This is a genomic window from Hymenobacter jeongseonensis (assembly GCF_015694725.1).
Taxonomy (GTDB): Bacteria; Bacteroidota; Bacteroidia; order Cytophagales; family Hymenobacteraceae; genus Hymenobacter; species Hymenobacter jeongseonensis.
This window is the reverse complement of sequence record NZ_JADQDQ010000005.1, coordinates 1-390,179: the sequence shown is the minus strand read 5'-3', so window position 1 is coordinate 390,179 and position 390,179 is coordinate 1. Positions and strand designations below refer to the sequence as shown.

Below are 390,179 nucleotides of genomic sequence, written 5' to 3'. Positions count from 1 at the left end.
GGGTGGGCCAAGCCGGCGCGAAGTAGAAACCAAAAGTAGTCGGTTGCTGCAGCGTAAGTAGGCTAAGCAAACGGTCGGAAAAGTAAAAGGAACCTTTCACCAAACCTCTAATAACGTCTACGGCAAGAACAATATATTCACCCGCGTTATATTTGGTCTACAACCCTTTCCGCGCCATGAAGAAACGCCTCCCACCCGTTGTCCGCGGCATTGCCCTGGGGATTGCCCTGCTGGGCGGTTCCTGCACCAAGAACACCCAGGAGGCTCCGACGCCTGCCGCGCCAACCCCGGTCGGCCCTTCCATCACCGGGCGAATTCAGCCGGTGGGGGCCCTCAGCGACGTCGCACTGGTCGATACCGCCACCCACCAGACCGTTGTCGGTGCGGCCCCCGACGGCCAAGGCGCGTACCAGTTCACGGCCGTGCGCGCCGGCACCTACGATTTGTATTTCAATGCATGGCCCGGGTACGTGCGGCCGCGCCAGCAGCGGGTGACGGTCACGGCCGGCAAAACGACGGTGGTGCCCCCGGTCACGGTGGTGCAATCCACGGGCTCGGTGACGGCCGATGGGGCGGTGCTCCCGGCCCCGCTCGTCTCGCGGATCATTGGCCACCCAACTCTTTTTACCCTCGTCCTGAGCGACGACGTGCCCGGCGGGGCGCGCGGCACCTACCGCCTGGAGCTGAGCCTGCCCTATGCCGTGCGGGTCGGCACCTACGCCCTGGACGGCGCGGCGGCGTATGCGGTTTTTTACGCTGGCAACGCCGGCGGGTTCGACTCCCGGCTTCCGGCGTCTCCCGTGCCCTCGGGGGGCACGCTCACCGTTACGGCGGTGGACAACCCCGCTCCGCATCCGCGCTCCGTTTCCGGTACGTTTCGCTTCACCGGCACGGCCCCGGCACAGGGCACCCAAAAAACCGTCAGCGGCACCTTCCAAAACGCGTCCTTCTAGTCCAGCGGGTGCGTTCCACCAGACCCGCAGGCCCGGCTCCGGCAAGGTGCGCCTAACGGGAGGCTGCGCGTCAGGTGCGGGGCATTCAGCGAAACGGTGGTAATGTAAACGCGCTCCGTTCTATTGAAGGAGCGAATTAATTACTTCCATGGTCCGCTCAATACATTTGAGGAGCTACCTACGCTGAACCGAATGGAAAACACAAATGCGAATTTCTACACCGGGTATGAGGGAGAGCCCGAAGTGGTATTTGCGCTGCAAGATTTTCCTAGCGGGAAGTTACATGCCTGGGAAGGGCATGTAGACGCCGTGTTGCAGGCCATTCCACCGGGTACAGGGGGAAGTTGGGATGGTTTGCTTTTGCCTTACCATCTCGCCACAGGCTGCTGGGACAACGGAGAGGAAACGGTGGTGGAGGACTTACCCTTGTTTGCCTCGCAGTTGGCGGCCGTCGATGCTTCCTGCTTCGAGCCAGAGACCGACCAGTTCTTTCAGGCACTGCAAGTATTAGTTCAACGGGCTATGGCCGAAAGAAGGACTCTCCTGATTTCACGCTCATAGGAGTCCAGCCAAACGGTCCGAAGGTAAACGCGCTGCGTTGAATTGAAGGAGCATAATTTTACATTGCTACTTTTCAGCGGCGGAACGACGCCGCCACTACCTTCGGCGCATGAAACACGTGAGGACGCCCGTGCTCGGGACCGTGTTGCTGTTCACGGCCTGCTCCGGCCCGCAAGAAGCAAAAACGCCCCCCCAGGCGCCGACCCCGCCAGCGGTTCGCCCCAGCGGGTCGCCCGCGGCGACCGTGCGGGCCTTTTTGACCTGGTACCTGCAGCACCAAGACACGCTTAACTCCCTGCCGGTGGTGCCGGGTCTGTTGGACGAGGACACGACGCAGGTGTATGCGGTCGACTTTCAGGCGGTCGAAGACTACGTGCGCTTGTTGCAGCGCAGCGGTACGGTGTCGCCCCTTTACTTGCAGGCGCACCGGCGCTATTTCCAGCAATGCGCAGATTCGTTGCGCGCCCACCCGCAGACGGATGGCTTCATTGAAGGCTTGAATTACGACCACATCCTCTACACCCAAGCCGGAGACATTCAAACCCAGTTCGTACTCCGCAGCCAGCCCACCCGTGTCACTGTAGGCGCCGACACGGCCCAGGTGGTGTACCGCTTCACCGAAACGCAGACGAGCGAGGGGCCGCCTTTGGCCTTTAGCTTAGCCGTGGAACAAGGACGGTGGATGATTACCGCCGTGCGTCCCCAGCAGTAAGCACAAGTGAGTTCAGCAAAACGGTGGTGTCGTAAACGCCCACTATTCAGTTGAAGAGGGTATTCCCCCTCATGGTTTAGCCGGCACGTAAGCATGTAGCGCGGCAAGGAAGGCATCGAGCGGCATGGTAAACGGCTCCTGTTCCTCGTCCGGGCCCATCATCATCGTGTCCCAGAGTTCGACTTGCTGGTCCTGGTAGTGGATAAGCAACTGATAGACGTTGTATTCCACGTCCATCGTCGAACGGTGGCCGGCTTGGTCCACGGCAATGCCGTGCAGCAACTCCTGTTTGATGGACCCACTGCTTACTTCGGCCTCAAAGAACGAAGTCAAGTCGACGTATACCATGTGTACCGCAAAAAATGGAAATGTCGTTCATTCAAACGGTGATTTATCTGCCTCCAACTTTCGGATGGGGTTTGTAAAGGGTCCGTCAAAACAGGCCGTCGTGGGCGCGCTCGGCGTCACCGGCGTGTTGCCAGCGGTGCGTAACGTCAGGGTCGGTGAAAATTGAACGGCAGCAGGACAAAGCGCCGAACGTACGCCAGCGGAACCACTCCCAAGCGGCCGCTGCCGCACCAGGCCACTTCCCCTAAGAATCTCGCCGGGCCGACGCGCCCCAGCCCCTGTGGAGGGGCTCCGCCAAAGGGAACGAACAGGATTTGCCGGGCACGTTACCCAGTCGGCGGGTGTGGTGATGCCACCCGATTGACCGCCGGCTACAAAAACGGCTACAAAAGACGCTAACATCGGACTCCTGTCGGCGGAAATAGCAAAGTCGCACGCCAGAACGCCCCCTGCTTTTGCTGGCTACGCCCCCCCGATGATGCTAATTAGCGAAACGACCCGCAAAGCACGCTGATAATAGGGCCTGGAAGGCAGGAAAGGCCGTTTTGTAGCCGAGCGATGGCTGGCGACGCCACGAGGAGCGCGCGGCGCAGAAGCCGCCACCGGACCGGGCAATCTCGGGGCTCTTTCCACGGTTAGGGGACGTCTTCCCAAGCCCGGCAAGCCGGGCAGGAAACCCACGGGCGAAATCCACCCGGAGGGGTCACGGGCGCTGTTGTGCCGGTCACGCTATTTGCTGCTTTCCAGCCGAGGGAAATAGCCCCGTCGCACCCCAGCCCGCCCGTTGCTTGTGCCCCTGTGGTCAACCCGATCCTGCTCCTGTTGCCTTGGCGACCTCAGTAGCTGTTCAGCGGCCAAATGAATGCGGATTTCGGGCGTATTCGACGCGTTAAGTTCGAGCATCCGTCCTTACGTGCCGAAAGGAACAAATAAGGGGGCTCGCATAAAGATAATCATATGTTAATCAGTACCTTGCGCTGCCATCAACCCCTTAGGTAAACGCTTATGTCACAACCGCTTCCTTCCCTCGAATCCCAGCTGCGCTCGGCCCTGCTCGGCCTGGCCGTGGGCGACGCCCTGGGCGTGCCCGTTGAATTCCAAAGCCGGGCCGTCCGCCGCCGCGACCCGGTCACGGGCATGCGGGCCTACGGCACGCACCACCAGCCCGCCGGCACGTGGTCCGACGACGCCTCGCTCACCTTCTGCCTGGCCGAGGCCCTGGCCGACGGCTACAGCGTGCGCCGGCTGGCCGACCACTGCGCCCGCTGGTACCAGGACGCGTTCTGGACGCCCCACGGCCGGGTCTTCGACATCGGCATCACCACGCGGGAGGCGCTGCAGCGGCTCCAAAACCTGCCACAGGAGGCGTCCCCGCTCGTCGGCGGCCGGGATGAAATGAGCAACGGCAACGGGGCCCTGATGCGCGTCCTGCCGCTGGCCTTTTACCAGGCCCAGGCCCCGCTGGCGGTGCGGTTCCGGCGCATTGCCGACGCCGCGGCCGTCACCCACGGCCACCTGCGCTCCGCGCTGGCGTGTTTTCTCTACCTGGAACTGGCCGCCCACCTGCGGGCTGGGCTCACGCCGGCGGTGGCCTACGCCCGGCTGTGCGAGGACGCGCCGGCGCAATTCGAAGAACTGCAGTTGCCCGCCGGCGAGGCTGCGCTGTTTGCACGCTTCTTGGGCGGCCAGCTGGCCTCGGTGCCCGAGGCCGCCATTGCCAGCAGCGGCTACGTGCTGCACACGCTGGAGGCGGCAGTGTGGTGTTTGCTGCGCCACGCTACCTACGCCGAGACCGTGTTGGCCGCTGTCAACCTGGGCGACGACACGGACACCACCGGGGCGGTAGCGGGGGGGCTGGCCGGGCTCTGTTACGGAGAGGGTGGCATTCCGGTGGAATGGCACGGGGCGCTGGCTCGTCGGGCCGACATTGAAGACCTTGCTCATCGTGCGGCTGTTGGGTGTGTGGCCGTGCAGGTTGCCCCACCTAGACCTATTCCGAATAGCTACTGGGCCACGCCGTCTGTGCTTGGCTGCGAGTACCCGGGGGACCGGACCGCGGCGCTGGCGCAGGCCAAACTCAAGGCGTTGCTGGACGTCGGCATCACCGACTTCTTTGACTTAACAGAAGCGCACGAACTCACGCCTTACGAGCCCTGGCTGCAAGAACTAGCGGACCAGCAGGGGATAGTTGTCCGGTACCAGCGCTACCCGATTCGGGACGTCGACGTGCCCACTCCGGCCGTGTTAGAGGAGGCGCTGGCCGCGTTGGCTGACAGCGTGGCAGCGGGCCGTAAGGCAGCAGTACATTGCTGGGGAGGGGTAGGGCGCACCGGTACGGTGCTGGGGTGCTACCTCGTGCGGGCCCACCAAGTCAGCGGGGCTGAGGCCCTGGCTAGCATTGCGCGGGAATGGCAGGGCGTGGAAAAAAGCCACCGGGTGCCACAGTCTCCAGAAACGGCAGCGCAGTGCCGTTTAGTGGAGTGCTTTGAATAGTCTATGAGCTTGCTTCTGCCTGTGAAGCAAAAAGTAAGTGGTAACCGAAGTCAGCAGCTTCCATACAGGCACTAATTGGCGAAATACATAGTGATTACATGAAGTGGAAAACGCTAACATATTAGCTTACTCCACCACGCAGGGTGAGAGCTTATGCAGGCTTTCGGTGAAGAGGGCATCAAAAATGTTAGGCCCTGCTTGCACCTGAAAGTGCTTCCACAGTCTGTCGCATTTGCGACGGTAGTAGCTGAAGGTGCTAGGCGGCGTGGTGGGCTTTGTATCCGCCCAAACCTCTGGTACATGGACTGCATGGAGCAGAATGGCCTCTTGAAGTGTTCGGCCAACAAAACGCGCGGGCATCTTGCGATGCACTAACCCCCATTGCTCACTTAGATAATTAGAAAACAATCGCAACAAATCTGGACTCGCTAAATCAGCCAGGGTTAGATAAGGTCGTTTTACGATTCCTAACAAACGCCGGCGGCTGGATAATACCAATTCAAAGCGCATCAAGGGTTGGTAGGTTTTGGGCAGGTAGCCTTTGCTTCGGTCGTAGGCCGCTTTGTCGTAAAACTTGATTCTATACTCACGATAGGTTGCCTCAAATTGGAAGGGCCTGTTGGCATTTCGAGGCGGTGAGATGGGCCAAAACGGTTTCCTTTTGTGGTGAAGTAAAGAATTTAAAAAAGGCTCGGGGGAAGTGGGAGTCTCGATATTCACTCCAATTTCCAGTTTGTAAACGCGTAACCAACCAGCGGGTATCCCTAACTCCTGCGCAAGTTTTGTACAAGCGTATTCGACCATGTCGGCAGTGAAGGAGCCTCGATTATTGCCGAGGGCGAACGTGTGGAGTGAGCCCCGGACCCGGCCACTTCTTTCATATGGCTTGTAATCGATTCGCAGGTCTCCGTGTGAAAATTTTATACAGTTGTGTTTGTTCATTTGGCCTGTGCAGTTGGAGAACGCTGGTGAGGCGGCCATGCGGGCCAATGCCTCGTGGTCGTGGGGGGGAATGTCAAAGTGCAGGTGTAGGTTATCGTACATGGGCTATGGTGGTGACGCATGGCGTCTGTTTAATGACTTCCGCGCTGTTGATTTGAGGCGACAATAGAGTAGCCTTTCCCTTTGCAGGTAGCGAAATTTGAACTCAGAAGAGAGGGGTTCAGGATGGGCTAAAGCCCCGAAGGACTCGCCGTGCTGGCGTCGATTAGGGGAGGAACCGAGGCCTATGGCCGGCATTGTCGTATGCCAGGCAAGTTATCGTAAAAGTTGGCGCGCCACCATGAAGGTCGTCCAATGGGTCTCTGAAATGAGGAGTGAGAAGCCTAGGGCGAATACTGGATTGTAGTCGGCGGACGCTTATTTCCGATGCTGATAGCGAGTATGGCTACGACCGGCCTCTAACATTTTGCTGCGTTCGAAGTAAATCCTACGTCCTAAGCGCACGAAGGGAACGATTCCGTTCTTCTGCCATTCCGTGAGGGTAGTTAAGGAAATGCCGAACTCACGGCATGCCTCCGTTTTAGTGAGCAGTGAGTCGGGGCCGTCAACTTTCGGTGCGCCTGGGGCCATAATCTCGGCGAAGGTGTCACGGAGAAATTCTCGGAAAGCTTCTGGGCTATCAGCCAGGATGATAAGGTTTGACATTGTAGGACCAGGTAGGTGAATTGGTGGGACAAACCTAGTCTTTCATGAAAGGTAGGAACAAGCTAAATACTACCTATCAAAAAATTAGTACTGATAAAAAAAGCTTTATAGGTAGTTAAAGTGCTATGTTTTTTCTGCCGTCTTAGGGTCAATAAACTCTTTAGAAACACGTTTTCTTCCCAAGGCATTAAGCACTGCAACTTCGGGTTCCCCTATTCCAAGTCGTTCAGATGGGATCTTCGACAACGCAAGTTGAAGGGCTAACGCGGGGTTTTTACTTGAAGTAGTATGAAGTATAAATACCCGACAAAGGGTCCGGCATAATGCTGCCATGTTGCCCTCGGTCTTTCGATAATCCAGTAGGCTGATATGACCTTTTCTTTCGAGCCGATACAAAGCCTCAGCTAAAGCGGAAACAGTGCCCTTAAATGGAATTGTTGCTTCGATTGGGTTCTCACGCACATGTTCTTCTTTCGTCAATCTCAAGCGCTGTTTTTTTATCCACTTATCGACCTTGGCTGCATTGGCAACAAAGAGTTTTCCACTTCCTGGTGTCTTTATGTACCTAGGCCTGTCTTTGGCCCAAATTTTCTGGAGTCGAATTTCTACTAAAACTTCCTCCAAATACTCGCAATCCACATTATCGCAATCGGGAAAGAGCACGTTAAGGTGCCCTTCCACTTCATTATAGGGCCACGCCCGGAGAAGATTAGCCAAATAGGTTGGGAATTCTCCGCCATAAGGCTGGGGTAGTTCTTGCCGCTTACGTAGTTTTAAAACAGGAAAGTCGCTGCTCCCGAGCTCTTTGAGTGGACGGTAAGAATCAGCTTTCTTCTTTCTCTCTATCTCAGTGTTGGCGATTACTAGATTCCTTCGCTCTAGGATTGTGGGCGGGCGCTCAGTCATTCACGAAAATAAGGGAGTTCCCAAATAAACGCTTAGGAAGGTACAATAGGGAGAAGGTTCAATAACTAGAACTAGACTACGTTCGGGCTGCATAAGGTAATCTGCCGTTCGCCTCCGATATTTTATCCTCCTATTTGTGTTTGGTACCATATATCTGGCAGCCAGCTTTGCCTGGGTTCAGGTAGCATTCACCGAGCATTGTCCCGTGAAAAGCAAGAGGCCCAACAACTCGCTGATTAACAGCATGTTGTTGGGCCTCTAAGTGGTCGTGTAAGGAGTCGAACCTTAAACCTTCTGATTCGTAGTCAGATGCTCTATCCAATTGAGCTACACAACCGTTTCCCGTGATGGGACCGCAAAGGTAAGAGGGAAAAATGCGGCTGCACAAGCTAGGAGCGTATTTTTCCTGAATATTTTTTCAATAAAAGCGCAAGCTCCTCTAAATCAGGCTTCGTTTGTGCTGGCGGCAGCGCCTTTGCTGAGTGCCCGCTTCAGGGCTTGGTTGAAAAGATAGTAGAGTCCGAAGAAGGAGGCCGCTACCAGTGCAATCAGCAGGAGCTTGCCGGTGGTGCCGGTGCCGGGGTCTTTCAGCAGCGTGAAAACGTCTTGTGCCTTCGTGCCGAGCCAGTAAAAGAACAGGCTGCGGGGCAGCATGCCGGCAATGGAGGCCAGCAGGAACGGCCACCGGCGCACTTTCATGATGGCCAGCACGAACGTCATGAGCGCAAACGGCGTGACGGGCGACACCCGGGTGAGGAAAATCAGCTGCCAGCTGTCGGTTTTCAGCTCCTTCATCACCGCATCCACTTTGGGGAAATGGCTGAGGAAGCTGAGCATCTTGCCGTGGTCGAGCAGGGTGGCTATCTGGTAGCCGGTGAGGGCCGCTAGGGCGTAGGCCACCACCATGCCCGGAAAGCCGCTCCAGCCCAGGTAAAAGCCCGTGACCAACACCACGGCGGTGGTGTTGACCAGCGAAAACGCCATGGCCACGCCCACAATCACGAAGTACAGCAGGCTCTGGCCGGTGGTCAGGTTTTCGAGAAACTGCTGGTTCTGGTAGAGCACAAACGTGAGCGACGAACTGCCCACGATGGGCACCGCCACCAGCAGCAGCATGGAGAGCAGGGTGGAAAAGTTCTTTCGGAAAAGCTCACGCAAAAATTTCATAGGCGGACGAAGGTAGGGGCGGGGCCACCCGCGCGGAGCACCACGGCCCCGCACGAGCGGCCCCGCCGATACCATGCCAATACGCCTTCGCCCGGCCTTTGGCTGGCTGTAGGCCTACGCTTCTTTCGAGCCGAAGCCAAAAAACCGCTTCAGGCCCGCCCAGGCGCCGGCTAGGGCCAGCAACCCGATTTTCCAAAACTTAAGCACCACGGCAAACAGTCCTACTTTGGCCAGCACCTTGCCGGCCACCAGGCCGCCGATGGAGTAGGCGGCAACTTCGTCGATGTCGGCATCGAAATCCAGGTACTGCTGGCCGCGGGCAAACGTGACGCTGGACAGCAGCCCCGGAATGCTGGCCTTGATTTCGGGCAGCTGGCTGTTGTCGCCGATGGCGTTGAGCACGAGCACGCCCTTGCGGCCGAGCAGGCGCACGTTGTAGTTGAGGGTGGTGTCGGGGTTGGTGCCGAAGCGCAGCGACTTGGCCCAGTGCAGGGCGTGGGTGGTTTTGTCGTAGTAGGGGTTGGCGGCCCAGCCCAGCACGTAGAACGGCTCAAAGCCGGCGCTTTCGCGCTCCTTGTTGTTTTCCTCGGTATCGTCCTGCATTTCCGTCAGCAGCTCGCTGTAGTCTATGTCGTCGGCATCGTCGTCCTTCACGTAGCCCATGGCGTCGTAGCTGATGGAATAGGCCCAGGATTTTTCATCGAGCGGGCCGCGGTTGGCGGGAAACAGCATGCCCAGCGTCTCGCTTTTGGGGTTGCCCCAGAGCTGGGTGAGCACCTGGCGGCTTTGGGCCGAGTCGAGGTAGCGGAAGCCGTTGGGCACGGTGATTTCGCCGATGCCGCCGGGCAGCACAATGCGGCCCTGCTGAAAATGCAGGCTGCCGGTTACGGAGTCGGAATAGGCTTGGTAGGCGGCCAAGCGCATGGCCACGGAGTCGGCGGCGGTGGGCACGGGCTTGGGCCGGGCAATAGCGCCACAGTGCACAAGCAGAAGGAACACGAGGGGTAGAATTTTTTTCATGAAGACTTGAAATGGGTAAAAAAGTATGGGGGTGTGAAAAAGCCAAAAGGCGAATATAGCCCTGGGCTTGCACTTCGGCTTTGCCTTGGCTGGCGTCCGTAACTTGCCGGCCCAAAGCGGTTGGCCCCGGGCTGCCGTTCGGCTCATTTCCGTCAAATTCCCGCTTCTTCTCTTTATGAAATTCGCCACCAAAGCCATTCACGCCGGCGTGCATCCGGACCCCCACACCGGGGCCATCATGACGCCCATTTACCAGACATCGACCTACGTGCAGACCTCGCCCGGCAAAAACCAGGGCTTCGAGTACTCGCGCACCCACAACCCCACCCGCTCGCAGTTGCAGGACGCGGTGGCGGCGCTCGACAACGGCAAGCACGGCATCGCTTTCGCCTCCGGCATGGCCGCCATCGACTGCCTGATGAAGCTGCTGCAACCCGGCGACGAGGTGATTTCGACCAACGACCTCTACGGCGGCAGCTACCGGCTTTTCACGAAAGTGTACGAGGGCTACGGCATCAAATTCCACTTCGTGCCCATGCACGACATGGAAGCCGTGCGCGCCGTGGCCGGCCCCAAAACCAAGCTGATTTGGGTGGAGACCCCCACCAACCCGCTGCTGAACGTCATCGACATTGCCGCCGCTTCGGCCGTGGCCAAGGAGTGCGGTGCCCTGCTGGCCGTAGACAACACCTTCAGCACGCCCTACCTGCAAACGCCCATGGATTTGGGGGCTGACATCGTGATGTATTCGCTGACCAAGTACATGGCCGGCCACTCCGATACCGTGATGGGCGCCCTGGTGGTGAACGACGACAGCCTGCACGAGCGGCTGAGCTTCTACCAGAATGCCTGCGGCGGCACTCCCGGCCCGCAGGACTGCTTCCTGGTGCTGCGGGGCCTCAAAACCCTGCACATCCGCATGCAGCGGCACTGCGAAAACGGCCGCGCCGTGGCCGAGTACCTGCGCCAGCACCCCAAAGTGGAGAAGGTGTACTGGCCCGGCTTCGAGAACCATCCCAACCACGCCATCGCGGCCAAGCAGATGCGCGACTTCGGCGGCATGATTTCCTTCGTGCTGAAAGGGGATAAGCAGGAAGACGCCATTGCCGTGCTCGAGAAGTTCAAGTATTTCACCCTGGCCGAAAGCCTGGGCGGCGTGGAAAGCCTCAGTGGCCACCCCGCCACCATGACGCACGCCAGCATTCCGGCCGAGCAGCGCCGCAAATCGGGCCTGAGCGACTCGCTCATTCGCCTGAGCGTGGGCATTGAGGACGCCGAGGACTTGATTGAGGACTTGGCGCAGGCAATTGGGTAGAAATGAAGCGTTAGGTCAAGCGAATGCCTCGGAGCTGTGCTTCGGGGTATTCGTGTTTAAAGCGTATCCGAATAGGCCGTCATGCAGAGCGCAGCGCAGCATCTCGCCAGAGTTAGTACTCGCCAGAATTAGTAAATAATTAGTGGTAGCACGCGAGATGCTGCGCTGCGCTCTGCATGACGGCAAACTTATTACGGATGGGCGCTAACCGGGCTTGCGGTCCAGCAGGGTTTAAGCCCGTTCGCGGGGCGAAATAACCGTTGGCGGAAATTGCCTTTTGGTGGGGGAGGGACAAGAGTAGGTTTGAGTCATCAATCAGCCCTTAAAACAAATCTGACCATGAACTACACTGTTCTCCGCCGCCCCTTTGCTGCCCTGCTGCTGGGCCTTGCGCTTGCTCAACCGGCTTTCGCGAACACGCCGCCCGCCGCTGGTGCTGCCACCATTGTGGCCGACAACCCCGCCGCCCATCCCAGCTTCACGGTGCGCGTGGTGGGCAAAGGCCGGCCGGTGATTTTGATTCCGGGCCTGACCTGCCCCGGCGCCGTGTGGGACGAAACGGTGGCCCGCTACCAAAGCCGCTACCAGTGCCACGTGGTCAGCTTGGCGGGCTTTGGGGGCGTGCCGGCCGCTACGGGCAATGCCACTAGCTTTCTGCCCGCTGTGCGCGACCAGCTCTTGGCCTACATCAAGACCCAAAAACTGGACCGGCCCGCCATCGTCGGCCACAGCCTGGGCGGCTTCATGGGGCTGTGGCTGAGCGTGGCCCAACCCGAGGCCATCGGCCCGCTCGTTATTCTCGATTCGCTGCCGTTTCTGGCCGCCATTCAAAACCCGAACATGACCGCCGAAGCCGCCCGGCCCATGGCTGAAGGCATGCGCAAGCAAGCGAGTGCCGGCAAAATGCCGATGGCCCAGCAGCGCCAAATGGTAACCAGCATGGTGACCGACACCGCCCGCCAGCGCCTAGTGGCCGTCTGGGGCCAGGCCTCGGACCCCGCCAGCGTGGCCCAGGCCATGTACGAAATGTACACCACCGACCTGCGCGCCGACCTGGGCGCCGTGCGGCAGCCCGCGCTGGTGCTCGGCACGTGGGCTGCTTACCAGCCCTACGGCGCCACCCTGGCCTCGACGCGCGCCATCTTCGCGGCGCAGTACGCCAAGCTGCCGCAGCACAAGATTGAAATGTCGCAAGCCGGCAAGCACTTCATCATGTACGACGACGCGGCCTGGTTCTTTGAGCAGACCGACGCATTTTTGCAGGCCAACTACGCGGGCAAAGCCAGCTACGCGGGTAAGAAATAGGGCAGTTGAGGCGCCGGCCCGGCGGCTTTCCATTCATTACCACCTGCTGCCATGTCCCTGCTTACTGCTCCGAAACCCAGCCGCTACTACTGGCGCACGCAGGTGCTGGCCTGGGCGGTGTACGGCGTGTTCAATATTGTTATGTTTCGGGCGTTTGTGCCCAAAGCCGCCGGTACGCCGCTGTGGGTGTTCGACGTGATGAGCTTCACCATTGCGGCCACGGCGCTGGGTGCCTCGCACGTGCTGCGCCAACTGATATGGCGCGGGAGGTGGCTGTCGCTGTCTCCGCTGGCCTTGCTGGGCCGGCTGCTGCTGGCCAACGCGGTTTTGGCGGTGGGCTGCGTGGTGGTCATTGGGCTGATGTCGGTGCTGTTTTTGCCGCTCCAGGGCGCAAGCCGGGGGCCTCAGGGCTGGGCCGCGCAGCTGGGCTATTCCCTCAACCTGGCCATTCTCCTCTCGATGTGGGCAGCGGCCTACGTGGGCTGGCAGTACTTGCAACGCTTCCGCCGGGCCGAAATTGAGAAGTGGCGGCTGACTGCAGCGGTGCGCGAGGCCGAGCTAAACACGTTACGGGCCCAGCTTAACCCGCATTTTCTCTTCAATGGCCTCAACAATATCCGGGGGCTGGTGAGCGAGGACCCCGAGCGCGCCCGGCAAGCCCTGGCGCACCTGGCCGAGCTGCTACGCTACGTGATGCAGCACAGCGCCACGCCGCTCGTGCCACTGGGCCAGGAACTGGAAATCGTGGCCGATTACCTGGCCCTCGAAGCCCTGCAGCTGGAAGACCGATTGCAGTATTCTCTCGACGTGGACCCTGCCGCCCGGGCCGTGCAGCTGCCCCCGCTCACGGTGCAGCTGCTGGTCGAAAACGCCATCAAACACGGCGTGGCTCCGCGGCCGGCGGGCGGCATCGTGTCCCTCACGGCGCAGCTCGATGCGGCCGGCTGGCTGTGCCTGACCGTGCGTAGCCCCGGGGAGTACCATCCCGCCGCGGCGGCCGCGAGCAGCGGCTTGGGCTTGCGGGGCCTGCGCGAGCGGCTGGCCCAGGCGTTTGGGCCGGCTGCTCAGTTTGAATTAGCCAACGACCCGCTCGCGGCCGATACCGTGCAAGCCTCCTTGCGCCTTCCCGTACTTAGCGCCGACTCAGCAGCTGGAGCGTCCGCCACTGCTACTCCGGCATTCGCTCATTCATCCACTCGCCCATTTGCTCATTAATGAAAGTACTGCTCGTTGATGATTCGCGCCTGGCCCGTGCCGAGCTGCGCCGTCTGCTGGAGGCATTCCCCGACGTGGTGGTAGGCGGCGAAGCCCGCAACGCGGACGAGGCCCGCGCCCAGCTGGCCGCCCAGCGCTTCGATTTGCTGCTGCTCGACATCCACATGCCCGGCGAAACCGGGTTTGAGCTGCTAGCTTCACTAGAAGCGGCCCCGCCGGTGGTGTTCACCACTGCTTACGACGCCCACGCGCTGCGGGCTTTTGAGGTCAACGCCCTTGATTATCTGCTCAAGCCCGTGCAGGAGGCGCGCCTGGCCGCCGCGCTGGAGAAGGTGCGCGCGCAGATGCAGGCGGAAGGCTCCGGAACCGTCCTCAAACCAGAACCCGCCGCGGCCATTCCGGCTTTGCTGACCGGGCAAGACCAAGTGTTTGTGAAAGACGGCGAGCGGTGCTGGTTTGTGCGTTTGGCCGACGTGCGACTCTTCGAAATCAACGGCAGCTACACCCAAATCTACTTCGACCAGCACCGGCCGCTGATTCCGCGGACGCTGGCCCAACTAGAAGCTCGCCTCGACCCCAAACAGTTTTTCCGGGCCAACCGCCAGCAGATTATCAACTTGGATTTCGTGGCCGGCGTCGAGCCCTGGTTCAGCCACAGCCTGCGCCTGACCCTGCGCGGCGGCGCCGAGGTGGTGGAAGTATCGCGCCAGCAGTCGGTGCGTTTTCGGGAGTTGCTGAGCCTGTAAGAAAGATGTAACAGGATTTGCCAATTTTCCTGCTGGCCGATATATATGAAAAGCGCCGAACTACCGTTGTAGGTGGCCCGGTGCTTTTGTTGTGGAACACCGGATTTGCCTTTAATCCAGCTCGATGCGCCACTTATTTGTTCTGTTGATATTGCCGCTCGCCCATCTTTCGGCCGCCCAGACGGTGGCGCCGGTCCCACCCCGCACTATTCTGGTGCGGGGCACCGCGGAACAGGAAATTGAGCCGGAGAAGCTGGATTTGTTGCTTACCTGCCGCTTTTCGGATAACGTTAAGGAAAGCGGGCGCACCCAAGAGCAGGAGCAGGGCCTGCAGCAGGTGCTGAAGCAAGCCGGCATTGCGCCCGAAAAACTGGTGCTGGAGGACCTCAGCGCCAGTGGCTACGGTGGCTTCTCGAAAACCGGCAACGCCAACGTGGCCCTCACCAAAGTGTACCGCCTCACGCTGAACAATCCCAAAATCCTCAACACCCTGATTCCTCAGCTTGTACAGACCGGTGCTGATAATCTCAGAATTGTAAATCTGGAAAGCAGTCTGCTGGCCGCTACCCAACTGGAAGTAGCGGGACGCGCAGCCGCCAATGCTCGGCAGAAGGCCCTGGCTGTGACGAAACAGGCCGGCGGTCAGCTCGGCAATGTAGTAGCAGCGGTAGAAGTGCTGCCGGGGGCATCATTGTCTGAAGTGCTGGTGGAAGGCTACCAGAAAATGGGCGCTGGCAAATACAAAGCCTCTGAAGACCGTGGAGAAATAGCGACTCCTAACTTGCGCAAAATCGTAGTTGAAGCCGTATACGACGTAGTTTTTGAAGTGAAGTAAGCTGCATTCTTGCCCTATGGAGGAGTCGCCCAGTCGCCCAACCGTGCCCATTGAAGTGCTGCCGCTGTTCCCGGTGCTGGACCAGCGGCTGACGGAGCTCCTGCGCTCGCTGTCGGCGCCGGACTGGCAGCGGCCCACCCTGGCCCGGCAGTGGACTGTGAAGGACGTGGCCGCCCACCTGCTCGATGGCAACCTGCGCACGCTTTCCATGCTGCGCGACGGATATTTTGGCGAAGCCCCGGACGACCCGACGTCCTACACCGGCATCGTCAGCTACCTGAACCGCCTCAATGCCGACTGGGTGGGTGCCGCGCGGCGCCTCAGCCCCGCGGTGCTGATTGAGCTGCTGGCCCAGTCCGGCGCCGAATACACCGCCTACCTGACCACCCTCGATCCGTGGGCCCCGGCTGCTTTCTCGGTGGGCTGGGCCGGCGAAACGGAGTCGCAAAACTGGTTTCACATTGCCCGCGACTACACCGAGAAATGGCACCACCAGCAGCAAATTCACGCGGCCGTGGGCGGGCCGGGCCTGCTGACCAGGGAGCTGTTTGAACCCTTTGCCGCGACCTGCCTGCGCGGGCTGCCGCATGCTTACCGCAACGTAGCGGCGCCGGTTGGCACCGTGGTGCAGGTGCACATCACCACGGTGATTGGCGGAACCTGGCAAGTGGCCAAGTCCGCCGCAGGCTGGCAACTGCAGGCCCCAGAACCCACGGCCGCGGTGGCCGCAGAGGTTGCACTCAGTCCCGAAATAGCCTGGCCGCTCTTCACCAAAGGCCTGAGCCCCGCCGAAGCTCGGCCGCAAGTGCGCATTGTGGGAAACCAGACGCTGGGGGAAGCCGCGCTGCACTTGCTGGCGGTAATGGCCTAGCCATAGCAACGGTTCAGGTTAGACGGGGCCTACGGGCGGCATCAGCTTCATCATCAAAGCGGTGGCGAAGCTGGTGAAGTAATTTATGACGAGTGGCGATGTTAACATTAGATTAACACTGGCCAAAAAGGACTGCCGCCGCCAACCAGATGGCTCAATTAGGAGTTTAAGGTTTTTTTGTTAGCATTGGCCAGGTGCCATTTTTATTTATGTCATCATTATTTACGCTGCGGCGCTGGACCCGTATTGCCCCGGCTGCCGCCTTGTTGGTGGCCGGCTGTGATATGTTGGAGTTCAGCCCCAACGATTACCGCTTACCGGAGGAATTCACCAATCTCACCCAGAAAAACATCGCCAAGCTGCAAGCCAAGCCTCTAGCAGCGACCGACACCCTGCGTTTTGTGTTCACCGGCGACTCGCAGCAGTTCTACGACGAAGCCGAGGACTTGGTAACCAGTGTAAATCAGCAGCCCGGCATCTCGTTTATGCTGGTGGCCGGCGACATTTCCGATTTTGGCCTGGCCCGCGAGATGCGCTGGGTGGATGAGAAACTGCGCAAACTGACCGTGCCGTACCTCACCGTTATTGGCAACCACGACCTGGTGGGCAACGGCCGCGAGGCCTACCAGCACATCTTTGGCGCGCTCGACTACTCGTTTGTGTACGGCGACACCAAGTTTACCTTGCTCGATACCAACGGCCGCGAGTACAACTTCAACGGTCAGATTCCCAACCTCAATTGGCTGCGGCCCCAACTCGCCAACCTCGACGGCGCCCGGCGGCAGGTGGTTATCTCGCACGTGCCCCCCACCAACGACGATTTTGACCCGGCCTTGCGCATGCCCTACGTGCAGGCCCTGCGCGAGGCCCCGGGCTTGGTGTTCGAAATGAACGGCCACAACCACCAGTCCACCATCGGCCAGCCCTTCAACGACGGCGTGACCTACGTTAATTCCGATGCTTTTTCGGAGCGCCGCTACATGGTGGTTACCGTGTGGGGCGACCGGGAATTCCGCATTAAACAGGTCACTTTCTAATGAAAACGCTTCTACTCGCTGGCCTGCTGTTCGCCACATTCGCGGCCCACGCAGCCGCCCCGCCCGATACCATCGCAACGACGCCCGCCGGTGCGCGCCAGTGGTTCCGCCCCCAACACCTCGTGCTGCAAACCGGCGGCGGCCTGGGCATGGTAGCCGGCGGGGCGGGCTATTCCTTCCTCAAAGACCGCCTCGAAACCGATATTCTCATCGGCTACGTGCCCGAGCGCTACGCAGGTTCCACCTTGACGCTGGCCTCCCTGAAGGTGATGTACTCGCCCTTCCATCTGCGCGTAGCTGAACAAGTACAGGTAGTGCCGTTCACCATAGGCGGCTATTTCAGCTATACCCACGGCACCCTCAACGACGAACTGAAGGGCCAATACTCGAAGGATTACTACTGGTTTTCAACCGACACCCGCTACGGCGCGCTCGTGGGTGGCCGGGTCACCTACCTGGCCGCCCCGGTGGCCGCCACCGGGCTGCCCCGCAAGCTGTCGCTCTATTACGAGCTGGGCAGCAACGACCTATACATCGCCACCTACCTCAACAACCGCAACGGTGGCATCGGCGTGGGCCAGTTGCTGACTTTAGCTTTGGGTGTGAAGGCCGATTTATAACTCTCCAAGACGAACCATTTGTTCGGCCGTTGCCTCTATGGCATGGCCAAGAAAAAGCCCCATCGGTAAACTCCGTTGAGGCTTTTTCTTGATAAACCAAACCTGGTTAGTGGGCAGGTACTGTATCAATTCTAAACAACAGCCTTACAGATTAGTGCATGTATGATGATTTGCCTGGAAGCTCTTTATCGTCCGCTATAGGCCAACCTGGCCACTTGCGTGCCGGCTAGGTTGCGGGCGAGGTAGATGCCAGCGGGCACGTTGGGCGCGGGCTGCCATACCACGCGGCCATCCGGCGCGGTGGTGAGTTGCTGCACCGTCCGGCCGAGCCCATCGACGATAAGCACCGCCTGGCTGCCGGCGCCCGTGAGTTGGAAGTAAACTTCCTCGCGAAACGGCGTTGGGAACGGAAGCTGGGCCAGCGGCTGGCGCGTGCGGGTTGCCAATGCCGTCCGCAAAGGCGTCACCAGAAACCGCATGGTTTGGGTAGTGACGCCCTTGCCAGGGCAAGTATCGTCAACGGCGGTGGCCGTGAGGGTGTAGCGGCCGGGCGCTTGCAACACCGGTACCTGCCAAGTAAGCTGGCCTTGCCCGTTGCCCTGAGCTTGGAACGTGACGCCCGGTACTTTTCCGGCCGCCTCGCTCATCAGCTGCACGGTTTGGCCGGCGTCAGGGTCGGTAGCGGTGAGGTCGAGCGACACCGTTTGGCCCTGCGTCACGGAAATGGTTTGGCCCAGCAGCTGGCCGGTGGGGTTGTTGCTAAACGCCACCCGGGTGAACGCCGGCGCCTGATTGCTGCCGTTAGCGGCGAGGTACAGCATGTTGCGGTTGATTTGCCCTATTTGCTGCCAGGTTCCATTTATCCGCCGGTACTCATTCACAGCTACTGCGAGGATAAAAGCGCCTTGTTGCACTGGCATTGCGCGCGTTGTCAATTCGCCGGTGGTGGCGTCTATCTCAAAGTGCGGCGCTACGGTGCTGCCGACTGCCAATTCCGCACAGCTAGAGTTAGGGTAGGGGTCACGGATTGACATCGGGCGCACCAATTCGTAAGTTAGCGAGTCGCCTTCGCTGTCGAAGGTGCTCAAGCTATGGCGTGGCACCTGGTTGCCGACCACCTGAATCAGGTAGTGCGAAGTGAAGGTTGGCGAGGAATTTACCAAACCCGTGGAGTTATCGAGTGTGGCCGTAACGTGGATGGATTGTAAATGCGACTCCGGAAGGTTAGCAACATCGAATCGTCGATTATCGCCGTTAACACTCAGTGTCCATCGTGCCGGCGGCAAATCCACTTCACCTTCAATTACATGAATCCGGTAGTCATAAGAAAAGGGTGGCCCGGCACAGAGGGCAACGGGCGCCGGCACTGTACGAGTCATCCTGAGTTCGGTGGTGAAGCTGCCCGGTAGCGTATTGCCGCATTCGTTTTTGCCGCAGGTTAAAGTGTACTCTCTGCTCTGGACTGGCGATTGGATGTCTTGAAACATCCAAACGGAGACGCGGTACCGGTTGGGGGCTGCGGCCGTCCCAATGTATTCGTAAACGAGCTCTGTGCCCAAAGCATGCGAGGCATTGGCCCGCGTGATACTTCCAACCCAACTTAAAATAATAAGCAGGCTGCTGAGTAGTAAAGATGGACGCATGGCGAGGGTAGAAATGATTGAGAATGGAACTACAAGTTGGCGCTTTTATAATGGTTAATTAACGTAAATGTGCTTTAAAATAATATATAAGTTTCATTGATAGCCGAAAAATTGCCTTGCGGAATAATTGCGTGAAAAAAACAAGCCCCAACCTGGTCCATGCAGGTTGGGGCTCATCGGCAGCTCGCGGCAGCAACTACTTGGCTGCCGGCGCTGCTGGTGCGCTGCTGGAGTTGGTGTCCAGAATCTGAAACAGGTCGTCGAGTTTGGGGGTGAGAATGATTTCGGTGCGGCGGTTCAGAGCCTTGTTGGCGGGCGTGTCGTTGCTCGCCACGGGCACGTATTGGCCCCGGCCCGAAGCAGTCACCCGTTCCGCTGGCACGCCGCTGGTGGTGAGGAGGCGGGCAATTTCGGTGGCGCGCAGGGCGCTCAGGTCCCAGTTGTCGGTGAGGCCGGCCGTGCCGCGCGCAATGGGAACCGAGTCGGTGTGGCCTTCCACTACCACGTTCACGTCTTTCTGCTCTTGCAGCACGGTGGCGAGCTTTTTCAGGGCTTCCTGGCCCTTGGCGTCCACTTTGGTCGAGCCCGATTTGAAAAGTAGTTGCTCGGACAGCGACACGTACACCTTGCCGTCTTTCAGCTTCACCTGCAAGTCGCTGGAGTTGAAGCTGAGCAGGGCTTTGCTCACGCGGGCCTTCAGGTCGTTCACGGCCTTGTCCTTCTCGGCCAGCGCCTTGGTGAGTTCCGTCAGGCGGGCTTCGCGCCCTTTGAGGTCGGCGGCGAGGCGGTCGTTTTCGGCTTTGCTTTTTTGCAGGTTGGTGTCCAGCACCCCAAGCTCGGCCTCGCGGCGGGCCAGGTCTTGGGCCACTTTGTTGTAGTCGGACGATTTGTTGGCCAGTTCCCGGTCGCTGTTTTTGAGCAGCTTGTCGTAGCTGTTGCTGAGCTCGTTGTAGAGGCCGCGGGTTTTGCGGTAGGCGGCACCGGTTTCGGCCGAGTCGTTCACAAGGCGCTTTTGGGTGAGGCGCAGTTGGGCTAGCTCGTCGGTGGCTTTTTGCAGTTCGGCGGTAGCGCCGCGGTACTGGCGCTCGGCCGCGGCTTTGCCGTCGGCATCGGCCTTCTGGCGGGCGCTCAGGTCGTCGTATTTTTTGGCAGTAACGCAGCTGTTGAGCAGGGGAGTGGCCAGCAGCGAAAGGGCCAATAGGGCGGGGGATATATTCTTCACGAGCGAAAGGCGAAACAGGCAAGTCCATTGGCGGCCGGACTACCCGGCCGCATTGGAATACCAAGGTAGCGCTTAGCGCGCAGCCAGCGCCCATTATGCCCAATTTAGCCCGCGTATTTCGGCCTATATTTGTTCGCCTTCCAGCCGCCATTTTACCCGCCGAAATTCACTCAAACTGCTCTTTCCGAATGGTCTCCACCCTCACCTTGAGTTCTGAAAACGAAGCCCTGCTGGCCCACCAATGCGTGGTGAGCAAAGAGCAGCTCCACGCCCCCGGCCCTGATTTTCTGGACCGCTGCTTTTTGTCGGGCAGCCGTCCGCCACAAGTGCTGCGCAGCCTCGGTGCCCTCTACAACCATGGCCGCTTGGGCGGTACTGGCTACCTAAGCATCCTGCCCGTCGACCAAGGCATTGAGCACACGGCCGGGGCCTCGTTTGGCCCCAATCCGATGTATTTTGACCCGGAAAATATTCTCCGGCTGGCCATTGAAGGGGGCTGCAATGCCGTGGCCACCACCTTCGGCACTTTTGGCACCGTGGCCCGCAAATACGCGCACAAAATCCCGTTTCTGGTGAAAATAAACCACAACGAGATGCTGAGCTACCCCAATAAATTCGACCAAATCATGTTCGGGTCGGTGCGGCAGGCCTGGGACATGGGCGCGACTGCCGTGGGTGCCACCGTGTACTTCGGCTCAGAAGACAGCAACCGCGAAATGGTGGAGGTGGCGCGGGCTTTCGAGGAGGCCCACGCGCTGGGCATGGCCACGGTGTTGTGGTGCTACACCCGCAACAACGCGTTCAAAACCGCGCAGAAAGATTTTCACGTGGCGGCCGACCTCACGGGCCAGGCCAACCACCTAGGCGTGACCATGGGGGCCGACATCATCAAGCAAAAGCTACCCGAAAACAACGGCGGCTTCAGCGCCTTGAAATTCGGCAAGTCCATCCCCGCGATGTACGACACGCTCAGCGGCGACCACCCCATCGACATGACGCGCTACCAGGTGCTGAACTGCTACGCCGGCCGCATCGGCCTCATCAACTCGGGCGGCGAAAGCCTCGGCGCCGGCGACCTCGAAGCCGCGGTGCGCACGGCCATCATCAACAAGCGCGCTGGCGGCCAAGGTCTGATTTCGGGCCGGAAAGCTTTTCAGCGACCTTTTGCCGAGGGCGTGGCCTTGCTGAATGCCATTCAGGACGTGTATCTCGACCCCGAAATCACCCTCGCGTAGGGCCTTCCGGAACCGGGCACGAGCGAGGGTGGCTGGTTGTGGGGCAAGTTTTCGCTACACAACCCTGATAATCCCTTACTTTTGACCCTACAGTTTTATTCTAACTACTAGCTTCCAGCTACAAACACCCATTTATATATGTCCTGGTTTAAGCGCGTAGAAAAGGGCATCGTCACCCCCACCGACCAGAAAAAGGAAACGCCGGATGGCCTCTGGCACAAGTGCCAGGAGTGTAAGTCGGTGGTTACCATGGCCGAACACAAGCGTTTGCTGTACGTGTGCGGGCCTTGCGGCCACCACGACCGCATCGACGCCGCCGACTACTTTGACTTCCTCTTCGACGGCGGCCGATTTACGGAGCTTGATGCCGAGCTCACCTCGGGCGACCCGCTCCGCTTTGTTGACACCAAAGAATACCCCAAACGCTTGGTGGCTACCGAGCGCAACACCGGCCTGAAAGATGCCGTGCGCACGGCCCACGGCTTGTCGGCCGGGCAGCCGCTGGTGGTGGCGGCCATGGATTTCAAATTCATTGGCGGCTCGATGGGGTCGGTGGTGGGCGAGAAAATTGCCCGGGCCATTGACTACGCCCGCCAAACCCGCACGCCGTTTCTGATGATTTCGCGCTCCGGCGGCGCCCGCATGATGGAAGCCGGCTACTCGCTGATGCAGATGGCCAAAACCTCGGCCAAGCTGGCCCTGCTGTCGGAAGCCGGCGTGCCCTACGTGAGCTTGCTCACCGACCCGACCACGGGCGGCGTCACGGCCTCGTTTGCCATGCTGGGCGACTTCAATATTGCCGAGCCCGGCGCCCTGATTGGTTTCGCGGGACCCCGCGTTATCAAGGAAACCATTGGCAAGGACTTGCCCAAGGGCTTCCAGAGCGCCGAATTTGTACTAGAGCACGGCTTTCTCGATTTCATTGTGGACCGCCGCGAGCTAAAGCAGCGCTTGGCCGACTTGCTGGGCATGTTGCAGCCCGTTTCAGCGGCCAATCCGGAACCCCGCGAAGCTCGCCGAACTCCTTCCAAAGCGCATTAATGGCCTTTTTTGAGCCCTTTTTACTTTCGGCACACTTTTTGAAAAACCCGTTTCCGTTACCGGAACGGGTTTTTCCCGTATAAGCCCGAAATTATACTCACCCAATTTCCTTTTTTCACATGAACACCTCCAAATCCCTTCTTTCCGTACTGATGTCCTTCGTGCTGTTGTTCAGCTCCTGCGCCACGTCGCAGCAAGCCAGTACGCAGCCCGACCTCTCCACCAACAACGGTACCGGCGCCCGCAAAACCGGCATGAGCAAGACGGCCAAAGGCGGCCTGATTGGCGCGGGCAGCGGCGCAGCCGCTGGCGCTATTCTGGGCCGCGTAATCGGCGGTGGTGCCCGTGGCACGGCCATTGGCGCTATTGTAGGTGCTGCCGCGGGCGGTGCCACCGGTGCCATCATCGGTCGCAAAATGGACAAAGCTGCTGAAGACCTTCAGCGCGACATGCAAAACGCCAAAGTAGAGCGCGTGGGCGAGGGCATCAAAATCACCTTCGATTCGGGCATTCTGTTCGACACGAACTCGGCTAACCTGCGCGCTGCGTCGGAATCGGACATCACCAAAATGGCGGCCATTCTCCAGAAATACCCCGACACCAACGTGCTGATTGAAGGCCACACCGACAACAGCGGTTCGGACGCCATCAACCAGCCCCTGTCGGAGCGCCGGGCCCAGGCCGTGGCCAGCTCTACGATTGCCAAAGGCGTTTCTTCGAGCCGCATCACCACCCAGGGCTACGGTTCGAGCCAGCCCGTGGGCGACAACGCCACGGCTGAAGGCAAGCAGGCCAACCGCCGCGTAGAAATTGCCATCTATGCCAACGAAAAGATGAAGAAAGCTGCCGAAGACGGCCGTTTGTAAGCACCAACTCGTTGCCGGGCCAGCGCGCTGCTTTGCAGCGCAGCTTCCCTACAACAAAAAAAGGGCCGCCTATTTGGGCGGCCTTTTTTTGTGCAGTGCCAGCTGGCTTTGGCTGGCAAATACCGCATTCAAATAGAACCTCCGGCGAGATGCCCGCGTTTAATCTGCGTCGTTTTCTCAACCTTAATCTGGAGTCGTTATGAAAACCATCAAATTATTTTTCCTGCTGTTCTGCTCCTTCATGCTCCTGGCCGGCTCGGCCGCGCAGGCCCAAACACCCAAAAAAGGCTGGAGTAATAAAGCAAAAGGCGCTACCGTAGGCGCGGGCGCGGGGGCCGTGACCGGGGCCATTGTTGGCGGGGGCAAAGGCGCGGTAATCGGTGGCGCGGCCGGGGCCGTAGGCGGTGGCCTGCTGGGCCGCAAAAAAGACAAGAAGAAAGACCCTGCCCGCTACAATGAATACCGCAAGAAGCGGAAGTAGCCAGGGAAGGATGTTTTAATTATCTGGCTCAAAAAAAGGCCCTGTCTGCGCGACAGGGCCTTTTTTTGAGCTATCGAGTAACGGTTTACGCTTCAGTTTGCGAGTGGTAGTGTCGAGCCTGAATAGTTTGGCAAGGTGGTTGCAAATGGCGTACTTGCCGGCCCGTTGCACCTGCAGCGGAAGACTGCTGGCCAATCACCTTTTACAAACACTTTCTCGCTTATGAAATTCTTTCGTTCGTCCCTCACCTTCTTGTTGGCGCTGTTGCTGCTGGTAAACACCTTCGCCCAAGCCCAAACTTCCACCGTAGGCACTGCCCGCCCCAAGGGCACCATGAGCAAAACCCTCAAAGGCGGCCTGATTGGCGGCTTGGGTGGCGCGGTAGCCGGTGGGGTAGCAGGCCGTCTGATTGGCGGCAAGTCGGGCACGGCCAAAGGCGCCATCATCGGAGCAGCCGTGGGCGGTGCCGGTGGCGCGCTGATTGGCCGCCGCATGGACAAGCAGGCTGCTGAGCTGCGCCGCGACCTAGAAGGCGCTACCGTGGAGCGCGTGGGCGAAGGCATTAAAATCACCTTCGCTTCGGGCATCCTGTTCGCCACCAACTCGTCGAGCCTGACCGGCGCGGCAGCTGCCAACATCGACCAGTTGGCCGCCACCCTGAAAAAATACGCTGACACCAACGTCGTGATTGAAGGCCACACCGACAGCTCGGGCTCGAACGCCATCAACCAGCCGTTGTCGGAGCGCCGGGCCCAGGCCGTGGCCAACGAAATCACGGCCCAGGGTGTTGACAACGCCCGCATCACTTCCACCGGCTACGGTTCGACGATGCCCGTGGCCGATAACACCTCGGTATCCGGCAAAGCCGCTAACCGTCGCGTAGAAGTAGCCATTTTCGCCAACGAGAAAATGCAGAAAGCGGCCAAGCGCGGCCAATTGTAAGAATCTAACCGCGGTGCTTGTCACCGTGGCAATAGCAAAACCGGCGGTCCAGCTTTGGGCCGCCGGTTTTTTTGTGGGCTGCGCCGAGCCGTGGTCCGCGCAACCAAGAGTAGATTTGGGCATGAAACTACTCCTCATCATTAGGTATGCGCTGGCGGCCGTGCTTGTGCCCGGCACCCTGCTGGCCCAGCCCCGCAAAGCAGCCCCGGCCCGGCCCAAACCCGTGGTAGCAGCGTCGGCACTGCTACGGTCGGGGCCGATGGTGGGCTACTCGGAAATGCGGGAAGTGGCGCTGTGGGTGCAAACCATGGCCCCCGCTACCGCGCAGATTGAGTATTGGGACAAAGAAAAACCGGAGGTGAAGTGGCGCACGGCCCCCGTGGCCACCAAGGCCGCCCGCGCCCACACGGCCCATCTGCTGGCCGACCAGGTGCTGCCCGGCCGGCGCTATGCCTACGCCCTGTACCTGAACGGCCAGCGCGTGGCCCGGCCCTACCCGTTGGAATTTCAAAGCCAGACCCAGTGGCAGTGGCAGCAAGACCCGCCTGACTTCAGCTTTGCCATGGGCTCGTGCGTGTATGTGAACGAAGCACCCTACGACCGGTCGGGCCCCGAGTACGGCGGCGATTACGGCATCTTCACCAGCATCAATGCCCAAAAGCCAGACTTTATGCTTTGGATGGGCGACAATACCTACCTGCGCCCCGCCGACTGGAACACCCGCACCGGCATCTACCACCGCTACTCGCACACTCGGGCGGTGCCCGAAATGCAGCCCCTGCTGGCCCGCACGCACAATTACGCCATCTGGGATGACCACGATTTCGGACCCAACGACTCGGACCGCAGCTACGTGACCAAGTCTACTACGCTGGAGGCGTTCAAAGATTTCTGGGCCAACCCGAATTATGGCCAGGGGGCAGGCCAGGGCATCAGCGGCACGTTTGAATGGAACGACGTGCAGGTATTTCTACTGGATGACCGGTGGTTTCGGGCGCCCAACCGCTACAATCAAAAGGAAAGCGCCTACCTAGGGCAGGCCCAGCTGACTTGGCTGCTCGATGCTCTAACTACCAGCCAGGCCACTTTCAAGCTCATCGCCGTGGGCGGGCAGGTGCTCAATCCGGCCAAAGTATTTGAGAATTATAGCAACTACGAGCAGGAGCGTGCTGCCTTGCTGCAAGGCATTGCCGCTCGCAACATCAGCGGCGTGGTGTTCCTCGACGGCGACCGCCACCACACCGAACTCACCAAGCTGGAGCGCCCCGGCACCTACCCGCTTTACGATTTCACTTGTTCGCCCCTCACCAGTGGCGCGGCCACTGGCGCCCGCAACGAAGCCAATACCGGCCGCGTGGACGGCACCCTGGTGATGGAACGCAACTTTGCCGTGGTGAAAGTGAGCGGCCCGCTGGCTACCCGCCAGCTGCGCATTTCGGTGATGAACAAGGCCGGCCAGCAGCTTTGGGAGCGCACCATCAAAGCGGCCGAGCTGAAGTGACAACCCCAGCGCGGATTGGGCGGTACAACGGTTATGCTTGCTACCTACGCCTCATCTGCCGCCGAAAAAGCCCGGGCCGACCACGAAATCCTTAATGAATTCTACGGGCCCGTGCCCAAGGCGCCCCGCCGCACGCCCATGCGGGAGCTGATTTCCACCGTTCTCTCGCACCGCACCACCCACGCCGACGAGGAGCTGGCCTACGACCGCATGCTGGAAGCCTTCGGCGATTGGCCCGGCGTGCTGGCCGCCCCCACGGCGGACTTAGCCCACGCCATTCGCACCACGCGCTGGCCCGATACCCAGGCACCGCGCATCCAGGAAATTCTGCGGCGAATCCAGACCGAAACCGGCGGGTCGTTCGATTTGAATTTCTTGGCCGACTGGCCACTGGACCGCGCCATGGCGTGGCTGACCGATATGCCCGGCATTGGCCTGAAAACGGCGTCGCTGCTGTTGCTTTTTAATTATCGTAAGCCCGTGCTGCCCGTCGATACGCATGTGCACCGCGTGGCCCAGCGGGTGGGCTTTCTGGGACCGAAAGTGTCAGTCGAAAAGGCCCACGCCGTGCTGCTGGCCTTGCTGCCCGCCGACGCCGAGGCACTGTTTAACTTCCACAAGCACAACTACTGGCACGGGCAGCAAATTTGCTTTTTCCTGCGGCCCAACTGCCCGCGCTGCCCGCTCAAAGGCTTCTGCAATTATTACCAGGAGCACTACGGCGCCGCCACGGCCGAGGCCCTCGCCGCCACGCCTACGCAGTGGGACCCCGCCGCCTGGGGCAAGCTGCCGCACTAGCTTTGTAGCGCGGACTCTGCGAGTCCGCGTGTTGCCCGCCCTTTATGCGCGAACTCCCAGAGTCCGCGCTACCGCTCATGCGCCTCGTTAAGCACCCCGTCCTCTGCAATTACTACGTCACGTACCGCTGCAATGCGAAGTGCGCGTTTTGCGACATCTGGGAGAAACCTTCGCCCTACATCACGCTGGAAGACGTGACGCAAAACCTGCGCGACCTCAAGCGTCTGGGCGTGTCGGTGATTGACTTCACGGGCGGCGAGCCACTGCTACACCGCCAGCTGCCCGATTTTCTGGCACTGGCCCGCGAAATGGGGTTCATCACCACCGTCACCACCAACGGCCTGCTCTACCCCAAAAACGCAGAAAAGCTGCGCGGCTTGGTGGACATGCTGCATTTTTCGCTCGACTCGGCCGACCGCGATACCCACGACCTGGGCCGCGGCGTGGCCTGCTACGATTTCGTGCTCGAAAGCATTCGGGTGGCCAAGGAGCTAGGCGAAAGGCCGGATATCCTGTTTACCGTCTTCCGTAAAAACCTGGCGGACTTGGAAGCCGTTTACCGCGACATTGCCCAGCCCAACGGCTTGGTACTGATTCTCAATCCTGCTTTCGAATACGGCGACGTAGAAACCGGCGAGCAGCTGAGTACCGAGGAGCTGGATTACCTCTCCGCCTTCGGCAAGCGCAAGGGCGTGTATTTGAACGAAGCCTTTATCCAGCTGCGGCGCGACGGCGGCAACCACGTGGCCGCGCCGGTGTGCCGAGCCGCCAGCACCACGCTGGTCATCTCACCCAGCAACGAGTTGGTGCTGCCCTGCTACCACCTGGGCGAACAGAAATTTACCATCGAAGGCAAGCTGTTTGATTTATACAATGCGCCCGAAACTCAGCGCCTCGCCGCGCTGGAAGGCCGTTTGCCCGCGTGCGAGGGCTGCACCATCAACTGCTACATGCAGCCCAGCTTCGCGGTAGAAACCAGCAAATACTTCTGGCAGGCGCTGCCCAGCACGCTGAAGTATAACTGGGAAAAAGGAACGTGGAAGCGGCTGATTGGGGTGTAAAAAGCCCGTCATGCAGCGCGCCGCGAAGTATCTTGCGAGTAGTGACTCAATCAGCTGGATTAGTGGTAGCACGCGAGGTGTTTCGCGGCGCGCTGCATGACGGATTTTTGCTCACTACTCACTGAAATTATGCCCGCTCTCATCCTGCCCGTTCACGGCATCTATCCCGAAATTCCGGCTGATTGCTTCATTGCCGATAATGCCACCATTGTGGGTGACGTGGTGCTGGGCCGGGGCTGCACCGTCTGGTTCACGGCCGTGATTCGCGGCGATGTCCACCGCATCCGCATCGGAGAGGAGACCAATATCCAGGACGGGGCGGTACTGCATTGCACCTACCAGAAAGCGCCGCTCACCATCGGAAGCAGCGTGAGCATCGGGCACCGGGCCCTTGTGCACGGCTGCACCGTGGAAGATGACGTGCTCATCGGCATGGGCGCCATTGTGATGGACCACGCCGTGGTGGGCACGGGCTGCATCATTGCGGCCGGGGCCGTGGTGCTGGAAAATTTCGTGTGCGAGCCTGGATTTTTGTACGCCGGCGTGCCCGCCCGCAAAATCAAACCCGTGACCGCAGAGCAGCGCGAAGGGCTGAAGCGCACCGCCGCCAACTACCAGACCTACGCCAGCTGGTTTAAGTAAAAACTGAAATGCGGCGGGGTTTTATAGTTCGTCGCCCAGCGTACCGCGCGGCTCGGCGCGCTCTTCCACGGTGGTGATGCGCAGCTGCACCAGCTCCACGGCGCGGCGCGAGCGTTGCAGCACGCGGAACTCATAAGGGTCGAGCACGGCGACGTCGCCTACTTCCGGGATGCTGCCGTAGATGACGTTCAGCAGGCCGCCCACTGTTTCATAGTCTTCGCCCTCGGGCAGCGGGAAGGGGAGGTATTCGTTGGCATCGGAAATGGGCGTGGCGGGGTTCACGCGGTACTCGTCCTCGGTCACTTTCTCCACCACGGGCACTTCGTTATCGTACTCGTCCTGGATTTCGCCCACCAGTTCCTCCATGATGTCCTCGATGGTGACGATGCCCGAAACGCCGCCAAACTCGTCGCTCACAATGGCCATCACGATGTGCTTGCGCTGAAACTGACGCAGCAGGCGGTTGATTTTCTTGGTTTCGGGCACGAAGTAGGGCGGCCGCATGATGCGGGCCAGCTCTACCGGCTCTTGGCGCCGGATGATGGGCAGCAGGTCTTTCACGTTGAGCACGCCCACAATGTTGTCGATGTTGCCTTCGTACACCGGCATGCGCGAGTAGCCCTCGTTAAAAACAACGTCGAGAATCTGGTCGGCGGGGGCGTTCACGTCCAACGCCGAGAGCTTGGTGCGGGGCACCATAATCTGCTTCACCATCCGGTCGTTGAACTGGAACACGTTCTCAATCAGTTCGTGCTCCGAGTCCTGGATTTCGCCGCTTTCCTTGCTTTGGTCCAGCAGCATGCGCAGCTCGTCGGAGGTATGGGCTTCACTGCCGTGCCCCGACGCCACCCCGAACAACCGCAGGGTAAGACCCGACAGCTTGTTCAGAATCCAGATGGCAGGGAAGCTGATGATGTAGAACAGCCGCAGCGGCAGGGCAATGGCAATGCTCAGAGCTTCGGGCCGCTGAATGGCCAGCATTTTAGGAGCCTGCTCACCAATTACGATGTGCAATACCGTGATGGTGGCAAACGAAACGGGCAGGGCAATCTGGTGCGCTAACTCAGGCGTCACATTCAGGTCCAGGGCGTGCACGGCAGCCAAAATGATGGAGGCCACCACGCTTTCGCCTATCCAACCCAGGCCCAGAGAGGCCAGCGTAATGCCCAATTGCGAAGCCGAAAGGTAAGCCTCCAGGTCCTGCAACATGCTGAGCGTAAGCTTAGCCAGGCGGTTTCCTTCTTTGGCGCGCAACTCTATCTGCGAAATGCGCACCTTGACCAGCGCGAATTCGGCGGCCACGAAAAATCCGTTTACCAAGACTAGTAAAACGGTAAATAATATTTTTAAACCCATGTGAATGGCTCCCGCGACACGGTCGGTCTGGGGGCCTTAGTTATTCAAAAGTACGGAGATTAGCGCGTCTTGTTGGACTGCTGAACTTTTCGACCGCCAGTTTGTGGTAGGCGCAGCCTTAATTTTGTCGAGGAAAGTGCGCGGAAGCAGTGGCAAAAGGCCGCAACTTGCCTGAACAGACGGTGGGAACGGATTCTGCCGTCAGCGCCTTATTTCAGAACAAAAGCGCAACACAGGACAATAGGCTTCTGGTTTGAAATTATGAAGATTTTTTTGATGGTTAAGTTATTGTTAATCTGGCTGTGCGTAGCTGTTCCGGCTGCGGCCCAGATTCTCACGCCCACGCACCTGAGCACGGCGCTGAGCCAGCCCAGTGCCAAAGTAGGAGAGGAACTGGAGTTGGTGGTGAACGCGCGCATCGACGATAAATGGCACCTGTATGCGTCGGATTTTAGCGACGAAGTCGGGCCGGTAGTTTTTACGCTCGCCTTCAAACCCAGCCCAGCTTACGCCTTGGTGGGCAAGCTGCAATCCGTTAAGTCGCACCACGAGCAGGACGAAGTTTTTAAAGGCGAGGTCGCTTTCTGGGAAAAAACCGGCCAGTTGCGCCAGCGCATCCGGGTGTTGAAGCCGGGCTCGCTCACCATCACCGCCGCGGCCGACTACCAGAGCTGCACCACCGTGGATGGCCGTTGCGTGCCCGGCAACGAAACGCTCAGTTTCGGCCCGATAACGGTGGCTGGCGCGGTGCCGAACCCCGCCACTTCCTCCGCGACCAAGCCCGGTTCCACTGCTTCCACAACTTCTCCCACTACTGCGGCACCCGCTGCTTCAGTGCCCGCGCCGCCGACGGCCAATTCGGTTGCACCCGGTATCGATTCGGCCGCGCAGCCTGCCGTGGCCTCCGCCCCGGCCCTGCCGGGTGATGACGTGCCAAGCGCGGCCAGCGCCGCTCCCGTGGCAACTGTGGCGCCCGCGGCGGCCGAAGACCCCGTGGGCAAGGCCGGTGGCCTGTGGAGCTTTGCTTTTCTGGCGTTCACGTTTGGCTTAGCGGCGTTGGTGACGCCCTGCGTTTTTCCGATGGTGCCGATGACGGTTTCGCTCTTCACCAGCGGTTCCGATAGCCGCCAGCGCGGCATCTTCAAAGCGTTGGTGTACGGCGCCAGCATCATTGGCATTTACGTGTTGGTGGGGGTGCTGGTCTCGGCCCTCTTGGGGGAAGACGGGCCCAACCTCATCAGCACCCACTGGTTGCCCAACGTGATTTTCTTCGCCGTTTTCGTAGTATTTGGCCTCTCGTTTTTGGGGTTGTTCGAAATCACGCTGCCGCATCAGCTCGTGAATACCGTGGACACGCAGGCCGATAAAGGCGGCTGGGCGGGCATTTTCTTCATGGCGCTGACGCTGGTGGTGGTGTCGTTTTCGTGCACCGCGCCCATTGTGGGCAGTATCCTGAGTCTGGCGGCCCGGGGCGAGCGGATTACGCCCATTGTGGGCATGCTAGGTTTCTCGCTGGCGTTTGCTTTGCCGTTTACGCTGTTTGCCATCTTTCCCTCGTGGCTAAAAAGCCTGCCCCGCTCCGGCGGCTGGCTCAATACCGTGAAGGTGACCCTGGGCTTTATTGAACTCATGCTGGCGCTCAAGTTCCTGAGCACCGCCGACCTGGCTTACCACTGGCATTTGCTCGACCGCGACGTGTACATCGTGCTGTGGATTGTGCTGTCGGCGCTGTTGGGGTTTTACCTGCTGGGCAAATTTCGCCTTTCGCACGACTCGCCCCTCGACCACCTCAGCGTTGCGCGCCTGATGATGGCCGTCATGGCCTTTGCTTTCACCGTGTATTTGGTGCCGGGCCTATTTGGGGCCCCGCTGCCGCTGCTGGCTGGCTATTTGCCGCCCCAGAGCAAGAACGATTTTTCGTTGGCTACGGCTGCTCAGGCAAGTAATTCGCCCTCACGCCAAGTAGCCAGTGCCCTGTGCGAAACGCCCCGCTTTGGCGAGTTTCTGGAACTACCGCATAATCTGGACGGCTATTTCGATTTGGAGCAGGCCAAACGTTGCGCCCGCGAGCAGAACAAGCCCATTTTTATTGACTTCACGGGGCACGCTTGCGTTAACTGCCGGAAGATGGAAGCCACGGTTTGGAGCGACCCGCAGGTGCTGGCGCGCCTGCGCAACGACTATGTGGTGGTAGCTTTGTACGTGGACGACAAAACCGAACTACCCGAAAAGGAGTGGTACACGTCGCCCCGGGACAAGCAGCTCAAAACCACGCTGGGTAAGCAAAATGCCGATTTGCAGGTGACTCGTTTTGGCTTCAATGCCCAACCCTATTATGTAATTCTCGACCCCGACGACGCAACCAGCAAGCCCTTGGTTGCTCCCATTGCCTACGAACCCGACGTGGCGCAGTTCCGGGCGTTTCTGGACGCCGGGCTGAAGCAGTTCCAGGGCCAGCGGGCTCCGGTGGCCGCACGGTAGACAACCGCTTGACAATCCAGTCGTAACACCGCATAGTTATTTCCGCAATCGATTTAAAGCACGAAGAGGCGACCCCCACCCAGAGGTCGCCTCCTACAAATGTGAGGCAGACATCCACCCAGATGCGCTACCCCGTTTTCCCCTCTTCTCCTCTGTATCCAACCGCGGCCGTAGTGAAAAGAACCAACTCTTCGGAAAGAAGTTGACTTGCAATAATGCCAAATAATCGGCGTTGATTGCGACTTTGCTTTTCAGTCTACTAAGTGCCTCGGCCATCTGCCTTGGATTACGACAAATGTAACAGTATAAGCTAGATAATGCAAATATCAAGCTTCCTGTTGAAAGAATTTACAATAAATTTAATTTGTTGCCGTTAATTTTGCGTTTACTATAATTCTTTTCTGCAAAATATGCCTAGAAATTACGAACTTGATGATACTGACCGCAGTATCCTTAACCTGCTCATTCAGGATGCGAAAATGCCTTACACGGAAATTGCCCGCAAGGTCAACGTGTCGGGTGGTACCGTGCACGTGCGCATGGCCCGGCTCGAAGAGCTAGGCATCGTGCAGGGAGCCACGCTTCGCATTGATTACCAAAAGCTTGGATACGGGGTTAATGCTTTTCTCGGCATTTACTTGCTGAAAAGTTCGGTGTATACCAGCGTTGTGCAGCAACTGCGCGAGATTCCGGAGGTGGTGAGCATTCATTTTACTACCGGGGCCTACGGGGTATTTGCCCGGCTGGTGTGCCGCGATACGCAGCACCTGCGCGACGTGCTGCACGACCGGATTCAGCCCATTGATGGAATCGAGCGCACCGAAACCCTGATTTCTTTGGAAGAAGTAATCAACCGCCCGGCGCAGCTCACGCACTAGCTCACTGGCCCGGATTGTATGTCTTAACAGGCCGCAGAAGCGTAATTTATACGCTTCTGCGGCCTGATTTGCTAAGGGGCCTGCTACGGGGCTGAACGAGTTGGCTGCTCGGCTTTCTTTGGCAATGCCCACCACGCAAGAATTCGCGGAACGTGGCGCCACGGCTTACTTTCGTACTCGAATTATGCCTATTTCCTCGCCCGCCACGCTGCTCATTCAAACTGCTTTCATCGGCGATGTCATCCTGATGACGGCGCTGCTGGAATACCTGCACCGCGCCGAGCCCGCAACGCCGGTGGATGTGCTGGTGCGGCGCGGCAACGAAGGCCTGCTGGCTGGTCACCCGCACGTGCGGAACGTCCTCATTTGGGATAAAAAGCACCGGAAGTATGCTGCCTTGTGGGAATTGCTGCTGCAGATTCGGGCCACCCGATATGGGCGGGTCGTCACGCTGCAGCGCTTTGCCAGCACCGGCTTTCTCACGGCTTTTTCACGGGCGCCGGAGCGGATTGGGTTCGCCAAGAATCCATTGAGTCGGTTTTTCACGCGCCGCGAGCCGCACACCATCGGCGATGGCACCCACGAGGTAACCCGCAACCTGCGCCTGTTAGCGCCAGCGCTAACAGGCAGCAAGGCTGAGCCTACGGAACTGCCGCGGCTTTATCCTTCGGCTGCCGACGAGGCGGCGGCTGCGCCGTTTGTCGCTGCGGGCCATTACATGTGCCTCGCGCCCACATCGGTGTGGTTTACCAAGCAGTATCCAGAAGAAAAGTGGCTGGAGTTGCTTGCCGTGCTGCCCGCCCACTTGCGCATTTACCTGCTGGGCGGCCCACCCGATGTAGCGGCCTGCGAGCGGCTGGCGGCCGCCAGTAGCCGCGAGGGAGTGACCAACTTGGCTGGGAAGCTGAGTTTGCTGGCCTCGGCGGCCCTGATGCGCGGGGCGGTGATGAACTACGTGAACGACTCGGCGCCCATGCACTTATGCTCGGCGGTGGGAGCGCCGGTCACGGCCATATTTTGCAGCACGGTCCCCGAATTTGGCTTTGGCCCGCTGGCGCCGGTGTCGTTTGTGGTGCAAACCAAAGAAGCGCTGCCGTGCAAGCCCTGTGGGCTGCACGGGCACGGCGCGTGCCCGCTGGGGCACTTTCGCTGCGCCCACACCATTGAGGTTACGCAACTCCTTGCCACCGTGGGCGGATAATATCCGGCAGCATAGAGGCTTTGCGGCGACAATTGCCCCCGGATAACTGTTCATTGTTTGCTGCGCACTCCTCACCGACGCAAGTACCTTTGTACTTCCTATGCCTGACTACGAAATTCACGAATACCCCAACGGTATCCGCCTGCTGCACAAGCAGGTGTTGCATACCAAAATTGCGCATTGCGGCTTCCTGCTCGATATTGGCTCGCGCGATGAGGCCCCCCACCAGCAGGGGCTGGCCCACTTCTGGGAGCACATGGCCTTCAAAGGCACTGAAAAGCGCAAGTCGTTTCACATCCTCAACCGCCTCGAAACCGTGGGCGGCGAGCTGAACGCCTACACAACCAAAGAAAAAATCTGCTTTTACGCCGCGCTGCTCAGCACGCACTTCGAGCGCGCGTTTGAACTGCTCACCGACCTGACGTTTCATTCCGTTTTTCCGGGCCGCGAGGTGGAGAAGGAGCGGGGCGTGATTCTGGAAGAAATGAGCATGTACCAGGACGCCCCGGAAGATGCCATCATCGACGACTTTGATACGGTGGTGTTCGGCGACCATCCGCTGGGTGTCAATATTCTGGGCACCCGCGAAAGCGTGAGTCGATTCCAGAGTGCCGATTTTCATGCGTTTTTGCAGGAGCAGATGCGCACCGACCGGCTGGTGTTCAGTTCGGTGAGCAACCTGCCTTTTAAGGAAGTGAAGCGGCTGGCCGATAAATTCTTGGCGCCGCTGCCTGCCAAGCTCGGGCCGCGGGTGCGCCGCCCGGTGGGCAGCTACCAGCGCAAGTCGCAGGTCGAAACCCGGCCCATTACCCAGGCCCACTGCCTGGTGGGCGGCCCGGCCTATTCGCTGAACGACCCGCGCCGCATTCCCTTTTTCATGCTGAACAACATCCTCGGCGGGCCCGGCATGAACTCACGGCTCAACCTGGCGGTGCGGGAGAAATACGGCCTCGTATACACCATCGACAGCACGTATTCGCCTTACACCGACACGGGCCTGTTCGGCATCTACTTCGGCACCGAGGGCAAGCAGGTGAAGCGCACGCTGGGCCTGGTGCAAAAGGAACTGAAGCTGCTGCGCGAAAAAACCTTAACCACCAACCAGCTGCACGTGGCCAAGCACCAGCTTATGGGTCAGCTCGCCATGAGCGAGGAAAGCAACGGCGGCATGATGCAGCTCCTCGGTAAGAGCACCCTCGACCTGGGCCGCGTGGAGCCGCTGAGCGAAATTTTCGAAAAAATCGAGCGGATTTCAGCCGCCGAACTGCGCGAGATGGCCAACGAAGTGCTAACCGATGACCACCTGAGCGTGCTGCAGTACGTGCCGGAGGCCAAATGAGTCAGCCGGTGTTCGGGCACGTAGGCAGCTACCGCCCCGGCGACACGTTTCGTAATCGAATTGCGCTTGCATTCAGCGGCTTGCACCGCCCGCGCCGGGCAGGTGTCTGCGGCACCCAGCAGATGGGAGCGGAAAGCATCGTGCTGGCCGGCCAGTACGAAGATGATGAGTTCGGGGAGGAGGAAATTTGCTACGCTGGAAATGGAGGCCGCGATGCCAAGTCGGGCCACCAGATTACCGACCAAGTGGCGAGCGGCACCAACTTGGCCCTGCTGAAAAGTCAGGAAACGGGCCTGCCCATTCGTGTGCTACGCAAAGTGCCCGCTGAGGACGATGGTCCTGATGTGTACCGATACGAGGGGCTTTATCAAATCGTGGACTCCAGCTTCGGGCCGGGCAAGTCGGGCTTTCAGGTGTTTGTCTTTCGGTTGCGGCCCATAATTTGAAGCCTGTCAGCCCCAATCGCCTGTCCTCACTTCGTTAGCACGACAGCAGTGAGGACAGGCAATTGGGGAGACTAGCCAATCATAGCTTTTTTAATGACCAATCAAGACTCCATCCAAGCCTACGCCGAACTGCACACCGCACCCGAGCCGCCACTGCTGGCCCAACTTACCCGCGAAACGCACTTGCAAACCATGACGGCGCGCATGAGCAGCGGGCACGTGCAGGGCCGTTTCCTGAGCATGCTGAGCCACCTCATGCGGCCGCGCCGGGTGCTGGAAATAGGCACATTTTGCGGCTATGCCACGCTCTGCCTCGCCGAGGGCTTGGCCCCGGACGGGCGCTTGCACACCATTGAAATTGACCCGGAGAAGGAGGCGCGCATCCGGCGCTACGTGGCAGCGGCCGGCGTGGCAGACCAAGTGCGCCTGCACATTGGCGCGGCCCTCGACGTTTTGCCGGAATTGGTCGATGAAGACTGGGACTTGGTCTTTATTGACGCAGACAAGCGAAGCAATGACGCTTATTTTGAGGCAGTCATCGGGCAGGTGCGCCCGGGCGGGTTGCTCATCGTCGACAATGTGCTGTGGAGCGGCAAGGTGCTGCCCACGCACGAATTGAAAAGCGGCGACAAGGACACGCCTTTCGTGCGCGCTTTCAACGACAAAATGGCTCAGGATGCGCGGGTGGAGCCGGTTTTTCTGCCCCTGCGAGATGGGCTGCTGCTATTGCGCAAAAAGTAGCACGTGGCACCCGCCCAACTGTTGAGTAAACCCTGGCAGGTGTTCTGCCGTCAGACGAGTTTCCGTTGCTTTTTCCAGTTCTATGCGGCTCTTATCCTTCCTGTTTTTCTTGTTTCTTGGGGTGACTGCTGCCCGTGCCCAAGCCCCCACTTCGGTGAGCGGGCGCGTGGCCGATGGCAAAGACCAGTCGCCGCTTATCGGGGCCAATGTGCTGCTTATCCGCTTGCCGGATTCAGTGAAAACCGGCACCGCAGTCGACACGGAAGGCAAGTTTCAATTCGATAACGTGGCCGCGGGGCGCTACGTGCTCGATGCCTCGTTTGTGGGCTACCAAAAGCAGCGCCAGACCCTGACCGTGAGCGGCTCGCCGGTGCAAGTGGGCCTCATTGCGCTGCAAACCGGCGGCATTCAGCTCAAGGGCGTGGTGGTGACGGGGCAGGCCGCGCAGTCGGTGCAGAAAGGCGATACCACCCAGTTCAACGCCAAGGCCTTCAAAACCAACCCCGACGCCAACGCCCAGGACCTGATTACGAAGATGCCGGGCGTGACCGTGGGCACCGACGGCAAGGTGCAGGCCCAGGGCGAAAACGTGCAGCGCGTGCTGGTCGATGGCAAGGAGTTTTTCGGCAACGACCCCGACGCCGTGCTCCGCAACCTGCCCGCCGAAATGGTGGATAAGGTGGAGGTTTTTGACCAACGTAGCGAGCAGAGCCGCTTTTCGGGCTTCGACGACGGCAACACCACCAAGACCATTAACATCGTGACCAAGGTAGAATTCCGCAACGGCACCTTTGGGCGGGTGGTGGCCGGCGCGGGCACGGAGCGCTACAAGGTGAGCGGCAACGTGAACACGTTTAAGGGTGACCGGCGCGTGTCGCTGCTGGCGCAGTCAAACAATGTAAACGAGCAGAATTTCGGCACCGAAGACTTGCTGGGCGTGGTGGGTAATTCCAACCAAGGCGGCGGGGGCCGCGGTGGCAGGGGCGGCGGCAATGGGGGCAACGCCGGCGACTTCCTGGTGAACCAGAATGGCGGCATCACGAGGACTAACGCGGTGGGCCTGAACTATTCGAACTCTTGGAACAAGAAAACCGACCTGTCGGCCAGCTATTTCTTCAACCGGGCCAATAATGCGCTGCTCAGCAACACGCAACGCCAATACGCCGACGCTGGCCGCACCAACTACACCCAAAGCGCCAATAGCAGCAGCCTCAACACCAACCAGCGCTTCAACCTGCGCCTGGAGCACAAGATTGACTCGGCCACGTCCCTGCTGTTTCGGCCGCGCATCAGCTACCAGATGAACGATGCCGCCAGCGTGCTGGCCGGCCGCACCAGTCGCGCCGATACCACGCTGGGCAACCTCAACACCAACTACAACGCCGACAACAACGGCCTGAATGCCGGGGGCGACCTGCTGCTGCGCCACCGCTTTGCCAAGGCCGGCCGCACCGCCAGCCTGACTTTGGGCGGCACCTACACCCAGCGCGAGGGCAATACCGTTCTGCGCACCGAGGACACGGGCTCGGCCCTCAACAACCTCAACCAAACCAGCACGCTGACGCAAAACGGCGGCAGCATGAACGCCAACCTGGCCCTGACCGAAGCATTGACCAAAACCGACGTGCTGCAAGGCAACTACACCATCAGCTACGCGCCCAATAGCTCCAACAAATACACCTACGACCGGCTGACCGGCGACACACGGCAGCTGAACGAAGGCCTGAGCAACGTGTTCGATAACTACTACCTGAACCAGTCGGGGGGCCTTACCTACCGGCACATTGCCCCAAAATATCAGGCCAGCGTGGGGCTCTCGGGGCAGTATTCGGAACTCTACAGCGATGCTCAGTACCCGCGGCCCAGCATCGGGCGGTACTACTTCGTGAACGTGCTGCCCAACGCCAACGTGAACTACCGCTTCACGAAGCAGAAAACCCTGCGCTTCAACTACCGCACCAACACCAGCGCCCCCAGTGTGACGCAGCTGCAGGCCGTGGTGAACAATGCCAACCCGCAGCAGCTCACCATCGGCAACCCCGCGCTACGGCAGGAATTCCAGCACTCCGTCAATTTCCGCTACACGGCCTCGAGCCCCGAGGTGGCCAGCAACTTTTTCGCGCTGCTCTCGGGCTCCTACACCCAGAACCCCATTTCCAATCGCACCCTGGTGGCGGCCCGCGACACGGCGGTAGTGCCCGAGGGCGCGCCCGCCGTGACCCTGCCAGCCGGCAGCCAGCTCACCCAGCCCACCAACCTGAACCAGCAGTACACCCTGCGGTCCCTCGTGAGTTACGGCCGGCCGATTAAGGCCATCAAAACCAACGTAAACCTGAGTTTGAACGCCAACTACACGCAGACGCCGGGCATCGTGAACGGCGGACTGAACTTCGCCCGGGTGCCGTCGTTCGGCGCGGGCCTCACGCTCAGCTCCAACATCAGCCCCAATCTGGACTTCACGGCTTCGACCACTGCGAACCAGAATTTTGTGCGCAACACCCTGCAGGCGCGGCTCAATAGCAATTATTTCTCGCAGGTGACGCGCTTTCGGCTGGGCTGGATTCTGGGGCCGGGCATCAATATTCAAACCGACCTCGTGCACCAGGCTTATTCCGGCCTGTCGGCCGGCTACAACCAGCAGTACCTGCTTTGGAACGCCAGCGTGGGTAAGAAAATATTTCCCGGCCAGCGCGGCGAAATCCGGCTCTACGCCTTCGACTTGCTGGGCCAGAACCAATCCATCCAGCGCAACGTGACCGATGCCTACGTGGAAGACGTGCAAACCACCATTCTGCAGCGCTACCTGATGCTGATGTTCACCTACAACATCCGCAGCGGCAACGTGGTGGCCCCGGCCGAGGCCACCGACGGCCCGCGTGAAGGCCGCGGCGACGGGGGCGGCCGGCGCGACGGCGGGGGCGGAGCCCCAACCGGCGGCCCTCGGTAAGGCATCCTTGGGCTTTTTGGCCAAAATTCAGGTTCTTTGCAACTTCCGGGCGGGGGGGTGGCCACGGTGGCTGCCTCCCGCCCGCCTTGTTTATGCGAAATCCAGTTACTTTTTTCCTGTTGTTGATGCTGGCCTTGGGAGGGCCGTTGGCGGCTTATGCAGCCCCTTTTCAGCCGGCTCCGCCCGTGCCGGCTTCGTTCGATGTGCTGGGCCTGCGCCTGGTGCTGAACGAAGAAGCCCAGCGCCTAGTGCAGCAAAAAGCCGATGGCCTGATGCGCCACCAGCCCTCTTTTCAGGCCCGGGTAGACTTGGCCGATGCCGCGTTTCCCATTATCGACCGCGTGCTGCGAGAAGAGGGCGTGCCGCTGGATTTTCGGTACCTCGCCCTGCAGGAAAGCGCATTGCTCGGCGATGCCCAAAGCGTGCACGAAGCCGTGGGCTACTGGCAGTTCAAGCGTGAAACCGCCACCGGGCTCGGGCTGGTAATAAACGACGAAGTAGACGAGCGCAAGCACCTCACGGCCAGCACCCGGGCCGCGGCCCGCTACCTGGCGCGCAACAATGCCTCGCTGCGCAACTGGCTGAATGCCCTGCTCAGCTACAACACCGGCCTGACCGGCGTGAAACCTTACACGCTGCCCACCGATGCCGGGGCCACCGAAATGGCCATTACCGGCGCTACTTCGCCCTATGTATTGGCTTTTTTGGCGCACAAGCTGGCGTTTGAGCCCAATTGCGGTCTGAATCCGCACCCGCCGTTGCGCCTGCAGGAGTTCCCCGCCGTGGCCGGCCAAACGCTCGAAGCCCAGGCCCTGACCTTGCACACGGAGGTCGCCAACCTGGCCGTGCACAACCGCTGGCTGCTGGCCGCTGCCGTGCCCGCTGGCCGGCCTTATTCTCTGATTGTGCCTATCGGCGACGTGTCGCAGGCCGCCGGAATAATTGCTAACCAGCGCCTGCAGAGCCGTCAGGAACTTCTGGCAGTGCCGGCCGTCAGCTCGACGAATGCGGCCGAGGTGCACCTCAATAATCTGCGCGCCATTATCGCATTGCCGGGCGAAACCATCGCCGACTTGGCCCGCCGCGGCAACAAGCGCATGGGCGAGTTTCTGCGTGAAAATGAATTAACGGCCTTCGACGTTGCCGTGACCGGCCGGCCCTATTACCTGGAAAGCAAGCGCGATGCCGGTGCCGTGGAGTACCACGTATTGCAGCCCAGCGAAACTGTGTTCGACGTGGCGCAGAAATACGGCATGCGTAAAAAGGCCGTTTTGGCTAAAAACCGAATGGCTCGTAATGAAGAACTGCGGCCCGGCCGGCTGCTCTGGCTTCAGCACACGCGGCCCCGCGAGGTAGCCGTGGAATACCGCAGCCTGCCAGAGGGCGCCGGCCTGGAACGCTCGCGCCCCGTGGCCCGGCCCGCCGCCGCGCCAGTGGAGTTTGACCAGCCCGTTGCCATTGCCGCAAAGCCCAAAAGAAGCTCCGCCAGGAACCAGCGCCAGGAAGCAGAAGCGCAGGAGGGTTGGGGCGAAGCATTGCCCAGCCGTAATGGGCAGGTGATTGCTGCCCCAGCGCCCGCGCCTGTGCCCGCCCCGGCTAGCCCGCCTGCCGCACCGGTTATGTCCCCGGTTCCCGTGCCGGTGAGTCCGGCGGTTTCCATTCCAACCGTTGCTCAGTTGCCGCCTGCGGCTTCGGCCCCGGCCCCGGCGCCGCTGGCCGATGAGCCCCGCGAAGCTGAGCCCGCTGAGAGCAGCCCAGTTGTGGCTGCACCCACAGCGGAAGCTGCGCCCATACCAGCTCCGGCCAAGCCGGTGGTGGTTGTGCCAGCGCCCCGTCCAGCGGTTTCAGTGCCAGTTCCGGCTGCCGCCCCAATGGCAATACCTGCTGCAGCAGCGGAAGCATCGCACCGGGTTGAAGCCGGCGAAACCGTGTATTCCATCAGCCGCCGCTACCAGATTGCCCCCAAGGCCCTGATGGCCATGAATCGCCTTACGCTGCCCGCCACCTTGGCCGTGGGGCAGGTGTTGGTGCTAAACGCGCCCGAGCCCTTGACGGCCGCCCCGGCGCCCCAACAAAATGGACGCACTAATCCGGCCGCTATCTACTCGCCCCAAACGCCGACTGCACCGGCTCCGGCTGCCATGGGTGGCCCGGTTGCGCAGCAACACACCGTAGTAAAGGGCGAAACTTTGTACAGCATATCCCGCCGCTACGGCGTGCCGGTAGCCGACCTGCAGGCCTGGAACAATAAGCCCGACGGCACTGTCCGGATAGGAGAGGTACTCACCGTGAAAGGCAAATAGCGTCGTTGCTAAGCCAATTGCGTGGCGTAGGTAGTACGGGGAATGCGCTGGGTGCGGGCGCGCAGCAGGGCCACCACTTCCTGCATACTCCGGTTCCGGTCGCCGAGGTTTACGAAATGATGCGCCAAACGGTCGTAGCGCTTGGTCATCAGGTACAGGAACACGTGGAGGAAGTGAATTCCATCGAACACGACGGCATCTTGCCGGGTGTACTCGGCCAGATTTTGGCGGAAGTGGTGCGGGTGCTCGGTCCAGTGCAGGGCCGGTTTGAGATGGTGGCTGATGTGGTAGCCGTCGTTCCAGCACTTGTGGTTGTAGGCCGTGTTGATGCACGTAATGCTGTTGGTGTAGCAGTTGTCGGGGGCCGTGGCGTCGATGAAGGCATGCTGCGACCAGTTGCCCAGCATCATCACCACGCGCGAAAGGATGACCGGCAGCACCAGCACGGCCAGCGTGGCCGGCAGGTTTACAAAAGCTAGCCCGATGGTGGCGACAATGTACACCAGCTCGCCGCGCAGCAGGCGGTGGCGTAGCTTGGGTTTGTTGCGCCGGGTGAAATACTGCACCAGGCGCGGGATGCCGAGCAGGAAAAAGCTGCTTAGGTAATGCAGAAACCCCCGCAGCGAGTCGCGCTGGTAAAACATGGTGGAGCTGTCGTCGTCGGGCAGGTTATTCTCCGGGTGGTGCATGCCTAGGTGGTGCGTGAAGTAGGTCTCCGGCGTTTGCCCAAACAGTGGCCCTATCACCCACGGAATGTAACTGTTGAGAAACCCGTACTTCTTTTTGAACAGCACCCGGTGGCTGGTGCAGTGCAGCATCAGTCCAAAAGGTCCTTTGAAGCGCAGGTTGCCCAAAAACAGGTACACCGCCAGCACCGCCCACCACAACCCGCCCGTGAGCGCGGGCACAAACAGCAAAACTGCCAAGGGCAACAGCGTGGCCGAGATTTTCAGAATGAGGTAGATAAACGGCAAGTCGCGCACGTCCTGCACGTAGCGACCAAAGAACTGGTCGGGGCCGGAGGGCTGCGTGGGGGCGAGGTACACCGGGTCGGTGCTGGCAACAAAGCTTTTCATATCGGGGATAGGGAATTTTTGCTATCCGGGGCTAGGAAGCAGACTTTGCGGTGCTCGCTACCGGGGCGGCGGAGCACGAAAAACAGCCAAAGGCCAACAAAGCCGAGCGTTGTTTGGTGTAGAACGCGGTTGAGCTTAACAAGTTCAGCCTCGACCGTAGGACGGTGGCGGGCGGCCCTGCCGAAGCCATGAAAAATACAGGCCTCAGGGAATCAGGCAGCAGGGAATTGGGGTTTGGGAATGCCCGCCGGCTGGGGGTATCTTTACGATTAGCCCGTTTCCAACGCCTGTCTTATGCCCGTTTTCTCGCACCTCCACAGCCACACCCAATACTCGCTGCTCGACGGCCAGGCCAGCATTGCGGCCCTGATGAAGAAGGCGCAGAAGGACGAGATGCCCGCCGTGGCCCTCACCGACCACGGCAACATGTTCGGGGCGTTCAACTTCGTGGCCGAGGCCAATAAGTACAACGTGAAGCCCATCGTGGGCTGCGAGTTCTACATGGTGCAGGACCGCCACAAGAAGGCGTTCAGCCGGGAAAAGGGCGAGCGCGACGTCCGCCACCACCAGCTGCTGCTGGCCAAGGACCAAGCCGGCTACCACAACCTGAGCAAGCTCTGTTCGATGAGCTTCATTGAGGGCTTGTATTCCAAGTTCCCGCGCATTGATAAGGAACTGCTGCTGCAGTACCACGAGGGCCTGATTGCCACCAGCTGCTGCATCGGAGCTGAGATTCCGCAGACCATTTTGTTTGGGACCGAAGCCGAGGCCGAGGAAAAGCTGAAGTGGTGGCTCGACGTGTTCGGCGGGGATTTCTACATCGAAATTCAGCGCCACGGCCTGATGAATTTCGACGGCACCGGCAAAAGCCAGGAAGACGTGAACCAGGTGCTGCTGGGCTTCGCGAAGAAGTACAACGTCAAGGTCATTTGCACCAACGACTCGCACTACGTCGACCAGAACGACTTCGCCGCTCACGACCTGCTGCTGTGCGTGAATACGGGCGAGGAACACAGCATCCCGGTCGGTGACATTCGCACGAATTACTACACGCTGCTCACCACCAAGGGCGAGGTGAAATACGACCTGCTCGACAACCTGCGCCGCGACTACCCACGCGACGAACGCGCCCAGCGCCAGTTGCGCCGCATCGACGAGGAGCTGCAGAAGCCCAAGCCGCACACCCGCTTCGGCTTCGCCAACGACCAGTTCTTCTTCAAGAGCCAGGCACAGATGAACGAGCTGTTCATCGACCGGCCCGACAGCGTGGACAATACCAATGAGATTGTCGACAAAATCACGCCGCCGAAGCTGGCCCGCGACATTTTGTTGCCCAACTTTCCCATTCCAGCGCCCTTTGGCAACGCCGACGAATTCCTGCGCGAGCTTACCTACGTGGGGGCTTTCGGGCCCGGCGCGGGCAACGGCACGGTAACGATGAGCAAGCCGCCGCGCTACTCCGAACGCACTCCCGAAATCGAGGAGCGGTTGGACTACGAGTTGCGCATCATCCAAACCATGGGCTTTGCGGGCTACTTCCTCATCACCCAGGACTTCATCAATCACGGCCGCAACATCGGCGTGGCCGTGGGCCCGGGCAGAGGCTCGGCGGCGGGCTCGGCCGTGGCGTACTGCGTGGGCATCACCAACATCGACCCAATTAAGTACTCGCTGCTGTTCGAGCGTTTCCTGAACCCGGAGCGCGTGTCCATGCCCGATATCGACATCGACTTCGACGACGTGAACCGTCAGAAAGTCATCGACTACGTGGTGGAAAAGTACGGCAAAACCCAGGTGGCCCAGATTATCACCTTCGGTACCATGGCCGCCAAATCGTCCATCAAGGACGTGGCCCGCGCCATGGAGCTGCCCTTGCCGCAAACCAACGACCTCACCAAGATGGTGCCCGAGAAGCCCGGCACCACGCTGGCCGGCGCCTTTGCCGAGAACCAGGAACTGGACATGATTCGGCGCGACGAGTCGCCGGACAACCTCAAGGGGCACATTCTGCGCTTGGCCACGCAGCTGGAAGGCTCGGTGCGCAACACGGGCATTCACGCGGCGGGCGTCATCATCGCGCCCGACGATATCACGAAGTACATCCCGGTTTCAACCTCCAAGGACTCGGACCTGCTCATCACGCAGTTCGATGGCAAGGTGATTGAGAGTGCCGGCATGCTGAAGATGGACTTTTTGGGCCTCAAAACCCTGACCGTCATCGTGGATGCCATGAACCTGATTGAGCGCAACCACGGCGTCAAAATCGACATTGATGACATCCCGCTCGACGACGAAAAGACCTACGCCCTCTACCAGCGCGGCGATACCATTGGCACCTTCCAGTTTGAATCGGAAGGCATGCGGCAGTACCTCAAGGACTTGAAGCCCACCAATATCGAGGACTTGATTGCCATGAACGCCCTGTACCGCCCGGGCCCGATGCAGTTCATCCCGAACTTCATCAACCGCAAGCACGGCCGCGAAGTGGTGGAATACCCGCACGAGCTATTGAAGCCCATTTTGGAGTACAGCCAGGGCATCATGGTGTACCAGGAGCAGATTATGCAGACGGCCCAGATTCTGGCCGGCTACTCGCTTGGGGGCGCCGACTTGCTGCGCCGCGCCATGGGTAAGAAGGATATGAAAAAGATGGCCTTGGAGCGCGAGAAGTTCATCGAAGGCGCCAAGAAGCTGCACGACATTCCCGCGAAAAAGGCCAACGACGTCTTCGACGTGATGGAGAAATTCGCCGAATACGGCTTCAACCGCTCGCACTCTGCTGCTTACTCCGTGGTGGCGTACCAGACTGGTTATCTGAAGGCTAACTACCCCGCCGAGTATATGGCCGCTGTGCTTACCAACAACATGGGCGACATCAAGAAGGTGACCTTTTTCATTGAGGAAGCCCGCAAGCAGGGCGTGCCCGTGCTCGGGCCCGACGTGAACGAAAGCCTCTTGAAATTCAACGTGAACCAAGAAGGCGCTATCCGTTTCGGCATGGGCGCCGTGAAAGGCGCGGGCGAACTCGCGGTGGAGAGCATGGTGCAGGAGCGGGAGGCCGCCGGCAACTACTCCGATATTTTCGACTTTGCCAAGCGCGTGAACCTGCGTACCGTGAACAAGAAAACCTTCGAAAGCCTGGCCCAGGCCGGTGCGTTTGATGGCTTCGACAAGCACCGCCGCCTGTACCTGGACGCGCCCGCCGGCGACCAAAGCCTGATTGAAAAGGCCATGAAAATGGGCCAGCAGCACCAGGCCGCCAAGGAATCGGCGCAGCACAGCCTGTTCGGCGCCGGCGCCTTCGGGGCCGTGGCCGCGCCGCTGCCTAAGATGCACGAGATGGAGCCCTGGAGCAAAACCGAGCAGCTCCGCCGCGAAAAGGAAGTGGTGGGCTTCTACCTCTCCGGCCACCCGCTGGACAGCTATAAGCTGGAGCTAGACGCCTATTGCACCTGCGGCCTCGACAAGGTGGATGAAATCAAGAACAAGGAAATTGCGGTAGCGGGCCTGATTAATAACGTGTTGTTTAAGACCACGAAAACCGGCCAGCCGTTCTGCACCTTCACCTTGGAGGACTACGAGACCAGCATCAACCCGGCGCTGTTCCGCGATGACTACACCAAGTTTGCCCCGCTTATCAACCCGCGCAACTACCCCAACGAGCAGGTGCCGCCCATGTACGTGAAGCTCAAGCAGGAATTGCGCCGCCACACCCAGGACCAGTGGGACCTGCGCATCCTCACCATGGAGCCCTTGGCCGACGTGGCCGAGAAACGCAGCAAAGGCGTGCGCGTGAAGCTGGACCTGCGCACCGTAACCGGCCCCATGCTCGACCGCCTGCAGGACGCCATCGACCACGCACCGGGCAGCAAGCGCCTCGAAATCCAATTCGTGGAGCCCCACGAGCACCTGGCCGTGGACATGTTCTCGCGCCGCTTCCAGATTGAGCCCAAAACCTTCATCCAGAAGATGCACGAAATGGAAATGGAAGTCTGCACGCTGATTTAAGGCGTTCGTGCTCTAAATCGTCTGTCGGGCTGAGCGCCGCGAAGCATCTTTTCACCGCAGAATGAATCGTTCTAACATTAGAAAATGCTTCGCGGCGCTCAGCCTGACAGATTATGTTTAGCGGTTTCACTCATCCTGCTATTTAGTGCTTTCAGATAGCCAGAAGGACCATTTGCCGGCGGCTACCCGCAGCCAGACCACCCTTCTGAACTTTCCCCCGTACACTCTGTTTAACCATCCAATCTGCTACCTTGCGACCCCGTTGGCCGTACACGCCAGAATAATCTTAACCCAACCCAAACCGTAATGGGACACAAAGCAATTGAAATAACCGACGCCAACTTTGACGAAATCATCAGCGGCGACAAGCCCGTATTGGTCGATTTTTGGGCCGAATGGTGCGGCCCCTGCCGCATGGTAGGCCCCGTAGTAGAGGAACTTGCCGGCGAATACGAAGGCAAAGTCATCGTGGGCAAAGTTGACGTTGACGCCAACCCCCAAACGTCGATGAAGTTCGGCATCCGCAGCATCCCGACGCTGCTGGTGTTCAAGAACGGCCAAATCGTTGACAAGCAAGTGGGCGCCGTGCCCAAGCACGTATTGGCTCAAAAACTCGAAGCTCAGGTAACGGCTTAATTCCGTTTCCCTTTTTACTAAAAAGCCCCTTGCCGGTTTGGCAAGGGGCTTTTTGTGTTGCTACTGGGAAGCGTAGTCGCTCTGAAAGTAGGGTTAGCCGCGTTGGCAGCGCTTCCATTTGCTTTGCGATTCGCGCCAGGCTTTGGCTTTAAGCTCGACTTGGCGCTGGTGCAGCTGTTTGTTAAGTCTGGCCGGCGCAGAAGAAGCGCGCTTCTTTTTGGGCCGACCCAGCAAGGCGGAAAGCGTTTTAGGTGCGCTGGTATTACTGGCCGCCGTGTTTTGAATCAAAACGGTTTTGGGAGTGCTGGCAGCCTCAGCTGGGGTCATTGTGACGGCCGACAGGGCTCCCAATGCGCACAGGACGTAAAAAGTTGTTTTCATTTTAATAGATTGGAGTGGAGCAGTAACTTCAGCACCTTATTACAGGTTGCGTGGCAAAGTAATATAACATAAAGATATAATACAACATATTAATTATAATTAATATTAATTTATAAAAATGTATAATATAAATGGGCGTTCATAAAATCGATTATTTTTACATTTATCGAGTTGAACCACAATGTCTTTTCCAATGCAGTGACGTGTTTTTTATATAAGACTAGTCAGATTTATTTTATTGAAAAAATCTAGGTGACGAAGACGTGCTTTGGCAGGGTGTACTTAAGCTGTCCGCTATTTTTCTGCATGGCTGGGTGAAAAGCACAACGGCGGCTGCGCAAACTCCTTGCTGGTGAGATGCGGAGCCGGTTTGTGGCCTACGCCACAACAATTCCGCCACCTCAGGTCAATCCCCTGATTCTGCGCTTTTCTGGCCCCAACAGCCGCCTGCCTAACTTGCGCCTCCATTCCCAACCAACTAACCGCATGCGCTACACGCCCCTCGCTTCCGAGCATTACGTTGAGAACCGCCGCCGCTTCCGCGAGCAGCTGCCGCCGGCCTCGCTGGCCATTTTTCAATCCAACGACATCATGCCGACCAACGCCGATGGCACGTTGGCTTTTCGGCAAAACAACGACCTGTTGTACCTCGCCGGCGTTGACCAAGAGGAAAGCATTCTCGTCATCTTCCCCGATGCGCGGCTGCCCCAGCACCGCGAAATCCTGTTCTTGAAGGAAACCTCCGAGCACATCCTCATCTGGGAAGGCTACAAACTCACCAAGGACGAAGCCAAAGCCAACTCCGGCATCCGCACCATCATGTGGCTCGATAGCTTCAAGACGGTGTTGCCCGCGCTGATGAACGAGGCCGAAAACGTGTACCTGAACTCCAACGAGCATATTCGGGCCGTGGTAGAGGTGGAAACGCGCGATGCGCGCTTCATCAAAGCCATCCAAAGCCAATACCCGCTGCATACTTACCGCCGCGCCGCGCCGCTGCTGCACCGCCAGCGCGCCATCAAAAGCCCCGAGGAAATCAAGGCCATGCGCGAGGCTTGCCGCATCACCGAAAAGGGTTTTCGGCGCCTGCTGGGCTTTGTGAAACCCGGCGTGTGGGAGTTTGAGATTGAGGCGGAAATCGTGCACGAGTTCATGCGTAACCGCAGCCGCGGCCCGGCCTACGGCAGCATTGTGGCCAGCGGCAAGAACGCCTGTGTGCTGCACTATACCACCAACGACAACCAGTGCCAAGACGGCGACGTAATTCTGCTTGATTTTGGTGCCGAATACGCCAACTACGCGGCCGACCTCTCGCGCAGCATCCCCGTCAACGGCAAGTTCACCCCACGCCAGCGCCAGGTCTACGACTCCGTGCTCACCGTGATGGACTTCGCCAAAACCCGCCTCGTGCCCGGCGGCGAAATTGAAGCCTACCACCAGGCCGTGGGCGAGTGCATGGAGCAAGAACTCATCAAACTCGACCTGCTCAACGCGGCCGATGTCAAAAACCAAGACCCGGCTTCGCCGCTTTACAAAAAGTACTTCATGCACGGCACCAGCCATTATTTGGGCCTCGACGTGCACGACGTGGGCTACAAATACCGCACCTTCGAAGCCGGCATGGTGTACACCGTCGAGCCCGGCATCTACATTCCAGAAGAAGGCCTAGGCATTCGGTTAGAGAACGATATTCTGCTCACTGCCAATGGCAATGAGGATTTGATGGCCAATATTCCCTTGCAAGCCGCCGACATTGAGGCCCTGATGAGCCAGAAATAACGCGTGCGAATTGCGCATAAGAAAGCCCTTCAGACAGTGCCTGAAGGGCTTTTTTGTGTTGTTCTGGTTGAAAGATTAGCGGGCCGTGGCCTGGACCAGCTGCGGCAGGTACTTGCTCAGGGCCTGCACCTGCGAACGAGTGAAATTGCCCTCAACCGCAACCAGCACAAACGAATCGGCCACATCGGGCAGCTTGCCGGTGGCGGCAAACTCCGAAACCCGGTCGCCGTTGGCCCGCACCGCTACCTGGTAGTCGCTACCCAGCGTGGTACCGGTTGAGAGGGGCTCGTATTTATTGCCTTGCAGAATGCCGGTGGCTTCCTGCAACAGGCCCTGCTGCGCCAGGTTCTCGGCCGAGCCCGTGACGGGGGCAAAGCTGATAACGCGCGCCTCGCGAATGCCCGTGATGGCGTTGGTGAGTTCCGAACCGCCGAGCAGCTTGGCTGCTTTCACCAACGCCAGGCGTTCGAGCAAATCCGCCGACCAATCCATGGTTTTGAAGCCGGAGCGGCCCTGGTACTTCGAGAAAAACGACGCTACGGTGGTAGCCGGTGTGCCGGGGCCGGCCGTGCGACAGCCCACCATTAGCAAAATCAGAAAGAGAACGGGTAAACGAAATTTTTGAATCATGAAGCAAAGGTGGCGAGAAGATAAGTGCGTTGTACGCACGCGGCCCCGGCCACGGTTGCGCCTACTCTCCACCAAGGGAAGGGGAAATTGGCCCTGGCCTGAATGCGCCGCCCCCGCGCTTCGCTAAAAAACCACCGAGTTGAGAAAGAATACCTCCCGGTCGGGGCCACGTTCGGAGCGCACACGCTGATAGCCTGTGGCAATAAACCGGCTGCCAAACCACGGCATAAGGTCGGACTGGGAGGTGTCGCGGGCGTTTTCCTTGCCGCCATCGGTGCCGGTGCCGGTGAGAATGGGTACCGCGTGGTCGTTGGGTGACGTTTCGGCCCGGTTTATCAGCTTGTAGCGGATTTTATCGTCGTCGAGGTACGCCAGCACGAGGCGGCCATCGGGCAGGTTTTGCAGCCGCACGGCTTCTTCGAGGCTGTAGCGGCGCAGGTTGTTGACCACAAACGTATTGTCCCAAAGCAGCGTGCCGGAGCGGTCGAAGCCGCAAACCAGCGCGTGAGTAGTCTGGTAACCGTCGAAAACCCGAGAGTTGGCATAGCCGGACCCGTAGGGGCTGTAGCCGGTGTTGAAATTGCCCGGTACATTGCCGTAGCTGTTGTAGCGGTAATGCGGGTAATACACCTCGGCCACCAGCACGTAGCCGCCATCGGGCTGGGGCCGGAGTTCGTGCAGCAGCACGCGGTAGCGCCACCGCAGCGGCGGTACTGAACGGGCCATGCGGCGCTCGGTGCGCTCGCGCAAGCGGGCCTGGCGGGAGGGTTTTAGGTAATCAAAAAAGTGCTTGAGACGCAGGAAATCATAAAATCGCAACGGGGGCTTCGTGCCCGAATTTGCCGATGCCCGCAGGTCGGTGGCAAATAAGCCTTGGGCGTAGTTGGGGTCGCGGAGCGAATAGGTGCCCATCAGCAGACGAGCGGTGGTATCCTGCGGCGGCGTAATCTGAGCGGTGATGAGGCTGCGCTCGCTCTCGGTCTGCACAAACTCGGAGCTGACAAGTTGGCCCTGCTCGGTGAGCTGCTTGAGCAGGAGCCGGGATTTACGGCCATTGGTTTGCGTCAGCACGTATTCGGCGCGCCGGCTGGCCGCATCGGCCACGGAGGTAAGCTGCGTGGGCATGGGCTCGTAGATGGAAGATAGGTACTGCATCTGGCCGTTGGCCACGTCCAGAAGCAGCACCGTGACGTGCTGCTGGTCGTTGAGCAGCACCGTGGCCAGCAGTCGGCCATCGAGGGCTTTAAGCTCCACAATTTCGCGGCTCAGGCGGGTTTCGTACTGCTGGGTACGCGTTTGGCCCAACTGGCCGTTGTAGGCGGCCACCCACAGCCGGCCGGTTTTGCTGCGCGACGAAAACAGCGCGTACACCGTGTTGCCTTCCGCGCACATGCGGTTGAATTCAAACTCATCGGGCACTTCCAGGGGCGTTTCCTGGCGCAGGTGCAGGGCGTGGTCGTATTGCTGAAAGGAAAACGAGGACTCGTTGGAGAGCGAACGGATGCGGCCCACCAGCAGCACCACCGTGCTATCGGCGGGCAGGGCTTGCACGTGGACTTCGCTCTCCGTGGCGGTCAGTGGCAGTTCGGTGCGGGCGGTTTGGGCCGGGGCGTTGGGCGGGGGCAGCAGGGGGCGCTTTTGGGCGCGCAACGAGAACGTGCCTGTGAGCACGCACAATAAGAGCAGCAGGGAGAAGTAGCGGATTTTCATGTCCTTGCGCCGTTAAAAAAGAATTTAAAAATAAGCGCCTCCGCAAGCGGGGCTACTTTAAAGATACGAGCAAACCCAGGGTTTCTGTCCTGCGAAAGTGCGCTTTATTTCGTGCCCAGCGCCAGCACCGCATCAAATTCTTCGGGCCGCACGGGCAGCACCGAGAGCCGCGACTGGCGCAGCAGGGCCAATTCGCTGAGACGGGCATCGGCCTTGATCTGGGCCAGGCTCACGGGCAAGGGCAGGGGCTGCACCGGCCGCAAGGCCACGGCTACCCACGGCGAGCCGGTTTCGGCGGTGGCATCGGGTGCGGCCAGGGCGGCTACTTCGGCAATACCCACCACGGCTTTTTCGCTGACGCTGTGGTAAAACAGAACCAAGTCGCCGGGCTGCATCAAATTTAAGTTGTTGCGAGCCTGATAGTTGCGCACCCCAGTCCAGGCGGTGCCGTCTTCTTGCACAAACGTGGTCCAGGAATATGCTTCGGGTTCCGATTTAACAAGCCAATGCTTCATAGAGTAAATAACGGGGGCGTAATGTGAGGATGCCGGTTCAGTGCGGAATGCACAAACGGACGGGGGCACGCCGCAAATTTATCTGCTCTTTCCCAGCCACCGGCCTACAGCGCAAAGCCCAGGTCGAAACTGAGGATATCGGCGGTGAGGTCGGTGCTGCGTTGGTAGTGTGCGTAGCGCAAGTCCACCGCCCGAAACCGCATAACGCGCGGCCGACCCGCCCGGTCGTGGCCCGGCACGTGGAACCGGCCAATGCCGTACACCGGCGAGTAGCGCAGGCCCAGGCCCGTTTTATGGGCCGTAAAGTCCGACAAATCGTAGTCGGAGGTGTAATACGCCTCGGCAATGGAATGAGCCAGGTAGGGGGCAAAATACTTGGAAGCCGTTTGCTGATGAAAGCGGTAGAACGGGTACAACACGAAAAACGGAGTCACCTTCACCGGCAGCTCCAGCTCAAACGTGTGGGCCTGGATGCCAAAATTGTCGTTGTAAAAACGGTAGTAGGAACGGATTTGGACCAAATCCGACGCGTAGTAGTTCAGCCGCAGCCCCACCGGATATTTGAAGCGGGAATCGGGCAGCTTTTCGGACCGCGGGGCCGACGGCGCCAAGGGCGCGTAGTGGTTGTCGGCCGCAGGAACGGGGTTTTTGTCGGGATTATCGAAAAAATATACCCGGTGAAACGGCGTGCTCAGCAACCCGTTTTGCTGCACCAGCTCCGTGCTAACGGCCACTTGCAGGCGCTTGGTGAGCACTTGTGAAAACGAGGCCGACACGTTGTAGCTCTGGCGGGCACCCTGGCCCGAGGGCTGGCCATCGCGCAGCTCAATGGGCCGAATCAGGGTGGCTTGGTCGATGAAAACCTGGCCGGTGAGGCCCAACTGGCGGTTGCCATCGGCCGAGGTCTTGGCAAAAGAGCCCACCCCGTTGAACGATAAATAGTCGTATTCTTGCGAGAAGCCCGCGCCCGCGCCCCACTGGGTGCCCCGGGCTTTCTGCTCGCGGGTGTAGCCGAAGTCGGCGTGAATGCGGACGTCGCGGCTGGAAGGCGAGGAAAGGGCAAAATCAATCCGGTCGGTGGACGCGGAAGCGTAAAAGTCTGCCCCGATGTTGACGGAAAGCCGGCTCACCGTATCCAATGGGATATTAACGATGATGGTGGGCGTCACGTCGGTCAGTTGCTCGGTGCCGCGGCCACCTTCTACCGCCCCGTGGGTGCCGTCTTGCTGGTAGTAGCTGCCCAAGATGTCAATGGTGGTTTCATCCGGGGCCCGGTTCACGGGCACGGCGGCCGCTGCCGGCGCGCCGAAGCCGTCCACTCGGTTCGGGAGCAAGGGGGTGCCGCCCGGCTGGGTTTGGGCCAGCGCGGGCATTACCAGCACAAGGACGGCCAGCAATTGAAATAAAAATTTGTTCACGATTCCTTGCTTTCTGTATTGATAATGCCAGGCCACTGGAGGTCGGCCCTACTCTTGCCAAGTCTCCGCGCTTTCGGGTTGGAGTTTATGTTTTGGCTGGCGCGGCCGGCTCAATTGCAGCCGCAGCCGCCACCTACTTTGCCGCCGTTGGCGCCGCCGGCGCCCTCGCGGTAGCTTTCGAAGTTGGTTTCTGGGGTTTCCACTACCTTGCTGCTCAGCTTCATGTCCTCGTCGTTGAGGTAGGCTTTCTGGTAAGCCGCCACGGATACGCAGCCAGGCAGCGCTGCTCCCAACACGAATGCCAGCAGCCCCAGCAGCCAGCGGGCACGGAAAAGAAACTGGTTTTTGCGCAGGGCCATGGGTCGGTGAGGTTAAGGCTTGGCGCTGGAAGTGCCGTGGTAATAATTCAGTTTCATGCCGTGCGACACCAACGTGCGGTTGTCGTCCGTAATCAATGTACAATCTACTCCTTTTAGGCTGTTGATAAAAGCCAGACCGTCGGTGGGGCCTTTCACAAACACCACTTCGTCCAGGCCGTCGGCCAGTTCCACATCAGCGCACACAATGGTCACCGAGCGCAGCCCCACCGACGGGTAGCCGGTGTGCGGGTTGATGATGTGCCCGTACACCTGCCCGCCCACCGTGAAATACTGCTCGTAGTTGCCGGCCGTTACCACGGCCACATCGGTCACGTCGACCCAGGCCGCCACGCTGTGCGGGTGGTCGGGGTCGCCGATGGCCACGCGCCACAGCGAGCCGTCGGCTTGGCGGCCCCAGCAGTAAATGTCGCCCGAGCCATTCAGCAGCCCGCCCCGGATTCCTAGTTGCGTCAGCACCTGTTTGGCCCGACGGATGCCATAGCCCTGCAAAATACCCGCTAAGTTGATGCGCATGCCTTTTTCGGGCAAATACACGGTGTGCTGGGCAGCATTGAGCTTGATTTTCTGCCAGCCGATGCGCCGCACCGACGCCCGCACCTGCGCCGAGTCCGGCAGGCTGGAATGAGCCTGGCGGTCGAATTTGTAGAGCTTATCGGCACTGGCAAAGGAGATATCAAACGCGCCGCCGCTGAGTTGCGAGAGCCGCAACGTCCGGTTTATCAGGTCAAACGTTTCGGCCGAAACCGCCACCGGCTGTATTCCGGCCATGCGGTTGATGTGCACCACCTCGGAGGTAGAATCCCAAAACGACATGAGGTGGTCGATGCGCTTCACTTCGCCCAAGCCCGCGCGCAGGGCCCGTTGCCCGGCCGAGTCGTTTTCGGCAACCACCGTGAACGTGAACCGCGACCCCATCACGTGCGCGCTCCGGGTAAACGTGTGGCGCGCCACAAGGCTTTGAGCCCCGCCCGGCTGCCCCAGCAGCAACAAGCCCAGCAAGGCTCCAACCCACAGCCCAGGTCTCAATTTTGCTTTCATCAACAGTATAAGGCCCGGAGCCGGCAGGGCTCGATGGATAGTAGATTCGTGCAGGCAAGTGCTACAGCGTGGGCACTATCTTTTTCAAGTAGGCCTCAAACGCGGCGGGGCCGCCGGCAATGTAGCCAGTCTTGGCCAGCACCGTGCCTTCGGGCGAGAGGAGGACGGCCAGCGGGAAATCGCCCGCCCGGTTGAGCTGCGCGGCAGCGGCTTCGTTTAGCTTCAACTGGGCCGCGGTGGGCTGGTTGCGCTTCTGGCGCGGAAAATCGAAATGGGCCAGCACCAACCGGTCTTTGGCGTAGGCGGCAAAAGCCGGCTGGGAAAAAACTTCCTGCTCGTACATGATGCACGGCTTGCACCAGTCGGAGCCCGAAAAAACGGCCAAAACAGGCCGGTTGGTGGCTTTGGCCTGCGCTTGGGCAGCGCCCAGGTCGCTCAGCCAGGCGGCGGTGGTTGCAGCAGGGCCATCTGCCAGCACCTGCGGCGGCGATACGAGGGGCGACGTCGGCTGGGGCGCTGTTGTCACCGCTTTGCTTTTGCTTTTGCCATCGGGCACTCCCGTTTCCCCCTGCGTTTTGGTTTTCACTTTAACGACGGTTTGCTGCCCGAAGGCGGGCGCAATGCCCACCAGCACAAACCCCAGAGCAATGGCCAACAGTGGGCGTTTCACAATTAACAGCGTCATAAGAGAAGAAGGAAAAACCTAAGTTGTCACGACAACGCCGCAGCAGGGCGGCCGGTTCTGATTAAAGTGCGAAACCCCCGTTGCTTCTGACCGGCGACCAGCCCCGCGGGGTTATTCGTTCTCGGGCAATCGGCGCACTTTCAATATCTGATTCACGGAATCAAGCTCGAGTATTTGCAGCGTGTAGCTCGGGTCCTGGCCCTGGGTGAGGCGAATGTGCAAGTAAATTTTGCGGTCCAGGGTCCAGGCACCGGGGCGGCCGATGAGGCCGTCGGTGGGCGCAATATCGAACTGCTCGAAACGGCCATACGATTTAATCGCAAAGCCCGTGCGGCCACGGGCGGGCGGAAACGGATACGTTTGGGGCCGGTAAACCAGCGTGTCGCCCTTGTTTTCCTCGTGCGAGATGAGCCAGATTCCTTCGAGTTTCGCGATGGTGAGGTCGGCGGTGGTACGGGTTTTCTTGCAGGCAGTAGCCAGCGCCAGCACGGTCAACAGCAGCCAGGTGTAAGAATGCAACGCACGCATGGATTTTCGACGAAAAGAATGAGCTGAAAGGTAGGCCTAATCAGCCAGCTACGGGTTTTGAAGCTGTCCAGCCGACTTCGGCCTTCCCCCGTAATCCCTGGTGTACGCTACATTCGTTCCCCCAAACCCCCCTTCCCCGTGGATAATCGCGCCCTGACCCGCGCCTTCAAGCTGGCCGCCCAGCTCATGGAGCTGCACGACGAAAACCCTTTTAAAATCCGGGCCATTGAAGGCACGGCCAATGCCCTCGATGCCCTGAGCTTTCCGGTCTCGGAAATTGAGCGCTCCGGCCTGCCCGACCGCACCGGCCTGAGCAAAACCGCTGCCGCTAAAGTGGCCGAGCTGCTCGACACGGGTACTTTTTCCGAACTGCAGCGCCTGCTGGAAGCCACCCCACCCGGGGTGGTCGAGATGCTCGGCATTAAAGGCATCGGCCCCAAGAAAATCCGCAGCCTGTGGCGCGAGCTGGGCATCGAAAGCACCGAGCAACTGCGCGAAGCCGCCGAAAGCGACCAGGTAAGCAAGCTGAAAGGCTTCGGCAAAAAGACCCAGGAATCCATTCTTGAGGCCTTGGAGTTTGCTGGCCAGAGCAAGGGCAAACTGCTGTACCCGCAAGCCGAAGCCTTGGCCGAAGAGTTGACCCAGCAACTGCGCGACGGCCTGAAGATTGAGAAAGTGGCGGTTGCCGGCGAAATCCGCCGCCGCCTCGAAACCGTGGAAGTAGTGCGCGTGATAGCGGCCACCGACAAACCCGCAAAGGCGCACGAACTGCTCAATAAAATGGAGGGCCTCACCGCCGACCCGCGCCGCTCGGGGCCCTTTGCGTGGCGCGGCACGGCCACGGCCTCCAGCGTGCAAGTGGAAGTGCTGCTCACTTCGGCTGAGAATTTTGTAACGGAGCTGTTCCTGAATTCCGCCGCCGAAGAACACCTGACCGAAGACTTGCCCGGCGCCGACAGCCACGGCCCCACCACCAGCCTGCGCCAGTGGGCGCGCCGCGAGAAATTCCAGCAGGAAGAAGCCCTCTACGAGAAGGCCGGTCTGCAATTTATTGTGCCCGAGCTTCGCGAAGGCCTGGGCGAAATTGCCCTCGCTGCCGAGAAAAAGCTGCCCCGCCTGCTCGAAGACGGCGACCTGCGCGGCTCGCTGCACAACCACAGCACCTACTCCGACGGCAACCACAGCCTGCGCGAAATGGCCACGTGGCTGCGCGACCATAAGTATGAGTACCTGGGCATCTGCGACCATAGCCAAGCCGCGCACTACGCCAACGGCCTCGGCGTGGAGCGGGTGCGCCAGCAGCACCAGGAAATCGACCAGCTCAACGCCGAACTGGCCCCCTTCCGCATCTTTAAAGGCATCGAGAGTGATATCCTCAGCGATGGCTCGCTTGATTATCCTTCGGATGTGCTGGCTAGCTTCGATTTTATTGTGGCCTCCGTGCATTCCAACCTGAAAATGGACGAGCGCAAAGCCACCGAACGCCTGCTGCGCGCCATCGAGAACCCCTACACCACCATGCTGGGCCACCCCACCGGCCGCCTGTTGCTGCGCCGCCAAGGCTACCCCATCGATTATAAAGCCGTCATCGACGCCTGCGCCAAAAACCAGGTCATCATCGAAATCAACGCCAACCCTTGGCGCCTGGACCTCGATTGGCGCTGGGTGCGCTACGCCCTCGACCAAGGCGTGATGCTCAGCATCAACCCCGACGCCCACCACACCGACGGCTACGCCGACATGCGCTATGGCGTGCTGATGGGCCGCAAAGGCTTGCTCACAAAGGAGATGACCTTCAACACCAAATCGGTGGAGGAAGCCGCCGCCTATTTCGAGAAGCGCAAAGCCGGCATCATCCCACCGCTGGAGTTCAAAAAGTCCCTCTTCGAGTAAAGAACAAAATTCCCCTCCTCAGATGAGGAGGGGACGCTGACGCAAAGCGTAAGCTGGGGTGGTTGAACTCGTTGAACGACACCTGAACGAAGCAGTCGCAAGTCGTTCAACGATTCAACCACCCCCGTCCGAACCTGCGGTTCGAACATCCCCTCCTTGGTAAGGAGGGGAGTTGGCCGTTCCATTAATCCATGAAAATCCTAGTTCTCCGCTTTTCCTCCATCGGCGACATCGTCCTGGCCACGCCCGTGCTGCGGGCGCTGGCGCAGCAGGTGCTGGGCGCGGAAGTTCATGTTGCCACCAAGCCCAGCTATCGCAGTTTGCTGGAACCCAACCCCTACGTCACCAAAGTCCACTGCCTCACCGGCAGCTTAGGCGAACTGGTGCAGGAGCTAAAAGCCGAGCAATTCGATTGCATCATCGACCTGCACAACAACCTGCGCACCCGTCTCATTAAGCTGCGCCTGGGCGTGAAAGCCTACAGCTTTGATAAGCTGAACTGGCAGAAATGGCTGCTGGTCAACTTTAAGGTCGACAAATTGCCGCGCGTCCACATCGTGCAGCGCTACCTTGAAACCGCCGCGCCTTTGGGTGTTAAAGATGATGGCAAGGGCTTGGATTACTTCATTCCCGAAGACCAGGAAATTGACCTCAAGACCTTGCCGGCCGCATTCCAGCAGGGCTACGTGGCGGTGGCCATTGGCGCCCAGCACGCCACCAAGCGGCTGCCCCTCGAAAAGCTCATTGAGTTGTGCGCCAAACTGGCCCAACCGATTATCCTGCTAGGCGGGCCCGAAGACCAGGAAATGGGCCAATCCATCATCGCCGCCTTCAATTCCGAAACCGAATTCTTCATCCACAACGGCTGCGGGCGCTATTCCCTCCACCAATCGGCCTCGCTACTGCGGCAGGCCCAGCTGGTGGTGAGCCACGACACCGGCCTGATGCACATTGCCGCCGCCTTCCAAAAAGAAATTATCAGCATCTGGGGCAACACCGTGCCGGAGTTTGGCATGTATCCCTACCGCACCGAATTCTGGGCTTTGGAGGTGAAGGGCCTAAGCTGTCGGCCCTGCTCCAAAATCGGCTACGCTAAGTGTCCCCAAGGCCATTTCAAGTGCATGCGTGACCAAGTGCTGGATTTAGAGTTTCCTCTAATCAAAGATACATATTGAAAGATGCGCCATTGATGACCATATGAGAGTAGGTATTGCACAAATTAAAATATGCTGTATTTGGGCTTTACTGCTTGTAATGTCATGTACTGATGAATCCAATAGTTTTACTTCGGTTCAAATAATTGAAAAGTCTGTAGCACTAAAAATTCCTCATGATTGGACTGAGCGGAGCATCGTATTCAGTAGTTGCGACAATATTGGAGAAGCGTATTTCGGTGCGGGAAATGATACTGAAATCGGAATAGCAGGAGTGTTTATCAATGGTTTCTCTGTGGTCATGAGAAGAAAACCACCGGAATTAATAGAAAACATTTTTGCCAAAAAACTAGAAGAAATAAAGGTAAAAAGTCGAGGCCCTAAAATTATTTCCACTATTCTCAATAAGGGTGAGAACAGTTTGACTGTTGATTTTACTGGCAAATTCTACGATAACAAACCACCGTTTTTCTTTAGATACAAACTAATAATCCAAGGAGATGAATGGGTTGAATTTCATTTTCGGGGAGTGGACACTCCATTGTTAAGAAAACGAATAAATCAGGTTACACAAACAATTAAGGTGTATCAAACACCGGTTAAGAAGAGGCGCAAGCCTTGTCGCGAGATTCAGATTTAATACCAGACGGCCCCGCCATTATAAATGGCGGGGCCGTCTGGTATTAAGGTCCTAAAAGCGGGCGATTACCCAATCCGCTCGAATCCGCAGTAGCTGTGCAGCACCAGCGGCAATTCAATTCCCGTGCTAGTCTGGTTGTTTTCCAGCAGCGCGGCTACGATGCGGGGCAGGGCCAGGGCCGACCCGTTCAGCGTGTGCAGGAGCTGGGTTTTGCCTCCATCGGCGCGGTAGCGGCACTTGAGGCGGTTGGCCTGGTAAGTTTCGAAGTTCGACACCGAGCTTACTTCCAGCCAGCGGCCCTGGGCAGCGCTCCACACCTCCAGGTCGTAGGTGAGGGCCGAGGTGAAGCCCATGTCGCCGCCGCAGAGGCGCAGCACGCGGTAGGGGAGGTTGAGCTGTTGCAACAGGCCTTCCACATGGGCGAGCATGGCTTCCAAGGCATCGTAGCTCTGGTCGGGTTCTGTGATTTGCACGATTTCAACCTTGTCGAACTGGTGCAGGCGGTTGAGGCCGCGCACATCGGCGCCCCACGAGCCGGCTTCGCGGCGGAAGCAGGGCGTGTGGCCAGCCATGCGCACGGGCAGCTTGTCCAAGGGAATGATTTCGTCGCGGTAAATATTGGTCAGGGGCACCTCCGCCGTGGGAATGAGGTAGAGGTCGTCCTTGGCGTCGTGGTACATCTGGCCTTCCTTATCGGGCAGCTGGCCAGTGCCGTAGCCGCTGGCCTCGTTCACTAGAATCGGCGGCTGCATTTCGCTGTAGCCGGCATCGCGCGCCTCGTCCAAAAAGAAGTTGATAAGCGCCCGCTGAAGCCGTGCGCCCTGGTTTTTGTACACCGGAAAGCCCGCGCCCGTGATTTTGTTGCCCAGCTCGAAATCAATGATGTCGTACTTTTTAATCAGCTCCCAGTGCGGCTGGGCGTCGGCGCCGAGCGTGGGCTTGGAGCCGTGCTCGCGCACCACCTCGTTGTCTTGGGCGGCGCGGCCTTCGGGCACGCTCACGTGGGGCAGGTTGGGCAGCTTATATAAGAACTGTTGCTGCTCTTTCTCCACCTGCGCCAGCTCGGTGGCGGCGGCTTGGGTGTGCAGCTTGAGCTCGGCGGTGCGGGCTTTGAGGGTTTCGGCGCCGGCTTTGTCGCCGGATTTCATCAGGCCACCGATTTGGCGTGCCAGCTCGTTGGCTTCGGCCTGGGCAGCGTCGTGGCTGGTTTGGAGGGAGCGGCGGCGCTGGTCCAGGTCGAGGATGGCGGCGACGTCGGCGGGGCCGGTGGCGTAATGTTTTTTGGCGAGGCCAGCAAGGACAAGTTCGGTCTGGTCGCGGAGAACGGAAATCTGCAGCATAAGGGTCGAAGTGGAATAGGAGCAAATGTCGGAAGTAAAACCGGGTGGAACCACAACGCTGCTGCTGTGGGCCTTGCCGCGGGCGCGCAACTTATTTTGCGGCCGTGCATGTTAAACCCTCGCCGGCCGGCATCCGATTTGGCGGTTTGCCCGTAATGCCCTAACATTGCGCTAGCAACCGGCCGCTGTGGCTGAGAAACCAGGCCTTCGCGTCTGCTTCCGGCCCGTCTTTTGCTGAACTCCCTCGCGGCCCCTTTCGCACCTAATTTTCTTGCTTATTCCATTGCGCGTCGCGCGCTGCTATTCTCGCAATAGCCCGCGTTTCCTGCCAATGCTTTATCGCGGCTTGGCCGCTTTCGTGCCGTAGCTGGCTTGTTGAGCCTCCCGCGGGCCTATTGGGTCGCCAGCCCCTCGATTCACGCCGATGTTTCTCCCCTTATTCCCTTTATGCACACCATTAACGAGTTGAAGGACCGGCTGCTGTCCGACCTCAAAGAAATTGCCGAACAAATGAACGTCGGCAACTTCAAACGGCTCAGCAAGCAGGATTTGATTTACAAAATCCTCGACCAGCAAGCCCTGATTCCGGGTCCCGCCGACCAAGCCGCTCCCGCAGCAGCCCCCGCTGCCGTGGCTGAAGCCCCCGTGGCCCTCGCCGCCGCGCCGCGCGTGGCTAAAGCCCGCCGCCCGGCCCCCAGCACCGCCGAGCAGCCGTTTTCGGACGTTGCGCCGCCGGCGGCCAAGGCCGCCGGCCGAGCCCCGCGTGAGCCCCGCCGCGAAGCCCAACCAGCCCCGGCGGCCACTGTCGAAATCCTCGACCCCATCGAAGGCCTGGCCCTGGTGCCCGCTTCGGAAGCCACCGGCGCTTCGCTGGCCAACGAGCCCGTGCCCGTGGTAGCCCCGCAACTCAACGGAGAAGCCGGCCCCAGCGCCGACCAACAGATTAACGGCGTGGAGCAAGTTGAGCAAAACAACAACGCCAACAACGGCCGCCCCGAGCGCCGTGAGCGCCGCGAGCGGGTAGACCGCGCCGGCCGCCCCATCACGGAGCAGCGCGCCGCCGAGATTGCCGCCGAAAAAGCCGCTGCCGAAGCCGCCGCGGCCGCCGAAGCTGCTAATCCTACCGCCGAAATTGGCACCGACACCCGCGAAAACCGCCGCGAATTTGGGGGCAACGGCTTTGCCGACCGTCGCGAAAACCGCGCCGACCGCTTCGAGCGCGATAACCGCGAACCCCGGGACAGCCGCGAGCAGCGCTTCCCCCGCAATGACCAACCCCGGGAAAACCGCGAGCCCCGCGAACCTAGGAACGACCAGCCACGGGAGCAGCGCGAGCCGCGCAACGACCAGCCGCGTGAAAACCGGGAAGGCCAGCCGCGCGAACCACGCAATGACCAACCCCGCGAGCCCCGCAACGACCAGCCCCGCAACGGCCAGGAGCGTCAGGACCGTGGCGACAACCGCAACCTGACCCGCGAAGAGCGTTACGCTCAGCGCGACCTGCAGCGCCAACAGCGCGCCCTCAACCCCGACGGCACGCCCCGCACCGACCAGCCCCAGCGCGAACCTCGCGAACCCCAACAGCAGCGTGAGCCCCAGCGCCCCGCCCGCCAGGACCTCGACCTGGTGGTGCCCGGCGGTGGCACGTTTGAGCTGATGCCCGACGGCGGCTACGGCTTCCTGCGCTCGCCCTACTACAACTACCTGTCCTCGCCCGACGACATTTACGTGTCGCCGCAGCAGGTGAAGCAGTTCGCCATGAAGCCCGGCGACACGGTGATTTGCACCATCCGGCCGCCGCGCGAAGGCGAGAAATATTTCGCCTTGGTAGGGGTGGACAGCATGAACGGCCGCACCGTGGAAGAAGTCCGCGACCGGGTGCCATTCAGCCACCTTACCCCGCTGTTTGCCGACCAGCGCATGAAGCTGAGCACGAAGTCCAGCCAAATCAGTACCCGCGTACTCGACCTGTTCGCCCCCATCGGCAAGGGCCAGCGCGGCCTGATTGTGGCCCAGCCCAAAACCGGTAAAACCGTACTGTTGCAGGAAGTGGCCAACGCCATTTCGGAAAATCACCCCGAGGTGTACCTGATGATTTTGCTCATCGACGAACGCCCCGAGGAAGTAACCGACATGGCCCGCACCGTTAAGGCCGAAGTGCTTAGCTCGACCTTTGACGAAACGGCCGACCGCCACGTGAAAATCGCCGAAATGGCGCTCGATAAGGCCCGCCGCCTCGTAGAGTGCGGCCACGACGTGGTGATTCTGCTCGACTCCATCACCCGCCTGGCGCGGGCCTACAACACGGTGCAGCCCAGCTCGTCGCGCATCCTTTCGGGTGGTATCGACGCGGGCGCTTTGCAAAAGCCCAAGCGCTTCTTCGGCGCGGCCCGCAACGTGGAAGGCGGCGGTTCACTCACCATCATTGCCACCGCCCTCATCGAAACCGGCTCCAAAATGGATGAGGTTATTTTCGAGGAATTCAAAGGCACCGGCAACATGGAACTGCAGCTGGACCGCAAGCTGGCCAACAAGCGCGTGTTCCCGGCCATCGACATCCCGGCTTCCGGCACCCGCCGCGAAGACCTGCTCATGAGCAAGGACGAGCTGAGCCGCGTGTGGGTGCTCCGCAAGTTCATGTCGGACATGACCGCCACCGAGGCCATGGAATTCCTGAAGGACCGCATCAAAGGCACCAAGGACAACGAGGAATTCCTCATTTCCATGAACGGCTAAACCCAAGCCAGCTTCACACAAAAAAGCCCGCTGCAGCAATGCAGCGGGCTTTTTTTGATAAATAATAATCGGGGCCTATCGATTCAATAATATAGCACTGGTAAAACCCACGGCCCCGGATTTAAATTCAATAATTCACATATGATTGCCGAAAAGACCATTTTCAATTTCAGGAGTTGCCTTGTTCGCTGGGTTGGGCGGTATTTTTGCCCCTTCAATCATTAGATTCAATGGCTACTGCTGCACCCGTTTCGCTGCCCGAGTTACTCTACATCCACGACCCGCTGTGCGGCTGGTGCTACGGCATGAGCCCGGTTATCAGCCGCGTGCAGGCCGAATTTGCCGGCCGGCTCGACGTGTCGGTGTTGTGCGGCGGCATGTTGACCGGCGAGGGAGCTGCTCCCATCGCAGAAACGTGGAGCGACCTTCAAAAAGAGCTTGCCAATGTAGCAATGGCGACGGGCGTGGAAACAAGCATCGCATTCAGAGCTTTGGCCCAAGAAGGCACGTACGTGTACGACTCTGAGCCGCCAAGCCGAGCCATTGTGGCCTTCCGCCAAATTACGCAGGACCCCGCCCGGGCCGTGGCTTTTGCTCACGCCGTGCAGCTGGCGCTGTTCCGGGACGGGCTGGATTTGAACGACCCCACCACTTACAACGCCCTGCTAGCGCCTTTCGGTGTGGAGGTGACGGAGTTCCACCGGCGGTTTGCGGCGCCCGAAACAGTACGGGCTACCCAGCAGGAATTTGCTGCCGTGGCCCGCATCGGGGTGCAGGGCTTCCCGACGAGCGTGGTGCGGCTGGCAGAGCAGGGCTACGTGCTGGCCCGCGGCTATCAGCCCTACGAGCAAGTGCGGCAGGAGCTAGAACAGCTGTTGCGGGAAAACGGCGCGCTGTAGCGAGCCACGTTACTGAACCCGGATAACCTGTTTCTTTAACGGCGACCACGCAATTTGCTGCCGGTCTTCCTTGCCCTTCAGATACTCGAACCGAATAGCGTCGGGCCGCTGCTTCAGGTCGTTCCAAGCCGCGCGGTCCAGGTTTTCGATTCCGGTTGGGAACGCGGAATTGGCGGCGACAGCGGGTGCACGGAACTGCGAAGGCAGGAAAAAGCGGTCGATACGCCGCCGCACAAAGGCTTCGCGCTCGGCAGGAGTGGCGGTAGGCGTCTTCATTTCGTACACCAGCGCGGCTTCGAGGTCGGGCTCGGTGAGCATTTCCCGGAAAATGACCTGGCCGTCGGCGTTGGTGATGGTGAACTCGCCCGTGCCTTCGAGCATTGATGGTCCTCGGAATACCAACTGGAATTTGTCGGGCGAGCCCTGGGGGTTGCTGAAATTGCGCCGTTCCCGCACCACGCGCAGGGTGTCGCTCAGGGCCGATACGGCTTTGGTGCGGGATGTATCGGGTGGGGGCAGGGCCGTGGAATCCTGTGCGGGTTTGTCGGCGACGCGTGAAATGGTGCCTTCGTTCACGGCCGAAGGAGTGGAGTTGCAGGCCGCCAGCAGCGGCAACAGGGCGAACCAGGCGAAACGCATAGAACCAGATAAGTGGAAGTGGAGCAACTGCTTCTACGCAGTCGTGACGGGTGCTAGTTTCCCTTTTTTGCGCCGTGCGCGCCTAGCGCCAGAAGAGCATGGCCACAAAAGCCGCACTCAGGCACAACGACGATACCTGGTTCATGCGCATGGTGTGCTCAAAATTGGCAGCTTTCTCGTCGTGCCACACCAACCAAGCCCACCGGCCAAACAGGAACACCACAGGCCCGGTAGCCACCAAAAACAGCAATAGAGGACGGATTTCCTGACGCAACCAATAAGCCAGCCCCAAGGTGGCCGCCCCCGCCAGTAGCCCCACCGCCGCAAACACAAACGTGCCCCGAATGCCCAGACGCAAGCTCAGGGTGCGGTCGCCGCGCCGGGCGTCTTCCTCGTGCTGGTACACCTGCGTGAGTGGATATGAACCGCACAAAAACAGCGTGCTGACCAATGCCAATAGCAGATTGGTTTTCTCAAAAATGTGCGCAGCACCGCCGCCCACGCCTACCTGTGTCATCAAAAAAGTGAAGGCTCCCTGAAAGACCACCACCACCAGCGTGCTCAGCAGCGGGTATTTTTTCAAGCGAATGCCCTCGTAGCTGTAGGCTTTCGATACCAGCAGATACACCACCACCAGCGCCGCAAAAGGCAGCGAAAGCAGCGCTGCTCCCGCTACGGCTAGCGCATCGAAGAGCCACACGAGGTGCAGCAGCTCGGCCGTGACCTTGGGAGGCGCTTTGAGGCCGCCAATGCTGCCCTCGTCCCGGTCGTAATAGGAATTGTAGCCGTTGGAAGCGGGGTAAGCCAGCAGGTGCAGCACCACGAATACGCCCACGCCCCGCCACCCGCTCCAGGGCCCCTGCAGGGCACTCAGCCCAAACCAAAACACCGGCATCAGGTAAATAGAAAACGGGATGCGCAGCAGAGGCAGCGCCCGTTGATAAGCAGCAAGGGACATGCACGAATGTAGCGCGGACTTTTAGTCCGCGTCTCCGAAGGATACCTGAACAACGACCACACGGCGCGTGAACTCAGACTACACAGTCTCTGCCGGGCATGGCCGCGCTACTTCGGCCAGCCGATGAGGTACGTGACTTCGGGTCCCCAGGAGTGCTGCTTCTTGCCCGCCTGCCACTCAAACCGCCCCGCTGGGTCGGCGGAATGGGCCAGGGCCAGCAGTTCGTCGGTGGAGTACATGCGGAGCAGCGACACCGACCCATCCCAAATGGTGCAAAGCGGGATAATAGGAATGAGGTAGGTAAACACCAGCCGGCTGAGCCGGAACGGCCGGAAAAACGGCGTGAGCAGCAGCTGCGCGACGGGCAGCACCGTCCAGGCCAGCAGCAATTCTACCCAATGCTTGCCCGCACCTTCAAAAACCCCAATGCCCGTACCGGCGCGCACGGCGTCCTGCAGCATAGCTTTTGCCGCATCAGGCGGGAAATGGTGAAAGGCTGAAAAAAGCGTTCGAAACCCTAGCAAATGCGCGGGCACGGCCAAGGCATTCACAGCAGCGGCTTCGTGGCTTATGCGGCCTTGGGTGCGCTGGGCGATGTCGGCCCAAGCCGCAGGCTGGGGGTAGAGGTCGGTGAGGACGATGCGAACGTCGTTCAGGCCCTGCGCTTCCAGGGCGCGCAAGACGGTTTCGGTGCCGCCACCAGCCCCAGCGCCCAGTTCTAGCACGGTGGTTTGGTTGGTATGCCGCAAGCCTTCGGCCAGTAGCGGCGCAATGGGCCGGTAGGTGCCCAGCGTGGAAATCATGAACCGCAAGTAGTCCATCATCCCCGCCCGGATAACGGCCGGAAACCAGGGAAGGTCTTCAAATTCGAACAAGCGTAGGCGTAAGCGCATGGCCTAAGGATACGCAAAATGGTCGCAATCCGCTGGGTTATCAAAATTCTTAAACCGCGGCCGTAACTACTCCTACAGTCAGCACTACTCGATGAATTGCCTGGTTCCTTGGTGAGCGGTATAAAATTCGCTGCTGAGTAGAAAAGAGAGCAGGCTCTGATTACTCAGCGAAAACGCGAGCCTAAGTTGAGCCACGTAGAGTACGGGTTGTAATAGAATCGCCACGGAAAAGCGGGCGTTTGTAGACAAGTGCCGTTGCTAAGAGTAGCGCCAACAAATAAGTCCAGCCGTTAAGATATAGGCGGGTTTCGTCGATTACAGCCCATATAAAAGGCCGTGGCCTATCTAATGCAAAAAATACGATAAGCCCTGCACAAATGGCTAAATAAGAAAGGATTAATGCGGTACCGGTGAGTAGAAGACGGCGGAATCGGCTGTCAAATATGAAGCAACTCGTGCATCAAAAGCAGCATCATCGGCACCAATAGTAACGAGGCGAAGGAAATGTATGTGCTCAGCAAACCACTCATAATACTGTCAGAAGAGAATGAATCTTCAGGATTTCTCTGCTGCCCGGCCACCAGATTACACTGCCAATAACGTTGGTGAGCAACCAATGGAAGCCGGCCCTGCCGAGAGTACTATAATTCGAAATTCCGGCTGGAAGCATGAAAGAAAAGGGGAATGACGTAGCAAATCTATCAATTCTTTGCTGCAACTTTGCAGCACAAAGCACTTCGATGAATATGAAGCCCGCCAACGCCGACCCACTCGCCCAACTTACCGAAATCCGCGCCATCATGGAGCGCAGTTCGCGCTTTTTGTCGTTGTCCGGCCTGAGCGGGGTAGGAGCGGGCGTGGTGGCGCTGGCGGGGGCGGCAGTGGGACATTTCTATTTGCAAAGCCACTATTCGGGCGGCTTTCCAGAGCTTATCCAGGGCCCGATTGAGGGACGGCGGGCGGCGCTGCCGTTTCTTTTGCTGCTCACAGGTGTGATGATAGGCGTGGCTCTGCTGGTGGCGTTTTTCTTCACGCAGCGGCGCACCAAGCACGATGGGCAGCAACTGTGGGGCGGGCCCGCCCGGCGCCTGGCGCTGGCGCTGGCCGTGCCGCTGGTTACGGGCGGACTGTTTTGCCTTGGGCTGTACCTGGGCCGCGATGCCGGCATGGTGATGCCGGGGCTGCTGGTGTTTTACGGCCTGGCGCTGCTCAATGCCAGCAAGTTCACCCTGGACGAAATTCGTTGGCTGGGCTACACCCAAATTGGGCTGGGGCTGGTAAACATGCTGATTCCGGGCTTAGGGCTGGTGTTTTTTGCGCTGGGTTTTGGACTGGGCCACATTGGCTACGGGCTGGTGATGTACAACCGCTACGAGCGGCCGGGTGCGGCCGGCGCGGCGTCTAAATCCGTAGTGGCCCGGTGAAGCACCTCATCCATACCCTCAACAAGGCCTTTGACCACCGCGTGCGGCTGGGGGTAATGGCCGTGCTGATGGCCAACGAATCGGTGAGTTTCAACGACCTCAAGGAAGTGCTCGACCTCACCGATGGCAACCTCGCCAGCCACGTGGCCGCCCTCGAAAAGGCCGAATACGTGCTGGTGAGCAAGCAGTTCGTTGGCAAAAAGCCGAACACAACTTACTCGGCCACCGTGGCCGGCAAAACCGCTTTTCAGGAGCATTTGGCCGCTTTGGAGAAGCTGTTGCGCCCCTGAAATAAAGACAGAAGCAACTCCAGTGCTTTTTTTTTGACCTTTTACTTTGTAATACAAAGTTCTTTTTAAATAAAATACCTCATGATTGATTCCGCTCAAGCGTCCGCTTCGTGGCCGGCTGGCCAGGGTCCCCGCCCGGTGTCACCGGCGGCCATTGCGGCTTCGGTGCCCGCCGCTGTTCCGCTCACTTTCGTCCAGAAATTGCTGTTGCCGCTGGGGGCTGTGCTGTTCGACTGGCTGTTTTGCCTGCAGGAGGGCGGGCCAAACATGTTCGTGTTCACCGTTTTTGTGGTGGCGGCGCAGCTGGTGCTCCTGCCCAAAGTGGCCGCGGTGCGGCGCTCGGGCTATTTCTGGCTCATGGTAGGCGGCAGCCTATTCAGCGGGGCCATGATGGCCGTGTACGGCTCGGCGGTGGCGGCGCTGGCTTGCGTGGCCTCGGTGCTCATGCTGCTGGGCTACGTCAATCAGCCTCACCTCAAATTGGTGCAGTATGCCTTGCTTACGGCCGTGGGCAGCGTGGTGCAAGCCGGGCTGCGGGTGCTGCTGGGGCTGAGAGCGCCGCGCTATGGCGGTGAGGGCGTGCGCCGCAGCTGGTACTATGCCCGCATGCTGCTGATGCCGCTGGGGGTGCTGGCTGCTTTCCATATCCTGTTTGCCATCGCCAATCCGCGGTACCTGGCCTTGTTTGGGCGGGTGATGGATGCGCTGGGCGAGTGGCTGGTGTGGCTGCTGCCGGAGCTGTCGGTGGTGCACGTGGTATTCCTCATGCTGGGCTTGCTTGTGACCGCCGGGGTAGTGGTAGTGGTACCAGTGTATCTGTATGCCGACCACGAATCCCGCTTCGGGGAGTTCATTCGGCGGCAGCGCGACCGGGTGGCGTCGTTTGCCGTGCGCCGGCCCAATTTTCAGCTCAACACCCACCGAGTGCTCGATTTGCGCAAGGAGTTTGTGGCAGCAGTGGCCCTCTTTGCCCTCGTGAACGTGCTGCTCCTGGTTGTGAACGCCATCGACATCAACTGGCTGTGGTTTGGCTTCGTGCCCAAGCCGGGGTTCGACCTCACGCAGTTTGTGCATGAAGGCACTTATGTGCTCATTTTCAGTATTCTGCTTGCCATGGGTATCGTGCTGTGGTTTTTCCGGCGCAACCTTAACTTCTATGCGCCGGGCCTGCCGTGGCTGCGCTGGGGCGCCACGGTGTGGGTGCTGCAAAACGCGGTGCTTGCCGTGTCGGTAGGGCTACGCAATTACTACTACATCCAGAACTGCGGCTTGGCTTACAAGCGCATTGGGGTGTGCTTCTTTCTGATACTGGTGTTTTTTGGGCTGGGCACAGTGCTGCTCAAAATATGGCAGCGGCGCTCGGCCTACAGCCTGATTCGCCTGAATTCGGTAGCGGTATATGCCGTGCTGCTGCTGTTAGCTGCCGGCAACTGGGAGGTCTGGATTGCCAATTACAACCTGCAAAGCCGGTTCCGCAGCATCGACATCGGCTTTTTGCTCAACATGCCCGGCCGCGTGCTGCCCACGCTGGTCGCCCGCCGCGAAGTCATAAGTAGGACCCCCAAACTAACGGCCGCAACTGAATACGGGGGCGCCGAAGTCATCACGGCCGCCGAAGCCCAGCGCCGCCTCGATGCCGCCGTGGCCAACTGGAAAAGCCGCTTCCAAACCCATCCTGACTGGCAGGGCCGCACTTACGCCGACTGGCGCACCGCCCAATTCCTACAAGTGCAATAAATCCCCTTTCCTGATTTTTAATTTCACTTCCCTTGTCATGACTGGACTTCCTCAACTCTTCCTGACGTTTCTAGGCCTGCTTTTCTGTGCGGGCGATGTGGCCATCCTCGGTGTTCTGCTTACGTGGCAGGAACGCGCACCTACGCCCAGTTCTCGTCGCCACCGCTTTCTGCGCTTTGTGCTGCCGGCCGCAGTGGTGCTGGTGGCCTTGCTGCTGTTGGCTTTCGTGCAAATTATGCTTCTGTGGTCGGCTCAATAGCCTTGCCGTTTTGCGTCATGTATAGCAGCCCAAAATTTTTATGGCCGGGGTGGCCGGTGGCGCCGCTCCGGTTATGGCTCATGGTTGGCCTTGGGGCCTTTGCCGTAGCCAATTTGATTTTCCTGGGGGAAATATGGCCCAATACGCCGGTAGCAGAATCCGTTATGCTACTGGTGTTGTTGGGCACGGTGATAGATGCCTGCGTGCAACTGGTGTGGGTGTTGCACGGCTGGGTTAGCAATTACGCCGGGCCTACGTGGGCCAGACTATTATTGCATCTGGTTACCATTCCAATGATAGCTGGGTGCGTTGGATTGGCACTTCTCTTCTGCGTGGCTCTCGTCATCATTGGCCTTACTTCGCTATGAGCAGCGACGGCTAAAGTTGGGTGACGCTGGCATGGGTAGATTTTCCGCTGCAGCGCCTTTTTACTGGCGCAGTTCAGTGTGAAATAAGAACCACAAGTCATTTTTGGGCCTACATATTAAGCGTATTGTTGCTGTTGGTATCATTGGCCATGGCAGGATATCAGGCCAAGTGAGTCCGCGCCGGCCCAGCTACGCCGATTGATGCCACCTATTTAGCGCTACCAAGCCACGCGAACGATGACGCGCCGTTACTAGCGGTTAATCAGTATCTTGTCGGCAGAATGGTTTAATCGTTGGCCCGCGCTATGCCCACTTCTCACGTACACCCGTTGCCTCCCGTTCCCACCCTCTCGCGCCTCGGTCGGGTGCTGGCCGGTGCCCAAGTGCTAAAGGAGACGCTCAGCATGGTGTTTTTGGGACTGCCGCTGGTGAAAGCAGCACCGCTGGTGTTGCTCTCGGCGCTGCCCGGGGTGGTGCTCTACTTGTTGCATTGGCATTTGGCGCTGGGGCGGGTCGGACGCGCTTTTGCCGCTGTGGTATGGGGCTTTACCTTACTCGATGAACTGTGGGGGCTGTTGCTGTTCCAGGAATTGGATTCGCCCACCCGCGCCCAAATCCGCATGTTGCACTGGAGCTACTTCCTGGGGCTGGGATTCATTTTGCTGGCTTTGGGGGAGTTGGGCTGGCGCTGGCAGCGCCGCAGGGCAAAGTCGCGTCGCAACGTTTACCACCAAGCCATTTTGTCGGCTCGGTCGCGGCAATAGCTCTTGCGGCAGCTTTGGGCCAGATAGTAGCGGCGAAGACAGGGGACTAAAAATGCTTGGCTGGGGCGTGGGGCAATTTGCTGGCGTAAGATGTGTCAGTTAGCCGTTCCACCAGGGGCATCATGAACATGCGCGTTGCCAGCGGAAGAAGCGGCGCTTGCGAGGCCTTCCATGTTTCTCCCATCCAACATTTTCAGGGTATGGCTAGCGGTGCGGCCGGCCATGTCGCGGGCGCCCGCACCACCAAGCGGTACATCGACAACAAACTGGTCAGCGCATAAAGCCCGCAACTATTCCCGGCGATGCACCGGCTTTGGCGAAACCTAGGCGCCTAAAGGCCGACTGCTGACGTATTGGTGCCACTGCCTGGTATATTTGTTCTTCCTCGCCGCGGGGGCGTGCCCGGTAGGGGCCGGGCCCCGTTTTTCAACTAGTTGCCTCGCATGGCTGACCTCAAACCGCCACTTTCTTCCCGACCCACCGGTTCCAAATCCAAAGCAGCGCGTCGGCGTTGGCCCCTGCGTGTCACCCATTTTGCCTGGATACTGTTTGGCTTGGTCGTGATTCTGTTTTTGGTGTATCCGGTACTGGTGAGCACCAATTTCATGTTCCTGTTCGGGAAGTCGCCCAGCCTTGCTGATTTGGAAAACCCCAAGGTAGAACGCGCCTCCGAGCTTTACACATCCGATGGGGTGCTGATTGGCAAGTACTTCCGCGAAAATCGCTCGCCTATACCGCTGAGCAAAATGTCGCCTCTTTTGGTGAAGGCCTTGGTTGCCACCGAAGACGTGCGCTACTACGAGCATTCGGGCATCGACCTCACGGCGGTAATCGGCGGTTTCTACTCGTCGTTGCGCGGCGAGAAGCGGGGCGGCTCCACCATCACCCAGCAGCTGGCCAAAAACCTCTACAAAATCCGCCGCCAGCAAAGCCGGGGCGCCCTGGGCTACATTCCGGTGGTGAGCACCATTGTGGCCAAAACCAAGGAATGGCTCACCGCCGTGGACCTGGAGCAGCGCTACACCAAGCGCGAAATCCTGCGCATGTACCTCAACACCGTGGAGTACGGCTCCAGCGCCTTCGGCATCAAAGTGGCGGCCAAAACCTTCTTCAATACCTCGCCCGACAGCCTCAAGCCCGAAGAAGCAGCCATGCTAGTGGGCGTGCTCAACAATCCCACGGCCTATAATCCCCGGTTTCATCCCGTGGCCGCCTTGCGCCGCCGCAACGTGGTGCTCGACCGCATGGGCCAATCCGGCGTGTTGCCCGCCGCCGAAATTGCCGCCCTCAAAGCCAAGCCCATTGTGCTGGATTACCACGTGGAGCGGCACATCGACGGGCCCGATACGTACTTCCGCAGTGCCATCAGCCAGTTTGTGGGCCAGTGGTGCGACAGCACCGGCTACGACATGTACCGCGACGGCCTGAAAATCTACACCACCATCGATTCGCGCATGCAGGCCCACGCCGAGGAAGCCCTGCACGAGCGCATGAAATCCCTGCAGCGCAACTTCGATAACTTCTGGCGCAACCGCGACAAAAACCCCTGGGTTGACGACAAGGGCAACGAAATCCCTGACTTTATTCTGACCCAGATGAAGCGCACGGAAGGTTACAAAACCCTCGCCAACCGCTACAAAAACCAGCCCGCCCGCCTGGATTCGGCCCTGAATGCCAAGCGCCCCATGAAGGTGTTTACCTGGAAGAAGGACGACGGCGATACCACGCTGGTGATGTCGCCGCTCGATTCGCTGGCCTATTACAAGCGCTTCCTGCGGGCCGGCATGATGAGCATGGACCCTTTCACCGGCCACATCAAGGCGTGGGTGGGCGGGCTCGACTACCGCTTTTTCCAGTACGACCACGTGAAGCAAGGCCGCCGCCAGGCCGGCTCTACCTTCAAACCGTTTGTGTACCTCACGGCCCTCGACAACGGCTACTCGCCCTGCGACCGGATTCGGGACGAGCGGGTGACCATCAACTACGTGGAAAACGGCCAGCCTATGGAGTGGAAGCCCGACAACGTGACCCGCGAGTACACCGGCATCAACATGACGCTGCGGCACGCCATGGCCCGCTCCGTCAACTCCATCACGGCCCAGCTAACCGAGAAAGTAGGCTGGGACAACGTGGCCAAATACGCCCACAAAGTGGGTATTACCAGCCCACTGCTGCCGGTGCCCAGCATCGGCCTCGGCTCGGGGGGCGACGTGAGCGTGTATGAGATGGTGAATGCCTACAGCACGTTCATGAACAACGGTTTCCGCAGCGAGCCGCGCCTAGTTACGCGCATCGAAGACCGCAACGGCAACGTCATAAAGCAGTTCGACCCCGTGCAGAAACGCGCCATCTCGGCCGAAACCGCGTGGCTGATGACTTACATGCTGCGCGGTGGGATGGAGGAGCCCGGCGGTACTTCCCAGGGCCTGTGGGACTTCGAACTGTGGCGCAACAACAACCAAATCGGTGGCAAGACCGGTACCACTTCCAACTATTCCGACGGTTGGTACATGGGCATGACCAAAGACCTGATGACCGGCGTGTGGGTGGGTGGCGAAGACCGCAGCATTCACTTCACTGGCTCGCAGCAGGGCGAAGGTGGCCGCACAGCCCTGCCCATCTTCGGCAAGTTCATGGAGAAGATTTACGAGGACAAGGAACTCGGCTACACCCCCGGTGAATTTCCCAAACCCTCGGTTAAAATCAGCAAGAAATACAACTGTGTATCGCCCAGCGAGCCCCGCCGCCGCGCCGAAGCTGTGGATACCATTGCCGCCGACAACCTGCTAGAGCAAATGAACGCCGTGGGAGGAGTGCCGGATAGCTTGCCGCGGCGCTAGCGGAAAACAGAAGCAGCGGCTTCTGTCAAGACCAACTGCTTATTAACAATTCCCATTGCCTTTTTGAGCCTTCCCAATAGGGTAGTGGGGTGTTCGGTGAGTAAATCCCACATTTCCTGGCCTTCTACATTTTTGGGCCAAATAATGTTGGTTTTCCAACTAGTAGACCAAGCCAGTGAGCCGATAATATCGGCTTCTAAATGAGAACCAAGCGCCAGCAATACCTCTGCCATTCCTGGTGTATATTCGGAAATCTGCTTCCAGTCTTTTGCAGAGGTCATGAAAACGATGAACCAATCATCAACAAAAGGCCCATTTGCGGTGGTGTATTCGCCTATTAGCTTTAAGTCCTTAATTGGGATTTGAGCAACTATTTGACCAGCGTTGGTCAAAACAATAAACCCGTCCTCAATACTAATCTGGGACGTTGGGGCTTCCTCCACATTTGACATTCTCTTGTGCGAGTTGATGCGCTATAAATGAGGATTGACTCCTGTGGTTAATGGCCGTGCTGAAGAGGAAACACCGACGGGACCACAACTTTGGAAAAAGAGGATTAGGAACTACTCCCCATCATACAGCGCTTCCAGCGCGCCGCGTAAATCCGGGTATTCATACGTGAAGCCTTGGGCCAGCACTTTTTGCGCGCTCACGCGCTGCGAGGCGAGCACAATGTCGCTCATTTCCCCAAGGGCTAGTTTCAGGCCGAACGCAGGAACTTTGGGCAGCACTAGGCGGCGGTGGAGCACATGCGCCAGGGTTTCGGTGAACTGTTGGTTTGTGACCGGCGTCGGTGCCACGGCGTTGTAGGTGCCGCGCCACGAGTCGTCGTCTATCATGGCCATGATGAGGCGGCAGAGGTCGTCGAGATGAATCCACGACATGTACTGCTTGCCGCTGCCCAGCGCGGCGCCGGCGCCCAGCTTCATAGGGCGGGCCATTTGTGGCAGGGCGCCGCCTTCGGTACTCAATACGATGCCAATGCGGGGGATAACCGTGCGGATTCCCAGCGCCGCCACGGGTTCCGCCGCCAGCTCCCACTGGTGGGCAACGTCGGCCAGGAAATCGTGGGTAGGCAGGCCGGGAGGCGTTTCTTCGGTGAGCACCGTTTCGGCGGTGTCGCCATACACGCCAATGGCCGAAGCCGAGACAAAGGCCTTTACGTGGTGCTTCCGATTGGCAAGCTCGCGGTGGAGCAGGGCTAGGCCGCCCAGCCGGCTGGTCATGATGTCGCGCTTGCGCTCATCGGTCCATTTTCCGTCCGAGACGCTGGCACCGGCCAGGTTCACGATGTAGTCGGCGTAGGGAATGGCCGCGTCGTCAATGGTTCCGCTGCGTGGGTCCCAGCGAAAGCTGCGGTAGTGGCTGCTCTTGGTGGGCTCGCGGGTGAGAAGCGCCACTTCGTAGCCGCTGTCAATCAGCATTTCAGCAAGGCGGGTGCCAACGAGGCCGGTGCCGCCGGTGATGAGGACTTTGCGGGGAGAATTCTCGGTCATGATGGGTAATGCAAACAAAAGCTAGCAAAGGTAGAACGCGCAGCGGGCCCTGCTGTTTTGTTGGCCCGTAGCGCTACGCAGTCATCCCGAAAAGTAACCACTGCAACGGAACTGCCTATTTCCCAATCTGGCGCAAAAACTCCCGCCGCAGGGCTTCATCCGTGGCAAACCGGCCGCCGTACTCGCTGGTGAGGGTCGAACTGCTGGTGTCGTTCACGCCGCGGCTCATCACACAGAGGTGGTCCGCTTCGATGAGCACGGCCACATCATCAGTGCCGAGGCTTTGCTTGAGCTCTTCGGCAATTTGCCGGGTAAGGCGCTCCTGCACTTGCGGGCGGCGGGCATAGTACTGCACCACGCGGTTGAGTTTGCTCAGGCCCACCACATTGGCACCGGGCAGGTAGGCCACGTGAGCCTTGCCAATGATGGGCACAAAATGGTGCTCGCAGCAGGAAAACAACGTGATGTCGCGCTCCACCAGCAACTGGTGATAATTGTACCGATTGTGGAACATGCGCACTTCAGGGCGGTTTTTGGGGTCCAGCCCTTTGAACCATTCCTGCACGTACATCTTGGCTACTCGGCGGGGCGTGCCCGCCAGGCTGTCGTCGGTCAGGTCGAGGCCCAGTTCGCGCATAATAGCCTCGAAATGGCCGCTGATGGCCGTGATTTTCGCTTCGTCGTCTTGGTCAAACGCGTCGTCGCGGAGAGGGGTGCGCAGGCCCGTGGGCAAGTGCGCGTCGGTTGCCGGGGCCAGTCCCGAAGGGTTATCCATGGTATTCTACAAAGTTGCGGTCCGTCTCATAAAGCGTGACCGAAAGGGCAAGGCCAGCATCCAAATGGGGGCGCAGGCGCTGCCAAATTACTACGGCGATGTTTTCGGCCGTGGGGTTTAAGGTACGGAATTCTTCCGTGTCCAAATTCAGGTTTTTGTGGTCGTACCGCTCCAGCACTTCGCGCTTGATGAGGGTACTCAGGCGCTTGGTGTCGTATACGTAGCCGGTCTCGGGCTCGACCGGGCCCGTCAGGCGCACAATGAGGTTGTAGTTGTGGCCGTGGTAGTTGGGGTTGTTGCATTTCCCAAATACCTGTTGGTTGCGCTCGGCATCCCAGGCGGCGTTGTGCAGGCGGTGGGCGGCGTTAAAATGCTCGGCCCGGCAAATGGTAACTTGCATAGGAGCCTACAACCCAGGTCAGCCGAGCTTTGTTGCGCCAGGTAGCAGAAGGAAATAGATGAATGCGGGCCTCTCTTGGTATTATTGTAAATTAAAAAAGCAATAATATGATTAAAGAAATAAAAAGCGGATTATTCCCAAAAAAGTCAGGCAGGAAAGAATTTGCATCGAAGAAAGACCTTAAATTTGAAATGCCAGACAACGGCACCATTGCCAAAAGTCTTTTCCCTCGCCCAATTTTAAAGCCCTCATAAGTTATTATCTCCATGAAAAAAAGCCTACTCATCTTGTTCGTACTATGCTTGGCTACGCTGAGCGGCTATGCTCAGAAATCCGTTGTGGACGAGTACGATATGTCAATTAACAACGTGCCACGGACGGGCCAGCGCGTCAGCATTCAGCTGGACAACAAGCGCGTGGAAGCTGCCTGGCTGAAGCAGCTCAGCGAGAAGTTTGGCAGCAAGTTGAAGAACAACAAAGGCGTGCTGACCATGGACGGCGTCATTGTAGAAGAAATTGCACCCACGCCCATCCGTGTTATCAGTAAGGTGGACGCTACGCCTACCGGTACCACCGTGTGGTGGAGCATTGACTTGGGCAACGCCTACTTGGCAAAAGACAAAACCCCCGTGCAGTGGAAGTCGGCCGAGAAGTATCTGAAAGACTTCGCCCGCATGATGTACCGCGAAGACTTGGTGTCGCAGATTGCCGAGGCCGAGCGTGCGCTGGTGGCCTCGCAAAACAACCACATGGCCGTGATTGAGAAGTCCAACACAATCAAGAAGGACATTGACAAGAACAAGGCCCGCAAAATCGAAATCCAGCAGATGCTGGCCGCTAATGCCGCAGAACTGCAGCAGTTCAACAACCTCATCGACGCCAACCTGAAAGAGCAAGAATCTGCTCGCGGCGACATTGTCAACATGCGCGTAGCGCTGGAGGCCGTAAAAGACCGTATGACCAAGATTGAGTAGCCCATTCTGCTGCTTTGAGGCTTCAAACAAAAAGCCCCGCCGGTACCGGCGGGGCTTTTTGTTTGGGGTACTGCGCCAACCCAAGGGGGCCGAACTACGTTGGCAACAAAGACCACAACTTTATCGGTCACACACCACAAGTACCCACCCATGGAAAAGAAAGAAGTTCAGCACCAAGTGCACCTCGACGGCGCTATCAAATTGCTCACCGGTGACCTCAACGAAGAAACCGAGCGGTCCGGACTTGACAACCAGTTCCAGCGTTGGATTGAGGACCTGAAAGAGGCCAATAACCCGGCTTTCCATCAGCTAATCGTTGACATGCAGGCCCTGAAAGCGCACTTCGGCAGCGGTACGCTTGATGTGAACGTTATAGCCCCGCTGTTGGCCCGCCTCGGCACCAACACCACCCAGGCCGCCAACTTCGCAGAAGGCAACACCGCACCCCGCGTAACCAAGCTGGGCGAGGTGCTCTCCGCCGTTGCTCAGCAATTGCAAGGTGGTTCGGCAGAAGTAGACGGCAGCTTGCCCCAGGACTTCTCTTCGCACAGCTAAATCAGCACATCAGGTAGTTCCCACTGCTTGGCATAGCTAAACCCAAAAAAGCCGGCTCCATTTGTGGAGCCGGCTTTTTTACTATCAATGGCAACCCAAGGGTTGCGGCAGTGCTTAGGCAGTCGCCTTGGCAACCTGGTTGAGGCGACGCTCCTTGATACGGGAAGCTTTGCCGGACAGGCCACGCAGGTAGAATAGACGGGCACGACGTACTTTACCGCGACGGATAACCTCGATTTTATCGATGTTAGGCGACAGCAGGGGGAAAATACGCTCGGTGCCGATTTGGTTCGAAATCTTGCGAACGGTGAAGGTTTCGCCGTTGGAGCTAGGGTTACGGCGCTGAAGAACAACGCCTTGGAACTGCTGAATGCGCTCCTTGTTGCCCTCGCGGATTTTTACGTGCACGTTAATCGTGTCGCCAGCGGCGAAGAGGGGGAAGCTGGCGCGGCGCTCCTGCGATTCGGCCTGGATAAAGTCAAGTAGTACGCTCATGGCTGGGAAATTGCAAAAGACGGCGCTGCCGTCGGGAATTAGTATTTTACGAAACGGAGCGCAAAGATAGCGCTTTCGGTTGAGGATAGCAAGTGTTTATTATGCAAAGAGGTACCGACTGCTACTGACCCAGCAAATCGGGCCGGCGGGCTTGCGTACGGGCCAAGGCCTGTTCGTGCCGCCACTCTTCAATTTTGGGCGTATTGCCCGATAACAGGATTTCCGGCACGGCCAGCCCGCGCCACTCTGCCGGACGCGTGTACACGGGCGGCGCCAGCAAGTCGTCCTGAAAAGAATCCGACAACGCCGATTCTTCGTTGCCCAGCACCCCCGGCAGCAGCCGCACCACGGCATCGACCAGAATGGCTGCGCCCAGCTCACCACCACTCAGCACATAGTCGCCCACGCTGATTTCGTGGGTGATGTAAGTGCTGCGAATCCGCTCGTCGATGCCTTTGTAATGGCCGCAGAGCATGATGATGTTCTGGAACAAGGACAGCCGATTGGCCAGCGGCTGGCGCAGGGTTTCGCCGTCGGGCGTGAGGTAGATGATGGCGTCGTAAGGCCGCTCGGCCTGCAAGGCATCCATCCAAGCCGCAATGGGCTCTACGCGCAGCACCATGCCGGCGCCGCCGCCAAACACGTAGTCGTCAATCTGGCCGTGCTTGTTGATGGCGTGCTGGCGCAGGTCGTGCACGTGAATTTCGGCCAAGCCCTTGTCTTGCGCCCGCTTCACGATGGAATGGGCAAAGGGGCTGACCAGCAACTCTGGCAGGCAGGTAAGGATATCGATGCGCATGGTGGGCAGTAGCGCGGACTTTTAGTCCGCGAGTTAGTCAGCTACTTCGGTTTTGTGCACTCGCGGACTAAAAGTCCGCGCTACTTGACTACGCTTCGTCGAATTCGTCGGGCTCGTCCTTGTCGCGGGACGAAGGCTTGAGGTACACGTCGAGCAAGCCGTCGGGCAGGTTTACATAAATCTGCTTTTTGGTATGGTCAGCGTGGCTCACCAATTCGTCTACCACCGGAATCAGGACTTCCTGGCCCTGGTAGCGCATGGCCAGCATGTCTTGCTGGGGCAGCTCGTAGAAGTTCTCCACGGTGCCCAGCTCGCCCAGGTTTTCGTCGACCACGGTGAAGCCGATGACGTCGTGAAAGTAGAACTGGTCGTCCTCCAGTTCGGGGAGCTGGGTAAGGGGCAAGTGCAACTGGGAGCCGCGCAGGGGCTCGGCTTCCTCGATGCGCTCGATGCCGCGGAGCTTCAGCAGGACCTTGGAGCCGGGCTGGGGCTGCACTTTTTCTACCTGGTGCTCCACCAGTTTGGTGGGCGCGCCGGCCAGGGTGAGGTAAACGGTTTTGAGCTTTTGATAAGCCTTGACATCGTCCACATCGAAATGCGCCACCACGTGGCCGCGCAGGCCGTGGGTTTTGATGATGTAGCCGAGCTGATAGGTTTCGTCGAGAGTCATAAGCAGGGGAGGAACGAAAAAAGTTTGGGGGTTGCCAGCCGGTCCGGCTCACAACCCCCAAACTTTTTCGGTTTAGAAACCTAAAAACTACTCGGCAGCTTCGGTAGCCGCTTCTTCGGCCGGAGCCTCGGTAGCTTCTTCAGCAGCGGGAGCGGGTGCGTTGGCAGCCAGCAAAGCAGCAGCTTTCTGACGCTGCGCTTCCGAACGAGCTTCTTTAACCTTGGTTTCGGCGGCGAAAGCAGCCTGCTTGGCAGTTGCTTTGGCGTCAACCAGGCCAGTGCGCTTGCCTTCGATTTTGGCGTCTTTCTCTTCTTTCCAAGCGGTGAAACGCTCGTCGGCTACCGCTTGCGTGATAGCGCCTTTGTCAACACCCAATTGCAGGTGACGACGGTACAGTACACCGCGGTAGCTGAGCATGGCCCGAACGGTGTCGGTGGGCTGAGCACCGGTCATCATCCAGTAGAACGCGCGGTCGGCGTCGTAGTTGATGGTGGCGGGGTTGGTTTGGGGGTTGTAGGTGCCGAGCTTCTCGATGAAACGGCCGTCGCGGGGAGCGCGGGCGTCAGCTACTACGATGTCGTAAGTCGCGGCCTTCTTGCGGCCACGACGGGCGAGGCGGATTTTAACTGCCATAAACCGTTGGGGTTTTGTGCGACGGAACTCGTCCGTCTAGTGATATTTTCCCGAAATTGGGAGTGCAAAGGTAACGTTTGTTCAGGGGATTAGCTAGTAAGGAAAACAAAAAAGCCCTGACGACTAGGCCAAGGCTTTTTGTTTATTCAGTAACCTAACTAGGCCGCCACCGCTTCGCGCTTGGGCTTGGCCAGCTTGGAAATCGTGTTCAGGTTCATGTTTTTGCGCTTCACCTTGATGATGCCTACTTTGTCGAGGCTCCAGATGGCGACGTAAGTCGGGTCAAATTCCCACCACTTCACGCCGAAATTCACGCGCATGGGCAGCTTGTGGTGGTTGTTCTGGAACAACTCGCCAAACGCCAGAAAGTCGAGCGCCAGTGTGTTCTTGGATTTGTCGCGGTTGTCGAAGTTCTGGTAGCCGTATTTGTGGCCGCCCCAGTTCACAATGGCGCCGTGGATGGGCCCCATCAGGAAGTGAATGGGGAGCAGCAAGTATTGCCACCAAGCCGTGGCGAAGTTGATGTAGAACAGCACGTACGCCGTGCCCCAGCCCAAGCGCGAGTACACCGTGCCTCCGAACTTATCGAGCCATTTCCACTCCGGAATGTCGCCTTCAAAACGCTTGGCGCCTTCGTGCACGTCCTTCACCACGTCGTTGTAAATAACCTTGGTCTTCCACATCATGTCGAACGCGTTGTTAGAGAAATGGGGCGAGTGCGGGTCCAGCGCGGTGTCGGAGTAGGCGTGGTGCATGCGGTGCAGCAGCGCGTAAGCCCGCGGCGAGAGGAAGCTGCTGCCCTGGCAGATGTACGTGAAGGCGAAGAAGAACTTCTCCCAAAATTTATTCATCGTAAACATTTTATGTGCCGCGTAGCGGTGCAGGTAAAACGTCTGCGTGAACAGGGATAAGTAATAATGTGCGACGAAGAAGATGAGAATAGCCATAGGGATGGATAGCAAGCGGAACTGCCCGCACAAGCAAAAAGCCCGGGGGAAGGTTCAGAAGAGGTAATGCAAAATTACGGCCGGGGTGCGCCCTGAGGATATTTCGGGCCAGGAAGGCCAAAATGTTGCACGAAATTGGCGGTGGCGCGAAGCAGTATTTTGCGCTGTTCCCTACTTGTAAAATTCTCGGGCGGCGTCCCAGTGCGGCGCATCGGGCAGGGGCGCGACAAAGGTCATCATCTCCTTGGTCACGGGGTGTTGCAGCTGCAACTGGCGGGCGTGCAGGGCAATGCTCACATCGGGCAAGGGCGCGATGAAGCCGTACTTGACATCGCCCACGATGGGCGTGTTGAGGCCCGTGGCCAGCTGTGTGCGAATCTGGTGCGGGCGGCCCGTCACCGGGTTCACCTGCAGCAGGTAGCGGTTGCCGGCTTGGCCCAGCAGCTCGTAATGCAGCTCGGAGCGCAGGCCCTGCGAGTGCTTTTCCGAATAGGCTTTGGTCACGTTGCGCACCGTGTCCTTCACCAGCCAGTGCACCAAATTGCCGTTTTCGGGAATGGGCGGCTTGCCGGTGAGGGCCCAGTAGGTTTTGGTCATCAGCGAGTCGCGAAACATCTCGTTGAGGCGACTTAGCGCTTTGCTGGTTTTGGCCAGCACCACGATGCCGCTCACCGGCCGGTCAATGCGGTGGCACACGCCCACAAACGCCTCGCCGGGCTTCTTGTATTTGAAGCGGAGGTACTCGGCGGCTTTCTTGGACAGGGGCTCGTCGCCGGTGGCGTCGCCCTGCACGAGCAGGCCGGCGGGCTTGTTGATGACGAGGAGATGGTTGTCTTCAAACAGAATTTCTCTGCCTTCGGACCAGATATTGGGACGATTCACGCGGCGGGTGCGGGCGGGATATGAAGTTCAGCAGGAGGGGGCCAGGGCCCACTACGGGGCTACTGCACAACATCAGACCACACTCACCGGGCGCTCCGCTCTTGCTATTAGTAAGGCGAAGATACGAAGCTGAGCCGGAGTGAAACGGAACGCGGTTAAGCCGAAGCCGGGCCAGGTGCAGGCTCGGTGGCAGGGTTGTACCAATCCACGTTGCGCGAGAGGAACATAACGGCACCCAGCACCACCACAAGGCCCAAGCTGCCTACCAAAAGGGCGTAATCCTGCAACTGCAGCACCACAAACAAGAAGTTGTAGACCAATGTCAGAACTCCCGCTGTGACCAGCGTCAGGCGGCGGTGGTGGAAGCTAGCGGCGGCGTAGGCCGTCACCAATCCCACAATCACCACGGCCGACAGTACATACGCCGCATCGAACGGTATTTGCTCCGATAAGGCCAGCAGCAGCACGTAAAAAATCACGAGGGCCAGCCCCACCATTATGTACTGGAACGGGTGGAAGCGCCGCCGGTTCAGCACCTCAACAAAGAAGAAAATGAGGAAGGTGAGCGTGAGCGGCAACAGCGCGTATTTGGCGGCGCGCATGGTTTTCTGGTACTCGTTCACGGGCACCAGCAGGCGCACGCCGAAGGTGGATTCGTCTACTTCGGGCCGGTCGCCGTCGCTGCGCCAGTGCTGGGCAAAGTTGCGGTTGAGGTGCAGCACCTGCCAATCGGCGGTGAACTGCTTGGCCTCAACGGTGCGACGAATCGGCAAAAACGCCCCGATAAAGCTGGGGTCGGCCCACGGAGCGCTCAGGTGCAGCGTGGTTTGCCGGCCCAGGGGCGCCATTAGCAGGCCGGTGCTGCCGTTCAGGTCCAGGTCGAAGGAAAAGGTGTGGCGGCGGGTGAGGGCGGCCTCGTCGGCCAGCGGAATGGCGGCGCTCAGGCCGTTGGCCGACTGCCCGCGCCCGCTTTCATCCTGCTGCATTTTCAGGTAGCGGCGCTGCTCGTTGTTCACCGCGCTGACTTGGGTGGTGATGGTGGGCGCCGTGCCGTAGGGCAATACTTCGGCACTGGGTACGCCCGGCTCGAAGCCGTGAGGCTGGCCGTCCCAGCGCAGCGAAATGCCTTTGCGGATGCCTTTCATGTCGGATATGCCCACCGCCACGAAGGCTTCGGCCCAGCGCACCGCCCCGGCCGGCACGCCCAACTCGGCCAGCGGCGGCGCCTGGAAAGCGCCCTGTACGTGCAAACCAGCCCGATACACCACCGCCTCGTAGATGCCACGGTGGCGGCGCTCCGGCGCCAGCGTGCCAGTCGTGGCCAGGGTATCGGGGAGTAGGCTGAGGTAGCGCGTGACTTCGCTCACTACACCCTGCTCGCTGGTGGTGCGGGCGGTGTAGGGCAGCACCAGCACGGGGCCCAGCACCAACTGGGCGCCGCCCCACTGGCTGCTGATTTCGGCGGTGGCCGCGTCGCGGTTTGCCGCCCGCTCTGTGACGAGGTCCTGCACCATGCTCGACGGAATGAGCAGCAACAGCAACAGTACTCCAATACTAAACAGCTTGAGCGTGACCGAGCCGCTCATCCAACTGTTGAGGCGGTCAAAGAAAGTGGGCGAGGCATCCATAGCTTTCGTTCTTTGAAGTACTTTGAATTGCAAAGCTAATAAAAGAAACCCTAATTGATAGACAGCTGGCAAAATAAAAAAGCCTGTTCGACAACAAGGTTAGTTGCTGTCGAACAGGCTTTTTTTGGCAATTTTTTATAAGGTCAAAAAAAATGTCATCCTGAGCGGAGCGAAGGACCTAATCCAGCCAGAACGACTTGTTCAGTAGTGATAAGGTCCTTCGCTCCGCTCAGGATGACAGATGCCATTTAATGAGGGTCATTGAGCTCAACTGAGCCTAGAGCTTAGTAGCCTTCTTCCTTGCTGGGAAATTCGCGGCTTTTCACATCGGCCACGTAGTGCTGCACGGCTTCGGTCATGATGTCGTGCAGTTCGGCGTAGCGACGGAGGAAGCGTGGCTTGAACTCCTTGGTGATGCCGAGCAAGTCGTGAACTACCAGCACCTGGCCGTCCACGTCTGGGCCGGCGCCGATGCCGATGACGGGGATGGTCAATTCTTCGGCGACTTGTTTGGCCAGGGAAGCCGGGATTTTCTCCAGTACCAAGCCAAAGCAGCCGATTTCCTGGAGCAAGCGGGCGTCTTCGAGGAGCTTCTGGGCTTCGGCTTCTTCCTTGGCGCGCACGCTGTAAGTGCCGAATTTGTAGATGCTCTGGGGCGTGAGGCCCAAGTGGCCCATCACGGGAATGCCGGCCGTGAGAATGCGGATGATGCTGTCTTTCACCTCGGCGCCGCCTTCGAGCTTTACGCCGTGGCCGCCGCTCTCCTTCATGATGCGAATGGCCGACTGCAACGCCACCGACGAGTTGCCTTGGTAGGAGCCAAACGGCATGTCCACCACCACAAAGGCGCGCTTCACGGCGCGCACCACGCTTTGGGCGTGGTATATCATCTGGTCGAGGGTGATGGGTAGGGTGGTTTCGTGGCCCGCCATGACGTTGGAGGCCGAGTCGCCAACGAGCAGCACGTCGATGCCAGCGCCATCGAGGATGTGGGCCATCGAGAAGTCGTAGGCCGTGAGCATGGATATTTTTTCCCCCCGCTGCTTCATGGCCAGCATTTGGTGGGTGGTGATGAGTTTGACTTCCTTGTGCTGGGACATGATGGTCGAGGGAGGACGATTTTCGGGGTAAAAGCCGTTCGGCGGGGCAAAGCTGAGAACAAATATTTTGATTTACTGCCAAGCGAACAGGAGCCTAAAAGCTGAACCCGAAAAAACGGATGCAAAAAGCCCAGTCAATGCCCCAAAAGGGGGCCGACTGGGCTTTTTGCGGTGCGTTGAGCGAACGGCTTACTGGTACTGGGCGAAGCGGTTGCGGTTCAGCTTAAGGTCCTGCAGGAGGCTGCTTTTGGCGGCAATGGTGAAATTGTAGCCCCGGGTGATGCCAAACGGAATCCACTGGCCGGTGATTTGCCAGCAGTGCAAGTCCCGGAAGAAAGTGACGTTGGGGTAGGTAATGGTGTTGGAAACAAAGTCGTAGCCCAAGTTATAGCTCAGGCGCAGGTTCTCGGTGAGCTTAACCGAGCCGGTGGCGCCGATGGTGTTCAGGGCCAGGATGGGCGGCCGGACCTCGCCTTTTTTTACGGGTACGCGGTTGGTGGTGTACCCGGCCGCGTAGGTCAGCGCCAGTTCCCAGGGAATCTCGAAGTCCACGTAGTCAGCGTAGTAGTTGGGCGGCCCCACGGTGCCCAAGGTGGGGTCGTTGGTGGGCGCCAGGGTGCGCGGTACTGCGCTTTTGCGGTTGCCGCTGGCGGGGTTGAAGCTATACGTAGCGCCAAAGCTGGCCGTAGCCAAGCGCAGCAGCCGCCGCGGGTTGGATTCGAAAAGATACTTATTAATGGTGCGGCCCTGGCTGTCGCGCTGGTAGGGCTCGAAGCTGGCGTTGCTGTTCAAATTCAGCTTCTTGGCTACCTGGGTGCGAAAATTGACGCCCAAGGGCGATAATCCCAGGGAATCGGCGGCGAAATTGTAGCCAATGTTGAAATCAAGGCCTTCAATCAGGCTCGATTTGGTGAACGGGTTGAGGCCGGTGGTGTCGTTGGGGTCGCGCACCTTCATTTCCACCGCATTCTGCATCGTAAACGACAGCTGGCTCTGTCGGGCGCCACCGGGCGTGCCGTAGAGGAAGTTGTTGTAGTTGTTGAAAGAGTACCGATTCAGCACATCGCCGGCCGTGACGGGCCGGTTGAACTGGTCGAGGAGTAAGGGCCGGCCCTGCTCGTCGGTCAGGATGCTGGTGCCGGTGGGGTTCACGTTGGCGCGGTTGGTGAAATCCGGCGAGAAATTGTATGTCAGGCTGGGCGTGACTTTGTGGCGCAGGGCCTGAATTTTGCGAGTGCCCTTCCGCACGATGGTGCCGTAGAACGTGGTGTTCAGGCTGGCCGAAGAGGAGTAGCTGTAAATGCGGTTGAAGCCGTAAGTCGTATCAATGCGCACGGCCTGGGCCACGGGACTAAAGCGGTAGTCCAAGCGCTGGGCGTACCACACCTCGCCGTAGTTGAACGACGGCGTGAGCTTAAAATTCTTGGCCACAGTGTACGAGCCCAAACCGATGTTGAACGCGTGCTGCATGCCGTTGCGGCCATTGAGCAAGAGTTTGCCCAGGTTCTTGGCATTCAAGGGAATAGTGGTTTGGACCGTGGTGCCACCCAGCAGCGGCAGGCCATTGGCCAGCGAGCGAGGTGCCACAATGTTGCTTATTTCATTGCGCGCCGTCAGGTTGTAGCCAATGGTAAACTGCTCATACAAAGGCGCCAACTTACCGCCCGGCTCAATGCCAAACCACTGGTAAGGGTACTGCCGGGCCACTCCCAGGCTCACGTCGGGCAGCGTAAACGTCATCGACCCGTCGGTGCCCTGGCTCTGGCTCAGCTTGATGTCGTAGTTGACGGGCGAGTTACGAATCTGCTTGGAGTAGCTGATGCTGGAGTTGAACTGCGTGGACAGGAAGCGCCGCGCGTCGAGGCTGTTGATGCGGTTGAAGCTGCTCGTGCCGGCGTTCACGCTGGCCGTGAAGCGGCCACCGCCTGGCTTGGGCACGGGCGAGTGGTTCCAGGTTACCCAGAACGAATTGGCGTCCGGTGGCTTGAGGTAAACCGGGCTGGTCGTCAGCGCGTCAGTGGCCAGAATCTGCTGGCCGGGCCGGTTCGAAAAGCGCAGGTTGAAATTGCCCTGGAACGTGTAGCGCTTCAGGTACGACACGTCGGCCGTGGCCCCAAAACCGCCCCAGCTCTGGGCGTTGCCGGCGTAGATGTCGCCGGTCAGGCGCACGCCGATGTAGTCGTTCGGCGCGAAGTAGTAGCCGCCGTTGGTGAGGAAGTAGCCGCGGTCGGCCGCCTGGCCAAACGTTGGAATGATGACGCCCGAGCCCCGGCTTTTGGTCGGCGTCGGGAAAAAGCCAAACAGGAAACCCAGCGGCGTGGGCACGTCGCCAATCACCAGGTTGAAGGGCCCGGTCACCACCTTGTCGCCCGGAATCACCTTCATATTCTTGGCCTGAATATAAAAGTGGGGGTGCTCCAGGTTGCAGGTGGTGTAGCGGCCTATCAGGCCGTTGATGTCGCCGTTGGGCAGGCGCTTGATGACGGACGCACTCACGAAGCCTTCGCCCTGGGTGGTCACGGCATCGCTCACGCGGGCCTTTTTGCTTTTGAAATTGTAGGCAATGTTGCTGGCCGTGTACAGGCCGGCCTTGTCCTTAAGCACGGGCCGGTCCAGCAGCCGGTTGGTGAGCGTGTCGCGCTTGCCGTCGGCCGTCATGGTGTTGTTGCCATAATCCACCGTGATAAAGGCGGCCTTCAGGTCGGTGTCGCCGTAGTTCACGCTGGCCTTGTTGTAGAGCCGGGCCACCTTGTTGGTCACGTCGAACTGAATGGAGTCCTTGGCCGTGTAGTCAATGGTGGTTTCAATTTGGCCCCGGCGCCGGGCCGCAAGCTGCACCGAGTCGCCGCTCACGGCCACGCCGTTCACGAGGCCGGTCGTGTCGGTGGGTGAAGTTCCGGGCCGCCGCACGGTACCGGCCGGGGCCAGCGTGTCGGGCACGGGCTTGCGCGAAGCGCCGGGCACGCGGGACTGGCCGGTGTTTTGCACGCCAGGCGGGGGCGGGCCCACGGGGTCGCGCGGGTCGGGCGAGATGTACCGAACCGGCGGGGTAGGGGCGCTGCCGGGGCGTTGCGTGGGCTTGGCCGGCGCGGCTTTGGGCTTGGTTGGGGTCACGGTTTGGCTCTGGGCCGCATGGGCCAGGCTCAAACACAATAAAAAAATGAGCCCCAGCAGCTTGGCGCTCTTCCCCGTTGGGGCTATAAGGCGCGGCCACGGCCGAAACCTGGCTTCGAAAGGAAGGCCAAACCAAACAGGCAAAATATAGTAGCGGTTAATTTCGTTTACTTTTGGGGCTTCTACAAAGGTAGCAGGTCGCTACCGCCCCTTCAACGAACATCGTGCGGATTATTGTCATCTTGGCTAGTGCCGCCCTGCTGCTGCTCGGCGCGGCCAGTGGGGAGTGGAAAGCGGAGGCCCAGACCACGGCCGACTCAACCCGGATTGCCCCTGATTCGGTGCTGCCGGCGCCGGCTCCTGAGTTATCGAATTCCCCGTACCGCTACCGCCTGCGTACCGTGGTGCTCGATGCCGGCCACGGCGGCAAAGACCGAGGCTGTGCCGGCGCGTCGGCCCGCGAGGCCGACGTGGCCCTGAGCCTCGTGCTGGCCCTTGGCAAGCAGATTCAGGACAACATGCCCGACGTGAAGGTTATTTACACCCGCAAAACCAACGTCTTTATCGAACTCGACGAGCGCGCCGCCATTGCCAACCGCAACCACGCCGACCTCTTTATTTCCATTCATTGCAACGCCGGCCCCAGCCAGGGCCACGGCACTGAGGTGTGGACCATGGGCCTGCATAAAACCAACGCCAACTTGGGCGTAGCTCAGCGCGAAAACTCGGTGATTTTGCAGGAGGAGGATTACCAGAAGCGCTACGACGGGTTCGACCCCAGCTCGCCCAAGGGGCATATTTTGTTTTCGCTGTTCCAATCGGCCTACATCACCAACAGCCTACGATTTGCCCAGCGTGTAGAGCGGCAATTGCGCACCACGGTTAATCGCCCGAGCCGCGGTGTAAAGCAAGCCGGTTTTATTGTGCTATGGAAGTCGACCATGCCCTCCGTCCTTATCGAATTGGGCTTCCTCACCAACCCCGCCGAGGAGCGCTACCTCAACAACAAAGCCAATCAGTCGTATATGGCGGCGGGAATCTATCGCGCCTTCCGCGAGTACAAGCGCGAGCTAGAGGGCGGCTCCTAACGAAAAGCCCTGATTACGTGCAACAACTACGGCAAAATCTGCCTGAGTAGTTCTTTCGTATCAAGCTTCGATTTATTGCCGCCGCCTTCCCCATCCACCCACTTACTCATTTGCTTCCCGTGTCCAAAGAAATAAAAGTGGCGCTGCTTGCCATTGTGGCCATTGCCGCGCTCGTTCTCGGCTTCAATTTTTTGCGCGGCAGCAACTTGCTGTCCAACGACCGCACCTTCTACGCTACCTATCCCAACGTGGAAGGGCTGAACGCAGGCGCCCCCGTTATCCTCAACGGCATCAAAGTAGGCCAGGTGAAAAACCTGGAGCTGCAGCCAGACAAAGGCAACGTGGTGCGCGTGGCCCTGGAAATGCAGGAAGGCATCGTGCTCGGCGATTCTACCCTGGCCAGCCTCGGCGGCACGCTGCTGGGCTCCAAAACCATTTCCCTGACCCTGGGCCGCAACACCAAGACCTTCAAGGGCGGCGAGGAGTTGCGGACGCAGTCGGATGCGGGCATTGCCGGACTGGCCACTGCCTTGCAGGCGCGCGCCCTGCCCGTGCTTTCGAGTCTCGATTCTACCCTGCGCCACGTAAACGGCATCATCAACAAAGACGCCGAAACCAACATTCAGGGCACGTTGCTCAGCGCCCGCAACAGCACCGAGGCGCTGCAGCGGCTCATCGAATCGAACCAGCGCAACATCAACCAGATTACCACCAATCTGGCCCAGATGAGCTCGGCACTGAACAAAACGACGACCAAGCTCGATAGAATTGCCGTGAATTTCTCGGAGCTGACCGATTCGCTCAAGTCGGCGCCCGTGGGTCCGGCGCTGCGCCGCCTCAATGCCACCATGGGCGAAGCCCAAGCTACCGTGACCAGCCTCAACCGCGCCCTGAACGACCAGAAGGGTTCCATGGGCAAGCTGATGAACGACACCTTGCTCTACAACAACTTAAACGCCACCGCGGCCAGCTCCAACGCCCTTATCACTGACTTCAAAGCCAACCCCAAGCGCTACGTGCACTTCTCGGTATTTGGCGGCGGAGCCAAGGAAAAGAAAGTGAAAACCGAGTTGGAAACTACCACGACGAATCCCAACGGCACTAAAACAGATGCCGAAGTAAAGACCACAATCAAGTAGCACGAAGCAGCGCGGACTTTGTAGTCCGAGCTGCTTCGTGCTACGGTTCGCACTGCAAACTCCCCGTACCTTTGAAATCCGCTCTCGGGCGGATTTTTTTGTGCTTATACTTCCAAAATCCCACCCCTGCTTTTTTTATGAACGTCGAGTTCAACCGCAACGAAGACCAACTCAAGCAACTCAGCTTTAAGCTCAGCCAGAAATTCCAGAAAGTGTCCCTCGGCGGGGGCGAAAAGCGCATCGCCGCCCACAAGGCCAAAGGCAAGCTCACCGCCCGCGAGCGGATTGAATTCCTGCTGGATAAGGGCGCGGCGCAGGTCGAAATCGGCGCTTTTGCGGGCGAAGGGATGTATCAGGAGGAGGGCGGCTGCCCCGGCGGCGGCGTGGTCGTCATTATCGGCTACGTGCAGGGCCGCCAGTGCGTGGTAGTGGCCAACGACGCCACGGTGAAGGCCGGCGCGTGGTTTCCCATCACGGCCAAAAAGAACCTGCGGGCCCAGGAAATCAGCATCGAAAACAAGCTGCCGATTATCTACCTCGTCGATTCGGCAGGCGTGTACCTGCCCATGCAGGATGAGATTTTTCCGGATAAGGAGCATTTCGGCCGCATTTTCCGCAACAATGCGGTGATGAGCAGCATGGGAATCGTGCAGATTTCGGCCATTATGGGGCCCTGCGTAGCCGGTGGCGCTTACCTGCCCATCATGTCCGATGAGGCCATGATTGTGAACGGCACGGGCTCGGTGTTCTTGGCCGGCTCTTACCTAGTAAAATCGGCCATCGGCGAAACCATTGATAACGAGGCGCTTGGCGGCGCGAGCATGCACTCCGAAGTCTCGGGCGTGACGGACTACAAGTTTGATACGGATGAAGAGTGCCTGACCCACATCCGCAACATCTTCGACAAGATGGGCGGGCAGGCTACGGCCGGTTTCAGCCGCGCCACCCCGGCCAAACCCGCGCAGGACGAGCAGGAAATCTACGGCCTGCTGCCCTCTGACCGGGTGAAGCCCTACGACATGATGGACATCATCAACCGCTTGGTCGATAACTCTGAATTTGAGCCCTACAAGGACCTGTATGGCCAGACGCTCATCTGCGGGCTGGCGCGCATCGATGGCTGGGCGGTGGGCATCGTGGCCAACCAGCGCAAAATCGTGAAGAGCAAGAAAACCGGCATGCAGATGGGCGGCGTCATCTACTCCGACTCGGCCGACAAGGCGGCGCGCTTCATCATGAACTGCAACCAGAAGCGCATCCCGCTGGTGTTTCTGCACGACGTGTCGGGCTTCATGGTGGGTTCGGCTTCCGAGCAGGGCGGCATCATCAAAGACGGCGCCAAGATGGTGAATGCCATGGCCAACTCGGTGGTGCCCAAGTTCACGGTTATTGTGGGCAACAGCTACGGGGCCGGCAACTACGCCATGTGCGGCAAGGCCTACGACCCGCGCCTCATCGTAGCCTGGCCCACCGCCCAACTGGCCGTGATGAGCGGCGCAGCCGCCGCTAACACTCTGCTGCAAATCCAGGTGGCCAGCCTCAAAGCCAAAGGCGAAGTCATCACCCCCGAAGCCGAAAAGGAGCTCCTCGACCGCATCAAGGCCCGCTACGAAGAGCAATTATCGCCCTACTACGCCGCGGCCCGCCTCTGGGTCGATGCCGTGATTGACCCGCTCGAAACCCGCAAGGTGATTTCGGAAGGCATTGCGGCGGCCAACCACGCGCCGATTGAGAAGGCGTATAACGTGGGAGTTATTCAGGTGTGAGACGAGTGCTTTGGTGGAAGTATTAGCAACACGAGTAGATAATATAATATAAGGGGATGGCAGAATTCTTCGACTTTATTAAGTACCCCCTCATTATTGCCATAACTACTTGGGCAATGAACTACTTGCGCAAGCAGTCCAAGAAAGATGTACGACCGGACGCTCAGGGTAATATTACGTTGGTAGTACCCCTATTCATCGGATTATTGGGCGCTGTCTGTAGCGCAATAGGTTTATCCGTATTGGTATTTGGGCTGCTGAACTTCGATGGAGATGATATCGGTGCTCAACTTTTCTTTTTCATTTTATTTGTGGGGTTGGGCTTGCCTATGGTCTTGCTGCGTTATGTGTATCAGATTGTCCTGATGCCTGATGGAATTGCGCAGCGGAGTATGTTTGGAAAAAAGCAATGGATGGCCTGGGCCAATATCCAAACGGTGGAGCACAGCGCCGGCATGGGGGAGTTGAGGCTATTCGACGGCGTAAAAAAGATAAAGTGCCATGTTCAAGTAGTGGGATTTGATTTATTGGTTGAAGAACTATCGAAGCGACTGGGCAAGACTCGAGCAGAAATGGGGATTTCATTATCCTAAATGAGCCTACAGGCTATGCCTTAGGCCCAACTGGGAGGGGAAACCACCACCGCCTTCACGATGCTGCCTTACTTTAATGCAGTGCCGTGAGTTCGGAAATCCTTCGAAATCAACTAAGTCAACACCACGCTTAATGAAAAGGCCATATACTGCTTTCGGCTTTCTAATTATTTCATTCTCAGCCTTCGGGCAGAGTAAAACTGATAAGCTCACGCAGCCCATCGTTGCACAAGGCAAGAGGTTGTACCAGTCAGAAATGGCTTCTTGGTATGGCACAGATATCTTTCTGGAGCACCACAAAAACAGAGCAGATATCGGAGGTTATTTCTCGTATCCAACCAAGAGTGGTGCTACCTGCATTTTCTTCTCGAAAGCGACAGCGCCTGTAGTCATTGGCACCATAGCTTTTGACAGCACCTACAATGTCAAAACAGCGCAGGTTTGGCTTAAAGAAAGGGTATTCACCACCGAAGAAGCCAACCTGTTCGCCATCAGAGACAACGCTTTGAAAACGATTGAAGGGGACACGCTTTTCAAAACGTATAAAAACACCAACCTGAACATCATTCCCTTGATAACGGGCCGTGAAAAGACAGTGTATGTCTTAACGGGCCCCAAACAAAACGGGGTCGTCATTTTTGGGAATGACTATCTACTGACCTTCGACGACAGCAACAGATTGGTCAGCAAGCGGGCATTGCATAAAAACATCATTTCCATTGAATTTGGCCCAAAAGCGGCAGAAGGCAAGGAAGTAGAAGGCGCCATGCACAGCCATTTGCCAGAAACAGGCGACTTTATTACCGCCACTGACATCTGCACACTGATGCTATATGAAAAAATGACGCAGTGGAAACAACACACGGTTGTGTCATCGGCTTACGTTTCAATCTGGAATTGCCAAAAAGACGAACTGGTTGTCTTAACCAGAAAGGCCATTGAACGAATCAACAAAGACCAAGAGAAAAGACATCCGAAGCAATAAGTCCTAGCACTTAATCGCCGGTTATTGCGCCCGTAACGCAACGCCGCTACTGTTCCGCTCGTTTCCACTGGCAGCACTATCCACGTTCTGCCTGATGTCTACAAAATCCAACTCCACTGATTCGCGCCGCCAGTTTATGCGGAAAGCGGGCCTGACGGCCGCTGTTGCTACCATTGCCGGCCCCGCCGCTGCGCTGCCCTTTGCCGATACTGATTCTCCCCTGCAAAACGACGACCAGCGCAAGGTGGGGTTTGCCATCGTGGGCCTTGGCAAATATGCCCAGGAGCAGATGATGCCCGCTTTCAAGGAAAGCAAGCATGCCAAAATCACGGCGCTGGTAAGTGGCTCGCCCGAGAAGATGCAGCAACTGGCCAAGCAGTACAGCGTGGATGCCAAAAGCTGCTACAGCTACCAGAATTTCGACAGCATCAAGGACAATCCGGCGGTAGACGTGGTATACATCGTGCTGCCCCCGGGTCTGCACGCCGAGTACGTGGTGCGGGCCGCCCAGGCCGGCAAGCACGTGCTGACGGAGAAGCCCATGGCCACCTCCGTGGCCGACTGCCAGCGCATGATTGACGCCTGCCGCAAGGCCGGCAAGCAGCTTATGGTGGCTTACCGCGCGCAATATGAGCCGTTCAACCTCGACGCCATTGCCCGCATAAAAAATGGCGAATTGGGCAAACTGCGCTACGTCACCTCCGACCACGGCCGCCAAGTGGAACCCTCCAAAGACAAGGCCGACGAATGGCGCGTGGTGAAGAAACTGGCCGGGGGCGGCTCGCTGATGGACATCGGCATTTATTCCCTCAATGCCGCCCGGTACCTCACCGGCGAAGAGCCTGTGGAGGTGATGGCCATGGAATCCACGGACCGCACCGACCCGCGCTTCAAGGAAGTGGAAGACCAGATTCACTTCACGTTGCGCTTCCCCAGCGGCGTGCTGGCCACCTGCACCAGCGCCTACAGCATCGAAACCGTGAAGCGGCTCCGCGCCTTCGGCGAGAAAGCCTATTTGGACCTCGACCCCGCTACCGACTATTACAAGCACAACATGACCATCGGCACGGCCGAAGGCGAAATGAAGCCCGCCGTGAAAGAAGGCAACCAGTTTGCCGCCGAACTCGACCACATGGCTGAGTGCGTGCTTCAGAACAAAACCCCCAAAACCCCCGGTGAAGAAGGCCTGCGCGACATCAAGCTGATTATGGCCCTCTACGAATCGGCCAAAAAGGGCAAGCCCGTGAAGGTGTAGCCGCAGTGGTGCCTGCTGGAACTTGTGCGCCCGGCGGCCCACCGTTTCCGCGTCAGCCCGCTATAGTTTGCCGGGCTACCCGCTCAAAAAAGGGCATCCGATGAAGCGCCGCAAATTCCTGGATTTGGGCTAGCAGCGGCGGTACCGCAAGCACGTTGGTTGCGGCCGCAAAATGCAACTCTACGAGCCGAATGTGCACTTGGTAATAGTCGAGCAGCCAGCTGTGGCTTTCTAGCTGGAAGAGCGTGTGCAGTCCTTCGACGCGGGCGATGCCGTGCTGGGTACGGAGCTGCGCCACAGCCTGAAATGCCCGCAGCAGTTCGTTGAATACGTTGTGCTCGAGCGTGGCCAGCTCTGGAAATTGGGCGTTGGTAAAAGTCAACCAGTCCAGCAGCGGAGCAAACTGACCGGTGAGGAACAGGGCCTCGGCCACGTGAAAGTGGTAGCCGGCAGGGAAGAAGTTGTAGAACGCGGGCAGGGCGGGCGCCGGGGCGGCCGAGGGTTGCGCTTCCTGTCGCAAGCGGGCTAGCAGCGCCTCTGGCACGGGCAGCGCGGGCGCATCAAACCAGCAGGAAACGATTTCCGCAAAGGCGCGCCGCCCGCGGGGAAAAGCGTGGACTTCGGCCGGCACGGGCAGGGCGAGCAAGTGGGCCAAACGTTGGCGCCAGGCGGGTTCGTTTTCGGCCAGAAATTCACCCAAAAACAGCATGCAATGGCCAAAGAGTTGCGCTTCGGCCGTGTGCTTGTGGTGGAGGTAAGCAGCTATTACCTCGCCATAGGCCCCGTTGAGGTGGGTTAAATCGACGAATGACTCCACAAAATACTCCTGGCCGGCGGGGTGCGCTGCTAGCCGAAGGGCCAGGGGCACGGCAGAGCCGTGGGGCGTTGTCGGGCGCGTAACCCGCCCCAGAAAGTAGCCCAGCAGCAGCCGCTCCGGGCAGGCCAGCTGCTCCATGGCCAGCAGTTCCGGAATGTCAGTGGGCGCCTGGGCCGCGCCGGAATCGGTGTTTGCCCAGGCAGCAACTGCCCGGCCAAAATCCTCGAAATTGGCGTGGCCGGCGTAGCGGGCCAGGGTATCGAGCGTGTGCAGGTGGTAGCCACCTTCTTTGCCCACCAATCCAAAAAAACGGCGCAGGGTGCTTGGACTCAGGCGCCGGGTGCCAGTGCCAGCACCTTTTTGAAGTTCGGCCTCCAGCGCATCGCAGTGGCTGGGATAAAGGAGCGGCTGCCCGAAGCGCGCCGCAACGGCATTGCGGAGGGCCAAATGCAGGCAGGGGGAAATGTTAGGCAAACGGGTAGAGCCATGGGTGAAAGGCCAAATAAAAAGAAATTTTTGGCCTTTGGGCCGGTGGCACTCGTCCGGTCACCTTTGTGCTACTTGCTATAAATCCGATGATTAGCCAGTGGATTGCTCGGCCGTGCAGCTGCTATCCTCCTCACAGCCTGCTGTTGCATCCGCTGCCCGCGCTCCAGCACAACTGGGCTGGCCAGCGCCAAAAAAAGAGTAAAAATTTTGTAGCCGCTACCACGCATGAGCACCGAAAGAGGGAAAAATAGACCATCCTCAACGATACCATTTTCTTTGGATTTCGTATTTATTATAATGGCACCGTTTGTTAAACTTTTAACCGAAGGCCAAGACCGCGACGCAGTTGAGAAGCTGTTGGGGAAGACCACTGGTCTGCTCGAAGCCGGCGAGACAATTGAGCACGTCGCGGTGCAATGCAAGCCGTTGTTCAATGCCTTCCCCGATGGCATTGCCGTCACTTCCAAGCGCATTATTTTTTGCAAGCTCAAAAATTTTGGCTTGACTGTGGAGTTTAAAACCTATCCGTGGCACGAGGTAGTGGGAATGTACCTGAAGGATGGCCTGCAGGGAGCCGACTTCACGGTGAAAACGGCCAACATGTCCGAAACCATGGGGTATCTGCCCCTGGCGCAAGCCCAGAAGCTGCACCAGTTCGGCTTGGCCCGGCAGCAGGAAGCCCACGAACAGCGCCCCCGTAATCTGGGAAATTCGCGCCTGGGTGGGGGAGGAAGTGCCAGCAGTACCCCGGCTTCGGGCCGGCCAGAGGCCAACTCCAACGAGCACGACACGGCGCTGAAAATGAGCCAGCTCGCGATGATGCTCAAGTATCGAATCATTAACCAAGCCGAGTACAACGAGCGGCGATTGGCGCTGTTTTCGGCGTAGCAGCCGATGCGTTGCTTTTTTACCGCAATAGTGCCTTGTTCTGTCAGGACAAGGCTTTTTTATTGCCCAGTCCTTGCGTTTTGAGCCGTTTAATTGATTTGGTGCGGGGCGGGGCAAACAGCGGCTGAACGGCTAAGCCGCTGGCCGTGAACAAATCGAACTTGTTGCGGCAATGTGCGCGTTGAAAAAATGCTCGAATGGCCCAAAAACCGCTTAAGGGCGTAAATTTGCCTTGCCGTTCTACCTGCGCAATGACGAACAAAGAAATCAAAGCTCTTATTTCCCTGCTCGACGACCCGGAAGTGGCGCAGCAAATCCAGGATAAAATCCAGAACCTGGGCGAAAGCATCATTCCCTTTCTGGAAGAATCGTGGGAGGAAACCCTGGATTCGCAGCAGCAGCAGCGCCTGGAGGACTTGATTCACCATCTGCAATTTGAAGGCCTGCAGCAGCGCCTGCGCGTGTGGCGCGAGGCCGGCGCCACCGATTTGCTCGAGGGCATGTGGCTGCTGAACACCTACCAGTATCCCGATGCCGACTACCAAGCCCTGAACCGTGCCATCGAGCAGCTGCGTTTTGAAGCCTGGACCGCCATGCGTCCCGAAATGCACCCCGCCGACCAAGTGCAGGCCCTGAACTACGTCATGTTCCGGGTCCACAAGTTTGCGGCCAACACCCAGCATTTTCACTCGCCGGCCAATTCCATGCTGCAGCGCGTGATTGAAACCAAGCGCGGCAACCCGCTCACGCTGTGCGTGATTTACCTGCTGGTAGCCCAACGCCTGCACCTGCCGGTTTTTGGGGTGAATTTGCCCAATTTGTTCGTGCTCACGTTCCGGCCCGAACTGCCCGGCGCTGAGCCGTTCTACATCAACTGCTATAACCGCGGCCTGGTGCTCTCGCGCACCGATATTGAGCATTACGTCAGCCAACTCAATATTTCCTCGAACCCGATGTTCTTTGAGCCCTGTACCAATTTGGACATCGTGCGCCGCGCATTGCGCAACCTGCAAATGAGCTTCGAGAAGTTGCAGGAACCCGTGAAAGCCGCTGAAGTGGCGGTGCTGTTGAGTATTCTGGAATAGCAAAAGCTTCTTCAATAGTCGTCCCAACTCTCCGCTCCAATTCAAGAAGCCTCACTCACCAAAAAAGCCCCGACTCTAGGCAGAGGCGGGGCTTTTTATTGCGAAAAAGGAAAATAACTGCCGTCGTCCGGCTCGCAATCAAGCAGCGAATTGTTACCGCTTAATCAAGCAGCCGGCGGCGCGTTTGTCGGCGATGCCAGCGGGGCGGCCGGCCAGCACGTTATCTAGCACTTGCTTGAGGTAAGCTTGCTGCACGCTGCCCGCCATTTGGGGGTTGTCGTCGATGGCACCGCGGTAGCGAATGGCGAAGCCGCCGGCGGTGGGCTGCAGCACCACGGCTTCGGCAGTTTTGCTCACGCCCAACAGGGCGCTCACTTGCTGGCTGGCGTCGGTGAGGGTGGGCAGCTCTACTTCGCCGGGGGCGGCGGTGCCGGGCGCGTCAAGGTTGATGGGGACGTTGATAAAGAGAAACTCCACGCCCTTGCTGCGGTAATTGTTGCTAAGCGAGGCCAGCCGCTCCTGGTAGAGGCGGGAGAAGGCGCAGGCGGGATTGAGGAACACGACGACCACGGCTTTGTTGCCGGCGTAGTTTTTCAGGGAAACGTTGGCGTTGGCGGCGGTTTTTAGGGTGAAGTCGGCAATGGTAGTGCCGCTTTGGGCGCGGGCCACGCCCACTGCCAGCGTGCCGGCCAGCAGGGCCATGGCGGCGATGATAGAAATTCGGCGAAAGGACATGGCGGGAAGGTAAAGCATGATGAAAAAAAAGCGCCGTCGGTTACGGGTTGGGTTCGTGGCAAAAGGTGAGCACATAGCCAGGCGCGGGTTGGTAATAGCAAATGCAGTGCCGCGTCTCGGCGCCGTCTAATACCAACGTGCCGGGGATTTCACCGGATTCTTCCGGAACGAAAGAACTCAGCAAGAGTTGTTTCTTGAAAATAATGCCGCGCTGCGCAGCCAGCTTGTAAAGCGTCTCTTTGGCGCTCCAGAGGCGGGTGTAGTGCATATGGGCGGTATCGGGCGCGGCTTGGGTGGCCGCCCGGGCATCGTCGTACTCTGCCGCACTCAGAAACTTACTGGCCAGCCGTTGGGCTTTGTCGCGAATTACTTCGACATCAACGCCTGCCCGGCTTCCTTGGGCCACCACCGCCGCCACCCACTCGCCCGAGTGGGAAAGGGACAAGGTGAGGGGCTGGGCCTCCACACCCGACAACCACGGGCGGCCGGTTGCATCGTTTTGCACCACTAGGCCGTCCTGTGCCGCGCCCACAAGCTTCCAAAGCAGCGCGTGCGCCAACACCCGCCCGGCCAGCCACTGCGCCTGCCGCACCGCATCGGCGGTAGTAGGCATCAGGGTTTGGTACGTGGTGGCCTGGGGCAATTGGGCCCACAGTTCGGCCGGGGGCTCGGTGAGCTGCCACAGGCCCAGCACGGCGGTAGAGGAGAGGTGCTGAAGGGAGTGAAGCGGCATTGCGAAATGGGCAGAATGGGTACCGGTTGCTGGGATGGGCAAAGGGCTGCCACTGTATTGGCAGGAGCTACTTAAACCAACAACTGCCCGCGAAGCTACCTTTGCGGCACCCGTATGTCCGAGATTTTCCGCCCGCCCGTTACTAAAATCGCCACATTGGCTGGCCACCGCGACGCGGTGTATGCCCTGACGGGCGGCTCGGCGGGCACCGTTTACTCCGGCAGTGCCGATGGCATGGTGGTGGGCTGGGACGCCACTGACCCCGCCCGCGACGGCGAGCTGCTGGCGCGGGTTGAAAACTCGGTGTATGCCTTGCGGCACCTGCCGACGTTGAATTTGTTGGTTCTGGGGCACAATTTCCAAGGTGTTCAGGCCATCGACCTGGCCCAGCGGCAACTGGCGCATGCCACGGCGCTACCGCCGGTAGCCATCTTCGAAATGGTGTTTTCCGAAAGCCGCCAGCGCCTGTATGTGGGGCTGGGCGACGGCACCCTGGCGGTTTTGAGCGCGCCGGCTTTCAAATTAGAAAAACTCCTCCGCCTCACCAACAAAAGCCTGCGCAGCCTAGCCCTGCACGAGGGGCGCGGCGAATTAGCCGTGGGCAGCTCCGACACGCTCACCCGAATTCTGGACCTGGATTCGCTGGAAACCAGATTCACGCTGGGCGAAAGCACCAATTCGGTTTTTTCGGTGGCCTATTCTCCCGACGGGACGCAGCTTTTTACGGCCGGGCGCGATGCGCAAATTCGCAGCTGGGATGTGGCCACGGGCTACGCGCTGGCCAGCACTGTGCCGGCCCACATGTACACCATCAACCACCTGGCTTTTAGTCCGGACGGGCGTTACCTGGCCTCGTGCAGCCTCGATAAGAGCATTAAGCTTTGGGATGCAGCCACCATGACCTTGCTGCGCGTGCTCGACCGTGCGCGCTCGGCCGGGCACGGTACTTCCGTGAACCGGGTGGTTTGGCCGGGCACCGAAAACCGGCTAGTTTCGTGTAGCGACGACCGCAGCCTGGCCGTATGGCAATTATCCGGGAGCGGTGAGGCCTGAGTAAGCAGCGTGGACCGTTATATTGTTTAATACCCTGAATTCGCGGCTGCCTGCGAACCGAAAACTGTTAATTAAAATGAAAATCACCGCCCTCGATATCCGCCAGAAAACGTTTGAAAAATCCTTCCGCGGGGTTGATAAAGACGAGGTGCAGGCGTTTCTGAATACGATTTCGCAGCAGTGGGAGCGGCTGGGCGACGAAAACCGCGAGCTGCGCCTCAAGCTCGAGCACGCCCAGCAAGATGTGCAGAAGATGCGCGAAGTAGAAAGCAGCCTCTACCGCACCCTCAAAACCGCCGAAGACACCGGTAACAACATCACCGAGCAGGCCCAGCGCGAGGCCGATTTGCGCATTCGCGAAGCCCAGTTTCAGGCCGAACAGCTCCTGAACGAGGCCCGCCTGCGCGCCCGCACCGTGGTGGACGAAGCCTACCAGCAGGCCGAAAAAACGGTGTCAGAAATGCAGCGCGAAGTAACCGGCCTGGGCCAGGAGTGCCAGCGCTTGGAGCAACAGCTCGACAGCCTGGCCCGCGACCTGCACCACCTCGCTTCCGACGCCCTGGACAAGGTGGAGAAAGCCCGCAACCGGCCCAAAGGCAGCACGGCGGCCATCCTTTCGCGGGCCGCGCGCGTACAGGTAGAGCGCCCGAAAGAACCGGTCGCTGAACCCATTCCTGAGCCCATTCCCGCCATGCAGGTTACTTCTTCCTCCGCCATTTCTTCGGCTGCTGCCGTAGCCGCGGCGGCCCCCGCCACGTTTGCTGCCGAGCGGCCCGTTTCGGAGCCAGCCGCCCGCGCGGCCCAGTCCGAAATCAAAGCTGAAATCAGCCAGCCGCTGGCTTACAACCCCAAGCCCGGCCAACAGCCCGACCCCCACACGGCCCCGCATCCGGATATTGAGCGCCCCGGCGCACCCGCCGAAAACCCCGGCATTTCGCCCGCGCCGCACATCGACCCGCCCGCGCCCGCGCAGGTGCCGCACCCCGGCGCTCCCCAAGTAGACCCCACCGAGCCCGAAATTCGCCCCATCGGGCCGGACCGGCCCGAAATCAATCCGCCGGCTCCCATGCACCCCGGCATGGAACACGCGGCAGTTGCCGAAAAGCCCGTAACCAAGGAAACGGCGGTGCCCATCGAGGCGGCAGTAGCCGAGAGGTCATTTTTTGACGAAATCTAGCCGCGGCTGTAGCCGGTTAGCCGGAGTTTGTCGCTGAAAAGCCCGAAAGCCTGCCCTTGTGGTGGGCTTTCTTTTTTATGCGCCGACCTTTGTCCTTGCGGAAGCACAGGAAGTGGCACTCGCGCTGCTCCCAACCCACCCGCACCTCAATTCAGAACACCAACAGCATGGGCCAAATCGCACTCGAAGGACTGGAATTTTTTGCCTTCCACGGCTACTACGACGAGGAGCAGAAAATCGGCAACAAGTACGGCGTGGACCTCTACATCACCACCAACCTGCTGGCTGCCGGCGAGTCGGACAAGCTGCACCAAACGGTAAACTACGAGGTGCTGTACCGAATGGTGGCCGAAGAAATGCGGGCCCCCGCTCGGCTGTTGGAACACGTTGCTCACCGCGTGCTCGACCGCATCATAGCCGAACTGCCCCACGTGCGCAAGGTGCGGGTCAGCGTGAGCAAGTTCAACCCGCCGCTGGGCGGCATCTGCCACCGGGCCCGGGTCACCTTGGTGCGGAAGCGCAAACAAGAGCCGGCTGCTTAAAGCCGCAGCGCCAACCCACCGAGGTTAAATTTTATTGAGGGGATAATTGATTGTTTGTCAATTTATTACTCCTGTAGCGGGTATTGCTACGAATTATTTCGTACGTGAGTGTTGCAACTACGAACTGTTTCGTAACATCTTTGCTTTATCCTACGAAATAATTCGTAGCAACCTCACGTTTTACCAGCATGAGCAAAGCACCTCCCAAACCTACGGATGCTGAATTGGAAATCCTAAACGTGCTCTGGCAGCACGGACCGGCCACCGTTCGGGCCATCAACGACAACCTGAGCCACCGGCGGCAAGCCGAGGTAGGCTACACCACCACCCTCAAAATGCTGCAGCTGATGCTGGAGAAGGGCTTGGTGCGGCGCGACGATGCCGACCGCAGTCACGTGTACCGGGCCGCCGTGCGCGAGCAAGAAACTCAGGGCTTGCTGCTCGATAAGTTCGTGGACGCCACCTTCGGCGGCTCGGCCATGAAGCTGGTGATGCAGGCCCTAGGCAGCCGCCAGACCTCCGCCGATGAGCTGGCGCAAATCCGCCGCTTGCTCAACGACATTGAAATTCAAAACTCCACCTCTAATCCCGACGACGATGAACGCGCTTGAGAATTTCGTTTCGCCCGCGCTGATGCGGGCTTTGGGTTGGACATTGCTGCACTCGCTGTGGCAAGGCGCCTTGGTGGCGGGCGTGCTGGCGGGCGGGATGCTCCTGCTGCGCCGGCAGCGCGCCGAGGTGCGCTACATTGCGTCGGCTGGGGCGCTGGGCGCGGTGGTGGCGCTGGCAGGCATCACGTTTGGGATTTATTTTAATTCGGGCGCGCAGAAGAATGTATTGCTGAGCGCCCCGGCGGTGAAATCCAATATGGTTTCTCCACCGAAACAGAAGAACCGGCCCGCTGCCAAAGCCCGCCCGATTCGCTTGGCTGCGGCGGAAGTGGAAACTCCGTTCTCTACCAGCGCCAACGGTGCGGCTTCAGCAACTAGCCTGCCGGAAGCACTGGCGTCTCCGGCTGTTGCCGCAACGTCGGCTTCAAGCAGCCCCGCGCGTCCTAGAGCGGCGTGGCTAACCGCGAGCCTACGCTATTTCGACAACCACCTGCCGCTGTTTGTGGTGGCGTGGCTGCTGGGCCTGCTGGCCATGAGCCTGCGCATGGTGGGCGGCCTGCTCTACGTGCAGCGGCTGCGGCACCACCGCGTGCGTCCCCTGGGGGCGGTGTGGCAGGCCCGGCTCACGGCTTTGGCCGAACGCAGCGGCGTGCGCCGGCCGGTGGCCCTGCTGGAATCGGCACTGGTGCAGGTGCCGCTGGTGGTGGGGCATTTGCGGCCCGTGATTTTGCTGCCCTTAGGCGTAGTGGCGGGCTTGCCGCCAGCCAGTCTGGAGGCCATCCTAGCCCACGAAATCGCTCACGTGATGCGCCGCGATTACTTGGTGAATTTGCTGCAAACCGCAGCCGAAGTCCTTTTCTTTTACCACCCAGCCGTCTGGTTTTTGGCCAACTGCGTGCGCACCGAGCGCGAAAATTGCTGCGATGACGCTGCCACAGCCCTGTGTGGCGGCGACTCGCTGCGGCTGGCCCGCGCCCTCACGGCCCTGGCCGAGTGGAGCCAAAGCGCCGTGGTGCCTGCCAACCCGCGCTTGGCCTTGGCGGCCATGGGCGGCCGTGGCGCCTTGCTAAGCCGCGTGCGCCGCCTGGTGCAGCGCCGCCCGGCCGCGCCCACCCTCGCCGAAGGCCTGATGGCCGGTGCTCTGGTGCTCGGCGGCTTGGGCTTGCTCGGTAGCAGTGTGGCCTTCGCCGGCCCTTTGACCGAGCCCGCCAAGCCGGCAGCTTTCGATTGGCAGGCCGGTTCAGCTCAGACGGCGCCAAAGGCCGTTGGAGCAGGCGATACCCTCAAATTTGTGAAGGTGTTGCCGGGCAGTAGCAATGCGGGGAGTTTACAGTCCAACGCCTTCGCATGGGAAGAAGACGGCCACCACTTGGTGGTGGTAAAAGATGAGTTTGGAGCCAACCGGCTGGTACTGGAGCAAGACACCTCCTTGCGCAACCGCACCATTCGCCGCCGGCCAGGCCGCGTGCGCGATAACCGCCGGGTTATTATCCGGAATGCCCCGGGCGTGGCGCCGCTTCGGAGCAATTCTTTTGAGCGCAACCCCGGCACCGTGGTCATTACCAAGGACAAAAAGGGGCGCCTGACCGACTTGGTGGTGAACGGCCAGCGCGTCGAAACCGAAACGGGCTCTGGCAAGCGCAAGCTGAAAATAAAGGACAAAGGCGGCAAAAAAGAGAAGAACCAACAATTCGAAGTAATTCGACTGGCCCCGCAAGGCTCGCCAGAGGTGGGCAGCTATATTTTCCGCGGAAATGGCGGCGCGGCGCAGTTTGAGCGCCGGGCACCGGGCACTGTCGAGTACCGGACACTGGAGCCAGGCCAGGGGCAGGGCGCCATCATTTACCGGGATGTGTTGCCGAAGGTTGAGCGGCTGAATGTTGAGCAGCTGAACCGATTGAATGGCAACTTCCGGGTGCTTACACCCCGCCTCAACCAGAACTTGAATGGCAACCTCGGCGCCCAGCGCGAAGCCCTGCGCACGGCCGAAAGCGCCCTGCGCGAAGCCAGTGCCGTGAAAAACCTGAGCACTGAGCAGCGCACGCGCCTCACCAAGCGCCTAGCCGAAGTGCGGGCCCAACTGAAAGCCACGGAGCGCAATGCCTCTTCGCCTCGCTTGCTGCGCCTCAATGGCAGTGAATTTGAGAACTTGAACGTGGACCTGGGCAATCAAGAAGAATTGCTGGAAGCGCTGCGCATGCGGCAGGAAGGCGGCCAGCAGGACCGCCAGGAAGTGGTGGTGCGCGAGCAGCGCCGCGAGGAATTGCAGGAGCGAATTCGGGAATCGCAGCGCGAACTGCGGGACCTGGACCGCGCCCGCAGCGAGCGCAGCCGCAGCAACGAAGAGGCCATGATTGCAGAACTGCAAAAAGACGGCTTGATTAAAGACCGGAATAATTTCCAGTTCAAGCTCACGGCCAAAAGCTTGGTGGTGAACGGCAAGGAGCAGCCCAAAAAAGTGCTGGAGAAATACCTGAAGCTGTACGAAACCACTTCCGGCCGCAAAATGGGCCCCAACAGCACGATGACGCTGAGCCGCAACGGCGACGCAAACGATGGAACGGCGCCCACGCCTCCGGCGCCGCCGCGCGCCCCTCGGGCCCCACGTTCCGGCGCCGGTTTTAATGGCCCGGCCGCTCCTATGGCGCCCCCGGCCCCGGCTGCTTTCCAGGCGCCGGCGCCCCCCCGGCCTCCCAAGGCTCCTAGCGTGGATACCAAGCAGCTGAGCGACGAATTGCGCAAAGACGGCCTGATTGGCCAAACCGACAGGAGCTTTCAGATGCAGCTCAATGACGCCGGACTGACCGTAAACGGCAAGCGCCAGTCGGATGAATTGGCCGCGAAGTACCGCAAGCTGGTGGGCCACGACCGGTCCGGCCAGGTACACAACCTATCGGTTTCCTTCGACGATTAATACCCCGAAGCCCTGCAAAGGCCGGCATTCCCAAAGAATGCCGGCCTTTCTGTTTTCAGCCCATCGAAATTAACCCGAAGCATTAGGCTGTAGCAAGCAACTTTCGGACCTTTGCCTCATCTATGGGCTTACCCAATATTTAGTGTTCTGAAGTAGGTATATGCGTTGTTTTTTACTGGTTTGTTGGTTAGGGATTTTTGCGAACATGGCCCACGGCCAACAGGTGCCGGCGCCCATTTCGGCTGCCACCGACGCCGCCAAGCCGGCTCCCAAGCGCCAGCTCCAGGCCGTGCGCATCAACACGCCTCTCAAGCTCGATGGCATGCTCGACGAAGCCGTATGGCAGACTGCGCCCATTGCCTCGCAGTTTTACGAGCTGGAACCCACGCCGGGCCGCCCCGAAAAATACCCCACCGAGGTGCGCATTCTCTACGATGACGCCGCGATTTACGTGGGCGCCATCATGCACGATGTGTCGCAGGATTCCATCCTGCGCGAGCTCAGCGCCCGCGACAACATTGGTAATTCCGACTGGTTTGGCGTGTTCATCGATACCTACAACGACCACCTAAACGGCTACGAATTCCTCTTGACGCCGGGCGGGGTGCAAGTAGACCTGCGCAACTCGCCCGCCACCGGCGAAGACGGCAACTGGAACGCCGTGTGGGACTCGCGCACCACCTTGCAGGGCACCGATTGGGTGGCCGAAATGCGCATTCCCTTCTCGGCCATTCGCTTCAGTAAAGCCGATGAGCAAGTGTGGGGGCTGAATTTTGGCCGGCAGCGGCGCAGCACCCGCCAGAAGTTTTTCTGGAACGAGGTGAAGCCCCAGGTGTCGGGTTTTGTGAACCAGTGGGGCGAGCTCACGGGCCTGCGCGACCTCAAGCCGCCGTTGCGCCTTTCGCTCACGCCCTACGTGTCGAGCTACGTCAACCACTTTCCCTTCAACGAGCAGGGCAAGAAAAACACGAGCACGAGCTTCAACGGCGGGGCCGACGTGAAGTGGGGCATCAACGAAAGCTTCACGCTCGACGCCACGCTCGTGCCCGACTTCGGCCAGGTGCAGAGCGACAACCAGGTGCTCAACCTCTCGCCCTTCGAGGTCCAGTTCACCGAAAACCGGCAGTTCTTCACCGAAGGCACGGAGCTGTTCAACAAGGGCGGGCTGTTCTACTCGCGCCGGGTCGGGGCCACGCCCATCGGCTTCGGGCAAGTGACCGGGCAGCTGCGCCGGGGCGAGCGCCAGGCCGACGGCAGCCGGCGCGGGGGCGAGTTCGTGGTGGAGAACCCGGGCGTGACGCGCCTGCTCAACGCCACCAAGGTCTCGGGGCGCACGAGCAAGGGCCTGGGCGTGGGCGTGTTCAACGCGCTGAGCAACGACGTCTACGCCACGGTGCAGGACAGCACCAGCGGCGTGCGCCGCGACGTGCTCACCCAGCCCTTTGCCAACTACAGCATCGTGGTGCTCGACCAGAGTTTGAAGAATAACTCCTTCGTGAGCCTCATCAACACCAACGTCACGCGGGCCGGCAGCACCTACGACGCCAACGTCACCGGCGGCCTGTTCCGCTTCGCCAACAAAGCCAACGCGTATGCCATCAACGGCCAGGTGGTCTATTCGAACCGCCGCGGCACAAACTTCAATTCGGACCAGAAAATTACCGACCAGGACGGCTATAAGTACTACCTGAATTTTGGTAAAATCAGCGGCAACTTCACGTGGAGCGTCGACCACGGTATCGAGTCGAATACTTACAACCCCAACGACTTGGGCATTCTGTTCAGCAACAACAACGTGACGCAGTCGCTCAATGCGAACTATAACATCTACAAGCCTTTCTGGAAGGTAAACAACCTGCGGACCTACGGCAGCGTGGAGTATTCGCGGCTGCAAAAGCCCTTTTCCTACCAGAGTACCGTCTTGTATTTGGGCGGAAATACCACCTTCACCAAAAACTTCCTCACCACCGGCCTCGACCTGGATGCCGCGCCGGTGACCCGCGACTATTTCGACCCGCGCCGCTCGCCCATCGGCCGTTATTTCGTGCGCAAACCCACCAATTTTGCCCTGAACGGCTTTTTGTCCTCTGATTACCGCAAGAAATTTGCGTACGATGTCCGGTACGGCGCGCGCTTTTTTGCCGCCGACGGCGACCGCACCGACCGCAAAACCTTAGCCCTGAGCCTGAGCCCGCGCTACCGGGCCAGCAACCACCTCAGCTTCATCTACCGGGTTGACTACGAGTGGCGCCGAAACCAGATTGGGTACGCGGGCGGCCTCAACGAACGCATTGCCGAAGACGCCGCCCTCCAAACCAGCTTTGGAGGCCGCAACGGCGACGTGCTGCTGGGCCGCCGCCACGTCACCACCGTCACCAACACGGCCACGGCCACTTACACGTTCACCAACCGCATGTCGTTCAATATCCGTGCGCGGCACTACGTGAGCAATGTGCATTACCGCGACTTCTCTCGCCTGCGCCCCGATGGCGTGGAAACGGCCGTGGACTACGGACGCAACCGCGACAACACGTACAACGCCTTCAACGTGGACGCGGTGTACTCGTGGTGGTTTGCGCCCGGCTCGCAGGTGAGCGTGGTGTGGAAGAACGCCAGCGCCGACGAGTTATTCGCCGAGCGGGCCACACCGCAGTACTTCGATAACTTCAACAGCACCATCAACACGCCGCACAACAACTCCGTGTCGGTGAAGGTGCTTTACTACCTCGACTACCTTACCCTGCGCCCTCGCCGCAGCTAGCGAACAGGGACTATAGGAGTTTTCGTGACCGATATTTTGGATGCCCGTGGCCTTTTTGGTCGCGGGCTTCTTTGCTTTCGAGCGGTTTGCAGTGTCACTTTTGGTGAAGTGTCTTGCCGGCATTGTGGAGGGCCCGCGCCAGCAGGTGTTCATAATCGAACAAGTGCCCGGCCGCGAACACATTTATAAAGAAAAGTTATACCAAGTTATCGGGTAATGATTTGAAATGCAATTGGTTGTAAAATTGGCATAACGTTGGAATTTACCCTGATGCCCCTGGGTGGCAGATGCTCGAAACCGGACACGAGCATTTGCCTTGCGCCGGCCTAGCCAGGGGTATGTTTCCCATCCTTCACCATCCCTTTTTTCTGATTGTCATGAAAACTTCCTTCATCCGTCCCGTTGCCCAGTCCTTTGCTAACGTAAAATCTACCACACACCGCGCTTTAGGCGCTGCCAAGGCCGGCCGGCCGGTGCTCTTCGGCCTGTTGGGGCTGGTTGCCCTCGGCATGGCCAGTTCTGCCCACGCCGAGAGCAACCAGCCGGTGCAAGTGACGCAGCCCGACGCCCAAAGTCTGCGGGTCCGCATCAACAATGCGACCAACAAGGCGGCCACGCTGCGGGTAATTAAGCTGGACAACGGCAGCTGGATACTCAACGAAATCCACAAGGAACCGGCTTACGGCACCTTGCTCAAATTCAATGACCTGCCCGTTGGGCGCTACGCCGTTGTGCTGCACGTGGGCCCCAACCGCTACCGCTACGAAGTGCAGGTAGCGGCCCCAACGCCCGGCGCCACCACCATTGCCGTGCGCGAAACCATGACGCGCCGCGTGGAAAGCGGGCTGGCTACTGCGGCCTTGTAGCGCCGGCGGGCAAGCCCAGCAATTCCGTGGCCGCTGCGAAGGGTGTCAGCCTTCCGGCGGCCACGGCTTGTTGCACGGCAGGTAGGCGGAGGCGCACGGCCGCATCGGCATAAAACCGGGTTTCCAGCTCTTGCACGATGCTCTGGTGCAGCCATTGCAACTGCTGCTGCTGCCGCCGCTGCTGGAAATAACCGCTTGCCTGCGTAGCCGCGGCATAGTGTTCAATTACCTCCCACACTTCTGTTAAGCCGGTTCCGCTCACTGCCGACGTGAGCAGCACCGGCTGCACCTGGCCCGACGGCGACGGCGGAAACAGGTGCAGTGCGCTCTGGTAGTCGACGCGGGCGCGGCGGGCGGCCTGCTCGTTGCCGTGGTCGGCCTTGGTGATGCACAGGGCATCGGCCATTTCCATGATGCCGCGTTTGAGGCCCTGGAGCTCGTCGCCGGCCCCGGCCAGCAGCAGCAGCAGGAAAAAATCGACCATGCCGTGCACCGTGGTTTCGGACTGGCCCACGCCCACGGTTTCCACAAAAATGACGTCGTGGCCGGCTGCTTCGCACAAGAGCAGAGCTTCGCGCGTGGCCCGCGCCACGCCGCCCAGGCTGCCGCCGGCGGGGGAGGGGCGGATGAACGCCGCCGGGTGGGCCGAGAGCCAGGGCATCCGCGTTTTATCGCCCAGAATGCTGCCGCCGCCGCGCTGGCTGCTGGGGTCCACGGCCAGCACGGCCAGTTTCTTGCCCAACGTTTCAACTAAATACCGGCCCAGCGCCTCAATGAACGTGCTTTTGCCCACGCCCGGCACGCCCGTGATGCCCACCCGCAGGCTGCGGCCCGTGTGGGGCAGCGCGGCCTGTAGCACTCCCTGCGCCAGGGCTTGGTCGGCGGGCAGGGTGCTTTCGACCAGTGTGATGGCGCGGCCCAGCACCGTGCGGTTGCCGGCCAGAAGGCCGGCGGTGTACTCGGCGGCAGAAAGTCGTTTGGGAGGCATAGATTAGAACGGGCGGCATCGGCCCGCTGGCAAAGCAACACGCTAAGCGCCGAATTGCACGGCGGCGGCTTATTTTACGCATTCAATACGGCAAGCTAACCGGTAGGAAGGCCTCGCCAAAGCGTATGCCGACTTCCCGCGCCCTATGAACCCACTTCGCCTCTTGCCCCTGGCCGCTTTGCTGGCCCTGCCCGCTGCCGTGTGGGCCCAAATCGAGCCTAGTAATTTTTCGGCTACTGGCCGGGGCGGCGTCATCAACACCTTTGCGCCCGGCTATCAGGCCATCGGCGTTAACCCCGCCAATCTGGGCCGCGAGGGCGAGTCCACCGTTTCCTTCACCATCGGCGAGCTGGGCCTGGGCGTGGGGTCGCGCTCACTGAGCAAGACCTTGTTTGAGCGCATCATTTTCGAGCGTACCCAATCGGTGGGCCCGGCCGAAAGGGCGGAACTGGTGGACGGCTTTTCGGGGGATAATGCCTTTAATTTTAACCTCGACGCCACCAGCCTCGGCGTTTCCGTGGCGTTGCCCTATGGCCTGGGCGGGCTGGCCTTCAGCAACCGCCAGCGCATGAGTGCCCACCTGGCCATGAACCGCAACGCGGCCGATGTGATTGTGAACGGCAAGAATGCCGCCAGCATCCAGCCGTATTACCCCACCACGGGCACGGCCGCGCTACCGCCCCCGCTCTTGTCCGAGTTTCTGGACGGCACGGCTATTCAATTGGCTTGGACCAGCGAGTACAACATTTCCTACGGCATGCTGGTGGTGGACAAGCCCGGCGTTAAGCTCACGGCCGGCGCGGGCTACCGCTACATTCAGGGCATCGGTATTGCCGATATCCGGGCGGAAGACGGGAAATTGGATGCTTACTCGGCCCTCTCGCCCATCTTCGGCATCAATTACGGCTCCTTAACCAGCAGCCCCAACTTCAACTACGAAACCGGTTCGGGGCTGAACCCGGTGGGCCGCGGCCACGGCTACGACCTGGGCCTGGCGGCCGAAGTGGGCAAGTTCATGCGCTTCGGTGTTTCCGTCACCGACCTCGGCTCCATGACCTGGAAGGGCAACGTGGTGACGGCGGCCGACCAAGAACTGAAGGCTACTACTGCTACGGGCATCGACAGCTACGACGTACTGAAAGAAGTAGTCGACCAGTTTGACACCAACGAAACCAACCTGTTCGACTACGACGCCCAGCAGAAGCGCAAAGCCGATTTGCCAGGCAAGCTGCGCGTGGGCGTGGGCGTGCGCATCAGCAGCCTGTTCGAGGCCGGGATTGACTTCACCGCGCCCCTTAATAAGGTTTCCGGTAACTTGACTTCGCCTTTTATGGGGCTGGGGGTTGATTACAAGCCCGTGCGCTGGCTGCGTTTGAGCAGCGGCGTGAGCGGCGGCGCGGGCTACGGGGCCAACTTCCCGCTGGGTGTCACGCTAGTCACGCCCATTTGGGAGGCGGGGGTAAGCTCGCGCGATGTTCTCGGGTACTTAAGCGAAAAGTCTCCTCACTACTCGTTGGCGCTGGGCTTTCTGCGCTTCAATATTGGCCGGAAGGAATAACGTAAGGGGCTACTTACGGCACCACCACAAAGGCTGGCAGGCCCAGTTTGCTGCGCCGGCCGGCTAGTTTCAACCCTTCGTCCACGTATTGGCATTCCTTGCCCAGCGCGTTGGGGTTCTGAATAACGCCCAGGTTCGGGTTGTCTTCGCGGGCCACGTAGATGCGGCCATCTGGCCCGCGCTGCAGGGCGCCGATTTTGCGGTTGGCCGATTTCCCAACCAGCGTTTTGTCTTTGGTTTTGAGGTCGAACTGCCAGATTTCGGTTTGGCCGCCGCCCACGCCATTGCAGGTGCCGTAGAGCTTGCTGCCATCGGGTGAGAACTCCACGCCATACGCTTCGGCGTAGGGCCCGAAGCTGCTCGGGTTGCTCACCTTGCCGGTGTTGCGGTCAAAATCATAGACTTCAAACTTGTTGGTTTCGCGCCAGAGCGCCGCGGCCAAGCAGCGGCCGTCGGGCGAGAACTTCAGGGCGCCGATGGCGTTGCGGCCGGGCCCGGCGTTCATGCTGCCCACGTTGCTCATGATGGGTTTGCCGCTCACGCCATCGGGCGTGACGAGGTAGGACACGAAGGCGTTGGAATTCCAGCGGTGGGCCACCACCCAGGTATCGCGGCCGTTGGTGTGGCGCACGGCGGCCAGCTTCTCAGCCACGGGCTGAATGAGCAGCAGGTTCACGCGGGGCAAGTCGCCGAAGCCGTCGTCGCGGGTCATGTCCACGATGGAATAGCGCAGGCCGTTGGGCGTGCCCTGCGGCGCCACCGTGAAGATGTAGAACACATTGCCCGCGCCCGGGTCGGGCACGATGAGGGCCGATTGGGTGCTGCTGCCGCTGCCCATGAGCTTGCGGCCGTTGGGCATGGGCTGGTGCTTGCGGTTCCACACGGTTTCGCCGTTGGTGTAGAACAGCAGCTCGCCTTTGGCCGTGGTGGCCACGGCGCAGCCCTCGTAGGTGGTCATTTTGCCGTTGTTGAGCGGCTTGGGCGCGTTGCCTTCCGCGAAGGTCAGGCCGGCTTGCTGGCCGAAATACCAGATGTCGGTGGGCCGCTGGGCGCGGGCCGTGAAGGCCAACAGTAAAGGAAGAAAAGCGAGAAAGAGGCGTTTCATAAGAGAAAGAAGCAGCGTATAATCGGGCTAAACGAAAAAACCGTGCCGAGTCGTGTTTGCGCTTTGCCGGAACTCATCAGCCCGGGACCGGCCGCGTTGGGCTTACTTATTCGGGAAGGTCCGCACCGGCCTTGTCAGCAACAATACCAAAACCCCCAGCAGCCCCAACGGCACCAGGAAATACACAAAATGCAGCGCCACTGGGTTGCCCAGTGCCAAAGCTAGGCCGTTAAGAGGCAGCAGCAGGGGCAGCACCAGTACCAGCAGCAGCCATCGCAGCGGCTTGGAAAGCGTAGGGGCAAATGCCAGCAGCGCCAGCAACAGCACGGCATCGTAGTACAGGTGATACGTGGTGAGCAAAGTGAGCGTGCTGAGTACCAGAAACAGATACCAATCGGCTAGTGGGGCACTGCGCTGCCGCAGCCAGAGTAGCCGCAGCCCGGCGGCCAGCCACAGCGCCCCGTGCAGCACCGGATGCCAGGCACTGCTGCCCGGCCGCAGCCATTCCAGCACATTGCCCAACTCCACCCGCAGCGTCATGCCTTGGGTAAGGGGATAGTCGGGGTCAGCGGGGTCGAATGATTGGGCGCGCACCTGCCCCACCAAGTGCTGGTAAGTGGGCAACAATTCGGCCGGCGTACCGGCCCAATGCCACGCCACGACGCTCAGCAGCGCTACTATGCCGGCTGCTACAACCAGTGGCAACCACTGCTTTTTCCACATAAACCACGCGGCAAAAGGCAAGAGCAGTGTCACCTTGAAAGCGGCGAATCCCAGCAATACACCGGCCAGGACAGCCGGCCACGCCGATGGGTTGATAGATGGATTTTGGAAAACTATACCAGTAGAATCATGCGTCTCCGTGGCGCTGCTCAGCCGTGGCAAGTACCGGCAGGCCGTCCTGTGGCCCACGGCCAGCGCACCCACGCCTAGCGCCAGCGCCGCAAAAGTGGGTTGCCCCGTGAGCAACGCCGGAACAGTGCCTTTCAGGGCCAGGGCAGCCAGCAGGAAGTGCCACCACTGCATCTGTTTCCCCGATTCGGATTGCAAAATTTTCGGCCACAGCCAGCCCAGCAACATTAGGCTCAGGAGTGCCAGCGCGCCCCACAGCGGCCACGCCAAGGCATACGGCAGTTGCCCCACGGTACCACCAAACAAGGCCGCTGCCCACGGCGGGTACAGAAACGGCAGGTTGGGCAGGCCGGGCTGGGTGCGGCTGGTTAGGTTTTCCTGCTGCACGATGCGCTGCCAGCCGCGTTTCAGCGTAGCGTCGTCGTAGGGGTTTTGGCCGGCCCGCAGCACGGCCTGGCCCACGTAGCAGGTTCGGAAATCCATGGCTCGGTCGGCATCGGGGCGGGGTTCGCGCAGCACCCGGCTCAGGTTGAACAAGGCAATCAGGACCAGGAAAAGCAGGAGGAAACGCGGCACGGCGGCAAGTTAACCACGGGCGGGCCGGGTACTACGGCTCATCATGCGCTATTCGCTTGCCACAAGCCGCGCGGGCGCCGCCTGCACGTCGTGGTGTTTTTCAAAGTGCGCGTAGCCCGACATCAACCCCCGCCAAAAGGCGACATGTGGGCTATTTGGGCGTTTGGATAGCTCTTTTTCGGTGATGGGAAACGGGAAGATGTGCACCGGAATAGCCGCCTGCCCCGCCGCCCGCGCCGCCACCGCCAGCAGGTATACTTCCTCGATGCCGGCGTCGGTGATGGGCAGGCAGCCAATGGTGACCTCCCCGCCGTGGATGAAAATGTCGCCGCCGGGCTGGGGTTCGCCCAGCGCCCGGTCGGCGGCGTTGGGGTAGTTCAGGCCCAGCGAAAGGTGGTAGTCGCTCTTTGGATTAAAGCGGTCGATTTCGTAGAAGCCTTCCGGCACTTGGCGGTCGCCGGCGCGGCGTTTGGGCCCCAGCTTGCCGGAGGTCGCCGCCAGCGGATAAGTCTGTAGTAGCTCGAACGGCCCTCTGTTCTGGTTGCGGGCCCACACCTCCAGCTCCCGGTTGGTTTTGATGACGCGCACCATGATTTCCAGGCGCCGGGCGTCGAGGTAATGGGTGCGCAGCAGGTTGGCCACACCTGGCCCGACGGCCTCGTACGCCACCCGCACCCGTGGAAACCGCAGCTGCTGCCGCCAAAAATCCGCCTGAGCCGTGCCCGCCAGATTGCCGGTGCCCGCGGCCTCTTCGGTGGGCGTGGTGCAGGACTGCGCCAGCAGCTGCGTAATGGACAAGAGCACCAACAGGCAGCACGACAACCGACGCAACATAACCACAACCAAGAAAAGGTGAATGGCCCTACAACGGCATTCAGGTGTTTCTATTTTGTGCGCTACTGGTTTTGCTATTCATCTATTCAGCGGGGTGGTTTATGAAGCAGGACCTTCTGCGCCAGCTGCTGAACAATAAACAGCTCCGGCTATTTAGAAAATAGTTCGGTGTTTTGCAGCAGCGAGTGATGGGTCCATTATTCAGCACTTGCAACCTTCCAATTACCCGTGCCCGAGCCTTTGGTTCGACCGTCCCCTTCCTGATTAGGACGGCGGATGTGCCCTTCCTGAAATCACCCCATGCAGCTCAAACCCCTCTTCACTTTCCTCACGGGCCTGGCCAAGCACAACGACCGGCCCTGGTTCCAGGAGCGCAAACCTACCTACGACCAGTTGCGAAAGCAATTTGAAGAGGACGCCGAATTCTGGTTTCAGGAATTGGGGAAGCTCGACCCGGCCATCGCTGGTCCGCAAGGCCGCAAAAGCATCTTCCGCATCTACCGCGACGTGCGCTTCAGCAACAACAAGGACCCGTACAAGACGCATTTTTCGGCCTACTTCACCGCCAGCGGCAAGGATATTGAAACGCCGGGCTATTACGTCCAGGTGGGCCCCAACGGCAGCACGCTCATCGGCGGCGGGCTCTACGTGCCCGATAAAACGCAGCTAGCCGCCATCCGTCAGGAAATCGATTACAACGCCGACGAACTCAAAGCCCTGCTGGCCGCGCCCGATTTCCAGCGCTACTTCGGCGGCATGAGCGGCGATAAGCTGAAGAAATCACCCGCCGCCTACTCTGTCGACCACCCCGAAATCGAACTGCTCAAGCACAAATCCTTCACCGCAGCCCACCAAATGCCGGATGAAGAGGTGCTGAACCACGCCGATTTTCGGGCGCTTGTGCCGGAGGTGTTCCGGGCCATGGTGCCGTTTTGCCAGTTTCTGCGTCGGGCCGTGGCGCCGTAGAAGCGGCTCGGCGTAATCATTAAACCCAAAAACGCCTGAAGCTGCTCTTGCTTCAGGCGTTTCTTGGTTCTGTCTTAATACCTCTCTGGTGCGCGCAGTAGCGCGGAGCGCCTCCGGCGTTACCAGGTCAGCAACTCTTGTTCGTGGCCGGCGCGGAACAGCACACTCTGCTTTTTATCGCCGGCCTCGACGTTTACAATGTTCATCTGGTCGCCAAATACGTCGAGCAGCATGGCTTGGCGCAATTGCACGCCGCCTACCGGACCCGGTAGCATCACTTTGCAATAGAGCCAGTAGCCATCCTTTTCCTGCTGCAATCCCAGCACCTGGAGTGGGAGCAGAGCGCCCGCGGCGGTGCTAAATTTGAGGGTGCGCTGCAGGTAGGCAGTAGTGAGGGCCAGGGGGCGCGGGCCCGGTTCGCTCAGGTTCACCGGGGCGGGTTGGCCCTGTGAAAGTGCCTTCTCAAAGTCGTCGGTAAACACCTTGACCGCTACCTCCAACTGCTTTTTGCCGGCGTTGTAGCGCAGCTCCATCAAACTGGAATGGTAGGCGTGCAACGCCCACGCCGAGGTGGCCAACAGGGTGAGAGCGGCCAGGGCCGTGAGGAAGCGCATCGGGAACCGCACGTTCATAGAGAGGAGCTGTGAGAAGCGGCAAGAAGCTGCTTAAAACAACTTCATTACCTGCTTAAATATCATGACGTAAGCCATCAGGGCCAGAATAAGAACCGTGCCAACGCGTTGGGCGCCTTCCATGATTCTATCCGAAGGCTTGCGGCGCGCAATCATTTCATAGAGCAGGAACACCACGTGGCCGCCGTCGAGGGCCGGAATGGGCAGCAGGTTCATGAAGGCCAGCACCATGCTCAGGCCGGCGGCCAAACCCCAGAAGTGCTGCCAGTCCCAGGTACCGCCGAATTGCTGGGCTATTTCCACGGGGCCGCCCAGGCTCTCCGAGGCCGAGATTTCGCCCCGGCCCATTTTGGCAAAAGCGCGGGCCTGCAGGCCAATCACGCCAAAAGCCTTGCTCACGCCCTGCGGGATAGATTCGGCAACGGAATAGCTGCGGGTGCCCAGTTTCAGGGTTGATTTGCGCTCGAAGCCGATGCGGCCCGACTCGCTCACCTCAATGGCAAGGGGGATGGGTTGGCCGTTGCGCTCCACAAGTACCGGGGTTTTCTTGCCCTTGTTGGCCAGCAGGGCGGCTTGCAGCTCGTCGAAGAACTGCACGGGCTGCCCGCCCACGGTGGTAATCTTGTCGCCGGCCTTGAGGCCCGCTTTAGCGGCGGCCCCACCGGCTACCACGCGCTCCACGGCGAAGGTTTCGCGGGGGCGCACCAGCAGGCTGTCGGCGCTTTGCTTGGCGAATTTGTCGAGGAAGTCCTTTGGGATGTTGATGTCGACCAACTGCCCGCCGCGCTCCACGGTGTAGAACGAGTTGGAGCCCATGATGACGTCGGGCTTGTACACGTCGTCGAATTCGGTGAAGGGCCGGCCGTTGATTTTTACAATCTTGTCGCCGGTCTGAAAGCCGATTTCGCGGCCGAGCCCGTTGGGCAAAATGCCGTAGCGTGCCTCCGTAGCCGGCAAAAAGACGTCGCCGTAGTGGAAGGTCATGGCCGCGAAAATTACAATGCCGGTGATGACGTTCATGATGATGCCGCCGAGCATCACCAGCAGGCGCTGCCAGGCGGGCTTGCCGCGGAACTCGTCGGGTTGGGGCTCGCCGGCCAGCATCGAGGCGTCCTGCGTCTCGTCAATCATGCCGTGAATTTGGACGTAACCGCCGAGCGGGAACCAGCCAATGCCGTATTCCGTCTCGCCAATCTTTTTCTTGACGAGCGCGAAGTTGGCCACGTTCGGCATCGGAAACAGGAAGTCGAAGAAGATGTAAAACTTATCGACCCGAATTTTAAAGAGCTTGGCGAAGGCAAAATGGCCGAATTCGTGCAAGCCAACAAGCAGCGAGAGCGCCAGCAGCAGCTGGCCAATCATGGTGAGAATTTCCAAGGGAAGGGTATTAATTATCGGTCATCCTGAGCGTAGCGAAGAACCTTATCACGCTAGCGCCTCAATGATTAGTAGTTCTGACAAAAGCCGCCGTGATAAGATGCGTCTTTCGTCAGCATGACAAAAGTTTTTACAGTAGCGTTTCCGCCACGCGGCGCGTTTCCGCATCGGTGGCCACTAAGTCAGCCAGCAACGGCTCTGCAAGGTACGAAACCCGTGCCAGGCACCCGGCCACCAAATCCGACATCTGCCGGAAGCCCACTTCATCGCGCAGAAACGCGGCCACGGCCACTTCGTTGGCGGCGTTGAGCACGCAGGGCGCGTTGCCGCCCCGCCGCATGGCCCCGAAGGCCAGCTCGAGGTTGGGGAAAGCGGCCCGGTCGGGGGCCTCGAAGGTGAGCGTGGGGTAGTCGAGAAAAGAAAAGCGCGGGAAGGTATTGGCCAGCCGCTGCGGGTAGCCCAGGGCGTATTGAATGGGCAGCTTCATGTCGGGCAGGCCCAGTTGGGCTTTCAGCGAGCCGTCCTGAAACTGCACCAGCGAGTGCACGATGCTTTGCGGGTGCACCACCACGTCCACCTGCTCATTGCCGAGGCCAAACAGCCACTTGGCCTCGATTACCTCCAGGCCCTTGTTCATGAGGGAGGCGGAGTCGATGGTGATTTTGGCGCCCATGTCCCAGTTGGGATGTTTCAGGGCCTGGGCCTTGGTCACTAGCTCCATTTGCTGGGCCGAGCGGCCGCGAAATGGACCTCCCGACGCCGTAAGAATGATTTTCTCGATGGGATTCGCCTCTTCTCCCACCAGGCACTGGAAGATGGCCGAGTGCTCGGAATCGACGGGTAGCAGGCGCACGCCGTGTTTTTTTACCAAACCCGTAACCAGTTCGCCGGCCACTACCAGGGTTTCCTTGTTGGCCAGGGCAATGTCTTTGCCGGCCCGGATGGCCGCCACCGTGGGCAGCAGCCCGGCGTAGCCCACCAGGGCCGTGAGTACAATGTCGATTTCGGGACGCGTCACCACGTCGGCCAAGGCAGCGGCGCCGGCCAGGACTTTGGTTTCGGGCTGGTTCGCCAGCGCCGCTTTGAGAAGTTGGTACCCACTGTCGTCGCCAATGACGACCACGGCGGGCCGAAACTCCTGGGCCTGGCGGGCCAGCAATTCCCACTGGCGATGCGCGCTAAGCACCGCCACCCGAAACCGGCCCGGCTGCTGCCGCACCACCTCCAGCGCCTGCGTGCCAATGGAACCCGTAGACCCCAGCAGGGCCAGCGTTTTCACCTTGTTGTTGTCAACCATAATGCTACGAACACAGAAACGCCGCAAAAGTAAGCCACCTCTGGCGGCCCGGAATTAAGTGCGGCGCAAGGTAGCGGCTACAAACTGGTCGATGGTGCCGACAATGTCGCCGGCCTCTTTGGCCACAGCGGGCGTCAGGGGCCCGTGCGTTGCCGGGGTCGCGCGGTTGGCCAGGGCCGTAAGCCGCGCCAACTGTTCGCCAATGGCCTTGTACACAATGTCCCAGAGCATGGCGGTGGCCCCGGCGTGCGCACCCAGCGTGCGGCGCAACTCCAGCAGGCGCATGACCAAGCCCGCCAACGTCTTCAGCAGCGTGCGTTCGGCGGGAGAAAACTGCCGGGGCGGGCCGTCGAACAGGCAAAGCGTGCCAATGTTGTGGCCATCGGGGGCGCGCAGGTTGTGCCCGGCATAAAAATTCAGGCCCAACTGCTGCACCAGAGAAATGTCGACCCCAGGAGCACTGGCTTTGTTCAGGTCCTCGAACACCGCCGTCTCTTCCTGCAAAATAGTAGCCGAGCACAGGCTTTGCTGGCGCGGAATCCGTTCAATGGCCACCGGCAGGTTGTAGGGCGCTTTAATTAGCACGGTGTCTTCCTCCACAATGGACAGCATGGCGTTGGAAACCCCAAACAACTGCGCGGCGGCGGCAGTCACGGCGTCCAACACCTTTTCGCTGCGGGCATCCAATAGTTGATAGCGCTCAAGCACCCGCAGGCGGGCAGCGTCATCAGCCGGAATCAAGGGAGTTATAGTTGTGCTCAATGCAAAGGACCAGTAAGAAGTGCATCGAAGCAGCACAGCGGTTGTGAGCTTGTACCCCCGAACAAGCCCGCGGGTTGCGCCACTTGGCGTTAATGTCAAACGAAATGTCCCAACCTTCCGTCAACAATACTCTAAAAAATGTACCATGGCTAGTGGAGCATTTTTGGGCAGGAGAGGTGGCCACTAGCCACCGCGGGCCACAATTTTCCGAAAGGGGCCGGGCCCGGCCCGCTACCTTTGAAGCCGTGCCTCCTACTTCTCTCTTCGACTACGACGTTGCCATCATCGGCGCGGGCCCGGCCGGGGCCGCGTGTGCCCTGGGCCTGCGCCAGAGCGGCCTGCGCGTGGCACTGCTCGACAAAGCCCAGTTTCCCCGCGACAAAGTGTGCGGCGATGCCATTCCTGGCCACGCCCTCAAGGCCCTGCGCCAGCTCGACCCGGCCTTTGCCGATAGCCTCTGGCAGCTCCAGCCGCTCGACGCCGTGCGGCAGTCCCGCCTTGTAGCCCCCAACGGCGGCCGCCTCGACCTGCAATGGAAGCTCCCCAGTTTCAACTGCCCCCGCGAAACTTTCGATGCGGCCCTGCTGGCTCTGGTGCGTACCCACGCCCCAGCCACCGTCATCCTCGAAAACACCGCCCTGAAAAGCCTTGCGATGGAAGTCGACCACGTGCGGCTGCAACCCACGCTAGGCCCAGAAATCACTTGCCAACTGGTCATCGGCTGCGACGGTGCCAATTCTGCCGTGGGCCGCAAATTGCTGCCCGAGCCCCGGCTGGCCCGCGCCCACCACTGCGTGGGCGTGCGGGCCTATTTCGAGAGTATTGCGGGAGCCGAAAGTGGGACCACCGAGTTTTTTCTGACCCGCGACTATTTGGCGGGCTACATCTGGCTGTTTCCGGTGGGCGGGGGGCGCTACAACGTGGGCCTGGGCATGCTGGCCGAAGTAGTGGCTCAGCACAAAGTCGACCTGAAGGAAACCATGACGCGCCTGCTGGCTACGCACCCTGCCCTGGCCGGCCGCTTTGCCGGGGCCCGGCAGTTGGGCCCCATCGTGGGTTTTGGGCTGCCACTGGGTGGCGGCCGTGTGCGGCCCATCAGCGGCGAGCGGTTTATCCTTTGTGGAGATGCTGCCTCGCTGATTGACCCGCTACAGGGCCACGGCATCGATACAGCCATTCAAAGCGGCATTCTAGCCGCTGGCCAAGCCGAGGCATGTTTCAAAAAGCAAGAGTACGGGGCCGAATTCATACAGCAGTACGATGCGCAGGTGGCCGAAAAAATTGGCCGTAAGTTGGCTAAAAGCTACCGCCTCATGCGTTTTCTGAGCAACAAGGCGTGGCTGGTGAACGCCGCAGTGAGCCTAGCCAAAGTACCCGGGCTGAAGCCGTGGGTGCAGAAGGCAATAGGGTAGGATATTAGAGGGCGAGTGTGGGGTGAGTCCAGTAACTCGCACCAAAATTGGCCAATGAGATTGCCAAACTGACTGCCGGAGCCTTCAGCTCTATCTTTGGCACAGTACTAACCAATCCGTCTGCCGGTTAAGCGGAGTCCATGAAAGTAATTCGGTTACTATTCATTGCCATGCTAGTGCTGTATTGCTTGCCGATGCAGGCGCAAGGGTGGGACGTGCTACCCGAATACACCTTTCGGCTTGGTGGCCGGGCCCAAGTCCGGCGCATTATTCTTCGGGAGGATTATGACAAGCCGTCTCCTGGCTTTGTGAAGCTGCGCGACAGTACCTCAGTAGAGCAACTAGTAAAACTGACTCGTCGCCACAATCCCGCCATGCAGCTTTATGCCGCTATGGCGCTCGCCGACCGGCATTATGCGCGTCTGCATGAGATTTTTGCCTGGTTGATTCGGAAAGACCGTCCCATTAGTTACCAATACCATGCGTGGGGGGCCGACCGAGTCAATTACCTGCATGCCTCTGAACAACTGTACCACCGCATACGCAATGCCGAGGCTGCGGCGCGGTCACATCGGCAGCCAGGGTTTCCTTCTCAAGCGGATAGTCTGCTTTATCATTCGATACTGCATCGAATGGATAGCACTGCGCTGCGATTGGCCAACGAAGGCGAACATGTCCATTATACGCTGCTGGAAAATTGCCTGGAGGACAACAATGCTTATCCAGGCTCTTATGAGGATGTAAGGAAATTATGCAGCTCAGTGGACCCACAACAGGAACAGAATCGGGGCTACGCAGCGGCGCTGGCAGCCTATCGGCGGGAGCCGGACTTAAACCTGCTGCTTCGGTTCGACCATAATGCGTTTCCGGCCGTGGCACGATTCCCGCATCCTGCGTTCTGGCCACTGATTGCAAAATATCGGCTTACTGATAAAGGAAACAGTCGATATGAATATTATGAGGCAGTAGCGGCGTTCAACAATGTGCGGGCCGTGCAGCTGCTCGATAGCCTCGTTCGATTCGAAGTGCACGATGAGAACTCTGCCATAAACATGGCGAACAGTTTAGAGAAAGCCCCTATCTCGGCTTTCCAGGCAGTTGTCGAACAATTGTGGGTGCAGCATCACACAAGTCGTCTGCACTTGGTTTCTCAATTAATTCAGCGAAATCCTCGACAAGCAGCCAAGACGTTTGCGGAAGGCTTTCTGAACTACAAACCGGATGACCAGGGCCGCTACGGCCCCTCCTATGAACGAGGGACCGACTCGGTAGCCAGCACAATGCTGCGAACCATCTGGCAGCAAGACAGTGCCGCTTTCCGCCGGGTAGCCCAGCATGGAGTACAAGTATTTCGCTGGAGTGAACTTACAGCCCTTTGTCAGCTTGATAAACGGTACAACTTCCCGTGGCTCCGGCCGCTCCTGGTTGCCGAGTTGCGAACGACTCGCAGGCCATTTGACCAATATGTGGTGGCCAGCGCGCTGCTTAATTACTCTGATGCTGCTACGAACACCTTGGTAAAACAAGCCCTAACGGAAAATGCGGTTTGCCAGACTGCCGATGATACATGGTGCAAATCACTACGTGCGCAACTGGAGCGGCTGAACGCATCGGGACTTTCCAAATAATAAAGAGTATTAAGTTAATCAGCGTTAAAACAATAAGCCCCGACATTGTAGAATGCCGGGGCTTGTTGCATTATCTGGCTGGTCGCATTTGCAGGATGGACTGCCGCGTTGCGTCTCTGCTTTTATGCGCAGAATGCTCCACTCGCAATGATAGCCGTTACGCAAACATCCCCACCGCATTTTTGCTTGATAGCGCGGTCTTGCCCGTCAGCAGCAAATCCACTTGCCGGGCGGCTTCGCGGCCTTCCGAGATGGCCCAGACGACCAGTGACTGGCCGCGGCGCATGTCGCCGGCCACGAAAACGTTGGGCTGGTTTGTGACGAAAGTTTTGTCGTCGGCCAGCACGTTGCCGCGCGGGTCGAGGTCGATTTCAAGCTCGTTCAGGAGGCCATCCACGCGGGGGCCGGTGAAGCCCAAGGCCAGCAGCACGCGCTGGCAGGGGATTTCGCGGTCGGAATCGGGCACCTCCTCGAAGCGGATGCGGCGGCCCATGACGTCGGTTTCCCAGGTCACATCGCTCACGCGCAGGGCCCGGAGGCGACCGTGCTCATCGGCAAGAAATTCTTTGGTGTTGATACCCCAGTAGCGCTGGCAGCCTTCTTCGTGCGAGGTGCTGCTGCGGAAAATGTGCGGCTCCAGCGGCCAGGGCGTGTGGGCGGGGCGCTCGGCACCGGGCTGGTGCATGAGGGCGAACTGCGTGACCGAGCGCGCCCGCTGGCGGTTGGCCGTGCCCACGCAGTCGGAGCCCGTGTCGCCGCTGCCGATAACCACCACGTCCTCGCCCTCCACCCAGATGGGCGCATCCGTCAATTCCAGCTCGCTCACCCGGCGGTTGTGCTGGGTGAGGTAGTCCATGGCAAAGTGGATGCCGGGCAGCTCCCGGCCGGGAATGTCGAGGTCGCGCGGCACGTTGGCCCCGCCGGCCAACACCACGGCGTGGAAGTCGCGGGTAAGCTGGGCAAAGGGCAAGTCGCGGCCGATTTCGGTGTTGCAGCGGAAGCTGATGCCGTCTTCCTTCAGCAGGTCGATGCGGCGGTCGATGACCCACTTATCCAGCTTAAAATCGGGGATGCCGTAGCGGAGCAGGCCGCCGGGCCGGTCGTCGCGCTCGAACACCGTAACGGTGTGGCCGGCCTTGGCCAGCTGCGCCGCCGCCGCCAGTCCCGCCGGACCCGAGCCCACCACGGCCACTGTCTTGCCCGATTTCAGGACCGGGGCCGTGGGCTGTACGTAACCCTTCGCGAAGGCAATTTCGATGATGTGTTTCTCGATTTCCTCAATGGCCACGGGGCTGCTGTGAATGCTGAGCACGCACGCCGCCTCGCACGGCGCGGGGCAGATGCGGCCGGTGAACTCCGGGAAGTTGTTGGTGGCACTAAGAATCTGGTAAGCATCTTCCCACTTCTCCTCGCGCACGGCGTCGTTGAATTCGGGGATGATGTTGCCCAGCGGGCAGCCCGAATGGCAGAACGGAATGCCGCAGTCCATGCAGCGGGCCGCCTGCTGGGTGAGCTGTCCTTCGGAGTAAGTGCCCACAAATTCGTGGTTGTGAGCCACGCGCTCCCGCGGCGCGGCCTTGGGCGGCAACTCGCGGGCGAATTCTTTGAAACCGGTGGGGTTAGGCATGGAATGTCAGGTGGTATTAGAACGTCATGCAGAGCGGAGCGAAGCATCTCGCGTGCGGAAGTAATTCTTTTCTTGCGATTGGATTAGTGGTTGCACGCGAGATGCTTCGCTCCGCTCTGCATGATGGCTTATGGTTGTTTATAAATTATTGGCTGGGCCCGTCCAAGTATCCAAATCAATGGCTTCCCATTTGGGATTGAATCCGATAATGAGCTTTTCTTTCTTGGCGCGGCTCCAGCCCTTCAGCTCTTTTTCGCGGGCAATAGCCTGCGTAGGGTCGGGAAGAAGTTCGAAGTAGACAAGTAGATTGGCTTGGTAGCGGCCGGTGAATTTCCCGTGGTTACCGAGGTTATTACTGTGCTCTTCAAGCCGGCGTGGCAGGTTACTGGTGACACCGATGTAAAGCACTGTGCGGTTTGGATTAGTGAGGAGGTAGACGTACATAAATAGGCATTTTGGAGCAGCGCAAGAACGTCATGCAGAGCGCAGCGAAGCATCTCGCTCGGAGCAATTAATTAGTTGAAGCACGCGAGATGCTTCGCTGCGCTCTGCATGACGTTCTTTCACCCCACCTCCGCATACCGAGCCTTTTGCAGCACCTTCTTATAGTCGCTCGGGAACACCTTCACGAACTTCCCGGCCTCCTCATTCCAGTTTCCTAACAGAAACGCTGCCACTTGACTTCCCGTCAGTTCCACGTGCTTCCGCAGCAGCTCCCGAATCTGGTCTTCGTCGTCGTCGTCGAGTGGGTCAAGCTCGACCATTTCGGGGTTGCAGTTTTGGGGAAATAGCCCTTCGGGGTCGTAGACCCAGGCGATGCCACCGCTCATGCCGGCCGCGAAGTTGCGGCCCGTCTGGCCCAGGATGAGGGCGCGGCCTCCCGTCATGTATTCGCAGCCGTGGTCGCCTACGCCTTCGACTACGGCGGTAGCACCAGAGTTTCGCACGGCAAACCGCTCGCCGGCCTGGCCGCGCACGAACAGCGTGCCGGAGGTGGCCCCATACAGCGCCACGTTGCCGATGATGATGTTCTGCTCGGGCACGAAATGCGCGGAAGGGGAGGGGAAGATGGCCAACTGCGCGCCGCTCAGGCCCTTGCCCACGTAGTCGTTGGCCTCTCCTTCGAGCGCGAAGGACAAGCCCCGCACGCTGAACGCGCCAAAGCTCTGGCCCGCCGAGCCGCGGAACCGGAAGTTGATGGTGTTGTCGGGCAGGCCGGCGGCGTGGTAGCGCTTGGCAATCTCATTCGAGAGCAGCGTGCCAATGGTGCGGTCGATGTTCTGCACCTCGAACTCGGCGAAAACCGGCGTCTGCTCATCGAGGGCCGGTTGGGCGTGGTCGAGCAGCTGCCAGTCCAGGATGCCGCTGATGCCATGGTCCTGCGCCTCGCTGTGGTAAAGGGTGCCGCCGGAGATGTTCACGGCCGGGTGCAGCATGTCGGCCAGGTCGAGGTGGCGGGCTTTCCAGTGGGTGATGCCCTCGCGCACTTTCAGGAATTCGGGGCGGCCCACCATCTCGTTGATGGTGCGGAAACCCAACTCGGCCATGATTTCGCGCAGTTCCTCGGCCAGGAAACGGAACAGGTTCACGATGTGCTCGGGCTGGCCGGTGAAAAGCTTGCGCAGCTCCGGGTCTTGGGTGGCCACGCCCACGGGGCAGGTGTTGAGGTGGCACTTGCGCATCATCACGCAGCCTCCTGCTACCAGTGCGGCCGTGGCCACGCCCCATTCTTCGGCCCCCAGAAGGGCGGCCACGGCCAGGTCGCGGCCGGTTTTTAGCTGGCCGTCGGCTTGCAGCACCACGCGGCTGCGGAGCTGGTTGCGCACTAGGGTTTGGTGGGCTTCGGCCAGGCCCAGCTCCCAGGGCAGGCCAGCGTGCTTGATGGAGCTGATGGGCGAGGCGCCCGTGCCGCCGTCGTAGCCGGCAATCAGGATGACGTCGGCGTGGGCCTTGGCGACGCCGGCCGCGATGGTGCCCACTCCTGCCTTCGAAACCAGCTTCACGTTGATGCGGGCGGCGCGGTTGGCGTTTTTCAGGTCAAAGATGAGCTGGGCCAGGTCTTCGATGGAGTAGATGTCGTGGTGCGGCGGGGGCGAAATCAGGCCGACGCCGGGCGTGGCGTGGCGCACCTTGGCAATCCACTCGTCTACTTTGTGGCCGGGGAGCTGGCCGCCCTCGCCGGGCTTGGCGCCCTGCGCCATCTTGATTTGCAGCTCGTCGGCGTTGGTGAGGTAGTGGGCCGTGACGCCGAAGCGCGCCGACGCCACCTGCTTGATGGCCGAGCGCATGGAATCACCGTTTTCCATGACCTCGTAGCGCAGCGGGTCCTCGCCGCCCTCGCCGGTGTTGCTTTTGCCGCCGATGCGGTTCATGGCAATGGCCAGTGTGCTGTGCGCCTCGTGCGAAATCGAGCCAAACGACATCGCACCCGTCGCAAACCGCTTCATGATGCCCTCGGCCGGCTCTACTTCCTCCAGCGCAATCGGGTCGCGGTGGTGGGCGAAATCCAGCAGGCCGCGCAGGGTGAACATGCGCTCCGGCTGCTCATTAATCAGCTTCGCATAGCGCTGGTAGGTGGCGTAGTTGTTGGTGCGCGTCGCCAGTTGCAGCAGGTGCACGGTTTCGGGGTTGAACATGTGCGCCTCGCCTCGCCGCCGCCAGTGGTAGAGGCCGCCGTCGGGCAGCAAAGTCTGCTCCTCAGGCGTGGTGCTTTTGAAACCCTGAAAGTGCTTGTAGAGCGTTTCGCGGGCTATTTCATCCAGCCCCAGCCCGCTAATGCGCGTGACCGCGCCGCAGAAATAAGCATCTACCACGGCCTGGTTCAGGCCCAGAATCTCGAACACCTGCGCGCCGTGGTAGCTCTGCAAGGTCGAAATCCCCATCTTCGAGAAAATCTTCAGCAGGCCGTCGCACACGGCTTTGATGTAGTTGTAATTCAACTGCGCGTGGTCCAACGCGGTGTTGAACTGCCCGGCCTCGTGCATGGTCCGGATGGTGGCCAGCGCCAGGTAGGGGTTGATGGCCGTGGCCCCAAACGACAGCAGGCAGGCGAAATGGTGCACTTCCCACACGTCGCCGGCCTCCACCACCAAGCCCACCGAACCCCGGAAACCGAGTTTAATCAGGTGGTGATGCACGGCCGACACGGCCAGCAGCGAAGGAATGGGCGCGTGCAGCGAATCCACGGCGCGGTCCGACAAAATCAGCACTTCAAACCCGTCGTTCACCGCATCCTCGGCGTAGCGGCAGAGGCGGGCGAGGCCGTTTTCGAGCGCGCCGGGCTTGCCATCGGCCCGGAAATAGGTTTGCAAAGTCTTGGCGTTGAACATGCCGGTGTCGATGCTGCGCAGCTTCTCCAGCTCTAGGTTGGAGAGGATGGGCTGGCGCAACGCCACGCAGTGGCAGTGGTGCTTGTCCTCGTCCAGAATGTTGCCGTTGTTGCCCAGAAAAGTGGCCAGGCTCATCACCAGCCGCTCCCGGATGGGGTCGATGGGTGGATTGGTGACCTGCGCGAAAAACTGCTTGAAGTAGCTGCTCAGGTGCTGCGGTTGGTCGGAAAGCACGGCCAGCGGCACATCCACGCCCATCGAGCCGATGGGTTCCTTGGCCTCCAGCGCCATCGGGGTGATGAGCACGTCGATGTCCTCGCGGGTGTAGCCGAACACTTGGTGGTACTTGAAAACGGAGTCGGCGGCCAGCTCCGTGAACATCTGGCGCGGTTCGGGCAGCTCGTCGAGCTGAATCTGGTACTCGTTCAGCCACGCGCCGTAGGGCTGGCGGCCGGCGGCCTGGGCCTTCAATTCTTCATCGGTGATGATGCGGCCGGCCACGGTATCCACCAGCAGCATTTTGCCGGGCTGGAGCCGGCCTTTCTGCACCACGGTGGCGGGGTCGATGCCCAGCACGCCGGCCTCGGAGGCCACCAGCACGCGGCCGTCGGTGGTTTCGAGGTAGCGCAGGGGGCGAAGGCCGTTGCGGTCCAGCATGGCCCCAATGAGCTTGCCATCGGTGAAAAGCAGGGCCGCCGGGCCGTCCCAAGGCTCCATAAACGTGGCGTGGAACTCGTAGAAGGCCTTTTTGAGCGGGTCCATCTGGGTGTTGCCGTCCCAGGCTTCGGGCACCAGCATCATCATCACGTGCGGCAGCGGGCGGCCCGAATGCAGCAGGATTTCCACCACGTTATCGAGGCAGGCCGAGTCCGACTGCCCGGCATCGACCACCGGCAGCAGCATGTCCATTTCCTCGGCCGAGAAGTACGGCGACACGTAGCTGCGCAAGCCCGCATAAAACCAGTTCAGATTGCCCCGCAGCGTATTAATCTCCCCATTGTGCGCCAAAAACCGGAACGGCTGGGCCAGCTTCCAACTCGGAAACGTGTTGGTGGAAAACCGCGAATGCACCAGCCCAAACGCCGACGTCACCCGCTCGTCGCTCAGGTCAGGGAAGTAGCCGCGCACCTGGTAAGTGGTCAGCTGGCCCTTGTAAACAATGGTTTTGCACGAGAGCGAGGCAAAGTAAAACACGTCCATCGCAGCGGTCACCGTCTCGCGCACCGTCTTGAAAATCAGGCGGCGCAGCACGTACAGCTTGCGCTCAAAATCATCGGGATTCGTGATGCCCGCTGGCCGGCCGAAGAATACCTGCTCCATCACAGGCTCAGCCGCCAGCGCCGTGGGGCCGATGCCGGTCGGGTTCACCGGCACGGGCCGGTAGCCCAGCAGCGGAAACCCCAGCCGCGCCGCCGCGCCGTTAATGACTTCCCGGCAGGCTTCGCGCAGCTTTTCGTCCTTCGGCAAATAGGCGAAGCCCACGCCGTAGCTGCCCGGCTCGGGCAGGCGGATATTCAGCGCCACGCACTCTTCCAGCAGGAACCAGTGCGGAATCTGGATGAGCAGGCCAGCCCCGTCGCCGGAGTCGGCATCGCAGCCGCAGGCGCCGCGGTGCTCCATGTTTTCCAGCATGGTCAGCGCGTCGGTGATGGTCTGGTGGGTTTTGCGGCCGTTGAGGTAGGTGATGAAACCGGTCCCGCAGGCATCGTGCTCAAATTCGGGGCGGTACAGGCCCTGCGGAGCGTCGGTGGATGGTATCGGGGCGTGGAAAGTCATATGCGGAGCGGGGACGTGCGCGAGCAGCGGGGTGAAACCGGCCAACTGCACACAGTTATTTAAAGAACCGGCCAGCATTCGGCCAGTGAATAAATATTTCCCGCTGCTTTACTATTTCTAGCCTTCTGTAATTATCTGTAATGCCTTAAACATTAGGTTTTTGTAAAGGTCAAGCGTACAACGTCAAACCACGGATTCCTCACTCGTCATGCCGAGCGCAGTATCTCGCGTGCTTCAACTAATTACTGCCGGCAAGCGAGATGCTTCACTACGCTCTGCATGACGGTTTCACAACCCGAGCCCTCTCAAACAGTCTCAACCACCTACTTCAATAGCGCGAACTTGCGCTGCATGATTTCCTCAACCGACCGATTCTCAATCTTGCTTTCGAGCCAGGAAATGATGTCGAGGTACATAAATGGCCGCCGTTCAAAGGGATTGGCGGCAATGATTGTGAGTTGGGTTTTGAGGTCTACAAAAGCATTTTTCAATTCCTGGGGATTCATGTTGCCTAGCGAGCGCAGAAATTGAAAAATGGCGACTTGCATCTGCTGCTGGTCGTTCATCTTGCCCAGGAAACGGTATACCGATTTCACCTGGTACTCCAAGCTCTCGTCACGCCCGGCCTCGTAGTGCGCAATCAGGTTCAGGATGCGCGCAAAACACTGGATGTCCTCGCGCAAGGCACTTTCCTTGAACTGAATAATCTTGGTGAGGTACTCGATGGCCTTGTTGAAATCGCCGCTGCCGAAGTACAGGCTGGCAATTTTGTAGTAGAACACCATGAGGCGGTGCGGGTCGAGCTGCTGCTGAAACTGCGCCAGGTGGGCCAGCAGCGGCGGCACAATGGCCAGGCCCTCGGTGAATTGCCCGCGCATAAAAGAGGCGTTTATCCGGTTGGTGTAGCTGTAGAGAAACAGCAGCACGTCGATGTTGGGATTAGAGCGGCGGTCCGGGTCAGCCGCGAAGGCTTCGAGGGTATCCAGGACCTTTATAAATTTGCTATAATACAGCAAATTATAGCTGGCTATCAAGAGGTTGTGCAGGCCCTTGAGGTAGAGCATGGTTTGCTGCTCGCGCATGGCCGGGTGGCGCTCAAACAAATCGACCCACTTCTGGGCGTAGCGGTAGCAGGCCACAAAATTCTGGGTGATGGTGTGGTACCACACGTGGGCCTGGTAGTAGTACAGCTCCTCAAAAAAGTCGGGATTTGACATGTCCACGTTTTCCAGAGCGCCTCGAAAAAACGTGGTCAGCCGGTCGTAATCGGCTTGGTTGCGGGCGTGGCCAATTTGCAGGTAAAAGCCGTACATGCGCAGCGCCAGGCTCGATAATTTGTGTTGCTGGCTGACGTGCTCCACCAGCGTCAGGGCTTCGGCAGAGAGTTGCTCGGCCCGGCCCCGCAGGCTGCGCGTGATGTATTGGGCCTCGATGAGCTTCTCAAAGTCGAGGGCCTGCAGGGCAATATGGGCCATGCCGGCCTGCTGGGCAGTTAGTTTCACCCGCTCCAGCATGCGCAGGCTTTGCTGATAGAGGCCGCGGTTGTACAGCACACGGGCGTAGTCGAGCTGCTCGTGCAGCTGAATATCGAGGTTTTGGCCGGCGTGGTACATGCGCAGGCTCGAAAGCAGTTGCCGGTAAAGGTTGGCCTTGAGGTTGGCCAGCTGCACTTTTTTGATGGCAGGCACCTGGGCCAGCACCCGTTCCTCGTCGTACTGTCCGGCCGTGTCGAAGGCATCGAAGAGCTGCAGGAACTTCAGGCCCTCCGTCGAACCCTGGCGGTTGGCAAACAGGCGGAAGTGTCGCTTTTCGGAGCGTGTTAGTGACTTTATCAACTGAAATACGGAGTCGCTGCTTTCGTTTGGCATCGTAATTAGTTGTTGCCTTACTGGCTTTTTATGAATGAGTTACAGCGGCAATTATTGCGCTTAGAAATAGTAGGCATCCTTAGAGGTGCGTTTTTTGCCCCGCGCCCTTCGCCTAAAATTGCGCTCAGGAGCCGACCGAAACCCGGGCCCTCAGAACCGTCAACCCCGTTTTGGGACAGGCTCTGCCACTAGCGCGGCGCAAGCTAAGTACGAACACCCCGGCTGGTTCCGGCCCGCCCGGCCTTTAAATTACCACGCAGCCTGCTTCACCACCCCGTTGCCCTGGCGCGGTAAAGTTGCCTTGGGGCGGCCGTGTGTGTTTGCCCGCCAGGAACCGGCCTTTCTTAGCCCCGTGCTCAGAAAGGCTTTTTCGTGCCCTTTATACTCGTAATCAACGTTTTTTTTTATGTATTTCGATAACAACACCCTCGTTTATCTAGATGGGGAATTTGTGCCGGCCGAACAGGCCACCTGCGGGGCATATGCCCAGTCCCTGCACTACGGCTATGCCGTGTTTGAGGGCCTGCGCGCGTACAACACCCCGGCGGGAACCCGCATTTTCAAGGCCCGCGAGCACTTCGAGCGCCTGCACTATTCCTGCCAGGCCATTGGCTTGCCCCTGAACTACTCGGTAGAGGAACTCACAGCCATCAGCTACGAGCTGCTGGCCAAAAATAACCTGTCCGATGCCTACATCCGGCCGTTGGCCTTCGCTGCGGCACCCCACATGATGCTCACCACGCCCGCCGCTGGCAACCTGCTGCTGGCCGTGTGGCATTGGGGCAAATACCTAGGGAGCCAAAGCCTGCGCCTCACCATTTCGCCCTACGAGCGGCCCAACCCCCGGGCCGTGCCCATCGAAGCCAAAGTGTCGGGCCATTACGCCAACTCTATCATTGCCAGCTCCGAGGCCAAAAGCCGCGGCTTCGACGAAGCGTTGCTGCTGGACATGAACGGCTTCGTGGCCGAGGGCCCCGGCGCCAATTTCTTCATGGAGAAGCACGGCGAGCTGTTTACGGCGCCGGCGGGCAGCATTTTGCGCGGCATCACCCGCAATACCATCATCGACCTGGCCCGCGAAGCAGGCATCACTGTCACCGAAATGTTCTTCACGCCCTCGGCCCTGCAAGGCGCTACCGGCGCTTTCATGACGGGCACCGCGGCCGAAGTCATCGGCGTGGCTTCGGTGGACGACCTGGTTTTCAGCACCCCGTTTGAGCAAACCCTTGGGGCCCAATTGGCGGCGCGCTACAGTGCGCTGGTTAGCGGCCGGGAGCCGGAAGCCGCGCCGCAGCCCGGGACCGAAGCCGTCGAAGCCTTGGTATCGCAGTAATCGTTTGGCTGCTCGCCGCATGCGGAGGCGTGGTTATACTGGCGAAAGGACAGGTTAGCGACTGTATCTGACAATCTGATAATGCTTTGAAAAACATCTAATTAAATGTGATGTGCGTGCCGTTGGAAATAGTAAGGAGTTGAAAAAAGTGCTTTCCCGCGGCGCGAGGAAACGTGTACTTGTATAGAGTTTTTGGCGCCCCTCGCGGCGTGTCGCTTGCGCCAAAACCCTTTTATTATCTGAAAAATATAATTTATGATACAGCTCTCCATTCTGCCTTACTCTGCAGCCAAATCCAGTGACTGGATTAGCTACGCCACCGTCAAGCTGCGCCAAAACGAAGCCGATACTGGTGTCGAAACGTCAGCCAAAGCCGCCCTGCATCCTAACGCCCCCAATTCCCATGGCCCCCATCCCGACCCTGCGCTCTACGGCGGTTCCGCTGCCCATCGAGAACATTGACAACGAGCAGATTCTTCCGCCTCGTTTTTTGACGTCGGATGGTCGGGAAGGCTTTGGGGCCCACCTGTTCGCCGATTGGCGCTACGCAACCACCGGCCAACCCAAGCACGGCTTCGTACTGAACGACACCCGCTACCACGGCCAGATTTTGCTCGCGGGCGAAAATTTTGGTTGTGGCGCGAGTTGCGAACAAGCCGCCCGCGCACTGCACGACGCCGGGTTCAAGGTGATTATCGCCACCAGTTTTCCGGAAACTTTTCGGCACAATGCCTTGAAAAATGGCCTACTGCCTTTGGTGGTAAGCCCCGGGGTGTACCAACGCCTGCTCGCTCGCGTCACGCATTACCCCAACACGCAGCTGGTGGTAGAGGCGTCTGCCCAAACGCTCGGTGTGCCGGTATGGGAGGAGATTATTGCCTTTGCCCTCAATGCTGACGCTGACCAGCAAGCGGCGCTGCTACAAAGCTTTGCCGAAGCCGATTACCTACCCAGCCGGCAGCCGGCTGCTATCCATCCGCATCAATAATATCAGATATGTATCCGCTAGATAAGGTTGTAAGCAAACGAATTGTTGTGTTGCCCGGCGATGGCACCGGCCCGGAAGTATGTGGCGAGGCGGTGCGCGTGCTCAAGGCCGTAGCCGAGCGGTTTGGCCACCACTTCGTTTTCGAATACCACTTGCTGGGCGCCGAAGCCCTTGAGGCAACCGGCCGCTCGCTGCCCGCCGCAACCCTCGATGCCTGCCATCAGGCCGACGCCGTGCTGCTCGGCCCCATCGGCGACGCCCGGCACGACCATAATGCCGCCGACACGCACCCCGAACAAGCCCTGCGCGCCTTGCACCAAAGCCTGGGCTCCTACGGCAGCATGCGCCCCGTGACGGCGCATGCGCAGTTGCTGGCGCATTCGCCGCTGCGGCCCGACCACGTGGCCGGTACCGATATCCTCATTGTGCAGGAGCGCAGCAGGGGCGAGGACGCCAGCGACCCTGCCGTGATGGAACGCATGGCCCGTCGCGCATTTCGGGCCGCACGGGCCCGCCGCCGCCAGCTCACCCTCGTGGATAACCCCAACGGCTTGGAGGCCTCGTCCCGCTGGCGCGAAGTGGTGCAGGAACTGGCGGGCGGCTATCCGGATGTGGCTGTGAGCTACCTGCTGGCCCAAGATGCGGCGATGCAGCTTCTGCGCAATCCGCGGCAGTTCGATGTTATCCTGGCCGATAGCCTTGTGGGCGATATGCTGACGGGCGAGGCCGCCGTGATGACCGGCACGCAAGGCCTGTTGCCTTCCGCCTCGGTGGGCGATGGCGTTGCGCTGTTTGAGCCCTTGCACGGCCCCAACCCGCAAGCCAGGGGCAGAGGCACGGCCGACCCTTTGGCCGCCGTTTTGGCCGCCGCCCTCATGCTCGATTACTTCGCCCTGCCCGACGAAGCCCGCGCCGTGCGCGCCGCCGTGGCCCACGCGCTGCACGAGGAAGTGCTCACGCCCGACCTCAACGCCACAACTCCCTACACCACCGAGCAGGTCGGCGGATTTATTGCCTACGGGGTGCTGGATTTGATGGACTGCTACCTGCACCGCAGCAACGTGGCCTATGGCAAAAGCACCATCATTTGAGAACGTAGAAAGCAGTTTATTAACCAGCTGTAGTTCCGACTTTATGCAGCATTGTGGTTGACCTAAAACGAATATTTACAATCAGGCCGAATGCTTTGCGAGTGCGATATTTTTGATATTGTTAAATTTCGCTTTTAACTAATTAGCCCGATTTAATTCATCGGCAAAACAATTAATTCTTGCGCTTTCCAGTAATTATAGCTAGCTTGCTTCAGCTAAGACAAAAAGCCCCTGTAATGTCCTTTTTCAGCAACAATTTCTTCTTGAATAACTCGAATAATAATAATTTATTCCGAGACAGGAAGGCTATTGTTCAGAAGTAAAAAATCTAAGAACATATTTTCATTTTGAAAAGCCTTTCGTAATTCGGAAGGCTTTTTTTTTGGCCTTCCCAGCCCTTGAGGCGCTATTCCGGAATTTAAAAAAAACTCCCCGCGTGGGAGGTGGCCGCTTATTGCCCAAACTCCCGCTTTTGAAACTTTAATAATTCAACATTTCCAAACTTCACCCCTACGTTTTGCCCCATGAAAACCAATGCTCTCCCCACCGCCTGGCCCACCGCGGCCGACCTGCTCGAAACCGAAGAAGCCATTACGTTCGTGAAAGAAACTTTTGCCAAGGAGCTGGCGCGGCAGCTGCACTTAGTGAAAGTATCGGCCCCGCTGGTGGTGCTCGACGGCACTGGCATCAACGACGACTTGAACGGCATTGAGCGCCCCGTGGCATTCCCCATCAAGGCCCTGGCCGAGCAGCGCGCCGTGGTGGTGCACTCGCTGGCCAAGTGGAAGCGCCTGCGCTTGCGCGAGCTGGGCATTCCCGCTGGCAAGGGCTTGCTGACCGACATGCGCGCCCTGCGCCCCGACGAAGACTATAGCCCCATCCACTCCATCTACGTGGACCAGTGGGACTGGGAAAAACATATTCTGCCCGAACAGCGCACCATTCCGTTTCTGAAAGCCACGGTGGAAACCATATACGAGGCCCTGAAAACCACTGAGCAGCTGGTGCACGAGCAGTTTGGCATTGAGCCTACTTTGCCGGCCCGCATCACTTTCGTGCACGCCGAAGACCTGCTGCTGCGCTACCCAGACCTCACGCCCAAACAGCGCGAGCACGAGGCCGCCCGCGAATACGGTGCCGTCTTCCTGATGGGCATCGGCGGGGAGCTGAGCCACGGCGAAATTCACGACGGTCGCGCCCCCGACTACGACGACTGGAGCACTCCCAACGAAGACGGCCACCAGGGCCTCAACGGCGATATCCTGCTCTGGAACCCCATGCTGGAAACCTCCTTTGAAATTTCCTCCATGGGCATCCGGGTGGATAAAGCGGCCCTGGCCCGCCAGTTGGAACTGCGCGGCTGCCCCGAGCGCCAGGAACTCCATTTTCATAGCCTGCTGCTGGCCGACCAACTCCCGCAGAGCATCGGTGGCGGCATTGGGCAGTCGCGGGTGAGCATGTTTTTGCTGCGAAAGGCCCACATCGGGGAGGTGCAGGTCAGCATCTGGCCCGAGGCGGTGCGCCAGGAAATGGCCGAAAGCGGTGTAGGGTTGCTGTAACCATTAAGTGGAATAACCACTCGTGTCAGCAAGAACAAAAAGGGGTTAGACGGCGGCTAGCTTGTCTAACCCCTTTTTGTGCGTTTGTGTGGACGCTGTTAGCAAAGTAGCGGTACGCTAAGATGGGGTCTAAATCATACTTGATTGTTAGAGGTAGCTTTTGTAGATTTTCGATTTATCTATAAATTGGCATGAAAAATTTAGGGCCAATAGCGGTTATTAGCTTATATTTCGACAATAACCCCTGTCGATGCAAGGTCTGTTACCCATTTTATTTGCTTCCGTAGCCGGAATGGGCCACGCATTCGAACCCGACCACTTACTGGCCGTGGGCAACCTCATTTCCCGCCGCGACACCCTCGCCGAAGCCCTGCGCGACGGCATCTACTGGGGCCTGGGCCATACCACTACGCTGGTGGTCGTGGGCAGTATTATCCTGCTGGGCCGCGTCACGCTCCTAACTTCCGGCTACTTCGAAGCCGCCGTGGGCCTTATGCTAGTCGTCATGGGCATCAGCCGCCTGCTCGACCAGCGTCGCGCAGCCGCCAAGGTGCGCCCCGGCGTGGCCCCATCCCGCGCGGCCTACGCCGTGGGCCTGCTCCACGGCCTGGCCGGCAGCGGCGCGCTGGTACTGCTGGTCATGAGCGAAATCCGCGACCCGTGGCTGAGCGTGCTCTATTTTGCGGTATTCGGCGTGGGCTCCATTCTGGGTATGTTCATCGTGGCCGGGCTGTGCAGCGTGCCGTTCACCAAGCGCATGAAAATCAGCCGGACGTTGAAGTTTAGTGCCGTTACCTTGTCGTCGCTGCTGTGCATTGGGTACGGCGGGTGGATGATTTATGGGAATGTGCGATGGTAGAACGACAACGAAAAGAACGTCATGCAGAGCGCAGCGAAGCATCTCGCGTGCATTACTAAATCAATCGTCTGTCATGCTGAGCGCAGTCGAAGCATCTCGCTCGCATCGTTGAACGATTGAGTTACTACCACATGCGAGATGCTTCGCTGCGCTCTGCATGACGTTCTTTATTGCTCCCTGCTTATGCACCTCTCCCCCAAAGACCTCGACAAGCTCGTTCTCCACCAAGCCGGTTTCGTGGCGCAGAAGCGCTACGCCCGCGGCCTGCTCCTGAACTACCCCGAAGCCCTGGCCCTCATCGCCACGCAGCTGCTGGAGTTCATCCGCGACGGCGAGCGGGTGGCCGTGCTCATGGACAAGGGCAAGCAGCTGCTGGGCCTGGCCGACGTGCTGCCCGGCGTGGCCGACATGCTCCACGAAGTCCAAATCGAAGGCACCTTCCCCGACGGCACCAAGCTCGTGACCGTGCACCACCCCATCTGCCGCGAAACCGGCGATGCCGCCCTGGCCCTCTACGGCTCCGGCCTGAGCAAAGCCCCGGCCCCCGGCACCGCGCCCGCCAACGCCAGCCACCCCCAGCCCGGCGAATACCAGCTGCACCCGGCCGACATCATCCTCAACGAAAGCCGCGCCACGGTGGACGTCGACGTCGTGAACATGGGCGACCGGCCCGTGCAGGTCGGCTCGCACTATCCCTTCTTCGAAACCAACGCGGCGCTGCACTTCGACCGCGCCGCCGCCTACGGTTTCCGCCTCAACATCCCGGCCGGCACGGCGGTGCGCTTCGAGCCCGGCGAGCGCAAGCGCGTGCGCCTGGTGGCCCTGGCCGGCGAGCGCATCGTGTACGGCGGCAATGGGCTCATTGATGGGAAGCTGGATGATGCTGGAAAGAAGCAGCAGGCGCTGGAGAAATTTGGTAACTAAGGGTTCTCAGTCTTTAATAAGCTTGGTGATGACGGATGAAACGCGCAAAACAGTTGAAGAGATTGATGCTTTAATCAGGAAAAATGCTTGGTTCGATTTTCATGTTTCATCCTACAATGGAAGTGATTTGGTTATTACTGGAAGCACTGATTTTTCTTATTATCACGAATTAGAAATTACGTTTCACAACGTGTTTTTTGCCACCTGCTATTTCAAGTATTGGAAGTCAGATACAACGTCTCCTGTTTTCTTTATTCCTGAACAGGAAGAAGCCTATCAAATGAACTTTCAGCTTGAGATAGAGGTGGGATTTGACCTTTTTATTTTCAAAGTTGAAGATTCTAAAACAAATGTTACAATAGCAGCTAAAAGTGTCTCTTATAACACCGATACAGTGCTTTATTACTACCGAGAAAATCTTCCACCAGGAATGAGATTAGCGGCTGCTTATATCAAGCCTAAGGAGTAATAATTCTACAATACCTAAAGGTTAAAATATGTCCCTCCCCATCTCCCGTCGCGCGTATGCCGACATGTACGGCCCCACCACCGGCGACCGGGTGCGCCTCGGCGACACCGGCCTGCTGATTGAAGTTGAACGCGACTACTGCGTGTACGGCGAGGAATGCAAGTTCGGCGGCGGCAAGGTGCTGCGCGACGGCATGGGCCAGGCGGCAGGAATCGGCCCGGCCGATGCGCTGGATTTGGTCATCACCAACGCGCTGGTGGTCGATTACACCGGCATTTTCAAGGCCGATATCGGCATCAAGGGCGGGCGCATTGTGGGCATCGGCAAGGCCGGCAACCCGCACATCATGCCCGGCGTGACGCCCGGCATGGTGGTGGGCGTCACCACCGAAGTCATTGCCGGCGAAGGCCAGCTGCTCACCGCCGGCGGCATCGACTGCCACATCCATTTCATCAGCCCCCAGCAGATACCGGAGGCGCTGGCCTCCGGCGTGACCACCATGATTGGGGGCGGCACCGGGCCGGCGGCCGGCACCAACGCCACCACCTGCACGCCCGGCGCGTTCTACCTCGAAACCATGCTGAAGGCCACCGAGGCCTACCCGCTCAACTTCGGCTTCCTGGGCAAGGGCAACGCCTCCAAGCCCGAGGGGCTGCGCGAGCAGGCCGAGGCCGGGGCGCTGGGCTTCAAGCTGCACGAAGACTGGGGCACCACGCCGGCGGCCATCGACATGTGCCTGAGCATTGCCGAGGAATACGACGTGCAGGTCTGCATCCACACCGATACGCTGAACGAGAGCGGCTTCGTGGAAACCAGCACGGCCGCGTTTAAGGGCCGCACCATCCATTCCTACCACACCGAAGGCGCCGGCGGCGGCCACGCGCCCGACATCATCAAAATCTGCGGCGAGCCGAACGTCATCCCCTCCAGCACCAACCCCACGCGGCCTTTCACGGTGAACACCATCGACGAGCACCTCGACATGCTCATGGTCTGCCACCACCTCGACCGCAACATTCCCGAAGACGTGGCCTTCGCCGAAAGCCGCATCCGGGGCGAAACCATTGCCGCCGAAGACATCCTGCACGACCTGGGCGCGCTCAGCATCATCAGCTCCGACTCGCAGGCCATGGGCCGGGTGGGCGAGGTTATCACCCGCACCTGGCAAACGGCCCACAAGATGAAGCAGCAGCGCGGCCCCCTGCCCGAAGACGCCGCCACCGGCCAGGCCGACAACTTCCGCGTGCGCCGCTACGTGGCCAAGTACACCATCAACCCGGCCCGCGCCCACGGCATCGCGCACGAAGTTGGCTCCATTGAAATCGGCAAGCTGGCCGATTTGGTGCTCTGGAAACCTGCCTTTTTCGGCGCCCGCCCGGAAATGATTCTCAAAGGCGGCATCATCGCCCAATCCCAGATGGGCGACGCCAACGCCTCCATTCCCACGCCGCAACCCTCGTTCTCGCGCCCCATGTTCGGCGCGCTGGGCGGCGCCATTGGGAAGAGTTCGATGGTGTTCGTATCGGGGGCTTCGGTTGAAAGAGTGCGGGCTGATTATGGGTTAACGAAGCAAGTAGTAGCTGTGAAAAATTGCCGGAATATTGGGAAGAAGGATATGGCGCTGAACGACTATTTGCCCAATATTTCGGTGGACCCCGAGACGTACCGCGTGATGGTGGATGGGGTGCATTTGACGTGCGAGCCGGCCGAGGTGCTGCCGCTGGCGCAGCTGTATAATCTGTTTTAATGTAGCGCGGACTTTTAGTCCGCGAGTCAGTCAGTCAGTCAGTCCCACTCGCGGACTAAAAGTCCGCGCTACATCTCATGCAATTCGCCCGCCTCCTGCACCTCGTCGACTCGGCCATTCCCACCGGCTCTTTTGCCTATTCTTATGGGTTGGAAAGCAGCATCACGTTTGGGCTGGTGAACACACCGTTTGCGTTGCGGAATTACCTGTATTCCTACCTGCAGCAAGCCGGCAGCGCCGAATTACCCTTCATCTATTCAGCCTTCCACCTCACCGAAAAGAGTCCCAAGTTTCAAGCCGTAGCCGAAGAATACGATGCCCAATTGCTGGTGCCCGCCCTCTACAAAGCCAGCGCCGTGCAGGGCCGCAACTGGCTGAAACTGCTGGCCACTTTCTATCCGGAAGCTGCTTTGGAAACCATTACCCAATGGTTCACAGCGCAAAATATCCCGCCGCATTTCACACTGGTTTTCACGCTGGCCTTGCAGCGTGTGGGTTTTGGGTTGGAGGAGCTAAAAGCCATGTACCTGCACATGCTGCTGCGCGACCAGCTCAGCGCCGCCATTCGACTCGGATTTCTGGGGCCGCTGGAAGGGCATCAGCTGCAACACGATTTCTACGCGGTGTTCGAGCACATTCTGGCGGCGCAGGTGGGAAAGGAGTATGGCGAGGCCACCCGCTCGGCGTTTTTGCTCGATGCCGCGCAGGTGCTGCACGAAGACATTTACTCCAAGCTTTTCCAGAACTAAGTAGCGCGGACTTTTAGTCCGCGAGTCCATATTATTCCAAATTATTCGTGGACTAAAAGTCCGCGCTACTGCCCATGGCTTTTGTCGAAAAACTCGCCTTGCTCCTCCACGGCCATCAGCACGAAGCGTACGAATCGCCCGGCGACTTCAACGAACGCGAAACGCGCCGGCTGCCTAGCTACCGCAACTTTCGCAAAAGAGCCTTCACAGTGGGCATCGGCGGGCCGGTGGGCACCGGCAAAACGGCGCTGCTAAAAGCCCTGTGCGAACGGCTGCGCTACGAGTTCGAGCTGGGCGTGGTGACCAACGACATTTTCACCCGCGAAGACGCCGAATTCCTCATCCGTCACAGCGCGCTGGATGAAAACCGGATTGTGGGTGTGGAAACCGGCGGCTGCCCGCACGCCGCCATTCGGGAGGATATTTCGCTGAACATGGATGCACTCGAAGGTCTCATGCAGCGCTTCGATTACGGGCTCGATTACCTCTTCGTGGAGAGCGGCGGCGACAACCTAGCCGCCCATTTCAGCCGCGAGCTGGTGGACTATTCCATCTACGTCATCGACGTGTCGGGCGGGGATAAAATCCCGCGCAAGGGCGGCCCCGGCATCACGCAGTCAGACTTGCTCATAATCAACAAAATCGACCTCAAGGACTTAATCAAGGCTGATTTGGGCGTGATGGAGCGCGATTCGAAAAAGATGCGCGGCGAAGGACCGTTTCTCTTCGCACGCGCCATTGATGGGCATGGGTTGGATGAGATTATCAGCCACATCAAAGCGGCTAAGGCGCGGGCGCTGGCCGCCGTAAGGGAAGACCGACGGTAATATGTAGCGTGGACTCTGCGAGTCCGCGCCTTAACTGCGCCGCCACACGCGGACTCGCAGAGTCCACGCTACATCAGTACTTCCGCGCCAGCGGGTTATACCCCAGCAGTTCCTCACTGGCCAGCGCGGCCAGAATCTGCTCGCACAACGGCTGCAGCGCCATGCGGCTGTGCGCGGCGGCCCGCAACACCCACACATTGTCCCGCGCTTGGGTCACCGATACCACGCACTCCTGGCTGTTGATGTTGAAGTGCGGCCCGAGGCTGCCGGGCATCTTTTGCCGCGCCAGCATTGCCGTCAAAATCTGAAAGCGCGCATCTTCGGGGCTGCCCACCAGAAAGAGGGAGAAGAAGGTTTGATACCCCGCGAAGTTGGCCGGTGAAGTAGCAATGTTTTCCCCGGGGGTGAAGGCGAATTTATCCAGCACCACCAGCCGGCCGCCCACCCGCACGCGCAGCTCTGAGTGTAGCGACGTGAAGGCAAACCGTTCGCCTTGGTCCATGCGGCCGGAGTGAAACCAGTCGACGAGCAGCAGCACCGATGTGGGCTGCAAGTTCCATTCCTGCACTTGCCGGTAGCGGCTTTCGGCCTGTAGCACCACGGGGTCGGGAAAAACCACAGCCAGGGCCCCTTCGTCCAGGTCACCAGTGGTGTGCTGCTCAGCGACGGCGCCGTCTATCGAGCGGAAAATCTTGGTGCTGGCCTGTGTGCTCACCACCAGCTGGGTGTGGGGCTGCGCGGCAATGTGCAGCCGGATGGCATCGCCGGCCACCATGCCGCCGCCGTAGCTCGAGAGCACCACGTGGCTGGCCGGGCTGGCGGCAGCGGGGTTGAAAACCTTCAGCGGCTGAATGCTTTTGCAGGCGATGAGCCGCGAGCGGCCGCGCACTTGCGCCACTTCCAGCGTGCTCCATTCCGTTGATGCGTTCATGCGGGCCGAGGAGTGAGCCAAGGACAAAAGTGAAGAAAAGGTAGGCTGGACCAGAAAACAGCCCTGCTAAGTAAGGTGCTGGGCGCTGGAAACCAATTACTGGGGTCCCCAAGCAGTTGGGCTGCGGGCCGGCCGGAAGCGCCGCTCCCAGTACCGATGTGCAATAGTGTCAGCTTGGCCACGTTTTTTAGTTCGCGACCAAGACCTTATTTTAGGGAAACTCCCGCGCTTGGCTTATGCAGAACTACTACCGCGTTTTGGGCATAGGCCCCACGGCCACGGCTGTTCAAATTGAGCAGGCGTATGCGCGGCAGCGGGCCCGTTTCAAGCGCTTGGCGGCCACCGACCGGGCCATGAAACCCCGACTGGCCGAGGTGGAAACCGGATTCGACATCCTCGGCAACCCCCACCGGCGCCTTGCCTACGACCTGCTGCTGGCCCAGGAGCCCGAAGACCCCACGCCGTATGCCCGCACCGACGACCGGCTGTTTCGCTACGCCCGGGTGGGCCGCAGCCTCAACGCGGCCCTATTGTTCTGCTGCCTGGTGCTAGCCCTTGATTGGGCCTTGCCCCAACGCGAATTTGCCAACGAAACCGTGCGCTCGCGCATGCCAGTAGCCGTGTCCTCGGCGCTTTCCGACCCGCAGATTGCCTACCGGGTGCACACCGAGCACACTTCGTTTCGGCTACCCAGCAGCATCGGGCACCGGGTGCGCGAAAACCAGCGCATCACGGTCTGGAAAACGCCGTTGCTGGGCGTGGTCCGGTACGTGAGTTCGCCGGGCTCACCCGATGGCCCCGCGCCCTTCCGGCCGCACGGCGGCACCATCTACGGCACGTTTGCGCTGCTGCCGCTGCTGCTCGGCTTGGTGGCGGCCGTGGGCGTGTGGCCCGGCCGCTCGCCCGAAACCGTCGTCAACACCGCTTCCGTAAGCGGGTTATTAACGGTGCTGGTGCTGGTGGTGCTGCTCTGGTTTTAGCGACCAGAGGCAAACTTAGTGGCACGTTTTGAGTACTACTTGCCATTGGCATTCGGCGCCGGCAGTTCAGGCTGGCTGCTGTTGTCGACGGCCCCATTTTCACATTTACTTATGGATTTTACTTCCTCCCGCCCCGAAGACTTGCTGTTTGATGCCGCCCGCCGCGGCGATGTGGCAGCCTTGCAGGAACTGCTCGCCACTGGCCTCGACGTGAACGTGACCAACGGCAAAGGCTTTTCGGCCCTGATTCTTGCCGCTTACGACGACCACCTCGACGCCACCAAATTCCTGCTCGAATCCGGCGCCGACCCCAACGTGCAGGACGTGAGCGGCAACACGGCCCTGATGGGCGTCAGCTTCAAAGGCTACCCCGAAATTGCCCAACTCCTCATCCGGCACGGCGCCAACCTCGACCTACAGAACGGCAACGGGGGCACGGCCCTCATGTTTGCCACCCTCTTTGGCCGCAACAACCTCGTGAAAATTCTATTGGAAGCCGGCGCCGACCAGTCCATTCCCGATGCGCGCGGCTTCACTGCCGGCGGCCTGGCCCTGCAGCAAGGCAACGACGAAGCCCTCGCCCTGCTTTCGTAACTAAATGGGCCACCTCGCCCGCTGCTGCGGCAGGAGCGGGGTGGCCCGTGTGGAGGGTTTAGCCTTGGCGTCCGCTGCACTGCCGGCGCACGGCGTCGAGCTTTTTCACAAGGGATGCAACCTCCTTTTCATTGTCCGTGTGCAAGGCCAGCGAAATGGTGTCGGCAATGCCCGAGGCTTCTTCGCCGTTGGTTTTGGCCCGCCGCCGGATGGTTACGTCGTAGTAACGGCCGCCGCCTTTTTCATTGGTTTTGGGGGCGTACGACACCGAGCCGACCTCGCTCCATTCCAGGGCGAGGTTGAGCTCAAACTGCACCTTGTCGTCGGTTTTGAGGCCCCAACTGCTGCCTTTTTTGCTGCTGCTCACCGAGATGTTGCCCGAGTTGCGGTCGTCGGGGGTGCGGTATTTCCGCACGGTTTGCTTCAGGCCGCAATTGGCCAGCGACACAAAGGCCATGCCGTTGTTCTCAGCACCGGAGTTGCGCATGAGCTGGTTGAGGCGCGTGGTGAGGGCCTGCACCTCGGCGGCCGGGGCTTGAGCGCGGGCCGCGCTGCCCACCAGCAAGGCGCTGGCCAGGAGGGGAAACATTGCTTTGAACATTGCAGAAAGGGTGAACCGTGCAGAGAAAAGCGCTGCGGCCCGGGCCTCGCACGAGTAAGGCCGGTACCACCGCGCCAGATGCACACCCGCGAGCGGGGGTTGCCTCCACCCAAAATAATTTGTCAGCGGCATCGCGAGCAGTTGCCAACCCACCGGTTCAGCCCCAGGGCCGGCTACTTCCGCAGCCAGGAATCGGCTTCGGTGTCGGTCGCGAAAAACTCGTAGCTCAACTGCCCTTTCAGGCCGATGCCCACCGCGCGGGCGGCCAGCCGGCTAAGGGGCATGGTTGCTTCCACAATGGCGCAGCGGCCATAGCCCACCTCGGCCACGGCGCGGGGAATCCAGGTTTGGGTGAGCCACTCCTGCACGTCGGCGGGCATGGGCGGGCGCTGGTTGTGCACCGACATCAGGGCCGTGCTTCGGTGGTGTTGCATGGCCCGCAGCACGTGCTCGTAGATGGAGCGCAACTCGGAGGCGGAGGCGGGCACCGGCTGCCAATCGAGCCGAACGTAGCCGGCCGGGGCGTAGGAGATGACCGCGGCCACGTTGCTGAAGTAATGTACGGTTGGAATCACGAGTTAAAAATAAGTCAATTACCTCCAAAGAGTCTGCCGCCAGCTTGGTGGCAAAGGACCGGTAACAGGCGCAAACGCAGCGGTTGCACGAAAAGAGGAGTGGGCCGATTGGAAACGATGCTAAGTTACTTCGAGAACCAGCAGAAAAATGCCGGCCAACCTTCCCGAATGTAACTGACTACTAGCTACTGTTAAGCTGGCCGATAGCGCCGGGTTATGTCCTTGTCTGTCGAAGAAAAATAGTTCGAAATCAATACAAAGTGTAAAAATAGTTGGGTAATGATTGGCGAAGTTTCTAACTTGGAATACGCTGCCGCTGCCACGGGGTAGCGGAAATTTAATATTCAATCTTTCCAAATATCCTATGTTTACCGGTATCTCTACGCGCATTACCCTTTCCATTTTCAGCCTCGGGCTTCTCGGTACTTTCGGGTGCAACAAAGAGCATGTAAGCCCGCGCGCGCCGCTGGCTGCTACCGCATCCCAAGCTGCTACCCAGGCCCAGCCAACGGTAAAGTTTCGCTCCAACCATTACATCATCATTGCGTCGGGCGACCGGTTGCCGGCCAATTTTACCGCCGATGCCAAGCGCGCCAACGGCACCGTGACGTCCTTGCTCGGGGAAGCCGGGCTGGCCGTGGCCACTTCCGACGACCCCCGCTTTGCCGACAAAGCAGGCCGGATTGCAGGTGTGCGCTCGGTGATAAACGACGTTTCGTTTCAGGCGTTTGACGGGCAGCACGAGCGGGCCGTGGCGCTACCGGCTTCGCACGGCGGCTACTACTCCGAAAATGCTTATTCCAATCCCTTCTTGCCTTTTCAGTGGGGGCTGACGGCCGTTCAGGCGCCTGCTGCCTGGAACGCCGGCGCCCAGGGCCAGGGCGTGGTGGTGGCCGACCTCGACACAGGCTTCGACCTGACGCACCCCGATTTGCAGCCCAACGTTATCGGGAGCGTTTCCTTTGTGACGCTGCCCGGCGAAGACCAGGATGCCCAGCACCGCAGCCCTTCTTATAGCCACGGCACGCACACGGCCGGTACCATTGCCGCCGCCAACAACAACCTGGGCGTGATTGGCGTGGCCCCCAAGGCCAAGCTGTTGCTGGTGAAAGTGCTCAGCGATGCCGGCCAGGGAAGTTTTTCCTGGCTGATGAACGGCATCGTTTACGCCGCCGACCACGGGGCCGACGTCATCAACATGAGCCTAATGGCCGCGCTGCCGCGCAATGGCAAGTACCTGGACGAGCAAGGCCGCGTCATCAACAACACCAAGGCCACGCAGGAACTGGTGGTGGCCCTGAACAAAGCCACCGGCTACGCCCGCAAACGCGGCGTTACCCTCGTTGCCTCGGTGGGCAACGACGGCAACGACGGGAACAAGGACCAGTCCTGGATACGCATTCCGGCCGATGCCACGGGCGTGATTGCCATTGCGGCCACCGGGCCCGTGGGCTGGGGCAAGGCGACGCAAACCACCAACCTCGACCGCTTTGCTTCCTATTCCAACTTCGGTACGCCCGCCGTGATGTTTGCCGCGCCGGGCGGCGATTTCAGCTACCCCGATTTCAGTGAGACGACCACCATGTTCGGCTACTACATGCCCACCTACGCCATGGACATGGTGCTGAGCACCGACAAGGACGGCAGCTACTCCTGGCTGGCCGGCACGAGCATGGCCGCGCCCCACGCCAGCGGCATTGCCGCCCTGGTCATCGGCCAGCACGGCGGCCAGCTGGACCCCGCCCGCGTCGAAGCCATCCTGCGCGCCTCGGCCGACGACCTGGGCAAGCCCGGCCGCGACCCTTACTATGGCTACGGGCGCCTGAACGCCTACCGGGCCGTGTCGCAAGCGCGCTACGCAACCCGATAGGCGCTGTTAGCCGGGCGGCGCCGTTAGCCGATGCTGCGGATTACGCCGCCGTCTACGCGCACCGAGGCGCCGTTGGTGGCCGCCGCCAGCGGGCTGCACAGGTAGGCCACCATGTTGGCCACTTCGTCGGTGGTGATGAAGCGCTGGAGCAGCGAGCTGGGCCGGTCGTGCTGAAAAAAGTCGTGCTCGGCTTCCTCTTTGCTTTTGCCTTCGGCGGCCAGCTGCCGGATGAACTCATCGACGCCCTCCGACGCCGTGGGGCCGGGCAGCACCGAATTGACGGTGACGCCGGTGCCCTTGGTGAGCTCGGCCAGCCCGCGTGCCACGCCGAGCTGGGCCGTTTTGGTGGTGCCGTAGTGTATCATTTCCTGCGGAATCTGGAGGGCCGATTCGCTCGAAATAAACAGGATGCGGCCCCAGTTCCGGGCCAGCATCAGCGGGAAATACTGGCGCGAGAGGCGCACGCCGCTCAGCACGTTCACCTCGAAAAACCGCACCCAATCTTCGTCCGGGATTTCGGCGAAGGGCTTGGGCTCGAAGATGCCCACGTTGTTCACCAGCATATCCACGGTGGGCACTTCGCGCAGCAAGTGCGCTACTTCCTCGGCCTTGCCGAAATCGACGGCCACGCCGCGCACCTGGGCCTGCGGGGTTTCGGCCAAAATGGTGGCGCGGGCTTCGGCCAGGCGGGCTTCGGTGCGGCCGGTGATGATGACGGCGGCACCCTCGGCGGCGAGGCGGCGCGCAATGGCCAGTCCAATGCCGGCAGTGGAACCCGTGACGAGGGCTGTTTTATCGGTGAGTTGTAAATCCATGGTCGTTGAAATGAGGGGTGGCAGGAAGATGAACTGCCTAAACCCGCCAGCGCCAATTTTGTAAGCCGCCGGGGTACATGTATCGGCCGGGCGCGGCCTCAGGCCAGCCACACGGCACCCAGCGCCAGCAGCGCCGGCACCGTTTGCACCAGCAGGATGCGCTTGCCGGCCGTGGCCGCGCCGTAGAGGCCCGCTACCGCCACGCAGCCCAGAAAGAAGCTGGCCACGTTGCGGTGCCAGGTCGGGTCCGAAATCAGCAGCGCCCAGAGCAGGCCGGCGGCCAGAAACCCGTTGTAGAGCCCTTGGTTGGCCGCCAGCACCTTGGTGGGCTCAAACAGCTCGGGCCGCAGCGAGCGGAACGTTTTGGGGCCGCGCGTGGTCCAGGCAAACATCTCCAGCCACAGAATGTAGAGGTGAATGAGGGCCACCAGGCCGATGAGAAATTGGCTGAGAACGTGCATGGGCGAGGGGGCTACGGGCGGGTAAAGAAGCCGAAAAAACGTCCTGCCAAGCACCTTGCTCGGCAGGACGGGGACTTTTGGGGGGACTCCGGAAGTTGGGGCTACCCCAGCACTTCCAGCTCGACGCGCACCGGGTAGTTGCCGCCACTTTGCACGATTAGCACCTGGCCGGGTGCCCCGAGGAGGTCGGCCAGCACGTCCATCTCGCTGATTTCATCCGAGAGCGTGACCGTGAGCGTGGGGGCGTCGCCGGCGGCCAGCACCCGGCCCACCGTGGCCGACTGCCCCGCCTTGGGCACCGCCAGGCGCAGGTGCAGCCGGGTGGTGGCCACCAGCGGCGTGGTGAAGGCCACGGCGGCCACCCCGTTGGGCGCGGCGGTCAGCTCGTGGGTTTCGCGGCCGCTGGCGGCCCGGCCACTCAGCCGAAACAGGTCGCGGGTGGCTTTGTCGTCGGCAAAAAGCACCTTGGCGGCCCCGCTGGCCTCCTGGCCGAAGCCGTAGGCCAGGTTTTGCACGGTGAGGTAGTGCTCGTGCTCCTCGGTGTTGGTGCCTTTTTTTACTTCCTGCGTGGTGTTGGTGTCGGCGAGTTGGGTCACGAGCGTGCCCAGGGCCGCGAGCTGCGCGGCGCCGTAGCCCTTGGCGGCCAGCTCGGTGTGGTCGCGGGTGGCCGAGGTGAAGGCGGTTTGGAGCAGGGTGCGCATTTTGTCGTGGTTGTCGCGGGCGGCTTCGTAGGTGGTGCGGCCGTAGGTGGCCAGGCGGCCGGCGTTCTTGGGGAAGGCCCGGCCCACAAAATAAAACAGGCTTTGCAAGGCGCTTTGGGCCTGGGCCATCACGGTCTGCACCTCGGCGGTGTCTTCCATCAGCTCGCCCACGCGCACGGTGTGGTCGGGGGTGGTGTCGGCCAAGTCGATGGCGGCCAGCCAATCTGGCCCGAACGCGGCATCAAATTCCGGGTTGAAGGCCTGAAACGTGGCTTGGTGGGCGGTGAATTGTTCGTGCATGGTGCGCATGCTCTGGCGCATGGTCGCATCGGGTTCGGAGTAGTGCCGGAGCACTGCGGTAGCTTTTTTCATGTGACTGAAAATGATGGATGGATAGTGAGTCGGAAATATACCTATTCCGACGCGTCTACCCGCCCCTCCGATGTCCTTTCCCGCTGGCGGGAATCCGCATCGGAACCCCGGGAAGAAGCGTCAGAAGCCTGGGAACTCCCATAGGAGCGGCGGGAACCCGCATCGGAGCCCCGAGAACCTGCTTCGGAGCGGCGGGAAACCCCATCGGAAGCCCGAGAAGCCGCTTCTGAAGGGCTGGGACGGGCTTCGGACCAAAAAGAAGGCCCGCCGAGTGGGGCGGGCCTGGGGTTAGCTAGGGGAGGAGTCGGCTTCGGCTACTTTGGTTTCGATTAAATCGAGGACTTTACTAGCGAGTTGCTGATTGATTCCATGGATGCGTATCGCATCAGTTGAACTCCTATACTTAGCTTGATACAGTTGCTCTGGCTTGCAGCCAAATCCATTGTCTATGTATTCGTAAACAGCAGCTGTGGCATTGTAATCATATTGGTCAAACTTCAATTCTAGGTATGAACCTTGACTAAATGGTATAGCCGAACTCAAAAACCTTCTCCACTCAAAGCTCAGTTTGACACTGCTAATTAACCGTTCGGTATTAGTGAAGGCATCGGTGGCAAATTCCAATGCTTTTGACAAAGTGGGCCCCGAGGCCCCCTCAAAATAACGGTGGGATGTATCCTGTACTTCAAGACGGATTTTAACTTCATCAAACAAACTATCAATTCGGGCAAATTCATGCCCTAAATCCTCTAGCCAATATCTGATAGTTGTATCGTAGAGCCGAGTTTGCGTTAGAAGATTCCAACTTGCTTTACCAAATTCTTCCTTGTTCTGAATTTGCTTTTTCAGCAGCGCTATCCTTTTATCCATGTCATCGGGCTCTTCAATAGATTCACCTTTGGCAGCGCGAATCATCAGCCGTAACGACGCTTCCACGTTTTCGATGATGAAGCGGAGGAAGGGTTCGGGGTCGCCGGCATCGGCGGATGAAAGGGCAGCGAGGTAGCGGTTGCGGGTGGGCTCGTCGGCTTTAATGACGGTAATGGGGTAACCGTGCCGCATGAGAATGAGGTTCATCAGCAGGCGCGACATGCGTCCGTTGCCATCGTCGAAAGGGTGGATGCTGACGAAGCGGTGATGGAACTCGGCGGCCAGGGCCACGGGGTGCAGGGTGGGCGTTTCCGTTTCCTGGCGGTACCAGGTGAGAAGGTCGTGCATCTTGGCCGGCGTCTCCTCAGGGGTAGCGAAAAAGAAGGTTTCGCCGGTGGCGGTTTGCACGTTGTTGGTACTGCTCTTGTACTGGCCGGGCACGATGCGCTGGCGAGTAGGCTGCCCGCTGGGCGTGTGGGCGGGCTTGTAGTGCTCCTCGCCCAGCAGCACCTTGTGCATTTCGCGGATGAACTGCTCGGTGAGGGGCCGGGTGTCGTGCACCACTTCTTCGAGGCCGAGAATGGCCTCGTTGTGGCCTTTGATGTCGAGGTGGTCGCGCAGGGGCTTGCCCTCGGCTGTCAGGCCATGTAAAAGCAAGGAACGGGTCTCGCCCAACGTGAGGGAGTTGCCCTCAATGGCATTGGAGTGGTAGTTCCAGTCGAGCCGAAACTTTTGCATCACCCGCTGCTCCTGTTCGGGAGCTAGGGGGCGAAGAATGTCAAGGTCGGCTTTGAGGCGGTCGAGGGCGGCGAAGAGGGGCATGGCTGCGTTCATCATTTGAGTAGCAAAAATGGGTACAAAAAAGCCCGCCGGAGAGGGCGGGCTTTTTTGAAGTTGGAGCTACTTTGTAATTCGGGAATATTACCCAGTCCGTCATGCTGAGCGCAGCCGAAGCATCTCTACCGCAAGAGCGAAACCAATTGAATGAATTAGTTAAAGCACGCGAGATGCTTCGGCTGCGCTCAGCATGACGGGTTAGCGAGTTAGTCAATAAACCGCTTCAGTTTTCGATAAGCCTGAGGGACAATTACTCCGCCAGCTTCGCCAGAATCTCCTGCGCGGCTGTGGCGATGACCGTGCCCGGACCGTACACGCCGGCCACACCGGCCGCGTACAGAAACGCGTAGTCCTGGGCCGGAATCACGCCGCCGGCGATGACCAGAATGTCCTCGCGGCCGAGGGACTTGAGCTCCGTGAGCAGCTGGGGGAGCAGGGTTTTGTGGCCGGCGGCGAGGCTGCTCACGCCCACCACGTGCACGTCGTTGTCGGCGGCCTGGCGGGCTACTTCGGCGGGCGTTTGGAAGAGGGGGGCAATGTCGACATCGAAGCCCACATCGGCGAAGCTGGTGGCGATGATTTTGGCGCCGCGGTCGTGGCCATCCTGGCCCATTTTGGCCACCAGCATGCGGGGGCGGCGGCCTTCGCGGGCCGCAAATTCCTCGGCGGCGGCGCGGGCTTTTTCGAAGGCTTCGTTGTGGTGCATTTCCTGAGAATACACGCCCGATACGGTGCGCGTGGTGGCTTGGTGCCGGCCAAACTGCGCTTCGAGGGCATCGGAGATTTCGCCCAGGGTGGCGCGGGCGCGGGCGGCGGTCACGGCCAGGGCGAGGAGGTTGTGGGCGTCTTTGTCGGTGTCGGCGGCCAGGTCATTCAGGCGAACTCCGGCAGCTTCGGTTAGGGCGGCTAGGGCTACTTTCACCGCCACATTATCGCGGCTAGCGCGAATGTCCTTCAGGCGGGCAATCTGGCTTTCGCGCACGGCGTCGTTGTCAATGTCCAGCACTTCCACCTCGGTTTTCTCTAAGGTCTGGTACTTGTTCACGCCCACGATGATTTCCTTGCCGGAGTCGATGCGCGCCTGCTTGCGGGCCGCGGCTTCCTCGATGCGCAGCTTCGGTAGGCCGGTTTCAATGGCCTTGGCCATGCCGCCCAATTCCTCCACTTCTTGGATAAGGGCCCAGGCTTTGTTGGCCAACTCGTGTGTCAGCGACTCGACGTAGTAAGAGCCGCCCCAGGGGTCCACCACTTTGGTCACCTCGGTTTCGTGCTGGAGGTAAAGCTGGGTGTTGCGGGCAATGCGCGCCGAGAAATCGGTGGGCAAGGCAATGGCCTCATCGAGGGCATTGGTGTGCAGGCTTTGAGTGCCGCCTAGCACAGCCGCGAGGGCTTCGATGGCCGTGCGGGCCACGTTGTTGTAAGGGTCCTGCTCGGTGAGGGAGTAGCCCGAGGTCTGACAGTGCGTACGCAGGGCCAAACTTTTGGGGTTGGTTGGGTTGAATTGCTTCATCAGCTTGGCCCACAGCAGGCGGCCAGCGCGCAACTTGGCAATCTCCATGAAGTGGTTCATGCCAATGGCCCAGAAGAAGGAAAGGCGCGGGGCAAATTCGTCAATCTTCATGCCCGCCGCCAGGCCGGCCCGCACGTATTCCAGGCCATCGGCCAGGGTGTAGGCCAGCTCCAAATCGGCGGTGGCGCCAGCCTCCTGCATGTGGTAGCCCGAGATGGAAATGGAGTTGAATTTGGGCATGTGCGCCGCCGTGTAGCTGAAAATATCGGCGATGATGCGCATGCTCGGCGCGGGCGGGTAGATGTAGGTATTGCGCACCATGAACTCCTTCAGAATGTCGTTCTGAATGGTGCCGGCCAACTTCTCCGGCGTTACGCCCTGCTCCTCGGCTGCCACAATGTAGAAGGCCAGCACCGGCAGCACGGCCCCGTTCATGGTCATCGACACCGACATCTGGTCGAGCGGAATTTGGTCGAAGAGGATTTTCATGTCCTCCACCGAGTCGATGGCCACGCCGGCCTTGCCCACGTCGCCCTGCACCCGCGGGTGGTCGGAGTCGTAGCCGCGGTGCGTGGCCAGGTCGAAGGCCACGGACAAGCCCTTCTGCCCGCCCGCCAGGTTGCGGCGGTAGAAGGCATTCGACGCTTCGGCCGTGCTAAAACCCGCGTACTGCCGAATGGTCCACGGATTCTGCACGTACATGCTGGCGTAGGGGCCACGCAGGTAGGGCGCCTGGCCTGCCCCAAACCCGAGGTGGTCGAGTCCCGCCACGTCATCGGGCGTGTACACGGGCTTAATGGCAATGCCTTCCGGAGTGAGCGTAGCGGCTTCCGAAGCTGCGGACGTAGCGCTGGGCGCGGCGGCTGCGTTGTAGGAAATCGTGGAGAAGTCAGGTTTCATGGGTGGGATTTCAGCGTGCAATTAAGAACGTCAGGCAGAAAATGGTCATGCAGAGCGCAGCGAAGCATCTCGCGTGCTTCCACTAATCACTGCCTGCGAGCGAGATGCTTCGCTGCGCTCTGCATGACGTTCAAGCTCTGCATGACGTTCAATTAGTGTTACCGGCCTTGAATGCGGTCCAGCACTTGTTCGGTGGTGTAGCCCTGCACTTTCATTTCCTGAAAGCCGAACACCCGCACCGCTTCCTGTAGCGTGGGCATGTCGGAACTGAGCAGGGTGGGCGGGATGAACACCTGCTTCTCCGTCGGTATCTGGTAGATGAAGCGGGCGAAGCGCTGGAACTGCTCGGGCGTCGCGTACATGAGCGTGGCTTCTTCGGGCGACGAATACAGCAGCGACAACGTGCCTTCCGGATGACTAGCTGCCATTTCGGGCCGTTCGTGGGGCAGCAGCATGTTGAGGAAGGTGTCCAAAATCACTTGGTTGGTGTTGGAGCCTAGCAGCACCACGGCCGCGCGTTTGCTCTTTTTCTCGCGGCGCTCAAAGTGCAACGCCGTGGCCAGCCGCAGCACCTCGGTGGGATAAGCGGCGCGCGTCACGTCGAAGTTGGCCGAGCGCAGCAGTTTCTTGGGGTGGAAGCTGAACTGCTCGCCGCGGTTCTGGAAGCGGTTGGTGCCCACAATGACTTGCTGGCCGCTGGCAATGCGCCGGAACGTTTCGGTGGCCATTTCCTTGATTTCTTCCAAGGCCTGCGCCCGAACCTTGGGCATGCCCCCGGCTTCTTCCATGCGCTGAAACAGCACCCAGGCTTCCTGGGCCAGCAGGTCGGTCAGGGTTTCGAGGTAATAGGACCCCGCCGCGGGGTCCTGCACCCGGCCCAGGCCCGACTCTTCGCGCAGCAGCACCGAGAGGTTGCGCGCCAGCCGGCCCGAAAAGTCGTTGGCTTCAGCAAACAAGCTGTCGAACGGCGCTACCGATAAAGAATCGGCGCCGCCGAGCACGGCGCTCATGGCTTCGGTGGTGTGGCGCAGCAGGTTGGTGTGTGGGTCCAGGGTTGTTTGCGTCCAGGAAGCCGTAGCGGCGTGAATACGCAGGCGCTGGTTGAGCTTCGCAGGCAGGCCAAAGGCATGCAGCAAGGTGGCCCACAGCCGCCGCAGGGCGCGCAGCTTGGCCATTTCGGGAAAGTAGCTGGGCGTGATGACCATGTGCACATGCATGGCCGCCGCCACCTGCGCCGCGCTGATTTCGTCGTTGGGCAGCTCCGCCAGCAAGGTCGCCGCGGTATTGAGGCTGAAGGCAATTTGCTGCGTGGCCGTTGCCCCGCGATTGCCGAAAAAAGCGCCATTGACGGCCAATGCCTGGAAATTGGGCATGCCAGTGGTCAGGCTCACGCAGCGGCGCAGCGCCGTGCGGTAGTCGGCCAGCTCCGCGCCCTCGGGCACGGGGCCGGGCGCGAAACGCAAAAAGCCGCGGAGGGCCGTGCCGGGCGCCGCGTCCAGCAGCTGGGCCAGCAGAACGTCCGGGTCTGCCACCAGGGTGTAGCCGATGTAGGTGTCGGCCAGCGGCAGTTGCTCGGCCAGGTGATGCACAGCAAAAGTGCTGGCGTCGGTCAGGATAAAATGGACGCCATCGGCACCGGTGGCAAGGGCAGCAGCGGCTTGGTCAATGGCAGCTCGGCCGTCGCCGGCCGGTACCGAGAACGTGGGCATGTTCAGCCACGGCGCCTGCGGGTGGGGCAGGGGCGCTGGCGGGCCGCCCAGTGCCGCCAACGCCTCGCGGTGGTAAAAGGGCTCCACGCTAAAGCCATCGGACAAGGGCCAGCGCAGCGTGGCCGGGTCCTGGCCTTTCAGGTCGCGGGTCAGGCGGGCTTGCCATTCGGCAGTGGTCACGGCCGGGAACTCAGCAAAGGAAACGGGCGTGGCAACCGGGGTATCGGACATAGTGGAGATGGACTGTTTCTTGGCAGAATTTACAAAGGCTACGCTTGGGGCCGGCGCCACTGAAAATAGGCCGAAAGATACCGCGTGCGTATCGAAGCTGGCTCCGGGCCGGCACCTGAAGACCCGGCACGCCCGCTACACGGCGTAGCTTTGTAAAAAATTAAACCAAGCGCTTCCTGCTTTCATGTTGCAAAAATCCTTTCGCACTACTTTAGCCTCGGTGCTGGTTGTAGTGGCCGTTGCCACGAGTTGCCAGCGAGCGGCCTACGCTCCCACGGCGCGTTTTGCGCCCGCCACCAGCCAGCCTATTGGCAAAACCCAGGCCGAGGACCCCGCCGTGGCGGCCATCATCGCGCCCTACCACGACAAGGTTACTTCCCAAATGCAGGAGGTGCTGGGCACGGCGCCCGTGGCGTTAGTGAAAACCCCGGGCGAGTCGCCATTGGCCAATTTCGTGGCCGACTTGCAGCGTGTCCGCGCCAGCCAGGTGCTGGGCGAAACCGTGCCGCTGGGCGTGATGACCAACGGCGGCCTGCGCGCCGGCCTCGCCGCCGGCCCGGTCACGCTGGGCTCCGTGTTTGAGTTGATGCCGTTTGAAAATGAATTGGTGGTGCTCGACGCACCCGGCCCGGTGGTGCAGCAGCTGTTCGAGTTTGCGGCCCGCATTAAAATGGCCGTTTCCGGCGCTACTTACGCGGTGACTTTCGACGGTTTGCCCAAGGATATCCGCATCGGCAACCAGCCCTTCGACCCCAACCAGAACCGAACCTGGCCCATTGCCATTTCCGATTACCTGGCCTCGGGCGGCGACAACATGACGTTTTTCAAGGCCATCGAGCCCCGCCACACCAACGTGCTGCTCCGCAACGCCATTGCCGACCATGTCCGCAGCCTCACCAAGGCCGGCCAGCCCGTGACCGCCAAGGTCGAAGGCCGGGTGAAACAATAACGCGCAGGACCCTCCTTTCAATTATCTCGATGACTACTCGCCGCGATTTTCTCCGTCAATCCTTGCTCGGCACCGCCGGCCTCACCGTGCTGGGTGGCCTGGCCAACTCCGCCGAGGCTGCCGCCAGCGCCAAAGCGCCCATCAAGCTCACCATCCTGCACACCAACGACATGCACTCCCGCATCGAGCCCTTCCCCGACAACGGCGGGCAGTGGGCCGGGCTGGGCGGCATGGCGCGGCGCGCGGCCCTCATCAAAGACATCCGCAGCAAGGAGGCCAACGTCCTGCTGCTTGATTCGGGCGACATTTTCCAAGGCACGCCGTACTTCAACTTCTTCGGCGGCGAGCTGGAATACAAGCTCATGAGCGAAATGAAATACGATGCCAGCACGCTCGGCAACCACGATTTTGACAATGGTTTGGACGGCCTGCTGCGCCAGCTGCCCAACGCAAGCTTCCCTTTTCTCGTCGCCAATTATGACTTCTCGAAAACGCCGTTAGCGGGCCGTTTTGCGCCTTATAAAGTGTTCGAAAAGCAGGGCATCCGCATCGGGGTGTTTGGCCTGGGCATTCAACTCGCCGGGCTGGTGGGCGACAAGAATTTTGGCGCGACCCAATACCTCGACCCCGTGGCTAAAGCCAAGGAAACTGCTGCTCAGCTCCGCGGTGCCGAGAAATGTGACCTGGTTATTTGCCTCTCGCACCTCGGCTACAAGTACGAAAGCGCGAAAATTGATGACCGTAAGCTGGCGGCCCAGGTTTCGGGCATCGACCTGATACTAGGCGGACATACCCACACGTTCATGGACGCGCCCGAACCCATTGCCAGTCCCGATGGCCGCCCCACCCTGATAAACCAAGTGGGCTGGTCCGGCATAAACCTGGGACGGCTGGATTATGAATTTTCGCCGAAAACGAAGCGGGCCGGTTTGGCAAGTGCCTCAGTAGTGCCGGTTCGTGCAGCCTGTTAAAAGCACGACAAAAACAAGCTGATTTCGGCTTTTTTAAGTGCAGAGTTTTCCACAATTTTGTCCCCCTCTAATAAAAACCGGCGGCCGCGTGCCCGCTGGTTTTATCACTCTTTTTGCCCCGGACTCGAGTCCGGTTACCGTTCAAATAACTCATGCTCAAAGATTTTCGCACGGTTTGGGCTGGCTGTTTACGCAGCATCTCGGCGGAAATCGGGGAGCAGAGTTTCAGGACGTGGTTTCAGCCGATTGTTCCGGTTGAGCTGAAGGGCAACGTGCTGACCATTCAGGTACCCAGCGCCTATTTCTACGACTGGCTGGAGGAACACTACGTGGACGAGCTGCGCCGCGCCCTGTTCCAGGAGCTGGGGCCCGATGGCCGCCTCGAATACAGCGTGGTAGTGGACCAAGGCAACGAGCAGACGCCGCCGCGCGCCCTGCACCTGCCCCCGCCCCGCAAAGCCGCCGCGCCCGACCCGCGCGATGCGCCGCAAGCGCCGCTGCAGCCCATGGGCAACCCGCTGGCGGGCAGTGCGCGGGCGGCTTCGGCCCGCTACGTGAATTCGGGCGCGGTGCGCACCACGCCCCGCGGCAACTTTGGCATCAATAACCAAGGGGCCGATACGATGGTGCCGCCGCGCAACCCGTTCGACACGGCCCGGCCGATGGACGGTAACCTCGTGCCGTCGCAGCTGAACGGCTCGTACACCTTCGACAATTACATCGAAGGCGATTGCAACCGCCTGGCCCGCTCGGCCGGCTTGGCCGTGGCCAACAAGCCCGGCACCACCAGCTTCAACCCGCTGATGGTGTACGGTGGCGTGGGCCTGGGCAAAACGCACCTCGTGCAGGCCATCGGCAACCACATCAAGGCCACGGCGCCGGAGCGCTTTGTGTTGTATGTGTCGGCTGAGAAGTTTACGAACCAGTTTATCGACAGCGTGCAGCGCGCGCAGGTGCAGGACTTCGCTAACTTCTATCTGCAAGTCGACGCTCTGATTCTGGACGATGTGCAGTTTCTGGCTAACAAGGGCAAGACCCAGGAGATGTTCTTTCACATCTTCAACCACTTGCACCAGTCCGGCAAGCAGATAGTGATGACCTCCGACCGGCCGCCCAAGGACCTGCAGGGCTTGGAGGACCGATTGCTAAACCGCTTTAAGTGGGGCCTGACGGCCGACGTGCAAAGCCCCGATTTTGAGACGCGGGTGGCCATCATCCGCAATAAAATGGAGCAGGACGGCATCGACATTCCGCCAGACCATGTGGTGGACTACCTCGCCAACTCGGTGCACACCAACGTGCGCGAACTGGAGGGCGTCATTGCCTCGCTGGTAGCCCAAAGCAGCTTGAGCCGCCGCGACATCGACTTGGAAATGGTGAAGCAGGCTCTGCGCCACATCATTGAAGAAGTGGAGGCTGAGGTAAATCTGGACTTCATTCAGAAGACCGTGGCCGCGTATTTCAACATCTCGGTGGAACTACTGAAAGACAAGACCCGCAAAAAAGAGGTAGTAACAGCCCGCCAGGTGGCCATGTACTTTGCCAAGCACCACACCGCGCACACGCTGAAAACCATCGGTTTTCATTTCGGTGGCCGTGACCATACCACCGTTATGCACTCGGTGCAAACAGTGTCGGATTTGGTGGATTCGGACAAGAAATTCCGCGAGCAGGTGGACGAGCTGCGGAAGAAGTTCGCGAAGTAAACTTGCAGCTAGGGTCGACGGTGTTGAGAACGAGTTAGAAACGCAATATTTTGCGTCTCGACATCTGTACCGTTAGCTTAGTACTGCTAGGTCACCGTTCAACGACGGGACGCAAAATATTGCGTCTTTATTACCCCGTTCTGTTGATGCAGGCTAGGCGGTAGCTGCGGGGGCGCTGGTTTCAACCAACTGCACGCTGTGCTGGCTGGCAAATTGCCGCACCTGCTCCCGGAAGCGCGTTTTGCGCATTCGGCCTTTCACTTCCCGAAGGTTCAGGGCATAGACTTCACCGTCTTTTTGCTGCACGCGCAGCATGGTGGGGCGTAGTTCCAGCGCGGCTATTTTTTCAGCGGCAAATACTTGCTTGGGACGGAACAGGCCGGCTTTGTGCACGATGTAGCCGGGCGTGAACTCGAGGTAGCTCTGGGTGCCAAAAATGGGCGCGTTGTGCACCAGCACGTACCCGATATACACGAAGGTGAACACCAGAAATACCCAGTGCAGGAAGTGATAGTCGCTGGCGTTGTTATCGCCCCACATCGAGAACAAAACATAGGCAAGCCAGAAGCCGCCGATGGCTAATTGGCCCCAAAAAGGGATGCGGGAAGTATTAGCGGGGCGCAGGCGAATGCGAGTGGTACCAGTGGGCATGGGGCAAATTTAGTGCGGAAAGCAGAAACGGCGTTGCATCAGCCAATAATGCCGAGTTGGAATACTAAAAACGTCATGCGAAGCGGAGTCGAGGCAACGCCACCGCGGTACTAAAATTAATTAGTTGCCCGGTAGAGATGCTTCGGCAAGCTCAGCATGACGTTCTATATAAATGCGTTCGTAGCAAAAACTACCCAACAAACTTCGCTTCCAGCGTCATTTTGGGCACGGCGCCCAGGGCTTTCGAAACCGGGCAGTTGGCCTTGGCGTCTTCGGCGTGCTGCTGGAAATCTTCGGCCGTAATGTTGCCGCCGCTCACGTGCCCTTCGGTGCTCACGTGGATGTGCTCGATAACGGGATGGCCGTTGTTGGGATTCATCGTGACGGTGGAGGTGGTGGTGATGCTCTCGACCTGGTGGCCGTGCTTGGTGAGCACGCTGGTCAGGTACATGGTGTAGCAACCGGCGTGGGCCGCGCCAATGAGTTCTTCGGGGTTGGTGCCGGCTTTGCCTTCAAAGCGGCTGCCAACGGAATAGGGGGCGTTCAGCGCGCCGCTTTCGGTGCTGAGCGTGCCGCTGCCTTTGATATCGCCGGTCCAGGCGGCGGTTCCTTTGTGGTCTGCCATGATGATGTGGTGATTGGTGAGTTCGTGTTGAGGATGTGAAATGGTGCTAACGGCGGCAAGGTAGCTGGGTTGTGAAAGCGCTGTTGCACTGAGCGGGTCCAACGTACCTTCGCAGCCGCCAGAATGGCTTTTTTCCTCGGATTATGGGACTGAAATCTGCGCTCAGCCGGCCGCTGGCCCGGTACATCGCCCGGCGTTACCAGCGCTGGCAGCTGCGCCCCGAAACCACGCAATTGGAGCTGCTCCGGCAACTCACGGCGGCGGCGGCCAGTACCGCGTTTGGCCGTGCCCACGATTTGGGCCGCGTGCGCACGCCCGCCGACCTGGCCCGCCAGGTGCCGGTGCGCGACTACGAAGCCCTCAAGCCCTACTTCGACCGCACCCAAGCCGGCGAGGCCAACGTGCTCTGGCCCGGTCACCCGCTGTACTTGGCCAAAACCAGCGGCACTACTTCCGGGACCAAATACATCCCCATCACGCGGGCCAGCATCCCCAACCACATCGACGGTGCGCGCGATGCGTTGCTTTACTACATCTATCGCACCGGCCGCAGTCAGTTTCTCGATGGCAAGCTGATATTCCTGTCCGGCTCGCCCGAGCTGGAAATCTACCACGGCATCCGCACCGGACGCCTCTCGGGCATTGCCAACCATCACGTGCCCGCCTACCTGCGCCGCAACCAGCTGCCCAGCTACGCCACCAACGTCATCGAAGACTGGGAAACCAAGCTCGAACGCATCGTGGACGAAACGCTGGGCGAAAAGATGACGCTCATTTCGGGTATTCCGCCCTGGGTGCAGATGTATTTCGACCGCCTTACGGCCCGCACCGGCCGGCCCATCAAGGACATTTTTCCCGATTTTAATCTGTTCGTGTACGGCGGCGTCAACTTCGAGCCCTATCGCGCCAAGCTATTCGAAAGCATCGGCCGGCCCGTGCACAGCATCGAGCTATTTCCGGCTTCCGAAGGCTTTTTGGCTTTCCAGGACGAGCCCGGCAATCCCGGCCTGCTGCTGCTGCTTAACAGCGGCATCTTCTTCGAATTCGTGCCTGCCGAGCGGTTCTTTGAGCCCAACGCGCCCCGCCTCACCATCGCTGATGTGGAACTGGACCAGCAGTACGCCGTGGTCCTAACTTCCAATGCGGGCTTGTGGGGGTATTCCCTTGGCGACACCGTGCGCTTCGTGAGCCTGGCGCCGCATCGTGTGGTGGTCACGGGCCGCATCAAGCACTTCCTCTCGGCTTTCGGTGAGCACGTCATCGGCGAGGAGGTGGAGCAGGCGCTACGCGAAACAATGGGCCAATTTCCGGAAGTCGAAGTCACCGAATTTACCGTGGCCCCGCTGGTGAGCGACGACCCCGCCACGCCCTCGTGCCACGAGTGGCTAGTGGAGTTTGCCCGCTCGCCGCAGGATTCCGCCGCTTTTACTGCCGCGCTGGATACCGCTTTGCGCCGCCGCAACAGCTACTACGATGACCTCCGCAAGGGCAATATCCTCGTGCCGCTACACCTCACGCCACTGCCAGTCGGCGCTTTCCAGCGCTACATGAAAAGCCTGGGCAAGCTGGGCGGGCAGAACAAGGTGCCGCGGCTGGGCAATGACCGGAAGGTGGCAGATGGCCTCATTGAAAGGTAAAAGCGCCGACTCTAGCACTGGATAACTAGGAATAGATTCTTTTGATAGCTGCTGCCTGGTTTCTAACTGACAAATAAAAAATGACCAAACCCGTTCTTCACGCCGCCTGCCTAGCATTCATCCAAGAGCGCATCGAAGCCGCCCGCACCGCCATGCAGGCCGCGCAGGAATCCTCTAGCTCCGAAACCAAGAGCAGCGCCGGCGATAAGTATGAAACCGGCCGCGAAATGGCCAACGCCGAGCGCGACCGCAACGCCGCTCACATGCAGCAGGCCCAGCAATTGCAAGCTGAGCTGGCCCGCATCAACCCCGAGGCTGCTTGCGACACCGTGCGGCCCGGCGCGCTGGTGCACACCAGCATGGGGCAGTTCTACATCAGCATCAGCGCCGGCAAACTGGCAGTGAATGGCGCAGACGTTTTTGCCGTATCGGCCGCGGCGCCGGTGGCGGTGGCGCTGAAAGGAATGCGAGCCGGCGAGGAAGCGGTATTCAACGGCAAGCCGGTGCGGGTGACGGCCGTGGAGTAGGAGCGAAGCGGCGCCCTACTTCCAGTCGCCGCCGTCGGCGGGCTTCTCGTCGTCGGGCTTGATGAGACGAAACTCGACCCGGCGGTTCACCTTGGCGTCGGCGTCGGTTAGCTCATCTTTCAGGGGACGGGAGGAGCCGTAGCCGAGGCTCTCGATGCGGTTGGGCTTGAGCTTGCCCTTGCGCTCGATGTACTTGCGGATTTCCTCGGCGCGGTCCTGCGAGAGCCGCTCGTTCACGTCGGGGTCGCCGCTGGTGTCGGTATGGCCGCCAATGTTGAGGCGGAACGTGGGGTGGTCGACCAGAAAAATGGCAATGCGGTCGAGCGTGGTGTGCATGGTTGGCAGGATGGTGTACTTGCCTTGCTCAAACTCGATGTTCTTAAAAATCAGCGGCAGCTTGTAGTCGATGCTGTTCGTGAGCAAGGTCATCACCGTGTCACCCTTTAGCTCAAACTGCTTTTCGACGCTGAAAAAATCGGTGCTCTGGATGAGCATGGCGTAGCGGGAGCCTTCCATCAACTCAAAATCGAACGTGCCATCGGGCCGGATAAACTTGCTGGCCACTTCGATGCCATTATCCAAATCCATGATGCTGACAATGCCCTTAAGCGGCTTGCTGGACACCGAATCGAGTAGCGTGCCCTCGACGTGGGTCGTGGCCAGGGGCTGCGCCTCCATGGGCAGCGGGAAGGAGTAGAGGTCGAGGTTGTTCAAATCCGCCGCCTCGGACCGCGCATAGTAGAGGTTTTTACTTTGGGCGTCAATCGTGAAGTAGTATTCCGAGCCCTTGCCGTTCACCAGCGGCCCGATGTTGCGCGGTTCCTGCCAGCGGCCGCTCACCTTGTACGTCTTATAAATATCGAAATCGCCAAAGTTCAGCAGTTGCCCGCGCGAGCTGAAGTACAGCACGTGGTACAGCGGATGGTAGAACGGGCTGACCTCGCTTTCCCGGGTGTTCACCACCGGGCCCGCGTTTTCGGCGGGGCTCCACTGCCCATTTTTCAGCTTGTGGGTGAAGTAGATGTCGGACAAACCGAACCCGCCCAGCCGGTCGGAGGCAAAGTACAGTGTGTCCTCGTTCTGCGACAGCGTGGGCTGCGAATCCCAGGCCGGCGAATTCACGGCATTGCCCAGGCTTTTGGGGGTGCCCCACTTGCCGTCTTTGCCCTTGGTGGCCGTAAACAAGTCGCAGTTGCCGTGGCAGGTAGCGCACTCGCAGCGGGCAAAAAAAATGGTGCGGCCGTCCTTGCTCAGGCAGGCCGAACCTTCGTTGTTGGGCGAGTTGATGGGCTTGGGCATGGGCTCGGCATCGCTCCAGCTCACGCCTTCGCGGCGGGAGAAATACAAGTCCTCGTCGCGCACGCCGGTCAGGCCGCGGCGCTTGCGCTTGCTGCTGAATAGGATGAGCGAATCGTTGCCACTTATGGCCGGGCCGTAGTCGGGCGAGGTGGTATTCACGGCGTCGCCCATGGTGGTGTACACGCCGCGAGGCGGGTGAAAGGTGTTGAGATTTTTGCGGTACTCCACCAGGTCGTAGTACGTTTTGAGGGGCACGTATAGGTCCTGGTTTTTCTGTTCCAGCGAGTCATAGTACAACTGCACCTTTTTGATATCGGTGCGGTGATGCTTGAGCGCAAGGCGGTAATAGGCTTTGGCTTTCACCTGCTGACTGTCGCGCTCCAGCAGCTGTCCCAGGCGCCAGAGCATGTCGGTGTTGCGGGCAAAGTTGACGGGGCCAAAGTGCGCCACGTAGTCTTCCAGCAGAAGCCGGGCCTGGTGGAACTGGCGGCGGCGCTCGGCCCGGGAAATTTCCCGAAGAGCTTTCTTATTCTCGTAAAAAGAATAGCGGTTGATGTTGACAAAATCGGGCGTTCCGTCGGGTCTGAGGCGCAATTTGCGGCTCAGGCGGCTGTTGAGGGCCCGCACGCGGTACGTCCCTGGAGCAATGGTCGGCGGCGTGGAGTTCTTGGCCGCGGGGGTGGGGTTGCTAGCTTTTCGGGCGGGCGCGGCCGAGGCGCCACCGCTGGTGGTATCGGCCGAGGGAGAGGCGGCGGCGGGGATGCTTTTCGCCGGCCGGCGTTGGGCGTGCGCGCGCGGCGCGGCGGCCATTCCCAGCAGAACCAGGAAAATAAATTGGCACCAGCGCAATAAAAGGGACATTAGTAGAGTACTAAAAATAGAAAGATGCGCAAGTTGCCAAAAAATTAGGGATTTATGAACCAACGGTGATTCGGCCCGGGCTCGCTAGTGCGCCGCTTTGGCGGACTGGCTCCGCTGGCACGGCCCTTGAAGCGAAAACGCGTCGGGAAGCTGTACCTTGTACTTGTCCTTTCCCGGAGCTGTGGGCTGCCAATGTGGCACTTGCCCGCCTTGTTTTTGGCTTTATCCTCGTCCATGCGTTTGGCAACACTTAAATCCTCCGTTTCAACTCCCATGCGGGTGTTCAGCGACTCCAACTCTCAACCCGAAGCCATCGCCATTATGGCCGCCGACCCCGACCATCTGCTCCGCAGCGACGACGCGCCGCCCACGCTGCTGCTACTGCCCGTACGCAATACCGTCCTATTTCCGGGCGTGGTGCTGCCGGTCACCGTCACCCGCAAAAAGAGCATCAAGCTGGTGCGCAAGGCCTATGCTGCCGACAAGCTGCTGGGCGTGGTGGCCCAGCGCAGCCCCGATGCCGACGAACCCACCACCGAGGAACTGCACCCCGTGGGCACCCTGGCCCGCATTCTGAAACTGCTGGAACAGCCCGATGGCCAGGTAACCATCATTCTGCAAGGGCAGGTGCGCTTCACCATTGAAGAGCAGCTGAGCTTTACGCCCCTGCTCACCGCCCGGGTGAGTTACTTCGCCGAAGTGGCCCTGAACCCCGACATTCCCGGCGAATTCGGTTTGCTGCAGGCCCTGCGCGAAGCCGCCACCAAGGTGCTGGAGCTGACCCCCGAAATTCCCATGGAAGCCCGGGCCATGCTCGATGGTATCCAGTCGCCGGCCTTTCTTACCCATTTTCTGTCCTCAAACGTGCAGCTCGACCTGCCCGCCAAGCAGAAGCTGCTGGAACTGGCCGACCCCGAGCAGCAGGCCCGCCAGCTCCTTGAAGCGCTGCTGAGCCAGGCCGAGCTGCTGGAAATCAAGCAGGACATCCGCTCCAAAACGCACACCGGTATCGATGCCCAGCAGCGCGAGTACTTTCTGCGCCAGCAACTCAAAACCCTGCAGGACGAGTTGGGCCAGGAAGGTCCTGACGAGGACGTGCATCGCCTGCGTGCCCGCGCCGAAACCAAAAAATGGCCCGAAAGCGTGGCGCTCCACTTCAAAAAGGAGATGGAGAAGCTGGCCCGCACCAACCCCATGGCCCCCGATTATTCGGTGAGCATGAACTACGTGGAGTTTTTGCTGGACCTGCCCTGGGGCGAGTACACGAAAGACAAATTCAACCTCAAGCAAACCAAGAAAATCCTCGACGCCGACCATTTCGGTCTGGAGAAAGTGAAGGAGCGGATTTTGGAGTACATCGCCGTGCTCAAGCTGAAGCAGGATTTGAAGGCGCCGATTTTGTGCCTGTACGGCCCTCCCGGCGTAGGCAAAACCAGCCTCGGCCGCAGCATTGCGGCGGCCATGGGCCGCAAGTACATCCGCATGAGCCTGGGCGGCGTGCGCGACGAAGCCGAAATTCGCGGACACCGCAAAACCTACGTGGGTGCCATGCCCGGCCGCATCATTGCCCAGATTAAGAAGTCGGGCAGTTCTAACCCGGTCATTATTCTTGATGAGATTGACAAGGTGAGCAGTGACTTCCGCGGCGACCCCAGTTCGGCCTTGCTGGAAGTGCTGGACCCGGAGCAAAACGCCACCTTCACCGACAACTACCTGGAGGTGGAATACGACCTGAGCAAGGTCTTATTCATTGCCACGGCCAACTCGCTGGACACCATTCAGCCCGCCCTGCGCGACCGGATGGAAATCATCGACCTCACCGGCTACACCCAGGAAGAGAAGGTGCAGATTGCCCGCAAGCACCTCTGGCCCAAGCAGCTGAAAGACCACGGCCTGGGCGAAGCCGAGGTGAAAATAACCGACGCTGCCCTGCACCGCGTGGCCGACGACTACACCCGGGAGTCGGGCGTGCGTGGCCTGGAACGCAAGCTCGCGGCCGTGACGCGCAACCTGGCCCGCCGCAAGGCCGGCAAGGAGCCTCTTCCCGCCGTGATGGAGCCGGCCGAAATCCGCAAAATTCTCGGCGCGGCCATCTTCGACCGCGACCAGTACCAGGACAACGATACGGCCGGTGTGGTAACGGGCCTGGCCTGGACCAGCGTGGGCGGCGACATTCTCTTTGTAGAAAGCCTGCTGAGCCGTGGGCGCGGCAAGCTCACGCTCTCCGGCCAATTGGGCGATGTGATGAAGGAATCGGCCATTACGGCCTTGTCCTACTTGCGCTCGCGGGCCGATGAAATTGGCATCGACTACCGCTTGTTTGAGCAATACGACTTGCACATTCACTTTCCCGAGGGCGCCGTGCCTAAGGACGGGCCCAGCGCAGGCATCGCCATTTTCACCAGCATGGCCTCGGCCTTCACGCAGCGCCGCATTCGCCCGCGGCTGGCTATGACCGGCGAAATCACCTTACGCGGCAAGGTGCTGCCCGTGGGCGGCATTAAGGAGAAGCTGCTGGCCGCCCGCCGCGCCGGCATGAAGGACATCATTCTGTGCCCCAAAAACCGCAAGGACATTGAGGAAATTCAGGAAGACTACCTCAAGGGCCTTACCATCCATTACGCCGACCGCGTGGACGACGTGCTGCGCGTGGCGCTGCTCGACGAGCTGGTGCCCCACCCGCAGAAGCTGCCCGTGCGCGATGAACCCGTGCCCGCTGTGGGCCCCAGCGTAGAGGTGCAATAGTGCTACTGAAATGCCGTGCAGAGCTACTCTGTTTCTTGCTCTGTACGGCATTTCAGCAGCATCATGGGGTTGAATCTAGCTCGGAGCTAAAGAATGCTGCTCCGAACGGCAAATTTGTTGTTCGGAGGGGCAGTGTTCCTGTTCCGAACGGCAATAATGCTGCTCTAAGGAGCAAATTTGCCGTTTGGAGCAGCATTTTTCCCGCTCGCGGGTACTTTCGGCTGCTTGGCCGCCGTTTAGCGCCTTCACAAGGCTTGGTTGCCGCTTATCTTAGCTACATGAAGCACGTTTCCGCATACCGGCTGGCCGGTTTTTGCCTCCTGGTGGGTGCTCTCGGGCTGCGGCCCGCCTCGGCGCAGCAACTAGGTGGCCGCACGGTGTTTCCGTTTCTGGACCTGCCAGTGGGCGCGCAACAAGCGGCCCTGGGTGGCACCAACGTGTCGAATCGCAACGAGGACCCGAGCATGCTGTTTGCCAACCCGGCCTTGCTTAACTCGGAGATGGACGGGCGCCTGGCCCTGAGCTATGTGGCCTACGTGGCCGATATCAAGCAAAGCACCGGCGCTTATGTGTTCAACACGGAGAAGTACGGCCGTTTTGGCATCGGCATCACCTACCTCAACTACGGCAGCCTGGAGAGCTACGACGCGGCCGGCAACAGCCTTGGCACCTTCGGGGTGAACGAGTACACCGTGGGCGTGTCGGACTCGTATACCAAGGGCAAGTTTACGTTTGGGGCCACCACCAAGCTGGCAGTTTCCAGCATTGCCGGCAACCGCTCGATGGCGGGTGTGGGCGATGTGGGCGTCGTTTTCAAGCACGCCACGCAGGACTTTACGGTGGGCTTGGCGGCCAAAAACCTGGGGTTCCAGTTTGCGCCCTATCCCGGCACCGACCGCGGGCCCCTGCCGCTCGATGTGCAACTGGGTGCCACCATCAAGCCCGAGCACATGCCCCTGCGCCTCTCCCTCACCGCGCACCACCTCCAGCAGTGGGACATTCAGTACCTCGACCCCAACCAGCGCGGCCAATTGGACGGCAACAACGTAGAGCAAAAGCCCAAGAAAAGCTTTGGTGATAACCTGGCCCGTCACTTCACGGCCAGCGCCGCCTTGGTGCTGAGCAAAAACCTACAGCTGCGCGTGGGCTACAACCACCTCCAGCGCCGCGAGCTGCGCCTCGAAAACACCAGCGGCAGCGCCGGCCTCAGCTTTGGAGGCATGCTGCGCATCAGCAGCTTTCAGCTAGATTACACGCACGCCGTGCTGCAAGCCGCTGGCTCCAGCGAGTACTTCACGCTGTCGCGCAACCTGGATTCGCTGTTCAAGAAGAAGGAATAACTACTGCTTGGTTGACAAATAAAACGTCATGCTGAGCTTGCCAAAGCATCTCTACCGCAACAAGTAATCCAGCCGAACGGGTTTGGTGGCGTGGTAGAGATGCTTTGGCAAGCTCAGCATGACGTTCCTTTTATTCCGAAAATCCGTACTCATCCCATGCTCAACGACACCTTCCTCACCCCGGCCCAAATTGTGGCCGAGCTTGATAAGTACATCATCGGCCAGCACGATGCCAAGCGCCACGTGGCCATTGCCCTGCGCAACCGCTGGCGCCGCCTGCACGCCCCGGCCGAGATGCAGGCCGAAATAGTGCCCAACAACATCCTCATGATTGGGGCCACTGGCGTAGGCAAAACCGAAATTGCCCGCCGCCTTGCCCACCTCGCCGACGCCCCATTTGTGAAAGTGGAGGCCAGCAAATTCACGGAAGTGGGCTACGTGGGCCGCGACGTGGAAAGCATGGTGCGCGACCTGGCCGAACAAAGCGTGAACCGTGTGAAAGCCCGCCGCCAGGAAGCCGTGAAGGCCCAAGCGGCCGATGCCGTGGAAGAGTTAATTCTGGATGCCCTGATTCCTGCCGTGCCCCGCCCCGCCGGGGCCAAAACCGGACTCGGCTTCGGCAATGGGGGGGGAGCCGACGACGTGCCGCAGTCCGACGCCGAGCTCAACGAGCGCACCCGCGAGCGGTTCCGCCAGAAAATCAAGAACGGCGAACTCGAAGACCGCAAGATTGAAATTCAGGTGGCGCAGTCCGGCCCCAGCATTGGCGTGATGGGCGCGCCTCCCGGCATGGACGAAGGCACGCTATCGGGCCTGCAGGACATGCTGGGCAACATGCTGCCCAAGAAAACCCGCAAGCGCAAAGTGACCGTGGCCGAAGCCCGCAAGCTCCTGCTCGACGAAGAAGCCGCCAAGCTCATCGACATGGACGAGGTGAAGGACGAAGCCATCCGCCAGTGCGAAAACGCCGGCATCATCTTCATCGATGAAATCGACAAAGTGGCCAGCAGTGGCGGCCGCAACGGCGGTGGCCCCGACGTGAGCCGCCAGGGCGTGCAGCGCGACCTTCTGCCCATTGTGGAAGGCTCGGCCGTGAATACCAAATACGGCATCGTCAATACCGACCACATCCTGTTCATTGCCGCCGGGGCTTTTCACGTCAGCAAGCCCAGCGACCTGATTCCCGAGCTGCAGGGCCGCTTCCCCATCCGCGTCGAGCTGCAGAGCCTGACCAAAGAGGACTTTTTTCGCATCCTCAAAGACCCGAAAAACGCCCTCACGAAACAATACGAAGCGCTGCTGAAGGCCGAAGATGTGGAGCTAACCTTCGACGACGCGGCGCTTGAACGCATCGCCGAAATCGCCTCGCAGGTAAACGCCGAAGTGGAGAACATCGGCGCCCGCCGCCTGCATACTGTCATGAGCCGCCTGCTAAACGATATTCTTTACGACGTGCCCGACAAGATTGGGCCTAATGCCCGCATCCTCATCACGGCCGATTTGGTGAACGAGCGGCTGAACGAAATGGTGAAGAACCGGGACCTCAGCCAGTACATCCTTTAATTTTTTCGATTTAGCAGCTACATAAAAAAAGCCCCAGCCAATTGGCCGGGGCTTTTTTTATGCTCAGGAGCAACTACTAGTAACCTTCGTTTTGAGCAATCAGGTTATTGGTCAGCTGCACTTCGCGGAGCGGAATCGGGAACAGGTTCCGGAAGGGCTGCGTGTAAGTGGGCAGAGCCGTCTGTACCATGTTGGTACGACGCAGGTCAAACCAATACATGCCTTCGTACGCAAACTCCAAGCGGCGCTGCAACAAGATGTCAGCAACGAGTTCGTCGGGAGTAACCGCTGTGGTAGGCGCGAGGCCAGCCCGGGTCCGGATGATGTTGAGGTTGTTGGTGGCAGTAGCCAAATCACCCGTTTGAGCAGCTGCTTCGGCAATGGTCAACACCACTTCGGCGTAACGAACCACGTTGAAACGGTCGTCACGTGAGCTGGTGCGGTAGTACTTCTGCGTGGTACCGGCCGACAACGCAAACGGAGCGCCGGCAACAGTTATCGTAGTAGGAGCCGAAACCACGTTGATGGGCAGACGCAGGTCACCAGCGGGGTGGGCTGCGGCGATGCTGGTGCCTGGGTCAAACTCGTTACGTCCACCGGGGGCTGGATACCAGTAGAAAGCGTACTGGCTTTGGTCGGTGTTGGAATAAAACAACTGCCAGAGCGCGTCGGGAGCAGTGGCGCCCGTTGGAGCGGACGTTGCAAAGTTGGCGAGCGGGGTTACTTGGTTAGCAAAGGAAAGAGCCTCGGCATAGTTGCGCATCCGCAATTCAAACCGCGCACGCAAAGCCAACGCGGAGCTTTTGGTAACACGGTTGCCGGCGCCAGGAGTCAGGTTGGCAATGGCAAAGTCCAGGTCAGCCCGGATAGCCGTGGCTACCTCGGCTTCCGACGAACGTGGTATGGCGGCGGTTTCAGGGCCAATCGCAGTAGTTGGGCTCAGGCGTAATGGCACACCAAGGCCGCCGTTGTAGCCGTAGCCCTCGGGCTTACCGCCCCACAAGGCCAACAGATTCATGTAGCTTAACGCACGCAGGGCCCGGGCCTGAGCCTGGGTGGCCAACTTTGGAAATGCAGGGTCGGAAATCTTCTCGCTTTCCTGCAACAAGTAGTTGGCCCGGCTGATGGCGCTGTATATTGCGTTCCATGTATTGCCCACCTGAATGTTATCGGGCAGCGTCTGATTCAGGCCGATTACGCCGTAGGTGGTCACGAATGTGCCCAAGTGGCGGATATCACCCGATATCAAATCAGCCATGGTTGGGAAGGCCAACCCGAGGTATTCGGCCGATTGGATGGCGTCGTACGCACCCAGCAAGCCAGCAGCGGCATCTTCTTTGGTGGTGAAACCGGTGTCGGAGCTTACGCTGTTCGACGGCTCCACGTTGATAGCGTCATCACAAGCTCCTACTGTCAGGCCCAGGCACAAAAGCAGAGCCGAACGAGTAGCAAGCTGACGAAAATTCATTATTTGCATGGTTATAGAAAATCAAAAAGATTAGAAGCCTAACGTAATGCCACCAGTGATGGTGCGGGCTTGTGGGTAGGTGAAGAAGTCTGTGCCCAGCGAGGTGTTGGTGCCGCTGAAGGTGTTCACTTCTGGGTCAAGGCCCGAGTAATCGGTCAATGTCACCAAGTTCTGCGCCTGGGCATACACACGAATCGTGCGGATGTGAGCGCGGGTGGCCAGCGTGGTTGGCAGGGTGTAACCCAGCGTCAAGCTTTTCAGGCGGGCATACGAGCCATCTTCCAGGAAGCGGTCGGAAGTACGAGCATTCGTGTTGGGGTCGGCGTACACGGCACGGGGAATGTTGGTGTTCGTGTTGGTCGGGGTCCAGCGGTTCAACACGTCAACGTCCTGGCTGTAGGTGGTGCTCATGCCTTGGGTAAAGGCTTTCGAGTGGTTGTAGATTTTGTTGCCAACGTTGTACTGCACGAAAGCACTCAGGTCAAAGCCCATGTAGCGGAACGTGTTGGTGATGCCACCAAAGAACTTGGGCTGGGCGTTGCCCATGATTTCCTGGTCAGCAGCCGTGATGCGGCCGTCGCCGTTCAGGTCCTTGAACTTAATGTCGCCGGGGCGAGTCAGGCTCGTCTGGTAGAGGGCAGTAGGCGAATTGGACTTCACTTTTGCTTCAGCATCCAGCAGGTTGATTTCTTCCTGCGTCTGGAACAAACGGTCAACACGGTAGCCGTAGAAAGCGCCGAGGGGCTGGCCCACGATGAGGCGGCTGGCGAAACCGGCAGCCGAACCCGTGATGGCAGGGTCCGAGAGCTTGGTTACTTTGTTACGGTTGAAGCTGATGTTGAAGTTGGTTTCCCAGTTGAAGCCGGTGCCTTCGTTGCGGAAGTTGACGGTCGTCAAAGCGAGTTCAACGCCTTTATTCTCAATATTGCCGACGTTGGCTGAGTAACTTGGGAAACCTGTATCTGTGGGTAAACGCTGGGGCAACAACAAGTCGTCCGTCTTACGCTGGTAAACGTCGGCCGAAATGTAGAAACGGTTCTCCAAGAAGCCGAGGTCAATGCCGACGTTGGTTTGCTTTGTGCGCTCCCACTTCAGGCTGGGGTTAGCCAATTGAGTGAATGCCAAACCGCCTTGGTCGAGGTAGTTGGCGCCCGGGCCAATCAGACCACGCGAAGTGAAATTGCCGTTGGGCTGGTTGCCGGTTTCGCCGTAGCTACCACGCAGCTTCATTTCGCTCACAACCGTTTGGTCCTTGAAGAAAGCTTCGTCTATTACACGCCATCCTGCCGATACGGCTGGGAAGTAACCTACTTGGTTGTCCTTACCGAAACGCGACGACTGGTCACGACGAACCGAGGCACCCAACAGGTAACGGCCTCTGAACGAGTAATCAACTTTGGCCAGGGCACCGAACAGGGCGTTGCCGGTTGAGCTGGAAGTAGCAATGGTCTTGTTGGCACCGGCCGATAACTCACGGATGGAGTTGCTGGGGAAGCCCGTAGCCTGCAGGAACGAGTCGCTATAGGAATCGCGCTGGTATTCACCCACGAGCAAGGCGCTCACGTTGTGGTCTTCGGCAAACGTCTTGGCGTAGTTGAAAGCGCTGATGTGGTTATAGTTCAGGTCCTGGAGCGTGCCCAAGCTGGCTTCGCCACGTACGGCAGCACCGGCGTTGGTCAGGGTCGAGTAAAACCGGTCATCACGGGCGTAAGTGTAGTCCAGGCCAAACGTAGCGCGGTACTTCAGGTTCTTGATGAATTCAAATTCAGCGTACTGGCTGCCAATCAGGCGGTTGTTAACGCTCTTGATGATAGGCTCTTTGGCAGCAGCTACCGGGTTCTCGAGCGAGCCATCCTTGTAGTACGTGCCATCTGGGCGGTAGATGGGCAGGTCGCGGGAGTAAAGACGAGCAGTCGTCAGTACCCCGTAAATGCTGTTGTCGTTGTTGATACGGTTGTTAACGCTCTGGGTCAAGCCCACCGACGTTCCCATGCGCACCTTGTCTGAAACCTTGTTGTCGAGGGTCAAGCGGGCGCTGCCGCGGGTAAAGCCCGAGCCAACAATGGTGCCTTCCTGGTCGAAGTAGTTCAAGCCTACGCGGTAGCGGTTAGCATCTGTGCCGCCCGAGAAAGTCAGGCCGTAATTGCTGATGGGAGCCGACTGCAATACCTCGTTCACGAAGTCCGTATTAGTAGCCGTGCTGGGGTTTTGGAACTGGGTAAGGGGCCGGATGGGGTTGCCAGTGGGGGTAATGTAGTCGCGGAGGCCGTTAGCATCTTTCGCACCAACGTCGCCCGGGCCGTAGATGTAAGCCGCTAAGTCAGCATTGGTACGGAACACGTAGCGGTCGTTAGCAGGACCAAAAGTGGTAGGGTAATTACCGTTGGCGTTGGCGGGGAAGCGGTTGGCGGCAGCGTCCAAGAACAGTTGGGTTTGCTGCGAGCCGGTGATTACTTCGGGGCGCTTCCAGACCGATTGCGAACCGGTGTAGTAATCAACGTCGACACGGGCTTTGCCGGCTTTGCCACGCTTGGTGGTAATGAGCACGACGCCGTTCGAAGCCCGCGAACCGTAGATGGCGGCCGAAGCAGCATCTTTCAGGACCTCAATGGATTCGATGTCGTTCGGGTTGATGTCGTTCAAACCGTTCGTGCCCTGGTTGCCCGCGCCGAGCTGCGAGGTATTGCCAGTGATAACAGGCAAACCGTCAACTACATACAGCGGCTCGTTGCTGGCTCCGATAGAAGCCGCGCCACGAACCCGCACGCTGATGCCCGAACCGGGCGTACCCGAGGCCTGGGTTACCTGCACACCTGCGGCGCGGCCCTGCAACGCTTGGTCAACACCGATGATGGGTTGGTCTTTAAAGTCAGAAGATTTTACCGAAGCAATAGAGCCGATAACGTCCCGGCGCTCTTGCTGAGCACCGTAGCCGGTTACGATTACTTCCGTCAACTGCTTGGTGTCAGTCACCAAAGCAATATCGAACTGCGAGTCGGTGCCAATGTTACGCTCCTGCGTCGTCATGCCAACTGAACTGAATACGAGCGTCCCACCCGATTCAGGTACACTGAGGCTGAAAGCGCCGTCAGCATTCGAAGAAACGCCATTTGTTGTGCCTTTCAGCAATACAGTAACGCCAGGCAGGCCGCTGCCCGTGGCTTGGTCTGTCACCCGACCAGACACGGTGCGGGTTTGTGCCATCGCCCCGTGAAGGAGAGTAAACATGAGCACAAAACTCATGAGTATGATTTTTTTCATGGACAAAAAAGTGATGTTAAAAAAATGTTTATGGGAACTTTGTATTATCAAAAATAAGGCACAACCGTTAAATCAGCATGAAAAAAATGCAGATAGCCTCTAAAAAGCAGTTATTTTTTTTAAAAACCGAATATTTTTTGCATTTACATTAAAAAAATGAGGCTGAATTGTTCAGTTTCAAGATTGTCTAAAAGAGAGACGCCTATTTTTAATCAATTTTTAATCCGATATTATTTTTTGGGGACCCAAAATCGAGAGTTTACGGACTGGCAGCAGCAAAAAAAAGCCCCAGCCTGGGATGGCTGGGGCTTTTGTATCCAAATATAGCTTCTTAGTAACCGGGATTTTGCTGCGCCGCTAATGTCGGATTATTGGCGGTTTCCAAAGAAGGAATGGGCCACAGAAATAGAGGGGTGGAGTAAGCAATGTCCACCTGGCCCGGCGCTACGGTGGGCGCCTTGCAGCCGTAGGCCGTGGTGGTAATCTGAGCGGTGGCGTACTTGGCCGGAATGCCGCCACCCGGCCGCGGGCTGAACGTCATTTCGCCGGACAGGCGGTGGATGTCGTCCCAGCGGAAGCCTTCGGCCACGAACTCGATGCGCCGTTCGTTGAGGATGGCTTGCACCAATGCCGTGCCGGCAAGCGAGCCGGGCGCGTATTGTTCGGCCGCAGCGGTTACGGCGCGGTTGCGCACGGCGTTTAGCAAGGCCAGGGCCAGGGTATTGTTGGTGCCCAATCGGGCCAAGGCCTCGGCTTGGTTGAGCAGCACTTCAGCGTACCGAATAATGGGCGCGAAGTCGGTGCTAGTAGCGGGGTCGCGGTATTTGCGGGTGACGATGCGAGGCTGCGAACCGGCATCCAACTGCATAAGCTGCGTCCGGCGCAAGTCGTCGCACGTAAAGAAAGAAGCATTGTAGAGCAACGGACTGATGGCGACCAAGGCCCGGCCTGTACCAGTTGTGTTGGCCGGCGGGCCAGAGCGTGAGCCAAACACGTTAGGCAGTCCCCCATTCACGCCCGGGTTATCGTCGGAGCTGTTCTCAATCGAGAAAATATTCTCGGCCGTAACTGTCGCCCCGCCGGGGAACGCTGCCTGCGGGGTTGCGGCCAAGGCATAGCCGCCAATGGGGCTGGTAAATGATGTGGTGCCTTGAATGAGCTTTTGGCCTTCGGTGACCACGGCGGCCCAGTTGCCCTGGTGTTGACGCAGGCGTTGCTTCAGGGCGATGGCGGCGCCTTTGGTTGCTCGGGTCACGCGCGCGTTGCCGGAGCGGGTGTCCGGCAGTTTGGATTCGGCTGAGTCCAAGTCGGTCAGCATTTTTGTGTACACCTCGGCCACGGTCCCGCGCTCTGCGGTGCGGGCCTGGGCTACGGCCGCTTCGGTGTTGATGGGGTCGGTGCGGTAGGGTACTCCGGGACTGCTACCGTTGTTCTCAGTAAAGGGCCGAGAGAAGTGAATAACCAACTGATGGTGAGCCAGGGCGCGCAGGAAAAGCAATTCGCCCTCGTACACATCCAATTGTTGCGGGGTAATTACGCCGTTGGCTGCCGCCTGACGGATGCCGGCCAGCGTCACGTTGGCTTGGTTGATAACCGCATAGCAGCCGCTCCACATATTGACGATGTTGGGGCTGGCCGGGGTAATGGCGTTGGTGTACACGATGCCAAAGAAACCGGCCATGTCCACCACATCTTCGCCCCGCACATCGTCGAGCTCAGTGGCAGCCCCCCCAAACGGATAGCCGCGGGTTTGCAGGACGCCGCCAGTCAGCGGGTCGTAGTAGCCGGATTGGGCGGCACTGTACACCCCGGTAACGGCCAGTGCCACCCGGGCTGGGTCGCTGTACACCACATTTTCTGCGAGGGCATTTTGGGGCTGGAGGTCGGTGACGTCGCAAGAACCCAAGGCCATTACCAGGCCGCTTGCCAGCGCCAAGGGCCGAAAAGGGGCTTGGCTAACTTTAAATATGCTGTTCATAATAAAGGAAGGCTAGGAAGGTTAAAACGCCACGTTGAGGCCGCCAGTAATCACGCGCTGTTGCGGGTTGCTGTTGAAGTCGATGCCCGATTGGTTGTTGGACGTGTTGCCCTGCGTGGCCGTGATGTTGGCATTCACCTCGGGGTCAACACCCTTGTATTTGGTGAACGTGTGCAGGTTTTGTACCTGGGCATACACCCGCACCCGGCTCAGGGTGGTGACGCCCAGCACCGATTTGGGCAGTGTGTAGCCCAGCGTCAGGTTTTGCACCCGCACAAAGTCGCCGTCCTCTACAAAACGGGTCGAGGCCGCGTTGTTGAGGTTGGTGAAGTCCGAACGGCCCAAAATAGCCTTGGGCACGTTGGTTTGCTGGCCCGGCGTGGTCCACCGCTCCAATATTTCGGTGCTGTTGTTCACGAAGTCCATGCGCAGCAGCTGCTGGCGGGTGACGTTCATGATTTTGTTGCCCCCGGAATACCGAATGAACAGCTCAAAATCGAAGCCCCCGTACGTAACGGTATTGGTGATACCGCCGAAGTAGGTGGGATTGGAAGGGCCCAGAATGAAACGGTCGTTGGCGGCGCTCAGGGTTGAGGCTTGCGACACGTCGTTGGGGCTGGCGGGGTCGTAAACGGCGTACGTGCCCGTGTTCAGGTTGCCTTGTATCAGCGAGCCGTCGCGCTTCCGGTACAAGGGGTTGCCGTTGGCCGGGTTCACGCCCTGATAATCGTAGCCGTAGATTTCGCCGATGCCATTGCCGAGGCGGGTGACGTTGTAAGGATTCAGCAGGTCCTCGTTGTTGTTGGCCAGCCGAGTGATTTCGGTGTGGTTGGTGGAGAAGTTGAAGTTGGTGGTCCAGCTCAGGTTCTCGTTCCGGATGTTCACCGTGTTCAGGCCCAACTCTACGCCCCGGCTCACCATAGCGCCCACGTTGGCACTGTAGCCATTGAGCGGAATGCCCAGCGAAATGGGCGTACGCACAAAGAGAATCAGGTCGTCGTTGTTGTTGCGGTAGTAGTCGGCCGTCAGGGTGATGCGCGAATCGAACAAGCCCAGGTCAAACCCGAAATCCGTCTTCTTGGAGTTTTCCCATTTCAGGTTGGCGTTGCCAAACTGGCCGCTAGTGCCGCTGGTGGTGTTGTAGCCGATTCCGGGCTGCGAGCCGTATTTGCCCGCACTATATAAGCCGGCGAAGGGAAAATCCCCGATTTCCGTATTGCCCACCACGCCGTACGATGCACGCAGCTTGAAGTCGCTGAGCCATGTCAGGTCCAAGCCCTGCAGGAAAGGCTCCTGCGATACCCGCCAGCCCAGTGAGGCGCCGGGAAAGTAGCCCAGCCGGTTGCCCGGTGCGAGCGACGAAATCTTGTCTGCCCGCAGCGTGGCTGATACCAGATAGCGGTCCAGCAACGAATAGTTCAGCCGGCCGAAGTACGACTGGTAGCCACGCTCCACAAAGTCCCCAAATATGGTGGGCGTGTTCACGGTACCCGTCACGATGCTGTTCGGGCCAAAGTAAACGTCGGAAAGGCCTTGGCCCTGCGCCGCGAAGTATTGCTGCCGCGACTTCTGCCATTCGCCGCCCACCACCGCGTTAATCTTCTGGTTTTCGCCTAAAGGCCGCTGGTAGGTGAGGGTGAGCTGCGAGTTCCACCGCACGTTGGGCGCTTGGCTTTGCAGCACCACGCCACCCGAACTGCGCCCGTCGCCCTGGCGCGGGTCCAAGAACTGGAAGTCCTCGTTCAGGTTGGTATCGGTGCCCAACTGGCCGCGCAGCCGTAGGCCCGTCACCGGCTCAATCTCCCCGTACACGTTGCCCAGCAGGCGGTAGCTGGTATTGCGGTAAATGTTGTTCTCCAGCTGAAAAATGATGTTCGGGTATGCAAATGCAATGGCTTGGGCGTTGTTGCCCTGGCCCAGCGCCCCTGATGTCGGGTCCACGTAAGGGGTGCCGTCGGGGTTGCGGGCGGGCACGTTGGGGAAGGCCGACAAGGCATTGGTCACGTTGCCCGACAAGCCGTTGGTCGACGTATTCAAGCCCAGGGTTTGGGTTCGGGTAGCCCCCAGGTTCAGGCCCACGCGCAACCACTCCCGTACTTCCTGGTCCACGTTGGCCCGGAAAGAGAAGCGTTTCAACGAATTGGCCCGCACCACCCCCGTCTGGTCCGTGTAGCCGCCCGAGAAGTAATAATTGGTGCGCTCCGTGGCACCCGAAACCCCCAGCACGTGGTTCTGCTGAAAGCCCGTCCGGAAAATCTCATCCTGCCAATCCGTGCTCACGGGCGCTCCGTTCAACTCAAACGGCGCCGCAATGGGCTGTGTAATCGGCGTTGCCGAAGCGTTGGCTTGCTTTTCGTTGCTGATTTCGATGAACTGGTCGGCATTCAGCACCTTGTAGCGCTTTAGCGTACGGGCCACGCCGAGGTAGTTGTCGTACGTCACCTGCGCCCGGCCCTGTCGCCCCTTTTTCGTGGTGATGAGGATAACGCCATTGGCGCCGCGCGACCCGTAAATGGCCGTTGACGACGCGTCTTTCAGCACCTCGTAGCTTTCGATGTCGTTGGGGTTGATGTCCGCCAGCGGGTTAGTGGTGAAACCGGAGCCCAACTGGCTTTGGCTGCCCGTAAAAATGGGCACCCCGTCCACCACCACCAGCGGCGTCGTCCCCGACGAAATAGAGTTGACACCCCGAATGAGGATTCGCGGCTGCTGCCCCAGCAAGCCCGAAGGCGTGGTAATGCTCACGCCCGCTGCTCGCCCCGCCAGTTGCTGGGCAAAGCTGGGCGTGGCCAAGTTGGCAATGGCTTCGCCCTGCACCGACGAAATAGACCCCGTCACATCGCGCCGTTCTTGGGTGCCAAAACCCGTCACCACCACTTCGCTCAGCTGTTTCACATCCGGTACCAACGCAATGTTGAACGTTGACTCGGTCCCAATTTCACGTTCCTGGGTCACGTAGCTGAGCGAGCTGATAACCAAGGTACCCCCTGTTTCCGGCACTGAGAGGGTAAACCCTCCGTCGGCATTCGTCGACACGCCGTTGGCCGTGCCTCGCAGCAGTATCGTGACGCCTGGCAGCCCCTCGCCACTGCGCTGGTCCGTCACTCGACCCGAAATGGTCCGGGTTTGCCCCATAGCCTGCTGAAACAAGCTGAGCACAAATATCAGATTCAACAATAGTATTATTTTCATGGACATAAAGTGTTAAGTAATAAATCATCCCAGTGTATCAAAAATAACTTAATTTCTACGCAATATAAAACAATTAAATCATCTAAAAAGACTGTTAATAGCCGGCAGCTAGTTTGTAATTGCTTCGTTAAAAATTGGTTGTATGATGCAGACAAGGCACTTTAGTGACCTTTATTGTAAATGGCCCTCTTTCAATTATAAAACAGATTGAGATGCTACAGGCAAGGTCCGGGCACGTTGAAGTAGTATTGTATTATATTTATATGTAATATGAAATCGCCAAAAAATCGCAAATGGCCCATTTTCTACGAGCCCACCAATATCAGTGAAACTCAAAATGCATGCACTCATAACTGCGATAGAAGGGAATATGTAAAGGCCTTCACCTAGTTACGTTACCAGAAATACCATTCAGTATTTACATAATTTAATACTATTGTATATTGAAATAATGATTTGTAGTTAATATGTATTGTCTCCCCTTTATAAATAACATAACTTGATTTATATTTCTATATATTGTATTGAAATTTTAATACTATTATAATATGATGCTGCACTGTCACTAAAAAGGGCTGCCAGTTTTGGAAGCCCTTTTTGATAGCAGAAAGCTGAACGCTATGTTACCGGACACAGCTCAACCCTCTTTACTATAGATAGAAAAGCTGTACATTTAGTGTAAACGCACATGCTATAATTTGAAAATTCAGGTTTTAAGCAAAGCAAATTCTGAGTGTAGCGTTGTTTTTAGAATGAAAACAAGAAATCTGTCTGCTATAGAGAAGAGCAGTGCAGGCGAAAATTTTGAAGGCGAGCTACGCGGGTTATCACGAGTGTGTGCCTGCTTAATGTGTAAATAACTTCTTTGTTATCAGTTATATGGCAAATAAAAAAATAGGAATAAATCCTCGCATCACATGTTCAGCCGGTCTTTAAAGTGTTAGGCCCTGGAAGTTGCGAATAGCAGTGTGACCTAATTTTCGTGTATTATTGCTCTCTCGCTTACCCAAAATCTTTTTTTACTCTTTTCACTCCTAACCAAATTCACTCACCAACTCAAAAACAAATGAAAAAACTCTTATGTATGGTCATGCTTCTCATGACCGGCCTGTTGCAGCAGGTCTATGCTCAAGAACGCTCGCTGACGGGGCGAGTAACTGACCGGACATCCGGACAGGGCCTTCCCGGAGCGACGGTGCTTGTTAAAGGCACCACGATAGGAGCATCAACGAATGCCGACGGTAGCTTTACCCTAAGTGTACCAGCTTCGGCTACTACGATTACCATTAGCTCAATTGGCTTTACCTCAGTTGAGCAGCCAATTGGAAATGATTCCAACTTCACTATCTCATTGGCTTCTGATGTGAAGCAGTTAGGTGAAGTAGTGGTAACCGGTGCTCTCGGCATTCAGCGTCAGCAGCAGCAAGTGGGTTATGCTACGGCTACCATCGATACCAAGGAGTTGACCCAGGCTCGCGTAACCAACGTAGCCAACGGTCTTGCCGGTAAAGTATCGGGTCTGCAGATTTCGACCCTGAATAACAGTGTAACTGCTGCTCCTCGCATTACCCTGCGCGGCAGCCGTTCGTTGACCGGTAACAACGAAGCTCTTGTTGTAATTGACGGTGTTATTTCGACCAACGAAGTTTTGGGTGCCTTAAATCCCGATGACGTTGCTTCTATCGACGTACTGAAAGGTGCCAACGCTGCCGCTCTGTACGGTTCGCAGGCTTCGAACGGTGCCTTGATTATCACCACCAAAAAAGGCGGCAGCAATTCACAGGTTACCTTCTCGCACACCTCGCAGTTTGAATCTATTTCGTTTCTGCCAAAGTTCCAGACCGAATTCGGACCTGGTTCGCCTGACTGGTTTACGAATTCGGGCGGCGAGCCTTTCGAGCCAGACAATAAAGTAGACGATGAGTACCACCACCAATACCAAGGTTTCGAAAACCAGCAGTACGGCCCTCGTTTTGATGGGTCGATGCGTCCTTTCGGGCAGACCTTGGCCGATGGTAGTGTTCAGATGCTCAGCTACGAAGCCCGTCCAGATGAAAAGCGTGATTTCTTTAACACTGGCTACCAAGTGCAGAACGGTGTTACGTTCTCGGGCGGTGACGAGAAAACGAAGTTCTTTACCTCGTACCAGAATTTGCAGAATCAGGGCATTGTTCCCGGTGATAAATTTGGCCGCAACAGCTTCCGATTCAACGCTTCGCGCGAGATTGGCCGTTTAAACATCGGTTTCAACTTGTCGTATTCGCTGCAGAAAGCCAATTACACTTCTAACTTAGACCGTAACACATCGGTGTACTGGAACGTGTTTAATACTTCGGTTATGGCTCCCCTCACGTCGTATAAGGACTACCGTAACGACAAGTTCTCCGAGCCGAACTACGGTTACTACAACGCTTATTACTACAACCCCTACTTCATCATCGACGCCAACCGCACTACAGACCGTCGCAACACCTTGCAGGGCAACATCGACGTGACCTATAAGCTCACCGACTGGCTGCGTGCTAACTACCGCATCGGCACTACCAACATCAACCAGGCGAACATTGACACCCAGAACAAATTTACGCTGGATGCAAACTCGCCTAAGCAGATTGGTAGCTACCCTGGCTTCGTTCGGGACCTGACCAGCGCTCAGAATCGGACCAACTCGGATTTGTTTTTGAGCATGGATAAGACCTTTGGCGATATCAGTGTGCAAGCCATCTTGGGTAACAACGTTCAAGTCAATACCAGCCGGTTTAACTACGTTGCTTCTACGGCCCTCGCCGTACCAGTAGTTGGAGATGCTTTCAACCTTTCGAACCGTGTTGGTAACCTAGACGGTGCCAATGCTCGTGCTGAGAGCCGTTTGATTGCTTTCTATGGTGACCTCACTTTGGGCTACAAGGATTTCTTCTACCTGCACGGCTCGGGCCGTCAGGATAACATTTCTATCCTTGATTCAGACAACCAAAGCTTTTTCTACCCTGGCGTAGATGCATCGTTCATCTTCACTAATGCTGTACCGGTCCTGAAAGAACTTTCTTTCTTGGACTATGGTAAGATTCGTGGCGGTATCACCAAGGTTAGCCAAGTGAACTTGGGCGGCGCAACCGCCAATGGTGTATACAACTCGTTTGGTGCTTATCGTTTGAACTCCACTTTCTCAAACGGTACCGGTTTCCCCTTTGGCAACTTGGCTTCCTTCACCGCAAACGGTGGTTTGGTACAGCCAGGTCTCAAGCCTGAAGACACCCGCTCGATTGAAACTGGTATCGAACTCAGCTTCCTACAGCGTCGTGTATCCACGGCTGTTACCTACTATGCTCAGAAGAGTACTAACCAAACTGTAACAACTAGCATCTCAGGTACGTCAGGTTACCAGTCGCTTCTGCTCAACGCCGGCGAAGTGCAGAACCGCGGTGTTGAAATTGACTTGAACATTACGCCTATCCGCGTGCAGGATGGTTTGACTGTGACCGTTGGTGGTAACTACAACTTCAACGAAAACGAGGTTGTTTCGCTGCCAAATGGCCTGTCCCAATTGAACTTGACCGGAAGCGGCCGCCAGAGCACCAATGCCGACCTATTCGCTATCCCTGGGCAGGCTTTCCCCGTTTTGCAGGGAACCTACTACCAGCGCACCGAAGATGGCCGTGTGAAAATGGTTAAAGTAAGCGACCCCAATGATGCAACCTTGGAGCGTTACGCGCCCCTCATTGCCTCCGACCAGAAAATCTTCGGCAACACCCAGCCTAAGCACCGCTATGGCATGAACACCAGCATCTCCTACAAAGGATTGACATTGGCTGGCCAGGGCGAACTCCGCACCGGCTACGTAGTATACAACACCATTGGTGAAAACCTTGACTTTACTGGTGGCGGTCAACGCAGTGCTCAGTACGGTCGCCAGGACTTCGTATACCCCAATTCGGCTGTTCCTGTAACTGATGCTGGCGGCAATGTTACCTATGTATCCAATACCTCGAAGTTGACCCCTGGTGGCTCGGAGTTCTGGGCCAACAACCCAACATGGAACACCGGCGTAGCCGAGAACTATGTTACCACTGGTAAGTTCTTCAAGATTCGTGAACTATCGTTGGGTTACTCGTTGCCAACCGCTTTGGTATCGAAACTTGGTCTGGTAAAAGGTGCAAGTTTTAATGTTTTTGGCCGAAACATCTTTACGTGGGTGCCTAAGGAGAATATCTACACCGACCCTGAGTTCAGCGGTACAGCTATCGGTAGCAACGCCGTTGGTATCAACAGTGTATTGCAGACTCCTCCTACCAAATTTTACGGGGCTACTCTCAACGTAACCCTTTAATCTAATCTATTCATGAAATCAATTTTTAGAGTTCTGATTGCAGCAGCCCTTGCGACTGGTGCAACAGGTTGCGAGAAAGCTCTCGACATCAACGATAACCCAAACCAACCCATTGCGGTAGAGCCCAATGCTATTTTGGCTTCAGCTTTGGCTGTTACGGCCAATAACTACAATGGTGGGGCTACCAACTACAACAGCTATTCAAGCTTTGCAGCTGGTTTCTGGGGTAAGTCGGGCACAGTAAGCGGATTCTCGGAGGAGCGGACGTATAGCTACTCCACGAACTACTACCAAGGACTGTTTAACAGCACCTACGACAACCTGAACGACTACAACCTCATCGAACAAAAAGCGGCTACATTTCCGAATCACGCTGCCATTGCTCGTATCATGAAGGTTTATAACTTTCAGTTATTGGTAGACCAGTACGGGGATATTCCTTATACGCAAGCGCTATTGGGAATTGCCTCCACCAATCCCAAATACGACAAGGCTGAGGATATCTACAAAGACTTTGTCGTGCAGTTGAAGAAGGCCGTTGTGGATATCGACGCAGCAAAAGACGCAACTGCTGTAGGTACTGAAGACATCGTTTTTCGTGGTAATATGACCGACTGGAAGCGTTTCGCCAACAGCCTCCGTCTGCGCGTGTTGCTTCGTCAGGCCGAGGTTCCTTCCTTGCAGGCTTATGTCCGTACGGAAATGACTGCCCTGCAGGCTGAAGTGGATGGATTCCTTAGGACCGACGCAGTAGCTCAGCCAGGCTATGGTCCAAACTCTAACCAGCAAAATCCTTTCTATAACCGCTACGGTTTCGCAGTTGGCCTTACGCGCACTACCAGTGAGTATAGCTTCGTAATGCCCACCAACTATATCATTCAGCAGTACGAAGCCAACAGTGACCCCCGCATCACGCAGCTTTATGCTCTGGGCAAAAGAACTGTTGGAGGCACTGCTACGCCTGCTTACGTTGGTACCACGTTAGGCGAAGCCAACCCCCCTACGTTCACTGCTGCTAATGAAGTAGTTGGCTCGCGTTTTCTGATTAACGGTACTTTCCTCCGCGGTGCTAACCAGGGAACTGTGTTGATGCTGCTGTCAGAAGTGCTTTTCTCGAAAGCAGAAGCTGAGACTCGGCAATTGTTTGTGGCTACCGATGCTGCTGCTAAACAGGATTTCCTCGACGGTATCAAAGCTTCTTTCATGCACACCTTCCGTTCTGCTACAGCAGCTCCGGTTTCGATAGCTAATGCTACGGCTACCACTCCTGGTATTCCGCAGTATGAAGCCTACATCGCAGCTAACACCAACAACGGTTTGGTAAACTGGGAAGCTTCTACCACGACGGTACGGTTGGGAACGGAAACTACTAACACTAATCTCAATCCAACTACGCCGCTTACTACTCCCCGTACTGTAACGCAGCAGGAAAAAATCATTTACCAGAAGTATTTGGCTTCGAATACGGTGGCAAGCACCGAGGCATGGGCTGATTACCGCCGCACGGCACTGCCTAAGTTCCCACCGTCGCTTCAGTCGGCTTCGACCCGCGCTGACAAGCTACCAACTCGTCTGTTCTATCCTCAGACTGAGGTGAGCACCAACCAAAGCAACATCCCGGCTGGTCAGACGCAGTACACGAAGGTTTTCTGGGACGTATTGGACTAGACTAGTCCAGCACCACAACAGAGTATGAAAAAGGGCTACCCAACTGGGTAGCCCTTTTTTGTTGAGTAATATTGGTATAACCGAAAGCCGAGCGTCTAAAATTAGCTTTAACTCTGCATCAGAAAACCCTTGATGTACTCGTCAAGGTCGCCGTCCAGGACGTTTTGCACGTCGGTGCGCTCGATGCCGGTGCGCAGGTCCTTGATGAGTTTATAAGGATGCAGGACATAATTGCGGATTTGGGAGCCGAAGTCGATGCGCTTTTTGGTGGCTTCTACCTTGTCGCGTTCCGCGTGGCGCTTGTCCATCTCAATTTGGTAGAGGCGCGACTTGAGCATGCGCAAGGCATGCTCTTTGTTCATGAGCTGACTGCGCTCAATCTGGACCGCGATGATGATGCCGGAAGGCGCGTGCGTGAGACGCACCGCGGTTTCCACCTTGTTCACATTCTGGCCACCCGCGCCACCGGCCCGGAAGGTATCCCAGGAGATATCGGCCGGATTGATTTCGATGTTGATGGTGTCGTCAATCACCGGGTAGGCAAAAACGGACGCAAAAGAGGTGTGGCGCCGGCCACTGCTGTCGAATGGCGACATGCGCACCAAACGGTGAACCCCAATCTCGCTTTTGAGGTAGCCGTAGGCAAAGTCGCCGTCGATTTCCAGCGATGCTGACTTGATGCCCGCGCCTTCGCCGGGCTGGTAACTGACCTGGCGCACCCCAAACCCGTGGCTTTCGGCCCACATGATGTACATGCGCATGAGCATTTCGGCCCAATCCTGGCTTTCAGTGCCGCCGGCGCCGGGGTTGATGTCGATAATGGCCGACAGCTGGTCCTCCTCGTCGGAGAGCATGCGCTTGAACTCCAGCTGCTCTACTTTCTTGAGGGTGGCCTCATAGTCGGCCAGCATTTCGGCTTCGGGTACGTCGCCTTCTTTGTGGAAATCGAAGAGCACCTCGGTGTCAGCCAGCGCGTGTTGCACGGCTTCGAAGTCGTCGGTCCAAGTCTTGATGGCCTTGATTTCGCGAAGTGTGACCTCGGCCGCTTTAGAATCGTCCCAGAAGCCGGGAGCGGTGGTTTGCGCCTCAGCGGCGGCTATTTGTTCTTTGCGGGCATCGTAGTCAAAGATACCTCCTCAGGGCCTCAACGCGGCCCTTCAAGTCCTTAATCTGGTCTTGAGTCATGGTGGGGGAAAGTAATGGGATGGCGCGACTGCCACAAAACGCGGCCGGGCCGCTCCCAATGGGTGTGAGTGAACACGAAAGTACCGAATTCTACCGCACCATGCTGTTGCCCGTGCCACCAGCCGCCCGTTTTTCAGAGATGATGAGGAATGGTTGACTTTGATTAGCCAGCCAGCGGATGCCTCAGCTGATAAAATCGCAACTCTGCTGCGAACCATGGAAGCCCAACTACGTAGGCAGGCCTGAACACTGCCTCTCAGTGCGATTGCATGAAAATTACGCTTACTACAAAGCTGTTTGCCGGATTTGTGATGTTGCTGGCCCTGTTTACGGTGGTGGTACTGTTTTATTACCAACTGGCCGGGCAGGTGCTCCAGAACACGCGCAAAGTAGAAGAATCGCAGCGGGTTACCAATCACGCGTCGAACTTGTTGCGCAACGTGATTGACATGGAAACCGGATTTCGTGGCTACCTGCTCATCGGCAACGAGGAAACGCTTAGTCCCTACTACGATGGCCAACGGCAGCTCATTGGCCGATTTGCCCAGTTGCGAACGCTGGTAAGCGAATCACCGGAGCAGACAAAGCTAATTGACGACGCCCAGCGGCTGTTTCAGCAATGGTCGGGTTATAGCCACTTGTTGATATCGGAGAAGCGGGACGTGCACCGCCGCAACCCCCGTCAAAGCAGCCTCGAAGGCATGCCACACCGCCGTTTGGCCGAAGGCCTGTCCGGGAAGCAGGTGATGGACAACATCCGGAATCGGTTGGCCACCTTCGAACTGCACGAAGCGAAAAACCGCGAACAGCTGCGCAATGAATTGAACAACAGTATTGAGCGAGCAGAATGGCTGTCCGCTGGGTTGGCCGTGACGGCGCTGGTCTCTGGCTTTGCCTGGGCCATTTACATTGTGCGCATCTTCTCGAGGCGCCTGCGCAGCATGCTGGACCTAGCGCGCCGAATGGCTGATGGTGACTACAGCAGCCAGATTGTTGACACCGAGCAAGACGAAGTGAGCGAGCTTACCACCGCCCTCAACGTGATGGCGCGGACGGTGGGGGCCAACATCAGCCAGCTCGAAAGCCGCAACCAAGAGCTGGACCAATTTGCCTACGTCGTGTCGCACGACCTGAAAGCCCCCTTGCGCGGCATCGAAAGTGCCTCGCGCTGGATAGAAGAGGACATGGGGCAGGAGGAATTGCCGGTGGCCATCCGCGAGTTTCTGAAGATGATGCGGCAGCGCGTGCACCGCATGGAAAAACTCATCACCGGCATTTTGGACTTGGCCCGTGTCGGCCGCACCACCCAGGCCGACGAGACCGTATTTGTGCGCACGCTGCTCCGCGAAGTCATCGATAGCCTTAACCCGCCGCCCGGTTTCCAAATTGAGCTGCCGTTCTTTCTGCCAACGCTCACCACGAATGCGGTGCAGTTGCAGCAGGTCTTCACCAACCTCATCAGCAACGCGCTCAAGTACCACGACCATCCGGAAACCGGTACCGTCAAGATTGCCTGCGATGACGCCGGCGAGTTTTATCTCTTTTCGGTCGCCGATGATGGACCGGGCATCGACCCGGAATACCACGACCGTATTTTTGTTATCTTCCAGACCCTGACCGAACGCGATACCCTGGAAAGCACCGGGGTGGGGCTGGCCATCGTGAAAAAAATTGTGGAACGGCAAGGTGGCCGTATCGGGGTGAAATCGGCGGAGGGACAGGGCGCTAAGTTCAGCTTTACCTGGCCCAAACAGCCGCCCAAAGCCAAAATTTCGGCCACCATTGTGGCCGCACTACCCCATTCTGCCGTATCTGCTGCTACTTGATACCAGCCTTGTGCTGCCTTTGCGGGCATATTCCCGCGGTTGCCACTTACTTAGCCTATGTCCGCCGACCACCCCACGCCCAGCATTCTGCTCGTGGAAGACGACCAGATGGACGTCATGAACGTGCAGCGCGAGCTGCGCCGTCAGAACATTGACGTGCCGCTGGTGCACGCCCGCAACGGCCGTGATGCCCTCCGGATGCTGCGTGGCGAGGGCGATGAGCCCAAGATTGCCAAGCCCAGTTTGGTAATGCTTGATATCAACATGCCCCGCATGAATGGCTTGGAACTGCTCGAAACGCTCCGGTCCGACCCCGAATTTGTGGGACTAAATGTTTTTATCATGACTACTTCCGACCTCGAATCGGACCGGTTAAAAGCCCAGGAGCTAGCTGTAAGCGGCTATATTATCAAGCCACTGAGCTTTGATACCTTCGGGGAGGGCGGAACGAGTGTGGATGGATTCAGCTTGTTCTTGGATTTGCTGAAGCTGAAAGACTAAGCATCTGCTTGCCTGACACTTTAGGGGCTGCTAGAGTAACCGGAATCCCATGCGGTGGTGCGGACTGGGCCCGTGTGTGCGAATAGCTGCCCGGTGGCTTTGCGTGGGGTAGCCCGCGTTTTGGCCCCAGCCATACTCTGGATATTCGGCGGCCAAAGCTTGCATATGTTCATCGCGGAACGTTTTGGCTAGTATGGAGGCTGCCGCAATGTTGCGGTAAAGGCCATCGCCCCCAATAATGCAAGTATGGGCAAATCCTGCCAAGGGCCGGAACCGGTTGCCATCGACCAACAAATGCGCCGGGGCAATGGCCAGCGCTTGTACCGCCCGGTGCATGGCCAGATAGCTGGCCTGCGCAATATTGAGATGGCCAATTTCTTCTACAGAAGCTGTGCCAACGGCCCAGGCCGTGGCTTCGGCGCAGATTTCGGGCCGTAAAGCGTCCCGCCGCTTGGCGGTTAGCTGTTTGGAGTCGTTGAGGAAGCGGGGGCTAAAATCAGGGGGCAGAATGACGGCAGCCGCGAAAACGGGGCCCGCCAAACACCCGCGCCCGGCTTCGTCGAGGCCCGCTTCAAGCGCGTGGCCAGTGTAACAAGATAAAAGAGGCATAGGCACGCAAAAATAGCTGGTCTACGCCTCAAAGCGAGCTAAAAGCAACGCCCGTGCGTCCGCAACAGGGGCGGGCGCACGGGCGTCGGAGGGTAAGGAATCTGGGGCTATTTGTGGTCGCCGGCACTGCTGCCAAGGACGTTGTCTTCGTTTTCGCCGCGGCGAAAGCCTTGGCTATCCCGCGGGCCTTCGTCGATTTCGCTGTCCTCGTCGGTACTCACATACTCGTTGGTAACGGGACCGAGGCCGTTGTTTTTGGCCGCGAGGTCGGCCTCGGCTTGGGCGTGCTTGAGGTTGAAAAGAGGGTCGTGTTCTTCCTGCTTGGAATCCTGCGTGGGTTTTGACTTGGATTGCGCCATGGGTAGGGGGCCGGCCGGAATGTGGGCGGTCGGTGTAGCGTGGTACGGCTGGCCGGGCGCCAGGGTTAAATGGCGTTTCCTTCTGCGCACGGCACCAAGCAACTATGTTGCACAGCCTGAATTACATAATAAAAAAGGCCACCGCACAAGTGCGGTGGCCTTAAAGTGGCGGGTCTGGCTTGAAGGTGTCTACCCCACCTTTTCAGCCAGAACGCCGCCGCACGAGAGGTCCTTCCTTTCCACATTTCCAGCCCGTGCGGGGGTACTTATGATTCAAAGGTACGCCATAGGCCGGGGGCAGCGCAATGAATTTCGGACCAACTGCCAACTTTAGGCGGCCAACGGCGGCATTGGCACGGCAGGCGGCGGGGTTTCGGCGGAAGCTCTGAGGCGCTCTGTTGTCAAGGACAACGTAATTTTGCTTGCGCTTCCTCTTACTGATTTCTCATGCTACTTGCCGACGCCGCACCCGATTTTGATGAAACCCACAATCCTTGGCAAACCCTGGGCACGGAGGTGAAATATCAGAACCCCTGGATTTCGGTGCGCGAAGACCAAGTGCTCAACCCCGGCGGGGGGCGGGGCATCTACGGCGTGGTGAGCATGAAAAACAAAGCCTTGGGCATTATTCCCGTCGATGCGGAGGGCAATACTTGGCTGGTGGGCCAGTACCGCTACCCGCTAAACGAGTACTCCTGGGAAATCCCGATGGGAGGGGGCTTGGTAGAGCGCGACATACTGGAGTCGGCACAGCGCGAGCTGAAGGAGGAGACCGGGCTACTGGCGGCCCGCTGGACGCGCATTGCCCGGCTGCATACTTCCAATTCCGTCACCGATGAAGAAGGGTTCGTGTACTTGGCCGAAGACCTGACGCAAGGGGAGTTGGAGCCCGAAGAAACCGAAGACCTGCGCCTCTGGAAGCTACCGCTGGCCGAAGCCATCCGCATGGTCATGAACGACCAAATAACCGATGGCATCAGCGTGGCGGGCTTGCTAAAGGCCGAAAAGGTGCTGGCAGAGCGAGCGGTGAAGCCGTAAGTGACAGCGTATAGTAGCGGGAGAACGTTACTAATACCCGAATACTACCGCTTCCCATCAGCTACTAGCTCCATGCCTTAACTTTGCCGATATGCGCCACCTGCTTCGTTACCTCGGCCAGCGCCTCTACACCACGTGGGCCACGTTCTGGTTCATCGTGCCGTTTGTCCTTACATTCCCGTTGCAGTGGTTTTTTAGCCGGCGGCCGAACGGCGGCGGCGTGGTGCATGCCTTGAACCGGTTTTGGTCGTGGTTTTCGATTACCATGTGGGCCGTGCCGGTAGAAGTGGTGCGCGAAAGCTCCGGTCCAAACCCACAGCCGTGCGTGTACGTGGCCAACCACGGCTCCTACATTGACATCATGATGCTGTTCAAGTACATTCCAGGATTCCTGAACATGATGGGCAAGGCTTCGCTGGCGAAAGTACCGGTGTGGGGGCCTATTTTCGAGCGCGTCTACATCACCGTGGACCGCAGCAGTGCCGTGAGCCGGGGCCGCGCCGTGGTATTGGCCCGCCGCACCTTGGCCGAGGGCAAAAGCATTGCTATTTTCGCTGAGGGCCGCATTTCGCCCAATCCGGGCAAGGAACTGTTGCCGCTGCTGGATGGCGCTTTCCTGCTGGCCATTGAAATGGGCGTTCCGCTCGTCCCGGTGGGAATGCCCCTGAACCACATGTTCATGCCCGATGTCACGAAGGACCTGCGGGTGCGGCATCACCGGCTCAAAATCGTTTTTCATCCGCCCATTTCCACGGCTGGGCTCACGCTCGCCGATATTCCAGCCTTAAAACAACAGGTCGCCGCCCAGCTAACGGCCGATTTCCTGCCCGCCGGGGCCCACAAGCCGGGCCCGAGCACGTGGCGCGCACCGGGCAACGCTACACCCCAGGAACAGCGGCGTTCCGTCAATTCCTGATTCGACCTTTAAATTTTCCTGATTCCCTTGAGCACTGACCTTGGTACCCTGCGGGGCCTGGCCCATTTGGCCCGCCTCGAATTTGACGCAACCCGCGAGCAGCAGATGCTCGGCGACCTCAACAACATCCTCGATTTCGTGGCCCAACTCGAAGGCCTCGACACGACCGGGGTGGAGCCGCTGGTGCACCTCTCGCAGGAGGTGAACGTGCTGCGTGACGACGAAGCCTGCAACACCGTGAGCCACCAGGATGGCCTGCGCAACGCCCCGCGCAAGGACTCGGATTATTTCCGTGTGCCCAAAGTGCTGGAATAAGGGTGGCGCACCCAATTTCCAAACGGCTTGGGCTGCCCGGCTGGCTGGCCATCCTCGCTGCGCTGGCCGTAGGAGTGGCCGTGTTTTATTACTTCACGGGCGATGCGGCTACGCTGCCGGTGCAGGTGGTGCCGCACTTGCAAGCGGTGCCCGTGGTGGTGGAACAGGTGGTGGTGGGGGCCGTGCGCCTGCCCGTGCAAGCCAGCGGCTTCGTGGTGAGCCTGACGCACGATGTGGCGGGGCCGTTCACGCAGCCGGTAGCAGCCGGGCTGTTTTTGGTGCTGCTGGCCTTTGCGCTGGCGGGCTGGGTGGCAGTGGCGAGTACGTTGCCCCGGGCGGCGTTTTTGGCGGGCATGGTCCCCGTCATCTTTTTGCTGATGGCGCTCAACCTGGATGTGGTGGGCGTATTCGAGCCCGGCAAGCGCTACTTCTTGTACATGACGCTGGGGCTGCTGGTAGGCGGCGCCTACGGGCTCCACGCCTTTGCCCAAGGGCTGCGCCTGGGGTGGCGCTGGCTGATTTTCGGCACGCTGGTAGCTGGGCTAAGCGCGTTATTATACCTGAAGAGCGACTTGTCGCCGGCCGAAACCACCTTGCAATTGGCAGCTTATGCCACCACCAGCGGGGCCGTAATGGTGGCTTTGGTGGTGCTGTGGGTGGGCATTGAGAATATCCGGGCCTTGCTGTGGTTCAATACCCAGGCCGAGCAGCCGAGCAGCCGGTTTGGCTTAGCTCCGTTTGTGCTGGCCAGCAGCTTGTATTTAGGTGCACTGTGGTGGCTAGTCTGGAACAACGGCAAGCTGCAGCTTTTCCCTGGAGTACAGCTCGACCCGTTGGTGCTGTTGCTGCCGGCGCTGCTTGCGAGCGGCCTCGGCCTGCGCCTGCGGGCGCCCTCTTACGCCGAATGGGTGCCGTATTCCCGGGCCGCGCAGCTTTATGCCCTGCTGCTGCTGCCGGCGGCGGGTGCGTTGGGCTATGCATTTGCCACAGCCAATACCCCCTTGCTGCGCGCCGCCCGCGACTTCACCTCGTTTGCGCTGCTTTTCTTGGGCGGCGCTTTTCTGGCGTATGTGCTCATGAACTTTGCGCCCCTGATTCGCCAACGGCTACGGGTGTACAGGGTAGTGTTTGAGCCGCGCCGCTTGCCGTTTTATCCGGTGTATATTTTGGCGGTGGGGGCGCTGATTATGGTGCAGGTGCGGAACAACCGCCCGCTGCCCGACCAAGTGGCTGCCGGTGAATACAACAACCTCGGCGACCTCACCCGACAGCAAAGCGAGGCGAACCCCAACGACGTTGGGCTGGCACTGCTGGCCGAACGGTATTATGCCGAAGCTGGCGATGTTTTGTATCGTGGCGATTTGCATGCGCAAATGGGCCGGGCTGCACTGTATCGTTTCCGGCAACAGCGTCAAAACGAAATCAATGCCCTGCGCCGCGCCTTGCTGCGCGAGCCCAGCGAAAAGGTTTCCCTGCGGCTGGCGGCGCTTTTTACCGAGCCAACGGATTTATTTGAAGGCCTGGAAGTGCTGCGGCGCGGCTTGGTGGCCCAGCCGCGTAGCGCCGCCATGGCTGGTGACTTGGCGCAGCTTTTTACCCAAACTTCCCTCACCGATTCGGTCGCTTATTACCTGGATAAAACCGAGCAGCTGGCGCCCGGCAGCTACCCCAGCCAAACCAACCAGCTGGGCTTTTTGCTGAGCCAGAACCTGCTGGATGAAGCCCGTAAGCTGAGCAGTCAGTTGCAGGTGAAAGCCGACGAGCCGGGATTGGCCAGCAACTACTTACTGCTGCAGTTGCTGACCGCAAAACCGATTCAGGCGCCTGCCGTGCCTTCGACCGACGTCCTAGTATTGGACGCGGCCAGTTTTGCCCAATTGTACCATCAGGTGCTGGTGAATGTGGCGCAACGCAAAGACCAACTCACCCCAGCGTTGCTCCAGCGCCTCTCAACGTTGGCCAATCATCCCGCCAATGAGAATTTTTACGAGCAGCTTCTTTTCTTGCAGGCGCTGGCCCGCCACGGGCGAGGGGAGGAGCAAACGGCCCGGCAGCTGCTGGCGCCACTAGCTACCGGCACCAACGCCAGCGCCGCTTACTACCAACAGCTGTTGGGGTTGTGGCAGCTGCAACAAGGTCAATACGCGCGGGCAGCCACCCAATTTGCATTCGCTGCGAAGAATGGGGCCGCTACCGCCCTCGAAACCCGCGTGCTGGCGCTGGCCTGGAGCGGCCAGGCTGATTCGGCGCAGGCGGCGGTGGCGCGGCTGGTGGCTTCGCCCGATTCGGCCGAGCGGCAGGCTGGCCGGCAAGCGCAAAAACTACTTGCCGCTGGCAATATGATACCGGCCACTGATAATTCGGCGCGCATTGGCAGTAAGTGGTTGGCTGATGCCCTGCAAGCCGAGCAACAAAAAAACACAGCCGAAGCCACCCGGAATTATCGCCGCATCGTGCGCGAAGCGCCCTTTAACGAGGCTGCCATGCTGGCGGCTGCCACCTTTTATACGCGCCGCCGCGACCCGGTTGCGGCATACGAAGCCTTGCGGGCCGGGCTCGACGAAAACCCTCGCTCGTTGCCACTGTTGAGGAACTACGTGCTGGCCGCCGCCGACGCCGGCCTCACCGACTACGCCGCCGATGCTTTGGTTGAACTACGGCAGCAGCTCTCCCCGGCTGCTTATGCTACTTTAGCGGCCGAATACACTGCCCGCCAAGCAGCCCGCGCGGCTGCCGCGGCATCTTTTTCGGGCGCCCCTGCCACCTCTCCTCTGCAATAAACCCCCAGTGCCATGAATTCAAACGTTATTGAAACCACGGAAATCGCCAAAAACTACGTCATGGGTGCCGAGGTGATTCACGCCTTGCGCTCGGTCAGCATTAAGATTCCGCGGGGCGAGTACGTAGCGTTCATGGGGCCGTCGGGCTCGGGCAAATCGACGCTGATGAACATTGTGGGCTGCCTCGATACGCCGTCGAAAGGACAGTACATTCTGAACGGGCAAGACGTGAGCCGCATGAGCGACAACCAACTGGCCGAGGTGCGGAACAAGGAAATCGGCTTTGTCTTTCAGAGCTTCAACCTGCTGCCCCGCGCCAGCGCCCTGGACAATGTGGCCCTGCCGCTCATTTACGCGGGCCTGAACAAGCGCGAACGCAACGAGCGCGCCATGGAGTCGTTGCGCTCGGTGGGCTTGGCCGACCGGGCTTTGCACCGTCCCAACGAGCTGAGCGGCGGCCAGCGCCAGCGCGTGGCCATTGCCCGGGCCCTCGTCAACAATCCCAGCGTGCTGCTGGCCGACGAACCCACCGGCGCCCTCGATTCGAAAACCAGCCACGAAATCATGGACCTGTTTGAAGCACTATATTCCAAAGGCAACACCATTATTATGGTGACGCACGAAGAAGACATTGCGCGCTACGCCCACCGAATAGTGCGCTTGCGCGACGGCTTGGTGGAATCGGACGAGGAAAACAAGGAAATTACCACGCACGCCCTCGCGAGCCATTAACCCGCAAACTCCCCGGCTGGTCCAGTTGGGGAGTTTTTCGTTTGATTCCTCTTGCTATGAAAATCTACACCAAAACCGGCGACAAAGGCCTCACTTCCCTGATTGGCGGCACCCGCGTGCCCAAAAGCAGCCTGCGCATTGACTGCTACGGCACGGTGGACGAACTGAATTCCCACATCGGCCTCGTGCGCGACCAAGACGTGAACGCCGCCCGCCGGCCCTTGCTCAAGGAAATCCAGGACCGGTTGTTCACCATGGGTTCGGCCCTGGCCGCCGACCCGGAGAAATCGAAAATGAAGCTGCCCGACCTGCACGAAGCCGACGTGACGCTGCTGGAAGACGAAATGGACCGCATGAACGCCGACCTACCGGAACTGCGGGCCTTTATTCTACCGGGTGGGCATCCCGCCGTGAGCTACGCCCACGTGGCCCGCTGCGTGTGCCGCCGCGCCGAGCGCATGGTGATTCATCTGAGCGAGGAATCATTTGTGGCCGAACTGGTGGTGGTCTATCTGAACCGTTTGTCGGACTACCTGTTCGTGCTGAGTCGCTATATGGCCCACGAGTTGGGCGTAGAAGAAGTGACTTGGAAGGCACGACTTTAAGCCAACATTAGTTAGTGCTTCTGTAGGCGCCTGACCAGCTTGATTTTACTTTCTATATTACAAAGTCACCTTTGCTTTTTTCTGCGGCTGCGCAATTACAGCCGTTTCATCACCATCCTGCGTACCTCCCAAATCCCACCCACCTGCACCCTGAAATAGCCCTATTATGATTGATATTCTCCCCATTCACACGCAACGCACGGCCGCCTCGCGGCTGGAATCCGTCGATTTCGCTCACATCGAGTTCGGTAAAGTATTTTCCGACCACATGTTTGCAGTTGATTTCATAAACGGGGAGTGGCAGGAGCCGCAAATTGTGCCGTATGGCGACATGGTGGTGAGCCCGGCCAATTCGGCCTTGCACTACGGGCAAGCCATTTTTGAGGGCATGAAAGCCTACCACCAAGCCGATGGTGGCGTGGCCTTGTTTCGGCCGCTCGATAACTGGTCGCGGCTCAATGCCTCGGCCGAGCGCATGTGCATGCCCGAAATTCCGGAAGAGCTGTTTATGCAAGGCCTGAAAGAGTTGATTCGCCTCGATACGAAGTGGGTGCCCACGGCGGCGGGCAGCTCCCTCTACATCCGGCCGTTCATGTTTGCCACCGATGGCTTTATTGGCGTCCGGCCGTCGTTCAACTACCGGTTCATGATTTTCACTTGCCCGGTTAACACTTACTACAACAAGCCGTTGCGGGTACGGTTCGAGCAGAAATACGTGCGCTCGGCCGAAGGCGGCGCGGGCTACGCCAAAGCCGCTGGCAACTACGGCGGCGCCATGTACCCCAGCAAACTGGCCCACGACCAGGGCTACCACAACCTCATCTGGACCGATGCCACGGAGCACCAGTACGTGGAGGAGTCGGGCACAATGAACATCATCTTCGTGATGGACGGCAAAGTAATAACTCCGGCCCTCAGTACTTCGATACTGGACGGCATCACGCGTCGCAGCGTGCTGGCCCTGGCCCACGACATGGGCCTAACCGTGGAGGAGCGCAAGGTGAGCAGCCGCGAAGTAATGGAGGCCCTGGCCGCCGGCAAGCTTGAAGAAGCCTTTGGCGTGGGCACGGCCGCTACCATTGCGCCCATTGCCACCATCGGCTACCAGGACCAGGACTACGACCTGCCCGTTGCAGCTTCTAATGCTTTCTCACACCGCGTACGCGCGGCTTTGGATGCTATTCGCGCTGGCGAAGGCGCCGACGTCCACAACTGGATGGTGCGCGTGTGAAGAATCGTGGACTCCGTGAGTCCGCGCTATCAAAAAAGCCGCTTCAAAACGAAGCGGCTTTTCTTTTTTGCCGCACCTTTGCACCGCTAAGTACATTCCCACTCCGTTATTCCGTCACTCAGTCAATCTTATGACCGTTTCTCTGAAAACCGTTACCCTCAACGACACGCACCGCAAGTTGGGCGCTAAAATGGTGCCTTTTGCGGGCTACGACATGCCGGTGCGCTATTCTTCCGACCTGGACGAGCACCACACGGTGCGCCGCGCCGTGGGCATTTTCGACGTGTCGCACATGGGCGAATTCCGCGTTCGCGGCCCCCAGGCCCTCGACCTGATTCAGCGCGTGACCAGCAACGATGCCAGCAAGCTCACCGACGGCAAAGCCCAGTACTCCTGCCTGCCCAACAACGACGGCGGCATTGTGGACGACCTGCTGGTGTACAAGCTCGCCGACGAGGACTACCTGCTGGTGGTGAATGCGTCCAACATCGAGAAAGACTGGAATTGGATTCAGCAGCACAACACGCAGGGCGTGGAGATGGAAGACATCTCCGACCGCACCAGCCTGTTTGCCGTGCAGGGGCCTAAGGCTATTGCCGCCCTGCAACCGCTGACCGATGTGGACCTGGCCAGCATTCCCTACTATTCGTTTGTGCAGGGCACTTTTGCTGGAGCACCTGATGTCATCATTTCCGCCACGGGCTACACCGGCGCCGGCGGGTTTGAACTGTACATTCCCAACGAGTACGCGGCGGCCGTGTGGGATAAAATCATGATTGCCGGTCAGGCACACGGCATCAAGCCCATCGGCCTCGGGGCCCGCGACACGCTGCGCCTTGAAATGGGTTTTGCCCTCTACGGTAACGACATCGACGACACCACATCGCCGCTGGAAGCAGGTTTGGGTTGGATTACGAAATTCACCAAAGACTTCACCAACGCCGAAAACCTGAAAAAACAGAAGGAGGCCGGGGTCAATAAAAAGCTGGTGGCCTTCGTCATGGACGGCCAGGGCATCCCGCGTGGCCACTACGAATTGGTGGATGCCGAAGGACAGAAAATTGGCGATGTTACCAGCGGCACGCAGTCGCCGTCGTTGAGCAAAGGCATTGGCATGGGCTACGTGAAAACGGAGTTCGCGGCGCCCGGTACCCAGATTTTTGTGCAGATTCGGGGCAAAAACCTACCCGCCACGGTGAATAAATTGCCCCTAACCAAGGGCGCTGAAGTTTAGTCTCTAATTATATAAATGGTCAGCCAGTAGGCTGAGCGCAGCCGCTGGCAACCCCAGTGCCTTCGCTCAGCCTACTGGCTGACCATTTCTCTTGAAAACGTGCCCAAACTAGATATTTGTTTCTCTCCTGAATTGCTGCCGCTGTACGACCTGCGCGGCAAAGTTGCCGTCATCGTGGACATCCTGCGGGCCTCCAGCACCATCGTTACGGCGCTGGGAGAGGGCGTCAGCCATGTTTTTCCCGTGGCCTCCCTGGAAGAATGCACTGCGTACGGCCAACAGCACGACTGCCTGACAGCTGCCGAGCGCGACGGCCTGCCAGCCGCCGGCTTCGACCTGGGAAATTCCCCGTTTGGTTTTCTGGATGCAAATCGGGTGGTGCGGGGTCGAGCCCTCACCATCAGCACCACCAACGGCACGGCTGCGCTGCGCCGGTCGCTGGCGGCCGAAGCAGTGGTGGTTGGGGCATTCCTAAATCTGGCGGCCGTAGCAGAATTTGCCCGCGCGCAGGGCCGTGATGTGCTGGTGGTGTGCGCTGGCTGGAAAGGCCAGTTTTGCCTGGAAGACACGGTATTTGGCGGGGCGCTGGCGGAGCGGCTGTCGGTTGCCTTCGATGTGCGTAGCTCCGATGCGACACTGGCGGCGCTGCATCTGTGGCAGCAGGGCAAAACCGATTTAGCTGGTTACCTGCTGCAATCGGCGCACGTGCGCCGGCTCAATTCGCTGGAAGCCAGCCAGGATTTCGAGTTTTGCCTGCGCATAGATTCTTATGCCGAGGTATTGCCCCGCTGGCAGGACGACCGATTGGTGCGCGCGTAAGCACGCTTGCTCTGCCGGCGCTTATTTCAGCTTCTCGTTGTCTTGGTGCCGTTGGCTGTCGCGCTGGGTTTTTTTGGCCAGGTTGCGGGTCAGGGCTTCGGTGAGGTCCACACCGGTTTGGTTGGCCAGGCAAATGACTACGAACAGCACATCGGCCAGCTCGTCGCCCAACTCGCGCCCTTTGTCCGATTCCTTAAACGACTGCTCGCCGTACTGCCGGGAAATAAGGCGCGCTACTTCACCCACTTCTTCGGTGAGGATGGCCATGTTGGTCAGTTCATTGAAGTAGCGGACGCCGGTGGTGGTTATCCAGCTGTCAACGGTTTTTTGGGCTTCTTCGAGCGTCATAGGGGCAGTGGGTTAAGCCGGCGTGTCTAGTACAATCGTAACCGGGCCGTCATTGAGAAGGCTTACTTTCATGTCGGCCCCAAACACGCCAGTGGGCACGGGCTTGCCCAAGTCGGCCGCTACCATGGCTACAAATTGCCGGTATAGCGGCTCGGCAATGGCCGGGGGCGCCGCGCCAATGTAGCTGGGACGGTTGCCTTTGCGGGCGTCGGCCAGCAGCGTAAACTGGCTTACGACCAGAACTTCTCCATCTGTATCCACCACGCTGCGGTTCATCTGCCCGTTCTCGTCGCCGAAAATGCGCAGCTGCACCAACTTGCGGCACATCCAGGTAAGGCTGGCGGTGGTATCGGTGGGCGCGAACCCCGCCAGAACCAGCAGGCCGGGACCGATGCGCCCGATAATTTGGCCGTCGACGGCAACCTGGGCTTCGCTGACACGCTGAATAACGAGACGCATGAAGGAGTAAAATGGAGATAGGGTCGTCGGACTGGAGATTTTCAAAAAGCAGGCCGGCACAACAACCCTCAAAAGTAAAGCAACCGGCCGATGTTGGACGAGCTTTTCCGACCTTCGCGGCCCGTGCTACGTCCGTTTATGCCCCCATTGCTCGCCCGCATACTTAGCAACCGTCCTTCTACGCCCCGCGTGTGGTGGCTGCTGGGGGCCCTACTGGTCGTTACGGTCCTGCGGCTGTGGCGTTTGCCCGAGGCGGGCCCTGCCGACTACGACTCGGTGCGCAACTGGCAGGTTATTCTGGAACTGGCGCAGGGCAATTTTGCCAATCTGTTCCATCACGGCAGTCCGGGCTTCTTGCTGATGTACGTGCCAGTAGCAGCGCTGACGCGGGATTTTGTGATTTTCCAAACACTCAACGCGCTCCTGGCAGTCCTTGGGTTGGGCTTTTTTGCTGCCTGGGTAACCGGGCAGGCCCGCCTTACCGGTCCCGAAGCCGCCGCCCTGACGCTGCTGGGCGGCACGTCGCTGCTGCTGACCTTTTCAGGCCGTGACTTCACGATGAGTTCGACCAGCCTTGTGCTTTATGCCGGATTGTTGCGGAGCTATTTTGCGCGGTTGCAGCACCCCAGCCCAGCAGCAGCATTGCGCGTGGCGGGATGGCTGGCGGTGGGGCTTTGCTTCAACTACAAGTTCCTGTTTACGCTGCCCATTATCGGCGTGCTGGAACTGTGGCGGGCCGATGGGCTGTGGCGGCAGCGGGGCTTATGGTGGCGGACATTATTGCTCCTGGCGCTGCCTTACCTGGTTTTTGGCGCATTTGGCGCGTGGGTGGGTCTGCCGTGGTACCGTTGGCTGGGATTCTACATCCGCACGGTAGTGCCGGCCGCGGCCAACGTAGCTGGCCGGCAGGCCACGCTGCACCTCGACTTGCTGTACTACCCCTGTTATCTGGCTGAGTACGAATCCCCGTTGTTGCTGACTGGGTTGCTAGTTTCGGCAGGGCTGGCGTGGCGAGATTGGCGCAGGGCCGAACCGATGCCGCTGCAGCTTTACTTACTGGTGTGGGCCGGTTGCCTGCTGGCGGGCATGTCCTTGCTCATCAAAGCCCCCCGGGGGCTTTTGTTTGCGTACTTGCCGCTGGCGGCGCTGGCAATACTTAGTGGGCGGCGGGTGCTGCCCAGAGTGGCCTTACTCAGCGTTGTGCTGGTGGCGGTGGCCTTAAACGTATTTCGGATTCACCAGGAATTTTATGTACCACTGCCCACCCAATACCCCCAGGTAGCGGCTTGGCTCCAGCGCCACGGCGCCACCAGCGTAGTAAGTACCGTGGGGGTTGGCGTCGCACCTTACCTAGTGCCAAACCAAACGTTGGCCGTGGTTACCGACGAGCGCCAGTTAGCCACCTTGCGCCAGCAAGGCTACCAATACGTGCTGCTGGACGGCTATTGGCGCGTGGCCGGGGTAGCGCGTTTCGACTCGCTGCGTCGCCAACACCCGGTTGCGGCTTGGCCCGCGCCTCAGCTGCACCGGTCGTTGCTGTTCTTGGAGCACTCCGAATTCACGGGGTTGGGCTACGAGGAAACGCTGGCTGCCCGGCAAACAGCGGCGGCTGATTCGCTGCCGTTGCGGCTTTATCGATTGCAATAAAGCCCCTGGCCTCCGGCATTATTGCGCCGAAGTCGGGAGGCTGTTCGCGTCAATTGCGGGTATGTTCGCCCGGTAGGCCTTGTTAAATGCCGAAATGAAGGCGTTAGCCAGCAATGCATTGCCCCGGGGGGTAAGGGAGTAATAATCCAACGAAAAGAAGTTGCCCCGCACGGGTTCAGCCGTGTAAACCACCCCGGCCAACGAAACGGAGCCCGCTACGGGGTTAAACAGCAGAACGTCCAAATCCAGGGTGCTTTGCTTCTTAGCGGGCGTGATAACCGGCATTTTATACACATCCGTTGCGAGGCGGTCCAGTTCATTGTTGTAGCTGTTCAGCACCACCGAAACGCGGCTTAGCTCATCCTTATCAAGCACATCGGCATCGCGCAGCGGGTTGCGGATATCGCGGCCATACGGCAGCATGAGGGTAGTTGCGCCAACGAGCACAGCAGTGGGCTGGCCAATGCGCGGGAGGGCCGTCGCCAGTACATAGTCGTCGTCCGTAATGGGTTGGGTGTTACCCAAGCCTATCGGGTCTTCGATGTAAACCAAGGCGTCATCACTGAATTTGCTCTGCAACCGGGCCTGCAACCCTAGGCCTTTGCCCGAGCGCAAAATGGGCAAGGTGGCAAACGAAGGGAGCCGGGCGATGATGCCCGGCCGCCCGCCCGCCGTCAGCTGGTCCAGGATTTTCTTGGCGTTCTGGCGCATCTGGCTGCTCAGCGTCGAATTGGGAACGGGACCGCATTGGCCGCCACTGCGCACGTAGGGCAACAAATCGTCGAGGCCGAGGAAGAACGTGAAGAACGTAGACGCGGCGGCGGCTGTGGTAACTGCTTGCAGGTAGGTCTGGTCGCTGCCGGCAGGCAGCAGCCGCTCGAAGTAAGGGTTGAACGTGGCGCCTGGCGCGGCCATGGTTTCATTACCTAGGCCAGAGACTTCAATCTGACTCAGCACCAGGCCCGGCACACCCAGGTTTTGGGGTAGGGTGCCGGCCGTGGCGCTGCGTGCCAACAGGCGCACCGTATCGGCTCCGCTGCAGGCCATGGGGTTGATAACGGTACTGCGTACTTCGCGGCCTTCAACCCGGCGGGTGCGGAAAAAGCCATCGGCCGGAAAATCAACCAAATTGAAATACCCGGCTCCGGTTCCGGCCTCTAACAGGGGCTGGCTGAAAGCGGCGCCGTTCGAAGCGCCTTGCAGCTGCCGTGCTATCAAATTCGGGTACGAATATTCCTGGCTGACACGCGTGAGGCCGCCCGCGCTAAAGCCGGCGGTATAGGTGTCGCCCACAGCCAGATAGCGGCTTACGTCCACGCGGGTGGTGGGCGTGGGGGTGTCCTGGTTGGGGGCGCAGGCGTTCAGGAGCAGGGCAGCGGCCACGAAACCGGCGCGGTGCCACGGAGTAAGGCAAAAATTTTTCATCGAGAAAACGAAATACAGACAGTCAACACCAGGTTGAAAGAAGGCCCAGCAGCACGGTGGAAGCGGCCGGCGACTAATTAAAATGCGAGCGCCACGCCTACTGAAGCCGTGTGGGTAACGGTGCGGTAGGAGCCGCTTACGTTCGCGACTTGCTCAATTTGCTGGTTGGCCCGGGCGGTGCGCAACTGGCCGTAATCGAAAGCGTAGGCCGCCTCCAGAGCCAAGCGTGGGCTGACCTGGTAGCTAAAGCCGGTCGATACCCCGAGGCGGTTGGCATCAATAAACTCGGGGTTGATGTACTCGTCGCGAATGGGCGTTTCGTCGTAGCGCAGGCCGGCCAAAGCGGTGAGCTTGGCGCCAATCTGGTATTCGGCCCCCACCCGGAAGGCTAGGGCGTCTTCGTAGCGGCGCGCGGTGGTGATGCGCCGGTCGGGGGCGCCGCCGCTGGCTGCCACATTCAGCTTAAGCGAATCTTGGGTGCTCCAGCCGGTGAGCGTGAAATCGAAGGTGACCAGCAGGTTCTTGGTGATGCGGTCAGCAATCCCCACCGAGAGGGTGCTGGGCAGGCTGAAGTCGGTGGTGAAATCGCCGGTTCGGGGATAAAGGGCGCCGTCCCGGTCCGGAATGCCGGTGGTGGTGGCTTTGCCGTTGTTCATCTTCAGTTTCACGCCGCTGCGGTAGCTGATGCCGAACGCCAGGTTATCGCCGGTGCGGCCGTACAGGCCCACGTTCAGGCCCAGGCCCGAACCGCTGCTGGTGAATTTTGCCTGCGCCGTCGGGTCGTCGTATTGGCCCAGGGCCCGGCGCTGGCTGTATTTGCCAAAGGCGTATACCACGCCCACGCCGGCGTTGAAATTGTCGTTCAGCTTAATGCCTACAGTGGGCTGCACGAAGAACGTGTTGAGCTGGCTCTCCTGAATAACAGAGCGGCCTTCCCAGGTTTCGGGCCATTTGGTGTGGTAGCCGTAGGGCGTGGTGAGGGACAGGCCCACGGCCACGCGCTTGCTCACGGCGCGGGTGGCGTAGAAATAGCCGCCAGGCTGAATGGTTAGCTCCTGGTCGGTGCGCTGGTAAGTGTCTTGGCCAATAAAGGACGAGCGCCGTACTTGGCCAATTCCGCCCATGCTCACCCGGAGGAGCGAATCGCCCAACTGCCCCAGCAGGCCCGGATTGACACTAATGCCGGCAATGCTGCCAATGTAGGCGGTGCTGGCGCCGCCCAGGCCCAGCACCCGCGCCCCTTGGGGGCCAGTATCGAAGCCACCAGCCGTAGCCGTTAATCCAGAGAAGAGCGGAAGTAAAAAGAGGAAACGTAGGCGCATACGGACGGTTTTGCGGGAAATTGGGAAACAAAAGTACGCACCCCGTTGCTAGCACAACACTAGGGCATTCGCGAAACCCGGCGCTCCTTGCATTCTGAACCGTAGAAGCCAAAAAGTTTCTTCCATCAACCCTTTTAGCCGGGAAATCCAAGCACGGTTTGGCCCCCGGGCTAGCGTTTCACGCCCAGGCTATCGAGCCGGTGCTGGTAGCGGCGGGCGTTTCGCTTATGCTCCGCATAGGTCTCGGCAAAATCCGAAAAGCCACTGCCATCGGGCCGGGCGCAGAAAAACAGGTTTTTGTTGTGCGCCGGGCGCAGCACTGCATTCAGCGAGCTGGGCAGTGGCGTGGTGATGGGGCCCGGCGGCAAGCCTTTATGGCGGTAGGTGTTATAAGGCGAATCCACTTTTTTGTCCACGTTCAGCACCCGTTTGCGGGTGCCCAGGCCGTGCAGGGGCCACAGCAAGGTGGGGTCGGCTTGCAGGGGCTGGCCGTTGCGGAGGCGGTTGAGGTACACGGCAGCAATGAGCGGCTTGTCGGTGGCTTGGGCGGTTTCGCGTTGCACAATGCTGGCCAGCACGCTCACCTGCACGGGCGTCATCTTGAGCGAGTCGGCCCGGCCGCGCCGCTCACTGGACCAGAAGCGGCGATGGGTGGCGGCCACGGTGTCTAGAAAAGCCTCGGCGCCCGTGTTCCACAGCAGCCGGTAGCGGCCCGGAATAAACATCGTGCGAATGGTGCAGGTGTCAAGTTGGTACCGGGCCCGCAGGTCGGTGTTGTTGCCCAGCAGCAATTGCAGCTTGAACGAATCCGTTTCCAACTGCCGGCTTACTTGGCGCGGCAGACGGTCGAGGTAATGAAATGGCTTCAATTCGAACTCTACGGTGTCCTGCCGGCCCTCGGCCAGCATTTTCACCAAGTCTAGATTTCCCAGGTTAGGGTCGAGTCTATAGCGTCCACCTTTCACGTGGGCCGGATATTCTTGTTGCTCTGCTACCCAGGCAAAGCTGGCCGGCTCCTGCAACAGCTGGTGCTTCTTGAGTGAGTCAAGCACGGCCGCGAAGCCCGTGCCGCTGCGGATGTAGAGGTAGGCAGGGCCCTCGGCAAAGGCCGTCACATTGGAGCGGTACAGCAGGCGCCAAGCGGCGTAGCCAGCCGCTGCCAGCAGCACGAGTAGCAGTAGCCCACCACCTAAAAAAGCACGACGTATTCTCAATTTCCTTGTACTAATTCAGCCACGGCCGCTTCGAAAGCTTCCCGCTCGGCTTGCCTAACGATTTCGACCGGCGCAGCCGCGCGCGATTCGCAGTCAACAATGGGGCAACGCTCGCAGGTTTCGTTTACGATGCGAAAAGGCAGGGCTGGGTCGGCCAGAAAGCGGACTTGAGTGTGCAGGGCCTCGTCGCAGCGCAAGCCTACCGTCACGCTTAGAGCGGGTTGGGTGGGCGTGCCGGCCCGCGCCAGCGTGAAGCACAAATATTCGTCTTCGGTACCGAAATAGCGCGATTTCTGGGCGCCGGCCACGGTTACGGGCGCGGCGGCAGTGTCGGGCAAGGGCAGGGCTCGGGCTTCGGCCAGCAGGCGCAACGACACCCAGCGGCGGCAGTAATGCTCGTGCAGTTCGTTGCCGTGGGGGTTGTGCAGGCGCGCCAGGTGCAGCTCTTTGGTTAGCTCATACGGCGCATCCGCTTGGGTTTGGTCGAAACGCAGGAAGAACATGCTCTGCAACCCAAAATGGCGAGGCAGCAGTGTGGTCAGGCGCTGCATAAACATCTCCGGGCTCACGTCATACTGCGTCATCAAGTTCAGCAGCAGGTCGGGGTGCCACTTTTTGGCGCTGAACACCTTGCGCAAATCCCGCAGTAGGCTTTCCTCTTCCATCAGTAAGGCTCCCGCGAAGTACGACGCCTTGAAGTTGTTCAGCACTTCGTCAAAGGAGCGCACCTGTGTGCTGCTGCTCACGTAGGGCCGCTCGGTCAGCTTCAGGTAGTTAAAAGCAACTTCCCGGCCCAGCACAAAGGCTTGCTGCCCCCGGCTCAGGCCCGGCCGCATGAGCAACCGCCGGATTTTGGGCTGAAACACAGAACGGAGCCGCGCCTGCGTGGCCACCGCGTGCTGGCCCAGCATTTCACGGTCCAGGGTGTAGCCGTACTCCTGCGTCAGCACCCGCTCCAGCTGGCTGAGGTCGAAAGGCGCGGCGGTGCTGAGTTGGTGGCTGCCCACAAAAGCTTGCACGTCCTGCTCCAAATCCTCAAAATAGTTGTCGTGCATCTCCTGGTAGGAGCGGAGCGCCGCCAAAAACAGGTGTTCCTGACGCATTTCGTAGTTGCGAGCAATTTCGAAAATGGTGCTCACAAAGGCATTCATCTTGGCCGGCGCATTGGCAATCAATTCCACAATGCGGGCCGGCTCCAACCCGTACATGTCGAGCGGAAATTCCTTCAGCAGCTTAGAGTTGAGTAGTTCGGCAATGGGTTCCAGCCGGCGCGGCAACTCCAGTGATGTCAACTGGTCGTAGCGGACCCCCAAGGCTTGGCTCAGGCTCAAAATCTTGTCGGCCTTGGGGTACTTCTTCCCCTTCTCAATCTCATTCAGATAACTCACGGACACATCGCAGGTGCGCGCCAAATCGGCGGGGCTAAGGCCGCGCTCCTGGCGCAACTCGCGCAGCTTCAGGCCAAAAATGAGTCGAACAACTTGTCCGTGATTAAGCATGCGATGCAAGAGAAAAATTTTCGGTAGTCATTCTGGCTGAGCTTATCAGCAATAAAAATGAGCCTGAGATAAAACCAAGGCACATTTTATAAATGCAGTCAGGAAGTTCAAAGATAAGGCCCGTTGCAAATTTTGTGTTTTTAGCGAATATTCGCTAAAAAATTAAATTCGCTTGCGTATGTTTGTGTAGGTCGCATGGTTACAGCCGGCCTTGCCCAACAGCTCTTTATCAAATCCCACCCCTTATTCCTTCTCAATCATGCCGTTCACCGAGACCGCCCCCGCGCCCCAGCCTACGTACCTCACCCCGGAGCGGGTGAAAGTCATCGGCCCATTCAAGCCGGAATACGCCGAAATCCTCACGCCCTCCGCGTTGGCTTTCGTAGCCGAACTGCACCGGAGGTTTAACAAGACGCGCCAAGCTTTGCTGGCTCGCCGGGTAGAGCGTCAAGCCGATTTTGCCGCTGGAATTCTGCCCGACTTCCTGCCCGAAACCAAGCGCATTCGCGAGCAGGACTGGACCGTAGCGCCCGTGCCGCAAGACCTGCAGGACCGCCGCGTGGAAATCACCGGCCCGGTAGAACGCAAGATGATTATCAATGCCCTAAACTCCGGTGCCAGCGTGTTCATGGCTGATTTGGAAGATTCCAACGCGCCCACTTGGGACAACGTGGTGCAAGGCCAAATCAACCTGCGCGATGCCGTTCGGCGCACCATCTCCCTGAGCACGCCCACGAAAGAATACCGGCTGAACGAGAAAACCGCCGTGCTCATGGTGCGTCCCCGCGGCTGGCATTTGGAGGAGAAGCATATTCTGGTCGATGGCGAACACATCAGCGCCTCATTGCTTGATTTCGGGCTTTATTATTTCCACAATGCCCACGAGCTGTGCGCCCGTGGCACGGCACCCTACTTCTACTTGCCCAAGCTGGAAAGCCACCTCGAAGCGCGGCTGTGGAACGACGTGTTTGGCTTTGCCCAATGGTCATTGAAGCTGCCCAAGTGCCTCATCAAAGCCACGGTCCTAATTGAAACGCTGCCCGCCGCCTTTGAACTCAACGAAATCTTGTATGAACTACGCGAGCACAGCGCGGGCCTCAACTGCGGGCGCTGGGACTACATTTTTAGCTACATCAAACGGCTGGGTCTGAACCCGGCGTTTCGCCTGCCAAACCGGGCCGAGGTGACGATGACAGTGCCGTTTATGGCCGCGTATTCGCAACTGGTTATCCAAACGTGCCACCGGCGTGGGGTGCACGCCGTTGGCGGCATGGCCGCTCAAATTCCCATCAAAAACGACCCGGCAGCCAATGAGGCTGCTTTGGAAAAAGTACGTCAGGACAAAATCCGCGAAGCTACCAACGGCCACGACGGCACCTGGGTGGCCCATCCCGGCCTGGTGCCCGTGGCGCTGGAAGTATTCAACCTCCTCATGCCCGGCGCTAACCAAATCGAGAACAAGCGCCTCGATGTGCAAGTGTCCGCCGCCGATTTGGTACGTGCCCCCGAAGGCAGCATCACCGAAGACGGCCTGAAGCTGAACATCGACGTGGCCATTCAGTACCTGGCTTCCTGGCTAGGCGGCAATGGCTGCGTACCAATTTATAACCTCATGGAGGACGCCGCGACGGCCGAAATCAGCCGGGCGCAAGTGTGGCAGTGGCTGCACACCCCCGGTACCACGCTAGCCGATGGACGTCCCGTAACCACAGAACTGTACCGTTCGCTGGTGCCCGGCCAATTGGAGAAAATCAAAGCCCAGGTAGGAGAGGAGGCGTACGAAAGCGGCCATTACCTACAAGCCGCTCGGCTTTTTGACCGGCTGGTGATGAGCGAGGAATTCGTCGAATTCCTGACTGTGCCGGCCTACGAGCAACTGGCGTAGCAAGCCGTAGCGTGGACTCTGCGAGTCCGCGCCCTACCGTGCAATAATCAACCCTGCCATGCGCGGACTCGCAGAGTCCACGCTACAATACAATCTACTTCCGAACCAAAAAAACTGCCAGCCGGGCAGGCTGGCACCTCTTTGCCCAAAAAAACTTCCACCAACCAACCCAATCCCATGAAAACGCAAACCCAACGCGCCGCCGAAATTACCCTGGACTGGTCCCACAACCCCCGCTGGATTGGCATTCAGCGCCCGTATTCGGCCGAGGACGTGGTGAAGCTGCAAGGCTCTATCCACATTGAATATTCATTGGCCCGCCAAGGCGCCGAACGGCTTTGGGAACTGCTGCACTCGCAGGAGTACGTAGCGGGGCTGGGGGCCCTCACCGGCAACCAAGCGGTGCAGGAAGTGCAGGCGGGCTTGCAGGCCATCTATCTCAGTGGCTGGCAAGTAGCGGCCGACGCCAACGGTGCCGGCCACATGTACCCCGACCAAAGCCTGTACCCCGTAGACAGCGTACCGGCCGTGGTACGGCGCATCAACAACGCCCTGCTGCGCGCCGACCAGATTCAGCACCTCAGCGGCGAGGGCAAGGTGCACTGGCTGGCGCCCATCGTGGCCGATGCCGAAGCCGGATTTGGCGGCAACCTCAACGCCTTTGAACTGATGAAGATGATGATTGAGGCCGGCGCCGCCGGGGTGCATTTCGAAGACCAATTGTCATCGGCGAAAAAGTGCGGTCATTTGGGTGGAAAGGTGCTGGTTCCCACGCAAGAAGCCATCAACAAGTTGGTAGCAGCCAGATTAGCTGCTGATGTACTGGGCGTGCCCACGCTCATCGTGGCGCGCACCGATGCCGATGCCGCCGACCTGCTCACCGCCGACGTGGACCCTCGCGACCAACCCTTCATTCTGCAAGAAGCGGAGCGCACCAACGAAGGCTTCTACCGCATCCGGTGCGGCGTGGAAGCCGGCATTGCGCGCGGCCTGGCGTATGCGCCCTACGCCGACTTAATCTGGATGGAAACCTCACACCCAGACCTGGCAGACGCTAGGAAATTTGCCGAGGCCATTCATGCCAAATATCCGGGCAAGCTCTTGGCATATAACTGCTCGCCGTCGTTCAACTGGGCCTCCAAGCTCAGCGTGGAGCAGATGGAAACCTTCCGCGAAGAATTGGCGGCGTTGGGCTACAAGTTCCAGTTCATCACCCTGGCGGGTTTCCACGCCCTCAACACCAGCATGTTTGAACTCGCCCAGGCTTACCGGCAGCGCGGCATGGCCGGCTATTCCGAGTTGCAAGAGCGGGAGTTTGCGCTTGCCAAAGACGGCTATCAGGCCGTGAAGCACCAATCTTTCGTTGGCACAGGCTACTTCGACGCGGTGCAGAACGTGGTTACCAGCAACCAAACCAGTACCTCCGCACTGATAGGTAGCACCGAGGAAGCCCAGTTTTAGGAAGGCAATGTCAGAATTGTCATTCTGAGTTGAAAACAAGAACGACCGGCTGCAAGAAGCCGGTCGTTCTTGTTTTCAACTCATAAGTGGTCTAAAATGGCTCAGCAATTTGCCCGAAGTCCTCGCCGTGCCGTTCGGCCGATTCGCGAAGCAACTGTTGCTGCCAGGGGCGCAAAGCCGTTGTAGCACCTTGCTCAATAATCTCGGCGATGAGCCGGTTGCTGAGTACCATATTAGCCAGGGTCGCCCCATGGTCGGTGATGAGCAGGGTTTTTAATGTGTTAAGTAAGGTTTCGCGGGCTTCGGCACGGCTGGCGGCCGCTCCATTGAGCCGGCGACGGAACGGAAATTTGCGCTGCTCGGGCAGGAGCGGTGCTTCGGGTGCCAAATCGGTAGTGCCAATGGCCAGCAACTGCTCGGCGTAGGGCGAGCGTTTCAGCTCGGGGTGCAGGCCGTTGGCGGTGCGCAACTGGAGCGGCGTTTCGATGGGCTGGCGGGCCAGCTCAGCCAGCCGGTCGTTGCTGAGCACGTGGTACGGCGGGCGGTCGAGCTGCCGGGCCACGGCGTCGCGCAGCATGTACAGTTCCCGGAAAATGGGCATTTCTTGGGCCGAAATCTTGTATTTGGCGGCGTTGCGTGACCACGGGCGCGGGTCGTCGCGGCCGTAGCGCACGGCTTCCAGGGCAATGTTTTCCTGGGCGGCCCACTCGCTGCGCCCCAGCTCGGCGAGGCGGATGCTGAGGCGGTCGGTGAGCTCAAAGAGGTAAAGGACGTCGTTGGCGGCGTACTCCATTTGCGCGTCGGTTAGCGGGCGCTTAAGCCAGTTGGATTTCTGTTCGCCTTTGTCCACCTCAAACCCCAGTTCGGCCTGAATGAGGCGGCCCAGCGAGATGTTGTTGTCCTCGGCGGCCAGCAGCGTGAACTGCACACTGGTATCGACGATGTTGCGGCAATTCACCCCAAAAACCTCATCCAGCAGCAGAATATCGGACTTGCAGGAGTGAAATACTTTGGCCACGGCCGGGTCGCGTAGCACCGCAAAAAGCGGTTCAAGGCCCGCAGCCATATCGGCCAGCGGCAGGGGGTCAATAATGTAGGCTTCCTGCCCATCAAATACCTGAATCAACGCCAAATGACGCCCGTAGCGGTGGCGCATGTCGTCGAATTCTAAATCGATGCCGATGCGGGGCAGGGCAGCGAAGTGGGCAGCGGCCACGCCAATTGCATCGGCGGTGGTCAGGTAATGAATGGTTGGCATTGAGGCGGAAAGGCGAAACGACGAGGTAAATCCTGCGCGTAGCGAGGGTTAGCGGCGGTAAAGGTAGGCATTGCCAGCAAGCCAGCCGATGAGCTATGGTGTGACAATAAAATTAGCCGAATGCATAAAAATGGACTTATGGGTATTGTTTACTAATAAAGTAAGCTCGTTATTATTATTATTACAGGAGGATACCATATTTTTATTTAGAAAATGCTTAAGTTGCCCGCCACTTTCATCAACCTATAACCCTGGTATGCCATGAAATACAAAATACTTACCCATCTCCACCTCTTTTTGTTGCTGGCGGGCTGGATGCTGGCTACTCCCGCGTGGGCCCAGACGCAGGCCATCAGCGGCCGGGTGCTCGGCTCCGACGGCGGTCCGGTGCCCGGCGCCACGGTGCTGGAACGCGGCACCACCAACGGCGTCAGCACCGCCGCCGATGGCACCTTTGGCCTGACGGTGCAGCCCAACGCTACGCTGGTCATCAGCTCGGTGGGCTACACCACCCAAACGGTGGCGGTGGGCACCCAAACCAACATCAACGTCACGCTGGAGGCTTCGGCTACGGAACTCAGCGAAGCCGTAGTCGTAGGCTACGGCACGCAGTCGAAAGCGGACGTGACGGGGGCAGTGACGCAATTGTCTTCGCGCGATGTCGAGAATCAACCGGTTACCAGCTTCGAGCAAGCCATTCAGGGCCGGGCGCCGGGGGTGGTGGTGAACCAAGGAAGCGGCAAGTTGGGGCAAGGCATCAACATCCAAGTGCGCGGCACGTCGTCGGTGACGGCCTCCAGCCGGCCGCTTTATGTGATTGATGGGGTGCCGATTACCTCGCAGGACCAGTCGCAGGCCGGCGCCGAACAGCTGAACCCGCTGGCCGACCTCAACCCCAACGACATCGAGAGCATCAGCATTCTCAAGGACGCTTCGGCTGCGGCCATCTACGGCTCCCGGGCGTCAAACGGCGTGGTGCTTATCACCACCAAAAAGGGGCGCCAAGGCCAGACCAAAGTCAATGTGGGCTATTACTACGGCACCAGCGCCCCCACCCGGCTACGTAAATTCCTGAACGCGGAGCAGTACAAGACGCTACTAAGCGAATCGTTCACCAACGCGGGGTTTATCGGTCCGGATGTGGAAACGCAGTACCAATCGTTGGAAGATGCTTTTCTTTTTGAGGGCGGTATCGACTACAATTCCACCGATAACACGCCCTGGGACCGGCTGGGCTTCCGGAACAACGGCAAGTATAAGCTCTTCGGTCGCGATGCGTCCAATGTGGCGCAGTACGATTTCAGTGCCGCGGGCGGCGATGCCAAAACCCGGTTTTACTTCAGCGGCACCTTCAACGACCAGAAAGGCATTGTCATCGGCAACCGGTTCCGGCGGGGCAGCCTGCGCCTGAATCTAGACCACAGCATTGTGGAAAACTTCCGGGTGGGGGTCAATATCTCGCTGGCCCGCACCGTCAACGACCGGGTGTCGGGCGATAACGAATTTTCTAACCCGTTGCAACTGAATGCCCTGACGCCCATGCAGCCAGTGATTGACCCGGAAACCGGAAGGTTGAATGCGGGTACTATCTATTACAACAACTTGATTGACCAAGAGTTGGGTTCGAATCGCGCAGGCACGTTCCGTTCGTTTAGCACGGCCTACGCGAACTGGACACCCATCAAAGGCCTGACCTTGCGCTCCGAAATTGGGGGGGACTTTCTTAACCTCAACGAGGACCTGGTGCGCGGGGCGGGCACGCAGGACGGCGGCGCTACGGGCTACGCGTTCAACTCGCAAACACAGTCGGTCAACTACACCAACAACAACACGATTACCTATGGCTTCACCGTGGCCGATGACCACAACATCGAATTGTTGCTGGGAGAATCTTACCAGCAATCCGACCAGAAGGTGACCGCCGCCGAAGGGCGCGGCTTCCCCACAAACGAGTTTACGCGCATTGCCAGCGCGGCCATCAAAACCGGCGGCAATACGTCGTTCGGTACGGGCTTTTCGTTCCTGTCCTACTTCGCCCGCGCCAACTACAACTTCCGCGGCAAATACCTGCTGTCGGGTAGCGTGCGGCGCGACGGCTCGTCGCGCTTCGGGGCCAACAACCGCTACGGCACTTTCGGGGCCGGTTCGGTGGGCTACCTTATTTCCGAGGAAAGCTTTCTGAAAGACAACTCCGTTCTCAACTACCTGAAGGTGCGTGCCAGCTATGGTCTGACGGGTAATGCCGAAATTGGCAACTTCAACTCCCGTCGTTTCGTGTCGGCTGCCCCTTATGCCGACCAGTCGGGCATTGCGCCCGATGCCAACATCGGCAACCCCGACTTGAGCTGGGAAAATACTAAGCAGCTAGACTTGGGCGTGGAGTTTGCATTTTTGGGCGACCGCATCTCTGGCGAAGTAGACGTGTACGAGAAAAAAACAACCGGTCTGCTCCTCAATCGCCAGCTGCAACTGACCAGCGGCTATACCACCATCACCGAAAACGTTGGCGCGCTGCGCAACCGCGGCTTGGAAATCGCCCTGAACGGCCGCATCCTGACTGGCGATTTTAAGTGGAGCGTGGGCGGCAACGTCGCCTTCAACCGCAACCGCATTACCGAACTGCCCACGCCCATCATTCCCACCGGCAACACCATCAGCCGTGTGCAGGAGGGCGAGCCGCTGGGTGTGTTCTACGCCAAGCGCTACGCTGGCGTTGACCCCGCCAATGGCGATGCCCTGTACGACGCTGGAGATGGCACCACCACCAACGACTACGGGGCCGCGCCGGTGGTGCGGGTGGGTAATCCAAATCCCGACTTCACCGGCGGCGTCACCACCAACCTGAGTTATCTTGGCTTCGACTTGTCGGCCTTGGGCCAGTTCACCTATGGCAACGACATCTATAACGCGGCCGGCATCTATCAATCGGCCAATGCCGACTACCTCGACAACCAGACCACCGACCAACTCGACCGCTGGCAAAACGAAGGCGACCAGACCGATGTTCCGCAGGCGCGCTACGTGTCCAGCAACGGAACAAATACGTCTTCGCGCTGGGTGCAGGACGGTTCTTTCTTTAGGATAAAAAACGTGACGCTGGGCTACAACCTGCCCGCCAGCCTCGTGAAGCGGGGCGCCTTGCAAACCGTGCGCGTGTATCTCACCGCTCAAAACCTGGCCACGTTCACCGATTACGAAGGCTATGACCCGGAAGTGAATACCTACGGCCTGGGCACGGCCAACTACTTGCTGGGGCACGATTTCTATACCCCGCCGCTGGCCAAGACCTTTCTGCTAGGCGTAAACTTTGGCTTTTAAATCTTTGCTATCCAATCGACATGAAAAATAAATTTATCTGGCCAGCTTACGCGCTGGCACTGGCACTGAGCCTGGCAAGCTGCAAAGACCCGCTGGAAATCGAACCGCAGCAAAGCATCGACGCCGACACGGCGTACGATACCCCCCAGAAAATAGCCGCCGCCGTGGTGGGCGCCTACGCTCGCCTCGACAATCCGCGCCTGTACGGCACCGACCTGATTCTGGTGCCCGAGCTGCTGGCCGGCAATGGCTACGTTAACTGGGAAGGCTCTTTTGCGAATTACCGCCAAATCCGCAACCACACGCAGATTTCCAACCTCTCGAATGCCGAAGGCATCTGGACGCAGGCCTACGCCGCCATCAACCAAGCCAACCTGATTTTGGCCAACCTCGCGGTGGTGACCGACGCCGGCCAACGGAGCCAATTTGAGGGCGAGGCCCTGTTCATCCGCGCCACCATGCACTTTGAGCTGGTGCGCCTCTACGCCAATCAGTACCAGCCCGGCAGTGCCAACACCCAACCGGGTGTGCCCATCAACCTGACCGCCGTGACCTCGGTGGAGCAGGCCGATGTTCAGCTTGCCCGCAGCACTGTGCAGGAGGTTTACACTCAGGTTATCAAAGACCTGCAGGATGCCATTGCCAAGCTTCCGGACCAGAACATCACCCGAGCTTCCAAGTATTCGGCCCAAGCCATGCTGGCCCGCGTGTACTTGCAGCAGGGGAATTATCCGGCCGCCCGCGCTGCCGCCGACGACGTCATCAACAACAGTGGCGCTAGCTTGCAAGGCTCGGTAGCGGCCATTTTTGCAAACCGCAACAGTGGCGAAAGCCTGTTTGAAATTCAGCAAAACGACCAGAACAACGCCGGCACCGCCAACGACGGACTGGCTACTTACTTCGCCGGCTACAGCCCCACCGGCGCCCAAGACGTGCTCTATGGCCGCGGTGACGTGGCCATTTCAAGCGGTTTCGTCAACCAGTACGAACCCAACGACGTGCGCGGCACCGATGATTTGCCGGCCCTCACCACGCAAAAGCTCATTTACGTGAGCGACGGCAACAACAAAGTGGGCCGGTACCGCACCATCAAATGGCGCACGTACGGCCAGAATATTCCCGTCATTCGCCTGGCCGAAATGTACCTTATCCGGGCCGAGGCCGATGTGCGGGCGGGCAATGCCGCACAGGCTCGGAACGATATCAACCTCATTCGCACCCGTTCGGGCGCCTCGCCGAAAGCCAGCGTCACGCTGGCCGATGTGCTGCGGGAGCGACAACTGGAACTGGCATTCGAGGGCTTCCGCATTCACGACTTGCGGCGTACCAACGGCATTGTGATACAAGCCGTCCCGGCCACGCCCGATTCGCCGGCCCAACCCGCCGTGCCGGCCAGCGACCCGCGCTTTGTGCTACCCATTCCGCAGCGCGAAATCAACAACAACCCCAACTTGGTCCAGAACGAGTTTTATCTCTAGCCCGATTAGAAATTCAACGAGACCAGAAAAAGGGCCGCAACAATCGTTGCGGTCCTTTTTCTGGTCTCATACTGGAGTTGCTGCAAATTTTCGCAGCAGGGAAACGCTAGTCTTCCTCTTCCTCGCTAAAATCGAGGGTTCGGGCTAAGTCAACCGCTTCCTGGGCCACTTCTTCGAGCAGTTGCGGAGCGTCGGCATCGAGCGTGCGGCCGAAAAGGTTGAGCAACTCTTCGCCCTGCTCGTTCACGTACAGGTTTTCGTAGAGCCGGTCGAATAGTTTGGCTTCGCGGCCCACAATGCGGTCGATGTCTTCGGGGGAGCGGGCTTCGCTCAGCGCGCGGTGCAGCACGTCCAATACCTGGCGGCTTTCATCGTGCTCGCCGAGCTCCGATACCAGCTTAAGCAAACTCATGGCCACGCCCAGGCGCACCTGCTCGAAGCGGAAGGGTCGTTCGGCGGGCGGGGCGGTTTGCAGGTGGTCGTAAGCCCGCAGGGTGGTGGGGGTGAGGTAATACTTCACGTCGTTGGGCGCGGTGAAGGCGAGGTGCAGGAGTTGTTCGTAAGGAGTCATGGCAAAGGCGCTGGCCCGCAGCCGTAACATGGCCGGGTGTGGTGCGTAAGCAGAAAGCCGAAAGGTACGCGTCGAACGGAAGCCCATCTTTATGGACCGCGTCATTCTGCGTTTCAATTCTCCATTCTTAGCTGCTTTATCCGATGACTCACAAAAACAAATGGCTGCTATTTTCCCCACTGGGCTTGGCCTCTATTGGGGCGGGTGCCTGCATGGTGCACTGGGCCGGTAGTCTTAAAGAGCAGGAAGTGCCCACCACGCAATGGGTTGCTGCCGGTACGGCCGCGCTTGTCGTTCTCAACGCCGGAATGAGCTTATTTGGCCGAGGCGTATTGGAACGGGTACGCCACGAAATGCACGAAAAAGCGTCAGCGCAACGCCCATAACCAACCGGCTTTAGCAAACCAACTGCATGGCAATCCGTCAGCATAAAACCTCGCCACGCATTCCAAGCAGCACACAGACAATTCCGCTACAAAAAAGCCCCAGCGTGTTAGCTGGGGCTTTTTTGTAGCGGAATTGTCTGTGTGCTAGAAACCAGTGCTTGACGGGCTTAAAACCTATTCGGTTTTCTCTTCGAGCTTTTGGCTGCCTTCTTTCGCAGCGTTGCTGGTTTTGCGAGCACCTTTTTTCACCGCATGGGTCGTTTTCTTGGCACCACGTTTCACAACGCTGCCGGTTTTGCGGGCGCCGCGCTTCACGGCGCTGCCGGTCTTAACGGCTACGTTGCCAGCGGCATCCTTTGTGTTGTCGAGGGTTGCGCCAACATCGGTTTTTCCGGTTTTGGTGGTGGTTTTCACCGTGCCATTGTCGCGTACTTCTACTTCCGTTTTAGGGTTGGCCGGGGTAACATCTTGGGCGTTGGCAGCAGTGGTGGCGAGGGCCAGGCCAGCGAGCAACAAAAGTGACTTTTTCATGGGAGGATATATTAAAAAAAGATAGGTGCAGCCTTGTACGCAAGAGTGGAATGGAGGTTTTTTTAACTTTGCTCGGCCTCTTTTTTCTACTTTGCCTCGCCCAACCCGGGAAGTAGTAGCGAGCTGTCGCCGTAGCTCAAAAATCGATAGCCATATGCCAGCGCGTGGTCGTACACGTCGCGCCACTGCGGCCCTAGCAGCGCCGCTACCAGCAGCAGCAGCGTGCTTTCCGGTTGGTGAAAATTGGTGATGAGCCCATCTACCAACCGAAAGCTATAGCCCGGAGCAATGAGCAAGCGGGTGCTGGCCTGCAGGGTCTCAGTGCCCGTTGCTTCGAGGTAGTCGAGCAGTGCCGTTAGCGCGGTTTCGGGGCTAATGGTGGCGGCGGTTTCCGCCATTTCATAGGGCTGCCACTGCGTAACACGCAATTCCGCCGATTCGGTGTTAGCCGCTGCTGAGGAAGGTGACTGCAACAGGCCAACGCCCAGCCAATACAGCGTTTCCAGCGTGCGCAGGCTGGTGGTACCCACCGCCAGCACGGGCCGGGGACGGTGGGCCAGCAATTGCCGCAGCAATGCCGCCGAAACCAATATTGGCTCGGTATGCATAGGGTGGTCGGCCATGTGGTCGGCCTTCACCGGCTGAAAGGTGCCCGCCCCCACGTGCAGCGTGACATGGCCCGTAGAAAACCCTCGCTCAGCTAGCTCTGCCAGCAGTTCGGGGGTGAAGTGCAGCCCGGCCGTGGGCGCGGCCACGGCACCTTCGGTGGCTGCGTACACGGTTTGGTAGCGCACGGCATCGGTTGGCGTATCGAGGCGGCCAAGGTAGGGGGGGAGGGGCAAGTGGCCCCCGGCCCGAAGTACTTCCGCGAACGGCAGTTCGGCTGGCGTCCAGCGGAAGGCAATGAGAGCGGTGCCGGCTTCCTGCACTTGGCGCTCGGCCCATAAGGTGGCCGACTGCCCATCGGCGGTGGTGAAGTCCAATGTGACCGGGCCGTCTTTCCAGCGTCGTCCGTTGCCTACCAGGCAGCGCCACGTGCATTGGCCCGTCTGTTGTAGCGCTAGTTCCAGGCTGCGGTGCGGGGCTACGGGCTCCAGGCAGAACAACTCAACCTGCCCGCCCGTGGGCCGCCGGGCCAGCAGCCGGGCCCGCACCACGCGGGTGTCATTGAACACCAACAGGGCCCCCGCTGGCAACTCCTGGGGTAAATCGCGAAAGCTTTTGTCGGATATTTCCCCGTTTCTGCTCACCAGCAGTTTGCTGGCGGCGCGGTCCGGCAAAGGTTCGGGCGCAATGCGCTCGGCCGGCAGCGGGTACGTAAAATCGTGGATGGAAAGGTGGCGCGGGTGAGGGGCATTCATGCTGCAAAGGTCGGGCGCCCCGGCCATAGCAGCCTAGTTTGGCCGCCGAAAGAACAGCAAATGCTGTTGCGGAAGCGTTTCCACTGTTTCCACAAACTCCAAGCCCACGGCGGCCATTTCCTTGCGGGCCTGCTCCACGCTCATCTTGTGAATGCGCTTGATTGGCACGTTGGGGTCCTCGGCCCGGTATTCTACTAAAGCCAAGCGGCCCGTGCCCGGCCGCAACGCGCGCCGGATGGCCCGGCCCATTTCCCGGGGGCGGTCAAATTCGTGGTAGGCGTCCACAATCAGAATCAGGTCCACGCTGTCGGCTGGGAGCGCTGGGCTGGTGGTGCTGCCCAGCACGGGCCGCACATTTGGCGCGTTGAATTTGCGCCGGTTGGCATACAGCGAGGCAATCATTTCGGGCTGAATATCAACGGCCAGTACTTGTCCCTTTGGTACTTTTTTGGCTAGCTGGAACGAGAAAAAGCCCGTGCCGGCCCCAATATCGGCCACTACATCCGTTGGCTTCAGCTTGAGCGCATTGATGAGGATATCGGTTCCTTCTTCCTGGCGACGGCCGCTACGCTCGAGCCAGCCGGCACCTTCGTGGCCCATGACGTGGGCAATCTGGCGGCCCATGTAGTAGGTGCCGATGCCGTTGAGGTCGCGCGGCGGCGCAGTTTCGTAGCCGCTGGTGTCGTTTCTCACCACGGCCTGCAGGCGGCCTTCAGCGCTTGCTGAGGGCCGCGTTTCGGCGGGCAGCTGGGTGCAGCCCAAGACTACGAGCCCCGCGCCGCCACCGATTACCACAACACGTAATGCCCGCTGCCATGTCAAAAAAGAATACCTCATACGATTCGCAAGTAAGCATATTTAAGTTCTTCCAACAGCAACTAGAAGGAGAGCGTTCAGCCGCGAACTTGTCTGGCTCAGTTCCAGTCGAATACGTTGTAAAAACCCAATAGAGAAATTATTGTGTGAGAAAAAGGGCAAACAACTTCGCCTCAGAGTACATTTGACCGTAGAACGACTATTTCCGTTTTCTCTTATCCCCGTTTCTCATGCAAAACACTTTTTCTCCCTTCGCAAAGCTTATTGCCATCGCCGCTTGCGCCCTCACCCTGGGTAGCTGCAGCCGTGCCGACTACGCTATGCTGCCCAAAGGCGGTTCGTACCACGGGGTAACCCGGGTGGCTACGCCAGTACCCACGAAGTCTGAAAGCGCAGCCGTAGTGGCGTCGCCTGAAGCATTGGTAACGCAGGAGGTTGCCGTTGCGCCAGCTCCAGCAGCTGTAGCCGCCACCGAGGCCAAGCCCAAAGCTGTAACCGAGACCGCCATGGCTGCTGCTCCTGCTGTAGCCAGCACCGTGGGTAGCGCTTCGACTGTTGCCACTCCCGCCCCCAAATCGACGCTCGCTCAGCGCATTGCGCTGAACAAAGTGACCCGAAAAGTCGACAAGCTTATTCAAAAATCGGGTTCAATGCGTAAGTATGAGAACACCGCGTCTACCTCGGAAGCGGCAGCCATTAGCGGCAACCTCCGCACTGGCTTGATTTTCCTCTTGGTGGGCTTGCTGGTTTCGTTGTTCAGCGGCATTAGCGGCATTTTTGGCATCATCGGCGCCATTTTTGCCATCATTGGCTTGGTGTTCATCATCCTCTGGTTGCTCGACCAAGCGTAATAGCTGAGTCATTCCAGCCATAAAAAAGCCCCCGGCCAACTGGCTGGGGGCTTTTTTATGGTCAATGCGCTAGCCTACATGGGGTCCACATCGGCCACTATGCGGGCTTGCTTGAACTCCTTTTGGTCCTTTACTACGTCCATCGCCGCGCAAATCTGCTCCTTGGCCCATTTCAGGGCCGTGTGGGCGCGGTCGAGCTTGATGGTGATTTCCTGCAGGTAGAAGTTGCGAATGCGGAAGATGTATGGGGCCTCTGGGCCCAGTACGGCCGCGCGGCCCAGGCGGTCAACCAATTCCTGGGTGAGCAAAATGGCGGCTTGCTCGCCCAAGCCCTGCTCCATGTGCTTCACGGTCATTTTGATGATGCGCATAAACGGGGGGTAGCCGTGCTCGTGCCGCTGCACAATTTCGTAGTTGTAGAACTCCACATAATCGTTGCGGATAACCTTGTCGAAAATCACCTGCGTCGGGTCCGACGTCTGGATGATGACCTTGCCTTTCTTGCCCTTGCGCCCGGCCCGGCCGCTCACTTGCACAAACATCTGGTAGGCGCGCTCGTGAGCCCGGAAATCGGGGTAGTGGATGATGCTATCGGCGTTGATAATGCCTACTAAGCTCACGTTGGCGAAGTCGAGGCCTTTGGTCACCATTTGAGTGCCCACCAGCACGTTGGTGTTCTGCTTTTCGAAATCGCCGATTATTTGCTGATAGCTGTTTTTGGCGCGGGTCGTGTCCAGGTCCATACGTTGGATGTTGGCCTGGGGCAGCATGATTTTCAGGTCGTCCTCAATCTTCTCGGTGCCAAAACCCTGGGTTTTTACGGCGCGAGAGCCGCAGGCGGGGCATTTGCTCACCATGGAATCGTGGTAGCCGCAATAGTGGCAGCGCAGCTCGTGGCTGTGCTTGTGGTAGCTCAGGCTCACGGCGCAGTTGGTGCACTTGGGTATCCAGCCGCAGTCCTGGCAGGCCACCACGGGCGCGTAGCCGCGCCGGTTTTGGAACAGGATGACTTGCTCTTGGGCGCCCAGCTTGCGTTCGATTTCTCCTAGCAAATCGGCCGTGAAGTGGTTGTGCATGGTCTTCTGCTCCCGGGCCTTGCGGGTGTCCACCAGTTCAATGTCCGGCATGCCGGCTTCGCCAAAGCGTTTGGTGAGCGACACCAGCCCGTAGCGCCCCTGCTTGGCTTGGTAGTAAGTTTCCACAGCCGGTGTGGCCGAGCCCAGCAGCGTTTTGGCTCCCTGGAAGTTGGCCATCATCAGGGCTACTTCGCGGGCGTTGTAGCGCGGGGCGGGCTCGTATTGCTTGTAACTCGACTCGTGCTCTTCGTCCACGATAATCAGCGAAAGGTTATCGAAGGGCAGGAACACCGCCGAACGCACGCCCACCACCACTTGGAACCGGCCCGAGAGCACGCCATTCCACACTTCCACTCGCTCATTATCCGAAAACTTGGAGTGGTACACGCCCAGCCGCGAGCCGAATACGCGCAGCAGCCGCGTCACAATCTGGGCGGTGAGGGCAATTTCGGGCAGCAGGTACAGCACTTGGTCGCCGCCATCGAGCGCCTTGCGGATGAGGTCGATGTAAATCTCGGTTTTGCCGGCGCCGGTTACACCGTGGAGCAGCGCAATGTCTTTTTCGGCAAAATGGGTCATGATTTCATCGCGCGCCGTGGTCTGGGCTTCGGTGAGCGAGAAATTCATCTGGATAGCGCCTTCGTTTTCGAGGGGAAAACGACTCACAATGACGTCGAACTGCTCCAGTACGCCGTTTTTGATGAGCGTATTCACGGCCGAAGCCGACAGGTGCGGGCTGCTGGTGAGAGCGGCTTTCTCGATGCCGTTTTGGTTGGAATACTCGTTTTGGTACACCGGCACGCGCTGCAGGTACTTCATCAGCACATCCAGCTGCTTGGGCTTGCTGGAGAGTTGGCTGAAAAGCTGCTCGATGGAAGCCTCCGACACGAAATGATGGGCCAAGCGCACCTTTTTCACCACTTTGGGCGAGTACTTATCGGCCGTGTGCTCGAAGAGGAAGATGACGTCCTTGTGCATCAGGGACTTTATCACCTTGTGGAAGGAGGTGATGCCCAGCAGGTCGCCAACTTCTGTAAAAGTCAGGGCTTTGCCTTCTTCTGTAGTCCCTAGCGCGTTGACAATGACTTCTTCCTGCGCCGTGAGCGGGTACTCGTTTTCCTCGCGCGAAAAGCCGGGGTGCAATTGAATACGCGACTCCGAGCTGAGCTTGAGCGCCGAGGGCAGGGCCGCATTTATCACTTCGCCGATGGTGCACATGTAGTAGTCAGCCATCCAACGAAACAGCTTGAGCTGGGGCTGGGTCACCACGGGCGCATCGTCGATAAATTCGAGGATGTACTTGGCCTGGTATTCTTTTGGCGCATTTTCGTGCACAGCGGCCACAATGCAACTGAGCGTCTTTTTGGCCCCAAACTGCACGATGACGCGTCCCCCAATTACCACGTTGTCGTTGAGCTCATACGGCACCCGGTACGTGTAGAGGCGGGGCAGCGGCAAGGGCAGAATAACGTCGGCAAACAGCGTAACCCGGTCGGCTGCCGGGGCAGCTGCGGGGGAAATAAAATCGAGAGCGAGACTCAAAACAACAGCGGGGTAGGGGGCGGATAGTAAAGATAACAGGACGGTAGCGCCAACCTACGCCGCGTTGCTACAAAGCCGCCTGCGCTGCCGCTACGCTATATACCGGCGCCAAGCAGGCCTGATTGCGGCATACGTGCACGGCCGTTTGGCCTTCCGGGCCGGGTTTCAGGAGCTCAAGCAAGGGCAGGTCCGAACGACGTTCGGTGCCGGCCACGATGGTATCAAACAAAAACGGTCGGTTAAGTTCCTCCCGGAAGCTCTCAGCATCTGGCCCGATGATGGCAACTTCGGCACCCGGCCGCAGCAACGCGGCATACAGCGCCGCCCAGTTGCTCAGATGCTGGGGCTCCTTCACCACCAGGTGCCGCACTTGGGCCAGCATGGCCGCGGCAAGGTCCACATAGCGGGCGTTTTCAAGGTGGCGACCCAGCCGGCGCAGGTTGTGCGCCATCACGGAGTTCGAGGCCGGAATGACGTTGTCGAACAGTTCTTTTTTTCGCGCAATGAGTGGCTCAGCGCTGCTGTCGGTATAGAAAAACTGCGTTTCGGTGGGGTCAAAAAAGTTGTTTAACACGTATTCCGTGAGCGTTTCGGCCTCGCGGAGCCACGTTTCTGCAAAGCTGACTTCATAAAGGCTGATATAAGCCTGAATAACCAATGCATAATCTTCCAGGAAGCCGTTGATGCTGTGCTGGCCGTTTTTGCTGGTTCGATAGAGGCGCTGTTCGTCGCGCAGGTTGGCTTCGATGAAGCGGGCGTTGCGTTCGGCTACCACCAGAAACTCAGGCTCGGCAAAGGCCCGGTAGGCATCGGTTAGCCCTTGAAGCATGAGGGCATTCCAGCCGGTGAGCACCTTGTTGTCGAGGCCGGGGCGGACTCTGGTAGCCCGCACGGCCATAATTTTCTGCTTCCATTCGGCCACCAATTCGGGCACTACGCCCGGTGCCAGTTGATGCGCGGCGGCAAATGCCTCATCGGTTTGGCGCCGGTGCAGAATGTTGCGGCCATGCTCCCAATTGCCCGCTGCTGTGCACTGATAGTAAGCCGAGAATAACGGTTCCTCATCGCCGATAATCTCGCGTAGCTCCTCCTTGGTGAATGTGTAAAACAAGCCTTCCTGTCCTTCGCTATCGGCATCCAGCGACGAATAAAATCCGCCGTCCGGATTGGTTAGCTCCAAGCGGATGAATTCAATGGTATCATAAACGACTTCCCGGAACAGCTCGTCCTGCGTCACCTGAAAGGCTTCGCTGTAAAGACTCACCAGCTGCCCGTTGTCGTACAGCATTTTTTCGAAATGGGGAGCTAGCCACTCCTCATCTACCGAATAGCGAGCGAAACCGCCGTGCACTTGGTCGTAGATGCCGCCCAAGGCCATTTCACGCAACGTCAGCACGGTCTGGTTCAGCAACACCGTGCTGCCACTTACAGCATGGGCGCGCAGCAGAAAGCGCCAGATGCTGGGCATCGGGAATTTGGGGGCGTGGTTAAGGCCGCCATGCTCCCGGTCAAATTTCACCCCCAGGTTATGAACCAATAATTTAAACTCTTCCTCCGAAACCTCGGCTGGAGTAGTTGGCGGTACCAAGCCCACTGCTCGCATGCCCGTTGTGTCATCGTTGACTGAGGCCTGGGCTTGGTTCTGGCGTTTGTATTTCTGCAGGTCGCTGGTGCCAATCACCTCCATAAACCGCTCCGCCGACTGCTCCAACTCATCCCGATGCTCGCCGGCATAAGCTTGGCCGATATTCTCCAGTAACTTCACCCAATTACCCTTGGTAAAATAAGTGCCCCCGTAAAACGGTTTGGCATCCGCCGTTAGGAAAACGTTGAGGGGCCAGCCGCCCTGCAGGCCCATGGCGTGCAACGCATCCATGTAAATCTGGTCCACATCGGGCCGCTCCTCCCGGTCTACTTTAATGCAGACGAAATGGGCGTTCATTACCGCTGCCACTGCCTTGTTCTCAAATGATTCCCGCTCCATCACGTGGCACCAATGGCAGGCTGCGTACCCGATGCTTACCAAAATAGGTTTTTGCTCGGCTTGCGCCCGGCTCAACGCTTCGGTTCCCCACGGGTACCAGTCCACCGGGTTGTGAGCGTGCTGTTGCAGGTACGGACTTGTTTCTTGAGCAAGACGGTTGGTCGGTTGTGCAGCGTTGGCCATAGCAGAAGGAATAAGGAAGGTCTTAAAACGCCAAACCCAGCCACAAAGGCTGGGTTTGGAAGTTAGTAAAGCAATTATTCTTACGCTGGCTTTGCCGGCTTACGAGGAGCTTTGGGTTTCGCAGCAGCCGGTTTTGCAGCAGGGACTTTTGCAGCAGTTGTTGGCTTGGCCTTCGGCTTGGCCGCAGTTTTCGGTTTCGCTTCAGCCACGGCCTTTTTCACCACTGGAGCTTTTTTTACGGGTTTTGCCTCAACCACTGCGGGTATTGGAGCGGCCTCAGGCGCCGGAACTGGCGTTGCAGTTTTCTTGACGGCCGGTTTTTTAGAAGCCGGGACTTTTACAGCAGGAACCGCTTTCTTAGCTGGAGTGCGTTTTGCAGGTACTGGCGTTTGCGCTGCAGGTTCTATCAAAGATGCCGCGGAACCCGTCATGCGACCCGCCGCCACTTGCGTACGCAGTTGAAGCTCGTCGGTAACCGGAATAACTGGAGTATCCATTGCGGGCTTTTCTGCCCTAGCGCCGCTAACTGCCCGCTTTGCCCTATTGGGACGACGAGCAGGGGTTGGAACTGGTGTCGTGTCAGGGGCTGCAGTAGTAGCCTCTGCTGCCGTGTCTGTCAAAACTGGCGTCTCGCCAGAAGCGGCCGGTTGCCTGCCACGCGGGTTGCGATTACGGGTTGGATCAATGGCCGTTTCCGCAGTACCGGAAAGCTCTTCAGCACTGCCAATTACCGCAGTGGCTGTCTCATTAATGGGGCTAGCAACGCCAGGATTGGTAGTTTCCAATTCGTTGAGTAGTCCTGCTCCTTTTCTGCCTCGGTTGCGGCTGTTGCGAGACTTGCGAGGCGCTGCTGCAGGTTCAGTAATAACTGCGGGTGTTTCAACCAGCGGCAAAGTCGTAGCCAAAACCGGAGATTCCGCATCAGCCGACGTTTCCGATTCGGGAAGGGGAGCAGTTACAAATAGCTCCTTGCGCTGCATACGTCCGCCCTCATTGCGTCGCCCGCCTCGTTTCACCGACTCAGGGCCGGTGGTGGCTGAAGACGTCTGGTTTACTTGCTGGGTGCCATTGATTGAGTCAGTTGCAACTGTGTTTGATGCATCTGCCTCGTCCGTCACCTCAGTCCCAAGCTCATTTTCCGGAATGAGCTCGCCTGCGGCAAGGCGCAGCGCATTTTTGCGAGCCGTTCTTTTAGCGCCACCTCGCGAGCGGCGCTTTTTCTTTTTCGCCGGCTCCTGCTCTCCAGCCATCGCGCCGCTGGCCACAGTTGCAGCAGCTTGTTCCAATAGTTCTTCAGCCTTACCCAGCTCGGCAGGAATAAATACCAAGGGCGAACCAACTGAACTGCTTTCCACTTGGTCATTGTCCGAAGAGCTTGTCACCTGAAACTGTTCATTTTCAGAAGGTACCTGCAATTGGCCTTTGCCACGGCCATCGCGGCGTCCGCGTTCAGGCCGGCCCGAACGAGCCGCGCGTTGCGCCCGAAACTCATCCGGCGACAAGCGTGGAGGCCGTCCATCGGCCGGCACTGCCGGGGGCGTGGGCTGAGCCACTGGGGTGCTCACGTCCTCGGAAGCTGTGCCTTCGCCGATGTCAATCCGCTCTTCGTCGTCCTCGGGAATTGCTTCCGGCTCCGGCTGCTGAGGTACGGGCAACGCCATGATTTTGGCGCGCACATCATTCAGCTCGGCCGCTACACTGATTTTGCGCAAGTTTAGCTGCTCCAGCTTTTCCATGGTGTTCACCAGGAACTGCCGGTGCTCGGGCGTGCCTTCGTGCAAGGGACGGTGCCCAAGCGACTGCCGAACCGCCGCCCATTCTTTGCGGAACCGCCCAAAATCCGCATCAAAATACGTCCGGGCAAACTTGTCCCAGATGTATTCCTCCGCCACTTCCGACGGGTGCAACATATCGGACGCGTAAAAGCGGTAATCCCGCAAATCATCCACCAGCAACTCGTAAGCCGGGAAGTAGGCCACGCCGGGCAGCAAGTCGCTCACAATATGCGTAGCAACCCGCAGCACCGACTTACTCACCGAATTCAGCGGCAAAGTGTCTTTGAGGTGCCGCACCGGGCTCACCGTGAGCACAAAGCGCAGCTTTGGGTTGATGCGCCGCAGATAAGCGTGGGTTTCTGCCAAGCCATTGATGATTTCATCCGGCGTAAGCAGTTCCTTTACGAATAAATCGGCGGCTTGCTTGTGGCAGTTGTTTACCAATTCGCCGGTCTCGCGCAGGCGATAAGCCCAAGCCGTGCCCAGCGTCAGGAGCACCACATCGGCTTGCCGCACAAAATCACCGGTACGCCGCACCAACTCCTGAATGTGCTGGAGCAAATCCACTGGCGAGTCGGCGCCGATGCTGCCGTGCAAATCGTAGCTCTGCCAGCGCCCGCGGGCGTGCACCAAATGCTGCTGCCAGTCCACTTCTTCGCCCGCCGCTGCTCGCAGCAGCCGCGCCAGCGCCAGCGGCTGAAACACGGTGCCAAAGGGGTTTACCAGCGTTTCAACTTTGTTGGCCGCAAGCCGCGAGCCCATGCTATCGGCAAAACAGGAGCCCATGGTAAGCACCCGCGCGGTGCGCGGTAGCTGGTCAATAGCCGGGGCAATTGGTATTTCAGTTCTAAACATCGAAGCAAAAATAGCCCCTAACCTGTATTTCAGGCCGAGGGGTAATAAAAAAGCCCCACCAGAAGGCAGGGCTCTTTCACTAGTTGTTGAGCACTAACTACTCAGCTACAACGCGGAAGTTAATCGTGTGTTTAACTTCTTTGTGGAAGTTGGCAGTAGCGGTGAATTCACCGGCAGCCGAAGGCTCCTGGTCGAACGACAAACGCTTGCGGTCAACCTCGATACCTTTTGCTTTCAGCGCTTCGGCCAATTGCAAAGTAGTAACGCGTCCGAAGATTTTGCCGCTTTCGCCCACTTTGGCGCGAATTTCCAGGAATGCATCACCGATTTGGTCAGCAATAGCCTGAGCGTCGCCTTTGATTTTGTCAGCCTTGTGAGCCGCTTGGCGCACGTTCTCGGCCGTGATTTTCTTGTTGGTCTTGTCGGCCAGCATGGCCAAACCCTGCGGCAACAAGAAGTTGCGACCGTAGCCCGATTTCACGGTTACGATGTCGTTCTTGTAGCCGAGGCCCTTAACGTCGTCTTTGAGGATGATTTCCATGTCTTGTAGAAATTCTGAATCCTGAACCTGAATGTGGAGGAGGCCGAAGCCTTTCAACAATTAAAATTCAGCACTCAACATTCAAAATTTATTTCAGAGCGTCGGCTACGTAAGGCATCAAAGCCAAGTGGCGGGCCTTCGCGATGGCCTGAGTCACTTTGCGCTGAAACTTCAGGCTGGTGCCGGTGAGGCGCCGGGGCAGCACACGGCCCTGCTCGTTCACGAACTTCAGCAAGAAGTTCGGGTCTTTGTAGTCCACGTACTTAATGCCGTTCTTCTTGAAGCGGCAGTATTTCTTGCGGGTGTCCTGCGGCTTGTTCATAGCCGACCGGTCGTTGTTCCGGTTGTATGCGGGAGTTGCCATGTTACTACTGGGTTATTGGGCTACAGCTTCGGTTTCTTTTGCAGCCTTTTGCAGGTTCATCTCGCCATTGCGGCGACGGGTGTTGTATTCCACCGCGTGCTTATCAAGCACAGTGGTCAAAAACCGGATGATGCGCTCGTCGCGGCGGAAAGCCAACTCAAGCACGTCAACAATGTTACCTTGTCCAGTGTACGACAGGCAGTAGTAGTAGCCTGTGGTTTTCTTCTGAATCGGATAAGCCAGCTTACGCAGGCCCCAGGCTTCAGTGGACAAAATGGCGGCGCTATTTTCCTTAAGCACCTGGGTGAACTTCTCGACCGTCTCTTGCACCTGGCTCTCGTTCAACACGGGAGTTACGATGAAGACCGTCTCGTAATTTCTTACTTCCATTACGACGGGGTGAAAATTTGGGGGTGAAAAAAATTGATTGGGGCGCAAAGGTACTGACTTTCCGCTAGATTGCCAAAGGCCGTCAGTACTTCCTTAGTACAATGGGTCAGTTACTGGTTGAATAAGAGAGAGGCCTAAGCTCAACAGTACACTGTATTCGGCCTAACCATATTAATAAGGTACGGAAAACCCCTTGTAAATAAAAGCAGCTCCCTGAAAAGCTCGATTTTACCTAAAAACCTAACAAAATGACCCAAAGAGGGGTTGTCATTCAGGGATTTATCCGCTAGCTACTGCTTGCTTTCTGCTGGATATGGAAGTTGCTAAATGTATTCTGGTTGCCAAGGCAATAATTACCAGCAAGCAGGGGAGGAGAGGGCTTAAACGGTCTGAGAGGACCGGGCAGCGCTGCCTAGAAATTGCATTCCACGCTTTGCCGCCTACGATTCCTGACCTACATTTGTGGCCTTGAAATGCCCTAGCGTTTCGTTTTACCGTCTATTTTCTTATGAATAGCATTCGACTTCGTACGTTACCTCAACTGTTGCTGGCACTGTTCCTCACGTTTGCCGGCACCCAACAGGCTGCCGCTCAACAAGCAGATGCTGCCGATGTGAAAAAAACGGGAGTAGTTCCCGGCGCAACTGATGGCGCTACGGCTGCTACTGCGACTGCCCCAGCAGCGGCTGGCGGCGGTGGAAACGGCGGTGGCGGTGCCGATGCGGGGGCCATTGCGGCCGGCGATGCGCTATTCAAAAACAATTGCGCGCAGTGCCACGCGGTGAATGAGCAAGTGGTAGGCCCGGCACTGGCCGGTATCACCAAGCGTCGTCCCGTTTCGTGGTTGCTGCCCTGGATTAAGAACTCGAGCAAAGTAGTAGCCAGCGGCGATGAATACGCCGTAGCCATATTCAACAAGTATAATAAGCAGCAGATGCCCTCGTTCGCTCTGTCGGACCAGGAGGTAAATTCGATTCTGGCTTGGGTTACTTCTCAGGAAGGTGCTCCCGCTGCGGTGACTGGTGGTGGCGTTACTGATGCAAATAAGGCGGCGGTAGATGGTCAGGCTGCTGGCGGTGCTGAAGCCGGTGCTGGTAAGTATGTTGACATCCTGCTCATCGTCCTCGTAGTCGTGCTGATTGTGCTAGTGGTAACCCTGGTTATTATTGGTAACTTGATGAAGGACGTGCTGCGTGGTCGTAAAGACCTCGACGGCCGCGATGTTGAAATTCTGGAGCAACGCTTCGATTGGAGCAAAATGTACCGTTCGCCGGTACTGCGCGGCATCGTAGGGGCTGTTTTCGCCATTGTGCTCCTGTATGCCGGTGTGCAAAGCGTGATGGCGGTAGGCTTGGCCCAGGGCTACCAGCCCACCCAGCCCATTGCATTCTCGCACAAACTGCACGCCGGTGAGCACCAGATTAACTGCGCTTACTGCCATACCTCGGTGTATAAGAGCAAGTCGGCTAACATTCCTTCGGCCAACATCTGTATGAACTGCCACTCGCAGATTAAGACGGAATCGCCCGAAATCAAGAAAATCTACCGTGCCATCGAGCGGAAGCAGCCCATTCAGTGGGTACGCATTCACAACCTCCCGGATTTGGCCTACTTCAACCACTCGCAGCACACGCAAGTAGCGGGCCTGCAGTGCCAGACCTGCCACGGTCCCATCCAGAACATGGAGGTTGTGTATCAGTATTCGGCCCTCACCATGGGCTGGTGCATCAACTGCCACCGCGAAATGCCGGTTAACGCCAAAGACAACAAGTACTACGACAACCTTGTGAAGTTGCACAACACCAAAAATGCTGGTGCTCCCTTCACCGTGTCGTCGAATGGCGGCACCGAGTGCTCGAAGTGCCACTACTAATAATTTGATTCTTATGTAGTCAGTACTGGGTAGTCAGTATGTAGACTACTTGTTGCAGACTGACTACCCAATACTGACTACTGATTACCCTCCCAAATGAAGTACTGGAAAGGAATTGAGGAACTAGAAAACGCCCCGGAGTTCATGCAATCGGCTTTTGCTGAATTCATGCCGGTCAAGGAGAGCTACGAGAGCAAAGATGCGACCTCAGCTCCTCGCCGTGACTTCCTCAAGCTAATGGGTTTTGGTGTGGCTGCGGCCACGTTGGCCTCCTGCGAAACCCCGGTTCGCAAGGCAATTCCATACCTCAACAAACCCGAGGAGATTGACCCGTCCATCTCCAACTTCTACGCTTCCACCTACTTCACGGGCGCCGACTACAACGCCGTGCTGGTGAAGACCCGCGAAGGCCGTCCAATCAAGTTGGAAGGCAACCCGGAGTCGCCCATCACCAATGGTGGTTTGTCGGCCCGAGCCCAGGCTGCAGTGCTGAGCCTGTACGATGGTGGACGCTTGCAGAACTTCGCCATCAAAGCTGGCAACGGCCACGAGAAGGTAGAACAAGCTGCGCTCGACCAAGCAGTACGTACCAAGCTGGCGGCTACCACGGGCCGCATTGCCATTGTTTCGCCTACCATCATTAGCCCCACTACCAAGAAGGCCATTGCTGAGTTTGCGGCGCGTTACCCCAACACCACGCACGTCATGTATGACTCGCAGTCGGTGACGGGCTTGCTGCAAGCCAACAACGGCATTGTGCCCGGCTACAATTTCAGCCGGGCCAACATCATTGTAAGCCTTGGTGCTGACTTCCTGGGTACTTGGATTTCGCCTGTTGAGTACAGCCGCCAGTACGCCATGACCCGCAAGATTAGCCGCGACAAGCGCTCCATGTCGCGCCATTACCAGTTTGAGACGGCCATGTCGCTCACTGGCTCGAACGCGGACATTCGCGTGCCAGTTAAGCCTTCAGAAATGGGTGCAGTAGCTGTTGCACTGTACAACGCCGTTACCGGCGCTGGTGGAGCCTCCGCTTACAAAAACGATAAGCTGACCCAAGCTGCCAAGGACCTGACTGCCAACCGCGGCGCCAGCCTAGTGGTATCGGGCTCGAACGACCCTGCCGTGCAAGCACTCGTTGCGGCCATCAACCAAGCCCTCGGCAACTTGGGTACGACGGTTGACCTGACTGCTCCGAGCAACGTGCGCCAAGGCGACGATGCGCGGATGGCTGCGCTGGTAAATGACATGAACAACGGCAGCGTCGGCGCGGTCATCTTCTACAACGCTAACCCTGTTTATAACCACCCATTAGGTCAAAAAGTGAAGTCAGGCATTGCCAAAGTGCCCCTGACTATTTCGCTCAATGACCGACTGGATGAAACCGGCATGCTTTGCCAGTACGCCGCTCCCGATAGCCACTGGCTGGAATCGTGGAATGACTACGAGCCCAAGCGCGGTTTCCTGAGCTTGGCTCAGCCCGTTATCACGCCGCTTTTCTCCACCCGTCAGGCACAGGAAAGCTTGCTGCGCTGGGCTGGCAACAACACCAACTACTACAAATACCTCCGCGCCAGCTGGCGCGCAATTACTCCAAGTGATTCAGCGTGGGATAAGGTTGTGCACGACGGCGTGGCTACTGGCACTGCTTTAGCTGCAGCGCCAGCTATGACGGCAGCGGCATTGAGCCCCGCGGCAGCAGTTGCCCAAATTGCTCGTGCCTCCAAGCCCGCTGCAAACGCAGTTGAGCTAGCTCTGTACGAAAAAGTAGGTTTGGGTGCCGCTGGTTGCGAATCCAACAACCCATTCCTGCAGGAGTTGCCCGACCCGGTTTCGAAAGCTACTTGGGGTAACTATGTTGCTGTGCCCCGCAAAATGGCCATCGACAACAAGTGGGAGCAAGGTGATGTCATCAAGGTGACGGCCAACGGCTACACCATCGAACTGCCCGTGCTGATTCAGCCAGGCCAGACGAACGGTACTGTCAGCATTGCGCTGGGCTACGGCCGTACGCTGGCTGGTAAAGCGGGCGACAAGGTGGGCGCTAATGCTGCTCCGCTGGCAATGGCCACGGCCAATGGCTTGCAATTCAGCAATGTGGTGACCTTGGAAAAGACCGACGCCACATCGCCCATTGCCCAGACCCAGACGCACCACACCATCATGGACCGCAAGCCGGTGGTGCAGGAAAACACGCTGGTTCAGTATATCAAAAACCCGAAAGAGGTAACCGAGTACGAAAAAGTGGCCACGCCCGATGGCTTGGAGAAACCCAACAAGGTTTCGCTGTGGCAGGACTATCAGTATAACAACCACCACTGGGGCATGGCCGTGGACCTCAACTCGTGCATTGGCTGTGGCTCGTGCGTGATTGGATGCCAGACCGAGAACAACACGGCCGTAGTGGGTAAGCAGGAGGTTATCAACCGCCGCGAAATGCACTGGATGCGCATTGACCGCTACTACAGCTCCGACCACCACAAGGATGAGTTCGAAACGGTTGGCAAAGTGGGTACCTACGCGGCTATGGAAGACCCTTCGGACAACCCGCAGGTGATTTTCCAGCCGATGATGTGCCAGCAGTGCAACCACGCTCCCTGCGAGACGGTGTGCCCCGTACTAGCTACCACGCATAGCTCGGAAGGCCTGAACCAGATGACGTACAACCGTTGCATTGGTACTCGCTACTGCGCCAACAACTGCCCGTACAAAGTGCGTCGCTTCAACTGGTTCTCTTATTACTCCAACGAGAAATTCGAAACTGTAAACGGCCACATGTTCACCGACCTGGGCCGTATGGTGTTGAACCCCGACGTAACTGTTCGGGCCCGTGGTGTGATGGAAAAGTGCTCGTTCTGCGTGCAGCGCATCCAGCTGGGCAAGCTGGAGGCCAAGAAGCAAAAGCGTCGCCCCATGGACGGTGAGATTGTTTCGGCCTGCGCTCAGTCGTGCCCCACCGAAGCCATCGTTTTCGGTGATATGCGCGACCCCAACAGCCGCATCAGCCAGCTGTTGCGCCGCGAGGATGGCGAGCGTGCTTTCCACGCTTTGGAGTCTATCAACGTGCAGCCGAACGTAACGTATCTGACCAAGATTCGGAACGCAGAATCGGAGTTCTTCGCTAAAGAAAACGCTTAATAATCACTAATCTATAAGATTATGCAGCACGTATCAGCCGTACGCGAGCCGCTCGTAACTGGGGGTAAAACGCTACACGACGTAACGCAAGACATCTGCTATCAGGTAGAAGCCAAGCCCAACATTCGTTGGATGGCCGCCCTGAGTGTGGCGCTGTTCTTCCTGGGCGTATTCTTCTATTCCGTATACCGCACGGTGTGGTACGGCATCGGAGAATGGGGCCTCAACAAAACCGTAAACTGGGCCTGGGACATCACCAACTTCGTGTGGTGGGTAGGTATCGGCCACGCCGGCACGCTGATTTCGGCCGTTCTGCTGCTGTTCCGCCAGAAGTGGCGGTCGTCCATTAACCGGGCAGCAGAGGCCATGACCATTTTTGCCGTAATCTGTGCGGCTATGTTCCCGGTGTTGCACATGGGCCGTCCGTGGCTGGCTTTCTGGGTATTCCCACTGCAAAACACTTACGGCTCGTTGTGGGCTAACTTCAATTCGCCGCTGCTCTGGGACGTATTCGCCATTTCGACTTATTTCACGGTGTCGTTGGTATTCTGGTACATAGGCTTGATTCCTGACTTTGCCACCATCCGTGACCGTGCTAAGGGTACTATCGCCAAATTTAGCTATTCCATGCTGAGCTTCGGCTGGAAGGGTTCGGCGAAGGCTTGGTCGCGTTACGAAACGGTTTCGCTGATTCTGGCCGGTGTTTCGACTCCGCTGGTTCTCTCGGTACACACCATCGTATCGATGGACTTTGCAACTTCGATTGTACCGGGTTGGCACACCACCATTTTCCCTCCCTACTTCGTGGCCGGTGCTATCTTCTCCGGCTTCGCCATGGTGCTCACGCTCATGTTGATTACCCGTGTGGTATTCCGCCTCGAAGATTACATCACCTTGGAGCACATCGCCCTCATGAACAAAATCATGATGGTAACCGGCTCGATTGTAGGTGTGGCTTACATAACGGAGTTCTTCATTGCCTGGTACTCGCAGGTTGAATTTGAGCAATACGCATTCATCAACCGTGCCACTGGTCCTTACTGGTGGGCATATGCAGCTATGATGACCTGCAACGTAATTACGCCGCAGCTGGTGTGGATTCGTCGCGTTCGCTACAGCATTCCGCTCACCTTCGTGCTTTCGATTATTGTTAACATCGGCATGTGGTTCGAGCGTTTCGTAATCATTGTTACCTCGCTGCACCGCGACTACCTGCCGTCGAGCTGGGCCATGTTCTCGCCCTCTATCATCGACATCGGCCTGTATTTGGGTACGCTGGGCTTGTTCTTCACGCTGTTCCTCCTCTTCGCCAAGTTCTTCCCCGTGATTAACATGGCCGAAGTGAAGACCATCCTGAAGTACACGGTGGATAATGGTCCAACGTACAACCCGAAGAAAGCTGCGCACGCAGCCCCTGCTCCTCAACCTGCCATTCACGGGGCCCCTGCTTCAGCACCCGTAAACTACAACAAGCATGACTAAGCGCTATGCCCTCGGCATCTTCGAAGACGAAGACGTGCTGCTGCACGCCGTAGAAAATGTTCGCGCCGCCGGTGTGAAGATTCACGACGTGTTCTCGCCCTATCCCGTTCACGGAATCGACGATGCGCTTGGCATCGAACGTTCGCGCCTCCCGATTGCTGCCTTCTTCTTCGGTATGACGGGCTTGGCCTTCGCGCTGTGGATGCAGATTTACATGCTGGGTTTCGATTGGCCGATGAACATCGGTGGCAAGCCGCACATCGCGCTGCCCGCCTTTATCCCGGTTGCCTTCGAATTGACGGTATTCTTTACCTGCCACGGCATGGCCCTCACGTTCTTTACCATCACCGGACTTTATCCCCGTCCTAAAGTGCCGGTAATGGATGTGCGTGCAACTGACGACAAATTCGTAATGGCCATCGAACTGGATGAAACCAGCTCGCAATTTTCTCGGCTGACCCAGCTGCTGCGCGACAACGGCGCTTCGGAAGTCAACCAAAAAGAAATGACCACCAAATAATGAAGCATCCGCTGAACCTGAGCTTGCGCGTTTCGGCGCTGCTGTTATCCGTAGGGCTGGCCTCTTCCTGTACCCCTCGGCCCGATGACCCGGGCCTTGAGTACGCACCGGAGATGTACGACCCCATTCCGTACGAGCCGCTAAAGCAAACGAACTTCAACAAAGTCAATGCTTTTGGTATCAATGAGCGTACCCCGCCAATTGCTACCGTGCCGGTTGGTAAACTGGACTACTATAATCACATTCCCAAAGACAGTGTTGGGATTGCAGAACGCACTTTGCGTAATCCTTTTCCTTACACCAAAGCCAATTTGGAGGAAGGCAAGGTGCTTTACACGCGCATTTGCTCGCACTGCCACGGTGAAGCTGGCGCCGGTGACGGCCCAGTAGGCGCCAAGTTCAAAGGTGTGCCCAACTACACGACGGGTGCTTACAAAACCATGAACGACGGGCACATCTACCATGTCATTCAGTGGGGTCGTAACCGCATGATGCCTCACGGTTCCATCGTGAACCCGGAAGAACGTTGGAAAATCGCCATGTATGTGCGCGTTCTGCAGCGCGGAGAAGGACCCGATGGTTTGAGCAAGCTCATTGCCAAAGGTCCAATCTCCACCGCAAATGATTCAACGGAAATGACTGACCGAGCCACTCAGGCTCCAGTAGGCCAAGCTCAGGCTGGTAAAGCTTCTGCAACTCCCGGCCAGGGTGGAGACATCGCTCCAAACGGTTCCGGCGTCACTTATTTCCCCGGCAACAAATAACTATGGCAACTCTGACGCATCAAGAAAGCGCCACGGCTGAACAGCTCGTTGTTACGGATGGCGCCCGTAAAACTTTTATCACCATCATCGTTGCCGGCGTGGTGGTGCTCATTATTGGTTTGCTGGCAGCCATCTTCCACATAGGCGAGGGCGAACATGCCGCGGCAGGCGAAGCAGCCGGTCATCTCAGTGCCGCTGCTGGCCACGAAGCCGGAGCCGCAGCACACCACGAAGGCAGCCCGATTTGGTTGAAGCGTTTGCTGGTCAGCTTGTGGCACAGCAACGTGTTTTTCCTGGGCGTATCAACTATCGGTACGGTATTCATGGCCATTAACTATGTGGCCTATGCTGGGTGGTCGGTGCTGATTAAACGAATTGCCGAAGCTCTGAGCGCTTGGGTGATTCCAGGAGCAGCGATTATGCTGGTGGTTTTCCTATTGGGCCGCCACGATATTTTCCATTGGACTCACGAGGGTATCATGGACAAGGGTAGCGCGAATTACGACGCTATCATCGCTGGCAAAAGCGGTTTTTTGAACCTGCCTTTCTACCTCATTCGTACCATCGTTTATCTCGGTATATGGGCTTATTTCAGCTGGAAGCTGCGTCAGCTTTCGCTAGCCGAAGACCAATTGGGCGGTACCGTATGGTTCCACAAGAGCATCAATGCCTCGGCCTTGTTTCTGGTTTTGTATGCTGTAACTTCTTCGATGTCAGCTTGGGACTGGGTAATGTCGGTTGATACTCACTGGTTTAGCACCATGTTTGGCTGGTATGTATTCGCCTCCTGGTGGGTATCGGGTATCGCTGCTATTGCCCTCACTGCCATTTTTCTGAAACAAGCCGGCTACTTGAAGGCTTTAACAGTAAATCACATGCATGACTTGGGTAAGCTCATGTTCGGGTTTAGCATTTTCTGGACCTACGTGTGGTTTTCGCAGTTCATGCTGATTTGGTACGCCAACCTGCCCGAAGAAGCAGTGTACTTCAACCAGCGCCTCGGGGGCTTTGAAGGCCGTTACACTGGTATGTTCTTCTTCAACTTGGTTATCAACTTTGTGTTTCCTTTCCTTGGTCTCATGACCCGTGATGCGAAACGCCAGATGATTATCATGAAAATCGTCTGCATTGCCATCCTTATTGGGCACTGGTCCGACTTTTATTTGATGCTGATGCCGGGCACTATGAAGGGCGAAAATGGGTTCCTAATTGAGATTGGTGTGGCCGCTATTTTCCTTGGTGCTTTCCTGATTCTGTTCACGCGCCGCCTGGCTGCTGCTTCCCTCGTTCCAGTTCACCATCCTTTCCTGGACGAGAGTGTCCACCACACTACTTAAGATTTTAGTATGAAGTATTGAGTAAAAGGGCGTGAAATCCCTTTCTCAATACTCAATGCTTAGTACTTAATACTTAAAAATTCAATGACGGCTCTTACTATTTTGCTGGTGTTGGCGTTGCTGCTGGTCGTTTTCGCCCTGCTGTTTCGCTTACAAATTCTAACTTCTATTTTTTCGGGCACATTTACCCGGGATATTGGCATGAGCAATAGCGTGAATGCTATTCTGATGTTGGTCTTTCTGGTGTTCGGAGGTGCGTGGTTCGCCTATTCCTTTGTTGAAAACTTCAACAAAATGAATCCTCCCATTGCTTCTATCCACGGGCATGAGATGGAGCGGATGTTCTGGATTACTATGTCTGTAATCGGTGTTGCGTTCGCTATTACACAAGCGCTGCTATTTGTTTACTCCTATAAGTACCAGTACAAAGAAGGCCGTCGTGCTTACTTTTTCGCGCACAATAACAAGATTGAAGTAATCTGGACTGTGATTCCGGCTATCGTAATGGCCGCCCTGATTTTTGCTGGTTGGAAAGCTTGGACCCGCATTACTGGTCCCGCTCCCAAGGATTCGGTAGTTGTTGAGGTAATGGGCAAGCAGTTCAACTGGCTGGTGCGTTACCCCGGCCGTGATCTGAAGCTGGGTGTGGTGAATTACCGGATGATTGACGCGGTGAACGAATTCGGATTTGACCTGAGCGACAAATCGGCACTTGACGATTTCACCACGAACGAAATACACGTTCCCAAAGGCGTTCCGGTTCTGATTAAAATTCGTTCGCGCGATGTGTTGCACGCGGTATATATGCCTCATTTCAGGGTGCAGATGTACGCTGTACCGGGTATGCCTACCCGTTTTTGGTTCACGCCAACTATGACGACCGACGAAATGCGCGCCAAATTGGGTAACCCCAATTTTAACTACGAGCTGGCTTGTAACCAGGTGTGCGGAGGCAGCCACTTCGCCATGAAAGCTACGGTTATCGTGGACGAGCCCGACGACTACCAGAACTGGTATGCTGCTCAGGAGTCGTTCTCGAAGAAAAACCCTGAAGTGCTGGCTGCTCTCAAACAGAAGCCCAATGCAACGGTTTCACAAGCAGCCAAGCCCGCTGAAACCGCAGAAGCAGCTCCGTCTCCCTTGGCCGCTTCCTACTAATCACAATTAACGGTATCCCTATATGTCAGACATGGCAGCCAAACCCAATCTTTCGCCCGGTGTGCAGACGCAAGGCGGTGTTGGTTCCGCACCGGTGCCCGCCACTGAGCACGGCGACCACCTGCATCACGACGACCACGAACACCACGACCAGCATTGGCTGTGGAAGTATGTCTTCAGCCAAGACCACAAGCAGATTGCGAAGCAATTCCTGATTACGGGTATGCTGTGGGCCATTTTGGGGGGCACTTTGTCGAGTTTGTTCCGCTTGCAGCTGGGCTGGCCTGAGGGGTCGATGGAATGGCTCAAGCCTTTCTTGGGCAAGTGGATTGAAGCTGGTAAGCTTAACCCGGAATTCTACTTGGCACTGGTTACGATGCACGGCACCATCATGGTGTTCTTCGTATTGACCGCCGGTTTGAGCGGCACGTTTTCCAACTTCCTGATTCCGCTGCAAGTTGGTGCCCGTGACATGGCTTCGGGCTTTATGAACATGCTCTCGTACTGGTTCTTCTTCCTGTCGAGCGTTGTAATGTTCTCCTCCCTGTTTATCGAAACGGGTCCTGCTTCGGCTGGTTGGACAATTTACCCGCCGCTCAGTGCTTTGCCTCAGGCAATTCCTGGTTCCGGTTCGGGCATGACGCTTTGGTTGGTGAGCATGGCCCTGTTTATTGTGTCCCAGCTTTTGGGTGGCGTGAACTACGTGACGACGGTAATCAACATGCGTACCCGCGGTATGAGCATGAGCAAGTTGCCGCTTACCATATGGGCGTTCTTCCTCACTGCCATTCTGGGTATTCTTTCGTTCCCGGTTCTGTTTTCGGCGGCGTTGCTCCTCATTTTTGACCGATCCTTCGGCACGTCGTTCTTCCTGTCGGATATTTACATTGCTGGCCAGGCGCTTAGCAACCAAGGCGGTTCGCCGGTTCTGTTCCAGCATTTGTTTTGGTTCTTGGGTCACCCCGAAGTGTACATTGTAATTATGCCTGCCATGGGCATGGTATCAGAAATTCTGTCGACCAATGCCCGTAAGCCCATCTTTGGCTACCGTGCCATGATTGGCTCGCTGATTGGTATCTCGTTGCTGTCGTTCGTGGTGTGGGCTCACCACATGTTCGTGACTGGCATGAACCCATTCCTGGGTTCGGTTTTCATGTTCCTGACGCTGATTATTGCTGTTCCTTCGGGTGTGAAAGTGTTCAACTGGTTGGCCACTTTGTGGCGGGGTAATATCCGCTTCACGGCCGCAATGTTGTTCTCCATCGGCTTCGTATCGTTGTTCATCTCGGGTGGCCTGACGGGTATCATCCTTGGCAACGCCACGCTCGATATTCAGATGCACAATACCTATTTCGTGGTAGCTCACTTCCACCTGGTAATGGGTAGCTCGGCTTTCTTCGGTTTGTTTGCCGGCGTTTATCACTGGTTCCCGAAAATGTTCGGTCGCATGATGGACGAGAAGTTGGGCTACATCCACTTCTGGTTGACTTTCGCTGGGGTCTACTTGGTATTTATGCCAATGCACTATGTAGGCATCGCCGGTTTCCCCCGTCGCTATTATGCTTGGACTGGTTTTGATGCGTTCTCGCAGTTTGCTGACATGAACAAGTTCATCTCAATTGCGGCTATCATTGCCTTCCTGGGCCAGTTCATCTTCATCTTCAACTTCTTCTACAGCATCTATCGCGGCCGTCGCGCCACCCAGAATCCGTGGAATTCGACCACGCTGGAGTGGACGACGCCCATCAACCCTGGGCACGGCAACTGGCCCGGCGAGATTCCAGCCGTTTACCGCTGGCCTTACGACTACAGCAAGCCCGGTTCCGATGTGGATTTCATCCCCCAGGATGTGCCTTATTCAAAAACCCAGTCTTCGAACTTGCCTTATGAGCAGGAACTAGCCGAATAGGTTGTTGATTTGGAAAAGTCCCAAAACGGGCCGCCTGACCGGCGGCCCGTTTTATTTTGAGTTTCTCGGGGGATTTCTGCTGCAACGAAAGACCATTAGCCAGGGAAGGTTGTTGTTAAAAAGGATGAATAGTTTACAGATTAGCCCTGCCGTTAAACGGTTTCGATTCGTAGGGATTTTAACCGTGGTGGCAGTATACCTGCTTATTCTCGTTGGGGGCATTGTGCGGAGCACCGGGAGCGGAATGGGCTGTCCGGACTGGCCGAAATGCTTTGGTCAATGGATTCCTCCAACCGAAGCCAGCCAACTGCCAGCTGACTACAAGGAAGTGTACACGGCGCAACGAGTGGCCAAGAATCAGAAGCTTGCCCGGACGCTCGAGAAGCTCGGATTTGCTCAGGTAGCAGGAAGTATTTTTGCGCACCCAACCCAATACATCGAAACGGATTTCAATCCTGTTAAAACGTGGATTGAATACCTGAACCGCTTGTTGGGGGCACTAATAGGAGTACTGGTATTTTTGACGGTCGTTTTTGCCTTGCCCTACTGGCACCGTGACCGCAGCATCTTTTGGTTAGCATTTGGTTCTTTTCTGCTGACTGGGGTGCAAGGCTACCTGGGCTCTTTGGTCGTTTCAACCAATCTGTTGCCCGTGATGGTGACCATACACATGGCTCTGGCCTTGGTTATTGTGGCTATGCTGCTCTACGCGGTTGACAGGGCGCAGTGGCGGGTTGAGCAGCTGAATCTTGCTGCGACGCAAGGCTCGCCTGCTACAAGCCGACTGGCGAATGGGAAGAACCCCAGCGCTGGCTTACAATGGAGCCTTTGGGGCGCACTTTTGCTCACCTTTTTGCAAATCATACTCGGCACCCAGGTAAGGGAGCAGGTTGATATAGTCTCAAACGCGGCAGCGGGCCTTGGCCGAGAAACCTGGGTAGCCAAATTGGGAACTGCTTTCAGCGTGCACCGCACGGTTTCAGCTGTGGTGCTCCTTTTAAATGTATACGTTTGCTATGAATTGCGGCAGCTTGCTCGGCCACGCCTGAGCCGGTTGGCTACCCTGACGTTGAGTATTGTCGGATTGGAAATCTTGGCTGGTATCATCCTGGCCTATTTTGCGCTGCCTGCCGCGGTGCAGCCCGTTCACCTCACGCTGGCTACTGTTCTATTCGGGGTGCAGTTTATTGCGTTGCTGGCCGTAGCACGCGCTCGAAAAACCCCGGAAACAATTGCGTCCACAAATGCCCCCGGCCGGGTTGTTGCGTAACTTTGCGGCCCCGTTTGGGCAAGGCTCAAAAACTTGAGTTCTAAGACGACACTTTTAGACGTATTAATGGTTAAGGCCCGCGCCTATTTTCAGCTGCTCAAATTCCGGCTTTCGCTCACGGTGGCGTTTTCGAGCGCCATCGGGTACATGCTGGGGGCGCGTGACTTTAGCTGGGGCCAAACCTTGCTGGTCATGTTGGGCGGCCTACTCGTAACGGGCTCTGCAAACATCATCAACCAGATTCACGAGCGGGAACTCGACAAGCTGATGACACGCACTGCCCAGCGGCCCTTGCCGCTCGGTATTATTTCGCCGGCCGAAGGCTGGGTGTTTTGCGTGCTTCTGGGGACAAGCGGCTTGGCTTTGCTGGCATATTGCTTCAATCCCCTCACGGCGGCCCTCTCCTTGCTGTCCCTGATTCTGTACGGATTCATTTATACCCCGCTCAAGACCATCTCACCCGTTTGTGTGGCCGTAGGTGCCATTCCGGGCGGTTTGCCTCCACTTATTGGGTGGGTTGCGGCAACCGGACACATGGGTGTGGAAGCGTGGGTTCTCTTCGGCATTCAGTTCATGTGGCAGTTTCCGCACTTTTGGGCCATTGCCTGGGTGGCCGATGACGATTATAAGCGGGCAGGATTTAAGATGTTGCCTTCTCCTGGCAACCGCGATATGCGGACGGCTTTTCAAATAATGACCTACACGCTGCTCCTTATTCCGCTGAGCTTGCTGCCGATGGTTTTTAATATTTCGGGGCGGGTTTCGGCTCTTGTAGCCGTGGTGTGCGGAGTCATGTTTCTATTGCTCACCGTGCAGCTGATGCGCACCCAGTCCCGTAAGGCTGCCCTTCGCATCATGTTTGCCTCATTTCTCTATTTGCCCATCGTTCAAATTGCGTTGGTGCTGGACAAAATGTAGCCCTTTGTTGTTATGAATGAGTCCACTGAATGCAGTGTGCTCTCTCATTTTTATCAATAATCAACGTCGGCGAAGGCAGGCGTTTTACTGCTTATGAATCCTTCTGAAACATTATCCGATAAGGAAATAGGCCTCGGCTGGCACCCTAAACGCGTGCTGCTTATCCTGCTAATTTTTAGCATTGTCATGATGTTTGCCGCGTTTACCAGCGGCTACATTGTGCGGCGCGACGAAGGCAACTGGCGCGAGTTTGACCTGCCGGCTTCCTTGCTTATCAACTCCATCCTGATTGCCCTGAGCAGCGCCAGCATGCAATGGGCTTATGCCTCAGCTCGTAAGGACGAAATTGGACGAGTTAAAACCGGAATGGCCATCACGTTGGTGCTGGGCTTGGCATTCTTAGTGGGCCAGTACTACAGCTTTGGCGATTTGGTCGCGGGCAATACCTACTTCGGCGGCGCCGACGCCAATCCCTCCGGTTCGTTCGTATACGTACTGATGGGTGTTCACGCTTTTCACCTGGTTACCGGCCTTGTTTTTTTGGCCGTCGTTCTGAAGCGGGTCCTTAATTATCAGGTGCATTCGCGTGCTCTGCTCTCCATTGGGAATGCCACCTTATACTGGCACTTCTTGGGCGGGCTTTGGCTGTACCTGTATTTGTTCTTACTTTTGAACCACTAAAACGACGTTACGCTGTCCGCTATGGCCCAACCCACCACTTTGCAGCCACCCGCTGCATCCGCTACCCAAGACGCTCCACGCACTGGCAACTGGGACGGCGGCAATGAACCTTTCAAGGCGAGCTACGGCAAGCTAATGATGTGGTTCTTCCTGCTTTCTGACGCTTTCACCTTTGCCGCATTTCTAACCACTTACGGCCTTATCCGTCACAAGCACGAGGTGTTTACGGGGGCTGCTGAGAAGTTCGTCTTCAACACGCGTTGGTGGCCCGTTCCGGATAGGGTGTTTAATGCCTTCCCAGGCTTGCACGGTGTCGACGTGCCGCTGGGCTTCGTGGCCTTGATGACCATGATTCTGATTCTGAGCTCTGTGACGATGGTACTGGCCGTAGAAGCGGGCCACCGCATGGATAAAAACGATGTGCAAAAGTGGCTGTTGTGGACCATCCTGTTTGGTAGCACCTTCTTGCTCAGCCAAGCATGGGAGTGGAGCCACTTTATCCACGGCAGTGACAACGGCATGGTGATGGCCGATGGCAGCGTATTCCACGGGGCCAATTTGCAGATGAACGAATACGGTCCGGTGCTTTTCGCTGACCTGTTTTTCTTCATCACCGGTTTCCACGGTACGCACGTTCTATCGGGGGTTTGTTTGCTGGTTTGGTGCTTCATTGCCACCACCAACGGCACCTTCCACAAGCGCGGGCACTACGAAATGATTGAGAAAATTGGCCTCTACTGGCACTTTGTAGACTTGGTGTGGGTGTTCGTCTTCACTTTCTTCTACCTCGTATAATTTTCTTTGCCAAGAAGCGGGGTGCTTAATACGGTTCTGCTTCGTCCATTCATTAATTTCTGCTGGCGCTGGCTACTCAGGTCCAAGGACCTTTCTCTACTAGCGACATTAAGATAACCAACATACGATTATGGCTGCTCACGCAACTGATGAAACGCTCCCGCAAGGGGAAATTGCCAAACCAAATACCGCTTGGATTTGGAAGACCTTCTTCATTCTGGTCGGTATTACGGCGGTAGAATTTGTGTTTGTGTTTTTGATGGAACCAAGCACCTTCCGGAACAGCATCTTTATTGTGCTCACCATCATGAAGGCCTTCTTCATCGTGGCCGAGTTCATGCACTTGAAGCACGAAACCAAAGGCCTTATTTGGACCATTCTGGTGCCCATGGCACTACTGGTGTGGTTGCTGGTGGCATTGGTTACCGAAGGCTCCTACGTCGGCGAAGTACTGCAAAACATGTTCAAATAGCGGATGCGACCCCGCCAAACCTTGTTGTTGGGGTTGCTGCTATTGGTGCCGGTCCTGGCCTTTCTGTTCCTGTTTAGCTTCGGCACCAACCGTTACGCGCTGCCCACTTACCTGCCCGACCGCGTGGATTCCATGCAAGTTGGCAGGGAGTGGCGGCGCGATACTGTTTTCCACCAGATTGCCCCTTTCCAGTTGCCTGCCTCTACCGGGCGGGCGGTAAGCAGCCAGGAACTCGGGAAAGGACTGTACATCGCGCAGTTTTATGGCAACGATGCCGCAAGCACCCAAGTAGCCCGCCAGCTACTTCGTGTGCAAGAGAAGTTTCGCCGCGAGCCCCGTGTGCGTCTGGTCACATTTGTTCTAAATGGCGACTCGATGCAAGTAGCGTCGCTCACCCGCTTGGCCGAACAGTACGGGACCATTGCTGGCAAATGGTTTTTTCTTACTGGGCCGCGGGATACGCTCAAGCGCCTTACGCTGGACGAATTTCGCCTTACCGCAGACCCCAAGCGGTTGCCCGGTGCGGTTTATACAGCCAACATCCCCGCCGGCCGGCTGTTATTGGTCGACAATCAACGCCGGGTTCGAGGTATTTACAACGGAACCGACGGTCGTGAAATCGACCGATTACTCACGGAAGTGACCGTGCAGCTTTACGACTATGAACACCCCCACTGAAAAATTGCACCCGCCCGTGATGGCGCCGGGCGACTATACCCGCTATAAAATCATTCTGGGTACGCTGGGAGTCGTGGTACCTCTGCTGGTGGCGGTGCTGTTTTCTTTCCCCCAGTTATTCCGCATTCCCGGCGTTGACGTATCGTTTCTTCCGGCTGTGAATGCGGTGTTGAACTCGCTGACCGCCGTTTGCTTGGTGGCCGGTTACTACTTCATTCGCCAAAAGCAGGTGCTGCGCCACCGCGCCATGATGGGAACAGCCTTTGCGCTGGGCGGGCTCTTCCTGTTGTCCTACGTAGCCTACCATTCGCAGGCTGAGAGTGTAAAATTCGGCGGCGAGGGAGCCATTCGCTACGCTTATTTCTTTCTGCTTCTCACGCACATTGCGCTAGCTGTGGTGACGGTGGGCCTGGTTCTCTTTACCTTATATTTTGCTTTGACGGGCCAATACACCAAGCATAAAGCCATTGCGCGGTGGACGTTTCCAATTTGGCTGTACGTATCCGTGACTGGTGTTATCGTATATCTGTTGATTTCGCCTTACTATTCCTAACTGCAATTGGCTTCAATAGCCGCTTAACTGCGGAAAACTTTGCGGCAATCCTCGTGTTCTAATCCCATGAAAAAGACCCTTTTTGCTTCTGCTTTTGCCCTGCTGCTGGGTGTGTTGCTGAACTTGGCTCCCCTGGCTGCCAGCGCGCAGTGCGTCATGTGTAAAACGCAGGTGGAGTCGGCGCGGCAGGAACGCGACGATTACGATGTGGCGGGTCTCAACAAGGGCATCGTGTACATGATGACCGTGCCCTACATTTTGATGGGAGCGGTTGGCTATTTCTGGTATCGTCGCACGCACCCGAAGGCGGCCAAGAAATAGTGTCCGGCTCGCCCTCGTCGCTGACGGCATTGTTGGCGTTGCGGTGTCCTCGGTGCCGCCAAGGCAACTTATTTTCTTACTCGGCGCTGGACTTGCGCAAATTTGATGAGATGCCCGCGGCGTGTCCGGTGTGCGCGCAGGCTTTCGAGCCGGAAGTGGGTTTCTACTGGGGAGCGATGTACATCAGCTACGGGTTTTCCACGCTCATCGTGGCCATTGTGGGCGTGTTGGTGTATTTTCTTGGCAATGACCCCGATGTGTGGGTGTATGTGTTGGTAGTAGCATTGGCCGTACTAGGCTTCACCCCGCTTCTGTTCCGGTATGCCCGAGCAGTGATGCTGTACGCTTTTGGCGGCACCAATTTCGATTCTCGGTACGCAAAAACAGTTTAGAAATACCGTTGGTAACGAGGAATGAATGCCGCCATTGGGCGGCATTTTTGTTAGGCCTGGATTTTGCGGGAAGCCCTTTCCGACCAGCCGCTCGTGTACTTCCCCGCTGATTATGGACTGGGGAAGTGAATCGCGGGGGTTTAGGCTTTTACTTTGCTGCCTACACGGGTACTAATGCATCCATTGGCTGAAGACTGGGCCAATGCGGCTATATTTTCGGCATTTCCCTAAAAAACCAAGCATAACTGTGGTTCAACTTCCCGCGTGGCGTCGCTTGCCTTGGCTGTTGCTGTTGGTGGCGGGATTGTGTTTTTTGGGAGGGTACCTGGCCAGCCGGTATGCGCAAGAGCCGGGTGTGGTGCAACGCACGGATGTGAAACGCTTGCAGCAGCTGGTGCACGATGCCGAAACCGCTGCCCGCCGCGAAGCTGATTCCGTGGCCGTGCAACTGGCGCAAGGTCCATACAGCTTCAAAAAACTGCTGGACCAAACCACCTACCCAACCTGTGTGCTGGAAGATGGAGAATTGCGCTATTGGTCCGACGCCACGCTACGGCCCGAAGTTGCTGTCGCCAATTTGGATGGGCAACGGGTAGTGGAAAACGACGTGGGGGCTTTCCTGCTGTTGCAACGTCCAGCGGGGAGATTTCAAATAATCACCTATCTGCCCCTGGAGCGGCATTACGGCATCAACAACCGCTACCTGCTGGAAGGAGGGGAGCAGGCACTTTTCCGGGGAATGCAGCTGCAGGTGGTCGTCGACAGTACGTTGACTGACCTCGCGCGCATAGATTCGGAAAATGGCCGCTACTTGTTTTCTATTAAAAGGCTACAGCCCAACTTACTGACGGGCCAATACCTGCCGTTGGTATTGCTGTCCTTGGGCAGCGTCATGTTTGCAGCGGGGTGGCTCCTGCTGGCCAGGCGCTGGTGGAGAAAAGGCCGTGCCGAGGCAGCCATTGCGGCTTTGGTGGTGCCACTGGTCCTGTTGCGGGCCGCTTTGCTGTACCTGGGGCTCCCGTATTCTTTCATTGAACTTCAGCTGTTTGACCCGCGGGTGTACGCGGCTTCGTGGTGGGCCCCGTCGTTGGGCGACTTGCTGCTGAATGCGCTGCTGGCGTTGCTGGTTGCCGCTGGGGCACTGGCGCTTTGGCGGACTCTACGCGTGCTGGAGCGGGTGCGGGTGCCCAGAACGTCGGGTGGGTTGGCACTGGCTCTGGCAGGGCTCGGGTTCGCGTTTTGTGCGTGGTTGGGTCTTCTTTTTTACTACTACATCACCGCGTTTGGGAGTTCGCAACTGAGCCTCGACGTTACCCGAAACCTGCAGATAACGGGCAATTGGCTGCTGCTGGCCTTGGCCGTTTTGCTCCACACGGCGGCCTGGCTGGTTGGGTTCTTCGGCCTAACCCAACTGGCAGGCGCGCTGCTGCGGCAAGTGCCGCGGCGCGTGTTGCTGTGGGGGCCAGCGTTGGTGGCGCTACCCGTGCTGGGCGTGGGGCTGGCTTGGGGGCAGGCGTGGGTGTTGCTGGCGGGCGTGTTGCTGTTGTTCGCGTCCATGGTGCGAGCCGTAAACTTGCGCGCCACGCCCATCGCGGGCAGCTACCAGGCTTCGGTGTTGATTGTGCTGCTGCTGGCCTTGGCATCGGCTACGGGCGCACTGGCTTTGTACGAGCGGTTTGAGAAGCAATTACTGGTTGATAAGCAGCGAATAGCTGGTAATTTACTGATTGACAATGATTTCTACGGAGAATTTGAGCTGGGCGAACGGATGCGCGAAATTGCCCGCGACCCTTTTGTGCGGCGTTCCTTGTCAGCGGCTTTTGGGCAGCCGGAGGCCGTGCGGCAGCGCATTGCCCGGCAATATCTAGGCGACTATTTCGACAAATACGAAAGCAGCATCACCCTCTATGACGAGGCCGGCGACCCTTTGGACGCCCCGCCGGGCACGCCCAGCTTGGTAGAAGCGCGGGCCGAACTCGAGCGCATTGCCAGTCCCACCGACCAGCGCGGCGTGTACCTGCTGCATTCGGTCAACCCCTTTAGCTCGCGACGCTACGTGGCCCAAATCACGGTGCCCGGCACGCGGGTTAGTGGGTTTGGCTTGCCGCTGGGGGCGGTGCGCGTGGAATTGACGCTAAAAAAACTCACGACTTACAGCGTATTGCCAGAATTGCTGGTCGACCAAAAGTTCTTCCAGCCCGGGCTGGCCACCGAGCTTAGTTATGCGGGCTACACGCAGGACCGGCTGGTATACAGCGAAGGCGATTTTGACTATGCCAACCGCCTGCCGGCCAATTTGCTGGCTGATAAACGGCTGTTTGAGGGCGGGGTGAGCCGCGCTGGCTACCACCACTACGCCGTGCGCGGGTCTTCGGCTAGGACCGTAGTGGTGACAACGGCCACGTACTCTCCAGGGGATTGGCTGGCGAATTTCTCGTTCCAATTTCTGCTGTCCTCCTTTTTCTGGTTGCTCGTGATTGGGTTGCTGCTGCTGCTCCGTGGCCGGCCCGTTGCCCGGCTGCGGCTCAATTTTAGTACCCGCATTCAATTGCTGCTGAACGTGGGCATTGTGGTGCCGCTGGTGGTGGTGAGCGTAGCCACGGCCAGCCAGCTTATTGCGTCGTACCAGCGCGACCTTTCCCGCACTTACGAGCGCCGCGGCCAGTTGGCGCTGGAGAGCCTGCGCCGGCAGCGCCACTTGCTTTCGGATAGTTCTGCCCGGCCTACGCTGGCGGCACTGGCCAAAAACGTGGCCGGCCTCACCGAAACGGACCTCAACCTCTACGACGTGCACGGCGAATTATTGGCCAGCAGCCAGCCTTTGATTTTTGAGGCAGGCCTGCTGGGGCCTTTGCTGAACCCGCAGGCCGTGGTGGAACTCCGCGAGCAGAACCGCCAGCGGGCCTTGCTCACGGAGCGGGCCGGTTCGCTGTCGTTTAATGCCCTGTACCTGCCGGTGCGGGCCGGGGCAGGGGAAGTAGTGATGGAGGATTTGGGCGGCCATGCCCTTGGCGATAACGGCCCCCGAAAAGCCAAGGACGCCGGGCGCCGACGTACGGCTGCATCCCCGGCACCCTTGGCCAACAGCTTCGACGAGGATTCAGCCGACGACACGGCCCTGCCCACTGGCCCCATTTTAGGCTACGTGGGAATACCGTTTTTTGACTCGGAGAAAGAGCTGAATACCAAACTGACGGAGCTGTTTACAACCATTCTCAATATTTTTACCCTGATGTTTTTGCTGTTTCTGGGGCTGGCGTTTGTGGCGGCGCGGCAACTGACCGCTCCGCTTAAGCTCATCACCGAAAAGCTCACCAAAACCACGCTCACCGGCGAAAACGAATTGCTGGACTATCGCAGCTCCGACGACGAAATCGGCCTGCTGGTGCGCGAGTACAACACCATGCTCACCAAGCTAGAAGCCAGCAAGCGCGAACTGGCGGCCCAGGAAAAAGAAGCCGCTTGGCGCGAAATGGCCCGCCAAGTGGCCCACGAAATCAAAAACCCGCTCACGCCGATGAAGCTGAGCCTGCAATTCCTGCAAAAAGCCATCACTGAGCGTCGCGCCAACGCCGATGAGCTTATCGGTCGGATTTCCCAGACGCTGATAACCCAAATTGACGTGCTGAGTGACATTGCCACTTCCTTCAGCAACTTCACCAACCTGCCGGCCATGCGCCCCGAGCGGCTCGATGTGGCCAGCATTTTGCGCCGGTGCACGGCCCTGCACCAGCCCGATGCCGACGATGGCGCCCTGGAGTTACACCTGCCGCCCGATGCCGAGACCGGCCGCTATCTGGTGTTTGCCGATGAAAACTTGCTGGTGCGCACCTTCAACAACCTGCTAATAAATGCCCGCCAGGCCGTGCCGGAAGGTCGTGAGCCGCACATTGATGTATCACTTGAATCCGTGAATTCGGGGCGCGTTCGGGTCACTATTAGCGACAACGGGGCAGGCATTCCGGACGACGTGCGCGACAAAGTGTTCGTGCCGAATTTCACCACCAAGGAAACGGGGTCGGGCATCGGCTTGGCGGTGGCAAAGCGTGGCATCGAGAGCGCCGGCGGGCAGGTTTGGTTTGAAACGAAAGTGGGAGTGGGGACCCATTTCTTTATCGAGTTGCCGCTGGCCGGGTAGTTCAGTTAAGAAAACCGCGCTTGTAGAAAGTGCGGCTTGATTGAGTGAGGGCCGCCGCGATTTTTCCGCTCCGCTGTGCGCCGGGGGGCTTACGGCAACCTTTACCAGCGGCCTGGTTTATTTGTTTCGCTCGATGGGCGGCGCCCAAAAAATCGGGCACGAAACCGCCCCGCGCCCGCGTTGTGCCCTCGCTACTCCCGACCTTTACTGCATGATTCGCCGCTTACGCCTGTGCTTCCCCTTTGTGGGCCTGCTCGTTGCGGCGTTGTGGTTGATGGCAGGCGAGGTAGCCGCCCAGATAAAGCCGGCTGCCCCGGGCGAAGCGCCCCCGCCCAGTACCCGGCGCTGCCGCTACGTGCAACTCACGCCCGGCCGCGACACCACTAACTTTACATTGGCTGATACGCTGACGGTGGTGCCGTCGTCGGTAGTGGCCGGCGGACGGGCAGTGGCCTATGATGCGCGCACCGACCAATACCGCTGGATTCGGCCCGCGCCCCGCGACACCAGCGGCGCGCCCTTGCCCGATTCCTTGCTGCTGTGCTACCGGGTACTGCCGCTGCGCTTGTCGGCCGCGCGGTTTCGCCGGCCCCAGAGCCTGATGGACAGCCTGCGCTTCCGGAGCGGGCCCATGCGGTTCGAGGACTTCTCGGTGAAAGAACAAATCCTGAGCACGCCGGGCATCAACAAAACGGGCAATTTGGCGCGGGGCATCAGCTTCGGCAACACCCAGAATGTGTTTGTGAATTCAGCTCTGAACCTGCAGCTAGAGGGCAAACTGGCTGAAAATATTAACCTCACGGCCGCCATCAGCGACCAGAGCGTGCCGTTTCAGCCGGAAGGAAACACGCAGCAGCTGCAGCAGTTCGATAAAATCTACATCACCCTCACCAACCCTAACTGGAACCTTACGGCGGGCGACGTGGTGCTGCGCAACAAGCCGGATTATTTCCTGCGCTACTACAAAAACATCCAGGGCGCGGCCGCCGAGGCCAACTTTGGGCCGCCCATTGCGGGGCTGGCCGGGCTGGGCGCCGCGCCGGGCGTGTCGAACGCCGTGTTTTTGAACGGGCCGGCTGGCCAAATGCCGAGTGGCCAGCCCAGTCAATTCCCCACCGGCCCGTCGCCCGCCACGCTCAACCCGCCTGCCATCAGCCAGCCCCAGCTCACCGACCCCAACCGCCAGGTGCCCAGCATGGCCGGTGCGCCGCTGCCCAACGGTGATGCGGCGCCCGTGACCGGCGCCACCATTACCCGCTCGGGCGTGCGCAAAGGGCTGGTGTGGCAGTCCTCGACCTCGGCGGCCGGCGGCGTTGCCAAAGGAAAGTTTGCCAGCACCGACGTGGCGCCCATTGAAAACGTGCAAGGCCCGTACCGCCTCAGCGGCCCTAATGGCGAGCAGTTTATCATCGTGCTGGCCAATTCGGAGCGGGTGTACCTTGATGGACGCCTGCAAACCCGGGGCTTCGATGCCGATTACACCATCGACTACAACCTGGCCGAGGTCACGTTCACGCCGCGCCACCTCATCACCCGCAACTCGCGGATTAAGATTGATTTTGAGTACTCGGACCTGAACTACGCCCGCTCGCTGCTCACGGCCAGCCACTACCAGCAGGTGGGCCGGCTCAGCGTGCGCGGCAACATTTATCAGGAATCCGACAACCCCAACAACGCGCCCAACCTCAACCTGAACGATACGTTGCGGGCGCGCTTGCAGCAGGCCGGCAACGTGGCCTTTGCGGTGGCCCCAGGGGCCGATTCGGTGGTTTATACCCGCACGCAGGTGCTTTACAAGCGCGACCCGGCCACCGGCCGGTTCAGCCGCGCCGTGGGGGCCGATACGCTCGGCGGCGTGTATTCCGTCCGGTTCACCGATGCGGGACAGGGGAACGGCGACTACCAGCTCACCACCACCGACGTGAGCAGCAACGGCCGGGTGTACGAGTACGTGGGGCCGGGGCTGGGCCGCTACCAGCCGGTGCGCCGCATTCCCACGCCGCTGCTGAAGCAAATGATTTCGGGCGGTGTGAGCTACCAAGTGGATAGCAGCACGACGGTATTTTTCGATGCGGCCCGCTCGCGGCTCGACCGCAACCGCTTTTCGACCGCAAGCGACCAAGACGGGGCCATGCGCATGGGCTACGTGGTGCAGGACCGCCGGCTTCCGGCCGCGCTGGCTGGCGGCGTGCTCCACAACTACCGCCTGCGCTCCACCCTCGACTACGAGTACACGGGCAAGCGCTTCTCGCCGATTGACCGCTACCGCGACATCGAGTTTGACCGCAATTGGAGCGCCACCAACACCCTGCAAAGCAATGCCAATGGCCAGTCGGCTCGCTCCGACAATATTTTTAATTTCAGCCTGGGCGTGGTGAAGGACATTAATAACAACGTCAACTACCGGGTGAGCCGGCGCTTTCGGTCGGGCGAGGTGAATGGCCTGCAGCATTGGCTGGATGCGGCCCAGAAAGTGGGCAACCTGGAGATGCGCGGCTCGCTGTTCCTGCTCAATTCCCAGGCCGGGCGCTTCCAGTCCGACTGGGCGCGGGGCGAGGCCACGGGCCGGTTTGTGGGCGGCAAAATCGTGCCCGGCTATACCTACCGCTTCGATAAAAACCGCGTGAGCTCGGCCAGCACGGACACCATCCGTTCGGCCAATTACTTCGACGAGCACAACGTCTTCCTGCAAAGCCGCGACTCGGCCCGCACCCAGTACCGCCTCGACTACAGCTACCGCCGCGACCAAACCCCCAATGCCGAACAAAACGCCCTGCAACGGCGCGGCACGGCCCAAACCTGGCAGGGCACGCTGGCCTCGCGCTTGGGCAAAAGCCAGGACATTCGGGTGCTGGCCACCTACCGCGACCTGGATTCACTGGGCCTAGCGCGCAACCGCACGGTGCTGGGGCAGGTGTTTTACAACGCCAGCCTGCTGCAAAACCAAATCCGCTCCGAGCTGAGCTACAGCGTGGCCACGGGCCGGGAATTGAAGCGCGACTTCTCGTTCATTGCGGTGCCGCCTGGCTTGGGCACGCACTATTTTGTGGATACTAACAATGACGGCCAGCAGCAGAAGGACGAGTTTTTTGAGGCCCAGACGCAAGACGCGCAGTACCGCACTTTTATTAAAGTGTATTTGCCTACGGCCGACTATATCACGGCCTTTACCAACCGCCTGAGCTACCGCCTGACCACGGCGGCCCCGCGCGGCTGGCGCGAAGCCGGCGGCTGGCGGGCGGCGGCTTCGCGCTTTGCCACGCTCACCAGCGTCACCGTCGACCGCCGCACCACCGACCCCTCGCTGCTCTCGCGCCTCAGCCCGCTGAGCTACGACAAGGAGGACGACCAATTGCTGGCCTTCAACCAGCTGGTGCGCAATACGCTGTACTTCAATCGGTCAAATCCGATTTTTGGTTCGGAACTCACCGTGCAGCAAACCCAGCAAAAAACGCTGCTCGCCCAGGGCGTCGACTTGCGCAACCTCAGCACCCAGAGCCTGCTGGTGCGCCGCACGCTGGCCACGTCGTTTACGGCCCGCCTCACCGGCTCGCGCGACATCCGAGAGTCGAACAGCAGCTACCTGCCCACCCGCAACTACCGCCTGCTGATTTATACGGTGCAGCCCGAAATCAGCTACCAGCCCACGCCGTCTTTGCGCCTCACCGGCACCTACCTGCACACCCGCAAGCGCAACACGCTCGACCTCCCAGAGGCGGAGCTGAACCCCGGCATTTTTGACGAGCTGGGCCTGGAAACCCGGCTCAGCCAGGTAAACAAGCGCACCATCACGGCCGCTACCCGCTACACCCGCGTGAAATTTGACGGCACCAATCCCAACTCGGTGGTCGCCATCGAAATTCTGAACGCCCTGCGTCCCGGCAGCAACTTCACCTGGAACCTGAACGTGGAGCAGCGCCTCAGCAACGGCCTGAACATCACGCTGGCCTACGACGGCCGCAAAGCCAGCGGGCTCAATACCGTGCACACCGGCCGCATGCAAGTGGCGGTGCTGTTCTAGCGCAGGTTGTTTGCAAGGGGAGCCACCGGCTTGTGGTGGCTTACTGCTTGGGCGCGGGCGTAATGGTGGGCAGTTGCAGCAGGAATTGGCTGCCGCCGCCCCCGCTGGTGTAGGCCGGTACGGAGCTGCCGCCTTTTTCCCAGGCTTCAATCCAGCGCATTTGCACCAGCAGCGGGGTTAGGGACTGTTGCTGCTTTTCGTTGGCGTAGGCCTGGGCATCGGCGGCAATGCGAATGGCCTTGGCTTGGCCTTCGGCCTCGGCTACGTTGATGCGAGCCTGCGCTTCGGCCTGCCGAATGCGGTTTTCGGTCTGCAGGCCGGTTTGCACGGCGGTGTTTTTGGCGTCGATGGCTGCTTTTAAGCTCGCGGGGGGCTCTAGCTTGGTTGTAATTTGCTGCACCGTGAAGCCCATGGCCTGGAGCTGGCCGATGAGGTTTTTCTTCACCAACGCCTCATAGCTGCCGCGGTTGCTGATAAGGCTATCGGCCGTGTAGCGGTTGGTGGCCACGCGGTAGGCTTCATAAACAGCCGTTTTCAGAAACCCGTTTTCGATGTCGGCCAAGGGCCGGCGGTATTGCCGGAAAATATCGTCGACTTTATCGGACTGAATAAAGTAGTTGAGGCTGGGCGCTACGCCGAACCCCGAACCGTCCTTGCTCTGCACTTCAAACTCCTCGTATTCTTTGTGTTGCGTGTACACCGGAAACTCGTATACGGCCGTACTCAGCGGGCTGTAAAACACCCAGCCGGTGGTGTAAGTGATGTCGTCGACGCCTCTTGAGGTCCCGGCCAGATTAACTTTAATGCCGACGTTGCCCGCATCGATGCGCTCCACTTTTACCAAGCTGCAGCCCCCGACGAGGGCAATCAAAAGCAGGCCCACGAAAATGAGGGGCTTCAGCCAACGACGGTTGTTTAGTAAAATTTCAGCCATAACACATTGTAAACGAAGGGTTTAGGGTAGAAAACGACGAGTTAAAGCGCGTCCGGCTTGGTATAGGGAAAAGCCGATGCCCAACGCCAGCACGCTCGTGCCCACCAAGCCCCAGCCCAGCCACCAATTGGAAGGGCGGCTCAGCCAGTCGAGGCATACGGGCACGGCAATGGGCAGCACCCCCGCATAGAAGAAAAGCCAGAAAGCCAGCCTTAGGTAAAAAGTGCGTGTAGGGAGCATGACGAGAATCCAAAAATAAGGCCTGCCGCACCCAAAAGCTGCTCCACAGCACCAAGGAATAGGAGTATTGGTTTATTGTAGCCTACTATATATTCCCAACCTCTTGTTCTCAACCAGAAATAACAGGGGCCATAGCCTTTACTGTCTAAGCCTTGGCCATTCTAGCAGCACGGGCTGCCAGCCCCGCCGTAAGTTCCCGCTGCTTGAAACACAGAGGTAAGGGGATGCCCGAACGAAAGGCCTGAACCGTGATTTCGGCGCAGGCGCGGGCGTCGGAAAGGGCGTCGTGGTGGTTGAGGGGAATACCGAAATGAGCGGCTACATAGTTGAGCTTGTGGCGCTCCAGCTGCGGCCAAGCCACTTTGCTCATTTTCACCGAGCACAGGCAGTGGAAAGCGGGAACGGGCAAGTCGAAATCGCGCAACGTGTGTTCGAGCACGCTCACATCGAAGGCCGAATTGTGGGCCACTACCGGCTGGTGGTGCAAGTAGGGCAGCAACTCGTGCCATACCTCGGCCAGGGTGGGGGCGTGGTGCAAGTCGGCTTCGGCAATGCCGTGCACCTCGAAATTGCGCCAGTCTACGCGGAGCACCAGGGGCCGCAGCAGGGTTTGGTAGGTCTCCACAATCTGGCCGCCGCGCACCCGCACCACGCCCACGGCACAGGCACTGGACCGCCGTTCGTTGGCGGTTTCAAAGTCGATGGCCGTGAAGTTGAGGCCCGCCAGGGCTTGGGTAATTTCTGCTTGCATACAGCCAAGATAATTCCCCAGGCTGGAAATGGCCCTGAAGCAGCGCCTTTACTGGGGCGCTGGAAGGGCGGTGGCCGTCGGCTCGCAACACACATCGGCAACCTGGAAATAGCGCTCCATCACGCCGTTAATGTTGCCTTCGCAGCCGGCCGTGAGGTCAATGTCAAACTCAATAAAAGTACTGAACTGGCGCAGTGGAATGAGCACGTGCCCGTACGGCAGGCGCAGGGGAGGCAACACCACAACGGGCGTTTGCGCCAGCTGGGCCGTGCGCAACACCGTGAAGCGCGCCTGCATTTGGGTATCGAAGGAAGGCGCGCTGGTCAGCAGTTCCCGCCAGGCCTCCGGCACGTGCCCGGACGCAAACAAGCCCGCTGCTAGCAGTGCCAGTAGCCCTTCGTGACGCAGCCAAAGGGGCACCTGGTACCCCAGCGCTGAAAAATGCTGAGCCGCCACCCAGGCCAGCGCCGCCACCGCCACCAGCATGACGAGCAGAATTTCATTCTGGGCGCGCATCAACGGTGCGCCAACGATGAGGTAGCGAAACAACAGGAATCCAATGCCATTCAACACCACAAAAGCGGCCAGCACCGCCCACCAAGCGCGGCGGGACAAGCGCACCGGCGTGCCACTCGTGCCCCGGTGCCGCAAGCCCAGCCACCAACCCGCCGCCGCCGCCGCCAGCACACTCAAAAGAGTGACGGGCCGGGCCAGAAAAAGCAGAGCGGAGTAGGCCGTGCGCGGCAGCAAAACCAGCCAGCGGTATGCCTGCAGCGCATCTTCGGGCGCCATGGCGCGAGCGCGCAGCCAGTTGCCGGGCGCTACCACGGCCACGGCGGTGGCCAGGCCGCCGATGGCCAGCCACAGCCACCACTTGGGGCGGGCTGCCACCGGCAACGCGTAGCCCAGCAATGCCAGCACGGGCACGGCCTGCACCAGCGTCAGCTCATTGCCGACCAAGGCCAGCACCAGCGGAAGGCAGGCGAGCCCGGCGCAGCGCCAGCGGGTTGGCTCCGGCCCCCAGCCGGCCCGCAGGGCCAGGGCGGTGAAGTTCAGTAGGCCAATCAAGGGGATTTGATACGCCACCGCGCCACAAAACCAATACAAATAGGAAAACGGGGCCGGCGCGCCGTTACAAAACAGGGCCAGCAGCAAACCGGCGGCCCAAAAAGCCGCACCCCAGGAAAACGAAACGCGCAGCGCCGTGTGCAGCAGCGCCCGAAAGAAATGGGCAATGCTGGCCCACTGCACCACGAATAGCCCCGCGGCCACCACCTTCACGCCCCCCAGCCAGCCGTAGGTGACGGGGTTGAGCACGGTCATGAAAAACGTGGAGGTGAAGCGGCCGGTCCAAGTATTAAACAAGTATTGCTGCACGCCCCACATGCCTTGCGCCCGCGTCCAATAAGCGTTGCGAAAATCATCAAAGAAAGGCTGGTTGAAAGCCGTCAGGAGCAGAAACGGGGCAATTGCCAGCAGCAGCCCAAGGCGGAGAAGCAGGATGCGCAGTGTGGGGGAAATAATCAAAACAGGAGCCGGAAGAAAAGGGGCGGAAGTTAAATGCCCACCAACCGGCGCGCCGCGGGAATAATGGCCAGTTCGGCTTGCCCGGCCGGCGCCTGCGCCGCCGTGAGCGTAGCCCGCGCAGCCGCCAGCCACGCGGCCGAGGGCATTTGATTGGTTTGTAGCTGATTGATGCGCTCCAGCAACACGCCGGATACCGCCGCAAGCTGGGTGGATAGCGGCGCATATTCCCGCAGGGCAGGGTTGAGTACTAGCAGCAGCTGGAACTGCTGGTCGTTGGCTTGCCACTGCAGCAGTTGGGCCCGCAGCTGCAGCAGTTGCCGCAGCGATACCGTGGACTGGGGCGGTTTCCGGGCTCCGGTCATGAGCACACTGTCCGCGAGCACGCCGAACCGCCGGGCAACTTCCGATTCGGCCGGAGCGGCATCAACCAAGCGGTTCAATGGGGTTTGGGGCGTGTAGAACATGCCCTGAAAATGGCGCTTGTATTCCTTCACCGGCTCCACTACCTCGGCCAGGGTGCGCAGCGGGGCCACATTGCTGGTACCCGCCATTTGGGCCAGCAGAAGCCTGGGCGCGCTGAGGTGGCGCAGGCCCAGGGTTTCCAGAAAAGTGGAAACGCCGCCCAGGCGGCGGTACATATCGGCCACATCCTGCGTGCTGGCCTGCGGCGACCACAGCCGCTCGGCCACAACGGCGGCCCGGGGCCAAATGCGCGATTCCACAATCACCGAATCGGCAAATTCGGCCCACATGGTTGCTTCGCCGCCCAGCACCAGCTTTTGCTGCGCGGGCGTGAGCGTCGTGGTCGCGGGTACCGGGTCGGGCAGGTAGTGGGAAGCGGCGGTGTAGTTCAGGTCGAGGTAATAGCCTTCCGACAGGATGGCGGGGTGGCCTTGCTTCACGGCGTCGTCCAACCATTTTTTGCCGCGCCAGCTCTGAATAACGATTTCCTTGGGCAGGTCGGGGCCCAGAATTTCGTCCCAACCCACCATGATTTTGCCGTGCTTTTGCAGCATGGCCAGTACCCGGCGGTTGAAATAAGTCGTCAGCTTGTGTTTGTCCACGGTTTTGCCATCGGCTTTCACCATGCCGCGCTCGCGCATGAAGGCCGAAATGCGCGGACTGCGCCGCCACTGCCGCCCGTCGTTCTCATCGCCGCCGATGTGAAAGTAGGGGTCCGGAAACAGCGCCGTCATCTCCGTAAACAGTGAATCGAGCAGCGTGTAGGTGGTTTTCCGTGTGGGGTCGATGGCAATGTTGGAGGTGCGGAAGCTGCGGTACACGCCGTAAATCGAGTCGTTGGAGGCTAGCCGGGGGTAAGCCGCAATCCAGCTGGTGGCGTGGCTGGGCACGTCAAACTCGGGCAGCACCCGAATGCCCCGCGCCGCCGCGTAGGCTAGTACCTCCTTCACGTCGGCCTGGGTGTAGTAGCCGTCGGCGCCGCCCACTTGGTGCAGGCGCGGCAGGACTTTGCTTTCTACCCGAAAGCCTTGGTCGTCGGTGAGGTGCCAGTGCAGCACGTTCAGCTTCACCGCCGCCATGCCGTCAAGGGTGCGTTTGATGACCGATACCGGCATGAAATGCCGCGCCGCATCCATCAGCAGCCCGCGCCACGCAAACCGGGGCTGGTCCTGAATATCCACCTCGGGCAGGTAGCGCTGGCGTTTTTCGGTCACGGCCAGCTGCTCCAGCGTGGCCAGCGCCCGCAGCACGCCCAGGCTGGTGGGCGCGTCAATGGTCACGCCCATCGGCGTCACGCGCAGGCTGTAGCGCTCCTCCTCAAACTTCTCGGGGCTGCCCATGCGGCCGTAGCGAATCTGGAGCAGGGCGCCCGTGGCCGGTTCGGCTGGGCCTTGCAGGCGAGTCAACGAGCGGCGAGCAGCCGCGGCCACGGCGGGGTCCGCAGAGGACTCCAGCTGTAGCTTGAGCGGCGTTTTTAGGTTCAGCCGGCCCTTGCCCCAGCGCATTTCGGCGGGCACGGGCATGAGGTTGTGCGGCAGTTGGGCCAGCGCCTGGCCCGGCCTAAGCAGGGCCAGCGCAAGTATCCAAAACAACCCCACTGCCGGTGTCAATCTCCTCATATCAGTCCTCTGGCTTTGAATTCTAAGTATTTATTGATGGTGTTTACGGTCAAATCCTTGGGTGCGGTGAGCAGCGAATAAATGCCGTAACGCTGTAATTCAAGCACAATCTGCCGTTTTTCCTGGGCGAATTTCTCGGCAATGGTCTGATTGTACACGTCTTCGGTGCTGGCCGCCGGGGCATCCAGGTACTCCCGCAGCTCGGTGTTTTCGAAGAAAATAACCAGCAGCAAATGGTCTTTGGCCAGGCGGCGCAGGTAGGGGAGCTGCCGCTGCATGCCGTGCAGCGTTTCAAAATTGGTGAACAGCACCAGCAGGCTGCGCTGCTTGATGCGGGCCCGCACCGTGGCGTAGAGCAGCTCAAAATCGGTTTCGAGGTACTTGGTTTTTTGCCGGTACAGGATTTCGAGCAGCTTGAGCAGGTGGCCGGGGCGGCGGTCGGCCGCCAGGGTAGCGCCGGGGCGGTTGGAGAAGGTGATGAGGCCGGCCTTGTCGTGCTTGAGCAGGGCAATGTTGCTCACCACCAGCGTGGCATTGATGGCGTAGTCGAGCAAACTCAAGCCATCGAAGGGCATGCGCATCACCCGGCCCTTGTCGATGAGGCAGTACACTTGCTGGGCGCGCTCGTCCTGGAAATGGTTCACCACCAGTTCGTCGGTGGCGCCGGTACCGGCGCGGCGGGCCGTGGCCTTCCAGTTGATGCTGCGCGGGTCGTCGCCCGGCACGTACGGGCGTATTTGCTCGAATTCGAGGCTGTGGCCCACGCGGCGAATGCGCTTCACGCCCACTTCCGTCAGCCGGTTATGAATGGCCAGCAACTCGTACTGCCGCATCTGCAAAAACGACGGGTACACGGGCACCACCTTGTTCTGGTCGTAGCGGAAGCGGCGGCGCACCAATCCCAGCGGCGAGGCCGCGTAGATGTTCACCGCCCCAAACCCGTACTCGCCGCGCTTGGTGGGCCGCAGCTGGTAGTTAATAATCTGCGTTTCACCCGGTTTAATGGCCGCATTAAACAGCACATCGCGCCGCTGAAACTGATGCGGAATCTCATCAATCGTCTCCGTTTGGATGAGAAACCGGTAATGGTTCTCGATGTAAATCTGAATGTCGTTTTCCGAGCCATTGGCCAGTTTGTCGCCCATCACGCGCCGCGCAAAAACGGGCACGGATTTGTTCTTGGCCGGCGCATAAAGCAGTAGTGCATCCATGAACGTGAGCACGACAAGCAAGCAGAGTACAATCCGCATCGGCCCCAGCAGCCACGGCAGAAATAGCGCCGTGACGAAGCCTGCGACAAGAGCCACAAGCGCCAGAAAAAAGCGTGGGGTAAGAAAAAAGGTCATGAATTGCGCAATTGGTCTCTAACCTCCATCAATGCAAAGCCTAATAAATTCGGCCCTAGCCAACGCTCCGGGTCTTCTGCTTCGGGCGCATCGGCAGCTAAGCCAATGCCCCAAATTGCATCCACCGGACTGGCCTCCACCAACACTCGGTCTTTGGTGCCGAGGAGGAAATTCGCTAAGGATTTATGTTGACTGAATTTGTGCCAGTTGCCGGTTATAACGATTTGATACCTCTGCTTCTCCCAAACCTCGGGCACAAAGCCAACGATTTCACGGCCCAGTTTCTTGGCTTCTGCGGGGCTACGGGCCGCTAGGATTTGGGCCACGCTTTCATGGGCAGCAAATAGGCGAGCTTTTTCAGCCATCATCCAATGTTCAGTGGACCGATAGGTGATGCCCGCTACCACAAAATCCATCAGCCACCATTGACTTAGGCAAGACTTGGTTATTTCGCCGGTTTTACTGGGTTGGTTGCCCCAGAAAAGCAGGTATTTGGCCCGGTGCCCTTGAGCTAATTGGTCGAGCAGCCACGCAGTGGAATAGCTCATTTACCGCGGTACTTCGACGCTCTGCATAATCTGCTTCACCACGTCGTCGGGCGTACTGCCCTCCATCTCGCGCTCTGGCGTGAGCATGATGCGGTGGCGCAGCACGCTGGGCGCCAGGAACTGCACGTCCTCGGGCGTCACAAAATCGCGGCCGCGCAGAGCGGCCAGGGCCTTGGCTCCGTTGAGCAAAGCCAGGGAAGCGCGCGGCGAAGCCCCCAAATACAGGGATTTGTGCGCCCGCGTCTGGCCCACCAGCTTGGCGATGTACTCCAAAATGTTGGCCTCCACCCGCTGCTCGCGCACTTGTTGGCGCAGGGCCTGCAAATCGGCGGCCGAGAGAATGGGCTGCACGGCCTCCAAGTTGGTGCTGCCCTGGCCGGCGTGGTGGCCGCTCAAAATCTGCACTTCTTCGGCCAACGTCGGGTAGCCCACGTGCAGCTTGAACAGGAAACGGTCGAGCTGGGCTTCGGGCAGGCGGTAGGTGCCTTCTTGCTCGATGGGGTTTTGGGTGGCCAGCACCAGGAAGGGCTCCGCCATGGCATAGGCGGTGCCGTCCTGGGTCACGGTGCGCTCCTCCATCACCTCAAACAGCGCGGATTGCGTTTTGGCCGGTGCGCGGTTGATTTCGTCAATCAGCACGATGCTGGCGAAAATGGGGCCGGGCCGGAACTCGAAATCCGATTTGTTCTGCCGAAATACCGACGTGCCCAGCACGTCCGACGGCATCAAATCGGGCGTGAACTGAATGCGGCTGAACGGCACCTCCAGGGTGCGCGCCAGCAGCTTGGCCATGAGGGTTTTGGCCACGCCGGGCACGCCTTCCAGCAGCACGTGGCCATCGGCCAGCACGGCAGTGAGCAGCAACTCCAGCAAATCGGACTGGCCGATGATGATTTTACCGATTTCGGCGCGAATGGCTTCCGTCTGGGCCGTGAGGCGGGCGAAGTCGGTGCGCGGCGTGAAAGAAGCCTCGGCAGTGGCCACTACTGATTCGGGGTTGCCGGAGGTCTGAAAGGTATTTTCGTTTTCCATTTATAGCGTGCTGGCGTAGCCAATGAAAGTCTGAGCGGTGTCTTCATCAGCGCAAACTGCGAGCAAATTTGCGTGAATCTGTTGGGCGTAACCCGTTGAAACGAGGTGGTGGTGGTAGCGCTTTAGGTCTTGTAATATTTCGCTTAAATCATCCCAATCAATGTCCGCCATTAAGGCTTTTTCCGGCACCGTGGCTTGCTTTTCGAACTGGCGAAAATTCCAGTGGTACTTGATGAGGATGGCAAGTTTTTCGACGGTTAACATTCCAGAAATGAATCAACTGGCTTCCTTCTTAAAATCACTCAACGCCTTGCTGAGCAGCAGCAATTGCTGGTCACTCATCTGCGGCGCGGTGCGGGCAAAGTTCACAATGCGCAGCAACTCATCGACGCGGGTCCGGGGCACACCGGCCTTCTGGCTGAGCCGCTCGCGGAATTCCGCATCGCCGAAATCGGGGCTGGTTTCCTGAAAACGGGTGCGCAGGTAATCCATGAATAAACCAACTTTTTTCTCGGCAATAAGGGCATGGCTGCTGCCCTGGCGGTAGAGGCTGGCCACGGTACGCGTAAACTGCAGCGTGGTATTGGGCAACGGATTGATGGTGGGAATGATGCGCTGGCGGCGGCGAGCCGCCATCAGCACAAACAGCAGCGTGCCGGCCAGCGTGAGGTAGTAGGCTTGGCGCAAGGCCTCGTGCGCAAACACCACGCGCAGCAGCGACTGCTCGCCCGCGGGGCCTTGCTTCTGGTACTCGTCCCACCAGGTGCGGCGGGCGGGCAGGTAGGCCAGAGCGGCCGTGGCAAAGCCAGCGGTGCGGGGCCGCAGCAAATAGTAGTTGGTGAAGGCAATGGGCATGCTGCAGAGGTAGATATGCCCCTGGCCGTAATCGAGCCGAATGAATACGGCGCGCCCCTTGGCATCGGTGGCCAAGGTGCGGCCCACCCGGCCGGAGTCCACCACGAAGCGCTGCTCCGTGCGTGCGCCGGGCAGCCAAGTGCGCACGCCGGCCAGGGCCGGGTTTGTGAAGCGCAATTCCACCGAATCGGGTACGGGCAAGCCTTTGGCGCTTTTGTGAGTAGTCAGTTCCACGTCATCTACCCCGAATCCGAGACGCTTGCGCAGCAAGTTGCTCGCGCCGCTGAAGTTTTGGGCGGCCACAAAAACATCATTGCCCCGGGCCACGAACTCAAGCAAAGCCTGGGAATCGGGCCGGCTTAGTTCAAAGCTTTGGTTGACGAAGAGGTAGTTGGCCTGCCCGGCGCGCAGCGGAATTTCGGAAATAAGAGTGTCTGTATCACCTACTCCCTGCTGCTCATCGGACTCATCTTCAGCTTGTTCTTCAGAACCGATTTGGCTCGTCGACACGAGTACTGTATCGGCAACTTCCTCGTTGGTTTCTTCCTCTTCGGCAACGCCGGCGTCGCCTTCATCCACAGTTAAGGTGGAGTCGAGGGTCATTACAGGAGCATCGGTGCTTGTTTCATCGTCCGGGCGCAGGCCCGTGAGCTGGCTGTACACGGGCAGGCGCACGGCCGCAATGGAATCGGTGCCGAGCAGGCGCGGCAGTTGGTCGTAGAGCACGTAGGTGCCGTAGGGAATCTTGTCCTTGTTGGCGTAGGTTGGGGCCCAATCCAGGGGTTTAGGCCGGTTGTATTCCAGCACCACGTAGCCCACAAACAGCAGCGTTATCCCCAGCAGGTACAAACGGAAGGTTGTCAGCTGAGGCATCACGCGGGCAAGGAATTAGAGAAAGCAACGGTGCCGGGCACGGTGTTGCGGGCGCCGGTCAGTTGGGCAGTCACGGCCCGTTGGCCGGCCCGGGCCTGTTCGTATAGGGCGGCATTCAGCCGAAGCTCGCCGTACCACACGTATTCAAACTGCCGAGTGATGCTTCGAAAGGCGTCGCGCAGCGGACCCGTGGTGATTTCCGCAAGGTAGGCGTGGTTGGTTTTGTCGGGTTGCCACTGGATGAAGCCGCGGTCGGTGAGGTGTTTGAGAACTTCGAGGTAGCCCAGGCGGATGGCCAGGCGGAAGTTGCCGGCCTCTTCGGCTTCGGCAATTCGGGCGGCATAATCCACGGCATGAATGTTTTCCGACGCGATGTCATACGCCAATAGCCCGCGCCGCGCCGAACGCCCGAATGCGCCCGTTATATCGACTTGCAGAAGCTTCAGCACGGCATAAACCAGGGTGCCAAGCACGGCTGCGTAGAAGCCGTATTTCAAGAGGTTCTGCCAGATGGTGGTGCTTTCAGAGGAATAACCGGTGCCGAACAAGCGGCCCAGCCAGCGCCACAGCCGCGCCCAAAAGGCATCCCAGGCGTCCGTGTCGGCGTCGGGCTCCACGTAACGAAACTCACGCTGGGCAGCCAGCTCACGCAAGCGGGCAGCATCCACTCGGCGCACGGGCAAAGCCGTGGTCCGGTCGGGCGGCAAAGGCTGGGCACGGTGCTTTGCCTGGGACGCAGAAACGGTGGTGTCGGGTTGGGTTGCGGCTTGCCCAGCCGTACCGGCCGCTGTCAGCACCAGCGCCAGCAGCGCCCGCTTCGTCCACCTGCGAAATGCCGCCTGCTGCTTAGTATTCACCCTCTTCGTCGGGTTGGTAAGAGCGGTTGTGTACTTGCGGGGCGGCCGTTTGGCCCAGCGAATTCACCAGCAGGCTTAGGCCCACGCCATCTTTGCGCTCCACCAGGTTGAAGTATTGAAAGAGCATGGCCACCAGCGGCAGCACCGCCGTGAAAATCCAGCCCAATGCGTAAATGCTCATGGCTCCAACGCTCAGAATCTCCGAGTCGAAGCCCGGTATCTTGAGCATCATGCGCACTACCATCAAGCCATAAAAGGGGATGATAAACACGTAGTTCAGGATGCCGGTGATGAACGACATCACCAAATACAGGCCCACGGTAGACCACCATTTGCCCTTTATGAGGTAAAACGAACGCCGCAGCGAGGCCATGACGCCGTCGTCTTCCATCCAGATAATGGGGTAAAAAAGTGTGAGGCAGACACCGGCCCATACCAACGGAAAGAATCCCAACACCACCAAACCGGGCCATAAGGCCGCCAAAAACGCCATCAGCAGGAGGGAGCCGCCCCCCACCACCAGGCCGAGAACCAGCCCGGCCCGAACTACGCGCCCCAGCCGGCGCCACACAAAAGCCCAGACCTGGGCCGGCTGTACAACTTCGGTGGATGGGATACTGATGCGCACCCGCACAAAGGCATAAACGGTGCAAGAGAGCAGCACAAACGCCGCCAGAAAGCCCAGCGTGGCCACTCCTAGGCCCATAAAAGACGTGGTAGTGAACATGTTGCCAGGGTAGCCGGAAGCCAAGCGCCCCCCGCCGTTTTGGCTGCTGAGCTGGGGCATTATTTTCAGAAAGTTGCTCATAAACAACCCCAGCCCAATGCCGGCCAGCAGCGCCCCGGGCAACACGAAGTAAAGCAGACACTTCATGAGCGGCCGGAACTGCGCCACCACAAACTCGAACGTGGCCCCAACCTTGGCCCCAAAATCCCGCTCCCGCCGAAAATCGGCTTCTTGGTTGAACTTAACCTTTGCTTGCATACTGGGAGAAATGAGAGCGATAGAAAAAGAAGGAAAAAGAAATCAGGCGGCCTGCCTACCTAGCCAGCCGCCGAGCCAGCCGAATGGGATACACAATGAAATACCAGCCGATGAACGCCGCCGAACCGCCGATGATGGCCAGGCTGACACCCAAGGGCATTTCGGTGTGCCGCGTGACGAATCCTTCCAGAAAGCCCGCCACAATGAAAATGGGCACCAGGCCAACGGCCATTTTTAAGCCGTCGCGCGCCGACTGCCGGAAGGCCTCGCCCCGGCCGTAAGTGCCCGGAAACAGCAGGCCCCGCGCCATCACGAGCCCGGCCGCACCGGCCACAATAACCGCCGAAATCTCCAGGGTGCCGTGAATCCAGATGGTGAGCAGCGAGGCCCGCAGCACGTGGTACTGGTGAAAGAAATACTGAAAGGAACCCAGCATCAGTCCCGTGCGAAACAATTGCACGATGGTGCCCACGCCCAGGGTCACGCCCTGCACAAAAATGTTGAGCGCCACGTAAATGTTGTTGGCCGTGATGCCCAGAAACATCAACGTCTCGCCCTCCTGCTTGTAAACGGCCATGGGGTCGCCCTTGCGAATGTTCTCAATGGTTTGGTTGACGTAGCTATCACCCAGTATCACCCGAACGAAGGAGTCGTCGTAGGCTGCCGACAAGGCGCCCAGAAACGTGAACACCGCGAAAAGCAGGGCCGTGATGGCCAGGGTGCGGTGGTGGCGGGCCACCACCAGCGGCAGCTCCCGGGCCCAAAACTGAACAAAGCGCCCGCGGCTGACGGGCTTGTTGGCGTAGAGGCGCTGGTGCAGCTTGCCGGTGAGGGAGTTGAGGTAGGCGGTAGTGGGGGAGTTGGGATAGAACGTCTGAGCGAAGGCCAGGTCGTCGGTGAGGGCCACGAAGCGGGCCGCTAACTCGTCGGCCCCGGCGGGGGGCTGCCGCTCGTACTGCTGCCAGCGCTCCTGGTTCTGGCGCAAAAAAACGGCTTCTCGCATTTCTTAAAATAGAAGGCCTTAAAGATAGGGAGCCATTGCCAGCAGGCCGCTACGCCAAACCGTGAATTTGGCCACTGTTGCACAATGCCTCGGATAGAGTTCGTGTCCATCCGTGATGCTAAGTTGATAATACCAGCGGCCGCAGCTGGTATTATCTATCGCCGGGCTCGTATTTTTCAGGGCTTAAATTTTCTACCCTTCGTTACATGAGTACCATTCGCGTCCACACGGCCCAAAACGTTACGCTTGAGTATGAAGTCGCCAGCTTGGGCGACCGCATCGCTGCTGCCATCATCGACAACGTAGTGCTCGTGGCCTGGGGCATGGCCTGGGCCCTGCTTTTTGCCGCGCTGGGTGACGACAGCAGCTCCACCAGCACCCCCATCGATTACCGTGACCCCGCCGGAATAATTGCTATTGTCCTTCTGGTCATCATCTTTCTGCCCTATGTGTGCTATAACCTGATTTGTGAAGTATACTTCAACGGCCAGAGCATCGGCAAGAAGGCGCGGAACATTAAGGTGATGCGCCTCGACGGCACGGCTCCCCGCCTCGGCGACTACCTGCTGCGCTGGCTACTGCGCATTATCGACACGGGTATTTTCGGCGGGCTGGTGGCCATCATTGCCATTGCGGCTAGTGGCCGCGGGCAGCGTCTCGGCGACATGGCCGCCGGCACCACGGTGCTCAAGCTGCGCCCCGTTCAGCCGCACGCCCTGCCAAACCCGACCAGCGAAGCCAGCACGTTGCCGGGCTATCAGGCGGTATTCCCGCAGGCCGCTATTCTCGCCGACCATGATGTAGCCCTCGTGCGCCAATTGTTGCACCAGGCCACCACTCGTCAGAACTACCAGCTGATAAACGAGCTGGCGAATAAAGTAAAAGGCATTACCGGTATCCAGACTGACCTGCCAGACGAGGCATTTCTGCATACCGTGCTCCGCGACCACGCGCATCTTGCAGTTGCAGGCCGCTAGCCCCATTCACCATGAGTACCAAAAAAAGGCCTTCTTGAATGTTCAGGAAGGTCTTTTTAGCACTTGAGGATTAGACTGGGATTTGTTAAGTCATACAACGACGGGCCTGGGTTCGGCCTGCGTTCAAGCAGAAGCCGACAATTTCATCCGTGTAGGGCGCATTTGAAATTTTGCAAACCTCTTCCAGAACGTCTTACTGGGCAAAGTCGAAGCGTCTCTGCCGCTTCGTTGAACGCGTCCCGTACGAAGCGCTAGAGACGCATCGACAACCGGCCGCTTGATAAAGCAGGACCCAAAATCAGAATCCCCAATAGTTAATTAGTCAGTTGAATATTTTCGGACAAAAAAAGCGGCTTGCCCCAATTGGGGCAAGCCGCTTTTTTTGTCCGAAACTGCGTCGATTAGTTGCGGGTCATCAGGCTGTTGGCAGCCAACTCCGTGTTGGGAATCGGCCAGATGTAGAGCGCGTCGGTAGGGTTAACGGCGCCCACCGATGCTTTGCCGGGAATGGGCTGAAGCAGGCGCAGCAGGTCGGTGTTGCGCAGGCCCTCGCCCAGGAACTCGATGCGCCGCTCCAGCAGGATGGCGTCGGCCATGGCACCGCTTGAGGCAAAGTCGGCGGCCGTGTAGGTGCCGCCGTTCGAGCGGCCGCGCACGGCGTTGAGCAATTCCAGGGCCTGCGGGTCCACGGTGTTGGTCGAGCGCACCCGCGCCTCGGCCAGGTTCAGCAGCACCTCGGCGTAGCGGATGACGGGGGCCGGGTCAGTGTAGGGGGTACCGGTGGGGTACTTGCGCAAATACGACTCGGTGCCGACCACCTGCACGAAGTTGGTGCGGCGGGTGTCGGTGGCGGTCCAGCGGGTGTCATTCAGGATGCCGCCGGCACCGGGGTTGAGGCTGTACTCGCCGTTGCCCAGCGGCGGGGGCAGGAAGTAGAACGCCAACTGGTTCTGAACGCCGGGGGCGTCCTGCGCTGTGAAAGGAAAGGAGAGAATGTTCTCCGTTGTTCCGGCTGCGGCGAATACGGCCGGTAGCGACGGGTTCAGCGCGTGAGCAACGCCGGTGGGGGCTACGAACGGCGCCGCGGCCGGCACGAGCTTGTTGGCCTCGGTAATCACGTCGGCGTAGCGGCCCATGGTCAGGTACACCCGCGTTTTCAGCGCGATGGCCGTATTGCGGTGCGCCCGCGTAGTGGCCGTGCTGGCAGTGGGAGTCAGGGGCAGGTTTTGCTCGGCAAAGTTCAGGTCCGTGATAATTTGCTCGTACACCTGAGCCACGGTGCTGCGGGCCAAGGCGTTGTTGTCGTTGTTAACTTCACCCTTCAAGCGCAGCGGCAGGCCAGGCTTGCTGCCGTTACCGTCGGCGAAGGGCCTGGCGTAGAACTGCAGCAGGTGGTAATAGGCCAGCGCGCGCAGGAATCGGGCTTCGCCCTGGTAGTTGAGCGCCGTCGCGGCGAAGGTGGCCGGGAAGGCGGGCGCCACGAACTTGCCCGTGTTGGCGGTGAGGCCGTCCAGGAACACGTTTATCTGATTGATGGCAGAGTAGCCAAAGCCCCAGGTATTGATAACGTCGTTCTGCGACTGCTCCGTGACCGTGTGGTTCCAGACCAGCAGGCCCGTTACGCCATTGTTGGTACGGTTGATGAAGTCGTTGGCGCGGATGTCGCTGTGCACCTGCACTCGGCCGCCCATAAAGCCGCCGACCTTCACGTAGTCGTACAGGTTATTGACTTGCAGCAGGACACGGGTCGGCGTATCGAAGGCCACCGTGTTCGATAGCTGAGCTTTTGGTGCGGGGTTTAGCCGCTCCTCGCTGCAACTGAGGGTGCCCAGCGTGAGCAGGCCCGTTGTCAGGGCCAAGGTAATGCGTTTTGCGATGATAGTCATGAGGAGATAATACGATTAAAAGCCCAGGGAAAGACCGGCCGTGAACGTGCGGGCCTGCCCGATGGAGTTACGGTCGACCCCGGCGCCGCTGTTGCTGGCGCCATTGGTCGAAACCTCGGGGTCGACGCCCGAATAGTTGGTCAGCAAAACCAAGTTCTGGGCCTGCACGTACACGCGGGCCGAGTTCATCTTGGCCTTGCTCAGCAGGCCCGACGTGAAGGTGTAGCCCAGCGACAGGTTACGCAGGCGGGCAAAGTCGCCTTTCTCCACATTCGACGACAATACCAGGGCCGAGCCGTTCGAGACGTTGTCGGTGTACACCACGCGCGGGTATTTCGCGTTGCCGGAGCTTTCGGACGTCCAGCGCTCCAAAATGTCGGTGGCGTTGTTCCAGAACCGCTGGTCATGCAGGCCAGACTTGGTACCGTTGTAGATGTAATTGCCACCCGAGAACTGCACAAATACGCCTAGGTCGAAGCCCCGGTAGGTGAACGTGTTGTCGAAGCCGCCATACCAGGTGGGTAGCACCGGTCCGAAGTACACGCCGTCGGCGAGCTGGCTCGGGGCCGGCACGTTGGCACCGGTCGAAACCAGGGTCCAGCCCGTCGAGCCGGCGCCGGACGTGCCCTGGTGGTTATACTGAATAAGGCTGCCATCGGCCCGCTGCACGAGGCGCTGGCCGTTAACCGGGTTCACACCGGGCGTGGGCACGGCCAGAATCGAGCCAATCGACCGGCCTACGGTCGTGAAGTTCACCGTTTCCAGGCCCGAGGTGGCGGTAGCGATACGCTGGTCGGCGGTGGCCAGTTCCAGCACCTCATTCTTGAGCGTGCTAAAGTTGCCGCTCACCGTCCAGGTGAAGTTAGTTTTCTGGATGGCGTTGAAGCGCAGGTTCAACTCAATGCCTTTGTTCACCATGGAGCCCACGTTGGCCGGGATGGACAACTGCAGGTTACCCGGCCCCAGCGGGTTCGGAAGTCCGATGGAAGGCGCGGCGGGCGCGTTCACAATCAGGTCATCAATCAGGTTGCGGTAGTAGGTTACGTCACCCGTCAGGCGGCTGCCAAACAAGCCAAACGCCAGGCCCACGTCGCTCTTGCGGGCAACTTCCCACTTCAGGTCGGGGTTGCCGGCCAGCGAGTAATACAGCGTGGGGTTGGACCCGTAAAGACCCGAGGAATACAACTGCTTCGTAGCGAAGTCGTCGATGCCCTGAAAGTTGCCGACTTCACCATAGCTGCCTACCAGTTTCAAAAAGTCCACTTTGCTGGCCAGGGCGCTGTTTTTCCAGAAGTCTTCTTCCGAGATGACGTAGCCGGCCGACGCTCCGTAGAAATTTTCAAACCGATTGTCGGGGGTAAAAGCCGAGTAGCCGTCGCGGCGGGCCGTCAGGGTAAGCAGGTACTTGCGGGCGTAATTGTAGTTTACCCGGCTGAAGAACGACACCAGGTAGTTGGCGCCCTGAAGTTCACCGGTCGGAACGATGTTGGTGAAGTTGCCCTGGATGCTGGTGAAGAACGGGTCGGCTATCTGGGAGCGGTTGTAGCCGGAGCGTAGCACGTCGGTTTGCTGCTGCTCCTGGCCCAGCAGCACCGAGAGGTTGTGCTTCTCGGCAAACGTGTGGTCGTACTGCAGCGTGTTCTGCCAGTTCCATCGCTTGTTGGTGCGCAGGAAGTTGCTGGCTGAGCCCTGCGGCGCGAAGCCGTCGCCGCCAAGCGGGGACAGGAACGAACGGTCTTCAAAGGTGATGTTGTCGATGCCGTACTGCGTGCGCAGGTTCAGGCCCTTCAGCAATTCCACGTTGGCAAATACGCTGCCCTGAATCTGGTTGCTTTCCGACGTGTAGTAGTTGTTGGCCAGTTCCACTACCGGGTTGTAGAAGTTGCCGACGAGCGGGGCATTCGTGGTGGGGTTGAGGTTGGGGCCCGCGCCCAGGCCGGCGCCGGAGGTGTTGGGGGTACCGTCGGGGTTGAACGGCGACACATTAGGCTGCAATACCAGCGGCAGGCGCCCCAGACCGCCGGTGCCAAACGCGCCATCGCCCACCGAGCCGGAGTTAGGCGAGTCGTTGCGGTTGTTGGAGTAGCTGACGTTGGTGCCCACTGTGACGCGGTCAAACAGCTTGTGGTCCACGTTGAGGCGGGCACCGTAACGCTGAAACTCGTTGTTTTTCAGCATGCCGCGTTGCTTGGTGTAGTTTACCGACGTGAAGTAGGTCGTGCGGTCGGTGCCGCCCGAGAAATTCAGGTTGTGGTTCGACGAGACGCCGGTCCGGTACACGTAGTCGTACCAGTCCGTGTCAATGTTGTTGCCGTTGCCATCCTGCCCGATTTTGAAGCCTTCCACGTTGGTGCCGGGCGTGCCATTGGGGTTGGTAGGCGTGATGGTAGCCAGCCGGCGGTTCTCATTGAGGTTGCGCACGGCTTCGTTTTTGATGGTTACGTAGTCCTGCGCGTTCAGCACCTCAATCAGCCGCACAGGCTGCGTTACGCCCACCCAGTTGTCGACCGAAAGCCGCGGGGCCTGCCCCTTGCGGCCGCGCTTGGTCGTAATCAGGATAACACCGCCAATGGCCCGCGAGCCGTAGATGGCCGCCGCCGAGGCATCCTTGAGCACTTCGATGCTTTCGATGTCTTCGGGGTTGATGTTGGCCAGCGGGTTGTTCGGCACGTTAGCCACCGCCGAGTTGTTGCCGCTGTAGGTGGGGATTCCATCCACCACAAACAGGGGCGCTCCGCTGAGCGAAATCGAGTTCACGCCCCGAATACGGATAACCGGCGGGGCGTTGAGCACCCCGTTGGGCGTCGTGATGTTGACGCCTGAGGCTCGGCCCTGCAGGGCTTGGTCGAAGCTTTGCACAGGCAACGATTTAATTTCCTTGCCGCTAACGGTAGCTACGTTGCCCGTCAGGTCGCGGCGCGACTGGGTTCCGTAGCCCACCACTACTACCTCATCGAGGCCCGTAGCGTCGGCCTTAAGCGTCACGTTGATGTTCGAGCCGCTGCCGATGGCCGCTTCCTGACTGGCGTAGCCAACGAAGGAAAACACCAGGGTCTTGGCTTCTTGCGGCACCGACAGGGAGTACTTGCCATCGACATCGGTCGAAGTGCCCTGCGTGCCCCCTTTTACAATAACCGTAACGCCCGGGATGGAAGCCCCATCAGAGCCGGTTACCGCTCCCGAAACCGTTCGGTTCTGCGCCCGTAAGTCTTGCGCAAAAAAGGCCAAGACTATGAAAAAAAATAGTAGAACTGTTCTTCTCATTTGAATGGTTTTTAGGTGAAAAAAGAAAGTCAATCGGCGAATATAGTCGCGCCTATTCAATAAGCTCGTCCTTTTATTGTAAAAATAATAATTTACAGAAAAAGCAATATTTTCAAATACGCTTATAATTAACTTGCTAAAACCTCAGCGTTTCGCGATGGGGATGAATAGATTGTTAGCTTGTTAGAATAAAAATGATATTAATTTTTACTATATAATTTGCATAAATATTTGTACAAAAGGCTCTTGGCGAATCTTTTGGGTGTTGGCCTAGCTATGCAGTGGAAGATTATCGCAATCAAAAAGCCAAGCCGTTTAATTGATTATTCAATTAAACGGCTTGGCTGATTAAATCGGGGCTAGTGTTCTAATAATCAATCTAATTACCAGGGCACAGGCTGGCCCTGCCAGGTTACAAAGCTGCCGTTCTCTTCGGCGTGCAATTGGTCGGCGAGGCGAATGATGCCGCGGGCGGAGTCGGCTGGTTCCTGCGTGGCGTGGTCGCCGCCCATGTCGGTGCGCATCCAGCCCGGGTCGACTAGCACCGAAATGAGCCCCATGTGGCCAATTTCGGCAGCCAAACTGCGCATATACATGTTCAGGGCCGATTTGCTGGCACTGTAGTGGTAAGGGTCGCCGGTGGCTTTCCAGGTGAGGGAGCCCTGCCCGGACGAAATGCTCAGGATGCGGCCTTTGCGCCCGGCGCGCAGCAGCGGCAGCAGCGCCTGCGACACCAGCAGCGGCCCAATAGCGTTGACCTGCATGGTCTCAATGGCGTCGTCGTGGGTGAGTTGGCCCAGGCGCTGGTGGGCATCGCCGGAGCCCGCGTGCGGGTACACGCCCGCATTGTTTATCAGCACATCGAGGGCGTCGGTGTTGTTGCGCACGGTTTGCACGGCTGCTTCAATGGAAGCGGCATTGGTTACGTCGAGCGGTAGCAGCACCAGCCGGTCGGAGTACTGTTGGTGCAACTGTTGCAGTTCGGCGGCATCGGTTGGATTGCGACTGGCGGCAAACACGTGGTCGCCGCGCTCGAGGTACTGGCGGGTGAGCTCCAGGCCCAGGCCGCGATTGGCTCCGGTGATGAAAACACGCATACGATGTAGTAAGAAAAAATGAAGTGAGGGGGGAATTGGGGCCGCAGTTTACGTAGAAATGCGCACTGCCAGTGCACAACTGCTCAGGTTCCGTTTTGCAGCATTGGCTGCTGGGGCAGTGCTTTGCAATTCCACTGACTTGCTGTTGACACTCATGAACGTTACCATTTCAAACCTGTCCCCAGAAGAAATTCAGCGTTTGCTGCCGCAATTAGTCGCCCTGCTACAGGATGCGGTAGCGGCCGGGGCGTCCATTGGGTTTCTGCCACCGTTAGCTGCCGCCGATGCCACAGACTATTGGGTTGGGGTAGCCGACGCCGTGCAGGCCGGACACCGCGTATTGCTGGTAGCTCAGCCTGAGAATGACCCCGTCGTGCAAGCCACCGTGCAGCTCGATTTAGCTACCAAGCCCAATGCCTTGCATCGGGCCGAAGTGGCCAAACTGCTGGTGCACAGCAGTGCCCGCCGTCAGGGCCTGGGCCGGCAGCTCATAGCTGCCATTGAGGAACAGGCCCGGCAGTTGGGCCGCACGACGCTGGTGCTGGACACCCGGCACGGCGACGTGGCCGAGCAATTGTATCAGCAAGCAGGCTTTGAGTTGGTAGGCCTAATCCCGGAGTACTTTCTTAATAATGATGGGCAACTCCATGCCACGGCCGTGTATTACAAGATACTGGCGGCAGTAAAGCCTTAAGTAGACGTGTTTGGCTGAGGCACTCAGCGGATGAATACGACCGGTATTTTCTTGGGCTTAGGCAGAGCTGCCCGCGTAGGCCAATGTCAAAACATACGGTTACTGCGCGTTTATAAAGAAAAAGCCCTTGGTTGCAGATGCTACCAAGGGCTTAATTTCATCGTGCAACGGGGGCTTAGCCTGCGGCGATGGCCTTGCGGCGGCTGACGCGCGGCAGTCGCTCCACGCCTTGTTCCAGTAACTCGTCGTCGCGGTCAGTCTTCTTTATCGTCCAGCTCAACGAGTAAAGGTCGTGGCGACGGTCGCGGAGGTTGCGCACGGCACCGCTGGTGTTCAAGTCCTTAAGCAGGTCCAGGTCGAGGTCGGCGATGAGAGTCATCTCCGTGTTGGGCGTGGCCTCGGCCACAATGGCGTCGTGCGGGAAAGCGAAGTCAGAAGGGCTGAACACGGCGCTCTGCGAGTACTGAATGTCCATGTTCTCGACCCGCGGCAGGTTGCCCACTGAGCCAGTGATGGCCACGTAGCACTCGTTTTCGATGGCCCGAGCCTGGGCGCAGATGCGAACGCGCTGGTAAGCGTTTTTGGTGTCGGTCCAGAACGGCACAAACAGGATTTTCACGCCTTCCTCGCTCAGCATGCGGGCCAGCTCGGGGAACTCGACGTCATAGCACACCAGAATGCCGATTTTGCCGAAGTCGGTATCGAAGCACTTGAGCTTATCGCCGCCGCGCATACCCCAGTAGCTGGCCTCGTCGGGCGTTACGTGCAGCTTGTACTGCTCGTCCACGGTGCCATCGCGGCGGCAGAGATAGGCCACGTTGTGCAGTTTTTCGTTCTCATACACCGGCATCGAGCCGGCCACGATGTTGATGTTGTAGCTCACGGCCAGCTCCATCATCTTGGCTTTGATGGGCTCGGTGAACGCTGCCATAGCCCGAATGGCTACCGCTGGTGAGTCCTCGTTGGTGAGGGCCATGAGCGGGGCATTGAAAAACTCGGGGAACATCACGCAGTCGGACTTGTAGCCGCTCACCGTGTCCACGAAGAACTCAATCTGCTGCAGCAAGTCTTCCAGGCTGCGGGTAGCGCGCATCTGCCACTGCACAATGCCGATGCGGACGTTGGATTTGGTGTTGCCGATGAGCTTTTCCTCTTCCTCGTAGTACACGTTAATCCACTCAAGCAGCGTGGCGAAGGCCTTGCTTTCGGAGTCGTAAGGCAGGTAGCCGCGGATGATTTTGCGCACGTGAAACTCGTTCGAGAGCTGGAAAGTGAGGATGGGGTCCACCACTTCCTTATTACGCACCATCTCCACGTACTTGGCCGGGGTCATCTCGTTGGCATAAGCGGCGTAGCCGGGAATACGGCCACCGGCCACCATGGCGCGCAAGTTCAGGTTCTCGCACAGCTCCTTACGGGCGTCGTAAAGGCGGCGGCCCAGGCGCAGCGAGCGGTACTCGGGGTCCACGAATACGTCGACGCCGTAGAGTGTGTCGCCGTCGGGGTTGTGGGTGTTGAACTTGCCGTGACCCGTGATTTTGGCGTAGGTGTGGCGGTCGCCAAAGTCGCTGTACTGCACAATGATGGCTAGGGCCGCGGCTACCAACGTGCCGTTATCTTCGATGCCAATCTGGCCTTCGGGAAACTTGCGGAGCAGGGCCGCAAATTCATCGGCCGCCCAGGCACCTTCCATGTTGGAGTACACCTTGTCCATGATTTCCTTCACGGCCTTGAAATCGGAACGGCGCAGCGTGCGCAGCACCAGCTTGTGGGCCGGCACGGCAGTGGGGGTGAGGCGCTCTACCGTAGGGCTGGGCTTACCCACCTTCTTGGCGTGGGCGCCACTGGGAGAGGTTTTATCGTTGGAAGTGGCAGAAGCGGAAGCTTTGCCGTTTGAAGAAGTGGCCATGTTGGAAATCAGTTGTTGGTAAGTGGTAAGCAGTGGTCGGCGTTCTGCACGCATGCACCACATCGGCCACCTGACGAATACCAGTTCGTCAAATTTACCTGTGTAAAAGTCCTACGGCAGAGTTTGCCAATGGGTAGCTAAACGAAAATCCAGGCAGAACGGTGCAGATGTAAGGAAAATACTCCGGCGTCACGCGCCCGAGAGCTTTTTGCGAGCCGATGCTGAGGTAACATAGCAAGCAAAAGCGGCTGCAGTTAATCAATAACTGCAGCCGCTTTTTAGTTGAGCAGGGTTAATAAGTCCGTCCTGCTTAACGCAGTCGAAGCACCTCTATGCGTCTGTGCTTAGGTTGACCGTTCCGTCGCGTGATTGGTTTATCAACCTAACGGTTCTTCAAGCCCATCTACACGCCCTGCATTTCGGGCACTTCGCCCTCGGGCACCACAAGCTTGCCGGCTGTGGCAGCTTTAATCTGCTCCACGCACACGCCGGGAGCCCGCTCGCGCAGCACAAAGCCGTCAGGCGTCACGTCGAGCACGGCTAGTTCGGTCACGATTTTCTTTACGCACTGCAGGCCCGTGATGGGTAGGCTGCACTTGGGCAGCAGCTTGCTGGAGCCGTCTTTGGCCACGTGCTGCATGGCTACGATGATGTTTTTGGCGGAGGCCACCAAGTCCATGGCGCCGCCCATGCCTTTCACCATTTTGCCGGGAATTTTCCAGTTGGCGATGTCGCCGTTCTCCGACACTTCCATGGCGCCGAGGATGGTCAGGTCCACGTGCTCGCCGCGAATCATGCCGAACGAGTCGGCCGAGGAGAAGAGGCTGGAGCCGGGCAGGGTGGTCACGGTCTGCTTGCCGGCGTTGATGAGGTCGGGGTCAACCTGGTCTTCGGTAGGGAAGGGGCCCATGCCCAGCAAGCCGTTTTCGGACTGCAGCTCCACATTGATGCCGGCCGGAATGTAGTTGGCCACCAGCGTGGGAATACCAATGCCGAGGTTGACGTAGGAGCCGTCTTTCACTTCCTGGGCTATTCTTTTGGCGATGCCGTGTTTGTCGAGCATAAAAGTCAGAACCACGAATTCAGCCGGATTCACCGGATTGCGCGGATTTTGTGGGTGGGAGTTGGGAGAAATTGAAACTTACTTCGCGGCGGGAGCCGCCGCTGCACCCGTAGGCACGGCCGGCGGCAGAACGGCTTGGTACACGGCGGCCTTGAACTTGTCGGCCAGCTCACCGCCGGTGCTGTTGGGGAATTTCTGGGTATAGAGCAAGCCCACCAGCTTCTGCCTGGGGTCGACCCAGTACATGGTGCCGAAGATTCCGCCCCATTCGTACGTGCCTTCCGAGGGGCCGGGCTGGTGCGCCGCCGCGCTTTGGGCCGTGGTGATGCCGAAGCCCAGCCCAAACTTGTTGGCCCCCTGGTTCACTTCCCCAATTTGGTTTTGAGTAATCAGGGCCACGGTAGAAGCCTTCAGCAGGCGGCGCCCGTTGTAGGTGCCGTTGTTTAGCATCATTTGCAGGAAAGCCGCGTAGTCATCGATGGTCGACGACAGGCCCGCGCCACCGGAGAAGTACGTGCCCGCCGACGCCTTTGGGTAGTCCGGGCTCATTCCATCCTGGGACAGCATGGGGGCGGTTTGCTTGGCGTCGTTCTCGGTATACAGCCGGGCCAGGCGCGCCTGTTTGGCGGCGGGTAAATAGAAATACGTGTCGCGCATGTTCAGCGGCTCAAACAGCCGGGCGCGCAGAAACTGGTCCAGCGACTGGCCCGAAAGCACCTCAATCAAGCGGCCCAGCACGTCCACGCTCAGTCCGTAGGTGAACTTCTCCCCCGGCTGGTGCATCAGCGGCAGTGCCCCCAATGCATCCATGGACGTGGCCAAGCTGCCCGCAGGCGTGCCAATGCCGCTCGGAATGCGGGCTTTGGCGTAGATGGCCGTCGCTTCTTTGGTGCCAATTATCGGGTAGCTGATGCCTGATGTGTGGGTAAAGAGTTGGCGAATGGTGATTTCGCTCTTGACCGGAACCGTGGTATAGGTCGAGTCTTTCGCATCGAAAGTAGCCAGCACCTTGGCGTTGCCAAAAGCCGGCAAATACTTCGAAACAGGGTCGTCGAGCTGAAATTTTCCCTCGTCGTAGAGCAGCATCAGGCCCACGCTGGTCACGGCTTTGGTTTGGGAGGCGATGCGCACAATGGCATCGGTCCGCAGGGGCGTTTGGTCTTTCACTTCATCCACTCCGAAGGCCTTCCGGTAGATTACTTTGCCGTCGCGCATCACCAGGGCAATGGCGCCGGGCACGCGGCGGTCGGCGGTGTATTCCCGCAAAAGCTGGTCGATGCGCGGCAAACCCGCCGGGCTCGTCGCCGTGGCAGCGGCCTTGGCAGCGCGCTTTGCTATCGGAGCTGCTACCTGGGCAAAAGCAAAGGAGCTGCTGAGCACCAGCAGCAGGGCAAGGGAAGGCTTTTTCATTGCTTGTTTTTGAAATAGCACGTCGTTTCTTTTGACACTCTTCTAGCCTTGGCGCACCGTGCGTTGCTCGATGCGCTTCTCGTAGTGCTCGCCTTGGTAAATGCGCTGCACGAAGATGCCCGGCGTGTGAATCTGGTTGGGGTCGAGCTCGCCCGCGGGCACCAGCTCTTCCACCTCCGCCACCGTGATTTTGCCGGCCGTGGCCATCATGGGGTTGAAGTTGCGGGCCGTGCCTTTGTAGATGAGGTTGCCGGCGGTGTCGCCCTTCCAGGCTTTTACGAAGGCGAAATCGGCGATGAGGCCGGTTTCCATAAGGTACATTTTGCCGTTGAACTCGCGGCTTTCCTTGCCTTCGCCCACTTCGGTGCCGTAGCCGGCCGGGGTGAAAAACGCCGGAATGCCCGCCCCGCCGGCCCGGCAGCGCTCGGCCAACGTGCCTTGCGGAATCAGTTCCACCTCCAGCTCGCCGCTCAGCAGCTGCCGTTCAAACTCCGCGTTTTCGCCCACGTAGCTAGAAATCATTTTCTTCACTTGCTTGGTTTGCAGCAGCAAGCCGATGCCGAAATCGTCCACGCCCGCATTGTTGCTGATGCAAGTGAGGTTTTTTACGCCGAGGCGCAGCAGCTCCTGAATCGAGTTTTCGGGAATGCCGCAGAGGCCGAAGCCGCCGAGCATGAGCGTCATGCCATCGGTGAGGCCCTGGAGGGCTTCCTGGGCGTTGGAAACGGTTTTGTCTATCATGGGTGGGAGTTTAGGGAGCGGGCACAGCGGCCGGCGGCAGGTAATTCTGGGGTAAAAATTCACCCATTTTTTCGAACCCCCAGTATTCGTCGGTAAATACGGCCAGCGGATTCACCAAGTGGCCGTTGGGTTGAATCTCTGTGTTGCGGGTCAGCAGAATGAGCTGCGACACCTGCCGGTCTATCGGGGCTGGTGCTTTGTTGGTACCGTAAGGCAGGGACTGAGTACGGAATAGCGGGTCAGGCGACTCGCGCAAGTAGCTGACTCGCAGTCGGTCGGTATAATTCAGGAATACTTTCGCCCCATCGGCCGACACTCGGCGCAGGCTGTCGATGGGCCGGGGAGCGGTGTAAAGCATTGAAAAAGCCGGCGGCACGCTGCCCCAACGGTTCAACGAATCGTTTTCGGCCGCCGTGAGAACCTCATTGAGCCGGCCGCGCAAGAGCGCGCGGCGTAAGCTGTCGGCGCGCGGAAACTGCCAATTGGGCACGATGCGCAGCTTCTGGGCCAGAAAACCCTCCGCCGCAACCCGGTTGTCGTGCACGCTTTTGAGGAAATGGGTGAGCGAGCCACGATACGCTTGGGCCCGATTTGCGACCCACAGGCGTTGCTGGCGCGGGTTCCGGGCCGTCATTTCCTCAAACACGGGCTCGCCGTAGAAACTGACAATGCTTTCCTTGAAATCGCACGTGAAGCGCAGCCCGAAATATTTGATGCGGTAGCCCAACGCCTGGTTGTCGACCTGAACAAACTTGTAGGAAGCCGCGGTGAGGACGTTTTTGGTGGGGTCAAAATCCACCAATACATCATCGGGGTTGCGGATGCGGCACTGACGCGAAAACGTGGTGCGGCCCACGAATAGCTCCACAAACTTCTGGTAGTCGGCCGCCCGATTAGGGTTGGGGCGCACCACTACTTCGCCCAGCTGGCTGGCGGCCGGCGCCAGTAGCAAGGTGATTTGCTGCGGGGTGGTCCCCATCAGACCAGCTTTTTTGCCCAAGCGGTAGCCGACGTAGGAGCCAACGACGTCGTAGGTGCCGGCGGGCACTTTGGGAAACTCGAACTGGCCCTGTTCGGTGGTGGTCACGCCCAGCGTGGTATTGGCCAGAAACACGCTGGCGAAGGCCAGCGGCTGCCGCGTCACCGAATCCAGCACCACACCCCTTAGGCTGCTCTGGGCACGCGCAGAACCACCTGTCATCATCCAACTGCTAAGCAGCAAGCAGAGACGTAAGAGCAGTTTGGGCGACGACAATATTCTGGACATTAGCCAGCACGGCTTGCTGGAAGTTGGCAACCACCACCATCTGGTTTACTTGGTCAATGCCGAAGCGGCAGGCGGCACGTAGTCCACCGGCAGGAATTCGCCAATTCGCTCAAAGCCCCAGTACTCGCCGTTGTAGGCGTCCAGCGGGTTCATCAGCGACCCATTGGATTGAATTTCGGCCTGCCGGCCGCGCAGTTTTAGCCGCGATACCTGGCGCTTGGTCGGGTAAGGCGTGCGCAGGTTGCCCAGTGGCGACATCCGACGCTTGTAGCGCGGGTCGGGTGCCTCGCCGAAGTAAGCCACTTGCAGCTCGCCGGTAAAGCGCAGGTAGGTGCGGCGCCCGTCGGCCGATACCCGGCGCACGCTGTCGATGGGCTGCGGCACGGGGTTGAGCGTGGCCGTGGCCGGCACCATGCGGTCCCACTTCGTGAGCGAGTCTTCCTCGGCCGCCGTGAAGGGCCCTTCGGGCTTGCTTTCCAGCAAGGTGCGGCGCTGGCTTTCGGCTAGTTCAAACCGGGGGTTGGCTACTACCTGCACCTGCTGGGTCAGGAATCCCTCGGTTTTGAGGCGGTTGGCATACACGCTGCGCAGGAAGTGCATGAACGAGCCTTTGTAGGCAATGGCGCGATTGGCCAGCCACAGCCGCCGCTGCTTCTCGTCGCGGGGCTTCATTTCCTCAAATACTGGCTGCCCGTAATAGGAGATGGCCCCCGACTCCTCGTCAAAAGAAAAGTCAAGACCGTAGTACTTCAGACGGTAGCCCAGGGCTTCGTTGTCAATCTGCACAAACTCTTTGGCCCGCACGCTCAGCTCCTTGGTGGAGTCGTCGTAGAGCACCTGCACTTGGTCGGGATTGCTGATGCGGCACTGCGCCGAAAACGTGGTGCCCCCAAGAAACATCTCGGCGAACTTCTGATACTCTTCGGGTTTGTTAGGCGCTGGTTTCACCACTACTTCGCCCAGCTGATTGCCGGTTGGGCCCAACTGCAGCGTCACTTCTTGCGGCGTGGGGCCGATGGTGATGGACTGCTTGCCCAAGCGGTAGCCGACGTAGGAGCCGACGACGTCGTAGGTGCCGGCGGGCACTTTGGGAAACTCGAACTGGCCCTGTTCGGTGGTGGTCACGCCCAGCGTGGTATTGGCCAGAAACACGCTGGCGAAGGCCAGCGGCTGCCGCGTCACCGAATCCAGCACCACGCCTTTCAACTTGCCTTGGGCCTGCGCCGCGCCGCAAGCACCCAGCCAGCAGTATAGCGCCATTAAGAATATCCTCTTCATTAACAATAGTTTAAGATAAATGGAGACAGGGCTTAGGCCAACGCCGCCCGCGTGGCCTCCGCATCCAACGCCAATTGGGCTATTAACGCGTCCAGACCGTCGTATTTTTCTTCGGCCCGCAGCCACGCCACAAACTCGAGCGTCAGCAGCTGGTCGTACAAATCGCCGCTAAAGTCAAGCAGATTGACCTCAATGGTCTGCGCCAAGTCGTGGCCGATGGTGGGCCGCACACCAATGCTGAGCATGGCCTGGTGCCGCGTGCCCGCCGCCGTGATGGCCCACACCGCGTAGATGCCCCGCGCCGGTACCAGTTTCAGGAGTTCAGTAATCGTTAGGTTGGCGGTGGGGTAGCCGATGGTGCGGCCCAGCTTCTGGCCGTGCACTACCGTGCCCGTGAGGGGATACTGGTAGCCGAGGTAGCGGTTGGCCGTGGCGATGTCGCCCTGCCGCAGCGCCTGGCGGATGCGGGTGCTGCTCACGCCCACGGCGTCCACGTCTTTGCGCGGAATCTCTTCCACGGTCAGGCCGTAGCGGTCGGCGTTCTGGCTAAGGTAGTCGAAGCCGCCCTCGCGGTTTTTACCAAAGCGGTGGTCGTAGCCGATAACCAGCTGCTTGGCGCCCACCGTCTTCAGCAGCAACTTCTGAATGTATTCTTCCGACGTCCACTGTGCGAACTCCTTGGTAAAAGGTACGATGAGCAAATAGTCAACGCCTAGGGTCGCCAGCTTGTCGATGCGCTCCTCTAACGTATTGAGCAGCTGCAATTCCAGTAGTTCGGGATGGGACGGGGGCGGCCCGAGCACCAGCCGGGGATGCGGCCAGTAGGTGATGACTACCGACGGCCCGCCGCTGGCTTGCGCTACCTCGCGCAGCCGCGCCAGAATGCGCTGGTGCCCCACGTGCACGCCGTCAAAAGTGCCGCTCGTGACGACGGCATTGGCAAGAAATGGAAACTGGGCCGGGTCGCGGATGACGTGCATTGGGGCGCCGGGGAAGCGAATGAAGGAAAATGAAGCGCCACGAAGGTAACGGGCCCTTCGCTGAACTGCGCCGCGCCGGCGCCGGGGCGCTGTTTACTCCGCGGCGGCTGCCGGTGGCGTGCCCGCACCCTCGGCGGCTTGGTGCTCTTGGTTCTCTTTGGCAGCCAGGGCATCGGCCTGTAGCGCGGCAAAGTATTGCAGGCCGGCCCGGTTCGGGGCCGTACTAGGCCGCTCGGTGCGCGGGCGGGTTTCGCCCTCGGCCCGCGGCGGGCGCAGGGCCTGAATGTCTTCAAGCGAAAAGGCATCTTCCACCCGATACTCGCCAATGCGGCTGCGAACCAAACGGGTGAGGTGCGCGCCACACCCCAGCGCCACGCCCAAGTCGCGCGCCAGGCTGCGGATGTACGTGCCCTTGGAGCACACCACCCGAAAATCTATTTCGGGCAGCTCAATGCGCGTCAGCTCAAATACTTTGATGTCAACGGTCTTGGACTTGATTTCTGCCTCCTGGCCATTGCGGGCAATTTCGTAAGCGCGCTTGCCGTCAATCTTCACGGCCGAAAACAGCGGCGGGGTCTGCTGAATAGTGCCGACGAAGGGCAGCGTGGCGGCCGTTATTTCCGCATCGGTCAGGTGGGAGTAGGGGCGGGCCATGTCCACGGCCGTTTCCAGGTCGAAGCTAGGGGTGGTTTCGCCTAGGCGAAATGTGCCCGTGTATTCCTTTTCCTGCGCCTGAATGAGGTCGATTTCCTTGGTTTTCTTGCCCGTGCACAGAATGAGCAGGCCCGTAGCCAGCGGGTCGAGGGTGCCGGCGTGGCCGATTTTCTTGATGCGCAGGGTGTTTTTTACCTTGCGCACCACGTCGAACGAAGTCCACGTCAGCGGTTTGTCGAGCAGCAGGACCTCGCCCGTCTCAAAGTCGAAATCAGCTAATGTTTTGGTGCTCATACCAGTTGCAGGTTTATACCCAGGGCTAACATAATCAATAAGATGCCGCCCACAATGATGCGGTAAATACCAAAGGCCTGAAAGCCGTACTTGGTAACAAAGCCCACGAACACCCGAATGGCCAGCAGCGCCACCACAAACGCCACCACATTCCCAAAAAGCAGCAGTTTCACCTCGCCCATCGATAGCCCAGTTTGGCTGTCTTTGTAGAAGTCGTACAGGTCTTTGGCGGCGGCGGCGGCCATGGTGGGCATGGCCAGAAAGAAAGCAAACTCGGCGGCCGCGCGGCGGGTGAGCTTCTGGGTGAGGCCGCCGATGATGGTGGCCGCCGACCGGCTCACGCCCGGCACCACGGCCAGACACTGAAACACGCCAATGGTAAACGCCTGCCGCCAGCCCGGATTTGTGACCGGATGGCCGCCTTCGTTCGGGTCCTCCTGTGGAAACCAGCGGTCGATAAACATCAATACCACGCCCCCGAAGAGCAGCATGAACGCCACCACGGCCACGGACTCGAGCAGCGCGTCGATGTACTTCTTCAACAACAGCCCCACCACCACTACGGGCAAAAAGGCAACCAGGAGCTTGAGGTAGAAATCAATGCTCTGAAAAAAACGCTTCCAGTACACCGCCAACACCGATAAAATGGCCCCAAGCTGAATCACCACCAGATAAAGCTTGGTGAAGGGAGTAGCCGGAATGCCCAGCAGTGCCGACGCAATAATCATGTGCCCTGTGCTCGAAACGGGCAAAAACTCGGTGATGCCCTCTACAATCGCGAGGAGCAAGGCTTCCCAATAGGTCATACAGGCAGAATTAGAGGCGCTTGTAAGCCGGAGCGGCTGGAGCGGCGGGGGCTACTTGGGTCACTGGCTCGGTAGTGGTACCAAGGGAAGTAGCCGGCGCGATGGGCGCAGGATTCAGTGTTTTGTCGCGCACCATAATGGCTGCAAATTCTATCCCAAACCCGGCGATGAGCAGCAGCGGCCCCAGTGTGATGCCCACGAAGTCTTCGCCGTAGTTTTCCTTATCGCCAAACATCATGGTGATGAAGCCAGCGGCCAGCACCGCTAGGCCCAGCCACATCAGGCGGTAGTTGCGGGGACCAAAGGCGAAGCGCGGAGCAGGGTTGGTAGGGGTCATAATTTAATACAGGTCGTCGAGCGACATTTTTAGGTACTTGTGAACGGCGCGGGCCGAACTGAAAAAGCCAATGACCACGCCCAGGCCCACCACGCCCAGCAGGAGCAGCGCCAGGCGAAAGTCATCGCGCAGCAAGCGCAGCGGCTCCACTTCGAGGTAAGCGTATTGAAGCAACGCCACCAGCAACAACGCCGCCAAAACGCCGCTGGCCAGGCCCTGCCACGTAGCCCGCCGCAAAAAAGGCTGCTGAATAAAGAGCGGTGTCGCTCCCACAAGTTGCATGGAGCGAATCAGGAAGCGTTGCGAAAACAGCGCCAGCTTGATGGTATTGTTAATCAAAATGACCACCACCAGAACCAGTACGGCCGCAAAGCCCAGCAGCACCAGGCTCACCCGCGTTAGGTTGTTGTTGATGCTGGTGAACAGGTCCTGCGGATACTGCACCTCAAACACGCCGCGCTGGGCCGCCACGCTGCGCTCAAGTTGGCGCAAGTGCATGGTGTCGGTGTATTCGGGCTTGATTTTGAGCACGTAAGCATCGCGCAAAGGGTTGTCGCCGAGGAACTGGCGGAAATCTTCGCCGGTGCTTTGCAGCAGCTGGCGGGCGCCTTCTTCCTTGCTCACAAACCGGATTTGGCGCTTGCCCTCGCGCTCCGCAACGTAAGGCAACTGGCCCAGGTCTTGCTGCAGGCGTAGCAACTCCGTTTCGGGCAGTTCGCGGTCGAGGTAGACCTGCACCTCCAGGTTTTCGCGCACCACTTCCGAGAGTTTTTGGGCGTGAACCAGCAGCAAACCGAACAAGCCAATCACCACCAGGGCCAGCGTAATGCTGAATACCACGAGCAAAGTAGGGTAGGAGCCGAGCTTTTTCTTGCGGGTGGTGGGAGTGGTGGGGGCAGCCATATTATCGGCAAAGGTACTCGGAGCAGTTTTCAGTTGGCAGGTATCGGCGAACAATTACCCGTTCGGGGGCTGCGAAGTTGCAGCAGCGCCCCTGATAAACGGGTACTGGATTCAAAGATTTGTGCGCGGGTCTTCGTCCACGGTCAGCACTTCCCGGCCCTCCCGGGCTTTCTGGGTGTTGCGCTCCTTGCGCTTCAGGTTTTTGCGGCTGAACAATTCCGCAAAGGTGTTGAACTGCTCGGTGTGCAGCAACGACAGGCCCGCGCGGGGTTGGTTGATGGTTTCCAGGTCGCGCGGAGTGGTTTCGTAGCGCAGCTTGGTGCGGAACTTGCCGTCGGGCCGCAGGTAGTATTCCAAACTCAAGTCGCCGAGCAATGAGGCTTGGCCGGCAATGTTGCCGGGCGCGCCGGGAACGGTGCCTGGGCTGTTCACTAAGTTGGCGTTGCTGGTAAATCCTCCCTCGCGGGTCACGCGCAAGCGGCCATTGAGCAACGAGTAGCTCAGGCGCACCTGCAGGGCCTGCAACTGCTCCGAAGTAAGGCCGTTGATGTTGAAATCAATTTCCAGATTCTGGTCGATTTGCGAAGTGAGCAAGCCCAACTGGGTGCTCAGTATCTGGCCCAGGCTGTTTTGCACCGTGTTGTCTTGTCCCCGCAGCGAAATGGTGTTGCCAAAAGAACCCAACGGAGAAAGCTGCTTAAATACCAGAAGGCTGAACACCTGGCGGTTAAGCTCCTGCTCGTCATTTCGCAACGAAGAGGTGAAAGCGGCCAGGTCGCCTTGGAGCGTGCCCGGTGCGTCGTTGAATTCCAAGTTTAGCTTAATGGCCGGCAGCAGCAACGGCCCGGTCAAGTTCATCACGGCCGTGACGGGCACTACGGCCGCGCTGCCATTGCTGGCTGTGCCCAGCACCGGCGCCAGCGACGTGCGCTGGGTATAGATGGCGGTCACGTTCATTTCGCCGGCCAACGGGTCGCCGTTCCAGGAAATGATGCCGCCCGGGCGCACCACAAATTCCTTGTTGATGAGGCCCTGCAAGGTGAAATTATAGGCGCCGCGCACAATCTCGACCTGGCCGTACATATTGAACTCGCCCCGCGTATCAATAGCCATGCGCAACTGCCCGGCCGCCGAGCCGCGAATCACGTCGCCGGTGCTTTCATCGAGCAGGATTTCCAGGTAGGCGTCGGGGGTAATGGTCAGGTTCATGTCGAGCCGGAGGCCCGAAAGGTCGATTTTTTCCTGTACGGCCACCGGTTTGGGCTTTTTCAACAGCACGGTATCGCCCACGGGGTTGTTGTTGACGAACTTGATGTAGCCCGCTTTCTGGGCACGGGCAGCGTTATCAAGCGGAAGCGAAATGCGCGTGCCCGACTCGCTGGTGGCCCGTACGTTGATGTCGAGGTCGTTGGTAGGCCCCGTGACACGGGCTGTGCCAGTGGCGTAGGCCGTGCCGAAATACAGTTCGTTGTCCTTGCGGGTGGTGTTGAGTACCTGCATCTTGCGGAAACTGGCCGCAATATCCAGGCTCATGTCTTTAAAGCCGTGGTGGCTCACAATGCCGTCCACTGTGCCGGTATTGCCCAGCACGTCGCGCAGGCGAATTCTCCGGAACTCAATCGTGCTGTTGGTGAAGGAAATACGGTCGGAAAATGTGTAGGTGGTGCCCAAGTAGCCGAAGGTGAGCCGTCCGTTGCTCACGTCGACCTGGCCCAGGAGGTTAGGCGCGTCAAACCGGCCCGTGAGCCGGAGCTGGCCGCGGCCGGTGCCGCCCAAGTTCCGAAAGAGAGTGCCCAGAAAAGGCTGCGCCAGCACCACCGGGGCATCGTTGAGGGTGCCCGTTAGGTTGAATTGGTTGGTCGCATCCTTGGGGGCAAGGTCGCCCAGCACGGTGAGCACCGATTGTCCGTCGCGGGCCACGTCCATGTTCAGGCGAAGCTTGCTGGTATTGTTGTCCCAGTCGCCGCGCCCCGCTACCTGGCCGATTAAGGTGCCTTGGTACGTCAGCGAATCCACGCCCAACGTGGTGTTGATGGTGAGGGGACCGTAGACGCCGCTCACCGTGCCCTGGGCATTCACGCGGCCGCCCAGTTGCTGGCCGGTCAGGCTGTTCAGGGTCGCCAGCTCAAAGTCCTTTACCTGCAATTCCAGGGGCGGCTTGCTGGCATCGGCCGAGATAAAGCCCTGCGCGCCCACAAACTGCACGCCGTTGCTAAAAGTCAGGTTACTAATGTCAAACTCGCGGCCATAGTCCGAAATGCGCACCGAGTTGTCGGCCGCGATGGTCCAGTCTTTGTCCAGCAGGTGTAGGCCCGACTGACGAAAAACCACCTCCACCGCCCGCGGCAAAAATGCCAATGACCCGTTGATGGTGGCCTTGTTCGTGGTGCCCGTTTGGGCCAGGGAAGTCGAGAAATTAATGCGCTCCTGGTCCCACACGCCCTCCACAATGAATTTCTCGGTGCGGCCCACCGTGGGGAGGACCTGCTGTGCACTGGTGATGCTGGCCTGCGCCAGCACCTCGGGCTTGTAAGGCAATTTCGACGTCAGAAAGTCAAAATCGTTATTTACGGTGCTCACCGGGCCGTAGCGCAGGCTGTCGAGGTGGCCGCCTAGCTGGAAGATGGAGGTTTCCCCACTCCGGAACGAGCCGTCGATGCGGCTGCCATCGGCTACCCGCAGTTCCGGCACAAACAGGGACAGGACCGGGTTGGGCCGCTTCAGGTTAAGCAATAAGTCAATCTGATACACCGGCAGCACCCGCTGGCGCTTGCGCCGGTAGTAGGCCTCGGTGGCGGCGTCGTTGCTTTCAAAGTTGAGCCGGTACTCGGTGAGCAGCGTTTGCACGTCGCGCACCACATCCGACGTGTTGAAGGTGCCGGCCACGCTGGCGTCGGCCGCCTCGGAGCGCACGGTCACGCGGCGCTGGTTGCGGCTGTTGCGGGTGCTCACCACATCAAGGGTATCGAGTTTGAGCTTGCGGTTATCGAGGGTGAACGTGGAGTTGCGTAGGTAGGCGTGGCCGATGAGAGAGTCGAGCTGCACGCCCCGGAATTTCACCTGGGCCGTGGTGGCCACCACAAGGCGCTGCCGCATGAGGCCCAGCGTGCGCAAGTCGGCCCGCTCGATGCGGGTTTTGATGTCCACGTCCTGGTGCGCGCGGTCTAGGTCAATGCGGCCGTTGGCCACGAGGCGCACGGCCGGGTCGTTGATGCTCATGCGCCCCTCAAACGCCTGCTGATGGAAGTCGCCGTTCAGCGCAATGTTGTGGTACCGGTAGCCTTTCAGCCAGATGCTTGGCACCAGCACAGTGGCCGTACCCCGCGCAAACGGCGGCAGGAAGCCAACGCCCGCCACGCGACCGTTCATGGTTACGTCGCGCACCACGCTTTCGTCTCCCAAAAACTTGCCCAGCTGAAACGAGTTGGTGCGCACCGTGCCTTGGTAGGCGGCGCGGGTGAGGTCGGTTTTGGTTTTGAGGTTGACGTCCGTTGCCACAAAGCCCAGGGCTGTATCGAAGGAGGCATTGGCTACGAAGTCGTTGTAGAACCCCAGTATTTGGCCCTGCAGCTTCACGGTGCCGAGGCGCTGGACTATTTTGTTGGCCGAGGCCGGCAGCCAGCGCTTCAGGTCGCTGGTCACCACCACCGAAGGCATCAGGCGCAGGTCGATGAAGCTTTCGCGGTAGTTGGGCAGGTTGTCGGCGTGGGCACGCTTGGCCACAATGTGCGTGCCCTGGCCGTAGCGCACGTCCAAATCGTTCACTTTGAAGTCGCGCACATAGCCGGAGGCGTCGCCCGAAATCGTGATGGCGTCGTGCAGCGTCGCCAGTTGCGGGGCAAACTTGGCGATGTCGTCCGTATACACCCGCGCGTTGCGCAAGCGGGTAATGGTCTTCATCGAGTCGTTAAAATCGGTGAAGTTGCTGAACACCCGAAATTCAAAACGCAGGTAATCTTTGATTTGGCTGCGTCCCACGCGCAGGCTCAGGTTTTTGAACTCCCAGAAATGCGGGCCATACAGCATGTCGGCCGTGATTTCGCGCAGCTGCGACTGCGACGGCGTTTCCACGGCGTGCAGGTTGCTGATGCGCAGGCCCAGCGTGTCGCCGAGGCGGATGTTGGACACATCGGCGTAGATGCTATCTACCACCATGTGGGCGTAGTCGATGCTTTTGCCGTAAGTAGCCGCCCGGGGCACGTCGGCTTTTTCGATGGCGAAATGGCCGTTGCGCAAGGCCACGTCCGCAATTTTAAAGTCAAAAGGGGCCGATTGGGTGGTGTCCGATGGCCCCATCAACCGTTTCACCGCCGCCATAAATTGGTTGAAGGTGGTGGTATCGGGCTGGCCCGCCAGGTTTTTCAGTACAAAGCGGGGCTCATTCAGCGTCAGCTTCGCAATGTGGAGGTGCCGCGGGTCAAAGACCGAAAACAAAGAAATATCCGCATCAGCCCGCCCAATGCTGAACAGTTCGCCCCCGGTCCGGTCCTGAACCCGCACGCCTTGGAGCAGCACGCTGGAAAAGGGCCGAATGTCCACGCGGCCTATCGTTACGCGTTGTCCTAGCTTCCGGGTCAGCACATCGGCGGCCTTGTGCGCCAGCTGCGTTTGCACGCTGGGCACCCGCAGCGCCACCATTGCCCCCACCACGGCCACTGCCACCACCAGCCCAATAACCAGCAGTACTTTAAGCAGAATAGTGAAGAAACGACGCACCGAGTGAAGAGATATTAAGCGGAAAACGCGAGGTAATCCGCAAAGTTGCGGTTTTTTAGCCGTTTGCGGCAACAGCCAACAACATGGCCAACTATCAAGCCAAAGGAACGGCCCATTTAGCAGCCGGGTTCAACGCTTTTGACTCCTTCTATTCCGCCCTGGCCACTGCGTGTCCTCCGTAATAAGGCGCCCTTACCTTTGCCCACTCGCCTCGCAGCCGGGCACATACCATCGGGCCGGTTTGCCCTGCTTGGGCAGCTCGCCGTGCTGCTTTGCTCACCCACGGATTAGAAGAGAGACTTAATTGATAGAAAACACGGATTTACTATGCTCGCTCATCCCATCATCCTCGCCATCGAATCATCCTGCGACGACACCGGGGCCGCCGTATTGGCCGGTGGCCAGCTGCTGAGCAACGTGGTGGCCACCCAAAAAGTACACGAGCAGTACGGCGGCGTGGTGCCCGAACTGGCTTCGCGCGCCCACCAGCAGCACCTGCTGCCCGTGGTGACGGCCGCGCTCCGAGAAGCCGGCATCACCAAAGGCCAACTCGACGCTGTGGCCGTTACCCAGGGCCCGGGCTTGCTGGGTTCCTTGTTGGTAGGAGGGATGTTTGCCAAAACCCTGGCCCTGGCTCTGGATAAGCCGCTGCTGGCCGTGAACCACATGCGGGCCCACATCCTGGCTCACTTTCTGCGCGACCCCAAGCCCGTTTTCCCGTTCCTCTGCCTCACGGTGAGCGGCGGCCACACCCAGCTGGTCGTGGTGAAGTCGGCGCTGGAGATGGAAATTCTGGGCCAAACCATTGACGACGCCGCCGGCGAGGCATTCGACAAAACCGCCAAGCTGCTCGGCCTGCCTTACCCCGGCGGCCCGCACCTCGACAAACTGGCCCGCGCCGGCAACCCCACCCGCTTTCCCTTTCCCGTGGGCGCCATGCCGGGCTACGACTTCTCTTTCAGCGGCCTGAAAACATCGGTGCTGTATTTCATAAAGAAAGAAACCGCCGCCAACCCCGACTTCGTGGCCGAAAACCTGCCCGACCTGTGCGCCAGCATTCAGCACACCATCATGGCCACGCTACTCCGCCAGCTCCGCCGCGCCGCCGCCGATACGGGCCTGACGCAAGTTGCTTTGGCCGGTGGGGTAGCGGCCAACTCCGGCTTGCGCACCGCGCTGGAAGCCGAAGCCGTGACCCAAGGGTGGGAAGTCTTCATTCCGGATTTTGCCTTCTGTACCGATAACGCTGCGATGGTGGCCATGACAGCCCATTTTCAATACGAAGCCGGCGAATTCGCCACCCAGCTCACCAGCCCCGACCCGCGCCTCAAACTGACGTAGCGGATTATAGCGCGGACTTTGTAGTCCGCGTCCTCGCGCTGTTCGGGTGTCGTTCGGTGACGCGGACTAAAAAGTCCGCGCTACTGCTTTACTACTTATGACCAACCCTTTCCGCTCCGGCGCTACCAAGACGCATTCCTACGTCGTGCAGCCCCAGGACTTTGCCGATTTTGGCCCGGATACCGGCGGGCTCGTTCATCGGGTTCTCAGCACCTTCGCCCTGGGCCGCGAAATGGAGTGGGCCGCCCGCCTTTTTGTATTGGAAATGAAAGCCGCCGACGAAGAAGGCATCGGCACCGAGTTAGCCATCCGGCACCACGCGCCCGCCTTTGCTGGCGAAACCGTGACACTTACGGCTACCTTTGACGTCCTCGACGGCGCAAATTTGCGTTGTGCCGTAGAAGCCCGAGTGGGCCCCCGCCTTGTCGCCACCGGCCACACCGGCCAACGCATCGTGTCGCGGGCCCGCCTGGCCGCCCACTTTGCGGCGCTGCAAGCCGAAGCCGCGGCCCCCGCACCTCCTGAACCGAACCAGTAACATGGCCAAAGACGATAAACCTGTCATCATCAACATCAAAAACCGCCGCGCCAGCCACGAATACACCTTTCTGGCCAAGTACGACGCGGGCGTGATGCTGCAAGGCACCGAAATCAAAAGCATCCGCGAAGGCAACGTGAACCTGACCGACGGCTACTGCCTGTTCCACACCGACGGCAGCCTCTGGATTCATTCCATTCGCATCGCGCCTTATTCCTTAGGCACTTACAACAACCACGACGCCATGCGCGAGCGCAAGCTCCTGCTCAACAAGCGCGAGCTCAAGCAACTGGCCGGTAAAAGCGTGGACCAAGGCTTGACCATCATCCCGCTGCGCCTGTTTGTGACGGACCGCGGCTTTGCCAAAATCGAAATTGCTTTGGCCCAAGGCAAAAAGCTGTTCGACAAGCGCAACGACCTCAAGGAAAAAGCCCAGAAGCGCGACATGGAGCGTATGTAACAAGAAGGGAGTGATTTCGCCCTTTTGCCTTCCTATCCCTCACGCTCATCGGATTGCTGCCGTTCTTTGCATTCACTCATTCACCCATTTGCCCATTCACCTTTGAATCCCGGTATCTGCGCCCTGAGCGCTGTCCCCGTCCGTGCCGAGCCCAATGACCGGGCCGAGCTGGTTACCCAGCTGCTGTTTGGCGAGTGCTACCAGATTTTGGTGACGCAGGAAAGCTGGCTCCAGGTGCAGCTCGCCGCCGACGACTACGTGGGCTGGATTGACACCAAGCAGCACACGCCCGTTTCGTCGGATTACTACGCGCAGTGGTGCGCCCAGGACCACCCCCGCGCCCTCGACGTGGTACAGGCCGTGAGCGACGCCACCACCAAAATTCCCCTCACGCTGGGCTGCCGCCTACCATTTTTCGACGGCATGAACGTGCGCGTGGGCGACCGCAGCTATTTCTTCAACGGCACGGCCACCAACCCCACCGCCGCCCCCGACTTTGCCCGCCAAGCCGCTCTGCTACGCAAAATCGCCCTCATGTACCTGAAGGCGCCCTACGTGTGGGGCGGCAAAAGCATCTTCGGCCTCGACTGCTCCGGCCTGTGCCAGCAGCTCTACGGCTTGGTAGGCATCCAGCTCCCGCGCGATGCCCGCCAGCAGATTGACCACGGCCGCCCCGTCCATTTCGTGGCCCAAGCCAAGCCCGGCGACCTCGCCTTTTTCGACAACGCCGAGGGCCGCATCGTGCACGTGGGCATGGTGATGGATGAAGGCCTCATCCTGCACGCCCACGGCGAAGTCCGCCTCGACCCGCTCGACCACAACGGCATTTACAACCGCGACCGGCAGCGCTACTCGCACAAGCTGCGCCTCCTCAAGCGCCTGCTGCCAGAGTAGGAGCGGAGCAAACAGCACATAAGGCCACGTCCTGCTGAGCGCCGCCGAAGCATCTCGACTTGCACCGCTTTTCCTGCTAACGAAGGAAGCATCTTTTGCTGGCCGAACGATTCGTGCAAACCTGAGAAGGTCCTTCGCTTCAGGCAGGATGACAAACCAGGAAACGAAGCGTCAGTGATGCTTCGGCGGCGCTCAACCGAACCGTTCGGTTTTACGGCTGATTGCTGGATGAACTTAACCCCATACCGCTTGTTTATCCGCTTGGAAACCGCTAGCTTTCGGCGGGTTATCCGAGCCCCAAGCGTGTATGGACCAAAAAGTGTTAGTGCTGAATGGCGACTATACCGCCATCACCCTGTGCAGCGTGCAAAAGGCGTTTGTGCTCTTGTTTCTTGACAAAGCGGAAATGGTGGCCAAGTCAGAGCAAGGCGTTTTGCGCACCATTTCGCATGCCTATCCCAAGCCGAGCATCATTCGCTTGCAGCGCTATGTGCGTGTGCCCTACAAGGGCATTGCTCTGAGCCGCCATAATATTTTCAAGCGCGACCATTTTGAGTGCCAGTACTGCGGCTCGACCAAAAACCTGACCCTCGACCACGTGGTGCCACGCTCCCGCGGCGGCGAGTCGTCCTGGACTAACCTGCTGACTGCCTGTGCTCGCTGCAACCACGCCAAGGGCCACCACACGCCCAACGAGGCCGGTCTCACCATTCGGCAGCAGCCGAAAAAGCCCACGTTGGCAGGCTTTCTGAAGCTCTCGGCGGGCACCATTGACCAGAACTGGCACGCCTATCTAAACTAAGTTGGGCAGTAAGGCGTTGGAGAAGGGTACCTTTGTGCCCCGCATCCAAAAATCCCGCCCATGGCCTTACCCAAATTCGCAGCAACTCGCTCCTTTCACACCGAGCTAAAAACTCGCATCAACCAATACTTTGAGGAGTCGGGCCGGCGAATGACGGGTGATACCAGCCTTATTGTCAAAGCCGTACTGCTCGTGGGCGCGTTGATTGCCTTGTACGTTCACCTCGTATTCTTTACGCCGGCCACCGGCTGGGCTTTGCTCGAATGCGCGCTTGCCGGCTGCGTTATCGCCGCCATCGGTTTCAACGTGATGCACGACGGCGCCCACGGCAGCTTCTCGCGCTTCTCTTGGGTGAACAAGCTGGCGGCCTACACGCTGGGGGTGCTCGGCGGCAGCCCATACATGTGGAACTCCAAGCACAACCTCATCCACCACACCTACACCAACATAGCGGGCCACGACGACGACATCGATATCCGCCCGTGGATGCGCATGACGCCCGACCAGCCCAAGCACGCGCTGCACCGCTACCAGCACTTCTATTTCTGGGTGCTCTACTGCATGCTTTACCTGTCTTGGGTATTTGCGATGGACTACCAGAAATACTTCACCCGTCAAATCGGCGCCATTGGCCTCAAGCCCATGAACACCGGCGAACACGTGAGCTTCTGGGGCTTCAAAGCCCTGAATTTGGTGCTGTATATCGCCTTGCCCATCTACATGGTTGGTTTCCTGCCCTGGTTAGCCGGCTTCATGCTGAGCACGTCCATTGCTGGCTTGGTGCTAAGCATGGTGTTTCAGTTGGCGCATACCGTTGAGGATGCCGCTTTCCCCATTCCTCACGAAACAACAGGCAAATTGGAAGATGAGTGGGCCATCCACCAAGTGCGCACCACGGCCAACTTCGCCACCGACAACAAAGTAGTTAGCTGGTTAGTAGGTGGCCTCAACTTCCAGATTGAGCATCACTTGTTCCCCAAGATTTCACACGTGCATTATCCTGCTATCAGCAAGATTGTGCAGCAGGTGTGTGATGAGTTTGATGTGAAATACAACAACTACAGCCGCACCCGTTCGGCCATCGCCTCCCACGTCGGTTTCCTCCGCCAGATGGGCCGCGCCGCATAAAGCACCAGATATTGCAAACAAAAAGCCCCGACGCAACTGCGTCGGGGCTTTTTGTTTATAAGAAAAAACTGTCATGCTGAGCGCAGCCGAAGTATCTCGCGTGCCACAGCAAAATCAGTCGTTTGAATTACTGGTGGCACGCGAGATGCTTCGACTGCGCTCAGCATGGCCGGTGATTTAACGAAGTGGGAGAGATTCTTCGACTGCGCGGACGCCAGATGAGCATGACGGGCCTGATTGATTCTGCTTATTACCGGCCTGCAAACGCCAGCAAATCTGCCGTCAACTGGTCTTTGTCAGTGAAGAACAGGCCGTGCGGCGCGCCCTTATACACCTTCAACTCCGAGCCAGGAATCATCTTGGCCGTGCGCTCGCCACTTTTCTCAAAAGGAACTGTAGCGTCGTTGTCGCCGTGAATAACCAGCGTAGGCACTTTCACGCTCTGTAAATCGGCCCGGAAATCGGTGGCGCTGAAGGCCGTCACGCAGTCGCGCGTAGCGTTGGGAGCGGCTAAGGACGTCACCGTAAAATTCCAGTCCAGCACGGCTTGGCTCACGGGGTGGCTAATCATGCCCACGCCATAAAAGCCTTTGGCGAAGGTTTGCAGGAAGTCAAACCGGTCCTTTTTAATGCCGTCCTGCATGCCATCAAATACGGATTGGGGCACGCCTTCGGGGTTGTTGTCTGTTTTGAGCATGAACGGCGGCACGGCACTCACAAAAGCCACGCGGGCAATGCGGGCATCGCCGTAGGTGTTCAGGTAACGGGCTATTTCGCCGCCACCCATCGAGAAGCCCACCAGCGTTACGCCGTTAAGGTCCAACTCTTCGAGCAAGGCGTTGAGGTCAGCTGCCAGCGTATCGTAGTCATAGCCCGTCCAAGGCCGGGAGGAACGTCCGAAACCGCGGCGGTCATACGCAATGACGCGCAAGCCGCCTTTGGCCAGCCCAATGGCTTGGTGCTCCCACATGGTGTGGTCGAGTGGCCAGCCGTGGATGAGGACTACCGGAGCGCCCTGCCCCCAGTCTTCGTAGAAAATATTTACCGGGTGTCCGGCCGTGTCGTCGCCTGCTTTGATATAGGCCATGTGAAAGAGAAGTTTTTGGTGAATTGACTTCTGTGCTTTACTCTATGGTACTGGGCGAAGTTGCGCGGCGTATGGTTAAGATTGTGGGTTGCGCCAAGAAGCAAGTAGATTGCGGCGACTATAACTGTGAAAAACGAGACTCGATAGCATAATGAGGCGAACGGCAGTATTGACAATTTTTAGCCTGGTATTTCTTCTCGCTTGCTCGCATGATGAGTTGGGATTGACAGGGTCAAAAGGAAAACGTGTGTTCATCGCGAAAGGCAACATTTCCTTCTTGCTGCCCGATAGTTCGCTAAAATATAGTAAGCAACAGGGCTGGGGTCCATGTTGCTCCTCCTGCAGCTATAGTGAAGCTAACGGCCTGTTCTACAACCATGACACTACCATAATGGTGTCTGTTTATATAACAGCCTATCCAGATTTGGCGCAGAGAGCAGTGCATTGGCACAGCATAGCTGACGAAAAGCAACAGCGTGATGTGGTGTCAGCCATGAATCGAAACTTAGCAGTTATTGAGAGGTATGCTGAGGATAGTGTCACTCGTACCGTAGAAATAGATTACCACTTGCCGACACGTGCGGAGTCGGGCAGACGGGGTCAAGCCAGCTATGCGAGAAATGTGACCTTCTACGGGCCCCAAAGGACTGTTAGATTCCACTTTTTTGGGCCAGATAAAGAAACCGTTCGCCAAGCAATTGCTCGCACAAGAACTAGCCTACGCGTAAATCCTGGCTATTTGCAAGAGGCCATTAAACCTTACCCCCAAAGCGTGGACATCGACTAGCAAAACCGCCTGAAATCCCGTACCTTTGCGGCCCCGCCAGGGTGGCGGGCTTTGCTGCACAACGGCAAGGTGTTCAACAAGAACCGCGTAAGGGCCCGGGCATCGGCCGCTACGTTTATCCAAGAGGTGCCCAACAGCTATTTATGGCAGATTTGATTGACGATTTCGACTGGGATAATGTCGGAGCCACCGGTTTTGGTGGAAACTACTCGGCTGACCAGCGTGCCGAGATGGAGAAAATGTACGGCGACACGCTCACGACCGTACAGGAAGAAGAAGTAGTGAAGGGCACCGTGGTTGGCATCACCGACCGCGACGTAATCCTGAACATCGGCTTCAAATCCGATGGCTTGGTGTCGATTACTGAATTCCGCGACTTGCCCGACTTGAAAATCGGCGACGAGGTAGAGGTGTTCATCGAAGACCAGGAAGATGCCAACGGCCAGCTCATCCTGAGCCGTAAGAAAGCTAAAATTAAGCAGGCCTGGAAGGCCATTTACGATGCCCTCGAGCTGGATACCATCCTCGAAGGCGTAGTGAAGCGTCGCACCAAAGGCGGCCTCATCATGGAGCTCGACGGCGTAGAAGCCTTCTTGCCCGGCTCGCAAATCGACGTGAAGCCCATCCGCGACTTCGATATTTATGTGGGCCGTCGCATGGAAGTGAAAGTTGTGAAAATCAACTCCGCTTTCGACAACGTGGTTGTTTCGCACAAAGTACTCATCGAGAAAGACCTCGAGAAGCAGCGTGAGGCTATCCTGAACAACCTTGAGAAAGGTCAGATTCTGGAAGGCAACATCAAGAACATGACCAACTTCGGCGTGTTCATCGACCTCGGCGGTGTCGACGGTCTGCTGCACATCACGGACATCTCGTGGGGCCGCATCGCTCACCCGAGCGAAGTACTGACCCTGGACCAGAAGTTGAACATCGTAGTATTGGACTTCGACGAAGCCAAGAAGCGTATCAGCCTCGGCTTGAAGCAGCTGACTCCTCACCCATGGGATTCGCTGCCCGCCGACCTGCAGCCAGGTTCGAAGGTATCGGGCCGCATCGTGAACGTGGCTGACTACGGCGCTTTCATGGAAGTGGTACCGGGCGTAGAAGGCCTCATCCACGTTTCGGAAATGAGCTGGAGCCAGCACCTGCGCAACCCGCAGGACTTCATCAAGCAGGGCGACACGGTAGAAGCGCAGATTCTGACGCTCGACCGCGAAGACCGCAAGATGAGCCTCGGCATCAAGCAATTGACCGAAGACCCCTGGACGCGTGGCGACTTCGGCGACAAGTACGCCGTGGGCACCAAGCACAGCGGCCTCGTGCGCAACCTGACCAACTTCGGCCTGTTCGTTGAGCTGGAAGAAGGTGTGGACGGCCTCGTGCACGTTTCCGACCTGTCGTGGACCAAGAAAATCAAGCACCCATCGGAAATGGTGAAGGTGGGCGACAAGCTGGACGTAGTAGTGTTGGAGCTGGACCTGGGCGCCCGTCGCTTGGCTCTGGGCCACAAGCAACTGGAGGAAAACCCTTGGGATACGTTCCAGTCGGTGTTCACCCCCGGCTCGGTACACCGTGCTACCATCACCGAGAAGTCGGAGCGTGGCGCTGTTCTCGAATTGCCGTACGGCATCGAGGGCTTCGCTTACCCCAAATCGTTGGTGAAAGAGGACGGCAGCACCGCCGAAAACGGCGAAGCGCTGGACTTCCGCGTGACTGAGTTCTCGAAGGACGACCGTCGCATTGTACTCTCGCACACGGCCATCTTCAATAAAGAAGCCGCTGCCGAGGACGACAGCCGCAACGCCAAGTTTAAGAAGAAGACCAACACCAAGGCTGGCGACACCCAAGGCGAAGGCAAAATCAGCGACTTGAAGAAAACCGAAGAGAAGTCCACGTTGGGCGACCTCGACGCGCTGAGCGCCCTGCGCGACCAGATGATGGGCAACGAGCGCAAAGCCGGTGAGCAGAAGCTCGCCGCTGCCGCCAAGCCTGCCGCTGCTCCCGCTGCCGAAGAGGCTACCGAAGAAGCTCCTGCTGCCAAGGCTCCCAAGGCCAAAGCTGCTAAAGCCGACGCTCCGGCCGCTGAAGCTGCTCCTGCTGCCGAAGAAGGTGGTTTGCTCGCTGGCATCGCCGGTGCTGCTGCCGCTGCCCTCGACAAAGTGAAAGAAGTGGCCGCTGACGCTGCCGAAGCCGTTTCGCACAACGAAACCTTCGACAAAGTGAAGCACGCCGCCTCCGACGCTGTGGACGCCGTAACCGGTTCGGAAGCTTTCGCTAAAGCTTCGGAAGTAGCTGGTGACCTGGTTGAGAAAGCCAAAGGCCTGGTTGCCGGCGACGACGCCGACAAAAAGGACGAGGAAACCAAAGCCTAGTGCTTGGTTTTGAGTAAGAAAAAGCCCCGGCCGCAACGCCGGGGCTTTTTTTGTGCTTTTGCCTTGCCTACGCCGAACGTGCTGCTTACCTTTGCGCTCCCAAAAGACCACTACTGGTGACGTGACCGAGTGGCTAGGTAGAGGTCTGCAAAACCTCCTACGGCGGTTCGAATCCGCCCGTCACCTCTGATTTCTAGTGAGAAAGCCCCGTTTGCCAATTGGCAGGCGGGGCTTTTTCTTGGTTCGAAATACGATTTCCGGATTTTGGCCGGCGTTATGCCTAAATTTAGCAGCCAAGCCACATTCTCTTACGTAGGGGAATCGAAACGCCCTTTTTCTTTCCAAATATGAAAATTATTGACCTGCGCACCATGCGCGGACCCAGCTATTGGTCTGTAAAGCACACCAAGCTCATTGTGGCCAAAGTTGATTTGGAGGATTTTGCGGGGAAGTGGTCGAATACGGTGCCCGGACTAGGAGAGCGGCTTATGAAACTGTTTCCGCACATCGGCCAGCCCCAGCCCAATGGCATGAGCGGCGGGAAGCAGTCCGCGAAGCGTCCGCCGTTGGATTTGGACCAGCTGAACGACGGCGAGCCATTGGGCCACGTCATCTACCACATTGCCCTGGAGTTGCAGCGCCTCGCCGGCATGCCGGTGTATTGGGGCAAGTCGTACCCCGCGCGTGAAGATGGCGTGGAGTACGTGGTGTTTACGTACCAGGAAGAGCGGGCCGGCCGACGCGCCATCGAGGCTGCAGTCGAGATTGTGGAGGCTTCGTGTAAGAAGGAGAAAGTCGACCTAAAGGCAATTATCGACGAACTCCACGAAATCCGCGAGGAGGAATTCATTGGGCCCAGTACCTACAGCATCGTGGCGGAAGCGGCTTCGCGCAACATTCCCTACATCGCGCTCAAAAACAGCAACATTATTCAACTGGGCTACGGCGTCAACCAAAAGCGCATTTGGGCCACTACGACCAGCTACACTTCGCACGCTGGTGTGGAAGTGGCTGGCAATAAGAACCGCACCAAGGCCATGCTCAAGGACGCGGGCGTGCTGGTGCCCCGCGGCACCACAGTGTACTCGGAGGATGGCCTGCGCGACGCCATTGAAGAATTGGGCTTCCCCATCGTGACCAAGCCGCTCGACGGCAACCACGGCAAAGGCGCCACCATCCGCATTATGAACTGGAAGGATGCGGCCGAGGGCCTGAAAGCCGCCCAGGCATATTCGCGGTCCGTGATTGTGGAGCAGTTCATTGAAGGATTTGACTTCCGCCTGTTGGTGGTGAACGGCAAGCTCATTGCCGCTGCGAAGCGCACGCCTGCTGCCGTGACGGGTGATGGCACGAGCACCATTCAGCAACTGATTGATGAGGTGAACAAAGACCCCCGTCGCGGGGTGGGCCACGAAAAAGTGCTGACGGCTATCAAAGCCGACAAGCACACGCTGGATATTCTGAAAAGCAAGGATTTGACCTTGAAGTCAGTGCTGCCAGCCGGCGAGACGCTGTACCTGAAGAGCACGGCCAATATCAGCACCGGCGGCACAGCCAGCGACGTAACCGACCAGATGCACCCCTACAACGTGCTGCTCGCCGAGCGGGTAGCAGGCATTGTGGGCCTCGATATTTGCGGCATCGATTTGATGGCGACGGACATTGCCGTGCCGCTCAACGAGAGCCGCGGCGCCGTGATTGAGGTAAACGCCGCTCCGGGCTTCCGCATGCACATTTCACCGGCCGAAGGTTTGCCGCGCAACGTGGCCGCGCCGGTGGTGGACATGCTGTTCCCGCCCGGCTCCACTGCCCGTATTCCCATCATTGCCATCACGGGCACCAACGGCAAAACCACCACCACCCGCCTGATTGCGCATTTGGTGGCCAGCAAAGGATACAAAGTAGGTTTTACCACTACCGACGGCATCTACATTCAAGGGGTACAATTGCAAAAAGGGGACTGCACCGGCGGCCAAAGCGCCGAGTTCGTGCTCAAAGACCCTACGGTGAACTACGCTGTGCTCGAAACCGCGCGCGGGGGCATGCTCCGCTCGGGCCTGGGCTTTCATACCTGCGATATTGCGGTGGTGACCAACGTTGCGGCCGACCACTTGGGCATGCGCGACATCTACACCGTCGAAGAAATGGCGGCCGTGAAAGGTGTGTTGCCGCGCACGGTGCGCAAAAATGGCTGGGCCGTGCTCAATGCCGATGATGACCTGGTGTATGCCATGGCCCGCACCGTGGACTGCCGCGTGGCGCTGTTCAGCATGGACGAGAACAACCCGCGCATCATCGAACACGTGGAGGCTGGCGGCGTGGCCGCCGTATACGAGGAAGGATACATCACCATTTACAAAAACAGCTACAAGCTGCGCATCGACCGGGCCGCGGAGTTTCCGGTCACGTTCGGGGGGCGCGCCGGCTTCAATATTGAGAACAGTCTAGCGGCTGCGCTGGCGGGCTATTTAGCTGGCTTCGACCGTGACGAAATCAAGACGGCGTTGCGAACCTTTGTGCCTTCGGCAGCGAAGACGCCGGGCCGTATGAACGTTTACAAATTCCCGAAGTACGAAGTCATTGTGGACTATGCCCACAACACGGCCGGAATTCTAAAATTTGCGGAGTTCATGGATGCCACTCCGGCCACCCGCAAGATTGGGGTGGTTTCGGGCTTGGGCGACCGCCGCGACGAGGACACGCTGGGCTTTTCCCGCGTAGCGGGGCGCATTTTCGACGAAGTGGTGCTGCGCCAGGACCGCGACCTGCGCGGCAAAACCGCCGAGGAAATCAAGGCACTCATGGAGCGCGGCCTGCGCCTTGATAAGCCGGACTTGCCCATCACCTACATTGAAAAGGAGATGGATGCCATCGACCACGTGCTGGCCACGGCGCCTGAAGGCGCCGTCATCACACTGTTTACCGAAAATATTTCGGCCGTCTTAGCCAAGCTGGATAAGTACGAGGCCTTAGTGGCGGCTGAATAAGCAAAGGCAAGTAGTAGCTAAACAAAAGAGCCCGCTTCGATTGAAGCGGGCTCTTTTGCTTTGGGGTTGCATTAAGCGGCGGCCGTGTTGTGCGGACCGCTACGTATTTGCTTGGACCCGACGTTATTTCAGCGTGAAAGTGGTTTTGCCCATCAACTGGCCGCTTTCATACAGCTCCACGGTGTGCTGGCCTTTCTTGTACTCAGCGCCTTTGGCATAAACGAAATCCAGCTTCTGCTTGGAGTTATCGTACACCACGTCCTGCTTCTGGGTATAAAATGCCTCCTGGCCATCCACGGTGAAGGTGCCGCCGCCGGTGCTCAGGTTATACAGCGCGGCGCCATCGGGCTCCAAAATGCGCATGTAAATGGCTTTGGTTTCCTTCGGCGACACGTCGTTGCGGGCCAGGTTAAAGGTCACTTTCACCTTCTCCACGCGCTTGGCTTTGAACTCGTCTTTGTCGTCGTCTTTCTCCTTGTTCTTGGATGTGATAACAGCTACTTGGATGTTCTCGGACTGCAGGCGCGAGGCGACGCCCACTTTATCCGTGAGCTCTTGATTGGTGCGGGCAATGGTGCTGATGGTGTCGGTTAGCTTGTTTTGCCGCTCTTTAAGCGTGGTGGTTTCGGTGTAGAGCGTCTCGTTGTCCTTCTTGAGTTGGGCAATGTCGTCGTCCTTTTTACGCAGCTGGGTTTCTAGGTTCTGAGCACGCTGCTTGAACAAGTTTTGCTGGGCGATGGAGAAGCTGCCGGCCCGGAAGGAGCGGAGCTTCAACAGGTCGGCGTTGACGCTGGCAATTTTGGATTCCAGCGAGTCATTGCTCAAGCCCAGGGCCTGCAATTCCTGGCTTTGACGCTCAAAATCAGTCTTCAGCGCTTCGTATTGCTTGATTTGTTCTTGTAGCTTGCCGTCCTTGGCTTGCACTTCGGTGGTCAGTTCCTCGTTTTTCTGACCTTTCTGCTGGTTGAGGTAAAACAGAACGCCGTTGATGCCAAGTAGCACCAAAACCAGGGCTACCCAGAGGAGAACGCGGCTATTGTTGGAACGGGGTTCGGGGGTTTCGTTTGGGTCCATGCGGGAATAGTTAATTCAGGAAAAGCGAATGGTTTTTTAGGGTGCCCGCCGCAATGCGACGCTTACCTTTGGGTGTAAAAATAGGGGACTTCCGTGCCCTGGCAAGTTTTCGACATACTTTGACGCAATGGAAACGGTTTTGCCTGCTTTCGATGCCGCCTATTGGCAAGCGCGTTACGTAGCCGGACGCGACGGTTGGGACACCCGCGAAGTAACCCCGCCGCTCCGCGCCTACTTCGACCAACTTACGGGGCACCAGCAACCGCGCATTCTCATCCCCGGCGCCGGCCGGGCCTACGAAGCCGAGTACTTGCACCAGCTCGGTTTCCGGGAAGTATTCGTGGTTGACCTAGCGCCCGAAGCCTTGGCAGCCTTGGCTACCCGGGTGCCGGATTTTCCGGCAGAACACCTTTTGGAAGCCGACTTTTTTGCCCTGTCCAACGCCCAGCCCTACGATTTAATTGTGGAGCAAACGTTCTTCTGCGCCCTCAATCCGGCGTTGCGACCCGCTTACGCGCAGCAATGCGCTCAACTACTAGTCCCCGGCGGCACGCTGATGGGCGTGCTTTTCGACACTGATTTCGGGCCGGGACAGGAGCCGCCCTTTGGCGGCAGCAAGGAAGAATACCGCAACTACTTCGCGCCATATTTCGATTTCCGGCACTTCGATACAGCGACCAATTCGCTCCGGCCCCGGCAGGGGCGGGAGCTGTTTATCTGTTTGAAAAGGAGGCCTGGACCAGATGCTTAAAATTTCAGATGATGTCGCCAGACTCTTATCTAAAATGGTAATGGTGGCTCAGGTGCTTGCAGCGATATTTTTTGGCTACTTATGGGCTACGAGACGAAATTTTGCTCAACCTGCCGGCAGACAGCTGATTGATTTCGAGCAGCAGTACTTCCAAGCTACGATAACCGCTTATGCTGCACTTGCAATTACCTGTGCCCTGCTGGCAGTGGTTATGTTTTTCATCCGTAAGTCCACGCGGCTGATGCGTTTGTTTACCGAATGCGGAGAAAGATGCTAAACCATTAACTGATTTGTAGACCACCCTCCCTCTTTTTAATAGAAATTATTTCAATCATGCTCACTGCCCTCGCCAATACGCTTCCCCATTTCCGCCACACCGATTCCGGGCAGTTTTTCCTCATGGCCGGCCCCTGCGTCATCGAAGGCGAGGACATGGCGTTGCGCATTGCCGAGCGCATCAAGCACATGACGGATAAGCTGCAGATTCCCTTTATTTTCAAGGGGTCTTACCGCAAAGCCAACCGCTCCCGCTTGGATTCGTTCACGGGCATTGGCGATGAAACGGCGCTGCGCATTTTGCAAAAAGTAGGGCGCGAAATCGGCGTGCCGACCGTGACGGACATCCACGAATCGAGCGAGGCAGCGCTGGCAGCTGAATACGTCGATGTGCTGCAAATTCCGGCTTTCTTGTGCCGCCAGACCGACTTGCTCATCGCCGCGGCCCAAACGGGCAAGGTGGTAAACGTGAAAAAAGGCCAGTTTTTGAGCGGTGAGGCCATGAAATGGGCCGTTGATAAGATTCGCCAGTCGGGCAATGAGCACGTCATCCTCACCGAGCGCGGCAACTCCTTCGGCTACTCCGATTTGGTGGTTGATTTCCGTAACCTGCCCGCCATGCGCGAGTTCCAGGTACCCGTGGTGATGGACGTCACGCACTCCCTGCAGCGCCCCAACCAAAGCAGCGGCGTGACTGGCGGCCAGCCTGCCCTCATCGAAACCATTGCCAAAGCCGCCATTGCCGTGGGCGCCGACGGCTTGTTCATCGAAACCCACCCAACCCCCGCCACCGCCCTTTCCGACGGCGCCAACATGCTGCCCCTCGACCAACTCGAAGCCCTGCTGGAGAAGTTGACGCGGGTGCGGGAGGCAGTGAAATAGCCGCTGCCAGTTCCTGCTGTTTAGAAATCCCCATTCACTGTTTTTTTCGCTAGAGAAAGTAACGGCTCATGAACGAGTTCAGGCTTTATAAATCTCCCTGGAAATCGATTAAACTGATGCTGATGTGCTCAGTTTTTGTTGCGCTTGGCTATTTCATGTTGGGCCGGCCCGATGTTCCACAGGCAGTTGCCTGGTTGGGAATTGGGTTTTTCGGCCTCGGATATCCGGTGGGGATTTACCAATTGCTGGACCGCCGCCCCCAAATAATTGTCAGCGAAGTGGGGATATTCGACCGCATGGCCCACCACGAGTTTATCAACTGGGAAATCATTCAAGACGTTTACTTGGCCGAAATTCACAAGCAGCACATCATCTGCTTGGTGGTCGATGAGGCCTTTGAGCCATCCCGCAGGAAAGGCAAATTCCAGCAAACGGTAGCCAGCTTAAATAAAGAGCTGGGTTTTCAGGAGTTGAACATCTCCCTGGCATACGTCGATGTGGATGCCGACCGCCTAGCAGCCTTTATCTACGCCATGCGCGGCGCCCAAGCTCCCGAAAGGGCCGCCCTGCTGGAAAAGGCAGCCGCCAGCCTCTGATTTTGCCTCAGGTGCGCAGCCAGAAGTGTTGCTTGGGCTGGCCCTTTCGAAAGAACACCAGCCCGATATGGAACAGGTCGACCGTTACGGTCACGTCGGGGTGGGCTTTGATGACCTCCCAGGCCCGTTCCATTTCCTCCGACCAATGGATGTCATCGAAGACAAAAACCGACTCATCGGTCCGGTACGCTAGGCAGTGCTCGAAGTAGCTCAGCGTAGGCTCGTAGCGGTGGTTGCCATCGAAAAAAGCAAAATCGACGGGCGTGCCCAGGGCTGCCAGGGCAGGAGCCAGCGTGTTGTCCATGTTGCCTTCCACAATGCGGATGTTCTCCAGTTGCAGCGCGGCGAAGGTTTCGCGGGCTACGTTGGCCACATTGGCGCATCCTTCTAGGGTGACGACCTTGCTCCGCGAGTCGGCCGCGGCCAAGTAGGCGGTGGTAAGGCCCAGCGAGGTGCCAAGTTCCAAAATGGTAGCCGGACGGAAATAATTGGCCAGCCGAAACAGCAGTTGCGCAAGGTGCGGGGGCTTAGCCGCCGTGCGGGCAATGTCGGCGATGCGGCGCTGCTGGCCGGCCCCGGTATGCGAGCCCGCGCCAAAGTCCGTAACCGTGATGCTGGTGGAGCTATTGAGCAACTCCTGCCGCCGCGATTCGATGGGAGCGTAGGCGTCGAAAATGCCCGTATGACGCACCACGGAGGTATAAACGCCAAATACAAACGGGGAATGCAAGCCGTGGGCGTTGCCCGAACGAAGCCAAAAACGAAGGTAAGCGAGGAGTTGAAACAAGAAGTTGTCGGTTGCGAGTGGGCCGTTGGCAGGTCGGCAGTACGACAACCACGGTGCAAACTAACAACGGACAACGGCCAATTGACAACCCAACGTTAATTCAGGCGATACGGCACCATGAGCGTGAACTCGGGGATTTCCACCGAAAACTTTTGGCCGTTGGCGAGGCGTTCCATCAGGTAGGTGCCGCACATCTTGCCCACGCCCGATTTTAAGTTGCAGCCGCTCACGTACTGATGGGCTTCGCCGGGCTCCAGCACCGGCTGGCGACCTACCACGCCTTCGCCTTCTACTTCGCGCACCACGCCGTTGGCATCATGAATGTGCCAGTGGCGCCGCAATAGCTTCACGGTGAATTCGCTGTTGTTGCGAATGTCAATCTTATAGGCAAAAACGAAGTGCTCCTGGCCAGGACTGGAATAATCGGGCAGGTAGTTGGTCGTAACCGAAACGGTGACGCCCTGCGTAGTGGTGGTGGGCATAGGTATCGGAGCTTATAAGTAGCTGCGGGCTTAACAGTGGCCCGCCCAAATTGGTTTTACGCAAAAGTTACGGGGAAACGCCGCAAAAGCCCCATTATTTTCTTAAAAAAAACTTCAATGGTAAAGATAGCCGAAAGCTGGCGGCCCGTAATAGCCGATGAGTTTGAAAAGCCTTATTTCCAACGCTTAATCGCCTTTGTGAAAGGTGAGTACGCCACGGCTACCGTTTACCCGCCGGGCCCCCAGATATTCCACGCTTTCGATGCCACGCCCTTCGAGAAAGTGAAGGTGGTGATACTTGGCCAGGACCCTTATCATGGCCGCAGTCAGGCGCACGGCCTTTCGTTTTCGGTGCAGGACGGGCAGCGCACGCCGCCCTCGCTCCAGAATATTTTCAAGGAGTTGCGCGACGATATTCCCGGCACCCCGCCCGCCTCCAACGGCAACCTCGACCGCTGGGCCGAGCAAGGCGTGCTGCTACTCAACGCCACCCTCACCGTGCGCGCCAGCGAGCCCGCCTCGCACCAAAAGAAGGGCTGGGAGGAGTTTACCGATGCCGTTATCCGCAAAGTCTCGCAGCAGAAGGAACACGTGGTGTTTATTCTCTGGGGAGCATACGCAGGTAAAAAATCAGAACTGATAGACGAGAAAAAGCATCTTATATTGAAATCGGTGCATCCTTCGCCGTTTGCGGCCGACAAAGGGTTTTTCGGCAGCAAGCCCTTTAGCAAGGCCAATGCTTGGCTGCAGAGCAAGGGCTTGGAGCCCATCATGTGGTAAACCGTCCGCCGCGCCGCGCTACGCTAACGGGTCGAAAATCCGTTCATAACCAATAGAAAAAGCCCCGACTCAAACTAGAGCCGGGGCTTTTTCTATTGACGGAATGCGCGGCGAAAGTGCAGTTTCTTCGTGCGCCGGGAAAGTTAATGAATGATATTGAACAAGCGGTTCCACCGGATTTTGTGCCAGAAATCACCGAAGGGGTCAACCGATAGCCAGATGAGGACGGCCTTGCCCACGACGTGGTCTTCTGGCACAAAACCCCAGAAGCGCGAGTCCTCGGAGTTGTGGCGGTTGTCGCCCATCATCATATAGTAATTCTGCTTTAGGGTGTAGCTGGTAAGCATTTTGCCGTTCTGGAAAATCATGCCGTCCTTCCAGGTAATCCCTTCGTTGTGCTCGTAGCGGGCTATTATCTTGAAGTAAATGGCTGCATTGCCGGGCGAGAGGGCAATGGTCTGGCCCTTCTTGGGGATGGGCAGCGGGCCGTAGCTGTCCAGGGACCAGCCGCGCGGGGTAGCGCTCATGGCCGGGGAGTTGCGGAAATCCGCTACGTCGGGGAAGAGGGCCACCTGCGGTTGAATTACGGTCATGTTCTTCACGTAGGGCTGCTTGCGAAAGAAGTTTGCCGCCGCCACTGTGCAGCTGATGGCGTAGCCCACTTTGCCGTCGGGGGCAGTCACGGCCTGGGGGCTGCCCCCGGGCTGCTCGTACTCCACCACGCCTTGGGCGCGCAGGTCGGCCAACACTTCGTCGTTGGGGTTATCGACCTGCATGAAATAGGTCGTTTCCAGACCGGGAGGCGTTACGCCGGGTTTCCCGTTCAGATATACCTGGCCTTCCCGAATTTCGAGCGTATCGCCGGCCACGGCCACGCAACGCTTGATGTAGTTGGTGCGCAGGTCGGCCGGGTATTGCGACTCGTGGGGCACGTGGAACACCACCACGTCGTTGCGCTTGATTTCCGAGAAGCCCGGCAGCCGGTACGTGGGCAGCTGAATGAGCTCGGAGAAGCTTTTAATGCCCGTTCCCCACACCGTTTGGTGGGTGAGGGGCACTTGCAGCGGCGTTTGGGGCGTGATGGGGCCGTAGTGCAGCTTGCTCACAAACAGGTAGTCGCCCACCAGCAGGGAGTTTTCCATGCTGGGTGAGGGAATGGTATAGGCTTCAAATGTGGCCCAACGGATGAGCGTAGCCGCCACAATGGCAAAAATCAGCGAATCGGCCCACTCGCGGGTTTTTGTTTTCGGCGCTTTCGGAGCGGTGGTGCGGTCGGTTTTGAGCAAAGACATGGGGGAGCAAGCTTGGGCTTGGCAATGAAATTCAGGTAAAGAAACGCAGCAGAATGCCAGGAGGCCGTGCCGCCGCCCGCGCAGGTAGGGGAAGTTACAAATCCAGCAACTCTTTCATTCCAAATACGCCCACCCGGCCGGGCAGCCACTCGGCTGCGAGCAGGGCGCCCACCGCAAATCCTTCGCGGCTGTGAGCCTCATGCTTTAGCTCCAGAATGTCCACGGCCGAGGAATACGTAACGATGTGCGTGCCCACGGCCTCGCCAGCGCGCTCGCTGATGATGGCTAGCTCGCCGGGTGTTTCGGCGGGCTCGTTGCGCCAAGTGGTTTTGCTGGGGAAATGACGAATAATGGCTTCGGCCGTGGTGAGGGCCGTGCCGCTGGGCTGGTCGATTTTTTGGGTGTGGTGGATTTCCCGAACGGCCACGTCATAGCCGCCAAACTGGTGCATCTTGGCGGCCATATATTCATTGAAATGAAAGAACAGGTTGACGCCTACACTGTAGTTGGAGGCATAGAAGAGGCTACCGCCTAGTTCGTTGGTTAACTGCTTGGCTTCCTCAAAATGGTGTAGCCAGCCCGTCGAGCCGCACACCACGGGAATACCCTGGCGCAGGCAAGCCGTCACGTTCGCAAACGCAGAGTCGGGGTGCGTAAATTCGATGGCGACGTCCACTTTCTCCGGCGTGAAGTCGCTAATGCTCAACTGCGTGGCGTGCAAGTCGACAATGCCCGCGATTTCGTGGCCGCGGTCGGCTGCCAGCGTGGCAATGGTTTGGCCCATTTTACCGTAGCCAATGAGTAGAATTTTCATGAAATAGAAAATTTGTCAGGAGTTGATTGTTCGCCGCCGGTGCGGCAAAATCGGGAGAGTGATGGGGTGAAAACTGGTCCTCAAAAGGCTCTATTTAACCACCATTGCTTACTTCACACGCAGCGCAAAGGTCACGCCGGGATTGGTAGGCAGGGCCAGCGGCCGGCCCGGAACAGGCAGCAGTGTGGGCTGCCAGTGCAGGCTCAAGTCGGGGCTCACGTCAAAGTCCTTGAGGTGAGCGTCCACCAGCGCATCCACCACTTGCAAGCCATAAGCTATGCCGATATACAGTAGGAAAATGTCACGGTTGCCACGGTATAACTGCACGCCGTTATCAATGCCTGCAATGTTGTCCACAAGTCGAACAGGGTAGCGTAGGGACGGGTCTCGGGGGCGAAGACCGTTAGGTTTGGATGCTTCGTCCTTCAGCAGGTTGCTGGCATCGGCAAATTGCCGGTATCGGCTTTGGTAAAAAACTTCGCCGTAAATGACCCCACCCAGCGCCCCATATACCAACGGCAATTTCCACCAGCGCCGGTTGTAAATCTGCCCCGCGCCGGGCAGGATGGCAGATAACAGCGCCGCTTTGCCGGGCCGGGTCAGCCGGATGCCTTCGTAGCCAAAGGCCCGAAACATGCGTTCGGTGCGTTTGGCCGAGTCGGCCGCGGCTTTGCTGCGTTTTTCTTCGGCCGAAACCACCACATCGCGGCGCTCGGCGGTATCGGCTTGAATCACCGTGGGCGGGGGCGGTGCAAAAACCTGCGCCCGTGCGTTGGAACCGGCAAGGAAAACGCCAGCCAAAAACAATAAAGCCCGGAAATGGTGAATCGATTTTTTCATAGCAAACCTGCTAACGGGAAACGTTCGAGGTTTAGCGTGTTATTATCCTGATGCTTGGTAAGCGCGTGTTGGCTGCAATGCTTTTACGAGGGGTGCAGAATGTGCAGAATGCGCTGCATGTCCTCTACCGAATCGAAGGCGATTTTGATTTCGCCGCTGCCTTTGGGACCGGGCCGTACCTGCACGCGCGAGCCAAACCGGTCGGTGAGGTGGCGCTCGGTGCGCCGCAACTCGGCGGCGGGCACTGCCTGGTGGGCAGGAGCAGCCGCGGCACCATTGTCTGGAGTTCCGTTGGAAGCGGCTGGACGGCCGAAACCGCCGCGTACCAATTCCTCAACCCGGCGCACGGACAGTTCCTCGGCCACAATCTTACGGAAGAGCTCCACTTGGGCCTTGGGGTCTTCGATGCCGATGAGGGCGCGGGCGTGGCCCATGCTGATTTCGGCATCGCGCAGGCCAATCTGCACATCGGGCGGCAGTTTGAGCAGGCGCAGGTAGTTGGTCACCGTCGAGCGATTTTTGCCCACCCGGTCGCCCAATTCTTCCTGGCGCAGGTTGCATTCGCTCAGCAGGCGCTGGTAGCTGAGGGCGATTTCGATGGCATTCAGGTTTTCGCGCTGAATGTTCTCAATTAAGGCCATTTCCAGCATTTGCTGGTCATCGGCCTTGCGGATGTAGGCCGGAATGGTCTCCAGGCCCGCCAGTTTAGAAGCTTGCAGGCGGCGCTCGCCCGAAATCAACTGGTAGGCGTTGGTGCCGAGCTGGCGCAGGGTCACGGGCTGAATAATGCCCTGGATTTTGATGCTGTTGGCCAGTTCCTGCAGGGCTTCCTGGTCGAAGTGGGTGCGGGGCTGGTACGGATTGGCTTCGATGTGCTCCACCGAAATGAAGCCCACGGAGTTGACAGGGTGCGACACCAGCCGGTCGCTGGAGCCGGGCCGCTCGCCTTTCTTGTCGTAACTGCCCTCAATCAGGGCGTTCAGGCCGCGACCCAGGCCGCCTTTGCGTTTTACTGAAGCGGCCGCAGCCAAAGCAGCTTGCAATTTCTCTTCGTTCTTCTCTGGAGTCATCTCGGCAAGGTCCTGTTGGCCGAAAGTGCGGCGCATACGGAACTTCAAAATTACGGATTGTTGGGCGAAGGGCAAGCCGGGAAAATTACCTCGGCAATTAAAACGCTTTGCAGTTCCTGCAATGTGTCTAGGAAACGTGGTCCACACTTCATTTTTAACAAAAAGCCCCAACCGAGCGCCACGTAAATCGAGGCTGCTCAGTCAGGGCCAAATATTCCTGGTGTTTTTGGGTAATCGAACCTAAATCCGCTCGTCCTCAGCGGTTTCCTCCGTGGCTTCCACGCTGTTTTTCTCTACAATTTCGCGGGCCAGGTTCAGGTAGCTGATGGAGCCTTTGCTTTCGGCGTCGTGCAGGATGACGGGAATGCCGAAGCTAGGCGACTCGCTCAGCTTCACGTTGCGAGGGATGATGGTATCGAAAGCCAACTGCTGGAAGTGCATGCGGACTTCCTCCACCACTTGGTTGGAGAGGCGCAGGCGCACGTCGTACATCGTGAGCAGGATGCCTTCGATTTCGAGTTCCGTGTTGAGGCGGCTCTGAATGATTTTGATGGTGTTCAGGAGCTTGCCCAAGCCTTCGAGGGCAAAATACTCGCACTGCACCGGAATGATGACCGAGTGCGCCGCCGTTAGGGCATTGACCGTTATGAGGCCGAGCGAGGGCGAGCAGTCGATGATAATGAAGTCGTACTGCTCGGCGAGGGGGCGCAGGGCCTCCTTCATTTTTTCTTCGCGGTTGGGCAAATTTATCATTTCCACCTCGGCGCCCACCAGGTCGATGTGGGAGGGCATAAGGTCGAGGTGGGGCAGAATGTTGGTGGGCAAGATGATATCCTGGGCATTGATGCCGTCCACCATGCATTCGTAGATGCTGTTCTGGATGTCCTTGGGGTCGTAGCCCACGCCCGAAGTGGCGTTGGCCTGGGGGTCGGCGTCGACGAGCAGGGTCCGGTAGTCCAGGGCGGCCAGGGACGCCGCTAGGTTGATGGAAGTAGTGGTTTTGCCCACCCCGCCTTTTTGATTGGCTACCGCGATGATTTTTCCCATGAGTCTCTAAATGTCAGTTGGTCGTTATCGGTTGCCAGTTGGTAGGAGTTCGGTGTTTTTGTTGGTTTCTGAGCGGCTTAACGCCCAAGGGCTAACAAGTAGCAGCGAATGACTGACAACTAAGAACTAATAACTTTTGCCGTAGCATTGCACAAAGATACATTCTTTCCCTGTTCGCATGCCCCCTTTTTTGGCACGTTTGGCGGGCCTGCTGCCTAAACCGCTGAGGCCCTTGGTGGCCCTGCTGGCGTTGGCCGGTTGCCAGGATGCCGCGCGCCCGGCCGCCGACGAGCGCCGCGTGTTTCGCTACAACCAGCCCGAAGCCCTCACCTCGCTCGACCCCGCCTTCGCTCGCAACCAAGCCAATAGCTGGGCCGTATCGCAGCTCTACAACGGGCTGCTGGAGTTGGATTCGACCCTGCAGCCGGTTCCAGCGCTGGCCCGGCGGTACTCAATTTCGTCCGATGGCCGCACCTACACCTTTGTGCTGCAGAGTGGTGTGTCGTTTCATGACGACCCCAATGTGTTTGGCAAGCCCGCGAAAGACGACTTGCTGTCGATGAAAGTGAGCCGACTCGTAACCGCTCGCGACTTTGTTTATTCCTTCAAGCGCATTCTGGACCCGGCTACGGCCAGCTCTGGCGGCTGGATATTCCGGGGCAAGGTGCTGGAAAATCCGGATGGCAGCATTAGCGACACGTGTTTTGTGGCGGCCAATGATTCCACACTGCGCATTCACCTCAAGGAGCCATTTATACCGTTTCTGGGCATTCTCACCATGCCGTATGCCTACGTGGTACCGCGCGAGGCGGTGGAGAAGTATGGCAAAGACTTCCGGGAGCACCCCGTGGGCACGGGCCCGTTTCAGTTCAAACTATGGGACGAAGGCAATGTGCTGCTCTACCACCGCAACCCAACCTACTGGCGGCGCGATGCCAAAGGCCGGGCGCTGCCCTACCTCGATGCCGTGGCCATCAGCTTCTTGCCGGACCGTAAAACCGAATTCTTAACCTTTCAGCAGGGCAAATTGGATTTCCTATCCGGCATCCGGGCCGGTTCGCGCGACTTGATTATGTACCCGGACGGCACCATTCGGGAGGATTTCAAGGGCAAGTTTCGGGTGGAGAAAGTGCCGTATCTGAACACGGAGTATTTAGGTTTTCAGCTGGACTCAACTGGACTCACGGGCGAACAGGCGGCCCAAGGCCGGGCGCTGCGCGACAAGCGGGTGCGCCAGGCCCTGAATTATGCCCTCAACAAGCCGGAAATGCTCACCTACATCCTGAACCGGGTGGGGCAGGCGGGCACCTCGGGCTTTGTGCCGGCCGCGCTGCCTTCGTTCTCGCAGGAGAAAGTGCCCGGCTACACGTTCCAGCCCCAGAAGGCCCGGCAGCTGCTGCGGGCGGCGGGCTACGGCCCGCAGCGGCCCTTGCGCCTGCGCCTGAGCACGGTGCTGGAGCGCAAGGAAATCAGCGAGTATTTGCAGAAGCAGTGGGCCAACGTGGGCGTGCAGGTGCAGATTGATATCAACCAATCGGCGGCGCAGCAGGACTTGGTAGACAATGGCAAGGTGGCCTTCTTCTCCAAAAGCTGGCTGGGCGACTACCCCGATGCGGAAAACTACCTGGCGCTATTCTACAGCCCCAATTTCAGCCCCGCCGGCCCCGACAAAACCCACTTCAAAAGTGCGGCCTACGACAAGCTGTACGACGAAGCCCGGCGCACGCAGGACCTAGCCAAACGCACGGCTCTCTACCAAGCGATGGACCGCATTGTGGTGGAAGAATGCCCGGTAATCAGTCTCTATTACGACGAAGTGGTGCGGCTGACGCAGAATAACGTGCGCGGCCTCACGCCCAACCCCATGAACCAGCTGCTACTGGAGCGGGTGTATAAGCAGTAGCGGCGAAATCTGCGGTGTAAGGAGGCTGAAGTTTTGGTGCCAATTTGCTTGTCGGTTTAAGCCTAATCACATGCGTTTTTTTCAAGCTGCCGCTCTTGTCTTTTTAATTGCGTTGTGTCCTCTTCTTGGGGTGCAAGCACAATCGTTGGGGGCGGCGGCTAAATCGGACCCGCTGGTCATCGGCCAGACGTTCACGCTACAGTCCAAAGTGTTGGGCGAGAACCGCCGGGTCAATGTGTACCTGCCGCAAGCTTACACCGATTCGGCCACGTTACGGCTGCCCGTGCTCTACATGCCGGATGGCGGCGTGAAAGAGGATTTTTTGCATGTTGCGGGCTTAGTGCAGGTGTTGGTGGGCAACGGCACTATGCGCCCGTTTGTGCTGGTTGGCATTGAGAATACCCAGCGGCGGCGCGATTTAACGGGGCCGACCACCAACGAGAAAGACCAGAAAATAGCGCCCCGCGTGGGCGGCTCGGCGGCCTACCGGCAGTTCATCCGCGAAGAGTTGATGCCCGAGGTGAAGCGCCGCTACCGCACCACCGCCGAAACCGCCATTGTGGGCGAGTCATTGGCTGGGTTGTTTGTCGTTGAAACGCTGCTGGTGGAACCCACTTTATTTGATAGCTACCTGGCCTTTGACCCCAGCCTGTGGTGGAACAACGGGCAGCTGGTAGCCAATGCCAGTGCCCTGCTTAGGGCCCAAGCCGGACAACCCAAGCAAGTGTATCTGGCCACCAGTAGCCAAGGCGACCTTGCTGCCACCCGCCAACTCACAAAAGTTCTGGAAGGTAAAACGCCACGCACCATAACCTGCCACTACGAGCCCATGCCGCAGGAAACCCACGCCACCATTTATCATCCCGCCGCCCTGAAAGCCTTCCGGGCGGTTTTCAAGCTTAAGTAGGAGAGCCGGCGGGCAATCAGCTTTGGCGTGCGGGAAGGCCAATGCGCTGGCCTTCGACCTATCTGTCTACGCCGTGTAATTGGGCCAACTGGTCGAACTGGTGGCCGAGGTAGGTGAAGAACCTGTTCACAGTTTCGGGCGCGCCTTCTTCCACTACCACCGTTTTGAGTTGGCCATTGGGCTGGCGAATGCCGACGATGGTGCTGGGCAAGTCGCTGGTGTTTTCAGAATACCGGTCTTTGAACTGGTCAAAGTTGGCTTCCTGGGCGTTGCGCAGCATCTCCGCCACGGTGGCGGCGGGGAGTCGCAGCTCCTTTTTGCCCATCAGGGGCACGGCGCGGCGGCCTTCGTAGGCCACGCGGCCATCGGCATACACGTGCATAACGTAGCCCGGGCAGGTACCGAAACAAGGCGTGCGCTCGAACGTGAGGACCGGGCCGGCCTCCTGACTTGCTTGGAACTCATCCCGACGGCCTGCTTCGGATGGCTTTGGACTCAGATTGTTGGCCGTGCCTTGCTGAGTGGCCTTTGGGGCACAGGCGGGCAGCAAAAGGCCGAAGGCAAGCCAGAGGAGCAGAGCAGGGTAATAGCGCATGGCACGGAAGCGGTAAAGGTCAACTTACTAAACGGACGGCCCGCAAATAGACCAACAAAAAACCGGCAGAACGAAAACCGTGCTAAGGTTTCGTTCTGCCGGTACACTCAGGCGGGCTGAGTTGAAGCTTAGGACTGCTTTTTCTTGGCCTGAGCCTCGCGCTCCTGCGCGGCTTTCATGGCTTCGGCAATGCGGCCCTGAATGCCGCTGGGCTTCTTGTCCTTGTTTTTGATTTTGTTGGCGTCGAGCTGCGCGCGGATTTTGGTGTCGTCCACAAAGGCCTTAGTCAGGGCCTGCTGGCCGAAGGTGATGACGTTCGACACGAAGTAGTACCATGTGAGGCCGGCCGCAAAACTGTTCAGCACGAACAGGAAGATAATGGGCATCAGGTAGCTGTACGTTTTCATCGGGCCCTGCATGGCCGTGTTGGTCTGGTTGCTCTGCCAGGTCATGAGCAGGGTAGAAGCAGTCATCAGCAGCGTGAACATCGACACGTGGTCGCCGTACCATTTCACGTAGAAGGGCAGCTTCAGAAATACGTCGTAGCTGCTCAAGTCCTTGGCCCACAGGAAGCTTTCCTGCCGCAGCTCAATGGCGTTGGGGAAGAACTGGAACATGGCAAACAAAATGGGCAGCGTGAGCAACGTAGGCACGCAGCCGCTCAGGGGCGAAACGCCGAAGGTCTGGTAGAGCTTCATGGTTTCCTGCTGCACCTTGGTTGCATCGTCGCCGTACTTGGCTTTCAGCTCGTCGATTTCCGGCTTCAGCACTTTCATGCGGGCCTGGCTCTCGTAGGTTTTGTAAGTGAGGGGCCAGGTGACGAGCTTAATCAACAACACCAACAGTGCGATAATCAGACCGTAGGACGTAATATACTGCTCCAGGAAGTGAAACACGGGCAGCACCACAAAGCGGTTTACCCAGCGGAATAAGCCCCAGCCCAGGTACACGTTGCGGTCAAATTCCGGCGCTACTTCCTTCAGCAAGTTGAAAGAGTTCGGCCCAAAGAAGAAGCGGTACTGGCCGCGGCCCTGCACCACTTCATTCACCGGCAGGGTGAGGGTCGTGCTCAAGGTTTTGATGGTCGAAGAATCCGCCAGGTTCACCGTCGAGTTGAACGCACCACCGGCGAAGGGCTGCTGGTCGGCGATGAGGCCGGCTACGAAGAAGTCGTGCTTGTGCGCAGCCCATTTCACCGGCCCGTTGGCTTTGAACTCCTCCGGGTTTTCACTGGCTTCGGCCAAGGAGCCCTGGTCGCCGGTGGCCAGGTAGTGGTTGATGGTGGTGTGGTTGCGGTTTTGCTGCAAGTCCTGCTCGGTCTGGCGCACTTTATCCACGAAGGTGAACACCAGCGGCTCCTGCGCCACGGAGCGCTCCAGGCCGTTCAGGCGCAGGTTGTAGCTCAACTCGTAGCTGTCTTGAGGCAGGGTGTAGGTTTGCACCACGCTGCCGCCGGCCACGGGCGCCGTGAACGTGATAACCGAAGCGCCGTTGGCGCCTTGCGATGTGGCAGACTGGAACACCAAATCTGAGAACTTAATGGTCTTGCCATCGAGAGTGCGGAAACGAGTGTCCATGCGGGCACTTTTTGCATCGAACAAGTCGAGCGGCTGGCCACCAAAAGTCTTGTATTTCTTCAGGCGTACGGCGGCCACGCGGCCGCCACGGGTCGAAAAAGTGACGGTGATGTTTTCGTTGGCAATGGCCACGTCCTTAGCCACCGCAGCAGTGGTGTCGAGCGCGGCCTCGGGGGCAAAGGCCGGCGCGGCAGCGGGAGTAGTTGCCGGCGCGGTGGCAGCGGTGGGCGGTGGCGTTTTACCGGGGGCCTTCACATCTTCCTTTTTCGGGCTGAAAAAGAAGAGGTACACGAGAAGCAAGGCCGAAATAAGGAAAAGGCCGGTTGCTGAATTTTTGTCCATTAGAAAATTACTGATGCTTTAAGACGCAAAGGTACGGTGTAGGGAGTAGCACGAAGCGGGGCTTCGCGCTACGGGCTTATCTAGCCCTTGCGGTACTGAATAGCCGCCCGCACAAACCGCGTAAACAGGGGGTGCGGCTGCTCCACCGTGCTTTTCAGCTCGGGGTGAAACTGGCCGGCCACAAACCACGGATGATTTGGGAGTTCAATGACTTCCACCAAGCCCGTATCGGGGTTGGTGCCGGTCATCTGCATGCCTGCTTCCTCAAATTGGGCCAAGAACTGGTTGTTGAACTCGTAGCGGTGGCGGTGGCGCTCGCTGATGTGGTTGCGGCCGTAAGCTTTGGCCGCTTTCGAGCCGCGGCGCAGGTCGCAGGCGTAGGCGCCGAGGCGCATGGTGCCGCCTTTCATGGTGATGTTTTTCTGCTCCTCCATCATGGCAATCACGGGGTTGGGCGTGAGGGCGTCCATTTCCGTGGAGTTGGCATTGGGCAGCGCCAGCACGTGCCGGGCAAATTCCACCACGGCCACTTGCATGCCCAGGCAGATGCCGAAGAACGGAATGTTGTTTTCCCGCACGTAGCGCACGGCGTTGATTTTGCCTTCAAAGCCGCGCTCGCCGAAGCCGGGCGCTACCAGCACGCCGTCGCAGCCGTGCAGCAGGCTGGCCACGTTTTCGGCCGTGATGTGCTCCGATTGAATGCTGCGCAGCGTGACCTTGCACTCGTTTTGGGCGCCGGCGTGCACGAAGGATTCGTTGATGGATTTGTAAGCGTCTGGCAGCTCCACGTACTTGCCTACCAAGGCAATGGTCACTTCCTCGGTGGGGTTTTTTAGCTTGCCGAGGAAGTCTTTCCAGGCCTCCAAGTCGGGCTGCGGGGTGCCGCCGGTTAGTTTCAGGCGCTTGATAACCCGCTCGTCGAGGCCTTCCTTGCGCATGAGCAGCGGCACCGAATAGATACTGTCGGCGTCGAGCGACTCGATAACGGAGTTGATTTTGACGTTGCAGAACAGCGCGATTTTGCGGCGCATCTCGGCCGGAATCGGGTGCTCGGAGCGGCACACCAGAATGTCGGGCTGCAGGCCGGCTTCGCGCAGGTCGCGCACCGAGTGCTGGGTGGGCTTGGTCTTCAATTCGCCGGCGGCCTTCAAATAAGGCAGCAGCGTGAGGTGTATTACCAGCGAATCGGAATCGGCCAGCTCCCAGCGGAGCTGGCGCACGGCCTCCACAAAGGGCAGGCTCTCGATGTCGCCGATGCAGCCGCCGATTTCGGTGATAACCACGTCGAACTGGCCGTTTTGGCCTAGCAACAACATGCGCCGCTTGATTTCGTCGGTGATGTGGGGCACTACCTGCACCGTTTTGCCGAGGAAAGCGCCTTCGCGCTCGCGCCGAATCACGGTGTCGTAGATGCGGCCCGTGGTCACGTTGTTGGCCTGCGAGGTCGGCGTATTGAGGAACCGCTCGTAGTGGCCGAGGTCGAGGTCGGTTTCGGCGCCGTCGTCGGTCACGTAGCACTCGCCGTGTTCGTACGGGTTGAGCGTACCGGGGTCGATGTTGATGTAGGGGTCGAACTTCTGGATGGTGACTCGGAACCCGCGGGCTTGCAGAAGCTTGGCCAGCGAGGCGGAAATAATTCCTTTGCCGAGTGAAGAAGTGACGCCGCCGGTAACGAAAATGTATTTCGCTGCCGACGCGGAGGGGGGATTGGAGCGTTCGGGCATGACGGGAGTCAAAAGTACGGCAACGGAAATTGGGATGCGGGAAAAGTTGCAGGTGGGGTAGGGCGGCCAGGCAACTTTTGAGCTTCAGAAGCCGCAACGGGAGTAGGTTAAGAACGTCATGCTGAGCGAAGCCGAAGCATCTCTACTGCTTCGTTGTGCCGGCTTTAATTACTTCACCGGTAGAGATGCTTCGGCTTCGCTCAGCATGACGTTCTTACTTTGCATGCTTAATTGGTTGGCTCATGCTGCACGAAAACTTGCTTCTCATCCTCGGGCTGCTCTTTGCTGTCTTTTTGCTGGTCATGCTTGGGCAGAAGCTGCGGATATCGTACCCCATTTTCCTGGTGCTGGGCGGGTTGGTGCTGGGTTTCGTGCCCGGATTGCCGCGCATCGCCATCGAGCCGGACCTTATATTTTTGATATTCTTGCCGCCTTTGCTCTACGAAGCGGCGTGGTATACCTCGTGGCGCGACTTCTGGCGCTGGAAGCGGCCCATCGGACTGCTGGCCTTTGGGCTGGTGCTGTTTACTTCCGTAATCGTGGCCTACGTGGCGCAGGCCATGATTCCGGGGTTCACGCTGGCGTTGGGGTTCTTGCTGGGCGGCATCATCTCGCCACCCGATGCCGTGGCCGCCACTTCCGTCCTGAAGGGAATCAAAGTGCCAAAACGGGTGCTGGCCATCCTGGGCGGCGAAAGCCTGCTCAACGACGCGTCCAGTTTGATTGTGTTTCGATTTGCGCTGGCCGCGGTGCTCTCGGGCACGTTTGTGTGGCAGCAGGCCGCCACCAGTTTCCTGCTGACGAGCAGCATGGGCATCGTAGTGGGCGTGGGCACGGCGTATGTCTTCTACTCGATTCACAAATACCTGCCCACCACGCCCAGCATCAACACGGCGCTTACCTTGATGGCACCCTACGTGATGTACCTCGTGGCCGAGGAGTTCCACTTTTCGGGCGTGCTGGCGGTGGTGAGTGGCGGCCTGCTGCTGTCGTTTTTCTCCCATTCCGTGTTCGATGCCAGTACCCGGCTGCAAGCCACCGGCGTGTGGGCCAGCGTCAGCTTCGTACTGAACGGTTTGGTTTTCATTCTCATTGGCTTGCAGCTGCCCATTGCGGTCGAAGGACTGGGGGATTATTCGTTGCAGCAGGCCATTTCCTACGGTCTTATTATCAGCGTCATTGTCATTCTGATTCGGCTGCTTTGGATATACCCGGCGGCCTTTTTGCCGCGCTTGTGGAGTGCGCGCATTCGCAACAACGAGACGAGCCCGGGCTGGCAGGGGCCGCTGGTGCTGGGCTGGGCCGGCATGCGGGGCGTGGTGTCGCTGGCTGCGGCCTTGTCCATTCCGCTCCTGGCCAACGGGCAGCCGTTTCCGCAGCGCAACCTGATACTTTTCATCACCTTCGTCGTCATTCTGGTCACGCTGGTTTTCCAGGGGCTCACGCTGCCGGCGCTAATCCGCTTCACCAAGCTCAGCCAACTAGACGAAGCCGTGCCGCCCGAAGAGCAGGAAGCCGGCGTGCGGCTCCGGCTGCGCAAAGCGGCCATTGCGCACCTGAAACAGCAATACGCTACCGAAATGGGCGGCAACAAGCTCGTGGCCCGCTTGCACCAGCGCATGGAAAGCGAGGTGCAGCTCACCGCCCAAACCCTGGCGTCGATAGAATGCGACGAATCGCAGCGCGAGGCCCTGCACCAATACCACCGCGTGCTGCTGGACGTGCTGCGCGTGCAGCGCGACGAGCTGTTTCAAATGCGCCGCCACAACGTGTTTGAGGACGAAGTGCTGCGCCAACAGGAGGCCCAGCTCGATTTGGACGAGGCCAAAGTACTCCACATCGAACATCCCGAATAGACGCCGCCCGGCCGCTTGGTTTGGAGAGCCGAATGCGGCCGGCCACCCTTTTTTATTTCGTGAAATGTCCCCGGATGGGCTTATAAGCTGCGTAATTTCGTCTCGTGCTACGTCCCATTTACTTTCTGTTGTTGCTGGCGCTGGGCGCCACCCAGTTGCCAGCCTGCGCCCAATCCACGGATACACCGCTGGCCGTGGTGATTCCGGCGGGGAAATTGCCGTGGCTCCAAAACCTGGTGGACAGCTCCGCCGTGCTCCGCCAGCACCAAGTAGGCATTAGCCTGGCCGACGCTGCCACCGGCGAAACCCTGTTTGGCTACAACGACAGCCGGTATTTCACCCCGGCCAGCACCATGAAGCTGTTCAGCTTCTACGCGGGGCTGAAACTGCTGCCCGACTCGCTGCCCAGCCTGCGCTATTTCTCCCGGGGCGACACCCTGTTTTTCCAGGGCACCGGCGACCCCACTTTCCTGCACGGCGACGTACCCAGCCGCCGGGCCTACACGTTCCTGGCCACCCGGCCCGAGAAGATGCTGGCCTACTGCGACATTGCCAGCGTACCCGCCTACGGCCCCAGCTGGAGCTGGGACGACTACACCTTCTATTTCCAGCCCGAGCGCACCGCTTTCCCGATTTATGGCAACACCGTGCGGTTCTACGCCGCCGCGCCATTGCGCCCGGTCCAGCGCGCCGGCGGGGCCTCTGCGAAACTGGGACTGCCCTTGCCGCAGCGCGTCCGAGTGCTGCCCCGCTCGTTTGCGCCGCTCACAGAGCTTGCGCCGGCCAACTTCCTGTCGCCAGACATCGACCCCGACACCCACGTGCGCCGCGACCCGCTCACCAACCGCTTCTACACCCTGCCCTCAACTAAGAAATGGATTGACGAAGTGCCATTTAGCACCAGCCGCACGCTGCTGCTGCGCATGATGGGCGACACGCTGCGCCGGGCCATCGTAGGGGCGCAATGGCGGCCCAGAAAAACGGATGAAGTGCGCACCTTGCGCGGCCTGCCCGTCGATTCGCTTTACCGCCGCATGCTGCGCGTGAGCGACAATTTCCTGGCCGAGCAGCTGCTGCTGATGTGCAGCACCACGCTCGGGCACGACTCGCTGAGCACCAGCCGCGCCATCCGCGTCGCGCTCCGCAAACACCTCAACACCCTGCCGGACAAGCCCGTGTGGGTGGATGGCTCGGGCCTTTCGCGCCTCAACCTCGTCACGCCGCGCACGTTTACGGCCCTGTTGCTCAAGCTGCACCAGGAAGTAGAGGAGCCGCGCCTGCTGAACGTGCTAGCGGCCGGCGGCGGCCAGGGCACCCTGCGCAAGCGCTACCGCGATGCCACCGGTACCTGGTTTTGGGGCAAAACCGGCACGCTCACCAATACCGTGAACCTCTGCGGCTACGTGCGCACCAAAACCGGCCGTCTGGTGGCCGTCACGTTCTTCAACAACGGCTACCCGGCCGACGACCAGCCCGTGCGCAACGAAATGGAACGCCTGCTGCGCCAGGTACGCGACCGGCTGTAGGCGCCCGCGCATCCAGAGCTTAAGGGAAAACTGCCCTCAGAACGTGTTTAGATTCTAATTTCGCGTCATGCTGAGCGGAATCGAAGCATCTCTACCGCTTCGTTGAACGGTCCCGTACGAAGCGGTAGAGATGCTTCGACTCCGCTCAGCATGACGTTCTGAAAGGGGAGGTATTTTTCTAAATCCCAACACATTCTTAATACAGCACCCGGAACTTGATGGTGTGCTCTACCTCACGCAACGCCTTGATTACTTCCTGGTCGTACTCGCGGTTGATGTCCGTTATCACGTAGCCGATTAGCTCGTTGGTTTTCAGGTACTGACCCAGGATGTTGACGTGATGGGCGGCCAGCACGTTGTTGATTTTGGCGAGCACGCCGGGCACGTTGGCGTGGATGTGGATGAGGCGGTGGGCCTGCTGCACCGGCAGCTGGATGTTGGGGAAGTTGACCGACTGCTGGGTGTTGCCGGTGTTGATGTAGGCCATGATGCGCTCGGGCACAAACTCGGCGATGTTGCGCTGGGCCTCGGCCGTGCTGCCGCCGATGTGGGGTGTGAGCAGCACGTTGGGCAGGCCGCGAAGCTCGTTTTCAAAGCTTTCGTGGTTGGTTTTGGGTTCGTAGGGGAATACATCCACGGCTGCGCCGCCGAGGTGACCGGAGCGCAGGGCGGCGGCTAGGGCCGGCACGTCCACGACGTGGCCGCGGGCGTTGTTGAGGAACAGCGCGCCGGGCTTCATCTGGGCAAATTCCGGGGCGCCGATGAAGTTCTCATTGGCGGGGCGCCCGTCGATGTGCAGCGTTACTACATCTGCTACGGCCAGCAGTTCTTCCAGCGTGCGGCATTTCACGGCGTTGCCAAGCTGGAGCTTTTCAGCGATGTCGAAATAAACCACTTTCATCCCCACGGCCTCAGCTACCACCGACAGCTGCGAGCCGATGTTGCCGTAGCCCACAATGCCCAGCGTTTTGCCGCGAATCTCGAACGAGCCGTTGGCCGACTTGTCCCACTCGCCAGCGTGCATTTTGGGGTTCTTTTCGGGGATGCGGCGGGCCAGCACAATGATTTCGCCCAGGGCCAGCTCCACTACCGAGCGGGTGTTGCTAAATGGGGCGTTGAACACGGCCACACCGCGCTTCATGGCCTCGGCCAGCTCAATTTGGTTGGTGCCGATGCAAAACGCGCCGATGGCAATCAGCCGGTTGGCTGCTTCGAGTACCCGCTCCGTCACCTGCGTTTTGCTGCGGATGCCGAGGATGCTCACGCCCTCAATTCGCTGAATCAGCTCATCTTCGTCCAAGCCGCCGGGCACGGTTTCTACTTGGTAGCCTTCGGCGCTGAATAACTCTTTGGCGCGGGCATCGGGGTTTTCAAGCAGGAGGACCTTAATGCGGTTTTTGGGGTACGAAAGAGTCATGGGAAGTTTTAGTTGGTACAAAAACTCGTCGAAGGTTGGGAGAACTTCGTCGGCTTGGGCCACCACTGTGGGGCGGCTAACATTCTCGGTGTAAGCGTAAAAGCGGTGGGCCAGTCCGGCCTCGCGGATTTGGTAGTCGGTATACCCGTCGCCGAGTACATAGACGGGTCCGTCCAAATCGAGCAGCACGAGCTGGCGGATTTTTCCGCCGTCGCGGCTCAGCACGTTGGCCGGGTCGCAGCCGGTGATGTTGCCCGCCTCGTCAAAGGTGAAGGTGTTGGCCAGCACGTGGCCGGGCGCGATGCCGAACTCGGCCACCACGGGCTCGATAAACTCCCGGAATCCGCTGCTCACCACATAAATCCGGTCGGCGAAGCGGCGGAAGAAGTCGCCGTTGCGGCGGATGCTCTCGCTCACCTTGGTTTGCAGGCGGGCCACCAGCGGCGCCAGGTGCTTTTCGTTGGCGCCCAGCAGCGCCAGCCGCTTACTCAAGGACTCCTGAAAGCCAATTTCGCCGGCCATGCCTTGGTCCGTGAGGGCCCGAATTTGAGCGACCACCGTGGCCTGGTCGGGGTGGCCTTGCAGGGCAATGTCGGCCAGCTCATCGAGGCCTTCCACTTGCGTGAAGGTCGAATCAAAGTCGAAGACGAGGTAGGGCAGGGGGGCAGCAGGAGCAGACATATGTACAAAGATGCCGCCGCGTTCAGGCAAAAGCGACGTTCACGGGAATTTTTGTGACCGATGGGAAGGACGCGCCTATCTTGCCCCGGCTTTTTCATCGCCATTACGGCGCAAGCGAAGTACGCGCAAGGTGGTCGCGCTTCACCACCAACAAGAGCCCAATTCATGCCCCAACGCCTGCTTTTTGTGTACAACGCCGATGGCGGCCTGTTGCCGGGACTAAAAGACGCATTCCACAAAATCCTCTCGCCGGCCACGTATCCGTGCTCGCTGTGCGCTGTCACGTATGGCGCTACTTCCATGCGGCCGGAGTGGAAAGCCTTTGTGCAGCAGCTGCCCGTGCCAGTTGAATTCCTGCACCGCGACGAATTTGTGCGCGACCATTCGCAATGGCAGCAACACCGGCTGCCGGCCGCTTTTGCCGTACTGGAATCGGGCGAGCTGCAGCCGTTTATTCGGGCCGAGGAAATGGATTCAGCGGACCTCAACGGGCTGATGGAAATGGTGCGGGCGCGGCTGGGGTAGCGGGCCGGTGCCGCTATTACCTTTGGCCGAAGAAATAGGCTTTTTGCTATTTCTGTGTTTTTGTTTCACTTATTGTTTTTCATGAAAATACCTTTCCTCCCCGGCTTGCTGCTGGGCGCGGCCCTGCTCTCTACGGCCGGCGCGGCTTGGGCGCAGCAAGTGCCCACCGGCCCAGCCTACGATGCCCGCACGCTGTTCAACCCGTCGTTCATCGAGCAGCTGGCCACGCCTACGCGCACGGCTGGCGGCCAGCCCGGCGCCGCCTACTGGCAAAATGCGGCTGACTATAAAATCAACGCCAGCCTCGACGACAAAACGGCCCGTGTGACGGCCACCGTCGACATCACCTACACCAACAACAGCCCCGACCGCCTGCCGTTCGTGTGGCTGCAGCTCGACCAAAACCTGTTCCGCAACGACTCGCGCGGGGCGGCGGCCACGCCGGTGGCTGGTGGGCGCTTTGGCAATGCCGCACGCGGGTTTCGGGGTGGCGACTCGCTGCAAACCGTAACCATTGACTTCCACGGTAAAAAGCTGAAAGCCAACTACCGCGTGTACGACACGCGCATGCAAATCCTGTTGCCCGAAGACTTGCGGCCCAAAGGCGACAAGCTTGGTATCCGCATCAGCTACGGCTTCAACATTCCCGAGTACGGCGCCGACCGCCTGGGCCGCCTCAAAACCAAAAACGGCGAAATCTTTGAAGTAGCGCAGTGGTACCCGCGCATGGCGGTGTACGACGACGTGGAAGGCTGGAACACGCTGCCCTACCTGTCGGCCGAGTTTTACCTCGAGTACGGCAACTACGACTACACCATCAACGTGCCCGCCAACTTCATCGTGGGCGGCTCGGGCGAGCTGGTGAACCCGGCCGAAGTGCTAACCGCTACCCAGCAGAAGCGACTGGTCCAGGCCGCGGGCTCCGACAAAACCGTGCTGGTGCGCTCGGCCGACGAGGTGACGCAAGCCAACTCCCGCCCGGCCGGCAAAAACGGCCGCCTGACCTGGCACTTCCGCTGCCAGCAGGCCCGCGACGTGGCCTGGGCTGCCTCGGCCGCCTTTATCTGGGATGCCGCTAAAATGAACCTGCCCAGCGGCCGAAAGTCCATCGCCATGTCGCTGTACCCGACGGAATCGGCGCAGGATACAGCCTGGAACCGTTCGACGGAATACGTGAAAAAGAGCATCGAATACAACTCGAAGCAGTGGTACGAATACACCTACCCCGCGGCCACCAACGTGGCCGGCGTGGTGGGCGGCATGGAGTACCCCGGCATCGTATTCTGCGGCGCCAAAGCCCGCAAAGAAGACCTGTGGGGCGTGACGGACCATGAGTTTGGCCACAACTGGTTTCCAATGATTGTGGGCTCGAACGAGCGCAAGTATCCGTGGATGGACGAAGGCTTTAATACTTTCATCAACATTCTCTCGACCAATGCCTTCAATAACGGCGAGTACAAGTCCTTGAACGACACCGTGCGGCTGGCGCAGGGCCTGGCCCAGGCCATTGCCAACCCCGCCGTGGACCCGCCCTACACCGTGCCCGACGTGACGCAGGCCCGCAACCTGGGCTTTGCGGCCTACAGCAAAATGGGCTACGGCTTGTTTTTGCTGCGCGAAGAGGTGCTGGGCCCCGAGCGGTTCGACTACGCTTTCCGGACCTACATTAAGCGCTGGGCCTTCAAGCACCCGCAGCCCAAAGACTTTTTCCGGACCATGCACGAAGCCAGCGGCGAAGACCTGACTTGGTTCTGGCGCGAGTGGGTGTACAACAACTGGACCCTAGACCAGGCCGTGACCACTGTGGCATATGTGAACCAAGACCCCGCACAAGGCGCGCTCATCACCATCGAAAACCGGGGCCAGGCCGCCATGCCCGTCACGGCCCAAGTGACCGAAACCAACGGCAAAACCAGCCGCGTAAAGCTGCCCGTGGAAATCTGGCAGCGCGGCGGCACCTGGACGTTCCGCTACAACTCCACCACGCCGCTCACGCTCGTGCGCCTGAACGCCAGCAAGCTCTTGCCCGACGCTAACCCTAACAACAACGTGTGGCGGGCGCAGGTGCTGCGCTAAGTCTGCGTTAACTCAAAACGAAAAAGCCCCGGCTGCAATTTGAGCAGCCGGGGCTTTTTTGTTTTCGTCCTTAAAAATCGTTACTGCCAGTGGTGGCGTGGCGGTGTTTGTGCCAGTCGGCATCGTAGCGCGCCCCGCCGAAAAGATAGAGCATGATGGCGCGGGAATACCGAAGGATGAGCGGCGTGAGGAGCAGCGCTACCACGGTCACCGTCACCACGTAGACCCAGGTGTCGGGGTCGCCGAAGAGGAAGTACAGCGGGATGCCCACGGCAAACATGGTGGCCACGTTGAAGGCGAAGGTGATGTACATCGAGCCGAAATAAAAGCCTGGTTCGGGCTCAAACGACTGCCCGCACACGGGGCACTGCGCCGGCATGCGCGCAAACTTGCTGATGTTGAGCGCGGAGTGGCTGAAGAGCTTGCCTTGGTGGCAGCGCGGGCAGCGCAACGCCAACAAAGCCAGGGAAGAAGATTCGAGGGGAGCTTCCATGAGGAAAGGGACGGGAGAAGTGATAACAGCCTATACGGACAAATGGCTGGTAGTATACCAGCGTGGGGCGCAGCTGTTTTCTGATACAAAATTACCGACCTCCTTGCCCGCCCGCGCAGCCTCCTTTCAGGCACTTACAGCACAAATCAACGCTGCTGCCGAAACGCTTCGGGCGTGGTGCCGGCGTACTTGCGGAAGTAGCGCACGAAGTACGAAGCGTCTTCAAAACCAAGCTCGTAGGCTACTTGCGCCACGCCCAGCGCCGAGTGGCTGAGCAGGCGTTGCGCTTCCACAATCACCCGTTCGTGAATGAGGGCGCTGGCTGTTTTATTAAGCACGCGGCGGCACAGCGCATTGAGGTGGTTGGCGCTGAGATGCAGCAAGTCGGCGTAGTCGCGCACGCTGCGTTTGGTGCGGTAGTGCTGGTTGAGCAGGGCGCCCAACTGGCGGATTTGCTGCTGGGCGGGGTTGGATTCGGCAGCGGGCAGGGCGGGGTAGTGGCGGGTGGCCAGTTCCAGGCACAGGTGCAGATAGGTGCAGAATACTTCGGCTTGGTTGGCCTGCGGCTCGGCGTATTCTTGGAACAACTGCTCGAATAAGGGCCGGAACTCGCATTCGTTGGGCGCCAGTTGTAGAGCCGGCGAGTGGGAACTGTTGAAAAACGGGTAGCCGTAGAGGCCGTTCCCCGGATAGCGAAACAGGTAGAAATCGGTATCAAAAAAAACCACGAATCCGCGCACATCGGCCCCCAATTGCCAGTGGTGCACCTGGCCCGGTGCCAGGAAAAACAGGCTGCCTGGCCGCAATTCGTAAGTTACCAAGTCCACGGTGTGCGTGCCCGTGCCTTCGCTGATGTAGAGCAGCAAATAAAAATCATGGGCATGGGGCACGTTCACGTGCGGAAACCGGACCACGTGGGTTTCCAGCCGCTCGCAGTAATAGGGCTGCGCCGCCTGCGCTTGCGGAAACGAGGCGAGGGCAAGAACTGGAGGACCAGTAGTTTTCATGGACAGGACGAGTATAGGCGGCGAAAATAGCCACCGCGCGGCAGGTCGTACCTTTGGGTACTGCTGGGGTCTGGTTGGCCCTGACTGGCGGGCGCCCTTGCGGCGTCGCGTCAACGAGCGGGGCCCCGCGCCTTGGTCGTTGATTTGGAGCACTACTTAAGCTCCAAACCAGCATTGCCGACGCCCGCCAGCAGCGTTTTAGTGTCCGTTGTTGTGAATACGTCTTTATTGAACCGCTCGGCCGTTTGGGCTGGGCTGCTGGGTGCTTGTGGACTACTTGCCAGCTTTAGTGCTTCCGAACACAAGCCGGTTGCCCCGGCCAAGCGCAGCCGCACCTTTGTGCTCACCAGCACCGCTACCGTGCCCGTAGCGCCTACCGGCACCAAAGCCGTGGATTTTTGGCTGCCCGTGCCCCATCCCGACGCCAACCAGGAGGTGCGTGACCTCAAAATTGAGTCGCCCGTGCCCTACAAGATTGAAAAAGGCACATACGGCAACCAAATGCTGCATTTCCGGCTAGCGGCCGCGCCCACGGCTCCGCTGGTGGTGAAGCTGACGGCCACCATCACCCGCCGCGAACACCTGAACCTGAGTGCTAACGGCACCTCCCCAACCAAGCCTAGCAAAAAAGAAAAGGCCGACCCAAACATGGCCCGCTGGCTCGCGCCCGACCGCCTCGTGCCGCTCGACGCCAAAATCAAGCAGCAGGCCCAAGAAGTAGTAACCAAGGCCAACGCCAAAACCGACCTCGACAAGGCCCGCGCTATCTACGAACACGTAGTGAGCACCGTGACCTACGATAAAACCGGCCAGGGCTGGGGCCGCGGCGACATTTATTACGCCTGCGACGCCCGCCGCGGCAATTGCACCGATTTTCACGCCATCGTCATCGGGTATTGCCGGTCGGTGGGTATTCCGGCGCGGTTCAGCATCGGGCTGCCGCTGCCCACCGAGCGCGGCAAGGGCGAAATCAAAGGCTACCACTGCTGGGCCGAATTCTACACCACGGAAACCGGTTGGGTGCCGGTGGATGCTTCCGAAGCAGCGAAGAACCCGGACAAGCGCAACTACTTCTTCGGTGCCCACGACGAAAACCGCGTGGAATTCACTCGCGGCCGTGACTTGGAACTTGCCCCCAAGCAAACCGCGGCGCCGCTCAACTACTTCGTGTATCCCTACGCCGAAGCCGATGGCAAGCCTTTGGAAGTAACTCGGACTTATGAGTTTGCGGACGTGACCAAGAAGTAAGGCACGGTTTGTTCAGTAGAAGCAGAAATGCTGTCCTGCAGAGCGCAGGCAAAGCTCATCTTCCATTCCTTTTATCATACTGACGGAGGAAGCATCTTAGCACGTTTGGACGATTTGTTCTGCCGCGATAAAATGCTTCCTCCGTCAGCATGACAGGAGCTTGGGTTTGCAGCCGGCCGCGGTAGAAATGCTTCGGCAAGCGTAGCAGGACGGACTGGTTGCTTGAAGGAGGGCTTTTAATTCGCGCTTATCGGCTGCGCTTTCTCCAGCGTTGCCAAGTCCTCGGCGCTGAGGCGCAATTCCGTGGCTTCGAGCAGCTCCGTGACCTGGCCCACGCTGGTGGCGCTGGCGATGGGCGCCGTCACGCTGGGCGCCTGCATCAGCCACGCCAATGCGACTTGGGCGGGCGTGGCCTGCTGGCGGTCGGCCACAGCGTCGATGGCGGTGAGCAGGGCAAGGCCTTTTTCGTTGAGGTATTTCTGGCCGACGCCGCCGCCGCGCGGGCTTTTTTGCAGGTCGGCCTCGGTGCGGTACTTGCCGGTGAGGAAGCCGGCCGCCAGCCCGTAATACGGAATGGCACCGATGTTTTCCTGCAGCAGGAGCGGGGCCAGGTTCTGTTCAAAATCTTCCCGGTCGTACAGGTTGTAGAGGTTTTGCAGGGTTTCGTAGCGCGGGAAACCGTGCTGCTTGCTGGCGGCCAAAGACTCGCTCAGGCGCTCCTTTGTGAAGTTGGATGCGCCGATGACGCGCACTTTTCCTGCTTTCACGAGTTGCGCGTAGGCTTCCAGCGTTTCCTCTACGGGCGTGGTGGGGTCGTCTTTGTGCGATTGGTAGAGGTCGATGTAATCGGTCTGCAGGCGCTTGAGCGAGCCTTCCACGGCGCGCAGGATGTAGTCCTTTTTCAGGCCTTTGTTATCGGGGTTCACTTCCCAGCCCACTTTGGTGGCGATGACGACATCGTCGCGCCGGCCGCGCCGCTGCAGCCACTTGCCGATGATGGTTTCGGATTCGCCGCCCACGTGGCCGGGCACCCACACCGAGTAGCCATCGGCGGTATCAATGGCATTGCCGCCGCCGGCCACAAAGGCATCGAGCACAGCAAAAGAAGTGGCTTCGTCGATGGTCCAGCCGAAGACGTTGCCGCCCAGCATGAGGGGCGAAATGGAAAGGCCGGAGCGGCCGAGTGGTCGGGTTTGCATGGAATGGCGGAAAAGGAAGTAGGAGTTGAGGGCCGCGACAAGGCGGCGCGGGTTGTTTAACCGACCAGCCGGCCTTGTGGTTGCGGGTGGGGTGCGGTACTGCGGCATCCCCGAGTGAGTTCTGTCAAAGCTTGGCCGCCTAAAAAAGGCCGCGCCGCTGGGGCGCGTAAGTTTGCCGCTATGAATTATTCCTGGCTTCTTATCGGCGCGGGCGGAGGCTTGGGTGCTATCGCGCGCTACTTGATGCAGCAATACGTGCAGGGCCGCTGGCCGCTGGCCTGGCCCGTGGGCACGGGCGCCGTGAACGCGCTGGGCTGCCTGCTGGCGGGCCTGTTTCTGGGCCTGCTAGAACGACATGAATTAGGCCAGGCGTGGCGGCTGCTGCTCATCACGGGCGTGTGCGGGGGCTTTACTACGTTCTCAGCGTTTGCGCTGGAAAATGTGGGTTTGCTGCGCGCGGGCCATGTGGGCTTGGCCGCGCTGTACGCGGGCGGCAGCGTGGCGGTAGGGGTGCTGGTGGCCGGCGCCGGCTACTGGCTAGCGCGGGGCTGAGGCCGGCGGCTACGTGATGCGCCGCGCCGTGCTGGCCGGCAGCCAGCACTTTTGGCGGCAGATGGGGCAGGCGAAGGCGGGCATGGGCTGCAAGTCCTGCACATGGCCGCAGGTGGTGCAGGCATGGGCACCGGCCGAGGCAATGCTTTCGGAGGCGCGGGCCAGTTCTTCGGGGATGATGGACAGGCCGGGACACACGTCGGCATCTTCGTAAAAAAACAGGCTCAGGTCGCCGGTGGCTTCGCTGTACACGGCTTTTAGCTGGCCCAGGTGCTCAACCTGCTGCTGGCGCAGCTCGCCAAACAGCTCCTTTTGGGTGAGGTTTTGCTGGTTGAAATTGTCCCAGTGCAGTTGGCCTTTTTGGAGGAGCAGCACGTCTTTGCCCTCCATCCAGTCGCTGAATTTGGGCGATACCTCGGTGAAGTAGTTGAACAACCAGTACAGGCCCATCACCACGCCAAACACGATAACGGCATGGCTGAGTGGTACTTCGGGGTAAAACATGGTGTCGCCCGCAATCGAGCCCAACCCGATAACGATGCTGAGCTCAAACAACGACAGCTGCTTCACGCTGCGCCGCCCGGTGATGCGCAGAGCGGCCAGCAGCATGAGGTACGTGGCAATGCACCGCGCCACCACCTCCAGGGCATACAGCGGCGTTTGTTCGCCGGTCCACAGCAGGCGCTGCCAATCAAACGGGGTAACGGGTTCGGCCAGAAACAGGGGCATAGCTTCTCATTAATAAGCTCCGGCTTACGCAGTGGCCGCCCATCCTGTTCAAATCATTCGTTGGCGCTGAGCAAGTCGGCCAGTTGCAGGCTGGTTGTCCGCCCGCCGCAAGCAGGCTCAGACGGCGTAAAACTCCAGCGGCAGCCCGTCGGGGTCAGAAAAAAAGGTGAACTGCCGGCCCGTCAGCTCATCGGTGCGGATGGGCTCGCAGGCCACATCGTGCTGCGTCAGCCAGGCTACAGCGGCCGGCAAATCGGCCACGGCGAAGGCGAGGTGGCGCAGGCCGGCGGCCTCGGGCCAGCTGGGGCGCGGGGGCGGGTTGGGAAAGGAAAACAGCTCCAGCACGTACTGCCCGTTCACGGCTAGGTCCAGCTTGTAGGAATCCCGCTCGGCGCGGTAGGTTTCGCTCAGCACCTGCAGCCCCAGCACTTCGGTGTAGAACCGTTTCGAAACCGTGTAATCGGAACAAATAAGGGCAACGTGGTGCAGGCCCAAGAGGGAAAGCATAGAGCAAGCGGCTTGGTGAAGCGTAGAAATTCCTCCAAAAGTGGCCTGAAATTCGGGCATGAGCGCAGGTTTTGGCCCGGTTGGCGCGCTTGGGAAAGGCCTGAACTCCTCAAATCCGAATGACAGCAGTATCCACCGGCCCGCGAACAGTTACCGGCAGTAAAAAGCCGCCAACCCGCGCCGCTTCGCTTTCGGAGCAACGGGATTGGCAGCGTAAATACCGAGTCTGAAACCGCGTTAGTTAACCTTGTTCAGGAGCTTGTCGAGGGTGCTTTGCAGGTCTTCGCCCCGCAGGTTGGCGGCCACAATTTTGCCACTGGGGTCGATGAGGAAGTTTTGCGGAATGGCCTGCACGCCGTATTCCTGCGCCACGGCGTTGTTCCAGAATTTCAGGTCCGAAACGTGCGTCCAGGTCAGGCCGTCTTTCTCAATGGCGCGGAGCCACGCCTCCCGGGCGCCTTCCTTGTCCAGCGACACGCCGAGGACCGTGAAACCCTTGTCCCTGTACGTGTTGTAGGCTTTCACCACGTTCGGGTTTTCCTGGCGGCAGGGGCCGCACCAGCTGGCCCAGAAATCAACCAGCACGTACTTGCCGCGCAGGCTCGATAGTTTCACGGGCACGTTGTCGGGGGTATTCTGGGTGAAATCCGGCGCCACGGCGCCGATGGCCACCTTTTGCAGGCGCTTGATTTGCTCGTCGATGCGCTGGCCCCGCGGCGTGCTCCGCAGGTTGGCGCTCAGGCCTTGAAACAGCGCGGCGTAGGGCCCCACTTCCGGCACAGAACCGCCCACGTCCTGCAAAACGAACAAGCTAAAACGCGTATCGGGGTGCGTCTTCACGTATTCGGACCGAATTTTTTGCTGCTCCGCTTCGATGGGTTCGAGCTTGGCTTCGAGCTGCTTGAGGTACGCCGCGTCTTTGCGGGTGGCCTCGGGCTGGGCCCGGTATTCTTTGATAATGGCCTCGTACCGGTCACTCTGCGGCTTTAGCGCGGCCTTCAGCTTGGCGTTTTCGTCGTTGAGCGGCGTGCCGCGCACGGTAATTTTGGCAGCCGAATCGGGCGTGGCCACCGTTACCGTTCCCTTTTCCAGGTAGAAGAATTGCTTGCTAGCGTCCTTCGATTTCTTCAAGGGAGTGCCCTTGTGGCTGAAGGTGAGGGAAGCCCGCCCCGGCTCGGGCACAGTACCCTTGAACTCGAAACGGCCATTTTTCACCACCGCCGAGTCCGTCGTCCAGACTTTGTTAACGGGGTAGCCCAGGTAGGCTTTTGTGACGCCGGCTTTGGCGCCCACGGTGCCTTTCACCACGAAGTTTTCGGTTTGAGCCTGGGCCAAGCCGGGCAACAGGAGCAATGCGCTGTACAGGATTTTTTTCATGGAGTTCAGATTAAAGCAGTAGTAGGACACCGTTTGCTCGGCGGTGGTTGCGTCGGGTACCGCGTGGGCATGGCCCGGTTACGCCCTTAAAATACAGGGGTTAGCCAACATACCGCACAGCTGAGCCCGTTATTCGCTCACCCAGCGCGTTTTGTCGGCCACCGGACCGCGCTTGCCGGGGGCGGAGGGCACTTCAATGTAGCCGAGTTGAAAAAAGCCCAGCAGCCGGTCGTCGGCCTCGAGGCCGAAAAAAGCCTTGGCTTCGTCGGTGTACGTGATGCCGCCGCTGCTCCAGTAGCCGCCCAGGCCGTAGGCGTGGGCCGAGAGGTGCAGGTTTTGCACGGCGCAGGCCACGGCTTCAATTTCCTCTACCTCGGGCAGGCGGCGCTCGGTGCGCTTCATGGCAATGGCGATGACGTGCGAGCACCGCGGCGGGTTGGCGCGCAGGTTGGCGTGCTTGGCGGCTTTGAAGGCCGGTCCCGCCGTTTGCTCGTACAAATCGGCCTGGAATTCGGCCAGCCGAACCAAGCCCGCGCCCGTGAATACCGTGAAGTGCCACGGCTCCGACTGCTTGTGGCTGGGGGCCCAGTTGGCATTTTCCAGCAGCTGCCAGATGGTGGAATCGGGGATGACCCGGCCGGGCACGAACTGCGGGATGAACGTGCTGCGCCGGGTGCGGATGAGCTGGTTGATTTGCTCGGTGTCGAAGAGGGGAGAAGTCATGGGGGAGAGCTGGAAATGAGCCAGCCGGCTACTAAAGCTGACGCCAGGCGCCGCTCAATGGTTGGTATTCAAAAACCGCCGCGCAGGTTTTTTGATTGGTTCCGTCCCGCTCAGTCGATGCTGCGCACCGCCCAGCCATGCGCCGCCACCCGCACAGAATCGGACGTGGGAGCCTTCAAATAAACTGTTGAAATGACGTCTTTCCAGGGCTGCGCCGGGCCGGTGGGCAGCGCCACATTCTCGGGCTTGTTGCCAAGATTGATGGCCACAAACACTTTTGCTGCTCCTTTTTGCCGCACGAAGGCAACGCACTGCGCCGGCGCCGGCAGCAATTGAAAAGCGGCTTCGGCGTCAAAATTCCGCAGCGCCGGGTGCTGCTTCTTCAGCTGCAACAGCGTTCCATAAAAATCTTGCAGCGGGTAGTTACTCCACGGAATGGTGTCTTTGTCGAAGAAGCGCAGCCGCTTTTTCATGGCCGACTCCTGGCCGTTGTACAGCATCGGAATGCCCGGCCAGAGCGTGGTGAGCACGGCCATGGCCTGGGCGTTGGCCCCGAGGCGCTCGTACTCGCTGCCGTCCCAGGCGTTGATGTCGTGGGTGCTGGTGAAGGACATCAGATTCACGCCGGGCGGGTAGAACCGGCGCTCGGCGGCCACGTAGCGGGCCAGCTCGGCGGTGGGCTTTTGGTTGCGGCCCAGGCTATCGAGCAGGCCGTGCAGGCGCAGGGCGTAGGTCGCATCGAAGGCTTTTTCCAAGAGGCGGGTATTGGGGTCGAATTCCTGGCGCGAAATGAACGTGGGCGGAAACAGCTCGTCCCATTCGGCCAGCATGAACACGGGCTTGATTTTCTCCAGCTCCTGCCGCGTGTCATTCCAGAAATCGGTGGGCACCAGCCCGGCTACGTCGGCCCGGTAGCCATCGATATCGGCGTTCTTCACCCAATACACCATGCTTTCGGTCATGTATTGGCGCAGGGCGGGCTTGCTGTAATCGAGGTCGATGACGTCCTGCCAGTCGGCCACCGGCGGCCGAAAACCGCCCACGCTGTCGCGGGTGTACCAGTCCGGATGCTGGGTGGTGAGGGCATTGTCCCAGCTGGTGTGGTTGGCCACCCAGTCCAGAATGACGTGCATGCCCAGCCGGTGCGCCTCCTTCACCAGGTGCTGTAAATCGGCCATGGTGCCCAGGTCGGGGTTCACGGCGCGGTAGTCGCGCACGGAGTAGGCGCTGCCCAGCGTGCCCTTGCGGTGGCTCACGCCGATGGGGTTGATGGGCATTAGCCACAAGATGCCGACGCCCATTTTCTGCAGCCGCGGCAGGTGCGGCTCCACCGCCCGAAACGTGCCTTCGGGGCTAAATTGCCGCACATTAACCTGGTAAATGGTGGCCGATGCCGCCCAAGCCGGATGCTTAACAGTGAAGGCGCTAGCGTCCGGTGCCGCCGGTTTTTGGGCGGCTGACTTTTCGGTCGAAGAATTGCTGCCCGACTGGCAGGCGCCGAGTAAAAGCAGCGGCAGCAGGGCCCACCACAGGCCAGCAAGAGGGGCGTGAGTCATGCCGCAAAGTAGGCGTTTCTTGGCAAAGGCGTTGGTGGGGGAAAATAGCGCGAACGTCCCGTTCTTGCGGCGCGCATTATGCCGAGCAGTTTATTTTCCTCTCTGGCCTCCAGGCCCATGCACGTCGACGTTTCCTTCATGGCGATGGCTCTGTTTGCTGTCATCGCGCAGGCCCTGTTCGCGGCCGGGCTTCTGGCCGCCGCGCCCGTCAACCGGGTGTCGAACCGCTTTTTGGCCCTGCTCATGGGCGCCATTGCGCTGTGGGTGCTCGACGGTTTTTTTCGGGTATCGGGGCTGTATGGGCAGAATGCCGGGCTGTATTTCTCGCCCATCTACTATTCGCTGGCGTTTGGGCCGCTGCTGTATTTCTACGTGCGCAGTCTGGTGAACAGCGGGTTTCGGTGGCGGGCCCGGTACTGGTGGCACTTCGGGCCGGTGCTGGCGCAGGCGGGGCTGTATTGGTGGCTGCGCTTTCAGCCCTACGCGGTGCGCTTTGCTTTCTGGGAGCAGGTGCACCAGCCGCTGACCTACCGCCTGGAATTTATCGGCACGTGGGTGTCGCTCATGGCTTACTTATTCCTGAGCCTGCGTTTGCTGCGGGGCTATGGCCGCTGGCTCGAAGACAATTTCTCCGAAGTATCGCGCCTGCGGCTGCGCTGGTTGCGCTGGCTGCTGGTGTTGCTGGCCGTGGTGAGCGGGCAGTGGCTGGTGGAGCTGGTGCTGCGCGAGTTTTTTGGGGTGTACTACCGCTACGATTTTTCCACCGAGCTGCTGGGCGTCGTGGTGTTTGTCATTGGCATTGTGGGCCTGCGGCAGGCCGATATGCGGGCGGTGCATTTCGCGCCAGAGGCCGAACAACTGGAGGCTGAAAGCTCGGAGTCCGTGCCAGCACTCAGCAACGCAGTGCCCAACCCTACGTGGGTTGCTGCTCCGGCCGCTACTGAATCCAGCGCAACGCCAGCCACCTTAGAAACGCCACTGCAACAACACGCCGCAACTGCCGAGCTGCCCATCGCCGTACTTACTCCGCCCGACCCGCTCGTCATGGAGCGCATCCGGCGGGCCTTGGTTGACGACGGCCTGTACCAGAACCCCACGCTGACCCTAGCCCAGCTTTCGGCCCACACCGGCCTGGCCCCACGCCTCATTTCCTTCACCGTGAACGCCGGCTTCGGCCGCTCCTTCAACGACCTGGTGAACGGCTACCGCGTGGCCGAAGTGCAGCGTCGCCTTGCCGCGCCCGATGCCCGGCGCTACACCCTGCTGGGCATCGCCTTCGAGAGCGGCTTCAACTCCAAAACCACCTTCAACCGCATTTTCAAGCAGGTAACCGGCGTGGCCCCGCGGGAGTACCACGCCTGAAGCTGCGGCGGTAGTGGCTCCGAGCAGCTCTAGGCGTTGGGAGGGACCAATATGCGGGAGGTGTTTCCTTACGGCATCCCCTCGCCGGCCGGAGCGGTTTTGATAGTGCCGCTGTGCAAGGCTAGTCCGATGCCAAGGCGTAAAGCGGAAGAAACGTCACTCTTATTATTGATGAGGTTGGCAAGAAGCAGTCGGCCTAACTGAGCGCGAGAACCCTAGTTAGCCGACACCCGAAAGGCGGCCGGCGTCACGCCCGTTTTGCTTTTGAACAGGCGTGTGAAATACTGCGGGTACTCAAAGCCCAGCCGAAACGCCGTTTCGTTGATGGACAGGTTGGTGGTGAGCAGGAGCTGCTTGGCCTTCTCAATCAGGCGCTGGTGGATGTGCTGCTGGGTGTTTTGGCCCGTGAGGGTGCGCAACATGTCGCTGAGGTAGGCGGGCGAGACGTGCAGCGCATCGGCAAAAAACTGCACGGTGGGCAGCGACGGGCCCTCGTCTTGGGTGAAGTAGGCGGCCAGTAGGGTTTCAAAGCGACTCAGCAGGTCGTGCTCGGCCGTGCGCCGGGTCAGAAACTGGCGGTGGTAGAAGCGGTTGGCGTAGTTGAGCAGCACTTCGAGCTGCGAAATCAGCACGTCCTGGCTGAAGGCGTCGATGGGCTGCTCGTATTCGCCTTTCATGCTGAGCAGCAGGCTGTCGAGCACGCTTTCTTCTTTGGCGGAGAGGTGCAGGGACTCGTGCAGCTCGTAGGAGAAAAAGCCGTAGCTGGCAATTTTCTTGCCTAGCGGGTACTTCAGCAGCAGGTCGGGGTGGAAGACCAGCATCCAGCCGCTGACGTTGGACGTGTCGAGGCTCTCGCTGACCGCGAAAACCTGTCCCGGCCCCACAAAAACCAGCAAGCCTTCGCTGAAGTCGTAGGACTGGTGGCCGTAGTGCATCAGCCCCTTCAGGTCCCGCTTGAGCGAAACGGTGTAGAGCTGCTGCACCACCGGCGTGAGCACCCGCGGCAGGTGGCGGCACAACGACAGGTCGATGAGCGTGAGCAGCGGATGCGCCGGCGCGGGCAAGCCGAAGAACCGCGTGTAATCGGTGACGGTGGCCAACACCCGAATTTCCTTGTTGGGCTGTTTCATGAAATGCTTATTGAAACGTCATGCCGAGCGCAGCGAAGCATCTTGCGTGCTGTCACTAATCAATACGATTGGTTTACTACCACACGCAAGATGCTTCGCTGCGCTCGGCATGACGTTTTTTGGAATCTAATCTTAAACGACTACGTGGTTCTTATTAAAAACCAGCCGGATAAGCGGCACCGGCCGCACTGCCCACCGGCATAATGGCATCCAGCTCGGCCAAATCACTGGGGCTGAGGATGATGCTGGCGGCGGCTACATTGGCTTCCAGGTACTTGCGGCGCTTGGTGCCGGGAATGACCACCACGTCCTGCGCCAGCACCCAGGCCAGCGCCAGTTGTGCGGCCGTGATGTGCTTGGTGTCGGCCATGGTTTTAAGCTTCTCCACCAGGGTAATGTTTTTGTAGAAGTTTTCGCCCTGGTAGCGGGGGAAGAAGCGGCGCGAATCGTTGGCTTCGAAATCGTCGGGGGTTTTGATGTCGCCCGATAAAAAGCCCCGGCCCAGGGGCGAATAGGCCACAAAGCCGATGCCTAAGTCCCGCGTTGCCTGCAGGATGCCTTCTTCCTCCACCTTGCGGTCAAACAGGGAATATTCGGTTTCGAGCGCGGTGATGGGGTGCACCTGGTGGGCGCGCCGCAGCACGTCGGCCGATACTTCGCTCAGGCCCAGGTAGCGCACTTTGCCTTCTTCCACGAGGCGGCTCATGGCCCCCACCGAGTCTTCGACCGGCGTGTTCGGGTCGACGCGGTGCAGGTAGTAGAGGTCGATGTAGTCGGTGCCCAGGTTGCGCAGGGAGCGTTCCACGGACTTGCGCACGTACTCGGGGCGGCCGTTGTAGCCGCCGGTCCACTGCTCCTGGTCGTCTACTTCGAAGCCAAACTTGGTGGCCACAATAAACTGGTCGCGCTTGCCGGCAATGGCTTTGCCCACGAGGCGCTCGTTGTACATGGGTCCGTAGAGGTCGGCCGTGTCCAGCATGGTCACGCCCAGCTCCAGTGCCCGGTGCAGGGTGGCGAGGCTTTCGGCCTCATCGGCCTCGCCGTATACGCTCATGCCGTTTACGCCGCTGGTCATGCCCATGCAGCCCAATCCTTCGACGGGCACTTCCAGGCCCTGGCTGCCTAATGCTACTTTTTTGAGGGTGCTCATTGCGATAATGGGGTAAAAATGAAGTGCTTTGGTACGCCACAAAGGTCCTGGCCAAGCCGGAGCGAAGGCCTATACAAAGCGCGGTTTCTGCAACACAAAACGGAGCGTTAGCTGCCCACCCAGCCGGCGGAAATGGCCCATATCCGGTTCTGGTACGTCCCACATCCGGTATTGGGGCGCTTGCGGGCAGGGGAGGAGGCCACCTTTGGGCCGTACTTCAAACGCCCTCTTTTATGCTTCGTTTTCTGCTGCTCTCCCTCGGCGCGCTGGCCTTGAGCGCACCCTTCGCCTCGGCCCAAACCACTTCCGCACCAGCCCCGGCCTGGACGGACCGCACCCGCGTGCTGCCCGACGAGCTGCGCCGCCTGCCCGTGGGCCTCACGCTCTGGCACACGCCCAACCCCAACCACCTCGAGCCCAACCCGGCCGTGCCCGGCGGCTACGTCTGGAAACACAGCACCGCCATCCGCGCCGAAATCGGCGACCTGCAAATGGTGAGCTGCGGCAGCTACATCTGGCACGATGCCACGGGCTGGAAAACCAACCTGCACGAAACACCCGCCGAATTTGCCGAACTCTTCAACTGCCCCGGCGGCCAGCTGAAGCAGGGCGTTACCTACACGTTTGCCCGCAATTACCGGTACGCCGCCAGCGCCAAAAGCCTGTATGGCGGCGATGCCCTGTGGTTCATCATCGCCAAAGACGCGCAAGGCCGCCTCTACAAAGGCTACGGGCTGATTGAAACCGAAGCCGAGCCCCAATCCCCGAAATAAACCGGCCAAACCCCGCACCACTTCTAATTCTTGACCTCATGAAAATCCTGTCGTTGCTTTCGCTTCTGCTGGCACTGCTCGCGGCCCAGCCCGCCGCCACCACCTACCGCCTCGACCCCGCCGCCAGCACCCTCACCTGGACCGGCCACGCCGAAGTCGGCTCCTGGGCGCCCCAGGGCATCATCCGGCTGCGCGAAGGCCAACTGGTGGCCGATGGCCAAACCGTGCGCCGAGCCCGCGTGGTGTTCGACATGACCAGTATTGCCCACGACCAAGCCCAACTGGCTGAGCACCTGCGCGGCCCCGATTTTTTTGACGCCACCAAATACCCCGCCGCTGTCTTCGAGCTCACAGATTTCAAGGCCGGGCAGGCACGGGGCATGCTCACGCTCAAGGGCCAAACGAAACCCATCGCCTTCCCGGCCACGGTGACAGCCGTGCCCGGCGGTGGCCTGCGGCTCAGCGGTACGGCCACCATCGACCGCACCCTTTTTGGCATCAATTTCAACTCCACCTCTTTCTTCCAGAATCTGGGCAGCTACGCCGTCCGGAATGATTTCCAACTGACTTTTGACGTGGTGGCCCGGTAGCGCCCGGGCCGGTGGTGGCAAACGCTCCGCGGTGGCGCCCGTACAGCAGGGGCTGGTTGGCCTGCCAGTGTCGAGCCTTTACCCATTTGCTATGTCGATTGCCAGGTCTTGGAAAAAAACATGGGGTGGCCCGAAGCAGCAGGCCATGTTGCTGGCGGTGCTGCTGCTGGGGTTCGTGCTGCCCTGGGTTGGATTTGTGCTGCTGGCCCAAAAAGTGTGGACCGGCGGCTTTGCCAGCGACAACGCCATCCTGAAGTTGCTCTACCGCAATGCCTCACCAACCCTGGATGCACTGGCCGTGGCCTTGGCCAACATCGGCGATTCCGAGCCCATGATTGCGCTGGGCGTGGTGGTGGCAGCCGTGCTGGCCCGCCTGCGCTACTGGCGCCAGGCGGGAGTGTTTGTGTTGGCTGTGGGCGGGAGTATGCTCCTCACGCAGGTGCTCAAGGCCCACTTTGCCCGCCCGCGCCCCGACCTCTGGGTGAGCATCAAGCCGGCCCTCACCTTCAGCTTTCCCAGCGGGCACGCCATGGATACCGCGGCGCTGGCCACGGCCGTTACGTTCCTGCTGTGGCAGCACCGGGTGCACTGGCTGGCCTGGCCGTGGCTGCCGCTGTTTGCCCTGGCCGTGGGTTGGTCGCGCATGTACCTGGGCGTGCATTTTCCTTCCGATGTGCTGGCCGGTTGGCTGAGCGCCATAGGGTGGGTTACGGGCGTATTTCTGCTGTTTGCGCCGGCTTTTCGCTTTTATGGGGCTGAACAGGGCCCGGAGCAGGTATCACCCTTGAAGTAAGCGCTAAGCCTGCTGTGGGTTGCTGGCTTCGTACCACACGCAGCGAGTGCCGGCTTCTTCAAATAAATTCCCAGGCCGCAACCCCACTTTCTCCAGAATGCGGCGGGAAGCGGCGTTTTCCACGTCGGCGTAGGCGCAGATGCGCGGCAGCTTCATGGTTTCAAAGCCGTAGCTGAGCCAGGCCTGGGCGGCCTCGTATCCGTAGCCCTGGCCCCAGAAGCCCGGCCGGAAACGGTAGCCGAGGTCGTAGAAGTTTTGCAGCCCGTTTACTGGCCCGGCCACCAGCTTCAACCCCGCCCAGCCCATAAACTCGCCGGTGGCGCGCAGCAGCACCGCCCAGCGCCCAATGCCCACGGCCGCATACTGCGCCTGGATGAAGCGAATCATGTCTAGGCTCTGCGCCGGCTCGGTCAGAATATGGCCCCCAATGCCACCCAGGTAGCGGTGCACGGCCGGGTCAGAATCCAGGGCAAACATGCCGGCCGTGTCGGCATCCGTTAAGGGGCGAAAGTGCAGGTGGGCGGTATCAAAAGACTGCATTGCGGAAGTGGATATACGGTTTAGGGCGTCACAATCAGGCGCTGGTGCTGCTCGCTGGCTTCGGCCACGTACACGCCGGGCGCCACCGGGCGGTTTTGGTCGTCACGGCCGTTCCAGGCCAGGGAATGAGGGCCGGGAGAGGTATCGAGGCTGAACACGCGCACCACGTCGCCCTGCGCGTTGCGAATGAGCAGGAGCACCGGCGCGTCGGCCGTGCCTGCGGCATGCCGGGTGTAGCGCAACGTGGTACCGCGAGGGCCGAAAGTGCGGCTACCGGGTGCTTCTAAGGTCAGGGTTTCGGGGTCGGCGGCGGTGGGTTCGGCAATGAGTTTCAGTCCGCGCAGGCTCACCGTCGCGCCGGCTTTTATCCGAAAACGAACCTCCAGTTCGTGGCGGACCGGGTCGTAGCTCGAAATGTCGGCAGCGGCCTGTTCCTTATCGAGGTAGATGGCCGTGGGTGGAGCCGCCACGCGCTGCACCAGCAGCCGCACCAGTCGGGATGCGGGCTGCCCGGCATAGCTGCCCTGGCAACTCAGTACCACGTCGGTTTGGCCGGCGGTGTGGGTGCCGCGCATAGTCAGGGTTTCGAACTGCTTTTGTGCCAATGCGCGGGCCGAATGACCGTCATCGTCGTACATCGTAAACTCCGACTGCGGTGTGCTGGGGTCGGGGTAGTAGCGCAGCAGGAGGGTATCGGGCCGGTATTGGGCGGTGCTGGGGCGGTAGGGAGTTGTGGGCAGGAAAGCGCCGGCCCGCACCAGCAGCGGTGCGTGGGCCAGCGGCGCCGCCACGCCCACCGTGCGCCCGCCGGGGTAGGTGAGGTTGGAATGGTAGTCTATCCAGTTGCCGCCGGGCAGTACCACGTTGCGGCGGCGCTGGCTGGGGTTGAGCACGGGCGCCACCAGCAGGTTGGGGCCGAGCAGGTATTGGTCGTTGAGCGTGGCCAATTGGGTAATGTCCGCCTCGTCTGATGGCGCGGCGGACGGTTGTATTCTTCCATCAGGAGCAGTTGTGGCTGCCGTGGCGTCGGCCGCTGTCTGCCCAATGGTAGCGGCTTGCTGTTGAAAGGAAATGTCGGCGCCAAAATCCATCGTTCGCGCCAATGGTGCTCCCGAAAGGGTATTCTGCCAAGCCAACGTGTACAAATACGGCAGCAACTGGTAGCGCAATTGCACGGCGTTGCGCACGCTGCTTTTATAGGGGTTGGGATAGTAGTACGGCTCCGGCGGCACGCCCTCGCCGTGGGGCCGCAGAATGGGGCAGAGACTGGCCATTTGCAGCCAGCGAGTGTACAATTCGCTGTCGATGCCGCCCACGCAGAAGCCGCCCGCATCGGAGTGCATGTAGCCCACGCCGCCCTGGCCCATGCCGAGCATCACGGGAATCTGGGCCTGGTAGCCGCTCCAGGAACGCTGGATGTCGCCCGACCACGGAAACACTGAGTTGCGCTGCATGCCCGCCCAGCCCGAGCGCGCCAGGTTGAACACCCGCTCATCGGGGAATTCCTGGGAGTAATTGTCTTGGATAATCCGGGCCCATTCCTGGCCGTAGGCGTTGTGCACGGCCCGGGCGGGTCCGGTTGCGTGGCGCATGGCTTCGGGGTGGTTTTCGGGCTCGCCGAGGTCCGACCACCAGCCGGCGGCGCCCTGGTCGTGCAGGCGCCGGTACTGGGCCCACATCCAACTTCGGGTTTTGGGCTTGAACACGTCGAGGATGCTGGCCGGCCCGGCCCAGAACGAGCCCACCGTGAACGGCCGGCCCATGGACGTGGTGCCCACCAGGCCCTGGGTGCGTACGAGGCTGTCGTTGCGCGAGGTGCGCATCACGTAGGGCTCCGAAATCAGGATGGTTTTGATGCCCTGCTGCTTCAGGCGGCTCATCATGCCGGCCGGGTTGGAGAATTTTGCGCCGTCCCAATCAAAATCGCCCTGCCGCTTGGTGCCGCCAAACCAATAAAGGTCCAGCACCAGCGCATCGAGCGGGAAGTTTTCGCGGCGCATGCGGGTGGCCACCTGCTGCATTTCCGCATCGGTTTTGTAGCCGAAACGGCTTTGGATGAGGCCCAGCGCCCAGCGCGGCGGCAGCGGCTGGCGCCCGGTGAGGGCGGTGTAGCGCTCCAGAATTTCGGCCTGGTCGCGGCCCGTTATCACGAAGTAGCTGAGCGACGTCAGGTTCTCGGCGCCGTATTCCAGTACGTTTTTGTCGGTTTTGCCCAGGTCGAGGTAGCCGGGCGCGTGGTGGTCAAAAAACAGCATGTAGCCCCGGCTGCTGAGCACCGTGGGCAGCGTGATATTGAGGTTAGGCTCGCCGTTGCCGAAACCGTAGTGTGCCTGATTATACAGCTCGAGGCGGTAGCCGCGCCGGTTCACGGGCAGGGCGCGGGAGCCGGTGCCGTAGAGCCGCTCGCCCGGCGCGAGGCGGAAGCGCACGGCCGTGCCGCCGGGGGCGAAGGTGGCAGCCGCAGCCGAGGTACCAGCCACAGCAGGCGTTTGGGCTACTTGGCGAAAAGCTCCAGCCGCTTCAGATACCAGCGTGTCAGTGCCTCTGAGGATGCTGATACGCAGAGGTTGCTTTTTGACGACAATGTTTAAATCATCGGGAAGTGATAACTTCAGAAAATTGGCCGTATTTCTTTCTTGATATTGCTCAGCTCCAGCCGACTGTGGAAATTGAATCACGCTCACTGAGCTGTCGGAATCAAAGCTGCGGCCTGGGGTGAAATAGTTAATTTTAATAACGCCAGCAGCCAAAGGCCTTATTTGTAAGGTGCTTCCGTCAGAAGATTTAATTCGTAAACTATAAATGATAGATGCGTAATCGGCATCTTGGCCGTGTCCAGGTGCTACCGGCTCCTGTGTTTCTATGGTTGTAGAATGCGACTGATACCGCCCGCCCGCCACTGCCCGCGCCGGCACCACGCGCCGCCCAAACGGGTCGTTGCTCGGGCGGCCTTGGCCTACGCGTTGGGCCTGCACGCCAAGCGCCGGGCACAAGACAAGCAGCCCCGAGAGGAGTAGAAAAATGCTTTGGAAACGGGGATTTGGGCTCATCCAATGCAGAGAAGGAGGGAAGGCGGCAAGTTACGGTTGGGGGCACACATACCGAATAGCCGGTTAGCTGCGTAAACCATCGGCAACGAAAGCTGCTTTCTGGGCTTTCCTGCATTTCAACCTAGCTATTATTATGGCATCCAAATCCGCTGCCTCTCCCTACGCCGCTATTTTCATTGATTTTGAAAACATCTATTACTTCCTCAAAAACCACTTTCAGGACCCGCCCGAGCTCAACGACTACGTGCTCGACATTGTCCGCACGCTGCGCGAACAGCTGCACGCCAAAGGCTTGGATTCCTTAATCAGCTACGCCTACGCCGATTTTGAGCGCCTGGCCACCGCGCCCCAGGGCGCCCTCTACCTCATGGGGGTGAGCACCCGCAACGTGCTGGGCACCGACCACAAAAACGCCGCCGACATGCAGCTGTGCATCGACGCGCTGGAGGTGATGTACACCCGGCCCGACATCGGCACCTTCGTGCTCGTGGCCGGCGACCGGGACTACATTCCCCTGCTGCAGCACCTGCGCCGGCAGGCCCGGCAGGTGCTGGTGGCGGGCTTCCGCGAGTCCGTTTCCGGCGATTTGCTCCAGAACATCGGGGCCGAAAACTTCCTCGACGCCCGCGACCTGCTGGCGCCCGAGAGCGTGGCGCAACTGGAAAAACGCCGCGCCGACCGCCAGCGCAAACCCGACGACAGCCGCCGCCCGCGGGAGCAAGGCCCCGCCCTGGCCCCCGATGCGGACCGCACCAAGGGCGCCACGCCCGAGGCCGGGCCCGGCGCCCCGCGCCCCGCTGGGCCAGCTTCGGCCCGGCCCGGAACCACCCGCCTGCTCGATGAAGTGCCCGAATTTGCGCCCAGCCAGCTGCTGAGCATCGACAGTGAGCTCCGCACGCTGGCTTTCATGCTCAAAGAGTTCCAGAAGCTCGCGGCCAAGCAGCAGCGGCCGGTGCGCGAGCTTTGGCTGGGCCCGTTTATGCGGCTGCTGGCCGATGAGCTGCCTGAACTGCCCGACTACGAGCGCCGCGACCTGCTCAACAAGCTGCGCGAAGCCGGCGCCATCCGCATCGAAAAGCGGGAGGGCGAGCCCCACCCGTTCTCGGTAATTGTGCTGAATTACAGCCATCCCAACGTGCAGCAACTCCAGCCGAGCGAGGCACCCGGGAACTAAGTGCCGGTTTCGAACTGCTTTCAGGAGTGCCGGTTTTTGCAAGATGCGCTTGCTTAGGGCCTCGTTTTTAACGGCCTTGCTTCCTCAGCAAACCCGGTAAACCTTTGTGTGATATAGACCTTCCCACCCATCCCAACGCCTCGTTCCTGCGCATGTTACACTCACCTTTTTTAGGCAAACAGCAGCTGGCCAATGCGCTGCTCGCCCTTAGTCTTGCTGCCTTTATGACCCCAACGCCCAGCTCTGCCCAAACCGCGGCGGTGGCCACCGCCGCTTCCGCCACTGCCACCAATCCGCTGCTGGCTCCCTGGGCCGGCCCCTACGGTGGCGTGCCAGGCTTCGATAAGGTAAAAGTGGAGCATTTCAAGCCGGCTTTGGAAGCGGCAATGGCCGAAAACCTGCGCGAAATCGATGCCATTGCCACCAACAAGCAGGCCACTACTTTCGAAAATACCATCGCCGCGCTCGAGCGGGCCGGCCAGCGGCTGGACGAAGTGCAGACCGTATACGGCATCTGGTCGGGCACACTGAGCAGCCCCGAAGTGCAGGCCATTCAGCGTGAAATGGCGCCCCGGCTGGCGGCTTTCTCCGACCAAATCAACCAGAACGAAGCGCTGTTTAAGCGCGTGGAAGCGGTGTACAACTCGCCCGAAAAAGCCAAGCTTACGCCCGAGCAGCAGCGCCTTTCCTGGCTGTACTACAATAACTTGGTGCGGGCCGGCGCCAAGCTCGATGCCAAAGCCAAAACGCGCTTATCGGAAATCAACCAGCAGTTGGCGGGCCTGTTCACCAAGTTCAGCCAGAACGTGCTGGCCGATGAAACGGACTCCGTACTGGTGCTGAAAACCACCGCCGATTTGGTGGGCCTGCCAGTTTCGTTGCGCGACGACGCGGCCGCGGCGGCCACGTCCCGCAAGCTGACCGCGGCGGGCGTCATCACCAACACCCGCTCGTCCATCGAGCCGTTTCTCACTTATTCGGACCAGCGCAAGCTGCGCGAAAAAGCCTGGCGCATGTTCTACAACCGCGGCGACAACGGCGGCGTGCACGACAACAACGCTATTATCAGTCAAATCCTGCAGCTCCGGGCCGAGCGCGCCAAGCTGCTGGGCTACAAAACCCACGCCCACTGGCGCCTCGACAACACCATGGCCAAAACGCCGGAAGCGGCCATGGCCCTGATGGAGCAGGTGTGGACGCCCGCCGTGGCCCGGGTGAAGCAGGAAGTGGCCGACATGCAGGCCCTGGCCCGCAAAGAAGGGGCGGGCGCTAATTTCAAAATTGAGCCCTGGGACTACCGCTACTACGCCGAGAAAGTGCGCAAAGCCCGCTACGACCTCGACCAGAACGAGGTGAAACAGTACCTGCAACTCGACAAGATGCGCGAAGGCATGTTCTGGGTAGCCGGCGAGCTGTTCAATTTCAATTTCAGCCCCATCACCAACGTGCCCGTGTACCACCCCGACGTGAAGGTGTGGGAGGTGAAAGACAAAACCACCGGTCAGCATGTGGGCCTGTGGTATTTCGACCCCTACGCCCGCACCGGCAAGCGCTCCGGCGCCTGGATGAATGCCTACCGCAACCAGCAGCGCCTGGACGGCCAGCCCGTGACCACCATCGTTTCCAACAACTCCAACTTCGTGAAAGGCAAGGAAGGCGAGCCCACGCTCATTTCCTGGACCGATGCCACCACGCTGTTTCACGAGTTCGGCCACGCCCTGCACGGCTTGTCTTCTAACGTGACGTACCCGTCGCTCTCGGGCACCAGCGTGGTGCGCGATTACGTGGAATTCCCCTCGCAGGTGCTCGAAAACTGGCTGCCCACGCCGCAGGTGCTCCAGCGTTTCGCGGTGCATTACCAGACCGGCAAGCCCATCCCGCAGGCGCTGGTCGACCGCATCGAGAAAGCGTCGACCTTCAACCAGGGCTTCGAAACCACCGAATTCCTGGCCAGCGCCCTCATCGATATGAAGCTGCACCTGGCCGGCGACCAGAAAATCGACGCCGATAAGTTTGAGCGCGAAACCCTGGCCCACCTCGGCATGCCCCGCGAGATTGTGATGCGCCACCGCACGCCGCAGTTTTCGCACGTTTTCTCCTCCGATGGCTACTCGGCGGGCTACTACAGCTACCTGTGGTCGGTGGTGCTGGCGGCCGATGCCTACAGCGCCTTCACCGAGGCCGGCGGCCCCTACGACAAGGCCGTGGGCCAGCGCCTGACCAAGAATATATTCTCCATCGGCAACACCGTGGACCCGGCCCAGGCCTACCGCAACTTCCGGGGCCGCGACCCCAAAATTGATGCCCTGATGCGTGAGCGAGGCTTCCCCATGGCGGCCGCCAAAAAAGCCAGCGCGGCCCCGGCCAAATCGGTGAAAAAAGCGGCTGGGAAGAAGAGCTAGCTTGGCCAGACCAGCAGGTCAATTCTCATACACGCCCTTAATTTGAAAGGGTTTGGTGGGTTTTTCGTTGGAGTGAAAGACCAAAATGTTGTTCGTTCGTAATTTAACAAGTGCGGGCGGCGCGTGTTGGTACCCCATAATTCCACCTTTTAGGCTCAACTACTATGGACAATTCGCAATCACAAAGCCGCCAGGGCACCAGCCAGCTCGATGCTACCCTCAACGCCTTGCAAGGCGGCTTGGCCAGCGCGGCCGGGGTGGCCGGCCCCACCATTTCGGGCTGGATTAAAACCCTGCAAGGCACGCCCCAGCTAGCGGGCATCACGGCGGAGCTGCAAAGCCTGCACGACACGCTGCGCAGCGGCGCTTCCGATACCGGCGCGCTGGCCCAAAGCCTGAGTACCCTGGGCGAACACACCACCAAAGCCGCCGAAACGGCCACGCCCGACGCCCAAGCCAAACTGCGCGAGCTGGGCCAGGCGCTGAGTTCGGCAGCCGGCCAACTGCGCGCCTAGCACCACCTTGCAGCCCCGCAAAAGCTGAAAAGGCGCTTCGTTGCTAGTGAGCGCGGCGTTTTTTGCGCGGCAAGTTGCTTGGTAAATAGAGGCCCATTCCTGAAGCCCGGCCCAAAGCCGCAGGCTGTAAAATTGGCTTTTTGCCTGTGCTCCTGCGTACCTTCGCGGCTGCAAGCCCTGGCTTAGCGGCCCTGCTTGGTGGGGGCGCAGCGCGGTTGGGCCGAACTTTCAACTCCCTCCATTCCTCCCATGAGCTTTATTTCCGAAGTAGAATCCAGCATTCAAGCCATTTTCGCTGCTATCGGCAGCGGTTTTCAGAATGACCCGGCTGCGGGATACAACCAGATTGATAACTGGATTCAACACCTGCGCTCGACCAACGAGCCCACGATGCGCCCCATCGTGCAGGAACTGGAAGCACTGCGTGGCTTTATTGACAACAACAACGCCGCCGGCATGGCCGAAGCCTTCCAGAACCTGGGCGAGATGACGGCTCAGGCTGCCCTGTCGGTGCACAGCTTCAGCGGCGAGGGCGACAAAGCCCGCGAAATCAGCCAGAAGCTGACCGCCGCCGCCGGCAACCTCCGCCTGGTAGCCCGGATGCCCGCTGCTCATTAATTTTAGCCGGATTTATTACGAAAAAGGGACCGGCAGCGGGCCGCGATTAGCGGCCCGCTGCCGGTCCCTTTTTGTTGCCTGAATTCCTGCTGGGGCTAGTTGCTTGTGCGCAAGGAGATGCCGTGTTCCACCAATGACCGCAGCGCTGCTTCCGAAAAGCCTTCCAGGGCCAGTAACTCAGCATACGGGTCTGGGCCATTCAATCCCAGGGCTATAGCAAAAGCCGGTTCGGTTTTGATACCAACGGCTCGCTGGGCTTGCACCCGCGCCCGAAATTCAGCCCCGCCAGCCTGTAGCAGCCGGTGCTCGATGCACAAATGCCGGTAGCCGTGCTGCCGCTCGCTGGGCAGCGGCTGGCCGAATACTTCCACCAGCAAGCCGTGCGCCGAGAAGGCCGTGACGCTGCTGGCCAGCCCCTGGCGCACCGTGCGCCACTGCGCAAACTGCGCCTGCTCGCCGTAATGCGCCGCCAGCAAGGCTTCGAAGGGCGCGAAATCGTGCACCTCACACACCAGGTCCAGGTCGCTGCCGGGCTGTTGCAGGTCCAGCGGAAACGTGCCGACCAGCCGCGGGGTGTAAGCCCCCAGCACTGCCATTAGGTCCAGCGCACCCAGCACTTGGTAGGCTTGGCGCTGCGCGGCGGTGCCGTGCTGCAGGTACGCGAGATTTTGGAAGGGAAGCATTAGTGCCAAACGGCTTATTTATTAACCCAATTAACCCAATTAACGCAACAACGGCCCCAAACGCATGAGTTTGGGGCCGTTGTCATTTAGGTCAGGTCGCGCGCTAGTCGAAGATGTAGCGCAGGCCGAGCTGAGCGCGCCAGCGGCTGTTCAAGTCGGTGTTGTTGATGAAGGTCTGGTTGCCGCCGCGGAACTGGTAGGTTGGGGTGTTGGACGTTGCCGTTGGGTAAGCAGTTTCGATGAAGCGGTTGTTGGCAAACACGCGGCGCACGCCCCAGTCCGAGTTTATCAGGTTACCGAGGTTCTGCACGTCGAGGCTGAGCTGCAGGGTGTGCTTGCGCTCCCCGGCCGTGACGGTGAAGTCCTGAAGCAGCTTGGCGTCGAGCTGGGTGTACCAGGGGCTAATGGCGCCGTTGCGCTCGGCGTACTGGCCGCGGCGCGAGTTCAGGTAGTCGTCTTGCCGAATGTAGGCGTCGAGTTGCTGGTACTGCTGGTCGGCCGAAACGAGCACCACCGGGTTGGGGCCGGTCGAAACGATATCCACCAGGTTAATCTGGCTGCGCGCGTTGGGCACAAACAGCAGGTCGTTGCCCACGATGTTGTCGCGGTTCAGGTCGCCGGCGTAAGTGTAGGAAAAGCGGTTGCCCTGGGCGGCTTCAAAGAAGAAGCTCAGCGTGGTGGCCAGCTTGTTGTCGGCGTAGGCAAAGCGCTTGCCGGCCGCCCCAATAATGCGGTGCTGCAGGCCAAAGTCGCTGTAGGCCAGCTCGGGCTGGTTGGCGTTGCCCACCACCGGGTTGCGCTGGAAGGCGTCGGCGGCAATCTCGCCGGGGTTCGAGGTCACGTCCTTGGCCTTCGAGTAAGTGTAAGCAGCGGAGAGAAACAGGCCGTTGGTGAAGTCCTTTTTCAGCTGGCCGGTCACGCTGTACTGGTAGCCTTTCTTGGTGTTTTCGAGCACGATAACGCCCGCGTCGAGGAAGCTGAACTGGCCGTCGGGGCCGGAGAAGCCGGGCGTGATGCGCGGGCCGGCGGCCGGGTAAATCAGGCGGTTGTCGGCGCCTTGCAGGCGCTCGGTGGGCGTCACGAGGTTGTAGTTGCGGTGAATAGCCGCGTTCAAATCCTTGGTGTAAATGCCTTCCAGCGTGGCCACCACGCCGCCGGGCAGCTGCTGGTCGATGGCCAGGTTGGAGCGCCACACCTGCGGAAACTTGAAGTCGCGGGCCGTGCCGTTTATCTGGAAAGTGTAGCCGGCGTCAAACTGCGCGTTCGAGGCTTGGTTGGAAATCCACACAAAGGGAATGCGGCCCGTGAAAATGCCCGTGCCGCCGCGCAGCTGCGTGGTGAGGGCGCTTTTGTTCAGGGCGTAGTTGAAGCCCACGCGGGGCGAGAACAGGGGCTTTGCCTTCGGAAACTCGGTGACGTCCACCCGGGCTGGCTGGCCGTTGGAGTCCAGCAGCGGCGCGTTGAGCACCTGCTCGTTCTGGGCCACGTCGGTGCTGTAGATGGGCATGTCGGCGCGCAGGCCGATGGTCAGCTTGAAATCTGGCGTCACGTTCCACTCGTCCTGGGCATAGAGGCCGAGCTGGGCCACGTCCACGTCCACGCCCTTCAGCGGGCGCTGGCCGCCGGCGGTGGCAATGGCGTTGAGGTCCACGAAGTCGGGATTGGTGCGGTCCGTTACCTGGAAGAAGCGGTTGATGTCGAGGCCGCCGAAGAAGGGGTAGCCGTAGCGCTGCAGGTTGAAGGCGTTGAAGAAGCTGAACCGCTCGTAGGTGAGGCCGCCCGTGAGCACGTGGGCGCCGGCAAAGTAGCTCAGGTTGTCCGTGAACTGCGTGATATTCTGGTTCAGCACGTTGTTGGCCGAAAACTGCTCGGTGCCCACGCTCACGTAGGTCGTGCCGTTGCGGGTGATGTCAATTTGGGGAAACAGCTTGGCGTCGGGCAGCTCGCGGAAGTCGCGGAACGCCGAATAGCTCAGCTGGGCCTTGTTGCTGAACTTCTCGCCGAAGCGCGAATTCAGTTCGCCCACCACCGAGTTCAGGTTGTTATTAATGGTGTAGCCCGAGTTCGAATACTGCAGGGTGTTCACGCCCTGCACCCGCGACGATGGCGCGATAGCAATGGGGTGGGGGCCCTGCTCCCGGAAGCTCTTCAGGTAGTTGTAGCGCAGCGAGAAAGTGTTTTTGTCGTTGATGTTCCAGTCCAGCTTGGCCAGAAACTTGTCGCTCGACGTGCGGTAGGTAAAGTCCTGAAAGGTGCCCGGGTCGTAACCGTACACGTCCACTAGGCGCTGCCGGATGGCGATTAAGTCGCTGGCCAGCACCCGGCTCACGCCGCTGGCCTGGCCGTTGAGGGCCGCCTGGGCTTCGGCGTCGCTGCTGGCCGGCCGGAAGGTGAGGCCCGGGTCGTCGCGTCGCGTGATTTCGGCGTTAGTGAAAAAGAACAGCTTGTTCTGCAGAATGGGGCCACCCAGCGAGAACCCGGTCTGGTTGAATTTGAGGTCGGGGTTGCGCACGGTTTCGCCGCTCACCTTCTCACCAATAAGGTTTTCATTGCGGAAAAACGTATAGGCCGTGCCCCGGAAGGCGTTGGTGCCGCTCTTGGTCACGGCGTTCACGCCGGCCCCCGTGAAGCCGCCCTGGCGCACATCGTAGGGCGCGAGGCTCACCTCCAGCTGCTCGATGGCGTCGATGGACACCGGCTGCGAGTTGGTTTGGCCGCCGGGCGTGGGCGCGTCCAGGCCGAAGGAGTTGTTGAAGATGGAGCCGTCGAGTGAGAAGTTGTTGTACAGCGTGTTGCGGCCCCCAAAGCTCAGGCCGCTGCTCTGCGGCGTGAGGCGCGTGAAGTCCTCCTGCGAGCGGCTGATGGTGGGCAGCGTGCGGATGGCCGCGTTGTTGATGTTAGTAGAAGCGCCGGTTCGGTCCTTGTTGATGATGCCGTCGCGGTTGCCGCGCACCACCACCTCGTCGAGGGCACGGCCTTCTTCGGCCAGCGTCACGTTCACCTCAAACGTCTTGCCCAGTGCCAGCTGGATATCGCCCTGCACATAAGTGGCGAAGCCCACGAAAGACACCTTGATTTCGTAGGGCCCGCCGATGCGCATGTTCAGCAGGTCAAACTGGCCGTTGTCGCGCGTGGCCGTGCCGTAGGGCGTGCCGGTGGGCAAGTGGGTGGCCAGCACCGTAGCGCCGGGCAGCGGCTGCCCTTTGCTGTCCAGAATCACGCCCTTCATGGCGGCGGTGGTTACGCCTTGAGCGGCGGCAACGTGGCCATTAGCCAGCAACACCCAGCCCAGCAGCAGAAAAAAGTAATGTTTCGGTTTCATAGAAGTACGTTTTTTGGTTACCAGAAAAGACCCTCCCTGAATTCGGCCGCAAAAGCAAATGCATCAGTTAATGAGGCAAGTATCATCTATTTAACAGCAGCAAATGATAACGCAAAGGTGAATTGAGCTTGATATGAGCCGGGTATATGCAGCAGTTGTCGGGGCTACTTTTCCCGCGCCATTGCGCGGCAGCTTCAGCCCCGGCAAGGGCGGGCCCGGGTTCGCCTCGAATATAATCGCCGGCCTCCGTGATACATAGCTCATGTATGTAATATACAGATAATTACAGAAAAAGGGCGGCTCCACCGGAGCCGCCCTTTTTCTGTAAACCTATTCTGACTGCTACTTAGTAGCCCAGGGCCGTGTCGTCGCCGCGGGGGTCGGCGCCGCCTTCCAGTTTGCCGTCGGGCCGCACGTGGATGATGTCGAGGCGGCCCCAGGGCAGGCGCGGGTTGATGCGGTAGCCACGAGCGCGCAGCGTATCCTGCGCCGCGGGAAGCAAGGCGCCGGATTCTACGTCGAGCACATCGGGCTGCCACTGGTGGTGGAGGCGGGGCGCCGTCACGGCTTGCTGGGCGTTGAACCCGTAGTCGACCACTCCCAAAATGGTTTGCAACACGCTGGTGATAATGGTGCTGCCACCGGGCGAGCCCACTACCAGGGCCAGCTTGCCGTTGCGGGTGAGGATGGTGGGCGTCATGCTGCTGAGCATGCGCTTGCCGGGGGCAATGGCATTGGCCGAACCGCCCACCAGTCCGTAGGCATTCGGCGTGCCGGGCTTGGCGCTGAAGTCGTCCATCTCGTTGTTCAGCAAAAAGCCCGCCCCGGGAACCACTACTTTGCTCCCGAAGGCACCGTTGAGCGTGGTGGTGCAGCTCACGGCATTGCCAAAGGCATCCACAATGCTATAGTGAGTCGTTTCGGCGCTTTCGTAGCTGGGCAGGCTGGGGCCGGCCGTCAGTTCGCTGCTGGGCGTGGCCCGCCCGCGCGAGCGCCGGGAGCCAGCGCGCTGGCGGTTGTAGTCCACATCCAAGAGCTTTTGCACCGGCACATTGCCAAAGTCGGGGTCGCCGAGGTAGGTGGCGCGGTCGGCGTACACGCGGCGTTCGGCCTCGGTCATGAAATGCACGGCCAGGGGCGTGTGGTAGCCGGCCTGGGCCAGGTCCACGGGCTCCAGCATTTGCAGCATTTGCAGCAGGGCCACGCCGCCGCTGCTGGGCGGCGGCATCGTGATGACGTCGTAGTCGCGGTAGCGGCCGCGCAGGGGCTCGCGCCACTTGGCCTGGTAGGCGTCGAGGTCTTTCTGGCTGATGAGGCCGCCGCTGCGCTTCATTTCGGCCAGGAGCAGGCGGGCGGTTTCGCCGCGGTAGAAACCGGCGCGGCCCTGGTCGCGCACGCGCCCCAAAGTGCGGCCCAGCTCGGGCAGACGCAGCGTATCGCCGGCTTGCCAGTCGCCGCCCCCAGGCCGCAGGTATGATGGCGCGCTACCAGGGTTAAACTTCATGAAGTCGGCGCGGGCCCGATTCAATCCTTCGGCTTCTTTGAGCGTAAGGGGGAAGCCCTTGGTGGCCAATGCTATGGCGGGTTGAACTAGCGAAGGCCACGACAGCTTGCCCAGCTGCTTGTGCAGCGTGGCCATGCCGGCCACGGTGCCGGGCGTGCCCACGGCCAGCGGGCCGGCAGCGCTCAGGCCGGCCACCACGTTGCCTTGGGCGTTGAGGTACATATCGCGGCTGGCCGTGGACGGCGCGGTTTCCCGGAAATCGAGGCTTCCGGCCGAGCCGTTGCGGTCGCGGTAGAGCAGAAAACCGCCGCCCCCAATATTACCGGCGGCCGGCAGCACCACCGCCAGGGCAAACTGCACGGCCACGGCGGCATCGTAGGCATTGCCGCCGCGTTGCAGCACCAGGGTGCCAATTTTGGAAGCTTCGGGGTGGGCCGATACCACCATGGCGTAGTTGGCCAGGCGGGGCGCCGCTGCGGCGGGCACCGGCGTGGCCAGCGAGCCCTCAAACGCCCGCGAGGTGGAAGTAACCGGACGCTCGGCGGAGCAAGCGAACACAAATGCCAGCGGAAGGGCCAAATATCGGGTTTTCATCATAAGACAAAATAACGCTATGTTTCTTTGGTTTGCTACCCCCGGATTATAAATAGCCGCTGACCTACAAGATTTTGCAGGTGAGCTGCTGACTATGCAGGACCGACGGCTTCAACGCCTTACTTTTGGCGTAAACCTTCTGCACCATGGCTAAGTCAAAACCTACCGCTTCCACCGCGCCCAAAGCCCGCCGCCCGGCCCCGCTGGCCTTGGTGAAAAACGACCCCTGGCTGGCGCCCTACGAGCCCGTGCTGCGCCGGCGTCAGGCACGGCTGCAAGCCCGCATCGAAGAAATTGAGAAGTACCACGGCTCGCTGGCCCAGTACGCCACCGCCCACCAGCAGCTTGGACTCTACCACGACGCCACCCGCGGCGGCTACGTGTACCGGGAGTGGGCGCCCGGCGCGGAGGCCCTGTTTCTGATTGGCGATTTCAACCAATGGGACCGGCAGGCCCACCCGCTCCGGCGCCTGGAGTTTGGCGTGTGGGAAGTGTTTTTGCCCGATGCCGAATATAAAAACCGCCTTACGCACGGCAGCCTATATAAAGTGCACGTCGTGACGGCGGGCGGCGGCAAAGACCGGCTGCCGGCCACCCTGCGCCGCGCCGTGCAAAACGAGCAAACCAAGGATTTTGCCGGCCAGGTGTGGCAGCCCGAAACGCCATTTGCCTGGACCGACCAGAAGTTTAAAATTGCGGCTGCGGTCATGGAGCCGCTCATTTACGAAGCGCACGTGGGCATGGCCACCGAGGAAGGCCGCGTGGGCACTTACCGCGAATTTGCCGAAAACATCCTGCCCCGCATCGAGGCCGGCGGCTACAACGTGGTGCAGCTCATGGCCGTGATGGAGCACCCGTACTATGGCTCTTTTGGCTACCACGTGGCCAATTTGTTCGCCGCCAGCTCGCGCTTCGGCACGCCCGAAGACCTGAAGTTTCTCATCAACGAAGCGCACCGCCGCGGCATTGCCGTGCTGCTCGATATTGTGCACTCGCACGCTGTGAAAAACGAGGCCGAAGGGCTGGCTAATTTTGATGGCTCGGGCAACTTGTACTTCCACCGCGGCGACCGCGGCAACCACCCCGGCTGGGACAGCAAGCTGTTCGACTACGGCCGCGACGAAGTGCAGCGCTTCCTGCTCAGCAACCTGCGCTTCTGGCTCGAAGAGTACCATTTCGACGGCTTCCGTTTCGATGGCGTGACGAGCATGCTCTACCACCACCACGGCGAGGGCGTGGCTTTTGTGGGCTACGACAATTACTTCGGCCCCGGCGCCGACGAGGACGCCATTTTGTACTTGCAGCTGGCCACCACGCTGGCCCACGAACTCAAGAAAGGCAGCCTCCTGATAGCCGAAGACATGAGTGGCCTGCCCGGCCTATGCCGCCCCATCAAGGAAGGCGGCGTGGGCTTTGACTACCGCCTGGCCATGGGCATTCCTGATTTCTGGATTAAGCTGCTCAAGCACACGCCCGACGAGCATTGGCCGCTCGGCGAGCTGTGGCACACGCTCAGCAACCGCCGCGCCGGCGAGAAGACGGTGGCTTACGCCGAAAGCCACGACCAAGCCCTGGTGGGTGATAAAACGCTGGCCCATTGGCTGTTTGATGCGGGCATTTACACGCACATGCAGGCCGGCGACCCCGACCCCGGCGCGGCGCGGGCCTTGGCGTTGCACAAACTCATCCGGCTGCTCACGCTCTCGGTCGGTGGCGAGGCCTACCTCACGTTTATTGGCAACGAATTCGGCCACCCCGAGTGGGTCGATTTTCCGCGTGAAGGCAACGGCTGGAGCTACCAGTTTGCCCGCCGCCAGTGGAGTCTCAGCGAAAACCCCGACCTGAAATTTCACCAACTGGGTGCCTTCGATAAAGCCCTGGTGCAGATGGCGCGCGGGCAGCACCTGCTGGCCGCCGGCCCCGCCACCCTGCTCAAGCACGACGAGGAAAACAAGGTGCTGGTGTACGAGCGCGGCGGCCTGGTTTTCGTCGTGAACCTGCACATCGAAAAAAGCCTCACCGACTACCGCTTCTGGGTGACTCAGGAAGGCCAATATCGCGTAGTCCTCTCCTCGGACAACAGCCGCTTCGGCGGCTTCGACCGGACGGATGAGGGCTTTGTGTATGAAACCTTTGAGCACCAGTTGAGCCTGTACGTGCCCAGCCGGGTGGCGCTGGTGCTGGCACGGGCTTAGCGAGATAAAGCAGGGACGTGGATAATCTTGATTAAGTCATTTTTATATAAGAACAAAACGAGAAGAGCGGACCCGATGGTCCGCTCTTCTCGTTTAGGTGAACTTTTGGCCGGAAATGAGCAGGGGTAATTACGCGGCTTGGCGAAATGCCTGGGACATGGTACCGATGCGCTGCTGGAAGTAGGAGTGGCTTAATAGAGGCTAAAGTGGCTGGCGATGGCGGCCACGCGCCAGCCGGTAGCTGCAAGCGCAATGTGGCTTCGCTGGCAAGGTGCTCGGCAATGGGGGCCGGCCTGCCAGTTTTTCTTCATGTTGTCAAAGCGGCAATTGAACGGCCAAATCCGGCAGCTCAACGAAAAACAGTGAAATACGCCTGTAGGGGGCAAGTAAATTTGACATTCTAGCGGTTGAGCTATTCACACCGGTCCGGCCGGAACGCGCCACCGGTCCATCGATTTATTCAAATTTCCCTTCATACTTTTTTATCTAATGTCAAATAAATACGCTTCCCTGCTTCTTGCTTCGTTTGGTCTATTCACGGCTTGCAGCGACAAGGAAGAGGCAACCCCAATGTCGACGATGACGGAGCTCACGGCCACCGTCAACGGCGCGCAGCAGGTGCCCGCCAATGCGTCCACGGCCAACGGGACTTTTGCTGGCATCTACACCAGCTCAAATAAGCAGCTCGTGTACACCGTTACCTACCAGGGCATGACTCCCACCATTGCCCACATTCACACCGGGGCCCCCGGCACGAGCGGCTCGGTGGCCATTCCCTTCCAGAACCTGACCTCGCCCATCACCGGCACGGTGACGCTGACGGCCGAACAAGCCGATAACCTGCTCAGCAACCGCATGTATGTCAACCTGCACTCGGCGGCGTTCCCAAGCGGCGAAATTCGCGGCGATATCAAGAAAAAGTAACGGCTAGGAGGCCGCCAGCGGCCCCTTGCGCTACTGTTCGGGCAACCACAGCGGCCCTGTTACTTCGGTAGCGGGGCCGTTGTAGTTGCTCCGTGCCAAACCAATTTATTGCGGGATGCTCGACTCCGTACCAAGGAGGCACCGCGGTGCCTCCCTACGGCCCACGCTCGTTCCCGAGCCTGACCGCGAGCAGCGTTCCGCCCCCATTTCCTGCCTTCTTTATATGATGCATTTTACGCAATACGCTCGGGTGCTCTGCACTTGCCTGGGCACCGGATTGGTTACCCTAACGGTTGGCGCCCAAACGCCGGCGCCTGCCCCGGTTTCAGCCCCGGCCCCCGGGCCCGGGAGTTTGAGCGGCAAAGTCACCGCCCGCAACGGCGAAATCCAGGGCGCCCCGCTGCCGTTTGCCTCCGTCACCCTGGTGTCGCTGGCCACGGGCACACGCCGCACGACCAGCGCCGACTTAACGGGCCGGTTCTCCTTTAATGGCGTGCCGGCCGGCGGCCCCTACATTCTGCAGGTGCAGCAGCCGGGCTTTCAAGCCCAGACGATTACCAACATGTTCCTGAAGGCCGACGGCACAACGGCTCTGGACGTCAACCTGAACCCGGCAACCGTGGCCGTGGGTACGCGCCGCGACGACCGCACCGCCCTGGAATCGGCCGTGCCGGTGGACGTGGTGGACGTGGCCACGCTGCTGCGCACGGTGCCCCAAACCGACCTTAGCCAACTGCTGCACTACTCTGTGGCCTCGTTTAACTCGACGCGGCAAACGGCCGCCGGCGGGTCCGACCACGTGGACCCCTCCAACCTGCGCGGCCTAGGTACCGACCAGATGCTGGTACTCGTCAACGGCAAGCGCCGCCACACCACGGCCCTGGTTAACCTGCTTAGCAACCGCGGCTTGGGCAGCGTAGGCACCGACCTCAACACCCTGCCCGGGCTTGGTGTTGAGCGCGTGGAAGTGCTGCGCGACGGCGCCGCGGCGCAGTACGGCTCCGACGCCATTGCGGGTGTGATGAACATCAGCTTGAAAAACAGCGACCGCGAAGGCAGTGTGCTGCTCAACACGGGCCTGACCACCGAAGGTGACGGCTTGGCCACGCTTCTGGGAATCAACCAAGGCTTCCGGCTGGGGGCCAAAGGCTTTTTGAACCTCACGGCCGACGCCGACTACCGCGACCGCACCGCTCGGGGCTACGCCCGCGATGCCCGGGTTAGTCCGGTGTTTGTGGTGAACGACCCGGCCCGGGAGCAGGCGGCCTTGGCGGCTTCGGGCCGCAGCTACGAGGATTTTGCCCAGCGCAACGGCGACGCCCGGGTGAGCAACGTTCGCGGCCTGCTCAACGCCCGGGTGGAGGCTTCCGACCGGCTGGCCTTTTACGGGTTTGGGGGCTACAACTTCCGCCGCGGGCAGGCGTCCACGCTCTGGGTGCTGCCGGCCACGCAAAGCCCCGACATTGTGGAGAGCCTCTTTCCCTTCGGCTACCAGCCCCAGGTGAACACCCGCCTGCACGACGGCGCGGGCACCCTGGGCGTGGTGCTGGGCCAGCCCGGACCCAACCGCTGGACCCTGGACGTGAGCAACACCACCGGCTACAACCGCATGACCTACGACCTGGAAAACACGCTGAACGCGACGCTAGGGGCATCGTCGCCCACGGTGTTCGACAACGCCGGAGGCTTCCAGTTTTTCCAGAACGTGACCAACGCCACCGCCAACCGCTTTTTTGACCAGGTGCTGGCGGGCACCAACGTCGCTTTCGGCGCCGAATTCCGGGCTGACCGCTACCAAATTCTGCGCGGCGACGAGCGCACCGAGGCCGAGTACGACCTGGGCAAGCCCGCCTCCCAGCAGGGGGCGCAGGGCTTCAGCGGCTTTGGCGAAGCCTCGGCCGTGGTGGGCAGCCGCACCAACGTGGGTGCCTTCCTCGACGTGGAAGCCGACGTCACCAAGCGCTGGTCGGTGAGCGGGGCGCTGCGCTACGAGAATTACTCCACCTTCGGCTCGGCCTTTATCTACAAGGCCACCACCCGGGTGCAAGCCACCAAGTTCCTTGCCCTGCGCGGTGCCTTCAACACGGGCTTCCGGGCCCCGTCGCTGCAGCAGGTGCTCTACCGCCAGATTACCCAGCGGCCGGGCGTGACCGGGGTCGTGTACGCGGGCATCTTCAACAACCAGGACGAGCTGCGGGTGCAGGCCGGCGTGCCCGACCTGACGCCCGAACGCTCGCGCAGCGTCAGCGGCGGCCTGGTGCTGACCCCTGGCTCGGCCTTCTCGTTCACCGCCGATGCCTACCTTATCGACATCGACGACCGCATCACGCTCTCGGGCCTGCTGCGGCCGGGCTTTGGCATCAGCCCCGACCTGACCCAAACGCTGGCCAACAGCCGCGTGAGCCAGGCGCAGTTTTTCACCAACGACCTCGACACCCGGACCCAAGGCGTGGACCTGGTGGCCAGCTACCGGCACGCGTTCGGCGCGGGGCAGTTCAGCGCCTCCGCGGCCGGCAATTTCACCCGCACCCGCACCCGCCGGCTCAACGTGCCGGCCACATTTCGCAGCTTGCAGGAAGACGACAACTCCACCACCAACTACGTCGACCCGCGCCAGCTCTCGCTCATCGAAACCGGCAACCCTGCCAGTAAAATCCTGCTCAGTCTCAATTACACCCGCGGCAAGCTGGGCCTGGGCCTGCGCAACACCTACTTTGGCGAGGTGCGCTACTACGACGTCGCCCCTGACCCAGCCGTGTATGACTTTGGCGGCTACCTGCTCGTCTTCCGGCCCCGCACCGTCACCGACCTGCTGGTGAGCCTGCAAGCTACCAAAGGCCTGAGCGTGACCCTGGGTGCCCAGAACCTGTTCAACGTGAAGCCCAACACGCTGGACCAGGCCGCTTCCAACGGACAGGCCCCCGGCGGCTTTGCCACCCGCGGGCAGTTCGAGCAGTACTTTCAAAACCGCTACGGTGCACCCTCGCCTTTCCCCACCAACCGCGACGTGTACCCCTACGCGCCCGTGCAAATGGGCTTTAACGGGGCGTTATTGTACTTGAAAGCCGTGTACAGCCTGGGATTATAAGAGTGTTTTTGGGATTCTGATTTTTAGGTCATGCTGAGCTGGCCGAAGCATCTTTACCGCAGTAATAACTGATTACTCAAATGGTAAAGATGCTTCGACTTCACTCAGAATGTCATTTTAGAAGAGGTTTTACAAAGCTACACCCCGCTATAAGCCATAAATAAATGGCTTATAGCGGGGTGTTTTTTGAACGGCTCATTGGCTGTTTGAGGCCGGCCGCCGAGTCAGGGTTTTACTCGGCCTCTTCTTCGGCAGCCGAAATGGCGGCGGGTCCTTCGGGCAGGTTCAGCAGCGGGCCCAGTAGCAGGGCGTTGGTGAACAGGCGGGAAGTGCCGTGCCAGTAGTGGCGGAAGTTGGGGTCGTCGGCGAAGAGCACCACGCGGCCCGCGCCTACTTTGCTCACCACCACGGCCGCCGAATTGCTGATTTGCTTGAGGTTGCCCTGCGAAACGTAGCCGCTCACCAGAGGCTTGCCGGTGTACTGGGCCACGGTGGCGTAAGGGTTGCGGCTGGGCCGCAGGAAAGTGGTGCCGTTGCGGAATACGTACAAGCGCCGGCTCGTGAGCCCAAACCCAATGGGATTGGTGATGTCGACATCAGCCGAGTAGATAGAACCCGCAATGGCGCGGGTGCCTTCCTGCTCTTGTTGCACAAAATCGGAACGGCGCGGTGCAGTGGGCTTGCCTTTGGCGGTGGCCGTGGTATCGGCCCAGCCGCCGTTGGCCGGAATCAGCAGCTTTTCGCGCACGATGCCCTGCTTGATGGCCCACTCCGAGGCGTTTTTCAGGGTAATGAGCGTACCGCCTTCCTGCACCCAGCGGCGTAGCTTTTCCACGGCGGCTTTATCCAGGCCGGCGTACGTGCCGCCCACCACCACAATGCTGGTGTAGCGGCCCAGCGGCGCCCGCCCAAAATTGCTCACTTCAATGCGGCTCAGCGGCACGCCCAGTTGCTGGCTGGCCACAAACCAGGCTTCGCCTACTTCCGAGGCATTGGTACCGGTGCCTACTAGCAAAGCGGCCTTGGCTTCGGGTACCGTCCGCACGTTGTTCGACCCCAAGTCGATACCACCCGCGCTGAAGCCGGTGCTCACGCTGGTAAAGGCCACCTGATTTTGCCGGCTCACGCGACTCACAATCTGGAAGACGGAATCGGCGGGCTGCTTCTGGGCAGCCACCGGAATCACCAGCGTGCCGTAGCCGAAGTCCGTGGGCCGGTCGGCCGGACCCGCGCGGAAGGGCTTGAAGCTAGCCTTCGCCACGATACCGGCGCGGTGCAGGGCCGTGAGGGCACGAGGGGCATTGTAGTCCGACCACGGCAGCAGGTAAGCGTAGCTGCTCTGGCCGCCGCGCACCTCTCCGGTCAAGGTTTTCGGCGCTTGCACCGCGACGCCCTGCACCAAGTTGGCGTTTTTCTGCTTGGATACGGCCAGCCCGTAGGCGTGGGCCTGGCTCCAGCCCGTCACGTCGTAGAACACGCTGTCGTGAAAGGTGGTGAGCTCCTCAAACAGGGAGTTGATAATGCGGTACTGGGGTTGGGCCGTGGGCACTACGTAGGCCTTGCCCTTCTCGAAATTCTGCTGGTCAAGCGTCACGTTTTTGCCCAACTCGTGCACTTCAATCTTGTGCTGGAGCAGCACCGCCAGGAATTTATTCGTCAGCGTCGCGTCCTGGGCATTGCCAAACACATAGGCTTTGGTGGGAAACTTCTTGGCCTCGCTCAGGGCCGAGGTAAAAAACTCGCGCTGGTGGCGCAGGTACAGCTCCTTTTCCTCCACGGCGCCGCGCACCGTGGCCAGGCCCGTGGCCACGTGGTTCCGGATGGTGAACGGGAACGTAACTACGCCGTTGGTGCCTTCCTGAGCCAGCCCGCGCGAGCTGCCCACCTCAAACGTGATGCCCACGCCGCCCTGAAAATCCGGGTACGTCGAGCCGTAAATGGGCGAGAGGTTATCGAACTGCTCCTTGGTCCAGTACAGCGAGCCCAGATTGTCCAACGACTTGGCGAAGTACTTGGCCAGATGCACGTTCAGCACTTCGTAAGTAGCCCGCGGAATGAGGTCGTTTTCGGTGCTGTGCGGTTTCGAAGGCTCGAAATAATACGTGCCGTTGGTGCCCATTTCGTGGAAATCAATCATCACGTTGGGGTACCACTCGTGGAAGAAGGCCATGCGGGCCCGGCTCTCGGGCTGGGTCAGGGAAAGCCAGTCGCGGTTCAGGTCGGTGTAGAAGTGGTTGGTGCGGCCGCCGGGCCAGGCCTCGGTGTGCTCGCGGTCGAGCGGGTCGGTGGGGTTGGGCCACGACTTATTCTGGTCGAACCAGTGCGAGGCGCGGTCCCGGCCATCCGGGTTTTCCAGCGGGTCGACGGTAACGACGGACTGCTGCAGCCACTGCTGCGTTTCGGGGCTGGTGGAGGCCGTGAGGTAGTAGGCCAGCAGCAGCGCCGCTTCCGACGAACTGCTTTCGTTGCCGTGCACCCCAAAGTTCAAACTCACCACCACCGGCAGTTTGCCGTAGTTGGGCGCGGGCAGCTTGGGGTCGACTAAGGCGCGGCGGTCCTGTTGCAGCCGGGCCAGATTTTGCTGGTTTTCGGGCGTGGTGATGGTGGCCACCACCTGCGGCCGCTCCTCAAACGTGGTGCCCAGCACCCGCAAACTCACCCGGTCCGACACACGGTCCAGCTCGCGCAGGTAAGCCACAATTTGGTCGGTGCGCGTGTAGTGCGAGCCGATAGGGTAGCCCAGAAACTGCTCCGGCGTGGGCACTTTGGGGTCGAAGCTACTGGGTTGGGCACCCGGGAAAAAGTAGCTGGTCTGCGCCGATGCCGGCACCGTCTGGGCCAAGCCTAAAGTCAGCAGCGCGGCGGATAAATATGCTTTAAGCATCAGAAGTTGTAGTTAGAAAACGTGGATTAGGCCCTGCGGCACGCATTGCCGATTAATACCCCGGGTTTTGCTCAAGGTCAGGGTCGGCCACCAGGTCATTGAACGGAATGGGGAACAGCCAGCGGCGCTGGTCCGTGACGCCGAGCACGTCATCGGCCCGGCCGGTGCGCACGAGGTCAAACCAGCGGTGGGCTTCGAAAGCAAACTCCACACGGCGCTCGTTTTCAATGGCTAGCAGCAACTCGTCGGCAGTGGTGGCGCTGGTGGCGGCCACACCCGCGCGGGCCCGCACGGCATCCAAGTCGGCAATAGCCTCGGGAAGTTTGCCTTGTTGGGCGCGGGCTTCGGCCCGGATGAGGTACTGCTCGGCCAGGCGCAACACGTAGCTGGGGTCGTCGCGCTGGGCCGAGCGGCTGTAGAGGTTGCCATAGGTGACGGGTGCGCCGGCAATGACCGTGCTGGCAAGCAACGCCGAGCGGCTGCCGCCCACGGCGGGGTCGTTCAGCAGCGCAATGGCGGCCGGCACGGGCTGGAAGTTGAACTGCCCGCCCAAGGCGCTCGGAAACCAGTTGTTCCACATGCTGTTCGCATCGGAGTTGCTGAATGTCAGCTCAAACACCGATTCCTGGCTGAGAAAGGGAGCCGTTGAAAAGGCCCGATAGGGCGTTACCAAGCGGTAGTTGGTGCTGCCGATTACCTGCGTGGCGTAGGTTTCGGCCTCGGCCCACTGTTGCCGATAGAGGTGCAGGCGGGCGCGCAGGGCCCGGGCGGCGGCTTTCACGGCACGGTTGCGGGTGGCGGCTTCAGGCAGCAGGGTTTCGGCTTGGGTCAAGTCGGCCAGCGCATGGTCGTAAGTGGCGGCCAAGGTGGCCCGGCGCACGCCTAGGCCGTTTTCCTTGCTGCGGGTGGGCGTGAGCACCAGCGGCACGCCGCCCCAGCCGCGGCCCAGATCAAAATACACCAGGGCCCGCAGGAAATGGGCTTCGCCGAGCAGCTGGTTTTTCTCGGCCGCGGGCAGCAGCGGGTCGTTGATGCCGGGCAGGGCTGCAATCAGGTTGTTGGCCCCGTTCACGGCTTGGTACATCTGCGTCCAGGCTTCGGTAATCAGCACGTTGTCGGCGCTGAGCTGGTTCTGGTCGATTTGCAGGAACTGGTTGAGCGTGCCGTTGAAGCGCACGTTTTCGCCGGGCAAAAAGCCCAGCACGGGCCAGTTGAGCTGGTTATAGGCCTGCACCCGGTCATACACGCCGATGGTGGCAGCCCGGGCGCTGCCGGCGTCGGTGATGGCCTGGTCGTCGGGCAATTGCTGCACCGGTGTGGGCTCCAGCAGGTCGGAGCAGGCGCTGAGGCTGAGCGCAACTGTGGCGACTTGCCCAGCCAAAAGGAGGCGAAATAAGGTCTTTTTCATCGGTAATAAAGGCTTAGAGTCCGACCGTGACGCCCACTTGGAACGTGCGGGGCTGGGGCACCGTGGCCCAGTCGAAGTTTTTGGTGTTGCTCACGCCGCTCTGCGAGTTCACTTCCGGGTCGAGGCCGGAGTAGGGCGTGATGGTGAAGAGGTTGGCAGCCTGCACGTACACACGCAGCGAGTTCAGGTGCGCTTTGGCAATGGCGGCGGCCGGCACGGTGTAGCCCAGCGTGAGGGTGCGCAGGCGCACAAAAGAGCCGTCTTCGAGGTATCGGTCGCTCAAGTTTTGCACCACGCCGCCGTAGTTGTTGCTGGCGGCGTTGGTGGTCAGGCGCGGGATGTCGGTGGCATCGCCCGGCCGCTGCCAGCGCTCCAGCTGCTCGCTCAGGTAGCCAATGTTGCTTTGGGTACCGCCGTGCACGAGGAAGAAGCGGTTCATGTTCATGATTTTCGCGCCCTGCTCGAAGTTCAGCGTGAAGCCAAAATCAATGCCTTTGTAGGCGACCGAGTTGGTGACGCCGCCGAAGTAGTCGGGCCAGGCATTGCCCACCAGCTTGCGGTCGGCCACGGTCAGCTGGCCGTCGCCGTTCACGTCCTCGTACTCGGCGTCGCCACTTTCCGGGTTCACGCGGGTCTGGTGGTACAGCCAAAACGAGTAGAGCGAGGCGCCTTCTTCGAGCCGGAAAATGTCGCGCGAGCCCGTGGTGATGGGCGCGGCCAGCTTCTCAATCTTGTTCACGTTGCGGGCCAAGTTCACCGTAGTGCTCCATTGCACCGCGCCCTTGGGCAGCCAGTTGGCCGTGGCTTGTATTTCGAAGCCTTTGTTGCTCACGGCGCCGTAGTTTTCTACCAGCGACGTGAAGCCGGTTTTGCGCGGCACGGGCACGTTCAGCAGCAGGCCCGAGGTGTATTTGTCGTAGTAATTGAGCTCCAGTATCAAGTGGTTTTGCAGCACGGCGGCGTCCAAGCCCACGTTCCACTGCCGGGTCGATTCCCAGCTCAGGTTGGGGTTGGCGAGCTGCAGTGGGCTGGTGCCCGGCAGGTCGAGGTAGTTGGCCCCGCCCTGCACCAGGCCCAGCGCCGCAAAGTCGCTGATGCCGGCCTGGTTGCCGGTTTTGCCCAAGCTGGCCCGCAATTTCAGCTCCTGGAAAATGTTGAGGTCCTGAATGAAGCTCTCATCCCCCAAACGCCAGCCCAGGCCTACGGCCGGGAAGTAGCCCCAGCGGTTTTCGCTGCCAAAGCGCGACGACGCGTCGGCCCGCACGCTCACGTCGGCCGTGTAGCGCTCCTTGAAGCTATAAGTAGCCTTGCCGAAAAACGACACCAATCCGGCCTGCGAGCGCGACGAGCTGCCCGTTTGGGTAGCCGCCGAGGCAATGGTGGTCAGGTCGTTGCCCGGAAACTGCTGGCCCGCCAGGCTGGTGCGCTGAAAGGTGTTCCGCTGCAACGTATTGCCCACCAGCGCTTGCAAGGAATGGTTTTCGCCGAAATTGACGCTGTAGTTCAGGGTCTGCTCGTTGAGCAAGGTGATGTCGCGCGATAGAAACGACGACGCGGTACCGCGCGGCTGCCCGGCCAGAATCAGCGTGTTGTTGAAGTTGTTCTCGTACATGTCGTTGAAGTCGATGCTCCAACTGCTGCGGAAGGTCAGGTTTTTGGCAAACTGGTACGTGCCGTACACGTTCGAGATGACGCGGGTGCCCACGGCATCGTTGTTCAGGTTGTTGATGAGCGCCAGCGCGTTATCAAAGGAACCATACTTGGCGTAGGAGCCGTCCGGGTTATAAATCGGCAGGTTGGCGCGCGTAAACAGGGCCGAGTTGATGACGCCCACCGGGTTGTTGTCGTTGCTGCTTACGTTGCGGTGCGTGCGGCTCAGAGCCGTGCTTGTGCCGATGCGCAGCTTGTCCGTCACCGAGTTGTCGAGGTTCACGCGCAGCGAAAACCGGTCGAATTCACTGGGCTTGGCCACCGATTGCTGCGTGAAGTAGCCCGCCCCAATGTAAAATTGGGTTTTGGCCGAGCCCCCGGCCGCCGACAACTCGTAGCTGTGCGTCTGGGCCGTGCGAAACACGTCGGAAAGCCGGTCATATGTGGCCTGCTCTTCCGGCAGGCCGCGCCCGCCCGAAGCCACCGAACGGTAGGGCACCAGCGCCGGATTGCCGCCATCGTTGATAAACCGCTCGTTTTCCAGCGTCGCCAGCTCCGGCCCACTGGCCAGTTGGTACTGCTTGGGGGCTTTAGAAAGGGCGTGATAGGTGTTGAAGGTGATGCGCGTCTTGTCGCCGGCTTTGCCCCGCTTGGTGGTGATGAGCACCACGCCGTTGGCGCCGCGCGAGCCGTAAATGGCCGTGGCGTTGGCATCCTTCAGGATTTCCATGCTCTCGATGTCCGAGGGATTCAGGTCGGCCAGCGGGTTGCTCGACACTTGGTTGCCCAGGCCCGTTGCAATCAGGTTGGTGTTGTTGATAAACACGCCGTCTACCACGTAGAGCGGGTCGTTGCTGGCGTTCACCGAGTTGCTGCCCCGGATGCGGATGAATACGCCCCCGCCCGGCACGCCCGAGTTGGCCGAAACCTGCACACCGGGCGCTTTGCCCTGCAAGAGTTGGTCGGGGCTAGCTGCCGGAATATTCTTCAAGTCATCCCCTTTCACCGAGCTGATGGCGCTGGTCAGGGTTTTGCGGTTCTGCTCGCTGTAGCCCGTCACCACCACTTCCGAAAGCTCCTGCAAATCGGGAGCGAGGTCAACGGTGAGCGCGCCAGCTGTGGCAGAAAGCTCCTTAGGTGCGTAGCCTACAAAACTGAATACCAACGCGCTGCCCGGGGCAGCCGGGAGCGAGAATTTGCCATTGGCATCGGTGGTGGTGCCGGTGGTGGTGCCTTTGGCTAGCACGGTCACGCCCGGTAAGGGCGTGTGGCTGGTGGCATCGGTGACGGTGCCGCTCACGAGTGGGGCGGGGTCCGATTGGGCATAACTAGTAGCGGTAGCTCCTCCCCACAGCAGCAGGAAGAGCGTCCGCCGGAGCGTACGGGTGTTCATCAGAAATTTATGTTGAGGTGGTGGGCCCGGCGTCGGCCGCTACCAAGCGGCCAAGGGGTGGGAGGGGAAGGCCCGAAGAGGGGGGGAAGTCTGGGCCAATGGGCCGCAGTCGCAGGGTCCCTCCGGTGCACCAGGAGAGTTGCGGTTGCGGCGTTCCGCGGTTGAGCCAGGGCTTCGTTAGTGCACAACGACGCCCGGCTTCAAAGCCGCAGTATTGCCCGGAAAAAGAAGGTTGGCCAGCGCCTACCGCTCGGGCAGGACGCCTAAAGGCTGGCGAAAAGCCGCCGCGGGGCACGAAGGCCCCCGCAACTCCCCGGCTATGGCTTAGCCGCGGTAGCCCTTACGGCCGGCAGGAAAATGAAACAGCTGATTCAGCTCAACAACTCCGGCCGGCCTACCGCATACAGGCGGCAGCACTCGACATGCAACAACACCCATGCTGTACAGCAAAAGAGGTGGTCGAAAGAGCGGGGAGGGGACGCGAAAAGTCCATGGCTTTTGTTTTTATATGGTCAGGACTTGGCACCGTTTCAAGGGGTTAACCTCGTTGGTTGCCGGCGTTTCGTCGAGCCTGTCTCTCCACGCCTCTGTATAAAAACAATTCTTTGTTCTGAAGGAATTGTAAGGGCAAATGTAAAGCAGCAATTTTTTAAAAGCCTAATCCAAAGCCCGAATTTTATTTCCCGACCATTCCCAAAACGCTTCCTGGGCTTCTCCCGACATAGAGATTCATGGCAGTTGTGTCTGCCAAAACCCCAACTTAGAGATGTGGCCGGAATACCTTCCAAAAGCTAAAAAAAGCACATCAAAGCGGTATTTTGCTTCATATGAGGAGTACGCTGCCAGGTCCGAAGAGGACGAACGCAACGTGTCGCAGCGTAGTGAGGCACCCCGTCGGTCATGACCGTTTCGGGGGGCACGCAGAAAATTCAATTTGCTCAACAGGCGCGCCGTCTCCGCCCGGAATTGCTCCAGGAAACGGCATCTACAAGGGTGCGATTGGGCAACGGCGGCTATTTCTGCAGCTCTAGCACCACAGCAGTTTTGGCGGGCAATTGCAGTGTGGTTAGGCTGCTCAAGCTCTCTCCCGTCAGCACGTTGCGAGCCTTGGCGAAGCCTCGCGTCCGCTCCGAAAAACGAGCGGTGGGCAGCGCTACAACCTTATCGGTGGTATTGGTGGCCACCATTACGGTGCCGGTGGCATCGTACCGGAAGTAGACGTAAACCCCATCCTGCGGGAGGTACTGCATCAGTTTGCCCGAATGCAAGGCCGGGTGCGTGCGCCGATACGTCGCCAGTTTCTTCAAAAATTCGAAGGCTTCGTTCTCGCGGGCGGTGCGGCCGGCAGCGGTGAACTTGTCCTCCTTGTCGCCGGGCCAGCCGCCGGGGAAGTCCTTGCGCACCTCGGCATCGGTGGGATTTTTGAAATTCTTCATCAGGATTTCGGTGCCGTAGTACATGCTCGGGATGCCGCGGGTGGTGAGCAGCCACGTGAGGCCCATCTTGTACTTGTCGAAATCCTCGCCAATGACCGAGAGAAACCGGTCGTGGTCGTGGTTGTCGAGGAAAGTGACGAATTTGGTGGGGTCTTGGTACACGGCATCCTGGGCCAGGGCTTCGTACATGCGCTGGGCGCTGCCGTCGTGCTTCAGGCCGTCCACCATGGCGCCTTCCAGCACGAAATCCAGGCCACCCGGCTGGTTCGACTTAAAGGGGAAATTGATGTTGTTTTTGACGTAGTAAGCTTGGTCTACCACGTTGCTCACCGACGACTCTCCGAAGATATGAATGCGGGGATATTCCGTGAGCAACGCCGCGTTGCAGTGGTTCATAAACGGTTGGTCGTTATACATGTAGGTGTCGATGCGCCAGGCATCCACGCCAAAATTCTCAACCGACCAGATGGCGTGCTGAATCAGGAAATTCGCTACGTAGGGGTTGCGCTGGTTCAGGTCGGGCAGGAAGGGTACAAACCAGCCATCGAGGGTGATTTTTCGGTCGATTTGGGAGGCGTGCGGGTCCGTTATGGGCTGCTGCCGGTACGACGTATTGGTGTAGGTGGGCCACTGGTTCAGCCAGTTTTTCATCGGCAAATCCTGGATAAACCAATGGGTGTTGCCCACGTGGTTGTACACGGCATCCTGCACCACTTTGAGGCCGGCGGCGTGGGCCTGCTGCACGTAGGCTTTGTAGGCGGCATTGCCGCCCAGGCGGCGGTCCACGTTGTAGTGGTCGGTGAAGCCGTAGCCGTGGTAGGAGGCGCGCTGGGTACCGCCTTCGTTGGTCAGCGGCTGGTTGTTCTCAATAATCGGCGTGAACCACACGGCCGTGATGCCCAGGTCCTTGAGGTAGCCAATGCGCTGAGCGGCGCCGGCCAAATCGCCGCCGTGGCGGAAAAAGGGGTTGGCGCGGTCGTGGTTGGGGTCGCGCATGTCGGCGAACTTGTCGTTGGCGGGGTTCCCGTTTGCAAACCGGTCGGGCATAGCCAGGTAAATGAAATCGGCCTGCGTCACGCCCTGGGCTTTGGGGGCGTTGTCGCGGGCGCGTAATTCCCAGGCTTGGGTCAGGGTCTGACTGCCTTTTTTGCCCACAATCTGCACCTTGCCGGGCTTGGCCGTGGGCGCAATAGTGAGGTCCAGAAAAGCATAATTGGGATTTTCGACGGTGTTGGTTTTCACCAGTTTCACCCCCGGGTAGGTGATGCTATAGGCCAGTGTGCCCGCCCCCGGCCCGTACGCGAGCACCTGCACGTTGGGCCGCTTCATGCCCACCCACCAGTTGGTTGGGTTCACGCGCTGAATGGTAACCGTTTGGGCGCCAGCAACTACCGGCAGCAAGGCCAAAAGCAGTTGCAGAAACAAGTAAGTTTTCTTCATTGGAAAGCGGGTGGGAATTGGACAGGAAGAACGGTTACGGAAAAATAGCCCCGATGTAAAAACGCCGTCATGTATAGCGGAGCGAAGCATCTCGCGTGCGACTACTAATTACTACCCCACGCGAGATGCTTCGCTGCGCTCTGCATGACCGTTTAGGGTTGCTCCTTGCGTTACGTGTCGCATTCTACATTAGGCGCGTTTGCGGCCCTGTGTCAGCATTTCCACCGTTTCGGTGAGGCGGCGGGTGCGGGTTTCGGGCTTTTTGGCACCTTCGAGCCAGCGCACGTACTCGCGCTGGTTGGTGTAAGAAAGCTTGGCGAAGTAAGCGGCGGCTTTGGGGTTTTCAGCTAGCTTTTCGGCCAGGTCGGCCGGGGCTTCCATTTTGCGCTCGGTTGCGTCTCGCGAAAAGGTGACGCGCACTGTATCGCCAATCGTTTTGTCGATGGCGCGGCGGATTTGCTTGAGCAGGAGCAAGGCGTGGTGGCCGTCGCCGATGGGCACGATGCTGCCTTGGTAGGGATAGCCGTCGAAGGTGGCCTGCACGGGCACCCGGCCCCGCGTGCCATACACCTCGGCCACGCTAAAGGGAATCACGACAAAAACGCCGCCGTCGCCTTCGCCGGCTTCCAGAATGGCTTCAAATTCGTGTTCAGGCTGCATAGGGGCGGTGGGGTTGTGTGGGTTGGTTAAGAATTGCCGAAGCAAAGTAACGCCACACAAAGCGCTTCGCGATGCTGAAAGCAGGACCCCAAGCGGTAGTTGGGTTAGCCCTGAGCCACTTCGCTCAACACGCGTTGCACGGTTGCCTCATCCGCGGCCGCCACCACCCGCACTTCGCCAATGGCCCCGCCGTACTCGGCGTCGAGGCGCTGCCGCAGGTCCTCGTTCGGCACCAGAATAACGTGGGCCCGGCGCAGGGTCATGCGTTCCATTTCGAGGAGCCAGCCGCGCTCGGCCGGCCCGGCAATGTCGGTGGCCATGCTGGCGATGTACAGCACCAGGGGCTGGCCCGTGCTGTTGCGGATTTCGAGCGCTGCCAGCCAAGCGGGCCAGTTGGGCGCGTAGATGACGCCAAAATCAGAGCGTCCGCGCACCAGTTGCGCGGCCCGGCGGGCATACTGAATAATGCGGAAATTCAATCCATCCAGCACGGGCATCAGGAGGAGGGGAACGGGGGCGGGACTTGCCGATGCGGCCGGTAGTTTCTCCTCAGGCGGTGCGCTGGGGGCCGAATCCTGCGGCGCGGCTAGCGTAATATCATCCTCCGGAGCCAAAAGGGCAGCGGCCTCGCTGGTGCCGGGCTCCGTCATTCCCTCACCGAAAGGAGCCAGATGCATTACCGTGGGCAGCTCGGGGTCGGGGTCAAAGCTCAAATCGCCGGCTTGGGCAGTGGCTCGGGAGCGCAATGCGGTGCCGGCAGCCGAGGTGGCAGCAGCCGGTGTGATTCCGGCTCCGGACAACAAGTCGGCGGCTTCGCGCACCGTTTGGAAAGTGCCTGGCGTGGGGTTTTGTGGCATGTGGGGCAGCAGGGCCGCCTCGGTGCTGGCCCCGATGTAGGGAGCGGCGGGGGCCGCCCACTGCGGGAGTTCGCGGGCGCCCAGGCCGGTGGGCCATTGGTTGTGGGCCAGCGCGCGGGCCTGGGCCTTGGCATCCTCGGGGGCATCGGCCAATGGCATCGGCAAGGCGGCCGCGCTATTCGAAGCCAAGTCGTTTAGGCCGATGATGCGCGACCCAAACGCTGGCTCGGTGGCTGCCGCCGTGGAGGCAAAACCGGGCCCGGGCAGCCGCCGCAGGCCGGGAGTTGCCTCGGTGGTAGTTAATACATCCAGGGGCTCGGTTGGGCGGGCTTCACTTTCTGCTACTGCGGCGGAGGTGGGTGCTGCCGTATCTGGTTGTTTCTCGGGTGCTTGTCCGGCCGCTGCTTCGCTCGCGGGCAGGGTGGGGTACACGGCCAGCACGGGGTGCTGGGTGGCCAGTTGGTACACGAGCGGCAGGGTAGGAGGCAGGGCCGAGCCGCCCAGCACAGCCACGCTGGGGTCGGCGTCGTCCCAGGCCAGCAGCAGTACAGAAAAGTTGGGCGCGGTCATGGGGTGCATTTGGAGGGCAAAAGCTGGACGCTGGGCACACCCGCGGCGGCGGCGGCGGCGTTCAGTCCTCAATGCTACGCCAGCCGGCCCACATATTGGCTAAAAAGTTGGGAACAGCCGGCCGGGAAAAAGTAACTTGCGTACTTATCGCTCGCTTAACCGGCTCAGCCGGTCTTTTTTTGCCCGGTTTTACTGCCGACTTTGCCTTTTGCTTAGAATAACTTTATGGATACCACGATTCAGGAAAATAACTACATGGTGAACGACCTGGCGGCGCAAAGCCACCAGGAACATTATCCGGGCGAAATTATTCGGGCCGACCAACTCGATGGCAACCGCTTCCTATTTAATTGCCAGAATGGCGTGCGCTTGGTGGTGTACGTGCTCAGCGATAAAATCCTGCGCTTCCGCTACCTCACCGACGGCCCGCTCTCGCCCGACTTTTCCTACGCCGTGCCCGCCGACGGCCGGCCCCGGCCCGAGCCCGAATTCCTGGAGTTCAAGGAGAAATCCGACCATTACCGCATCACCACCGAGCGGCTCATCTGCATTATTCAGAAGGAAAACCTGAAAACGCGCGTGCTCGACCGCTCTGGCTCCATCCTGAGCGACGACGAAAAGGGCTTCCACTGGGAATACGACTACGACACCGGCAACGACATCGTGAAAATGAGCAAGCACGTGCCCGCCGGCGTGCACTACTACGGCCTCGGCGACAAGCCCGACAACATGAACCTGCGCGGCAAGCGCTTCACCAACTGGGGCTCCGACACCTACGGCTACACCAAGGGCTCCGACCCGCTGTACAAGAACATCCCGTTCTACCACGTGCTGCACCAGAAAATTGCCCACGGCATTTTCTTCGATAACACCTTCAAAGCCAGCTTCGACTTTGCGGCCGAGCGTGCCGACGTGACCAGCTTTTGGAGCCAGGGCGGCGAGATGAACTACTACTTCATCTACGGCCCCACCCTAATGGAGGTGACCGAGGAGTACACCCTGCTCACGTGTCCGCCCGAGCTGCCCCCGCTCTGGACACTGGGCTACCACCAGTGCAAGTGGAGCTACTTCCCGGAGAGCAACGTGAAGGAAATCACGAGCGGCCTGCGCGACCGCAAGATTCCCTGCGATGCCATTTACCTCGACATCGACTACATGGAGGGCTACCGCTGCTTCACCTGGAGCAAGGAGCATTTCCCGGAGCCCAAGCGCATGGTGGAGGAGCTGGCCGAGGACGGCTTTAAGCTCGTGGTTATCATCGACCCCGGCATTAAGGTCGACCCCGACTACTCGGTGTACCAGGAGGGCATTGCCAACGACTACTTCTGCCGCCGCGCCGATGGCCCGCTGATGAAGGGTTCGGTGTGGCCCGGCCTCTGCAATTTCCCCGATTTCACCAATCCCGACGTGCGCGAGTGGTGGGCCGGCCTGTTCAAAGAACTGGTGCAGGACATCGGCGTGAAGGGCGTGTGGAACGATATGAACGAGCCCGCGGTGTTCGAAAAAGGTACCTTCCCGCCCGATGTGCGCTTCAACTACGACGGCCACCACGCCTCGCACCAGAAAGCCCACAACATCTACGGCATGCAGATGGCCCGCGCCACGGCCCAGGGCATGAAGCAGTTCTGCTACCCCAACCGGCCGTTCACCATCACGCGCAGTACATACAGCGGCGGCCAGCGCTATTCTTCGGGCTGGACCGGCGACAACATTGCCTCTTGGGAGCACCTCTGGCTGGCCAACATCCAGTGCCAGCGCCTGAGCATTTCGGGCTTCAGCTTCATTGGCAGCGATATCGGTGGCTTCGTCGACACGCCCACCGGCGAGCTCTATGCCCGCTGGATTGCCCTTGGCGCCTTCCACCCGTTCTTCCGCACGCACTCTTCCGGCGACCACGGCGACCAGGAGCCCTGGAGCTTCGGCGAGCCGTACACGAGCCTGGCGCGGCACTTTATTGAGTTGCGCTACCGCCTGCTGCCTTACATGTACACCACGTTCTGGCAGTACGCCACGGCAGGCACGCCCATGCTGCGCCCGCTCACGTTCCTCGACCAGAACGACACCGAAACCTACCTGCGCATGGCCGAATTTGGCCTCGGCGACAACCTGCTCATCTGCCCCATCACCCAGCCTGGCGCCGAAGGCCGCTGGATGTACCTGCCCCGCGGCGACTGGTTCTACTACTGGACCGACGCCCCCACCGCCGGCGGCAGCGAAGTCTGGGCCAATGCCGACCTCACCCGCATTCCCTTGTTTGTGAAAGCCGGCGCCGTGCTGCCCATGCAGCCCGTGCTGCAATACGTGGGCGAACACGCCATTGAGGAGCTCACCCTGCACGTCTACTACAAAAACGGCACCTTGGAAAGCATCCTCTACGACGACGGCGGCGAAGGCTACGCCTACGAGGACGGCCACAAAACCCTGCGCCGTTTCACCGTCACCGGCACCGAAACCGGCCTGACCATCACCCAGGCCATCGAAGGTGACTTCCTGCCAAGCTACGCCACCTACCGCGTGGTGCTGCACGGCGTGGCTGGCCCCCTCACCGCCACCACCGACGGCCAAGCCGCCAAAGTAGCGGAAGCTACCTTGGAAACCGGCCTGAAGTTGCCCAGCCTCGTGGTTCCCGTTGGCTTCGGCGAGGTACGGGTGAGCGTGGTGCCGCCGGTAGTGGTGAAAGAAATTGTCCCTGTTGCTCCCGCTATTCCTGCTGCTTAAGTTTCTAAGTCGTTAAACAGAAAAGGCGTTCTATAGAACGCCTTTTCTGTTTAAGTAAATAAAATCCACCGTTTTCGTAAACTCTAAGCCTCATCTTTTTTATGTCAAAAAGCATCCCCTAACGGCTCTGATGCAGGCAGGAGGGGCTTCCTTCATTCAGAAAAAAGAAAGCGCCAGCGTCAGGAGACGCCGGCGCTTTCGCTAGTCAAAGCCAAGGCCTTATTCCACGGCCAGGCGCACAGCCCGGGCGCCGCTACGCACCACGTACACGCCCGCTGGCAAGTGGGCTGGCAGCACCAGCGCCGTCGTGCCCGCCGTGTCGGCCGTGGCGGTGAGTACCACGCGTCCCAGCGCATCAACCACCTGCACCGCGGCACCGGCTACCGCGCCGGTCAGCGTGGTTGCCCGGGCCGGGTTGGGCACCAGGGCCAGGCCACGGGCCGCCGGGCCCGACAGCGCGATGGCCCGCACCGGCGAGTAGGCTGCTGTACCGTCCGCATCCACCTGCCGCAGGCGGTAGTAGAGCAGCCCGGCACTAGCCGGCAGTTGCGCATCGAGCCAGCCGTACGTGCGCGGGGCGCTGCTGCTGCCCGCCGCGGCTACTGTGCCCACCCGCTCGAACGTGCGCCCGTCCAGGCTGCGCTCCACCTCAAACGACTGGCTGTTGGTTTCCGAGGCCGTGGCCCAGACCAGGCGCACGGTGCGGTTGCCTTCGGCCGTGGCCGTGAAGGCCGCCAGCTCCACGGGCAGCGGGGCGGCGCTGCCGGTCAGGTAGAACTCGCTGAAGTGGTCGGCCACGGTCAGCTCGGCCACGAAATAGGCCGTGCCGGCCGGCGCCGTGGCCGGGGCGGCCAGCGTGCGCCGCTCGCCGACGGCGCTGTTGTTGCCCAGTTGGCAGTCCTCGTTGGGGCCGCTGTACTGCGTGGCGTTCAGCGTGGCCAGCGTCACGGCCGGGTCGGCGGCTTGCAGGCGGGTGAGCTCGGCGGCCAGGCCGTAGAGGCGCAGGTCCACCGTGCGGCCGTCGAAGCGCCCGGCGCTGGCCGTCAGGTGCCAGTTGCGGTCGAGGTACTGGCGGCTACGTGCGTCCTGGCGCACGGGCTGGGCGGGGTCGGCGCGCAGCACCTGCAAGGAGAGGTCGCCGAGCGAGGCGCCGGTGTAGCGGTAGGCGGCCACCACCTGCCCGCCGGGGCTGAGCAGGTAGCGCCAGGTGCCGTCGCCCACGCTGGCCGTGGCCGGCACGGCGGCGGCGCAGGCGTCCAGGGGGCCGCCGTCGTACACGGCCAGCGCGGCAAAGGGCTGCGTGGCCGTGGTGCTGCCGGCCGCAGTCACGCTCACCGGGGCGCTGCCGGCGGCTAGGCCGGCGGGCACGGTGGCCGTCAGGCTCGTGGCCGAGACGAAAGTCATGATGGCCGCCGTGCCGCCGAAGCGCACGGTGCTGCCGCTGGTGAAGTTCGTGCCCGTGAGCATGACCACCTGCCCCGGTAATTCAGCCGCCGGGCTCAGGCCCGTGAGCGTGGGCGCGGGAGCGGGCAAGGCCAGCCGGGCCACAAAAAAGGTCGTGCCGCTCACCGGCGTAGCCACCGAGGTGCTGCCAAACACCGCCGGCAGCGCCACCTGGCCCGTCGCGTACACGTTGCCGCTGCCGTCCACGGCCACCCCGTAGCCGATGTCGCTGTCGGTGCCGCCGCCGGCCGCGGCCCAGCGGTAGGCACCGGCGGCCGTGTAGCTGGCCACGAACACGTCCTGGTTGACGCTGGTAGTGGGTCTGGCGCTGGCCAGGCCCGCCCCGCCGAACTGCACCCGTTGGGCCGGGTTCGAGGTAAGGTCGGTGGCGCTGGTGGCCGCGTTGTTCACATAACCCGTCGCGTACGCGTTGCCGCTGCCGTCCACGGCCACGCCGTGGCCGAAGTCGAAGCCGGTGCCGCCGCCGGCCGCGGCCCAGCGGTAGGTGCCGGTGGCCGTGTAGCTGGCCACGAACACGTCGGGGTTGATGACGGTATTGGTGCTGGCGCTGGCCAGGCCCACGTTGCCGAACTGCACCCGTTGGGCCGGGTTCGAGGCGAGGTCGGTGGCGCTGGTGGCCGCGTTGGTCACATAACCCGTCGCGTACGCGTTGCCGCTGCCGTCCACGGCCACGCCGTAGCTGACGTCGTTCCCGGTGCCGCCGCCGGCCGCGGCCCAGCGGTAGGTGCCGGCCGCCGTGTAGCTGGCCACGAACACGTCGTTGTTGGCGCCGGTGCTGTTGGTGGCGCTGACCAGGCCCGCGCTGCCGAACTGCACCCGTTGGGCCGGGTTGGAGGTAAGGTCGGTGGCGCTGGTGGCCGCATTGACCACCTGGCCCGTCGCGTACGCGTTGCCGCTGCCGTCCACGGCCACGCCGTAGCTGACGTCGTTCCCGGTGCCGCCGCCGGCCGC

Annotated in this window: 308 protein-coding genes, 2 tRNA genes, 1 pseudogene and 1 riboswitch; of the genes and pseudogenes, 161 read left to right on the top strand and 150 right to left on the bottom strand. The window is 59.4% G+C overall.

Features of this window, described 5'->3' with window-relative positions; all coding sequences use genetic code 11:
* The first annotated feature begins 176 nt into the window (after positions 1–176).
* The 3 genes from I2I05_RS13400 to I2I05_RS13390 all read left to right on the top strand — a co-directional run bounded on the left by I2I05_RS13400 (position 177) and on the right by I2I05_RS13390 (position 2,226).
* Positions 177–953, top strand: a complete 777-nt coding sequence (locus tag I2I05_RS13400; RefSeq protein WP_196282755.1) for a carboxypeptidase-like regulatory domain-containing protein — start codon at positions 177–179, stop codon at positions 951–953.
* A 192-nt stretch (positions 954–1,145) separates the two neighbouring features.
* Entirely contained in the window at positions 1,146–1,514 is a 369-nt protein-coding gene (locus I2I05_RS13395; RefSeq protein ID WP_196282754.1) for a hypothetical protein, read from the top strand.
* Positions 1,515–1,623: 109 nt separating this feature from the next.
* Positions 1,624–2,226 (top strand): hypothetical protein, encoded by a 603-nt coding sequence (locus tag I2I05_RS13390; protein WP_196282753.1) that lies wholly within the window; start codon positions 1,624–1,626, stop codon positions 2,224–2,226.
* A 69-nt stretch (positions 2,227–2,295) separates the two neighbouring features.
* Here the strand turns inward: I2I05_RS13390 and I2I05_RS13385 are convergent, their stop codons facing one another.
* Positions 2,296–2,574, bottom strand: coding sequence for a hypothetical protein (locus I2I05_RS13385; protein ID WP_196282752.1), 279 nt, complete (start codon positions 2,572–2,574; stop codon positions 2,296–2,298).
* A 1,005-nt stretch (positions 2,575–3,579) separates the two neighbouring features.
* On the opposite strand from I2I05_RS13385, the gene I2I05_RS13380 reads away from it, so the two are divergent.
* Positions 3,580–5,067 (top strand): ADP-ribosylglycohydrolase family protein, encoded by a 1,488-nt coding sequence (locus tag I2I05_RS13380; protein ID WP_196282751.1) that lies wholly within the window; start codon positions 3,580–3,582, stop codon positions 5,065–5,067.
* A gap of 126 nt (positions 5,068–5,193) precedes the next feature.
* Here the strand turns inward: I2I05_RS13380 and I2I05_RS13375 are convergent, their stop codons facing one another.
* The 6 genes from I2I05_RS13375 to I2I05_RS13350 form a co-directional block, all read right to left on the bottom strand.
* A complete protein-coding gene (locus I2I05_RS13375; protein ID WP_196282750.1) occupies positions 5,194–5,871 on the bottom strand; it encodes a hypothetical protein in 678 nt (225 codons plus the stop codon).
* 555 nt (positions 5,872–6,426) lie between these two features.
* Positions 6,427–6,714, bottom strand: coding sequence for a helix-turn-helix domain-containing protein (locus I2I05_RS13370; protein WP_196282749.1), 288 nt, complete (start codon positions 6,712–6,714; stop codon positions 6,427–6,429).
* A 123-nt stretch (positions 6,715–6,837) separates the two neighbouring features.
* The gene (locus I2I05_RS13365) at positions 6,838–7,620 is read right to left on the bottom strand and encodes a hypothetical protein (RefSeq protein ID WP_196282748.1); all 783 of its coding nucleotides are present in this window, start codon (positions 7,618–7,620) and stop codon (positions 6,838–6,840) included.
* A 263-nt stretch (positions 7,621–7,883) separates the two neighbouring features.
* Positions 7,884–7,957, bottom strand: a tRNA-Arg gene (locus I2I05_RS13360).
* Positions 7,958–8,064: 107 nt separating this feature from the next.
* Positions 8,065–8,787, bottom strand: coding sequence for a TVP38/TMEM64 family protein (locus I2I05_RS13355; RefSeq protein ID WP_196282747.1), 723 nt, complete (start codon positions 8,785–8,787; stop codon positions 8,065–8,067).
* Positions 8,788–8,901: 114 nt separating this feature from the next.
* A complete protein-coding gene (locus I2I05_RS13350; protein WP_196282746.1) occupies positions 8,902–9,807 on the bottom strand; it encodes a DUF2167 domain-containing protein in 906 nt (301 codons plus the stop codon).
* Positions 9,808–9,982: 175 nt separating this feature from the next.
* On the opposite strand from I2I05_RS13350, the gene I2I05_RS13345 reads away from it, so the two are divergent.
* The 8 genes from I2I05_RS13345 (at position 9,983) to I2I05_RS13310 (ending at position 17,751) form a co-directional block, all read left to right on the top strand.
* Positions 9,983–11,122: a cystathionine gamma-synthase gene (locus I2I05_RS13345; protein WP_196282745.1), complete on the top strand. Its 1,140-nt coding sequence runs from the start codon at positions 9,983–9,985 to the stop codon at positions 11,120–11,122.
* A 339-nt stretch (positions 11,123–11,461) separates the two neighbouring features.
* Positions 11,462–12,427, top strand: coding sequence for an alpha/beta fold hydrolase (locus I2I05_RS13340; protein WP_196282744.1), 966 nt, complete (start codon positions 11,462–11,464; stop codon positions 12,425–12,427).
* A gap of 51 nt (positions 12,428–12,478) precedes the next feature.
* Complete coding sequence (locus I2I05_RS13335) at positions 12,479–13,642, top strand: sensor histidine kinase (protein WP_196282743.1); 1,164 nt, start codon at positions 12,479–12,481, stop codon at positions 13,640–13,642.
* Positions 13,642–14,388 carry a LytR/AlgR family response regulator transcription factor gene (locus I2I05_RS13330; protein ID WP_196282742.1) on the top strand — a complete coding sequence of 249 codons (747 nt, stop codon included), beginning with the start codon at positions 13,642–13,644 and terminating at the stop codon, positions 14,386–14,388. Before I2I05_RS13335 ends, I2I05_RS13330 begins: the two co-directional genes overlap by 1 nt.
* 124 nt (positions 14,389–14,512) lie before the next feature.
* Complete coding sequence (locus I2I05_RS13325; protein ID WP_196282741.1) at positions 14,513–15,223, top strand: SIMPL domain-containing protein; 711 nt, start codon at positions 14,513–14,515, stop codon at positions 15,221–15,223.
* Between the two features lie 16 nt (positions 15,224–15,239).
* The gene (locus tag I2I05_RS13320; RefSeq protein ID WP_196282740.1) at positions 15,240–16,094 is read left to right on the top strand and encodes a maleylpyruvate isomerase N-terminal domain-containing protein; all 855 of its coding nucleotides are present in this window, start codon (positions 15,240–15,242) and stop codon (positions 16,092–16,094) included.
* A 209-nt stretch (positions 16,095–16,303) separates the two neighbouring features.
* A complete protein-coding gene (locus tag I2I05_RS13315; RefSeq protein WP_196282739.1) occupies positions 16,304–17,131 on the top strand; it encodes a metallophosphoesterase family protein in 828 nt (275 codons plus the stop codon).
* A complete protein-coding gene (locus tag I2I05_RS13310) occupies positions 17,131–17,751 on the top strand; it encodes a hypothetical protein (protein WP_196282738.1) in 621 nt (206 codons plus the stop codon). Before I2I05_RS13315 ends, I2I05_RS13310 begins: the two co-directional genes overlap by 1 nt.
* A 185-nt stretch (positions 17,752–17,936) precedes the next feature.
* Here the strand turns inward: I2I05_RS13310 and I2I05_RS13305 are convergent, their stop codons facing one another.
* Together I2I05_RS13305 and I2I05_RS13300 are read right to left on the bottom strand one after the other, a co-directional pair.
* Positions 17,937–18,914, bottom strand: coding sequence for a hypothetical protein (locus I2I05_RS13305; RefSeq protein WP_196282737.1), 978 nt, complete (start codon positions 18,912–18,914; stop codon positions 17,937–17,939).
* A 676-nt stretch (positions 18,915–19,590) separates the two neighbouring features.
* Positions 19,591–20,616, bottom strand: coding sequence for an OmpA family protein (locus I2I05_RS13300; protein WP_317192352.1), 1,026 nt, complete (start codon positions 20,614–20,616; stop codon positions 19,591–19,593).
* Between the two features lie 188 nt (positions 20,617–20,804).
* Here I2I05_RS13300 and I2I05_RS13295 point away from each other — a divergent pair, with 188 nt between their 5' ends.
* The 9 genes from I2I05_RS13295 (at position 20,805) to I2I05_RS13255 (ending at position 29,183) form a co-directional block, all read left to right on the top strand.
* Positions 20,805–21,851, top strand: a complete 1,047-nt coding sequence (locus tag I2I05_RS13295) for a class I fructose-bisphosphate aldolase (RefSeq protein WP_196282736.1) — start codon at positions 20,805–20,807, stop codon at positions 21,849–21,851.
* A 138-nt stretch (positions 21,852–21,989) separates the two neighbouring features.
* A complete protein-coding gene (accD, locus tag I2I05_RS13290) occupies positions 21,990–22,892 on the top strand; it encodes an acetyl-CoA carboxylase, carboxyltransferase subunit beta (protein ID WP_196282735.1) in 903 nt (300 codons plus the stop codon).
* Between the two features lie 119 nt (positions 22,893–23,011).
* Positions 23,012–23,758, top strand: coding sequence for an OmpA family protein (locus I2I05_RS13285; RefSeq protein WP_230688320.1), 747 nt, complete (start codon positions 23,012–23,014; stop codon positions 23,756–23,758).
* 199 nt (positions 23,759–23,957) lie between these two features.
* Positions 23,958–24,239 (top strand): YMGG-like glycine zipper-containing protein, encoded by a 282-nt coding sequence (locus tag I2I05_RS13280; protein WP_196282734.1) that lies wholly within the window; start codon positions 23,958–23,960, stop codon positions 24,237–24,239.
* A gap of 222 nt (positions 24,240–24,461) precedes the next feature.
* Entirely contained in the window at positions 24,462–25,181 is a 720-nt protein-coding gene (locus tag I2I05_RS13275) for an OmpA family protein (protein WP_196282733.1), read from the top strand.
* 121 nt (positions 25,182–25,302) lie between these two features.
* A complete protein-coding gene (locus I2I05_RS13270) occupies positions 25,303–26,682 on the top strand; it encodes an alkaline phosphatase D family protein (protein WP_196282732.1) in 1,380 nt (459 codons plus the stop codon).
* Between the two features lie 33 nt (positions 26,683–26,715).
* Positions 26,716–27,480 (top strand): endonuclease III domain-containing protein, encoded by a 765-nt coding sequence (locus tag I2I05_RS13265; protein ID WP_196282731.1) that lies wholly within the window; start codon positions 26,716–26,718, stop codon positions 27,478–27,480.
* A 77-nt stretch (positions 27,481–27,557) separates the two neighbouring features.
* Positions 27,558–28,541 carry a radical SAM protein gene (locus I2I05_RS13260; RefSeq protein WP_196282776.1) on the top strand — a complete coding sequence of 328 codons (984 nt, stop codon included), beginning with the start codon at positions 27,558–27,560 and terminating at the stop codon, positions 28,539–28,541.
* A gap of 129 nt (positions 28,542–28,670) precedes the next feature.
* Complete coding sequence (locus I2I05_RS13255) at positions 28,671–29,183, top strand: gamma carbonic anhydrase family protein (protein WP_196282730.1); 513 nt, start codon at positions 28,671–28,673, stop codon at positions 29,181–29,183.
* A gap of 21 nt (positions 29,184–29,204) precedes the next feature.
* Here I2I05_RS13255 and I2I05_RS13250 read toward each other — a convergent pair whose 3' ends face one another.
* Positions 29,205–30,539, bottom strand: coding sequence for a hemolysin family protein (locus I2I05_RS13250; protein ID WP_196282729.1), 1,335 nt, complete (start codon positions 30,537–30,539; stop codon positions 29,205–29,207).
* A 276-nt stretch (positions 30,540–30,815) separates the two neighbouring features.
* Here I2I05_RS13250 and I2I05_RS13245 point away from each other — a divergent pair, with 276 nt between their 5' ends.
* From I2I05_RS13245 to I2I05_RS13210, 8 genes are all read left to right on the top strand, one after another.
* Positions 30,816–33,020, top strand: a complete 2,205-nt coding sequence (locus tag I2I05_RS13245; RefSeq protein ID WP_230688319.1) for a protein-disulfide reductase DsbD family protein — start codon at positions 30,816–30,818, stop codon at positions 33,018–33,020.
* 410 nt (positions 33,021–33,430) lie between these two features.
* The gene (locus I2I05_RS13240) at positions 33,431–33,898 is read left to right on the top strand and encodes an Lrp/AsnC ligand binding domain-containing protein (RefSeq protein WP_196282727.1); all 468 of its coding nucleotides are present in this window, start codon (positions 33,431–33,433) and stop codon (positions 33,896–33,898) included.
* 184 nt (positions 33,899–34,082) lie between these two features.
* Positions 34,083–35,099 carry a glycosyltransferase family 9 protein gene (locus I2I05_RS13235; RefSeq protein ID WP_196282726.1) on the top strand — a complete coding sequence of 339 codons (1,017 nt, stop codon included), beginning with the start codon at positions 34,083–34,085 and terminating at the stop codon, positions 35,097–35,099.
* Positions 35,100–35,199: 100 nt separating this feature from the next.
* Complete coding sequence (locus tag I2I05_RS13230; RefSeq protein WP_196282725.1) at positions 35,200–36,438, top strand: M16 family metallopeptidase; 1,239 nt, start codon at positions 35,200–35,202, stop codon at positions 36,436–36,438.
* Positions 36,435–36,884 (top strand): YDG/SRA domain-containing protein, encoded by a 450-nt coding sequence (locus I2I05_RS13225; RefSeq protein WP_196282724.1) that lies wholly within the window; start codon positions 36,435–36,437, stop codon positions 36,882–36,884. The genes I2I05_RS13230 and I2I05_RS13225 overlap by 4 nt, the downstream gene beginning before the upstream one ends.
* A 93-nt stretch (positions 36,885–36,977) precedes the next feature.
* Positions 36,978–37,625: an O-methyltransferase gene (locus I2I05_RS13220; RefSeq protein WP_196282723.1), complete on the top strand. Its 648-nt coding sequence runs from the start codon at positions 36,978–36,980 to the stop codon at positions 37,623–37,625.
* 82 nt (positions 37,626–37,707) lie between these two features.
* Entirely contained in the window at positions 37,708–40,572 is a 2,865-nt protein-coding gene (locus I2I05_RS13215; protein ID WP_196282722.1) for a TonB-dependent receptor, read from the top strand.
* A gap of 92 nt (positions 40,573–40,664) precedes the next feature.
* Positions 40,665–42,875: a LysM peptidoglycan-binding domain-containing protein gene (locus tag I2I05_RS13210; RefSeq protein ID WP_196282721.1), complete on the top strand. Its 2,211-nt coding sequence runs from the start codon at positions 40,665–40,667 to the stop codon at positions 42,873–42,875.
* Positions 42,876–42,883: 8 nt separating this feature from the next.
* Here the strand turns inward: I2I05_RS13210 and I2I05_RS13205 are convergent, their stop codons facing one another.
* Positions 42,884–43,951: a fatty acid desaturase family protein gene (locus I2I05_RS13205; protein ID WP_196282720.1), complete on the bottom strand. Its 1,068-nt coding sequence runs from the start codon at positions 43,949–43,951 to the stop codon at positions 42,884–42,886.
* A gap of 294 nt (positions 43,952–44,245) precedes the next feature.
* Between I2I05_RS13205 and dnaE the strand changes: the two genes are divergently transcribed.
* The 3 genes from dnaE (at position 44,246) to I2I05_RS13190 (ending at position 50,755) form a co-directional block, all read left to right on the top strand.
* Complete coding sequence (gene dnaE / locus I2I05_RS13200) at positions 44,246–47,959, top strand: DNA polymerase III subunit alpha (RefSeq protein WP_196282719.1); 3,714 nt, start codon at positions 44,246–44,248, stop codon at positions 47,957–47,959.
* 306 nt (positions 47,960–48,265) lie between these two features.
* Complete coding sequence (gene trxA / locus I2I05_RS13195; protein ID WP_092677057.1) at positions 48,266–48,595, top strand: thioredoxin; 330 nt, start codon at positions 48,266–48,268, stop codon at positions 48,593–48,595.
* A gap of 867 nt (positions 48,596–49,462) precedes the next feature.
* The gene (locus I2I05_RS13190; RefSeq protein ID WP_196282718.1) at positions 49,463–50,755 is read left to right on the top strand and encodes an aminopeptidase P N-terminal domain-containing protein; all 1,293 of its coding nucleotides are present in this window, start codon (positions 49,463–49,465) and stop codon (positions 50,753–50,755) included.
* Between the two features lie 75 nt (positions 50,756–50,830).
* Here the strand turns inward: I2I05_RS13190 and I2I05_RS13185 are convergent, their stop codons facing one another.
* The 8 genes from I2I05_RS13185 to I2I05_RS13150 all read right to left on the bottom strand — a co-directional run bounded on the left by I2I05_RS13185 (position 50,831) and on the right by I2I05_RS13150 (position 57,659).
* Entirely contained in the window at positions 50,831–51,385 is a 555-nt protein-coding gene (locus I2I05_RS13185; RefSeq protein WP_196282717.1) for a DUF4252 domain-containing protein, read from the bottom strand.
* A gap of 123 nt (positions 51,386–51,508) precedes the next feature.
* The gene (locus I2I05_RS13180; protein ID WP_196282716.1) at positions 51,509–53,095 is read right to left on the bottom strand and encodes a hypothetical protein; all 1,587 of its coding nucleotides are present in this window, start codon (positions 53,093–53,095) and stop codon (positions 51,509–51,511) included.
* Positions 53,096–53,199: 104 nt separating this feature from the next.
* Complete coding sequence (locus I2I05_RS13175; protein ID WP_196282715.1) at positions 53,200–53,610, bottom strand: EVE domain-containing protein; 411 nt, start codon at positions 53,608–53,610, stop codon at positions 53,200–53,202.
* 104 nt (positions 53,611–53,714) lie between these two features.
* Positions 53,715–55,028, bottom strand: coding sequence for a DUF3570 domain-containing protein (locus tag I2I05_RS13170; RefSeq protein WP_196282714.1), 1,314 nt, complete (start codon positions 55,026–55,028; stop codon positions 53,715–53,717).
* A 110-nt stretch (positions 55,029–55,138) separates the two neighbouring features.
* Complete coding sequence (locus tag I2I05_RS13165) at positions 55,139–55,387, bottom strand: DUF4266 domain-containing protein (RefSeq protein ID WP_196282713.1); 249 nt, start codon at positions 55,385–55,387, stop codon at positions 55,139–55,141.
* 12 nt (positions 55,388–55,399) lie between these two features.
* A complete protein-coding gene (locus tag I2I05_RS13160) occupies positions 55,400–56,446 on the bottom strand; it encodes an FAD:protein FMN transferase (protein WP_196282712.1) in 1,047 nt (348 codons plus the stop codon).
* A 61-nt stretch (positions 56,447–56,507) separates the two neighbouring features.
* Positions 56,508–57,131: a thioredoxin family protein gene (locus I2I05_RS13155; RefSeq protein WP_196282711.1), complete on the bottom strand. Its 624-nt coding sequence runs from the start codon at positions 57,129–57,131 to the stop codon at positions 56,508–56,510.
* A 111-nt stretch (positions 57,132–57,242) separates the two neighbouring features.
* Positions 57,243–57,659, bottom strand: coding sequence for a hypothetical protein (locus I2I05_RS13150; protein WP_230688318.1), 417 nt, complete (start codon positions 57,657–57,659; stop codon positions 57,243–57,245).
* Between the two features lie 138 nt (positions 57,660–57,797).
* Here I2I05_RS13150 and polX point away from each other — a divergent pair, with 138 nt between their 5' ends.
* From polX to I2I05_RS13135, 3 genes are all read left to right on the top strand, one after another.
* Positions 57,798–59,552 (top strand): DNA polymerase/3'-5' exonuclease PolX, encoded by a 1,755-nt coding sequence (gene polX / locus I2I05_RS13145; RefSeq protein WP_196282710.1) that lies wholly within the window; start codon positions 57,798–57,800, stop codon positions 59,550–59,552.
* Positions 59,553–59,743: 191 nt separating this feature from the next.
* Positions 59,744–60,727, top strand: coding sequence for a glycosyltransferase family 9 protein (locus I2I05_RS13140; RefSeq protein ID WP_196282709.1), 984 nt, complete (start codon positions 59,744–59,746; stop codon positions 60,725–60,727).
* Between the two features lie 22 nt (positions 60,728–60,749).
* Positions 60,750–61,346, top strand: a complete 597-nt coding sequence (locus tag I2I05_RS13135) for a hypothetical protein (RefSeq protein WP_196282708.1) — start codon at positions 60,750–60,752, stop codon at positions 61,344–61,346.
* A 65-nt stretch (positions 61,347–61,411) separates the two neighbouring features.
* Here the strand turns inward: I2I05_RS13135 and serS are convergent, their stop codons facing one another.
* The gene (gene serS / locus I2I05_RS13130) at positions 61,412–62,686 is read right to left on the bottom strand and encodes a serine--tRNA ligase (protein WP_196282707.1); all 1,275 of its coding nucleotides are present in this window, start codon (positions 62,684–62,686) and stop codon (positions 61,412–61,414) included.
* Between the two features lie 447 nt (positions 62,687–63,133).
* On the opposite strand from serS, the gene rho reads away from it, so the two are divergent.
* A complete protein-coding gene (gene rho / locus I2I05_RS13125; RefSeq protein ID WP_196282706.1) occupies positions 63,134–65,422 on the top strand; it encodes a transcription termination factor Rho in 2,289 nt (762 codons plus the stop codon).
* A gap of 230 nt (positions 65,423–65,652) precedes the next feature.
* Entirely contained in the window at positions 65,653–66,321 is a 669-nt protein-coding gene (locus I2I05_RS13120) for a DsbA family protein (protein WP_196282705.1), read from the top strand.
* A gap of 9 nt (positions 66,322–66,330) precedes the next feature.
* Here the strand turns inward: I2I05_RS13120 and I2I05_RS13115 are convergent, their stop codons facing one another.
* The 3 genes from I2I05_RS13115 to I2I05_RS13105 form a co-directional block, all read right to left on the bottom strand.
* Complete coding sequence (locus tag I2I05_RS13115) at positions 66,331–66,960, bottom strand: hypothetical protein (RefSeq protein ID WP_196282704.1); 630 nt, start codon at positions 66,958–66,960, stop codon at positions 66,331–66,333.
* A gap of 82 nt (positions 66,961–67,042) precedes the next feature.
* Positions 67,043–67,918 (bottom strand): UbiA family prenyltransferase, encoded by an 876-nt coding sequence (locus I2I05_RS13110; protein ID WP_196282703.1) that lies wholly within the window; start codon positions 67,916–67,918, stop codon positions 67,043–67,045.
* 107 nt (positions 67,919–68,025) lie between these two features.
* A complete protein-coding gene (locus tag I2I05_RS13105; protein WP_196282702.1) occupies positions 68,026–68,811 on the bottom strand; it encodes a class I SAM-dependent methyltransferase in 786 nt (261 codons plus the stop codon).
* A gap of 746 nt (positions 68,812–69,557) precedes the next feature.
* Here I2I05_RS13105 and I2I05_RS13100 point away from each other — a divergent pair.
* From I2I05_RS13100 to I2I05_RS13075, 6 genes are all read left to right on the top strand, one after another.
* Positions 69,558–70,235, top strand: a complete 678-nt coding sequence (locus I2I05_RS13100; RefSeq protein ID WP_196282701.1) for a hypothetical protein — start codon at positions 69,558–69,560, stop codon at positions 70,233–70,235.
* Complete coding sequence (locus I2I05_RS13095) at positions 70,232–70,525, top strand: winged helix-turn-helix domain-containing protein (RefSeq protein ID WP_196282700.1); 294 nt, start codon at positions 70,232–70,234, stop codon at positions 70,523–70,525. Before I2I05_RS13100 ends, I2I05_RS13095 begins: the two co-directional genes overlap by 4 nt.
* Positions 70,526–70,606: 81 nt before the next feature.
* A complete protein-coding gene (locus I2I05_RS13090; protein WP_196282699.1) occupies positions 70,607–72,262 on the top strand; it encodes a DUF4153 domain-containing protein in 1,656 nt (551 codons plus the stop codon).
* 37 nt (positions 72,263–72,299) lie between these two features.
* The gene (locus I2I05_RS13085; RefSeq protein ID WP_196282698.1) at positions 72,300–72,521 is read left to right on the top strand and encodes a hypothetical protein; all 222 of its coding nucleotides are present in this window, start codon (positions 72,300–72,302) and stop codon (positions 72,519–72,521) included.
* Between the two features lie 673 nt (positions 72,522–73,194).
* Positions 73,195–73,653 (top strand): hypothetical protein, encoded by a 459-nt coding sequence (locus I2I05_RS13080; RefSeq protein ID WP_196282697.1) that lies wholly within the window; start codon positions 73,195–73,197, stop codon positions 73,651–73,653.
* Positions 73,654–74,096: 443 nt separating this feature from the next.
* On the top strand, positions 74,097–76,493 hold the full coding sequence (locus I2I05_RS13075; RefSeq protein ID WP_230688317.1) for a penicillin-binding protein 1A: 2,397 nt from the start codon (positions 74,097–74,099) through the stop codon (positions 76,491–76,493).
* Here I2I05_RS13075 and I2I05_RS13070 read toward each other — a convergent pair.
* From I2I05_RS13070 to I2I05_RS13055, 4 genes are all read right to left on the bottom strand, one after another.
* Positions 76,490–76,885, bottom strand: coding sequence for a hypothetical protein (locus I2I05_RS13070; protein ID WP_196282696.1), 396 nt, complete (start codon positions 76,883–76,885; stop codon positions 76,490–76,492). The genes I2I05_RS13075 and I2I05_RS13070 overlap by 4 nt on opposite strands.
* Positions 76,886–77,056: 171 nt before the next feature.
* Positions 77,057–77,989 (bottom strand): TIGR01777 family oxidoreductase, encoded by a 933-nt coding sequence (locus I2I05_RS13065; RefSeq protein ID WP_196282695.1) that lies wholly within the window; start codon positions 77,987–77,989, stop codon positions 77,057–77,059.
* 115 nt (positions 77,990–78,104) lie between these two features.
* Positions 78,105–78,764 carry a GTP cyclohydrolase I FolE gene (folE, locus tag I2I05_RS13060; RefSeq protein ID WP_196282694.1) on the bottom strand — a complete coding sequence of 220 codons (660 nt, stop codon included), beginning with the start codon at positions 78,762–78,764 and terminating at the stop codon, positions 78,105–78,107.
* Positions 78,757–79,164, bottom strand: coding sequence for a 6-pyruvoyl trahydropterin synthase family protein (locus I2I05_RS13055; protein WP_196282693.1), 408 nt, complete (start codon positions 79,162–79,164; stop codon positions 78,757–78,759). The genes folE and I2I05_RS13055 overlap by 8 nt, the downstream gene beginning before the upstream one ends.
* 266 nt (positions 79,165–79,430) lie before the next feature.
* Here I2I05_RS13055 and I2I05_RS13050 point away from each other — a divergent pair, with 266 nt between their 5' ends.
* Positions 79,431–80,138: a hypothetical protein gene (locus I2I05_RS13050; protein WP_196282692.1), complete on the top strand. Its 708-nt coding sequence runs from the start codon at positions 79,431–79,433 to the stop codon at positions 80,136–80,138.
* A 150-nt stretch (positions 80,139–80,288) separates the two neighbouring features.
* A complete protein-coding gene (locus I2I05_RS13045; protein ID WP_196282691.1) occupies positions 80,289–80,693 on the top strand; it encodes a hypothetical protein in 405 nt (134 codons plus the stop codon).
* Positions 80,694–80,807: 114 nt separating this feature from the next.
* Here I2I05_RS13045 and rplS read toward each other — a convergent pair whose 3' ends face one another.
* The 9 genes from rplS to I2I05_RS13000 form a co-directional block, all read right to left on the bottom strand.
* Positions 80,808–81,188 carry a 50S ribosomal protein L19 gene (gene rplS, locus I2I05_RS13040; RefSeq protein WP_196282690.1) on the bottom strand — a complete coding sequence of 127 codons (381 nt, stop codon included), beginning with the start codon at positions 81,186–81,188 and terminating at the stop codon, positions 80,808–80,810.
* 121 nt (positions 81,189–81,309) lie between these two features.
* Positions 81,310–81,987, bottom strand: a complete 678-nt coding sequence (trmD, locus tag I2I05_RS13035) for a tRNA (guanosine(37)-N1)-methyltransferase TrmD (protein ID WP_196282689.1) — start codon at positions 81,985–81,987, stop codon at positions 81,310–81,312.
* Between the two features lie 88 nt (positions 81,988–82,075).
* Positions 82,076–82,657 carry a ribosome maturation factor RimM gene (rimM, locus tag I2I05_RS13030; protein ID WP_196282688.1) on the bottom strand — a complete coding sequence of 194 codons (582 nt, stop codon included), beginning with the start codon at positions 82,655–82,657 and terminating at the stop codon, positions 82,076–82,078.
* Between the two features lie 87 nt (positions 82,658–82,744).
* A complete protein-coding gene (locus I2I05_RS13025; RefSeq protein WP_196282687.1) occupies positions 82,745–83,290 on the bottom strand; it encodes a 30S ribosomal protein S16 in 546 nt (181 codons plus the stop codon).
* A 158-nt stretch (positions 83,291–83,448) separates the two neighbouring features.
* Positions 83,449–84,237, bottom strand: coding sequence for an acyl-CoA desaturase (locus I2I05_RS13020; protein WP_196282686.1), 789 nt, complete (start codon positions 84,235–84,237; stop codon positions 83,449–83,451).
* Between the two features lie 171 nt (positions 84,238–84,408).
* Positions 84,409–85,119, bottom strand: coding sequence for an RluA family pseudouridine synthase (locus I2I05_RS13015; RefSeq protein ID WP_196282685.1), 711 nt, complete (start codon positions 85,117–85,119; stop codon positions 84,409–84,411).
* A gap of 155 nt (positions 85,120–85,274) precedes the next feature.
* A complete protein-coding gene (gene creD, locus I2I05_RS13010; RefSeq protein ID WP_196282684.1) occupies positions 85,275–86,747 on the bottom strand; it encodes a cell envelope integrity protein CreD in 1,473 nt (490 codons plus the stop codon).
* A gap of 284 nt (positions 86,748–87,031) precedes the next feature.
* Positions 87,032–87,847, bottom strand: coding sequence for a 3-methyl-2-oxobutanoate hydroxymethyltransferase (gene panB, locus I2I05_RS13005; protein ID WP_196282683.1), 816 nt, complete (start codon positions 87,845–87,847; stop codon positions 87,032–87,034).
* Positions 87,848–88,036: 189 nt separating this feature from the next.
* Positions 88,037–90,994 (bottom strand): putative LPS assembly protein LptD, encoded by a 2,958-nt coding sequence (locus tag I2I05_RS13000; protein WP_196282682.1) that lies wholly within the window; start codon positions 90,992–90,994, stop codon positions 88,037–88,039.
* A gap of 191 nt (positions 90,995–91,185) precedes the next feature.
* Here I2I05_RS13000 and I2I05_RS12995 point away from each other — a divergent pair, with 191 nt between their 5' ends.
* The 6 genes from I2I05_RS12995 to I2I05_RS12970 all read left to right on the top strand — a co-directional run bounded on the left by I2I05_RS12995 (position 91,186) and on the right by I2I05_RS12970 (position 97,787).
* Positions 91,186–92,049 carry an N-acetylmuramoyl-L-alanine amidase family protein gene (locus tag I2I05_RS12995; RefSeq protein ID WP_317192351.1) on the top strand — a complete coding sequence of 288 codons (864 nt, stop codon included), beginning with the start codon at positions 91,186–91,188 and terminating at the stop codon, positions 92,047–92,049.
* Positions 92,050–92,168: 119 nt separating this feature from the next.
* Positions 92,169–93,188, top strand: a complete 1,020-nt coding sequence (locus I2I05_RS12990) for an MlaD family protein (protein ID WP_196282681.1) — start codon at positions 92,169–92,171, stop codon at positions 93,186–93,188.
* Positions 93,189–93,325: 137 nt separating this feature from the next.
* Positions 93,326–94,954 (top strand): acyl-CoA carboxylase subunit beta, encoded by a 1,629-nt coding sequence (locus tag I2I05_RS12985; RefSeq protein ID WP_196282680.1) that lies wholly within the window; start codon positions 93,326–93,328, stop codon positions 94,952–94,954.
* A gap of 56 nt (positions 94,955–95,010) precedes the next feature.
* Entirely contained in the window at positions 95,011–95,547 is a 537-nt protein-coding gene (locus I2I05_RS12980) for a hypothetical protein (RefSeq protein ID WP_196282679.1), read from the top strand.
* A gap of 133 nt (positions 95,548–95,680) precedes the next feature.
* Complete coding sequence (locus I2I05_RS12975; protein WP_196282678.1) at positions 95,681–96,532, top strand: hypothetical protein; 852 nt, start codon at positions 95,681–95,683, stop codon at positions 96,530–96,532.
* A 94-nt stretch (positions 96,533–96,626) separates the two neighbouring features.
* Positions 96,627–97,787 (top strand): Gfo/Idh/MocA family oxidoreductase, encoded by a 1,161-nt coding sequence (locus I2I05_RS12970; RefSeq protein ID WP_196282677.1) that lies wholly within the window; start codon positions 96,627–96,629, stop codon positions 97,785–97,787.
* Positions 97,788–97,839: 52 nt separating this feature from the next.
* Here the strand turns inward: I2I05_RS12970 and I2I05_RS12965 are convergent, their stop codons facing one another.
* A complete protein-coding gene (locus I2I05_RS12965; protein ID WP_196282676.1) occupies positions 97,840–99,078 on the bottom strand; it encodes a hypothetical protein in 1,239 nt (412 codons plus the stop codon).
* A 312-nt stretch (positions 99,079–99,390) separates the two neighbouring features.
* On the opposite strand from I2I05_RS12965, the gene I2I05_RS12960 reads away from it, so the two are divergent.
* Both I2I05_RS12960 and I2I05_RS12955 read left to right on the top strand, forming a co-directional pair.
* Positions 99,391–99,981, top strand: a complete 591-nt coding sequence (locus I2I05_RS12960) for a PH domain-containing protein (protein ID WP_196282675.1) — start codon at positions 99,391–99,393, stop codon at positions 99,979–99,981.
* A 251-nt stretch (positions 99,982–100,232) separates the two neighbouring features.
* A complete protein-coding gene (locus tag I2I05_RS12955) occupies positions 100,233–101,066 on the top strand; it encodes a transglutaminase-like domain-containing protein (protein WP_196282674.1) in 834 nt (277 codons plus the stop codon).
* Positions 101,067–101,219: 153 nt separating this feature from the next.
* On the opposite strand, the gene I2I05_RS12950 is transcribed toward I2I05_RS12955, so the two are convergent.
* Together I2I05_RS12950 and I2I05_RS12945 are read right to left on the bottom strand one after the other, a co-directional pair.
* The gene (locus I2I05_RS12950) at positions 101,220–101,801 is read right to left on the bottom strand and encodes a redoxin domain-containing protein (protein WP_196282673.1); all 582 of its coding nucleotides are present in this window, start codon (positions 101,799–101,801) and stop codon (positions 101,220–101,222) included.
* A gap of 40 nt (positions 101,802–101,841) precedes the next feature.
* The gene (locus I2I05_RS12945) at positions 101,842–102,534 is read right to left on the bottom strand and encodes a 4'-phosphopantetheinyl transferase family protein (protein WP_196282672.1); all 693 of its coding nucleotides are present in this window, start codon (positions 102,532–102,534) and stop codon (positions 101,842–101,844) included.
* A gap of 114 nt (positions 102,535–102,648) precedes the next feature.
* On the opposite strand from I2I05_RS12945, the gene I2I05_RS12940 reads away from it, so the two are divergent.
* From I2I05_RS12940 to I2I05_RS12910, 7 genes are all read left to right on the top strand, one after another.
* Positions 102,649–103,587, top strand: a complete 939-nt coding sequence (locus tag I2I05_RS12940) for a WD40 repeat domain-containing protein (protein ID WP_196282671.1) — start codon at positions 102,649–102,651, stop codon at positions 103,585–103,587.
* A gap of 76 nt (positions 103,588–103,663) precedes the next feature.
* Positions 103,664–104,764, top strand: a complete 1,101-nt coding sequence (locus I2I05_RS12935; protein ID WP_196282670.1) for a DivIVA domain-containing protein — start codon at positions 103,664–103,666, stop codon at positions 104,762–104,764.
* A 167-nt stretch (positions 104,765–104,931) separates the two neighbouring features.
* Positions 104,932–105,306, top strand: coding sequence for a dihydroneopterin aldolase (folB, locus tag I2I05_RS12930; protein WP_196282669.1), 375 nt, complete (start codon positions 104,932–104,934; stop codon positions 105,304–105,306).
* A 188-nt stretch (positions 105,307–105,494) separates the two neighbouring features.
* Complete coding sequence (locus tag I2I05_RS12925; protein ID WP_196282668.1) at positions 105,495–105,917, top strand: BlaI/MecI/CopY family transcriptional regulator; 423 nt, start codon at positions 105,495–105,497, stop codon at positions 105,915–105,917.
* Positions 105,904–108,831, top strand: a complete 2,928-nt coding sequence (locus I2I05_RS22150; protein ID WP_196282667.1) for a M56 family metallopeptidase — start codon at positions 105,904–105,906, stop codon at positions 108,829–108,831. The genes I2I05_RS12925 and I2I05_RS22150 overlap by 14 nt, the downstream gene beginning before the upstream one ends.
* Before the next feature lie 205 nt (positions 108,832–109,036).
* The gene (locus I2I05_RS12915) at positions 109,037–111,592 is read left to right on the top strand and encodes a DUF5916 domain-containing protein (RefSeq protein ID WP_196282666.1); all 2,556 of its coding nucleotides are present in this window, start codon (positions 109,037–109,039) and stop codon (positions 111,590–111,592) included.
* Positions 111,593–111,969: 377 nt separating this feature from the next.
* Positions 111,970–112,458 carry a hypothetical protein gene (locus I2I05_RS12910; protein WP_196282665.1) on the top strand — a complete coding sequence of 163 codons (489 nt, stop codon included), beginning with the start codon at positions 111,970–111,972 and terminating at the stop codon, positions 112,456–112,458.
* Here the strand turns inward: I2I05_RS12910 and meaB are convergent.
* Entirely contained in the window at positions 112,442–113,446 is a 1,005-nt protein-coding gene (meaB, locus tag I2I05_RS12905) for a methylmalonyl Co-A mutase-associated GTPase MeaB (RefSeq protein WP_196282664.1), read from the bottom strand. The two genes, I2I05_RS12910 and meaB, sit on opposite strands and share 17 nt — an antisense overlap.
* Positions 113,447–113,591: 145 nt before the next feature.
* On the opposite strand from meaB, the gene I2I05_RS12900 reads away from it, so the two are divergent.
* The gene (locus I2I05_RS12900) at positions 113,592–115,004 is read left to right on the top strand and encodes a DUF5723 family protein (RefSeq protein ID WP_196282663.1); all 1,413 of its coding nucleotides are present in this window, start codon (positions 113,592–113,594) and stop codon (positions 115,002–115,004) included.
* Between the two features lie 13 nt (positions 115,005–115,017).
* On the opposite strand, the gene I2I05_RS12895 is transcribed toward I2I05_RS12900, so the two are convergent.
* The 3 genes from I2I05_RS12895 to I2I05_RS12885 form a co-directional block, all read right to left on the bottom strand.
* On the bottom strand, positions 115,018–116,109 hold the full coding sequence (locus tag I2I05_RS12895; protein ID WP_196282662.1) for a WD40 repeat domain-containing protein: 1,092 nt from the start codon (positions 116,107–116,109) through the stop codon (positions 115,018–115,020).
* 102 nt (positions 116,110–116,211) lie between these two features.
* The gene (locus I2I05_RS12890) at positions 116,212–117,537 is read right to left on the bottom strand and encodes a glycosyltransferase family 87 protein (protein WP_196282661.1); all 1,326 of its coding nucleotides are present in this window, start codon (positions 117,535–117,537) and stop codon (positions 116,212–116,214) included.
* 48 nt (positions 117,538–117,585) lie between these two features.
* Entirely contained in the window at positions 117,586–118,371 is a 786-nt protein-coding gene (locus I2I05_RS12885; protein ID WP_230688316.1) for a L,D-transpeptidase family protein, read from the bottom strand.
* A 300-nt stretch (positions 118,372–118,671) separates the two neighbouring features.
* On the opposite strand from I2I05_RS12885, the gene I2I05_RS12880 reads away from it, so the two are divergent.
* Positions 118,672–119,337, top strand: coding sequence for a DUF2461 domain-containing protein (locus tag I2I05_RS12880; protein ID WP_196282660.1), 666 nt, complete (start codon positions 118,672–118,674; stop codon positions 119,335–119,337).
* Between the two features lie 119 nt (positions 119,338–119,456).
* Here the strand turns inward: I2I05_RS12880 and I2I05_RS12875 are convergent, their stop codons facing one another.
* The 4 genes from I2I05_RS12875 to I2I05_RS12860 all read right to left on the bottom strand — a co-directional run bounded on the left by I2I05_RS12875 (position 119,457) and on the right by I2I05_RS12860 (position 123,405).
* Positions 119,457–119,969 carry a DUF6702 family protein gene (locus I2I05_RS12875; RefSeq protein ID WP_196282659.1) on the bottom strand — a complete coding sequence of 171 codons (513 nt, stop codon included), beginning with the start codon at positions 119,967–119,969 and terminating at the stop codon, positions 119,457–119,459.
* Between the two features lie 33 nt (positions 119,970–120,002).
* The gene (gene rseP / locus I2I05_RS12870) at positions 120,003–121,346 is read right to left on the bottom strand and encodes an RIP metalloprotease RseP (protein ID WP_230688315.1); all 1,344 of its coding nucleotides are present in this window, start codon (positions 121,344–121,346) and stop codon (positions 120,003–120,005) included.
* A 130-nt stretch (positions 121,347–121,476) separates the two neighbouring features.
* Positions 121,477–122,643: a 1-deoxy-D-xylulose-5-phosphate reductoisomerase gene (locus I2I05_RS12865; RefSeq protein WP_196282658.1), complete on the bottom strand. Its 1,167-nt coding sequence runs from the start codon at positions 122,641–122,643 to the stop codon at positions 121,477–121,479.
* A gap of 54 nt (positions 122,644–122,697) precedes the next feature.
* Entirely contained in the window at positions 122,698–123,405 is a 708-nt protein-coding gene (locus I2I05_RS12860; RefSeq protein WP_196282657.1) for a GAF domain-containing protein, read from the bottom strand.
* Between the two features lie 245 nt (positions 123,406–123,650).
* On the opposite strand from I2I05_RS12860, the gene I2I05_RS12855 reads away from it, so the two are divergent.
* Together I2I05_RS12855 and I2I05_RS12850 are read left to right on the top strand one after the other, a co-directional pair.
* A complete protein-coding gene (locus tag I2I05_RS12855; RefSeq protein ID WP_196282656.1) occupies positions 123,651–124,817 on the top strand; it encodes an NAD(P)/FAD-dependent oxidoreductase in 1,167 nt (388 codons plus the stop codon).
* Positions 124,818–124,987: 170 nt separating this feature from the next.
* Complete coding sequence (locus tag I2I05_RS12850) at positions 124,988–126,445, top strand: hypothetical protein (RefSeq protein ID WP_196282655.1); 1,458 nt, start codon at positions 124,988–124,990, stop codon at positions 126,443–126,445.
* Between the two features lie 157 nt (positions 126,446–126,602).
* Here I2I05_RS12850 and I2I05_RS12845 read toward each other — a convergent pair whose 3' ends face one another.
* From I2I05_RS12845 to I2I05_RS12830, 4 genes are all read right to left on the bottom strand, one after another.
* Positions 126,603–128,072, bottom strand: a complete 1,470-nt coding sequence (locus tag I2I05_RS12845) for a glutamate synthase subunit beta (RefSeq protein WP_196282654.1) — start codon at positions 128,070–128,072, stop codon at positions 126,603–126,605.
* A 138-nt stretch (positions 128,073–128,210) separates the two neighbouring features.
* Positions 128,211–128,516: a GIY-YIG nuclease family protein gene (locus I2I05_RS12840; RefSeq protein WP_196282653.1), complete on the bottom strand. Its 306-nt coding sequence runs from the start codon at positions 128,514–128,516 to the stop codon at positions 128,211–128,213.
* Positions 128,517–128,635: 119 nt separating this feature from the next.
* Positions 128,636–133,177, bottom strand: coding sequence for a glutamate synthase large subunit (gene gltB / locus I2I05_RS12835; RefSeq protein ID WP_196282652.1), 4,542 nt, complete (start codon positions 133,175–133,177; stop codon positions 128,636–128,638).
* A 323-nt stretch (positions 133,178–133,500) separates the two neighbouring features.
* Positions 133,501–135,045, bottom strand: coding sequence for a hypothetical protein (locus I2I05_RS12830; RefSeq protein WP_196282651.1), 1,545 nt, complete (start codon positions 135,043–135,045; stop codon positions 133,501–133,503).
* A 406-nt stretch (positions 135,046–135,451) separates the two neighbouring features.
* Here I2I05_RS12830 and I2I05_RS12825 point away from each other — a divergent pair, with 406 nt between their 5' ends.
* The 11 genes from I2I05_RS12825 (at position 135,452) to ureG (ending at position 145,591) form a co-directional block, all read left to right on the top strand.
* Positions 135,452–136,378 (top strand): branched-chain amino acid transaminase, encoded by a 927-nt coding sequence (locus I2I05_RS12825; RefSeq protein WP_196282650.1) that lies wholly within the window; start codon positions 135,452–135,454, stop codon positions 136,376–136,378.
* Positions 136,379–136,633: 255 nt separating this feature from the next.
* A complete protein-coding gene (locus tag I2I05_RS12820) occupies positions 136,634–136,840 on the top strand; it encodes a hypothetical protein (protein ID WP_196282649.1) in 207 nt (68 codons plus the stop codon).
* A complete protein-coding gene (leuD, locus tag I2I05_RS12815) occupies positions 136,782–137,366 on the top strand; it encodes a 3-isopropylmalate dehydratase small subunit (protein ID WP_196282648.1) in 585 nt (194 codons plus the stop codon). Before I2I05_RS12820 ends, leuD begins: the two co-directional genes overlap by 59 nt.
* Before the next feature lie 8 nt (positions 137,367–137,374).
* Complete coding sequence (locus I2I05_RS12810) at positions 137,375–138,457, top strand: isocitrate/isopropylmalate family dehydrogenase (RefSeq protein ID WP_196282647.1); 1,083 nt, start codon at positions 137,375–137,377, stop codon at positions 138,455–138,457.
* 524 nt (positions 138,458–138,981) lie between these two features.
* Positions 138,982–140,016 carry an aspartate--ammonia ligase gene (gene asnA, locus I2I05_RS12805; protein WP_196282646.1) on the top strand — a complete coding sequence of 345 codons (1,035 nt, stop codon included), beginning with the start codon at positions 138,982–138,984 and terminating at the stop codon, positions 140,014–140,016.
* 292 nt (positions 140,017–140,308) lie between these two features.
* A complete protein-coding gene (locus tag I2I05_RS12800; RefSeq protein ID WP_196282645.1) occupies positions 140,309–140,875 on the top strand; it encodes an urease accessory protein in 567 nt (188 codons plus the stop codon).
* A 183-nt stretch (positions 140,876–141,058) separates the two neighbouring features.
* Complete coding sequence (locus tag I2I05_RS12795) at positions 141,059–141,799, top strand: urease subunit beta (RefSeq protein WP_196282644.1); 741 nt, start codon at positions 141,059–141,061, stop codon at positions 141,797–141,799.
* The gene (locus I2I05_RS12790; RefSeq protein ID WP_196282779.1) at positions 141,729–142,268 is read left to right on the top strand and encodes a hypothetical protein; all 540 of its coding nucleotides are present in this window, start codon (positions 141,729–141,731) and stop codon (positions 142,266–142,268) included. The genes I2I05_RS12795 and I2I05_RS12790 overlap by 71 nt, the downstream gene beginning before the upstream one ends.
* A 28-nt stretch (positions 142,269–142,296) precedes the next feature.
* On the top strand, positions 142,297–144,015 hold the full coding sequence (gene ureC / locus I2I05_RS12785; protein ID WP_196282643.1) for an urease subunit alpha: 1,719 nt from the start codon (positions 142,297–142,299) through the stop codon (positions 144,013–144,015).
* 77 nt (positions 144,016–144,092) lie between these two features.
* A complete protein-coding gene (locus I2I05_RS12780; protein ID WP_196282642.1) occupies positions 144,093–144,764 on the top strand; it encodes an urease accessory protein UreF in 672 nt (223 codons plus the stop codon).
* A gap of 74 nt (positions 144,765–144,838) precedes the next feature.
* Positions 144,839–145,591, top strand: coding sequence for an urease accessory protein UreG (gene ureG / locus I2I05_RS12775; protein ID WP_196282641.1), 753 nt, complete (start codon positions 144,839–144,841; stop codon positions 145,589–145,591).
* 73 nt (positions 145,592–145,664) lie between these two features.
* Here ureG and I2I05_RS12770 read toward each other — a convergent pair whose 3' ends face one another.
* Positions 145,665–146,549, bottom strand: a complete 885-nt coding sequence (locus tag I2I05_RS12770) for an urease accessory protein UreD (protein ID WP_196282640.1) — start codon at positions 146,547–146,549, stop codon at positions 145,665–145,667.
* A 209-nt stretch (positions 146,550–146,758) separates the two neighbouring features.
* Between I2I05_RS12770 and I2I05_RS12765 the strand changes: the two genes are divergently transcribed.
* Together I2I05_RS12765 and I2I05_RS12760 are read left to right on the top strand one after the other, a co-directional pair.
* The gene (locus I2I05_RS12765; RefSeq protein ID WP_196282639.1) at positions 146,759–147,502 is read left to right on the top strand and encodes a J domain-containing protein; all 744 of its coding nucleotides are present in this window, start codon (positions 146,759–146,761) and stop codon (positions 147,500–147,502) included.
* Positions 147,503–147,613: 111 nt separating this feature from the next.
* Positions 147,614–148,096: an ankyrin repeat domain-containing protein gene (locus tag I2I05_RS12760; protein WP_196282638.1), complete on the top strand. Its 483-nt coding sequence runs from the start codon at positions 147,614–147,616 to the stop codon at positions 148,094–148,096.
* A 58-nt stretch (positions 148,097–148,154) separates the two neighbouring features.
* On the opposite strand, the gene I2I05_RS12755 is transcribed toward I2I05_RS12760, so the two are convergent.
* On the bottom strand, positions 148,155–148,685 hold the full coding sequence (locus I2I05_RS12755) for a hypothetical protein (protein ID WP_196282637.1): 531 nt from the start codon (positions 148,683–148,685) through the stop codon (positions 148,155–148,157).
* 185 nt (positions 148,686–148,870) lie between these two features.
* Entirely contained in the window at positions 148,871–149,272 is a 402-nt protein-coding gene (locus I2I05_RS12750; RefSeq protein WP_196282636.1) for a hypothetical protein, read from the bottom strand.
* A 364-nt stretch (positions 149,273–149,636) separates the two neighbouring features.
* Between I2I05_RS12750 and I2I05_RS12745 the strand changes: the two genes are divergently transcribed.
* Positions 149,637–151,142: a S8 family serine peptidase gene (locus I2I05_RS12745; RefSeq protein WP_230688313.1), complete on the top strand. Its 1,506-nt coding sequence runs from the start codon at positions 149,637–149,639 to the stop codon at positions 151,140–151,142.
* A 23-nt stretch (positions 151,143–151,165) separates the two neighbouring features.
* On the opposite strand, the gene I2I05_RS12740 is transcribed toward I2I05_RS12745, so the two are convergent.
* The 6 genes from I2I05_RS12740 to I2I05_RS12715 all read right to left on the bottom strand — a co-directional run bounded on the left by I2I05_RS12740 (position 151,166) and on the right by I2I05_RS12715 (position 159,548).
* A complete protein-coding gene (locus tag I2I05_RS12740) occupies positions 151,166–151,957 on the bottom strand; it encodes an SDR family NAD(P)-dependent oxidoreductase (RefSeq protein WP_196282635.1) in 792 nt (263 codons plus the stop codon).
* Between the two features lie 98 nt (positions 151,958–152,055).
* The gene (locus tag I2I05_RS12735) at positions 152,056–152,418 is read right to left on the bottom strand and encodes a DUF1304 domain-containing protein (RefSeq protein WP_196282634.1); all 363 of its coding nucleotides are present in this window, start codon (positions 152,416–152,418) and stop codon (positions 152,056–152,058) included.
* A gap of 101 nt (positions 152,419–152,519) precedes the next feature.
* Positions 152,520–153,491, bottom strand: a complete 972-nt coding sequence (locus tag I2I05_RS12730; protein ID WP_196282633.1) for a hypothetical protein — start codon at positions 153,489–153,491, stop codon at positions 152,520–152,522.
* A gap of 288 nt (positions 153,492–153,779) precedes the next feature.
* Entirely contained in the window at positions 153,780–155,198 is a 1,419-nt protein-coding gene (locus I2I05_RS12725) for a Fic family protein (protein WP_196282632.1), read from the bottom strand.
* Between the two features lie 250 nt (positions 155,199–155,448).
* The gene (gene scpA / locus I2I05_RS12720) at positions 155,449–157,608 is read right to left on the bottom strand and encodes a methylmalonyl-CoA mutase (protein ID WP_196282631.1); all 2,160 of its coding nucleotides are present in this window, start codon (positions 157,606–157,608) and stop codon (positions 155,449–155,451) included.
* 158 nt (positions 157,609–157,766) lie between these two features.
* Complete coding sequence (locus tag I2I05_RS12715) at positions 157,767–159,548, bottom strand: methylmalonyl-CoA mutase family protein (RefSeq protein ID WP_196282630.1); 1,782 nt, start codon at positions 159,546–159,548, stop codon at positions 157,767–157,769.
* A gap of 184 nt (positions 159,549–159,732) precedes the next feature.
* On the opposite strand from I2I05_RS12715, the gene I2I05_RS12710 reads away from it, so the two are divergent.
* The 3 genes from I2I05_RS12710 (at position 159,733) to dnaA (ending at position 163,174) form a co-directional block, all read left to right on the top strand.
* Positions 159,733–160,497: a 5'-nucleotidase C-terminal domain-containing protein gene (locus I2I05_RS12710; protein ID WP_196282629.1), complete on the top strand. Its 765-nt coding sequence runs from the start codon at positions 159,733–159,735 to the stop codon at positions 160,495–160,497.
* A 29-nt stretch (positions 160,498–160,526) separates the two neighbouring features.
* Positions 160,527–161,468 (top strand): bifunctional metallophosphatase/5'-nucleotidase, encoded by a 942-nt coding sequence (locus I2I05_RS12705; RefSeq protein WP_196282628.1) that lies wholly within the window; start codon positions 160,527–160,529, stop codon positions 161,466–161,468.
* Positions 161,469–161,620: 152 nt separating this feature from the next.
* The gene (gene dnaA / locus I2I05_RS12700; protein WP_196282627.1) at positions 161,621–163,174 is read left to right on the top strand and encodes a chromosomal replication initiator protein DnaA; all 1,554 of its coding nucleotides are present in this window, start codon (positions 161,621–161,623) and stop codon (positions 163,172–163,174) included.
* Positions 163,175–163,327: 153 nt separating this feature from the next.
* On the opposite strand, the gene I2I05_RS12695 is transcribed toward dnaA, so the two are convergent.
* A complete protein-coding gene (locus I2I05_RS12695) occupies positions 163,328–163,825 on the bottom strand; it encodes a hypothetical protein (RefSeq protein ID WP_196282626.1) in 498 nt (165 codons plus the stop codon).
* Positions 163,826–164,015: 190 nt separating this feature from the next.
* A complete protein-coding gene (locus I2I05_RS12690; protein WP_196282625.1) occupies positions 164,016–164,450 on the bottom strand; it encodes an OsmC family peroxiredoxin in 435 nt (144 codons plus the stop codon).
* A gap of 143 nt (positions 164,451–164,593) precedes the next feature.
* On the opposite strand from I2I05_RS12690, the gene I2I05_RS12685 reads away from it, so the two are divergent.
* Both I2I05_RS12685 and I2I05_RS12680 read left to right on the top strand, forming a co-directional pair.
* Complete coding sequence (locus I2I05_RS12685; RefSeq protein ID WP_196282624.1) at positions 164,594–166,087, top strand: GH3 auxin-responsive promoter family protein; 1,494 nt, start codon at positions 164,594–164,596, stop codon at positions 166,085–166,087.
* Between the two features lie 80 nt (positions 166,088–166,167).
* Positions 166,168–166,614 carry a 3-oxoacyl-ACP synthase gene (locus I2I05_RS12680; RefSeq protein ID WP_196282623.1) on the top strand — a complete coding sequence of 149 codons (447 nt, stop codon included), beginning with the start codon at positions 166,168–166,170 and terminating at the stop codon, positions 166,612–166,614.
* Positions 166,615–166,629: 15 nt separating this feature from the next.
* Here the strand turns inward: I2I05_RS12680 and I2I05_RS12675 are convergent, their stop codons facing one another.
* Entirely contained in the window at positions 166,630–168,774 is a 2,145-nt protein-coding gene (locus tag I2I05_RS12675; protein WP_230688312.1) for an OmpA family protein, read from the bottom strand.
* A gap of 273 nt (positions 168,775–169,047) precedes the next feature.
* On the opposite strand from I2I05_RS12675, the gene lon reads away from it, so the two are divergent.
* The 3 genes from lon (at position 169,048) to hslU (ending at position 174,422) form a co-directional block, all read left to right on the top strand.
* Entirely contained in the window at positions 169,048–171,519 is a 2,472-nt protein-coding gene (gene lon / locus I2I05_RS12670; RefSeq protein WP_196282622.1) for an endopeptidase La, read from the top strand.
* Positions 171,520–171,797: 278 nt separating this feature from the next.
* Positions 171,798–172,859 (top strand): type IX secretion system protein PorQ, encoded by a 1,062-nt coding sequence (gene porQ / locus I2I05_RS12665; RefSeq protein WP_196282621.1) that lies wholly within the window; start codon positions 171,798–171,800, stop codon positions 172,857–172,859.
* Positions 172,860–173,015: 156 nt separating this feature from the next.
* Entirely contained in the window at positions 173,016–174,422 is a 1,407-nt protein-coding gene (hslU, locus tag I2I05_RS12660) for an ATP-dependent protease ATPase subunit HslU (protein WP_196282620.1), read from the top strand.
* A gap of 76 nt (positions 174,423–174,498) precedes the next feature.
* On the opposite strand, the gene I2I05_RS12655 is transcribed toward hslU, so the two are convergent.
* From I2I05_RS12655 to I2I05_RS12640, 4 genes are all read right to left on the bottom strand, one after another.
* Positions 174,499–175,890, bottom strand: a complete 1,392-nt coding sequence (locus I2I05_RS12655) for a RagB/SusD family nutrient uptake outer membrane protein (protein WP_196282619.1) — start codon at positions 175,888–175,890, stop codon at positions 174,499–174,501.
* Positions 175,891–175,920: 30 nt separating this feature from the next.
* Positions 175,921–179,118: a SusC/RagA family TonB-linked outer membrane protein gene (locus I2I05_RS12650; RefSeq protein WP_196282618.1), complete on the bottom strand. Its 3,198-nt coding sequence runs from the start codon at positions 179,116–179,118 to the stop codon at positions 175,921–175,923.
* A gap of 364 nt (positions 179,119–179,482) precedes the next feature.
* Positions 179,483–181,129, bottom strand: coding sequence for a RagB/SusD family nutrient uptake outer membrane protein (locus tag I2I05_RS12645; RefSeq protein ID WP_230688311.1), 1,647 nt, complete (start codon positions 181,127–181,129; stop codon positions 179,483–179,485).
* 21 nt (positions 181,130–181,150) lie between these two features.
* A complete protein-coding gene (locus I2I05_RS12640; protein ID WP_196282617.1) occupies positions 181,151–184,321 on the bottom strand; it encodes a SusC/RagA family TonB-linked outer membrane protein in 3,171 nt (1,056 codons plus the stop codon).
* A gap of 1,066 nt (positions 184,322–185,387) precedes the next feature.
* Here I2I05_RS12640 and I2I05_RS12635 point away from each other — a divergent pair.
* The gene (locus I2I05_RS12635; RefSeq protein WP_196282616.1) at positions 185,388–188,648 is read left to right on the top strand and encodes a SusC/RagA family TonB-linked outer membrane protein; all 3,261 of its coding nucleotides are present in this window, start codon (positions 185,388–185,390) and stop codon (positions 188,646–188,648) included.
* 12 nt (positions 188,649–188,660) lie between these two features.
* Positions 188,661–190,316: a SusD/RagB family nutrient-binding outer membrane lipoprotein gene (locus I2I05_RS12630; RefSeq protein WP_196282615.1), complete on the top strand. Its 1,656-nt coding sequence runs from the start codon at positions 188,661–188,663 to the stop codon at positions 190,314–190,316.
* Positions 190,317–190,423: 107 nt separating this feature from the next.
* Here the strand turns inward: I2I05_RS12630 and prfB are convergent.
* Positions 190,424–191,501 (bottom strand): peptide chain release factor 2 gene (gene prfB / locus I2I05_RS12625; RefSeq protein WP_196282614.1). Its coding sequence is split into 2 segments (ribosomal slippage): positions 190,424–191,440 and positions 191,442–191,501, totalling 1,077 coding nucleotides; the frame shifts between segments, so codons are not numbered across the junction.
* A 269-nt stretch (positions 191,502–191,770) separates the two neighbouring features.
* On the opposite strand from prfB, the gene I2I05_RS12620 reads away from it, so the two are divergent.
* Both I2I05_RS12620 and I2I05_RS12615 read left to right on the top strand, forming a co-directional pair.
* On the top strand, positions 191,771–193,327 hold the full coding sequence (locus I2I05_RS12620; protein WP_230688310.1) for a sensor histidine kinase: 1,557 nt from the start codon (positions 191,771–191,773) through the stop codon (positions 193,325–193,327).
* 57 nt (positions 193,328–193,384) lie between these two features.
* A complete protein-coding gene (locus tag I2I05_RS12615) occupies positions 193,385–193,828 on the top strand; it encodes a response regulator (RefSeq protein WP_196282613.1) in 444 nt (147 codons plus the stop codon).
* Between the two features lie 30 nt (positions 193,829–193,858).
* Here I2I05_RS12615 and I2I05_RS12610 read toward each other — a convergent pair whose 3' ends face one another.
* Together I2I05_RS12610 and I2I05_RS12605 are read right to left on the bottom strand one after the other, a co-directional pair.
* The gene (locus tag I2I05_RS12610) at positions 193,859–194,437 is read right to left on the bottom strand and encodes a ribonuclease HII (RefSeq protein ID WP_196282612.1); all 579 of its coding nucleotides are present in this window, start codon (positions 194,435–194,437) and stop codon (positions 193,859–193,861) included.
* Between the two features lie 107 nt (positions 194,438–194,544).
* Positions 194,545–194,796, bottom strand: coding sequence for a hypothetical protein (locus I2I05_RS12605; RefSeq protein WP_196282611.1), 252 nt, complete (start codon positions 194,794–194,796; stop codon positions 194,545–194,547).
* A 447-nt stretch (positions 194,797–195,243) separates the two neighbouring features.
* On the opposite strand from I2I05_RS12605, the gene I2I05_RS12600 reads away from it, so the two are divergent.
* From I2I05_RS12600 to I2I05_RS12560, 9 genes are all read left to right on the top strand, one after another.
* Entirely contained in the window at positions 195,244–195,834 is a 591-nt protein-coding gene (locus I2I05_RS12600) for an NUDIX domain-containing protein (RefSeq protein WP_196282610.1), read from the top strand.
* 91 nt (positions 195,835–195,925) lie between these two features.
* Positions 195,926–196,750 carry a lysophospholipid acyltransferase family protein gene (locus tag I2I05_RS12595; RefSeq protein ID WP_196282609.1) on the top strand — a complete coding sequence of 275 codons (825 nt, stop codon included), beginning with the start codon at positions 195,926–195,928 and terminating at the stop codon, positions 196,748–196,750.
* 27 nt (positions 196,751–196,777) lie between these two features.
* On the top strand, positions 196,778–197,065 hold the full coding sequence (gene gatC, locus I2I05_RS12590) for an Asp-tRNA(Asn)/Glu-tRNA(Gln) amidotransferase subunit GatC (protein ID WP_196282608.1): 288 nt from the start codon (positions 196,778–196,780) through the stop codon (positions 197,063–197,065).
* Between the two features lie 2 nt (positions 197,066–197,067).
* Complete coding sequence (locus tag I2I05_RS12585; protein WP_196282607.1) at positions 197,068–199,845, top strand: tetratricopeptide repeat protein; 2,778 nt, start codon at positions 197,068–197,070, stop codon at positions 199,843–199,845.
* A gap of 12 nt (positions 199,846–199,857) precedes the next feature.
* On the top strand, positions 199,858–200,577 hold the full coding sequence (locus I2I05_RS12580) for an ABC transporter ATP-binding protein (protein WP_196282606.1): 720 nt from the start codon (positions 199,858–199,860) through the stop codon (positions 200,575–200,577).
* Between the two features lie 56 nt (positions 200,578–200,633).
* The gene (locus I2I05_RS12575) at positions 200,634–201,182 is read left to right on the top strand and encodes a cob(I)yrinic acid a,c-diamide adenosyltransferase (protein ID WP_196282605.1); all 549 of its coding nucleotides are present in this window, start codon (positions 200,634–200,636) and stop codon (positions 201,180–201,182) included.
* 166 nt (positions 201,183–201,348) lie between these two features.
* Positions 201,349–202,413, top strand: coding sequence for a branched-chain amino acid aminotransferase (locus tag I2I05_RS12570; RefSeq protein WP_196282604.1), 1,065 nt, complete (start codon positions 201,349–201,351; stop codon positions 202,411–202,413).
* A 130-nt stretch (positions 202,414–202,543) separates the two neighbouring features.
* Complete coding sequence (gene gcvT, locus I2I05_RS12565; RefSeq protein WP_196282603.1) at positions 202,544–203,647, top strand: glycine cleavage system aminomethyltransferase GcvT; 1,104 nt, start codon at positions 202,544–202,546, stop codon at positions 203,645–203,647.
* Positions 203,648–203,746: 99 nt separating this feature from the next.
* Complete coding sequence (locus tag I2I05_RS12560) at positions 203,747–204,466, top strand: 2-phosphosulfolactate phosphatase (protein ID WP_196282602.1); 720 nt, start codon at positions 203,747–203,749, stop codon at positions 204,464–204,466.
* A gap of 21 nt (positions 204,467–204,487) precedes the next feature.
* Here I2I05_RS12560 and I2I05_RS12555 read toward each other — a convergent pair whose 3' ends face one another.
* Both I2I05_RS12555 and dtd read right to left on the bottom strand, forming a co-directional pair.
* Positions 204,488–204,814 (bottom strand): nucleotide pyrophosphohydrolase, encoded by a 327-nt coding sequence (locus I2I05_RS12555; protein ID WP_196282601.1) that lies wholly within the window; start codon positions 204,812–204,814, stop codon positions 204,488–204,490.
* A gap of 12 nt (positions 204,815–204,826) precedes the next feature.
* Complete coding sequence (dtd, locus tag I2I05_RS12550; RefSeq protein WP_196282600.1) at positions 204,827–205,273, bottom strand: D-aminoacyl-tRNA deacylase; 447 nt, start codon at positions 205,271–205,273, stop codon at positions 204,827–204,829.
* A gap of 138 nt (positions 205,274–205,411) precedes the next feature.
* Between dtd and I2I05_RS12545 the strand changes: the two genes are divergently transcribed.
* Complete coding sequence (locus I2I05_RS12545) at positions 205,412–206,920, top strand: hypothetical protein (RefSeq protein ID WP_196282599.1); 1,509 nt, start codon at positions 205,412–205,414, stop codon at positions 206,918–206,920.
* Between the two features lie 18 nt (positions 206,921–206,938).
* On the opposite strand, the gene I2I05_RS12540 is transcribed toward I2I05_RS12545, so the two are convergent.
* From I2I05_RS12540 to I2I05_RS12525, 4 genes are all read right to left on the bottom strand, one after another.
* Entirely contained in the window at positions 206,939–208,345 is a 1,407-nt protein-coding gene (locus I2I05_RS12540) for a hypothetical protein (protein WP_196282598.1), read from the bottom strand.
* 77 nt (positions 208,346–208,422) lie between these two features.
* On the bottom strand, positions 208,423–209,667 hold the full coding sequence (locus I2I05_RS12535) for an OmpP1/FadL family transporter (protein WP_196282597.1): 1,245 nt from the start codon (positions 209,665–209,667) through the stop codon (positions 208,423–208,425).
* 170 nt (positions 209,668–209,837) lie between these two features.
* Positions 209,838–210,836, bottom strand: coding sequence for an endolytic transglycosylase MltG (gene mltG, locus I2I05_RS12530; protein WP_196282596.1), 999 nt, complete (start codon positions 210,834–210,836; stop codon positions 209,838–209,840).
* 41 nt (positions 210,837–210,877) lie between these two features.
* Entirely contained in the window at positions 210,878–212,380 is a 1,503-nt protein-coding gene (locus I2I05_RS12525; RefSeq protein WP_196282595.1) for a helix-turn-helix domain-containing protein, read from the bottom strand.
* Positions 212,381–212,639: 259 nt separating this feature from the next.
* On the opposite strand from I2I05_RS12525, the gene aceB reads away from it, so the two are divergent.
* The gene (gene aceB / locus I2I05_RS12520) at positions 212,640–214,265 is read left to right on the top strand and encodes a malate synthase A (protein ID WP_196282594.1); all 1,626 of its coding nucleotides are present in this window, start codon (positions 212,640–212,642) and stop codon (positions 214,263–214,265) included.
* Positions 214,266–214,442: 177 nt separating this feature from the next.
* Complete coding sequence (gene aceA / locus I2I05_RS12515) at positions 214,443–215,726, top strand: isocitrate lyase (RefSeq protein ID WP_196282593.1); 1,284 nt, start codon at positions 214,443–214,445, stop codon at positions 215,724–215,726.
* Between the two features lie 91 nt (positions 215,727–215,817).
* On the opposite strand, the gene I2I05_RS12510 is transcribed toward aceA, so the two are convergent.
* A complete protein-coding gene (locus I2I05_RS12510) occupies positions 215,818–216,984 on the bottom strand; it encodes a ribonuclease D (protein WP_196282592.1) in 1,167 nt (388 codons plus the stop codon).
* A 261-nt stretch (positions 216,985–217,245) separates the two neighbouring features.
* Here I2I05_RS12510 and I2I05_RS12505 point away from each other — a divergent pair, with 261 nt between their 5' ends.
* Together I2I05_RS12505 and I2I05_RS12500 are read left to right on the top strand one after the other, a co-directional pair.
* Positions 217,246–220,302: a SusC/RagA family TonB-linked outer membrane protein gene (locus tag I2I05_RS12505; RefSeq protein WP_196282591.1), complete on the top strand. Its 3,057-nt coding sequence runs from the start codon at positions 217,246–217,248 to the stop codon at positions 220,300–220,302.
* A gap of 20 nt (positions 220,303–220,322) precedes the next feature.
* Complete coding sequence (locus I2I05_RS12500) at positions 220,323–221,780, top strand: RagB/SusD family nutrient uptake outer membrane protein (RefSeq protein WP_196282590.1); 1,458 nt, start codon at positions 220,323–220,325, stop codon at positions 221,778–221,780.
* A 106-nt stretch (positions 221,781–221,886) separates the two neighbouring features.
* On the opposite strand, the gene I2I05_RS12495 is transcribed toward I2I05_RS12500, so the two are convergent.
* The 4 genes from I2I05_RS12495 to I2I05_RS12480 all read right to left on the bottom strand — a co-directional run bounded on the left by I2I05_RS12495 (position 221,887) and on the right by I2I05_RS12480 (position 225,466).
* Positions 221,887–222,351: a hypothetical protein gene (locus I2I05_RS12495; RefSeq protein ID WP_196282589.1), complete on the bottom strand. Its 465-nt coding sequence runs from the start codon at positions 222,349–222,351 to the stop codon at positions 221,887–221,889.
* A gap of 560 nt (positions 222,352–222,911) precedes the next feature.
* Positions 222,912–223,268: a hypothetical protein gene (locus tag I2I05_RS12490; RefSeq protein WP_196282588.1), complete on the bottom strand. Its 357-nt coding sequence runs from the start codon at positions 223,266–223,268 to the stop codon at positions 222,912–222,914.
* 86 nt (positions 223,269–223,354) lie between these two features.
* The gene (locus I2I05_RS12485; protein WP_196282587.1) at positions 223,355–224,629 is read right to left on the bottom strand and encodes an S-adenosylmethionine:tRNA ribosyltransferase-isomerase; all 1,275 of its coding nucleotides are present in this window, start codon (positions 224,627–224,629) and stop codon (positions 223,355–223,357) included.
* A gap of 33 nt (positions 224,630–224,662) precedes the next feature.
* Complete coding sequence (locus I2I05_RS12480) at positions 224,663–225,466, bottom strand: class I SAM-dependent methyltransferase (protein WP_196282586.1); 804 nt, start codon at positions 225,464–225,466, stop codon at positions 224,663–224,665.
* Positions 225,467–225,675: 209 nt separating this feature from the next.
* On the opposite strand from I2I05_RS12480, the gene I2I05_RS12475 reads away from it, so the two are divergent.
* On the top strand, positions 225,676–226,296 hold the full coding sequence (locus I2I05_RS12475; RefSeq protein ID WP_196282585.1) for a hypothetical protein: 621 nt from the start codon (positions 225,676–225,678) through the stop codon (positions 226,294–226,296).
* Between the two features lie 74 nt (positions 226,297–226,370).
* On the opposite strand, the gene priA is transcribed toward I2I05_RS12475, so the two are convergent.
* From priA to rpsF, 6 genes are all read right to left on the bottom strand, one after another.
* Positions 226,371–228,914, bottom strand: coding sequence for a replication restart helicase PriA (gene priA, locus I2I05_RS12470; protein WP_196282584.1), 2,544 nt, complete (start codon positions 228,912–228,914; stop codon positions 226,371–226,373).
* Between the two features lie 67 nt (positions 228,915–228,981).
* Entirely contained in the window at positions 228,982–231,081 is a 2,100-nt protein-coding gene (locus I2I05_RS12465; RefSeq protein ID WP_196282583.1) for a thioredoxin domain-containing protein, read from the bottom strand.
* A gap of 80 nt (positions 231,082–231,161) precedes the next feature.
* Positions 231,162–233,642, bottom strand: coding sequence for a GSCFA domain-containing protein (locus I2I05_RS21920; RefSeq protein WP_262895156.1), 2,481 nt, complete (start codon positions 233,640–233,642; stop codon positions 231,162–231,164).
* 166 nt (positions 233,643–233,808) lie between these two features.
* Positions 233,809–234,252 carry a 50S ribosomal protein L9 gene (rplI, locus tag I2I05_RS12455; RefSeq protein WP_196282582.1) on the bottom strand — a complete coding sequence of 148 codons (444 nt, stop codon included), beginning with the start codon at positions 234,250–234,252 and terminating at the stop codon, positions 233,809–233,811.
* A gap of 88 nt (positions 234,253–234,340) precedes the next feature.
* Positions 234,341–234,574, bottom strand: a complete 234-nt coding sequence (gene rpsR / locus I2I05_RS12450; RefSeq protein ID WP_035561439.1) for a 30S ribosomal protein S18 — start codon at positions 234,572–234,574, stop codon at positions 234,341–234,343.
* A 54-nt stretch (positions 234,575–234,628) separates the two neighbouring features.
* Positions 234,629–235,006 carry a 30S ribosomal protein S6 gene (gene rpsF / locus I2I05_RS12445; RefSeq protein WP_196282581.1) on the bottom strand — a complete coding sequence of 126 codons (378 nt, stop codon included), beginning with the start codon at positions 235,004–235,006 and terminating at the stop codon, positions 234,629–234,631.
* A gap of 508 nt (positions 235,007–235,514) precedes the next feature.
* Between rpsF and I2I05_RS12440 the strand changes: the two genes are divergently transcribed.
* The 19 genes from I2I05_RS12440 to I2I05_RS12350 all read left to right on the top strand — a co-directional run bounded on the left by I2I05_RS12440 (position 235,515) and on the right by I2I05_RS12350 (position 261,426).
* Positions 235,515–236,879, top strand: coding sequence for a cytochrome c3 family protein (locus I2I05_RS12440; RefSeq protein WP_196282580.1), 1,365 nt, complete (start codon positions 235,515–235,517; stop codon positions 236,877–236,879).
* Between the two features lie 96 nt (positions 236,880–236,975).
* Positions 236,976–240,017 (top strand): TAT-variant-translocated molybdopterin oxidoreductase, encoded by a 3,042-nt coding sequence (locus I2I05_RS12435; protein ID WP_196282579.1) that lies wholly within the window; start codon positions 236,976–236,978, stop codon positions 240,015–240,017.
* Between the two features lie 21 nt (positions 240,018–240,038).
* Complete coding sequence (nrfD, locus tag I2I05_RS12430; RefSeq protein ID WP_230688309.1) at positions 240,039–241,499, top strand: NrfD/PsrC family molybdoenzyme membrane anchor subunit; 1,461 nt, start codon at positions 240,039–240,041, stop codon at positions 241,497–241,499.
* Positions 241,492–242,019 carry a DUF3341 domain-containing protein gene (locus I2I05_RS12425; protein WP_196282578.1) on the top strand — a complete coding sequence of 176 codons (528 nt, stop codon included), beginning with the start codon at positions 241,492–241,494 and terminating at the stop codon, positions 242,017–242,019. Before nrfD ends, I2I05_RS12425 begins: the two co-directional genes overlap by 8 nt.
* The gene (locus I2I05_RS12420; RefSeq protein ID WP_196282577.1) at positions 242,019–242,783 is read left to right on the top strand and encodes a c-type cytochrome; all 765 of its coding nucleotides are present in this window, start codon (positions 242,019–242,021) and stop codon (positions 242,781–242,783) included. Before I2I05_RS12425 ends, I2I05_RS12420 begins: the two co-directional genes overlap by 1 nt.
* Before the next feature lie 2 nt (positions 242,784–242,785).
* Positions 242,786–244,120: a quinol:cytochrome C oxidoreductase gene (locus tag I2I05_RS12415; protein WP_230688308.1), complete on the top strand. Its 1,335-nt coding sequence runs from the start codon at positions 242,786–242,788 to the stop codon at positions 244,118–244,120.
* An 84-nt stretch (positions 244,121–244,204) separates the two neighbouring features.
* Complete coding sequence (locus I2I05_RS12410; protein WP_196282576.1) at positions 244,205–245,278, top strand: cytochrome c oxidase subunit II; 1,074 nt, start codon at positions 244,205–244,207, stop codon at positions 245,276–245,278.
* Positions 245,279–245,309: 31 nt separating this feature from the next.
* On the top strand, positions 245,310–247,187 hold the full coding sequence (locus I2I05_RS12405) for a cytochrome c oxidase subunit I (RefSeq protein ID WP_196282575.1): 1,878 nt from the start codon (positions 245,310–245,312) through the stop codon (positions 247,185–247,187).
* A 1-nt stretch (position 247,188) separates the two neighbouring features.
* Positions 247,189–248,457: a COX15/CtaA family protein gene (locus I2I05_RS12400; RefSeq protein ID WP_230688307.1), complete on the top strand. Its 1,269-nt coding sequence runs from the start codon at positions 247,189–247,191 to the stop codon at positions 248,455–248,457.
* A gap of 66 nt (positions 248,458–248,523) precedes the next feature.
* Positions 248,524–249,375, top strand: coding sequence for a heme o synthase (gene cyoE, locus I2I05_RS12395; RefSeq protein WP_196282574.1), 852 nt, complete (start codon positions 248,524–248,526; stop codon positions 249,373–249,375).
* A gap of 93 nt (positions 249,376–249,468) precedes the next feature.
* A complete protein-coding gene (locus I2I05_RS12390; protein ID WP_196282573.1) occupies positions 249,469–250,056 on the top strand; it encodes a cytochrome c oxidase subunit 3 in 588 nt (195 codons plus the stop codon).
* Between the two features lie 21 nt (positions 250,057–250,077).
* Entirely contained in the window at positions 250,078–250,851 is a 774-nt protein-coding gene (locus tag I2I05_RS12385) for a cytochrome c oxidase subunit 3 (protein WP_196282572.1), read from the top strand.
* 130 nt (positions 250,852–250,981) lie between these two features.
* A complete protein-coding gene (locus I2I05_RS12380; protein ID WP_196282571.1) occupies positions 250,982–251,323 on the top strand; it encodes a cytochrome C oxidase subunit IV family protein in 342 nt (113 codons plus the stop codon).
* A gap of 3 nt (positions 251,324–251,326) precedes the next feature.
* Entirely contained in the window at positions 251,327–252,001 is a 675-nt protein-coding gene (locus I2I05_RS12375) for an SCO family protein (protein ID WP_196282570.1), read from the top strand.
* On the top strand, positions 251,985–252,554 hold the full coding sequence (locus tag I2I05_RS12370) for a DUF420 domain-containing protein (RefSeq protein WP_196282569.1): 570 nt from the start codon (positions 251,985–251,987) through the stop codon (positions 252,552–252,554). The genes I2I05_RS12375 and I2I05_RS12370 overlap by 17 nt, the downstream gene beginning before the upstream one ends.
* A 66-nt stretch (positions 252,555–252,620) precedes the next feature.
* The gene (locus I2I05_RS12365) at positions 252,621–252,875 is read left to right on the top strand and encodes a hypothetical protein (protein WP_196282568.1); all 255 of its coding nucleotides are present in this window, start codon (positions 252,621–252,623) and stop codon (positions 252,873–252,875) included.
* A gap of 92 nt (positions 252,876–252,967) precedes the next feature.
* Positions 252,968–253,267 carry a DUF983 domain-containing protein gene (locus I2I05_RS12360; protein WP_230688306.1) on the top strand — a complete coding sequence of 100 codons (300 nt, stop codon included), beginning with the start codon at positions 252,968–252,970 and terminating at the stop codon, positions 253,265–253,267.
* A gap of 247 nt (positions 253,268–253,514) precedes the next feature.
* Complete coding sequence (locus I2I05_RS12355; protein ID WP_317192350.1) at positions 253,515–257,405, top strand: sensor histidine kinase; 3,891 nt, start codon at positions 253,515–253,517, stop codon at positions 257,403–257,405.
* Between the two features lie 211 nt (positions 257,406–257,616).
* Entirely contained in the window at positions 257,617–261,426 is a 3,810-nt protein-coding gene (locus I2I05_RS12350; protein ID WP_196282567.1) for a hypothetical protein, read from the top strand.
* A gap of 40 nt (positions 261,427–261,466) precedes the next feature.
* Here I2I05_RS12350 and I2I05_RS12345 read toward each other — a convergent pair whose 3' ends face one another.
* The 13 genes from I2I05_RS12345 to I2I05_RS12285 form a co-directional block, all read right to left on the bottom strand.
* On the bottom strand, positions 261,467–262,360 hold the full coding sequence (locus I2I05_RS12345) for a prohibitin family protein (protein WP_196282566.1): 894 nt from the start codon (positions 262,358–262,360) through the stop codon (positions 261,467–261,469).
* A 21-nt stretch (positions 262,361–262,381) separates the two neighbouring features.
* Complete coding sequence (locus I2I05_RS12340; protein ID WP_196282565.1) at positions 262,382–262,600, bottom strand: hypothetical protein; 219 nt, start codon at positions 262,598–262,600, stop codon at positions 262,382–262,384.
* 145 nt (positions 262,601–262,745) lie between these two features.
* The gene (locus I2I05_RS12335; RefSeq protein ID WP_196282564.1) at positions 262,746–263,351 is read right to left on the bottom strand and encodes a 3'-5' exonuclease; all 606 of its coding nucleotides are present in this window, start codon (positions 263,349–263,351) and stop codon (positions 262,746–262,748) included.
* Between the two features lie 48 nt (positions 263,352–263,399).
* The gene (locus I2I05_RS12330) at positions 263,400–264,878 is read right to left on the bottom strand and encodes a DUF6056 family protein (RefSeq protein ID WP_196282563.1); all 1,479 of its coding nucleotides are present in this window, start codon (positions 264,876–264,878) and stop codon (positions 263,400–263,402) included.
* A 29-nt stretch (positions 264,879–264,907) separates the two neighbouring features.
* Positions 264,908–266,959: a beta-N-acetylhexosaminidase gene (locus tag I2I05_RS12325; RefSeq protein WP_196282562.1), complete on the bottom strand. Its 2,052-nt coding sequence runs from the start codon at positions 266,957–266,959 to the stop codon at positions 264,908–264,910.
* Positions 266,956–268,305: a DUF58 domain-containing protein gene (locus I2I05_RS12320; protein ID WP_196282561.1), complete on the bottom strand. Its 1,350-nt coding sequence runs from the start codon at positions 268,303–268,305 to the stop codon at positions 266,956–266,958. The genes I2I05_RS12325 and I2I05_RS12320 overlap by 4 nt, the downstream gene beginning before the upstream one ends.
* A complete protein-coding gene (locus tag I2I05_RS12315) occupies positions 268,302–268,853 on the bottom strand; it encodes an NADAR family protein (protein WP_196282560.1) in 552 nt (183 codons plus the stop codon). Before I2I05_RS12315 ends, I2I05_RS12320 begins: the two co-directional genes overlap by 4 nt.
* A complete protein-coding gene (locus I2I05_RS12310; protein WP_196282559.1) occupies positions 268,854–269,885 on the bottom strand; it encodes an AAA family ATPase in 1,032 nt (343 codons plus the stop codon).
* Complete coding sequence (locus tag I2I05_RS12305; protein WP_196282558.1) at positions 269,886–270,149, bottom strand: hypothetical protein; 264 nt, start codon at positions 270,147–270,149, stop codon at positions 269,886–269,888. It lies immediately after the preceding gene.
* Positions 270,150–270,161: 12 nt separating this feature from the next.
* The gene (locus I2I05_RS12300) at positions 270,162–271,613 is read right to left on the bottom strand and encodes a DUF4350 domain-containing protein (RefSeq protein WP_317192353.1); all 1,452 of its coding nucleotides are present in this window, start codon (positions 271,611–271,613) and stop codon (positions 270,162–270,164) included.
* Positions 271,613–272,470: a DUF4129 domain-containing protein gene (locus I2I05_RS22350; RefSeq protein WP_196282556.1), complete on the bottom strand. Its 858-nt coding sequence runs from the start codon at positions 272,468–272,470 to the stop codon at positions 271,613–271,615. Before I2I05_RS22350 ends, I2I05_RS12300 begins: the two co-directional genes overlap by 1 nt.
* Positions 272,460–273,455: a hypothetical protein gene (locus I2I05_RS12290; RefSeq protein ID WP_196282555.1), complete on the bottom strand. Its 996-nt coding sequence runs from the start codon at positions 273,453–273,455 to the stop codon at positions 272,460–272,462. Before I2I05_RS12290 ends, I2I05_RS22350 begins: the two co-directional genes overlap by 11 nt.
* A 55-nt stretch (positions 273,456–273,510) precedes the next feature.
* Entirely contained in the window at positions 273,511–274,458 is a 948-nt protein-coding gene (locus tag I2I05_RS12285; RefSeq protein ID WP_196282554.1) for a stage II sporulation protein M, read from the bottom strand.
* A 206-nt stretch (positions 274,459–274,664) separates the two neighbouring features.
* Here I2I05_RS12285 and I2I05_RS12280 point away from each other — a divergent pair, with 206 nt between their 5' ends.
* Positions 274,665–275,435, top strand: a complete 771-nt coding sequence (locus tag I2I05_RS12280) for an RDD family protein (RefSeq protein WP_196282553.1) — start codon at positions 274,665–274,667, stop codon at positions 275,433–275,435.
* A gap of 401 nt (positions 275,436–275,836) precedes the next feature.
* Here I2I05_RS12280 and I2I05_RS12275 read toward each other — a convergent pair whose 3' ends face one another.
* From I2I05_RS12275 to I2I05_RS12265, 3 genes are all read right to left on the bottom strand, one after another.
* The gene (locus I2I05_RS12275; RefSeq protein WP_196282552.1) at positions 275,837–277,321 is read right to left on the bottom strand and encodes a RagB/SusD family nutrient uptake outer membrane protein; all 1,485 of its coding nucleotides are present in this window, start codon (positions 277,319–277,321) and stop codon (positions 275,837–275,839) included.
* Between the two features lie 15 nt (positions 277,322–277,336).
* On the bottom strand, positions 277,337–280,549 hold the full coding sequence (locus tag I2I05_RS12270; RefSeq protein ID WP_230688305.1) for a SusC/RagA family TonB-linked outer membrane protein: 3,213 nt from the start codon (positions 280,547–280,549) through the stop codon (positions 277,337–277,339).
* 419 nt (positions 280,550–280,968) lie between these two features.
* Complete coding sequence (locus I2I05_RS12265; protein ID WP_196282550.1) at positions 280,969–281,682, bottom strand: SDR family oxidoreductase; 714 nt, start codon at positions 281,680–281,682, stop codon at positions 280,969–280,971.
* A 154-nt stretch (positions 281,683–281,836) separates the two neighbouring features.
* Between I2I05_RS12265 and I2I05_RS12260 the strand changes: the two genes are divergently transcribed.
* Positions 281,837–282,376: a GNAT family N-acetyltransferase gene (locus tag I2I05_RS12260; RefSeq protein ID WP_196282549.1), complete on the top strand. Its 540-nt coding sequence runs from the start codon at positions 281,837–281,839 to the stop codon at positions 282,374–282,376.
* Between the two features lie 175 nt (positions 282,377–282,551).
* Here the strand turns inward: I2I05_RS12260 and I2I05_RS12255 are convergent, their stop codons facing one another.
* The 12 genes from I2I05_RS12255 to I2I05_RS22345 all read right to left on the bottom strand — a co-directional run bounded on the left by I2I05_RS12255 (position 282,552) and on the right by I2I05_RS22345 (position 298,734).
* A complete protein-coding gene (locus I2I05_RS12255; RefSeq protein WP_394368730.1) occupies positions 282,552–284,090 on the bottom strand; it encodes a bifunctional GNAT family N-acetyltransferase/carbon-nitrogen hydrolase family protein in 1,539 nt (512 codons plus the stop codon).
* A gap of 598 nt (positions 284,091–284,688) precedes the next feature.
* A complete protein-coding gene (locus tag I2I05_RS12250) occupies positions 284,689–285,348 on the bottom strand; it encodes a CoA transferase subunit B (RefSeq protein ID WP_196282547.1) in 660 nt (219 codons plus the stop codon).
* Positions 285,349–285,426: 78 nt separating this feature from the next.
* On the bottom strand, positions 285,427–286,758 hold the full coding sequence (locus tag I2I05_RS12245) for a serine hydrolase domain-containing protein (RefSeq protein ID WP_196282546.1): 1,332 nt from the start codon (positions 286,756–286,758) through the stop codon (positions 285,427–285,429).
* Between the two features lie 42 nt (positions 286,759–286,800).
* Entirely contained in the window at positions 286,801–287,499 is a 699-nt protein-coding gene (locus I2I05_RS12240; RefSeq protein ID WP_196282545.1) for a CoA transferase subunit A, read from the bottom strand.
* 10 nt (positions 287,500–287,509) lie between these two features.
* Positions 287,510–288,766 carry a carboxypeptidase-like regulatory domain-containing protein gene (locus tag I2I05_RS12235; RefSeq protein ID WP_196282544.1) on the bottom strand — a complete coding sequence of 419 codons (1,257 nt, stop codon included), beginning with the start codon at positions 288,764–288,766 and terminating at the stop codon, positions 287,510–287,512.
* Positions 288,767–288,811: 45 nt separating this feature from the next.
* On the bottom strand, positions 288,812–290,044 hold the full coding sequence (locus I2I05_RS12230; RefSeq protein ID WP_196282543.1) for a carboxypeptidase-like regulatory domain-containing protein: 1,233 nt from the start codon (positions 290,042–290,044) through the stop codon (positions 288,812–288,814).
* A gap of 32 nt (positions 290,045–290,076) precedes the next feature.
* The gene (locus I2I05_RS12225) at positions 290,077–291,024 is read right to left on the bottom strand and encodes a bifunctional riboflavin kinase/FAD synthetase (protein ID WP_196282542.1); all 948 of its coding nucleotides are present in this window, start codon (positions 291,022–291,024) and stop codon (positions 290,077–290,079) included.
* A gap of 93 nt (positions 291,025–291,117) precedes the next feature.
* Positions 291,118–291,972, bottom strand: a complete 855-nt coding sequence (gene truB, locus I2I05_RS12220) for a tRNA pseudouridine(55) synthase TruB (protein ID WP_196282541.1) — start codon at positions 291,970–291,972, stop codon at positions 291,118–291,120.
* A complete protein-coding gene (locus I2I05_RS12215; protein WP_196282540.1) occupies positions 291,969–292,778 on the bottom strand; it encodes an undecaprenyl-diphosphate phosphatase in 810 nt (269 codons plus the stop codon). Before I2I05_RS12215 ends, truB begins: the two co-directional genes overlap by 4 nt.
* Positions 292,779–292,788: 10 nt before the next feature.
* The gene (locus I2I05_RS12210) at positions 292,789–293,115 is read right to left on the bottom strand and encodes a DUF3098 domain-containing protein (RefSeq protein WP_196282539.1); all 327 of its coding nucleotides are present in this window, start codon (positions 293,113–293,115) and stop codon (positions 292,789–292,791) included.
* Between the two features lie 3 nt (positions 293,116–293,118).
* On the bottom strand, positions 293,119–294,018 hold the full coding sequence (locus tag I2I05_RS12205) for a cell division protein FtsX (protein ID WP_196282538.1): 900 nt from the start codon (positions 294,016–294,018) through the stop codon (positions 293,119–293,121).
* A 111-nt stretch (positions 294,019–294,129) separates the two neighbouring features.
* Positions 294,130–298,734 (bottom strand): translocation/assembly module TamB domain-containing protein, encoded by a 4,605-nt coding sequence (locus tag I2I05_RS22345; protein WP_196282537.1) that lies wholly within the window; start codon positions 298,732–298,734, stop codon positions 294,130–294,132.
* 327 nt (positions 298,735–299,061) lie between these two features.
* Between I2I05_RS22345 and tsaD the strand changes: the two genes are divergently transcribed.
* The 6 genes from tsaD to I2I05_RS12170 all read left to right on the top strand — a co-directional run bounded on the left by tsaD (position 299,062) and on the right by I2I05_RS12170 (position 303,897).
* Positions 299,062–300,075 carry a tRNA (adenosine(37)-N6)-threonylcarbamoyltransferase complex transferase subunit TsaD gene (tsaD, locus tag I2I05_RS12195; protein ID WP_196282536.1) on the top strand — a complete coding sequence of 338 codons (1,014 nt, stop codon included), beginning with the start codon at positions 299,062–299,064 and terminating at the stop codon, positions 300,073–300,075.
* Between the two features lie 97 nt (positions 300,076–300,172).
* The gene (locus I2I05_RS12190) at positions 300,173–300,613 is read left to right on the top strand and encodes a thioesterase family protein (RefSeq protein ID WP_196282535.1); all 441 of its coding nucleotides are present in this window, start codon (positions 300,173–300,175) and stop codon (positions 300,611–300,613) included.
* A gap of 1 nt (position 300,614) precedes the next feature.
* A complete protein-coding gene (gene smpB, locus I2I05_RS12185) occupies positions 300,615–301,073 on the top strand; it encodes an SsrA-binding protein SmpB (protein ID WP_196282534.1) in 459 nt (152 codons plus the stop codon).
* 102 nt (positions 301,074–301,175) lie between these two features.
* The gene (locus I2I05_RS12180; RefSeq protein WP_230688304.1) at positions 301,176–301,967 is read left to right on the top strand and encodes a C40 family peptidase; all 792 of its coding nucleotides are present in this window, start codon (positions 301,176–301,178) and stop codon (positions 301,965–301,967) included.
* Between the two features lie 307 nt (positions 301,968–302,274).
* Positions 302,275–302,769 (top strand): HNH endonuclease, encoded by a 495-nt coding sequence (locus I2I05_RS12175; RefSeq protein WP_196282533.1) that lies wholly within the window; start codon positions 302,275–302,277, stop codon positions 302,767–302,769.
* 60 nt (positions 302,770–302,829) lie between these two features.
* Complete coding sequence (locus tag I2I05_RS12170) at positions 302,830–303,897, top strand: fatty acid desaturase family protein (protein WP_196282532.1); 1,068 nt, start codon at positions 302,830–302,832, stop codon at positions 303,895–303,897.
* Between the two features lie 250 nt (positions 303,898–304,147).
* On the opposite strand, the gene I2I05_RS12165 is transcribed toward I2I05_RS12170, so the two are convergent.
* Complete coding sequence (locus I2I05_RS12165) at positions 304,148–304,984, bottom strand: alpha/beta fold hydrolase (RefSeq protein ID WP_196282531.1); 837 nt, start codon at positions 304,982–304,984, stop codon at positions 304,148–304,150.
* Between the two features lie 930 nt (positions 304,985–305,914).
* Here I2I05_RS12165 and rpsA point away from each other — a divergent pair.
* The 3 genes and pseudogenes from rpsA to cphA all read left to right on the top strand — a co-directional run.
* Positions 305,915–307,726 (top strand): annotated as a pseudogene (gene rpsA, locus I2I05_RS12160) (30S ribosomal protein S1); the annotation flags it as partial.
* A 532-nt stretch (positions 307,727–308,258) separates the two neighbouring features.
* Positions 308,259–308,329 (top strand) — tRNA-Cys (locus I2I05_RS12155).
* 161 nt (positions 308,330–308,490) lie between these two features.
* Positions 308,491–311,130, top strand: a complete 2,640-nt coding sequence (cphA, locus tag I2I05_RS12150) for a cyanophycin synthetase (protein WP_196282530.1) — start codon at positions 308,491–308,493, stop codon at positions 311,128–311,130.
* Positions 311,131–311,253: 123 nt separating this feature from the next.
* Here the strand turns inward: cphA and I2I05_RS12145 are convergent, their stop codons facing one another.
* Positions 311,254–312,204 carry a hypothetical protein gene (locus I2I05_RS12145; RefSeq protein ID WP_196282529.1) on the bottom strand — a complete coding sequence of 317 codons (951 nt, stop codon included), beginning with the start codon at positions 312,202–312,204 and terminating at the stop codon, positions 311,254–311,256.
* Positions 312,205–312,331: 127 nt separating this feature from the next.
* Here I2I05_RS12145 and I2I05_RS12140 point away from each other — a divergent pair, with 127 nt between their 5' ends.
* The 4 genes from I2I05_RS12140 to I2I05_RS12125 all read left to right on the top strand — a co-directional run bounded on the left by I2I05_RS12140 (position 312,332) and on the right by I2I05_RS12125 (position 314,709).
* On the top strand, positions 312,332–312,955 hold the full coding sequence (locus tag I2I05_RS12140; RefSeq protein WP_196282528.1) for a methyltransferase domain-containing protein: 624 nt from the start codon (positions 312,332–312,334) through the stop codon (positions 312,953–312,955).
* Positions 312,948–313,232 carry a hypothetical protein gene (locus I2I05_RS12135; protein WP_196282527.1) on the top strand — a complete coding sequence of 95 codons (285 nt, stop codon included), beginning with the start codon at positions 312,948–312,950 and terminating at the stop codon, positions 313,230–313,232. The genes I2I05_RS12140 and I2I05_RS12135 overlap by 8 nt, the downstream gene beginning before the upstream one ends.
* A 56-nt stretch (positions 313,233–313,288) precedes the next feature.
* On the top strand, positions 313,289–314,113 hold the full coding sequence (kdsA, locus tag I2I05_RS12130; RefSeq protein WP_196282526.1) for a 3-deoxy-8-phosphooctulonate synthase: 825 nt from the start codon (positions 313,289–313,291) through the stop codon (positions 314,111–314,113).
* Positions 314,114–314,181: 68 nt separating this feature from the next.
* Positions 314,182–314,709 carry an STM3941 family protein gene (locus I2I05_RS12125; RefSeq protein WP_317192349.1) on the top strand — a complete coding sequence of 176 codons (528 nt, stop codon included), beginning with the start codon at positions 314,182–314,184 and terminating at the stop codon, positions 314,707–314,709.
* Between the two features lie 7 nt (positions 314,710–314,716).
* Here the strand turns inward: I2I05_RS12125 and I2I05_RS12120 are convergent, their stop codons facing one another.
* Both I2I05_RS12120 and apaG read right to left on the bottom strand, forming a co-directional pair.
* Positions 314,717–315,496 (bottom strand): O-methyltransferase, encoded by a 780-nt coding sequence (locus tag I2I05_RS12120; RefSeq protein WP_196282524.1) that lies wholly within the window; start codon positions 315,494–315,496, stop codon positions 314,717–314,719.
* Between the two features lie 95 nt (positions 315,497–315,591).
* Positions 315,592–315,978, bottom strand: coding sequence for a Co2+/Mg2+ efflux protein ApaG (apaG, locus tag I2I05_RS12115; protein WP_196282523.1), 387 nt, complete (start codon positions 315,976–315,978; stop codon positions 315,592–315,594).
* Positions 315,979–316,095: 117 nt separating this feature from the next.
* Here apaG and I2I05_RS12110 point away from each other — a divergent pair, with 117 nt between their 5' ends.
* Positions 316,096–316,758 (top strand): uracil-DNA glycosylase, encoded by a 663-nt coding sequence (locus I2I05_RS12110; RefSeq protein ID WP_196282522.1) that lies wholly within the window; start codon positions 316,096–316,098, stop codon positions 316,756–316,758.
* 143 nt (positions 316,759–316,901) lie between these two features.
* On the opposite strand, the gene lepB is transcribed toward I2I05_RS12110, so the two are convergent.
* From lepB to I2I05_RS12085, 5 genes are all read right to left on the bottom strand, one after another.
* A complete protein-coding gene (lepB, locus tag I2I05_RS12105; protein WP_196282521.1) occupies positions 316,902–318,050 on the bottom strand; it encodes a signal peptidase I in 1,149 nt (382 codons plus the stop codon).
* Between the two features lie 94 nt (positions 318,051–318,144).
* Positions 318,145–318,864: a 4-hydroxy-tetrahydrodipicolinate reductase gene (gene dapB, locus I2I05_RS12100; RefSeq protein WP_196282520.1), complete on the bottom strand. Its 720-nt coding sequence runs from the start codon at positions 318,862–318,864 to the stop codon at positions 318,145–318,147.
* A 108-nt stretch (positions 318,865–318,972) separates the two neighbouring features.
* Positions 318,973–319,704, bottom strand: coding sequence for a DUF5683 domain-containing protein (locus I2I05_RS12095; RefSeq protein ID WP_196282519.1), 732 nt, complete (start codon positions 319,702–319,704; stop codon positions 318,973–318,975).
* A gap of 83 nt (positions 319,705–319,787) precedes the next feature.
* On the bottom strand, positions 319,788–320,810 hold the full coding sequence (locus tag I2I05_RS12090; protein WP_230688303.1) for a ParB/RepB/Spo0J family partition protein: 1,023 nt from the start codon (positions 320,808–320,810) through the stop codon (positions 319,788–319,790).
* A gap of 204 nt (positions 320,811–321,014) precedes the next feature.
* Complete coding sequence (locus tag I2I05_RS12085) at positions 321,015–321,821, bottom strand: ParA family protein (RefSeq protein ID WP_070735693.1); 807 nt, start codon at positions 321,819–321,821, stop codon at positions 321,015–321,017.
* 178 nt (positions 321,822–321,999) lie between these two features.
* Here I2I05_RS12085 and I2I05_RS12080 point away from each other — a divergent pair, with 178 nt between their 5' ends.
* Positions 322,000–323,724 (top strand): ABC transporter substrate-binding protein, encoded by a 1,725-nt coding sequence (locus tag I2I05_RS12080; RefSeq protein ID WP_196282518.1) that lies wholly within the window; start codon positions 322,000–322,002, stop codon positions 323,722–323,724.
* A 112-nt stretch (positions 323,725–323,836) separates the two neighbouring features.
* Positions 323,837–324,631 (top strand): alpha/beta hydrolase, encoded by a 795-nt coding sequence (locus I2I05_RS12075; RefSeq protein ID WP_230688302.1) that lies wholly within the window; start codon positions 323,837–323,839, stop codon positions 324,629–324,631.
* Between the two features lie 58 nt (positions 324,632–324,689).
* On the opposite strand, the gene I2I05_RS12070 is transcribed toward I2I05_RS12075, so the two are convergent.
* The 3 genes from I2I05_RS12070 to I2I05_RS12060 form a co-directional block, all read right to left on the bottom strand.
* Entirely contained in the window at positions 324,690–325,226 is a 537-nt protein-coding gene (locus I2I05_RS12070) for a DUF6438 domain-containing protein (protein WP_196282516.1), read from the bottom strand.
* A 128-nt stretch (positions 325,227–325,354) separates the two neighbouring features.
* Positions 325,355–327,145, bottom strand: coding sequence for a membrane protein insertase YidC (gene yidC, locus I2I05_RS12065; protein WP_196282515.1), 1,791 nt, complete (start codon positions 327,143–327,145; stop codon positions 325,355–325,357).
* An 80-nt stretch (positions 327,146–327,225) separates the two neighbouring features.
* On the bottom strand, positions 327,226–328,869 hold the full coding sequence (locus I2I05_RS12060; RefSeq protein WP_196282514.1) for a CTP synthase: 1,644 nt from the start codon (positions 328,867–328,869) through the stop codon (positions 327,226–327,228).
* 242 nt (positions 328,870–329,111) lie between these two features.
* On the opposite strand from I2I05_RS12060, the gene I2I05_RS12055 reads away from it, so the two are divergent.
* Positions 329,112–330,725 carry a Na+/H+ antiporter gene (locus tag I2I05_RS12055; protein ID WP_196282513.1) on the top strand — a complete coding sequence of 538 codons (1,614 nt, stop codon included), beginning with the start codon at positions 329,112–329,114 and terminating at the stop codon, positions 330,723–330,725.
* Positions 330,726–330,829: 104 nt separating this feature from the next.
* Positions 330,830–332,251, top strand: a complete 1,422-nt coding sequence (locus I2I05_RS12050; RefSeq protein WP_196282512.1) for a D-alanyl-D-alanine carboxypeptidase/D-alanyl-D-alanine-endopeptidase — start codon at positions 330,830–330,832, stop codon at positions 332,249–332,251.
* A 196-nt stretch (positions 332,252–332,447) separates the two neighbouring features.
* Here I2I05_RS12050 and serA read toward each other — a convergent pair whose 3' ends face one another.
* Positions 332,448–334,349 carry a phosphoglycerate dehydrogenase gene (gene serA / locus I2I05_RS12045; RefSeq protein WP_196282511.1) on the bottom strand — a complete coding sequence of 634 codons (1,902 nt, stop codon included), beginning with the start codon at positions 334,347–334,349 and terminating at the stop codon, positions 332,448–332,450.
* Between the two features lie 165 nt (positions 334,350–334,514).
* Between serA and I2I05_RS12040 the strand changes: the two genes are divergently transcribed.
* Together I2I05_RS12040 and I2I05_RS12035 are read left to right on the top strand one after the other, a co-directional pair.
* Positions 334,515–334,874, top strand: a complete 360-nt coding sequence (locus tag I2I05_RS12040; protein WP_196282510.1) for a hypothetical protein — start codon at positions 334,515–334,517, stop codon at positions 334,872–334,874.
* An 81-nt stretch (positions 334,875–334,955) separates the two neighbouring features.
* Positions 334,956–336,950 carry a M1 family metallopeptidase gene (locus I2I05_RS12035; RefSeq protein WP_196282509.1) on the top strand — a complete coding sequence of 665 codons (1,995 nt, stop codon included), beginning with the start codon at positions 334,956–334,958 and terminating at the stop codon, positions 336,948–336,950.
* A gap of 70 nt (positions 336,951–337,020) precedes the next feature.
* On the opposite strand, the gene I2I05_RS12030 is transcribed toward I2I05_RS12035, so the two are convergent.
* Together I2I05_RS12030 and I2I05_RS12025 are read right to left on the bottom strand one after the other, a co-directional pair.
* Positions 337,021–337,443 (bottom strand): DUF983 domain-containing protein, encoded by a 423-nt coding sequence (locus tag I2I05_RS12030; RefSeq protein WP_230688301.1) that lies wholly within the window; start codon positions 337,441–337,443, stop codon positions 337,021–337,023.
* 146 nt (positions 337,444–337,589) lie between these two features.
* On the bottom strand, positions 337,590–338,450 hold the full coding sequence (locus I2I05_RS12025) for a helix-turn-helix domain-containing protein (RefSeq protein WP_196282508.1): 861 nt from the start codon (positions 338,448–338,450) through the stop codon (positions 337,590–337,592).
* Between the two features lie 213 nt (positions 338,451–338,663).
* Between I2I05_RS12025 and I2I05_RS12020 the strand changes: the two genes are divergently transcribed.
* Positions 338,664–339,698 (top strand): transglutaminase-like domain-containing protein, encoded by a 1,035-nt coding sequence (locus I2I05_RS12020; RefSeq protein ID WP_317192348.1) that lies wholly within the window; start codon positions 338,664–338,666, stop codon positions 339,696–339,698.
* 236 nt (positions 339,699–339,934) lie between these two features.
* On the opposite strand, the gene I2I05_RS12015 is transcribed toward I2I05_RS12020, so the two are convergent.
* Positions 339,935–340,897 (bottom strand): aldo/keto reductase, encoded by a 963-nt coding sequence (locus tag I2I05_RS12015; RefSeq protein WP_196282507.1) that lies wholly within the window; start codon positions 340,895–340,897, stop codon positions 339,935–339,937.
* Positions 340,898–341,077: 180 nt separating this feature from the next.
* Here I2I05_RS12015 and crcB point away from each other — a divergent pair, with 180 nt between their 5' ends.
* Positions 341,078–341,449 carry a fluoride efflux transporter CrcB gene (gene crcB / locus I2I05_RS12010; RefSeq protein WP_196282506.1) on the top strand — a complete coding sequence of 124 codons (372 nt, stop codon included), beginning with the start codon at positions 341,078–341,080 and terminating at the stop codon, positions 341,447–341,449.
* 9 nt (positions 341,450–341,458) lie between these two features.
* On the opposite strand, the gene I2I05_RS12005 is transcribed toward crcB, so the two are convergent.
* The 5 genes from I2I05_RS12005 to I2I05_RS11985 all read right to left on the bottom strand — a co-directional run bounded on the left by I2I05_RS12005 (position 341,459) and on the right by I2I05_RS11985 (position 346,341).
* The gene (locus I2I05_RS12005) at positions 341,459–342,178 is read right to left on the bottom strand and encodes a DUF421 domain-containing protein (protein WP_196282505.1); all 720 of its coding nucleotides are present in this window, start codon (positions 342,176–342,178) and stop codon (positions 341,459–341,461) included.
* A gap of 117 nt (positions 342,179–342,295) precedes the next feature.
* A complete protein-coding gene (gene gloA2, locus I2I05_RS12000; protein ID WP_196282504.1) occupies positions 342,296–342,685 on the bottom strand; it encodes an SMU1112c/YaeR family gloxylase I-like metalloprotein in 390 nt (129 codons plus the stop codon).
* Between the two features lie 237 nt (positions 342,686–342,922).
* Positions 342,923–344,062, bottom strand: a complete 1,140-nt coding sequence (locus tag I2I05_RS11995; protein ID WP_196282503.1) for a TlpA disulfide reductase family protein — start codon at positions 344,060–344,062, stop codon at positions 342,923–342,925.
* 129 nt (positions 344,063–344,191) lie between these two features.
* On the bottom strand, positions 344,192–344,785 hold the full coding sequence (locus I2I05_RS11990) for a nitroreductase family protein (protein ID WP_196282502.1): 594 nt from the start codon (positions 344,783–344,785) through the stop codon (positions 344,192–344,194).
* Between the two features lie 110 nt (positions 344,786–344,895).
* The gene (locus tag I2I05_RS11985) at positions 344,896–346,341 is read right to left on the bottom strand and encodes an alpha-amylase family glycosyl hydrolase (protein WP_196282501.1); all 1,446 of its coding nucleotides are present in this window, start codon (positions 346,339–346,341) and stop codon (positions 344,896–344,898) included.
* A gap of 117 nt (positions 346,342–346,458) precedes the next feature.
* Between I2I05_RS11985 and I2I05_RS11980 the strand changes: the two genes are divergently transcribed.
* Positions 346,459–347,703 (top strand): helix-turn-helix domain-containing protein, encoded by a 1,245-nt coding sequence (locus I2I05_RS11980; protein WP_196282500.1) that lies wholly within the window; start codon positions 346,459–346,461, stop codon positions 347,701–347,703.
* 215 nt (positions 347,704–347,918) lie between these two features.
* On the opposite strand, the gene I2I05_RS11975 is transcribed toward I2I05_RS11980, so the two are convergent.
* Complete coding sequence (locus I2I05_RS11975; protein ID WP_196282499.1) at positions 347,919–348,833, bottom strand: helix-turn-helix domain-containing protein; 915 nt, start codon at positions 348,831–348,833, stop codon at positions 347,919–347,921.
* Positions 348,834–348,987: 154 nt separating this feature from the next.
* Positions 348,988–349,983 (bottom strand): aldo/keto reductase, encoded by a 996-nt coding sequence (locus tag I2I05_RS11970; protein WP_196282498.1) that lies wholly within the window; start codon positions 349,981–349,983, stop codon positions 348,988–348,990.
* Between the two features lie 233 nt (positions 349,984–350,216).
* On the opposite strand from I2I05_RS11970, the gene I2I05_RS11965 reads away from it, so the two are divergent.
* The 3 genes from I2I05_RS11965 to I2I05_RS11955 all read left to right on the top strand — a co-directional run bounded on the left by I2I05_RS11965 (position 350,217) and on the right by I2I05_RS11955 (position 352,139).
* Entirely contained in the window at positions 350,217–350,756 is a 540-nt protein-coding gene (locus I2I05_RS11965) for a hypothetical protein (protein ID WP_196282497.1), read from the top strand.
* A gap of 38 nt (positions 350,757–350,794) precedes the next feature.
* Positions 350,795–351,346, top strand: coding sequence for a YceI family protein (locus I2I05_RS11960; protein ID WP_196282496.1), 552 nt, complete (start codon positions 350,795–350,797; stop codon positions 351,344–351,346).
* A gap of 91 nt (positions 351,347–351,437) precedes the next feature.
* Entirely contained in the window at positions 351,438–352,139 is a 702-nt protein-coding gene (locus I2I05_RS11955; protein WP_196282495.1) for a phosphatase PAP2 family protein, read from the top strand.
* 3 nt (positions 352,140–352,142) lie between these two features.
* Here the strand turns inward: I2I05_RS11955 and I2I05_RS11950 are convergent, their stop codons facing one another.
* Complete coding sequence (locus I2I05_RS11950; RefSeq protein WP_196282494.1) at positions 352,143–352,679, bottom strand: GNAT family N-acetyltransferase; 537 nt, start codon at positions 352,677–352,679, stop codon at positions 352,143–352,145.
* 20 nt (positions 352,680–352,699) lie between these two features.
* Positions 352,700–355,579, bottom strand: a complete 2,880-nt coding sequence (locus I2I05_RS11945) for a TIM-barrel domain-containing protein (protein ID WP_394368729.1) — start codon at positions 355,577–355,579, stop codon at positions 352,700–352,702.
* Between I2I05_RS11945 and I2I05_RS11940 the strand changes: the two genes are divergently transcribed.
* The 5 genes from I2I05_RS11940 to I2I05_RS11920 all read left to right on the top strand — a co-directional run bounded on the left by I2I05_RS11940 (position 355,553) and on the right by I2I05_RS11920 (position 360,438).
* Positions 355,553–355,696: a hypothetical protein gene (locus I2I05_RS11940; RefSeq protein ID WP_196282492.1), complete on the top strand. Its 144-nt coding sequence runs from the start codon at positions 355,553–355,555 to the stop codon at positions 355,694–355,696. The genes I2I05_RS11945 and I2I05_RS11940 overlap by 27 nt on opposite strands.
* Positions 355,697–355,862: 166 nt before the next feature.
* Entirely contained in the window at positions 355,863–356,903 is a 1,041-nt protein-coding gene (locus I2I05_RS11935) for an NYN domain-containing protein (RefSeq protein WP_196282491.1), read from the top strand.
* A gap of 224 nt (positions 356,904–357,127) precedes the next feature.
* Complete coding sequence (locus I2I05_RS11930; RefSeq protein ID WP_196282490.1) at positions 357,128–359,305, top strand: M3 family metallopeptidase; 2,178 nt, start codon at positions 357,128–357,130, stop codon at positions 359,303–359,305.
* Between the two features lie 164 nt (positions 359,306–359,469).
* Positions 359,470–359,820 carry a hypothetical protein gene (locus I2I05_RS11925; protein WP_196282489.1) on the top strand — a complete coding sequence of 117 codons (351 nt, stop codon included), beginning with the start codon at positions 359,470–359,472 and terminating at the stop codon, positions 359,818–359,820.
* 249 nt (positions 359,821–360,069) lie between these two features.
* Positions 360,070–360,438 carry a hypothetical protein gene (locus tag I2I05_RS11920; protein ID WP_196282488.1) on the top strand — a complete coding sequence of 123 codons (369 nt, stop codon included), beginning with the start codon at positions 360,070–360,072 and terminating at the stop codon, positions 360,436–360,438.
* A 95-nt stretch (positions 360,439–360,533) separates the two neighbouring features.
* Here the strand turns inward: I2I05_RS11920 and I2I05_RS11915 are convergent, their stop codons facing one another.
* The 3 genes from I2I05_RS11915 to ggt all read right to left on the bottom strand — a co-directional run bounded on the left by I2I05_RS11915 (position 360,534) and on the right by ggt (position 366,544).
* On the bottom strand, positions 360,534–361,121 hold the full coding sequence (locus I2I05_RS11915; protein WP_196282487.1) for a DUF4269 domain-containing protein: 588 nt from the start codon (positions 361,119–361,121) through the stop codon (positions 360,534–360,536).
* Positions 361,122–361,224: 103 nt separating this feature from the next.
* Entirely contained in the window at positions 361,225–364,443 is a 3,219-nt protein-coding gene (locus I2I05_RS11910) for a TonB-dependent receptor (protein ID WP_196282486.1), read from the bottom strand.
* Positions 364,444–364,789: 346 nt separating this feature from the next.
* A complete protein-coding gene (gene ggt / locus I2I05_RS11905; protein ID WP_230688299.1) occupies positions 364,790–366,544 on the bottom strand; it encodes a gamma-glutamyltransferase in 1,755 nt (584 codons plus the stop codon).
* A 143-nt stretch (positions 366,545–366,687) separates the two neighbouring features.
* On the opposite strand from ggt, the gene I2I05_RS11900 reads away from it, so the two are divergent.
* The 3 genes from I2I05_RS11900 to I2I05_RS11890 all read left to right on the top strand — a co-directional run bounded on the left by I2I05_RS11900 (position 366,688) and on the right by I2I05_RS11890 (position 372,748).
* Positions 366,688–368,736: an alpha amylase C-terminal domain-containing protein gene (locus tag I2I05_RS11900; RefSeq protein ID WP_196282485.1), complete on the top strand. Its 2,049-nt coding sequence runs from the start codon at positions 366,688–366,690 to the stop codon at positions 368,734–368,736.
* A gap of 489 nt (positions 368,737–369,225) precedes the next feature.
* Positions 369,226–369,660, top strand: coding sequence for a CHRD domain-containing protein (locus tag I2I05_RS11895; RefSeq protein WP_196282484.1), 435 nt, complete (start codon positions 369,226–369,228; stop codon positions 369,658–369,660).
* A 223-nt stretch (positions 369,661–369,883) separates the two neighbouring features.
* The gene (locus I2I05_RS11890; RefSeq protein WP_196282483.1) at positions 369,884–372,748 is read left to right on the top strand and encodes a TonB-dependent receptor; all 2,865 of its coding nucleotides are present in this window, start codon (positions 369,884–369,886) and stop codon (positions 372,746–372,748) included.
* A 232-nt stretch (positions 372,749–372,980) separates the two neighbouring features.
* Here I2I05_RS11890 and I2I05_RS11885 read toward each other — a convergent pair whose 3' ends face one another.
* The 6 genes from I2I05_RS11885 to I2I05_RS11860 form a co-directional block, all read right to left on the bottom strand.
* On the bottom strand, positions 372,981–375,632 hold the full coding sequence (locus I2I05_RS11885) for a M14 family zinc carboxypeptidase (protein ID WP_196282482.1): 2,652 nt from the start codon (positions 375,630–375,632) through the stop codon (positions 372,981–372,983).
* A gap of 52 nt (positions 375,633–375,684) precedes the next feature.
* Positions 375,685–377,040 (bottom strand): RagB/SusD family nutrient uptake outer membrane protein, encoded by a 1,356-nt coding sequence (locus I2I05_RS11880; protein WP_196282481.1) that lies wholly within the window; start codon positions 377,038–377,040, stop codon positions 375,685–375,687.
* A 13-nt stretch (positions 377,041–377,053) separates the two neighbouring features.
* A complete protein-coding gene (locus tag I2I05_RS11875) occupies positions 377,054–380,083 on the bottom strand; it encodes a SusC/RagA family TonB-linked outer membrane protein (protein ID WP_196282480.1) in 3,030 nt (1,009 codons plus the stop codon).
* A gap of 501 nt (positions 380,084–380,584) precedes the next feature.
* Positions 380,585–380,681, bottom strand: a riboswitch (SAM riboswitch).
* Positions 380,682–381,096: 415 nt separating this feature from the next.
* Positions 381,097–382,959, bottom strand: coding sequence for a glycoside hydrolase family 13 protein (locus tag I2I05_RS11870; RefSeq protein ID WP_196282479.1), 1,863 nt, complete (start codon positions 382,957–382,959; stop codon positions 381,097–381,099).
* A 189-nt stretch (positions 382,960–383,148) separates the two neighbouring features.
* Positions 383,149–383,619, bottom strand: a complete 471-nt coding sequence (locus I2I05_RS11865) for a YdeI/OmpD-associated family protein (RefSeq protein ID WP_196282478.1) — start codon at positions 383,617–383,619, stop codon at positions 383,149–383,151.
* Between the two features lie 104 nt (positions 383,620–383,723).
* Entirely contained in the window at positions 383,724–385,046 is a 1,323-nt protein-coding gene (locus tag I2I05_RS11860) for a glycosyltransferase (protein ID WP_196282477.1), read from the bottom strand.
* Between the two features lie 225 nt (positions 385,047–385,271).
* Here I2I05_RS11860 and I2I05_RS11855 point away from each other — a divergent pair, with 225 nt between their 5' ends.
* Entirely contained in the window at positions 385,272–387,764 is a 2,493-nt protein-coding gene (locus I2I05_RS11855; RefSeq protein WP_230688298.1) for a glycoside hydrolase family 31 protein, read from the top strand.
* A 219-nt stretch (positions 387,765–387,983) separates the two neighbouring features.
* Here the strand turns inward: I2I05_RS11855 and I2I05_RS11850 are convergent.
* On the bottom strand, positions 387,984–390,179 hold a 2,196-nt coding region (locus tag I2I05_RS11850; RefSeq protein ID WP_196282476.1), incomplete at its 5' end, for an IPT/TIG domain-containing protein.

Coding starts and splice junctions, on each gene's coding strand:
- I2I05_RS13400 (WP_196282755.1), top strand. CDS start 177: ATGAAGAAACGCCTCCCACCCGTTGTCCGCGGCATTGCCCTGGGGATT.
- I2I05_RS13395 (WP_196282754.1), top strand. CDS start 1,146: ATGGAAAACACAAATGCGAATTTCTACACCGGGTATGAGGGAGAGCCC.
- I2I05_RS13390 (WP_196282753.1), top strand. CDS start 1,624: ATGAAACACGTGAGGACGCCCGTGCTCGGGACCGTGTTGCTGTTCACG.
- I2I05_RS13385 (WP_196282752.1), bottom strand. CDS start 2,574: ATGGTATACGTCGACTTGACTTCGTTCTTTGAGGCCGAAGTAAGCAGT.
- I2I05_RS13380 (WP_196282751.1), top strand. CDS start 3,580: ATGTCACAACCGCTTCCTTCCCTCGAATCCCAGCTGCGCTCGGCCCTG.
- I2I05_RS13375 (WP_196282750.1), bottom strand. CDS start 5,871: ATGGTCGAATACGCTTGTACAAAACTTGCGCAGGAGTTAGGGATACCC.
- I2I05_RS13370 (WP_196282749.1), bottom strand. CDS start 6,714: ATGTCAAACCTTATCATCCTGGCTGATAGCCCAGAAGCTTTCCGAGAA.
- I2I05_RS13365 (WP_196282748.1), bottom strand. CDS start 7,620: ATGACTGAGCGCCCGCCCACAATCCTAGAGCGAAGGAATCTAGTAATC.
- I2I05_RS13355 (WP_196282747.1), bottom strand. CDS start 8,787: ATGAAATTTTTGCGTGAGCTTTTCCGAAAGAACTTTTCCACCCTGCTC.
- I2I05_RS13350 (WP_196282746.1), bottom strand. CDS start 9,807: ATGAAAAAAATTCTACCCCTCGTGTTCCTTCTGCTTGTGCACTGTGGC.
- I2I05_RS13345 (WP_196282745.1), top strand. CDS start 9,983: ATGAAATTCGCCACCAAAGCCATTCACGCCGGCGTGCATCCGGACCCC.
- I2I05_RS13340 (WP_196282744.1), top strand. CDS start 11,462: ATGAACTACACTGTTCTCCGCCGCCCCTTTGCTGCCCTGCTGCTGGGC.
- I2I05_RS13335 (WP_196282743.1), top strand. CDS start 12,479: ATGTCCCTGCTTACTGCTCCGAAACCCAGCCGCTACTACTGGCGCACG.
- I2I05_RS13330 (WP_196282742.1), top strand. CDS start 13,642: ATGAAAGTACTGCTCGTTGATGATTCGCGCCTGGCCCGTGCCGAGCTG.
- I2I05_RS13325 (WP_196282741.1), top strand. CDS start 14,513: ATGCGCCACTTATTTGTTCTGTTGATATTGCCGCTCGCCCATCTTTCG.
- I2I05_RS13320 (WP_196282740.1), top strand. CDS start 15,240: ATGGAGGAGTCGCCCAGTCGCCCAACCGTGCCCATTGAAGTGCTGCCG.
- I2I05_RS13315 (WP_196282739.1), top strand. CDS start 16,304: ATGTCATCATTATTTACGCTGCGGCGCTGGACCCGTATTGCCCCGGCT.
- I2I05_RS13310 (WP_196282738.1), top strand. CDS start 17,131: ATGAAAACGCTTCTACTCGCTGGCCTGCTGTTCGCCACATTCGCGGCC.
- I2I05_RS13295 (WP_196282736.1), top strand. CDS start 20,805: ATGGTCTCCACCCTCACCTTGAGTTCTGAAAACGAAGCCCTGCTGGCC.
- accD (WP_196282735.1), top strand. CDS start 21,990: ATGTCCTGGTTTAAGCGCGTAGAAAAGGGCATCGTCACCCCCACCGAC.
- I2I05_RS13285 (WP_230688320.1), top strand. CDS start 23,012: ATGAACACCTCCAAATCCCTTCTTTCCGTACTGATGTCCTTCGTGCTG.
- I2I05_RS13280 (WP_196282734.1), top strand. CDS start 23,958: ATGAAAACCATCAAATTATTTTTCCTGCTGTTCTGCTCCTTCATGCTC.
- I2I05_RS13275 (WP_196282733.1), top strand. CDS start 24,462: ATGAAATTCTTTCGTTCGTCCCTCACCTTCTTGTTGGCGCTGTTGCTG.
- I2I05_RS13270 (WP_196282732.1), top strand. CDS start 25,303: ATGAAACTACTCCTCATCATTAGGTATGCGCTGGCGGCCGTGCTTGTG.
- I2I05_RS13265 (WP_196282731.1), top strand. CDS start 26,716: ATGCTTGCTACCTACGCCTCATCTGCCGCCGAAAAAGCCCGGGCCGAC.
- I2I05_RS13260 (WP_196282776.1), top strand. CDS start 27,558: ATGCGCCTCGTTAAGCACCCCGTCCTCTGCAATTACTACGTCACGTAC.
- I2I05_RS13255 (WP_196282730.1), top strand. CDS start 28,671: ATGCCCGCTCTCATCCTGCCCGTTCACGGCATCTATCCCGAAATTCCG.
- I2I05_RS13250 (WP_196282729.1), bottom strand. CDS start 30,539: ATGGGTTTAAAAATATTATTTACCGTTTTACTAGTCTTGGTAAACGGA.
- I2I05_RS13245 (WP_230688319.1), top strand. CDS start 30,816: ATGGTTAAGTTATTGTTAATCTGGCTGTGCGTAGCTGTTCCGGCTGCG.
- I2I05_RS13240 (WP_196282727.1), top strand. CDS start 33,431: ATGCCTAGAAATTACGAACTTGATGATACTGACCGCAGTATCCTTAAC.
- I2I05_RS13235 (WP_196282726.1), top strand. CDS start 34,083: ATGCCTATTTCCTCGCCCGCCACGCTGCTCATTCAAACTGCTTTCATC.
- I2I05_RS13230 (WP_196282725.1), top strand. CDS start 35,200: ATGCCTGACTACGAAATTCACGAATACCCCAACGGTATCCGCCTGCTG.
- I2I05_RS13225 (WP_196282724.1), top strand. CDS start 36,435: ATGAGTCAGCCGGTGTTCGGGCACGTAGGCAGCTACCGCCCCGGCGAC.
- I2I05_RS13220 (WP_196282723.1), top strand. CDS start 36,978: ATGACCAATCAAGACTCCATCCAAGCCTACGCCGAACTGCACACCGCA.
- I2I05_RS13215 (WP_196282722.1), top strand. CDS start 37,708: ATGCGGCTCTTATCCTTCCTGTTTTTCTTGTTTCTTGGGGTGACTGCT.
- I2I05_RS13210 (WP_196282721.1), top strand. CDS start 40,665: ATGCGAAATCCAGTTACTTTTTTCCTGTTGTTGATGCTGGCCTTGGGA.
- I2I05_RS13205 (WP_196282720.1), bottom strand. CDS start 43,951: ATGAAAAGCTTTGTTGCCAGCACCGACCCGGTGTACCTCGCCCCCACG.
- dnaE (WP_196282719.1), top strand. CDS start 44,246: ATGCCCGTTTTCTCGCACCTCCACAGCCACACCCAATACTCGCTGCTC.
- trxA (WP_092677057.1), top strand. CDS start 48,266: ATGGGACACAAAGCAATTGAAATAACCGACGCCAACTTTGACGAAATC.
- I2I05_RS13190 (WP_196282718.1), top strand. CDS start 49,463: ATGCGCTACACGCCCCTCGCTTCCGAGCATTACGTTGAGAACCGCCGC.
- I2I05_RS13185 (WP_196282717.1), bottom strand. CDS start 51,385: ATGATTCAAAAATTTCGTTTACCCGTTCTCTTTCTGATTTTGCTAATG.
- I2I05_RS13180 (WP_196282716.1), bottom strand. CDS start 53,095: ATGAAAATCCGCTACTTCTCCCTGCTGCTCTTATTGTGCGTGCTCACA.
- I2I05_RS13175 (WP_196282715.1), bottom strand. CDS start 53,610: ATGAAGCATTGGCTTGTTAAATCGGAACCCGAAGCATATTCCTGGACC.
- I2I05_RS13165 (WP_196282713.1), bottom strand. CDS start 55,387: ATGGCCCTGCGCAAAAACCAGTTTCTTTTCCGTGCCCGCTGGCTGCTG.
- I2I05_RS13160 (WP_196282712.1), bottom strand. CDS start 56,446: ATGAAAGCAAAATTGAGACCTGGGCTGTGGGTTGGAGCCTTGCTGGGC.
- I2I05_RS13155 (WP_196282711.1), bottom strand. CDS start 57,131: ATGACGCTGTTAATTGTGAAACGCCCACTGTTGGCCATTGCTCTGGGG.
- I2I05_RS13150 (WP_230688318.1), bottom strand. CDS start 57,659: ATGCGTGCGTTGCATTCTTACACCTGGCTGCTGTTGACCGTGCTGGCG.
- I2I05_RS13140 (WP_196282709.1), top strand. CDS start 59,744: ATGAAAATCCTAGTTCTCCGCTTTTCCTCCATCGGCGACATCGTCCTG.
- I2I05_RS13135 (WP_196282708.1), top strand. CDS start 60,750: ATGAGAGTAGGTATTGCACAAATTAAAATATGCTGTATTTGGGCTTTA.
- serS (WP_196282707.1), bottom strand. CDS start 62,686: ATGCTGCAGATTTCCGTTCTCCGCGACCAGACCGAACTTGTCCTTGCT.
- rho (WP_196282706.1), top strand. CDS start 63,134: ATGCACACCATTAACGAGTTGAAGGACCGGCTGCTGTCCGACCTCAAA.
- I2I05_RS13120 (WP_196282705.1), top strand. CDS start 65,653: ATGGCTACTGCTGCACCCGTTTCGCTGCCCGAGTTACTCTACATCCAC.
- I2I05_RS13115 (WP_196282704.1), bottom strand. CDS start 66,960: ATGCGTTTCGCCTGGTTCGCCCTGTTGCCGCTGCTGGCGGCCTGCAAC.
- I2I05_RS13110 (WP_196282703.1), bottom strand. CDS start 67,918: ATGTCCCTTGCTGCTTATCAACGGGCGCTGCCTCTGCTGCGCATCCCG.
- I2I05_RS13105 (WP_196282702.1), bottom strand. CDS start 68,811: ATGCGCTTACGCCTACGCTTGTTCGAATTTGAAGACCTTCCCTGGTTT.
- I2I05_RS13100 (WP_196282701.1), top strand. CDS start 69,558: ATGAAGCCCGCCAACGCCGACCCACTCGCCCAACTTACCGAAATCCGC.
- I2I05_RS13090 (WP_196282699.1), top strand. CDS start 70,607: ATGATTGATTCCGCTCAAGCGTCCGCTTCGTGGCCGGCTGGCCAGGGT.
- I2I05_RS13085 (WP_196282698.1), top strand. CDS start 72,300: ATGACTGGACTTCCTCAACTCTTCCTGACGTTTCTAGGCCTGCTTTTC.
- I2I05_RS13080 (WP_196282697.1), top strand. CDS start 73,195: ATGCCCACTTCTCACGTACACCCGTTGCCTCCCGTTCCCACCCTCTCG.
- I2I05_RS13075 (WP_230688317.1), top strand. CDS start 74,097: ATGGCTGACCTCAAACCGCCACTTTCTTCCCGACCCACCGGTTCCAAA.
- I2I05_RS13065 (WP_196282695.1), bottom strand. CDS start 77,989: ATGACCGAGAATTCTCCCCGCAAAGTCCTCATCACCGGCGGCACCGGC.
- folE (WP_196282694.1), bottom strand. CDS start 78,764: ATGGATAACCCTTCGGGACTGGCCCCGGCAACCGACGCGCACTTGCCC.
- I2I05_RS13055 (WP_196282693.1), bottom strand. CDS start 79,164: ATGCAAGTTACCATTTGCCGGGCCGAGCATTTTAACGCCGCCCACCGC.
- I2I05_RS13050 (WP_196282692.1), top strand. CDS start 79,431: ATGAAAAAAAGCCTACTCATCTTGTTCGTACTATGCTTGGCTACGCTG.
- I2I05_RS13045 (WP_196282691.1), top strand. CDS start 80,289: ATGGAAAAGAAAGAAGTTCAGCACCAAGTGCACCTCGACGGCGCTATC.
- rplS (WP_196282690.1), bottom strand. CDS start 81,188: ATGAGCGTACTACTTGACTTTATCCAGGCCGAATCGCAGGAGCGCCGC.
- trmD (WP_196282689.1), bottom strand. CDS start 81,987: ATGCGCATCGATATCCTTACCTGCCTGCCAGAGTTGCTGGTCAGCCCC.
- rimM (WP_196282688.1), bottom strand. CDS start 82,657: ATGACTCTCGACGAAACCTATCAGCTCGGCTACATCATCAAAACCCAC.
- I2I05_RS13025 (WP_196282687.1), bottom strand. CDS start 83,290: ATGGCAGTTAAAATCCGCCTCGCCCGTCGTGGCCGCAAGAAGGCCGCG.
- I2I05_RS13020 (WP_196282686.1), bottom strand. CDS start 84,237: ATGGCTATTCTCATCTTCTTCGTCGCACATTATTACTTATCCCTGTTC.
- creD (WP_196282684.1), bottom strand. CDS start 86,747: ATGGATGCCTCGCCCACTTTCTTTGACCGCCTCAACAGTTGGATGAGC.
- panB (WP_196282683.1), bottom strand. CDS start 87,847: ATGTCCCAGCACAAGGAAGTCAAACTCATCACCACCCACCAAATGCTG.
- I2I05_RS12985 (WP_196282680.1), top strand. CDS start 93,326: ATGAACGTCGAGTTCAACCGCAACGAAGACCAACTCAAGCAACTCAGC.
- I2I05_RS12980 (WP_196282679.1), top strand. CDS start 95,011: ATGGCAGAATTCTTCGACTTTATTAAGTACCCCCTCATTATTGCCATA.
- I2I05_RS12975 (WP_196282678.1), top strand. CDS start 95,681: ATGAAAAGGCCATATACTGCTTTCGGCTTTCTAATTATTTCATTCTCA.
- I2I05_RS12970 (WP_196282677.1), top strand. CDS start 96,627: ATGTCTACAAAATCCAACTCCACTGATTCGCGCCGCCAGTTTATGCGG.
- I2I05_RS12960 (WP_196282675.1), top strand. CDS start 99,391: ATGGCACCGTTTGTTAAACTTTTAACCGAAGGCCAAGACCGCGACGCA.
- I2I05_RS12955 (WP_196282674.1), top strand. CDS start 100,233: ATGACGAACAAAGAAATCAAAGCTCTTATTTCCCTGCTCGACGACCCG.
- I2I05_RS12950 (WP_196282673.1), bottom strand. CDS start 101,801: ATGTCCTTTCGCCGAATTTCTATCATCGCCGCCATGGCCCTGCTGGCC.
- I2I05_RS12945 (WP_196282672.1), bottom strand. CDS start 102,534: ATGCCGCTTCACTCCCTTCAGCACCTCTCCTCTACCGCCGTGCTGGGC.
- I2I05_RS12940 (WP_196282671.1), top strand. CDS start 102,649: ATGTCCGAGATTTTCCGCCCGCCCGTTACTAAAATCGCCACATTGGCT.
- I2I05_RS12935 (WP_196282670.1), top strand. CDS start 103,664: ATGAAAATCACCGCCCTCGATATCCGCCAGAAAACGTTTGAAAAATCC.
- folB (WP_196282669.1), top strand. CDS start 104,932: ATGGGCCAAATCGCACTCGAAGGACTGGAATTTTTTGCCTTCCACGGC.
- I2I05_RS12925 (WP_196282668.1), top strand. CDS start 105,495: ATGAGCAAAGCACCTCCCAAACCTACGGATGCTGAATTGGAAATCCTA.
- I2I05_RS22150 (WP_196282667.1), top strand. CDS start 105,904: ATGAACGCGCTTGAGAATTTCGTTTCGCCCGCGCTGATGCGGGCTTTG.
- I2I05_RS12915 (WP_196282666.1), top strand. CDS start 109,037: ATGGCCCACGGCCAACAGGTGCCGGCGCCCATTTCGGCTGCCACCGAC.
- I2I05_RS12910 (WP_196282665.1), top strand. CDS start 111,970: ATGAAAACTTCCTTCATCCGTCCCGTTGCCCAGTCCTTTGCTAACGTA.
- meaB (WP_196282664.1), bottom strand. CDS start 113,446: ATGCCTCCCAAACGACTTTCTGCCGCCGAGTACACCGCCGGCCTTCTG.
- I2I05_RS12900 (WP_196282663.1), top strand. CDS start 113,592: ATGAACCCACTTCGCCTCTTGCCCCTGGCCGCTTTGCTGGCCCTGCCC.
- I2I05_RS12895 (WP_196282662.1), bottom strand. CDS start 116,109: ATGAAACGCCTCTTTCTCGCTTTTCTTCCTTTACTGTTGGCCTTCACG.
- I2I05_RS12885 (WP_230688316.1), bottom strand. CDS start 118,371: ATGTTGCGTCGGTTGTCGTGCTGCCTGTTGGTGCTCTTGTCCATTACG.
- I2I05_RS12880 (WP_196282660.1), top strand. CDS start 118,672: ATGCAGCTCAAACCCCTCTTCACTTTCCTCACGGGCCTGGCCAAGCAC.
- I2I05_RS12875 (WP_196282659.1), bottom strand. CDS start 119,969: ATGAACGTGCGGTTCCCGATGCGCTTCCTCACGGCCCTGGCCGCTCTC.
- I2I05_RS12865 (WP_196282658.1), bottom strand. CDS start 122,643: ATGGTTGACAACAACAAGGTGAAAACGCTGGCCCTGCTGGGGTCTACG.
- I2I05_RS12850 (WP_196282655.1), top strand. CDS start 124,988: ATGCTAGTGCTGTATTGCTTGCCGATGCAGGCGCAAGGGTGGGACGTG.
- I2I05_RS12845 (WP_196282654.1), bottom strand. CDS start 128,072: ATGCCTAACCCCACCGGTTTCAAAGAATTCGCCCGCGAGTTGCCGCCC.
- I2I05_RS12840 (WP_196282653.1), bottom strand. CDS start 128,516: ATGTACGTCTACCTCCTCACTAATCCAAACCGCACAGTGCTTTACATC.
- gltB (WP_196282652.1), bottom strand. CDS start 133,177: ATGACTTTCCACGCCCCGATACCATCCACCGACGCTCCGCAGGGCCTG.
- I2I05_RS12830 (WP_196282651.1), bottom strand. CDS start 135,045: ATGCCAAACGAAAGCAGCGACTCCGTATTTCAGTTGATAAAGTCACTA.
- I2I05_RS12825 (WP_196282650.1), top strand. CDS start 135,452: ATGTATTTCGATAACAACACCCTCGTTTATCTAGATGGGGAATTTGTG.
- I2I05_RS12820 (WP_196282649.1), top strand. CDS start 136,634: ATGATACAGCTCTCCATTCTGCCTTACTCTGCAGCCAAATCCAGTGAC.
- leuD (WP_196282648.1), top strand. CDS start 136,782: ATGGCCCCCATCCCGACCCTGCGCTCTACGGCGGTTCCGCTGCCCATC.
- I2I05_RS12810 (WP_196282647.1), top strand. CDS start 137,375: ATGTATCCGCTAGATAAGGTTGTAAGCAAACGAATTGTTGTGTTGCCC.
- asnA (WP_196282646.1), top strand. CDS start 138,982: ATGAAAACCAATGCTCTCCCCACCGCCTGGCCCACCGCGGCCGACCTG.
- I2I05_RS12800 (WP_196282645.1), top strand. CDS start 140,309: ATGGGCCACGCATTCGAACCCGACCACTTACTGGCCGTGGGCAACCTC.
- I2I05_RS12795 (WP_196282644.1), top strand. CDS start 141,059: ATGCACCTCTCCCCCAAAGACCTCGACAAGCTCGTTCTCCACCAAGCC.
- I2I05_RS12790 (WP_196282779.1), top strand. CDS start 141,729: ATGGGCTCATTGATGGGAAGCTGGATGATGCTGGAAAGAAGCAGCAGG.
- ureC (WP_196282643.1), top strand. CDS start 142,297: ATGTCCCTCCCCATCTCCCGTCGCGCGTATGCCGACATGTACGGCCCC.
- I2I05_RS12780 (WP_196282642.1), top strand. CDS start 144,093: ATGCAATTCGCCCGCCTCCTGCACCTCGTCGACTCGGCCATTCCCACC.
- ureG (WP_196282641.1), top strand. CDS start 144,839: ATGGCTTTTGTCGAAAAACTCGCCTTGCTCCTCCACGGCCATCAGCAC.
- I2I05_RS12765 (WP_196282639.1), top strand. CDS start 146,759: ATGCAGAACTACTACCGCGTTTTGGGCATAGGCCCCACGGCCACGGCT.
- I2I05_RS12760 (WP_196282638.1), top strand. CDS start 147,614: ATGGATTTTACTTCCTCCCGCCCCGAAGACTTGCTGTTTGATGCCGCC.
- I2I05_RS12755 (WP_196282637.1), bottom strand. CDS start 148,685: ATGTTTCCCCTCCTGGCCAGCGCCTTGCTGGTGGGCAGCGCGGCCCGC.
- I2I05_RS12745 (WP_230688313.1), top strand. CDS start 149,637: ATGTTTACCGGTATCTCTACGCGCATTACCCTTTCCATTTTCAGCCTC.
- I2I05_RS12740 (WP_196282635.1), bottom strand. CDS start 151,957: ATGGATTTACAACTCACCGATAAAACAGCCCTCGTCACGGGTTCCACT.
- I2I05_RS12735 (WP_196282634.1), bottom strand. CDS start 152,418: ATGCACGTTCTCAGCCAATTTCTCATCGGCCTGGTGGCCCTCATTCAC.
- I2I05_RS12730 (WP_196282633.1), bottom strand. CDS start 153,491: ATGAAAAAAGCTACCGCAGTGCTCCGGCACTACTCCGAACCCGATGCG.
- I2I05_RS12725 (WP_196282632.1), bottom strand. CDS start 155,198: ATGATGAACGCAGCCATGCCCCTCTTCGCCGCCCTCGACCGCCTCAAA.
- scpA (WP_196282631.1), bottom strand. CDS start 157,608: ATGAAACCTGACTTCTCCACGATTTCCTACAACGCAGCCGCCGCGCCC.
- I2I05_RS12715 (WP_196282630.1), bottom strand. CDS start 159,548: ATGTCCGATACCCCGGTTGCCACGCCCGTTTCCTTTGCTGAGTTCCCG.
- I2I05_RS12710 (WP_196282629.1), top strand. CDS start 159,733: ATGTTGCAAAAATCCTTTCGCACTACTTTAGCCTCGGTGCTGGTTGTA.
- I2I05_RS12705 (WP_196282628.1), top strand. CDS start 160,527: ATGACTACTCGCCGCGATTTTCTCCGTCAATCCTTGCTCGGCACCGCC.
- dnaA (WP_196282627.1), top strand. CDS start 161,621: ATGCTCAAAGATTTTCGCACGGTTTGGGCTGGCTGTTTACGCAGCATC.
- I2I05_RS12695 (WP_196282626.1), bottom strand. CDS start 163,825: ATGCCCACTGGTACCACTCGCATTCGCCTGCGCCCCGCTAATACTTCC.
- I2I05_RS12690 (WP_196282625.1), bottom strand. CDS start 164,450: ATGGCAGACCACAAAGGAACCGCCGCCTGGACCGGCGATATCAAAGGC.
- I2I05_RS12685 (WP_196282624.1), top strand. CDS start 164,594: ATGGGACTGAAATCTGCGCTCAGCCGGCCGCTGGCCCGGTACATCGCC.
- I2I05_RS12680 (WP_196282623.1), top strand. CDS start 166,168: ATGACCAAACCCGTTCTTCACGCCGCCTGCCTAGCATTCATCCAAGAG.
- I2I05_RS12675 (WP_230688312.1), bottom strand. CDS start 168,774: ATGTCCCTTTTATTGCGCTGGTGCCAATTTATTTTCCTGGTTCTGCTG.
- lon (WP_196282622.1), top strand. CDS start 169,048: ATGCGGGTGTTCAGCGACTCCAACTCTCAACCCGAAGCCATCGCCATT.
- porQ (WP_196282621.1), top strand. CDS start 171,798: ATGAAGCACGTTTCCGCATACCGGCTGGCCGGTTTTTGCCTCCTGGTG.
- hslU (WP_196282620.1), top strand. CDS start 173,016: ATGCTCAACGACACCTTCCTCACCCCGGCCCAAATTGTGGCCGAGCTT.
- I2I05_RS12655 (WP_196282619.1), bottom strand. CDS start 175,890: ATGAATTTTCGTCAGCTTGCTACTCGTTCGGCTCTGCTTTTGTGCCTG.
- I2I05_RS12650 (WP_196282618.1), bottom strand. CDS start 179,118: ATGTTTACTCTCCTTCACGGGGCGATGGCACAAACCCGCACCGTGTCT.
- I2I05_RS12645 (WP_230688311.1), bottom strand. CDS start 181,129: ATGAACAGCATATTTAAAGTTAGCCAAGCCCCTTTTCGGCCCTTGGCG.
- I2I05_RS12640 (WP_196282617.1), bottom strand. CDS start 184,321: ATGAAAATAATACTATTGTTGAATCTGATATTTGTGCTCAGCTTGTTT.
- I2I05_RS12635 (WP_196282616.1), top strand. CDS start 185,388: ATGAAAAAACTCTTATGTATGGTCATGCTTCTCATGACCGGCCTGTTG.
- I2I05_RS12630 (WP_196282615.1), top strand. CDS start 188,661: ATGAAATCAATTTTTAGAGTTCTGATTGCAGCAGCCCTTGCGACTGGT.
- I2I05_RS12620 (WP_230688310.1), top strand. CDS start 191,771: ATGAAAATTACGCTTACTACAAAGCTGTTTGCCGGATTTGTGATGTTG.
- I2I05_RS12615 (WP_196282613.1), top strand. CDS start 193,385: ATGTCCGCCGACCACCCCACGCCCAGCATTCTGCTCGTGGAAGACGAC.
- I2I05_RS12610 (WP_196282612.1), bottom strand. CDS start 194,437: ATGCCTCTTTTATCTTGTTACACTGGCCACGCGCTTGAAGCGGGCCTC.
- I2I05_RS12605 (WP_196282611.1), bottom strand. CDS start 194,796: ATGGCGCAATCCAAGTCAAAACCCACGCAGGATTCCAAGCAGGAAGAA.
- I2I05_RS12600 (WP_196282610.1), top strand. CDS start 195,244: ATGCTACTTGCCGACGCCGCACCCGATTTTGATGAAACCCACAATCCT.
- I2I05_RS12595 (WP_196282609.1), top strand. CDS start 195,926: ATGCGCCACCTGCTTCGTTACCTCGGCCAGCGCCTCTACACCACGTGG.
- I2I05_RS12580 (WP_196282606.1), top strand. CDS start 199,858: ATGAATTCAAACGTTATTGAAACCACGGAAATCGCCAAAAACTACGTC.
- I2I05_RS12575 (WP_196282605.1), top strand. CDS start 200,634: ATGAAAATCTACACCAAAACCGGCGACAAAGGCCTCACTTCCCTGATT.
- I2I05_RS12570 (WP_196282604.1), top strand. CDS start 201,349: ATGATTGATATTCTCCCCATTCACACGCAACGCACGGCCGCCTCGCGG.
- gcvT (WP_196282603.1), top strand. CDS start 202,544: ATGACCGTTTCTCTGAAAACCGTTACCCTCAACGACACGCACCGCAAG.
- I2I05_RS12555 (WP_196282601.1), bottom strand. CDS start 204,814: ATGACGCTCGAAGAAGCCCAAAAAACCGTTGACAGCTGGATAACCACC.
- dtd (WP_196282600.1), bottom strand. CDS start 205,273: ATGCGTCTCGTTATTCAGCGTGTCAGCGAAGCCCAGGTTGCCGTCGAC.
- I2I05_RS12545 (WP_196282599.1), top strand. CDS start 205,412: ATGCCCCCATTGCTCGCCCGCATACTTAGCAACCGTCCTTCTACGCCC.
- I2I05_RS12540 (WP_196282598.1), bottom strand. CDS start 208,345: ATGAAAAATTTTTGCCTTACTCCGTGGCACCGCGCCGGTTTCGTGGCC.
- I2I05_RS12535 (WP_196282597.1), bottom strand. CDS start 209,667: ATGCGCCTACGTTTCCTCTTTTTACTTCCGCTCTTCTCTGGATTAACG.
- I2I05_RS12525 (WP_196282595.1), bottom strand. CDS start 212,380: ATGCTTAATCACGGACAAGTTGTTCGACTCATTTTTGGCCTGAAGCTG.
- aceB (WP_196282594.1), top strand. CDS start 212,640: ATGCCGTTCACCGAGACCGCCCCCGCGCCCCAGCCTACGTACCTCACC.
- aceA (WP_196282593.1), top strand. CDS start 214,443: ATGAAAACGCAAACCCAACGCGCCGCCGAAATTACCCTGGACTGGTCC.
- I2I05_RS12510 (WP_196282592.1), bottom strand. CDS start 216,984: ATGCCAACCATTCATTACCTGACCACCGCCGATGCAATTGGCGTGGCC.
- I2I05_RS12505 (WP_196282591.1), top strand. CDS start 217,246: ATGAAATACAAAATACTTACCCATCTCCACCTCTTTTTGTTGCTGGCG.
- I2I05_RS12500 (WP_196282590.1), top strand. CDS start 220,323: ATGAAAAATAAATTTATCTGGCCAGCTTACGCGCTGGCACTGGCACTG.
- I2I05_RS12495 (WP_196282589.1), bottom strand. CDS start 222,351: ATGACTCCTTACGAACAACTCCTGCACCTCGCCTTCACCGCGCCCAAC.
- I2I05_RS12490 (WP_196282588.1), bottom strand. CDS start 223,268: ATGAAAAAGTCACTTTTGTTGCTCGCTGGCCTGGCCCTCGCCACCACT.
- I2I05_RS12485 (WP_196282587.1), bottom strand. CDS start 224,629: ATGAATGCCCCTCACCCGCGCCACCTTTCCATCCACGATTTTACGTAC.
- I2I05_RS12480 (WP_196282586.1), bottom strand. CDS start 225,466: ATGAGGTATTCTTTTTTGACATGGCAGCGGGCATTACGTGTTGTGGTA.
- I2I05_RS12475 (WP_196282585.1), top strand. CDS start 225,676: ATGCAAAACACTTTTTCTCCCTTCGCAAAGCTTATTGCCATCGCCGCT.
- I2I05_RS12465 (WP_196282583.1), bottom strand. CDS start 231,081: ATGGCCAACGCTGCACAACCGACCAACCGTCTTGCTCAAGAAACAAGT.
- I2I05_RS21920 (WP_262895156.1), bottom strand. CDS start 233,642: ATGGGCTCCTGTTTTGCCGATAGCATGGGCTCGCGGCTTGCGGCCAAC.
- rplI (WP_196282582.1), bottom strand. CDS start 234,252: ATGGAAATCATCCTCAAAGACGACGTTAAGGGCCTCGGCTACAAGAAC.
- rpsR (WP_035561439.1), bottom strand. CDS start 234,574: ATGAACAAGCCGCAGGACACCCGCAAGAAATACTGCCGCTTCAAGAAG.
- rpsF (WP_196282581.1), bottom strand. CDS start 235,006: ATGGAAGTAAGAAATTACGAGACGGTCTTCATCGTAACTCCCGTGTTG.
- I2I05_RS12440 (WP_196282580.1), top strand. CDS start 235,515: ATGAATAGCATTCGACTTCGTACGTTACCTCAACTGTTGCTGGCACTG.
- I2I05_RS12435 (WP_196282579.1), top strand. CDS start 236,976: ATGAAGTACTGGAAAGGAATTGAGGAACTAGAAAACGCCCCGGAGTTC.
- nrfD (WP_230688309.1), top strand. CDS start 240,039: ATGCAGCACGTATCAGCCGTACGCGAGCCGCTCGTAACTGGGGGTAAA.
- I2I05_RS12425 (WP_196282578.1), top strand. CDS start 241,492: ATGACTAAGCGCTATGCCCTCGGCATCTTCGAAGACGAAGACGTGCTG.
- I2I05_RS12420 (WP_196282577.1), top strand. CDS start 242,019: ATGAAGCATCCGCTGAACCTGAGCTTGCGCGTTTCGGCGCTGCTGTTA.
- I2I05_RS12415 (WP_230688308.1), top strand. CDS start 242,786: ATGGCAACTCTGACGCATCAAGAAAGCGCCACGGCTGAACAGCTCGTT.
- I2I05_RS12410 (WP_196282576.1), top strand. CDS start 244,205: ATGACGGCTCTTACTATTTTGCTGGTGTTGGCGTTGCTGCTGGTCGTT.
- I2I05_RS12405 (WP_196282575.1), top strand. CDS start 245,310: ATGGCAGCCAAACCCAATCTTTCGCCCGGTGTGCAGACGCAAGGCGGT.
- cyoE (WP_196282574.1), top strand. CDS start 248,524: ATGGTTAAGGCCCGCGCCTATTTTCAGCTGCTCAAATTCCGGCTTTCG.
- I2I05_RS12390 (WP_196282573.1), top strand. CDS start 249,469: ATGAATCCTTCTGAAACATTATCCGATAAGGAAATAGGCCTCGGCTGG.
- I2I05_RS12385 (WP_196282572.1), top strand. CDS start 250,078: ATGGCCCAACCCACCACTTTGCAGCCACCCGCTGCATCCGCTACCCAA.
- I2I05_RS12380 (WP_196282571.1), top strand. CDS start 250,982: ATGGCTGCTCACGCAACTGATGAAACGCTCCCGCAAGGGGAAATTGCC.
- I2I05_RS12375 (WP_196282570.1), top strand. CDS start 251,327: ATGCGACCCCGCCAAACCTTGTTGTTGGGGTTGCTGCTATTGGTGCCG.
- I2I05_RS12370 (WP_196282569.1), top strand. CDS start 251,985: ATGAACACCCCCACTGAAAAATTGCACCCGCCCGTGATGGCGCCGGGC.
- I2I05_RS12365 (WP_196282568.1), top strand. CDS start 252,621: ATGAAAAAGACCCTTTTTGCTTCTGCTTTTGCCCTGCTGCTGGGTGTG.
- I2I05_RS12350 (WP_196282567.1), top strand. CDS start 257,617: ATGATTCGCCGCTTACGCCTGTGCTTCCCCTTTGTGGGCCTGCTCGTT.
- I2I05_RS12345 (WP_196282566.1), bottom strand. CDS start 262,360: ATGGCTGAAATTTTACTAAACAACCGTCGTTGGCTGAAGCCCCTCATT.
- I2I05_RS12340 (WP_196282565.1), bottom strand. CDS start 262,600: ATGCTCCCTACACGCACTTTTTACCTAAGGCTGGCTTTCTGGCTTTTC.
- I2I05_RS12335 (WP_196282564.1), bottom strand. CDS start 263,351: ATGCAAGCAGAAATTACCCAAGCCCTGGCGGGCCTCAACTTCACGGCC.
- I2I05_RS12325 (WP_196282562.1), bottom strand. CDS start 266,959: ATGAGGAGATTGACACCGGCAGTGGGGTTGTTTTGGATACTTGCGCTG.
- I2I05_RS12320 (WP_196282561.1), bottom strand. CDS start 268,305: ATGACCTTTTTTCTTACCCCACGCTTTTTTCTGGCGCTTGTGGCTCTT.
- I2I05_RS12315 (WP_196282560.1), bottom strand. CDS start 268,853: ATGAGCTATTCCACTGCGTGGCTGCTCGACCAATTAGCTCAAGGGCAC.
- I2I05_RS12310 (WP_196282559.1), bottom strand. CDS start 269,885: ATGGAAAACGAAAATACCTTTCAGACCTCCGGCAACCCCGAATCAGTA.
- I2I05_RS12305 (WP_196282558.1), bottom strand. CDS start 270,149: ATGTTAACCGTCGAAAAACTTGCCATCCTCATCAAGTACCACTGGAAT.
- I2I05_RS12300 (WP_317192353.1), bottom strand. CDS start 271,613: ATGCCTCAGCTGACAACCTTCCGTTTGTACCTGCTGGGGATAACGCTG.
- I2I05_RS12290 (WP_196282555.1), bottom strand. CDS start 273,455: ATGCAAGCAAAGGTTAAGTTCAACCAAGAAGCCGATTTTCGGCGGGAG.
- I2I05_RS12285 (WP_196282554.1), bottom strand. CDS start 274,458: ATGCGAGAAGCCGTTTTTTTGCGCCAGAACCAGGAGCGCTGGCAGCAG.
- I2I05_RS12280 (WP_196282553.1), top strand. CDS start 274,665: ATGAGTACCATTCGCGTCCACACGGCCCAAAACGTTACGCTTGAGTAT.
- I2I05_RS12275 (WP_196282552.1), bottom strand. CDS start 277,321: ATGACTATCATCGCAAAACGCATTACCTTGGCCCTGACAACGGGCCTG.
- I2I05_RS12265 (WP_196282550.1), bottom strand. CDS start 281,682: ATGCGTGTTTTCATCACCGGAGCCAATCGCGGCCTGGGCCTGGAGCTC.
- I2I05_RS12260 (WP_196282549.1), top strand. CDS start 281,837: ATGAACGTTACCATTTCAAACCTGTCCCCAGAAGAAATTCAGCGTTTG.
- I2I05_RS12255 (WP_394368730.1), bottom strand. CDS start 284,090: ATGGACAAGGTGTACTCCAACATGGAAGGTGCCTGGGCGGCCGATGAA.
- I2I05_RS12250 (WP_196282547.1), bottom strand. CDS start 285,348: ATGCTCGACAAACACGGCATCGCCAAAAGAATAGCCCAGGAAGTGAAA.
- I2I05_RS12245 (WP_196282546.1), bottom strand. CDS start 286,758: ATGAAAAAGCCTTCCCTTGCCCTGCTGCTGGTGCTCAGCAGCTCCTTT.
- I2I05_RS12240 (WP_196282545.1), bottom strand. CDS start 287,499: ATGATAGACAAAACCGTTTCCAACGCCCAGGAAGCCCTCCAGGGCCTC.
- I2I05_RS12235 (WP_196282544.1), bottom strand. CDS start 288,766: ATGTCCAGAATATTGTCGTCGCCCAAACTGCTCTTACGTCTCTGCTTG.
- I2I05_RS12230 (WP_196282543.1), bottom strand. CDS start 290,044: ATGAAGAGGATATTCTTAATGGCGCTATACTGCTGGCTGGGTGCTTGC.
- I2I05_RS12225 (WP_196282542.1), bottom strand. CDS start 291,024: ATGCACGTCATCCGCGACCCGGCCCAGTTTCCATTTCTTGCCAATGCC.
- truB (WP_196282541.1), bottom strand. CDS start 291,972: ATGAGCACCAAAACATTAGCTGATTTCGACTTTGAGACGGGCGAGGTC.
- I2I05_RS12215 (WP_196282540.1), bottom strand. CDS start 292,778: ATGACCTATTGGGAAGCCTTGCTCCTCGCGATTGTAGAGGGCATCACC.
- I2I05_RS12210 (WP_196282539.1), bottom strand. CDS start 293,115: ATGACCCCTACCAACCCTGCTCCGCGCTTCGCCTTTGGTCCCCGCAAC.
- I2I05_RS12205 (WP_196282538.1), bottom strand. CDS start 294,018: ATGGCTGCCCCCACCACTCCCACCACCCGCAAGAAAAAGCTCGGCTCC.
- tsaD (WP_196282536.1), top strand. CDS start 299,062: ATGCTCGCTCATCCCATCATCCTCGCCATCGAATCATCCTGCGACGAC.
- I2I05_RS12190 (WP_196282535.1), top strand. CDS start 300,173: ATGACCAACCCTTTCCGCTCCGGCGCTACCAAGACGCATTCCTACGTC.
- smpB (WP_196282534.1), top strand. CDS start 300,615: ATGGCCAAAGACGATAAACCTGTCATCATCAACATCAAAAACCGCCGC.
- I2I05_RS12175 (WP_196282533.1), top strand. CDS start 302,275: ATGGACCAAAAAGTGTTAGTGCTGAATGGCGACTATACCGCCATCACC.
- I2I05_RS12170 (WP_196282532.1), top strand. CDS start 302,830: ATGGCCTTACCCAAATTCGCAGCAACTCGCTCCTTTCACACCGAGCTA.
- I2I05_RS12165 (WP_196282531.1), bottom strand. CDS start 304,984: ATGGCCTATATCAAAGCAGGCGACGACACGGCCGGACACCCGGTAAAT.
- cphA (WP_196282530.1), top strand. CDS start 308,491: ATGAAAATTATTGACCTGCGCACCATGCGCGGACCCAGCTATTGGTCT.
- I2I05_RS12145 (WP_196282529.1), bottom strand. CDS start 312,204: ATGGACCCAAACGAAACCCCCGAACCCCGTTCCAACAATAGCCGCGTT.
- I2I05_RS12140 (WP_196282528.1), top strand. CDS start 312,332: ATGGAAACGGTTTTGCCTGCTTTCGATGCCGCCTATTGGCAAGCGCGT.
- I2I05_RS12135 (WP_196282527.1), top strand. CDS start 312,948: ATGCTTAAAATTTCAGATGATGTCGCCAGACTCTTATCTAAAATGGTA.
- kdsA (WP_196282526.1), top strand. CDS start 313,289: ATGCTCACTGCCCTCGCCAATACGCTTCCCCATTTCCGCCACACCGAT.
- I2I05_RS12125 (WP_317192349.1), top strand. CDS start 314,182: ATGAACGAGTTCAGGCTTTATAAATCTCCCTGGAAATCGATTAAACTG.
- apaG (WP_196282523.1), bottom strand. CDS start 315,978: ATGCCCACCACCACTACGCAGGGCGTCACCGTTTCGGTTACGACCAAC.
- I2I05_RS12110 (WP_196282522.1), top strand. CDS start 316,096: ATGGTAAAGATAGCCGAAAGCTGGCGGCCCGTAATAGCCGATGAGTTT.
- lepB (WP_196282521.1), bottom strand. CDS start 318,050: ATGTCTTTGCTCAAAACCGACCGCACCACCGCTCCGAAAGCGCCGAAA.
- dapB (WP_196282520.1), bottom strand. CDS start 318,864: ATGAAAATTCTACTCATTGGCTACGGTAAAATGGGCCAAACCATTGCC.
- I2I05_RS12095 (WP_196282519.1), bottom strand. CDS start 319,704: ATGAAAAAATCGATTCACCATTTCCGGGCTTTATTGTTTTTGGCTGGC.
- I2I05_RS12090 (WP_230688303.1), bottom strand. CDS start 320,810: ATGCGCCGCACTTTCGGCCAACAGGACCTTGCCGAGATGACTCCAGAG.
- I2I05_RS12085 (WP_070735693.1), bottom strand. CDS start 321,821: ATGGGAAAAATCATCGCGGTAGCCAATCAAAAAGGCGGGGTGGGCAAA.
- I2I05_RS12080 (WP_196282518.1), top strand. CDS start 322,000: ATGCCCCCTTTTTTGGCACGTTTGGCGGGCCTGCTGCCTAAACCGCTG.
- I2I05_RS12070 (WP_196282516.1), bottom strand. CDS start 325,226: ATGCGCTATTACCCTGCTCTGCTCCTCTGGCTTGCCTTCGGCCTTTTG.
- yidC (WP_196282515.1), bottom strand. CDS start 327,145: ATGGACAAAAATTCAGCAACCGGCCTTTTCCTTATTTCGGCCTTGCTT.
- I2I05_RS12060 (WP_196282514.1), bottom strand. CDS start 328,869: ATGCCCGAACGCTCCAATCCCCCCTCCGCGTCGGCAGCGAAATACATT.
- I2I05_RS12055 (WP_196282513.1), top strand. CDS start 329,112: ATGCTGCACGAAAACTTGCTTCTCATCCTCGGGCTGCTCTTTGCTGTC.
- serA (WP_196282511.1), bottom strand. CDS start 334,349: ATGTCTGCTCCTGCTGCCCCCCTGCCCTACCTCGTCTTCGACTTTGAT.
- I2I05_RS12040 (WP_196282510.1), top strand. CDS start 334,515: ATGCCCCAACGCCTGCTTTTTGTGTACAACGCCGATGGCGGCCTGTTG.
- I2I05_RS12035 (WP_196282509.1), top strand. CDS start 334,956: ATGAAAATACCTTTCCTCCCCGGCTTGCTGCTGGGCGCGGCCCTGCTC.
- I2I05_RS12030 (WP_230688301.1), bottom strand. CDS start 337,443: ATGGAAGCTCCCCTCGAATCTTCTTCCCTGGCTTTGTTGGCGTTGCGC.
- I2I05_RS12025 (WP_196282508.1), bottom strand. CDS start 338,450: ATGAAAACTACTGGTCCTCCAGTTCTTGCCCTCGCCTCGTTTCCGCAA.
- I2I05_RS12015 (WP_196282507.1), bottom strand. CDS start 340,897: ATGCAAACCCGACCACTCGGCCGCTCCGGCCTTTCCATTTCGCCCCTC.
- crcB (WP_196282506.1), top strand. CDS start 341,078: ATGAATTATTCCTGGCTTCTTATCGGCGCGGGCGGAGGCTTGGGTGCT.
- I2I05_RS12005 (WP_196282505.1), bottom strand. CDS start 342,178: ATGCCCCTGTTTCTGGCCGAACCCGTTACCCCGTTTGATTGGCAGCGC.
- gloA2 (WP_196282504.1), bottom strand. CDS start 342,685: ATGCTTTCCCTCTTGGGCCTGCACCACGTTGCCCTTATTTGTTCCGAT.
- I2I05_RS11995 (WP_196282503.1), bottom strand. CDS start 344,062: ATGAAAAAAATCCTGTACAGCGCATTGCTCCTGTTGCCCGGCTTGGCC.
- I2I05_RS11990 (WP_196282502.1), bottom strand. CDS start 344,785: ATGACTTCTCCCCTCTTCGACACCGAGCAAATCAACCAGCTCATCCGC.
- I2I05_RS11985 (WP_196282501.1), bottom strand. CDS start 346,341: ATGACTCACGCCCCTCTTGCTGGCCTGTGGTGGGCCCTGCTGCCGCTG.
- I2I05_RS11980 (WP_196282500.1), top strand. CDS start 346,459: ATGCACGTCGACGTTTCCTTCATGGCGATGGCTCTGTTTGCTGTCATC.
- I2I05_RS11975 (WP_196282499.1), bottom strand. CDS start 348,833: ATGAAACAGCCCAACAAGGAAATTCGGGTGTTGGCCACCGTCACCGAT.
- I2I05_RS11970 (WP_196282498.1), bottom strand. CDS start 349,983: ATGAGCACCCTCAAAAAAGTAGCATTAGGCAGCCAGGGCCTGGAAGTG.
- I2I05_RS11965 (WP_196282497.1), top strand. CDS start 350,217: ATGCTTCGTTTTCTGCTGCTCTCCCTCGGCGCGCTGGCCTTGAGCGCA.
- I2I05_RS11960 (WP_196282496.1), top strand. CDS start 350,795: ATGAAAATCCTGTCGTTGCTTTCGCTTCTGCTGGCACTGCTCGCGGCC.
- I2I05_RS11955 (WP_196282495.1), top strand. CDS start 351,438: ATGTCGATTGCCAGGTCTTGGAAAAAAACATGGGGTGGCCCGAAGCAG.
- I2I05_RS11950 (WP_196282494.1), bottom strand. CDS start 352,679: ATGCAGTCTTTTGATACCGCCCACCTGCACTTTCGCCCCTTAACGGAT.
- I2I05_RS11940 (WP_196282492.1), top strand. CDS start 355,553: ATGCGACTGATACCGCCCGCCCGCCACTGCCCGCGCCGGCACCACGCG.
- I2I05_RS11935 (WP_196282491.1), top strand. CDS start 355,863: ATGGCATCCAAATCCGCTGCCTCTCCCTACGCCGCTATTTTCATTGAT.
- I2I05_RS11930 (WP_196282490.1), top strand. CDS start 357,128: ATGACCCCAACGCCCAGCTCTGCCCAAACCGCGGCGGTGGCCACCGCC.
- I2I05_RS11925 (WP_196282489.1), top strand. CDS start 359,470: ATGGACAATTCGCAATCACAAAGCCGCCAGGGCACCAGCCAGCTCGAT.
- I2I05_RS11920 (WP_196282488.1), top strand. CDS start 360,070: ATGAGCTTTATTTCCGAAGTAGAATCCAGCATTCAAGCCATTTTCGCT.
- I2I05_RS11915 (WP_196282487.1), bottom strand. CDS start 361,121: ATGCTTCCCTTCCAAAATCTCGCGTACCTGCAGCACGGCACCGCCGCG.
- I2I05_RS11910 (WP_196282486.1), bottom strand. CDS start 364,443: ATGAAACCGAAACATTACTTTTTTCTGCTGCTGGGCTGGGTGTTGCTG.
- ggt (WP_230688299.1), bottom strand. CDS start 366,544: ATGATGAAAACCCGATATTTGGCCCTTCCGCTGGCATTTGTGTTCGCT.
- I2I05_RS11900 (WP_196282485.1), top strand. CDS start 366,688: ATGGCTAAGTCAAAACCTACCGCTTCCACCGCGCCCAAAGCCCGCCGC.
- I2I05_RS11895 (WP_196282484.1), top strand. CDS start 369,226: ATGTCAAATAAATACGCTTCCCTGCTTCTTGCTTCGTTTGGTCTATTC.
- I2I05_RS11890 (WP_196282483.1), top strand. CDS start 369,884: ATGATGCATTTTACGCAATACGCTCGGGTGCTCTGCACTTGCCTGGGC.
- I2I05_RS11885 (WP_196282482.1), bottom strand. CDS start 375,632: ATGCTTAAAGCATATTTATCCGCCGCGCTGCTGACTTTAGGCTTGGCC.
- I2I05_RS11880 (WP_196282481.1), bottom strand. CDS start 377,040: ATGAAAAAGACCTTATTTCGCCTCCTTTTGGCTGGGCAAGTCGCCACA.
- I2I05_RS11875 (WP_196282480.1), bottom strand. CDS start 380,083: ATGAACACCCGTACGCTCCGGCGGACGCTCTTCCTGCTGCTGTGGGGA.
- I2I05_RS11870 (WP_196282479.1), bottom strand. CDS start 382,959: ATGAAGAAAACTTACTTGTTTCTGCAACTGCTTTTGGCCTTGCTGCCG.
- I2I05_RS11865 (WP_196282478.1), bottom strand. CDS start 383,619: ATGCAGCCTGAACACGAATTTGAAGCCATTCTGGAAGCCGGCGAAGGC.
- I2I05_RS11860 (WP_196282477.1), bottom strand. CDS start 385,046: ATGACCGCGCCCAACTTTTCTGTACTGCTGCTGGCCTGGGACGACGCC.
- I2I05_RS11855 (WP_230688298.1), top strand. CDS start 385,272: ATGGATACCACGATTCAGGAAAATAACTACATGGTGAACGACCTGGCG.